The 440,521-nt window shown below is 41.9% G+C and carries 362 protein-coding genes and 4 tRNA genes (1 of these 366 running past the window's edge); 156 read left to right on the top strand and 210 right to left on the bottom strand.

Going from position 1 to position 440,521, the window contains the following annotated elements; translation table 11 throughout:
* A partial coding sequence (locus F2B13_RS16225; RefSeq protein WP_149276835.1) for a PKD domain-containing protein occupies positions 1-879 on the bottom strand: 879 nt, incomplete at its 3' end.
* Positions 880-1,482: 603 nt separating this feature from the next.
* Between F2B13_RS16225 and F2B13_RS16220 the strand changes: the two genes are divergently transcribed.
* Positions 1,483-1,713, top strand: coding sequence for a hypothetical protein (locus F2B13_RS16220; protein ID WP_149276834.1), 231 nt, complete (start codon positions 1,483-1,485; stop codon positions 1,711-1,713).
* 205 nt (positions 1,714-1,918) lie between these two features.
* Here the strand turns inward: F2B13_RS16220 and F2B13_RS16215 are convergent, their stop codons facing one another.
* Complete coding sequence (locus tag F2B13_RS16215) at positions 1,919-3,055, bottom strand: glycosyltransferase family 4 protein (RefSeq protein WP_149276833.1); 1,137 nt, start codon at positions 3,053-3,055, stop codon at positions 1,919-1,921.
* Between the two features lie 78 nt (positions 3,056-3,133).
* Positions 3,134-4,357 (bottom strand): glycosyltransferase, encoded by a 1,224-nt coding sequence (locus tag F2B13_RS16210; RefSeq protein ID WP_149276832.1) that lies wholly within the window; start codon positions 4,355-4,357, stop codon positions 3,134-3,136.
* A gap of 425 nt (positions 4,358-4,782) precedes the next feature.
* On the opposite strand from F2B13_RS16210, the gene F2B13_RS16205 reads away from it, so the two are divergent.
* Both F2B13_RS16205 and F2B13_RS16200 read left to right on the top strand, forming a co-directional pair.
* Positions 4,783-5,271: a hypothetical protein gene (locus F2B13_RS16205; protein ID WP_149276831.1), complete on the top strand. Its 489-nt coding sequence runs from the start codon at positions 4,783-4,785 to the stop codon at positions 5,269-5,271.
* Between the two features lie 141 nt (positions 5,272-5,412).
* Positions 5,413-6,132 (top strand): hypothetical protein, encoded by a 720-nt coding sequence (locus tag F2B13_RS16200; RefSeq protein WP_149276830.1) that lies wholly within the window; start codon positions 5,413-5,415, stop codon positions 6,130-6,132.
* 67 nt (positions 6,133-6,199) lie between these two features.
* On the opposite strand, the gene F2B13_RS16195 is transcribed toward F2B13_RS16200, so the two are convergent.
* From F2B13_RS16195 to gmd, 8 genes are all read right to left on the bottom strand, one after another.
* Positions 6,200-7,453, bottom strand: a complete 1,254-nt coding sequence (locus F2B13_RS16195) for a glycosyltransferase family 4 protein (RefSeq protein WP_149276829.1) — start codon at positions 7,451-7,453, stop codon at positions 6,200-6,202.
* Between the two features lie 37 nt (positions 7,454-7,490).
* Positions 7,491-8,867, bottom strand: coding sequence for a lipopolysaccharide biosynthesis protein (locus tag F2B13_RS16190; RefSeq protein WP_149276828.1), 1,377 nt, complete (start codon positions 8,865-8,867; stop codon positions 7,491-7,493).
* 30 nt (positions 8,868-8,897) lie between these two features.
* A complete protein-coding gene (locus tag F2B13_RS16185) occupies positions 8,898-10,238 on the bottom strand; it encodes an O-antigen ligase family protein (RefSeq protein WP_198439858.1) in 1,341 nt (446 codons plus the stop codon).
* A 46-nt stretch (positions 10,239-10,284) separates the two neighbouring features.
* Positions 10,285-12,687: a GumC family protein gene (locus tag F2B13_RS16180; protein WP_149304653.1), complete on the bottom strand. Its 2,403-nt coding sequence runs from the start codon at positions 12,685-12,687 to the stop codon at positions 10,285-10,287.
* A gap of 106 nt (positions 12,688-12,793) precedes the next feature.
* Entirely contained in the window at positions 12,794-13,621 is an 828-nt protein-coding gene (locus F2B13_RS16175) for a polysaccharide biosynthesis/export family protein (protein WP_149276825.1), read from the bottom strand.
* A 175-nt stretch (positions 13,622-13,796) separates the two neighbouring features.
* Positions 13,797-15,188 carry an exopolysaccharide biosynthesis polyprenyl glycosylphosphotransferase gene (locus F2B13_RS16170; protein WP_149276824.1) on the bottom strand — a complete coding sequence of 464 codons (1,392 nt, stop codon included), beginning with the start codon at positions 15,186-15,188 and terminating at the stop codon, positions 13,797-13,799.
* Between the two features lie 747 nt (positions 15,189-15,935).
* Complete coding sequence (locus F2B13_RS16165; protein WP_149276823.1) at positions 15,936-17,030, bottom strand: GDP-L-fucose synthase family protein; 1,095 nt, start codon at positions 17,028-17,030, stop codon at positions 15,936-15,938.
* Between the two features lie 72 nt (positions 17,031-17,102).
* Positions 17,103-18,215, bottom strand: a complete 1,113-nt coding sequence (gmd, locus tag F2B13_RS16160; protein WP_149304652.1) for a GDP-mannose 4,6-dehydratase — start codon at positions 18,213-18,215, stop codon at positions 17,103-17,105.
* 547 nt (positions 18,216-18,762) lie between these two features.
* Here gmd and F2B13_RS16155 point away from each other — a divergent pair.
* The 3 genes from F2B13_RS16155 (at position 18,763) to F2B13_RS16145 (ending at position 22,442) form a co-directional block, all read left to right on the top strand.
* A complete protein-coding gene (locus tag F2B13_RS16155; RefSeq protein WP_149276821.1) occupies positions 18,763-20,157 on the top strand; it encodes a methylmalonyl-CoA mutase subunit beta in 1,395 nt (464 codons plus the stop codon).
* 6 nt (positions 20,158-20,163) lie between these two features.
* Entirely contained in the window at positions 20,164-22,251 is a 2,088-nt protein-coding gene (scpA, locus tag F2B13_RS16150; protein WP_149304651.1) for a methylmalonyl-CoA mutase, read from the top strand.
* Positions 22,252-22,368: 117 nt separating this feature from the next.
* Positions 22,369-22,442 (top strand) — tRNA-Arg (locus F2B13_RS16145).
* A 156-nt stretch (positions 22,443-22,598) separates the two neighbouring features.
* Here the strand turns inward: F2B13_RS16145 and F2B13_RS16140 are convergent.
* From F2B13_RS16140 to F2B13_RS16120, 5 genes are read right to left on the bottom strand one after another with little or no spacing between them, the layout of a single operon-like run.
* Entirely contained in the window at positions 22,599-23,039 is a 441-nt protein-coding gene (locus F2B13_RS16140) for a hypothetical protein (RefSeq protein ID WP_149276819.1), read from the bottom strand.
* Positions 23,030-24,178: a beta-ketoacyl-[acyl-carrier-protein] synthase family protein gene (locus F2B13_RS16135; protein WP_149276818.1), complete on the bottom strand. Its 1,149-nt coding sequence runs from the start codon at positions 24,176-24,178 to the stop codon at positions 23,030-23,032. Before F2B13_RS16135 ends, F2B13_RS16140 begins: the two co-directional genes overlap by 10 nt.
* Positions 24,162-24,401: a phosphopantetheine-binding protein gene (locus tag F2B13_RS16130; protein ID WP_149276817.1), complete on the bottom strand. Its 240-nt coding sequence runs from the start codon at positions 24,399-24,401 to the stop codon at positions 24,162-24,164. Before F2B13_RS16130 ends, F2B13_RS16135 begins: the two co-directional genes overlap by 17 nt.
* Complete coding sequence (locus F2B13_RS16125; RefSeq protein ID WP_149276816.1) at positions 24,398-25,339, bottom strand: C25 family cysteine peptidase; 942 nt, start codon at positions 25,337-25,339, stop codon at positions 24,398-24,400. The genes F2B13_RS16130 and F2B13_RS16125 overlap by 4 nt, the downstream gene beginning before the upstream one ends.
* Positions 25,317-28,394, bottom strand: a complete 3,078-nt coding sequence (locus tag F2B13_RS16120) for a hypothetical protein (protein WP_149276815.1) — start codon at positions 28,392-28,394, stop codon at positions 25,317-25,319. The genes F2B13_RS16125 and F2B13_RS16120 overlap by 23 nt, the downstream gene beginning before the upstream one ends.
* A 507-nt stretch (positions 28,395-28,901) precedes the next feature.
* Between F2B13_RS16120 and F2B13_RS16115 the strand changes: the two genes are divergently transcribed.
* From F2B13_RS16115 to F2B13_RS16085, 7 genes are all read left to right on the top strand, one after another.
* Complete coding sequence (locus F2B13_RS16115; RefSeq protein ID WP_149276814.1) at positions 28,902-29,831, top strand: sugar phosphate isomerase/epimerase family protein; 930 nt, start codon at positions 28,902-28,904, stop codon at positions 29,829-29,831.
* A 157-nt stretch (positions 29,832-29,988) separates the two neighbouring features.
* On the top strand, positions 29,989-31,188 hold the full coding sequence (locus F2B13_RS16110) for a Gfo/Idh/MocA family protein (protein WP_149304650.1): 1,200 nt from the start codon (positions 29,989-29,991) through the stop codon (positions 31,186-31,188).
* A 6-nt stretch (positions 31,189-31,194) separates the two neighbouring features.
* The gene (locus F2B13_RS16105) at positions 31,195-31,980 is read left to right on the top strand and encodes an SDR family NAD(P)-dependent oxidoreductase (RefSeq protein WP_149276812.1); all 786 of its coding nucleotides are present in this window, start codon (positions 31,195-31,197) and stop codon (positions 31,978-31,980) included.
* Between the two features lie 2 nt (positions 31,981-31,982).
* Entirely contained in the window at positions 31,983-32,906 is a 924-nt protein-coding gene (locus F2B13_RS16100; protein ID WP_149276811.1) for an ROK family protein, read from the top strand.
* Positions 32,903-33,697 (top strand): sugar isomerase domain-containing protein, encoded by a 795-nt coding sequence (locus tag F2B13_RS16095; RefSeq protein WP_149276810.1) that lies wholly within the window; start codon positions 32,903-32,905, stop codon positions 33,695-33,697. Before F2B13_RS16100 ends, F2B13_RS16095 begins: the two co-directional genes overlap by 4 nt.
* Positions 33,694-35,061, top strand: a complete 1,368-nt coding sequence (locus F2B13_RS16090) for an FAD-dependent oxidoreductase (protein WP_149276809.1) — start codon at positions 33,694-33,696, stop codon at positions 35,059-35,061. The genes F2B13_RS16095 and F2B13_RS16090 overlap by 4 nt, the downstream gene beginning before the upstream one ends.
* Complete coding sequence (locus F2B13_RS16085; RefSeq protein WP_149276808.1) at positions 35,058-36,035, top strand: phosphotriesterase family protein; 978 nt, start codon at positions 35,058-35,060, stop codon at positions 36,033-36,035. Before F2B13_RS16090 ends, F2B13_RS16085 begins: the two co-directional genes overlap by 4 nt.
* Positions 36,036-36,533: 498 nt before the next feature.
* On the opposite strand, the gene F2B13_RS16080 is transcribed toward F2B13_RS16085, so the two are convergent.
* The gene (locus tag F2B13_RS16080; RefSeq protein WP_149276807.1) at positions 36,534-37,244 is read right to left on the bottom strand and encodes a GntR family transcriptional regulator; all 711 of its coding nucleotides are present in this window, start codon (positions 37,242-37,244) and stop codon (positions 36,534-36,536) included.
* 151 nt (positions 37,245-37,395) lie between these two features.
* Here F2B13_RS16080 and F2B13_RS16075 point away from each other — a divergent pair, with 151 nt between their 5' ends.
* Genes F2B13_RS16075 through F2B13_RS16060 form a run of 4 tightly spaced genes read left to right on the top strand, consistent with a single transcriptional unit; the run spans position 37,396 to position 43,082 of the window.
* Positions 37,396-38,421: a cobalamin-independent methionine synthase II family protein gene (locus F2B13_RS16075; RefSeq protein ID WP_149304649.1), complete on the top strand. Its 1,026-nt coding sequence runs from the start codon at positions 37,396-37,398 to the stop codon at positions 38,419-38,421.
* Positions 38,418-39,272 (top strand): MBL fold metallo-hydrolase, encoded by an 855-nt coding sequence (locus F2B13_RS16070; RefSeq protein WP_149276805.1) that lies wholly within the window; start codon positions 38,418-38,420, stop codon positions 39,270-39,272. Before F2B13_RS16075 ends, F2B13_RS16070 begins: the two co-directional genes overlap by 4 nt.
* Before the next feature lie 5 nt (positions 39,273-39,277).
* The gene (locus tag F2B13_RS16065; RefSeq protein WP_232623046.1) at positions 39,278-42,190 is read left to right on the top strand and encodes a PVC-type heme-binding CxxCH protein; all 2,913 of its coding nucleotides are present in this window, start codon (positions 39,278-39,280) and stop codon (positions 42,188-42,190) included.
* 19 nt (positions 42,191-42,209) lie between these two features.
* Entirely contained in the window at positions 42,210-43,082 is an 873-nt protein-coding gene (locus F2B13_RS16060; protein ID WP_198439856.1) for a sugar phosphate isomerase/epimerase family protein, read from the top strand.
* Between the two features lie 30 nt (positions 43,083-43,112).
* Here F2B13_RS16060 and F2B13_RS16055 read toward each other — a convergent pair whose 3' ends face one another.
* From F2B13_RS16055 to F2B13_RS15995, 13 genes are all read right to left on the bottom strand, one after another.
* Positions 43,113-44,099, bottom strand: coding sequence for an aldo/keto reductase (locus tag F2B13_RS16055; protein ID WP_149276803.1), 987 nt, complete (start codon positions 44,097-44,099; stop codon positions 43,113-43,115).
* Positions 44,100-44,133: 34 nt separating this feature from the next.
* Positions 44,134-44,631 carry a c-type cytochrome gene (locus F2B13_RS16050; RefSeq protein WP_149276802.1) on the bottom strand — a complete coding sequence of 166 codons (498 nt, stop codon included), beginning with the start codon at positions 44,629-44,631 and terminating at the stop codon, positions 44,134-44,136.
* A gap of 2 nt (positions 44,632-44,633) precedes the next feature.
* Positions 44,634-45,941: a PQQ-dependent sugar dehydrogenase gene (locus F2B13_RS16045; protein WP_149276801.1), complete on the bottom strand. Its 1,308-nt coding sequence runs from the start codon at positions 45,939-45,941 to the stop codon at positions 44,634-44,636.
* Positions 45,942-45,964: 23 nt separating this feature from the next.
* The gene (locus F2B13_RS16040; RefSeq protein ID WP_149304648.1) at positions 45,965-46,723 is read right to left on the bottom strand and encodes an NIPSNAP family protein; all 759 of its coding nucleotides are present in this window, start codon (positions 46,721-46,723) and stop codon (positions 45,965-45,967) included.
* Positions 46,724-46,806: 83 nt separating this feature from the next.
* Positions 46,807-47,913, bottom strand: coding sequence for a Gfo/Idh/MocA family protein (locus F2B13_RS16035; protein ID WP_149276799.1), 1,107 nt, complete (start codon positions 47,911-47,913; stop codon positions 46,807-46,809).
* Positions 47,914-48,083: 170 nt separating this feature from the next.
* Entirely contained in the window at positions 48,084-48,860 is a 777-nt protein-coding gene (locus tag F2B13_RS16030; protein ID WP_149276798.1) for an SDR family NAD(P)-dependent oxidoreductase, read from the bottom strand.
* Positions 48,857-50,296 (bottom strand): c-type cytochrome domain-containing protein, encoded by a 1,440-nt coding sequence (locus F2B13_RS16025; protein ID WP_149276797.1) that lies wholly within the window; start codon positions 50,294-50,296, stop codon positions 48,857-48,859. Before F2B13_RS16025 ends, F2B13_RS16030 begins: the two co-directional genes overlap by 4 nt.
* 8 nt (positions 50,297-50,304) lie before the next feature.
* Complete coding sequence (locus F2B13_RS16020; protein WP_149276796.1) at positions 50,305-51,765, bottom strand: DUF1501 domain-containing protein; 1,461 nt, start codon at positions 51,763-51,765, stop codon at positions 50,305-50,307.
* Between the two features lie 2 nt (positions 51,766-51,767).
* Positions 51,768-54,110, bottom strand: a complete 2,343-nt coding sequence (locus F2B13_RS16015) for a PSD1 and planctomycete cytochrome C domain-containing protein (RefSeq protein ID WP_149276795.1) — start codon at positions 54,108-54,110, stop codon at positions 51,768-51,770.
* Between the two features lie 187 nt (positions 54,111-54,297).
* On the bottom strand, positions 54,298-55,482 hold the full coding sequence (locus F2B13_RS16010; RefSeq protein ID WP_149276794.1) for a M20 metallopeptidase family protein: 1,185 nt from the start codon (positions 55,480-55,482) through the stop codon (positions 54,298-54,300).
* Between the two features lie 71 nt (positions 55,483-55,553).
* The gene (locus F2B13_RS16005; RefSeq protein WP_149304647.1) at positions 55,554-56,738 is read right to left on the bottom strand and encodes a hypothetical protein; all 1,185 of its coding nucleotides are present in this window, start codon (positions 56,736-56,738) and stop codon (positions 55,554-55,556) included.
* A 100-nt stretch (positions 56,739-56,838) separates the two neighbouring features.
* On the bottom strand, positions 56,839-57,369 hold the full coding sequence (locus F2B13_RS16000) for a YceI family protein (protein ID WP_149276792.1): 531 nt from the start codon (positions 57,367-57,369) through the stop codon (positions 56,839-56,841).
* A gap of 50 nt (positions 57,370-57,419) precedes the next feature.
* Entirely contained in the window at positions 57,420-58,550 is a 1,131-nt protein-coding gene (locus F2B13_RS15995) for a formylglycine-generating enzyme family protein (RefSeq protein WP_232623045.1), read from the bottom strand.
* Positions 58,551-58,630: 80 nt separating this feature from the next.
* Between F2B13_RS15995 and F2B13_RS15990 the strand changes: the two genes are divergently transcribed.
* A complete protein-coding gene (locus F2B13_RS15990; protein ID WP_149276791.1) occupies positions 58,631-59,308 on the top strand; it encodes a head GIN domain-containing protein in 678 nt (225 codons plus the stop codon).
* A 5-nt stretch (positions 59,309-59,313) separates the two neighbouring features.
* On the opposite strand, the gene F2B13_RS15985 is transcribed toward F2B13_RS15990, so the two are convergent.
* From F2B13_RS15985 to abc-f, 7 genes are all read right to left on the bottom strand, one after another.
* The gene (locus F2B13_RS15985; protein WP_149276790.1) at positions 59,314-59,496 is read right to left on the bottom strand and encodes a CPXCG motif-containing cysteine-rich protein; all 183 of its coding nucleotides are present in this window, start codon (positions 59,494-59,496) and stop codon (positions 59,314-59,316) included.
* A gap of 135 nt (positions 59,497-59,631) precedes the next feature.
* Positions 59,632-60,654, bottom strand: a complete 1,023-nt coding sequence (locus F2B13_RS15980) for a Gfo/Idh/MocA family protein (RefSeq protein WP_149276789.1) — start codon at positions 60,652-60,654, stop codon at positions 59,632-59,634.
* Positions 60,655-60,771: 117 nt separating this feature from the next.
* The gene (locus F2B13_RS15975; protein ID WP_149276788.1) at positions 60,772-62,121 is read right to left on the bottom strand and encodes a TolC family protein; all 1,350 of its coding nucleotides are present in this window, start codon (positions 62,119-62,121) and stop codon (positions 60,772-60,774) included.
* An 11-nt stretch (positions 62,122-62,132) separates the two neighbouring features.
* On the bottom strand, positions 62,133-65,411 hold the full coding sequence (locus F2B13_RS15970) for an efflux RND transporter permease subunit (RefSeq protein WP_149276787.1): 3,279 nt from the start codon (positions 65,409-65,411) through the stop codon (positions 62,133-62,135).
* Positions 65,408-66,547 (bottom strand): efflux RND transporter periplasmic adaptor subunit, encoded by a 1,140-nt coding sequence (locus F2B13_RS15965; RefSeq protein ID WP_149276786.1) that lies wholly within the window; start codon positions 66,545-66,547, stop codon positions 65,408-65,410. Before F2B13_RS15965 ends, F2B13_RS15970 begins: the two co-directional genes overlap by 4 nt.
* Before the next feature lie 157 nt (positions 66,548-66,704).
* The gene (locus tag F2B13_RS15960) at positions 66,705-67,580 is read right to left on the bottom strand and encodes a leucine-rich repeat domain-containing protein (RefSeq protein WP_149276785.1); all 876 of its coding nucleotides are present in this window, start codon (positions 67,578-67,580) and stop codon (positions 66,705-66,707) included.
* Between the two features lie 164 nt (positions 67,581-67,744).
* Positions 67,745-69,661: a ribosomal protection-like ABC-F family protein gene (gene abc-f / locus F2B13_RS15955; RefSeq protein WP_149304646.1), complete on the bottom strand. Its 1,917-nt coding sequence runs from the start codon at positions 69,659-69,661 to the stop codon at positions 67,745-67,747.
* 123 nt (positions 69,662-69,784) lie between these two features.
* Between abc-f and F2B13_RS15950 the strand changes: the two genes are divergently transcribed.
* Entirely contained in the window at positions 69,785-70,171 is a 387-nt protein-coding gene (locus F2B13_RS15950) for a DUF983 domain-containing protein (RefSeq protein WP_149304645.1), read from the top strand.
* Here F2B13_RS15950 and F2B13_RS15945 read toward each other — a convergent pair.
* The 9 genes from F2B13_RS15945 to F2B13_RS15905 all read right to left on the bottom strand — a co-directional run bounded on the left by F2B13_RS15945 (position 70,164) and on the right by F2B13_RS15905 (position 81,886).
* Entirely contained in the window at positions 70,164-71,216 is a 1,053-nt protein-coding gene (locus F2B13_RS15945) for an NAD(P)/FAD-dependent oxidoreductase (protein WP_149276782.1), read from the bottom strand. The genes F2B13_RS15950 and F2B13_RS15945 overlap by 8 nt on opposite strands.
* 172 nt (positions 71,217-71,388) lie before the next feature.
* Positions 71,389-72,291, bottom strand: a complete 903-nt coding sequence (gene porN / locus F2B13_RS15940; protein WP_149276781.1) for a type IX secretion system ring subunit PorN/GldN — start codon at positions 72,289-72,291, stop codon at positions 71,389-71,391.
* A 59-nt stretch (positions 72,292-72,350) separates the two neighbouring features.
* Positions 72,351-73,910, bottom strand: a complete 1,560-nt coding sequence (gene porM, locus F2B13_RS15935) for a type IX secretion system motor protein PorM/GldM (protein ID WP_149304644.1) — start codon at positions 73,908-73,910, stop codon at positions 72,351-72,353.
* A gap of 60 nt (positions 73,911-73,970) precedes the next feature.
* On the bottom strand, positions 73,971-74,621 hold the full coding sequence (gene porL / locus F2B13_RS15930) for a type IX secretion system motor protein PorL/GldL (protein WP_149304643.1): 651 nt from the start codon (positions 74,619-74,621) through the stop codon (positions 73,971-73,973).
* Positions 74,622-74,767: 146 nt separating this feature from the next.
* Positions 74,768-76,123 (bottom strand): T9SS ring complex lipoprotein PorK/GldK, encoded by a 1,356-nt coding sequence (gene porK / locus F2B13_RS15925; RefSeq protein WP_149276778.1) that lies wholly within the window; start codon positions 76,121-76,123, stop codon positions 74,768-74,770.
* A gap of 191 nt (positions 76,124-76,314) precedes the next feature.
* Positions 76,315-77,472 carry a formimidoylglutamase gene (locus F2B13_RS15920; RefSeq protein ID WP_149276777.1) on the bottom strand — a complete coding sequence of 386 codons (1,158 nt, stop codon included), beginning with the start codon at positions 77,470-77,472 and terminating at the stop codon, positions 76,315-76,317.
* 81 nt (positions 77,473-77,553) lie between these two features.
* Positions 77,554-80,040 carry a type I DNA topoisomerase gene (gene topA / locus F2B13_RS15915; RefSeq protein WP_149276776.1) on the bottom strand — a complete coding sequence of 829 codons (2,487 nt, stop codon included), beginning with the start codon at positions 80,038-80,040 and terminating at the stop codon, positions 77,554-77,556.
* A 116-nt stretch (positions 80,041-80,156) separates the two neighbouring features.
* Complete coding sequence (locus tag F2B13_RS15910; protein ID WP_149276775.1) at positions 80,157-81,458, bottom strand: LVIVD repeat-containing protein; 1,302 nt, start codon at positions 81,456-81,458, stop codon at positions 80,157-80,159.
* Positions 81,459-81,469: 11 nt separating this feature from the next.
* Positions 81,470-81,886: a hypothetical protein gene (locus F2B13_RS15905; RefSeq protein ID WP_149304642.1), complete on the bottom strand. Its 417-nt coding sequence runs from the start codon at positions 81,884-81,886 to the stop codon at positions 81,470-81,472.
* Positions 81,887-82,507: 621 nt separating this feature from the next.
* Here F2B13_RS15905 and miaB point away from each other — a divergent pair.
* From miaB to groL, 7 genes are all read left to right on the top strand, one after another.
* Positions 82,508-83,953, top strand: a complete 1,446-nt coding sequence (miaB, locus tag F2B13_RS15900) for a tRNA (N6-isopentenyl adenosine(37)-C2)-methylthiotransferase MiaB (RefSeq protein ID WP_149304641.1) — start codon at positions 82,508-82,510, stop codon at positions 83,951-83,953.
* A gap of 22 nt (positions 83,954-83,975) precedes the next feature.
* Entirely contained in the window at positions 83,976-85,244 is a 1,269-nt protein-coding gene (locus F2B13_RS15895; RefSeq protein WP_149276772.1) for a sigma-54 interaction domain-containing protein, read from the top strand.
* Positions 85,245-85,259: 15 nt separating this feature from the next.
* Positions 85,260-85,775, top strand: a complete 516-nt coding sequence (locus tag F2B13_RS15890) for an LptE family protein (RefSeq protein ID WP_149276771.1) — start codon at positions 85,260-85,262, stop codon at positions 85,773-85,775.
* 95 nt (positions 85,776-85,870) lie between these two features.
* Positions 85,871-86,791, top strand: a complete 921-nt coding sequence (locus F2B13_RS15885; RefSeq protein WP_149276770.1) for a hypothetical protein — start codon at positions 85,871-85,873, stop codon at positions 86,789-86,791.
* Between the two features lie 7 nt (positions 86,792-86,798).
* On the top strand, positions 86,799-87,161 hold the full coding sequence (secG, locus tag F2B13_RS15880) for a preprotein translocase subunit SecG (RefSeq protein ID WP_149276769.1): 363 nt from the start codon (positions 86,799-86,801) through the stop codon (positions 87,159-87,161).
* A gap of 143 nt (positions 87,162-87,304) precedes the next feature.
* Positions 87,305-87,583, top strand: a complete 279-nt coding sequence (locus F2B13_RS15875) for a co-chaperone GroES (protein ID WP_149304640.1) — start codon at positions 87,305-87,307, stop codon at positions 87,581-87,583.
* A 103-nt stretch (positions 87,584-87,686) separates the two neighbouring features.
* On the top strand, positions 87,687-89,330 hold the full coding sequence (gene groL / locus F2B13_RS15870; RefSeq protein WP_149304639.1) for a chaperonin GroEL: 1,644 nt from the start codon (positions 87,687-87,689) through the stop codon (positions 89,328-89,330).
* A 510-nt stretch (positions 89,331-89,840) separates the two neighbouring features.
* Here groL and F2B13_RS15865 read toward each other — a convergent pair.
* From F2B13_RS15865 to F2B13_RS15830, 8 genes are all read right to left on the bottom strand, one after another.
* On the bottom strand, positions 89,841-91,127 hold the full coding sequence (locus F2B13_RS15865) for an efflux RND transporter periplasmic adaptor subunit (RefSeq protein WP_149304638.1): 1,287 nt from the start codon (positions 91,125-91,127) through the stop codon (positions 89,841-89,843).
* 10 nt (positions 91,128-91,137) lie between these two features.
* Positions 91,138-93,657 carry a heavy metal translocating P-type ATPase gene (locus F2B13_RS15860; protein WP_149304637.1) on the bottom strand — a complete coding sequence of 840 codons (2,520 nt, stop codon included), beginning with the start codon at positions 93,655-93,657 and terminating at the stop codon, positions 91,138-91,140.
* Complete coding sequence (locus F2B13_RS15855; RefSeq protein ID WP_149304636.1) at positions 93,658-94,890, bottom strand: permease; 1,233 nt, start codon at positions 94,888-94,890, stop codon at positions 93,658-93,660.
* Between the two features lie 98 nt (positions 94,891-94,988).
* Positions 94,989-95,378 carry a DUF302 domain-containing protein gene (locus F2B13_RS15850; protein WP_149276764.1) on the bottom strand — a complete coding sequence of 130 codons (390 nt, stop codon included), beginning with the start codon at positions 95,376-95,378 and terminating at the stop codon, positions 94,989-94,991.
* A gap of 72 nt (positions 95,379-95,450) precedes the next feature.
* Positions 95,451-96,020: a DUF3347 domain-containing protein gene (locus tag F2B13_RS15845; protein WP_149276763.1), complete on the bottom strand. Its 570-nt coding sequence runs from the start codon at positions 96,018-96,020 to the stop codon at positions 95,451-95,453.
* A 54-nt stretch (positions 96,021-96,074) separates the two neighbouring features.
* Positions 96,075-97,286: a TolC family protein gene (locus tag F2B13_RS15840; protein WP_149276762.1), complete on the bottom strand. Its 1,212-nt coding sequence runs from the start codon at positions 97,284-97,286 to the stop codon at positions 96,075-96,077.
* The gene (locus F2B13_RS15835) at positions 97,283-101,050 is read right to left on the bottom strand and encodes an efflux RND transporter permease subunit (RefSeq protein WP_149304635.1); all 3,768 of its coding nucleotides are present in this window, start codon (positions 101,048-101,050) and stop codon (positions 97,283-97,285) included. The genes F2B13_RS15840 and F2B13_RS15835 overlap by 4 nt, the downstream gene beginning before the upstream one ends.
* Before the next feature lie 105 nt (positions 101,051-101,155).
* Entirely contained in the window at positions 101,156-101,578 is a 423-nt protein-coding gene (locus tag F2B13_RS15830) for an HYC_CC_PP family protein (RefSeq protein WP_232625255.1), read from the bottom strand.
* 143 nt (positions 101,579-101,721) lie between these two features.
* On the opposite strand from F2B13_RS15830, the gene F2B13_RS15825 reads away from it, so the two are divergent.
* From F2B13_RS15825 to F2B13_RS15775, 11 genes are all read left to right on the top strand, one after another.
* Positions 101,722-102,177 (top strand): GAF domain-containing protein, encoded by a 456-nt coding sequence (locus tag F2B13_RS15825; RefSeq protein ID WP_149304634.1) that lies wholly within the window; start codon positions 101,722-101,724, stop codon positions 102,175-102,177.
* A gap of 103 nt (positions 102,178-102,280) precedes the next feature.
* Positions 102,281-103,807 (top strand): bifunctional phosphoribosylaminoimidazolecarboxamide formyltransferase/IMP cyclohydrolase, encoded by a 1,527-nt coding sequence (gene purH / locus F2B13_RS15820; RefSeq protein ID WP_149304633.1) that lies wholly within the window; start codon positions 102,281-102,283, stop codon positions 103,805-103,807.
* Positions 103,808-103,977: 170 nt separating this feature from the next.
* Positions 103,978-105,006, top strand: a complete 1,029-nt coding sequence (locus F2B13_RS15815; RefSeq protein ID WP_149276758.1) for a rod shape-determining protein — start codon at positions 103,978-103,980, stop codon at positions 105,004-105,006.
* A gap of 83 nt (positions 105,007-105,089) precedes the next feature.
* On the top strand, positions 105,090-105,911 hold the full coding sequence (gene mreC / locus F2B13_RS15810; protein WP_149276757.1) for a rod shape-determining protein MreC: 822 nt from the start codon (positions 105,090-105,092) through the stop codon (positions 105,909-105,911).
* Positions 105,901-106,410, top strand: coding sequence for a rod shape-determining protein MreD (locus tag F2B13_RS15805; RefSeq protein ID WP_149276756.1), 510 nt, complete (start codon positions 105,901-105,903; stop codon positions 106,408-106,410). Before mreC ends, F2B13_RS15805 begins: the two co-directional genes overlap by 11 nt.
* A gap of 42 nt (positions 106,411-106,452) precedes the next feature.
* Entirely contained in the window at positions 106,453-108,360 is a 1,908-nt protein-coding gene (gene mrdA / locus F2B13_RS15800) for a penicillin-binding protein 2 (protein WP_149276755.1), read from the top strand.
* 6 nt (positions 108,361-108,366) lie between these two features.
* On the top strand, positions 108,367-109,650 hold the full coding sequence (gene rodA, locus F2B13_RS15795; RefSeq protein ID WP_149276754.1) for a rod shape-determining protein RodA: 1,284 nt from the start codon (positions 108,367-108,369) through the stop codon (positions 109,648-109,650).
* A 123-nt stretch (positions 109,651-109,773) separates the two neighbouring features.
* The gene (locus tag F2B13_RS15790) at positions 109,774-110,676 is read left to right on the top strand and encodes a NifU family protein (protein WP_149276753.1); all 903 of its coding nucleotides are present in this window, start codon (positions 109,774-109,776) and stop codon (positions 110,674-110,676) included.
* An 81-nt stretch (positions 110,677-110,757) separates the two neighbouring features.
* Entirely contained in the window at positions 110,758-110,958 is a 201-nt protein-coding gene (locus F2B13_RS15785; RefSeq protein ID WP_149276752.1) for a dodecin family protein, read from the top strand.
* A gap of 146 nt (positions 110,959-111,104) precedes the next feature.
* Positions 111,105-113,147 carry a thioredoxin domain-containing protein gene (locus tag F2B13_RS15780; protein ID WP_317131639.1) on the top strand — a complete coding sequence of 681 codons (2,043 nt, stop codon included), beginning with the start codon at positions 111,105-111,107 and terminating at the stop codon, positions 113,145-113,147.
* A gap of 80 nt (positions 113,148-113,227) precedes the next feature.
* The gene (locus F2B13_RS15775) at positions 113,228-114,064 is read left to right on the top strand and encodes a mechanosensitive ion channel family protein (protein ID WP_149276751.1); all 837 of its coding nucleotides are present in this window, start codon (positions 113,228-113,230) and stop codon (positions 114,062-114,064) included.
* On the opposite strand, the gene tsaB is transcribed toward F2B13_RS15775, so the two are convergent.
* From tsaB to ruvB, 24 genes are all read right to left on the bottom strand, one after another.
* Positions 114,061-114,735, bottom strand: a complete 675-nt coding sequence (gene tsaB, locus F2B13_RS15770; RefSeq protein ID WP_149276750.1) for a tRNA (adenosine(37)-N6)-threonylcarbamoyltransferase complex dimerization subunit type 1 TsaB — start codon at positions 114,733-114,735, stop codon at positions 114,061-114,063. The genes F2B13_RS15775 and tsaB overlap by 4 nt on opposite strands.
* 80 nt (positions 114,736-114,815) lie before the next feature.
* Positions 114,816-116,165, bottom strand: coding sequence for a TolC family protein (locus tag F2B13_RS15765; RefSeq protein ID WP_149276749.1), 1,350 nt, complete (start codon positions 116,163-116,165; stop codon positions 114,816-114,818).
* A gap of 31 nt (positions 116,166-116,196) precedes the next feature.
* Entirely contained in the window at positions 116,197-117,327 is a 1,131-nt protein-coding gene (locus tag F2B13_RS15760) for an efflux RND transporter periplasmic adaptor subunit (protein WP_149304632.1), read from the bottom strand.
* Between the two features lie 61 nt (positions 117,328-117,388).
* Positions 117,389-118,651: an ABC transporter permease gene (locus tag F2B13_RS15755; protein ID WP_149276747.1), complete on the bottom strand. Its 1,263-nt coding sequence runs from the start codon at positions 118,649-118,651 to the stop codon at positions 117,389-117,391.
* Position 118,652: 1 nt separating this feature from the next.
* The gene (locus tag F2B13_RS15750; RefSeq protein ID WP_149276746.1) at positions 118,653-119,882 is read right to left on the bottom strand and encodes an ABC transporter permease; all 1,230 of its coding nucleotides are present in this window, start codon (positions 119,880-119,882) and stop codon (positions 118,653-118,655) included.
* Positions 119,875-120,576, bottom strand: coding sequence for an ABC transporter ATP-binding protein (locus tag F2B13_RS15745; protein ID WP_149276745.1), 702 nt, complete (start codon positions 120,574-120,576; stop codon positions 119,875-119,877). Before F2B13_RS15745 ends, F2B13_RS15750 begins: the two co-directional genes overlap by 8 nt.
* 286 nt (positions 120,577-120,862) lie before the next feature.
* Positions 120,863-121,090 (bottom strand): hypothetical protein, encoded by a 228-nt coding sequence (locus tag F2B13_RS15740; protein WP_149276744.1) that lies wholly within the window; start codon positions 121,088-121,090, stop codon positions 120,863-120,865.
* 42 nt (positions 121,091-121,132) lie between these two features.
* Positions 121,133-121,666, bottom strand: a complete 534-nt coding sequence (locus F2B13_RS15735) for a DUF420 domain-containing protein (RefSeq protein ID WP_149276743.1) — start codon at positions 121,664-121,666, stop codon at positions 121,133-121,135.
* Positions 121,666-122,394 carry an SCO family protein gene (locus F2B13_RS15730; protein ID WP_149276742.1) on the bottom strand — a complete coding sequence of 243 codons (729 nt, stop codon included), beginning with the start codon at positions 122,392-122,394 and terminating at the stop codon, positions 121,666-121,668. Before F2B13_RS15730 ends, F2B13_RS15735 begins: the two co-directional genes overlap by 1 nt.
* A gap of 52 nt (positions 122,395-122,446) precedes the next feature.
* Positions 122,447-123,079: a hypothetical protein gene (locus tag F2B13_RS15725; RefSeq protein WP_149276741.1), complete on the bottom strand. Its 633-nt coding sequence runs from the start codon at positions 123,077-123,079 to the stop codon at positions 122,447-122,449.
* Between the two features lie 116 nt (positions 123,080-123,195).
* A complete protein-coding gene (locus F2B13_RS15720) occupies positions 123,196-123,579 on the bottom strand; it encodes a cytochrome C oxidase subunit IV family protein (protein ID WP_149276740.1) in 384 nt (127 codons plus the stop codon).
* A 62-nt stretch (positions 123,580-123,641) separates the two neighbouring features.
* On the bottom strand, positions 123,642-124,622 hold the full coding sequence (locus F2B13_RS15715) for a cytochrome c oxidase subunit 3 (RefSeq protein ID WP_149276739.1): 981 nt from the start codon (positions 124,620-124,622) through the stop codon (positions 123,642-123,644).
* A 102-nt stretch (positions 124,623-124,724) separates the two neighbouring features.
* Complete coding sequence (locus F2B13_RS15710) at positions 124,725-125,306, bottom strand: cytochrome c oxidase subunit 3 (RefSeq protein ID WP_149276738.1); 582 nt, start codon at positions 125,304-125,306, stop codon at positions 124,725-124,727.
* Between the two features lie 4 nt (positions 125,307-125,310).
* Positions 125,311-126,210, bottom strand: a complete 900-nt coding sequence (gene cyoE, locus F2B13_RS15705) for a heme o synthase (protein WP_149276737.1) — start codon at positions 126,208-126,210, stop codon at positions 125,311-125,313.
* A 207-nt stretch (positions 126,211-126,417) separates the two neighbouring features.
* A complete protein-coding gene (locus F2B13_RS15700) occupies positions 126,418-127,122 on the bottom strand; it encodes an energy transducer TonB (RefSeq protein WP_149276736.1) in 705 nt (234 codons plus the stop codon).
* A gap of 54 nt (positions 127,123-127,176) precedes the next feature.
* Positions 127,177-127,578 carry a VanZ family protein gene (locus F2B13_RS15695; RefSeq protein WP_149276735.1) on the bottom strand — a complete coding sequence of 134 codons (402 nt, stop codon included), beginning with the start codon at positions 127,576-127,578 and terminating at the stop codon, positions 127,177-127,179.
* Positions 127,571-127,951, bottom strand: a complete 381-nt coding sequence (gene gcvH, locus F2B13_RS15690; RefSeq protein WP_149276734.1) for a glycine cleavage system protein GcvH — start codon at positions 127,949-127,951, stop codon at positions 127,571-127,573. The genes F2B13_RS15695 and gcvH overlap by 8 nt, the downstream gene beginning before the upstream one ends.
* Before the next feature lie 177 nt (positions 127,952-128,128).
* Entirely contained in the window at positions 128,129-135,334 is a 7,206-nt protein-coding gene (sov, locus tag F2B13_RS15685) for a T9SS outer membrane translocon Sov/SprA (protein ID WP_449406417.1), read from the bottom strand.
* A gap of 5 nt (positions 135,335-135,339) precedes the next feature.
* Entirely contained in the window at positions 135,340-135,921 is a 582-nt protein-coding gene (ruvA, locus tag F2B13_RS15680; RefSeq protein ID WP_149276732.1) for a Holliday junction branch migration protein RuvA, read from the bottom strand.
* Between the two features lie 149 nt (positions 135,922-136,070).
* Positions 136,071-138,365 (bottom strand): NADP-dependent malic enzyme, encoded by a 2,295-nt coding sequence (locus F2B13_RS15675; protein ID WP_149276731.1) that lies wholly within the window; start codon positions 138,363-138,365, stop codon positions 136,071-136,073.
* Positions 138,366-138,466: 101 nt separating this feature from the next.
* Entirely contained in the window at positions 138,467-139,804 is a 1,338-nt protein-coding gene (locus F2B13_RS15670) for an MFS transporter (RefSeq protein WP_149276730.1), read from the bottom strand.
* Positions 139,805-139,945: 141 nt separating this feature from the next.
* Positions 139,946-140,869, bottom strand: coding sequence for a tRNA epoxyqueuosine(34) reductase QueG (gene queG / locus F2B13_RS15665; RefSeq protein WP_149276729.1), 924 nt, complete (start codon positions 140,867-140,869; stop codon positions 139,946-139,948).
* Positions 140,870-142,198 (bottom strand): cytochrome P450, encoded by a 1,329-nt coding sequence (locus tag F2B13_RS15660; RefSeq protein WP_232625254.1) that lies wholly within the window; start codon positions 142,196-142,198, stop codon positions 140,870-140,872. It abuts the gene before it with no gap.
* Positions 142,195-143,217: a Holliday junction branch migration DNA helicase RuvB gene (gene ruvB / locus F2B13_RS15655; protein ID WP_149276727.1), complete on the bottom strand. Its 1,023-nt coding sequence runs from the start codon at positions 143,215-143,217 to the stop codon at positions 142,195-142,197. The genes F2B13_RS15660 and ruvB overlap by 4 nt, the downstream gene beginning before the upstream one ends.
* A gap of 170 nt (positions 143,218-143,387) precedes the next feature.
* On the opposite strand from ruvB, the gene pckA reads away from it, so the two are divergent.
* A complete protein-coding gene (pckA, locus tag F2B13_RS15650; protein ID WP_149304629.1) occupies positions 143,388-144,986 on the top strand; it encodes a phosphoenolpyruvate carboxykinase (ATP) in 1,599 nt (532 codons plus the stop codon).
* A gap of 136 nt (positions 144,987-145,122) precedes the next feature.
* On the top strand, positions 145,123-147,384 hold the full coding sequence (locus F2B13_RS15645) for an acyl-CoA dehydrogenase family protein (protein WP_149304628.1): 2,262 nt from the start codon (positions 145,123-145,125) through the stop codon (positions 147,382-147,384).
* Here F2B13_RS15645 and F2B13_RS15640 read toward each other — a convergent pair whose 3' ends face one another.
* From F2B13_RS15640 to F2B13_RS15600, 9 genes are all read right to left on the bottom strand, one after another.
* Positions 147,385-148,206, bottom strand: a complete 822-nt coding sequence (locus tag F2B13_RS15640) for a GIN domain-containing protein (RefSeq protein WP_149304627.1) — start codon at positions 148,204-148,206, stop codon at positions 147,385-147,387. It abuts the gene before it with no gap.
* Positions 148,207-148,369: 163 nt separating this feature from the next.
* A complete protein-coding gene (locus tag F2B13_RS15635; RefSeq protein WP_149276723.1) occupies positions 148,370-150,199 on the bottom strand; it encodes a cytochrome c oxidase subunit I in 1,830 nt (609 codons plus the stop codon).
* Positions 150,200-150,271: 72 nt separating this feature from the next.
* Positions 150,272-151,378: a cytochrome c oxidase subunit II gene (locus tag F2B13_RS15630; RefSeq protein ID WP_149276722.1), complete on the bottom strand. Its 1,107-nt coding sequence runs from the start codon at positions 151,376-151,378 to the stop codon at positions 150,272-150,274.
* Between the two features lie 30 nt (positions 151,379-151,408).
* Entirely contained in the window at positions 151,409-152,734 is a 1,326-nt protein-coding gene (locus tag F2B13_RS15625; protein ID WP_149276721.1) for a quinol:cytochrome C oxidoreductase, read from the bottom strand.
* 16 nt (positions 152,735-152,750) lie between these two features.
* On the bottom strand, positions 152,751-153,314 hold the full coding sequence (locus F2B13_RS15620; protein WP_149276720.1) for a c-type cytochrome: 564 nt from the start codon (positions 153,312-153,314) through the stop codon (positions 152,751-152,753).
* A gap of 2 nt (positions 153,315-153,316) precedes the next feature.
* On the bottom strand, positions 153,317-153,847 hold the full coding sequence (locus F2B13_RS15615) for a DUF3341 domain-containing protein (protein ID WP_149276719.1): 531 nt from the start codon (positions 153,845-153,847) through the stop codon (positions 153,317-153,319).
* A gap of 55 nt (positions 153,848-153,902) precedes the next feature.
* Positions 153,903-155,666, bottom strand: coding sequence for an NrfD/PsrC family molybdoenzyme membrane anchor subunit (gene nrfD / locus F2B13_RS15610; RefSeq protein WP_149276718.1), 1,764 nt, complete (start codon positions 155,664-155,666; stop codon positions 153,903-153,905).
* Positions 155,667-155,700: 34 nt separating this feature from the next.
* Positions 155,701-158,871 (bottom strand): TAT-variant-translocated molybdopterin oxidoreductase, encoded by a 3,171-nt coding sequence (locus F2B13_RS15605; RefSeq protein ID WP_149276717.1) that lies wholly within the window; start codon positions 158,869-158,871, stop codon positions 155,701-155,703.
* 34 nt (positions 158,872-158,905) lie between these two features.
* Positions 158,906-160,279, bottom strand: a complete 1,374-nt coding sequence (locus tag F2B13_RS15600) for a c-type cytochrome (protein WP_149276716.1) — start codon at positions 160,277-160,279, stop codon at positions 158,906-158,908.
* A gap of 231 nt (positions 160,280-160,510) precedes the next feature.
* Between F2B13_RS15600 and F2B13_RS15595 the strand changes: the two genes are divergently transcribed.
* Complete coding sequence (locus F2B13_RS15595) at positions 160,511-160,885, top strand: SPOR domain-containing protein (RefSeq protein ID WP_232623042.1); 375 nt, start codon at positions 160,511-160,513, stop codon at positions 160,883-160,885.
* Between the two features lie 31 nt (positions 160,886-160,916).
* Here the strand turns inward: F2B13_RS15595 and infB are convergent, their stop codons facing one another.
* Genes infB through rimP form a run of 3 tightly spaced genes read right to left on the bottom strand, consistent with a single transcriptional unit; the run spans position 160,917 to position 165,334 of the window.
* A complete protein-coding gene (infB, locus tag F2B13_RS15590) occupies positions 160,917-163,583 on the bottom strand; it encodes a translation initiation factor IF-2 (protein WP_149276715.1) in 2,667 nt (888 codons plus the stop codon).
* 43 nt (positions 163,584-163,626) lie between these two features.
* On the bottom strand, positions 163,627-164,859 hold the full coding sequence (nusA, locus tag F2B13_RS15585) for a transcription termination factor NusA (protein WP_149276714.1): 1,233 nt from the start codon (positions 164,857-164,859) through the stop codon (positions 163,627-163,629).
* Between the two features lie 13 nt (positions 164,860-164,872).
* Complete coding sequence (rimP, locus tag F2B13_RS15580; RefSeq protein WP_149276713.1) at positions 164,873-165,334, bottom strand: ribosome assembly cofactor RimP; 462 nt, start codon at positions 165,332-165,334, stop codon at positions 164,873-164,875.
* 280 nt (positions 165,335-165,614) lie between these two features.
* Here rimP and F2B13_RS15575 point away from each other — a divergent pair, with 280 nt between their 5' ends.
* Positions 165,615-166,940, top strand: a complete 1,326-nt coding sequence (locus F2B13_RS15575; RefSeq protein ID WP_149304626.1) for a cation:proton antiporter domain-containing protein — start codon at positions 165,615-165,617, stop codon at positions 166,938-166,940.
* Positions 166,941-167,234: 294 nt separating this feature from the next.
* Here F2B13_RS15575 and F2B13_RS15570 read toward each other — a convergent pair.
* Positions 167,235-167,306, bottom strand: a tRNA-Gln gene (locus F2B13_RS15570).
* Between the two features lie 283 nt (positions 167,307-167,589).
* Between F2B13_RS15570 and F2B13_RS15565 the strand changes: the two genes are divergently transcribed.
* On the top strand, positions 167,590-170,976 hold the full coding sequence (locus F2B13_RS15565; protein WP_149304625.1) for a DUF2723 domain-containing protein: 3,387 nt from the start codon (positions 167,590-167,592) through the stop codon (positions 170,974-170,976).
* A 146-nt stretch (positions 170,977-171,122) separates the two neighbouring features.
* Here F2B13_RS15565 and F2B13_RS15560 read toward each other — a convergent pair whose 3' ends face one another.
* The 3 genes from F2B13_RS15560 to F2B13_RS15550 form a co-directional block, all read right to left on the bottom strand.
* Positions 171,123-171,419: a thioredoxin family protein gene (locus tag F2B13_RS15560; RefSeq protein ID WP_149276710.1), complete on the bottom strand. Its 297-nt coding sequence runs from the start codon at positions 171,417-171,419 to the stop codon at positions 171,123-171,125.
* A gap of 92 nt (positions 171,420-171,511) precedes the next feature.
* A complete protein-coding gene (locus tag F2B13_RS15555) occupies positions 171,512-172,741 on the bottom strand; it encodes a metallophosphoesterase (RefSeq protein ID WP_149304624.1) in 1,230 nt (409 codons plus the stop codon).
* A gap of 47 nt (positions 172,742-172,788) precedes the next feature.
* Complete coding sequence (locus tag F2B13_RS15550) at positions 172,789-173,511, bottom strand: copper homeostasis protein CutC (RefSeq protein ID WP_149304623.1); 723 nt, start codon at positions 173,509-173,511, stop codon at positions 172,789-172,791.
* A gap of 40 nt (positions 173,512-173,551) precedes the next feature.
* Between F2B13_RS15550 and F2B13_RS15545 the strand changes: the two genes are divergently transcribed.
* The 3 genes from F2B13_RS15545 (at position 173,552) to F2B13_RS15535 (ending at position 177,944) form a co-directional block, all read left to right on the top strand.
* On the top strand, positions 173,552-174,547 hold the full coding sequence (locus tag F2B13_RS15545; RefSeq protein ID WP_149304622.1) for an isoaspartyl peptidase/L-asparaginase family protein: 996 nt from the start codon (positions 173,552-173,554) through the stop codon (positions 174,545-174,547).
* Positions 174,548-174,659: 112 nt separating this feature from the next.
* The gene (gene polA, locus F2B13_RS15540; protein WP_149276706.1) at positions 174,660-177,494 is read left to right on the top strand and encodes a DNA polymerase I; all 2,835 of its coding nucleotides are present in this window, start codon (positions 174,660-174,662) and stop codon (positions 177,492-177,494) included.
* Positions 177,495-177,596: 102 nt separating this feature from the next.
* Entirely contained in the window at positions 177,597-177,944 is a 348-nt protein-coding gene (locus F2B13_RS15535) for a T9SS type A sorting domain-containing protein (protein ID WP_149304621.1), read from the top strand.
* Positions 177,945-178,001: 57 nt separating this feature from the next.
* Here the strand turns inward: F2B13_RS15535 and F2B13_RS15530 are convergent, their stop codons facing one another.
* Positions 178,002-178,496 carry a hypothetical protein gene (locus F2B13_RS15530; RefSeq protein ID WP_149276704.1) on the bottom strand — a complete coding sequence of 165 codons (495 nt, stop codon included), beginning with the start codon at positions 178,494-178,496 and terminating at the stop codon, positions 178,002-178,004.
* Between the two features lie 422 nt (positions 178,497-178,918).
* Between F2B13_RS15530 and rplM the strand changes: the two genes are divergently transcribed.
* From rplM to tsf, 4 genes are all read left to right on the top strand, one after another.
* The gene (gene rplM, locus F2B13_RS15525; protein WP_149276703.1) at positions 178,919-179,374 is read left to right on the top strand and encodes a 50S ribosomal protein L13; all 456 of its coding nucleotides are present in this window, start codon (positions 178,919-178,921) and stop codon (positions 179,372-179,374) included.
* Entirely contained in the window at positions 179,374-179,760 is a 387-nt protein-coding gene (gene rpsI, locus F2B13_RS15520; protein WP_149276702.1) for a 30S ribosomal protein S9, read from the top strand. The genes rplM and rpsI overlap by 1 nt, the downstream gene beginning before the upstream one ends.
* A 265-nt stretch (positions 179,761-180,025) precedes the next feature.
* A complete protein-coding gene (rpsB, locus tag F2B13_RS15515; protein ID WP_149276701.1) occupies positions 180,026-181,258 on the top strand; it encodes a 30S ribosomal protein S2 in 1,233 nt (410 codons plus the stop codon).
* 61 nt (positions 181,259-181,319) lie between these two features.
* Positions 181,320-182,144, top strand: a complete 825-nt coding sequence (gene tsf, locus F2B13_RS15510; protein ID WP_149276700.1) for a translation elongation factor Ts — start codon at positions 181,320-181,322, stop codon at positions 182,142-182,144.
* A 525-nt stretch (positions 182,145-182,669) separates the two neighbouring features.
* On the opposite strand, the gene F2B13_RS15505 is transcribed toward tsf, so the two are convergent.
* Positions 182,670-184,541, bottom strand: a complete 1,872-nt coding sequence (locus tag F2B13_RS15505) for a M61 family metallopeptidase (RefSeq protein WP_149276699.1) — start codon at positions 184,539-184,541, stop codon at positions 182,670-182,672.
* A gap of 177 nt (positions 184,542-184,718) precedes the next feature.
* On the opposite strand from F2B13_RS15505, the gene pyrH reads away from it, so the two are divergent.
* From pyrH to F2B13_RS15475, 6 genes are all read left to right on the top strand, one after another.
* Complete coding sequence (gene pyrH, locus F2B13_RS15500) at positions 184,719-185,426, top strand: UMP kinase (RefSeq protein ID WP_149276698.1); 708 nt, start codon at positions 184,719-184,721, stop codon at positions 185,424-185,426.
* 107 nt (positions 185,427-185,533) lie between these two features.
* Complete coding sequence (frr, locus tag F2B13_RS15495) at positions 185,534-186,088, top strand: ribosome recycling factor (RefSeq protein WP_149276697.1); 555 nt, start codon at positions 185,534-185,536, stop codon at positions 186,086-186,088.
* A gap of 142 nt (positions 186,089-186,230) precedes the next feature.
* Complete coding sequence (locus tag F2B13_RS15490; protein ID WP_149276850.1) at positions 186,231-188,630, top strand: efflux RND transporter permease subunit; 2,400 nt, start codon at positions 186,231-186,233, stop codon at positions 188,628-188,630.
* A 78-nt stretch (positions 188,631-188,708) separates the two neighbouring features.
* On the top strand, positions 188,709-190,142 hold the full coding sequence (asnS, locus tag F2B13_RS15485; protein ID WP_149276696.1) for an asparagine--tRNA ligase: 1,434 nt from the start codon (positions 188,709-188,711) through the stop codon (positions 190,140-190,142).
* A 44-nt stretch (positions 190,143-190,186) separates the two neighbouring features.
* Entirely contained in the window at positions 190,187-191,647 is a 1,461-nt protein-coding gene (gene rpoN / locus F2B13_RS15480) for an RNA polymerase factor sigma-54 (protein ID WP_149276695.1), read from the top strand.
* Entirely contained in the window at positions 191,647-192,252 is a 606-nt protein-coding gene (locus F2B13_RS15475) for a hypothetical protein (RefSeq protein ID WP_149276694.1), read from the top strand. The genes rpoN and F2B13_RS15475 overlap by 1 nt, the downstream gene beginning before the upstream one ends.
* An 82-nt stretch (positions 192,253-192,334) precedes the next feature.
* Here F2B13_RS15475 and F2B13_RS15470 read toward each other — a convergent pair whose 3' ends face one another.
* The 8 genes from F2B13_RS15470 to F2B13_RS15435 all read right to left on the bottom strand — a co-directional run bounded on the left by F2B13_RS15470 (position 192,335) and on the right by F2B13_RS15435 (position 197,706).
* Positions 192,335-193,018, bottom strand: a complete 684-nt coding sequence (locus tag F2B13_RS15470; RefSeq protein ID WP_149276693.1) for a porin family protein — start codon at positions 193,016-193,018, stop codon at positions 192,335-192,337.
* A gap of 89 nt (positions 193,019-193,107) precedes the next feature.
* Positions 193,108-193,590, bottom strand: a complete 483-nt coding sequence (locus F2B13_RS15465; RefSeq protein ID WP_149276692.1) for an ExbD/TolR family protein — start codon at positions 193,588-193,590, stop codon at positions 193,108-193,110.
* 21 nt (positions 193,591-193,611) lie between these two features.
* Positions 193,612-194,238, bottom strand: coding sequence for an ExbD/TolR family protein (locus F2B13_RS15460; protein ID WP_149276691.1), 627 nt, complete (start codon positions 194,236-194,238; stop codon positions 193,612-193,614).
* Positions 194,239-194,243: 5 nt separating this feature from the next.
* Positions 194,244-194,690 (bottom strand): hypothetical protein, encoded by a 447-nt coding sequence (locus tag F2B13_RS15455; RefSeq protein WP_149276690.1) that lies wholly within the window; start codon positions 194,688-194,690, stop codon positions 194,244-194,246.
* Between the two features lie 25 nt (positions 194,691-194,715).
* A complete protein-coding gene (locus tag F2B13_RS15450; RefSeq protein ID WP_149276689.1) occupies positions 194,716-195,462 on the bottom strand; it encodes a MotA/TolQ/ExbB proton channel family protein in 747 nt (248 codons plus the stop codon).
* Positions 195,463-195,705: 243 nt separating this feature from the next.
* Positions 195,706-195,793 (bottom strand) — tRNA-Ser (locus tag F2B13_RS15445).
* Between the two features lie 71 nt (positions 195,794-195,864).
* Positions 195,865-196,893, bottom strand: coding sequence for an asparaginase (locus F2B13_RS15440; protein ID WP_149276688.1), 1,029 nt, complete (start codon positions 196,891-196,893; stop codon positions 195,865-195,867).
* Between the two features lie 45 nt (positions 196,894-196,938).
* On the bottom strand, positions 196,939-197,706 hold the full coding sequence (locus F2B13_RS15435; RefSeq protein ID WP_149276687.1) for a TatD family hydrolase: 768 nt from the start codon (positions 197,704-197,706) through the stop codon (positions 196,939-196,941).
* Between the two features lie 38 nt (positions 197,707-197,744).
* Here F2B13_RS15435 and F2B13_RS15430 point away from each other — a divergent pair, with 38 nt between their 5' ends.
* Together F2B13_RS15430 and F2B13_RS15425 are read left to right on the top strand one after the other, a co-directional pair.
* Positions 197,745-198,182, top strand: a complete 438-nt coding sequence (locus F2B13_RS15430) for a retropepsin-like aspartic protease family protein (RefSeq protein WP_149276686.1) — start codon at positions 197,745-197,747, stop codon at positions 198,180-198,182.
* A 117-nt stretch (positions 198,183-198,299) separates the two neighbouring features.
* Complete coding sequence (locus F2B13_RS15425) at positions 198,300-199,640, top strand: cytochrome-c peroxidase (RefSeq protein WP_149276685.1); 1,341 nt, start codon at positions 198,300-198,302, stop codon at positions 199,638-199,640.
* A gap of 110 nt (positions 199,641-199,750) precedes the next feature.
* Here the strand turns inward: F2B13_RS15425 and odhB are convergent, their stop codons facing one another.
* Positions 199,751-201,028 carry a 2-oxoglutarate dehydrogenase complex dihydrolipoyllysine-residue succinyltransferase gene (gene odhB / locus F2B13_RS15420; protein ID WP_149276684.1) on the bottom strand — a complete coding sequence of 426 codons (1,278 nt, stop codon included), beginning with the start codon at positions 201,026-201,028 and terminating at the stop codon, positions 199,751-199,753.
* A 69-nt stretch (positions 201,029-201,097) separates the two neighbouring features.
* Entirely contained in the window at positions 201,098-203,920 is a 2,823-nt protein-coding gene (locus F2B13_RS15415; RefSeq protein WP_149276683.1) for a 2-oxoglutarate dehydrogenase E1 component, read from the bottom strand.
* 101 nt (positions 203,921-204,021) lie between these two features.
* On the opposite strand from F2B13_RS15415, the gene F2B13_RS15410 reads away from it, so the two are divergent.
* On the top strand, positions 204,022-204,552 hold the full coding sequence (locus tag F2B13_RS15410) for a TonB-dependent receptor (RefSeq protein ID WP_149276682.1): 531 nt from the start codon (positions 204,022-204,024) through the stop codon (positions 204,550-204,552).
* On the opposite strand, the gene F2B13_RS15405 is transcribed toward F2B13_RS15410, so the two are convergent.
* The 3 genes from F2B13_RS15405 to F2B13_RS15395 all read right to left on the bottom strand — a co-directional run bounded on the left by F2B13_RS15405 (position 204,549) and on the right by F2B13_RS15395 (position 207,264).
* The gene (locus F2B13_RS15405) at positions 204,549-204,908 is read right to left on the bottom strand and encodes a hypothetical protein (RefSeq protein ID WP_149304620.1); all 360 of its coding nucleotides are present in this window, start codon (positions 204,906-204,908) and stop codon (positions 204,549-204,551) included. The genes F2B13_RS15410 and F2B13_RS15405 overlap by 4 nt on opposite strands.
* Positions 204,909-204,961: 53 nt before the next feature.
* Complete coding sequence (gene galE, locus F2B13_RS15400; protein WP_149276680.1) at positions 204,962-205,978, bottom strand: UDP-glucose 4-epimerase GalE; 1,017 nt, start codon at positions 205,976-205,978, stop codon at positions 204,962-204,964.
* A gap of 131 nt (positions 205,979-206,109) precedes the next feature.
* Positions 206,110-207,264 carry a DegT/DnrJ/EryC1/StrS family aminotransferase gene (locus F2B13_RS15395; protein ID WP_149276679.1) on the bottom strand — a complete coding sequence of 385 codons (1,155 nt, stop codon included), beginning with the start codon at positions 207,262-207,264 and terminating at the stop codon, positions 206,110-206,112.
* Between the two features lie 95 nt (positions 207,265-207,359).
* Between F2B13_RS15395 and F2B13_RS15390 the strand changes: the two genes are divergently transcribed.
* From F2B13_RS15390 to F2B13_RS15380, 3 genes are read left to right on the top strand one after another with little or no spacing between them, the layout of a single operon-like run.
* Positions 207,360-208,595: a 3-deoxy-D-manno-octulosonic acid transferase gene (locus F2B13_RS15390; protein WP_149304619.1), complete on the top strand. Its 1,236-nt coding sequence runs from the start codon at positions 207,360-207,362 to the stop codon at positions 208,593-208,595.
* A gap of 23 nt (positions 208,596-208,618) precedes the next feature.
* On the top strand, positions 208,619-208,843 hold the full coding sequence (locus F2B13_RS15385; RefSeq protein WP_149276677.1) for a hypothetical protein: 225 nt from the start codon (positions 208,619-208,621) through the stop codon (positions 208,841-208,843).
* Positions 208,844-208,901: 58 nt separating this feature from the next.
* Positions 208,902-210,233 carry a sugar porter family MFS transporter gene (locus F2B13_RS15380; protein WP_149276676.1) on the top strand — a complete coding sequence of 444 codons (1,332 nt, stop codon included), beginning with the start codon at positions 208,902-208,904 and terminating at the stop codon, positions 210,231-210,233.
* A 374-nt stretch (positions 210,234-210,607) separates the two neighbouring features.
* On the opposite strand, the gene F2B13_RS15375 is transcribed toward F2B13_RS15380, so the two are convergent.
* From F2B13_RS15375 to F2B13_RS15355, 5 genes are all read right to left on the bottom strand, one after another.
* Complete coding sequence (locus tag F2B13_RS15375; RefSeq protein ID WP_149276675.1) at positions 210,608-211,954, bottom strand: Gfo/Idh/MocA family protein; 1,347 nt, start codon at positions 211,952-211,954, stop codon at positions 210,608-210,610.
* Between the two features lie 10 nt (positions 211,955-211,964).
* Positions 211,965-212,843, bottom strand: a complete 879-nt coding sequence (locus tag F2B13_RS15370) for a sugar phosphate isomerase/epimerase family protein (RefSeq protein WP_149304618.1) — start codon at positions 212,841-212,843, stop codon at positions 211,965-211,967.
* The gene (locus tag F2B13_RS15365) at positions 212,827-214,218 is read right to left on the bottom strand and encodes a 3-keto-disaccharide hydrolase (RefSeq protein ID WP_149276673.1); all 1,392 of its coding nucleotides are present in this window, start codon (positions 214,216-214,218) and stop codon (positions 212,827-212,829) included. The genes F2B13_RS15370 and F2B13_RS15365 overlap by 17 nt, the downstream gene beginning before the upstream one ends.
* Positions 214,219-214,384: 166 nt before the next feature.
* Positions 214,385-216,049, bottom strand: coding sequence for a RagB/SusD family nutrient uptake outer membrane protein (locus F2B13_RS15360; RefSeq protein WP_149276672.1), 1,665 nt, complete (start codon positions 216,047-216,049; stop codon positions 214,385-214,387).
* 35 nt (positions 216,050-216,084) lie between these two features.
* Complete coding sequence (locus F2B13_RS15355) at positions 216,085-219,234, bottom strand: SusC/RagA family TonB-linked outer membrane protein (RefSeq protein WP_149276671.1); 3,150 nt, start codon at positions 219,232-219,234, stop codon at positions 216,085-216,087.
* Between the two features lie 610 nt (positions 219,235-219,844).
* Between F2B13_RS15355 and F2B13_RS15350 the strand changes: the two genes are divergently transcribed.
* From F2B13_RS15350 to F2B13_RS15320, 7 genes are all read left to right on the top strand, one after another.
* The gene (locus F2B13_RS15350; protein ID WP_149276670.1) at positions 219,845-220,705 is read left to right on the top strand and encodes a sigma-70 family RNA polymerase sigma factor; all 861 of its coding nucleotides are present in this window, start codon (positions 219,845-219,847) and stop codon (positions 220,703-220,705) included.
* A gap of 17 nt (positions 220,706-220,722) precedes the next feature.
* Positions 220,723-220,917: a 30S ribosomal protein S21 gene (rpsU, locus tag F2B13_RS15345; protein WP_149276669.1), complete on the top strand. Its 195-nt coding sequence runs from the start codon at positions 220,723-220,725 to the stop codon at positions 220,915-220,917.
* 239 nt (positions 220,918-221,156) lie between these two features.
* Positions 221,157-221,348 carry a hypothetical protein gene (locus F2B13_RS15340; protein ID WP_149276668.1) on the top strand — a complete coding sequence of 64 codons (192 nt, stop codon included), beginning with the start codon at positions 221,157-221,159 and terminating at the stop codon, positions 221,346-221,348.
* Positions 221,349-221,381: 33 nt separating this feature from the next.
* A complete protein-coding gene (gene proC, locus F2B13_RS15335; RefSeq protein ID WP_149276667.1) occupies positions 221,382-222,197 on the top strand; it encodes a pyrroline-5-carboxylate reductase in 816 nt (271 codons plus the stop codon).
* Positions 222,190-222,975 (top strand): glutamate 5-kinase, encoded by a 786-nt coding sequence (gene proB, locus F2B13_RS15330; protein WP_149276666.1) that lies wholly within the window; start codon positions 222,190-222,192, stop codon positions 222,973-222,975. Before proC ends, proB begins: the two co-directional genes overlap by 8 nt.
* A 1-nt stretch (position 222,976) precedes the next feature.
* Positions 222,977-224,176, top strand: coding sequence for a glutamate-5-semialdehyde dehydrogenase (locus tag F2B13_RS15325; protein ID WP_149276665.1), 1,200 nt, complete (start codon positions 222,977-222,979; stop codon positions 224,174-224,176).
* A gap of 30 nt (positions 224,177-224,206) precedes the next feature.
* A complete protein-coding gene (locus F2B13_RS15320) occupies positions 224,207-225,049 on the top strand; it encodes a putative beta-lysine N-acetyltransferase (RefSeq protein WP_149304617.1) in 843 nt (280 codons plus the stop codon).
* Between the two features lie 1,133 nt (positions 225,050-226,182).
* On the opposite strand, the gene F2B13_RS15315 is transcribed toward F2B13_RS15320, so the two are convergent.
* From F2B13_RS15315 to F2B13_RS15305, 3 genes are read right to left on the bottom strand one after another with little or no spacing between them, the layout of a single operon-like run.
* Positions 226,183-227,937, bottom strand: a complete 1,755-nt coding sequence (locus tag F2B13_RS15315) for a serine hydrolase domain-containing protein (protein ID WP_198440147.1) — start codon at positions 227,935-227,937, stop codon at positions 226,183-226,185.
* A 10-nt stretch (positions 227,938-227,947) separates the two neighbouring features.
* The gene (locus F2B13_RS15310) at positions 227,948-228,139 is read right to left on the bottom strand and encodes a helix-turn-helix transcriptional regulator (protein ID WP_149276662.1); all 192 of its coding nucleotides are present in this window, start codon (positions 228,137-228,139) and stop codon (positions 227,948-227,950) included.
* 2 nt (positions 228,140-228,141) lie between these two features.
* Entirely contained in the window at positions 228,142-228,624 is a 483-nt protein-coding gene (locus F2B13_RS15305; RefSeq protein WP_149276661.1) for a hypothetical protein, read from the bottom strand.
* A 673-nt stretch (positions 228,625-229,297) separates the two neighbouring features.
* Between F2B13_RS15305 and F2B13_RS15300 the strand changes: the two genes are divergently transcribed.
* The 26 genes from F2B13_RS15300 (at position 229,298) to F2B13_RS15175 (ending at position 259,991) form a co-directional block, all read left to right on the top strand.
* A complete protein-coding gene (locus F2B13_RS15300; RefSeq protein WP_149304615.1) occupies positions 229,298-230,515 on the top strand; it encodes a site-specific integrase in 1,218 nt (405 codons plus the stop codon).
* Between the two features lie 106 nt (positions 230,516-230,621).
* Positions 230,622-230,993, top strand: a complete 372-nt coding sequence (locus tag F2B13_RS15295) for an ArsR/SmtB family transcription factor (protein WP_149304614.1) — start codon at positions 230,622-230,624, stop codon at positions 230,991-230,993.
* Between the two features lies 1 nt (position 230,994).
* The gene (gene merTP / locus F2B13_RS15290) at positions 230,995-231,618 is read left to right on the top strand and encodes a mercuric transport protein MerTP (protein WP_149304613.1); all 624 of its coding nucleotides are present in this window, start codon (positions 230,995-230,997) and stop codon (positions 231,616-231,618) included.
* Position 231,619: 1 nt separating this feature from the next.
* Entirely contained in the window at positions 231,620-231,817 is a 198-nt protein-coding gene (locus tag F2B13_RS20675) for a GDCCVxC domain-containing (seleno)protein (RefSeq protein WP_149304612.1), read from the top strand.
* Between the two features lie 74 nt (positions 231,818-231,891).
* Entirely contained in the window at positions 231,892-232,311 is a 420-nt protein-coding gene (locus F2B13_RS15280) for an HYC_CC_PP family protein (protein WP_138257795.1), read from the top strand.
* 142 nt (positions 232,312-232,453) lie between these two features.
* Positions 232,454-236,251 carry an efflux RND transporter permease subunit gene (locus tag F2B13_RS15275; RefSeq protein ID WP_149304611.1) on the top strand — a complete coding sequence of 1,266 codons (3,798 nt, stop codon included), beginning with the start codon at positions 232,454-232,456 and terminating at the stop codon, positions 236,249-236,251.
* Positions 236,248-237,465 (top strand): TolC family protein, encoded by a 1,218-nt coding sequence (locus tag F2B13_RS15270; protein ID WP_119638282.1) that lies wholly within the window; start codon positions 236,248-236,250, stop codon positions 237,463-237,465. Before F2B13_RS15275 ends, F2B13_RS15270 begins: the two co-directional genes overlap by 4 nt.
* 2 nt (positions 237,466-237,467) lie before the next feature.
* Entirely contained in the window at positions 237,468-239,870 is a 2,403-nt protein-coding gene (locus F2B13_RS15265; RefSeq protein ID WP_138257797.1) for a multicopper oxidase domain-containing protein, read from the top strand.
* A 28-nt stretch (positions 239,871-239,898) separates the two neighbouring features.
* Complete coding sequence (locus F2B13_RS15260; RefSeq protein ID WP_138257798.1) at positions 239,899-240,495, top strand: DUF3347 domain-containing protein; 597 nt, start codon at positions 239,899-239,901, stop codon at positions 240,493-240,495.
* Positions 240,496-240,951, top strand: a complete 456-nt coding sequence (locus F2B13_RS15255) for a heme-binding domain-containing protein (RefSeq protein WP_138257799.1) — start codon at positions 240,496-240,498, stop codon at positions 240,949-240,951. It begins immediately after the preceding gene.
* Between the two features lie 73 nt (positions 240,952-241,024).
* Entirely contained in the window at positions 241,025-243,568 is a 2,544-nt protein-coding gene (locus F2B13_RS15250; protein ID WP_138257800.1) for a heavy metal translocating P-type ATPase, read from the top strand.
* A 5-nt stretch (positions 243,569-243,573) separates the two neighbouring features.
* The gene (locus F2B13_RS15245; RefSeq protein ID WP_138257801.1) at positions 243,574-244,281 is read left to right on the top strand and encodes a PepSY domain-containing protein; all 708 of its coding nucleotides are present in this window, start codon (positions 243,574-243,576) and stop codon (positions 244,279-244,281) included.
* A gap of 19 nt (positions 244,282-244,300) precedes the next feature.
* Positions 244,301-244,780 carry a DUF305 domain-containing protein gene (locus F2B13_RS15240; RefSeq protein ID WP_045802073.1) on the top strand — a complete coding sequence of 160 codons (480 nt, stop codon included), beginning with the start codon at positions 244,301-244,303 and terminating at the stop codon, positions 244,778-244,780.
* A gap of 6 nt (positions 244,781-244,786) precedes the next feature.
* Complete coding sequence (locus F2B13_RS15235) at positions 244,787-246,496, top strand: efflux RND transporter periplasmic adaptor subunit (RefSeq protein ID WP_138257803.1); 1,710 nt, start codon at positions 244,787-244,789, stop codon at positions 246,494-246,496.
* 44 nt (positions 246,497-246,540) lie between these two features.
* Entirely contained in the window at positions 246,541-246,849 is a 309-nt protein-coding gene (locus tag F2B13_RS20770) for a DUF6660 family protein (RefSeq protein WP_045802071.1), read from the top strand.
* Positions 246,850-246,994: 145 nt separating this feature from the next.
* Positions 246,995-251,335 (top strand): CusA/CzcA family heavy metal efflux RND transporter, encoded by a 4,341-nt coding sequence (locus F2B13_RS15225; protein ID WP_138257805.1) that lies wholly within the window; start codon positions 246,995-246,997, stop codon positions 251,333-251,335.
* A gap of 4 nt (positions 251,336-251,339) precedes the next feature.
* Positions 251,340-252,542 carry an efflux RND transporter periplasmic adaptor subunit gene (locus tag F2B13_RS15220; protein WP_149304610.1) on the top strand — a complete coding sequence of 401 codons (1,203 nt, stop codon included), beginning with the start codon at positions 251,340-251,342 and terminating at the stop codon, positions 252,540-252,542.
* A gap of 16 nt (positions 252,543-252,558) precedes the next feature.
* Positions 252,559-252,975, top strand: coding sequence for a Fur family transcriptional regulator (locus F2B13_RS15215; protein WP_138257807.1), 417 nt, complete (start codon positions 252,559-252,561; stop codon positions 252,973-252,975).
* 59 nt (positions 252,976-253,034) lie between these two features.
* Positions 253,035-253,409: a DUF3703 domain-containing protein gene (locus tag F2B13_RS15210; protein ID WP_138257808.1), complete on the top strand. Its 375-nt coding sequence runs from the start codon at positions 253,035-253,037 to the stop codon at positions 253,407-253,409.
* Positions 253,406-255,373 carry a heavy metal translocating P-type ATPase gene (locus F2B13_RS15205; protein ID WP_149304609.1) on the top strand — a complete coding sequence of 656 codons (1,968 nt, stop codon included), beginning with the start codon at positions 253,406-253,408 and terminating at the stop codon, positions 255,371-255,373. Before F2B13_RS15210 ends, F2B13_RS15205 begins: the two co-directional genes overlap by 4 nt.
* Positions 255,374-255,460: 87 nt before the next feature.
* Positions 255,461-255,949: an asparaginase domain-containing protein gene (locus F2B13_RS15200; protein ID WP_149304608.1), complete on the top strand. Its 489-nt coding sequence runs from the start codon at positions 255,461-255,463 to the stop codon at positions 255,947-255,949.
* Positions 255,950-255,954: 5 nt separating this feature from the next.
* Entirely contained in the window at positions 255,955-256,869 is a 915-nt protein-coding gene (locus F2B13_RS15195) for a helix-turn-helix domain-containing protein (protein ID WP_149304607.1), read from the top strand.
* 275 nt (positions 256,870-257,144) lie between these two features.
* A complete protein-coding gene (locus F2B13_RS15190) occupies positions 257,145-257,981 on the top strand; it encodes an RteC domain-containing protein (RefSeq protein WP_149304606.1) in 837 nt (278 codons plus the stop codon).
* A gap of 322 nt (positions 257,982-258,303) precedes the next feature.
* Positions 258,304-258,588 (top strand): helix-turn-helix domain-containing protein, encoded by a 285-nt coding sequence (locus tag F2B13_RS15185; protein WP_149304605.1) that lies wholly within the window; start codon positions 258,304-258,306, stop codon positions 258,586-258,588.
* 4 nt (positions 258,589-258,592) lie between these two features.
* Positions 258,593-259,345 (top strand): hypothetical protein, encoded by a 753-nt coding sequence (locus tag F2B13_RS15180; RefSeq protein WP_149304604.1) that lies wholly within the window; start codon positions 258,593-258,595, stop codon positions 259,343-259,345.
* Positions 259,329-259,991, top strand: coding sequence for a P-loop NTPase family protein (locus tag F2B13_RS15175; protein WP_149304603.1), 663 nt, complete (start codon positions 259,329-259,331; stop codon positions 259,989-259,991). Before F2B13_RS15180 ends, F2B13_RS15175 begins: the two co-directional genes overlap by 17 nt.
* 9 nt (positions 259,992-260,000) lie before the next feature.
* Here F2B13_RS15175 and F2B13_RS15170 read toward each other — a convergent pair whose 3' ends face one another.
* Genes F2B13_RS15170 through F2B13_RS20520 form a run of 4 tightly spaced genes read right to left on the bottom strand, consistent with a single transcriptional unit; the run spans position 260,001 to position 263,058 of the window.
* Positions 260,001-261,632: a nucleotidyltransferase domain-containing protein gene (locus tag F2B13_RS15170; protein ID WP_149304602.1), complete on the bottom strand. Its 1,632-nt coding sequence runs from the start codon at positions 261,630-261,632 to the stop codon at positions 260,001-260,003.
* Complete coding sequence (locus tag F2B13_RS15165; protein WP_149304601.1) at positions 261,633-262,460, bottom strand: SMODS-associated NUDIX domain-containing protein; 828 nt, start codon at positions 262,458-262,460, stop codon at positions 261,633-261,635.
* Entirely contained in the window at positions 262,453-262,869 is a 417-nt protein-coding gene (locus F2B13_RS15160; RefSeq protein ID WP_149304600.1) for a lecithin retinol acyltransferase family protein, read from the bottom strand. Before F2B13_RS15160 ends, F2B13_RS15165 begins: the two co-directional genes overlap by 8 nt.
* 12 nt (positions 262,870-262,881) lie before the next feature.
* Positions 262,882-263,058, bottom strand: a complete 177-nt coding sequence (locus F2B13_RS20520) for a hypothetical protein (protein ID WP_170257975.1) — start codon at positions 263,056-263,058, stop codon at positions 262,882-262,884.
* Positions 263,059-263,164: 106 nt separating this feature from the next.
* Here F2B13_RS20520 and F2B13_RS15155 point away from each other — a divergent pair, with 106 nt between their 5' ends.
* Both F2B13_RS15155 and F2B13_RS15150 read left to right on the top strand, forming a co-directional pair.
* Positions 263,165-263,833, top strand: a complete 669-nt coding sequence (locus F2B13_RS15155) for a sigma-70 family RNA polymerase sigma factor (RefSeq protein WP_149304599.1) — start codon at positions 263,165-263,167, stop codon at positions 263,831-263,833.
* Positions 263,820-264,551: a hypothetical protein gene (locus tag F2B13_RS15150; protein ID WP_149304598.1), complete on the top strand. Its 732-nt coding sequence runs from the start codon at positions 263,820-263,822 to the stop codon at positions 264,549-264,551. The genes F2B13_RS15155 and F2B13_RS15150 overlap by 14 nt, the downstream gene beginning before the upstream one ends.
* Positions 264,552-264,622: 71 nt before the next feature.
* Here F2B13_RS15150 and F2B13_RS15145 read toward each other — a convergent pair whose 3' ends face one another.
* Positions 264,623-265,285, bottom strand: a complete 663-nt coding sequence (locus F2B13_RS15145) for an N-acetylmuramoyl-L-alanine amidase family protein (protein ID WP_149304597.1) — start codon at positions 265,283-265,285, stop codon at positions 264,623-264,625.
* Positions 265,286-265,474: 189 nt separating this feature from the next.
* On the opposite strand from F2B13_RS15145, the gene F2B13_RS15140 reads away from it, so the two are divergent.
* Genes F2B13_RS15140 through F2B13_RS15100 form a run of 9 tightly spaced genes read left to right on the top strand, consistent with a single transcriptional unit; the run spans position 265,475 to position 272,626 of the window.
* Positions 265,475-265,762 carry a hypothetical protein gene (locus tag F2B13_RS15140; protein ID WP_149304596.1) on the top strand — a complete coding sequence of 96 codons (288 nt, stop codon included), beginning with the start codon at positions 265,475-265,477 and terminating at the stop codon, positions 265,760-265,762.
* A complete protein-coding gene (locus tag F2B13_RS15135) occupies positions 265,762-266,040 on the top strand; it encodes a hypothetical protein (RefSeq protein WP_149304595.1) in 279 nt (92 codons plus the stop codon). Before F2B13_RS15140 ends, F2B13_RS15135 begins: the two co-directional genes overlap by 1 nt.
* Entirely contained in the window at positions 266,033-268,435 is a 2,403-nt protein-coding gene (locus tag F2B13_RS15130) for a TraG family conjugative transposon ATPase (protein WP_149304594.1), read from the top strand. Before F2B13_RS15135 ends, F2B13_RS15130 begins: the two co-directional genes overlap by 8 nt.
* A 4-nt stretch (positions 268,436-268,439) precedes the next feature.
* Complete coding sequence (locus F2B13_RS15125; RefSeq protein WP_149304593.1) at positions 268,440-269,021, top strand: conjugal transfer protein; 582 nt, start codon at positions 268,440-268,442, stop codon at positions 269,019-269,021.
* A 2-nt stretch (positions 269,022-269,023) separates the two neighbouring features.
* Positions 269,024-269,866 carry a hypothetical protein gene (locus tag F2B13_RS15120; protein ID WP_149304592.1) on the top strand — a complete coding sequence of 281 codons (843 nt, stop codon included), beginning with the start codon at positions 269,024-269,026 and terminating at the stop codon, positions 269,864-269,866.
* 11 nt (positions 269,867-269,877) lie between these two features.
* Positions 269,878-270,501, top strand: a complete 624-nt coding sequence (locus F2B13_RS15115; protein WP_149304591.1) for a conjugal transfer protein TraK — start codon at positions 269,878-269,880, stop codon at positions 270,499-270,501.
* Entirely contained in the window at positions 270,482-271,411 is a 930-nt protein-coding gene (traM, locus tag F2B13_RS15110; protein ID WP_149304590.1) for a conjugative transposon protein TraM, read from the top strand. The genes F2B13_RS15115 and traM overlap by 20 nt, the downstream gene beginning before the upstream one ends.
* Complete coding sequence (locus F2B13_RS15105; RefSeq protein ID WP_149304589.1) at positions 271,408-272,247, top strand: DUF4138 domain-containing protein; 840 nt, start codon at positions 271,408-271,410, stop codon at positions 272,245-272,247. The genes traM and F2B13_RS15105 overlap by 4 nt, the downstream gene beginning before the upstream one ends.
* Positions 272,248-272,254: 7 nt before the next feature.
* Positions 272,255-272,626 (top strand): hypothetical protein, encoded by a 372-nt coding sequence (locus F2B13_RS15100; RefSeq protein WP_149304588.1) that lies wholly within the window; start codon positions 272,255-272,257, stop codon positions 272,624-272,626.
* 9 nt (positions 272,627-272,635) lie between these two features.
* Here the strand turns inward: F2B13_RS15100 and F2B13_RS15095 are convergent, their stop codons facing one another.
* From F2B13_RS15095 to F2B13_RS15040, 13 genes are all read right to left on the bottom strand, one after another.
* Positions 272,636-273,022: a LexA family protein gene (locus F2B13_RS15095; protein WP_232625253.1), complete on the bottom strand. Its 387-nt coding sequence runs from the start codon at positions 273,020-273,022 to the stop codon at positions 272,636-272,638.
* Positions 273,019-273,639, bottom strand: a complete 621-nt coding sequence (locus F2B13_RS15090; protein WP_149304587.1) for a hypothetical protein — start codon at positions 273,637-273,639, stop codon at positions 273,019-273,021. Before F2B13_RS15090 ends, F2B13_RS15095 begins: the two co-directional genes overlap by 4 nt.
* A 3-nt stretch (positions 273,640-273,642) precedes the next feature.
* Positions 273,643-276,792 (bottom strand): HsdM family class I SAM-dependent methyltransferase, encoded by a 3,150-nt coding sequence (locus tag F2B13_RS15085; RefSeq protein ID WP_149304586.1) that lies wholly within the window; start codon positions 276,790-276,792, stop codon positions 273,643-273,645.
* A gap of 188 nt (positions 276,793-276,980) precedes the next feature.
* A complete protein-coding gene (locus F2B13_RS15080) occupies positions 276,981-278,369 on the bottom strand; it encodes a type IV secretory system conjugative DNA transfer family protein (protein ID WP_394348975.1) in 1,389 nt (462 codons plus the stop codon).
* 50 nt (positions 278,370-278,419) lie between these two features.
* A complete protein-coding gene (mobB, locus tag F2B13_RS15075; protein ID WP_149304584.1) occupies positions 278,420-279,451 on the bottom strand; it encodes a MobB family relaxase in 1,032 nt (343 codons plus the stop codon).
* A gap of 11 nt (positions 279,452-279,462) precedes the next feature.
* Positions 279,463-279,843: a BfmA/BtgA family mobilization protein gene (locus F2B13_RS15070; protein WP_149304583.1), complete on the bottom strand. Its 381-nt coding sequence runs from the start codon at positions 279,841-279,843 to the stop codon at positions 279,463-279,465.
* A gap of 439 nt (positions 279,844-280,282) precedes the next feature.
* Complete coding sequence (locus tag F2B13_RS15065; RefSeq protein ID WP_149304582.1) at positions 280,283-280,480, bottom strand: hypothetical protein; 198 nt, start codon at positions 280,478-280,480, stop codon at positions 280,283-280,285.
* A gap of 11 nt (positions 280,481-280,491) precedes the next feature.
* Entirely contained in the window at positions 280,492-280,872 is a 381-nt protein-coding gene (locus F2B13_RS15060) for a DUF6876 family protein (protein ID WP_149304581.1), read from the bottom strand.
* Between the two features lie 76 nt (positions 280,873-280,948).
* A complete protein-coding gene (locus F2B13_RS15055) occupies positions 280,949-281,296 on the bottom strand; it encodes a single-stranded DNA-binding protein (protein ID WP_149304580.1) in 348 nt (115 codons plus the stop codon).
* Between the two features lie 732 nt (positions 281,297-282,028).
* Positions 282,029-282,865: a DUF932 domain-containing protein gene (locus F2B13_RS15050; RefSeq protein WP_149304579.1), complete on the bottom strand. Its 837-nt coding sequence runs from the start codon at positions 282,863-282,865 to the stop codon at positions 282,029-282,031.
* 17 nt (positions 282,866-282,882) lie between these two features.
* The gene (locus F2B13_RS20515; protein ID WP_157518033.1) at positions 282,883-283,041 is read right to left on the bottom strand and encodes a hypothetical protein; all 159 of its coding nucleotides are present in this window, start codon (positions 283,039-283,041) and stop codon (positions 282,883-282,885) included.
* 254 nt (positions 283,042-283,295) lie between these two features.
* Positions 283,296-285,083: a ParB/RepB/Spo0J family partition protein gene (locus F2B13_RS15045; protein ID WP_149304578.1), complete on the bottom strand. Its 1,788-nt coding sequence runs from the start codon at positions 285,081-285,083 to the stop codon at positions 283,296-283,298.
* Positions 285,084-285,466: 383 nt separating this feature from the next.
* Positions 285,467-285,548, bottom strand: a tRNA-Leu gene (locus F2B13_RS15040).
* A gap of 295 nt (positions 285,549-285,843) precedes the next feature.
* On the opposite strand from F2B13_RS15040, the gene F2B13_RS15035 reads away from it, so the two are divergent.
* On the top strand, positions 285,844-287,238 hold the full coding sequence (locus F2B13_RS15035) for a dipeptidase (protein WP_149276604.1): 1,395 nt from the start codon (positions 285,844-285,846) through the stop codon (positions 287,236-287,238).
* A gap of 119 nt (positions 287,239-287,357) precedes the next feature.
* Positions 287,358-287,657, top strand: a complete 300-nt coding sequence (gene hpf / locus F2B13_RS15030) for a ribosome hibernation-promoting factor, HPF/YfiA family (protein ID WP_149304577.1) — start codon at positions 287,358-287,360, stop codon at positions 287,655-287,657.
* A gap of 52 nt (positions 287,658-287,709) precedes the next feature.
* Here the strand turns inward: hpf and F2B13_RS15025 are convergent, their stop codons facing one another.
* Positions 287,710-288,288 carry a PhnA domain-containing protein gene (locus F2B13_RS15025; RefSeq protein WP_149276602.1) on the bottom strand — a complete coding sequence of 193 codons (579 nt, stop codon included), beginning with the start codon at positions 288,286-288,288 and terminating at the stop codon, positions 287,710-287,712.
* A gap of 140 nt (positions 288,289-288,428) precedes the next feature.
* Between F2B13_RS15025 and F2B13_RS15020 the strand changes: the two genes are divergently transcribed.
* The 4 genes from F2B13_RS15020 (at position 288,429) to F2B13_RS15005 (ending at position 293,331) form a co-directional block, all read left to right on the top strand.
* Positions 288,429-288,734: a hypothetical protein gene (locus F2B13_RS15020; protein WP_149276601.1), complete on the top strand. Its 306-nt coding sequence runs from the start codon at positions 288,429-288,431 to the stop codon at positions 288,732-288,734.
* 172 nt (positions 288,735-288,906) lie between these two features.
* On the top strand, positions 288,907-289,272 hold the full coding sequence (locus F2B13_RS15015; protein WP_149276600.1) for a BlaI/MecI/CopY family transcriptional regulator: 366 nt from the start codon (positions 288,907-288,909) through the stop codon (positions 289,270-289,272).
* The gene (locus F2B13_RS15010) at positions 289,272-292,016 is read left to right on the top strand and encodes a M56 family metallopeptidase (RefSeq protein ID WP_149304576.1); all 2,745 of its coding nucleotides are present in this window, start codon (positions 289,272-289,274) and stop codon (positions 292,014-292,016) included. Before F2B13_RS15015 ends, F2B13_RS15010 begins: the two co-directional genes overlap by 1 nt.
* A 214-nt stretch (positions 292,017-292,230) precedes the next feature.
* Entirely contained in the window at positions 292,231-293,331 is a 1,101-nt protein-coding gene (locus F2B13_RS15005) for a DUF4407 domain-containing protein (protein ID WP_149304575.1), read from the top strand.
* Positions 293,332-293,393: 62 nt separating this feature from the next.
* On the opposite strand, the gene F2B13_RS15000 is transcribed toward F2B13_RS15005, so the two are convergent.
* The 16 genes from F2B13_RS15000 to F2B13_RS14925 all read right to left on the bottom strand — a co-directional run bounded on the left by F2B13_RS15000 (position 293,394) and on the right by F2B13_RS14925 (position 306,990).
* Positions 293,394-293,738, bottom strand: a complete 345-nt coding sequence (locus F2B13_RS15000; RefSeq protein ID WP_149304574.1) for an Hpt domain-containing protein — start codon at positions 293,736-293,738, stop codon at positions 293,394-293,396.
* 244 nt (positions 293,739-293,982) lie between these two features.
* A complete protein-coding gene (locus F2B13_RS14995) occupies positions 293,983-295,752 on the bottom strand; it encodes a MutS-related protein (RefSeq protein ID WP_149304573.1) in 1,770 nt (589 codons plus the stop codon).
* Positions 295,753-295,805: 53 nt separating this feature from the next.
* Positions 295,806-296,261 (bottom strand): DinB family protein, encoded by a 456-nt coding sequence (locus F2B13_RS14990; RefSeq protein WP_198440146.1) that lies wholly within the window; start codon positions 296,259-296,261, stop codon positions 295,806-295,808.
* A 39-nt stretch (positions 296,262-296,300) separates the two neighbouring features.
* Entirely contained in the window at positions 296,301-296,657 is a 357-nt protein-coding gene (locus tag F2B13_RS14985; RefSeq protein WP_149276594.1) for an MmcQ/YjbR family DNA-binding protein, read from the bottom strand.
* A gap of 22 nt (positions 296,658-296,679) precedes the next feature.
* Entirely contained in the window at positions 296,680-297,210 is a 531-nt protein-coding gene (locus tag F2B13_RS14980; protein WP_198440145.1) for a GNAT family N-acetyltransferase, read from the bottom strand.
* Position 297,211: 1 nt separating this feature from the next.
* Positions 297,212-297,538, bottom strand: coding sequence for a Dabb family protein (locus F2B13_RS14975; RefSeq protein ID WP_149276592.1), 327 nt, complete (start codon positions 297,536-297,538; stop codon positions 297,212-297,214).
* 90 nt (positions 297,539-297,628) lie between these two features.
* Positions 297,629-298,252 (bottom strand): DUF4230 domain-containing protein, encoded by a 624-nt coding sequence (locus F2B13_RS14970; RefSeq protein ID WP_149276591.1) that lies wholly within the window; start codon positions 298,250-298,252, stop codon positions 297,629-297,631.
* Between the two features lie 22 nt (positions 298,253-298,274).
* Positions 298,275-298,625, bottom strand: coding sequence for a DUF4260 domain-containing protein (locus F2B13_RS14965; RefSeq protein WP_149304570.1), 351 nt, complete (start codon positions 298,623-298,625; stop codon positions 298,275-298,277).
* Positions 298,622-299,374: a cyclase family protein gene (locus F2B13_RS14960; RefSeq protein ID WP_149276589.1), complete on the bottom strand. Its 753-nt coding sequence runs from the start codon at positions 299,372-299,374 to the stop codon at positions 298,622-298,624. The genes F2B13_RS14965 and F2B13_RS14960 overlap by 4 nt, the downstream gene beginning before the upstream one ends.
* 47 nt (positions 299,375-299,421) lie before the next feature.
* Positions 299,422-300,555 carry a radical SAM family heme chaperone HemW gene (gene hemW / locus F2B13_RS14955; RefSeq protein ID WP_149304569.1) on the bottom strand — a complete coding sequence of 378 codons (1,134 nt, stop codon included), beginning with the start codon at positions 300,553-300,555 and terminating at the stop codon, positions 299,422-299,424.
* A gap of 136 nt (positions 300,556-300,691) precedes the next feature.
* Positions 300,692-301,255, bottom strand: a complete 564-nt coding sequence (gene ruvC, locus F2B13_RS14950) for a crossover junction endodeoxyribonuclease RuvC (protein ID WP_149276587.1) — start codon at positions 301,253-301,255, stop codon at positions 300,692-300,694.
* 88 nt (positions 301,256-301,343) lie between these two features.
* Positions 301,344-301,820, bottom strand: coding sequence for a hypothetical protein (locus tag F2B13_RS14945; protein WP_149276586.1), 477 nt, complete (start codon positions 301,818-301,820; stop codon positions 301,344-301,346).
* A gap of 44 nt (positions 301,821-301,864) precedes the next feature.
* On the bottom strand, positions 301,865-302,971 hold the full coding sequence (locus F2B13_RS14940) for a tetratricopeptide repeat protein (RefSeq protein ID WP_232625252.1): 1,107 nt from the start codon (positions 302,969-302,971) through the stop codon (positions 301,865-301,867).
* 89 nt (positions 302,972-303,060) lie between these two features.
* Complete coding sequence (locus tag F2B13_RS14935; protein ID WP_232623039.1) at positions 303,061-305,202, bottom strand: TonB family protein; 2,142 nt, start codon at positions 305,200-305,202, stop codon at positions 303,061-303,063.
* A gap of 100 nt (positions 305,203-305,302) precedes the next feature.
* Positions 305,303-306,631, bottom strand: coding sequence for a M56 family metallopeptidase (locus tag F2B13_RS14930; RefSeq protein ID WP_149276584.1), 1,329 nt, complete (start codon positions 306,629-306,631; stop codon positions 305,303-305,305).
* A complete protein-coding gene (locus tag F2B13_RS14925) occupies positions 306,628-306,990 on the bottom strand; it encodes a BlaI/MecI/CopY family transcriptional regulator (protein ID WP_149276583.1) in 363 nt (120 codons plus the stop codon). The genes F2B13_RS14930 and F2B13_RS14925 overlap by 4 nt, the downstream gene beginning before the upstream one ends.
* A 215-nt stretch (positions 306,991-307,205) precedes the next feature.
* Here F2B13_RS14925 and F2B13_RS14920 point away from each other — a divergent pair, with 215 nt between their 5' ends.
* Together F2B13_RS14920 and F2B13_RS14915 are read left to right on the top strand one after the other, a co-directional pair.
* Complete coding sequence (locus F2B13_RS14920; RefSeq protein WP_149276582.1) at positions 307,206-307,721, top strand: DUF456 domain-containing protein; 516 nt, start codon at positions 307,206-307,208, stop codon at positions 307,719-307,721.
* Positions 307,722-307,739: 18 nt separating this feature from the next.
* Entirely contained in the window at positions 307,740-309,059 is a 1,320-nt protein-coding gene (locus tag F2B13_RS14915) for a serine hydrolase domain-containing protein (protein WP_149304568.1), read from the top strand.
* A 138-nt stretch (positions 309,060-309,197) separates the two neighbouring features.
* Here the strand turns inward: F2B13_RS14915 and F2B13_RS14910 are convergent, their stop codons facing one another.
* The 4 genes from F2B13_RS14910 to F2B13_RS14895 form a co-directional block, all read right to left on the bottom strand.
* Positions 309,198-310,136 carry an ion channel gene (locus tag F2B13_RS14910; RefSeq protein WP_149304567.1) on the bottom strand — a complete coding sequence of 313 codons (939 nt, stop codon included), beginning with the start codon at positions 310,134-310,136 and terminating at the stop codon, positions 309,198-309,200.
* 78 nt (positions 310,137-310,214) lie between these two features.
* The gene (locus F2B13_RS14905; RefSeq protein WP_149304566.1) at positions 310,215-310,769 is read right to left on the bottom strand and encodes a nitroreductase family protein; all 555 of its coding nucleotides are present in this window, start codon (positions 310,767-310,769) and stop codon (positions 310,215-310,217) included.
* Positions 310,770-311,332: 563 nt separating this feature from the next.
* On the bottom strand, positions 311,333-314,068 hold the full coding sequence (locus F2B13_RS14900) for a DUF7133 domain-containing protein (protein ID WP_149304565.1): 2,736 nt from the start codon (positions 314,066-314,068) through the stop codon (positions 311,333-311,335).
* 215 nt (positions 314,069-314,283) lie between these two features.
* On the bottom strand, positions 314,284-315,561 hold the full coding sequence (locus F2B13_RS14895; RefSeq protein WP_149276576.1) for an NAD(P)/FAD-dependent oxidoreductase: 1,278 nt from the start codon (positions 315,559-315,561) through the stop codon (positions 314,284-314,286).
* Positions 315,562-315,730: 169 nt separating this feature from the next.
* Between F2B13_RS14895 and F2B13_RS14890 the strand changes: the two genes are divergently transcribed.
* Complete coding sequence (locus tag F2B13_RS14890; protein WP_149276575.1) at positions 315,731-315,958, top strand: hypothetical protein; 228 nt, start codon at positions 315,731-315,733, stop codon at positions 315,956-315,958.
* On the opposite strand, the gene F2B13_RS14885 is transcribed toward F2B13_RS14890, so the two are convergent.
* Positions 315,951-316,853 carry a universal stress protein gene (locus F2B13_RS14885; protein WP_149276574.1) on the bottom strand — a complete coding sequence of 301 codons (903 nt, stop codon included), beginning with the start codon at positions 316,851-316,853 and terminating at the stop codon, positions 315,951-315,953. The genes F2B13_RS14890 and F2B13_RS14885 overlap by 8 nt on opposite strands.
* Positions 316,854-317,140: 287 nt before the next feature.
* On the opposite strand from F2B13_RS14885, the gene F2B13_RS14880 reads away from it, so the two are divergent.
* Positions 317,141-318,463 carry an ATP-dependent 6-phosphofructokinase gene (locus tag F2B13_RS14880; RefSeq protein WP_149304564.1) on the top strand — a complete coding sequence of 441 codons (1,323 nt, stop codon included), beginning with the start codon at positions 317,141-317,143 and terminating at the stop codon, positions 318,461-318,463.
* Between the two features lie 58 nt (positions 318,464-318,521).
* Here F2B13_RS14880 and glgP read toward each other — a convergent pair whose 3' ends face one another.
* Both glgP and F2B13_RS14870 read right to left on the bottom strand, forming a co-directional pair.
* The gene (gene glgP, locus F2B13_RS14875) at positions 318,522-320,186 is read right to left on the bottom strand and encodes an alpha-glucan family phosphorylase (RefSeq protein ID WP_149276572.1); all 1,665 of its coding nucleotides are present in this window, start codon (positions 320,184-320,186) and stop codon (positions 318,522-318,524) included.
* An 82-nt stretch (positions 320,187-320,268) separates the two neighbouring features.
* The gene (locus F2B13_RS14870; RefSeq protein ID WP_149276571.1) at positions 320,269-322,107 is read right to left on the bottom strand and encodes an SLC13 family permease; all 1,839 of its coding nucleotides are present in this window, start codon (positions 322,105-322,107) and stop codon (positions 320,269-320,271) included.
* A gap of 287 nt (positions 322,108-322,394) precedes the next feature.
* Here F2B13_RS14870 and F2B13_RS14865 point away from each other — a divergent pair, with 287 nt between their 5' ends.
* Together F2B13_RS14865 and F2B13_RS14860 are read left to right on the top strand one after the other, a co-directional pair.
* Positions 322,395-323,723: a hypothetical protein gene (locus F2B13_RS14865; protein WP_149276570.1), complete on the top strand. Its 1,329-nt coding sequence runs from the start codon at positions 322,395-322,397 to the stop codon at positions 323,721-323,723.
* Positions 323,720-325,054, top strand: coding sequence for a hypothetical protein (locus F2B13_RS14860; RefSeq protein ID WP_149276569.1), 1,335 nt, complete (start codon positions 323,720-323,722; stop codon positions 325,052-325,054). The genes F2B13_RS14865 and F2B13_RS14860 overlap by 4 nt, the downstream gene beginning before the upstream one ends.
* 20 nt (positions 325,055-325,074) lie before the next feature.
* Here F2B13_RS14860 and F2B13_RS14855 read toward each other — a convergent pair whose 3' ends face one another.
* Positions 325,075-325,710, bottom strand: a complete 636-nt coding sequence (locus tag F2B13_RS14855; RefSeq protein WP_232623038.1) for a Crp/Fnr family transcriptional regulator — start codon at positions 325,708-325,710, stop codon at positions 325,075-325,077.
* Positions 325,711-325,889: 179 nt separating this feature from the next.
* On the opposite strand from F2B13_RS14855, the gene F2B13_RS14850 reads away from it, so the two are divergent.
* The 12 genes from F2B13_RS14850 to F2B13_RS14795 all read left to right on the top strand — a co-directional run bounded on the left by F2B13_RS14850 (position 325,890) and on the right by F2B13_RS14795 (position 339,652).
* Complete coding sequence (locus F2B13_RS14850; RefSeq protein ID WP_149276567.1) at positions 325,890-328,286, top strand: heavy metal translocating P-type ATPase; 2,397 nt, start codon at positions 325,890-325,892, stop codon at positions 328,284-328,286.
* Positions 328,287-328,359: 73 nt separating this feature from the next.
* A complete protein-coding gene (gene ccoS / locus F2B13_RS14845; protein WP_149276566.1) occupies positions 328,360-328,563 on the top strand; it encodes a cbb3-type cytochrome oxidase assembly protein CcoS in 204 nt (67 codons plus the stop codon).
* Positions 328,564-328,573: 10 nt separating this feature from the next.
* Positions 328,574-330,775: a cytochrome-c oxidase, cbb3-type subunit I gene (ccoN, locus tag F2B13_RS14840; RefSeq protein ID WP_149276565.1), complete on the top strand. Its 2,202-nt coding sequence runs from the start codon at positions 328,574-328,576 to the stop codon at positions 330,773-330,775.
* A 94-nt stretch (positions 330,776-330,869) separates the two neighbouring features.
* Entirely contained in the window at positions 330,870-331,064 is a 195-nt protein-coding gene (locus F2B13_RS14835; RefSeq protein WP_149276564.1) for a CcoQ/FixQ family Cbb3-type cytochrome c oxidase assembly chaperone, read from the top strand.
* Positions 331,061-332,041 (top strand): cbb3-type cytochrome c oxidase N-terminal domain-containing protein, encoded by a 981-nt coding sequence (locus F2B13_RS14830; RefSeq protein ID WP_149276563.1) that lies wholly within the window; start codon positions 331,061-331,063, stop codon positions 332,039-332,041. The genes F2B13_RS14835 and F2B13_RS14830 overlap by 4 nt, the downstream gene beginning before the upstream one ends.
* Positions 332,042-332,194: 153 nt before the next feature.
* Positions 332,195-333,613 carry a cytochrome c oxidase accessory protein CcoG gene (gene ccoG, locus F2B13_RS14825; protein WP_149276562.1) on the top strand — a complete coding sequence of 473 codons (1,419 nt, stop codon included), beginning with the start codon at positions 332,195-332,197 and terminating at the stop codon, positions 333,611-333,613.
* A gap of 53 nt (positions 333,614-333,666) precedes the next feature.
* Positions 333,667-334,113: a FixH family protein gene (locus tag F2B13_RS14820; RefSeq protein ID WP_149276561.1), complete on the top strand. Its 447-nt coding sequence runs from the start codon at positions 333,667-333,669 to the stop codon at positions 334,111-334,113.
* Positions 334,114-334,178: 65 nt separating this feature from the next.
* Positions 334,179-334,883, top strand: coding sequence for a sulfite exporter TauE/SafE family protein (locus F2B13_RS14815; RefSeq protein ID WP_149276560.1), 705 nt, complete (start codon positions 334,179-334,181; stop codon positions 334,881-334,883).
* Between the two features lie 144 nt (positions 334,884-335,027).
* On the top strand, positions 335,028-336,302 hold the full coding sequence (locus F2B13_RS14810; protein WP_149276559.1) for an acetyl-CoA hydrolase/transferase family protein: 1,275 nt from the start codon (positions 335,028-335,030) through the stop codon (positions 336,300-336,302).
* Complete coding sequence (locus F2B13_RS14805) at positions 336,292-336,693, top strand: group III truncated hemoglobin (RefSeq protein ID WP_149304563.1); 402 nt, start codon at positions 336,292-336,294, stop codon at positions 336,691-336,693. The genes F2B13_RS14810 and F2B13_RS14805 overlap by 11 nt, the downstream gene beginning before the upstream one ends.
* A 9-nt stretch (positions 336,694-336,702) precedes the next feature.
* Entirely contained in the window at positions 336,703-337,611 is a 909-nt protein-coding gene (locus F2B13_RS14800; protein WP_149304562.1) for a tryptophan 2,3-dioxygenase family protein, read from the top strand.
* A gap of 241 nt (positions 337,612-337,852) precedes the next feature.
* On the top strand, positions 337,853-339,652 hold the full coding sequence (locus F2B13_RS14795; RefSeq protein ID WP_232625251.1) for a hypothetical protein: 1,800 nt from the start codon (positions 337,853-337,855) through the stop codon (positions 339,650-339,652).
* A gap of 30 nt (positions 339,653-339,682) precedes the next feature.
* On the opposite strand, the gene F2B13_RS14790 is transcribed toward F2B13_RS14795, so the two are convergent.
* A complete protein-coding gene (locus F2B13_RS14790) occupies positions 339,683-340,135 on the bottom strand; it encodes a pyridoxamine 5'-phosphate oxidase family protein (protein ID WP_149304560.1) in 453 nt (150 codons plus the stop codon).
* Positions 340,136-340,642: 507 nt separating this feature from the next.
* Between F2B13_RS14790 and F2B13_RS14785 the strand changes: the two genes are divergently transcribed.
* Positions 340,643-342,034, top strand: coding sequence for a Gfo/Idh/MocA family protein (locus F2B13_RS14785; RefSeq protein WP_149304559.1), 1,392 nt, complete (start codon positions 340,643-340,645; stop codon positions 342,032-342,034).
* 12 nt (positions 342,035-342,046) lie between these two features.
* Positions 342,047-342,916 (top strand): PIG-L deacetylase family protein, encoded by an 870-nt coding sequence (locus F2B13_RS14780; RefSeq protein ID WP_149304558.1) that lies wholly within the window; start codon positions 342,047-342,049, stop codon positions 342,914-342,916.
* A gap of 11 nt (positions 342,917-342,927) precedes the next feature.
* Here F2B13_RS14780 and F2B13_RS14775 read toward each other — a convergent pair whose 3' ends face one another.
* The 7 genes from F2B13_RS14775 to F2B13_RS14745 form a co-directional block, all read right to left on the bottom strand.
* Positions 342,928-343,755 carry a universal stress protein gene (locus tag F2B13_RS14775; RefSeq protein WP_149304557.1) on the bottom strand — a complete coding sequence of 276 codons (828 nt, stop codon included), beginning with the start codon at positions 343,753-343,755 and terminating at the stop codon, positions 342,928-342,930.
* A gap of 15 nt (positions 343,756-343,770) precedes the next feature.
* Positions 343,771-345,132: an oxygen-independent coproporphyrinogen III oxidase gene (gene hemN, locus F2B13_RS14770; protein ID WP_149304556.1), complete on the bottom strand. Its 1,362-nt coding sequence runs from the start codon at positions 345,130-345,132 to the stop codon at positions 343,771-343,773.
* Positions 345,133-345,202: 70 nt separating this feature from the next.
* Positions 345,203-345,412 carry a hypothetical protein gene (locus F2B13_RS14765; protein ID WP_232625250.1) on the bottom strand — a complete coding sequence of 70 codons (210 nt, stop codon included), beginning with the start codon at positions 345,410-345,412 and terminating at the stop codon, positions 345,203-345,205.
* 16 nt (positions 345,413-345,428) lie between these two features.
* Positions 345,429-345,926 carry a DinB family protein gene (locus F2B13_RS14760; protein ID WP_198440144.1) on the bottom strand — a complete coding sequence of 166 codons (498 nt, stop codon included), beginning with the start codon at positions 345,924-345,926 and terminating at the stop codon, positions 345,429-345,431.
* A 113-nt stretch (positions 345,927-346,039) separates the two neighbouring features.
* Positions 346,040-346,915: a cation diffusion facilitator family transporter gene (locus tag F2B13_RS14755; RefSeq protein ID WP_149304553.1), complete on the bottom strand. Its 876-nt coding sequence runs from the start codon at positions 346,913-346,915 to the stop codon at positions 346,040-346,042.
* Between the two features lie 158 nt (positions 346,916-347,073).
* A complete protein-coding gene (locus tag F2B13_RS14750) occupies positions 347,074-348,666 on the bottom strand; it encodes an amidase (protein WP_149304552.1) in 1,593 nt (530 codons plus the stop codon).
* A 383-nt stretch (positions 348,667-349,049) separates the two neighbouring features.
* Positions 349,050-349,562: a DinB family protein gene (locus tag F2B13_RS14745; protein WP_149276545.1), complete on the bottom strand. Its 513-nt coding sequence runs from the start codon at positions 349,560-349,562 to the stop codon at positions 349,050-349,052.
* A 387-nt stretch (positions 349,563-349,949) separates the two neighbouring features.
* Between F2B13_RS14745 and F2B13_RS14740 the strand changes: the two genes are divergently transcribed.
* Entirely contained in the window at positions 349,950-350,912 is a 963-nt protein-coding gene (locus F2B13_RS14740) for a helix-turn-helix transcriptional regulator (protein ID WP_149304551.1), read from the top strand.
* 54 nt (positions 350,913-350,966) lie between these two features.
* Here the strand turns inward: F2B13_RS14740 and F2B13_RS14735 are convergent, their stop codons facing one another.
* From F2B13_RS14735 to F2B13_RS14700, 9 genes are all read right to left on the bottom strand, one after another.
* Entirely contained in the window at positions 350,967-351,353 is a 387-nt protein-coding gene (locus F2B13_RS14735; protein ID WP_149304550.1) for an iron chaperone, read from the bottom strand.
* Positions 351,354-351,371: 18 nt separating this feature from the next.
* Entirely contained in the window at positions 351,372-351,791 is a 420-nt protein-coding gene (locus F2B13_RS14730) for an SRPBCC family protein (RefSeq protein WP_149304549.1), read from the bottom strand.
* Positions 351,792-351,804: 13 nt separating this feature from the next.
* Complete coding sequence (locus tag F2B13_RS14725; protein ID WP_149304548.1) at positions 351,805-352,182, bottom strand: VOC family protein; 378 nt, start codon at positions 352,180-352,182, stop codon at positions 351,805-351,807.
* Between the two features lie 52 nt (positions 352,183-352,234).
* Positions 352,235-352,657: a VOC family protein gene (locus F2B13_RS14720; RefSeq protein ID WP_198440143.1), complete on the bottom strand. Its 423-nt coding sequence runs from the start codon at positions 352,655-352,657 to the stop codon at positions 352,235-352,237.
* A 50-nt stretch (positions 352,658-352,707) separates the two neighbouring features.
* Positions 352,708-353,085: a nuclear transport factor 2 family protein gene (locus F2B13_RS14715; protein ID WP_149276539.1), complete on the bottom strand. Its 378-nt coding sequence runs from the start codon at positions 353,083-353,085 to the stop codon at positions 352,708-352,710.
* Between the two features lie 5 nt (positions 353,086-353,090).
* Positions 353,091-353,219 (bottom strand): hypothetical protein, encoded by a 129-nt coding sequence (locus F2B13_RS20735; RefSeq protein ID WP_262713832.1) that lies wholly within the window; start codon positions 353,217-353,219, stop codon positions 353,091-353,093.
* A gap of 77 nt (positions 353,220-353,296) precedes the next feature.
* Positions 353,297-353,674, bottom strand: a complete 378-nt coding sequence (locus F2B13_RS14710; RefSeq protein WP_149276538.1) for a DoxX family membrane protein — start codon at positions 353,672-353,674, stop codon at positions 353,297-353,299.
* Positions 353,675-353,784: 110 nt separating this feature from the next.
* Positions 353,785-354,177 (bottom strand): VOC family protein, encoded by a 393-nt coding sequence (locus F2B13_RS14705; RefSeq protein ID WP_149276537.1) that lies wholly within the window; start codon positions 354,175-354,177, stop codon positions 353,785-353,787.
* Positions 354,178-354,238: 61 nt separating this feature from the next.
* Positions 354,239-354,658, bottom strand: a complete 420-nt coding sequence (locus F2B13_RS14700) for a VOC family protein (protein WP_149276536.1) — start codon at positions 354,656-354,658, stop codon at positions 354,239-354,241.
* A 350-nt stretch (positions 354,659-355,008) separates the two neighbouring features.
* Between F2B13_RS14700 and F2B13_RS14695 the strand changes: the two genes are divergently transcribed.
* Positions 355,009-355,989, top strand: coding sequence for a GlxA family transcriptional regulator (locus tag F2B13_RS14695; protein ID WP_149304546.1), 981 nt, complete (start codon positions 355,009-355,011; stop codon positions 355,987-355,989).
* A 2-nt stretch (positions 355,990-355,991) separates the two neighbouring features.
* Here the strand turns inward: F2B13_RS14695 and F2B13_RS14690 are convergent, their stop codons facing one another.
* Positions 355,992-357,593, bottom strand: coding sequence for a sulfatase family protein (locus F2B13_RS14690; RefSeq protein ID WP_149276534.1), 1,602 nt, complete (start codon positions 357,591-357,593; stop codon positions 355,992-355,994).
* Between the two features lie 161 nt (positions 357,594-357,754).
* On the opposite strand from F2B13_RS14690, the gene F2B13_RS14685 reads away from it, so the two are divergent.
* The 4 genes from F2B13_RS14685 (at position 357,755) to F2B13_RS14670 (ending at position 360,851) form a co-directional block, all read left to right on the top strand.
* Entirely contained in the window at positions 357,755-358,645 is an 891-nt protein-coding gene (locus F2B13_RS14685) for a nucleotidyltransferase family protein (protein WP_149304545.1), read from the top strand.
* The gene (locus F2B13_RS14680; protein WP_149304544.1) at positions 358,642-359,712 is read left to right on the top strand and encodes a phosphotransferase enzyme family protein; all 1,071 of its coding nucleotides are present in this window, start codon (positions 358,642-358,644) and stop codon (positions 359,710-359,712) included. The genes F2B13_RS14685 and F2B13_RS14680 overlap by 4 nt, the downstream gene beginning before the upstream one ends.
* Before the next feature lie 199 nt (positions 359,713-359,911).
* The gene (locus tag F2B13_RS14675) at positions 359,912-360,280 is read left to right on the top strand and encodes a hypothetical protein (RefSeq protein WP_149276531.1); all 369 of its coding nucleotides are present in this window, start codon (positions 359,912-359,914) and stop codon (positions 360,278-360,280) included.
* A 232-nt stretch (positions 360,281-360,512) separates the two neighbouring features.
* The gene (locus tag F2B13_RS14670; RefSeq protein WP_149304543.1) at positions 360,513-360,851 is read left to right on the top strand and encodes a hypothetical protein; all 339 of its coding nucleotides are present in this window, start codon (positions 360,513-360,515) and stop codon (positions 360,849-360,851) included.
* Here the strand turns inward: F2B13_RS14670 and tamL are convergent.
* On the bottom strand, positions 360,848-363,196 hold the full coding sequence (tamL, locus tag F2B13_RS14665; RefSeq protein WP_149304542.1) for a translocation and assembly module lipoprotein TamL: 2,349 nt from the start codon (positions 363,194-363,196) through the stop codon (positions 360,848-360,850). The genes F2B13_RS14670 and tamL overlap by 4 nt on opposite strands.
* A 1-nt stretch (position 363,197) precedes the next feature.
* On the bottom strand, positions 363,198-368,225 hold the full coding sequence (locus F2B13_RS14660) for a translocation/assembly module TamB domain-containing protein (RefSeq protein WP_149304541.1): 5,028 nt from the start codon (positions 368,223-368,225) through the stop codon (positions 363,198-363,200).
* Between the two features lie 515 nt (positions 368,226-368,740).
* On the opposite strand from F2B13_RS14660, the gene F2B13_RS14655 reads away from it, so the two are divergent.
* The gene (locus F2B13_RS14655) at positions 368,741-369,394 is read left to right on the top strand and encodes a 3-keto-disaccharide hydrolase (protein ID WP_198440142.1); all 654 of its coding nucleotides are present in this window, start codon (positions 368,741-368,743) and stop codon (positions 369,392-369,394) included.
* A gap of 47 nt (positions 369,395-369,441) precedes the next feature.
* Here F2B13_RS14655 and F2B13_RS14650 read toward each other — a convergent pair whose 3' ends face one another.
* From F2B13_RS14650 to F2B13_RS14590, 13 genes are all read right to left on the bottom strand, one after another.
* A complete protein-coding gene (locus F2B13_RS14650; protein WP_149304540.1) occupies positions 369,442-371,532 on the bottom strand; it encodes an alpha-L-fucosidase in 2,091 nt (696 codons plus the stop codon).
* 94 nt (positions 371,533-371,626) lie between these two features.
* Positions 371,627-373,777 carry an alpha-galactosidase gene (locus F2B13_RS14645; protein ID WP_149304539.1) on the bottom strand — a complete coding sequence of 717 codons (2,151 nt, stop codon included), beginning with the start codon at positions 373,775-373,777 and terminating at the stop codon, positions 371,627-371,629.
* A 10-nt stretch (positions 373,778-373,787) separates the two neighbouring features.
* On the bottom strand, positions 373,788-376,229 hold the full coding sequence (locus F2B13_RS20670; RefSeq protein ID WP_232625249.1) for an alpha-L-fucosidase: 2,442 nt from the start codon (positions 376,227-376,229) through the stop codon (positions 373,788-373,790).
* Complete coding sequence (locus tag F2B13_RS14635; RefSeq protein ID WP_149304538.1) at positions 376,219-377,304, bottom strand: glycoside hydrolase family protein; 1,086 nt, start codon at positions 377,302-377,304, stop codon at positions 376,219-376,221. The genes F2B13_RS20670 and F2B13_RS14635 overlap by 11 nt, the downstream gene beginning before the upstream one ends.
* A 53-nt stretch (positions 377,305-377,357) precedes the next feature.
* Positions 377,358-378,692 carry an alpha-L-fucosidase gene (locus tag F2B13_RS14630; protein WP_149304537.1) on the bottom strand — a complete coding sequence of 445 codons (1,335 nt, stop codon included), beginning with the start codon at positions 378,690-378,692 and terminating at the stop codon, positions 377,358-377,360.
* Positions 378,693-378,739: 47 nt separating this feature from the next.
* Positions 378,740-381,103: a glycoside hydrolase family 95 protein gene (locus tag F2B13_RS14625; RefSeq protein WP_232625248.1), complete on the bottom strand. Its 2,364-nt coding sequence runs from the start codon at positions 381,101-381,103 to the stop codon at positions 378,740-378,742.
* A gap of 25 nt (positions 381,104-381,128) precedes the next feature.
* Entirely contained in the window at positions 381,129-382,535 is a 1,407-nt protein-coding gene (locus F2B13_RS14620; RefSeq protein WP_149304536.1) for a sialate O-acetylesterase, read from the bottom strand.
* Position 382,536: 1 nt separating this feature from the next.
* Positions 382,537-384,636 (bottom strand): SGNH/GDSL hydrolase family protein, encoded by a 2,100-nt coding sequence (locus F2B13_RS14615; protein WP_198440141.1) that lies wholly within the window; start codon positions 384,634-384,636, stop codon positions 382,537-382,539.
* A 96-nt stretch (positions 384,637-384,732) separates the two neighbouring features.
* Positions 384,733-386,232, bottom strand: a complete 1,500-nt coding sequence (locus F2B13_RS14610; protein WP_232625247.1) for an alpha-L-fucosidase — start codon at positions 386,230-386,232, stop codon at positions 384,733-384,735.
* Positions 386,233-386,237: 5 nt separating this feature from the next.
* On the bottom strand, positions 386,238-388,580 hold the full coding sequence (locus F2B13_RS14605) for a PDZ domain-containing protein (protein WP_149304535.1): 2,343 nt from the start codon (positions 388,578-388,580) through the stop codon (positions 386,238-386,240).
* Between the two features lie 102 nt (positions 388,581-388,682).
* Entirely contained in the window at positions 388,683-389,540 is an 858-nt protein-coding gene (locus tag F2B13_RS14600) for a fumarylacetoacetate hydrolase family protein (protein ID WP_149304534.1), read from the bottom strand.
* Between the two features lie 73 nt (positions 389,541-389,613).
* On the bottom strand, positions 389,614-390,957 hold the full coding sequence (locus F2B13_RS14595) for an L-fuconate dehydratase (protein WP_149304533.1): 1,344 nt from the start codon (positions 390,955-390,957) through the stop codon (positions 389,614-389,616).
* A 104-nt stretch (positions 390,958-391,061) separates the two neighbouring features.
* Positions 391,062-391,922 carry an AraC family transcriptional regulator gene (locus F2B13_RS14590; RefSeq protein ID WP_149304532.1) on the bottom strand — a complete coding sequence of 287 codons (861 nt, stop codon included), beginning with the start codon at positions 391,920-391,922 and terminating at the stop codon, positions 391,062-391,064.
* Positions 391,923-392,212: 290 nt separating this feature from the next.
* Here F2B13_RS14590 and F2B13_RS14585 point away from each other — a divergent pair, with 290 nt between their 5' ends.
* The 6 genes from F2B13_RS14585 to F2B13_RS14560 all read left to right on the top strand — a co-directional run bounded on the left by F2B13_RS14585 (position 392,213) and on the right by F2B13_RS14560 (position 402,945).
* Positions 392,213-395,623 (top strand): SusC/RagA family TonB-linked outer membrane protein, encoded by a 3,411-nt coding sequence (locus tag F2B13_RS14585; RefSeq protein WP_149304531.1) that lies wholly within the window; start codon positions 392,213-392,215, stop codon positions 395,621-395,623.
* Between the two features lie 16 nt (positions 395,624-395,639).
* Positions 395,640-397,631: a SusD/RagB family nutrient-binding outer membrane lipoprotein gene (locus tag F2B13_RS14580; RefSeq protein WP_149304530.1), complete on the top strand. Its 1,992-nt coding sequence runs from the start codon at positions 395,640-395,642 to the stop codon at positions 397,629-397,631.
* A gap of 106 nt (positions 397,632-397,737) precedes the next feature.
* Positions 397,738-398,079 carry a carboxypeptidase regulatory-like domain-containing protein gene (locus tag F2B13_RS14575; protein ID WP_149276518.1) on the top strand — a complete coding sequence of 114 codons (342 nt, stop codon included), beginning with the start codon at positions 397,738-397,740 and terminating at the stop codon, positions 398,077-398,079.
* Positions 398,080-398,321: 242 nt separating this feature from the next.
* Complete coding sequence (locus F2B13_RS14570) at positions 398,322-401,693, top strand: ThuA domain-containing protein (protein WP_198440140.1); 3,372 nt, start codon at positions 398,322-398,324, stop codon at positions 401,691-401,693.
* Between the two features lie 53 nt (positions 401,694-401,746).
* Entirely contained in the window at positions 401,747-402,337 is a 591-nt protein-coding gene (locus F2B13_RS14565) for a DUF4202 domain-containing protein (RefSeq protein WP_149276516.1), read from the top strand.
* A 20-nt stretch (positions 402,338-402,357) separates the two neighbouring features.
* A complete protein-coding gene (locus F2B13_RS14560) occupies positions 402,358-402,945 on the top strand; it encodes a precorrin-2 dehydrogenase/sirohydrochlorin ferrochelatase family protein (protein WP_149276515.1) in 588 nt (195 codons plus the stop codon).
* A 25-nt stretch (positions 402,946-402,970) separates the two neighbouring features.
* On the opposite strand, the gene uxuA is transcribed toward F2B13_RS14560, so the two are convergent.
* The 7 genes from uxuA to F2B13_RS14525 all read right to left on the bottom strand — a co-directional run bounded on the left by uxuA (position 402,971) and on the right by F2B13_RS14525 (position 414,282).
* On the bottom strand, positions 402,971-404,155 hold the full coding sequence (gene uxuA, locus F2B13_RS14555) for a mannonate dehydratase (protein ID WP_198439842.1): 1,185 nt from the start codon (positions 404,153-404,155) through the stop codon (positions 402,971-402,973).
* Positions 404,156-404,166: 11 nt separating this feature from the next.
* Complete coding sequence (locus F2B13_RS14550) at positions 404,167-404,985, bottom strand: SDR family oxidoreductase (RefSeq protein ID WP_149276513.1); 819 nt, start codon at positions 404,983-404,985, stop codon at positions 404,167-404,169.
* 6 nt (positions 404,986-404,991) lie between these two features.
* A complete protein-coding gene (locus F2B13_RS14545; RefSeq protein ID WP_149304528.1) occupies positions 404,992-406,377 on the bottom strand; it encodes a putative oxidoreductase C-terminal domain-containing protein in 1,386 nt (461 codons plus the stop codon).
* Between the two features lie 206 nt (positions 406,378-406,583).
* Positions 406,584-407,960 (bottom strand): Gfo/Idh/MocA family protein, encoded by a 1,377-nt coding sequence (locus F2B13_RS14540; RefSeq protein ID WP_149276511.1) that lies wholly within the window; start codon positions 407,958-407,960, stop codon positions 406,584-406,586.
* A gap of 11 nt (positions 407,961-407,971) precedes the next feature.
* Positions 407,972-409,225, bottom strand: a complete 1,254-nt coding sequence (locus tag F2B13_RS14535; RefSeq protein ID WP_149304527.1) for a DUF6807 domain-containing protein — start codon at positions 409,223-409,225, stop codon at positions 407,972-407,974.
* Positions 409,226-409,285: 60 nt separating this feature from the next.
* Positions 409,286-411,136 carry a RagB/SusD family nutrient uptake outer membrane protein gene (locus F2B13_RS14530; RefSeq protein ID WP_149304526.1) on the bottom strand — a complete coding sequence of 617 codons (1,851 nt, stop codon included), beginning with the start codon at positions 411,134-411,136 and terminating at the stop codon, positions 409,286-409,288.
* A 14-nt stretch (positions 411,137-411,150) separates the two neighbouring features.
* Positions 411,151-414,282 (bottom strand): SusC/RagA family TonB-linked outer membrane protein, encoded by a 3,132-nt coding sequence (locus tag F2B13_RS14525; protein WP_198440139.1) that lies wholly within the window; start codon positions 414,280-414,282, stop codon positions 411,151-411,153.
* Positions 414,283-414,531: 249 nt separating this feature from the next.
* On the opposite strand from F2B13_RS14525, the gene F2B13_RS14520 reads away from it, so the two are divergent.
* From F2B13_RS14520 to F2B13_RS14505, 4 genes are all read left to right on the top strand, one after another.
* The gene (locus F2B13_RS14520) at positions 414,532-415,551 is read left to right on the top strand and encodes a LacI family DNA-binding transcriptional regulator (protein ID WP_149276506.1); all 1,020 of its coding nucleotides are present in this window, start codon (positions 414,532-414,534) and stop codon (positions 415,549-415,551) included.
* A 12-nt stretch (positions 415,552-415,563) separates the two neighbouring features.
* Positions 415,564-416,502, top strand: coding sequence for a ThuA domain-containing protein (locus tag F2B13_RS14515; protein ID WP_232625246.1), 939 nt, complete (start codon positions 415,564-415,566; stop codon positions 416,500-416,502).
* Positions 416,503-416,643: 141 nt separating this feature from the next.
* A complete protein-coding gene (locus F2B13_RS14510; RefSeq protein ID WP_149304523.1) occupies positions 416,644-418,020 on the top strand; it encodes a DUF2231 domain-containing protein in 1,377 nt (458 codons plus the stop codon).
* Positions 418,021-418,091: 71 nt separating this feature from the next.
* Complete coding sequence (locus F2B13_RS14505; protein WP_149276503.1) at positions 418,092-419,315, top strand: nucleoside permease; 1,224 nt, start codon at positions 418,092-418,094, stop codon at positions 419,313-419,315.
* 46 nt (positions 419,316-419,361) lie between these two features.
* Here the strand turns inward: F2B13_RS14505 and F2B13_RS14500 are convergent, their stop codons facing one another.
* From F2B13_RS14500 to F2B13_RS14485, 4 genes are all read right to left on the bottom strand, one after another.
* Complete coding sequence (locus tag F2B13_RS14500) at positions 419,362-420,696, bottom strand: GntP family permease (protein ID WP_149304522.1); 1,335 nt, start codon at positions 420,694-420,696, stop codon at positions 419,362-419,364.
* A 10-nt stretch (positions 420,697-420,706) separates the two neighbouring features.
* On the bottom strand, positions 420,707-422,440 hold the full coding sequence (locus F2B13_RS14495; protein WP_149304521.1) for an IlvD/Edd family dehydratase: 1,734 nt from the start codon (positions 422,438-422,440) through the stop codon (positions 420,707-420,709).
* 114 nt (positions 422,441-422,554) lie between these two features.
* The gene (locus tag F2B13_RS14490; protein ID WP_149304520.1) at positions 422,555-424,033 is read right to left on the bottom strand and encodes a DUF1501 domain-containing protein; all 1,479 of its coding nucleotides are present in this window, start codon (positions 424,031-424,033) and stop codon (positions 422,555-422,557) included.
* A 10-nt stretch (positions 424,034-424,043) separates the two neighbouring features.
* Complete coding sequence (locus tag F2B13_RS14485) at positions 424,044-427,310, bottom strand: DUF1553 domain-containing protein (protein ID WP_198440138.1); 3,267 nt, start codon at positions 427,308-427,310, stop codon at positions 424,044-424,046.
* A gap of 228 nt (positions 427,311-427,538) precedes the next feature.
* On the opposite strand from F2B13_RS14485, the gene F2B13_RS14480 reads away from it, so the two are divergent.
* Positions 427,539-428,732 carry a fumarylacetoacetate hydrolase family protein gene (locus tag F2B13_RS14480; protein WP_149304519.1) on the top strand — a complete coding sequence of 398 codons (1,194 nt, stop codon included), beginning with the start codon at positions 427,539-427,541 and terminating at the stop codon, positions 428,730-428,732.
* Between the two features lie 30 nt (positions 428,733-428,762).
* Here F2B13_RS14480 and F2B13_RS14475 read toward each other — a convergent pair whose 3' ends face one another.
* From F2B13_RS14475 to F2B13_RS20510, 3 genes are all read right to left on the bottom strand, one after another.
* On the bottom strand, positions 428,763-430,028 hold the full coding sequence (locus tag F2B13_RS14475) for a PQQ-dependent sugar dehydrogenase (RefSeq protein ID WP_149304518.1): 1,266 nt from the start codon (positions 430,026-430,028) through the stop codon (positions 428,763-428,765).
* A 180-nt stretch (positions 430,029-430,208) separates the two neighbouring features.
* Positions 430,209-433,943: a metallophosphoesterase gene (locus F2B13_RS14470; RefSeq protein WP_232625245.1), complete on the bottom strand. Its 3,735-nt coding sequence runs from the start codon at positions 433,941-433,943 to the stop codon at positions 430,209-430,211.
* A gap of 48 nt (positions 433,944-433,991) precedes the next feature.
* Positions 433,992-434,159: a hypothetical protein gene (locus F2B13_RS20510; RefSeq protein ID WP_198439838.1), complete on the bottom strand. Its 168-nt coding sequence runs from the start codon at positions 434,157-434,159 to the stop codon at positions 433,992-433,994.
* 207 nt (positions 434,160-434,366) lie between these two features.
* Between F2B13_RS20510 and F2B13_RS14465 the strand changes: the two genes are divergently transcribed.
* From F2B13_RS14465 to F2B13_RS14455, 3 genes are read left to right on the top strand one after another with little or no spacing between them, the layout of a single operon-like run.
* The gene (locus tag F2B13_RS14465) at positions 434,367-434,699 is read left to right on the top strand and encodes a YtxH domain-containing protein (protein WP_149276496.1); all 333 of its coding nucleotides are present in this window, start codon (positions 434,367-434,369) and stop codon (positions 434,697-434,699) included.
* Entirely contained in the window at positions 434,700-435,047 is a 348-nt protein-coding gene (locus F2B13_RS14460) for a hypothetical protein (RefSeq protein ID WP_149276495.1), read from the top strand.
* 2 nt (positions 435,048-435,049) lie between these two features.
* Positions 435,050-435,247 (top strand): hypothetical protein, encoded by a 198-nt coding sequence (locus F2B13_RS14455; protein ID WP_149276494.1) that lies wholly within the window; start codon positions 435,050-435,052, stop codon positions 435,245-435,247.
* 155 nt (positions 435,248-435,402) lie between these two features.
* Here F2B13_RS14455 and F2B13_RS14450 read toward each other — a convergent pair whose 3' ends face one another.
* Together F2B13_RS14450 and F2B13_RS14445 are read right to left on the bottom strand one after the other, a co-directional pair.
* Positions 435,403-435,879, bottom strand: coding sequence for a Dps family protein (locus F2B13_RS14450; protein WP_149304517.1), 477 nt, complete (start codon positions 435,877-435,879; stop codon positions 435,403-435,405).
* Between the two features lie 98 nt (positions 435,880-435,977).
* Complete coding sequence (locus F2B13_RS14445; RefSeq protein ID WP_232623031.1) at positions 435,978-436,604, bottom strand: DUF2652 domain-containing protein; 627 nt, start codon at positions 436,602-436,604, stop codon at positions 435,978-435,980.
* A 405-nt stretch (positions 436,605-437,009) separates the two neighbouring features.
* Between F2B13_RS14445 and F2B13_RS14440 the strand changes: the two genes are divergently transcribed.
* Positions 437,010-438,104, top strand: coding sequence for a DNA topoisomerase IB (locus tag F2B13_RS14440; protein WP_149304516.1), 1,095 nt, complete (start codon positions 437,010-437,012; stop codon positions 438,102-438,104).
* A 2-nt stretch (positions 438,105-438,106) separates the two neighbouring features.
* Complete coding sequence (locus F2B13_RS14435; RefSeq protein ID WP_149304515.1) at positions 438,107-439,033, top strand: mechanosensitive ion channel family protein; 927 nt, start codon at positions 438,107-438,109, stop codon at positions 439,031-439,033.
* Between the two features lie 13 nt (positions 439,034-439,046).
* Here the strand turns inward: F2B13_RS14435 and F2B13_RS14430 are convergent, their stop codons facing one another.
* Complete coding sequence (locus tag F2B13_RS14430; protein WP_149304514.1) at positions 439,047-439,262, bottom strand: hypervirulence associated TUDOR domain-containing protein; 216 nt, start codon at positions 439,260-439,262, stop codon at positions 439,047-439,049.
* Between the two features lie 154 nt (positions 439,263-439,416).
* On the opposite strand from F2B13_RS14430, the gene F2B13_RS20505 reads away from it, so the two are divergent.
* On the top strand, positions 439,417-439,560 hold the full coding sequence (locus F2B13_RS20505; protein ID WP_198439837.1) for a hypothetical protein: 144 nt from the start codon (positions 439,417-439,419) through the stop codon (positions 439,558-439,560).
* A 406-nt stretch (positions 439,561-439,966) separates the two neighbouring features.
* On the top strand, positions 439,967-440,521 hold the 5' portion of the coding sequence (locus F2B13_RS14425) for an SOS response-associated peptidase family protein (protein WP_232623030.1). It continues 129 nt past the right edge of the window; only the first 555 of its 684 coding nucleotides appear in the window; it begins with the start codon at positions 439,967-439,969; the stop codon falls past the right edge of the window.

Below are 440,521 nucleotides of genomic sequence, written 5' to 3'. Positions count from 1 at the left end.
CCTGTTGCTCAAGGCCACGCCCTGACCGGTATAGTCCGGAATACTAATATCCCCCCAGCACCAGATCTTCGCGCCAGTGTCGTCGGCCATACCACCGCCTTCCGAACAATCGATACTTTGGCTATTAAGAGTTTCGGATGATGATACACTTTTCTTGTCGTCCTCCCCGGTAAGGGTAATTATAACATTATCCGTAGCCGTTAAACCTTGGGCGTCACGAACCGTGAGTTTCACATTATATATACCGGGATTTTGAAAGGTACGTTTCATTCTTTTTAATGCTGATGGGGCAATTCCACTACCGAAATCCCAACTATAGCCTTTAATTCCGTACTCATCTCCGTAGACAGAGTTAAATGCGATACTTAAAGGGGCTTCCCCAGTTATGGCTGTCTTTGATACATCTAATTTTTCCGATTCGAAGACATAAATCTCTGCAGGAAGTGAACTATCAGTATCCTCGGCCAACGTAATCTTCACGGTATCGGAATAAGTTCGACCTTGTGCATCCCTCACGGTGAGTTTCACCTCATAAATACCCGGATGTTCAAATGTACGCTTCATCCTTTTTAGAGCCGATGGAGCTATTTCACTGCCGAAATCCCAAGCATAACCTTTAATTCCCTGCTCATCTCCATACACTGAGTTAAATGCGATGCTTAAGGGAGCTTTTCCGATTATGGCTGTATTAGATACTTCTAGCCTATCCGAATCAAAAACAAAAATCTTTGCGACTTCAGCCTCATTGAAAGCCGACAGCGCGTGGAATCCATTTACGGTTATATTTTCTTCATCGTTGCTACAGGATAGCAAAACTGCAAAAACTGTTAAAATGAGACATAGAAATAGTAGTTCAATCTTTTTTTTGGGGGAACTCATAATAATTTGGGGGATTAAAAATTAACAAAAAGCCAAATGAGCAATTCTAGCAGTCATTTAGCTAACACGTGTAAATAATTTGATTAGAAATTTATTTTGTAAAACTTCTTACTTTATGTTCTGCCCCATTTACGTAGAGAATCGACAAAAGGATTATAAAGATCGACGAAATGCGCTTTTTTAACACAATAGGCGCATTTATCTAAAATGATATTAATTGAAATTAGCTGAACTGCGCTTAAGAGGATACGCAAAACATTATTGGAGAAGAAAACCGAACTAACGAATGTTTGAATGAATAGTATAGCGTTAAAAAACGTATCGGCTTATAGAAAATTACTAAGGTTTCGAAATAGCCGATTAAATTGTGGATATTTTTAGAAATAGTTACCCTGTGCCATAATTTGTAATGTTTTTCGATACAATTCAAGGTAAGCCTTGGTCATTTTATTGAGACTGAAAAAATCTTGCACTCTATTCTTTCCTTTACTTCCGATTTCAAGAGCCTTATATAATACTCCCCACTTTTTCGGTCTTGATATTGAATTGTTTCTAAATAAACTTTTGTTCTTCAAGTTCGAAACTCTTTTTTCGTCGAAACCATTGCAAATACAGACACCTTTTGATCTCGGCACTTTATGGGCCCCTAAGATGGCTTCGGAAATTCCGACTATAACCGCTGAGAAAAGGAAAGACAAACTTGCCCTGAACAATCTTTTATCAAAAAAGGACATATTTTTAGGAGCATCGACGACGTATCCATTAATCAACCTTATGCTAAGCAATTACGAAGAAGGTATGATAAGTATTGCCGACATGGTGCCCAAACTATGAATTAAATCTGGTTACCATCCTTTGCATAATTTATAAAAGCTATAAAATACTTTTGGATTCCGTTTTGGAATTCTTTTCAAAATTTTTAAGCCTATTTTAACGTCTCATAAAATCCAAATGGATTTGTCCTTAATTTGCAAATTTAGTTTTAACTTAAATCTCATTTATCCATTATTAGGGGGACAATCTGGCCATTAATTCCTTATTAATCTGAATTTTTAGTCATTACATTATTATAAAAATCAAGGGTCTTATCTAGCACATTTTTTGGATGGTATTTTTTGCTCATAGACAAGGCATTTTTTGCTATTCTCTTTTGCCGATCATCATCTTCAAAAGCTTTTTCTAACACATGGGCTAGTTCTGGGGCATTACCCTTAGAAAAGAGATAACCCGACACTCCATCTTCTATCATTTCCGGTATACCACAAATATTGGTAGCTATCACAATTTTGCCTTGGCTCATCGCCTCCGCAATACTTAAAGGCAAGGTCTCCTGAAAAGATGGCAAAACAAAAACAGGGATATTATATGAATATTCAACAATCTCTTTTTGATTCTTCCAACCACAAAAAACAATGTTTTCAGAAATATCAAGGGAAGCGATCATTTTTTTAACCTTGGCCTCATATGGTTTTTCCTTAAACCCTCCTATGACGTGTAGCCTACATGATATATTATTTTGCTTGAGTATGTAAATGGCTTTCAGCAGTACGTGAAGCCCCTTACGTTTTTTAACTTCACCTACAAAATAAAGTTCATTACTTTTACTGAGCTCTATATCAAAATGCGTCTGAAAAAATAACTCATTGACAGGATTTGGTATCAAAGCAGAATTAAGGACCCTATTTTTACTGGCCTTTTCCAGATATATTTTTCTATTATATTCCGATATGAATATTATATTTTTAATTCTTTTCAAATAATAGTTCTCTATTAATTGTTTCAGATTAAACAACAATTTTCTTTTTAAAGAGACTTGCCATAGCCTTTCTTCGCTTAAGATAGCATGCTGTGTGACCACAAAAATATTACGATATCCTTTTCTAAAAAGTAAAACTCCAGGAACTACGCCTTGTATATGTATTATGTCGGGGCGCTCTGTATCTACGATTTCATTAAACTTATTTTTAGCCTTTATAAAAGATGACCTAAAATCGATTTTATAGGTTTTAGACTTGCCTTTAAAAATGTTGAATTGAGAATCCTTAGCAATGGAAACAAGCACCACTTCAATTTCCGGTCGTTCAATCAACCCATGGGCCAAATTAACCAATACCCCCTCAACGCCTCCGTATGTTTTATCATCTGCTGGAAAATCTCCAACTAAAAATATTTTCATATTCGATTTCTATAAATTACAGACCTTTTTGACATACATGGAAGAAACATTATTCATTAATAAAGCTGCGAAGAAAGCCTAAGATTGTTTTTGCAATTCCTTTAAAAAATTTTGAATTCTGACCCCATGTGTTTGGTAATGAAATTCCCTTAGACCCAACTCTTTTCCTTTTTGACCTATTTGCTTCGCTTTTTGAGGATTTTCCAAAACAAATCGCATTTTTTCGGCGAAAAGGTCCACCTCATAATTTTCGGCAATGAGTGCGGTCTTTCCATCCTCAAAATATGTGTTTATTTCGCCTATAGCCGTAGTAATTACTGGATTTCCGGATGCCAAATATTCTCCTATCTTATGAGGAAACCGCGAAGCATCTTGAATTGTTGGGCGAAGTGGAATTAGCAATGCCTTGGCATTGATATATAAACTAACTAGTTGTTCATAGGGAATATTGGAAAAGAGTCTAATTGGTTTATTATCAAACATATCATTAATCTTCTCTTCCAAGAGTATTACTTCCCTTTTTGTTCCTCCACTCACTATCATAAATAGTTCTACATCATTGAAATCTGTTAAAGTTTGAAATGCACTTAGTATAAAATTAATTATCTCTTTATATCCCATGCTTCCACAATAAAGAAAATAAGAAACTTCTTTTTCAGATTTAGGTTGGTCGAATTTATTAAAATCGCATAATATTGGCAGTTTAATTAAAGGTTTCGATGGTGAAATCTTTTTATAATAATTTAGGAGATTAGCACTTATAGCAAAAGCACCATCATATAATTTAATCACCCACCTATCATGAAAATGATCATTGATTCTATTAAAAAAAGTTAATCTATGTTGCATTGAAGAAGACATTTCCGTAAAATTTATTACTATAGGAAATTTCAATGCAATCGAAAATATATAATAACGAATTACATGAATAATACTCATCTCTGACACTATTGCCATGCTAATTTCATCATGCTTTTTCAAATACCTTAAATACATGAATTCCCCATAAATTCCTTTGATTTTTTGAATATTCCTATTAATAAATTCCTTGGGGCGAAAGGTTTTTTTCGAGGTGTAGATATAATTGATACCCTCAAAACTTCCTTTCTCTTCAAAATTTCTACTCTTTTCATCCCAGACCCCTTTTCTGCAAATTACAGTTGTCTTTACTCCAACAGATATTAATGCTTTACCTATTAATGTTATACGCTGAATAGTTGCTAATCCGACCGGAAAGCCAGACTCTCCCAAAAAAACAACATGATCTGGGTTAGGACGATAGTTATTTTGGCTAAAACTCATTGTAAACTATTATTGTTATCAAATCGAAGATTCTCTTATTGAGACGGTAAACATAGTATGTAATCGATTTTTTTTTGAAAATATTGTCAATGAGCCTATCTTGACATGAAATAAGCGGTAAAAGGTTTTAACAAAACCCCTTCAATGTAAAATTCCAGCTTGCAAAATAAGAAATAACGGTGGCCATACATAGTTTTAGTTGTGAAAAAGTTTCTATTTCTATTTGATTGCATTCCCCTTCTTTACTTCCCTTGCTTCTTCTCCGACGACCTATGTATTCAATTGACAAAAGAAGATGGGCTTTACAAATATTTATGCGCCTTATTTTTTTTGCTAACCTCAGTATTATTCGGATTATTAGCATATTCCCCTAGATTTTATACTAATAGTAATACAGTATCCAATCCTAAGCCATTTTATTTCTGGTGTTTAGGCTTATTGTTTTTTTCGTATTTGGTGAGGAAATAAGCTGGGAGCAAAGAATATTGAATTTTGAAACTCCCATAGCTATTGAAGAGCTTAACGTACAAGGAGAATTTAACTTACACAAAATGAAATTTTTTCATGGGAAAACCATGGAAGGAGTTAAAAAAGAAGGTATTAGAAAATTAATAACGATGCGGAGGTTATTTTACATAACCTTTATTACGTACCTGCTGATTTTCCCTGTTATGTATAAGTTTAACTTAGGATTTAAAACCATTATCCATAATAAAGTTAGACTTCCCATTCCGAGTATTTATTTTGAATTTGCTTTTTCCAAATTTATTCGTCAAAACTATGGTGAAATTGTCGAAAACGAAATTAAAATAACGTCTGAAATCAAAGAAATGCTATTTTCTCTTATATTATTAATAATGGCTCTCCCATGGTTTAATTTCATAAAAAGAAGAGGAGAAAAATCGATTCAATAAGGTGTTTCATTTCTAGTAGACTATATTTTAAAATAATTTGAAATATGGTCAATTGTCTTAATTTAAAGGTCCTTTATCGATTTGTTAAGGTTGAGTAAACATTACGTTATATTTTAACCATGTCCAAAAACAACCAACCGAATGAAATCTTACATAAACATACTTCTTCAGGATATAAAAAAAATCACCTTTAAAGAGCATTTATATTATTGGATACTTCCTTTACTGGTGTTAACTATTTTAATGACCCTGTATTTTTCAGGAATTCCTCAGCTGGTTCAGTTGGTTTGCCCCTCCGAAAATTGGGAATGGGGAATTCTTGAAAATCTTCAATTAGTTATAATTTTGATTATTTTGATTTTCTCCATATACGGCTTTATTAATAAAAAAAATCGCATTCTAAAATTGGGGTTTGCTTTTGTTGTGGTTTTCTCAGTATTTATCTTACTGGAAGAAATGGATTACGGGGCTCATTTTGCCCAATTGATAGGAGGAGAAAAAGAAGTCATTTTAAAACAATACATACCCCATAATATTCATAATGTAGGAAACAATGCTAAATTATTCAAACGGGTAGTAATTCTAATCATGGCCTTAATTTTTGTAGTTGCTCCCTTTATGGAATCCAAGGTAGAGAATCCCTATATTCTATATTTGATCCCAAAGCCAAGAATAATAATAATCGCCGTGCTTACCATTGCTGCTGACTTAATTCCCAGGTTAATCGTGGCTTATGATATTTTTGAAGATGGTGGGTTGGGCGTAAATATTAATGAATTTCAGGAGTTAATGGTTTATTATATTTTCCTTATTTATTTGTTACAATTGATTTTTGACAAACAACTCCAACTAAAAAAATAAATTGATTAATAAATAATTACATCTATACCGAATTGAGGCTAAAATACAGTATGTGTAGAACCCTTAATTATTTTACCAATTCATTAAAAATATCCAATAATTCAGCACATATTTTCTTGCTATCATTCCTCACAATTGCACGCTTACGCGCATTCGCGCCCATTTCCTTAGCTTTATCAGGGGACTCATACAATTCCAATATAGCACCGGCGAGCGCGTAGGGATCCTTGTTTTGAACCAATAGGCCCTCCTTGCCATCGATTAGGAGGCTAGGAGTACCCCCTACATTAGTGGCGATAACGGGCATGCCCAACAACATTGCTTCTTGTACGCCGTTCGGACTATTTTCGATATGGGAGGGGTGTACGTACAAATCAGCATTCAAAAGTTCTTGCGCCAGTTCCTCCGAAGACTTGTTACCTAACAAATTTACATTAGATTTTGATGAGTGAATACCCATTTTTTTTTGGGCCGCAGCCACATATGCCGTACCTTCCGAAATACCCATTACACGCCATTCAATAGCTTTCTCCATCACTTTCGATAGCAAATCACTAGCTTCCAAAACAGTTTCCAAGCCCTTGTAAAGATTTCCTCGAATTGTCGTAGTAATTATGAATTTATTACGGTTTGGTTGATATGCCCATTTATCTTTCCAAAAAGGTTTTCGCATCGCCTCGTCACAGTGAAAATATCTTGCTTGGGGTGCCATTATTTTAACTAATCGGCGATCCCAATCTGTACGGCCTATAAAATTTTCCGCCAAGGAGAAAATCTGCTTCTCTTGTTTTACCAAGTGTTGAAAACGCAAATAATTATGAAAAATCGTGTTACCCATTAATATATCCTTCAGTTTTTCGTGAAAAATCGTTCTTTTTAATCTGATTCCGCTCTCATACATTCTTTCGTAAACGGTTAGGTTACCTTGAAACCAAATTATTGTAGGGATTTTTAGCTGAGGTATTATTAAGGGAAACTCAAATTCAGTACCGAAAAACAAAATCAAATCAGGTTTGTAATCGTTAGCAGTATCTAGGTAATCCGGTAATCGCTTAATGGAGGGTGGCCTTCCCATAAATCGATTGAACCAACGATTGAATTTGCTATACGGATGCCTTGGCACCATAAAATAAGTGGTACGAGAACATTTGGATTTTATTTTTTCTGGGGATTTGGCCAATTCATTGAAAACAATTCCTAGCTCTATTTCAGAGTTGGCCATTAATTCTCGTTCCAAGGACTCTATCCAACCCTCTCCGACTAATTTATCTGAACTCCTGACTCCATTTGGAGGTCTACTAGAAAACCAGAGTACGCGCATAAAAATTGTAATTTAAAAGTTATAATTTATTTCTCTATTATCGATTCCAAATTCCTGTAGCAGTTCCCTTCGTAATTTTTTTAAACTGTAATGGAGCAACAATCGGCCCATAAGCTACACAAATGATGGTAGCCATAATTACCCCCGTTACCCCAAAACCCAAGGTTTGCGCAAATAAGTAGGATAGGGGAATATTGATTAGAGTACTGACGATTCCAATAACAAGCTGTAATTGCACCTTCCCAACCCCATTGATGAAGACCACGAAGATATTACCCCATCCTAAAATATTGACATAAACGCACATCATCGTCGACAACCTAAAAGGCACCTCGATTTCGGGCACCCAGAATCTATAAAAATAGGGTGAAATGGCTAACATTGCTAAACTTACAACTACCAAAAGTCCCCAAACCTTAATAAGTTTTTGGTTCGTCGAATTAATCCAACCGATATCTTTTTTGACATAAGCTTCGGTGTAGGCGGACCAGAAAGGTGTCGAAACAATAGCGAACACCGCTGTAATCAGCCCAAAATATTTGTAAGCCACGGCATAAGCCGGTACCTCTGCGGGGCCTAATAATTGGGCAATAATCATGTTGTCGGTAGAAAATATGACAATAGAAGATATCTGAATCAAAAAAAATCGGAATCCCAAACTCCATAGTTCCTTAAACTGATTTTTATTTATAAAATTAAAAGAGGGTGAAATAACCTTATATCTGCCGCCAAACATATAAATACTAACGAAAACCAAGATGACCATCGGGGAAAGTCCTAAAGTTAAAGCGAGATAATATAAAGAGCCTTGCGTCGTTTTTGTCAAGATGAAAATTATTAAGAGCGCGCTCAGGTTACTTAACAAATTAAAAAAGCCTTGGTTTGCTGGCCTTTGATCGGCCAGAAAAATGGAATAAATCAATTTTAGTATAAAATTGATACAAAAAAAAGTGAAGGTAGCTATGGCCACTAACCGAAGCTCATTAGCATTTATCGCTTCGGTATTTAGAATAGCTTGCCAATCCAACAAAGGTTGTATTAAAAAAAAGAGAACCAATATTACCGTAACAATTATTCCAAGAATGGCGTAAGTAGAACTTACATAAGACTTTGCTTTCTTCATTTCCCCTTTGGCAAGGGCAACCGATAACTTATTGCGCAGCCCATGACCTAAACCTATATCGAAAAAACTGAACCACCCAACAACGGACGATAAGGTAAGCCATATGCCATACTGTTCTTTGTTGACATAGCCAATAGTAAGAGGTACCATAATGAAACCAGTCAAGATACTTATTCCCTTAATTAAAAAGGAAGCAATGATATGTTTTTTCGCCCTTATGGAGCGCTCTTGCCCCCTATTGAGAATATTTTGGATGGCTTTAAAAATATTTATTTTTCCAATCATTGACATTCAAGTCCTTCTAAGTGATTAAATATCAGCCTAAGTTATTGTATGCCTAATACTACTTTCCCTATGGGGAACTGAGAAAATATTTTTGGTTCGCTCATGATAAAAATGATTTGTAAAAACAAGTGCCAAAAGCAATCCGTGATAAAATAGACTAAACTCAACCAAAGTAAGATTCGCAACGGCAAAGGCCAATATCGCAAAAAAACCGCCCCAGTAATTTGAAATTTTTGACATTTTCCACATTCGTTTTAAAAATGAGAATAGAAAAGTTAGATATAGAATCCCACCTATCAAACCGTGATAATAAAAAAGTTTTAAATAGCCCACATGAATTTGGGAACTTCTGCCCGCTAATAGTTGTTGTACTTCCTCGGTACTTACACCTCCCGTACCTAAAAAGGGATGCTCTGGAAATACCTTGGAAAATACTTCTAACGCCAATAATCGAGTAGAAGCACTATCGTCCGCTAATCTTTCTTCTACAAATTGGCGAAAATTAATCCCGAAAAATTCAAGTAAAAAAACTAAAATTATAAGAAGAAGTATTCCAAACAAGAAATACTTTGTAAAATTCAATATTCTGTTATTTTTTGTCCAAATTTTTTGACTAGAAATTAACAAGAAATTAAGCATTATCCATCTGGAACTTGATAAAAAACTAACCAACGCTGCAGCAAAGACCCATAAAGAAGTTTTCATAGTTTTTTTTGACTTTAACGCAAATAGCAAACTATATATAGCCAAGCCATCAATACCCACAGAAATCGCGCTTACATGAGAATAAATTGAAAAACGATATCCTTGAAACAATCTTGATACACTACCCGATTTCTCTTCTGGGTTCTTATCGTAATATTCTAAAAGCCTATCATATGATAATCCTTCTATAACACTACGATCCTTCATTAAGAAAAGCGGTTCAAAAACTTGAATTACTGAAACAATAGCAGAAACAATAAGGACTAAACCTAAAATATTTATTGCCCCGTCTATCCATTTCCTCGGAAAATAAGTATTCTCAATAAAAAGAAAACTAGTCATCATCATTATGAAAGAATTAGAGTAAAAATATTTGAAGGCGCCTTTTTCAATAAATAAGTCTGAAACGAAAATACCTGTTAAGGAAGTATAAATAATAAAGGCTGCTAAGAAGAGAATATAATGAGGTATTACAATATTAACGTTTTTCCTATATTGACAAAATAATCTTAGTGTAAGTAAAACCAAGCAGAATGCACCAAATAAATATTCAAACTTAGCCCCGGAACTCTCATATACCAAAAAATCAAATAGTGAATAAAAAAGAAGAATTATTAAAAAAAGTAATTTTGGTACATTTCTTAAATCCACTGTTAGCCATGACTCCCTCATAGGCATTTATTTTTTTCGTAAACGATAAAACGACGATTTGTCCTCTTTATACGGATAGTGATTCATTGACCAATTGAATTTCTTTATTTTCACCATATTTTGCCCTATACCCATATTTATGATATTTTTTTAGGGCACCATTGAAAACAATGAAGCTTTTTTTCCTTTTACCACGCGGTATCAGCTTTTCAAAGTCTTCTAGGAATTTGATTTTGGCTATTTTCCTTCGGACCACGAAAAGATTGATATCAATAAGATCCCATAGAATTAAAAAATCGGAAACAAGCCCTACCGCAGGAGTATCTATAATAATATAATCGAAATCTTCTTTCAGATTTAGAACAATGGATTTCATTTTAGCGCCAGAAAGTAACTCATGAACATTGCCATCAGTTACTGAAGTAGGAATAAATTTCAGGTTTTCGAGCTTTTCATGCGGATAAATAATATCATTTAATGAAACAGCATCGCTCTCCAAATAATTAGAGAGCCCTTTTCCCTCTACTTTTCGAATACCCTTTACCAAGCTAGGATTTCTAAGATCGGTATCAATGATCAAGGTTTTTTTTCCGGCCTCTGCAAAAGTGATCCCTAAATTTATCGCACTAAAAGTCTTACCTTCTTCGGGCATAATAGATGTAATGCCTATAACGCCCCTATCTACAGCATTTACCAACTTCATATTGGTTACCAGATCTCTAAACGATTCCTTTAATTTCCAAAGGGAGATATCCGACTTCGGAATTTTCGATTTGCTATCATGATGTACGATGCTGGCAATTACGGGAATGTCTGTATTTTGGGTAATTTGGTCAATATTTTCAATGGTATCGTTGGTCGAAAACAAGACGACCCAGGCCAAAGGTAACATCATGCCAAAAACAAGAGCAACGCCTAAAATAAGATTTCGTTTAGGCGATACCGGCCCATTACCTACCATTCTTGCCTCATCCAGCACCCTAGTGTCCGTTGTGCTCTCAGACCTTGCTATACCTGCCTTCGCCAATTCTTGACTCAAGTAATTGAAAAGATTTTCATACAAAGTACTTTGTCTTTCTATACTAAGTAATTGATTCTCATTGGTCGGCAAATTACTAATTACACCATTATAATTTGACAACTGAGATGAAACGCGACTCAGTGAAAATTCCGATGATTTAATGGCACTTCTCAAATTGTTCAATAACAATTCGGTTGATTCGTCTATTTGCTTGTTCAGAATGCTCATCTCCTCATTATTACTAGTCACAAAAAACTTCTTTTTAGACCTTTCGGCATACAATCTTTTGAGCTCTTTAATGTTATCGTTGATAGACTGATCTTCAATACCAACCGCTGTAGGTACTATGAATTCATCGGAGTTCTGATTGCTTTTAATCTCTTGAATCAAGGAATTATAGTACTTGATATCCAATTCAATTTTAGCCTTTTCCGTTTGTAAATTTTGTGTTTGTCCCAGAGCATTCATTGCAGTCGCTCCTAAGTTAACCGCCCTTTTGTTCCTTTTGAAAGATTCCAATTTCAATTCAACATTTGCAAGGGAATCTGAAACTACCTTGAGTTGATTTCGAATAAAGGTTTCTTTTCCTGAAGCTATTTGATTTCTAGCGGCCATTTTATCTTCAATATAGTTTTGTGTCAGTTTTTGAAGAAAGTCGATTTCCTTCTTGACTACCGGGCCTGAAGAAGTTATTTTAATAATACTTGCCTGAAGATCAATATTTGCAACTTCCAATTTCCCAGTATAGTTATTGGTCACTGCATCTAAATCTTGAACGACGAATAAAAGGTCATCTTTAAAATCTTCGGCATTCACATTATAATCGGGCTTTTTGATTACGAAGTTGAAATAATCATGGGTTACCTCTTCACCAAAATCATAAGCCTTTGAAAATTCAAAATCTCTGGATACCTCAAATCTTGAGTTATTCGAAGAGTTGGAAACAACAAAATCGCTTCCCGATATGTATAATTCATATCTATTCTCAGAAAGAATTTTCACCTTGATCGGTATTCCATAGAGCTGAGACTTACTCTTGTCCAAAACAACCTCGAAAGGAAAATAACCGTAGTGTTCCTTCTCCTTTAAGAGACCTTTAGTGTAATATGAAACATCAAAATCTAAATCTTTTACTGTTTTACCAATCACACTAAACGACTTAATTATGGCGATTTCGTTGTACAGGTTTTTTTCCATTTCAATTAGGCCAACCCCACCTTCAACGTACTTACTTTCGCCCAAAGCTCGATTTCTTCCGGAAGAATCTATCAACACCGAAGTTGCTGCCTCATATTGTTTGGTCGCGAGAAAAATATAGGCCAAGGCTATTAAAAGAGATATAACTATACAGGAAACGAAAAGAATTTTGTAATTATATACTTTCCGTAAAACCATTTTCAAATTAATCTCTTGATGAGCATTAATATGTTTCACTTTTTTTTCGTTCATTTATTAAAATATAATTTCCATGTTCCGAACATGTAATCTAATTTAAAGACTTGGCTTACAATTATTTCTCCTACCTCATTTTTAAAAAAATTTAAAATAGCATCCTTTAATTTGTAGTGAAATTTAATACTAAAACCGTGGTCGATATCGCTGATAGAACTAGTGCAAATACGCCTAAATTACTTTGAGAAACCTTAGGTCTTGCGGTATCAACATAGATGACATCGTTAGGTTGCAAGAAATAATAAGGCGACTCGATTATAGTGGGATCTGTAAGATCTAAGGTCGTAACTATAGACTCGTCACCCTTTTGCCTAATCAACTTTACGGTTTTACGCTTTGCCGAGAGGTTTAAGTCTCCGGCAGCACTCAAGGCCTGAAAAATGTTCACCTGTGCGTTATAAATATAATTTGTACCCGGGTTTCGCACATCACCCAATACAGAAACAGTAAAGTTTGTTAGTTTTACCGACACGATAGAATTTAATAGGTATTCGTCGACTTCAAATTGAATCAAATTTGTGATTTCTTCAATTGTCAATCCGCTAACCTTAAGTTTACCCACAATAGCCAGGTTAATCATTCCTTCGCTATCTACCGTGTACCCAGTGAGAAATAAAGATGCCGGGTTGGCTTGGGAAGTTCTATTTTCGGTTGACGTAGTATTAAAATAGGCGGCCTGATCAGGATCCCTGCTCTGAATTTTAATGCTCAACAAGTCGTTGGGTTGAACGGTATATTTGGCTTTCTGAAGGGGTAAACTAAGGTCGCTATACTTGCCTTGCAAGTAGTTAATATTTTTTGCGTTGTAGCAAGATGACATAGACAAAACGGCCAACAATAACGGAAAGAGTTTGTTCCATTTCCATTTGGACAAAGTTTCACAAAACAATTTCAATATGCATTTCAAATTAAACACGGGGGAAGTTCTCATTTTACTCTAATTAAGTAATAGGTATTCTTTTCTTCGACTATATCGTCTTCTATAACTTTTTATTTGTCCAAATATTTTCTCTCATAAATTACCTGATTTGAAAGACCCGGCAACAACAACATCCCAATCTTAGATTCTCCTTAATTTTGTATGCTGTAATAATTTTATTTAGAGCCTAAAACGCTTTCTTATGATGGCTTCCGAAGAGTGTTAGAAAGATTATTTTCATATCCAACCAAAAGCTCCAGTTTTCGATATACCATAAATCGTGGTGGATGCGCTCGTTTTTTTGTTCATCGGTCACTGTGGGCCCGCGCCAACCATTTACCTGCGCCCAGCCCGTGATCCCTGGCTTAATATAACTTCTAACCATATAGTTGTTCACACTTTTTCTAAAATCATCTTGCAGCTTAATTCTATGGGGCCTAGGACCTATGACACTCATTTCCCCTTTTAAAACGTTGAAAAATTGTGGCAACTCGTCCAAATCGGCCTTTCTCAGGACCTTCCCCACACGTGTTATTCGCGGATCGTTAATCACGGTCGACTTAGTTCCATTCATAGGGTCTTCCATAACCGACATCGTCCTGAACTTATAACACTTAAAGGTATGTCCCGCTTCACCCTTTCTGTAAGGAGCATAAAATATTGGACCGCCGGAATCAAGGTAAATCAACAAGGCTATAAGTAAGAAAATCGGCGAACAAAGCACTAATACAAATAAGGCAAAACAGAAATCAAAAAGACGCTTAAAAATGGTTTTTCCGAAATGGTCTAATGGGGATTGACGTAGCTTAAAAACTGCTAAATCCCCTATGGCAACAGCTTTATAGTTTTTGGAAAGAAGCAATGGGTTTTCCGGAATTAATTGCACCCTCACTCCAAAACTATCTGCTATCTTTATGGATTCTTCAACCTTCTCTCGATCTAATTCGCAGGTATCGATAAAAATTTCGTCAATGGATTGCGTCCCTAAAACTTTTGGTAGTTGCTTTAAATCCTCGAAAATTCTCAACTCCGAAACCCCTTTTACAGTTTTTTTGCCATCTTCTAAATACCCAATAGTATTATACCCATATTGCGTCATAGCGCCAACAAAATTAATCAAGTCGGTACTCTTATGCCCAGAACCTATTAAAAGGGTATTTGAAAAAAGATGAGCCCCCTTTCTCCTAAGATATTTTAAAAGGTATTGGTGACTAATAAAATTTAAATAGGCAAAAATGAAAATCGGACCTATAAATGTTGAACGATTAAAGTAACTGATCTTTAAAAGTATAACAAGGGTCATAACGAAGCCTACAAAGAAAAATAGCGAAGTCATGGTACTTCTTACATAACCGTGATTAGGGTTAAAATAAAAATCTTCCCCTCTAATATAAAGTACAATAAAAAGCCAACTCAAATTGTAAATTACCGTAAGCACCAATACCCTACGAACAAATTCGGCATCGGTAATTGAAAAATCAGGAAGAACAAAGAAAAGATACATGAACAGTACCAAGTTCAACAATATAAATTCAAAAGCCAGCAAATTGATGAGGACGAATCTATTTTTTGAATTCATTATTAAAATATTAGTTGGTTATTTTTCGAATAAAACAACATCTTTTTCAAAACGGCATTTTAGTCTTTAGGTCAATCAAAGATATGTATCAAATCATTAATTTTAAACGTATTAGCCCCTGTTAAAGGGAAATAAGAATAGTTTTATAAAATTGATAATTTCTTGCTTAAAAAATTAGGGGATATGTAGCAATAGGTTCAAAAATTTATCTCAAACCGTGGGGGAGGGTTAAGTTCGAAACGGCCTAACATGACCATCGATTTCATTATTTATTTCTATTCTTTCACTCCAATAAATTTGATTAGACTTTATCTTATTGCGAAGATAAAAGTATGTCTGCGTTTAAAGTAAAATACTAGATAAAAGACCTAAATATCGTGTGTACAACACGTGAATTAAATTTTAGGTTAGAACAGCTCTAAAAATTTAAGAAAAAATGTAATAATTTATGCCAAATCTATCCATTTAAAGGGCAAAACCTGAGAATATAAGGTAAACCTGAGAGAAGTATTCGACCTTAAAATCAAATGCCGGACACCAAGAACATGCCTTACGGGCTTTGGGGTATAAAAAATTTTTTTAGTAGAAAATTTCTCAACTTTTTTGAGAATTGGTACATCGGTCTAATGAACTTCTATTAATCTCATTTAAAGAGTTCAACGACGCCAAGAGGATTCTAAAATATTAGAATCAATCGCAATGAAACACGAAGTAATAGCAATCACCGCAAAAAATGAAAGGGCTTGATCAAGCCCTTTCATTTTTTGTATACCAACCATATATTTTCTTCACTCCAGCTTCGAGCTCCACCTTGTGCTCCCAACCCAAATCATGCAACTTTGTAACATCGGTCAGCTTTTTCATAGTACCATCCGGTTTTTCCGTATTGAAATAAAGATTACCTGTAAAACCAATGGATTCTTTAATCAACTCGGAGAGCTCCTTAATTGAAATGTCCTTTCCTGTCCCTATGTTGATATGGGTGTTTCTAATTTCTTTGGTAGAAGTATCATAACAGTCGTCGAAGTCCCGATTTTCCATAATAAAAACGCAGGCGTCTGCCATATCCTCGCTCCACAAAAACTCGCGCATAGGCCTACCACTTCCCCAAATCTCTATATTCACCGTATCGCCTTGAATAGAGACACCGTATTTTTCAAGAATTGCAATCAGGGCGTCATCGGATGCGGTACCATCAATACCCTCAATCGGCAAACGATCTAAATCTTCACGAATGGTTCTCCAATTTTTACTTTCAAGAGCTTTTCCTAAATGCATTTTTCGTATCAGCGCCGGTAGGACATGTGATTTTTCCAAATCGAAATTATCGTTGGGGCCGTAAAGATTCGTAGGCATTACAGACAAAAAATTAGTCCCGTACTGAAGGTTATAACTCTCACACATTTTTATACCTGCTATTTTTGCAATAGCATAAGGCTCATTGGTATACTCCAACACATCGGTCAGCAGATACTCTTCCTTCATAGGTTGCGGGCAATTCTTAGGGTAGATACAGGTACTGCCCAAAAACAATAGCTTTTTGACCCCCGAGAGATAGCTATGATGAATCACATTATTCTGAATTCTCAAATTATCATAGATGAAATCAGCCCGATATGTGAAGTTCGCCATAATGCCACCTACTTTGGCTGCTGCCAGAAACACGTATTCAGGCTTCTCCTTATCAAAGAAAGCGGCTACGGCCACATCGTCAGTTAAATCCAACTCCTTGTGCGTACGGCAAACGATATTATCATATCCCTTTTCCGTCAAACTTTTGAGTATCGCACTACCAACGAGACCCCGGTGGCCAGCTATATAAATTTTTGCTTTTTTGTCCATAAACACTTTGGGAAATCCTAAATTTTAAAATATTTAGAACTGTATTAGTTCCATAGGCCTAGGCCAAAATGGCTATTCAAAATAATTTAAAGTCTTGTAGCCCGCTTTTTGCAAATGTTGATCTTTTTTCATCAATGCAAGGTCACCTTCAACCATATCCTTTACGAGGTCGGCCAATTCATACTTGGGAATCCATCCCAATTTGTTATTGGCCTTTGAAGCATCCCCGATCAAAAGTTCGACTTCCGTAGGCCTGAAATATTTTGGATCGACAGATAACACTTCTTTTCCTTTCTCCAATTGTAATTCTGGGTTGCTACATGATTTCACATAAGCCTTTTCGTCCACCCCTTTGCCAGAGAATTCCAATTCTATACCTAACTCGCCAAAGGCCATACGAACAAACTCACGAACAGCCGTGGTCTTTCCGGTGGCAATCACCCAATCTTCGGGTTCATCGGCTTGTAATATCATCCACATCATTCGGACATAATCTTTTGCGTGGCCCCAGTCTCTCTGTGCGTCGAGATTTCCTAGATATAACTTGTCCTGAAGACCCAATGCGATACGGCATGCGGCCCTAGTAATTTTACGGGTTACAAAAGTCTCACCTCTTATTGGAGATTCATGATTAAAAAGAATTCCATTGCAAGCAAACATATCGTAGGCCTCCCTGTAATTTACCGTAATCCAATAGGCGTACATCTTTGCAACCGCATAAGGACTCCGGGGATAGAAAGGCGTGGTTTCCGATTGGGGAACTTCCTGTACCTTACCATATAACTCCGAGGTCGAAGCTTGATAGATTCGGGTTTTTTTCTCAAGCCCCAAAAGGCGAACGGCATCAAGTATTCGAAGAGTTCCCAATCCATCGGCATTTCCCGTGTATTCCGGTGTTTCGAAAGAAACTTGCACATGACTCATTGCTGCCAAATTATATATTTCATCAGGCTTGATTTCTTGAATCAAACGAATCAGATTTGTGCTGTCCGTCATATCACCGTAGTGAAGAATAAAATTTCGATCCTCGACGTGAGGGTCTTGGTAGAGATGGTCGATTCGGTCAGTATTAAAAAGAGAAGCCCTCCTTTTAAGGCCGTGAACGCGATATCCTTTTTTCAATAAAAATTCACTTAGATAGGCTCCATCTTGCCCTGTGACTCCTGTAATGAATGCTACTTTCATACGGTGATATATAAATTGAACTTATTTTATATTCTTAAATTTAAAACTTGAATTATTTCAGTAACATGATAAAATGACTACACCTTATCAATCTGGGTTGTGTAAAATTTGATTCTTCCACCGCCATACTATCACCAAAATCAGGTATTTGTTACGCGAAAAACATCAAAGATAGGTTTTTAAACTCTTAATAAGCTTATTCAAAAACTTACACAACAGAAGTCCAAGTAAAGGATATTTAGATTCATAATAAAAGGAATATAGGTCATTTTGTAATTACATTTAAGAGTTTTGCGAATTTCGAAAATTTACTTTTTACCATTATTCGATTCGTAAAATATCTCGAACTTATTATTATATTTTTATCCCCAGATAATTTGACTAATCCGAAAAACTAATAGTGAAATTCTAGACGTTGAAGCACATAAAAACAGAGTTCGCACTTCGGGGAGAATATTGAATTTTATATCTAAATATAAATCATTGGATTTTAGACTTGCCCCAAATCTAAACACATTACCTTTATATTTATAGAAAAGCGTACGAGATGCAAAAAAAGTCGTTATTCGATGAATTCACTAAAGTTTCGGCCAAAGCCTGGAAGCAAAAAATTCAATACGACCTTAAAGGTTCCGACTACAACGAAAAACTAGTTTGGGAATCTCCCGAAGGCATAAAGGTAAAGCCCTTTTATCATTCCGATGACCTAGGAGACGACAAAAACTCGATAATTCACCATCCTGAATCGTGGTATATTGGACAAGAAATTTTTGTGGCACACGCCAAAGAATCAAACAGAAGGGCACACCTTCTCTTGCAGCAAGGAGTAGAAAGCCTAATTTTTATAATCCCCTCTGAAAAGACCAATATTGAGCAGTTATTAGCTAAAATCGACTTGGGTGGCGTTACCATACATTTCAATTTAAAATTTCTCTCCTTACCCTTTGTAAAAAATTTGGTTCTCTTTTTTGGTGAACATCGAACCAAGTTTTTTTTAAACATCGATACCATCGGTCATTACGCCCAAAACGGAAATTGGTTTTCGAACCGAGATCTTGATCAAAAAACACTTAGAGAAATTTTGGTTTTTTGTAGTGAAAAGAAAATCGACAATGTACTCAGTATTAATCAAGGACTGTATCAGAGTGCCGGGGCAAACATAGTTCAACAACTGGCCTATTCGCTTGCCCATGTGAATGAATACCTAAATGAATTTAGTGGCGAAATACTAAAAAATATGGTCTTCAAGGTATCGATGGGCAGCAACTACTTCTTCGAAATCGCCAAAATAAGGGCTTTGCGTTGGCTGTATAAAACCTTAGCCACTGAATATGGGTCTTCCATAGATTGCCATATCATAGCTTTTCCCTCAAGTCGAAATAAGACCCTCTATGCCTATAATGTCAATCAACTGCGTTCGACAGCTGAATGTATGTCGGCAATTCTTGGAGGGGCGGACACCATATGTAATTTGGCCTATGACGCGCATTTTCACAAGACCAATGATTTCTCCGAACGTTTGGCCAGAAATCAACTGCTGGTTTTAAAGCACGAAAGTTATTTCGATAAAATAGAAAACCCCGCAGAGGGTTCTTACTATATCGAGAATCTTACGGAACAACTGGCAGAAAAGGCACTTTCACTTTTTAAGCAAATTGAGGCCAAAGGAGGCTTTCTGAATCAACTGAAACATGGAACCCTGCAACGGAAAATACGAGAAAATGCCGCAAAAGAGCAAGGTCGTTTTGATGACAAGACCGAAGTACTCATAGGTACAAATAGCTATCAGTTCACGGAAGACAAAATGCAGAATGATCTTGATATTTATCCTTTTGTCAAAATAAAGAATACCAAGACTAAAATCGAACCTATCGTGGCAAAGCGACTGGCCGAAAAATACGAAAAGGAGAGACTCTTTCAAGAAGGTTGGAAAGGTAAGTAATATACGATGCGAAAAAACCTCAACCACATAGCACTCCACCGAAATAGCCCAGTTGAACGGAAAAAATTTCAGCACGAGGATTTTGCTGCCGGCATACCCCCATTTTTAAGGGGTCCCTATTCTACCATGTACGTTCAAAAGCCATGGACCATACGACAGTATGCCGGATTTTCTACCGCTAAAGAGAGTAATGCTTTTTATCGCAGAAATTTAAAAGCGGGTCAAAAAGGGCTTTCTGTAGCATTCGATTTACCTACCCATAGAGGGTATGACAGTGACCACACTCGCGTCGTCGGGGATGTGGGCAAGGCTGGTGTAGCCGTAGATACCGTAGAGGATATGAAAATACTGTTTGAGGGAATACCCCTCGACGAAATATCGGTTTCGATGACCATGAACGGCGCGGTACTACCGACCATGGCTTTTTATATTGTGGCTGCACAAGAACAGGGAGTCTCCATGGAACAGCTTTCAGGCACCATTCAAAATGACATTTTAAAAGAATTTATGGTGCGCAACACCTATATCTATCCTCCAAGACCTTCGATGTTGCTTGTTTCCGAGATTTTCAGGTTTACAAGTCAAAACATGCCAAAATTCAACAGTATCAGTATATCGGGCTATCATATGCACGAAGCTGGCGCAACTGCAGAACTTGAACTCGCATATACTTTAGCCGATGGATTGGAATACATTAAAACCGGCCTTGAGGCGGGGCTTGCCATTGATAGTTTTGCACCGAGACTTTCCTTTTTTTGGGGAATAGGCATGAACCATTTCCTAGAAATTGCCAAACTTCGTGCCGGTCGCATCCTTTGGGCAAAATTGGTCAAACGGTTTAAGCCCCAAAACGAAAAGTCGATGTCTTTACGTGCCCATTGCCAGACAAGCGGCTGGAGCCTAACGGAACAAGACCCTTTCAACAATGTCGCCCGAACTAGTATTGAAGCCATGGCAGCCGTATTCGGAGGCACCCAGAGCTTACACACAAATGCCTTGGATGAGGCGATCGCCCTACCCTCAGACTTTTCGGCCCGAATAGCCAGAGAAACACAATTATTTTTAAGGGAGGAAACCAAGATCACGAAGACTGTCGATCCATGGGCGGGTAGTCACTATGTAGAAAAATTGACCGAGGACCTGATACATAATTCGTGGAAGCTGATCGAAGAAGTCGAGAATTTAGGCGGAATGACGAAGGCCATCGAAGCCGGCCTGCCAAAAATGCGTATTGAGGAGGCCGCTGCTAAAAGACAGGCCAGAATCGACAGTGGAAATGATATCATCATTGGTGTTAATAAATACCCTCCGGATAACGAAGAAGAACTACAACTTCTGGAAGTGGACAACGATCTGGTCAGGAGCCACCAAATACACCAATTGATAACTATCAAAGAAAATCGAGATTCAAAAGCCGTTACATCGTCCCTTGAAAAACTTAGGTTAGCAGCAAAGAAAAAGATTGATAGTGTTGAAAAATACAAAACTAAGGCTGATGAAAATTTACTAGCTTTAGCAATAGAAGCCGCAAGACACAGGGCCACTTTAGGAGAGATAAGCAGTGCCCTGGAAAACGTTTTCGGCAGGCACCAAGCCAAAATTCAAACCATATCGGGAGTGTATTCCAAAGAGGCAGGAAAGGACGAGGATTTTACAAGGGCAGGCGAACTGTCAGATCGCTTTGCCGAAAAAGCGGGACGAAGACCCCGTATTTTAGTAGCCAAAATGGGTCAGGACGGCCATGATCGGGGAGCAAAAGTAGTCGCTACGGCCTTTGCCGACATGGGGTTTGACGTCGATATAGGCCCCCTCTTTCAGACGCCTGGCGAGGTAGCAAAACAGGCTATTGAAAATGATGTACATATGCTGGGGATCTCATCTTTGGCAGGAGGGCATAAAACGCTGGTGCCTCAAGTTATCAGAAAACTAAAAGACTATGGTAGGGAAGATATCATGGTTATCGTTGGAGGGGTCATTCCCAAAAACGATTACCAATTCTTATTTGAGAAAGGAGTTACCGCGATATTCGGACCAGGAACGAAACTTACCAAAACGGCTATTCAACTCCTTGAATTACTGATAGATGCGACATAGTATCATAACATTAATTTACAGATGGGGCATTCCACCTTTTGGTCCAAAAACTTTGATTGTTTTTACTTTAACGGAATCTAGAATTTTTAGTAAGTTTGCACGCACATTTGAAAAACGGGTCGCGTAGCTCAGCTGGATAGAGCATCTGCCTTCTAAGCAGACGGTCGAAGGTTCGAATCCTTCCGCGATCACAAATAGTTTAAAGGCTTTGGATACTAATACGTTCTAAGGCCTTTTATATTCTATTCCCTTTTTGAACTAACAAAAACATTCCCTTTTTAAAGCTCAGGGTCTTACCCTTCTAAGAGTATTCTTTATCAGAATTGATCGATAAACGGAAAGACTCATTATCCAAAGTATCCAAATTGCACATTTACCGTTAATGCGTTTTCTTCTTGGCATTCCCAAACAATCAACATGGCCGATTCAAGCTGAAGTTCTGCTTTCTCCAGCTCGTATATTTCCAGTATGTCATTAACATCCAAAATACTGGAGACCAGTGTGTAGTTTGGCCCTTCAATAGAAAATTGGCGAGCCAGATAACCGGCTGTCGCATTGGCCAAGGTCCATGGAAAAATATTTGGGTTTGCAAAACGCGGGCTGTGCTCTAGGGCATTGCCCCAAAATTTAATCGATGAATCACTGCCTGCTGCGTTGGTGAGCAGGTATAAGGCACTTCGTACCCCATGAAACTGAAGCTGTTCTTTCCTAACATACTCGGCAAATAACTCTGCAATACCCTCTTCGTTCTCTCCCGTAATTTTGTATGTCTTCCAATTTACCTGCATTTCGAAAATTGGGTTATGGAATTAAGTCCCCCAAAAGCATAGCCACAGTTTAGTACCCTATTGATCGGTCGAGAGATGGGGGTGCTAGGAATTTCAAGTCCTAAATCTGAAGATTCCGTATTCACCGTTGGAGGTATTTTTTCATTAATAATGGAAAGAACACAAACAATGGCTTCAATGGCTGTTGCCGCACCAAGAGTGTGTCCGATATGGGCCTTTATACTCGAGACCCAAGGGATTTTCTCCTGAAAGGTTTTGCCAATGGCCCGAGCTTCGGAAGTATCGGAGAGTTTGGTGCCCGTACCATGCGAGCATACCCAATCGATAGAATTAAAATCAGTACTTGTCAAAGTCGAAAGTTGATAGAAGCATTGAACAATACCAGCCGAATCAGGTCGAGGTGCCGTGGGATGAAAGGCATCACACGTCAAGGCACAGCCATCAAGGGTAGCCAAGACTCTTGAACTAGGAGCCGCTCCCTCGACGCGTTCCAAAACCAAAAAACCCGCCCCTTCGCCCAATACCATACCGTCCCTATCAGCAGAGAAAGGGCGACACAATCCCGATGGAGACATGGCCCTAGCCCGACTAAAACCTGTCATGGCAATTTTGGAAAAGGGATCGACCCCACCAGCTATAGCAATATCAATATCCCCGGTTATCAACGCTTGGCGTGCCGCTTTTAACGCATAATTGCCTGCGGCACATGCCGTGGCGAAGCATCGGTGCATTATGATTTGAGGAAAATGTTTTCGAAGTTTCCGGCAAATTCCATCACCGGTATAGTCATGTGGAGCAATATCTCGGTTTCCCTCGGCTATGGCTTCAAATGCTGCACTCTCACCCATGGTCGTTCCGAGAAATAGCCCAATACGACTTTTAGAATTGGGACTTGCTTGTTGAAGTGCTTGTGAAATGGTTTTTTTGGCAAGTTCGAATCCCCGCCAAAGCGGATCACACTCTACATCAGAGATTCTATGTGCGTACGTATATTTAAAATTTAAAGTCCTTAGATCTTCCCACTCGCGAATACCGCATCGTTTTGAAATTAAGGCCTGCCAAAAATCCTCAATAGTGTCGGCGATTGAGCAAACAACGCCCATACCGGTAATTGCTATTAATTCAGATTGTCGCTGCATGATCGATATAATCAACAAGAAGTCCCATGGTAGCAATTTTAGGCCAGTCCTTATCAGGAATTTCTATCCGGTAGTCTTGTTCTACTCTCGCAATAAATTCTGCCATATCGAGGGAGTCTACACCCAAATCATCTTTAAAACGATCGTCGTTCGATTCAATCTTCATCTTCGGTTTAACTTCTGAAAAATGACGCAGTAGATTAGTTAGAATGTTCTGTTTCATGAATATGTTTTTATTTGTTGTACATGGGTCGAAACCTTTGAAGTACTATAAATAGGGGCCAAAGGATCCCCGATCAGTCGATAGGAAGCAAAGGCCGTTTTATTTTGCGGCATTGCTTCTACCACAAGATCACCTATAGATCTAGCACCTTTCAATAAGGCACTACAAAGGCCAACGGACCAACGAGTGTTGTCAGTATGTAAGGTGCTATCGACAGCACCAAAAGTTGCTGCACATTTTTGGTTCAGGACCAACTCTTCACAAAAAGAGAGTTTTGTGTTTTTCCGACTTGCTGTTTTGCAGCATAGTGAAAGTAATCCACCTATGGGTTCTCTTGTATTTTCTGTAAAATGATGGGCACGAAAACCGTAGTATCCTACCCATCCGATGGGGCGTCCATGACCAAAATAAGCGGCTAGGCCTACCCCCTCTTCCAAACCGTTTACGACATCTTCCCTTAGAATAACATCACTGCTCCATCGTAAGGGAACTGCCCTTTTATCTAAAATGTGCTCCATACGGTGCACCAACCTCGTAAATCTTGGATGTCTTTGTGATAAAAGGGCAACTACACAATCATCCTGTTCTCGGCTATGTACTCTTTCCAAGGTATTGGAAAACCTTAAAATATCTTCAGCATTTCTAAACGGTAGCCATCCTATAGGTATCTTTTTACTTCCTTTTATAATAAACGGAGCGTTACAGGCAGTTTTCGGGTGACGCCTTGCATTCCCTAAAATTAATATAGCGTCTTCCGATACATGTTGTATTTTGATAGTCTCCAAAGCATAGGTGGTACCATATCTTACCAAATTTACTCTTTTTACAAATTTTTCATAGACCTTCTTTAGGTGCAGAACATTTTCTTCCAGGTGAGAGCCAGAAGAAAATGTGGGCACGCAAAGTAAGAGCGTTTTATGCGGCTGCCTGTACTTCATCCACGTATTTTTGAAATGGTTCAATATCCGTACCTGATTCACCCAGTAAACGTGCCCTTACAAAGTACTGCATTAAAACTTGACCTTGCTGTTCCTCGTTAAAATCGGCAATAGTATTGTTATTGCTCAGCACAGTGGCCCCGCCTTCGCCCGTATAGAAGCCTTGCGACACATCTAATAAAGAAGTGGTTATGAATGTTGTGCCGGAAGCGTCTTCGACCTCTGTAGGTTGATAAAACGCATTTGGGATATTGATGGGTATATCTGAAGTTCCTTCATTATAACCATAATTATAACCTGACCCCACGGTCTGGGCAGCGATGGAATGAGCCATATAAACTGGCCCGATGTTTTGGTTTTGCCATATGTGGGTCAACTCATGTATCAGAGTACCCCTATTAAAATTATCGTCCACGTCAAAATTGATAAGATTACCGGTTACAAAGGCCCTTGAATCAGGATTATCATTGAAGAAATCCTGAATACCGAACACCACATCATTCAATGGGCCTTCTTGGGCAATGGCCATATTATCCCAGTCGATAGCGTTCCCAAATACAAACTGACCGTCTGCTATTTCCTCTGCCGTCAAGCTACGGTAACTTCCTAAAGTTTCAAATAAGATGGCGATAACCGTACCCAGAATTCCGGTCGAGATTTCAAACACGGCTTCTAGCATAGAAACAACATTCTCTCCTATATCGAGCAAGGTTTGCGTAACCTCATCGAGAAATTCCTCTCCGGCATCCACGACGGCCTGATAAATATTTTCTAAGCTTTGACCAATATCTCGTGCGGCTTGAATGAAGTTGTCCAAGGCCTGGTTCGGCTGTGTCATTACCTCTACAAGTAGTACTGCGAGAGCCACACCGATGGCCAAAGCACCTGCTACAACCTCACGAACTACTTCCAAGGCCTTCTGCGCCATCCAAGATACCAATTCCCTTACTCTATCGGCCGCATTCAATACCCCTTCCACAAATTTTCGGATACCTGGTATAAAATCGTTTTCAAGGTAGTTCAAGACATAATTTATTGAGTTTCCTACCCGTTCGGTGGCCTCTCCCAAAAGTTCCAAGGCCGTTTCCCCTGCAGAAATGGCCCAATCAATGACCTCCGAAATACGACTTCCTATATCTTCTATAATTTCTAATATTCTATCGAATACGGCATCGACCTGTTCTAATGCCCAATCCAAGACTTCCGTGACACTTTCCTTAACAAATCGAATAGCCAGAACGGTTTGTCTCCACAATTCGGAAGCAAGAGCTTCTCCGCGATCGAGCAACCATTCAAAGATATCACCCACTGGACCCAAGGCCTGTAGTATTCCATTCACAATTTTTCGGAATACGAAGTAGGTCGCTTCGGCCACAGACTCCAGCATTTCCGCAATTGTAGCACCTACATTCATGGCAGCTTCAATCAAGCGCGCGGCGGCCCTATATGTAAATTCGATCATCGACCGCGTAAATTCAAGAATTGTTCTTCCAATCGCGAACATTGCCTCTATCGTCTTTTCTAACAAATCGACAGTTAAATCATAGACGTCTTTTAAAAAGCCGACGACGGTCTTACCTAATTCAAAAGCAGCTTGAACCACTTTTTGTATCGCCGCCACGCTTTTAGTGGCAATAGTAGTAATAAGGTCTACAAAAGTTCTTCCTGCGGAGAGCAGACCGTCAACTACCTTGGTTGCCAGTTCGGCCGTAGTTTCGATTATAAAATCGGCAAACTCACCCAAGGTAGTGCCGATTTGCGCTGCGGCGCGCGCGACTTCGTTGACAAAATCAGCTGCTGCAGCAGCAGTCTCATTAATTATTTCGGCCAATGAGTTACCCAATTCACGAAAGGCACGAGTAACTTCTTCAACCAAATCTCTAGGTCGGGTAATTAATGTAACCATTATAGACCCAATAGTTTCACCAATTTCGATAAGCGCACGAACCGTATTACGAATTAAAGTGGCTCCAAACTGCAAAGCTTGCCATAAGATGTTACCGATAGTCTTACCGATTTCGATCAATGCCTCAACGCCACGTTTTATAAATTCATAGGTCTTTGTGGCTAACCAACTCAACAAATCGGCCAGAATTTCCCCCAATTGATCAATAGCCCTAAGTACGTCTTTTAAGATATCTGCGGCGAACTCAAAAACATCCTCCATTATTTCGAACAATGTTTTTCCAATTTGATTAATGGCCTCCACAAATTTTTTAACGACTTGATACCCGTATTCGGCCGCCGCTTTGAGCACTTCCCATATTTGCTTACCCGCTTCGAAAAGTGCCCTGGCCAAGTTTGAAATTTCATCCACAACCCAATTTATCACATCTTCGAAGGCTTCCACTAAATCTTCGAAAATATCGGTCAAACCGTCCACGATTGCCGTAACGGCATCCGCAATAGCATCGGCAACATCTTCAAAGAATTCGACTACCGCATCATCGGTTTCACCATCAGGAAAAACAGGGTCGTGACCTTCAATCTTCCGCATTTGAGCCCCTGCATCCCGTAGCCAATGCAGTACGTCTTTTAAACCCTCTTTATCTTTGTTGCCCTTTTCGTCAAGCACAAAATCTCGCATTAAGGTACGAGTTTGTTGACGAGGCAATTGGCTCATGGCGTGTACGACTCCCCGACCTTGATTCGCTCTTCGATATCCCTTTATCACAGCCGCCCTTTCCATTTTTTCCATTTGAGCCACCCCTTGAAAAAATTCGCGCTGTTCCTTTAGGTCGCCCACGTTCTTTGCATATGCTTCTGAAAGTTTTATGGCTTTGTTCTCACTCTCCCGAAACATCAATTTTACTGCAGGCGCAAGTTCTACAGCTTTGTATTTACATTTTTTTATTGCTTCGTCAATTGATTTTTTACTTCGAAAAGACGCTTTGGTCACGGCATCGACGATTGCATTCTTACCAGTAACATACCTCGTCTTTTTTAACTGATCCGTCCTTTTCGTACGCTTGACTTCATTTTCTTTTGCGGTGGGCTTTTTCGATAATTTTTTCCCTGAGGAAGATTTGGTCGAGGATGTTTTTTTCTTTGCCATGATGGTTTATCTTTAGTTATAATGAATTCTTCTAAAACCGCTATTGTAGAATTTCGATTGACGTATTCTTTTTAAAGATAATTTAGCAGGCTTTCAAAAAAATGAAGATTTGTACCATTCGTAAGAAATAGTGTATAAATCGTATAGAAAATAAGTTATTCGAAAGATGTCGCCCAGACGAAACAATAGGGCAGTGAACGTTTAGTACATGCTATTCAACCCATAGGAATTTCGCTTTTGACTAAAACAAATTTCAGGCATGAATTCATATCGACTAAGTACACTATCAGTTATGGCATTCTATGTAGTTCATTGAAAGCTCTTTCTTTCCGAAAAGTTGCGCGGCTAAATCTTTTGCCGTAACCCGAAAAAGTATATTAGAATAACAGGTTTTGTCTCAGGAGAATACCCCAGTATAAAAATACTTCGGACTCAACTTGTACGTACAAGTTAAAACTCTTATTTTTATATTCTTTTAAAGATGGATTTGATAATCCAAATAACACCATGAACTATAAATCGCTTACCCGTAGGAGTTTTATAAAAAAATCAGGCTTAGGCCTTGGTGGTGTCCTATCGACCCCGGACTTATCGAGATATACGTTTCTAGACAGTCATAAAAATAATATTCCCGTGAATGCCCACCTTTGGGTCTATGCCAGTAAATTCCCCCCGCATTGGGATTGTACTCCTATTCTCGATACGGTTTTTGCAGATTTACGCTATGCGGGCATTGAAGGTGTTGAAATTATGGAGGCCCAATTGCGACATCAGGATTCAGTGTCAAGAATCAACGATTTAATTAAAAAAAATGGCCTTCCCGTTTCAGGTTCTTCCTATGGGGTCGGATTTAATATGTGGGACCAGGAACAGCACGAATCAATTATGAAAGATATCCATTTGGTCGTTCCCCGATTGGCCAAAGTCGGAGGAAAGACCTTCGGAATTTCAGTTGGTAGTAAAAAAGAACCCAAATCAGAGGCGGAATTGGATGCGCAAGCCAATATTTTAGGACAAATTAGAAAAGTCTGCCAAGATCATGGCATACTTCCAAATTTACATAACCATACGTACGAGGTTGAGAATGACATGCACGATTTAAAAGGTACACTAAGCCGGATTCCGGATTTTAAATTAGGTCCAGATCTGAACTGGCTTATACGAGGCGGTGTCGAGCCCGTAGATTTCATTCAAACCTATGGTGATCAAATAGTCTATCTTCATATAAGGGACCAATATAACGATGGCACATGGACAGAATATTTGGGTCAGGGAACAACTGATTTCAAAAGTATTGCCGAGGCTTTGAAAGCGGTAAATTTTAAAGGTCAAGCAGCTATTGAACTTGCATTTCCCAATGAATTTGAACCCGAAAATGAGTTACGGGAAGACTGGAAGATGAGTAGATCATTCGTGCGCCAAACATTCGGCTGGTAGCTCGTAGATGATATAAATGTACCCGCTGAGGAAGTAAAGACAATATAGTAAAATGAACGTAAATAAAGGTCTGTCTGAAATCTTATGATCCAATCGTAACGTCGTTTTCTACTTTAGATGAATTTTTATCAATGCTACAAAACTTAAATTTTTTATCATGAGAATCGCAATGCTGGGCTCTGGTTTCATTGCCCGATTTTATGCCGAATCGTTGCACGCACAACGAAGAAAAGACCGTGTGGTTATGGTATACTCAAGAAATGAATCGAACGCAAAACGTTTTTCAGATGATTACGGCCTGCCCTACTATAGTACCTCCATGGAAGAAGCCATTGCTCATCCAGAGGTTGATGTCGTTTTGATATCTCTTCCCAATCATTTACACGAAGCTGCCGTGCTTGAATGTGCAAAGGCCAAAAAACATGTCATTTGTACTAAACCATTAGGAAGAACCGCGGAAGAGGCCAAGCGCATGCTCGATGCCGTTGAAGAAGCGGGGATTTTTGGTGGATATTTGGAAGACCTTTGTTATACCCCTAAGTTTTTGAAATCTATGGAAAGCGTAAAAAGGGGCGATATAGGCCGCGTGCTATGGGCGAAATCAAGGGAAACGCACCCAGGGCCACATAGCGATTGGTTTTGGGATAAGGAAAAGTCGGGAGGAGGCGCCATTATCGACTTGGGTTGCCACTGTGTTGAAATCAGCCGAAATTTTATAGGAAAAAATATTAAACCCTTAGAAGTCATGTGCTGGGCCGATACCCAAGTACACCCCATCGAAGCCGAAGACCACGCTATTGGTCTCGTAAAATATGCCAACGGCGCTATCGGTCAGTTTGAGGTGAGTTGGACCTTCAGGGGTGGGATGGACCTAAGGGACGAAGTGATGGGTACCGAAGGAACAATTTGGGTCAATAGTTTTTTACGTACCGGGTTTGAAATGTTCACCACCGGAAAAGGTGGGGACGGGTATGTGGCAGAAAAAGCCGAATCGAATACGGGCTGGCTTTTCCCCGTCGGGGACGAGGCCCACGAATTGGGGTACCCCCATATGTTTACCGATATGTTTTCGGCCATTGAAGAAAATCGTGATCCGCTAGAAACCTTTTATGATGGTTACGTGGTGAATGCCATACTCGATGCCGCCTTTGCATCCGCAGAAAGTAAGGTTTGGGAGCCGGTTATTTTAGAGGACTGGCGTGGTGACCATCCTAGCGAAAATCAAAAACAGTGGCAGTCTTATGATGAAGCGCATTATTTGATCAAAAAGGAAATATTACCCAATGGATATGTCACCGTCATCTTAAAACACAAAGAAACAGGACAAATGTCACGAAAGGTGACCGTTGCCGAATGAGCTTCAATGGATTTTAAAAACACCTCATTTATTATTATGGGAGGCACCACTGGAATGGGCCTTGCCGCTGCTATTTCCCTAAAAGAGAAGGGCGCCAATATCTTAGTGGTCGGCAGAAATTCCAAAAGCTGTAAAAAAGCAAAGGAGGTCTTGGGAAAGGACAGCATTTCGTTGAGCGGAGATGCTACAGATCCTACTACCATAGAGACGGCCATCAAAATGGCCCACGAAACCTTTGGAAACATTACCGGCCTTTTTCACGTGGCGGGAGGTAGTGGCAGAAAATGGGGAGATGGGCCCTTGGACAAAATGACGATTGAGGGCTGGAACAAAACCTTTGAATTGAACCTAACCTCACTAATGCTATCCAACAGGGCCATGATCAATTATTTTTTGAATCACAAAGCCGATGGGGTCATATTGAATATGGGCTCGGTTCTTGGCTTTAGTCCTTCTCCTAAATACTTTGTCACCCATGCCTACGCCGCTGCAAAATCCGCTATTATCGGATTTTCCAAATCTATTGCCTCGTACTATGCACCTAACAATATTAGGGTAAACGTCATCGCCCCAAGCCTATTTATTACACCGATGGCCAAAAGAGCGGCCTCAGATGAGAAGATCCTGTCTTTTTTAAAAACCAAACAACCATTGGATGGAGGTCGCCCCGGAGCATCGGAAGACATCAATAGCGCCGTATGTATGTTCTTGCATCCAGATTCCAAATTTATAACCGGACAAGTACTGGCTGTTGACGGGGGTTGGACACTTAGCGAAGGCCAATATCGCTGAATATGGGAAAAGAAAACTACTTTTTGGGTATCGATATCGGAGGAACGAAAATAAAAACGGTCATCTTGAAAAATAACGGCGAGGTGGTGGAGCAAGACGAAGTTTTTACCGAAGATCGAGCTACTGAAAAGGAACTTTGGAAGAAAAAAATTATTCAAACCATCACTGAAAAGTCACAGGACTATAGCAATGACTCCCATCACCCATTACACTGCGGTATCTCGGCACCCGGACTTGTAGATGCGCAAAACAGAACGGTGTTGCACATGCCGGAGCGACTTAAGGGTATCGAAAAATTTGATTGGTCTGCAGTCATAGGAAAGCCCATCGCGATAGTGAATGATGGCCATTCGGCCTGTCTTGCCGAATACGAGTTCATTTATCGATCGGCCGGTATCAAACATCTTTTGATGCTAACCCTGGGAACGGGCGTAGGTGGCGGCATTATTATCAATGGTGAACTATATCAAGGCCATCTGCAGCGTGCAGGCCATGTGGGTCATATGACACTGAATAGTTTTGGAACGCCTACCATGACCAATATGCCCGGAAGCCTGGAATACGAGTTCGGCAATTTTTCTGTCTCCGAACGGACCGAAGGGCGTTTTAATAGTGTACGTGAATTGGTAAAGGCCTATGAAAACGGAGATGTCCAAGCCGGAAAATGGTGGTTAAGATCAGTTCGAAAACTAGCGGCCGCCCTAGCTTCACTTACCAATATCATCGCTCCTGAATGTATTGTTCTTGGTGGTGGAATTATGGAAGGGGCAGGTGATTCGCTCCTAGGTCCTTTAAAAAAAGTCATGGCAGACTACGAATGGCGGCCGGGAGGCTATAATGTTGAAATAAAACAGGCCGAATTGGGACGTTTCGCAGGTGCGATCGGAGCCGCCCTGTTTGTAAAAAATAAAATCAATTGTACATGAGTGTAACGCAACAATACTTAGCAAAAGGAAAACAGATAATTTCCATAATAGCCGAACAGGAACCTCTGATTCGGGAAATTGCCCAATTATTTGCCAACTCTATTCTGGAGGGGCGCATGGTGCATATGTTCGGATCCGGGCATAGCCGTATGATGGTGGAAGAAATGTGGCCCCGATATGGATCTTTTCCAGGATTTAACCCCATTGTCGAATTATCGCTTTCCTTTCACAATATGGTAACAGGAGCCAATGGGCAACGACAGGCCATGTTCTTGGAAAACGTCCCTGGATTGGCAGCAAGAATTTTAAGAAATTTCGATACCAACGAAAAGGATTCGGCCTTGGTCGTTTCTTCCAGCGGATGCAATGTCGTTCCCATTGAAATGGCCGAAGAATTTCAAAAACGTAAGATTAAGGTCGTAGCCCTGGTGAGTAAAAAACATTCGGAGGGTAGCACCTCCAAAAAATCCGACGGCAGAAAACTGACCGACTTTGCCGATTATGTTTTAGATACCGGGGCACCGCTTGGCGATGCCATGATTTACCTCGACGGCCTGGACACCCCGGTTGCGCCTGGATCGACCCTGGGGGGCGTACTCTTGATCAATTGCCTCAAGGCCGAAATCGCTCAAATTCTGCACGACAACGGAAAATCACCAAAGGTACTGAGTAGCGGTAAAATTGTCGGGGAGCAGCGAGCCGTTGAACTTTTCGAATCCGCTTATGACGAGCATGCGCACTTGATGGCCAAACTCTACGAGAACGTAGGTCCACAAAATGCTGCTCGATGAAATTTAATCCGGCCATATCATATCAATTTGAAACCGACATTCTGGTTATCGGTAGTGGCAGTGCAGGGTCTAGCGCTGCCCTAGCCGCATCGCATGGAAAGCACAAAGTAACCCTAGTAGAGCGCTATGGTTTTCCAGGAGGCACCTCTACCCAAATGTTGGATACTTTCTACGGCTTTTTTACTCCCTCTGAAAATCCCAAAAAAATAGTTGGCGGCATACCCGATCAAGTAGTTAATCTTTTAAACCGTTCAGGAAATATTTTCTTACGACCCAACACCTACGGGGCAGGTACAGGAGTCAACTATAATCCTGAAAAATTGAAACAGGTATGGGACGATTTATTATCAGTTCGAGGTATAAGGCTCTTTTATCATACGACCTTAGTCGGAGTCGAAACTACAGGGGAGACGACTAGAGCAGTCTTCTTTCATAAAGGCATCGGTTTTTTTACTATAACGGCCAAAAGAGTCATCGATGCGTCGGGTGATGCCGATTATTGTCACTGGGCCGGTATTCCATATGAACGGGCCGGTGAAAAAGAACCTCCCCAGAGCTTAACCACGACTTTTAGAATGTGTAATGTAGAAAATGACGAATTCGAAGCTGCAGGTGGAAAAAAAATGCTACAAGAAAAAATGGAGGAGGCTTATGCACGGGATACGCATCCCCTACCGCGAAAAAAGGGATCGGCCCACGAAATGTGTCAGCCCAAGTGTATCTCTACTGTTGCGGTAAAAGTAGTAGACCTTGATCCCCTTGACCCTTACGATATGACCAACGCTGAAATCGAGGGGCGCCGTCAAGCCTTTGTGTTCGAAGATTTTTTCAGGTCAGAAATACCCGGATATCAAAATGCCAAAATCATTGGGCTTTCCAATCAAATTGGTGTTCGTGAAACCCGCAGGGTATATGGGGAGTACCGATTGACCAAAGAAGACTGCATGTCGGCCAAAAAATTCAATGACCAGATATTCCTATGCGGCGCCCCGATCGAAGACCACCGAAAATCAAACACCGGCGAATCGGAAACCTTTTGGGAATATGTTCCTAAGGGAGGGGCCTATGGGGTACCATATGGTACTATTGTACCCAAAAATGAGAATACGACTTGGGCAGTAGGCCGTTGTTTTTCTGCCACCCACGATGCCCACGCCTCTTGCCGTTCCATGGCCCAAACCATGAGTATGGGGCAAGCGGCGGGCCTTGCAGCCATAATTTCAATGGAAACCGATCAGAGCGCCAAAAACATCGATATACACCAATTACAAGATGCTTTGATTCAATTGGGCGCCGTGTTGGAACTTCCGCAAAAAGTTGCCGATACTTCGAGACGAGGTTGGGCCAATAATTTCAAACAATGAGGGATCAGTTTTTCAGAACTGTCCTAGGAGACAGAGCTCCAGCAGAAATGGGGCTGACCTATGCCCATGAGCATATTATTATTGAAGATGGCTATGTAACGGCCAGACATCCTGAGTTTTTATTAAACGATGTAGACCGCATTTCTGAAGAACTGAGCAATTTTTATACTATTGGCGGACGTACGGTAGTAGATACTATGCCTGCCAATGCCGGACGAAATGTGTTGAAATCGGTAGAAGTAAGCCAAAATAGTGGTGTACAAATAATTGTGCCTACAGGGATACACTTGGAAATCTATTATCCCGAAAACCATTGGCGCTACGCATATTCCGAAGACCAACTCGCAGCCCTCTTCATTAGTGATATTCAAGAAGGCATCGATCAATTTGATTATTCAGGGCCCTTTGTTCAAAGAACCCCTCATCGCGCAGGACTTATAAAGTTGGCTACGGGCGACGAGCCGATTACCAAACATCAGGAGAAGATTTTTAGAGCGGTAGTCCATGCCCACCTTGCAACTGGCGCTCCCATATTGACGCATACAAATCATGGTAAACAGGCAGTAGAGCAGGCTCTTCTTTTTCAAAAATTGGGGGCGAACCTCGAACATGTCGTACTTTCCCACGTCGATCGAGCCAAGGAAATTGCTTATAATAAACAAGTATTGGACACAGGCGTTCGGGTAGAGTATGACAGTGCCTTTCGGTGGCCCAATGACGGGCCGAACTATACCTTACAGCTCTTGGAAAAATTGCTTCCCCAATACCCCTCGCAAATCACTTTAGGGATGGATATGGCTAAAAATAGCTACTGGAAAAGCTATGGGGGTTCACCCGGCCTAAACTACCTTATCGAGACTATTCCCGCTTTTCTGGCCTCAAAAGGCTTGCAAGATTATTATCAAAATCTATTTTTTGACAATCCTCGTATATTGTACTCCTTTTTCAAGTCTGAAGCCCACATAACAGATTAATGTTACGAAAAGCGTCCGTTTCTCTCCTATTGGTTTTTTGAAGGTAATTCATAGAGTTATTAACAACGTTGTTGAAAACTTGATGCTAATTCTTAAAAACTAGATCTTTTCGAAATAAAATCTTAGGCATGGTTATTATAAATTAGCCCTATATATCCAACCAACAAAAATCAGGGGGCAAATGGACTTTATAACCGTATTCGATTTCTTCTTAAGTGTGCTCTTTGTAGTGGCGGTTTTAGTGCTTGTATTTCAAAACGGGAAAGCCAAGATTACCCGTATTTTGAAAAAATGAACGGTTCTTTTTGGGATCGTAACATACCCCTGAACTCAAATCCCTGTTGGTAACTTAAATATCTTACAGCGCTTTCACTATACATCATTCTTTCAGACACCATCAGCTTATCAAAAGTACGGGTAATGGGTACCTGAAAAAAGTGTTCTGCAAACCTACTTTCTTGGCTATTTGATTGAACGAAAGGGTATCTTTCTAAAATTTCAAAGAAAATAACTGTTTCGAATTGGATATTCGGCAGTATGACAATATAGGTCGCCGTACAGGTTTAATTCAGGACGGCTTGTACGAAACCTAACGGAGATATGTAAAATCGGATCTTCGGGGTCGATATTCAGTTTTTTAGCAACATCGATACCAGCTGTTTTGGCTTTCAACTCCTGTTCAGCTCCCATAATTTCGATAAGATAATCTTGACTTAAGGTTTTAAAAAAAGAACCTTCAACGAACTCATTCGAACCAATGACTTTCAATGCATTTTTGGCGTACCAATTATTTTCCAACACCACAGGGGTACCATTGATATGACGTACCCGTTGAAAATAAACGCAAGGCGACTTTTTCTCCTCTTCCGTGAGGGAAAATGGAATAACTGGGTCCCATTCCACTATTTTGGGCTCTTCGGTCACCACGGTCTTTACATTGTAATCTATGGCACCGGAAAAACCTTTTATGGTCAAAAGCCCCAAAGACTTACCTCTTTCCAAGACTTTACTGCCCCTGCCGTGTTCTTTTTGAATAAACCCTTCACGTAACAATTCGTCAAGGGCCTTTCTGACGGTCGTTCTTGTGGTATCGAACTGGTTGCAAAGATCATGTTCCGAAGGTAAATAGGTATCTACTGGATATTTACCGGTTTGTATGCGCTTTTTGACATACCCTTGAATTTGCTCGTATTTTTTAGTCTTTTTCAAATGCCGATTCTATCAGTTTTCAGATTTATCATACGAATCTATGATGTACAGCAAATGTAAACAATATGAAATTTAATACAACCCCCAACTTGTACATACAAGTTGTTTTGACTAAATTAGCCATAGTTGGTTGATTAACTAATTTTTTTTTATGAGCAAACCCATCAGGACAACCGTTATAGGCAGCTACCCCTTTCCAGGTTGGCTGGAATTCGTTTCCCAGAATCTAGATAAGTTTGGAGCAGCTGATATTGAGGAAGCCATTGAAGATGCCGTTACAACGGCCATTCATGACCAAGTTAGAGCTGGACTTGACGTTATCACCGATGGGGAACAAACGCGGTTGGATTTCAACCTCTCCTTTTATGGTTTCATTCAAGGTATACGGAATAATACTTCAGCTACTCGAAAATTCGGTCCTGCCGCTCATGATCAAAGGGGCAAACATGATATTGTAGGCAATTTGACAGCTCCCAATGGACTAGGTGCCGTTGCCGAATACGAAAGATTAAAACGATTGGCACCTGAAGGACCTATACTAAAAGCCAGTATTCCAGGTCCGTACACTCTGTCGGGCCGCTTACTTCCCAACAATACCTATAAAGATAGATATGAGATTACCGAAGCATTACTGCCAATCGTACGCCGAGAACTTGAAGCCTTGATCGAGGCCGGATGTAAAGAAATTACTGTAGACGAACCCTCTATGAGTTGCTATGCCTATAAAGCCGACACCAAGCGGTTTGTCGACATATTCAATCGTACTGTAGCACCGATAAGTGGAAAATGTAACCTAAGCACACACCTGTGTTTTGGAAATTTTAAGGGAAGACCTGTGGGATATAGAAGCATAAAACCCATGTTGCCCGATTTTTTAGATTTAAATGTCAACGAGATTCATGTGGAAATGGCCAATCGCGAATTTTCGGAAATCGAACTACTCGCACCTTTTGCTGAAAAAATGAACGTGGCCGTCGGTATTATCGACGTGAAAAACTATTATATCGAATCGGTCGAAGATGTGGTCGACCGTATCAACCGCTGCCTCACCTATGTACCGGCCGAAAAATTATCGGTAGCACCCGATTGCGGATTGAGCCAAACAGCACGCTGGGCTGCTAAACAAAAACTTTTTAATATGGTTGCAGGTGCCAAAAAAATTAGGGAATCGTTATGACCACCCTGATTCCAGCCCTAAAGAAAGGCCGAGCACTCGTTGATGAAATAAACGCTTCGTACGAAAAGCTTAAGGGTTTCCGATTATGGTGGCTAGGGCAAAGCGGCTATTTGCTACAGTGGAAAAGAAAACAGGTGCTTATAGACCCCTACCTTTCCGACTCCTTGACCAAAAAGTACGCCAATACCGAGAAACCCCATATCCGAATGAGTGAATTGACGTTGCGCCCAGAGCTCTTGGAAAACATTTCCATAGTCACCTCCAGTCATAACCATACCGACCATTTAGACGCGGAAACCCTCATACCGGTTTTGAAAAATAATCCGAACATAAAATTTATTGTTCCAGAAGCGAACCGCCAGTTTGTAAGCCAAAGAGTACACTGCGCCCCAGATTTTCCGATCGGAATGAACGAAGGTGTATCCAGAACGATCGAAGGGTTTACCTTTACCGGTATTCCTGCCAAACACAATGAATTGGAACGCGATGAAAACGGAAATTGCAAATACTTGGGCTATGTAATACAATTTGGCCCATATACTGTTTATCATAGTGGCGATACCCTTTGGTTTGATAATATGGTCGAATTACTCGGCGCATATCAAATTGATGTGGCCATCTTGCCAATTAACGGCAATGAACCATCCCGTAAGGTTGCGGGCAATCTAACTATTGAAGAAGCCGTTCGCCTGGGGAAGGCCATAAATGCCTCCTATGTTATACCATGTCACTACGATATGTTTACTTTTAATACGGCTGATGTAAGCGATTTTAAAGTAAAGGCCCAGCAATCGCACCAACAGTTTAAAGTGTTGCTGGGGGGCGAGTATTTTTCACTTAATAAAGAATGAAGGTCATGCAAAAAAAAATAGGTTCTCCATCTCTTGCTATTCTCGGTATTATCTTAGGATTTTTAACCACGTTGAGTTGTTCGGACCCCAGAAAGAGCACCTACGAAACACCTGACCTGAACTTTAAGACTACAGTTGAAAAGGGTCTCATCATACCTGAAAACTGGGAGGTTACACTTTGGGCGGAATCGCCTTCACTCTATAACCCGACGAATATCGATGTTGATGCCAAGGGAAGAGTCTGGGTCACCGAGGCCGTAAATTACAGGGATTTCAATAACGACCCAAAAAAACACCTTAGTTTTGAAAAAGGTGACCGCATTATGATATTAGAGGATACCAATGGCGATGGGGTCAGCGATTCATCAAAGGTATTTGTTCAAGACGAAGATTTAGTGGCCCCAATGGGCATTGCCGTGGTGGGCAACAAAGTATTCGTGTCCTGTGCACCCTCGCTTTTTGTTTACACGGATGAAAATGGTGACGATATACCCGACAAAAAAGAAGTATTCTTAACAGGTTTTGGTGGTTTCGACCACGACCACAGTCTGCATTCACTCGTCGCAGGACCTGATGGAAAATATTATTTCAATACCGGTAATGCCGGCCCCCACCACGTGGTGGACAAATCAGGTTGGGAGTTGCGCTCAGGAAGTGTTTATACCGGTGGCACGCCGTACAACGATAAAAATGAACCCGCCCAAGTCAGTGATGACGACCGTATTTGGGTTGGTGGACTTGCCCTTCGTATCAATCCCGATGGCACGGGACTTAAGGTGATGGGACACAACTTTCGAAATAGCTACGAAGTAGCTCTTGATTCTTATGGAAATATGTGGCAGAACGACAATGATGACCAAGTCGTGACCTGTAGGGTTACGTGGCTTATGGAAGGGGGTAATGCGGGATATTTCAGCGCAAATGGGAAACGAACTTGGCAAGCCGATAGAAAACCGGAGCAAGAAGTTTTCAGTGCGCATTGGCATCAAGAAGATCCAGGGGTCATACCAGCTGGAGACAATACAGGGGCCGGCTCGCCCACAGGGGTCCTGGTATATGAAGGAGATGCCTTTGGCCCAGAATATAGGGGAATGCTTCTCAGTGCCGATGCGGGCCGGAATGTTATCTTCGCCTATCAACCTTCGAAAAAGGGGGCAGGATTCGATCTTAAAAGACGAGATCTCGTCACCTCGGTACAAGAATCGACCGAGGGATATGTGTGGAACGAAATAGACGACGATGAAAGGAAGTGGTTCCGTCCAAGTGATGTGGCCGCTAGTACCGACGGGTCGATATATATCGCCGACTGGTATGATCCCGTGGTGGGAGGTCACCAAATGATGGATAGTGTCGGGTATGGTAGAATTTATCGTCTCACACCGAAAGGAAAGGAACTTAAAACACCAAAAATAGACCTAACAACCAAAGAAGGCCAAATTGAAGCCCTCTTAAGTCCCGCGATAAACGTTCGCAATTCAGGGTTTCAAAAATTGGTTTCACAAGGAGAAGAGGCCATTGAAAAAGTGCAGGAAATTCTAAAAGACGACAACCCTTACCACAGCGCAAGGGCGATCTGGCTCCTTTCGGAATTAGGCCAAAGAGGCAGCGAAATCGTCGTCAACGTCTTAAAAAATGAACCTGATCCCCGACTTCGAGTGGTGGCCTACAGGGCACTTAGACAGCATCACGATTCTATTGTACAATATGCGAATTTAGCGGTCGACGACCCAGCCCCCGAGGTTCGAAGGGAAGTAGCTATATCGCTGAGGGACGAATCGTGGGAAGACAGTAAAGGTTTGATCAAAAAGCTGTATCATGAATATGACGGTTTAGACCTTTGGTATCTCGAGGCCCTTGGTATAGCTTCTGAAGATAAGGAAGAAGAAGTGTTTTCAGATTTGGTACTGGAACAGCCTAAAAGCCCTACGGAATGGCAAGATAAATTTGCCTCTTTGGTTTGGAGATTACATCCAACATCAGCGGCGCCAGCTTTGAAAGAACGCGCCATGGCCGAAACTTTAAATGAAGAGCAAAAAAGACAGGCCATAACTGCTTTGGCGTTTATAAAGGATGAAGAGGCCGTGAAGGCCATGTTGGAACTGAGTGAACATAACGACAATGCCATTGTAAAGAATCTAGCGCAATGGTGGGTCGATTTTAGGAAAACCAATGATTGGTACTCCCTGTGGGACTGGCAATCGGAAAGCGGCGTTAATTTTGACATTCCCGATCAAATTGCCGCCCTTGAGAATACCCTTATGAACGCATCGAATTCGATGGAGGAACGGACAAATGCTGGTCAAAAATTGGCAACCACCCTTATAGGTGGCCGGCTCCTCATCAATTTAGCGGCAGAAAACAGACTTCCGGAAACACTCCTAGAAAAGCTTTCCGAAGCTATTTTTAGCAACCCGGAAATGGAAATTAGAACCTTGGCAGCCGACTATTTTAAAAAACCTGAAGAAGAAAAATATATAATCCCCGATATCATAGCTTTGAGCGGCAATGAGTCGGAAGGTGAAAATATATTCATTACCAAATGCGCAACCTGCCACACGAATGGCGCATTTGGAAACGACATAGGGCCTGATTTAACTGCTATTGGTAAAAAATTCGACAAATCGGCGATGCTCGACGCCATAATCCATCCAAATGCCTCCATCGTTTTTGGCTACGAGCCCATAATGATCAAGACCAAAAGCGGTCAGGCCTTTTACGGCTTTTTGTTATCTGAAGGGGAAACAACGGTAATCAAAGATATGGGCGGGAAGCAAATTGTTATCGCTCCCAGTGATATCGAAACGAAAGAGCACATGAAAACAAGTATAATGCCCAATGCAAAAGCTCTAGGACTAACCAATCAAAATTTGGCCGATTTATCGACCTATCTATTGACCCTTAAAAAGAGTAGTTCATAACCCCTTAAACACGAAGACCATGAATCGAAAAATGTCAAGAAGAAACGCCTTGAAATCTACCATGGCATTGGCCGGTCTTACCTATTTAGAAAATTGGAATATTCTATCCTCTACGACCAAGTCAAAAGTAAAAATTGGAGCTTGTGATTGGTCCATCGGAAAAATGGCAGATGTAGCGGCTATTCCCTTGGCAAAAAAGATAGGTCTCGATGGTGTTCAAATCAGTTTGGGAACCTTGGACAACAACATGCACTTACGACAAAAAAATATACAGCAACAATACCAGCATGCCTTTGCCAAATATGGAATAACCATGGGGGGTATCGCCATAGGTGAAATGAACAACATTCCCTACAAATCCGATGCGAGGGCAGAAAAATGGGTTTCCGACAGTATCGATGTGGCCAAAGCTATGAACTGTAAAGTAGTTTTATTGGCTTTTTTCTATAATGGAGATTTAAAAAATGATATAGAAGGCACAAAGGAGACTATCAAAAGATTAAAAAAGGTTGCACCAAAGGCAGAAGACCATGGTATCATACTAGGTATTGAATCGTGGCTAAGTGCCCAAGAACATATGGAGATATTGGATGCCGTAAACTCACCAAATGTCAAAGTATATTACGATGTGGCCAACTCAAACAAGATGGGGTATGATATCTACCAAGAAATCCAGGCCTTGGGCAAGGAACATATTTGCGAATTTCACGCCAAGGAGAACGGCTTTCTTTTGGGCCAAGGCCGTATCGATTTCCAAAGGTTCGGTAAAATTTTACACAACATCGGTTACGAGGGATGGGTGCAAATTGAAGGTGCTGTGCCTGAAAACGGAGACATGTTCAAAAGCTATGTACATAATAACACCTTCATTCGTTCGGCCCTAGAGGTGTAAGCATAAGCACCCTACTCCGCTAAGAAAGTATCAAGAAATCTTGTCAAGCTCCGTATTAATAAAATCAATTTCTTCCGTACTAAGCTCTAAATTCACCGCCTTTGCGTTCTGCACGGATTGATTTGCATTTCGGGCACCGGCCAGGGCAATAGTAATTCCTGGTCGCTCCAACGTCCATTTTAAGACAAGTTGCGCCAAAGTTGCGTTCTTTTGTTCAGCCAGGGGTCGTACTTTTTCGAGGAAGGTATTGGTTCTTGAAATGCTCTCATCGGTAAACGATGGATTCGAGGCGCGATGGTCACCTTCTTCAAATTTTTGTCCTGGCTTCATCTTACCGGTCAGCAGACCTCTTTCGAGAGGGCTATATGCCAAAATGGCCTTGTTATTTTCGATACAGTAGGGGACCACTTCATCTTCGATACCACGCTTGACCATGCTAAAAGGCACTTGGTTTGAGGCCAACTTTACATACTTCTCGGCCTCCTTCATTTGCTCGACATTATAGTTACACACCCCGGCATGGCGCACCTTACCCTCTTTGATAAGTTCCGCAACGGTTTCGAAGGTCTCCTGAATCGGGGTAGTACTCTCCGGCCAATGTATTTGGTACAAATCGATGTAATCCGTTCCTAATCGCTTAAGGCTATCCTCGACTTCCTTTTTTATACTTTCCCTACCGGCGTATTTATAAATGTCTATTTCCTTGCCCTGATTGTTCTTACTATGAAAGGCAAAATCTCCTTTTTCCAAGTCCCACCGCATACCGAATTTGGTCAAAATTTGCACCTTATCTCGTGGAATATCCTTGATGGCCTCCCCCACAATTTCCTCACTGGTACCCTGCCCGTAAATAGGTGCCGTATCAATGGAGGTAACGCCTAAATCGTAAGCACTTTGTATAGCTTTAATAGCATCGTTCGCATCATTTCCTCCCCACATCCATCCACCGGCAGCCCATGCACCGAAAGTAATTGCTGAAACTGCTAAATCTGTTTCTCCTAAATTTCTATATTCCATATCGTACTTTACCAATTTTATATTATTACTAGTTTCACTTTTCGTTTTTGTCTCTATACGTCATAACCTCTTCCTCCGTTACAGGGGTCGCCGTATTGCCAAAACTATTTCTGATATACGAGCTAATATGTGCGATCTCCATATCACTCAGGGCTCGAAATGAGGGCATGGCATTCGAATAGGTCGAACCGTTGACTTCAAGACCTACATTGGAACCGTTCAATACTATACCCAGAAGCCTATCTTTATCACCTACTACATATTCCGTAGCAATTAGTGGAGGATTAAGACCAGAAACACCTGAGCCGTCAGTTTGATGGCATATCATACAGTGTTCTGCATAGAGGGCTTGGCCTTCAATATAGGCTGTATCCGCTGTAACTTTTTTAGAATCAGCTTTGACTTGTTCATCCTTTGCTTCATTCGTGGTATTAGAACGATTCTTTTCATTAGACAAGTTGCAACTTTGAAAAATCAGTACTATTCCAGTTAACAAGAAAAAACTTCTTGCAACCGTTGATTCTTGATGCATACTCAATGGGTTCCGTTGTATACAATTCTGAACAACGTACCTCCGGAATCATCGGAAACGTATAACGACCCATCAGGACCTTGCGCCAAACCTGTTGGCCTGTGTTTTGCTGCATCGGGTGACCGTATCACCTCGGCACCTGCAAAGTTATCGGCAAAAATTTCCCAATCGCCACTCGGGGTACCCTCTTTAAAAGGCACAAAGGCCACCATATACCCTTCCTGTTCTTCAGGAGCCCTATTCCAAGAACCATGAAAGGCAATGAACGCCCCATTTTTATACTTCTCAGGAAACATATCGCCGGTATAGAAGAGCAAGGCATTCGGTGCCATGTGTCCTGGAAAGGCAGTCACTGGATCTATAGCATCTTCACCTCCAGTTTTTTTTCCATCTCCCCCATATTCGGGAGCTAGTATCTTTTTTTCTTGAATTTGGTCGTAATAGATATAGGGCCATCCCGCATCATCCCCCTTTTCGATCATATAAAGGGTCTCCGCGGGAAGTTCGGCAGATTCTTCTGTATCGAACATTTCAGGAAAAAGGGTATGTAGCATGTCTCTTCCATGTTGGGTAACAAATAATTTATTGTTGCTTTTATTCCAGTCTAATCCAACGACGTTTCGCAATCCGGTGGCATATCGCTCTCCTTCTGGGTAAGACTGTTTCAACTTATCGATTCTAAATTGCCATATGCCCCCGGCAGAATCCAGTATGGGACAAGGGTTCATAGCTGGTGACCCTTTAGTACGGTCTTCTTCCTGACATGCATTCGAATACGCCCCGATATTCACATAAATGTTACCCATACCATCAAGTGTGAAGGATTTACTGGCATGAGAACGTCTATTGATCAATTTCGTTACCAAGGTATCAGGGCTCTCAGTATTCGTTGCTTCTCCATTGGCATCAAGTGGATACCGAAAAATAGTCTCGTCAGAAGAGGCATACAGGTAGTTATCATCCAAATTGATACCGGTTCCCCCATAATCACCAAAGCCTTTTTGCGTATCGACCACTCCGTCACCATCATTGTCGGTGAGGTATAAAATACCTTTACCATCAACGGTTTCCCTAAGTTTTACATAGATACCACCTGTAGGGGTCACCGCTATATGCCGTGGCTTACCCAGTGAATCTGCGACCTTGATTACGCCAAAGCCCTCGGGCACTTCAATACCTGCATTGTCGGCGGCTATGGCCAATTTAGGCCCGGCAGGCGTATCATTCTTGACTTCCTCGCCGCATGCAACTACTAAAACAAGGGCCAACAGTATAAGAAAATTTACTTTTTTCAATAGTGATGTTTTCATAGCTATTTATCTTTCTTTTGTTCTTAAAGGGGCTTTAAAAATATTCTTCGGATTTTAGACACCGTATTCGCATATTCTTCTAGACCGCTCATGGCCTTCCATTCCGGATGCGAAATAAATTTCTCCCAATTCGCATCACGTTCCTCCATATCTTTGAAGTTGAGCATATAAGTCAGGCACGGCCGATAGGGGCCAATAATCATTTCGCCAAAGAATACGGGATGCAACCCGGTTTTTAAAAAGATATCGATTTCACCCTTATTGAACATTTTTATCTTTCTCCTTACGGCGTCTTCACTATACCCTTCATAAGTACGAAGCTCAAACAAAGAGGCCCCGTCTATGGGTGCGCTCATCTGGGGCATCCCGTCGAATGCCAAGAGCAATGAAGATTCAAACCTTTCATAAAGGGCCTTATCAATAGTTAGGGCGTTATAATCGGCTGCCATTTTCACATACTCCGAATCGGAATTCAGACTTTGGGCTTTCATGAAGCTTTCAGCATCCGGATAATTGATGAAGACCCGAATTCTTTTGGGATCGGAAACACCATATTCCTGAAGTATCAGAAGATGATCGACACCCATTTTTTGTAATGACTTCTTAAGAGCATTCTCGAGATAGTCAAATAGTAATTGTTGATCGGCCCGAAACTTGATTTCGTACGTGCGAATCTCGTACAATTCCTTTTGGGCTAAGTTAAAATTCGTAGAACCTGCCATACCCGTTAATGGAATAGCACTTGCAGCCGCTGCAGCACCAATAAATTTTCGTCTTTTCATTATTTGTTGCGTATCATTTCTATTTTTACCTATTGATTTTTCACATTGGCATTAATTCAGGACCTATTCCTATCGATACCCTCTTATAACGTCACTCTATTATCGATTTCTACTGCCTTATATATGGCATCGATAATTTTCATATCCTTAAGCCCCTCTTCGCCGTTTACTGGAATCATGGGTTCTTTACCGTCTAGTATGATGGCGGCCATTTCATCCATTTGTACGGTCTGATGTGCAACATGTTCCGCTATCAATTCACCTTCGTGAGTTCGTCCCATAATCGGCCCATAGCCCGTAGACGGTTGCATTTCGGCAAACCCGTCAATACCGTCTAGAAAAAAGCGGTCTAAATGCCCCACGGCATAGGTTGACAGGCACGATGCCACGGCTCCACTAGGAAAGCCCATTTGAAATTGAATGGTTTCGTCTACCCCTTCCTTGAATTTTACTGGATCGGTTTTGGTTTCCTGTGCCGTCACCCAGATCGGCTCTTCCCCAACCATATAACGTGCACCGTTGATCGAATAAATTCCAATATCCATCATTGAGCCACCGCCGGCCAACTCTTTGTTCAATCTCCATTGCGTAGGATCGCCGATCCGGAATCCGGACTGGCCCTGAAAAAACATAATCTTTCCGAACTCTCCATTTTTTCGCATATTGACCACTTTCAGGGTTTTGGGCTCAAAATGCATTCTGTACCCTATTAGCAATTTAACCCCGGCCGCTTTACAAGCGTCTACCATTTCCTTTCCCTCTACTGCATTGACCGCCATAGGTTTTTCGCAAATCACATGTTTTCCAGCTTTTGCAACGCGTATGGTTTGGTCTTTATGCAGGCCATTCGGGGTGATAATGTAAACCGCATCAATGTCGGGATTGTTTTTAATAGCATCGAAATTCTCATAATTGTAACAATTCTTCTCAGGTATTCCATATTTGGCGCTCCAGGCTACCAATTTCGATGGGGTACCACTTATTAAGCCAACTATTTTGGCCCGTTTACAGACCTCCATGGCCTCGGCAACTCTGGTAGCATAACTACCAAGCCCCATAATGGCAACCCTCAAAGTTTCACCTTTAGAAGGTATCGTTGTTGCAGCAAAAAGATTAGAGGTACTACAAATAAGGGGTAAACCCACAGTAGAAATGGTCAGCTTTTCTAAGAAATTTCTTCTGGATACCATAGTAGTTCGTTTTTAGGAAGTTTGAATTTAAGAAACTTCTTTATAACTACAATGGGTATTACACTATCAATACTTTATAAAAGACCTAAGCCAGAGTATCTATGAAAAATAGAAGTTTCTGGGCCAACGTACAAGTTTGATACTTGAAGACACACTTTAATATGAGTGAGCTAGTTACCGTTCAAACGGATAAAACCCCCATCGACCGGGAAATCCGTTCCTGTTATGAAGGAGGCTTCCTCCGAACAGAGAAACAGTGCTAGGTCGGCGACCTCTTGCGGAGAGCCCATGCGCCCTATGGGTTGGGTCTCGGAAAGCTCCTTAAATTTTTGTTCCATTGTATCGGGAAAATTATTTTTTAAATAGCCGTCTACAAAAGGGGTATGGATGCGTGCCGGCGAAATGCTATTGCACCGGATGTTATGGTGGATATAATCTTTTGCCACCGAATACATCATAGTCAGGGCCGCCCCTTTTGACATGGAATAAGCAAAACGATCTTTTATACCCACGGTAGCCGCTATCGAAGCCATGTTTAAAATTACGCCTCCCTTCTTTTTCATATAAGGAACAACCGCATGAATACAGTTGTACACCCCTTTAATGTTTACGGCATAGATTTTATCTAAATCCGCTTCTGTAGTTTGCTCTACATTTCCAATATGGGCAATGCCCGCATTATTGATCAAAATATCGATATCCCCTTGATGGCCGATATGCGCTATTCTATCTTTTACCTCATCTTGTACTGCCACATTGCAACTGTGTGCTGTAGCCAACCCTCCTTGATCCGATATGACCTCTACCACTTCGGTTGCCGAATCGGACTTGAGTTCGAAAATATGAACATGGGCGCCCTGGGAGGCCAAGGTAATCGCAATAGCCCGGCCAATACCACTACCTCCTCCGGTTACAATAGCTGTTTTTCCCTTTAAATCAAATTTCATTCTTTTTCTTTTTTAGGTATGGAGTCAGCAGCAGTAAAAAATGCGCTGATATCCTTATCAAAACCATTCTCTATGGATAATCCAGGTCTCTGCCTTTGCAATTCATCGAGCGTAGATGCGGAAATACCGGTTTCCCATATATACAGGTTTTTCAAACTCGTAAGGTTCTTTAAGACCGGAATGCTCTTGTCCGTTATCGACGATTCAAAAACCTTTAATAACCGTAATTTTTTTAGGCTTGCTAAATTCTCCATTTGCTTATCGGATATGGGTGTTTTATCGATTTCAAGCCACTCTAGATTGGTAAATGACCCAATTACAGCCATCTCCTCGTCACCAAGGGGTATAGCGCTTAAATCTAATTCGACGATATTATTTGCGACCCTTTGGAGATTTGTAATCACTGAAGAATCGTACTCGGGCGGCATATACATATCGATGGACAAGGCATTTGAATTTCCGGCTATCCGCTCAATGGTCAAGTAATCCGAGGAAAGATTTTTCAATGTACTGTCGGCCACTTGGGGCAGATCCAACCATTTCTCCATAGGATCGGGCGCCCGCATTTCCTTTACCAAACCGACCAGAGGCTCGGTATTCGCTACATGGTTCAACCTAAGGGTATCGGATGCCCCTAGGGCTATCCACCGTTCCAAAACCTTTATCTCGTTTTCATTGAGCGGTTTTTTTCCGTCCGGGGGCATATGCTCCTCGTCTTCCGTCGGTAAATGCAACCGACGTATCATCTCGCTTTTTTCAGGCGCACCGAACACTATAGTTTTCCCGCTCTCCCCGCCTTTGATGAGGTCGGCATAATTGTTCATCAAGAGTTCGCCCTTCTGCTTGTTGGGGTTATGACAAGAAACACAATGCTCGTCCAAGATTACTGCGACCAAGTGCTCGTAGATATTCGGATTTTCAGGTATTTCATTCTTTTTTCTATCGGCAGGAAGCGCTAAAAAATCTTCTCCGTGGGTAACCATACCCCCATAATGCCCGGTCAGCCCTATAAAAATCAATAGTCCGACCTGAATACCTTTCACATATATACCTTGCCCTTGTCTTGTACCGTACAGCGCATACCAAAGTGAGGCCAATAAGGCTACTCCACCTCCGAGCCACTGGTGCCAATAGAGCAGATCGCCCTTTACCAAGGCTTCCTTTCCCAGAAAAAAACCGGAAATGGCCGTAACCAGTGCAGAAAGAACCCCGGCCAATAACAAAACCCTGGGGACTGTCTTTCCCGTCAAACCCAAAAACACCGCAATAAGTAAAAGTACTATGGGAAAATGGAGTACTACTGGATGCCACCGTCCTAACCAGGCCAAGATTACAGGAAGTTCAATATAGGAATCGAACAATAGGCAAAATATCAAAAAAATGGAAAGACCCAATATGACGTAGTCAAGCCAAAGACTTTTAGAGGTGTGCGTCATAGGTTCTATTAGGCTAAAAGATCATTAATGACATTACCGGCTACATCGGTCAACCGAAAGCGACGGCCTTGATATTTATAGGTGAGCTGTTCGTGGTCCAGCCCCATGGCGTGCATCAATGTAGCATGGAAATCGTTAATATGTACAGGGTTTTCCACTACATTATAGCCAAACTCATCGGTTTGTCCGTAATTCAGGCCAGGTTTGATACCTCCGCCCGCCATCCAGATACTAAAGGCCCTAGGATGATGGTCCCTACCATAATTGGCCGGGTCGAACTTACCCTGGCAATAATTGCCCCGCCCGAACTCCCCGCCCCAGATGACCAAGGTGTCTTCGAGCATTCCCCTTTGCTTGAGGTCCATCACTAATGCGGCAGAGGCCTGATCGACATCTTTGGCCTGACCTGCCATTTCGTTGGGCAGGTTACCGTGCTGGTCCCATCCCTGATGGTACAACTGTATGAACCTTACGCCATTCTCCGCCAATCTTCTTGCCTGCAGTGCGTTGGCGGCATAGGTGCCCGGCACCTGGCAATCTTCTCCGTATAACTTTATAATCGATTCAGGTTCTTTTGATATGTCCATCACATCGGGTACGGACATCTGCATGCGATAGGCCATTTCATATTGCGCGATACGGGATTCGATCTCATCATCGCCCGTCTCAACATGGTGCAGTTTATTTAGCGAAGAAACCTCGTTCAAAAGGTGACGTTTGTCCGAACGTGAAATACCGTCAGGGTCGTTTAAATAGAGTACGGGATCTTTCCCTGACCGCAACAGTACGCCCTGATGCTTTGAATCTAGGAACCCACTGGACCAGAGTTTGGAATACAGCCCTTGGCTATTTCCCTTGCCCCTCGAGGTAAGCACCACGAACGAGGGAAGGTTTTTGTTTTCGCTTCCCAAACCATAACTCATCCATGACCCCATGCTGGGACGACCCGAAATCTGACTACCTGTCTGGAAAAAAGTAATCGCAGGATCGTGGTTGATCGCCTCGGTATGCATACTTCGCACTACGGTTATGTCGTCGGCAATTTTGGCTATATGCGGAAAGAAATCACTGATCCATGTACCGCTTTGTCCATGTTGGCGGAAATCCACCGCCGGCGGCATCAAGGGAAACTTGTCTTGATTGGCGGTCATTCCCGTGAGTCTTTGACCATTTCGTATAGAAGCGGGAAGATCTTCCCCCATACGCTTGCGTAACGTAGGCTTATAATCAAAGGTTTCAAGTTGCGATGGGGCACCGGCCTGAAAAAGATAAATGATCCGTTTGGCCTTGGGCGCAAAATGCGGAAGGCCTAGCGGTCGTTCTGCAAGTTGATCGGTTCCACCTTTGAAAAGGTCGGGAATCAACAGTGATCCTAATGCCAGAGAACCGATACCGACGCTCAGTTGGGAAAAAAAGTGGCGACGGTTTACTTTTAAGGGATTTTCATTTTTGCTTTTATCGTTTTCCATAGCTATTCTTTTGTTATCGTTTCGTCAAGATTATAGATAACCTGTGCGGTCAGCATCAAAGCAGCCGTCTTTGCAGCATCCACATTGAGCTGTTCGTATTCGCCTACCGCAACCAATTTTTCGGCTTCTTCTATATCGTCCTGGTATATCTCCAGGGCGTTATAGTAATATTCCTTCAAAGTCAACAGCTCTTCTTGCTTCGGGTGGCGGATCAAGATTCTCTTGAAAACATCCGAAACATAATCGGAGCTCTCAGGATCATCGGCTATCATACGCTGTGCCATTACCCTCGCAGCTTCTAGCACTTGTACATCATTTTGCATTACCAAAGCCTGAAGGGGGGTGTTGGTCTTTTGACGGCGAACTTCGGAGAAATCACGTGTCGGCGCATCAAAAATGGTCATATTTGGCGGTGGTAACGTTCTTTTCCAGAACGTGTAAAGTGACCGTCGATAGAGGTCTTCACCCTCGTCGGGGACATACTTTGTGAGAATACCCCGGTTACCACCGGCATTGGTTTCCTCCCATAGACCGGCGGGCTGATAGGGCTTGACGCTCGGCCCCCCGATCTCATCGTTGAGCAAGCCGCTCGTCGTCAAGATATAGTCACGTATCATTTCCCCGCTCATACGGAAACGGGGCGCCCGTGCCAACAGTTTGTTCTCCGGATCTGCTTTTTTAAGTTCAGGGGTCAATTCAGATTTCTGCTGATAGGTAGCCGAGAGCATAATTTTTTTAAGAAGATACTTGATATCCCAGCCGTGCTCCATGAAATCTACCGCCAGCCAATCGAGCAATTCCGGGTGTGTCGGAAGGCTTCCCTGCACTCCAAAATCCTCTGAGGTCTCGACAATTCCCTTTCCGAATAGCATCCCCCAAATACGGTTCACGAATACCCTGGCAGTGAGGGGGTTCTTTTCGTCGGTTACCCATTCGGCAAGGCCCAACCTGTTTTTCGGCAGGTTTTCCGCAAAGCCGTATATCGTATTCGGGGTTCCGGGAGACACCGAATCGGTAGGCTGGTCATACTCGCCCCGGTTGAGGACATAGGTCGTTTTAGGGGCCGAATCGTTCATGACCATCACCTTGATCTCGGGACTTTCTTTCATGTTGACAAACGACAGCACATCGTTGGTTTCTTCTTGCGAAATTTCGATAAATGGCGGGTCTGCATAGAACTTCTGGTTTTTGGCCTGTACCGCATCCATTTGCAACCCTTTTTCGTCTACTTGGTTGAAAAAGGCAAACATGCTAAAATAGTCCTTTTGCGAAATGGCATCGTACTTATGGTCATGACATCGGGCACATTCGAGCGTAAGCCCTAGAATACCTTTTCCTAGCGTATTCGTTCTATCGAGTACGTAATTTACCCGATACTCCTCCTGAATCACGCCCCCTTCCTGCGTTATGGGATGATTGCGATTGAAGCCCGTGGCCAATATCTGTTCCTTCGTCGCATCGGGCAGCAGATCACCGGCCAGTTGCCAGGTCAAGAATTGGTCATAGGGCATATTCTCGTTAAAGGCATGGATCACCCAGTCACGCCACGGCCACATGGTACGATAACTATCGTCTTGATACCCATGCGAATCGGCGTATCGCGCCACATCGAGCCACGACTGTGTCATACGCTCCCCGTAGGCGGGCGAGGCCAGAAAACCATCGATAATCTGCGATATAGAAGGCTGGTTATCATTCGCCAGCAGTTTCTCTATCTGTTCTGGTTTTGGTGGCAACCCGGTAACATCAAGACTTATTCGGCGAATCAAGGTCGCATCCGTTGCCCTCTTGGAAGGCGCTAGACCGTTATCCTCTAACCTTCTTAATATAAAACGATCAATTTCGTTCTCGCCCCAGTCCGAGGTTTCACTTTCAGGGACATTGGCCTTTTCAGGGGTCAAAAAAGCCCAATGCTTTTCGAATTCGGCCCCTTGCTCGATCCATTTTTTAATCAATTTTTTCTCGTAACTGTTAAGTGCCAATTTAGATCCTGGAGGAGGCATCATCTCATCGGGATTATCCGAAACTATGGCCTGGTATACCTTGCTCTTGCCTAAACTCTTTGGAACGATGGCAAAATGCCCAGGGCTTTCAGGAAGTTCGGAAAGGGCCGATTCCTTTAGATCAAGACGCAGGCCTGCTTTACGTTTGTTCGCATCAGGTCCGTGGCAGGTATAACAATTGTCGGAAAGTATAGGTTTGATGTGAAAGTTGTAATCTATCTTATCTGGAACCTTCAGGGAAGCATAGGCATCGCCCTCCCCTTTGAAAAGCCCTTTCTGGTAGGCATAAAGACCTCCTAAAAGGAGAATAATAACAGACACGATCAAAACCCTGTATTTCATCAACTTTTTTTTTGTAATCTTAAAATTAGAACTTATAAATTTAATCAATTTAAAGCGATAGTATCTACGGCTTTTTTTGCAGAAAGCACACTTTTTTTTGCTTTTTTAACCTAATTTTTGAAATTTGAGGCAATTAAAGGGAATTTCTAATAGGAATTTTCAAACGAACTCGGGTCTGGGGGTATGTTCAAACCAAGTTGTCATAGGCCAGCCAGGCCATTAAACCCCCTCCTATTTCAATCGCGGATTCATCGATATCAAAATTAGAAGTATGTAACCCTGCGTTAATTCCATTCCCGGGATTCCCTACTCCTAAAAGATAGAAACAGGCCGGATGCTTTTGTGAGTAGTAGGCAAAGTCTTCCGCTGCCATCCATTGATCGGCGTTGACCACGTTGGTGCTTCCCAAATAAGCTACCGCATCGGTTCTCAATCTTTCCGTACTATCAGGTTCATTTACCAAATGGGGATACCCATGCTTTATTGTTAATTCGGATGTTCCGCCCATACTGGTGGCCATATTGACGACCAATCGCTCTAGTTTTTTTAATGCATCCTTGCGCCAAGCTTCATCCATAGTACGGAACGTTCCTTCGATATATACCTCATCAGGCAGAATATTGATGGCCCCATCTGCCACTACCTTTCCGAATGAAAGTACGCTAGGTATCTTTGGCGAAGCCATGCGACTGACCAATTGTTGGGCGGCTACTATGATATGGGAAGCTATCAAAACCGGGTCTACGGCGGCCTCAGGCATTGCCGCATGCCCACCCTTTCCCTTGACCGTCAAGAAGAGTTCATCCATACTGGCCATGAACTTATTCTGACAAAAACCTACGGTACCGACGGGAAAATCGGGCCTCACATGTTGGCCTATATGTAAAATAGTGCCTAAATCGCGGTAGGCCTTTTCTTTCATGACCAGACTCGCACCACCGGGCATAAGTTCTTCCCCAGGTTGAAACAATACTTTTATGCTACCGCTAAAAGAGTCTTTCAAACTAGTTAGTATTTTTGTGCAGAGCAGTAAAGATGCCATGTGTACATCATGCCCGCAGGCATGCATGACCCCTTTGTTTCTCGATTTGTATCCGACCTGGTTCGCTTCTTCAATAGGCAAAGCGTCCATATCCGTTCGTAGTAGTATCCGGTTCGGGCCTTTTCGACCATTCACAGTCGCCAAGAGTCCTGTAGCGGCCACGGGAACTATATCATCAACCCCTATAGCCGTTAAACACTTTTTAATATAGGTACTGGTATTGTACTCCTGAAAAGACAGTTCGGGATGTTGATGTAGATGGCGACGTACCGCTATATACTCAGCCGCATACTTATTGGCCAAGGCCTTGATTTTTTCGATATGGCTCATCACTTAATATTGAAATTCAGGGAGTTAATAAGCTAGTGCTATGGCAATAAAAAATTGAATAGTTGTAAAACTCAATTTACTTGTATTTTCAAAGGATGCCATAACCGTTCCGCATAATATAAGACTTCCTTTGCAGGGTTTTCCGTGGAAGCATCGAATATAAGATAGGCATTCTTCTCTTGGTACCGGCTCCCTTCCGGAAAATTGAGTACGGTATCGGTCAATATGCGGTTCCAATAACGCCCATGGCCACTTGATCTTGTTATTTTAGTGTAAGGCTTATGTGTTGGCGAAGGCATACCATTTAGGTTCGTATTGTCATACCTGAGCCGTATCGATGCAAGGCCATATCCTTTTTCCTTATGATAAAAGCCAACAAAATCCGCATTATCAGGTATAGGTTTGTTGTCTAAGCTATCAAGTTCTGGTTGGTAGAGTTTCAATTGGGAAACCATTCCTCCTTTCGGTCTATAAATCACATGTGTAAACAGGCTGTCCATTGTCATCTCATCATTTCGTAATAAATCCAAAACCACATCATCTTTCATGGTCATGGTAGATTCGAAATAAAAATAGGGCAGTTCGCCCAAAAACGTATACTTGCCCGCTATCGTTATTTCGGGTATGCTATCGGTCGTACCCGCTCGTGTTTTAAGCACTTGGTACATTCCTGAGCTAGTAGCATTATGGGAAGAGGTAGATAAATGTTCGAAACCAAAATAGCTTTCCGAATCAGGTCTTGAAAAATTAGGTGCCCAATGCATAGGAATATGTCCTCTTCTCAAGCGTTGATTGTCAAAGTTCTTTAGGAAAATCCCGGACACCTGCCCTCCCCTCTGGTCGTTTTCATCACTGAAAATGACCTTATAAATTTCGTTCTCGACTGCCTTTCCGTCTTCAGCAAGGTGAATTCCTGTAGGGTTCTGTTTGGACAATTTATCTCCCACATGAATTTCAAAGTTTTTGGAGGAGCGCGCCTCAATTGAAATCGGAAACATAACCTTCCAGACCTTTTCATTATTTCGCCTTAAAGTATCCAATACCTGAACGGCGACTACAGTACTATTCTCGGTATCGATCGCCGATAAGTTTGAATTGTTCTGAAACTGTTTGGGAGCGGGAATTTCTGCGACTACATAGTCTAAACGACGATTTAGACCATCCGTCTCGGTAACTTTAATGGTAGAGAGAGGCTCGAGTTGGCTACCACAGGCCAAAAGGAACATGAAAAGGGCGTAAATAATTGATTTTAACATCGTTGCAAGTAAATAAGGCCTATTAGGGGCCCTCAATACCCCGAAGGTAAACATTCTTTCTAGCCGTTACAAATTGCCCTGTCTCTAAGACAGTAGCGAATTAACTCTTTGAAAAAACCAAATCGAACTTAACGGTCACTTCGTCTCCAACAATAATCTGTCCGAACATTGCTGTCGGGGGTTCTACGTCATAATCTTGAAGAATAATACTTTTTTCACCCGTTATTTTTATAGCCCCATCAACGACCTCTATTTTTGAAGGCACCTCCACGGTCTGTTCCTTACCTGCGATTGTCAAAGCGCCTACCAATTTGGAATCTTTTGCTTCGGTCAAGGTAAAAGTCACTTTAGGGTGCTCCTCTTTCTTTAGGGCTTCATGCATCTTTTTATCCATAGCGGCACCTCGCTCGCTTTTTATACCATCAACCTCCACTTCAAATAAGATTTCTTTTGGAAGTTCTCCTTCCGCCTTGAGGCTACCGGATATAGTATTGGCCGTTACCGTCCAATCGTGGATGGTAGAGGTACCATCTATCGTCACTGCACTTTCATCAGAAAGGGTATACGTTTCTTGAGAGATGCCCGTAAACGCCATACCGACTATAAAAAGAAATAAAGCTATTTTTTTCATTTCAATGATTTAAATTTAAAGAAAACCTATCGCATACAACGAGGTATCGGCTATTCATCCAACACAACTTGCCAGAATTTTTTCTGCTCTTCTGGGGTCGGTTGGGTTTCGGGGCTTACCAATCTAAAACCAACATAATTCGAATCGGTAAACCACCAAAAGCTTTTTGGTATCTGGGGATCCCGCTTTTGTTGTTTCAAACTTGATGCCGATCTGGCTGCGGACCTTAATCTATCTGCATCGTCATCCCAAGAGCCTCCCCGATATGATCTTGGGTGTATGACCGTGGGAGTAACCCATGGATTCTTACGCTCACCTTCCGCATAGGCATCTTCTTTATACTCATCCAAGGTCCATTCCGCAGCATTACCATGCATATCATAAAGCCCCCACGGATTGGGCTTCTTGGTACCCACTTTGGCGTACTTGCCATCGGAATTCTTATAATAGACGGCATAGGCATCCAAGTCGGCCACATCCTCGCCAAAACTATAGGCCGTATTCGTACCCGCCCTGGCCGCGTACTCCCATTCAGCTTCGGTAGGCAACCTATAAAACCTTCCGGTTACGGTACTCAACCATTTACAAAAAACCAATGCGGAATAGGCCGACATACTAACTGCAGGAAAACCATCTTTTCCCATACCATAAGACGGGTCTTCATAAGGAGGACTGGGTCGTGTTATCGCATCGATTTTCATCACTTTATCCCCCTCCAACTTCACAAAAATATCTTTGTTCTGCTTAAAGAAAAGTTCAAAAACATCCCAAGTTACCTCATATTTGCCCATATAAAAAGGGTCAAGTTCAACTTCCTTAATCGGCCCTTCATCAGCCTTTCGATTGGTTTCCGTGGCAGGGCTACCCATTTTAAACTCTCCCCCGGGAATCAACACCATATCAAAACTAACATCGGTCGCCGGTATTTTTTCGGTATATCCCTCAGATGCCTTTATCACTGTACTATCGCTCTTTTCGATACGCAACATCTCTTTGGGCGCCTCTTGATCAGGAACGGTCTTTTTTGCTTTACAAGAATTGAATATGATACCCAACACGCAAAAGCAGAGTGCAACTTCTTTAATCTTCATTATTTTTTTATTGAATTTGACCAAAAATAAGACATATTTTTTTAGCAAATCATCTTCACGCAAAAAGGCTGAAAATCTTCTAATTTTCATGAATTTTTGTAGGAAATAACAAGCATACTTCTTTTCATGAAAAACACTAATTTTGGGGAACAACATCCAACCCTTTCGTAATGAGAAATATAATACCTCTGCTTGTATTGATTTTTTCGGGCACTCTATATGCTCAAAATGCCAATACTAAAACCCTTGAATCTTTTACCGAGCTTAAGGTTTTCGACCGTATTAGGGTAACACTCGAAAAAAGCACCGAAAACAAATTGGTGATTACCGGTGATGATAAAGATGAAGTCAATATTTCAAACAAGAATGGTCTTCTCAAAATAAAAATGGAGTTCGACAATTTTATGGACGGTGATGAGGCAAAAGCTACCCTATACTACACAAGCGAACTCACCCTTATAGATACCAACGAAAATGCCAAAGTTGTTTCGGACGAAACACTTACCGCTAGCCACATTGAAATTAAAACCCAAGAGGGTGGCCAAATCGAGTTGAAAGTTCAATCGGAAGAACTGTACGTTAAATCTGTATCAGGAGGTGAAATCACACTTTCCGGAAATGCACAGCAACAGGAGGTTACCGTAAATACAGGTGGCAAGGTCTATAATGAAAACTTAGAAACCGTTACGACCAATGTTACGGTAAGTGCCGGGGGAAGGGCTGAAGTGAACGCCACCGATAAAGTGGAGGCAAAGGTAAAAGCAGGGGGCAGCATCTACATTTATGGCAACCCAAAAGCCGTAGATAGCAATAAGGTATTCGGAGGTAAAATTGAAATCATAGAATAACAACGCTATTGCTCAATACTTCGCACCTCGAAAGCAACCAATTCATTATTAGAGAATTCTGGGGTGATTTCAATGGGGTTACAACACACTTCACAGTCTTCCACATAAGTCTGCCTGTAAACAGAGGGATCTAGAAGCATGGATATTTCTTCCCAGCAATAGGGGCATTGAAAGAAGTGTTCGTACATTTTCAGAAATAAATAACAAAAGCCCGGCTTGGATTAGTGGCTTAAACCTAAAGACTTGTTCAATTTGAAACGGAAGTAAAGACAAAGAGGTCTGTGGCTTCGTTTCGATAGGTGTCTTCCATAGATTTCGACCGGTTAGAGATATATCATTTTTTCATTTTCGGATGATTTATATATAGCCGTAATCACTGCCACTGCCTTTCGCGCCTCCTTCCCCTCTACCATCGGGGGGTGCATATCATCTATCGCCTCGATCATATCGGTAATAACGGCCTTATGATGTTGATGACCAATGGCCGTAGGATCGGAGGAACCACTACCGTCATTTTTATCCACATCGAAATTTGGAGCAGGAACCTCTTTGACATTCCACTGTTTTATCGTTCCTCCTTCCATTAAAATACTTCCTTTTTCCCCGTATATCTCGACTTTTTCAGGGTATCCCGGGTATAAGGCAGTTCCTCCTGTAATCGAACCGATCGCACCGTTCTCGAAATGAAGCAGGCCTATGCCTACGTCTTCTCCCTCTATATCATGAATCAAAGTGCGAACACTACCAAAAACCGACTTTACATCACCCATCAAGTTGATCAATAGATCGATAGTATGAATGCCTTGATTCATCAAAGCAGCTCCACCGTCATATTCGAGCGTACCTCTCCAATCACTATGTGCATAATAATCTTGGGGTCGATACCAGTTGATATGTGCATTACCCATGAGAAGTTTACCCAACTTACCCGATTTTACGGTATTTTCAACAATTCGATAGGCCTCGCTACATCTATTTTGTAATACACAGCCAAGCTTTATACCCTGTTTTTCGGAAAACTCAAGTAGTTCGTCAATTTTTTCGGTAGTAACCTCCAGTGGTTTTTCACAAAGCACATGCTTGCCCACCTTGGCGGCGGCTTTAATTGCGTCTCCATGCCGACCACTTTCATTGCAGACACAAACGAGGTCGATTTCTTCAATGGCCATGAACTCCTCCAAATCAGCCAAAACGCGAACACCAAATTCAGCTTCGGCTTCTTCTATTCGTTGAGAAGACTTGGTATAGAGTGCAACAAGGGATACATCGTTAAGTTCCTCGATACATTTTTTATAGGTATTGACAATCGAACCTGTACCAATTATTCCAACACCTATTTTTGACATAGTCTAAATTTTTAGGATAGCATAGTACGAAGAAAATCTTTGATCTGCAAGAGACCTTACCTCACTTAGTCCATTTTTAATATTGGAATACCTGGCTCCCTATATAAAAGCCACAAATTATAGATTAACATTCAATAATTGCCCTGTCAACTGTAGCAATTGAAGTTCGGCCAACTTTGCGTCATACTTTGCCAAATTCTTATTGGTTTGTGCGTTGAGGAGGTTGATTTGGGCCTGCCGAAACTCTATCGAAGTAATTCGGCCCAGCTGGAATTGTTCCCTAGAGCGTTCAAAATTATTGTGGTTTGTTAATACATTCTGTTCTTGAATCACGAAAATATTTAAACGATTTTCATAGATTTCCAAGGCATTTTTTATATCCCTCGCTACCTCAAGCGCAATCTGATCTTGCAAAAGTTCCTGGTTTTCGAAGGCAATTTTCGAATTTTTAACGCGAACGCTAGTTCCCCCTCCATCAAACAGGTTCCAGGTTAAGTTGGCACCGAGTCCAAAATTCCAAGTCTGATTATTAGTACCTGGAAAGAAGGCCGAGGCCGCACTTTGGTTCAAGTTCCACCCGTACGATCCGGTTAGACCTATGGTGGGCAAATAGCCCGATTTATTTACTTTAATGTCGTAAGCGTTGATGGCCAAGTTTCTTTTTGTCTGTAATATGGCTACGTTATTATCTTCGGCCTGGGCTATGAGTTCATCTAATTTCAATCTCGGTATAAACTGTATTAAGGTGTCTACCTCGAAGGTGCTGTTCAGGTCTTGATTCAAAACCACGTTCAAATCTCTTTTGGCGTTGGCCAACTGTTGTTTGGTGTTCAATAGGTTGATACTGTCGTTAGTAACATCTACCTGTGCATTCAAAATATCCAACTTGGTATTCTGGCCATATTCAAAAGCATATTCCGCCCTTGTAATCCGTTGGGTTGAAATTTCAAGTGCTTGCTGTAGCACATTCTCGTTTTCGGTAAGTCGAGCCACTTCAAAATAAACACTAAATAGTTGCAACAGGGTATTTTCAATAGTTTCCCTAGCCTGTAATTCACTTAACTGATACTGTTCTTTTAGGCGTTTGTAATTGTATAAGCGTCCTAAACCGTCAAATAGGGTGTAATTTACGTTCACCCCTGAATTATACCGTTGCGCTTCTGCCTGATTTATCTCAAAGTCGGCCCTAGGGGTACCGTCTTCATTGAACTGCCCAGGAAACTCGATTGTGGCATCATCGCGGTTATAATTCGCCCCTGCCGTCGCAGTTACCGTGGGCAGGTATCCGGAATTTAAAACACTTGCATTATTTTCGGCAATTTCGACTTCGTTCAGGGCTACTTTAATTCCGAAATTATTCTCAAGTGCCAATTTCGCCGCTTCCTGCTTTGACAAAATCTCTTCTTGTGCAAAGAGTACACCAGATGCCATAAGAAACAGACAGGTAATCGTATAAATTCTATTCATTACAAAATTCTCTATTCTTTGCCCTCTAAAGCCTTAGGAGTTTCAATGTTAGTTTTGGAAAATCCATTCATGGAATGAAGGGCACCCTGTTTCATGTTTTCTTCCTCTTTTTGCTCTTTGATAGCTCGCTCTACCTCTTCCTTGGTAATAGTATCTCCCGTAGCCAGCCATTTTTTTCCGACTTTCATTTTATTACTGAAAGCCAAGAACAGAGGCAACATCAATAAGGTCAAAATTGTGGCGAATGCTATTCCGTACGCAATCGAGATAGCCATCGGTTTTAAGAACTGTGCTTGTCTACTTTTTTCCAATAATAAAGGAGCCAGACCAGCAATTGTGGTAATAGAGGTCAAAAAAATCGCTCTGAATCTTGAACGGCCCGCATCGTAGATGGCCTCATCAAATTTCATTCCGTCACGCAAGTTCCCGTTAAACTTACTGATCAGCACCAGCCCATCATTGACCATAATACCGATCAAGGCAATAATACCTAACATTGACAATATATTGACAGGAAAACCGTGCAACCAATGACCCCATGCGACCGCCGTCAAACTAAAAGGCACCAATAAAATCAATAATAGCGGCTGACTGAAACTACGGAACGTAAAGGCGATTGTTATATAAATTAATAACAACACCGACAAACCGACAAACCTGAGTGAATCGGTCAATTTGTTGGCCTCCCTATTTTGACCTTCATATGAGGCCGAAACTGTCGGATATTTAGATTGGATATCGGGCATTATATCAGACCGTATTTCAGCCATTATATCGGTAGCACTAGTGGTCTTATCATCTTTAATATCGGCCGAAACCTGAATTTCCCGTTGGCCTTCCAAGTGGTTGATAGCTACATCTCCCCTCTCTATAGTATAATCCGCTATTTCATTCAATGGAACCTTACTTCCGTTTGGAGTAGCGATTCGCATCTCATCCAAATCGGTAATTGAAGAACGGTTTTCACGATCATAGCGCACCCAAACCCTGATTTCATCTTGCCCCCGCTGGAAGCGTTGTGCCTGTGTACCGAAGAATCCAGCCCGAACTTGGTTCATTACGGATCGTAAATCCAGCCCCAGCAAGTACGCATTTTCTTTGAGTTCCAATCGTATTTCCTTGATACCGGCCGGATCATTGTCTGCCACATCTTTCAAAAGGGCGTTGTTTTCTAAAATCGCTTTCAGTTCCGATTTGGCCGCTTTTAATTCTTGAATATTATTTCCTAGAAGTGAAACCGAAACCGGACTCCCCCCAAAATTACCTCCCGACCCATAAATCAAGCTTTCGACCCCGACGACTGGGCCCACCAACTCTTGTAATCGATTGGTCACTACATCGGATCGTATGGCATCAGGTCGCTCCTCCCCGGGCAATAAATTAATGACCAATGTTGCCGCAGAAGAACCAGGACCGATATTTACAATCGTATTTTCAAAAACTTCCTTACCCGTACCCTTCATATATTGGTCGGTGAGTTCCTTATTCACAATATTTGATTTCTCCGCTATGAGGCCTATTATGGAATCTGTAACCTTTTCATTGGTACCGTTCGGCATTAGTAGTTCTACGGATACCCTGTCACTTGCAATTCTCGGAAAAAAGGCGGTACGCACGACGCCCCCTCCTATAGCACCTAGAGTAAGAAATAGCGCCATAACGAAGAAGGCGAATGTCAAAACCTTATAACGAAGTGCGAAACGTAAGCTCGGACTATATAAATTATCACGCATCCATGCCATGAACCTATCACCCATTTCATTTATAACCCTCAATTTGGCAAACGCCTTGGCAATTCCTTTTTTTGGTTTCTTCGAAATAGGCTGAAGGGCTTTTGAATGGGCAAGGTGGGCCGGCAATATAATCATGGCCTCAATAAGGGATACCACCAAAGTTAAAATTACAATAACCGAAACTTCGCCGAAGAACTCACCGATTCGTCCATCTAGAAATAGAAAGATCGAAAAAGCAAGTACAGTGGTGATGATTGCCGATACAATAGGCGGAATAACTTCCATAGTGCCATCAATGGCAGCTTGCACCGGTGTCTTTCCTTTCTCGTAATGTTGGTATATGTTTTCAGCAATAACAATCCCGTCATCGACCAAAATTCCGATAACGATAATCATGCCGAATAGCGAAAGCACATTGATAGTCACATCGAAAAAACCGGCGAAAACGAACATCCCCAAAAAAGAGATGGGCAAACCAAAAGCCACCCAAAATGCCAATCTGGTATTCAAGAAGAGAGAAAGAAAAATAAGGACTAAAATCATCCCAACGATGGCATTTTCAGTTAAAAGTTCGGTACGCTGCGTCAAGGTTTTAGACTGGTCGCTTATTACATCCAGCTTTATATTATTATGCTTTTGATTGAAGTCTTCTATATATTCCTTGACCTTGGTAGCCGAACCAATTAAATCTTCCGTATTGGTACTGGTAATCGAGGCATTTACTGCCAGGTTCCCATTGAAATAGGATGCATTAGGAGATTCTGCAAAACGGTCTCGAAGAATGGCCACGTCTTTTAATCGTATCGATTGGCCAGAGGGGTCTGCCCTTATAATAAGATTGGAAAGCTCATCGCCATAATAGGAGCGATTGTTGGCCCGGATCAAATACTCTTCGGCATCGGTTTTGATATTTCCTCCGGTAACCAAGATATTGGCGTTCGCTACCGCTTGGGCCACTTCGTTGAACGATACGTTGTAGGCCAAAAGGTTGTTTTCATTAACGGCAATCTCTATTTCCTCCTGCGGATAACCCGTCATACTGATTTGAGAGATACCATCTATCGTTCTAAGTTCATTTTCAACCTGTCTCCCGATTTGTTTTAAGGTGCCCAGGGGTACATTCTCACCGCTTATCGCAAAACTTATTGTCTGACGAATAGCCTCTTGTTTTGACACGACCAGGGGTTCCATACCCGTTGGAAAAGAAGGTACACGGTCAACTGCATTCTTCACCTCCAACAGCATGAAATCGATATCTCGCCCCTTCTCTATCTCGACATTGATAATACCACTATTCTCGCGGGCCGTAGAAGTAACCCGATCAATTCCCTCCAATCCCTTTAAGTTATCTTCGATCTTAAGTACGATACCCTCTTCAACTTCTTGGGGTGAAGCCCCGGGGTAGGTAATGTTTATGGAGATGTTCTTGGAATCTATCAATGGAAAATATGAAGACTTCAATGAAAGCGCGCCGGCAATACCAAAAGCGAAGAATGCTATAATAACCACATCAACCGCTACATGGTACTTTATGAAATAGGAAATGAGATTTTTCATTCTACCTGAGTTATGGTTTTCTCTTCACCAAAAACCTTTACCAACATTCCCACATAAGCTCCCACTACAGGCTTTGATATAATGGTCATACCATCAGGAACTTCTTTGAGAACCACTTTCTTATCGGAAAAGTAAACCGGCTTCACATCAATGACGTCTAGGACCGAATCGCGAACCACAAAGATTTGATTATTGTCAAGAAGTAGGGAACGATTAATTTCAATGGCCTCAACTTCTTCCTTGGCATTCAGTTTCGCTTCGAGATACATGCCCTCTTTAAGATCACTATCGGCCACCTCGATATAGGTTTTGACCGTTTGCGATGACTGATCAACCTTCCCATTGACACGGCTGACCACCCCGGTGTAGGTCTTTGTACTTCCTAGATTGGTCAAAGTAACAGGCTCTCCGACCTTTAATAGCGCATCATACGTTTTGGGAATACTTACCTCAAGCTCATAAATACCTACATTGATAAATTCGCCCAATTGCTGACCCGATCTGACCAAAGTACCTTCAGTCACCAATGCTTCGGTCAAAACTCCAGTATAAGGTGCGACTATTCTGTACTTAGCAAGCCTTTGCTCTAGGTTTTTTACATTATAATACGAAGTCAGGATTCCGCGACCAGAAATGAAAAATTTTTCTTTCTCGGTTTCCATTTCGGGTAATGGCGGTGTCACATTGGCCATGTCAAAGTTCGAAAGATAACTTTGCCATTTATCAAAAACTTCAGGATAATCGAGACGTAAATCAGGCATTATCGAAGTAATTTGATTAAAAAGGTTGCTCTTGGCTGACTGAACGCTCGCCCTGTATTCGCTGGCATCAATATTGATTATCGTTTCCCCAGCACTGTACCGTTGGCCCGTTTTAAAAAGTTTGGGGCCTTTTCTGAACACGCCTTGTACCTCCGAAAAAAGTTCCATACGCTGTTTGGCCACTAAGTTTCCATTTGCATTGACCGTTATGGGTACTTTGCCATTTTTAACCGTATCTACAAAGACGGTCTTTACAATTTTTTCCTGTGGTGGTCTGAACGATTGTTTACTATCGATAATCGCCTTGGCCGCAAAAACGGAGGCCAAGATCAATAGAAGTCCCAATATGGAAAGTATAACTTTTCTTTTATCCATGTTTGATTAGCTGAGAGGTATTGTTAGACCACAAAACTAACCCGAAGTTTAAGTGACAAAAGTTAAATTAATCTTAAAGCGCAAAATGTATATGAAAAAAAGGATGCAAAAGCGCATCCTTCTTAAACCAAACTAACTTATAGACTAATCTTGACTATTAATTATCAACATCATCTTCAAATTTTGTATCCGCCATTCTAGTCTTATTAAATTTAACAGTTCTGAAGTCGGTTTTGGTGTCTTCGCGATCGTAATCGAAGACCAAAAACTCGTGCGACTGCATGGCTTCAAGATTTTTTACGGAATTGAACTTGTTGTTTTGAATTTGAAAAACCTCTAAACTCGCCAACTGTCCGAATTCAATAGGTACTTCGCCTCCTAGCTGATTATTGGCAAGAACGAGCTCTTTGAGCTTAACCAAATTACCCATCTCTGCAGGAATTGCCCCTTCCAATGAATTTTCGAAAAGACCGAGACTTTCAAGATGCACTAACCCACCAACGGATTTCGGAATACTTCCTTTTAGACTATTGCTCGACAGATTCAATACTTTCAAACCCTTGATTTCACCTATTGTATCCGGTATATCTCCCGTAAGAAAATTGTTGAAGGCCGTTAATTCCTCTAATTCTACCAACGCTCCGATATTTTCGGGTAGCTCCCCTTTAATTCTGTTCATTTCCAATTTCAACACCCTTAGACGAGGAAGTTCTGTGATTTCGGTAGGCAACTCGCCAGTAATCCCATTAAAGGCCAAGTTTAAGGATTCCAACTCCTTAAAAGCACCTATACTATTAGGAATTATACCATTAAGGTTATTTCTGAAGAGGTTGATTTCGGTTACATGGTCATTTACGACCTTCACGCCGTACCAGTTTGACACATCTGCATCGATATCCCAAGTATTCGTCCAATTATCACCATTCGTAGCTTTAAAGATATCTATAAGGGCGGTTCTTTCCGCCTTTGGGATTTCAGCCATCATTAAATTGGCTGATACAACAACCCATACATAGCATAAAATTTTTCTCATTGAAAATCAGTTTAGAGTGAAATAATTTCACAAAATCAAGGAATTTACCTACAAAGTAATGATATGTTTCGATAACTCACAAAAAAACTAGGTGAAGTGTTCCATATTGTTGTGAAAGCCCTACAAATTGTGGTAAGCAACATTCAACGTCTCGTCTTAGTTTCTCAAGCCCGAATTTTTTCAAGCTTTAGGGTAAGCTCTTCCCATCGTTGCATTTGCGTTTCCAAATCTTTCTTCTTCTTTTGATAGTCATCGAAAAAGCCCGGTTCCGCTATAGTTTCGTCGTAATTCAATAGTAACTGATGGTCGATTTTAGCTATTTCCTTTTCCAATCTAGAAACAATAGTTTCGACGGTACCTATCTTATTTTTGAGTGATTTAAGGCGTTTTTGGTTCTTGAAATCATTGGATGCCGGTTTGTCTAACGCTATTTTTTCAGGCTTTTGTTGGTTTTTTTCAATTTCTCGGAAATCCCCGACCTTTCGCTGATCAAGATAATAGTCTATATCTCCGAGATACTCTTTAATGGTTTTATCTTTAAACTCATAGACCTTATTGGTTAAACCTTGAAGGAAATCCCGATCATGTGAAACCACCACTAAGGTGCCATCGAAGTTCTGTAAAGCCTGTTTGAGCACGTGCTTTGATTGAATATCTAGATGGTTCGTAGGTTCGTCCATAACCAAAACATTAAAGGGCTGTAATAACATCTTTGCCAAGGCCAATCGATTGCGTTCACCTCCTGAAAGCACTTTCACGTACTTTTCCACCTCATCGCCACGGAACAAAAATGAGCCTAAAATATCCCTTGCCTTACTTCTGTTCTTTTCATTGGCCGCGTCGATCATCGTATCAAGAATAGTTTTATCGCCATCGAGGTATTCCGCTTGGTTCTGTGCGAAATAACCGATCTGTACATTATGCCCCAACTTGAATTTTCCCTGATGTTCCAATTCTCCGACCATTATTTTCGCCAATGTCGACTTACCCTGACCGTTCTGCCCAACAAACGCCGTTTTACTGTCGCGTTCCAAAAGCAGGTTGATATCTTTTAACACCTCGTTTTCGCCATAACTTTTAGAAAGTTCTTCAATCTCCGCCACCACCTTGCCCGGCGTTACGGAAATCGGAAAACGCAAATTCATTACTGCATTATCATCTTGGTCGACCTCGATTCTTTCCATTTTATCCAACTTCTTTATCAGAGATTGCGCCATGGATGCCTTAGTGGATTTTGCCCTGAACTTTTCAATCAGTCGTTCCGCTTGTTGAATCTCCTTTTCCTGATTCTTTTGGGCATTAAGTTGTTGTTCCTTTATTTCATTTCTGAGCTTGAGAAATTTCGAATACGGTTTATTGTAATCATAAATTCTGCCCAGCGAAATCTCAATAGTACGATTCGTCACATTATCCAAGAACATCTTATCGTGAGAAACAATGACTACGGCCCCGGTACAGTTCTTCAAAAACTGCTCTAGCCAGATAATCGACTCAATATCGAGATGATTTGTCGGCTCATCGAGTAAAAGTACATCGTTATTCTGCAGCAGAAGTTTGGCCAATTCGATGCGCATGCGCCATCCGCCGGAAAATGTATCGGTTTTCTTATCAAAATCAGACCTTTTAAAACCTAGGCCAAGTAAGATTTTTTCGGTATCTCCCTGATAATTGTATCCTCCCAAAATCTCATAATGATGGGTAATATCACTCAGGTCGACCATCAACTGATGATATCCCTCACTTTCATAATCGGTACGTTCGGCCAACTGGTGATTGATTTCATCAAGCTTGGCTTCAAGTTGCTTTATTTCCTCAAAAGCTTGATAAGCCTCTTCTATAACAGTTCTACCCTGTTCAAAATCAATATCCTGCCTTAAAAACCCAATTTTGATATTCTTTTCTACCGATAGGGTGCCTGAATCCAAGGCCATGTCCCTCGACAAGAGTTTAAGCAAGGTCGATTTCCCAGCACCATTCTTGCCGATGAGCCCAACGCGGTCACCCCCGTTCAGACGAAAAGAAATTTCCTCGAATAAATATTCGCCACCGAAGGATACCGAAAGATTGTGAACGTTCAACATGAGCGGTTATTCAAATCGTGTTTATTGAAATTGGGTACTTAACTTAGCTGAAAAAATGACTTTTTTCGATTGTCGTCACCATAAAGAAAGAGCAAACCCCTATTTTTGTACAAAGTTCTGCAAATGTTAAAAAAAGGAACCAAACTTTACAGCATTTTAACAGGAAGTTGCCCAAAATGCCAACTCGAAACTATGTATGTGGACAAAAACCCTTATCAGGTACGCCAGCTCTTCAAAATGCATGAGCGGTGTTCGCATTGCGGTTTAAAATATAAGATCGAGCCTTCCTTCTTTTATGGAGCCATGTATGTAAGTTATGGCGTTGGTATTGCCTTTGGAGTCGCGGCCTTTATTATCGCTTACGTGATGTTAGAAACTTCACTTGTTACTACATTTATTGCCATTGTAATAACCCTTGTGGTCTTCATGCCCGTGATTATTAGGTTATCAAGAAATATTTGGATCAACTTATTTATTAAATACAACCCCGAGGCGGGCACTACTACTTGATCCATTTTTTCGAAAATCTGGCGATATCCATTTCTGGATTCAAGGAGCGATCGAATTCTATGAGATTGTACAATTGTTCCGAAGCATAAGGAGCAATTAACACGCCTCTTGAGCCTAAACCATTTAACACGAATAAATTTTTATATTCGGGATGTCTGCCTACCAAGGGTCTCCTATCCGCAACTGTTGGCCTTATACCCGCCGAATGGTTCATTACTTCAAAGTCACAATTTATAAAAGTTTTGAGCTTTCTCAGCAATTCTTGTTTTCCGTTTTCGGTAGGTTCGGATTCCTTATCCTTCCAATTATAGGTCGCCCCAACACGGTACATATCATCTTGTAGCGGGATTATAAAGACAGAAGATTTAATGACCCTATCTTCCTGAAGACCCTCCGCCTTGATGGTCAATAACTCGCCCTTTGTTCCATTCAAGGGCAAGTAGTTAAAAAAAGGGTTTTTCTTTAGACCGAATCCCTCGGCAAAGACCAAATTCTTGAAGGTATGACCCCCGTATTGAAAAAAATCGGACTGGATCTCCAACTGGCTATAGTCGAAACTTTCGGGTACCAATTCTTCTTGATCGGCAAGATACCTACTGTATGCTCTTATAAGCAGCGAGGTATCAACCCTACCCGTATAGAGTACCTCACCGAATCCAAGGGTAGCGCTTAAGCAGGGGTTCTTGTTCGGTATTATCTTAGGAGATAGAAAATATTCTAAACTCGGTTTATCTAAAGCCTCGTACCATAAATTTTGCTCTTCTACGGAAGCAAATCTCCTCAACACCGGAACTTTATAATCTATAGTAACTTGTAACTTTTTCTCCAAATGCGTATAAAAGATCGCGGCCAAATCCATTTGTTCCTTGGCTCTCCAAGCTAAGGTAAATCGTTTTAGAATTACCGGATTGTACAGTCCACCAGCCACCATAGAAGACGACTGCGAAGAATCGCTCAGAACTTTGAATGTTCTATTATGTTTTTTTAGCTGTTCGCAGAAGGATATACCCGCTAGACCCAGACCTACCACAAGATAATCTGTCATAGGGCAAAGGTATTAAACGAAAGCGATAACAGCTTTTAAGAAAATGAAAACATGTTTTAGGTTTTCAGGATGATATAGGATATCTACGCTAAAAGTTACAGCTTCGCTTCTAAAAACAAAGACCCGGCTGGGAGCCGGGTCTAATAACGTTTGAATTGGAATGTTCTTTGGGTTAATATGCCCACATATCTTGTTCGCGATCGCGAATTGTTTCCTTGATCCTGTTGGCCTCCAACAATTGAAACAAGGCATTATCTGAAATATAGTCGTTCACTTCACGATCTCCGTGTACGTTGTCTTCCCTGTAGATAATTGCATCGAACCTTCTAGCATTCAACAACATATCAAAAGATATTGGCTGAGCTGAATTTCGCTGATTAAATACTTTCGCCTCGTGTAAAATCTCTCTTGCATCAGGATACCAGACCCAGAACAATTCTACTTTCGCATCGGCTGGAGCCATTGATTCATCGTCAATAAAGTTTACATCGGGAGCAACAGGGGCAATTCCCAGTAATCGATATTTAAGCTCACCTTGGCGCTTGTCGAAATACCACATCCCTTTTATGCGATACTCTTCGATATCGGCTGCCGTCAGATTTCTTCTGATAACATATTCAGGAGATAGTTCTTCACCAGCGTTGATTTGCTCATACCCATAATCGGTCGTGTCGACTTTTTGCAGGGTTGCGGTAAGGTCGCTGAACTTCCTTTTTTCGGTGAAATAGGAATCCGCGTATACATCTTCCAACTTGCCGTTTTTAATGTTTTTTAATAACACATCATATAGTGACCTTCTATTATTTCCGATATCAATGGTATCGGTTGGGTAATACAAAGGAAAATTTACCCTTTCATCTAAATCGATAACCTCCCATACGGTTTTTGACCAAAGAATATCACGGTCATCAACATAACCGTACTCTAGGGGAGCATCATTATCCAAAGCTTTTTGTGCCTCGGTTTTCATACCGATTTCCTCAGGCTTTTTGGCGTTCAAGATATTCGCCTGAGCCATGAGGGAAACAGGCAACAATGTGACTGCTCCGATTAGTAATACATTTTTCCAATTCATGTTTGTATTATTTTAAAATTACCGGGCAACCCTAGGGTTGCCCGGTTTTTAACTCATTATTAGTTTGTGATCTCCACAACGACCGGAGATACTTTCTTCAATTTATAACTCTTGTTGTTGGTAATGAAAGCTTCGATATCGAAGATTTGAACTACATCGCCTCTCTTAGCTCTTTTCAAGGCATTCTTGGCCATACCGTTCAACTTATCTCCGTTGACACTTACGGTAGGTTGACCAGGAACTTTGAACTTAAAGCCGCTAACGGCAAGGTTCAGATCAAAATCGAAATCCTCAAGCATCGCACCAATAGTCGCGATTTCAACGTTACCTCTAGGTAATTTCACCGTACCATCTTGTTTACTCACGGTACCGGCCGGACGAGGAATATCCTTAATTCTAAATTCAGACTTGGAAGATACACTCTGACCATCCGGCAATTTTCCTGAAGCAGTAATCGTTACCGTTCTTCCTGTACCTGGATTCATGATATACTTACTACCACTAACGGATTTCAGACCAGGAGCCGAGGCATTTACTTTGTTACTGGGAATACCTGGGATAGAGATGGTCATAGGATTGGCCACACCTCGGTATACTACGTTCATCTTGTCAGCAGCAATCAATGCGGAATTCGGTTTGCTGATAGTAGAGAACGTATTCTTCACCGGAACTTCGGTCTCGACACCATCTTGCATATAAATCAAGGTACCTGAAATTTCATGATCCCCTGGGTTTCCAGCACCGATCATCATTTCAACACCACCTTCCTTCAGTTTATAGTCTTTGCCTTCCGATAGTTTTCTACCGTCTAAAGTCAACTCGGCGCGTACAGGTTTTGCGGATTTGTCCGTTTTGCCCAATACAATATCCCCTTGAAATCGGTCGCCCGCATAAAACGCGTTCTTTTCAGATTCCAATAATGTAGAAAAATTAGAAAGCGATACCTGACTCGTCAACTCACCTTGCAACATGGTTTTCAAGGCATCTTCTTCGGTATTCTTGATATCGTTCTGCAAAGCGGTCAATTTTGTCAAAGAGGCTACTAAAGGAAAGCCTTCATAGTTGTAATTGATCCAGTCTTGCTTGGTACCATCTCGTTTTTCAATTTTACCGTTTTCATCGCCAGTACTGAATCTTGTCTCTACTGCACTTTTCATATTTTCGGGCAGTACTTTTGCAATTTCACTACGGTAATTATTGATACGGTTAACAAATTCTTCCCCTTCCGGAGTAAGGTTATCCCCCTGAAAGAATTTTTGATCCAGAAAATCAGACTTATCCATGACCACATAATCTTGCGGGTCTTCCACATCTTCCAACATACCTTCCTTTAGGTTTTGGAGATAGTCGTAGTACTCCTGTGATAATTGTTTGATTCTCTGGGCATCTTGATACACCTTTTGGTATTTGGCGGCGTCTTCCGATGCTTTTGTCTCAAGACTTGCCAAGAAAGCTTCATTGCTTTCGGTAGCCTTGCTATTTGAAGCTTCTAGCTTTTCGTTCATCAATCCGAAAGCCGCTAGAACTTCCTTACTCATGTTCAGTGCCAACATCGCGATGAAGATCAGATACATTAGGTTGATCATCTTCTGACGTGGTGTTTGTTTTCCTCCTGCCATGTTTTCTAATTAGATTTGATTAATTATTTGATTTGGGATTTTTAACTAACGGTTCTCTAATTAGTTTCTGTTCATAGCGGTAAGCATACCTCCGTATACTCCGTTTAAGGAAGAAAGATTGGTAGCCAAGGAAGCCATTTGTTCCTTAAGGGCACCTGCATTTTGTACTACTTCTTCGTTGATAGAGGCTTGACGGCTAGCACTCTCCAATTGTACTTTATAAAGACTGTTCAAAGATTCCATCTGAGCTGCGGCTTGAACCATTTCATCGGAATATTTCTTTGTAGACTCCATAGCGTCCACCGTTGGGGCAATACCTTTTGCCGCGCCTTCGAAATTACGGATGCTAGACCCAAGGCTTTCCATCAAGTTGGCATCCACACCAGCTTCTTTCAATAAATCATCTAATTTAGCAGATAAAGAAGTTTCGGCTTCCTTAATTTCAGCAAGCTCGTTGCTTCTACCGTTCGACTGACCACCGGCCAATTCAGGATATACCAAAGACCAATCGTATTCGTCGTCTACCGGTTCGAATGCACTGATCGCAAAAATTAATGCTTCCGTAATAAGACCTACAGCAAGAAGAAGACCACCTGTAAGGGGACCAAACTCCCAGTGAAGTATTTTGAACAAAGCCCCGATGATTACGACCGACGCACCAAGGCCATAGGCCATGTTAAATAATTTCTTTGTTGATTTTGACTGTGCCATAATTTAAGATTTAATTTGAAATTTAATGTTAATAATAAGTATTTGGTTTTTGTTTGATTTGTTCTCCAATTTCAAGAAAAGCATTGAAATCGAGTATATTTATTTGTGTATTTGAAACTAACTAAAAAAAATTAATTCTTACTTGCTTATTGGGTCGAATCTTCCTCACCCATATAGTCTTGTACCGTTCTGAACCCGATGTAACTCCGTGCAGAATCAGCGTATTCATAATCCCTTGTACTTACCTGAAGGAAATAAGCCACATCTTTCCAAGAACCTCCGCGAATAACCTTTCTTGCATTTGCTCCATCGCCTCCGTTGGGGTTCATCGTAGAAACAAACTCATAAGAATTGGGGTCGTAACTGGAATTCGTCCACTCAGAAACATTACCAGCCATGTTATACAAGTTAAAATCATTCGGTTCATAAGACTTGGCCTCTACGGTGTACAGTGCCGCATCGGCAGCGTAATCACCCCGCTGTGGCTTAAAGTTTGCCATAAAACAACCGGTGTCACTGATTACGTAGGGTCCCCCCCAAGGATATGTACCACCTTCGATACCACCCCTTGCGGCATATTCCCACTCAGCTTCCGTAGGTAATCTAAACTGGTTCACGAATTGCTTGCCCCTACTTTTTTGATCATCGTTCTTGAATTTGGTCCTCCAATTACAGAAGGCCCTGGCTTGGTCCCAAGATACACCGACCACAGGATAATCGCTATAGGCATCGTGCCAAAAGTAATCGTTGTGCATGGGTTCATTGTAGGAGTATTCAAAATCACGGATCCAAACTGTTGTATCAGGATATACTTCAAGCTCTTCTTGACGAATAAAATCTTTTCTTCGGCCCGTTTTAGATCTTGCGGCAGCCTCGATATCCATCCAACTGTATTTGTATTTTAGCTTGGTCACATCTATGGTGCGCTGCCCATTATACGATTCTTCTTCAGGAATATATAGCGAGTCCATCACTTCGGTATAGTATTCGTCGGGATATTCAGAAATATCCCACACAAGTTCTTCATCCTTGTTAAGGGCCCTTCCTTCAAAACCTGTTTCGCCCATACCTGCGTAATTGTCCAGCATATATTTGTCGTAGGCAGAAAGCTTTGTGGTATCGGCATCCTTAAAGGCATAGTCTCCAATTCCCCCATCTTCTGGCCCGAGTCCAAGTTCATCGGCCAATATAGCCAATCTGGTGCGGGTTATGGAATCTTTTACCCATTCTACGAACTGTCGGTATTCACTGTTCGTAATTTCGGTATCATCCATATAGAACGATCTGACCGTAACGGTCTTGGTTGGTGCGTTTAGGAGCTTCGCTTGGTCTTCCTCGGCTTTACCCATTATAAAAGACCCCCTTGGAATAAGTTCCATTCCGTATGGTCTTTCCGGATACCATTTTTTACCTTGGGCTCCGACTAGCTCTCCCTTTGTTCTTGACCCACAACTACTGAGTAAAAAAACAAACGCTATAGATGACAACAATAGCTTCTTCATACTTTAGGTTAAATTTCGATTCTGGTTATTAACTGCAAAACAATGATTCAATTCTACACTCTAAAACTGTGATTTAATCAAATTATTGTATCAATGGCAATTATACTATATTTTTTTTTGGACAGAACTGAGGCACTCATAATCATAGCCCAAGGCCTGATATTCGGGTATTCCATTAAAAACAGGAGAGCCTAGTTAAATCCTTTTTTATAGGCCTTTAACCACCGTTCAGGAATATTTTGGTCGCATGCTTCCAAATAGTCCTTTTTTGTGCAGGGTAATAACGCAGGTGATTTTGATTTAGTATGTGGGGATAGAATCGAAGGCACCTCTACCCACCACCGATCGGTAAGATGACTTTTATGAAAGATAAGCTGTTCCGTATCGGTCGGAACATTATATTTAGTGAAATTTGCAGGGTCTTCAAAGGGAGACTCCGAGATTCGAAAATTGAAACCCTCAATAAAATACCATATAATCTGAGCCATCAATTGTGCCGACTGCGCGGCATTCTCCATTTCGTAAATACCAAAAACACTTACCTTATCACTAATACCGGCATATCTGGCAATCGCACAGATTTCCCTCCCCGTGAAACCGTTTGGGGAAAAATTATCGGATAGACCAATTTCGCTAGCTCTAATAGCCCTTGCATCCATGCTTATCATATGGGCATTTCTCATAATGGGCTCTGCCAAAGCAATGTCGGCGCCCAGTTCGCCCAACCGATAGGCATCAAAAAAAAGACGCTCCATCAAATCGACTTCCTCTTGGGCATTGAAGTAACTTTGATACCCGATGTTCGAAAAATTAAATAGGTTGTTTGGCTTTTCCGTAATGATTTTGCTCATGTAGGAATGGGAGGAAATAAGCTCATCATCCATCCCAAAATCAAATCGACTATCTATAGCGACCAAATTGACCAGATCTTTGATCCCATCGAAGGCTCTATAAGCAGGGTAGGTAATATCTTGGGTCGCACCAATAATTATGGGTATTATCTTTTGCTTTAAAAGCGAAGCTACCGTTTTCCGCACTACAAAATAAGTATCTTCAACAGTGGCACCCTCTTCAATATCGCCCATATCGGCCAAGGTAGAATTCCAATTGCCCAATAGCAATTTGTAAAGTTGTATTCGTATGGCGGAAACATCTAGTATTTCGTGTTTCTTCTCAAAGGCATTCCTTGATTCCTTAACCCCTAGCAAGGCTATTGAAATATTAGTTGTATCAGGTAGCCCTTCCTTTTTATTATGAATTTTAATGTGTTTGCCGAGGGCTTGGGATGGGAGTAATTCACAGTGGGCCAAAACCCTATCTTCCACGGGCACCAAAAAATCTAATACCATTTATTTTAATTGCATAAGTTATTAGGTCATTTCGAAGTTTGACTACAACATTAATGCTTCCGCCCCTTATCCCATTCAAATTTACTTCTTCTTCGCCTTAGACCTCGTTTTTTTCTTAGGCGCCTTTTTTTCCAATAGCGCCTTTGCCTCGTCCAAAGACATTTTGGCCGCATCTACCGTTTTGGCCAACTCTACCTTGGTCTTTCCCTTTATAATGTTATGGCGACCCCAACGTGCCTTTTCAATGCGGATACCTTCATCAGGCCAGTTTTGAACCACTTTATCCAATTCTTTCTGTTTCTTCGCCTCGATAAGCTCGATTATGTCCGCTTCGGATAGATTTTCAAAATCGTACTTCTTGTTGACATTGATGAACATTCCGTCCCATTTAATGAATGGGCCGAACCTACCCTTACCCTTGGTCACCTCTTTATCTTCATAGTGATATATCGGAGCATCTGCTTTCTGCTTCTCTTTAATCAATTCGACGGCCCGATCATAATCGATATCAAAAGCACTTTCTCCCTTGCCTAAGGAAACAAATTTTTTACCAAACCGTACATAAGGCCCGAACCTTCCTACGTTGGCTTCTATTTCCTCACCCTCATATTCTCCAAGTGATCTCGGCAATTTGAAAAGCTCCATAGCCTCATCATAGGTGATGGTATTCAAGGATTGCTCTGGTAATAGGCTAGCGAACTTGGGTTTCTCTTCGTCATCTACCGTACCTATCTGCACCATAGGCCCAAAACGCCCTAAGCGAACGGCCACTTGTCTACCCGTTTTCGGATCCTCACCCAAAACACGTTCACCACTGGCCCTATCGGCATTCTCTTCTACATCGACTACGTTAGGGTGAAAATCCTTGTAAAAGCTTTTCATTACCTTTTGCCAATCTTCATCACCCTCTGCAATCTCATCAAAATCTTCCTCTACCTTTGCGGTAAAATTATAATCAAGAATATTGGCAAAGTGACTCACCAAAAAGTCGTTGACAATCATTCCTATGTCTGTTGGCACCAATTTCCCTTTTTCGGAACCTACGGTCTCTGAAAGTTGCTTCTCTTTAATGGTCTCGCTTTCCAAGAGTAACTGCACGTAATTTCTTTCCGTACCTTCTACGGTGCCCTTTTCGATGTAGCCCCGATTCTGAATTGTCGAAATTGTGGGCGCATAAGTAGATGGTCTACCAATGCCAAGCTCTTCCAATTTCTTAACCAAAGAAGCTTCTGTAAAGCGATAGGGAGGTCTCGAAAAACGTTCGGTCGCCGTAATAAATAGGTTTTCAAGGGCCTCTCCCATCTTCATCGATGGTAACATGCCCTCTTGCTCCTCGACCATATCCTCATCATCCAAACCTTCTAAATATACCTTGAGAAAACCATCAAACTTTATGACCTCTCCATTGGCAGTGAATTCTTCCTCATGTGTATCGGCTTTAACCTTCACATTGGTCCGTTCCAATTCTGCGTCGCTCATTTGCGAGGCAATGGTTCTTTTCCAGATGAGTTCGTATAATTTCGATTGGTCCCTTTCCAATGAAGGCGATTGATTTGTTATGTCAGTGGGTCTGATAGCCTCGTGAGCCTCCTGAGCACCTTTAGACTTTCCCTTGAAATTTCTTACCGTGCTATACTTTTCACCGTAATTGTTAACGATAGCAGACTTTGCGGCGTTGATGGCCTCGCCAGAAAGGTTCACGCTATCCGTTCTCATATAGGTGATTAGACCAGCCTCATAGAGCCTCTGGGCCACTTGCATGGTACGGCCCACCGAAAAATAAAGTTTTCTCGAAGCTTCCTGTTGAAGGGTCGAAGTCGTAAAAGGAGCAGACGGCGATTTCTTCGCAGGCTTTTTGTCTAGACTTCCGACAGAAAAATTAGCTCCGATATTTTTCTTTAGAAAATCATTGGCTTCTTCTTTAGAAACGAACGTCTTATTTAATTTGGCCGTAAAACTATGGCCTTCCTCAGTCTTGAATTCGGCAGATATACGAAAAGAAGCTTGAGGGCTAAAGGCCTCAACATCCCTTTCTCGCTCAACGATTAGGCGAACCGCCACCGATTGCACCCTACCTGCCGAAAGGCCAGGTTTAATTTTTTTCCATAATACGGGCGAAAGTTCATAGCCGACCAATCTGTCAAGCACCCTTCTTGCCTGTTGGGCATTAACTAGATTGTAATTGATTTCCCTAGGATTTTCAATGGCCTTTTGAATGGCGGATTTTGTGATCGAGTTGAAGACGATACGTCTGGTTTTGCTCTTATCAAGCTTTAAGGTTTCGGCCAAATGCCATGAAATAGCTTCCCCCTCACGATCTTCATCACTCGCCAACCAAATCGTATCGGCCTTATTTGCCAGGTCTTTTAGCTTTTTTACCAAGGCCTTTTTGTCTTTGTCAACGATATATTTGGGTTCAAAATCATTGTCAACATCGACCCCAAGTTCTTTTGATGGCAAATCGGCTATATGTCCAAAACTTGACTCTACCTTATAATCCTTTCCCAAGAACTTTTCTATCGTCTTTGCCTTTGCGGGCGACTCCACTATCACTAAATTTTTGGCCATATGTTGGTTTTACAGTCACAAAAGTAGTTGAAATTTTTAATTTGGTGTGACTACCATACCTCTAGGCAAAAAAAAACGCCTCGGTAGACCGGGGCGTTCTCGCGTACCAAAATAGCTTATTTGAGATTGAAGGTACTCAGTAAACGTATGTCATTGTCTAGATATTCATATTGATATAAGGCATTTTCGCCGATCATTAAAAGAGAGCTTTGTAGGGGTATAACATCGAAGGTGATGATATCTTCAAAGTGGTTCAACAGTTTCAAATCATTGATATCACTTTTATCATACACTTTCAAGCCGTCAGAACCATCGCAAACAAAAAGTTTTTCATCTTTGAAACCCAATCCATAGGGCCCCGAAAGCGCATAAAACTTTTTCAGTTCAGGGTTTTTTAAATCTGAAATATCAACAATATATAAACCACTTTCGGTATTGCCACAAGAATTTTCGCCCCTTAACGTAACATAGGCGTAGGTATCATCGACCACTACCGGGTCACAGGCCGTTCCATGCACGAATTCGGAAACGAAAGCAGGCTTTGATGGCTCCTTGATGTCATAGATATACATACCCTGCATTCCCCCTATAAAAAGTATATCGCCTTGATTATATATCGTTTCTATAGCGCCGTTCACGTATACATCTTCCAAGGTTTTTGGATTATCAAGGTCAGAAATGTCAAAAACGCTAATACTTGACCATTCGACCGCATAAAGGTAATCACCCACAATCTTAAAGCGTGCCAAAGACCCCCCCTGACCCGTATCGGAATTTGAGGGTACGGTTTCAGCACTATTAAAAGCTGCCCCATCGGATTCGTAAAGCACATCTCCACCACCGCCAAATTTTCTATTAATTTCGGCTTGAGAAAGTCGTTCGGTTTTCACCTCCCAACCTACAATGGCCTGTGTGTTGGCATCAAAGTCACCATAATCAAAATAATCGGCCTCGGGCCATGTCACATCGAAACCGACGGTACACCAAAACTGTTGGTAAATGGCATTTTCAATTCTTTTGGCAGGAGGTATGTTCTCAATATTTTTGATGTCAAGAACTACTAAATCACCGTAACTATCGGCGAAAAGGCGGTCATCCTTGATTGAAATGTCGTTGTTGCCCTCTAACTTTATGAAAGCAATATTTATTGGAAAAGAGGGATTGCTATTATCAAGCACGTGTATGCCCTTGTTTATGTCGTTGACAAAAACATAATTTTTATACGCATAAATCTTTCCTGAGTTTTCTATGGGCACGGGGTCGGTAACGGCTACCGCTTCCTCCTTAAATTGGATCAAATCAGCGGTAAGGGGTACCGCAACGCGATATTCCTCTTGACGACCATCATCAAAGTCCTCAGAACATGATACTGCGGTCATTGCTACCGCAAATACAACGGCAAATATCTTCTTTTTCATAATTTTTGAATTCATTGGGTTGTTTTAAACATAAGATGCATATTAGAACCAAGCGTTGCGTTTAACCCAAAAAAATAAGAATAACTTCCATCTCCATTTGGTGATTCTACCCCTTCTTTATGGATAAAATAGATCGGTATTTTGGAGAGCATGGCCGTAAATAATATTCTGATACCCCAACCTACAAGGCCTAACTCCGCTACAATGCCCGTCACAATGATCAATCCGAATATGACCACCCAATTTTTGCCGCCCCATTTAAAACTTGCCTTGGTTATTTCAAGGGCGGTGAGTTCTTCATTAAAACATGAATAGCCGGAATTAATGCTATTGGTACAATGAAATAAATAAGCCCAAAGCCACACAATAGCATTCCTATAACAGCAAGACCAAGGATAATAAACCCCAATACCAACCCTTTTTTCCACCTTCCTTGCTTCTAATAAAAAAGTAATCATCCGCATTGACGCTACCGACATCCTTTTGATAGCAAATTCTGGGAAATGCGGCGTTCATGGCCACCGCAATCGTCAATGGCGCTACGAAGAGAAAAGGGGAAAATATTGTCATGCATAACATAAAATACGGACTAAGTTCTTCCTGTTCAAACATGGTTGGATGCGTTATTCCCACAACTAAAAAAAGGCAAAAAATAAAGTATGTAAGACGGTAGCACGAAAGCCAATGCTAACTAAAAGGTCAAAAAAACCTTGAAGCCGGACCTTTTTGAACAACTCAAAAGACCGACTCAAAATAGATCCAAAGTCATGCGTTTTTCCATTGGGAATTTTGCAGGTGATGGTTTCAAAATTTATTCAATGTTATATTTTCGGGCACTCATGAAAGTTTCGCACTTCAGTGGAAGTGTCCTGCAACCTTTAAAATCCTATTAAAATTTACTGTCAATTTGTCACAAACCTGTATTTAATCCTATATTTGCAGCCCGCTGCGATGCAGCGACCTAAAAATACCTATTGAGCACTTAGTTCTATTTGGCTCATGGCCTCCAAACCGCCAAAGTCGAAAGTACTGAATAATGAAAAGCGCTTATGGAGAAAACAATAGATGAATCGGTTCAGGGTACGGCATTATCCGTAGAAAATAAAGCTTCAAACGACCGGAAACTTTACATTGAAAGCTATGGCTGTCAAATGAATTTTTCCGACAGTGAAATCGTGGCTTCTATTTTGGCCAAAGAAGGCTTCAATACCACCAATGTCTTGGCCGAAGCGGATCTTGTTTTGGTCAATACCTGTTCTATTCGTGAAAAGGCCGAGATGACCGTTCGAAAACGTCTTGAGAAATTTAATGCCCTAAAAAAAGATCGTCCCCAAATGAAAGTTGGTGTCTTGGGTTGTATGGCGGAACGATTGAAACACAAATTTCTTGAAGAGGAGCAAATTGTCGATATGGTGGTCGGCCCCGATGCCTACAAAGACCTTCCAAATCTCGTACAGGAAATCGATGAAGGGCATAACGCCGTCAACGTTATACTTTCAAAAGATGAGACATACGGTGATATAGCCCCCGTTCGCTTGAATTCAAATGGCGTGACCGCATTTGTTTCCATCACCAGAGGTTGTGATAATATGTGCACCTTCTGCGTCGTGCCTTTTACTAGGGGAAGAGAGCGAAGCCGAGACCCTCAGTCGATTATCGAAGAGGTCAATGACCTTTGGGACAAGGGTTTTAAGGAGATAACTTTGCTCGGTCAGAACGTAGACAGTTATTTATGGTATGGTGGCGGATTAAAAAAAGATTTTAGAAACGCTTCCGAAATGCAGAAAGCAACAGCGGTGAATTTTTCCCAGCTTTTGGAAAAAGTAGCCTTGGCCCAGCCGCGTATGCGTATTCGATTTTCAACTTCGAATCCGCAGGATATGACATTAGATGTTATACGTACCATGGCCAGATACGAAAACATTTGCAAGAGCATCCACTTACCGGTACAGAGCGGTAGTAACCGTATTCTGAAATTTATGAATCGATTGCATACCCGAGAAGAATATTTTCATCTTATAGATAACATTAAGGCCATTCTACCCGACTGCGCCATATCGCAGGATATGATAGCTGGCTTTCCATCGGAAACTGAAGACGACCATAAGGATACCTTGTCGCTGATGGAGTATGTAAAGTATGATTACGGCTTTATGTTTGCCTATTCCGAAAGACCGGGTACACTCGCCGAAAGAAAACTAGAAGATGATATTCCAGAAGAAACCAAGAAAAGGCGGCTGGGTGAAATTATAGCGCTTCAGCGTCGTCACTGTCAAGAACGCACCGAGCAACATGTCGGTCAAATACAGGAGGTTCTCATCGAGGGTACATCCAAAAAATCAGATCAACACTGGATGGGTCGTAATTCACAGAATACGGTAGCAGTTTTTCCAAAGGAAAATTATAAGATAGGTGATTTTGTAAAGGTACGCATGAATAGCTGTACATCGGCCACACTGATTGGCGAAGCCATAGGATATTCGAAAAATAATTAGAAATAGGACCTTTTCACAAACCATGGAAAACATACAAGCCATAAAACAACGTTTTGAACTTATCGGCAACGACCCTAAGCTCAACCGTGCCATAGAGAAGGCGATGCAAGTGGCACCAACAGACATTTCTGTTTTGGTAACCGGGGAAAGCGGAGTAGGTAAAGAAGCCATCCCTAAGATTATACATTCCCTTTCCCATCGCAAACATGCTAAATATATTGCCGTAAACTGCGGTGCCATTCCTGAAGGCACGATCGACAGCGAACTTTTTGGTCACGAAAAAGGTGCTTTCACCGGAGCCACCCAAACAAGAAGCGGATATTTTGAGGTTGCTGATGGGGGTACCATATTTTTAGACGAAGTGGGTGAACTCCCCTTGACTACCCAAGTACGATTGCTGCGTGTTCTTGAAAACGGGGAATTCTTAAAGGTCGGTTCTTCACAGGTACAAAAAACCAATGTACGTATCGTTGCGGCAACCAATATCAACATGTTCGAAGCGATTAAAAAGGAAAAATTCAGGGAGGACCTTTATTATAGATTGAGCACTGTAGAAATTACCATCCCGCCTCTAAGGGAACGTCAAGACGATATTCATTTGCTCTTCAGAAAGTTTGCATCAGATTTTGGACAGAAATATAAAATGCCTACTATTCGACTTGAAGACGATGCCGTGCAACTTTTGACGAAATATCGATGGCCGGGCAACATACGACAGCTGCGAAATATTGCTGAACAAATATCGGTTCTTGAGGAAAGTCGTTCCGTGACATGGTCAACCTTAAAAAGTTATCTTCCCGATGCCAGCAGCTCGAACTTACCTGCAGTTGTCGGACAGAAAAAATCTGAGGGGGATTTCAGTAACGAGCGTGAAATTTTGTACAAGGTGCTCTTTGATATGAAAAACGACCTTAATGACCTTAAGAAGTTGACCCTTGAACTGATGAAGAATAACGACGGTAACAAGGTTCAGGAAGAAAACGAAGGCCTTATTCGTAAGATTTACGGGAATGATGGCGAAGAATTACAAGATAACGAACGTACGGCACTTGAAGTACTACATTTGCCCGAGCCTCGACCTGAAAAACCAGTTGTTCAGCCCAATCATGAAGACAAGTACCATTTTGCCGAGGAAATCGAAGAGGAGGAAACTCTATCTTTACAGGAAAAGGAAGTTGAGCTCATAAAAAAATCACTTGAACGCAACCGGGGTAAAAGAAAGGCAGCGGCTGCCGAATTGGGAATATCGGAGCGCACCCTTTACCGAAAGATCAAACAATATGACTTGTAGCTATTCTTAAAAAATATGAAACTGGCAACCCGTATTTTATGTTTATTTTTGGTCTTATTACTTAAAGGCTGTGGTATTTATAATTTTACCGGGGGAAATGTAGGCACGGCTAGCACCTTTACCGTACCTTATTTTCAAAATTATGCGACCCAGAGTCCAGGTTCTACATTTGAACCTGGATTGGATCGAGATTTCACCCTTGCCCTACAAGATAGAATATTGAACCAGACCAGTTTGGACCTGACCACTTCTGACGGGGATTTATTGTATGAAGGGGAAATCATTGAATTCCGTATTTCACCCATGAGTGCCACTGCCCAACAAAATGCTGCGCAAAATCGCTTATCCATGGCGGTAAACGTACGATTTTATAACAAAACAAAAGAAGATGCCGATTTCGAAAAGCGCTTTTCTTTCTTTTACGATTATCCTGCGAATGCTCAGCTTTCAGCGGTAAAAGACGAAGCTATTGAAGTTATCTTCGAACGTATTACCCAAGATATTTTCAATGCCTCCTTGGCCGATTGGTAATTTTGAATAAGAGGGTATTGAATCAATAAATACAAGGTATCACCGTTATAGTCATTTTGGCAAGGTCGAAATTTTAAAGATGGAATAGCTGAAACATGAACGTAAACGATTTTACATATCTCTTACAACACCCCGAAAAGGTAGTTTCTCCTTTGCAGACCAAACAGCTTGAGGATGTACTCGACGAATACCCTTATTTTCAGGCTGCACGCGCTCTTCATCTGAAGGGATTGAAAAATTTGAACAGTTTCAAGTACAATAGCGCTCTAAAGACAACGGCAGCCTACACTGCGGATCGCGACGTACTTTTTGATTTTATAACTTCGGACGACTTTACGCAAAACGCCATTGCCAACTCTATATCCGGCAAGGGCACTCCTTTGGTCGAAACCGAGATTGTTTCCGAAGAAGTAATTACAAAGGGCAAGGAAGCCGAGATTGGAAATAACGCTGAATCAGATTTTGCCTTGAGTCAAAACGATGCCGATTCTATTCTTGATCCTGAACTTTTCAAGGCCAAAGACCCTAAGATCGATGCAGAAATTGCCGAAGCCAAAAGAAAGGCTTCGAAAGAACTTGAATTAGGGCAGCCCCTTTCATTTACCAAAAAAGAAAAGTACTCTTTTGGCGAATGGCTACAATTGACTTCCCTAAAGACTATAAAACGAAATAAAAAACCACTCAATAAAGAAGAAGCGGAAATCGAAGAAATTGATTTTACTTTGGAGGAGGATGTGCTAAAGAAGAAAAAGTTCGAGTTAATCGACAAATTTATCACCGAAAGCCCGAAAATAACTCCTAAAAAAAATGTACCGAAAGTAAATATTGAAGATTCCACCAAGTTCGACAAAAAAGAACTGATGACCGAAACATTGGCCAAGGTTTATTTGGAACAAAAAAAGTATAAAAAAGCGATTCAGGCCTACCGTATTTTAAGTTTGAAATATCCGGAAAAAAGTGGTTTCTTTGCAGACCGAATTAAATCGGTGGAAAGATTACAATTAGAAAACAAGTAAAGGAAATATGAGTACGTTCACCATTTTTTTAGTCCTAATCATTGTCGTGTGCTTTTTGCTGGTATTGGTGATAATGGTACAAAACCCTAAAGGAGGTGGCTTGTCATCCTCTTTTGGCGGCGGCGGCAGCCAAGTTGTAGGAGGCGTAAAAAAGACAGGCGATTTTTTGGACAAAAGTACTTGGACTTTGGCCACATTGTTGGTCGTATTGATTTTAGCATCCAATGTAGCGCTTAGAGGTAGTTTTGGAGAATCCGATTCTAAATTACTGAATGGCGATGGCATTGAGACCACAGTACCTGAAACGGTACCCGAAAGCCTTCCTGAAGAAATACCCGCTCCGACAACAACTCCTTCAGACAGTCTCTAATATTTCAAGAAAAAAACAAAAATGCCAGCCTGAATGACAAGCTGGCATTTTTATTTTAACAAAGTGTCAGTTTTTGCGACATGGCATAATTTCTGCCTAGTAGCAAGCTAGAATATTAATTTTTCAAACTAAAAACTATAAATATGGCAAAAGTCAACATTAAACCATTGGCCGATCGAGTTCTTATCGAGCCTATGGCCGCCGAGACCAAAACTGCGTCCGGTATTTACATTCCGGATACTGCAAAAGAAAAACCACAACAGGGTAAAGTAGTGGCTGTTGGCCCCGGAACAAAAGACGAAAAAGTGACGGTAAAAGTAGGGGAAACTGTGCTTTATGGCAAATACGCCGGTACCGAACTTAAACTCGAAGGCGTCGATTACCTTATGATGCGCGAGAGCGACGTTTTGGCAATCATCTAATTTTCGTTTTTCCCTTGCGAATAGGAAACCTAATTCTGAACACTAAAATAAATAAAACAAATTCCCTTGTTTTTAGGGAATTATAAATTCTAATAAAGTAATTATGGCAAAAGATATAAAATTTGACATCGATGCCCGCGATGGCCTCCGAAGAGGTGTCGATGCATTGGCAAATGCAGTAAAAGTGACTTTAGGGCCAAAAGGACGGAACGTGATTATCAGCAAATCGTTCGGGGCTCCCCAAGTGACAAAGGATGGTGTGACCGTCGCCAAAGAAATTGAATTGGCAGATGCTCTCGAAAACATGGGAGCCCAGATGGTAAAAGAAGTCGCTTCCAAAACAAACGATTTGGCAGGTGATGGTACGACTACCGCTACCGTTTTAGCTCAATCTATAGTTAAGGAAGGACTTAAAAACGTCGCTGCCGGTGCAAATCCAATGGATTTAAAACGAGGAATCGACAAGGCTGTAGACGCTATTGTTCAAAATTTGGCGAAGCAATCCAAAAAAGTGGGTGATTCTTCTGAAAAAATCAAGCAGGTCGCCTCGATTTCGGCGAACAATGATGAGAAGATCGGTGAACTTATTGCCGAAGCCTTCGGAAAAGTTGGCAAAGAAGGCGTAATTACTGTGGAGGAAGCTAAGGGTACCGACACCTATGTTGATGTCGTAGAGGGTATGCAATTCGACCGAGGTTACCTTTCTCCATATTTCGTTACGGATTCGGAAAAGATGTCTGCCGATTTGGAAAATCCTTATATTCTTTTATTCGATAAGAAAATTTCGGCAATGAAAGACTTGCTTCCGGTTTTGGAACCTGTGGCACAATCAGGAAAGCCATTGTTGATCATCGCCGAAGATGTTGATGGAGAGGCATTGGCCACATTGGTGGTGAATAAATTGAGAGGATCTCTTAAAATTGCTGCTGTTAAAGCTCCAGGGTTTGGAGATCGAAGAAAAGCAATGCTCGAAGACATCGCCATTTTGACAGGCGGCACGGTAATCGCCGAAGAAAGAGGTTTCTCCCTAGATAATGCTACGATCGATATGTTGGGTACTTGCGAGAAAGTCACTATCGACAAAGACAATACTACTATTGTGAACGGTGGTGGTGTTCAAAAAGAAATCAAGAGCCGAGTAAACCAGATCAAATCTCAAATAGAGACCACAACTTCCGACTATGATAGGGAGAAGCTCCAAGAGCGTTTGGCTAAATTGGCCGGTGGTGTCGCAGTGCTTTACGTCGGGGCAGCCTCTGAAGTAGAGATGAAAGAGAAAAAAGACCGGGTCGACGATGCACTTCACGCTACGCGCGCAGCAGTAGAAGAGGGTATCGTAGCTGGTGGTGGTGTTGCTTTTCTAAGAGCAAAGACTGCACTATCAAAAATCGATACCGAAAATGCCGATGAAGATACCGGTGTTCAAATTGTCGCCAAAGCCATAGAATCGCCATTACGCGCTATTGTAGAAAACGCAGGTGGTGAAGGTTCTGTTGTCGTCGCCAAAGTATATGACGGTAAGGGAGATTATGGATATGACGCCAAGTCGGAGACTTATGTCGAAATGTTAAAGGCAGGAATTATCGATCCTAAGAAAGTTACGAGAATCGCATTGGAAAATGCAGCTTCGGTAGCTGGAATGATTTTGACCACAGAATGTGCTTTGACCGATATTAAGGAAGAAGCTTCTGCTGGCGGTGCCGGTGGTGGAATGCCTCATGGCGGCGGAATGCCAGGAATGATGTAGTCAATAAGTGCCGGGATGACCGGGCACATGCTATAACAAGTAAAAAACCGTTTTGATCAATCGATCAAAGCGGTTTTTTTATAGCTAGCTTTAATACTAAAAAACCACCTGATTAAAGGTGGTTTAAATAGTTTCCGATTATAAGGTTTATCCCATAAACCCTAGAAAAAAATTACTTCTTCTTCGCAGGTGCCTTTTTAGCAGCCTTAGGGGCTACTTTTTTGGCTGCGGCTTTCGGAGCTGCTTTCTTTGCTGTTGCCATGTCGACAAGGTTAAAATTTCAATTAAAAGTACTCCTTTTTTGTTTTCGAAGACAAGAAAATTTGTGAATTTTTACACCCAATTAATAGCACCTTCAAACTATCATATAACCTGAGGATCCCCCTCTTAGAAATAGCAAATTCAGCCATAGAAATACATCAAGACCATGCTTTATACCCTAATCGTATGAAGTGTTATATATTGTTTTATGGTTTAGTGATTGAGCCGTGGAAGATTTTGGATTCCGCTTTATTTCTGAGGCGTCATTTGAACCTCATGACTTGTACCCGAGTGCCCTTCCTTATGGTTATGGTTCATCATCGAATTTTTACCTTTGAGCTGTGCAGCCGCATCTACCGTAAAAGTGCCATTTGTGACAACGGCTTCCCCTTTCTCTAAACCAGATAACACCGTATACCCTTCATCAACGGTATTACCTAAGTGTACTTCCCGAAGTTCGAAGGCCGGCGTAAGGGAATCGGGTTTGACATAGACCAGCGATCGCTCACCCGTCCAAAGTACGGCACTTTCAGGCACTACGAGAGCTGAATCCCTTATGCCCGATGATTCATGGAGCATTCCGGTTACGAACATTCCCGGTTTCAATTGCCCATCGGTATTCTTCAAAACTGCCCTAACGCGAACTGTTCTAGTAGATGCGTTCAATACGGGATCGACGAAGGAAATAGTCGCTTCATACCTTTTATCAGGAAAGGACTTCACCTTAACAGTAATTGATTGTCCTTCTTTCAACAGGGAAACCTGATTTTCGTAGGCGTCGAAAACAGCCCAAACCGTGCCCAAGTCGGCAATCTTTAGTAACGGAGCTCCTTTTTCAACGTAATCACCGGCCGCTACCATAACTTCCGAGACCGTTCCGGAGACATTGGCATATACCGGAAAGTGCTCACGAACCTTACCGGAGCTTTCAATCTTATCGATTTGTGCATCGGTCAGCTTCCATAGTTTTAACTTGTTACGCACGGCTTTATATAAAGAAGGCTGGGTTTTCTTCAGGTTGGCAGCCGTCAACAGTTCTTGTTGTGCGGAAACCAGTGCGGGCGCATAAAGCGTGGCGAGAAGCTGGCCTTTTCTTACTTCTTCCCCTTCATAATTCAGAAAAAGTTTTTCTATTCTTCCTTCGAAATAGGAAGCTTGCACGGCAACTGCCTCCTTATTTGCTACGATGGCTCCAGAAAGTGAAAGCGTCTGGCCTCTGGAGCTGTTAGACCCAATTTTTGTGGTTGTAATATTTGCCAATATCATAGCATTCTCCGACATCTTGAACTGGCCCTTCGTTACTTCGTCGGACTCGGATTCAGCAGGAATCAGATCCATACCGCATATGGGGCAGTCCCCGGGTTCGGACTGCATTATTTGTGGATGCATCGAACATGTCCATATTTGAGATTGTCGTTTACCCTCTTGGGAATGTGCTTCCATATCGGTTTTTTTCGACGGGGTTCCAAAAATGAAATATCCTCCCATAAATCCGATTAAAACAGCCAATACGATATATCCAATAGTTCTATTCATAACTTACTTTTTATTGGTCTATTGATTTTCCACGTAAACGCAGGGCGTTTCCGATGACGGAAACAGAACTAAAGCTCATAGCGGCGGCGGCAATCATTGGTGAAAGAAGAATTCCAAAAAAAGGAAAGAGCACGCCTGCCGCAATAGGTACTCCAAGGGTATTGTAGACCAAGGCAAAAAATAAATTTTGCTTGATATTCTTCATTACTGCGTCACTTAAGTTCCTGGCTTTTACGATACCCTGTAAATCTCCTTTGACCAAGGTAATGGCCGCGCTTTCTATGGCCACATCGGTTCCCGTGCCCATGGCCACTCCTACATCACTTTGGGCCAAAGCAGGGGCGTCGTTGATACCATCACCGGCCATAGCTACGATCTTCCCCTGTTGTTGCAGCTTTTGAACTTTCCTTAATTTGTCGTCCGGAAGCATTTCGGCTTTAAAATCTGTAAGACCTAGTTCGTGTGCCACTGCCTTTGCGGTGGCCTGATTATCACCCGTGAGCATCACGACATCGATTCCCTTACTTTGTAAAGTTTTAATAGCCTTCGCACTTGTTTTTTTAATCTTATCACCAATCACAACAAAACCGACCACTACTCCATCGACAGCAAGAAAGGAAACCGTTTTTCCATTTTTCTGATAGGCTTCTGCCTGTTCCCTTAGCGCTATGGGAAGTTTTGCCGCCGCATGTTCCATCATTTTAAGATTTCCGAGTGAAACCTGTTTGTCAGAAATTATAGCCGACACCCCTTTTCCAGTGACCGCCTGGAAATCTTTGGAATCGAAAAACGTAGCCCCTAGTTCCTTTCCGTAGTTTACCGTAGCCTGGGCCAAGGGGTGTTCACTATTCTGGTTCAAGGAAACCATAAATTGAACTATATCTTCCCGGGAAAAAGAGTCTTCCGTTGCCTCTATCGTCTCTACGGTGGGCTTTCCTTCCGTTATAGTTCCTGTTTTATCGATAATCAACGTATCGACTTTCGACATGCGTTCAAGCGCTTCAGCGTTCTTAATCAATACCCCATTCTGTGCCCCTTTACCTACTCCCACCATTACTGACATGGGTGTGGCCAGGCCCAAGGCGCAAGGGCATGCAATAATCAATACCGCTATAGCATTGACTAAAGCGTATACATAGGCCGGGGGGGGACCCCAAATAGCCCAGACTACAAAAGTGACAAGAGCAATAGCTACAACGACAGGCACAAAATATGCGGAGACCGTATCTGCCAAATTTTGAATAGGCGCCCGACTCCGGCTCGCATTGTTTACCATTTGTATGATTTGCGACAAAAGGGTGTCAGCCCCTATCTTTTCGGCCTTCATCAAAAAAGATTGGTTCCCATTAATGGTACCCGCTTTGACCTGATCTCCTAACACCTTATCTACCGGTAAAGGTTCTCCTGAAATCATGGATTCATCAATCGACGTTTCACCCTTTGTCAAGAGCCCGTCTACGGGTATTTTCTCCCCTGGTTTTACGCGAAGTATATCTCCGAGTTCAATAGCTTCTATGCTAATTACCTCTTCCTGGCCGTTCTTCACCCGAACCGCATTGTTCGGAGCTAATTTCAATAATTCTTTTATTGCGGAATTTGTTTTACTATGGGCACGTGCCTCAAGCACCTGACCCATTAGCACTAATGTCAGTATTACCGTCGCCGCCTCGAAATAGACATGTACAGCACCCGATTCGGTTCTAAACTGAGCCGGGAAAAAATCAGGAAAAAAAAGTCCAAAGACACTAAAAATCCAAGCTACACCTGCTCCAATACCTATTAATGTAAACATGTTCAAATTCCATGTTTTTATACTGCGGTACCCCCTTTCAAAAAACATCCAAGTGGCATAAAAAACCACGGGCAGCGATAGTACGAATTGAATCCAATTCCAATACTTTTGCGACATCAAGTCGTATAATGGATTATCATTCAACATTTCACTCATCGCAATACTAAAAATGGGCAGGGTAAAAACTAAGGCTATCCAAAATTTTTTGAGCAGCTTGTTGTAGGTTTTTTCTTCTTCGGAGGTATCCGCACCGCTAGGGACCAAATCCATACCACAAATGGGACAGCTTCCAGGCTCGCTTTTGACCACCTCAGGATGCATAGGACAGGTATACCTCATCTCGGAACCCTTTGAAAGATTTTGTTCTCTGACCAAATCCATGCCGCAGACGGGGCAATCACCAGGCGCATCGTAGGTCTTTTCGCCTTCGCAATGCATAGGGCAATAAAATGTTCCTGGTACGTTGTTCCGATCCTTAACCTTAGGCCTTGCTCTCCTGATATTTTCTTTGGAATGGTGATACTCATCCGCTTCATGTATGCTGTAGCGTCCTCCGTTTCCCTCAAGAGCCTTTTTGAACTTTTTTAAGGGTATATGCGAGTCCATATGAATGGTTGCTTCGGCCTTTGACAAGTCTACGGAAGCGTCTAAAACATCTTGCACTTTTTTCAAAGTATCTTCTACATGCTTTTTACAGCCATTGCAGGTCATTCCATCGATATAATAGGTATGTTTCATTTATCCTAAAATTAAAAATTTAACCGCCAGACCGCCCAAAAGCCATACATAGCAGATAAAGGCCGTATACTTCAAGCTTTGTGCGAGTAGTTGGCTTTTTGGAGCCATTTCACTCATTTTGTGCGGTACATCTTTCCTCTTAAAAAAGCCCAAATAAACTAGGTATGCCGAAATAGCAAGAAAAGTAAGGTTGAGGAAAAAAGTATAGTTAATCTTGAAAAAATCGCTGTCTTGAATTTTCACTTGGGAAGGATCAGGTAAAATACCGAACCAGTCAAACGCGTAATGCAAGAGCAAAGAAGCACCAATCAAAGAAGAAAACAGTAAAAAAAGTATAAACAATGACATTTTCCAGCCGTAGTACCGGGCATTGATACGAAGCACAGGAAACACAACCAGATCACTGAAAATAAATGCCATAACTCCTGCAAAACTCACTCCTTTGCCAAAAAGTAAAGCGGCAAGAGGTATATTGCCCATCGAACCAATAAAAGTTAAAAACGCCGCCACAGGTCCTACTACAATATGCTCAAGAATCTCAAAAAACGAGAAGTTGGTGTTCCCCTGACCACTATTGATGAAAAGGGTCTCAAAAAAAGAATCGGGTACGAAAGCTGCGACTATTCCTGCAATGGTAAAACCCACGGTTACATCTTTCCAAACCATTTGCCATTCCATTTTGTACTTTTTGGCAACACGGGCCCAATTATCTTCCTTCTTTACACGTGTTTTCCAACTTTTTGAAGTATCGACATCTTCACCCTCATTTTCGCTCCCCAGATTTTTCCGCGCGTTTTCTATCAATCCTCTTGGACGTACTATTGTAACGATCATCCAACTGATTCCTATCAACAAAATTCCTCCAGCATATTCCCCTATTACAAACTGCCATCCAAGAAAAATGGAAATTATTATGCCCAACTCAATAACTAGATTCGTAGAGGCCAATAAAAAAGCTAGGGACGACACAAAGCTAGCCCCCTTTTTAAATAACGACTTGGTACTCGCCAAGGCTGCAAAACTGCATGAGCTGCTGATAAACCCAAAGAAGGTTCCCAAAAGCATACTTTTAGACGCATCTTTACCCATGGTATTCTGCATTCTTTTTTCGGTCACAAAAATTTGAATCATACTGCTGATTATGTAACCCAGAATAAATGCCCATAATGCCATCCAAAAAAAACCAACCGTTGTAACGGCCGCTTCGCCCCATTGTTTTAAAAAATCGTTCATTTTAATTCCCCATTATTGCTCGGCTCGAAAGAATCCAATATCGAAGCGAGCACCTTAATTCGAAAACGCTCTACATCAGGCGCTTCTAAAATTTACTATCACCTCAGGCCCTTAATAACCTGTTGCAGTTTATCACTAATTTCTTGCGCTATTTCTCCCAAAGTCTCATTTTCAACGGCCTGCATGGAAGCCATAGGATTTATGGCCGCAACCTCAATTTTATCTGGCTCAATCTCCTGTACTATAACATTACAGGGCAACATGGTACCAATTTTATCTTCGGCCAATAGGGCCTGATGCGCATAAGGAGGATTACATGCGCCAAGAATCCGGTACTTTTTAAAGTCTACGTCCAATTTCTTCTTTAAAGTTTCCTTGACGTCAATTTCCGTTAAAATTCCGAAACCAACCGATTTCAGACCTTCCGTCACCTTGATAATTGCTGAATCGAAGTCGGTATTCAAGATGGTATTATAATAATATTTCATCGTACTATTTTTTAGGTTAATATTCTATTTAGTAATAATCTCGTTTTATTTAGGCCAAGACCAATCAGAAACTTACTGATGTATCACTTCTTTGACCGTTCCACACCTTAACATTTTTTCGCCGAAATATGGATTTCGGATTTCTTCGCTAACCGATAGCCAATACCCCCCTTTACCTTCGAAAGCCATAGGACAAAACTGTTTATAGATCGTTCCGCCCGAAAGGGACTCCTTAAGCACCGGCTCCAGTTTTTCCGTCAATACAGAGAACAGTTGGCGCTGCTCGGCAATATCGTCGGTGGATGCCATAGCCAAAACCATATTTTGGCTTCCTTTTTGATGTTCAGGAATTATATCAAGCATATCCTCCGCAGCCTCTTTGGCTTCCATTGAGTGGTCATTGGTCAAGGCCGTTCGAATCTTCTGATAATCGGCAAAAACTTTACCACTAGTTTCATCTTTAAAGGAAACCGAAGTAATTCTATGTTCCCCTTTCGTCAAGCTATCCGTACTTTGCTCCATAGTCGTTTTGTTCTCCCTTGTACCATGTTGTTCGCCACACGATGACATAAAAACCAATAAGCAAATTACAGCTACAAAAAGCCCGAGTTTCCAATTCATATTTGTCTTCTGTTCCTTCATTTCTTTCAATTTAGCGTACACATTAATTTTTAAAGCGTTGTTTAGGGAATTTTATTAATTCGTTAGGTAATTGATCGTGGCTATCTGCATAAAGTAGTTTTTGACGGCATCGACCTGGGAAAGCTGGAACTTCAGTTGCAGTTCTTGTATCTCAAGCAAAGCATTAAAGTCTATCGACCCGGTTTCGTAGCCTTTCAATAAAATATCTTCAGCATGTTTGGCCTGTTTCAAATTTTGAGCCTGTGTTTCATAGCTGATCTTAGCGGCTTGCCTTTTGTGTACCGCAGCATCTAAAATAGTCTGCAACTCGTTTCTTCGGGAGGCTTTGCGAGCCTCCATTTCGTCTAGTTTCAGTTCATTCTGTTCGGTCAACGATCTGTTCTTGGTATTGAACAATGGTATGGATAGCGAAACCATAGGCATCAGTATATCCTTACCATTATCGCTAATCACCATACCATCTCTTTCCGCTACGGTAATGTAATCAAGGCCAAAACCGATATTCGGTTTTGCATCCTTTAAATTTAGCAATTCCGATTGTGTTACTGACTCAAATAGTTTGTCATATTTTTCAAGTTCGGGATGAAGTTCAAGGCCGCTCTTACCGAGAAAGCTATCACTCAATATGGCCAAACTATCGATCATTATGATTTCAGTGGGTTCATTACGGTTTAAAAGATGGTTGAAAAGGCTGCTTTCAGCCATACGGTCTTGTTCTAATACCTTCTTACGTTGCTCGAGCTCGTTACGACGAATCTGTAACCGAAGCACGTCGACCACGGACGCATTACCCACTTCTACAGCGGTTAGAGCCAGCTTTTCATAGGTTTGAAGTAGGGCAACATTCTTTTCGAGTATTTGGTTCGTACGCTCGATGGCATATAGTTTATAATACGACTGCGAAAGGGAAAGTCTCAGCTTTCGCTGGGCAATAATCATGTCTAAATAATCGACCTCCGCCAGGGCACTGGCATAATTTTCCCTTGCGGTGATCGTACCGAACCAAGGAACCATCTGTTTGATCGAAAACCGGGCCTTTTGTGCCCCCGTTCTCGTTTCTGGCTCACTTATGAAAAAGCCAGCGCTGACCTCTGTATTGGGTAATGTATTCGCTTCGACAATTTTTTCCCTAGAAATAGTATATCTGAGCTTCATGGCCTGTAATTCTGGATTATGGGCCTCAGCCTCTTCAATGTACATTTGCAATGTTTGGGCGTTAGAGATGCCCCCTATAAGAATCAATATGATGCACGTAATTTTAGTCATTTCCTTTCCCTTTTGAATTGCCATTCATTTTTCCAACAGTATAAAACCGGTACTACAAATAAGGTGATGAGGGCAATCAACATACCGCCGAAAGATGGTATTGCCATTGGAATCATTATATCACTACCCCTTCCCGTTGACGTCAAAATAGGTAATAATGCGAGCAAAGTTGTTGCTGTGGTCATGAGACAAGGCCTAATTCTCTTTTCACCGGCTTCGACCACCGATGCCCTTATTTCCATTAATGTGTCAGGCTTATTTCTCTTAAAGGATTGTGTCAAATACGTAGCCATTACCACACCGTCGTCAGTGGCAATACCAAAAAGTGCGATGAAACCGACCCATACCGCAACACTAAGATTGATCGGGTGCACCTGAAACAGATGACGTAGGTTCTCGCCAAAGAAATTGAAATTCAAGAACCAATCTTGCCCATAGCACCAAATCAATAAAAACCCGCCTGCAAAGGCTACCGCAATACCCGAAAATACCATCAAAGAGGTGGCGACCGATCGAAACTGAAAATAAAGGATCAAGAAAATGATAATCAAGACCAAGGGAACTACTACAGAAAGTGTCTTTTCCGCCCGCAGTTGATTTTCATAAGTGCCCGTGAACTGGTAACTAATACCTTTAGGTACCAGTAATTCTCCAGAATCAATTTTTGATTGGATCAGCTCTTGGGCGCTTTCTACCACATTGACCTCGGGGTATCCGTCGATTTTATCAAAAAGCACATACCCTACAAGAAACGTATCTTCACTCTTAATTACCTGTGGGCCCTTTTCATAACGGATATGAACCAATTCGCCCAAAGGAATCGGGGCACCCTTATTTACCGGTACATAAATGTTCTTAATATCGGAAGGATTGTCACGAAGTTCGCGAGGATAGCGCACCCTTACACCGTATCGCTCCCTCCCCTCGACGGTCTGCGTTAAAGGTATTCCCCCAACGGCCACTTCTAAAATCTGCTGCACATCCTCAATCAAAATACCATATCGTGCCAGGGCTTCGCGATCGATATCAATTAAAAGATAGGGTTTTCCCACAATTCTATCCGCAAAAACCGCTTCTTCCTTTACCCCATCCACTTCCTTAAGGATGCGCTCCAACTGCATACCAAATGATTCTATCTTTCTAAGATCCTGCCCTTTTACCTTGATACCCATAGGAGCTCGCATGCCCGTCTGCAACATCACCAATCGGGTCTCTATGGGTTGAAGTTTCGGGGCCGACGTGATTCCCGGTAAACGGGTAACCATTACAATTTCATTCCATATATCATCGGGAGATTCAATTTCGGGGCGCCAATTACGATAGTATTCCCCGCTCGTATCCAAGACCAAATTTTCAAAGGAGATTTCGGAGAAATTGTTGGGGCCGTGACGATACTTTTTTTCAACTTCTTTATCAATGTCGTTATTTGGGTTAAGGATTAGACCACCGTCTATCAATACGAACAGGCCTTCTTCATTTATCTTGAATCGTTTACGGTACCCGGTCGCATCTTGCATATATTCCGGTTTGTACTGAATGATGTTTTCGTACATCGACAGAGGTGCGGGATCAAGTGCAGACTCGGTTCTGCCGGCTTTACCTACAACTGTTTCAATTTCCGGAATACTTGCTACTGCCATATCCAATTGTTGTAATACCCTCCTATTTTCTTCCGTTCCGGCATGAGGCAATGAAGATGGCATCAAAAGAAACGAACCTTCGTTGAGAGCAGGCATAAACTCCTTCCCTGTATTTCTAAAAATCAAGATTCCCAAAATTATTATGGCCAAGGGTAAAGAGAGGAATAGGATTTTATGAGCCAACGCCCAGTTCAAAATTCGGGCATAATATTTTTGGAAAACCGTAAAAACACCTAGAAGCCCAAAGCATACCATACCTACAAAAATCAGGTTGATCAGGATACTTCGATCAAAGCCCAAGGGTCTCCAATAGAATGCCAATAGAAATACAATTGCGCAAATGGAGATCACATTGTTCAAAAGCAGGGCTCTTTGATCTGATAGCATAAAGCCCCTAAAGAATCGAGAAGCCAATTCGGCGTTTCTCAAAGGCCGTATCGTTCCGAAGGCAATTAAAAAAAGTCCGACCCAATAGCCATACACCAAAGCGACCAAACCAGCAACAATGAGGGCCAGACCGTAAACTATGCCCAGAAAGCTCTTACTACGTTTCCTTCGGAAGAGGAAAGCAGCAAAAGGGGGAATAAGAAAAAGAGCCACGATAATCGATGATATTAAAGCAAAAGTCTTGGTAAACGCCAATGGACGGAAAAGCTTTCCTTCTGCCCCTATCATCGTAAATACCGGAACAAAACTGATAACCGTGGTCATTACGGCAGTTACAATGGCACTAGAAACCTCCGACGAGGCATTGTAGACTACCTGGTCGACCGTAAGCGCGTCTTTGTTGTCATCAAGGTGCCGAATAATATTCTCTGAGAGAATGATACCGACATCCACCATGGTGCCGATCGCAATAGCGATTCCCGAAAGAGCCACTATGTTGGCGTCAACGCCGAAGAACTTCATTGCAATAAATACCATTAATACAGCTACGGGCAATAGGCCCGAAATCAGTACCGAGGCCCGCAAGTTGAACACCATTACCACAATGACCAAAATAGTCACGAGAATCTCAAGGGTCAGTGCTTCGTTCAGGGTGCCCAAAGTTTCTTGGATAAGTTCGCTTCTATCATAGAACGGTACAATGGTCAGTTGAGAAGTGCGTCCATCAGCTAATTGTTTTGATGGTAATCCGGAATCCAATTCCTCGATTTTATCCTTTACATTATTGATCACTTCCATTGGGTTGGCGCCATATCTGGCGACCACAACGCCCCCGACTACTTCTGCCCCTTCCTTATCCAAAATACCACGTCTCACAGCCGGACCTAACGATACTGTTGCAATATCCCGCACACGCAAAGAGGTAAACTCCGAAACGGCGACCACGGTATTCTTTAAATCTTCCAACGATTCGATATACCCCAAGCCCCTTACTAAATACTCCACTTTGTTAATCTCTAGGGTTTGTGCGCCAATATCACGGTTACTCTTTTTGACCGCGGTAACTACTTGCCCCAAATCGACATTGTACTGTTTCATCAACTCGGGGTCAACGTCTATTTGGTATTCTTGAACAAAACCTCCGATCGATGCCACTTCAGAGACCCCACTAGCCGCCGAGAGCGCATATTTCACATAATAGTCTTGAACACTACGTAGTTCTTGTAAATCCCAACCCCCCGTAACATGTCCATTTTCATCACGTCCTTCTAGGGTATACCAAAAAATCTGCCCAAGTGCGGTTGCATCAGGCCCCAAGGTCGGGTTTACACCGTCAGGTAAAAGACTGGTGGGCAGCGAATTCAACTTTTCTAGAATTCGGCTACGACTCCAATAAAACTCCACGTCTTCTTCAAAAATGATGTAGATACTTGAAAAACCAAACATGGAAGAACTTCGTATGGTCTTCACTCCAGGTATCCCTAATAGTGAGGTAGTCAGTGGGTATGAAATCTGATCTTCTATATCCTGGGGTGATCGACCGGGCCATTTTGTAAATACGATTTGTTGGTTCTCCCCTATATCAGGAATCGCATCCACTGCGACGGGGCTTCTTGGTAGAGAGCCCGTATTCCAATCAAATGGTGAATTTATCGTGCCCCAAACCACAAACAGCAGCAATAATAACACCGCTAGCAATTTATTTTCTATGAGAAATTTTATGCCCTTATTAAGCATGTAAACTAAGGTTTAAACATTAGAAATTGTATCAATTAGACACAAACAAAACAAGAAGCTCCTATACGGTCAAACCGCTGGATGCTTTATCTAAATGTTTAAGAATCAAATTAGGAAAGTCTGATCGAGGATTTGAAGATCTCTTATCAGGGGAGGTGGTGAGTAGTACCTTCCCAAAACAGTATTTTTCTCGAATCCGTAAAAAAGAGGGTACGTATACGAGTAGACAAAAGAAATGAGAATCCATTGTTGATCTGAGGAAAACTGATCGAAAGAATTTTTCAAATTGTCTTGACCGGCAACCGATATAATTTCATCGGAACAGCAAGAATCTTCGGATTCAACAGTTACGCTATCATTCTCAGGAACCACTTTATCCATGCCACAGTCATCGGCATGGGCAAAAAAGGAGATATCGACCAAATGTCCCATACAGTAATGCTTACCCACGGTCCATGACGTAGTAGAAGCCAGAAGTAAGAAGGCCATGAAACAAGCAAAAAGACGATGTAATCTCTCTTTCATCATCGCAAAAATACAAAATAATCAATCAGAAGTACTAAAGACCATAATTGGCTAACGTTTATTTAAAACAAATAGTTTAAAGCAGTCGATTAAAAAGACCATTGATATTCACTTTGGTTCGTTTAATTTTACAAAAACTGATAGCGATGTTCGATAATCTAAAACATAAAATCACAACTATTCTTGACCAAAAAGAAACATCTACCGATTTACGTTTGCAGCAGGTATGCGAGCTCTTGAGGAATACCGTTCCCCACTACGACTGGGTTGGGTTTTATTTTAAAAACGGGAATAAAAACGAGCTTAAACTGGGCCCTTATGCCGGGCAACCTACCGAACATACCATCATTCCTTTTGGGAAGGGGATTTGTGGTCAAGTAGCCATCAGCAATGAAAACTTTGTTGTGCCCGATGTGAAGGCCCAAGATAATTATATCGCCTGTAGCCTTACAGTGAAGTCGGAAATTGTAGTCCCCCTTTTTTTAAAGGGTGAGAATATTGGCCAAATAGATATTGATTCGAATACATTGAATGCCTTTTCGCACGAAGACGAGCGCTTTCTAGAGTTCGTCAATCGGGAAGTAGCCAAAACACTTCACTAAAACGTTCAAAACTTTCCCTATTTTGTTGATAACACTATCGAGGTATAAGAGCTAAAGTAGTTACTTTTGCCAGTCTACAAGTAAAACTCTCAAGCACTAAAAAATGAGTACTAAAAAAGCCCAATCGGCCCTTATTTCCGTTTTTCACAAAGATGGTCTTGAACCTATTGTTAAAAAATTTCAAGAACTCGGCATTACCATTTATTCCACTGGAGGGACAGAAAGTTTCATCAGGGAATTGGGCATCGATGTCGTTCCGGTGGAAGAAGTCACAAGCTATCCGTCCATTTTAGGGGGAAGGGTCAAAACATTGCACCCCAAAGTATTCGGTGGGATTCTGAACCGCCAAGATAATGAAACGGACGTAGCCCAATTGGAAGAATACGAAATTCCCCAATTGGATATAGTTATCGTCGACCTCTACCCTTTTGAGAAAACAGTAGCCAGCGGTGCCTCGGAACAAGATATCATCGAAAAAATCGATATTGGCGGTATTTCGTTGATTCGGGCGGCCGCTAAAAATTATAAAGACGTTTTGTGTGTTTCTTCGATGGAAGACTACGGTGATTTTCTCGAGGTCATTTCGAAAAACGATGGCAATACTAGCCTTGAGGATAGAAAACGGTTCGCCACAAAGGCCTTTAACATTTCATCGCACTACGATACGGCTATTTTCAATTATTTCAACCGAAATGGAATGCCGGCGTTAAAAATGAGTGAAACAAAAGGCAAGGTACTGCGCTATGGGGAAAACCCACATCAAAAAGGCTTCTTCTTCGGTGACTTTGATGCTATGTTTACCAAACTTCATGGCAAGGAGCTCTCCTACAATAATTTATTGGATGTAGATGCGGCCGTTAATCTGATGAACGAATTTAAAGGTAGCGCCCCTACATTCGCCATACTTAAACACAACAACGCTTGTGGTCTGGCGACTCGTGACTCCCTTCATCAAGCCTATATCGATGCTTTGGCCGGGGACCCTGTTTCTGCTTTCGGTGGTATTCTGATCAGCAATACCGAGATTGACAAGGCCACTGCAGAGGAAATACATCAACTGTTCTGCGAAGTTGTCATTGCGCCTAGCTACGCTGAAGATGCCTTGGAGGTATTAAAGGGGAAGAAAAATCGTATCATTCTTGTTCTTAAGGAGGTCGATCTTCCAGAAACCAATGTTCGTACCTGTCTAAATGGAGTTTTAGTACAGGAAAAGGATGCCAAGACCGATGAGGTAGAAGATTTGAAATATGTAACCGAAAAAAACCCTTCCGAAAAGGAATTGGAAGACCTTATTTTTGCTTCTAAAATATGTAAGCATACAAAATCTAACACGATAGTGCTTGCAAAAAACAGACAACTTTGTGCTAGTGGAACAGGGCAAACTTCACGGGTCGATGCCTTAAACCAGGCCATCCACAAGGCGAAATCGTTCAATTTCGATTTAAACGGAGCGGTTATGGCAAGTGATGCTTTCTTCCCCTTTCCGGATTGTGTAGAGATTTCGCATAAAAATGGCATTTCCAGCGTTATACAGCCAGGTGGGTCTATTAAGGATCAGTTGAGTATTGACTATTGCAACGAGAACAAAGTAGCAATGGTGATGACCGGAACACGCCATTTTAAGCACTAAAACAGCCTTAAAATGTAGCAACCGGAACTTACAGTCTTCAAGACTTGAGGTTTTGACCATGAGAAGACGTAAATTCACAACATAAAACACTATACAGTAGCTAATTTTACTACTTTTGTCGATGAAATACACCCCAATCAAGCTAGTAACATAACCAAACAATATTATAAATGGGATTTTTTGATTTCTTGACCGAGGAAATCGCTATCGATTTAGGTACCGCGAACACCCTCATCATTCATATGGACAAAGTCGTAGTCGACAGTCCTTCTATAGTTGCCAGGGATCGCATCTCCGGTAAAATTATTGCCGTTGGCAAAGAGGCCAATATGATGCAGGGCAAAACCCATGAAAACATCAAGACCATCCGGCCATTGAAAGATGGGGTAATCGCCGATTTCGATGCATCGGAGAAAATGATCAATATGTTCATTAAGAACATTCCGGCCCTTAAGAAAAAATGGTTTCCACCTGCCTTGAGAATGGTTATTTGTATCCCTTCGGGCATTACTGAGGTAGAAATGAGGGCGGTAAAAGAATCTGCGGAGCGGGTGAACGGCAAGGAAGTATATCTCATACATGAACCTATGGCCGCGGCGATAGGTATAGGTCTTGACATTATGCAACCTAAAGGGAATATGATCGTAGATATCGGAGGAGGTACTACCGAAATCGCCGTAATCGCCCTAGGCGGTATTGTATGCGACAAATCTGTCAAAATTGCGGGAGACGTCTTCACCAACGATATTATCTATTATATGCGCACCCAGCACAACCTATACGTAGGTGAATCTACCGCGGAAAGCATCAAGATTGAGATCGGGTCGGCGACCGAAGACCTCCAGACCCCTCCCGATGAAAAATCGGTGCAGGGACGCGACCTTTTGACAGGAAAACCGAAACAGGTACAAATATCATATCGTGAAATTGCGAAGGCCCTGGACAAGTCTATATTACGTGTCGAAGACGCTGTAATGGAGACACTTTCTCAAACACCTCCAGAACTGGCCGCTGACATTTACAATACAGGTATTTATTTGGCCGGAGGGGGTTCGATGTTACGAGGCCTGGACAGAAGATTATCACAGAAGACGGACCTTCCAGTGTACATTGCGGAAGATCCGCTAAGGGCCGTCGTTCGCGGTACAGGTATTGCGTTGAAAAATCTTGAACGCTACAAGAGTATCCTGATCAAATAAATCTTTGTAACAAAGGGGCGATTTCAAGGTTTATATCTTTTTCCATCTGGAATTGCTTCACAGATTTCAAAACGTTTTAGTGAATGCAGCAGATCATCAGTTTTATTATCCGATATAAGAATTTTCTTCTTTATATCTTTTTGATGATCATATCCTTGGGGTTTACGATTCAATCACATTCGTATCACCAATCACGTTTTTTTAATTCTTCAAATTGGATAACGGGGAATATTCTAGAAGCCTCCAATAATGTAACCTCCTATTTTGGCCTCGATGAAGAGAACCAAAAACTTGTGGAAGAAAATCAACGGCTACGTGCCCTATTGTTCAACGAAGCGGCAATTGACACCGCCCGTTTAGATTCGGTACGGCAGACCTACACGGTGAACACGGGCAAAGTAATCAAGAATAGCTTTTCCCGACCCTTGAATTATATCACCATAGACAAAGGGCAGAAAGATAACGTAAGGCCTGACATGGGGGTCATAACAAGCAAGGGTATTTTGGGAATCGTTGAAAATACTTCAAACAATTACGCTACGGTACAAAGTATATTGAACGAGAAATCAAATATCAACGCCAAAATTAAAGGTACCGATCATTTTGGCTCGCTAGTTTGGGACACAAAACGCTACAACGTTGTACAGCTCATAGATATTCCCAGATTGGTCACCCTCACCGTAGGAGATACCATAGTCACTGGTGGCATGAGCAGTATTTTTCCAGAGGGTATTCCTGTCGGTACCATCCAAAAGTTTGATCTTAACACTTCCCAAAGCTTCTACACCATAGACGTTGAACTGTTTAACGACATGACCAATATCAAAAACATATATATCGTTAGCAACGAATACCGTGAGGAGATAATAAATCTGGAAAACAAGACCAACGAAGATGATCAGTAACAGCTATTTCTTGAATGTAGTTCGCTTTGTACTGCTTGTCTTGGTTCAAGTACTTGTATTTAATAGGTTGAATTTTTTTGGATTTATCAATCCAATGGTGTATGTTTTATTTCTATACTGGTATCCGATAAAAGAAAATCGAGCCGCTTTCATCGGTCTGTCGTTTCTATTGGGTATATCGATTGATTTCTTTTCGGACACCATGGCCATACATACCGCTTCAACGATAACTATAGCCTATATGAGGCCGGCCATAATGCGGTTTGTATTTGGGGTGAATTTTGAGTTCCAAAGTTTTAAATTAAGCAATTCGACGCGCATACAACAAATTGCATTTTTAACGTTATTAATTATAGTACACCACTTGGTTTTCTTTACCCTAGAAATTTTTAGTTTGGCCAATTTCCTTTTAATTTTGAAGAAGGTACTTGCCAACGGTGTCGCAACATTAATACTTTGTCTTTTATTCGGTTCCCTTTTCAGTATGCGAAAAGAATAAAGTGAAAAAGGGCTTTTAAATTCTTGAATTAAATCATCGTCGATGAAGAAATTACTCTTATCGTCTATCATAGTAATTATCGGAATTACTTTTATCGGTAGATTATCGTATCTACAGATTTTTAGTTTTTCTCCCGATCAGGTTTTGGAGGATCCGGCGATTAAAAGGGTGTATGATTATCCGGAGCGTGGTTATATCTACGATAGAAATGATAAATTATTGGTGGGCAACGATCCGGCCTACGACGTGATGGTCATTCCAAGAGAGGTCAAAGAACTCGATACCCTGGAGTTTTGTTCCCTACTAGGTATCGATAAGGCAAAGTTCGTAAAAGAACTTCGCAAGGCTAGAATATACTCGCCCAGACTTCCCTCTGTTTTTGTTCCGCAGCTGTCTAAAGAGGACTATGCCAAGCTTCAGGAAAAAATGAGACATTACAAAGGTTTCTACATTCAGAAGCGTTCATTGCGCTACTATGCCACCAACAGCGCAGCCAATGTATTGGGATATATTAGTGAGGTCAATGAAGGGGACCTTGCCAAAAACCCATATTACATTCAGGGAGAACTTACAGGCCGTACAGGAGTGGAAAAACAATATGAAGATATTCTTCGGGGGCGAAAAGGGGTACAATACATTCAGAAAGATCGATATAACCGTGATATCGGAAAATACAAGAACGGTATTTTAGACACCTTGCCCGAACAAGGCCTGGAAATAAATATAACTATTGATAAAATATTACAAGAATACGGGGAGAGGCTTATGCATGGCAAGCGGGGCGGAATCGTCGCAATTGAACCTGCTACGGGAGAGATTCTTTCCATGATTTCCGGTCCGACCTATGACCCTTCCCTTCTCGTAGGCAGGGAACGATCAAAGAATTACAGTAAACTGCATTATGACTCCATAGCCAAACCTCTTTTTGATCGTTCTATTTTGGCCGAAGGCTCGCCAGGCTCACCATTTAAGACCTTAAATGCCCTTGTAGCCTTACAAGAAGGGGTGATCGATCCCAGTACTACAATTCAATGTTATCACGGTTTTTATGTAGGCAGAAAGAAAAGAGGATGTCACTGCGGAGGGGGTATGCGTAATATGAACAGTGGTATCTATAAATCTTGTAACGCTTATTTCGCAGGTGTTTTTAGAAAAATTTATGACAAGTTTGAAACTACGGATGAGGCGATGGATGTCTGGGAAAAGCATATAAAGAGTTTTGGTCTCGGGCAGTACCTTGGGTATGACCTACCTACGGGAAGAAAGGGAAGAATACCCAGCAAAGAGTATTATGACACTTGGTACGGTGATAACCGTTGGTCATCATCGTATATAATTTCCAATTCGATAGGACAAGGCGAAGTGGCCGTTACCCCCATACAGCTTGCTAATATGACTGCTGCGATAGCCAACCGTGGGCACTATTATACCCCCCACATCTTAAAGAAGGTGGATGGAAAAGACATAAATATCCCTGATTTTGTAGAGCCCAAACACACTACCATCGATAAAAAGCATTTTGAACCCATAATTCAAGGCATGGCCGATGTGTATCATAAAGGTACTGCCCAGTGGTTACAAATACCCGGCATCGAGGTCGCTGGCAAAACAGGTACGGTGGAGAATTATACCAAAATCGATAGCGTTCGCGTACAGCTTACCGATCATTCGGTATTCGTAGCCTTTGCCCCGGTCGAGAATCCGAAGATCGCTATCTCCGTATATATTGAAAATGGGTATTACGGTTCGCGCTATGCGGGCCATATCGCCTCTTTGATGATCGAAAAATACCTGAAGGGAGAAATTACGCGTACCGACCTTGAAAAGCGTATGCTTGAGAGAACCCTCGAATATGAATATGCGAAGCCCTTGCGTGGTACAGAATTCAAGATCAACGAATACGACTGGAGCCAACACGCCAAACCCTTAACCGAACTCGATTCAGAATAAACGTCTATGTCAGGTAAAAGTGTCCTCAAACGGATCGATTGGCTTACCGTTCTTTTTTATGTACTTCTGGTTTTCATTGGTTGGATAAATATCTACTCTAGCACATTTTCCGAGAGTGATTCCTCTATTTTCGATTTTGGCACTTTACATGGTAAACAGCTCTTCTTCATTCTGACCAGTTTCGCTTCCATAATTATTTTGTTGGCGCTCGAGGCAAATTTTTACGAACGCTTTTCCAGTGTGTTGTATATTATTTCAATGGCCCTTTTATTAGGCCTCTTTCTCTTTGGAAAAACTATAGCCGGCGCTACTTCTTGGTACGATCTTGGCTTTTTCAATCTACAGCCTTCAGAATTGGCGAAAGCGGCTACCGCCTTGGCTTTGGCCAAATATCTCAGTGATATTCAAACCGACATCAAACGTAAGAAAGACCAACTCTTTGCATTTTTGATCATCTTGATCCCCGCCATTTTAATTATACCTCAACCCGACCCTGGAAGTGCCTTGGTTTTTTTCTCGCTTTCCTTCGTAATATTTCGTGAAGGCTTGCCCCTATACTATCTAGGGCTTGCCTTTTTGGCAGTTATCGTATTTGTGACCACACTTATGTTTGGAACCATCTGGGTAAGTATCGTTATCGCTTTGTTGATCGTTCTTTTCTTTTTGCTTAAAAAGAAAAAGTTCAAAGTACCCATTTTTCAACTCTCCCTTGCCGTTATCGTAACCATATTGTTTTCGCTGTCCGTAAATTTCGTTTTTAATAATGTTTTTGAGCAAAGACATCGAGACAGGTTCGGTCTATGGCTTCGATTGGAAAAAGATCCTGCGAAACTCGAAGAAATTAGAAAAACGATCGGTTACAACACCTATCAGTCCGAAAAAGCGATCGAATCGGGCGGATTCTTCGGAAAAGGCTTTTTAGAGGGCACACGAACAAAAGGGAATTTTGTGCCCGAACAGCACACCGATTACATTTTCAGTACCGTGGGGGAAGAATGGGGGTTTGTCGGAACAGCTACTGTCGTTATCCTATTCAGCCTTCTTCTTTTAAGGCTTGTATACTTGGCAGAACGTCAAAAGACCGACTTCAGCCGTATGTACGGATATGGGGTGATTTCTATATTGTTGATTCACTACTTTATAAATATCGGTATGGTAATCGGGGTATTGCCGACCATTGGTATACCCCTACCTTTTTTTAGTTATGGTGGTTCTGGACTGCTATTTTTCACCGCTCTTCTTTTTATTTTCCTAAAACTTGACGCCAATAGGCTAAAGGAAGGTATTTAGTGCTACGCAACAGGGATTTCTTGATTTTTTCTATATTTTCCGAGGTTCGGATGAGGTGCCAAAGACTGCCACATTGAAGGAAATTGAACTTTATTGTTGTACTTTTACAAAAATTTTGAAGCCATGAAGGAGTATAATATTACAGTTGTCAGAACCAACAATCCCTCCATATTAAAGTTTGAGACCAATCATCTTTTGACCAAGGGCAAGAACTATGAATTTAAGAACATCGACGATGCCAAGAATTCACCATTGGCCGCCCAGCTGTTTCATTTACCATTTATCAAGACCGTATATATTTCAGGTAATTTTATAGGTCTGGAGCGCTTTGACATTGTCGAATGGGATGACGTCAAAGATGAAGTAGCCCAGCAGTTGGTCGAATATCTCAACGCTGGCGAGCCCATTGTAAATGAAGATATGGCTCCGAATAAGATTGCCGTCACGGTGTATGCCGAGGTCACGCCAAACCCCTCAGTGATGAAATTCGTTGCCAATAAGCACATTGTGCCTTCAGCTTACGAATTCAAAAATATCGACGAAGCGAAAGATTCTGAATTGGCGACCAAACTTTTTCAGTTCCCCTTTATAAAAGAAATCTTTATCGATTTGAATTACGTTTCCGTAACCAAGTACGACGTTGCGGATTGGGACGAAATCACTATGCAATTACGTGAATTTATTCGCGATTACCTTGCCGATGGCAAAGAAGTGGTTTCCGAAAAAGCCCTTTCAAAAACTGCCGATTCCAAGATCGGAGACATAGGTCAAGCAAAAGATCTTGATGACACTTCACAACAAATAATCGATATTCTTGAAGAATATGTTAAGCCTGCCGTTGCCAGTGATGGAGGAAATATACTTTTTAAATCGTATGAAGAAGATAGCAAAACCGTTAACGTAATCCTTCAAGGAGCCTGTAGTGGCTGCCCATCTTCTACCTTTACCCTGAAAAATGGTATAGAAACCATGTTAAAGAATATGATGGGGGATAAAGTTAATGAAGTAGTCGCGTTGAACGGATAATAAGCTATTTTTAATAGCATATAAATCAAAAAATATGCTCCGAATTTCATATATTATTGGTCAATCTAAAAAATATATATTATGGCAGTTTTAAAAGTTATTGAAATATTAGCAAATTCTGATAAAAGCTGGGAAGATGCGGCAAAAAACGCCCTCTCAGAAGCGTCCAAATCGGTGAAGAACATCAAGTCTGTTTATATCAACGAACAAAGTGCCACGGTAACCGATGGTAAAATCGACAATTATCGGGTGAATGTAAAAATAACCTTCGAAGTGAAATAAAGGCCGATAAGTACATCAAAAAAAAGCATCCGAATATCTTAGGATGCTTTTTTTATACGTCTAAATCTAACGTTATTTTAGGGTAGATTAGGCCACTTTCCATTTAATCGAATATCAAATCATTACGACGTTACCAAAAATCAGTTATGATGAGTCATTCCCATACTAATGCACTTATTAATGAAACCAGTCCCTATTTACTTCAACATGCCCACAACCCAGTAGACTGGCACGCTTGGAGTACAGAAATTCTAAAGGAAGCAGAAACTAAGAATAAATTATTACTTATTAGTATTGGGTATGCGGCCTGTCATTGGTGTCATGTAATGGAACACGAATGTTTTGAAGATCATGCTGTTGCCGAAGTAATGAACACCCATTTCATCAATGTAAAAATCGATCGCGAAGAACGGCCCGACATTGACCATATTTATATGGACGCCCTTCAGATGATGACCGGTAGTGGGGGCTGGCCGTTGAATATCGTAGCCCTACCGGACGGGAGACCTTTTTGGGGGGCAACCTATGTTAAAAAGGAGAACTGGATCAAAATCCTAAATCAGTTAGCCCATTTGTACAAAGAGGACCCTGCAAAGATATTGGAATATGCCCAAAATATGGCCGACGGCATTCAGGCGATCAATCTCATAGAAAAAAAAAGTGACTCAACTCTCTTAACCCGAGAGGAAATCGATACGGCCATTACGAACTGGTCTAGTTATTTTGATACGGATATGGGCGGCTACAATCGTGCCCCAAAATTTATGATGCCCGTAAATTTAAACTTGTTATTACATTATGCTTGGGTCAAACCGAATAGGAGGCTACTTGAATACGTAAATACCTCACTTACCAAAATCGCTTGGGGCGGCGTTTTTGACCATATAGGAGGCGGATTCTCGCGCTATTCGGTCGATATGAAATGGCATATTCCCCATTTCGAAAAAATGCTGTACGATAATGGCCAAATGGTAAGTCTTTATGCTAAAGCCTACGCACTTACAAAACGTGAGCTGTACAAAGAGGTGGTTATCCAATCCGTTGATTTTGTAAAAAATGAGCTCATGAATCAACAACATGGTTTTTATTCTTCCTTAGATGCAGATAGCCTCTCAGAATCCGGTAAACTCGAGGAAGGTGCGTATTATGTCTGGAAAGAGCATGACCTAAAAATACTTTTAAAGGATCGTTTCGTCATTTTCAAAGACTATTTTAATATTAATAGCTATGGATATTGGGAACACGACAATTATGTGTTGATTCGCAATGCATCTAAAGAGAGTATTGCCGAAAAGCATTCTATTACCGTTAATGAATTGGTCGGAATCATCGACAAATGTACCACTATATTGCAGGGAGAGCGTTTAAAAAGAAAAAGACCCCGACTCGACGATAAAATACTTACCTCTTGGAACGGATTAATGCTCGAGGGGCTCACCGATGCTTATAGATATCTTAAGGATGAGAATTTTCTTGATCTAGCCCTTAAAAATGGCCATTTTATTGTTCAAAATCTACTACAGGCAGAAGGAGGCCTATACCATAATCATAACGATGGAAAAAGCACCATAAATGCTTATTTAGAAGATTATGCCTCCGTTATTTCCGCTTTCATCGGACTGTATGAGGTCAGCTTTGATGAAGATTGGTTATTTCGCGCACAAAGATTGGTTGACTATTGCCTAGATAAATTCCTAGACATAGATAGTGGCATGTTCTTCTTTACCTCCAAAGATGACGATTTCATCATACGAAGGACCATCGAAGTAACCGACAACGTTATTCCGGCCTCAAATTCGATAATGGCCAAGAACCTCTTCAAACTATCGCGCTTCTTTCCAGAAAGCAATTATGAAGCTATAGCGACACAGCAATTAAAAAATGTACGTGAAAATATCACGAACAATGCCCAAAGCTATGCGAATTGGTTGCAACTTGGTTTATTCAACCAATACCCTTTTTATGAAATAGCAGTAGTCGGTGATGCGTTTCAAAAAAGGGGAGGGGTACTAGGTGCACACTATTTGCCAAACGCTATTTTGGCAGCTTCTGAAAAGAACGGCAACCTCTCTCTTTTCAAAGACAGGTATTCTGAAGAAAAAACTTCAATTTTTGTTTGCCAAAAGGGAGCGTGCAAGCTTCCCGTAACTCAAACGGATGAAGTTTTGAACCAATTGATTAAGCCTTAATGGGATTAACAATACTTTAATTCAGAACACTTGATTCGACAAATGATTTTGATTATGTTACCCGTAAATCTAAACACCAAATGGAAAAATTTTCTAATTATCAAGAACACATTGACAAAGCTATAGACTTTGCCTGGAAAATACTGCCCAATCTAGTTTTGGCCATTATAATGCTCGTCTTAGGGCTTTATATCATCAAGTTCCTTAACAAAATGGTCCGTAAGTTTTTTCAGCACAAGGATTATGATCTAGCCCTTGAAAGTTTTTTACAAAGCTTTATCAGCATCGCCCTTAAAATTGTACTTTTTGTTTTAGTGGTTACCCAACTAGGAGTTCAATCTTCTTCGCTAGTAGCCATGATTGGTGCTGCAGGTTTGGCCATTGGACTTGCATTACAAGGGTCCCTCGCAAATTTTGCAGGTGGAGTGCTTATTTTACTATTCAAACCTTTCAAAGTCGGTGACTGGATTTCCGCTCAAGGTCTGGATGGATCGGTAAAGGAAATCACCATTTTTTACACCAAACTGACGACGTTTGGCAACCAAGTGGCCATCATCCCTAACGGACAACTATCCAATAACAACATTGTGAACTATAACACCCTGCCCACAAGAAGGGACAAAATCGTTATAGGCATCGGATATGGGTCCAATATTAAAGCGGCCAAAGATATTCTGTTACAAATTTGTGCGGACAACGAAAATATACTAAAAGATCCAAAACCAGAGGTTTATGTTGATGGACTGGGCGACAGTTCTGTAAATCTAACGCTTCGATTTTGGGCGGAGAATAGTGTTTTCTGGGGCGCCCATTTTCATGTCATCGAGGAAACCAAGAAACGATTTGACGAGGCTGAAATAGAGATTCCATTTCCCCAGCGCGATATTCACGTAAAAGGTGAACTTGTAAAAGCTTAACTGTTTTTTTTCTGAAGTATAAAATCTTTCAAGTAATACGGTTCGAAGTAGGCTACACTTTCAAAATCTCCTGCTTCGAACTTCGTATATGATATCGGTGACATCTCCTTTGCAGAAGGCACTATCGAAGAATTGTAGCTGATCGAATTCGCTTTGAGTACCTCCTTACATTTTTCGGCCCCACTGCCGATTAATGCAACTTTGCCCTGCTCGGAATAGACCTCGAAGGAACCCTCTTCAATTATTTCCGCTCGTGTCTCCCTTACTTGACGGTACTGTCTATCAAATACGGCAGCATACACCTCCATACGTCTGGCATCGAGTAGTGGAATTATAAAATCGAACTCCTCAGCTACTATTTGATAGGCCATACTGTGCAGGGTGGAGACGGAGATCAAAGGAATATCCAAAGAGAAACAAAGACCCTTTGCCGCAGATACTCCAATACGAAGACCAGTATAGGAACCGGGACCCTTACTAACTGCTATAGCATCTAAATCGGAAAAGGCCAAGCGAGCATCCTCTACAACTTCTTCTATAAACACATGAAGTTGTTCGGAATGGGAATAATTGGGTGTATCGTGCTCTTTAAGTGCAATAACTCGCCCATTACGAGCAATGCTCACAGAGCAGTTGGTAGTTGCAGTCTCTAAATTTAGTATTACCGGCATGCTAAGCAAAAATAGACTCTATATTTTAAAAGCAAAATATATCCGCAGATCGAATACGGGTGACGATACACTTTTGAAAACTAGTCTAATTTAATAGGCAACCCAAAATAAAACTCCAATACTTTGAGCCTGAATAAATAATCATACTTGGTTCTGATAAGTTCGGCCTCTGCATTATCGACCCTGGCTTGCGCCTGACTGAAATCGAAAGCGTTCAGAAGACCTACTTCGTAGCGCGCTCTAGAATAATCATAGGCCAGACGTCTGGCATCAAGTGTTTTGCGTGCCGCTTCGTAGGCCTTTGCAAAGCTTTTTACATCGACATAGGCCTGATTTATACTAGTTTCCAAATCGAGTTTATCTTGCTCGAATTGAAGCTCTGCTTTTGCCACCCCAATTTTCGAACGTGCAATATTATTTCTTACTCCAAAGCCGTTGAAAATAGGGATGCTCAATTGTGCGCCATAAGAGATACCATCGTTCATCCATAATTGATTTCCAAAACTTTCGGCGTAGAGTTCGCCTGTGATGTTATCGAACCGTTTTTGATCGGAATATCGGGTATTATAGTTAAAAAATGCACCTAATGTAGGATATAAAGCTCCCTTAGCGATTTCAAGATCTTTTATAGCCAAATCGATATTGGATTGGGAAAATTTGATATCGTTTCTAAAGGTTAAGGCTTTTGCGAAAATTTCCTTTGGCGTATAGTTCAGCACATCAGATGGGGGCACCTCATAATCAGGTTCTACCACATCAAAATTTTCGTAATCGGTAATCTGCAATAATTGAGCAAGGCTTATTCTCGAAATAAGCACTTGGTTTTCCGTATTTACGATTTGCTGTTCCAAATTGGCAGCCGTAGCCTCTATTTCTAGCAAATCCCCCTCCGGTAACACACCCGCGCTGATTAGTTCTTCCGTTCGTTTAAGGTCTTGGGACGTAACCTCATATTGAGCTTCGAGAACCTTAAGGGTCTCTTTATTAGATACGATTTGTAAGTACGCATTGGCGACACTTAACCGAATGTCATCTTTCAAATTATCCAAACGGTATTGATTTGCCAAAGCATTCAGTTTAGCCCTGTTCAACCGATGAATATTCCTGAGTCCATCAAAAAGCGTCAAAGAGGAGGTCAGTCCACCGTTGGCGGTCAAAATTGTCGTTGTTACCGGCTCTTGAGTGGTAGGGTCGAAAGAAAGTCCAGTATTCCCGGAGGTACTCACCGATCCGTTCAAATTGGGTAAAAATCCACCTATGGCATCCGATTTATCTATCTGTGCATTCTGCAAATCAAGTTCGAATTGCTCTATGGTAAGATTATTTTCGACGGCATACTCGACAACCTCTAGGAGTGTCCATTTTTTTTGTTGGGCCGAGACGATTCCCATAGAAAATACAAGCAAGAATGCAGTTATCTTAAAATTCATTTTTTGACTGTTTGGTTATGATTGATGATTATTACCCTTCAGCTTCTTCGTCCTCTTCGCCTCTTTTTATAGGCTCTGTCTTGTTCCATACCTTAACCTCATCGGCCTCGGTGAGCCCGGAGACGATTTCAACGTTTACGCCATCGGAAATACCTATTTCTACATCCTTTCGCTCAAACTGTTGGTCTCCTGTAGCGACTTCAACATAAGGCTTGTCGGTTTTATTATCGAACTGTAACAAGGCCTCAGGTATAACTAAAATGTCATCTTTCTTTTCGAGCACCAAAGAGGCGTTAGCACTATAACCTGCCCGAATAAATATGTCTTCGCTGACTTCAACATCACCTTCGATCTTGAACTGTACGGCACCGGTTTCTTCGATACCTTTAGGTGCGATAAACCTTAGTTTGGCATCCAATTCTTTGCCCTCTACGGCACCAAGACTTATTTTCAAGGGAGTGCCCACTTCTAATTTAGCCACTTCCCCTTCATCGACCTTTCCTTCAAAAATCATTTTGCCCAAGTCGGCAATTGTAGCAATTGTAGTTCCGTCGTTAAAGTTGTTACTTTGAATTACTTGATCTCCTTCTTCCACCGGAATCTCCAAAATCGTACCAGTGACCGTCGCCCTGATATTCGTATTGGCACTTGTAGACCCTCCTGCAGAACCCCTTCTAATGATTTGGTAATCGGCCTTGGCATTTGCCAATTCTTGCTGGGCTTGATCATACTGCAATTGAAGCGCATTGAAATCTTGACTCGAAATTACGCCTTTATCAAAAAGAGTCTTATTGCGATCGTATTCGATTTTCGTATTGTTGAGCGCCAATTCTGCGTTTTTAACCCTACCACTGGCTTGGTTCAACGCTTGTTCATTAGGAACGACCTTAATCGTAGCAATTAAATCGCCCGAGGCTACCTTTTGCCCCTCTTCTAAATAGATTTTATCGATAATTCCAGAAATTTGTGGTTTTATATCGATTTCATCTTCGGGAACTACCGTTCCCGTCGCTACGGTTTTCTTTTCGATACTGGATATAAACGGTTTTTGTGTTTCATAGGTCACTGCCTCTTTACTATTCGATTTAATAAAGAAAACGGCTGCCCAAAGTGCCCCTAGCACTAACAGCCCAATAAGGATGTATTTTACTATTTTGTTCATTTGTTCGGTGTATATTTATTGTCTATAGGTTCAGTTGTTTTGAATTTTGTTACAAAAAATTTTATTCTTCCCTTAAGGCGTCAATAGGCTTAATGCTCACGGCTCTTTGGGCTGGTATGAGACCTATCAAGGTTCCCAGCACTACCATGATGACCAAGGCACCTATAACATAAGGTATGGGCACAGTTGGATTTGTATATGGAAAATCAATATTCTCGGTCATTTTATTGATGAGGGATAAAGTCGCAGCGCCTAATATAATTCCCATGACCCCGGCAATCATAGTCAAGAAAACGGATTCTAATATGATTTGGTTTCGCACTTCTGCCGGTGTGGCTCCCAAAGCCCTGCGTACTCCTAGTTCTTTGGTACGTTCTTTTACTGAAATCAACAGGATATTTCCGATACCGATTACTCCGGCCAAAATAGTGGCAATACCAACAACTAGTGATAGAAAAGTGATTCCATTGGCGAAGCCCTTTATCTTGTTGAACTGCTCCCCTAGATTAAAGGAGCCGAATGCCCTATCGTCGTCAGGGTGTACCTGATGAAGGTTCTTGAGTAAGTTTTTGATGTTCTCTTCAACCTTTACCACGTCTACATCGTCATAAGCCGCAATAGAGAACCAACCTACATTGTCTCCGGTATTATATAATTTTCGAAAAGTGGTAAAAGGAATAAAAATATCACCGTCGCCACCAAAGCCACCACTTTGATCGAATTTATGAACTCCTACTACCTGAAAATAAACATCATCGATTTTCAAATAGCCTCCAATCGGGTTTTCCTCTTTATCGAATAATTCTTTTTGTGTACGTTCCCCTATAACGGCCACTTTTCGAGCCTCAGCAATATCTTCGTCGTTTATAAAACGTCCTCCATCATATATTTTCTTAGGAGCTATTTTTGTAAAGGCCGGAAAATCGCCAAATAAAGGATAGCTACCTGTCTTGTTCTTTCGACCAATAATAGGAGGCGAAGATCCGAAAAAGCCCTTTACATTTCTAGGAGCTATATACTGCAATTCCGGTATTCGATTTTCCATCATCTCGGCATCACTCAATTTCAATTGAATCTGTCTACCGGTTTTGTATCCGGCATAGGGCATACTCGTACTTTGGGACCATACGAACATGCTGTTCTTGGCAATTGTCTCGAAAATGCTTTCAAACCCATTATCCATGCCCTTAGCCGCCCCCGACAAGGCTATATAAATGAAAATTCCCCATAGTACGCCGACCACGGTAATTACTGTGCGCACCTTGTTCTTGCTTATCGAACCGAAAATTTCTTGCCAGGTATTTTTGTCAAAAATGAACCTCATACTATTCGTCTCTTAACGCTACAATTGGTTTTATTCGGGCAGCACGTCTCGCAGGTACGTAACCGGCAATCGCACCGAAAATTATCAATACGATTGTTGCTATAACCGCCATTCTTATATCGATATAAGGGTTCGTAATAAAAAAATCTTCAAGTTTTTCGCCCATGGAACTTAAAATTGCAATTCCGATCAACATGCCTGCAAAGCCCGAAATTGTCGTAATAAAAACGGACTCCAGTAAGATAGTGCCAATAACCGTTTTCGGGGTTGCGCCCAAGGCCTTTCTTATGCCCAGTTCCTTGGTGCGCTCTTTGACTACGAAAACCATGATATTGCTGATACCTATAATACCGGCTATAATGGTCCCGAAGGCAACGAATGCCACTATGATTTGTAAGACCCTTGCAAATTGCTGATTCTGTTTTAACTGATCCGCTACGTTTCTTATGAAAATGCCGTTTTGATCTTGGGGGCTGATGTACTTCTTAGATCTTATGAACTCGTCTAAGCTCTTTTCGAAGCCCATGGCCCCGGCGTAGCCTATTTCCGGCTTGAACCCTATGACCATGGCATCTATCTTGTCGGTATTTTTTTCAATAAGCTGCTGGGTAGTATATGGGATGACAATATTGCGCTCTTCCCTGTCGCCTCCGTCATCTTGAAAAACACCGATTACCTTAAACATACTTCCCCCGACATCGATATACTTACCTAAGGCGTTCTGCGCCCCGAAGAGATCTTTCTCCACTAACCTCCCTACCACAGCATTCTTTGTCTTGTTCTTAATATCTTCGACATTAAGATAACGGCCTTTCATCATAATGTTCATTTCACTAAACTGATGTGCCGGGCCTACTCCCCAAATTGGATAGGTATTCGATTCATTTTTATATTTGACCGTATCTTGTCTTGTAATTCTGGGTGTAATATATTCAAGGAACAGGGGGAAATTTTTTTTAATATCCTCCAAATCGGAATTATCAAATTCAATGGTTCGATTGGCTTTATATCCCTTGTAGGGCATGGTGGTTCTACCTGTAAAAACGTAAAACACATTGGTAGCATCATCTCCGAAAAAATCATCAAAAGTATTGATGAGGCCGTTTCCAAAACCAAAAAGCACCACAAAAATGAGAATACCCAACGCAACGGTAAACCCAGATAGAAATGTTCTGAGTTTATTCTTTTGTATGGTCTCGAAAATCTCTTTCCAGTTGTCCCTGCTAAACATATTGAGATGCCCTTACCTGTTCAACCTTCTTATCCTCTACAATAACACCATCCTTTAAATGAACGATTCTTTTGCACATATGTGCAATGTCTTCCTCATGGGTAACCACCAAAATGGTATTGCCTTGATCGTTAATCTTTTGGATAAGATCCATTACCTCATAAGAGGTTTTACTGTCTAAAGCACCTGTTGGCTCGTCGGCCAAAAGCACTTTGGGTTCGGCAGCCATGGCCCTTGCTATGGCAACACGTTGCTTTTGTCCTCCTGAAAGTTCGCTGGGTAAATGTGTCGCCCATTCTTTGAGGCCTACCTGTTGTAAATATTTTAAGGCTTTTTCTTCACGCTCCTTTCTAGCGACTCTCTGATAATATAAGGGAAGTGCCACATTTTCCATGGCAGTCTTATAATTGATTAGATTAAAGGACTGGAATACAAAACCTAAAAATTTATTTCGGTATTTGGCGGCCTTGGTTTCGTTTAAGTTTTTAATGGGAACGCCATCTAACGTATATTCACCGGTATCGGCCTCATCCAACATTCCTAAAATATTGAGCAAGGTAGATTTTCCAGAACCTGAAGAACCCATAATTGCCACAAGTTCCCCTTCATCTATACTAAAATTCAGTCCCTTCAAAACGTGAAGACTATTGCTCCCCATTTGATAGGACTTGTGAAGGTCTTTGATTTCAATCATGTTGGTCTTGTTAGTTACACTTTCAGGTCTCGCTGTAATAAGACTTGTAAGTTGCTGAAATGTTACAAGATTCTCTCTAAATTTTCTGTTAAATAACCTTACCCTAGCGGAAATATGCTTTTAAAGAGCCTTCGTCGCTATAGTTTTTTTGTATTTGAAGCCCTTTTTTCTCTACTTGCCTTTATGGAAACCCCGTTACTTGTCCAGTACTTAAAAAGAAGAACTGTATACAGTTTGAAATTGAATCGATAGGAGGCTTAGCCTAAATTCTAGCTGTAAAATCGAACTATCCGATCTTTTTTGGTCGCATCATTCTATAAATGAAATAGAAAAGGAAACCCACCAATACATAAGGTATCGCCATAAGGTATACAATTCCATTGTTCACCCCTTCTGCGGCATCAACGTTCCCCTCGCTTTCAAGCACGGCTCGGCACATGGCACATTGCGCCCCCATATCTTGCGGAAAAAATAGGGCGACGATTACAAGCAACAGTAATAACAATCTTTTCATAGCCTTTAGCATTGAACGGGTAAATCGTTAAAACCAATCCATTTAATTTGAATAGTAGGGGGAAATCATCAAATAGACCACAACCCCCGTTACGGCCACATAAAGCCATATTGGAAAGGTAATCTTGGCCCATTGGCGGTGTCGCTGAAATTTACCCAAATAAGCAAATGAATATGTTTTCAAAACTAAGGGGATAATAGCAATTGATAGTATTATATGCGAAATGAGAATAAAATAATAAAAGTATTTCATTGCTCCTTCTCCTCCATAGGTTGTTGATTCGGAGGTCATATGGTATGCTACGTACATAATAAGGAACAACACGGATAAACCAATATTTATGATCATCAAGGTTTGATGTGTTTTTCGATTGCCTTTTTTAATGGCTACTACTGCAGTGCAGAGTAATATAGCCGTCAGGCCATTAATGATTGCATATATGGGCGGAAGGAAACCGAGCCTTTCAACCCCAGGCAACTTCACCCCAAACAGTACCGCTACGACGATAGGTATCAATATAGAAGCTACTGTTATCCATTTATCGAACTTTTTTTCCCTTAGAGCGGTATTATCCATTATTCCTGCAACAATTTTTTGATATCTTCTTTTAAAATGGAGATTTGTTCCTCTTCCCCATGGTCATTTTCTCCTTGAGATTCTGTAATGGCACCACGGTAATATACGATCGGATTTCCAAACTTATCGACCCGCGATCGTATGAAGCCTTTTTTATCCACCAGGGCAAAAAGACCCGAATGCTCAAAACCACCTGGCGCATCGGGCATCTCCGACACAAATATATTGAAGCCTTCGTTGGCCAAACGATAAATTTCCTCTTGTTTTCCGGTCATTAAATGCCAATCCAAATCTTCAATCCCGTGTTCTTCGGCGTACGCCTTCAATACGGATGGCGTGTCATATTCAGGTGTAATTGAAAAAGAGGCGATACCAAAATCGTCACGTCCCTTGAACTCATTTTGAACCTCTACTAAATTTTCCGTCATTACCGGGCAGATCGAAGGACAGCTCGTAAAGAAGAACTCCACTACAAATACTTTTCCTTTATAATCTTGATTCGTAATCAATAAACTGTCTTGATCGATAAACTCGAAAACGGGTACTCTTCGCTTTTTCCCATTAAGCATGACATAGGATAGTTCGTCGGAATTGTTCTTCACGTTCATCCGGTCATTTTGTACGATAGTACCTTCTTGTATACGGTCGACAATTCTAGGAATGAATATGATACCAAATATCAGTACGACCAGTGATACCCATATGTAGGTGTATTTATTTCTGTTCATATTCTCTTTAGTTCATGACTGTTTCGCTCTAGACTGATAAAAAATAGATGAGCTATTTTATCCGTTCAGCATTGTTCTTTTTAAGGGCCAATCGATATTCGGCTAAAATTATTTTTACGTCATCCTCCATTTTATTGTTTAACTCGGCTACCGAAGTAGTGTTATACCCATATTTTATGCCTTCATCTTCATCCGCTGTTCGACCTCTTAGGCTTAAATCCTTATCAATAATAAAGACATAAGGGGTTCCATAACTGTCATCAAGTTTCAAATCGGTTTTTAAGCCTAAGAAAAAAGTGTTTATCTCATTTTCGGGCATATATATAAACTTCCATTTTTCGACATCGACCAAGCCACCAAGCTCCTTTTTTAAACTTTCAATTTTATCTTCGACACCCTTAGGTATAATCATCACAAATTGAAAGTCATTGAATTCATAGAACCGCTTGTAAATTTTTTGGTTAAGATTGAAGGCATTCCCCTTCTTCTGCTCTACGTTACTGCCTAAAAATCCGAGAACGGTTATCTTGTCGCGTAGTGAAGAGTTATTGCTGAATTCGGCTACATCAAAAATGTTTTCAGTCAATACAGGAAGTTTGCCAAAATTATTTACACCTGAAGCGAAAAAAAGATAGGCCACAATTGGCAAAACGAAGAGCACTACTAAAACCAAAGTCTTTTTCATCTATGAGGACTAAACCGAAATCGAATATTTTACGGTTTTAAAACCGCATTGCAAAAATAAAAAAGACGGTTGTTAAACCGTCTTAGTATGCTGTTAATTTAATTACTTCTTCTGAATTAAAAGTCCCATTTTACGAAGCCATCCCTATACACATTATAAACATAGTCAGCTTCGAACAAAAGAATGAAAACCAAATAGGCAACCAAGAAAATAGGGGTCCAAACGATGGCACGCCTTAGTGAGCTTTTCTCGTCACGTAGATGCATGAAATCCCAAGCTATATAATAGGCCTTTACTAAAGTAAGCGCAATGAAAATCCAGTTGAGCAACTTCATTCCCAAGAAATGAGAATGCGTGAGTGCTCGTGGCTTAATAATACCCAAGGCTACTTCAATTGCCGTTACGACGGTCAAGAAAATCAGAACGCCCCATATCTTTTGCGTGTTACTCTTAAACTTTAAGAGCCCTCTGAAAATTTCGAGTTTGTGTCCGTGTGCCATTACTTAATTGTTTGTAACAAGTTCTATCTTAAAAATTCTTTGAATTGAATCGACATTTTATTTTACACCAGGTAGAAAAAGGTAAATACGAATACCCAGACTAAATCTACAAAGTGCCAATATAACCCCACTTTCTCCACCATTTCGTAATGGCCCCTACGTTCATAAGTACCTAAAATAACGTTGAAAAATATGATGATATTGATCACTACTCCTGAAAACACGTGAAAACCATGGAAGCCGGTTATAAAGAAGAAAAAATCAGCAAACAATCTGCTTCCATATTCATTACGATACAGATTGGCACCTTCGACTACCATTGTACTTTCTTTAATCTTTTCCAAGGATTGTTCCCGGGTCAAAACCGTTTTATGACCTTCGTGCTCCCCTTCTTGATGAATCGCCTCTGTTCGAATTACAATATTCGGATTGGCTTTGAGGCCTTCCATTACTTCATTTACACTGTAGCTGGGCACATAAGGTTCAGCTTCGAACCATACGCCGTTTGGCTCATTATGCTCAACTCTTTCATCGGGAATGGTCTTGGCAAAATCGGCCAAAGCGGCCCTTTTACCGGTTTCTGCATTAACGAATTGAAGTATTCTTCCTCCCTTGGTCTCAACGGCCCCGTAATCACCACTAATGAATGTAGCCCATTCCCAAGCTTGAGAGCCTACAAAGATAGCACCCCCAATAATCGTGAGGAACATATACCAAATGACGGCGTTCTTTTTCATTTTATGGCCCGCATCAACGGCCAAAACCATGGTCACTGAAGACATTATAAGTATAAAGGTCATGAAAGCAACATAAATCATGGGATAATTACCATGAAAGAAAGGCACGTGCGTGAACACCTCATCGGCTATAGGCCAAGTCTCAATAAATTTAAACCTAGAAAAGCCATAAGAGGCCAGAAAACCCGAAAAGGTAAGAGCATCCGACACCAGAAAAAACCACATCATGAGTTTTCCATAACTGGCACCAAGAGGTCTATTGCCTCCTCCCCAAACGTTTTCTTCAGTTGCTACCGTAGAATCCATATAATTTAAAAGTAAAGTATGGTTATAATTTGCGCAAATTTAAAGTTTTCTATGCTTACACGAAAGTCTAAAAGTAATGAAAACTCATTTTAAATAAATAAATTATCCAACCAAGTACATAAAACTTATCAAATATACCCACAAAATGTCTAGAAAATGCCAAAACGTAGCTCCCAATGACACTCCTAAATACTCGTCGGAATCGTACTTCCCCCGAATTTGGTTGAACAGAACCACTAGTAATGAAATTATCCCGGCAACCACGTGTACGATATGAACGGCCGCAATTAAAAAAATATACGACAACCTGATATTACTGGTTGGTCCAGTAAAATAATAGCCTTTCGAAACCATTTCGGAAAAGCCTACAAACTGAAAAACTATAAAGGTCACACCCAAACCGAGCGTAACCCAAAGCCAATTTGTTCCGACCTTAGCCTTATCGTTTTTAATAGCTTTTTTGGCCAGCATATAGGTAATGCTGCTGAGTATTAGTATGGCCGTACTAATAAAAAAAGCCTGTGGCAACTTAAAATCGCTTATCCAATCTTCGCGGCTGCTACTAACGATATAGGCGCTCGTCCATCCGGCAAAGCCCATAATAAGGCTCACGATACCGAACCAAAGCATCATTTTCTTCGCTCTGTCATTCTTTTCTTTTCCGGTTCCCTGGGTTAAATCCATAGCATTAAATAAACTTGTCAATCACATAAACGATTTGCATCAAAGTAATGTAGCTCACACTGGCCAACATTAGCTTACGTGCGGTCACATTGTCACGCTTTTCATAAAGGCGAAAAGCAAAGAACAACATGACCATTCCCATGACGAAAACAATGATGGCTGCAGGAACGGACAGTTTCAAACTTCCCGTAATCCCAAATACAGGAATAACGGAGATAACCAACATCCAAATCGTATACATAATTATTTGTAAAGCGGTACCCGCATCTTTTCTTCCGGTGGGCAACATTTTGAAGCCCCCCCGCTTGTAATCCTCGTCCAACATCCACCCTAGGGCCCAAAAATGGGGAAACTGCCAAAAAAACTGAATCATAAACAGGGTACCTGGCTCTATTCCAAAATCATTAGTGGCCGCCACCCAACCCAACATAAAAGGAATCGCCCCTGGGAACGCCCCTACAAATACGGCCAAGGGTGTTTTTGTTTTCAAGGGGGTATATACACTCGTGTACAAGAAAATAGATATAGCCCCAAACATGGCAGTTTTAGGGTTTAAAATATAGAGGGCTATCACTCCCATTACCGTCAGCGAAACAGCTATGACCAATGCCCTATTGACCGACATTCTTCCCGAGGGAATCGGTCGATTCTTGGTCCGCTTCATTAACCCATCCAAATCTTTCTCGATAATTTGATTATAGGCATTCGAGGCACCGACCATGCAGTAACCACCAAAAGCTAGAAGTAACAGGGAAGTTGTTTCAATCGTAGTGGCACCGAGAAGGTATCCTGCGATTGAAGAAAACACTACGCTAACGGCCAATTTGGCCTTGGTGATTTCTTTAAAATCGGCAATTGCCAGAGCCAAGTTAGGGGTTGTTGCCGTATTCACCGCAGTCTTCATTCCACTTTTATTCGGAATGCAAAGATAGCCTACACTAGTAGTTTTTGCAACGAATCGGACATCTTTATATACCATTCTTGAAAAGGGCAATCTTTACTATGCTAGTACGGTATTATACAGCCCTAAAAGCGATGCGAAAGGAAGGTCAAGAACTACAAAAAAAGCCCCCATCTCTGGAGGCTTTTCCTAAATTTTTAAGAAGAACTACTACTGTAGTTTAAAAGTAATCGGAATACTAAATGGAACCCTTACCGGCCTACCCCGTTGCTTACCCGGAGTCATTTTCGGAAGTTTACTGATAATTCGGGCAGCCTCCGCTTCCAAACTCTTATCAGGTCCTCGCATTCTCACATTTCCGATACTGCCATCTTTCTGAATGGTGAACATAACACTAACCCTACCTTGTATACCCATTTCTTGGGCTATTTCAGGATAGCGGAAGTTCTTTCCGATATGTTTTTGCATCATAGATTGGAAACATCCTCTTTTGTCAGATTCGTTTTCACAGCCTGGAAAAATAGGCACATCTTCGATAACTGCAAAAGGCACATCGACATCTTCTACCTCTTCTTCCACCTCAACATCCTCCACCTCTATAATTTCCTCTTCCTGGCTAGTCTCGGTTGATTCAATCACGGTTTCCTCTACCTCTTCTTCATCTTCTACTACCTCGATAATTTCAGGAGCTGCCGGTGGCGGTGGCGGTGGCGGGGTCTTGATCTGTTCGGTCATGGGAACCTCTTCATCCAGATCATCGTCTACGTTCATTGATATGTCGTAATCATTGGTCTTGTCATATGTCTTCCACTCCAGCGCCCCATATACGAGAGCCATGGTAAGTGCTAAACCTATAACAAAATATAAACCACTGTTGCGACCTACATCTGCTTTAGGGTTCTTTTTAGGTTCCATAATTCTTTTGTTTTAATGTTCGCTAATTTAATTAAATATTCCTTTAAAAAGCAACTAATTGCTCCATTTTAACCCCCTTTTGTTTGAAAAAATCGATTTCGCCAGTATCGATCCCATTATTGCTCCGGCACTATTTGCCAGAGCATCAAACACATCGGCGTCCCTATCGACGGGAAGAGCGTACTGTAATACTTCAATAATTATACCATAAATTATAGCCCCGATAAGGGTTATCCATAGTGTTTTAACAAGTGGGAAGTGACCATTGGTCATCTCACGCACAAATAGTATAGCCAAAACCGTTGCCACAAGATAAAAGGTAAAATGGACCAGTTTGTCGGCATGGGGAATCACCAAGGTAGATACACCGGCTTCGTTAAAAGAATATAGGCATGAAAACGTAATGAACACCATCCAGCCTAAAAACGCAATCGTAAACTTACGTTTTTTAAGCACCTATAAGTGATTTATAATCATCTGCGGAAAGAAGGTCGTCAACTTCGGCAAGATCACTCACTTTTATCTTGACCATCCATCCCGCTCCATATGGATCGGTATTTACATTTTCGGGCGCATCTTCAAGTTCTTCGTTGAATTCTATGATCTCACCACTTAAAGGCACGAAAAGATCGGATACCGTCTTTACAGCCTCGACCGTACCGAAAACCTCTTCACGTTTCAAAGTTTCGTCCAAGGTTTCGACTTCTACGTAAACAATATCTCCCAGCTCACCTTGGGCGAAATCGGTAATTCCTATTATGGCTACGTCGCCTTCCATCCTGATCCATTCATGGTCTTTGGTATACTTTAATTCTGCAGGAATATTCATTCTTATTTTTTTGGTGAAGCAAATGTATAGTTTTCCAAATCGAATTTCAAAAAAATAAATTCAACTTACAGTTTACCGCTAAAACAGTGAAAATTGACGTTCCTTTTCTTCAATTTGAAGCAAATAGATTTCCAGACCTACTATAAATAGCTTCTGAAGCTAATCCATCCAAAAGTACTAATTACCAAAATTATAGCGGAGCGTAAATCCTGCATTTATTGTCGTCTGCGGAAAGGCGGTAGAGATGGCAAACTGTGAAAAGGAATGGTCATAAAAGAAAAGCACGTTCAGGTTTTTACTCAAGGCGTAATCCGCCGTAAACTTTATCGATAGTAGATTTTGTCCCGACGTAATCTGATTATTATCAATATCAAGATTTCTGATAATCGTAATGTTATCGCGTAACGTAACATCTGCTTTGAGGTTCAAATCGCCCTTTAATCGGGTTTTATTACCTCCTATATTGGTAACGAACTTTACATCCTTGAACCGGTAACCAAGGCCTAAGGTATATTCATTACCGTTGGTTTCGGTCATCAAATTATTATCAAAACTTAATGCCAATATCCGGCTTTTTCGCATTTCGGCAAGTACGCTCACCGAGTTCTTCATTTCAAAATCTACTCGCATTAGAGGGTTGAATTCATCGTTTAACACCACATTGTTCAAAATCAAGTCGGGTAAGAGGTCTCCTGATTCGGCGTCGGTTTGGGCCACTCCGTCGGTTCCCAATTGCACTTTTTCCAAGTTAGTCTGAAACGAATTGATACTATAGGCGGCACGATAGCCATGGCTCAAAGAGAAACGCTGAAATTTCTTTTGAAACCACTTATTGCGCATCAGGCCGGTATATTTTATATTCCAATTAGGTATAGGTATTTCACGAAATACATCTAGGTTCACCCTGTTCACATCTTGACCCGTATAGGCGGCAAAAAAAGCGGGAAGAAGTACTTCTTGCTGTGTTTTACCATACAGTTGAGGATATCCCTCAGTATCGACACCAGAGGATTTATTTCCCCTATCGGCTTCTAAGCGGTTGGCAATCGTTATCCGATTTTCTTTAAATTTCTCGAAGTTCTCAGAAGTGAACTCGTCGCTTTTGCCAAAAACCGTACCGATCATCATGGTAGAGATACTAAAATTACCATATTCATTTCCTAAGGGCCGAATATTATTGGCCCATTTTTCCACATCATAATTTTCTTGATAACTATTTTGATATTGCCGATCCGCTGTCAAATCGATGGTGAGATCTCTTGCAGGTTGTGCCGTTGCGGTGATATTCAATTGGCGGTTGGTGTTTTCTATATATTGTTCATTGAACTGATCAAAGTTCAAAAGCCAGCCTTTACGGGCTGCTTCAAATCGAACATCGGCCTGACTACCGAACACAAAACCGAACGAAGGGCGTAAAGAACCTATAAAACCAATCGATTGTGTATACCCTGGGAGCGCTTTCCCGCTTGTTTGGTTATAGTTAATGTTCAGTCTTTTTACCATGGTCAAAATATCTACCGCCGTATTGAAAAGGCCACTCGTTTTATTCTGGGGCTTCTGCTCACCTCGTATCGGATTACCGGCCTTGTCTTTTCGCACAGGGGCAGCATTAACATTCGATTTGCCATCGCGTTTCTTGAGCCCGATCATGTCGTAGAACTTCTGCATAGTCAAATTGGCCGTCAAATTATGAACACTCGCATTCTGCACCCGGTTAATAGAAACTACATCGGTATTGTTCTTTTGTTCGGCGACTGCCAGATTGAGGGCGTCACCCCCTCTTTGCCAATCGAAGTTGCTACTATAGGTATATTGGGCATTGATAAAGTCTAATACTGGAATTTTGCTAAAGGGAAGTTCGTAGTTCAATTCTAAGTTTTGCGCATGCCGGTTGGGCTCCCCCAAATCCCAGAATCCGTCCCACAAACCAAGAGTTTCATCGATATCGGAATTCGGGTTTGAAGGATCTTCCAGATAGTTACGAACAATATGATTATTGCTACCCGTCAAATTTAGCCGTAAAGATTTGGTCAAACTATAGTTCACAGAATACTGCCAGTTAAAAAGGTAGTTGCGCTGCCTTAGTGTAGGCAGTTCCAATTTCTCCACACCTTCTTCTACTACGTCACGAAACCGTTGTTGGTTAAATTGGCGGTTAATATTTGAATTTACGGAAACTGTGGTAGGTAGCAGGCTGAGATTTAATTCTTTTAGCCACTGCCAATACTTTCCTGTAAAGAGGGAGTCGTTCTTGGCAAACGGCGCGACCTCCACAGGTTTAAAACTATGATTGTATACAAAACCGGCCACTACGCTTTTATCGTCTAAAGACGCGATTTCAAAATCACGATGGTTTGTTTCATTATAGGAATAGTTGAACGTAAAGTTCTCTATATCGTAGAAATTGGCTTCTGCCTCTTCTCCTCTATCTTTCCGTACCCCGATAAGATTGATACTGGTACGCTTTGTATAATCTTCCGCCTGTTCTTGAATAGATTCGGCCTCCTCGGTAGTTTCAGCAGCATCAATACGATCATTCAACTTTAAATCGTCATAAACGGGATCAAACTCGGGAGTTACCAACTCCTCCGAAATTCCGTAATTAAACGGTATCTGAATACCCCATTTAGGAGGGAGCAACTGCCCGACATTGACATTGGTAACCACATCATAGGTTATGGCATCTTCACGGGCACGTTCGTTAGGCATTTGATCTATCGACCCGAAACCAGAGGTACTGGTACTTCCGGTTGCAGACACATTCGCAAAATCGGCTATGTTGGCATCGACCGCGGCGACTGCGGCCCAACCTCCCTCATTATCGAGACCCGCCAAACGTAATTCATTAAACCAGACTTCTCCCCTTGCGGGTACATTGGCCGAGTTTTTAACACCGACCATCATACTTCTTATGCTTCCCAAAGAAGGGTTCCCCTTAATACCAATACGCAATTTACCAGGGGTTCTAGGTGCAAATTCATCAACGGATACCACTTCGCCATCTATTACCTCAAAAAAGCGTATTTCATTTAGGTCGTCCCCTGCAATCCAAGTAGATTTGACCTTGTTCAAATCGGCTAGAATAATTTCCATTTCATTATTCACGGGCCAAATGGCATCTTCTGACCTCGAATTGAACGGCGTAAAATCCAATGGCAATTCCAATTGATAGAAATTTTGAGAAAAATCGGTACCGATACGCAAGAACCCTACCAACGGATTTTCAACGTTATAGATATCACTTTCCAGGATTTTTTCTGCGTGAATAAACATTTTCAATTTTTCATACTGGCGTACGTCAATGTTTAAATTCTTAAAAACTCCCCGTGAGTCTTGGGGTTCAAGATTCTCTACTACCAAAGACAGCGACTGCTCGTTCTGCTGAATGATGGTATTATTGTTATTTAATTGTTCGCGACGTACGCCCGGTGGTAAAACATAGGGAATCGGGGTTCGGTTTTCATTCTCTTGAATGTTCACGGCATTCACATCTACGGTTGTGCCATCATCCGCTGTATTCGGGTCATCTTCATCGAGCGATTTTACATACGTTCTCCAATCGCCCCTGACCAAATCTAAAGTAGCAAAGCGCAAGACTATATCATCTTGAAAACCTGTCAAATACATGCGCATGGCACTTATAGATCGAAAATCGGTAATACCTCCCACCGCCTTTTCAAAATCACTGAGGGGGATTTTATACTGAATCCATCTTGTTCGCACCGTACTTCCATCAGGAATACGGTTACCTGATAACTCCAATGAATCACGAATGTCCGTTACATACTTATCATTGATCGTAGTATTTGGTTTGATCTTAATTCTGTACTGATAATAACTGTTGACGGTATTCATGGTGAGGTCCCTGTCGATATCTTCGACATCGGGCAAGGTCGTCGAGCCCCTATTGTTATTGGTCACCTGTACAGGCGAATTTCCTTGGGGATTGTTAAAGTTTAGATAGCGATTTAAAATACTACCGTCACGTTGAAGAAAATATTCATAATTATCCAGGGCAGGATCAGGTCCGTTCCCAATTCCGTATATGGCTTCTTCATCTACGTCGTTCAATCCGTCAAAACCAAGGTCTTGTGCTTCGCGACTTCCCTCGTTCACATCAAAAGCATATACCAAAGCCTGTGTGGCGGGTACTCTCGACCAATCTGTAGTTATAGTCTTATCGTTGCTATTGATATCGACGGGCAGTCCGTTTTCATATTGCTTTCTACCATCGGGCAGTATGTCTTCCGTAATATTTCCCAAGTGCAATACCAAATCACCATTGTTTCCTCCTGCAGTTATACCATCTACATATGGATCCATTACCCAGAATTGAACAAATTCCACATTGGCCTGTTCAAAGTTGGTACTACTCAAGGAGCGCATAATACCCGCCCATTTTTGATTCGCTGATTGACCTTCAAAGTTGGCATTGGCATTGTAAGGGCCCTTTAAGTTTGGATAATAGGCCAAATCAAGGGTGGTCTGCTGCCGGGTCTGGCCCTGCGCCACTTCGACCTTAGGAAACACCTCATCTATAAAAATACGTCTTGTTGCGTTGGTCGATATATCGCTATCGCTAATGCTCGATGGTCGCTGATTGGTATAAAATATGGGGTCGATGGTATACCAAGCCAGCTTAGCCCTTCCGAATCCTTCCCCCAAAGGTTCAGGAGGGGCCTCCTTGGCGATACTATCGGGAACACTCGCTAACGCCCACCCTAACGACGAACGTATATCGATCAAGGCTTGTGCTCCTTCAAAATCATCTAAATAGGTCGTTGTTTCTCCTTGAAAATCAGCATTTTTAGGTGAATTGGGCTTCAACCAAGCCACTTCCCCCCGTACCGAAACATTTGAAGGAACGTCCGTATCAATATTGGGTAATTTGTTGACCATACGAGTCAAGAAGGGTACTTCAGTAGAAAAATTTCCATTAAAACCAAAAATGGTATTATTCACCGGTTCTACCCCAAAATTAGATTTTTGGGTAAGTGGACGTTCGTTTAGATTCAACAACGTCGCTCCTATAACAAAATTCTTATTGAATTGATGCTCCACATTCACTCCGGTGAACCTACGGGTCTGTTGGCCGAAAACCGCGTTATTCTCAACGGATATATTAATTGGTGTATTCGAGGCCTCGAGACTGGGGTCTAAAATTTGCACTGTACCGGTCTGATAGTTGACCGTGTAGTCTATACCTTCCTGCAGTTGACGACCCCCCGCAGTAACCCGAACAGAACCTCGTGGCACATTGAACGCTCCAATCGGAATGCCATTGCTTCCCTCTGATTTATACCTTCCCTTCAGCAAGAATTTATTCTTCTCGGGGTCTTGCAGTGCGGCAGCTTTGGTAAATTCGTACATATCCCTGAATACATACCGCTCTTGGTTGGGGTTGTAACTGTTCGCAAGGTCATAATCACCACCGCCCAATTGTTCGAAAAGATATTCACCGAACGGCTCTACTTTAGTAAAAATGATTTGACCATTTTGGGTATCAACTGTCATTCCGGGAATAAAATCAAAAAAACCATCACCTCCGGGTTGCACATCATTATAAACGTTCAATCGATCAAAATTGAACACATTCAACAATATTCGGTCTTGTAAGCCTTCGGGCCAAGTAGCATCGTCTACGGGAGTAATATAATTTCTAGGTGTCGGGTTGCTGTAAAGTATGTTCAATTTAAAGTCTTCCTGACTTAAACGAAAGGCACCGGTAGCATAGATATTTTTCATCATCAAATCCCAAATAGGATCCGACACATTGGTTATATTACTTTTGAGTAATTTTAAAATGAGGGTATTGTTATTGATTATGGGGCTTTCGATGGCTCCCGAAACCGAAGTGGCATCAACCCCGCCGTTTGCAAACTCCCCTACTTGATATACATTTCCATTGTACGTGTATTGAAAGGCCACCGCCAAAACTTCATCATTGCTCAACCGCTGGTTCAACGAAATATAGCCTAATTGGGAATTGAACTGATAGTCTCGAATCGGTTCCAATTTTCGTGCATTTTCCAAGTAGGCATAATCAAACCCTTGATTGGTCTGGTACCCAGGTATATTAAACCCTTGCTCGATAGTGGCTATATCCCTTATACTTGCGGTCAGAGCGCCTCCGGAACCGATTAAAGCAGGATCATAATCATTCGCATTATTTCGTGGAAGGGCATTGGGTTGACCATTGTTCTGATTGAAAAACCCTGATGGGGGGCTATTTCCCGCAATTTCCCTATAAATTCGGGTCTTAGCGTCGACGACCCCATTTAGCGGATCATATTCACCTAGATCTTGAATACCCACGACGTTACGAACGTTCAGCGTTTGCTGGCTTCTATTGGTGACCCACACCTCTAAACGTGTTATTTGAACTTGGCTTCTTATATAGGGGTAATTGGCAAGGGCTTGGTCATAATTGTCCCTGAAATATTGTGCCAAAAAGAAATGCTTGTCTTCATCATAGTCAAGGGCAGTTACCGAGAACTCGCTCAAGGTGCCTCCCCCTTGGGCTACGACCGTACTATTTTGCGAACGTTGTTCAGAAAATACGGCAGTCACCTTTGTGCGGCCAAACTGTAATTGGGTTTTGACCCCGAATAGGCTTTGCGCGCCCGTGATCAATGAACTGTTAAGAGGCATATTTACATTACCTACTTCGATCGACTGTAAGATATCGTCTTCAGTCGGGGTGTAATCGAGCTTAACAATATTTTGAAAATCAAAAGTGGCTTCCGTATCATAATTGGCCGTCACCTGAAGGCGTTCGCCAATCTTACCTAACATGCTCAGGCTTATCCGCTGATCAAAATCGAAGGATAGGTTCGTACGGTTTCTGGGGGATAGGGCCGGATTATCATTTTTCTGCCAAATAACCCCTAAATCCATGGCCACGGATCCTTGGGGAATGACTTCAATTGTATTCCCTCCGAAGATGGACTCGAAAAAATTATTATTCACATAAAAATTCGGAAGTAGATTTCTACGTGCTTCCTCACTACCCTCCTTTTTCCCGGAAAAGGCATCGGACTTTTCCTTAAAGTAATCTTTTATACCTTCTTTCCGAACTAGTTCATAGTACTGATCTGGAGTGAGGATAATAGGATAACCGATATCAAAATCACCTACTTTTTCAGAGTAGATGTACATATCGAGCTTTGGATCATAAATATATTTGGAGACAATACTTTCGGGGTTTTCCAGCTTAAGACTTCCCAAAGAAAAACCAGTCTTCACCGAATCGACCTGCTGCTCTCCGTCATTCTCGTCTTCGGTATCTTGGGCAAAGGAAGTGCCCGAAGCCATAACGAAAAACAAGAATAGGAGAGTACACTTAAATGATGATTTAAGTAATTTTTCGGCCCCGTTATTCAAAATTGTTACAAATTTTTAAGCGCAAGTTTTATAATGTTCTCTACGCTTTGAGAGGGGTCTTGGGAAAGCACTTTATCTACCACTTTTTCGGCAGGTCTTCTGGCAAAGCCAAGAACCTCTAATGCAGATAACGCTTCATCTTTATTTGTATTGTTCGCAGGCGAGGAAAGTTCGTCAATATCGTAGACTTTTAAAATCTTATCTCGAAGATCAAGAATGACGCGTTGTGCGGTTTTGGCACCTATGCCTTTGATTGACTGAATAGTAGGCACATTGCCATTCGCAATGGCATCCCTTATTTGCGCCGGAGAAAGTGAAGAAAGCATGGTTCGGGCCGTGCTGCTTCCGATACCGGAAACCGAAAGTAGTAACCTGAAAATTTCGCGCTCCGATTTCTCTGAAAAACCAAATAAGGTATGGGAATCTTCTTTTACCTGGAGATGTGTAAAAAGCTGTATTTGCTCGGCATCACCTATTCTTGAAAAAGTGTGTAATGAAATGTTTACGAAATAGCCTACTCCGCAGCATTCTATCACAACATCGGTGGGATTCTTTTCAACAAGTTTGCCTTTTAGGTGATGAATCATAGCGTTTAGGTTCTAATCATTGTCTTTGATACGGTGTCTAACAAACCCATACCAAGGGCTTGTTCAAATCATGGCCTACCAATAAGTTGTTCGATTACTCATATTTATTATGGAATCAAGCCACTATGCATTCAAAGCTGAAAAACGGCTTACTCTGCTACTTTAGCCTTTTTTCGTCTTTCGCGTTCCTGAGCGTCAATAACAGCAACGGCCGTCATATTGACCATCTCGTCTACGCTGGCTCCCAATTGCAAAATGTGTACAGATTTTCTCAATCCGACCATAATGGGCCCGATAGAATCGGCACCATTGAGTTCCTTCAATAGCTTGTATGTGATATTGGCAGATTCCAAATTTGGGAAAATCAAGGTATTGACCCTTTTCCCAGCTAATTTTGAAAATGGAAATTGGCTTTGGAGTAATTCCCTGTTCAATGCAAAATCGGTCTGAATTTCTCCATCGACTACCAATTCGGGATTCGTTTCGTGAAGAATACGAACGGCTTCCCTGACTTTTTTGGCATGGGGATGATTTGAAGATCCAAAATTGGCATAGGAGAGCAGGGCCAATACAGGATCAAAACCAAAAGTGGCGGCTACCCTGGCGGTCATTTGAGCAATTTCAGCTATTTCTTCAGCATTCGGATCGATATTTATCGAAGTATCCGCCAAAAACAAGGGGCCTTTATTCGTAATCATGATATTCACAGTGGCCACCTTCTTTACATTTAATGCTCTTCCAATGACTTCAAAAATCGGTTTCACCACGGTGGGGTATGCCCTTGAATATCCAGATATCATTCCATCGGCATCACCTTCCATGACCATCATCGCACCAAAGTAATTACGCTCCCGCATTTTTATTTTCGAGCTGTACAACGTAGTACCACTTCGCTTTCTTTTTTCCCAGAACTTGGTCGCATAACGAATGTGCTTTTCATCAAACTCCTCTGAGGTCGGGTCTAAAATGGGAATATCCGCATCGAACTCCAATTCTTTCTTAAGCTCTACTATGATTTCCTTTTTACCCAACAATATAGGTTCGGCAATACCTTCTTCATAAACTATTTGTGCTGCCTTTAATACATCGAGATGATCTGCTTCCGCAAAAACTATACGCTTTATACTCTGTTTTGCCCTATTATGTAACAAGCGAACCACCTTATTATCATTGCCGGAGCGCTGCATCAACTCTTCCTTGTATTTGTCCCAGTCTTCTATAGGGTGCTTGGCTACGCCGCTATCCATCGCAGCTTTTGCCACTGCTGGAGGAATCTCGGAGATCAATCGTTGATCAAAAGGTTTCGGAATGATATAGTCCCTGCCAAAGGTAAGGCGTGTCTCGCCATAGGCGATATTCACTTGTTCCGGCACGGGTTGTTTGGCCAGATCGGCCAACGCCTTGACCGCAGCCATTTTCATTTCTTCGTTGATGGATGTTGCCCGAACATCTAGTGCCCCCCTGAATATGAAAGGAAAACCAAGTACGTTGTTCACTTGGTTCGGATGGTCGGAACGCCCGGTCGCCATAATGATGTCCTTTCGGGTTTTCATGGCCAAGTCATAGTTTATTTCGGGGTTTGGATTGGCCATGGCGAATACAATCGGATTGTCGGCCATTGATTTCAACATGTCAGGCGTAAAAATATCCGCGATGGAAAGACCGATAAAAACATCGGCGTTTTGCATCGCCTCGGCTAACGTGTCAATCTTTCGATCGGTAGCAAACTCGAGTTTAGAAGGCGAAAGGTTTTTTGCATCCTTTCTTATAACGCCTTTACTGTCGAGCATTACAATATTTTCAGCTTTGGCACCAAAGGCCTTGTATAATTTCGTGCAAGAAACCGCTGCGGCCCCGGCGCCACTGATTACTATTTGCACTTCTTCCATTTTCTTATCGGCCAGTTCGAGTGCGTTCAAAAGAGCAGAGGCAGAAATTATTGCAGTGCCATGCTGATCGTCGTGCATCACCGGTATATCTAGCTCTTCCTTGAGCCTTCTTTCGATTTCAAAGGCTTCGGGCGCCTTGATGTCCTCGAGGTTTATACCGCCAAAGGTCGGAGCGATCATTTTAACAGTTTCCACGAATTTGTCTACGTCCTCGGTATCAATTTCAATATCCATTCCATCGATATCGGCGAATATCTTAAATAGTAACCCTTTGCCTTCCATAACCGGCTTTGATGCCTCGGGACCGATGTTACCCAAACCTAAGACAGCCGTACCGTTAGAAATTACGGCCACCAAATTACCTTTTGAGGTATATTTATATGCATTCTCCTTGTCTTTGGCAATTTCAAGACAAGGTTCTGCAACCCCTGGAGAATAAGCTAGCGCCAGATCACGCTGGGTAGCATAAGGTTTTGTGGGAACAATTTTTATTTTTCCGGGTTGGGGCTTCGCATGATATACTAAGGCTTCCCTCCGTTGTTTCTGTTTGCTCATGACTGATGACCTATGGTTTTAGGAAAACAAATTTAAGGGTATTCTTGAAACGGCGGTACAAACATGCCTCAATAATCTATTTAAAATCGCAAGCCAGTAAATCATTCCTCGTCCAAGGTGTAGATGGACTCTTCTTCTGCAGACCTTTCTTCTTTCAATCTCATTGCCAAGATAGCCGCGAGAACAAAGAAGCCTCCTGCAAAAAGCATGGCGTTTATGGCATTATCGCCCAGTAGATATTTATAGATGGGGCCGAAAGTCAACGTCTCGATACCCATAGGAATCACGATCATCATATTCAGTATGCCCATGTAAACCCCTCTTCTTTCCTGGGGTACGATTTTCGAAACCATGGTATAGGGAATGCCCATCATTGCCGCCCACCCGATACCAAAGAGTACCATGGGGGCCAATACAAGTAAGGGATCTTCTATAAATGTAATCGAAATAAGGGCTATGGCCGTACCGAACAGGCTGTAAGCATAAATCTTTTTACCGCCAAATCTCAGGGTAAGGGGCACAAGACCCAGGGCTACGACCATCGTGACTATATTATAGGTCAGGCTCATTTGGGCAGCCTGTGAAGCTGCCTCTGACGTAGAATAACCTAAAGTAAGTTTAAATAAGGGGGTAATATACTGCCAATAGACAAAAAGCGCATACCATTGAAATAAATATACGGCCCCCAGTTTCCACATGAACTTGGGCATTTGCTTGACCGCTTCGACTATTTCAAGGAAAGGCTTTGCCATACGGGTCCTTATTGGTTTCCCCTTCGCGGTATTTATGTCTAGTAACTCTTCGTCAGTGGGCGGAATTTCCGGAGTTTTAAGTACCGACCATACAATGGTAGTGATAGACAAAATCGCCCCTATATAAAACGAATAATACAACCAGGTCGGAATAGCTCCGGCAACCTCGACCGATTCCCCACCGAAAAACTTCTGAAAAAGCACTATGGAACCATTGGCCAACAAGATGCCGGCACCTACGAAAAGGCTTTGCATCTGATAGCCCAGGCTTAATTGCTCTTCCGGCAGTTTATCCCCTACAAAGGCCCTATAGGGCTCCATGGCCATGTTATTTCCCACATCCAGAATCCATAAGAGTCCGACTGCAAACCAAAGTGTCGGACTGGTCGGAAAGGCAAATAAACAAATGCTGCCCAAGAGCGCACCGATCAAGAAATAAGGTTTTCTTCGGCCCCATTTGGGCGACCATGTCTTATCGGACATGGCCCCGATAATTGGTTGTATAATTAAACCTGTAACCGGACCCGCGATATTCAATATGGGAAGCATATCTTCCGGGGCACCTAAATAAAGGAATATCGGGTTTACCGCGGTTTGTTGTAGTCCAAAGCTGTATTGAATTCCTAAGAACCCAACATTCATATTAAATATCTGCCAAAAGGAAAGTTTTGGTTTCTTGATTTTCATTGCAGTTTGGTTTTGATTGCGGTTATAATTGACAATGACTTGGGAATATCCCCAAAATATACTACAAACTACCTTATTTCGATACTTTTTGGGTGTGAAAATTGAGGATTTTACAACTCAAACGTTTGAGAAGAATACGTTTTATTTGAGAAAGTCGATATTTCTTTTCAATCCTGAAAATTTTGTGCGTTTCACCGCTGATTTTCGAAATACCTTTTTAAACACGTCTTCCGTAATCTCTTCCCAATCTTTTTTAGTCATAGATGGTAGTTCAGGATGAGGGTCGAAAAGTGGTTCATTATGGGGTACGGAAAAACGGTTCCAAGGGCAAACGTCTTGGCAAATGTCGCAGCCGAACATCCAATCATCGAATTTGCCCTGGAATTCCGCTGGTATTTCATTTTTCAGTTCAATAGTAAAATAAGAAATACACTTGCTCCCGTCTACAATATATGGGTCGGTAATAGCCTGGGTCGGACAAGCATCAATACAGGCCGTACAGGTACCACAATGATCTGTAACCGGAGTGTCATATTGTAATTCCAAATCGACAATCAGTTCTGCAATAAAATAGAACGACCCTACCTGTTGCGTAAGGAGATTGCTGTTTTTGCCGATCCATCCCAATCCGCTTTTCGCTGCCCAAGCTTTGTCCAAAACAGGCGCCGAATCAACAAATGCACGTCCATTGACCTCCCCAATCTCTTGTGCGATAAATTCTTGCAACTCCTTTAGTTTCGACTTGATCACATGGTGGTAATCTTTGCCGTAGGCATATTTAGAAATCTTATAAGTGTTTTCAATCTGCTTGTCTTCGGGATAATAATTCAAGAGTAGGGAGATTACAGATTTTGCCCCATCGACCAAAAGTCTTGGGTCAAGACGTTTGTCAAAGTGATTTTCCATATAGTGCATCTCCCCCTGCATATTCTTGGCAAGCCATTTTTCGAGCCTGGGCGCCTCTTGCTCTAAAAACTCGGCCTTTGATATGCCACACGACAAAAAGCCGAGGCGTTTGGCTTCGGCCTTAATCAGTTTCGAGCGATCTTCAGCAATGGCTCTCATCTAACGGGTTTGAATTTTTAAAGGTACGGCCAAGGGCTTTAAAGTAATTAAAGGGTTCAGCTCAATTGTTTTCAAAGAAGACGTTATCTTATATTCCTTTAAAAGTATAGCAACGGTCATTATCATTTCGTACATGGCAAAATTATTCCCGATACACATTCTTGGGCCGGCCCCAAATGGAAAATAATGGTCCGACACGTTCTTTCTATTTTTAGCATCAAAACGTTCGGGCATAAAATCTCCAGGATTTTTCCAAAATCCTTCATGCCGGTGCAGTTCATAAATACTCATCAACCAAACCGTACCTTTCTTATAGCTCATACCATTTACCACATCATCAGTTTGACTTACCCTGTCGAAAAAATAGGCGGGTGGATAGAGTCGCATCGCTTCTTCGATGCACTGTTTCGTAAATGTAAGGCGCTCTAGCTGTGCCATCAAATCATCTTCCGCCAAATCTACATTTTTGACTTCATCGAACAATTTCTCTTGATATTCAGGATGTCCGGCCAAGAGCAGTAAGGTAAAACCCAATGCATTTGCAGTCGTTTCATGACCAGCCACAAAAAGAATCAACACTTCATCCAACAGTTGCTTCCTTGACATTGGCGTACCATCTTCATATCTAGCGGTCAAAAGCATATCTAAAAGGTCTTCCTTCTTGACTTTAGAAGCTAGACGCCTTTCAAGGAGGGTATCTAAAATAGCCCTAGCCTCCTGACCCATTTTTAGATGTTTTCCGATATTACCATTTAAACGAAACCACCATTTTAAGTAAGGCAAGCGCATTTCTTTGATCAGCATCTTTTGATTGCTCATTGTAATGTGCTTAAGCCTTTGCATACTTTCCCTAATATCATCTGCACTAAATAGGGATTGGGCGACGACTTGAAAGGCGAGATCACCCAACATGGGAAATATATTATATTCTTTATCGAACTTCATATTTTTTAATTCACTCCGTACGGCCTTCAACATGATTTCGAGAAGCCCTACGAGTTTCTTTTTATGAAAAGCGGGTTGAATCATTCTGCGATGCGTACGCCAGGAAGCCCCGTTTGAAGTCAATAACCCATGACCCACATATTTTGCCAGATCTTTAGTCTGTAGCGTAGATTTATGGTAATTTCTTTGGTTAGTCTGAAGAATATATTTTATCGTCTCGGGGTTCCGTGTAAAGACCCAATTATTTCGGTTTCCTAAATTAACACGGAAAGTATCCCCATATATTTTGAAGTACTCTTTATGAAAAGGTAAGGGATTCTTTAGTATTTGCTTCCGTTTTTTCAATACCTCTTTCCAAGGTACCGTTGGAATTTCAGATCTCAAAACAATCCCGGTTGCTGCCCTCCCTTGATACGCCCCAAATGCTTGTAGGCTAATTCAGTCGCCTCCCTCCCCCGGGGTGTGCGCATGATGAATCCCTCTTGTATCAAAAAAGGTTCATATACTTCTTCTATAGTTTCGGAACTTTCAGAAACCGCGGTCGCCAAGGTGGTAATACCTACAGGGCCCCCTTTAAATTTGTCGATAATCGTTACGAGTATTTTGTTGTCCATTTCGTCTAATCCGTGTGCATCTACGTTGAGGGCTTTCAGACCGAACCTCGAAATATCAATATCGATATTACCATTCCCTTTGATTTGGGCAAAATCCCTTACCCGTCTTAAAAGTGCATTACAAATACGCGGAGTACCTCTACTTCTACCGGCAATTTCTATGGCGGCGTCATTTGTTATCGGAACTTTTAAAATTTCGGCACTTCGTTCGACAATGGTAGAAAGAAGCTCTGTAGAGTAATACTGTAACCGGCTCTGTATTCCGAAACGGGCTCTCATTGGAGAGGTCAAAAGACCAGATCGCGTTGTAGCACCTATCAAGGTAAATGGGTTCAAGTTTATTTGAACCGATCTAGCATTGGGACCGGTTTCTATCATAATATCAATTTTGTAGTCTTCCATGGCCGAGTAAAGGTATTCTTCGACTATGGGACTCAGACGATGTATTTCATCTATAAAAAGTACATCACGTTCTTCCAGGTTGGTCAGGAGGCCGGCCAAATCACCGGGTTTATCCAACACCGGGCCCGATGTAATTTTAATTCCCACTCCGAGTTCATTGGCCAAAATATGTGCCAATGTGGTCTTACCTAAGCCAGGGGGGCCATGAAACAGAGTGTGGTCTAAGGCTTCCCCGCGTAAATTTGCGGCTTCTACGAATACTTTTAAATTTTCTAAAACTTGGTCCTGTCCGGCAAAATCATCGAAGGTAATTGGGCGCAAAGCCCTTTCTATATCGATTTCCTCTCGCGAAAAGTGTTCTCCGGTGGGGTCTAAATACTCGTTCATCGTCTCAAAGATAGCAAAAATCAAAAGCTCCATATCAAATTAAAAACATGGTCACGGCCATGGCTCTATATCTTTTGACACGCATGATATTTATCATCTTTTTTACTTATCAAAATGGTCACCTTTGTTTGTAACAAAAAAGCAATTACAAGAACCCTAAAAAATACAAGATGGCAACTTTCAATCTTCAACAATACGGTATAGACACCGAAAAAATATATAGAAATAGCAGTGTACCCGTGCTTTATGAATTGGGCCTAAGGCTTGAGAAGGGTACGGCAATTTCCGACGTAGGGGCGTTAATGACCTATTCGGGCGAAAAAACGGGCCGGAGCCCCAAAGACAAAAGAATTGTTAAGCATCCAGATTCCGAAAACAATATAGATTGGGGAAGCATTAATATCGGTCTTGACGAGCATACCTTTATGGTTAATCATGAACGTGCTTTAGATTATCTGAATATTTGTGAACACCTCTATGTCGTGGACGCCTTTGCAGGTTGGGATCCTAATTACCGGATTAAAACGCGCATCGTATGTACACGTGCCTACCATGCATTGTTTATGCAAAACATGTTGATTATGCCCAGCAAGGAAGAGCTGGCAAATTTTGGCGAACCTGATTACGTAATCTTCAATGCGGGTCAATTTCCTGCAAACCGATATACGTCTGAAATGACTTCCAAAACCAGTGTTGACCTAAACCTTGAGCGCAAGGAAATTGTCATTTTGGGCACAGAATATGCCGGAGAAATGAAAAAGGGCATCTTCTCGGTCATGAACTATCTGATGCCTTTGCAAGGAGTGCTTCCTATGCACTGTTCGGCCAATGTCGGTGAGAAAGATGATGTTACCATTCTTTTTGGACTTTCGGGGACAGGTAAAACGACGTTAAGTGCCGACCCCAAAAGAAGGTTGATCGGCGATGACGAACATTGCTGGACCGATGAAGGCACCTTCAACATCGAGGGAGGATGTTATGCCAAAGCTATAAATCTTTCTGCTGAAAACGAGCCAGACATTTATAATGCCATTAAATTCGGAACCGTTTTGGAGAATGTAGCATATGACGAAGAAACCCGGAAAGTAGATTATACCGATGTATCGATTACTCAGAATACAAGGGCTTCCTATCCCATTCACTATATCGACAATATACAAATGCCATGCGTGGCCGGGCATCCCAAAAACATCATTTTCTTGACTTGTGACGCCTTCGGTATTTTGCCCCCTATCAGCAGATTGACCCCAGAACAGGCCAGTTATCATTTTATTTCGGGTTATACCGCCAAGGTAGCAGGGACAGAAATGGGCGTCACCGAACCTGAAGCCACCTTTAGTGCCTGCTTCGGTGCAGCCTTCATGATGTGGCACCCCAACAAATATGCCGAGTTATTAGCCGAAAAAATCAAATCACATGAGGTTACGGCATGGTTGGTGAATACGGGGTGGACCGGTGGAGCCTATGGAGTAGGAACACGTATCAAACTTAAATATACAAGGGCCATGATCGATGCCATTCATAATAGTGATTTCGATTCGGTCGAATATGTAACGGACGAAGCCTTTGGTTTTCAGATTCCAACGAACTGTCCGAATGTCCCTTCAGAGGTGTTGATCCCTGAAAATACTTGGCAAGACAAGCCTAAATACAAAGAGGTAAAACAAAAACTGATTACGCTTTTCAACCAAAATTTTAAACAGTTCGAGGCCAATGTTAATCCGGAAATTACGGCAGCCGGTCCAAAAAACTATGAGTTGCAATCATAGATAATTGCCTATTTGTTTTCCCAATCCCTGTTGCTTCGATGTAACAGGGATTTTTTTATCCCTGTATGTTTTAAAAAACCTGAGACAGATTTGGATTTATGTTCGAAAATAGACCGAAAAATCGTAATTTCATTTCATGCATAAGAACAGTTACTCCCCTGGAATTCTTCAATATATTCCATTTTTTTACGTCATCTGGTCAGATGACCTGGTGACCGTATCAGAACTCAATGTCGTTCAGAATGCCATAGCTAAAGACGCGACCTTATCAAAAAAGGATAGAAAACAGCTAGTCGATTGGCTAGATACTACCCGGCCACCCTCAAACGACGAATTGAAAAAATGGAAACGGGCCATTAATCAAGCATCCGTTAAATTGATCGAGAGCGACACCTATCCATTGACAAACTTTAGTCAGAGAGTCGTATGCCATTATCAAGAGGAATGCCCTTTAAACGAACAACTAAAACACATAGAAATCAATTTGGGCATACAGCCTAATCATTACAACCATTTATTTGACGTTGAAGTAGTTCATGAGCCTACCTCCAATTATTACAGTGCCTCAGAAATAGATAGTTTGCTTAAAGGAGCACATGCACTTGATATAGATACATTTAGGGAGACCCTAAAAAACCCCATCTTCAAATGGCAAGTACATAGAAAGAAGGAGGAGTTTCGAAAAATCGTTTTAGATCAAGTACAGTTTTTGGCGCAAAAAGGTTACGGGGCTTGGGCATATCCCGAAGCCTATGGTGGTAAAGACAACATGCAAGGATACGCCTATATGTTCGAAAACATGATGTATGTTGATGGCAGTCTTACCATTAAATTCGGTGTTCAATTTGGACTATTCGGGGGGAGCATACAAAAGCTCGGCACGAAAAAACATCACGATGCCTATTTGAAACGGACAGGTGAAGCTAAGTTATTAGGCTGTTTTGCCATGACGGAAACAGGCCACGGTTCTAATGTACGCGGCATCAAGACCACGGCCACCTATGACAAAGATACCGATAGCATCGTCGTTCATACCCCGGGGAAAAATGATAATAAAGAATATATAGGCAATGCCCTTCATTCTAAGATGGCGACGGTTTTTGCCCAATTGATCGTTGCAGGCAAGAACCAAGGTGTTCATGCCGTTTTGGTACCCGTTCGCAATGAAAAGCATGAACTGTTACCAGGAGTAACCATAAAGGACAATGGCTATAAATTAGGCCTGAACGGCGTCGATAATGGAAAAATATGGTTCGACCAAGTTTCGGTGCCTAGGGCCAACTTACTCGACCGATATGGCGAAATAACCGAGGATGGTAGGTACCATTCTCAAATCAAAAATCCGAACAAACGTTTTTTTACCATGCTAGGCACCTTGGTTGGAGGTAGAATCTGTGTTGCCCGGGCCGGCTTGGGAGGCGCAAAATTTGCTTTAGCCGTTGCCATCAACCATGCTTTGAAACGCCGGCAGTTCAATGACAGTATAAAGGTTCAGGAAGACCTTCTGATGGATTACCCTACCCATCAGCTACGATTGACCCCCCTTATAGCAAGTGCCTATGTATACGATATTGTATTGAATAAGGTAATGGAAACCTACTGTGACGAAAACCAGCCCGATAAACGCAAGGTCGAAACCCAAGTAGCGGGTCTAAAATCAATAATTACCTGGTATGCCAATTCGACCATTCAAGAATGCCGTGAAGCATGTGGGGGCAAAGGGTATCTATTGGAAAACCGTATTGCCGACTTAAAGGGCGATGTGGATATTTTCACCACTTTCGAAGGCGACAACACCGTGCTTTTGCTATTAGCTGCGAAGGGTGTCTTATCCGATTTTCGAGCCGAGTTCAACAGTGCGGGTTTTGCTTCGGTGCTGAAGATCATTAGCATGCAATTAAGCGATACGTTGACCACTATAAACCCTATATATTCCAACAAGGTAGATAAGGAACATTTATACAACCCAAAATTTCACAAACATGCCTTTACCTATAGAACAAGAAGACTGACCTATACCCTTGCCATGCGTATTAGGGATTACATAAAAAAGGGAGTTCCCTCATATCAGGCCTTTTTAAAGGTGCAGACTCATTTACTTGCTTTGGGAAAGGCTTACAGTCACGAACTGGCCTATACCCTATTTACAGATTTTACGGAAACCATTACCGACGAAAAAAACCGTCAATTATTCAAACAACTAGGCACTTTGTATGCCCTTCATGAAATTCGCCGAGATGCTTCATGGTATTTAGAGCAAGGTTATATGGGCAGCAATAAGTCTAAAGCTATAAGGCAACGTGTAGAGCGCTTATGTACCGAGCTACGACCACACGTAAAAGTGTTGGTAGATGGTTTCGGTATTCCCGAACACTGTATGACAGCGCCAATAGCCTAATTACTTTTCTTTGTGAAGTTCCGACGTATCTAAAAACTCCAAAATTTTAATTTCAGCTGCACCGAACAAATACGTCTTTGATGAACCCCTTGAGGTAAGTTCTAACGTACTAAGGGCATTAATATGGGCAGAGCTACGATCTTGTAGTGTTAAAAATACCGCCTCTGCCTCCAATCGTTCTCCTTCCAAATCGGAACTTTCGATAAGATTAGCCCTGAGTTCTTGTGTTGTTCCCTCTAATTGAACCTTTGCATTGGCATACAATTTAAGCGTATTCAAATCACCTGCCGCGTATATTCGAGCATCAGTTTTATCCTTGAGCACAAAATTCATTACCTCGCCGTTAAATTTAAATTCGCCAGAGCTGTTTTCTTCCATATTCAAGTTGATCGATGGAGCATTCGCTTCAATTTCCAATTTTGACCTTCCGTACGTATTGATATAAATCTCATCTGTGGCAATTGCTCCATCGGTAATAACCCTTCCATCAAATAAGGTTATGGAATCTATATGCTCGTAATTCACCTTGATATCAAGCTTTTTACTCCGTGTAATGTTATAGAACGCGCTTATCACTAAAGTACCATTTTCAACCTCAAACTTTAATACGTCTATCAGGTTATCGTCTGCGGTAATTTCATAGCCTTCCCGCGCCGAGTTACGAATTCTAATTTCGAGGTCATCCTTTAATTCAATCGCATTGAAAGGCGGTAAGTCTTGCTGCACATCGACAACCTTTCTATTGCCCTTAATTTTTGGCTTCCTTTGGGCAGAAATTTGAAAGCATACAAGTATGCTCGCCAAAATAAATATATTTTTCATTATTTTATTTTCATACGTTCTCTAGTGCATCGAAGATAGAGCATGCCAGATATAAAAGCGAGGTTATCTAAACTTTACACTCGAAAAAACATAAAATAAAAGTATCAAAAAAAAATGCCCTACTAAGAAAGTCGGGCATTTTTATTTGAGCTAGTTCAGAGTATCAATGTTGCAATTCTTCCTCATCCTTTTGAAGCGGAACTGTTTGTGGAACAAAATCTTGACCGGGTATAATATATTCCCCATTTTCATCGACCTTACTGTAATCATAGGCCCATCGATGTACCTCAGGAATCGGACCGTCCCAATTTCCATGAATATGCTTTACCTCGGCTGTCCATTCCAACGTATTTGATTTCCAAGGATTCTTAGGTCCTTTCTTACCATAGAAAATACTTGAAATGAAATTATAAAGGAAGACCAACTGGGCAAGCCCGGCTATTAAAGCGAATACTGTCATTAAAACTTGTACATCGGTAAGATCATCGAACATCGGGAATGCCGTATTCTCATAGTATCGTCTCGGTACTCCCGCCATACCCACAAAATGCATCGGGAAGAATACACCGTAGGCGCAAACTGCAGTTATCCAAAAATGAATATACCCCAGATTCTTATTCATCATCTTACCTTCGAACATTTTGGGAAACCAATGATAAACCCCTGCAAAAAGACCATAAAGGGCAGAGATACCCATTACCAAGTGAAAGTGCGCTACCACAAAATAGGTGTCGTGAACGTTAATATCTAAAGTACTATCCCCTAAAATTATACCAGTTAATCCCCCGGTGATAAATGTTGATACCAAGCCAATGGAAAAGAGCATCGCCGGATTTAACTGTAGATTTCCCTTCCATAACGTGGTAATATAATTAAAAGCCTTAACCGCCGAGGGAATCGCAATCAATAGGGTAGTAAATGTAAAAACCGATCCTAGAAAGGGGTTCATTCCAGAAATAAACATGTGGTGTCCCCAAACTATGGTCGAAAGAAATGCTATCGCCAATATAGAAGCAACCATAGCACGATAACCGAAAATGGGTTTTCTTGCGTTGGTAGACATTACCTCAGAGGTAATCCCCAAGGCCGGAAGCAGTACGATGTATACCTCCGGGTGTCCTAAAAACCAAAATAAATGCTCATAAAGCACTGGCGATCCACCTTGATAATGCAATACTTCTCCTTGGATGAAAATGTCGGAGAGGAAAAAGGAAGTACCAAAGCTTCTATCCATAATCAATAACAAGGCTGCGGACAATAAGACCGGAAAGGAAATAACACCGATAACGGCAGTTACAAAAAAAGCCCAAATTGTCAACGGAAGTCGTGTCATCGACATACCCTTGGTTCTAAGGTTGATTACCGTGACGATGTAATTCAATGATCCTAACAAGGAAGAAGCAATAAAGATGGCCATGGACACTAGCCACAATGTCATACCCATACCCGAGCCTGATTGCGCCATAGGCAAAGCACTTAATGGGGGGTAAATCGTCCATCCGGCAGCGGCGGGGCCTGCTTCCACAAATAAGGATAGTATCATTATAAATGACGAAGTAAAAAACAGCCAATATGAGACCATGTTCAAAAATCCGGACGCCATATCCCGGGCTCCAATTTGCAATGGAATCAAAAGATTACTAAATGTACCACTTAATCCAGCCGTCAATACAAAGAAAACCATTATGGTACCATGAATGGTAACCAATGCCAAATAGATATCGGCATCCATTACACCGTCAGGAGCCCATTTACCCAATAAGGTTTCGAACATTACATTAGCCTCTCCAGGCCATGCCAATTGCATTCTGAACAATAAAGACATCGCGATTCCCACGAAACCCATAATCAAGCCCGTAATCAAATACTGCTTGGCTATCATTTTATGGTCTTGACTGAAAATGTATTTTGTTACAAAAGTTTCTTTGTGGTGATGATGCCCATGATCATCGTGTGCATGATCATCTACGTGTGCATGTGCTGTTACAGACATAATCTAAATTTTTATTCTTTTAATTTCTTTTTATAGCTTACTTAACCTTTTCTATCGTTTGCAAAAACCAGACTAAAGACCAGCACTTGCCGCCCCTCTTGTGGTATTAAAAGCCGGCTGAGGTTCGTCGGTGATTACCGTTTCCGCAAAGGTCTTTTGTTGCGCCATCCATGCCTCGTACTCTTCCTGAGTCTCCACAATAATTTTCATTTGCATGTTATAATGGGATTTTCCACATATCTTATTACATAGCAAGATGTAATCAAACTCCCAAGGATCTGAATTATCTTCTCCATTGGCAGCCCTTTCAGACCTTATTTCGTTGGTACGTTTCACCTTATCTATGACATCGGGATTTTGGCGCATTTCTTCCGTTGTCTTCGTTGGAGTAAACGAAAATTGAGTTATCATGCCAGGCACACAGTTCATTTGTGCCCTAAAATGTGGCATGTAAGCAGAATGTAATACATCTTGAGAACGCATCTTAAAATTCACCTTTCTTCCAACGGGAAGGTGAAGTTCTTTAACGATTACATCGTCTGAGGCATAGGTATCCGATTCATCAAGGCCCAGTACATTCGCCTTGTTGATGTCAATCATTCTAACATTGGCTGCACCAAGAACATTGTCTTCTCCCCCGTATCTCGCTGTCCAGTTAAACTGTTGAGCATAAAGTTCTACGATAAGCGGATCGCCTTCGTCATTGACATCCATAATATTGGTCCAAGTATACAAGCCCCATAGAATAAGACCTGCCAACGTAATAACTGGTATAATTGTCCAAATAAATTCAAGTCTATCGTTATCTGCATAAAAAAGTGCCTTCTTTCCTTTTTCGCCCCGGTATTTATATCCGAAATAATGCAGCAAGAGCTGAGTAATGGTCTGCACTATGAAAATGATTACGAAAGAAATAAGCATAAGTCGATCATAGCCATCGCCATGTTCTGAAGCTGCCTCTGGGAGCAGAAATTTACCATACTGCCAAAAGCTAAAAATAGTAATGGCATATATAAATATCAGAAAAGCGAAAAGCAAATAACCGTTGGTCTTATTATCTGAATCATTAGCTATTTGGGTAGTTTCAGCCTTCAGTTGAGACAATTCGAATATTTTGGTCATTTGCCAAATCGCAATTGCCACTAGTGCCAAAACCGCTAAAATCAATACTGTAGTCATCGTATCTTTTACTATTATACGTTAAAATTACTAATAATGGAAATGCCTGCTCTCTTCGATGAACGGATTTCGTTTGGGTTGTAGCGGTGCGGTGGTCAACGCCCTGAACACCCAGAAAATGAATAATCCAGCAAAGAATAGTATCGCCCCTAATTCGGGAATACCGATAAACCATTGATCACCAACGGTCGACGGCATAATCATATTAAAAACATCTATGTAATGCCCCGCTAGAATGACGATACCTGTCAATATTACAAACCAATTGATCCGTTTGTAGTCGCTGTTCATTAGCAATAATACCGGGAATAAAAAATTCATGGCTACCATTCCGAAAAAAGGAAGTCTATAGTCAGCTATACGAGCCACATAATAGGTGACTTCTTCAGGAATATTAGAATACCAAATCAACATGAATTGAGAGAACCACAGATAAGTCCAAAAAATACTGATTCCGAACATGAACTTGGCCAAATCATGAATATGGCTATCGTTAACATCTGGCAAAAAGCCCTTTGACTTTAAATAAACCGTCACCATGGCGATTACCGTAATACCTGAAACGAACATACTGGCAAAAACATACCAACCAAATAAGGTACTGAACCAATGAGGTTCAACGCTCATTATCCAATCCCATGACATCATAGATTCGGTCACGAGGTAAAAAACCAAGAAACCTGCCGACCACTTGAAATTCAATTTGAAATTTGAATCATCCTTGGCTTCATCTTGTCTTATGGACAATTTCCTTGAATACTCACGATAGAAAATCCATCCTCCCAAAAATATGGCAGCACGTATTAAGAAGAAAGTTGGGTTCAAATATCCCGATTTCCCTTGTAATAAATGATCATGGGCCACCACCTCGGAATCCATCCATATAAAGAGGTGATTCATATGTAGCACTGAAAGTACTAGAATTACGAAAACAATAATTCCTCCAGGAACCAAATAAGCCGTTATTCCCTCCATTACTCGAAATAAAAGGGGAGACCATCCAGCCTGTGCTGCCCGTTGTATTGCGTAAAAGGCCAACACCCCCAATGCGATCATGAAGAAAAAGAAAGCGGCCACATAAAGCGCTGCCCAAGGTTTATTCTGTAAACGATGAAAGACATGTTCATCGTGCGAAGCACCGTGCTCTTCATTATGTGCGTCAGCTGACATGGCAGCATTGCCGTGATCCTCCGCTTCGGCATGTGAACTTCCATGGCCTTCTTCATGCGTTGCGACCATTGCTTTGGCCTCTTCTATCGAAGAAGGCGCCGATAAAAATCCAATGGCGATACCCAATACACCGACCGCCATTAAAATAAAGGAGCCAATTTTTAATCTATTTGAAAACGTATACATAGCGCTTCTCTAAATATTATTTCGTTAAGTCTTGTTTCAATTGCATTACATAGGCCGAAACCTGCCACATTTCTTTGGTATTCATTTGGGATGCATACGAACCCATGGAGTTTAACCCATAATGAATAGTGTGATAAGTCGTACCAATAGTAATATTTCGGGCAGGATCGTCATACTTTGGCACCCCCAAAATCTTTTCCCGCTTTACCAATGTACCTTGACCATCCCCTTTATCGCCGTGACATATTGCACAATATATGGTGTAGAGCTGACCACCCGTCGCCAAATCATCCTCAATATTCAATGAATCTAGAGGGCTTTTCTGTACTCTCGCCTGCTCTTTCCCCTCTAGCGTATTTTCATATCGATACGGCATCCAGCCACGAGGGATAGTATTTGAAGGAGGAACCAATGCCTCTTGATGATCGGGCAAAAAATCTACTTCGCCATAGGCTTCATACCCCACAGGTTCGTACATATTCGGCATATACTGAATATTGGGCTCGCGCACATCGTCGTAACACGACACCAACAAGAGCAAGCCGCCGAAAACCATTCCTATTTTAGTAAAACATTTCATATTTAATGCGTGTCTTTTTCGATTATATTAATCTCTACCGCGCCAGTATCAATAAGCAAATCCCTAAGTTCATTTTCGTTCTCATGAATCTCGATTTCCATTACAAAATGATCATCGGTCGTGCGTACATCAGGATTTTCGGCTTTTTTAAAGGGCCACAAACGACTTCTCAGATAAAATGTAATTACCATGAGGTGAGCGGCAAAAAATACCGTAAGCTCGAACATAATCGGTACAAAAGCCGGCATATTCTCGATATAGCTAAAACTTGGTTTACCACCAATATCTTGCGGCCAATCCTTGATCATAATAAAGTTCATCATGACTATGGCCACTGTAAGCCCTATACAACCATAAATAAAGGAGGTAATAGCAATTCGCGTTGGTGCCAAGCCCATAGCCTTGTCTAAGCCATGCACAGGAAATGGACAATATACTTCTTCAATATGATGTCTAGCTGCCTTTACTTTTTTAACGGCATGCATCAGCACGTCATCGTCATTGTAATAAGCATGTATCGTTTTTGATGCCATATTCTTTAATTCAGATAGGCTCCGCTTTTACAAGGCAGCCTATAATTTATGATGCCTATTTATTATTTTCTTTACTGCTTAATAATCTGGCCTGCCCAGCCCAATCATCACGTTGCGCCCTTCCAGGAAAAGATTCCGTAATAGAATCCAAAAGGTTATACTCCCTTTCCGTCATGCGAGCCACTTGAGCAAAGGTGTAAATACCGATTTGATTTAGAGTAGCCTCCATTTGAGGCCCTACTCCTTTGATTTTTTTCAAATCATCAGGCTTCTCGGTCGCCGGATCAAACGTACCTATGCTGCTCAACAACTCGGAAACACTTTGATCGGTATCTTTTTTCGGAACCACTTCTCCCATCAAAACATCATCGGTAATCGGTTGTTCATGTTCGATCTTCGAAGTAGCATTCATTTTCTCTATTTTGTACAGAGGCTTACCGGCATCCCTTAACTTCTTATACCGTTCCCCGGAAGATTTGAGAATCGACTTAACCTCGGCTTGGGCTATTACTGGAAAGGTTCTCGCATACAATAAGAACAATACGAAAAAGAATCCGATGGTTCCAATGAAGATACCTATATCTACAAATGTGGGAGAGAACATAGTCCAAGAAGATGGAAGGTAATCACGATGTAATGAGGTCACAATAATTACAAAACGTTCAAACCACATTCCAATATTAACCACGATAGAAATGAAGAAAGAAAACATGATACTGGTTCGCAATTTCTTGAACCACATAAACTGAGGAGAAAATACGTTACATGTCATCATTGACCAATAGGCCCACCAATACGGACCTGTAGCCCTGTTCAAGAAAGCATATTGTTCGTACTCTACTCCTGAATACCAAGCCATAAAAAGTTCAGTGATGTAAGCGCATCCCACAATAGAACCAGTAATCATTATTACAATGTTCATCAATTCGATATGCTGTACCGTAATATAAGCCTCGAGACTGCATACTTTTCTCATAATGATCAAGAGGGTGTTTACCATGGCAAAACCGGAGAAAATCGCCCCTGCCACAAAATATGGCGGAAAGATGGTGGTATGCCATCCAGGAATAACAGAAGTAGCAAAGTCAAAAGATACAATGGTATGTACCGAGAGTACCAAGGGAGTGGCCAAACCTGCCAACACCAAAGACACTTCTTCAAAGCGTTGCCAGTCTTTAGCGCGGCCGCTCCATCCAAAACTTAACAAACTATATATTTTCTTTTGGAAAGGCAATACCGCCCTGTCACGTATCATTGCAAAATCAGGTAACAATCCCGTCCACCAAAAGACCAAAGAAACCGAAAGATAAGTCGATATCGCAAAAACGTCCCAAAGCAAAGGTGAATTAAAGTTCACCCATAATGAACCGAATTGGTTGGGAATGGGTAAAACCCAGTAAGCCAACCATGGTCGCCCCATGTGTATGATAGGGAATAATCCCGCTTGGATCACCGAGAAAATGGTCATAGCCTCCGCAGAACGGTTGATTGCCATTCTCCATTTTTGGCGAAACAATAAAAGTACGGCAGAAATCAACGTACCGGCATGGCCGATACCTACCCACCAAACAAAATTGGTAATATCCCAAGCCCAGTTCACGGTCTTGTTCAACCCCCAAGTACCAATACCCGTAGAAATGGTATAGATAATGCAACCTATGCCCCAAAGGAATGCCACTAAGGAAATGGAAAAAACTATCCACCAATGCTTATTGGCCCTACCTTCAACAGGAGCGGCGATATCCACGCTAACATCGTGGTAGCCTTTATCCCCGACAACTAAGGGCTTTCGTATAGGTGCTTCGTAATGCGACGCCATAAAATTCTTTTATAGTTGTTTACTTAAATACGGTTTATGCTTCTTGCGTATTTCTCACTTTAACGTGATAGAAAACGTTTGGTTTTGTTCCCACATGCTCTAGCAAATGGTACATACGGTTACTCTCTGCCAATTCGGACACTTTACTTTCTTCATCGTTCACATCTCCAAATACAATAGCTCCGTTGCTACAAGCCGATGAACAAGCCGTCTGAAACTCTCCGTCTTCAACGGGTCGGCCTTCTCTTTTCGCATCCAAAATAGTCTTTTGGGTCTTTTGAATACACATAGAGCATTTCTCGATAACCCCTCGAGAACGTACGTTTACATCTGGATTCAGTACCATTTTGCCCAAATCATTGTTCATATGGTAGTCGAACTCATCGTTATTGTTATATAAAAACCAATTGAATCGACGTACCTTGTAAGGACAGTTGTTGGCGCAATATCGGGTACCTACACAGCGGTTATAAGCCATATGGTTCTGCCCTTGACGGCTATGAGACGTGGCAGCCACAGGACATACCGTTTCACACGGGGCATGGTTACAGTGCTGGCACATGACTGGCTGAAAAGCAACTTGAGGGTTGGCCGCAGGATCTTCCAACTCACCAAAACCGCCCAAAGAACCTTTATCTCCAGAAAGGCCATCAAACTCCTCCTTCTTAATATTGTCCTCTTCAAAAGTGTCTTCCGAAGAATAGTACCTATCGATACGCAACCAGTGCATATCACGGCTACGGCGCACCTCTTGCTTACCTACAACGGGAACATTGTTTTCAGCATGACAGGCCACTACACAAGCTCCACAACCCGTACATGCGTTCAAATCAATAGACATATTAAAATGATGCCCAACGGAACGGTCAAAACTTTCCCAAAGATCTACTGAAGTAGCCGGAACCTCTTGATGGTTCAAAGAAACTTGAGGCACGTGGTTCCACTCGGCATGATCCTTTGTGTTGAAAATCTCCAAGGTCGTTTCTTTAATGATATCACCTCTACCCATTAAAGTCTTGTGTAACTGAATACAGGCGAACTCATGAGTTCCGGAAGCCTTTTCTATAGTCGCGGATTGCGTAGCTTTAAAGTCATGGTAGAGCGGATAAGCATTAACTCCTGTCTGCATCTCCGACTTCATCCCCACTTTTTTTCCGTAACCAAATGAAAGTCCGATTGAACCGATAGCCTGGCCCGGCTGAATGATAACCGGTATATTGTTAACCGTGATACCATTGACCGTCACATTAGCATAGCTTCCATCAAGACCTCCGTTAGCGACATGCTCATTGATCAATCCCAAACGTTCGGCATCGGCTTTAGAGACAGTCAAATAATTATCCCATGAAACCCTAGTAATGGGATCAGGAAATTCTTGCAACCAAGGATTGTTCGCTTGCTGACCAGCTCCCATCCCAATTTTCGGATAAAGAGTTAGCTCCATGCCTCCACCACTTGTCGCATTGGTCAGGCTGTTTATGGCGGTAGCTATTGGAATAGCTCTTGTTTCGTCCATAGCACCTTCGGAAGAAGTCTCCGCTCCTTCTTTATCAGTGTCTTCAGAGGCCATATTTTGCGGGTCCGAATCGCTATTTTCAGAAAGCGAGACCGAAGCACTTGACACAGAAAATACACCGTCGTGTAAGGCTTTGTTCCAATCAGAACCACTCAATATAGCGGTATTCCAAGTTTCTTTTATATAATCGTAATACGTTTGATCACTGCCCAACCACTTCAAAAGTGAAGTTTGAAACTGGCGAGTATCGAAAAGCTCTCGGATAGTGGGTTGCATTAGGCTATAGTGACCTTTCTTGATCTCGACATCTCCCCATGATTCCAAATAATGATTAGCCGCCGCGGTATACTGGGTTACTTCGGTAGTTTCGTTCCAATTTGTAGAAAAAATCAGTGATAGCCCTACATTTTCGATACCTTCCTTAAAATCTGCAGCGTTCGGTAGGGTGTACATAGGGTTCACACCATCCATAATAAGCGCACCTACCTTTCCTGATTTCATATCGGAGATCAGCCTTTGAACTGACTGGGTATTGCCTTGTCTCACATATTTCGGTGCGGCAGGGTCAAAAGCTTTACTGCCCAACATCTCGTTGATTGCGAGTACTACTGCCTGTGCGTTTACATCATCAAGACCGGTGACTACCACTGCGTCCTCTCCACTTCGTCGAATTTGAGCGGCCACATTGTCGATGGTCATCTGCACATTTTCAGGAAGCTCGCCCCCAACACTTGTCCCATTTAATTTGGCGTATAATTTCGCCAAAGCAATCCGTTGTTGCATCGGAGTCAAAGGCACCCGTTTATCTGCATTGGCTCCACTCAGTGACATATTAGCCTCGAACTGCACATGACGCGACATTTTTCCGTTTTTTGGTACGCGCCCTTTTGCGTAGCCACTGTCATATCCACCACCTTGCCAGTCCCCAAGAAAATCTGCACCAAAAGAAACAATTAAATCTGCCTTTTCGAAATCATAATCGGCCAAAGCCCTTTCACCATACTTACTTTCAAAAGCAGTAAGAGCGGCGTCTTCGGAAATAGCATCGTAAACCACATGATTAACGTTCCCGTAGGCGGCCTTCAACTCACCTATAAGTCTTTTGGTAGACGGACTCGCATAGGTTTGGGTCAACAGGGCAATTTGCTGTGGCGAGTTACTCAAACTCCCCATTTTGGACTTAACAGCAGCGTCTACTGCATTCCACTCAACAGGCTCCCCGTTGGCCAAAGGGCCTTGGAGTCGGGTACTATCGTACAAAGAAAGAACAGAGGCCTGCACCCTAGCATTGGCACCTCCGCCGACCTTTGCATCTTTATTATTCTCTACTTTAATGGGCCTTCCCTCCCGGGTCTTGATCAAAATACTGGCAAAATCGAAACCATTGGCAATGGTGGTCGCATAAAAATTCGCAACCCCAGGAATAATATTTTCCGGCTGAACTACATAAGGGATAGATTTATGGACAGGTCCTTCACAAGCCGCCATCGCCGCTGCCGCCGTACTGAAACCTACATACTTAAGAAAATCCCTCCTATTGGTCGATGAAGATGAAAGGCCTTCCTTATCACCCAAGAAATCATCGACGGGTATATCTTCCACAAATTCGTTCTGCCTTAGCGTCTCAACAATGGAATCGTTAGGATTTAACTCCGCCTCGTTCTTCCAATATTTCTTGTTTGATGCCATACTTTTTTATGTAATTAGCTACTTTCTTTATCAATTAATAATGACACTTTCCGCACTCTAGCCCGCCCATTTGGGCAGCGGTCAACTGATCAACTCCGTACTTCTTGGAAAGTTCTGCATGAATTTTTTCGTAATATTCATTGCCCTCTATTTTTATATTGGTCTCACGATGGCAATTGATACACCAACCCATTGTCAAAGGCGAATATTGGTACATAACCTCCATTTCTTCAACTGGACCATGACATTGTTGACATTGAATACCGGCAACACTCACGTGTTGCGAGTGATTGAAATAAGCAAAATCAGGAAGATTGTGAATTCGCACCCACTCTACTGGCTTGCTCTCCCCGGTATACCGTTGATTTTCCACGTCCCATCCTACAGCGGTATAAAGCTTTTTAATCTCATTGTTATAATCTACCCCATATTCTTGCTTCCCCTCTTGCAAGGTTTCATCGGCAACCTGATATATGGATTTATGACAGTTCATACAGACATTCAATGAAGGGATACCGGAGTGTTTGGAAACCCTAGCGGAAGAATGACAGTACTTACATTCAATCTTATTGTCACCGGCATGGATACGATGTGAATAATGAATAGGCTGAATAGGTTCATATCCCTGATCTACCCCCACTTGCATCATCCAACCATAAGCGAAATAAGCACTTCCCAACAATAGGAAAATAACGGTCACTAAAACCAAAAACTGGTTTTGGGCAAAAGCCTTCCAAATAGGAGTGCGTTTCTCGGCCAACTCCTTTTCATAAACCACTCCATTGGCCTCGGCAATGCGTCGAAGGGTTTTGTTCACCAAGAAGAGCATCATCACCAGTAACGCAAAGACAACGGCCAAAGCTCCTAAAATAATCTCGTTTGAAATACCGGAAGCATCCCCGCCTCCCGTTTGAGCTCCACCGGTGGCCGAAGTCGCCGCTGCGACAGGAGCCGGTGGTGGCGCAGCCGTATACGCCAAAATATTATCAATATCAGCATTTGACAGCGTCGGAAAGGCAGTCATCGCGGCCTGATTGTATTCGTTATAAATTTTATTCGCGTAGGCATCTCCCGAAGCAATTGTTCCAGGGCTATTCTTGATCCATCCGTACAACCAATCACGATCCAACCCCTCTTCTTCTTGCAAACGGGATTCGACATTGGCCAAGGCAGGCCCGGTCATTTTACGGTTCAAGGCATGGCAAGCCGCACAATTCTGATTGAATAAAGCCTTTCCCGCAACGGGGTCCCCGTCACTTTCCGCGGCCGTATCCGAGCCGGCCTCGGCAGCAGGCTGTTCAGACGCCGCATCTTCTTGGGCATAAATAGAAGCGGAAAACAGTAGGAAAAATAATACAGTTATACCTAGGATCTTAGAAATTGGATGGCGGTACGGAACCTTTTTCATATTGGATTTTATTTCTATAGAAATCTTGGCACGATAATTTCGACATAGGAATAATGGCCTTATTTTATCCGTGCTAAAATTGAACGCAAAAATACGACATAGACTTTATTTTGAAAATGTTAACGTATTTATAATTTATAATTTATAACTGTTCTAAATAACCGTGGAATACTGTGCCATACCTCATAAAAATTTACTTTTGTCTAAAATATTAAAACCCAATAAATTCGGATGATGAAAACCATAATCGCTCTTTCATTCAGTGCGCTATCTTTTGTTTTTGCCCATGCGCAACAGGGAACGCTAAATATTGAACAAGACCAAAAAATAACCGATTTATTGGATATTTATAAGACTGCAAACGAAAGTTCCGATTACTTTAGGATACAAGTGGGCTTTGGTTCATATGATGAAGCACAGAACATTCAGTCAAAAGTGGAACAAGATTTTCCAGACCTTCCTTCGAAAATCGATTTCGATTCTCCCACATATCGTGTTCGAATTGGCCGATTTCGAAATAGATTGGATGCCGAACGGAAGTTTATGGAAATACGGAAAAAATATCCGGATGCGATGTTATTACAACCAAAAAAATCGACCCGATAAGGTCGATTTTTTTTTTGAGGGTATTGTTTACTTATTTGGATTTCAACTTTTTCTTCACGGCTACTTCTTGGAAAGCCTCAACAATATCACCTTCTTTGATATCGTTATAGTTTTTTATCTGAAGTCCGCAATCATATCCTTTGGCCACTTCTTTTACGTCGTCTTTAAAACGCTTGAGTGAAGCGAGCTCACCCGTAAAGACCACTACGCCATCGCGAATAAGTCGAATGCCCGAATTTCTAAAGATCTTACCGTTGGTCACCATACACCCTGCGATAGTACCGACTTTTGAAATCTTGAACGTTTCGCGAATTTCTGCCGTACCTGTTATCTCCTCTTTTATCTCAGGTGACAACATACCTTCCATGGCATCTTTCAGGTCGTTAATCGCATCATAAATAATGGAATACATACGGATGTCAATCTCTTCTTTCTCTGCGACATCCCTGGCATTACCCATTGGCCTTACGTTAAATCCAATAATAATTGCATCGGAGGCTGAGGCCAACAATACATCAGATTCGGTAATGGCACCTACACCTTTGTGAATAATGTTCACTTGTATCTCTTCGGTAGAAAGCTTCTGGAACGAATCGGTCAACGCCTCGACCGAGCCATCGACATCACCTTTCAAAATGATATTCAATTCTTTAAAGTCTCCTAGGGCGATTCGTCTTCCAATTTCATCCAAGGTGATATGTCGCTGCGTTCTAACCGATTGTTCTCGCTGCAATTGTGAACGTTTCGAAGCTATTTGTTTCGCCTCGCGCTCATCTTCCAATACATTAAATTTATCACCTGCCTGAGGTGCACCATCAAGCCCAAGAATCGAAACCGGGGTAGCTGGTCCGGCCTCCTCGATTACATTCCCGCGTTCATCGTGCATCGCCTTAATCTTTCCGCTATGAGTTCCTGCCAACACATAATCCCCTATCTTAAGGGTACCTCCCTGAACCAAAATGGTGGACACATAACCCCGACCTTTATCCAAAAAGGCTTCTACAACGGTTCCGTTAGCCACCTTGTCCGGATTTGCTTTCAACTCTAAAAGTTCGGCCTCAAGCAGTACTTTTTCCAACAGCTCCTTCACCCCTTCCCCAGTCTTGGCAGAAATATCGTGCGATTGTATCTTTCCTCCCCAATCTTCAACCAAAAGGTTCATCTGGGCGAGACCTTCTTTAATTTTATCAGGATTGGCTGTGGGCCTATCGATTTTATTAATGGCGAAAACTATGGGAACACCGGCCGCTTGCGCATGGCTTATGGCCTCCTTGGTCTGTGGCATAATATCATCATCGGCCGCTATTACGATTACTGCAATATCGGTAACCTGGGCTCCCCTTGCTCTCATCGCGGTAAAAGCCTCGTGACCAGGAGTATCCAGAAATGCGATTTTTTGACCATCGTCCAAGGTAACCCCATACGCACCAATGTGCTGAGTAATCCCTCCACTTTCACCAGCTATTACGTTGGCTTCCCGAATATAATCGAGCAAAGAGGTTTTACCATGATCGACATGGCCCATGACCGTTACAATAGGGGCTCTCGGTTTTAAATCTTCCGGGGCGTCTTCCTCCACTTCTATAGACTCTTCCTGTTCGGCTTTCACAAAGTCTACTTCATAACCAAATTCATCGGCAACGATAGATAATGTTTCGGCATCCAATCTTTGGTTCATGGTTACCATGATACCCAAAGACATACAGGCCGAGATAATTTCCGTGGTAGACACATCCATCATTGTGGCAACTTCTCCAACGGTTACAAACTCGGTAACCTTTAGTACCTTACTGTCAAGTTCTTGCTGCTCAAGATCTTTCTCCGTCTGTTGACGGTGTTGATCCCGCTTGTCCCTTCTATATTTGGCACCCTTGCCCTTTTTCGATTTACCCTGTAATTTTTCAAGGGTCTCACGGATCTGCTTTTGCACATCTTCTTCGGTAGGCTCTACCTTAGCTGAAGAAAAACGCTTTCCACCCTTTTTAAAATCCCTATTTCCTCCTTTGTTCGAATCACTACCTGTCTTGGTAACAATACGTTTTCGTCGTTTCTTACGGTCACTACCGCTACCGCCAGTGTTTTTGGGCTCCTCCTTTTTCTTTTTAGGCTTTTTGAATTGGGAAAGATCTATCTTATCGGTAATCGTTGGACCGCTAAGTTTCTTATAATTCGTTTTCAGCCTATCTTCTTCCTGCCCCTTTTCCTTTGGAGCTTCCGTCTCTGGCTTACTCTCTTCCTTCGTTTCTACTACTTTATCTTCTTCTTTAGGGGCTTCGGGCTCTTTTACGGCTTCTTCCTCTTCTTTCTTTGGGGCCCCTTTTTTGTTTTGATCCAAATCAATCTTGCCTACAGTCTTTAACCCGCTGAGCTCGACCTTTCCGAGCATGGTTTTCTCTTCAGAAGCCGCAGCACGCTTCTCCCTAGCCAGCCTTCTTTCTTCCTGCTCTTGCTCCAATTGCAAACGCAAAGCTTCTTTCTCCTTACGTTTTTCCTCGCCGACTTCCTTAGAGGCAACCTTCTTGCTCTTATCGGTTTGGAACTCTTCTTGAAGCACTTCATAGACCTCATCGGAAATCTTTGTCGTGGGTCGCGCTTCAATTTCATGCCCTTTTGAGGCAAGAAAATCCACCGCCCGATCCAAAGAAATATTAAATTCTTTGAGGACTTTGTTAAGCCTTATTTTTGCAATGTCTGCCATAAATACAATCTCCTAATTCTCCTTAATAGCTGCTAATATATAGCTAATCTTCCAATTCTTCTTTTAGTATACGTACAACTTCGGAAATTGTCTCCTCCTCCAAATCCGTACGCTTTACCAAGTCATCAATATCTTGTTCCAAAATACTTCGGGCCGTGTCAAGACCTATTTTCTTGAATTCTTCAATTATCCAAGTATCGATTTCATCGCTAAATTCGGTCAATTCAACATCTTCTTCGACCCCTTCACGGAACACATCGATTTCATAACCAGTCAACTGACCCGCCAAACGTATGTTGTGTCCTCCACGGCCAATAGCTTTTGAAACTTCTTCTGGCCTCAAATATACCTGAGCCGTCATTTTTTCATCGTTGAGTTTCACCGACGAAACCCTTGCAGGGCTCAACGCCCTTGTTACCATTAATTGCGGATTGGCCGTCCAATTGATGACATCTATATTCTCATTTCCCAATTCACGTACTATACCGTGAATACGTGACCCTTTCATTCCCACACAAGCACCTACCGGATCAATACGGTCATCATAGGAATCTACTGCCACCTTGGCCTTTTCGCCAGGTATACGTACTGCTTTCTTGATAGTAATCAACCCGTCATAAACCTCGGGTATTTCTTGAAAGAACAACTGCTCCAGAAATTTAGGGGAACTTCTCGACATAATAATAGTGGGCTTGGTGCCTTTCAATTCTACACTTTCGATAATTCCACGCACGTTATCGCCTTTTCGGAAGAAATCGGAAGGTATCTGTCTGTCTTTTGGTAGGATAATTTCATTTCCCTCGTCATCTAATAAAATGATTGCCTTGTGCCGTATATGGTGTACCTCGGCCGTGTAAATCTCCCCTTCGAGATCTTTAAACTGCTTGTATATAGTGGTATTGTCGTGCTCATGTATTTTAGAGATCAGGTTTTGACGCAAGGCCAAAATAGCACGTCTCCCCAAATTGATCAATTTAACTTCTTCGGATACATCTTCGCCCACCTCAAAATCAGGTTCGATCTTACGGGCTTCCGATAACGATATTTCCTCATTGGGATCTTCGACCTCACCATCCTCGACGACTACACGGTTTCTCCAAATTTCCAAATCTCCTTTATCGGGGTTAATGATGATATCAAAATTATCATCCGAGCCGAATTTTTTCTTGAGGGCGTTGCGAAAAACGTCTTCCAAAATTGCCATCAGGGTGACCCTGTCTATGAACTTGTCGTCTTTAAATTCCGAAAAAGACTCAATTAACGCAATATTTTCCATTACTCTCTTACCGTTAAAATTTTAATATGACTTTTGCTTCCTTGATTTCAGAAAATTCGATTTCCTCTTTTTTCTGAACCGTTATTTTCCCTTTTCCGACAGGTTTTGGCTCCCTAGCTTTCCATGCTAGTACAATACCCTTATCGGTTGTTTCAATTAAATTTCCTTCAAACGTTTTGCTCTCGGTTACAACCTTCAATTTTCTTCCTATATTTTTAGTATACTGCCGAGGCATCGTGATGGGAGAAGCGGCCCCCGCCGAAGTAACTTCCAAAGAAAAATCATATTCGTCACGATCCAGATTATGCTCGATCGCCCTACTTATTTTAATACAATCTTGAAGCGTTACACCTTCATCGCCATCCAAGACCACCTTAATCGTATTATCGGCAGTCACCGAAAAATCAATTAAAAATAATGATTTATCCGCTGCTATGGCATCATCCAATAACGTTTTTACCTTGTCATTAAACATATCGTCCACCTTTACAAAAGCGTGTTCAGTTTTGCAAGATTACATACCCAAAATACTTTGTACTCTACATTCGGAGGCTTTCACCAAAGAAAATTCCAAAAATAAAAAAGAGGACTACATTGTCCCCTCACGAATACTTTATATCCTTTCAGTGGCGCAAATATACAATTTTTTTAATTTCTACAATATCCTTTTTGATTATTGAGTTCTATATAGCAGAACTGGTTCATAATTAAATCGCGAATCCTATTTTATGTAATCGACCTATCAAACCATTTTCATGGAAATATTTTCTTCGTACAATCTGATCATGGGGGCCGCGGCCATTGTTGTTATCTCATTTTGGTTCAATACCATTTCAAAAAAAACCAATATTCCCTCTGTACTTATGCTCATCGTTTTGGGCATTTCGTTGCAGTTTGGCCTAAATTACTTCATAGGAAGGGAAATCGATTTTGAAAAAAATTTAAGAGGTACACTTGAAATTATCGGAACTATCGGCCTCGTTATGATCGTGCTCGAAGCTGCGCTCGAACTCGAACTGAAGAAAGAAAAATTGATTCCAATACTTAAATCGTTGGCCATAGCACTTATCGGACTCATTGGGTCAGCATGGCTAGCTGCTTTGATATTATATCAGTTCATAGATGGGATGACCATGCAGTCGGCCTGGCTCTACGCTACGCCCCTTTCCATTCTGTCTAGCGCCATCATTATACCTAGTGTAAACGGTCTTAGGGAAGACAAGAAGGAATTTCATATTTATGAGAGTACCTTTTCGGATATAATGGGAATCATGATGTTCTATTTTCTGACCGGAGGGCTAGACTCCGAAACCGATTCTGGTGCCCTAGGATTTGCTGGCAATATCGCTTTGACTATCATTATTGCTATTGTGGCCAGTTATGCCCTCCTATTGATTTTTCAAAAGATCAAAAGCCAAGCCAAACAGTTCTTGCTAATCGCTGTACTACTCCTTTTATATGCCATTGGAAAGAAGATGCACCTTTCTTCACTGATCATCATATTGGTGTTCGGTCTTGTCATCGCCAATGTCAAAATCTTTTTCCCTGGCAAAACTGCCATTTTCTTGGAGCGGGAAAAGATGCACCAAATTTACCATGAACTGCATATCATAACTTTAGAAACGGCTTTTGTCGTACGCACTTTTTTCTTTGTTATTTTTGGTATTACCATTGTACTCTCTTCTTTATTAAGTATCACGGTGACCATGGTCAGCGTACTTATTATAATGTCGATTTACGTAGTTCGATTCTTACTACTCCGTGTTTTTTTGGGTAAAAACATTTTTCCTCAGGTCTTTGTCGCCCCTAGGGGTCTCATTACCATACTCCTTTTCTATGCGATACCTTCCAAAGCAGAGGTCGCAGGGTTTGAATCCGGTATTTTGCTCTTCGTAATTATTGCCTCCAGCTTGGTCATGACAGGGGCTATGATTCATGATAAAAAAAAGATGGGAACCCTATTGGATGAAATCGATGAAGAGCTTTTGGCGCGTAAAGAGGCAGAGGATGCGCTCTATAGTCAAAATACGCTTTCACCCGATTTACCTTCGCCTCCAGAGAGAACAGCGGCCCGAAACTAAGGTTTTACTGAAGTAATGGAGATCATCAAAAAAAGAGATGAATAACTCAAACATGGGCATAGGCCATACTTTGGAAACGGAAAGCTAACAAAGAATTTTAGAGATGAATCTGGAATAGAAGCTAATTTGTTTTCCCCTTAGCGACCGAATTGAAAACTGCCATTTAAAAAGCATATTGTAAAGCCATGAATGGCAGACCGCCATTGGTATCTTGAAATTCCCAAAACCCCTTAAAAGCCAATTCAGATCATAAAAAATCCCGGTACGTTTTCATACCGGGACTTCTGTTTCGCGTTGGCCCACTAGGACTCGAACCTAGAACGACTGGACCAAAACCAGCTGTGTTGCCAATTACACCATGGGCCATTAACCTTCTAAAGTGAAACCGAGTTCAACCTTAGAGCGTGCAAATTTAAAACAAAGTTTGGTTTGCACAAATATTTTAAAGCACAATAATCAAATCTAAGTCTCGCCAAAATAGGGTGTAGTTTTAGCGACAAGTGCTTATTTATAGTATGGGATAATACGATTCATCAAGACTTTTGTGTTATAATGCTCTCGCCACAGCCGTGTTAAACCTTTATAAAAAATGGACAATCATATCTATTTTAATTAGTAAATTCGCGGCATCGGTTAAACTACTGAGTACATGTTTGCAAAGAACTTCGAGAAATGGGACACCCTTTTGGGGTGGTCCGTATTTTTTATTGCCATTATCGTTTATGCCATTACCGTCGAACCCACCAATAGTTTTTGGGATGCTGGTGAGTATATCGCAACTTCCGCCAAACTTCAAGTAGGCCATCCACCAGGGGCTCCTTTATTGCAAATGATCGGTGCCTTTTTTTCCATGTTTGCCTTTGAACCGAGTCAAGTGGCCCGTATGGTGAATTATGTCTCTGGCGTATCGAGCGCTTTTACTATTTTATTTACATTTTGGACGATTACCAACCTCGTACGTAAATTGGTTCTGAATAAAGTTGATGTCATTACCAACAGTAAAGCGATCGCCATACTCGGAAGCGGACTGGTAGGTTCCCTCGCGTTCACATTTTCCGACAGCTTCTGGTTCAATGCCGTTGAAACCGAAGTATATGCAATGGCCAGCCTGATCATGGCTCTTTTGTTGTGGCTGGGCCTAAAATGGGTAGATGACCTGGAAAACCCTCGGGGAGATCGATGGATCGTACTCATCTCTTTCGTAATTGGCCTGACTTTCGGTATTCAATTCATGGGTTTTTTGGCCATTCCTTCCATCGGATTACTCTATTATTTTAAGACCTATAAAAAGACAACCGTCAAAAACTTTCTTTTGGCCAACATAATCGTCATTGCGATTTTGATGTTGGTCTATAAATTCTCCTTGACCTATGTATTGAATTTATTTGGATGGAGCGAAGTCTTTTTTATTAATAGTGTAGGGCTTCCCTTTAATTCAGGAACCATCATAATGGGGCTCATCTTTATAGGGGCCTTCTATTTCGGTCTAAGCTACACCAGAAAACACAACTATATTACGGCAAATACCATTGTGTTATGCCTTATGTTCCTTTTTTTAGGATTTTCCTCTTGGCTTATGCTACCTATTCGCGCGAACGCACGGGTAGTCATCAATGAAAACAATCCCGAAGATGCACGGGCCCTGTTGGCCTATTACAATCGTGAACAGTACCCCGGAGTCGATAGCCCTGTATATGGCACATACTACTCTAATCTTTTCGGGAACGCAGGAGAAGATAAGGACGAAGCTCCTAAGTATGAAAAAGATGAGGAACTAGGAAAGTACGTAATCGTCAATGATTATAAAGGAGCCATACCAGGGGATGACCCCAAACATATAGGGATACTACCCCGGATGTGGAGCAGCCAACATGCGGAAAATTATATGCGCTATTTCGGACCGTTGGATTTTAAACTACGGCAACAAAATGAAGAATTGAGGCAGGCGGCCAAACAAATTAAGGAAGGCTTTGCCAACGGTGAAATCGATGCGGAGCAATATATCAGTTTTCTCAAAAGGTTCGATAGATATCTTGAGGTCGAACCGCCCACAATCTGGCAGAACATCAAATACATGGCCCAGTTTCAGTTCGGGTATATGTATTGGCGGTATTTTATGTGGAATTTTTCCGGAAAAACCAGTGATGTACAGGGTCGATATAATGGCCAAGGAGAGTGGTTGAGCGGTATTGGTTTTATTGATAGCATGCGTTTGGGAAGCCAAGACAACCTGCCCGATGAAATAAAGAACGACAAATCTAGAAATACCTATTTCTTTCTCCCTCTGCTTTTGGGCATTGTCGGCATTCTATTTCAAGTATCTCGAAATCCAAAACAATTTTGGGTCCTGTTAGTTTTCTTTCTATTTACCGGTCTGGCCATTCAGTTCTACACGAACCCCTATATTTTTCAGCCCCGTGAAAGGGATTACTCGCTCGTTGGTTCTTTCTATGTATTTTCTATATGGATCGGACTAGGGGTCTATGGGCTTTTTGATGAATTCAAAAAGTTTTTAAGCCCGAAGATATTGGCTCCATTGGTTACACTTATTTGTTTATTGGCCGTACCAACCGTAATGGCCGTTCAGAATTGGGATGATCATGACAGATCGAACCGTTTTACGGCAAATGCCTCGGCAAAGGCCTACCTTGATTCTTGTCAAGAAGACGCTGGTGCCATTTTGTTCACCATTGGCGACAATGACACCTTTCCTCTTTGGTATGCCCAAGAAATAGAAGGATATCGTACCGATGTGCGCATCGTTTGTACTAGCCTTTTTGAAACGGACTGGTATATCGATCAAATGAAAAGGAAAGCGTACGAAAGTGACCCAATTCCATCACAGATTCCACACGAGAAATACCGCTTTGGTACGCGGGATGTATTATACTATCAGAACGTAGATCCACTTTTCAATAAAAAGATTTCAGAGAATCGATGGTCGGTCAAAGATTTTATCAAATGGGTCGATAGCGACGAACCACAGACCAAGCTTAAATTTATACTTGAACGACAAGAAAATGTCGATATCGATGCTTATTCCGAAAGTAGTCAAAATATAGTGTACTACCCGACGAATCACATTCGGGTGCCTGTCAACAAAAAGAATGTGCTGGAAAGCGGCTTGGTAAAGGCAAAAGATAGCGCAGACATCGTTGATTATATCGATATCGAACTTCCTCAAAGTGCGATTACCAAAAAGAGCATGATGATGCTTGATATTCTGGCCAACAATGATTGGAAACGCCCCCTTTATTTTTCAGGAGGAAGTTTTGACGATGCCGAGTTTCTTTGGATGAAGGATTATTTACAGCTCGATGGAATGGCCTATAAACTAGTGCCTATAAAAACCGAGCGTAGGAACTCCTTTGAAATGGGGAGAATAGATACCGATCTCATGTACGATATTGTTACGAACTGGTATTGGGGCAATTCAGGGAGTCCTGATATTTATCATGATCCCCAGACTCGAATACAAGGTTTGTCATATCGTAGCAATCTGGCCCGTCTTGTTGAAAAACTGATTGAAGAAGATAAAATCGAAAAGGCAAAGGATATCATCGATATGGCCATGAAAAACTTGCCCGTTGAATATTACGACTACTATACCTTTGTCGAACCTTTTGTAGATGGCTATTATAAAGTGGGCGAAACCACGAAAGCCCGTGAGCTATTTGAGAAATTAAAGTATATATACCAGGATCGTCTTGAATACTATGCCGATGTACCTTTAGATCAGCAGTATGACAAAATCGACGAGATTATTGCCGATATGGAGGGATACCGCAGAAATATCGATATTTTAATCACCAACAACGATAGAGAAAAAGCCGAAAAAGAGACTTTGATCTTCAATGAATATATTGATAAGTTCCAGCACTTCTATAAAGATGATATACTCGATGAAGAACCCCCAGTTCTAGGGGAAGATCGAGATTTACAAGATACCGCTCCCGTTTCAGATACGACGGCCATCGATGTCACTACCACGGAAGAAGAATTATTGGATACGGTCGGGGTACCTCCTCGCAATTGATTGCAACAGAATATGTGAAAAGTCTAATGATGAACGGCATAAAACCTTCAAATCCAATGCAATTAGAAGGATAACTTCCGCAAAGAGCAAAAGGAAAAAAGTAGCTGCGATAAGTCTCTGTAAAGAATCCCTAAAATTACTGTTGCCTAGAGGTACTCCTTAAGGATACCGATGAGTGTATTGGCATCTTGCTCGCCACTTTGTCGCCATACCATTTCACCCTTTTTATAAATCATAAGTGTAGGTAGTCCTTTGATACGAAGTGCTTGAGAAAGCTCCTTGTTCTTGTCAACATCGATTTTGATTACTTTGCCCTTATCTCCCAAAGCAGCCGCCACATCGCGAAGTACAGGATGCATAGCGGTGGATTGTTCGTTCCATTCCGCATAAAAATCCAACAATACGGGGACTTTCAAATCGATAAGCTCACCAAACTTTGACATACGTAAATCATTGGGTTACGCGCCAAATGTAGTAAAAAATGTTAAATCAGTGTATATACCCCCATTGATAAAGAATGTACCCCGCGTTAAAATCATGTTAAGGGTTTCTTCTTAAGCGTTATTACACTTATTTCTGGCCAGATCCCTACTCTTCCAGGGTATCCTAAAAACCCAAAGCCCCGATTGACATTAATAAACTGTCCGAGTTCTTTATAGATACCTGCCCAATACCTGTAACGCCATTTGATGGGACTCCATTTCACCCAGCCCGGAATCTCGATTCCAAATTGCATACCATGGGTATGACCACTTAGAGTCAAATGATAATGTACTTTATCTTTGAGTACCACATCTTCCCAGTGCGACGGATCGTGGCTCATCAATATTTTAAAGTCGTCTTCGGCTACTTTGGCCGTTGCCTTTTTAAGGTCGCCTGCCTTTTTGAAACCGCCTCTACCCCAATTCTCTACACCGATCAGGGCAATTTTATCCTTTCCTTTGTACAGGTAGCGATTCTCATTGAGCAGTAAATCAAAGCCCATAGCACGTTGAAGCTCTTTTAAATCTTCTAAATTTTGACTTTTTTTCTCTTCGGTTTCCCAAGGGATATAATCGCCATAATCGTGATTCCCCAAAACGGAAAACTTACCGTCCTTCGCTTTCAAAGTCGTAAAAAGCTCGGCCCATGGCCGCATTTCATCGGTCATGTTGTTGACCATATCGCCGGTAAACAACAAGAGGTCACTTTCTTGTTGATTGACCAAGTCGACCGCATATTCTATTTTTTTTCGATTGTCAAAACTACCGCTGTGGATATCAGAGATTTGTGTGATTTGGTATCCATCAAAGGCTTCGGGTAGATCTTCAAATTCCAATGTGTATTTCAACACCTTAAAATTGTATTTTCCACGATACATCCCATAAAGCAGCGCCCCAAATGGAAGTGCGGCGATACCGAGGGCTATGAGACTCAAAAACCTCCTTCGCTGAGGCAGACTAAACTCCTTTGTACCTCCGAAAACCTTATGATACACTCCGGTGAAAAAGCGGAAGATATCTTCGGAAAACAAAAACAGTATCGTGACGGAAAAAAATATCAGCATGGTCAATAAAAATCCAAAAGCATAACTCTTAGAACGACTGAGTACCCTGCCCGGTTCTTCACCCACCGTAAATTGGTAAATGAAATTACCGAGCACCAATATAGAAACGACCATAAAAAGGTAGTGTACCCATGGATAGCGTGAAGCAGTCTTCAACGCCTGCAAGGTATATAGACCTAGGGCAATATATGCAATGATAAAAATGATCCAACGAAGCATGATGTAAAGATATCCGTTAATGGGGACTACATGCCCTCATTTAGAATTTATTTAACTGCATTTACAATTTCGCGTATGGTTTCTACATCCGAAAAGGCTATAGTATCTTCCCTCAAAAACGAAGTTGAGTTCATTTCGACCCTTGGCCGCTCAGACAATGTTTTCACGAATTTGGTTCCTGACAGGTGTACCACGGTAAACCCCACCTCACCAAAAACATGAATATTGTCCATTCGGACCCCGCCCCCTGGCATAATTTCACAACTCGAGGTCATACGATGCAGCTCATTTAGTAAATCGATCCCTAGGGCTGCAGATTTTTGCTGTCCTGAGGTCAAAATATAGTTCACTCCCATGCCTTCCAGTTGCAACGCACCTTCTATGGGATTTTTGATCCAATCAAAAGCACGGTGAAATGTAAATTTCATGCCCTTCGCACTTTCTATCAACGCTTTGGTCCGCTCCAAATCGATGGTAAAATCATCTTTCAAAATTCCGGATACCACTCCTTCAAAACCTAAAGCTGAACATAGTTCGATATCTTGTTGCATAATCTGGAAATCGGCATCAGAATACGTAAAATCTCCACTTCTTGGCCGAATCAGTACGTGAACAGGTATGGAAATCTTTTTCTTGACGCTTTTCAATAATCCATAGGAAGGGGTCACCCCACCCACCGCTAACTCTGAACAAAGCTCAATACGAGAGGCTCCGGCATTTTCAGCGTTTAAGGCAGATTGCAATGAATTGGCACATACTTCTACCAGCATTTACTTATATTTAAGCCCCTAAAATAAACATCATAAATTCATGCGAAGAAGAAAGTTCCTAAAAAATTCCACCGCGGCCACTGCAGGATTTATTTCGGCCCCTTTAATCGCCTCTCAGGGTCGGTCAGCTACCGCCCAAGATACTAGTAACAACCCTAAAGGCAGCATTCCAATTGTTGTGTGTACCTGGAATTTTGAAAAAGCATCGGCCAAGGCCTGGGAAGTATTGGAAGCTGGTGGAAATTCCTTGGATGCTGTGGAACAGGGAGTAATGGTCGAAGAAGCCGACCCCAACAATCAGACCGTGGGTTATGGGGGAAGGCCCGATAGAGATGGCAATGTTACCTTAGATGCTTGTATTATGGACAAGGACGGTAACTGTGGGTCCGTCGTTTACCTTCAAAATATAAAACATCCTGTTTCGGTAGCCCGCAAGGTGATGGAAGAGACTCCACATATTATATTGGCCGGCAAGGGTGCGGAGCAATTTGCCTACGAACAAGGTTTTAAAAAAATTGATCTTCTCACCGAAAAATCGAGACAAGACTGGAAAAATTGGCTTAAAAAATCAGAGTACAAAACTCCGATCAATATTGAAAACCATGATACCATCGGCATGTTGGCCATCGACCGAAATGGTAACCTTTCAGGTGCCTGTACAACAAGCGGCATGGCCTATAAGGTCAATGGCCGTGTGGGGGACTCACCCATCATCGGGGCAGGCCTCTTTGTAGACAATGAGGTCGGTGCCGCAACCGCTACTGGTGTGGGTGAAGAAGTAATACGTACCGTAGGCAGTTTTTTGATTGTAGAACTTATGCGACAAGGCAAGAGCCCCCAAGAGGCTTGTGAAGAAGGGGTCAAACGTATTATGCAAAAAAATAAGGGTCGAAAAGATTTTCAGATTGGATTTTTGGCCATAAACAAGGCTGGCGAAACTGGCGGGTACTGCGTACATCCCGGTTTCACGTATCGACAGTACTCCCAAGAAGGGCACGATAATGTACCGGTCAATAGCTTTTATGCAAAGAAATAAAGTGGAGGGAAAAGACGCCCCAAGCGAAGGTATGGCCGCACTTGATAGTATGGGTTCTCATCCATTTTTCCTTACTTGAACTTTTCCAACAAACATGCTAAACAATAAAAAAATGTCCGAACAAAAACGACTCTTTCTTCTTGATGCCTACGCCCTTATATTTCGTGGGTATTATGCCTTGATCAAAAATCCACGTATCAATTCCAAAGGCATGGACACCTCGGCCATCATGGGCTTTATGAACTCGCTATTCGATGTGATCAAACGTGAAAAGCCCGATCATTTGGCTGTTTGTTTCGACAAGGATGGCAGCACCGAGCGCACTGAAATGTACGCCGACTACAAAGCCAATCGAGACGAGACTCCCGATGCAATTCGAACGGCGATACCCTATATTCAAGATATTCTGAGGGCCATGCATATTCCATGTGTTGAATTATCCGGTCTTGAAGCCGATGACATCATCGGCACCTTGGCCAAGCAAGCCGAAAAGGAAGGATATAAAGTCTATATGGTTACCCCTGACAAAGACTTCGGTCAATTGGTATCCGATAATATTTTGATGTACCGACCGGCGCGTATGGGCAACGGTATAGAAATTTGGGGCATTCCTGAAGTTCAAAAACGTTTTGGGGTCGAAAGACCTGAACAGGTCATCGATTATCTGGGGATGATGGGCGACGCAAGCGACAATATTCCAGGACTTCCGGGAGTTGGGGACAAGACAGCCAAAAAATTTATCGCACAGTTCGGTTCTATGGAAAATCTTTTGGCCAACACCGATCAACTCAAAGGCAAAATGAAGGAAAAGGTCGAAGAAAATGCAGAGCTGGGGGTACTTTCTAAAAAACTGGCCACCATTTGCGTCGACTGCGACGTTACTTTCGATGCTAAAGACTATGAGCTTTCAATGCCTGATGGCGAGAAAGTTCAGGAAATTTTCGAAGAATTGGAGTTCAGGCGCCTAAAAGATCAATTCATTAAAATATTCTCTGGCGACCTAGAAGAAACACAGACTCAGGTAACCAGTACCGAAACCGCAAAAAAACATGCCCAACCTGCCGGTAGCGGTCAATTTTCCCTTTTCGGAAACGATGGCGATTCACCCGCAACCATTAAAGACAGTTCGAGTAGAAAGACCATAAAAGAATACGTACACTTCTACCAAAATGTGGCCCCCGGCATGGCCATGAAACTTTTTCTAGAGCTTTTAATGAAACAAACTTCCGTTTGTTTTGACACCGAAACAACGGGTCTCAATCCACTCACGGCTGAACTGGTAGGCATTGCGTTCTCATGGGAGGCCTCTAAAGGGTTTTATGTACCCTTCCCCAAGGAAAAAAGTGAAGCTCAGAAAATTATCGAAGAACTCAGGCCTTTTTTCGAATCGGAGGAAATCGAAAAAATCGGGCAAAATCTTAAATATGACATAAAAGTACTAAGTACGTATGACGTACAGGTAAAAGGTCAACTATTCGACACGATGTTGGCGCATTATTTGATAAATCCCGATATGCGTCATAATATGGATGTACTCTCGGAAACCTATTTGAACTATACCCCGGTTTCGATTACCGAACTTATCGGCAAGAAAGGAAAAAACCAATTGAGCATGCGCGAAGTTCCTTTGGACCAACAAACCGAATATGCCGTAGAAGATGCAGATATTACCTTACAGCTATCACAGCACTTCAGGCCCGAACTCGCCGAGGCCAAAACCGAAGCGTTGTTCAACACCATTGAAATACCTCTTTTAAGGGTATTGGCCGATATGGAATTGGAGGGTATCAAACTCGATGAAGGCTTTCTAAATTCGCTGTCCAAGGAATTGACAGACGACATCAAAACCCTTGAAAAGAAAATCTACCAAGAAGCTGGAGAGGAGTTCAACATTGGTTCTCCCAAACAATTAGGTGAGATTCTGTTCGACAAGATGAAATTGGTTGACAAACCCAAAAAAACCAAAACGGGGCAGTACTCCACAGCCGAAGATGTCTTGTCATATCTTGCCAAGGATCACGAGATTATACAGAATGTCCTCGATTACCGTGGACTCAGTAAATTGAAAAGTACTTATGTGGATGCATTACCCGAACAGGTGGAGCCCTCAACTGGTAGGGTGCATACCGATTATATGCAGACGGTAGCTGCTACGGGACGATTGAGCAGCAATAATCCGAATCTACAGAATATCCCAATACGGACTGAGCGCGGGCGCCAAGTGCGCAAGGCCTTCATCCCAAGAGACGAGAATTTTGTGCTGTTAGCTGCCGATTACTCACAGATTGAGCTTCGTATCATAGCGGCATTAAGTGACGAGACCACCATGATAGAGGCCTTCAAAAACGGGGAAGACATTCATGCATCTACGGCTTCCAAGGTATTCAACGTACCCTTGGACGAAGTTACAAGAGAACAGCGCAGCAATGCCAAAACCGTAAATTTCGGAATCATCTACGGCGTATCCGCATTCGGTCTCAGCAATCAGACCGACCTGTCACGATCCGAATCGAAAGAACTTATCGACACCTATTATAAGACCTATCCAAAACTTCGGAACTTTATCAGCGAGCAAATCGACTATGCACGTGAACATGGTTATGTACAAACCGTTTTGGGCAGACGCCGTTATTTAAAGGACATCAATGGAAGAAATCAAGTGGTCAGGAGTGCCGCCGAGCGCAATGCGGTAAATGCACCCATTCAAGGCAGTGCCGCCGACATCATTAAAATCGCCATGATCAATATTCATCGAAAACTAGCCGAAGGCCATTATAAAAGCAAAATGTTGTTACAGGTACACGATGAATTGGTCTTCGATATCTATAAGCCCGAACTCGACGAATTAAAACCTCTAATCAAAGGTGAAATGGAAAATGCCTATACCCTTTCTGTTCCCTTGGATGTAGAGCTTGGTATCGGAGCAAACTGGCTGGAAGCGCATTAACATACAAAATAAAGGACTTCACAACATATTTTAGTTTAGGTGTATCTATCGACTTACTTTCGTAGAGTATTCTATTTATTGATAGAACGTTGCTATGACACCATGAAAACAGCTGCCACGATACTTCTATATCTTATAATGACCTTTACGGGTCGGGCACAAAGTGCTTCCACTCACGAAAGCCCTAAAACCAGTCAGGTCATTCAGAATACCCAAGTCAAAGTATTTCCGAACCCGGCTACGAATCTCGTGAACGTGTTAGGGCTGAAGAATACGTCGAGAGCCGATATTTCAATTTTAGATATTTACGGAAATATAGTAGCCACCTACCGCTGGGAGATCCGAAGAAATGCCATCAATATTCCTATTTCTACCATAAAACCCGGGGCTTATATTATTACCATACATTCGGAAGAACAACATATTCGTACCAAATTCTATAAACAATAAAAAAACCGTTTCGATTTCCATCAATCAAAACGGACTTTTTACTCATGTAAATGATCTCTATCTTTTTGTGAAAACCAGCGTACCGCTTTCGTCGAAGTTAGGTATATTGAGAGCTTGGGCGTCCACTTCCATAACATTGTCTTGAATCGCCACCTCCAAAGTTAAAGGTTCACCGTTCAAATCGGCTATGGTCAAAACTCCTGCCTCGTAAGTATAAGTACTGGTCTCCGCGTCCTTTTGGTCTGGACATGGAATATCGAAACCACTTGAAGTGTCAACCTCAATATAGGCCGTAGCATTGTCGGCAACTACGGTCAAATCACGATTAAATGTGAGGGACAACACTACACAGCCATTCTCAGTTAGAAAATCCAGCATTTGCTTGGCCAAAAGCGCATCGGCACTGGCCGTACCCGAATCTATTTTCAACGCTGTAGCGTCCCAACTTCCTTCAATCTCACTTTCCACCTCATTTTCGTTGTTCTTATCATCTGTTGAACATGAAAGCAGCAGACCCACTAGTAAAAGCGGTATCCATATCAGTTGTTTCATCCAATTTTTCTTTTAAAAGTTCTAATGAGCAAAACGCAAAAATAACAGTATTAGTATTCTTACCCACTTTTACGGATGTCTCCTTATATATTGCCCCTGTACCGTCTCCCATTTTCAAAATTAGGTTTTGACTTGACAATAATAGGAGACTTTTTCTCTAATATCCTGCTTTTAATTCTAACCCTAAGAATAAATAGGGCATAGACCTTTATATCTCCGAACTCAATCTAATTCAAAAATCAGCTGACTAAATCGTTTGTGAAGCTTTGATAACGTTTAGAATGCCATATTAATAACTAGCAAGAAAAAAGTTTATGTAACTTCTGAAATATTCGGAAACAAGCATTTGTATTTCAAGAGAATTAATGTACATTTGCAGCCCGTTTGACGGGATTGAAGTGTTTAATTAAAAAGTAACCGTAGTGGATACATTAAGTTATAAGACCGTTTCAGCCAATAAAGCTACAGTCGACAAGCAATGGTTGTTGGTAGATGCAGAAGGGCAAACCCTTGGCCGAATGGCCTCTAAAGTTGCCAAAATGTTGAGGGGAAAGCACAAGCCCAACTTCACCCCTCATGTTGATTGTGGCGATAATGTTATCGTTATCAATGCTGAAAAAGTAAATTTATCAGGCAACAAATGGGAAGACAAGACCTATTTGCGCTATACCGGATACCCTGGAGGTCAACGTTCGACTTCGGCTAAAGAGCTTTTGGCTAAAAATCCTGGCCGTATCGTTGAAAAAGCAATCAAAGGTATGCTTCCAAAGAACAGATTGGGTTCCGAGCTTTTCAGGAATCTCAAGGTATATGTAGGGTCTGAACACAATCATGAAGCCCAAAAACCAACGGTTATCAATCTAAAAGAATTCAAATAATGGAGACCATTCATAAAATCGGAAGAAGAAAGACTGCTGTTGCCCGTGTATATGTCTCGGAAGGAAAAGGGAACATTACGGTAAACCAAAGGGATTTGAACGATTATTTCCCCACAGCTACACTTCAATATAAAGTCAAGCAACCTTTCTCGTTGACAAGCAACGAAGATGTCTATGATGTAAAGGTAAATGTATACGGCGGTGGAATCACCGGTCAGGCAGAGGCAATCCGCTTGGCATTATCAAGAGCTATGTGCGAGGTCGATGGAGAAAATAGATCTGTTTTGAAACCTGAAGGTCTGCTAACCCGCGACCCAAGAATGGTGGAGCGTAAGAAATTCGGACAGAAAAAAGCCCGTAAGAAATTCCAGTTCTCCAAACGATAGTATCGAGTTTTATATTTTATTACATAAATTAATCAAACGGCCGCACTCTTTAATTTGAAAGCGGCTGAAACCAAGTTCATTGAAAGTCCTTGAAAAGGGATAAATTAAGAACTACCTATTCTTAAAATGGGTGGTTTTCGGGAGACCTGAGGATGCATATCTATTAGGCACCGTTAGTTTAGCATCTAAATATTGAAGGCTCTTTGTTGAAAAGCGAAGTACCACTTCAATATTGCCTATTCAAAAGAACGTAAACTAAATTCATATGGCGAAAGTCGAAGTAAAACAATTATTGGAAGCAGGTGTGCATTTCGGCCACCTAACACGAAAGTGGAACCCTAACATGGCGCCCTACATCTATATGGAGCGTAATGGGATTCACGTAATCAATCTCTACAAAACGGTAGCAAAATTGGATGAGGCCAATGAGGCACTCAAGAAAATTGCTGCTTCGGGACGCAAAATTCTTTTTGTCGCTACCAAGAAACAAGCGAAAGACATTGTGGCCGAAAAAGTGGCCAACGTAAATATGCCCTACATCACGGAACGATGGCCAGGTGGTATGTTGACCAATTTCGTGACCATTCGTAAGGCCGTAAAGAAAATGGCCTCCATTGATCGGATGAAAAAAGACGGGACGTTCAATACACTGTCCAAGAAAGAACGTTTGCAGGTAAACCGGTTGCGCGCCAAACTGGAGAAGAACTTAGGTTCCATTTCAGAAATGACCCGTTTGCCGGGAGCTTTGTTTATTGTAGACACTATGCGCGAGCATATTGCCGTAAAGGAAGCCCAAAAATTGAACATTCCCATTTTTGCGATGGTCGACACCAACTCAGACCCAAGAGATGTCGACTATTTGATACCTTCGAATGACGACGCTTCTAAATCTATTGACATTATAATGAGTTCGGTAACAGAAGCGGTCGCCGAGGGATTGGCCGAAAGAAAATCGGAGAAACTATCCGATAAAGAAGGTAGCGACGAGCCGAAAAAAGAAAAGAAAGAGAAAAAGAAGAAAATCGTTGAAAAGGCTCCTGAAGTAGCGAAAGATGTAGAGGCTAAAAAAACGGCCGATACGGATAAATCGAAGGAAGTAAAAGAGGCTCCCGTGGTAGAAAGCAAGGAAACACCAGAACCTACTCCTGAAACCGTAGAGACCAAAGCGCCTCCCGTAGTTGCAAAAGTTCCAGAAGTGGAAGTCGACGTTGAGAAAACTAAGGAAGCTGTTGCTATTGACACCGAAGACGTAGACCTCACCAAGATAGAAGGTATCGGACCTAAGGCGGCAGAAGCACTCGTGAGTGCCGGATTCAATTCTTACGCAAAATTAGCAGAAGCCGACGCCGAAAAAATTAAAGAGGTGCTTACCGAATCTAGTTCTAGAATGGCACATCTTGATCCGACCTCTTGGCCAAAACAAGCCCAAATGGCGGCTGATGGCAAATGGGATGAGTTAAAGGAATGGCAAGACAACGTTAAAGGTGGAGTTGAGTAATCACGACCCGTACAATAAATTAAGAAACATTGTCTAAAGACAATAAAAAAAGCATATCGAAATGGCAAAAATCACAGCCGCAGAAGTAAATAAATTAAGAAAGACTACAGGTGCAGGAATGATGGACTGCAAAAACGCCTTGGTCGAAGCAGAAGGAGATTTCGAAAAAGCTATTGAAATACTTCGAAAAAAAGGACAGAAAGTTGCCGCAAAAAGAGCCGATAGGGAGTCATCTGAAGGTGCGGCGATCGCTAAGGTAAATTCAGAAAATACCGAAGGTGTGATTATTTCCTTGAACTGCGAGACCGATTTTGTTGCCAAAAATGACAGTTTTGTTACCTTGGCAAACGAATTGGCAGACCTTGCATTGGGCTATGATTCTACAGAAAATTTTCTTTCTGCAGATTTTAAAGGAATGACCGTTCAAGAGAAACTGACCGAGCAAACCGGGGTTATCGGTGAAAAAATCGAAATTGGAGGCTTTGAAAAATTAAGTGCCCCATTTGTGGGTAGTTATATTCATGCAGGAAATAAGATTGCTACCCTTGTGGGTCTTTCCGCTGCTGTCGATAGTGCCGATGTGGTGGCTAAAGATATAGCCATGCAAGCCGCGGCTATGAATCCTGTTGCGCTGAACGAAGAAGGTGTAGATCAATCGGTCATCGATAAAGAAATTGAAATCGCTAAAGACCAATTGAGACAAGAAGGCAAACCTGAGGCCATGTTAGATAATATTGCCAAGGGAAAACTTAAGCGTTTCTTCAAAGACAATACATTGGTCAACCAAGATTTCATCAAGAATAACAAGCAGAGTGTTGCTCAATATGTAAAATCCGTCAATGCCGATTTAGAGGTCACGGGTTTCAGAAGGGTTGCTTTGGGATAATTTAAATTTTGAACTAACTCAAGAAGACCGCCTAACTTTTCAGTTAGGCGGTTTTTTATTGGGGATATTTCGAAAAAACACTGAGTTCCAGCACGTTGATAGATGTGCCATATTTACCCTCTTTTGAACTTCTATAATAAGGGCCATAAAAGGTCGTACACCTAATATGTATGTCATGGACTTGCGGTCGAAATAATCATAAGATAGACGTGAAACTATGGCTTCTAAACAGGTATTAATATCAAAAGGTACGACCCGAATATATTGTAAGGAAAATGGCCTATGGCGACCGTCCATTTCCCATAAAGTACGGCTAGCAACCTATCTTCGACCTTGTATTACAAATTTTATCCTGGCACTCGAATTGAAAAAAACTAGAGGATATCTATCGGAAATCGGCAGTGTTTTGATCTACAAGACCATGATAGATAGAGATATCTTAAAATTAGTATTTACGGAGCCAAATCTTTTGTACTACTAATAAATGAAGCAGTCTATATAAACCCTATTTTTTAAATTTTAACATCAACCTTTTAACCATGCTTCTCGCACTTGCGCCTCTTTTGGGCTTACGTTTTCCACAGGAACAACGGTCTCGACTTCAAGCATGGGCGTGCCCACCTTTCCCTCAACAGTTAACTCCTCGCCATTGCGCAACAAGGTCATTTTGATTTCTGTATCTGGGGCCCAACCGAAACTTTCTCCTATGATGGGTCGAATCGCTTCGAGATTTATCGGTGTTCCATTGATGCTTTTAATAACGTCACCTCCTTGAGCGCCTAGCTCTTTAAAAAAGCTGTTTTGCTGAATACCCTTCCGAATGAAGATGGCATTTTCACTGGTTTGATCGACATCTATAAACGGGTTTTCACCATCTAAAAAATATCCGGTCTGTTTTTCCACTGTCTTCATTTGCAATCCGACCTTAGCTAAAAATTCGTTATAATCTATAGGAGTATCCCCAACTACATAAGTTTCAAAAAAAGTACCGATCTCTGGATAGGTCATTGATACGATTTCATCGATTAAATCGCTATCGTTAAACGGAGTATCGTTTCCATACTTTTTGGAAAGTTCCTTCATCAACCAAAGCACCCCCTTCTCCCCGTTACTTAGCCGTCGAAGTTCGATATCAAGTGCCATGTTGATCAAAGCCCCTTTTTCATAGACATTCGCATAATTATCTTTGTACGGCTCCTTCAAAATATTTTTGCTCATCACGGTAAAAGACATGGTATCGTCATACGATTTGGCATTGTTCATTTTATCCATCATTCGTTCATAGAACTCTTGCTCGCTGATCAGACCTTGCTGTACCTGAAAAAGATTGGCAAAATATTCCGTAGTACCTTCGTACATCCATAAATGCTCAGACATTTTAGGATTATTAAAGTCGAAATATTGTATTTCCTTCGAGTGTACGTTCAATGGGGTCACAATATGAAAGAACTCGTGAGACACTACATCGACCATAGCCTGCTCTAAACGCTCCCTGGGCATGGCCTCAGGCAATACGACTACCGTGGAGGTATGGTGTTCCAATGCTCCAAAACCTGAAGCATCGTTGGGCTCTAGGGTAGATAAATACAATAAAATGTTATAATTTTTGGTGCCATCGATATCTCCTAAAAAAGCCTTCTGGGCGGCCATCATCTTTTCCATGCGCTCCTTCAGACTAACAGCGTTATATATGCCATTGGGCGAATAAACGCTAATCGTAACGGTAATATCGTTGATTTGAAAAGATTCGGTGTTGGGTTTGGCATATTGAATCGGATTATCGATTACCTCGAAGTATCGACTTGCAGTGAAGACATCGACCCCGTCGGTTGGTTGATCCACATTATTTTTTGGCAACGAAGTAGTTGCCAATAAACTTATCGGCCTTGTAATAGTAAGTTGATAGGGCACCTCTTTCAAATTATTGAAATAACCGACGAAACCGTGAAGGTTGAGCATAAAATTCTCTCCGTCAAGAATATTGGTGCCGGCCGGCGAAAATACTTTAGACTCGACTTCGTTCTCCGTATCGTAGGTATCGTTCACGTAATACACTACCTTATCTAGATTCTTCCCATTTGAAATGTTCCACGTATTGTCATCCGATTTTGAAACCGTCATTTCATTACCCTTATAATCAATGGCTTTTAGGCCCTCTATATACTGCCCATAATTATCGATACTATAGGTGCCCGGTACGGTCTTGGGTATGTAAAAGGTTACTTCATCGGTTGTGAAAGCCCCAGGGTCAACAGTGACCTCCACCTTATCGTCGACCACTTCGCTCAGATTTATAGAAGTCAGAATAGGGGTTTTATCGGCAGTCAAAACTCCTTTTGTCGAACCACAACTATATAATACCAATAAGGTTAGGGTAAGCACGTAGTATCTTTTCATTATGTAAGATTTAGAATTTTTATGCTGGCTCTTATCCACTTTCAAAACGGCCTGCAAGATTATAAAATTTATAGGAATCGGCATCATTATTAGGAAATAATTAAGGTTGCTTATCTATGGCCTAGAAATAGAATCATAACATTTTTTGATTATTTTTGCTTCAAAGAAAACCCGGGCATGCAATATAAAAGGATACTTTTAAAGCTTAGTGGCGAAGCTTTAATGGGTCAAAAACAATACGGTATTGATTCGCAAAGACTCGCCGAATACGCCGAAGAAATCAAAGAAGTTTCTGAAAAAGGAGTCGAGATAGCTGTAGTAATAGGCGGAGGCAATATTTTTCGAGGTCTATCAGGTGCGGCAACAGGAATGGACCGGGTACAAGGTGATCACATGGGTATGTTGGCCACCGTCATTAACGGTCTCGCCCTACAGAGTGCCCTCGAAATGCAAGGGGTGCAGACCCGATTACAATCGGCTATTGCCATCAACGAGGTGGCCGAACCTTTTATAAGAAGACGCGCCATGCGGCATCTAGAAAAAGGAAGGGTGGTCATTTTTGGGGGAGGAACGGGAAACCCATATTTTACGACCGACTCGGCAGCTGTTTTACGTGCAATAGAAATAGAAGCCGACGTTATCTTAAAGGGAACCCGTGTAGATGGCATCTACACCTCCGACCCGGAGAAAGATAAGAATGCCACCAAATTTGATTCTATCTCTTTTGCAGATGTAATTTTAAAGGGTTTAAAAGTGATGGACACGACCGCTTTTACCCTCAGTCAAGAGAACGAGCTACCAATTGTCGTTTTCGATATGAATAAAAGAGGTAATCTAATGAAGTTGGTCGAGGGTGAAAATATCGGTACGGTAGTCAATCTCTAAAGATTTGTATCAACTAGGTTTGAAACATATAATCATGCTTTTGACAAATTAGATTTAATCCCTTTACATGGGACAGTCGGTTTCTCAAAATATCAATAATTTAGAATATGAACGAAGAAATACAGTTTATACTTGATTCCGCAAAAGAAAGTATGGAGGCTGCATTGAAGCATTTAGAAAAAGAGTTTGTGAAAATTAGGGCTGGCAAAGCCAGTCCTGCTATGTTATCATCGGTCATGGTCGAGTACTATGGTTCACAAACCCCATTGTCTCAAGTTTCGAACATCAATACACCCGATGGACGTACCATATCGGTACAGCCTTGGGAAAAGAAAATGCTTCAGGAAATTGAAACTGCCATTATGAATGCTAATTTAGGGTTCAACCCAATGAATAACGGCGATTTTGTAATTATCAATGTACCCCCGCTGACCGAGGAGCGAAGAATACAGCTCACCAAGCAAGCCAAGGCTGAAGCAGAAGATGCAAAAGTGGGTGTGAGAAATGCACGTCAAGAAGCCAATAAGGAAATTCGCGATCTCGACGTTTCGGAAGATCTTCAAAAAAATGCCGAGGTCGATGTGCAAGAACTTACTGATCAATACATCAAAAAAGTTGACATTTTTCTAGCCGCCAAAGAGGCTGAAATTATGAAGGTATAATTTTTAGATATGCAAAATCAAAATAATAGAAGCGGCCATTTGGGGCCGCTTTTTTTTCTAAAGTGGATAGGGTTTATTTAATCTTTCATTTTAGGAACGCACCTAATCATTCAATACCTTTGCGCTCGGTAAAAACCCTATGATGGCAAAAAAGTATACACAAGGCTTTTGGGAAAAAACGGCTAGAATTATTCTTCGAAATCGTATTTTAATCCTGATTCTGATTGCAGGATTTACCGTTTTTCTTGGACTACAATGGCAAAATATGCGCTTCAGCAACTCGCAAGCCAACTTATTGCCCGACGATCACCCCATCAACCTAGAGTACCAAACATTCTTAAAACAATTTGGTGAAGAAGGAAATGCCATCGTGTTCGCGATAAGGGATAGCACGTTGTTTACACCTGCCAAATTGAATCGGTGGAACAAGTTCAGTAAACAATTGACGGCTTTTCCAGAAGTAGATTTCGTTATATCACTAGACAACCTTCAAGAACTCAAAAAGGATAACGAAGCAGAAAAATTTGAGCTCCAACCTCTTATCCAATCTGAGCTAAGAACCAAAAAAGAAGTTGATAGTATTATAGATCACCTTTTTAATGAGCTCCCTTTTTATGACAAGCTACTTTTCAATAAGGAAAGTGGTACGGTAAGAACTATTGTTAACCTTGACAAGGATATTGTCAACACCACGGTTCGAAAAGATTTTATTTTACAAGACCTCACCCGTCTGGTCGAAGACTTCGAAGAAGAAACCGGCATGAATGTTCATGTGTCTGGAATGCCCTACATTCGAACAATGAACTCTCAAAATATCATTGATGAAATCGGGAAGTTCATTCTGGCAGCTTTGGGGGTAACCTCTTTTATTTTTTTCCTCTTCTTCAGAAGCTTTCGAGCCACGTTAATTTCAATGTGTGTTGTAATTATAGGGGTAATGTGGGCCTTTGGATGGCTGGGATTATTGCAGTACGAGATTACGGTGTTAACCGCATTGATTCCCCCACTTATTATCGTAATCGGTATTCCGAATTGTATATTCTTAATCAACAAGTACCAACAAGAAGTTAAAAAGCACGGCAATCAGGCTCTTTCATTACAGCGCGTCATATCGAAAATCGGTAATGCCACCTTGATGACCAATATTACCACGGCCTCCGGTTTCGCTACGTTTATAATCACGGATAGCAAGTTGCTGAAAGAATTCGGTATAGTTGCTTCCATCAACATCATTGGCATCTTTATTCTCTCGCTCCTTATCATACCTATTGTTTACAGTTTTTTATCCCTTCCGAAAAACAGGCATTTAAAGCATTTGAACCAACGTTGGATCGATGGCTTCGTCAATTGGATGGAGCATGTGGTACGAAACCGGCGCATAACGGTCTATGTCACCTCTCTTGTTTTATTAGTCACCAGTATTATCGGGATTTATCAAATCGATATTTCCGGAAGCCCTATAGAAGACATGCCCAAAAAAGCAGAGTTCTTCCAAGATATTCGTTTTTTCGAGAGGGAATTTGACGGCATTATGCCCGTAGAAATAGTAATCGATACCAAAAGACCCAAAGGTGTACTCAAGCCAACTACCTTAAAGCGCATGGATCAATTGAGCGAGGTTGTAACAGAAATTCCTGAATTATCAAGACCTATTTCTGTAGTAAACCTCGTCAAATATTCTAAACAGGCATTTTACAACGGAATACCTAAATATTATCAGTTGCCTACTTCGCAGGAGAACAACTTTATAATGAAAGTTGTACAAAATTCATCAGGCAACGGGAACCTGCTCAAAAACTTCGTGGATAGTACCGGACAAACAGCACGCATGACCACTTTTATGCAAGATGTGAAGACCGATCGTATGGAGGAAATCGAAGCACGGCTGTTAGAGAATGTTGCCAAGTTTTTTCCACCAGATCGTTACGATGTTTATATGACCGGAAGTGCGCTTATCTTTCTAAAGGGCACCAAGTACTTGGTTAAAAACCTGGTATTGTCCCTGGCGTTCGCTATATTTTTAATCGCGCTGTTTATGGCGTATTTGTTCCGTTCTTTCCGAATGATTATAATTTCGTTGATACCAAATCTCTTGCCCTTGGTCATAACCGCTGGCGTAATGGGTTTTGTTGGGGTACCTATAAAACCTTCTACCATCTTGGTATTTAGTATCGCCTTTGGTATTTCTGTTGACGACACCATTCATTTTTTGGCCAAGTATCGTCAAGAGTTGACGGCTAATAAATGGCAGATTAAAAAATCGGTCTATGCCGCTCTGCGGGAAACAGGTGTTAGTATGTTTTACACTTCAATCGTTCTATTTTTTGGCTTTTCGGTATTTATAATTTCAAACTTTGGAGGTACGGTAGCCCTTGGGGCACTCGTATCGGCCACCCTTATGTTTGCCATGTTGGCCAACCTCATTGTGTTGCCCTCTTTATTATTGTCTCTTGAGCGTAACATTGCTCGCAAAGAAATATTGAAAAAGCCCCAAATCGATATCCTTCCTCTAGCCGACGAAGACAAACGAGATGATAAATGAGACGGATTTAAACCGTTCGAACACCCTTTCTTTTTATCAAAAACTTATCTTTGCCCTTCAATTTTCAAGTGTTTTAATATGACATCGACTAACGTAAAAGAATTGCTCAAAGGTAATCTATTATTACAGGAAGTAACGGTAAACGGATGGGTAAAGACCTTTCGGAGCAATCGGTTCATTGCCCTTAATGATGGTTCTACCATTAACAACATTCAATGTGTAGTCGACTTTGAATCCCTTGAAGAAGGTATTCTTAAACAAATCAATACAGGAGCGGCCCTGCGCATTATCGGTACGCTAGTTGAAAGTCAAGGTAAAGGGCAAAATGTAGAGATTCAGGTCAAAGAAATAATTGTCCATGGTGGTGCCGATCCCGAGACCTATCCCATTCAGCCCAAACGACACTCACTGGAATTTTTACGAGAAAAGGCACATCTTCGTATTCGCACCAATACATTCTCGGCCGTGATGAGGGTACGTTCGGCCTTGTCGTTTGCCATCCACCAATATTTTCAGCAAAATGGTTTCTATAACTTTCATGCCCCGATTATTACGGGATCCGATGCAGAGGGTGCAGGTGAAATGTTTCGCGTGACCGCATTGAGCGATAAGAAACCGCCTTTGACTGATGCCGGCGAGGTAGACTATAAGGAAGACTTCTTTGGAAAAGAGACCAACCTTACCGTTTCCGGTCAGCTAGAGGCTGAAACCTACGCTATGGCCCTAGGCAAGGTGTATACGTTCGGACCCACATTTCGGGCTGAGAACTCAAATACCTCAAGACACTTGGCTGAATTTTGGATGATAGAGCCCGAAATGGCCTTTTATGACCTGGATGCCAATATGGATCTGGCCGAAGATTTTATTAAAAATGTCATCGCTTATATTTTGGAAAACTGCCAAGATGACCTTCACTTCTTGGAAAAGAGACTTTTAGACGAGGAAAAATCCAAACCACAGACCGATCGCAGTCCAATGCCACTTATTGAAAAATTGAAATTCGTAACCGACAACAGTTTTAAACGCGTTTCATATACCGAGGCTATCGATATTCTCCGAAACAGCAAGCCTAATAAGAAAAAGAAGTTTCAATATTTAATTGACGAATGGGGTGCTGATCTTCAAAGCGAGCACGAACGGTTTTTGGTTGAAAAACATTTTAAATGCCCTGTGATTCTATTTGATTATCCCGCCAAAATAAAAGCATTTTATATGCGTTTGAACGAAGATGGAAAAACGGTCCGGGCCATGGACATTCTTTTTCCGGGTATCGGAGAAATCGTGGGGGGCTCACAGCGCGAGGAACGCTTGGATGTATTAAAAGAAAAAATGGCGGCTTTAGGCATTCCAGAAGAAGAACTGTGGTGGTATCTTGATTTGAGAAAATTCGGGTCTGCCGTTCACAGCGGGTTTGGCCTGGGATTTGAAAGATTAGTACTTTTCGCCACTGGAATGGGAAATATAAGAGATGTGATTCCTTTCCCCAGAACTCCCCAAAATGCGGAGTTTTAATCGCAAATTCGTTAACTTTATAAGGCAAGCAGAATCTCACGGCAATGCTAAAACAACACTTACAGTTCAAATTATCACAAAAGTTATCTCCTCAGCAGATACAGTTGATGAAACTGATTCAGCTGCCTACTCAGGCTTTTGAACAGCGACTGAAACAAGAACTGGAAGAAAACCCTGCTTTAGAAGGAGGAAAGGAAGAGGCAGAAAACTTCGATGACGAATTTGATAATCTTTATGAAAACGAAGAAACCGACAGTGAAAGCATCAGTGCCGAAGACATAAATATAGATGATTATCTCAGTGATGATGAAATTCCGGATTACCGCACTAAGGCCAATAATTATAGTACCGATGATGAAGAAAAAAATGTGCCTTATGCCGCCGGCATCTCATTTAATCAATATTTGCTGAACCAACTCAACACGGTTTACCTTAGCGATGAAGAGTGGAGTATCGCAGAATTTTTGGTCGGGAGCGTAGATGAAAGTGGATATATTCGAAGACCGATTTCAGACATATTGGACGATTTGGCATTTACCCAGAACATCTATACGGATGAGGAAACGATCGAGAGAGTCTTAAAAATAGTCCAGAAATTAGATCCACCTGGTGTTGCGGCCCGTTCTCTGGAAGAGTGTCTTCTTATTCAGCTTAAACGAAAAGAAGCCTCCCCAAAAGTTGAACTTGCGATCGCTATTTTGGAGAAATCATTTGACCAGTTTACCAAAAAGCACTACAAAAAACTTATTCAAAAACACAATATTTCCGAAGAGGAGCTTAAGGCCGCCATTTCGGAAATAGAAAGACTCAATCCGAAACCAGGTGGTTCATATTCGGGAAACAACCGCATTATTGAACACGTGGTACCCGATTTTTCGATTCGAATTGTCGAAGGCGATTTAGAACTCAGTCTCAATGGCAGAAATGCGCCAGAATTGCATGTTTCGAAAGAGTATAGCAATATGCTGAAGGGCTATAAAGACGCTAAGAACAAATCGAAATCCCAGAAGGATACCGTGCTTTTCATAAAGCAGAAACTCGATGCCGCGAAATGGTTTATCGATGCCATACGGCAACGTCAGCAAACGCTTTTTATCACGATGAACGCCATTATGAATTATCAAAAAGAATATTTTTTAACGGGAGATGAGCGTAACCTTCGCCCCATGATTCTTAAAGACATCGCCGATGAGATCGATATGGATGTATCAACAGTGTCGCGAGTAGCCAACAGTAAATATGTCGATACCCCATATGGCACTAAACTTATCAAGGATTACTTCTCAGAATCTATGAAAAATGACCAAGGCGAAGATGTTTCAACAAAAGAAATAAAAAAGATACTAGAAACGGTCATCCGTGATGAACCAAAGAAAAAACCATTGACGGACGATAAGTTGGCCTCCATTTTAAAGGAAAAGGGCTACCCGATAGCTCGGCGGACAGTCGCCAAATACAGGGAACAACTGGATATTCCCGTCGCACGATTGCGAAAACAGATTTAATGAGATTTTTCCTAAGGGCCATATCTTACATCTTCCATCCCTTGTTAATTCCGATGGCAGGTACCTTGGCCTATTTTCTTGTTACTCCGAAGTACAGCCCTGCAGAACTTCAAGTAGGTAACTTGCTTCCAATTTTTATTCTAACCATAATAATTCCGATTATAACCTACCTGATTTTGCGAAATTTAGGGTTGGTCAGTACCATTTTTATGCCTAATCCTCGAGAACGTCGATATCCCCTGTACATTCATATTATTTTGCTTTTTATGGTGATTTACAAGGTGATTCCTAACGGTTATACCATAGAGTTACACTTCTACTTTTTAGGCCTTATTGTAGCAGCCATGTCTGCCTTATTACTACTATTCTTAAAACTCAAAATAAGTATGCACCTTATGGGTATGGGAAGTCTGTTTACCTTCTTGGTTTGCCTAAGCATCCATTTCAAAATAAACATCACGATAGCCGTTAGTCTCCTAACGCTAGCCACAGGCGTAGTGGCGACCTCTCGGTTATATTTGCATGCCCATAGCAAACCTGAACTATTCATCGGATTTAGCATAGGGATTCTTTCACAACTGCTTATGGTTCCTTATTGGTTATGAGTTAGAATTGCCAGTCTAGATAGAATGAAAGCCAATCGTAAAAAAATGTATATTGGTGAGCTTCGCTTACTAAGCTGCTTAATCAAAGAATATAGAAGATGAGGCCTATTCGAAGGGGTTTCATTTCAATCGCTTGGCCGTTGAGCAGTACATTATCGGAAAACATATTGTTTAAGGCATAATAGGCATGAAGATTGAACGTATTATAGCCAAAATCAAAAGTTAATCCATACTGAAACTTCTGAATATCCGTATTATAAAAAGAGTCCTTATCATCGTTTCCCACAAACTTAGAGCGCCCACCTACAAGATAACCCATCTTCAGACCCGCATAAATACGCCAAAATTTATATTCCGTCGCGGTCGAATTTCGCCATCGAAACTGAATAGGTATTTCGGCCATGTGGGTCTCGACCTTGTTTCTTTTGAAATCATTCGTATTCTCTAAAATATCATATTCCAAGCCATCTGGGGTTTCTGTAATGTCAAGAGTGGAATAGTAAGAGTATAATCCATATCCTAAACCTAGTGCAAAAGCTGTGGTGCGCGTCGCATTTAAAGGAATATCTTTAAGAAAACCAGCTTGAAGACCATACGAAAGGTTCCGCTGGCTTACATTTTCCGGCTTATTCAGTAAAATGTTATAGGTGACTCCCAAATAAAACTGGTCTTCGAGATACTTCGTATCTTGTAAAACCGAATCTGGGTAAACCTGCGCACTTAATCGCATAGATAGCAAGACGAAAATAATTATGATACGGGCCATAATTGTAAAAATAAACAAATAAAAAACGCTTCAAATCGAATGTTCAAAGCGTTTCTATAATTTCTTTACGTCGTAAAAACTAGTACCTTCTACTGCAAATTATTAAATGCATCTCCATCATAGGTCGTGTAATTGACTTTCAGCGCATTTACTTTGCGTAGTTCCTGCTTAATATCTGAAATCAATCCCATATTGGCATTCTTATCTACCTTCAAAGCTGTGGTAAGTACATTCTGGAGTTCCTGAGGCTTCTTGGCCCGCTCTTGCAAAATGTAGTCGCCCACTTGAGAAGGATCCGCAAACTTATCGTTCAGCTGGATTTTGGGCTCCTCGCCAAATTGAGACTTATATTGTGATGTAGGAGCTCCAACATATATATAAATGACCCTGTCTTTCTTTTCAAGTTTTTTAGTTTCGCTTGCGTTGGGCAATACGTTTTCTACTTTCAACGAGCTATCCTTCATCACGGTAACTGTCATAAAAAAGAACAACAGCATAAAAACAATATCTGGTAGAGATGCGGTATTTACAGGTGGTAACCCTGCATCTTTTTTCTTTGTAAACTTTGACATATCTAACTTTTTATGCGCTAATTAATTGGTCGACTCCGTTTCGGCCTCCGACAGTTTCTGTGGAAAAAGATCTTGGATTCTTTTCACCTTTTCTTTCAAATCTTCCTTGGTACCCGAATCGGTCTCAGGGTTGAGATAGTCGGCCTCCATATCGGTGAAATCTCTTTTGTACAATCTTTGGGCCTCTCGATTCCTCAGTTCATTGTACGCCCCGACGAGTTCATTTTGAACCGTTATATACGTACTATACTTGGTTTCCCTATCGTTCTTCAAAGAAATAATGGCCTTTGCAGGGTTATCCGAAGATTCAGGATTTCTTTTTCCTTTACAATAACTACAATATTCCGGACTTCCTTGAGGTGCCCCTCCATTATCTAAAAAAGCCTTTGCTTTCTCCCGTAAACTCTTTATATCGGTAAGTTCATCTTCTACCAAGAGTTGTCCGTTGCGGTTGATATTTACCGTGAAGATATTCTTTTCCTTGATTATAGGAGGTTCTTCGTTAGGCGGTTCAATTGGAGGCAACATACGGTCAAGACCTGCATCGGTTTCTATGGTCGTGGTAACCAAGAAAAATATCAGCAGCAAGAACGCAATGTCTGCCATCGATCCTGCATTTACTTCTGGTGGTGCTCCTCTTTTTGGCATAACTTTTATTTTTTAATAATCGTTTTTCTCGCGCCGCCCCACAACATGGCTCCGACGGCGATGATAGTCAATATAAAGAATACATTGATACCCGTCCCAATTCTTTTAATGGTAGTTTCGGATGTTTCTATACCGCGCTCTGCCATTTCATCAATGCTCACATCGGTTCCATCAGCTAACACATAGCCTATAGCAACAACTAATAAGAATCCGCCTATAACAAAAAGGGTCTTCTTAATGCTCGCGGGATTGGAAAAAAGATTCTTAAGGGCAAACACAAGACTGAACACCACGGCAATACCTAAAAGTATATAGGTAATCCAGAACATAGCGTTGAGCGCCCCGTTATTTGCAGCCTGAGATGCGGGCATTTCCGACTCTGGAAGCATAAACCACAAACCAGCACCTATCAATCCTACAACTACTAAAATAATCTTTACAACTTTGTGCATAATCTTAAGGTATTAAAAGTGCGACTTATTTTTTGTGGTCTACAAGCATGTCTATCAAAACGATAGAAGAATCTTCCATATCGTTTACGATACTATCAATTTTTGCAATGATATAGTTGTAAAAAATCTGAAGGATAATCGCCGTGATAAGACCGAAAACCGTAGTCAATAACGCCACCTGAATATCACCTGCAATAAGTGATGCACTCAAGTTACCTACCGCACTAATCTTTTGGAAAGCCTGAATCATACCGATAACCGTACCCATGAATCCAAGCATAGGTGCAATAGCGATAAATAGGGTCAACCAAGAAACATTCTTCTCTAATTGGCCCATCTGAACACCACCATAGGCAACAACAGCCTTCTCAGCAGATTCTACACTTTCTCCCGCTCTATCCAAACCTTGGTAATAAATAGAAGCCACGGGGCCCTTTGTATTTCGGCATACTTCTTTTGCTGCTTCAACACCACCCGATGCCAGTGCATCTTCTACTTGCTGCTTTAATTTAGCTGTGTTCGTAGTGGCCATATTCAAATAAATAATACGCTCAATTGCCACTGCCAGACCAAGAATCAAACACAAAAGTACAATACCCATGAAGCCGGCACCACCTTGTATGAACATTTCCTTCAGCACTTGGGTGAAACCTTTTTCAGCTTCCGCCGGAGCATCTTGAATCATTGTTGCGGCTGTAGCCATTGCATTTACAGTATTCGTGCTCAATACGAACAATCCGCCCATGGCAAGGATAGAGAATAATTTTTTCATTTTTTCAAACTTAAATTAGTTAGTTAATAGGGTTAAAGATAAAAAAAAATCACAATAAAAAAAGTAAAACTTCGTAGCTGACGGGTCGTGATAGCCTAAGATAGGATGAAGTGCCGAAACCTTGTTCCACATTTACACCACCAATCCTTTACCACTGATTTAAACTCCCATCATTTTAGCAAAATTAAACTTATCAATAATTTTCAGATAATAATAATTTCTACTGAAAAATATTTTTTGTTGCAGAGAGGAAGGGATTCGAACCCTCGATACACTTTTGGTGTATACACACTTTCCAGGCGTGCGCCTTCGACCACTCGGCCACCTCTCTAGTTTGACCTTGCAAAAGGGTTGGCCAAATAACGAAAAAAATATTAGTCCATGAAATTTATACCGCTAATTTTACCCCACTTCACCTCTTAGGGGAGTTTCAAAAATGGTTTTGAACAATTTAGGTGATAGGCCATTTCCTAAGAGATACATCAATTTGGTAACGGCGGCCTCCGTGGTAATGTCCTTACCATTAATTATTTGGAGCTTTTCGAGATGCTGACTTGTTTCATATCGGCCGATAGAAACGCTTCCCCCTGAGCATTGAGTGACATTGACTACGTGCAATCCGTCTGAAATGGCTTTCTTTAAACTATCGACCAACCAATTTTCCGTAGGTGCATTACCCGCCCCGTAGGTTTCAAGGATGAGCCCTTTGAGGCCTTCGATTTTCAATATACTGTCTAAAACGTTGGGGCCAATGCCCGGAAACAATTTAAGTATGGCCACATTGCTATTCATATTCTTATGTACTTTAAACTGTTTTCCGCCTCTCCTCGGAAGTAAATTTTCCTCATAAACCTTTAGAAAAACCCCGGATTCAACCAATGGCGGATAATTGGGCGACACGAAAGCCTGAAAATGTTCGGCATTTATTTTGGTCGTACGATTTGCCCGATAAAGCTTGTACTCAAAATACAGCCCTACCTCTTGAACAAGGGGAACACCTTTCTTCTTTAATGCAGCTATCTGAATAGAAGTAATCAGATTTTCTTTGGCATCGGTTCGCAGATCACCTATTGGCAATTGAGAACCGGTAAATATCACCGGCTTGGCAAGATGCTCCAACATAAAGCTCAGCGCCGAAGCGCTATAGCTCATCGTATCACTGCCATGCAATACCACAAAGCCGTCGTGACTCTCATAATTACCTTCTATTAAAGAAGCCATGGTTCCCCAATACTCGGGGTTCATATTCGATGAATCTATAGGGTTATCGAAAGAAATCGCGTCGATATCACAATCCAATTGGCTCAGCTCCGGAATATTCTTGACCAACTTGTCAAAATCAAAAGCTTTTAAGGCACCAGATCCGTAGTCCTTCATCATTCCGATAGTCCCCCCCGTATAAATCAGTAGTATTTTCGTTCTATTCTTCAAAACTCGATTTAAAGTGAAACCCTATCCCATAAACCCTTCAATAGGTTAGACCCCAAAAACTGCTTTGGAATTGGCGGTGGTAATCTCGGCAATTTCTTCACAACTTATACCGTAAAGCAAGGCCAACTTTTGTAAAACATGGATTATATATGAACTTTCATTCCGTTTTCCACGAAAGGGAACAGGGGCAAGGTAGGGGGAGTCTGTTTCCAAAACAATATGACTGAGTGGTATTTGATCTAAGAATGTATCGATTTTGCCATTCTTGAAGGTTACCACTCCCCCTATGCCCAATTTCATATTCAGGGAAATTGCTTTTCGTGCCTCGGCCAATGTTCCGGTAAAACAATGAAAAACACCAAAAAGACCGCCATCATTCTCGCTTTCGAGTATTTCAAAAACTTCATTAAAAGCATCGCGACAATGGATAACAATAGGTAAATTATATTTTTTGGCCAGTCGAATCTGGTACCTAAAGGCCTCTCGCTGCTCTTCGATAAAAGTTTTGTCCCAATATAGGTCCATCCCGATTTCACCTACTGCATAAAACTTTCGCTGGGTGAGTAAATCGTCGACATGAGCCAATTCTTCGTGATAATTTTCCTTTACATGAGTAGGGTGCAAACCGGTCATCAAAAAAATATGCCCTGGAAATTGCCTTTCCAATTCGAACATGGCATCGGTATACGTGGAATCTATGGCGGGAATAAAAAAGCGCTCCACCCCCTCTTTCAAGGCCCTTTCAATCATATCGGTTCTATCATCATCAAAAGCTTCACTATAGAGGTGTGTATGTGTATCGGTTATAATCATGGTGCAAAAATAGGCTTATCTTTGAACAAAAAGAATACATGGCCTCCCTGAAGAAATTATTGAGGAAAAAGAGATATACGGAGATTCCAATAATAGTAACCGAAACCAACCATATCGCCGTATCCGCTAGATTGAACGGAGTAATTGGAAGATTCATTATAGATACAGGAGCATCGAATACCTGTGTCGGTTTCGATAAAATTGAGTTTTTTCACCTCAACTCGAAGGAGTCGAAAATCAAGGCAGCCGGAGCCGGAGCCACCAATATGGAAACACTAATGTCAACCAAGAATAGGCTCGAAATCGGCCCTTGGAAAATAAAAAAACTCAAAATCGTTCTTTTTGACCTTGTTCACGTAAACGAGGCCTTGATAGCCCATGAGGCCTTACCGGTAGATGGTATTATCGGCGCCGATGTTCTACAGCAGGCCCAAGCCATTATCGACTATCATAAATCCCATCTCTATTTAAGATAAAAATTTTTTAAGGACCTTTTCATCTGTTATTTATCGCCTTTTTATTTTTTTCGACGAAAAAATATTATGGGTTTCTATTAAAAGTATTCCCTTTGTGCTTTGCTCATCCCAATCACTATGAACTACAAAAAGACCACTTTGGGCCTGTTAGTATGGCTTACCGCTCTTACTTCCTGCTCGAAAACCGAAAACGATTTTAGCCATCCAATAGTAGAAAACGAACTTGAAACACGTCTTATACAATTATATGGTTCCTTAAACGAATTGCAATTTCCAGACGGCAGCGCCCTGGAAGAGATACCTGCCGATCCCAAAAATGCAATAACGCCAGAGAAGGTCTTTTTGGGAAAATTTCTCTTTCATGAAACCGGAATCTCATTGAACCCTAAAAAGGCCGAGGGTACGAATACTTTTTCATGCGCCAGCTGTCATCAGGCTCGGGCCGGATTTCAAAGCGGATTAAAGCAAGGTATCGGTGAAGGAGGAGTAGGTTTTGGAACCTTCGGTGAAGGAAGGGCAATGTCACCCATATATACTGACAGCACGGTCGACGTACAGCCTATCCGTTCTCCTTCTATTTTGAATACGGCGTATCAAGATGTCATGCTTTGGAACGGCCAGTTCGGAGCAACAAAAACAAACGAGGGCACCGAGGGTTCATGGACCGTGGGCACTCCCAAAGAAAGTAATGCCCTAGGTTACGAAGGACTTGAAACGCAGGCTATTGCCGGAATGGATGTCCATCGGCTGAAATGTGACCCGGAGATGATTCTGAGCGGTCCTTACAAATCACTTTTTGACAAGGCCTTTCCAAATATTCCCACTGATAGCAGATACACCAAAATATATGCCGGCTTGGCCATTGCGGCTTTCGAACGTACCGTTTTGGCCAATCAGGCTCCCTTTCAAAGATGGTTAAGGGGTATGGAAAGCGCGCTCACCGAAGAGGAAAAACAAGGTGCCTTAATTTTCTTCGGCAAGGGAGAGTGTTATTTGTGTCATTCAGGGCCTGGCCTTAACGGTATGGCTTTTCACGCCCTTGGGATGAACGATTTTGAAGAGAATCAAGTCCTGGGCCTAGTAGACGAAGCCACAAAAAAAGGCCGTGGCGGATTTACGAACGACCCGGCCGACAACTATAAATTTAAAACTCCCACGCTCTATAACTTAAAACAAGTACATTTTTTAGGTCATGGCGGAAGCTTTTCTTCCATTGAAGAGGTCATTAGATACAAGAATTTGGCTAAGAGCCAGAATACCAATGTACCCGATGAAAGGATTTCCGACCTATTCCATCCTCTAAATTTGGAAGAAAATGAAATAGCCCAGCTCACGGCCTTTATAGAGAACGGTCTTTACGATAACAACTTGGCACGCTATGTTCCTGAAAGCCTTCCCACGGGAAATTGTTTCCCCGATGCTGATGAAAAAGCAAGTCAAGACCTTGGATGTAAGTGAATGGCCCCGTGACTACGTCACAATAGAATTGTGGGATCCTTGTGAAGGTAATAAAAAACGAGGGCCTAGATGATAGATCTAAACCCTCGTTCCATATTGCTCAATCGCGTTTAAAATTGCATTTCCAACGCTTTTTCAACATTACCGTCCATCAATAACTCTTCCGGACTTTCCAAGGCCTCCTTGACGGCTACTAAGAACCCTACGGATTCCTTGCCATCGATAATACGATGGTCGTAAGAAAGCGCTACATACATAACCGGAGCAATGGCTATGGCCCCATCCCTAACAATAGGTCTTTCAACGATATTATGCATTCCTAAAATGGCACTTTGAGGTGGATTAATGATGGGAGTGGATAACATCGATCCGAAAACCCCTCCATTGGTTATGGTAAAAGTACCCCCGGTCATCTCATCGACCGTAATTTCACCCTCACGGGCCCGAATGGCCAATCTTTTAACCTCAGACTCAATACCCCTAAAGGATAAATTTTCTGCATTTCGAATCACAGGAACCATAAGGCCCTTTGGGCCCGATACTGCAATACTGATGTCACAAAAATCGTAGGAGATCATATCCTTGCCATCGATCATAGAGTTGACAGATGGATATTCACTAAGTGCCCTTACGACCGCCTTCGTAAAGAAAGACATGAAACCTAAACTTACACCATGCTTCTCCTTAAAATCTTCTTTATATTTCTTACGCAATTCAAAGATAGAAGACATATCGACTTCATTGAAGGTAGTCAACATGGCGGTTTCGTTCTTTGCAGCCACCAAACGTTCGGCCACTTTTCTGCGTAACATCGAAAGTTTCGACCGCGACTCTCCACGACTTCCACCAGTAGGGGTCCCCATTGAAGGCACCGCGTTCACCGCATCATCTTTAGTAATTCTTCCGTCTCGACCGCTCCCCTTCACACTCGAGGCGTCAATCCCTTTTTCATTTAATATCTTTTTAGCTGCAGGTGAAGGTACCCCGGATGCATAAGTTTCTTTGGCTTGGGCAGGTTGAGGCGCTTTGTCTTGCTCGTTCTTTTCATTTTTTTGTTCCTTGGCCAAATCCTTCTCAGGAGAATCACTGGAGCTTTCGCTTTCCTTTTTTGTTTCCTTGTCTTCGGAACCACCTCCATTGTCAGGTTTGGCCCCGTCAGTATCGATAAGACAGACCACTTCTCCTACGGCAACGGCATCCCCCACCTCGGCTTTCAAGGTAATGGTACCGCTTGCTTCTGCTGGAAGTTCTAAAGTAGCCTTGTCCGAATCAACCTCGGCAATGGCTTGATCTTTCTCTACATAATCACCATCTTCTACCAACCACTCCGCTATCTCGACTTCGCTTATGGATTCGCCCGGGGAAGGGACTTTCATTTCTAATATCATGTCGTTACTATTTGCTGTATTATATTTTCTTGACTAAAATCGGCCTTTTTTACTCGGTAATAACCTTTATTAAGCCTTCTCCTCTTTCTTAGGTCTTGGTACGGGTTTGGACATATTGTCTTTATCCTTATCATAAACGTAATCGATGACCTGTTGATGACGCATTTTTGAACGTACGGCGCTACCGGCAGCTGGTGAAGCATAAAATCTTCTTGAAGCTACACGAAATTTATTCGAATCGCTAAAATGCATCATCATATGACTCCAAGCACCCATATTACGTGGTTCTTCCTGTGCCCATACTAGATCGTCGGCCTTTTTATACTTCTCGATTATCCCCTTCATTTCTTCAGCAGGCAAAGGGAACAGTTGTTCAATCCGCACCAAGGCAACATCCTCCCTACCCTTTTCTTCTTTTGCGGCCAATAGGTCATAGTAAAACTTGCCCGTACAAAAAACTAGGGTTTTGACCTTTTTCACATCTGCATCAGGGTCATCTAAAATTACCTGAAAACTTCCGGAAGCAAGTTCATCGATCGACGATACTGCTTTGGGATGTCGCAACAGACTTTTAGGTGTAAATATGATCAGAGGTTTTCTAAAATTCACTTTCATCTGTCTGCGTAAGATATGGAACATCTGAGCTGGGGTAGTCACATCAGCGATGTACATGTTGTCACGGGCACAGAGCTGTAGATAGCGTTCCATTCGTGCGGAAGAATGCTCTGCACCTTGTCCTTCATAGCCATGGGGCAACAACATGACCAAACCATTCTGCAACTTCCATTTATCTTCGGCAGCCGATATATATTGGTCTATCATAATCTGAGCACCATTACTGAAATCGCCAAACTGTGCTTCCCAAATAGTCAATGTATTGGGGCTAGCCATGGCATAGCCATAATCGAACCCTACGACACCGTATTCCGACAATAAAGAATTGTATATCTGAAATCGTCCTTGATCTTTAGAAAGGTGATTTAAAAGCAATATCTCTTCCTCGCTTTCCTCCACCTTCAATACCGCATGACGATGCGAAAAAGTACCGCGCTCTACATCTTGTCCCGACATACGTACCCCGAAGCCTTCTTTTAACAGGGTACCATAGGCCAATAATTCTCCCATGGCCCAATCGAGTCTGTCGGTTTCGAAATACGTTTTTTTACGCTCCTTGATCAACTTATCTACCTTACGCAAGAACTTCTTGTCTTGTGGCAACTCAGTGATCACCTTGGCGATAGCGTCTAAGCTCTTTCGCTCAAAAGTGGTATCGACGGACTCCATCATCTCCCACTCCCTGACATTGACAAAGCCCTTCCATTCGTCGGCCATAAAAGGGGTAATCTCGGTCTTATCTTCCCTTCTAGAGTCTTCAAGCTCTTCTTCTAAAGAGGCTTTGTACTCTTCTTCAAGCTCTTTTACGAATTCCTTTTCAATCACACCCTCATTTATCAATTTTTCGGCATAAATATCCCTAGGGTTCGGATGCTTGGCAATGGCCTTATAAAGCTTGGGTTGGGTAAACCTTGGCTCATCGCCCTCATTATGCCCATATTTTCTATAACCTAACAGATCGATAAAGACATCGCTATTGAATCGCATACGGTATTCCAGCGCAAAAAGGGAAGCATGAACTACCGCCTCCGCATCGTCGGCATTTACATGGAGTACAGGACTTAAGGTAACCTTGCCTACATCGGTGCAGTACGTTGATGAACGTGCATCCAAATAATTAGTGGTAAAACCTATTTGATTGTTTACCACCATATGTATGGTACCATTGGTGCGATAACCATCTAAGTCCGCCATCTGTACCACTTCATAAACAACGCCTTGGCCGGCAATGGCCGCATCACCATGTACCACGATGGGAAGCACCTTGGAAAAATCATCAGGAAAATGGGTGTCTTGTTTTGCCCTTGCAATTCCTTCCACTACCGCACCCACTGTCTCTAGGTGCGAGGGGTTAGGAGCAATGTTCATTTTAATCATATTGCCGTTGTCGGTCTTGCGTTCCGAGGTCCAGCCTAAATGATATTTCACATCCCCATCGAAAATCTCCTGTTCGTAGTCCTTTCCATCAAACTCACTAAAAATATCTTTCGCCGCCTTTCCGAATATATTGGTCAATACATTCAACCTTCCCCTGTGGGCCATTCCCATGACAAATTGTTTAACACCCAATTCAGCAGCTCTTTCAACGACCGCATCAAGAGCTGGTATGAGCGACTCGTTGCCTTCGAGGGAAAATCTCTTTTGACCGACATATTTCGTGTGGAGAAAACCTTCGAAAGAAACAGCCTGATTCAGCTTCTTAAGAATACGCTTTTTATGTTCCACTTTGTAGTCAGGATGGTTGTCATTGACATTCAACCAATTCTGTATCCATTCGATTCGCTCGGGCTTACGTATATACATGTACTCTACACCTATCGCATCGCAATAAATACGTTTAAGGTGTTTAATAATCTCACTTAAGGTACTCGCACCTATTCCGATAATCTCACCGGCATTAAACACCGTATCCAAATCGTTCTGTGACAGCCCGAAATTTTCAATATCCAGCGTCGGACTGTATTTTCTTCGATCACGAACCGGGTTGGTTTTAGTGAACAAATGCCCCCGATTTCGATACCCATCGATCAGTCGGATAACCTGAAATTCCTTTTGTAACGATTGCGGCATCTGTAGGTCTTGACCATTGTTGATGCCAGGAGCATGAATCATGGTTTGAACGTCGAGTTCATCAAGGGCGAGTTCGGAGCCAAAATCAAAACCTTGGAAAAAAGCACGCCAGCTAGGCTCTATACTATCCGGACTTTTAAGATATTTATCGTAGAGTTCCGCAAAAAATGAGGTATGTGCGGCGTTTAGAAAAGAATATTTATCCATAAAGGGTTTCGCTATCTTACAAATGAAATAGACACAAAAATACAACATTTACCATTTCTGGAATGTATCTTAGTATGCAATATTGGAAAAAAGCAAAAATAATGATTAAAAAATGTACCCTATGCAACAAATCGGCATTTACCGTGCTTTTTCTGTTTCTTTTTACCATCTGCTGGGGACAAAACCCATTACAAGGCAACGATTTTTGGAGCAAGGTGCGTTTCGGTGGCGGTATCGGTTTAGGCTTTACTAACGGTGGATTCAACGGATCTATTTCTCCTAGCGCAATCTATCAGTTAAACGACCAATTCGCAGCAGGAGCCAGCCTCAGTTTTACCTATGCCAAATATAATGATAGTAAGTTGGTCGCCTATGGCGGAAGTATTCTTTCACTCTACAACCCCTTGCAATTTTTACAGCTTTCCGCTGAACTCGAACAATTAAGAATCAACAGAACACTCGTATTGAACGGGGCTGACCTTGAAAATAATTATTGGTCCCCTGCCCTATTCCTTGGAATCGGTTATACGGATCGAAATTTCACCTTGGGAATTCGATATGATATTTTGTACGATGACGCCAAAAGCATATATGCTAACGCTTGGATGCCCTTTGTACGGGTCTATTTCTAATGTTCGGAATATTTTTCCTTCAGGAAAATCTTTTGCATTTCCCTTAGTAGTATAAGAAAAGATACCTGTTCGGCTACCTCTACCACATCGGTCACCTTGATTTCCTTAAACGCCTTTTCGGGCACATCGATTACATAAAGTAGATTCAGGTATTCTGAAAAGCGCTCCATAATCAATACATAAATCTTTTCGTACAAGAGACTTTTTAGTCCGTCGGGACTTATGCCTTCTTTCAGATCGATGTAAATATTGGCAAGACCAAAATCCTTTTCTAGTTGTGCGACAAGTTTGGCATACAGTCTATTTTCTTGTGCAGTTTTAAGGAGGTGGCTCGTATCGGAAAATTTCAAAACCATACGCTATTTACGAGAACTTGGTAAGCCTTGGTTGTCCATTTGGCCCAAAAAAATTAGTTTCTAATCTTACGCTCCCAATCCCAAGCAGATTTCATCGCCTGATCTAAAGTATATTGGGACTTCCAGCCTAATACTTCATTGGCCCTAGTCGTATCGGCGTAGGCCTTTACGATATCACCAGGCCTTCTATCCACTATCTTATAGTTTAATTTCTGACCAGAGACCCTTTCAAAACTCTCTATTACTTCGAGTACCGAACTGCCTTTGCCCGTACCTAGATTAAAGACTTCATAATTATCGGTATTCTCGCCTTTCAGTAAGCGCTGCAGCGCCTTTACATGGGCTATGGCCAAATCTACGACATAAATGTAGTCTCTTATACAAGTACCATCTTCCGTGGGGTAGTCGTCTCCAAAAACGGAAAGCTGCTCACGCAGGCCAACCCCCGTTTGAGTGATAAAAGGCACTAGATTCTGGGGTACACCTATAGGCAATTCCCCGATTTCAGTACTGGGATGTGCCCCCATCGGGTTAAAATAACGCAAGGCGATGGCATTCAAATTTGGGGTGACCCGACAGGTATCCCTGATAATTTCTTCCCCAATCTGTTTGGTATTACCATATGGTGATTCGGCAGGTTTGACCGGAGCATCCTCGGTAATCGGCATATTATCGGCCTGCCCATAAACAGTACAGGAAGAGCTGAAAATAAAACAAGATCGCTGTTGGTGAGAAAGCTCTTTCAAAAGATATACTAGCGTACCAATATTATTCTCATAATAAAGCAAAGGTTTCTCGACACTTTCTCCCACCGCCTTGGAAGCCGCAAAATGAATGACCCCCGCTATATCTTTGTACTTTTTAAAGAAAGATTGAACCTTTTCCCTCTCTTTTAAATCAATTTTTTCAAAGTGCGGCGTTATACCGGTAATGGCCGTGATTCCTTTCAGCACATTTTCAGAGGCATTCGAACAGTCGTCTATAATGACAACCTCAAATCCCTTTTTTTGCAACTCTACGACAGTGTGAGACCCAATAAATCCAAGACCTCCAGTAACAAGTATTTTCATTTATATAACAACTTTAACTTTCCGTTTTCACTCCTATGGAGCTACACCTATTATCACACTAGCACACCCATTAATACTTAAAAAACAAGGTTCCAAGTGATTTGCACTGAATTGAAGAAATAGCTTCATCACTATCCATTTACAAAATCAATGACCGTTTTGGTTATGTACTCGATCTGATCATCTTCAAGCTCTGTGTGCATAGGTAAGGAGATAACCTGTTGTACCAGTTGATTCGTCACCGGAAAATCTTCTTCCCTGTACCTACTATCGGCGTATGCTTTTTGCTTGTGTAATGGAATAGGGTAATATACGCCACACGGAATTCCTTTTTCTGCGAAATGTTTGACGAGACCATCGCGTTTGCCGTTAGTAATCTTTAACGTGTATTGATGAAATACATGACAATCACAGGTGTCGCAAATTCCTTCACAGTCATTGACCGTTTTAGGAACAACGATATTTTCTTGCCCTTTAAAAGCTTTGGAATACTTTCGAGCTGCATCTCTTCGCTTACCGCAATACTCATCTAACTTGGGCAACTTGGCCCTCAATACGGCCGCTTGAATAGAATCTAACCTGGAATTCACCCCGACCACATCGTGATGGTATCGTTCGTACATACCGTGATTGACGATACCCTTTAAGGTATGCGCCAACGCATCGTCATTGGTAAAGATCGCTCCCCCATCACCATAGGCTCCTAGGTTTTTAGAGGGGAAAAATGAAGTTGCACCAACGTGGCCGATGGTACCTGCTTTTTGCTTTTTACCGTCGCTAAAGGTGTAGTTTGCCCCAATGGCTTGGGCATTATCTTCTATCACAAAAAGGTTATGCTTTTCGGCCAAGGCCAAGATAGCTTCCATATTTGCACACTGCCCAAACAAATGTACGGGAACGATGGCTCTTGTCTTAGGGGTAATGGCCCTTTCTATGGCTGCAATATCAATATTAAAATTATCAGGGTATACATCGACCAAAACCGGGGTCAACTGCAGCAGCGCTATGACCTCCACGGTTGCGGCAAAGGTAAAATCGGCGGTAATGACTTCATCACCGGGCTTCAACCCCAACCCCATCATGGCTATTTGAAGAGCATCTGTGCCATTACCGCAAGGAATAACATGTTTTACACCAAGATATTCTTCCAAATCACCCTGAAAAGCTTTAACCTCAGGACCATTAATAAAAGTAGAGTTTTCAAGGATCGAAGCAATGGCCGAATTCACCTGCTCTTTAATACCTTGATATTGGCCATCGAGATCGACCATTTGAATTTTCTTCATTTGACATGAATATTTTTGAGTCTACGCAAAAATACGAAACCAACAGCTATGATTTTCTGTAAAGAAGCTTAATTTAGCTCAAAATTTATGTACCTGTGGGCGTCATTTACAACCTAGTGACCAAGGTTTCTTGGTTCTTCCTTCAGATTATCGCCATTTTCAATTCAAAAATCAAACTATTTGTCAAGGGAAGAAAACAGTCCTTTACTATTTTAAGAAATCGTCTTTCAAAAGACGATAGCACCTTTTGGGTGCATGTGGCTTCATTGGGAGAATTCGAACAAGGGCTTCCCATCATTGAAAAACTCCGGTCGACATACCCCTCCTACAAGATAGTCGTCACCTTTTTTTCTCCATCGGGGTATGAGATCAAAAAAGATACTACCTCTGCGGATGCGGTCGCCTATTTACCTATCGATAGTAAAAAAAACGTGGCACTGTTTCTTGATATCGTACAACCGAAAGTGGCTATTTTCGTGAAATACGAGATCTGGCCTAATTATATGAAGGCTCTTAGGAACAGACATATCCCCACCTTATTGGTTTCCGCCATTTTTAAAAAAGATCAAATATATTTTAAATGGTATGGTCATTTTTTAAGGCAAGCCCTTCGGCAATTCGACCATTATTTTGTGCAGGACGAAGCCTCAAAGCAACTTTTAGCAACCATTCAAATAAAGGAGGTATCCGTTTGCGGAGATACACGGCTTGACAGGGTGTCCGAAATATTGGACCGTGACAATGCCTTGGATTTCATGGAAACCTTCAAAAAAAATAAAACTTGTTTTGTTGCCGGAAGCACATGGCCCCAAGACGAGGCCTTATTGATCGATTATATCAATAGTTCTCCAAAAGGGATCAAATATGTACTTGCGCCGCACAATATTAAAAAAGAGCAGATACTTGGCCTTGCCGGCTCCATAACAAAAAAGAAAGCGCTATTCTCCAACTTTGCCGATGTAAATGTGGGCGATTGCGAAGTACTTATCGTAGATACCATCGGCCTGCTCACCAAAATTTATAGCTACGCCGATATCGCATATGTCGGCGGAGGCTTCAAAACAGGACTTCACAATACCCTAGAACCGGCTGTTTTTGGTGTTCCGGTAATTATCGGTCCGAACTACAAGGGTTTCAAGGAAGCGGAAGAATTGGTAGCACAAAAAGGAATAGTATCCATTTCGGATGCCTGGGGATTTAGTGAGCTTATGAAGAAACTAGTAGAAGACCCTGAGCTTCGCAAAAAAATGGGAAGAATAAACTCCCAATATATCGCAAGGAACAAGGGAGCTAGCGTCCAAATCATGAATTACATACGTACATATTTCTGATATTCCTTAGCGATCGGAAATTTATGTCAAAATATCTCGTCCTTATTTGCTCACTGTTCATGGCCTTGGCATGTAATGAGACTACCGAGGACAAGAACAGCTCCCATCCTAAAAATCCCACCTTTAAAGACGAGGAAATCAAATGGCGTCAAGAGCAAGACTCGCCGCTAGACTCCTTAAAAAAACTAAAAAAGAAGAAGGAAACGAAAAGCGGTGACAGTTTAAGGCCCAAAATAGCCTTGTACTAACAATATTGCAAAGTGATGTCGGTTTTTTTGCTAGTTTTACAAAAAACCTCAACCGACCATGAATTCAAAAGTCTTACGAATCTCTTTGATAGCAGCCCTTGCCGGATTTCTATTTGGCTTTGATACCGTAGTAATTTCGGGAGCCGAAAAGAAGCTACAACTCTTATGGAATTCTTCGGATGCCTTTCACGGATCGGTAGTTATCGGTATGGCGCTTTGGGGTACGGTCGTTGGTGCCATTTTCGGAGGAATTCCTACGAACAAAATAGGAAGAAAAAACACCTTGATTTGGATCGGGGTGCTTTATTCGGTTTCGGCTATAGGTTCCGCCTTCGCCAATGATCCCATTACCTTTGCCGTAGCACGCTTCATTGGTGGTCTTGGTGTGGGTGCTTCCACGGTTGCCGCACCCGCTTATATTTCTGAGATAGCACCGGCAAAAGACCGAGGTCGATTGGTCGGTCTTTATCAGTTCATGCTGGTTTTCGGGATACTCCTAGCCTTCGTTTCCAATGCTGCCTTGAGTAATGTAGGCGATAACGATTGGCGCTGGATGGTAGGTGTCGAAGCGTTTCCGGCCATCATCTATACCCTCTTTGTCATTACCGTACCTAAAAGCCCGAGATGGCTATTGACGAAAGGCAGAAAGAAGGAGGCGGAACAAATTCTTGGCTCGATAAATCCGGAATTGAGTATTGACCAACTTGAAGCTGACATGAATGCCGGGGCCAATGAAAGAGGAATCTCCGAAACTATTTTCATGAAAAAATACAGGTTCCCCTTGATGTTGGCTTTTCTTATAGCTTTCTTTAACCAGTTTTCGGGAATTAATGCCTTTCTGTACTATGCCCCACGAATTTTTGAGGCCGCAGGACTCGGAGAGAGTACCGCACTTTTGAGCAGCATCGGAATTGGGGTGACCAATTTGATTTTCACCTTGGTCGGGATTTTTCTTATCGACCGTTTGGGCCGCAGACAGTTAATGTATATCGGGTCTATTGGATATATTATTTCACTTTCTTTGGTCGCAGCGGCGTTTATACTTAAATGGGAGGGCATGGCTGTTCCTATTTTCCTTTTCCTTTTTATTGCCTCACATGCCATTGGCCAAGGTGCGGTGATATGGGTCTTTATTTCGGAGGTATTCCCTAATCACCTCAGAGGCTCAGGTCAATCTTTTGGCAGTTCGACCCATTGGGTTCTGGCGGCGATAATACCTTCTTTGGTTCCCTTCCTTTTTACTGAAATCGGGCCAGGGCCCGTGTTCGCCTTCTTTGCCTTTATGATGTTCTTACAACTCTTGTTTGTACGGTTCCTTATGCCGGAGACTAAAGGAGTAACTTTGGAAGAGCTGAGCAACACGTTGAGCATGAATCGTAAAACTCCTTAGACTTTACATCTTGTCGAATTTAGCGGCCATTCATCTATGGAATATACTTAGAATGAGTATTTTAATCGAAAAAATGTGTCAAAACGAGAATTCATTAATTATTATTGCTTAACTTTAAGAAAACCTTAATATAATGGAAAGAGAGGTTAGCTCTGGCGTAAAGATTCTAAATGGATTTCTTCGAATAATGATAGCTTGTCTGGTACTGATTTTAATTGCCATACCCATTGCTTTCATTCTAGATTTGATTGGAATACTATAATCATATTCGCTGAACGAACTGAGGCATTTTTTAGCTCAGCTAAATTCCTTGGAAGTAAAAAACAAAAAAGACCCGATAATCGGGTCTTTTTTTTCCTCTGAAACTTGTTGCTCTAAGAAAGCTTGGGTTCCCAGCCTTCAGCATATTCCCTTTTCCACCAATCTTGCATGACCTTGTCGTTATTTAAGACCTTACCGGTAGATTTATCGACCATCAAAGTCTCTCCTGCATCTTGGGCCATGTTGCCCAAATGACAAAGCATAGTAGTCGTACTCGCATCTTTGATATCGGAATGTAGGGATTTATCTTGCCGTATGGCCTCGAAAAAATTACTGATATGGTTTACATCGAGACCGCCCTCGCCGCGCGTATTGGTGCCTGCACTTTGGCTTCCTTTCTCCTTCTCCTCCTTGATAAGTTTTCCGTCTAGACCGTAGAGCTTGTAACCCCCACGGCTCAACGTAATAGCACCTTTGCTTCCATAAATCGTGGTTCCCCTTCCTGGTTGATCAGGTTGTATCAAACCACGGCTATGCCCAGTCCATGTGATAAACTTATCATCGCCAAACTTATAGGTCACCTGTTGGTTATCGACAAACTCCCAGTCATCTTCATAGGTATACTTCCCTCCAAAAGAAGTTACGCTATCGGGTAAATCTACTCCCAATGCCCACCTACAAATATCAATTTCGTGGGTCCCGTTATTATGGATTTCACCAGTTCCCCAATTTTTGAACCAGTGCCAATTGTAAGGGTGAATATTGTCACGATAATCTTCCCGAATCGCAGGACCTTGCCACATTTCCCAATCCAAGCCGGCGGGTACCGGAATCTTCTTTCCTGTACCTATCGAACCCCGATTGTTTGAATAGTAGGCTTCGCCTTTATATACGTCTCCAATAATCCCTTCACCAATTTCCTTAACGGCCAAAATCGAAGTATTTGCCGAACGCTGTTGGTTACCCATCTGCACTTTTTTACCGTACTTTTTCTGTGCTTCGACCAACAATTGGTTCTCATGGGGGTTATGGCTACATGGTTTTTCAACATAGACGTGTTTACCCGCTTGCAACCCCATAATGGCCATCGGCGCGTGCCAATGTTCCGGGGTGGCAATAAAAATAGCATCTACCTTTTTATCTTCGAGTACCTTTCGAAAGTCTTTTTCTACTTTGGGGACATACCCAATATTTTCTTGGCACCATGCATTGTGTTCTTCAATAATCTTGTCATCTACATCGCAACTGTACAAGATTTTCGCGTTCGTATCTTGGTGGATTGCCTTGAAATGGGCCTTTGCCCTACTGCGCACCCCAATGACCGCACAATTAATTTGATCATTGGCCCCAAGTATACGGGAATAACCGGACGCGGTCATGGCATTGATACTGCCACTGAAAGCGATACCTGCTGCACCAGCCGATGCTTTTTTTATAAAATGTCTTCTGTTCGAACTCATAATGATTTATTTATACTGTTGCTAAAATACCTTTTACATATCCAATAGATTCCATCATTCCAGGAAGGGGGTCGTTCTCTTCGGCTTCGTATTCCAAAGCCAACGTACCTTGATATTGCAATTTTGATACCGTTTTCAAAAATGCGGGAAAATCTATAACGCCCCGGCCTATAATACAGGTCTCACCATCGGCCTCGGAAGCAGTTACATCTTTCAAGTGAATGTCATAAACACGATCGAAATATTTAGTAAGATCCTGCACCGGATCTCTTTTGATGCGCTGCGTATGGCCGATATCAAGACAAAGCCCCATACGTTTATCCCTATTTCTAATTTTTGCATAGGCACTTTCCGCACTCGGATACAGATCATCCCCTGGGCCATGGTTGTGAATCGCCAATTTAATATTATAGGCCTTGACCTTATTCTCTACATAATCGAGTAATTGATGCTCCGGAACTCCTATAATCATATCCAATGCTGCCGTCTTTGCATATTCAAAGGCCTGATCGACTTCAGCTTCAGTTTTCATATAGATAACGCCTGCACCATATAAATCAACTCCTTTCTCATTACATTGGGCAACGGCCATTTCTATAGTTTCCGAATTAGCATCCAAAGGAAGATGCATACTTTTTAGGGTGATTCGTTCCAAACCGCATCTTAGGGTCATATCAAGCGCCTCGGAGAGCGAAAATTTTCGGAGGGTATAAGAAGCCACACCAAGTTTTACGCTGGTTTTGACATAGGGCATTTGCTCCTTACCCATCTCGGAAGCGAAAAGTGAGCCAGGTACGGAGACAGCTGTCAAACCAAGACATGCCGACAGCCCCCTTTTGATGAAATTTCTTCTTTGGTTCAATTCCACCGCTTTACTTATTTTCTTCATTAATTTCACGGATCTTAATGTTTCGAAATGAAACTAAATCTCCATGATCTTGCAATAGAATATGCCCCTTGTCCGATTCCCCGAAATTAGGCCATTTCTTGTATTTGCTCTCAGACACCAGTTTTTTATAGGCGTCACTCTTTCTTTCGTATTCCAATACTTTGACCCCGTTCAGCCAATGCTCAACATGATTTCCATCCGATACGATTCGAGCTGTATTCCACTCTCCGATAGGGTTAATCGGCTTGTCTGGGTCCGCCTGGATCAAATCATAAAGTGAAGCCACGGTACGACTACCCTCATGATTGCCTAATTTCGCATCGGGATGACGCTGGTCATCTAAAATCTGATATTCTAGACCAATAGAAGAACCCGGTCCCTTGTTGATATCGGTATCTACAAAATACTTGATACCGCTATTCGCCCCCTCGGTCAGTTTGAAATCGACTTTTAACTCAAAATTGCCATACAAATCTTTGGTCACGATATCTCCGCCAGCGGCCGATTCTTCACCTCCTGAAGAAAGCACACTCAATACCCCATCTTCAATCTTCCAGCCCTTCTCGGGAAATTCATCCAAACGGGCACCTCGCCAACCATCGGTCGTCTGACCGTCCCAAAGTAACTTCCAACCATCTTTCTGCTCAGATGTCGTCAGATTATTTTTTGTGACTATAGGTTTTACAGGAGAGGGCTTATTGTACTTTTCAAGACTATCGGTTAATATTTTCACATTTTTCCAGATAATTTCGGTACCTTCTTGCTTATCGTCACCGATCGAATGCACCTGTAATGCAATAAAACCACTTGACGTTTTATCATCGACCAAGTTGGCCGCGGGCACACCATTGATCCATGTTTGAATCGTATCTCCTATAGCCTCTATTCGATAATGGTTCCAATCATTTTGTTTAAAGGCCTTCTGTGCCTCGGGATTGTCGGTCATCGGATTTAGCCACCCTCTTCTTGCCTCATCATATATTCCGGCGCTCCATGCCCTTTCTGAAGGGTCTATTTCAATTTGGTAGCCGTGTACTCTTCCATCGCGATAGTAGGGAAAACTATTGCTTCGTATCTGAATTCCGGAATTCATGGAAGAATCTACCTTATAGTCCAGTTCGAGAATAAAATCATCATACATCTTATCGGTCGTCATAAAAGAATTAGGGGTATCGTGTACCGTACTGCCGACTATCATACCGTCTCTGACTTCATACTTGGCATCACCCCCTTTTTGATTCCAACCGTTCAGTGTTTTTCCATCGAAGAGATCGACCCAGGGAGTATTGTCCTTTGGGGTTTCATTACATGCAGAAAAAAGAACTAAAGCCCCAATTGAAAGGGCATTCCATAGCGTTAACTTGTTTAATTTCATAATTTTTGATATCACTTTTAGGTTTACTTTGGATTGTTTTTCAAGATATGAATTTTAATCAGGCTTTTGAAGAAAACCCAAGTTTTGTTACAATCTTTAATCGACTTAAAAAAATAACAAAAGCCGGTACCCAAGTACCGGCTTTGTTAGCTAGGTATTCAAATAATTATTGTGGATAGCCCGGATTTTGCGGGTAACCACCCAAGGTTCTATCTATTTGGTTTTGCGGAATCGGTCGCACTACATGATAGTCCTGAATATTGGGAGCACCCTCAGGATTGTACTGACGTACTCGCTCAACCAAAGTGCCGGTTCTAGCTAAGTCCCACCAACGATGTCCTTCTCCTACCAATTCGCGGGCTCTTTCATCCAAAAGGAAGTCTAAATCAACTTCACCCGCAGAAACTTGTACGGCAGCCTCCTGTCCGGGCCAAGCAGCTCTGGTTCTTATAACGTTGATATCAGCAGCGGCACCGGCAGCATCGTTTTGCTGCAATCGGGCCTCGGCACGCAATAAATAGGCATCGGCCAATCGCATCAAGATAAAATCACGCTGACCTTGTGTCTTTTGACGATCTGGCCTTGTATCGTCGATCCATTTGTTCATGGGTGGAAACAACCTTTCGGAATATTCATCATCGGTAATCACGATATAAGGTACCTGATCTTGGCGCGATTGTGGCCATAAATCGTTTCGCTGTGGCCCGGGTATATAAATAGCCGTATCACCAATCGACAAGGCTGCCCTTGCGGGCTCGCTACCGACAGCATCCGTAGCGGGCTCATCTTTATTCGCATAAAATACATGTTTGAAAGATTTGTCATATCGTGAGTCAAGATCCCTGTCCCATAACGACAACATAAACTCTGTGGGCCGGTGTCTCTTCCACGGTCTTCCGTTCGCAATATCCCGGGTCATCCCGCGACGCACATCATATTCCATCAGGAAATAAAGATGCCATCGGTTACCAAAGTCATCGATACCACTATCGACCTGAGCCTTCGAATTGGGAATCACAAAAACCATCTCACTGTTTTCTTGGTTACCTATATCCCACAAGTCTGCAAAATCGTCCAACAAGGCAAAGCCGTAATTGTTGATGACATTACTGAACAGAGTCTCTGCCCTTGAGGCATCACTACCTTCGGAAAAGGCAGTATAGCTGCGTGTTAACAAGACCTTACCCAATAAAAACTCGGCAGCTGGTTTTACAGCTCTTCCGTAATCACCGTTTAATGGCTCCGCACCCAAATTGGCTATGGCAAATTCTAAATCAGGTATGATGGCCTGCGCATAGATTTCGGCCTGGGAAGTCTTATTCGCCTCCACTTCAATACCTGTAGTTTCCTCAAGGCTAAGATGTGCATCTCCATAAGTGGTCACAATATTAAAATAGTACAATGCCCTTAAAAAGCGTACCTCAGCCAAAAGAACGGTCTTTTGCGCCTCATCCATTTCCACCTCGGTAGCACGATTAATCACGCCATTGGCCTGGTTGATACCTTGATACCAAGTCGCCCAGGAATCCCTTATGTAGGAAGAAGCAGAATTCAAACTCGTATCGTAAAAGTTAAAGTACTTATGACCTCCATCAGCCCCATTGGTCCAAATATCCGTACCAAAGGTGGTCATGGCCGCCCCCATCTCTTGCCCATAAAAGGGCTTTAAGAAAGAGTAGGTCGCAGTAACTGCATCGTTTAGTCCATCTTCCGTCGTGTAGTAAGAAGCAGCGGAAACATCGGTCACCAGTTCTTCCTCTAAGTAGTCCTCACAAGCGCTGGTCAGTAGCCCAAAGGCCAACAACCACACATAATATATTCTTCTTTTCATAATATTGATATTATTTTTTTTAAATCTCTCCATGATTAAAATGTAGCGCTTAAGGTTAACGAATACATCTTATTACTTGGAATAATACCAGATCCCAAAGAACTGGCACCATTGGCTTCAGTAGGAACACCTATACTGAATGGTCCTGCGTTATTGTCTGATTCTCCAACCTCTGGATCGAACGTCTCGTAGTCGGTTATAAACCACAGGTTCTGTCCGGACAGGGTGAATTTCAAACTCTCCATACCCAATTTATCGGTAATCGAACTCGGTAACGAATAGGCCAGTGAAATATTCCTTAACTTAATAAAGCTCCCATCAAAATAGGTAAGTGTTGAACCGTTTCTAGGGCTTTCCTGATTTTCGTTCGGCCTTGGATTGGCATTGGTCGGGTTATCGATGGTCCAATAATCGACATCCAAGTTATTGTATCGCGCAAATAACGAGTTGTTGCCCGCATGGAAACCGGATTGAATGGTTTGGCCTTGACGAAAATAGAAGAACAAGCCCAATTCCAAGCCTTTATACGAAAATCTGTTGGTCAAACCACCATAGTAATCTGGAGTATCGGTGCCTAGAATCTGGCGGTCATCCGGAGTGATTAAACCATCTCCATCTACATCCCTCAAACGGATTTCCCCAGGTACCTTTTGCTCCTGTGAGTTGGCCAGAGCCACCTCGTCGGCTTGATAGATTCCCACTTTCTCATAATCATAGAATACCTGAATAGGCTCACCGATAAACCAAGCGTTACCAACATCGTCGATAGGGTTGCCATTTTCATCCTTCAACGCCAATTCGGTAATCTCTTCACGATACCCGGCTATATTGAAATCGAGTTTCCAAGAAAACGCATCGGGGTTATCAAAGATTTTCGTACTGACCGCAAATTCTAGCCCTTGAGTACGCGTTGACCCGATGTTCTGCAAGATACTGTTGTATCCCGAAGTTGGTGGTAAACTTCTGTTCAACAGAATATCTACCGTGTTCGTACGGAACCAATCGACGGTACCGCTCACACGACCATTGAAAAGGCCGAAATCCAAACCTATGTCTACAGTTTTGGATACTTCCCAACCTAAACTGCTATTTGGTATTTCAGATAGGGCAAAGCCGAGAACTCCTTCCTCTCCCCAGGCATAAGGCCTACTTCCTAACCTTCCCGCAGTCTGATATGGATTTACCGAGGTGTTACCTACCTCCCCATACGAACCTCTTAACATCAATTGGGTCACCGATGTATCGGCTAAGAAAGGCTCTTCCGAAATCCTCCATCCGACGGAAGCCCCTGGGAAATAATTCCATTTATTGCCCTCCGCCAACCTTGACGATCCATCCGCCCTTAAAGAGGCTTGGAATAAATACTTACCTCCAATATCGTAATTCAATCGTCCCATGAACGAAGCTAGTGTCCATTCGGTTAATCTTGAGGCTACGTTTCTATTGGCAGCGGAACCTAGATTAAAAAACTTTTGGGATTCATAAGGAATACCCGTTACAGAAGCATCGGTTATTTCTGTTCGCGAACTCTGAACACTCTGCAGTAACGTTACCTTAAGGTTTTGATCTGTAAATATTTCTTTATCAAAAGTCAACAAGTTTTCGATCGTATAGGCAAAGTTATCGGAGTGGGTCACAGAGGCATCCCCTGGTCCACCACGGTTATCGTTGGTCAAACTACCTCGGAACTGACCTCTACGGCCCAAACGAATATCAGGACCAAAAAGCGTCTTCCAGTCTAGGCCGTCCGCGATATGGATATCCAAAGAGATAGGAGCGAAAATTCGTGTCCACTTTCGTTCATCGATGTAGGCTCCGGGCACCAATTCATTCAAGGGATTGGTTCGAATACCATCGTTCGTCGGTAAAAATCGAAGTTCGCCATCTTCATCATAGGGTACACCCAAGGGGTTGTTGGCCAAGGCTTCACCCATGGTTGCATTCGACCCCCAATTCTGAATAGAATGAGCGATGAGGAAAGAAGCTCCAATTTTGAAGATATCATTGATTCGATGATCTACATTAAGTCGACCTGAAAAACGCTCATAATCCATATTGCTAATAATACCCTGCTCTTTGAAATAGCCAATGGAAGAATTAAAGGTAGTATTTTCAGAACCGCCACTTACTCCAAGCTGATGATTGGTCTGATAGCCTGAGCCCAAGACCAAATCAAGATAGTCGGTAGAGCGACCTTGCTCTAGCGACTCCAATTCAATTGGATCAAAAAATACATCGGTATCAGGAGGAATGGTTCCATCCCACGAAGAACGTCGGGCTTCCCGTTTCATGGCCGCGTATTCCTCACCGTTCATCATATCTACTAAACGTGATGCCGAAGTAATTCCGTACTGGCTGCTATACCGTACTTGGGTCTTACCGACCTTTCCACGGTTGGTAGTTACCAAAATAACCCCGTTCGCACCCCGCGAACCATATACCGCCGTTGCGGCGGCATCTTTAAGCACCTGCATGGAGGCAATATCCTGTGGGTTAATATCCGACATCGATTCAGAACCATCGATCAACGGAATACCATCTACCACATATAAGGGGTCGTTGGAAGCCGTTACCGATCGTCGACCTCTTATACGTACGGTCGACGTTTGACCTGGTCTACCACCGCCAGCTTGAATATCGACCCCAGAGATCTGCCCTTTTACGGCATCGATAGTACTAGAGGTCTGAACAATTCCGATTTGCTCGGCATCAACCGATGCAATGGCCGCGGTTACCTCCCCTTTTTTCTGGGTACCATAACCGACCACTACCACCTCATCAAGGAGGGCAGAGTCTTCTTCCATTGAAACATTGACCGTTGATCGATTGTTGATCACAACCTCCATTCTTTTGAAACCAATGTAACTGAAAATAAGTGTCGCGTTAGCTTCTGCCGATATGGAATAGTTACCATCGAAATCGGTAGTCGTTCCCCGTGTAGTTCCTTTGACCACTACACTGGCTCCGGCCAATGGAATTCCAGAGGCATCCGTAACCGTTCCGGTTACGGTAGTTTGATAAGGATTTAATGAATTTGTCTCGTAAATAATTCTTTCATCCGCATTCAGTGTATTCGATTGCACAGATGAAAAGGGAAGTGTCACTAAAAATAGCAGTAGTACACTGTGAAAGTTGATTTTTAGCTCACAGCACAAAACATTCCCCCTACTTGTGGAATTTTTCATAAAAAGTTAGTTAAATGTTAGTTGAATAAAGAAATTTCCAAAGAGTCATTACATTTCGTTTTCACGAAATCGTCATATAATATCATTTTTTAATCATAGCCTATTTTTTTAGTTATTATTTGGTTCTTTTTCAAATTCGATTACGAATCCTTTTATCATAAAATAGTGTTAAAAACACACTTACTATGAGCGAAAATAGGTTTCCCATTTCAATTACACAAGTAAAAATAAAATTTTAAGGCTATAAAATTACGAATGTTTACAAAAAAAACATTTTCAATTAGCAATTCAACAATGAATATTGATAAATTTTGACAATTGGCCTTGTGTTAAATTTTTTAAGAAAAAACCACCTAATCCCTATGTGGCATTAGTTTATAGCCCAAATGCATTTGCTCGAAGACAATTCGGGAACGCACCCTATTCATCGGTTTGAAGAATATTCTGATAACAGCTAGTACACTATTGTTTTACGAGACCCAATATCTTTTTAGGTAACAAAAACCTGCGTTTGCCATTATTTGAATGGCAAAGCCAAAGAAAAGCCTCACTAAATTTGGATTTCTGCCTGAAAATCGTACGTTACTAGATGTAGAATCTAAAGACATCTATGCGTCAACTAAAGATTACAAAACAAATAACAAGTAGAGACTCTAAATCACTGGAAAAATATTTTCAGGAAATAAGTAAAATCGAGCTCATAAGCGCAGAGGAAGAAGTTGAACTTGCGAGAAGAATACGCAATGGGGATCAAGCCGCCCTTGAAAAATTGGTGAATGCCAACCTCCGTTTTGTGGTTTCGGCTGCCAAACAATATCAAAATAGGGGTCTTAGACTTTCCGATCTGATCAACGAGGGGAATATCGGACTGGTCAAAGCCGCCAAACGCTTTGATGAAACCAGAGGTTTCAAATTTATCTCCTATGCCGTTTGGTGGATTCGCCAATCCATCCTTCAGGCCATCTCCCAACAATCAAGGGTTATTCGATTACCATCAAACAAACTTGGTACCATTCGTAAAATTTATAAAGTCTACTCCAACCTCGAGCAAACGCTAGAACGCCCCCCCAGCGCACAAGAAATAGCCCATGAAATCGATATGAGCGCGAGTCAGGTCAAAAGTGCCATAAAGAATTCGGGCAAGCAGCTGTCTATGGACGCTTCTTTCAAGGAAGGGGAGACATCGAATCTTTATGATGTGGTGGCTTCGAAAGAAGCGATAAACCCAGACAAAAAAGTGATGAAAGACTCTCTTTTGACCGACATTGATGAAGCACTTAATACGTTACCACAAAAGGAAAGCGATATTATCAGGCTTTATTATGGTATCGGGGAGGGAAATCCGATGGGTCTGGTCGAAATTGGAGAGATTTTCGATATCTCACGAGAACGCATAAGACAAATTAAAGAAAAAGGCATAAGGCTTTTGCGCCATAAATCACGCAACAAAGTACTTAGGTCATATTTATAAAAATAAAAACAAGCAATATGTTGAAGATAGAATTGAAAGAAGGAGAAAGCATCGATAGGGCACTAAAGCGGTACAAAAGAAAATATAGAAAAACCCAAGTGCTTCAAAACATCAAGCAAAGGGAACATTATGTCAAACAATCTACCCAAAATCGGGAGATGATAAAAAAAGCAGCTTATCGACAGAAATATGAGCTTGAAAATGAAGAATAGCTACATAAAGGTGTACCGGCATATTTACTGAAAAGAGCTAGCTGAGCGCCATAAATCTACAAACCACCGAAGCTATCTGATAGTTTTGTAGCCCTACGTATGGGTCGAAAGAAAGGATGAGTACTTCTATCTTTTAGGTGATAAACATATGGCCTTAGTCAAATAACAAAATCTTAACACGAATAACTTGTATACAAAGGCCAAACTTTTAGGTTAGGGCCGGAACCAATAATTAACAAATGAAATTTTTGTACGTCAAAAGAAAAACCAGAACAGAAAAACGCTATACGGCTCAAATGGGTATGTTGACCACCAAGGTCATCTATGTTAAAAAGTACATTTTTGGACTACCTATAAAGACCTTGTATAAATACCGCCAAACCTACTACGGTCAAATCAAAAATTGCGACGACTGTCTTCTTTTTGTCTAAATGACCCACCGATAATCAACTAAAAATTCATTTATGAAAGTGCTAGTAATAGGAGCAGGAAACATGGGGCTCACCTATGCCGAAGGCATGTCGAAATCTAGACTGCTCAAGAAAAAAAACATTATGGTGCTCGACAGTTCCGAAGAGAAACTGAAAGAGCTTCATCAGATTTCACATTTTGATGCCTATGATACCTTGGAGGATTGTGTTCCCGAGGCAGATATCATTTTTATTGCAGTAAAACCGTATCATGCCGAAAAGTTGTTTCACAAGGTCAAACCTTTGGTGAAGCCGGGACAGCTATTAATTTCAATCATGGCTGGTACCACCATCGATACTATTAAAAGAGCGACAGGCTTGACTAAAATCGTAAGGGCGATGCCAAATTTACCCGCTCAAATAGGCAAGGGATTGACTTCTTATGTGGCTTCTTCGGAAGTGTCAAGAATCGAACTGTTAACTGTAGAAAGTCTTCTCGATACTACAGGTCGCTCTATTCAGGTGAGTGATGAAAATTTTATCGACGCGTCTACCGGAATTTCAGGGAGCGGTCCAGCTTATGTATTTTACTTCATGCAGAGCATGATGGAGGCGGCCTTGCAAATGGGTTTTTCCGAAAACGTCTCAAAGATTTTGGTAAGCCAAACTTTTACAGGTGCCGTAGAATTATTCAACCAAAATAATCTATCCCCAAATTCATGGATGGAAAAAGTAGCCAGTAAGGGAGGTACTACCCGGGCAGCCTTAGATTCAATGCAGGGCAATAAGGTTGGTGAATTAATCAAAGAAGCTGCTTTTGCCGCCTTTGACAGGGCTGTTGAACTCGGAAAAGAAAAGCACCATGTATAAAGAACTAATCGTAGTTAAGGTCGGCACCAACGTCATGACCAATAAAGATAATAGAATAGTAAGACCCGTACTTCGTAGGTTGGTAGAGCAAATCGCAGAGTTGTACGAGCGCGACATACTCACCATATTGGTTTCTTCGGGATCGGTTATCGCTGGAAAAGAGGTACTGGGAAACTCTAATATTAAGGATAAGACCCAAAAAAGACAGGTATATTCCGCTATCGGACAACCCAGAATGATGCGATTGTACTATAATATTTTTCATGATTACGGGATGAAATGTGCGCAAGTATTACCCACAAAACGCGATTTTAGCCCCGGGATACATCGCGAAAACATGATCAATTGCTGCGAAGGCCTACTATCAGAAGGGGTCATTCCAATAGCCAATGAAGATGATGCCGTATCCGTCACGATGTCGATGTTCTCAGATAATGATGAACTTGCCAGTTTGATTGCCCAATTGATGAATGCCGATAGACTTATAATCCTGACCGATATCGATGGATTGTATACAGGGCACCCCCATTCTGAAAATAGTAACCTAATTGAGCACGTAAACCCAGATGATAATCTGGAAAAATACATTAAAGACAGCAATAAAAAGGAAGAAGAAGGAAGAGGTGGAATGGGCTCTAAACTCGACTTTGCCCAGTGCGCAGCTTCCAAAGGTATTTCGACCTACATAGCCAATGGTAAAAAAGACCGTACGATCATTGATATTATAGAAGGAAAAAATGTGGGCACCCGAGTAACCCTAGAACAAACGGAGATTTAGCATGAAAATATTATCAACAGAAACAAAGAATAACGTCTTAAAGTCAATGGCACGTATTTTGGAAGAAAACCGTGCGCCCTTGCTTGAAGCAAACCAAAAGGATCTTGATTTATTTAAACTTGAAGATCAGGCCCTATATGATCGGTTGGTCGTTACCGATAAGAAAATCGACGGGATGATCACCGCGGTCAATGAGATACTTTCTCAGGAAGACCCCGTGAACAAAACGATTTCTGGCCTCAAATTGAGCAATGGTCTAGATATTATCAATAAAACGGCTCCCTTTGGAACCATCATGATTATTTACGAGTCACGACCCGACGTGACCATAGAAGCCGCCGTAATTGCCTTTAAGGCCAACAATAAAATTTTACTCAAAGGAGGAAAGGAAGCTTTTCATAGCAATACGGTCTTGGTCAAATTTTGGCATCGGGCACTGAAAGAAAACAATCTGCCTGTGGATTATATTCAAATGCTCGTTATGAACAGAGCAGAGACACAAGAATTTCTTAAAAATCCGACCGAGAAGCTAGACCTGATAGTTCCAAGAGGTGGTGAACGTCTCATTGCTTTTGTCAAAGAACATGCGCAATGTGCCGTGCTGGTTAGCGGTAGGGGCAATAACTTTCTCTACCTAGACCCGCAGGCAGATTGGGGAAAAAGCATCGAGATAATTCTCAATGCAAAAACCCATAAAATTTCTGCCTGCAACGCTTTAGATAAAATTTTGATCAACCCAGATATGATCGACTACGAGAAAAGACTATCTGATTTAGGAGTTATCCTTAAAAGTAAAGGCATTGAAGTTCTGGTCGACGAAGAGGTAAAAGAAGTCTTAACGGACGAACCGGTCATTACAGATGAGACGATTTGGGAAGAGGAATTTTTGGCCATGAAGTGTTGCATTGGCTCGGTGGATTCGTTAGAAGAAGCTGTGGAGAAAATAAACAGATATTCGGGAGGTCACTCTGCCACCATCATGACCGAGAATAAGGGTACAGCACAAGAATTCATGGACCAAGTAGATTGTGCCGCGGTGTACCAGAATGCTTCTACCCGATTCACTGATGGAGGGCAAATGGGGGTTGGTGCAGAACTCGCTATTAGTACGGACAAGCTACATCATCGGGGGCCATTGGGCCTTAAACAACTCGTAACCAATAAATATTATGTATATGGTGATGGTCAAATTCGCGATTAGCAAGTAGAACTATTAAAATTAAATGGCCACATGCTCGATAAGACAGTAAAAATCGATGGCACTTTGATACATCAAGAAAAAAGAAATAGCCGTTTAGTGCTGACCCAGACTCCTGAAAGTAACTGGGAATCCCTTCTTCCCAAAGTCAAAAAGATGGCGTATGAAAATAAATTTGGTAAAATCGTGGGACGTGTTCCGGAAGGTGCCATAAAGACTTTTCAATTGAATGGGTATCGCATCGAAGCGAAAATACCAGGGCTATATAATGGCCATACCACGGGCTATTTCTTGGCAGACTATTTGAACAAAGACCGCATGTTCCTTGACAAGTCTCAACTTAAAAAATCGGAGTCAATCAGAGCCATGGCAAAAGCAGCCCAAGGCTCCGGAGAAAATATATCTGAACGTTTGCCGAGCAATCTATCGATTCAAGAATTGAATACAGGTGATATAGTTCAAATCGGCAAACTGCACAGGAAGGCTTTCTCGCCATCGTCATCACCCGTATACGAGCCTGAAAACCTACTCCAGTTGTTTAATCAGAATCATCTGTTCTATGGTCTATTTCGCCAAGACGAGCTCGTGGTGACAGCCTTGGTCAAACTTGATGAAGACGAATCGAATGTAGAAATACTTGATTTTGCCACGCATCCCAGTTATTGCGGCGAGAACCTGTCATACTATCTCGTACCGGAAATTAAGCGAAGTACCTCCATCTTGGGCTATAAAACAATCTATACATTGGTTAGGGCCAGTTCGTATGGCTTCAACATAACCCTTAGCAAACTTGGGTTTATATTGGCGGGCACCTTACTCAACAACACCGTTGTAGGAAATACCCTGGAAAATATGAACGTTTGGTACCTCAATTAAAACTTCCCTTTTCTTAAAATATTTTCATATAATCTGTGTTAGGATTAAAAACTTTTCAACAATTCGTAAATATTTAAGAAAATAATTTGTGAAATTTAATTTTTCATATTTATTTTTGGGAAATTCCAATTATATAAATCTTATTAACCGAAGTAATTTGAACCAATAAATAACCGCATAACCAAAATCACCCTTTACGCTAGTAATAGCTTGAGAAAATAAACGTAGAACTGAAATATAACCAAGGTGTGTAGTTTATGCTTTTATAAAACCCTGAACAAGAACCCCTAAAATCAATTAAAATGAAAATCCCCCAAAAAATACCAAGGCTTCAAGGGCCAGCAATCGGGTCATCCTTTTTGGAGTCCTTTTACTACCGATTTCCATAAATTATATTTCAAAATTCTTAAATTAGCCGATTTGTAAGGTAATAGCTACCGTATTTTTTTGTATAATACTACAGAGAATCGAAATTTGTAACATATTCTGCAAAATTACGTTATAGTAAAAACCGCAAATCCATAATCACTATAAACTAAGAATATCCGGCCTCATTTTCGGATATACCCCAAATATTTTGACATGAACAATAGTAAACCCGTTTTGACCTTTAGTAGCCGATTATCAGCCTTTTTATTGGTGTGGACCTCTATAGTGGTCACTCTTTTTATCTATATTTTTTAGAATCATATCGAAGGTGCTCGCCATATAATTTGGCGCGCATGTATTCTATACAGTTTCCGGCCATACTTAATCCCGACCCTCTTTTTTTGTGTGAGGATAAAAGTAAGGTATAAGTACCTTCCAAAAATTCAAGGCTACATTGCTACAGGTATAAAAGATCTTATCCTAATAGCATGATATAGGCCTTAGGGAAAATGGAGATACTCGAATACATAAACATCGTTGATCAGCCTAATAGGAGGCGCAACCAAATGATTGGGTATATGTCCTTCAAATTAAGGAGCATAGAGTTCTAATCACTTTTTAAGTTTCCTCGTTGTCAGCACTCTCATACGACTTTATACTGGCAAAGGAAGCTCACATTCCCTATATTTTAAATTAGCACTGTTTTCCTTATAGTCTTTGTCGATAACGAATCGCTATTACCTAGAATGTCTTACTTCGTTCGGTCAATACTCTCTTAAACAAAAACTCGCCTGTTTTATAAAAAGGCACTCTCTATGAAATTGGGCATTTATAGTATTCCACGGATACACTCCTCTCATTCCTATAAATTTCCCATTTCCAACAGGTATAAAAGTAAACTCTGGCCAAGGACCACTATAGTTCCCTTTGTATTTTCCATCTTCGTTCCAAACTAAATTCCAGTATTGGTTCCAATGTTTAAATTTAGCATATACAAATGTGGTATATGGACCATACTCATAGAATTTTGAACCATACGTATTCTCAAAAGTCCCTATGACAGTGAGCGACTGTAAATCGCCCATCCTTTGTATGCGATCAAGAAATAAACCAGTGAAGTCTCTGGAGTCAACGTTATTAGGTACCAGATTTTCAAAAGCATTTTCATCACCCAATTCCAGTCTTTTCATAACTTCTCTGGTGGTACTATTCAAATTTTCAAATTCAGCTTTTTGTTCAGTACTATGCTCCAACAATAAATCGAACGTACTTTGCCCATATAATTTTCCAATTAATCTAATGTCGTCGGCCATCAATTCAATTGAACCTGTTTCATTATAGTACCTACCCTCCTTTTTCCTTACAGTTACCGGCATAATAGAAAGATCAGAACCAATTTTTCGGGGAAACTTGAAGCTCCCTTCAAAGGCGGCCTTCAGAATATTGTCTTGTAGTGTATACACTGGAACTATGGAGCTATTACCATGAATGTAGAAAAAAAAATCCTTTTCGGGCAACCAAAAAAACTCTGAGGTGAAAATACCATTACTCCCGCTATGGGTAACCACTTTCCCCCATTTGGGATCATCATAAGTTACCAAACCGTAACCATATTTTGAATACCCATTGCTCTCGGGAACATAACCTGTGGTCCATATTTCAATATCTTTTTCATCTAAAACACCCTGACCGGCTAGCATTCTTGACCACCTCAACATATCCTCGGTGGTAGTATGCAGCCCTCCGTTTGCCCGCAGATGCCAATTTGGTCCGTCTCTTATCCAGCCCTTTTTGAAAACCTTCCCCCATTTTTGCCCTTTTCTATATCCAATCGCCATATTTTCCTCAACCCACTTAGGAATCACATAACCCGTGTTCTCCATTTCCATCGGTGCAAGCAAATTTTCATTTAAAAAGGTTTCGTAATTCACTCCGGCTGCTTTTTCTATGACTTTGCCCAATATAGAATAACCGGCATTCGAGTAATTATAAGCGGTACCTGATTCAAATTTCAATGGTTCTTTCATTATTCTTTTAAAAAATGTTTCAAACGTTATAGCCTCATCGTCAGGTCCCACTCCCGAAACCAATCCAGAAGAATGGGTCAAAAGTTGATGCAAGGTTATTTGTTGTTTGTCTTTTGGCACATTATCAAAATAAAGAGGTAGGCTATCATTTACCGACAATTGATGACGACTTTGCAACAGAAGTATTGCTGCCCCCGTAAATTGCTTTGTATTCGACCCATTGGATTGAACCGTTTGGGGAGTAAAGATTATTCGGTTTTCCCGGTCCGCATAACCATACCCCTTGCTTAAAATTATTTTATCCTTTTTACTTACAACAATGGCACCCGAAAAGCCCAAGGCCTCTATCCTTGATAAGTAATTATCAATACTCTTTCCCATACCAATGGGAACAGCTTCCGTGTTTTGCGCCCTAGCCAAGTACGTCACATTTTTAGAGACCCCAAGGCCAAAACATAACACGAGAGATAGTAAAATTTTTGGTACGCTCATTACTTTTATTTTAATCCAGGCTAAAAAGATCATCAACCTTACATTGAAGTATTTTGGCCAATTTTAGTCCTAGTTCCAATGAGGGGAAATATTTGTTGTTCTCAATGGCGTTAATGGTCTGCCTTGAAACATTCAGTTCTTTTGAAATTTGCTCTTGGGTAAATCCGAATTTTACGCGATATACTTTTAGATTATTCTTCACGCCTAGCTTTGATAATGTGTATACAATCTGTACTTGAATATCAAGTTAAAGAGTACTAGAATAGCGAAAAGATTAAAAACCAATACATACGAAAAGGTCAACTCATAAATCAAAAAGTTGGCCATAAGCACGAGCAGGTAATTCAGATAGAGCGAAAGTGTTAAACTTTCCGTTCGTAATTTGGCAATCAGTTCATCTTCAAGTTTCTCTTTGGAAAAGGAGTTGATAATTCCGGAAACGATAATGACTGCAATCAAAACTTCGTTAAGCAGGTCATTTTCTATCCATCGAAAACCATCCGATCCGTACACATTCTCGGTGTATTCCGTGATAACCGTTCTTTTAATAGAAAACAACGAATAAACCTTAAAAACGAAAAAACCTCCCTTAGATTCAGTTAAGAACGTGTAGATGGCAATCGGTAAGGTCAAATAAAAAATCCAACCAGAAAATCTTTTATACTTATGTGGAAAGAGTAGCTGCATCAATTTAACCTTTTCCTAAATGTATACTATTTTTTACATAATGTAAAATATTTTAGACATTAAGCGGTATTGATTTTATCCTATGCTCTCAATTTTCAGTTATGAAAAATACCTTTGAAGAGGAATAATTAGGAAGGACTAAAGCTGTGGCCCAATTCCCGATATTCAATATAAGAATCTCTATTTCAAATAGTTAATAAAAAAATAAACGCTCAATAGAAGAAAAAGGAAGGAAAAATTGCTAAAACCGATATTTCAAATTTCAGATTATTCTTTAAATCAAATCGAAGCATCCAATATCTGGCAAAACGAATACGATCATCAAAATTTCGCACCCGTATAGTACTATAACAAAAAAACCTCTCAGTTTTTGAGAGGTTTTAGCACTGCATATCTGCAGTTGAAAAAGTACGGGCGGAGAGACTCGAACTCTCACACCTCTCGGCACTAGATCCTAAGTCTGGTATATATTGCACCAATAAAACATAAATTAATTCATTTTCAATGACTTATGTTTTTGCTCATTTTATTTAAAGTCAATTAATATCAGTTAATATCAACATTTGTTGTACCTATGTTGTACCCAAAATTCCTAATAAAGACGTATCTTTAGAATGAATTTTTGACAAGATGTTGTACCTGATTTGGCTTTCGTCTCTAAACCAGGTTCAAAATGTCAACAAGTGCAAAAATAATTCTTCGCAAAAAGCCTAACGCAACAGGGCTGTATCCGCTTGCAATTAGGATAACCAAAGACCGTCGTTCAACTTACAAACACATAGGCCATTACATTGAATTAGAGGATTGGGACTCTAAAAACCTAAAGGTAAAAAAATCGCATTCTGAAGCTGAAAGCCTGAACAATTTGATAGCTTCCAAACTATCCGAAGCCAGAAAAGGGCTTATTGCATTACAGACGGATAATAAAGCTGCTACTGCTCGACAAATCAAAAAAGAAATATATAAGCCAACTTCGAGCTTAACTTTTTTTGATTTTGCTGACGAGCATCTTGAAGCCTTAGAAGCTGAAAAGAAAATCAATCGCCATTCTACAGATTCAGCTTGGGTGAGTTATATAGAAAAATACTGCTCTGGCCGACATTTGACTTTCCAAGAAATCGATGAGCGCTTTCTCAAAAAATTCAAGATTTATTTAAAAGGTTCTTGTTCATTAACTGAAACTACTGCAATGAATGTAATGGTCTTGATAAGGCTACTGTTTAATAGAGCCATTCGGGATAAAGTTGTTAGCAAGGAAATATACCCCTTTGGCAAGGGTAAGTTTAAAATCAAATTTCCCGAAACCACAAAAACAGGGCTTACAGGTAAAGAAATAAAAGCCCTTGAAAGTGTTGCTGAACTAACTAATATGGAAAGACATTCATTGAACGTTTGGTTGTTCAGTTTCTATTTTGCTGGAATGCGTGTTTCGGATGTGTTGTTTATAAGATGGTCCCAGATTTATGATGGGCGATTGCATTATAGAATGGGAAAAAATTCAAAGTTACTGTCCCTTAAAATTCCAGCTAAGGTTGAAAAAATCTTGCTACAGTACATTGAGGACAGAGTAAATGATGATGACTTTGTTTTCCCAGAAATGAAAAAAGCCGACTTATCTGATGCGAAAGACATATATCGAAAGAAAAAAGTAGCAAACAAAAAATTCAATGACCACCTCAAAAAGATTGCAAAAAGAGCAGGCATCCAGAAAAAAGTTACGATGCACATTGCTCGACATTCTTTTGGCAATATTGCAGGCGACAACATTCATCCACTAATGCTTCAAAAATTATATCGCCATACGGATTTGAAAACCACCATTAACTATCAAGCTAATTTTATTCATAAAGATGCTGACGATGCTTTGGACAGTGTGGTAAATTTTTTATAATAACATATTTTCTTAAAAACTCTAACCTATTAGAAAAACAAAATAAATATATTTAAGCATTTGCTTAAATAATTATATAATTGTAGCTTTACTCAAAATTGTAATTATGTCTCTTGAATTAAGTTGCACCCGTGCCGAGGCAGACCAGAAGCAATTGATGCGCTGTCGTGAGACGTTGAAAACAAGTTCAGAATCAATCAACAGTATTGGCAAGGTACTCGCCCTGACAGGTAATGAGACCAGACTGAAGATACTTTTCCTCTTGAACGAGGAAGGTGAACTTTGTCCTTGTGATTTCTCGGATATACTGGAAATGAGCGTACCCGCAATTTCGCAGCATATCCGTAAAATGAAGGATGCAGGATTGATAACTTCGAGACGTGATGGCCAAACGTTGTACTACTCCTTGGTCAAGGATTCAAGCAATGTGTTGGAAGGGATATTCGGCAAGCTTAAAGAAAACAAAAAAGTAGCATAGAATGAACACATCCAAATCATCAAATACAGCAGCGTACACCGGAATTTTCACAGCGGTCGCTGCCTCAGTCTGTTGCATCACACCAGTGCTTGCACTATTGGCAGGAACAAGCGGGATTGCATTTACCTTTTCTTGGGTAGAGCCTTTTAGACCCTATCTCATAGGCCTGACCTTATTGGTAATTGCATTTGCTTGGTACCAGAAGCTAAAGCCAAAATCACAGCACGAAATTGATTGTGCCTGTGAAGATGATGACCTGCCTGTCGGCAAGGCAGGGAAACCTTCCTTTCTACAATCAAAAACATTTCTGCTTATTGTGACCCTCTTTGCTGGACTGATGTTGGCATTTCCCTATTATTCCGGAATTTTTTATGCCCAACCAACCAAGGAAATTGTATATGTGCAATATGATAATATTGTTGAAAAAACCTTTACCGTCGAAAGAATGACCTGTACGGGTTGCGAAAACCACATTGAGAGAGAGGTCAACAAGTTGGACGGTATAATTTCCGTGGAGGCCAGCTATGAAGAGGGCAATACAAGCGTCAAATACGACCGCACCAAAGTAACTGAGGAACAAATTATAAAGGCTATCAACAGTACAGGTTATAAAGTTTCTGAATAATATGAAAAATACTATAATAAAATCCACCATTACTTGTCCCAAGTGTGGGCATCAAGAAGAAGAACAAATGCCTACCGATGCTTGTCAGTTTTTTTATGAGTGTAAAAACTGTAAGGAAGTAATTCGACCAAAGGAAGGCGATTGTTGTGTGTATTGTTCATATGGCACTAAGGCTTGTCCACCCGTTCAAATGATGTAAAATGTTGTGAATGAGTCAAATTAAAATTTCGTTAAACCCATTAAAAACTGTTAAAATTTTGTAATTTTGCATCGATGAAAAAGGTTTTCCATAAAATATTATCTGTTTTAATGGCATTTGTAGTGATGTTCACTACGATGTCATTCACGGTTGATATACACTACTGCGGGGACTCTTTGGTCGATTTTAGTTTCTTCACAAAGGCAGAAACCTGCGGAATGGAAAAGGCACAACCAACCACGGGTTGTGAAAATCCTTCAATGAGCAATAAATCGTGTTGCTCAGACCAAAAAATCGTGAAGGAAGGTAGCGACGACCTTAAAACATCATTCAACAAACTTACTTTTGAGCAACAAACCTTCGTTGCCACATTTTTCTACACCTATATCAATCTTTTCGAGGGACTTGATGAAAATATCGTTCCCTTCAAGGATTACTCGCCCCCCTTTATTGAACGGGACGTTCAGATACTCTACGAGACTTATTTAATTTGATTTTTAGACAGTAGCCCGATTCCGATACCCATCGGAACGGCACTAAGCCCAACGGTTATCCCGTTCTGGGCACGTTTTGTTGTATTCAACTTTTAGAATTGCAACAAGCCACAATTGTATAACTGTCTAATTATCATTTTATATGCTGAACAAAGGCATAAAATTCCTTATAGAAAATAAGCTCGTTGCGGTACTGATGCTAGCCCTTTTCGTGGGTTGGGGTATCGTGAACGGACCCTTTAATTGGGACACCGGAATATTGCCCAATGACCCTGTGGCTGTAGATGCCATACCCGATATTGGCGAAAACCAACAGATTGTTTTCACCAAGTGGCAAGGGCGCTCTCCTCAGGATATCGAGGACCAGATTACCTACCCGCTCACCACTTCCCTTCTCGGAATACCTGGCGTCAAGACCATTCGTAGTTCTTCGATGTTCGGGTTTTCCAGTATCTACATCATTTTTGAAGAGGACATCGAATTCTACTGGTCGCGTAGCCGCATCCTCGAAAAGCTCAATTCGCTACCCAGCGGTCTGTTGCCCGATGGTGTCAATCCCGCCTTGGGCCCGGATGCCACGGGATTGGGACAGATTTTTTGGTACACTCTGGAAGGTCGTGACAAAGAGGGAAACGTTACAGGTGGATGGGATTTACAGGAACTACGAAGCATACAGGATTACTACGTAAAATATGCGCTCTCTTCTGCAAGCGGTGTAAGTGAAGTGGCATCCATTGGCGGATACGTTCAGGAATACCAAGTGGATGTTGACCCCGAAAAGATGCGGCAGTACAACATCGGTCTGGCGGATATTGTAAAGGCCGTTAGGGAAAGTAATCAGGACATCGGTGCGCAAACCTTGGAAATGAACAAGGCCGAATACCTGGTGCGCGGTCTGGGGTACGTAAAATCCATAGCCGATATAGAAAATGCGGTAGTCGATTCCGAGAATTTCACTTCCATCAGGATAAAGGATGTAGGCAAGGTACACTTGGGACCAGCTACACGTCGCGGCATTTTGGACAAGGAAGGTGCCGAAGTCGTGGGCGGTGTGGTAGTTGCCCGTTACGGTGCCAATCCGCTGGAAGTCATCAATAATGTCAAAGACCAAATCGACGAGGTAAGCTCGGGGCTTCCTTCAAAAGAACTGGCCGACGGTAGAACCTCCCAAGTCACTATTGTCCCCTTTTACGACCGTACCGAACTCATTCAAGAAACCTTGGGTACGCTCAACGAGGCCCTGACCTTGGAAATCCTGATTACCATTTTGGTCATTATCATAATGGTTTTCAATCTCAGAGCATCCATATTGATTTCTGGATTATTGCCCGTGGCGGTGTTGATGGTCTTTATCACGATGAAGCTCTTTAATGTGGATGCGAACATTGTGGCACTTTCGGGTATCGCCATTGCTATTGGTACGATGGTAGATGTCGGGGTCATCCTTGCCGAAAATATGATTCGACATCTGGAAGATGAAGACTTGCGGGTAAACAAAAACGGTCAACCCTATACAACAAACGAAATCGTTTACAACGCCACATCCGAAGTTTCCGGCGCTATTGTTACTGCTGTAATGACTACAATAATTAGTTTCCTTCCGGTGTTTACGATGATTGGTGCTGAAGGGAAACTCTTTCGACCATTGGCATTTACCAAAACAATGGCATTGGCCGCTGCACTCGTTATTGCCCTATTCCTTATACCGCCATTCGCAGCCACTTTCTTTAGAAAGACCGAAATGCGGGAACGGCTCAAATATGCCATCAATGGGCTTTTAATCCTTTTGGGAATCACCGCAGTGATTTTTGGGTATTGGATAGGATTGGTACTTGTCGCTTTTGGCTTGGTAGCCATTTTATCGATGCGTGTTACGCTTTCGCGAAATCGAGCTGGCGAGATTCACGACCAAAGGGAGAGCGTAGCGGTAAAGCAAAAAAATCTCATCAATACGGCTATTGCCACAATCGCAGTTGTATTCCTATTGGCTGAATACTGGCGACCGCTCGGCTTCGACCGCAGCCTGATTATGAACCTCATTTTTGTAGCGGTAAGCTGTTTTGGTGTTCTGGGCATCTTTTCGCTACTCAGAAAATACTACGATAGCATCTTAAGATGGGCATTGCAAAACAGATTGCTGTTCTTGATAATTCCCACCACATTGCTGGTTCTCGGTTTCTTCATAATGCGCAACACGGGTAAGGAATTTATGCCAGCGCTCAACGAGGGTTCGTTCCTGTTGATGCCTACCTCGCTACCGCACTCAGGTGTAGCCGAAAATAAACGGGTCTTGCAACAATTGGATATGGCGGTGGCCACCATCCCTGAAATCGAGACCGTGGTCGGAAAGGCAGGCCGCACCGAATCCGCGCTTGACCCGGCACCGCTTTCGATGTACGAGAACGTGATTCAGTACAAGTCGGAATATATGCGCAACGCTTCAGGGGAACGGCAACGCTATCGGGTAAACGACGACGGACTTTTTGTATTGAAAAATGATAGGTTCCATATTAATCCGAACAACGAAGTAGAAAACGATGCCAGTTATGAAGCATCCCAATTGCAAACTACCATCACAAGAAACGAATTGATTCCCGATGATGATGGCGAGTACTACCGAAACTGGCGACCTGAAATCCAGAGCCCGGATGATATCTGGAACGAAATCGTCAGGGTCACTAAACTGCCCGGTATTACTTCCGCCCCTAAGTTACAGCCTATCGAAACCCGATTGGTGATGCTGCAAACGGGTATGCGCGCGCCAATGGGCATTAAGGTCAAGGGGCAGGACTTACGGGAAATCGAAGCTTTCGGCTTGGAACTCGAAGAAATATTGAAACAGGCCGAAGGTGTAAAAGAACAGGCCGTATTTGCCGACCGTATCGTGGGCAAACCCTATCTGTTGGTGGATATCAAACGGGAACAGTTGGCGCGTTACGGGGTTTCGATTATGGACGTACAGGAAATCCTGCAAGTGGCCGTAGGTGGGATGCCCCTGACCCAAACAGTCGAAGGTAGGGAACGCTACGCCGTTAGGGTACGCTACCCACGAGAGCTGCGTGATAATCCGACCGACCTAAAGAATATCTACGTTCCCGTGGAAAAAGGAAGCCCCGTTCCCCTTGGCGAACTCGTGGACATCCGGTATGAGCAAGGTCCGCAGGTCATCAAAAGTGAGGACACCTTCTTGGTCGGCTATGTTTTATTTGACAAGCTGGACGGCTTTGCCGAAGTGGATGTGGTGGAAAATGCCCAGGCCTTGATTCAAGAAAAGATAGACAGCGGCGAACTGACCGTACCCAAAGGCATCAGCTACAAGTTTACGGGCACCTATGAAAACCAGTTGCGTGCAGAGAAAACCCTGTCCATCGTGGTTCCGCTATGCTTGATTATCATATTTCTCATTCTATACTTTCAGTTTAAATCGGTCACCACCTCATTGATGGTATTTACCGCCATTGCCGTAGCATTTGCAGGTGGCTTTGTGATGATTTGGCTCTATGGACAAGACTGGTTTCTCAATTTCAATTTGTTCGGTGAGAACCTTCGCGAGTTGTTCAATATCAAAACTATCAACCTGAGCGTTGCGGTCTGGGTCGGATTCATCGCACTCTTTGGTATTGCTACCGATGACGGTGTGGTGATGGCAACCTATCTCGACCAATCTTTCGATAAGGAAAAACCGAATGACAAACCGGGCATTCGTCAAGCTACCCGTGAAGCGGCAGGCAAGCGTATCCGTCCCTGTTTGATGACGACCGTAACGACCGTTCTTGCCTTGTTGCCAGTGCTAACATCCACCGGAAAGGGAAGCGATATAATGATTCCAATGGCCATTCCCATTGTGGGTGGGATGCTCATTGATGTAACCTCATATTTCCTGTTGCCCGTACTATATAGCTGGCGGGAAGAAAATCAACTTAAACGAGCGAGCAAATGAAAAATGTAAAAATCATCATCGGATTATTGCTTGTTTCTTTTTACGCGGAAGCGCAAGAGCTTCAATCTTATATACAGGAAGCAGAAGCGAACAATCCAGATATTCAGGCTTACGAGCTGCGGTACAATATCGCCGAAGAAAAAGTGAACGAAGTCAATACGCTACCTAATACTGTGGTAAGCGCAGGATACTTTGTAAGCGAACCCGAAACCCGAACGGGTGCGCAACGGGCACGATTTTCGATTTCGCAGATGTTGCCGTGGTTCGGTACGATAACGGCACGGGAAAACTATGCCAGCTCAATGGCGGAAACCGAGTTTGTTGAAATTGCCATTGCCAAACGAAAACTGGCACTTTCGGTCGCCCAATCCTACTATCAACTATATGCCATCAATGCGAAACAGGATGTACTGGACGAAAACATCCAACTACTACAAACTTACGAACGGTTGGCATTGACCTCTGTGGAAGTGGGCAAGGCTTCCGCAGTTGATGTTCTACGGTTGCAGATTCGCCAGAACGAACTGCAACAACAAAAAGAGGTCTTGCAGGAGGAGTATTTGGCGGAACAGGTCAGCTTCAACAATCTTTTGAACCGAAAGGAAAGCATTGCCGTTGAAATCGTCCCAGAAATGACCATCCCAACGGAAGACCCGATATACAGCGATGAAGGATTGGCGCTTAATCCCGAACTGCTCAAATATGATAGACTTTACGAGTCCATTGAACAATCCGAATTGCTGAACCAAAAGGAAAGTGCCCCGAACATCGGTTTTGGATTGGACTATGTACCCGTTTCCGAACGTCCCGATATGACCTTTAGCGACAACGGCAAGGATATCGTGATGCCAATGGTATCGCTGTCCATACCTATTTTCAACAACCGCTATTCATCGGTTTCCAAACAGAACGAACTGAGACAACTGGAAATCGAATCACAAAAAACAGAGCGTTTGAATGTACTTGAAACCGCTTTCGCGAAAGCAAAATCACAGCGCAATCAAGCCCGTATTCAGTTCAATACCCAAGAAAAGAGTTTAATGCAGGCTAACGATGCCGAGGAAATATTAATAAAGAATTATGAAACGGGAACCATCGATTTTAACGATGTGCTGGACATTCAGGAATTGCAACTGAAATTTCAGATGAACCAAATCGAATCCATAAAGATGTATTACGTGCAATCAGCACTTTTAAACTATTTAATAAATTAAAAATGAAAATATTACAAATCACCACCCTATTGCTGTTTTCTTCTACTGTATTTGCCCAAGTAGGCACAAACGGTGCGGACAGAAATGAAGAAGGTAGACCTGTCAAGGAGTATAACTTAACCATTGAAGAAAATGAAATGACGCTCGCTGGTGTAACAGCAAAAGGAATGACCATCAATGGTAGTATTCCTGGACCAGTCTTGGAATTCACCGAGGGCGACCTCGCCATTATCAATGTTACCAATAAAATGGATGTGGAAACCTCTGTACATTGGCACGGGTTGATATTACCCAATTTTTACGATGGCGTTCCCTATTTGACCACGCCACCTATTAAACCAGGAACAACTTTTCAATACAGAATCCCAATCAACCAATCAGGCACCTACTGGTACCATTCCCACACGATGCTACAGGAGCAAAGCGGTGTTTATGGGTCTATTATTATTCACCCAAAAGAAAAAACTCTGGAATATGACAAGGATTTGGTTGTGGTACTCTCTGATTGGACCAACGAAAATCCTATGAATGTTTTGAGAAACCTTAAAAGAGGTAACGAGTGGTATCAGGTCAAAAAAGGTACGGCGGTTCCTTTGGGCAGGGTTATCAAGGAAGGCGCATTTGGTGCACAACTGAAATTTTGGAGAGACCGTATGGAAGGAGCAGATATAGCCGACATCTATTATCCGGCATTTCTGACCAATGGAAAATCATTGGCCGAGTATCCCGAATTCAAAACAGGCGAAAAAGTACGGCTTCGCTTTATCAATGCATCCGCCTCTACCTATTACTGGATGGATTTTGGCGGTGGCAACCCTATGGTCGTTGCGGGCGATGGTATTGATGTGGAACCTGTACCTAAAAGCCGTTTCCTTTTTGGTATTGCCGAAACCTATGATGTTATCGTAACCATCCCTGAAGGTACTTTGGAAGTTACCGCCACCGCTCAAGACGGTTCTGGTAGCACCTCGTTGCGCTTGGGACAGGGAAGCCTGTATCCAGCAAAAAGAATTGAGAGACCGGACAAGGTTGCAATGATGAAACAAATGGCCAAAATGGATATGAAGATGGGCGCCCCTGCAATGGTGGGTAACAAAAAGAAAAAAACACCCGAGTTTTTGAAGGAAAATTACGGGATGAAAATGGATATGAAAGATGGCCAGATGAATATGGGAATGCAAGACAAAATGTCAATGAATAAAGGCGAAATGGGCGACAATATGAAGATGGACGACCATAAGCAAATGAAGATGGATAAAAAGATGGACGGTATGGCAGGAATGAAAAAAGATTCAATGCCAATGAAATCTACCGAACCTTCGCATATGATGGGAGGCCATATGGGGCACGATATGCCTATGATGCAAAAAGACACTTCCTCTTTTGATTACGATACCCGTAAAACCTATTTCAACTATGATTTCTTAAAAGCGAAGGAAAATACCACCTACAAGGCTGATTTGCCCGTAAACGACATTCTATTAAACCTGACCGGAAATATGCAACGCTATGTGTGGAGTATTAACGGTGTGCCACTTTCAGAAACGGATAAGATTAAAATCAGGGGTGGTGAAGTAACCCGCATTACCCTTAACAACCTAACGATGATGCACCACCCGATGCACCTTCACGGGCATTATTTTAGGGTAATCAATGAAAATGGTGAGCGCTCGCCGTTGAAACACACCGTCAATGTGCCACCGATGCAGAAAGTGGTTATCGAGTTCTATAACGAGGAGTATGGCGATTGGTTCTTTCACTGCCACATCCTGTACCATATGATGGGCGGTATGGCTCGCGTATTCAGCTATGATACCCCAAGGGATGAAAGGATGAAAAACTTTCCCGTTCAAAAACTGATTGACGAAACAGACCATTACTATTCTTGGGGATTGTTGCGTGCAGGCTCAAACTTTAATGAACTATTTCTGATGTCAAGCAATATTCGGAATGAATTTGGTTTAAGAGCAGAGTTCGATTATAACAAAAACCTTGAAGCCGAAGTAAACTATAATAGGTATCTCAATGATTGGGTGCGCCTCTATGTAGGAGTAAATACCGAAACTTCTACACCCGACTCGTATGACACCTTTAATACAGTAGGTCTAATTGGTGTAAAATACTTTACGCCTTACCGATTTAATGTAGATGTGAGTGTAGACCATCAACTGCGCCCAAGGATACGTCTCGATAGGGAACTGTTGCTTTTTCCACGCTTTTTCCTTGAAGGGGAATACGAATACCGGGCAGACTTTGGTTGGGTGAACGATATAGGCGATACATCCTATCAGGGCGAAACGCAATGGTTGGTGGGAACCTCTTATATCCTATCCCGAAATTTTTCAATACAAGCAAATTACAATAACCGATATGGCTGGGGTGGCGGTCTTTTAGCCCGATTTTAACAAAGTAACAATTTAAAACAAACACAAAATGAAAACAGTAAAGAGAACGATAGGTACAATGGCACTTGCTACCGTAGTGATGGTAACAGTTTCCTGCAAGGACGGAAATAAGAACGAACCCGCCAAGCCAATGAGCAATGAAATACATCAAGAAAAGATGGATGATAAGGAAGATATGGCTATGGATAACAGCCAAGATGCCAAGGCAGAAGCGATATTGAAGGACTATTTCAACTTGAAGGACGCTTTGGTCAACGATGACAATTCCAAAGCAAAGGAACTGGGCAACACCTTGGCACAATCGCTCAAATCCTTTGATGCATCGAGCTACTCGGACAGCGAGCAGAACGAACTAAACGATATCATTGAGGATGCCACCGAACACGCCGAGCATATTGGCGAGAGCGATATAGCCCACCAACGCGAGCATTTTAAAACGCTTAGCAAGGATATGACCGATATGGTGGCGATAACGGGAACTTCAATGACCATTTATGAGCAGTACTGCCCAATGTACGATAACAATAAAGGCGGTGCTTGGCTAAGTATGAATGAAGAAATCAGAAACCCCTATTTCGGTGCCCAAATGCTAAAATGTGGTAAGGTGCAACGTGAAATCAACTAAGTGAAAATAGTAAAAATCATAGCGTGGATAGCATTGGTTGCCTTTGTGGTCATCCAGTTTTTTCCTGTGGACTATAACCAGAGTGAAACCGTACCACAAACCGATTTTATGCTCGTGAACAATGTACCTGCAACGGTAGAACAATCGTTGCAGGTTTCCTGCTATGATTGCCATAGCAATAATACCGATTATCCTTGGTACAGCAAGGTACAACCCTCTTCTTGGTACTTGGAACATCATATCAAAGAAGGAAAGGCAGAGCTGAATTTCAACGAATGGGGCAACCTTTCCGACCGAAGGAAAAATAGCAAATTACGGTCTATCATAAACCAGATTGAGGATGGGGAAATGCCTTTGGATAGTTACACGCTAATTCATCGGGATGCAATTTTTTCTGAGGCGAACAAAACAGCAGTAATTGACTATATGAATAAACTAAAAGATAGCTTGGAATAAAGTCCTGCTGCGGGAAGGGTAGTATGATGGTTCGTAGTAACCCTTTCCGTAACAGACACAAATTAGTAAAGTAATGAAACACACCTATCACATACACGGAATGACCTGTAACGGTTGCAGAACCCACGTCGAGAAAACGCTCTCTAAAGTGGACGGTGTAATTGATGTATTGGTCGATTTGGAAAAATCTGAAGCGGTCATTGAAATGGAATCGCATATTCCTATCGAATCATTTCAGGAAGCTCTAAAGCAAGATGGTGGTTCGTATAGCATTCACAAATCTGGCAAACATCATCACAAGGATGATTCGGCTAAAGTTAATACTGAGCATAGTCGAAGTACGAAAGCGAAAAAGCAAAAACCAAAAGGCAAGGGAACCGGAACGTTCTACTGCCCGATGCACTGTGAAGGCGATAATACTTATGACAAGCCAGGCGATTGCCCTGTCTGTGGAATGGATTTGGTGGAAGAGCAAAGCTTTTCCGCCAGTTCCCGCAGCGAACAATGGACGTGCCCAATGCATCCTGAAATTGTAAAGGATGAACCGGGAAGCTGCCCCATTTGTGGTATGGACTTGGTACCGATGAAGCCAGATTTGTCCGCAGAGGAAAAAACCTATAAAAAACTGCTCAAAAAGTTCTGGATAGCCACGGCCTTTACACTGCCTATTTTCATCATTGCGATGTCCGAAATGGTCAGCAACAATCCGCTATACGATATTTTGGAACTGAAATACTGGAACTGGATTCAGTTTGCACTTTCCCTACCCGTGGTGTTCTATGCCACTTGGATGTTCTTCGAGCGTGCTTATCGAAGCATAAAAACGTGGAACCTCAATATGTTCACGCTCATTGGCATCGGTGCTGGTGTAGCTTGGTTGTTTAGTGTATTCGGGATGCTGATGCCGGACTTTTTCCCAGACCAGTTCAAGACCGAAGCGGGCACCGTACACGTGTATTTTGAAGCGGCCACGGTCATTCTCACGTTAGTTTTACTTGGCCAACTATTGGAAGCCCGAGCCCATAGCAAGACAAATTCCGCGGTCAAGGAACTTTTAAAACTGGCGCCAAATAAGGCAGTTAAAGTCGTGGATGGTGAGGAACAGGAAGTGGCCATCGACCAAATTGAATTGGGCGATATTCTTCGGGTAAAACCGGGCGATAAAATTCCCGTTGATGGTGTTATCACCGAAGGCGAAACATCCATCGATGAATCGATGATAACGGGCGAACCCATTCCAGTCAACAAGTCAACCGATGATAAAGTCAGTAGCGGAACTATCAACGGCAACCAGTCTTTCCTTATGAAAGCGGAAAAGGTAGGTTCCGACACTTTGCTTTCACAAATCATCCAAATGGTCAATGATGCCAGTCGTAGCCGTGCGCCTATCCAAAAACTGGCCGATACCGTTTCAGGTTACTTTGTGCCCATCGTGGTCATCATCGCCGTAATCACTTTTGGGATTTGGGCAATTTGGGGACCAGAACCAGCTTATGTGTATGCCTTGGTCAATGCCATTGCCGTTTTGATTATCGCCTGTCCCTGTGCATTGGGATTGGCAACACCGATGTCCGTGATGGTCGGTGTGGGTAAGGGTGCACAAAATGGGGTGCTCATCAAGAATGCAGAGGCACTTGAAAAAATGGATAAGGTAGATACCCTTATCGTGGATAAAACGGGAACGATTACCGAAGGAAAACCCACGGTGGAAAAAATGGGGTCTTTTGATAACGGTTTCAGCGATAGCGAAGTACTGCAATACATTGTTTCCCTGAATAATCAAAGTGAGCATCCCCTTGCGGAAGCCACCATCAAATACGGCAAAGAACAAAAAGCTGATTTCTTAAAAGCCGACGGGTTCAATGCCGTAACCGGTAAAGGTGTTGAAGGTAATGTAAACGGTAAAAAGGTGGCTTTAGGAAATGCCAAAATGATGGAATATGCAAAGGCGACGCTTTCCAAAGAAATGGAAGAAAAAGCCCAATTCTTCCAAAAGCAGGGCAAAACCGTTTCCTATCTCGCGATTGATGGAAACCTTGTCGGTTATGTAGTAATTGGTGATAAAATTAAGAAAACGAGTGCCAAGGCCATCAAGGAATTACAGGACAAGGGAATCGATGTGATTATGCTCACGGGCGACAACCACGATACAGCTCAGGCAGTGGCCAACGAACTCAATCTTGCAGATTTTCAAGCGGGAATGCTTCCCGAAAACAAATTGCAGGAAGTTGAAAAACTACAAGAAAATGGAAAAGTCGTGGCGATGGCAGGTGACGGTATCAATGATGCACCTGCTTTGGCAAAAAGCGATGTAGGCATCGCAATGGGAACGGGTACTGATGTGGCCATAGAAAGTGCTGCCATTACTTTGGTCAAAGGCGACCTACACGGTATTGTCAAGGCAAGAAATTTAAGCGATGTGGTAATGCGAAACATTAAGCAGAATCTGTTTTTTGCGATGATATACAACACCTTGGGAATACCCATTGCTGCGGGATTGCTCTATCCATTTTTTGGGATTTTACTATCACCAATGATAGCTGCTTTGGCGATGAGTTTCAGTTCGGTTTCGGTCATAGCCAATTCGCTTAGGCTTAAAGGTTCAAACATTGATTAAGTTATATGGTAAAAAGAAAAACAGCGATAAAAATTAGAAAGGTACACCGCTATTTGGGCATCTTCTTGGGCATCCAGTTCTTGATGTGGACGATAAGTGGGATGTATTTTAGTTGGACAGACATTGACGAAATACACGGTGACCAATTTCGGCAAGACCCAGTAAAGGCATCTGCTTTTACAAGTTTGATAAGTCCATCCGAAGTGAATCTTGAAGAAGCAATAGTCTCGGTAGAACTTCGGGAAATCGGTGGTAAACCTTTTTACTGGATTAATGACAAACAGCTCTTTGATGCCAAGACAGGCAAAGTAAAGAAAGTAATCTCAGAAAGTGAAGCTCTGAAAATCGCTGAACGGAATATGTTGCCGGAACTTCAAGTAAAAGGAATCGAGCGCATCGAGCAAGTAGGCAGCCATAGCGAGTATCGTGGCAGACCGCTTCCGGCCTATGTCATCAGCTATGAAACACCTAAAAACATCAAGGCCTACGTTTCCGAAAAAGATGGCGCATTCCAAACGCTACGTCATCGGGATTGGCGTTGGTTCGACTTTCTATGGATGACCCATACGATGGATTATGAAGGTCGCGACGATTTCAATACAACCGTACTACGTGCCTTTTCCCTACTTGGATTGATTACCGTATTGAGCGGGTTTTTGTTATGGTATATCAGTTCACCAACAATCAGAAAAATAAAAAAGAGAAACAAATAACACCAAAAATTCAAAAACTATGGAACATTCAAAACACGCAAACAAAGGAAAATACAGAACATTTTTTATGATGCTGGCTTGCTCATTTGTAGCAATGTACATCACAATGTATCTCAACACCTATGAACTCGACCACGTATGGTTCAGCCTAACGCGCTTCTATATGGTCTGTCTGGGCATAGCAGCAATGGCAGTCATTATGTGGTTTTTTATGCGGAAGATGTACACCGACAAGAAAAAGAATATTGCCATTCTTTTAGGTAGTTTGGTCTTGTTTTTTGGGGCATTGTTTTTGGTTCGCGACCAAAAATCCACAGTAGGTGACGTACTATGGATGAAAGCAATGATACCGCATCATTCCATCGCTATATTGACCAGTGAACGAGCGGACATCAAAGACCCAGAGGTGAAGAAACTGGCAGAAGAAATCATCAAGGCACAGCGCAGGGAAATTGCCGAAATGAAAGAAATGATTGAACGATTACAGAACGAAAAATAAATAGCTATGAACAAGAATTTCATATATATCGCTATTGCAGTCGTTGTCGGACTGCTTGGTGGTTGGCTCATTTTCGGTGGCTCATCGGAAGAATCTATGACAGATAAGCACGACCATTCCACAGAAGCGGAAGGTCAAATGTGGACCTGCTCGATGCACCCCCAGATTATGCAACCCGAACCAGGTGATTGTCCCATTTGCGGAATGGATTTAATTCCTGCGGAATCAGGTGCTGATGGACTTGCAATGAACGAAATAAAGATGACCAAAAATGCGATGGCATTGGCGGACATCCAAACATCCATCGTGGGAAATGCTTCTGTAGATGATGAGAATATGATTTCCCTTTCGGGAAAAATCAAGATGAACGAGGAAGAAAATGCGGTGCAGGCCAGTTATTTCGATGGTAGAATTGAACGGCTCAACGTCAATTTTGAAGGTCAGGAAGTACAAAAAGGGCAATTGTTGGCAACCATTTATGCACCTAATCTGATAGCTGCTCAGCAAGAATTGATTACTGCGGCTTCGCTAAAAGAATCGCAACCCTCACTATACAAGGCGGTACGCAACAAACTGAAACTTTGGAAACTCTCGGAAGCCCAAATCAATAGCATAGAGGAATCCGGCAAGGTCAAAGAGAACTTTCCGATTTATGCGACCGTATCCGGAACGGTTTCAGAAAAAATGGCTGCCGAAGGCGACTATGTAAAACAGGGACAGCCCATTGTAAAGGTGAGTAACCTAAACTCTGTATGGGCGGAATTTGATGCCTACGAAAACCAGATTTCAGAGTTTAAAAAAGGGCAGAAAATTTCAGTAACGACAAATGCTTATCCAAATAAGGAATTTGATGCAACGGTCTCATTTATAGACCCTGTTCTGAATACCCAAACCCGCACCGTAACCGTTCGGGCCAATCTCAAAAATAGCGATGGAATGCTAAAACCCGGAATGTTCGTAACTGGCAAAGTAGAAGGAACAACGGTAAATACGGAATCAAACCTGACCATACCTGCAAGTGCTGTGATGTGGACGGGTGAACGGTCTTTGGTGTACATCAAAACCAACGCCAACGAACCTGTTTTTGAAATGCGGGAAGTTACTCTTGGCAATCGCAATGGCGATATGTTTACGGTTACATCCGGTTTAAAAAATGGCGATGAGATTGTGACCAATGGCACTTTTACCGTAGATGCAGCTGCGCAATTGCAGGGGAAGAAATCGATGATGAATCAAAGTACTGAAGAAGAGAAAGAAATGATGGCGATGGAAATGTCACTTTCAACTTCTTTTCAAGAACAGTTTGTGAAGGCTTTGCCGTCATACCTTGAACTCAAAGATGCTTTGGTAGCGAGTAATGCAGAAAAAGTTTCCGATTTTGCGAAAGTATCTTCCGAAAAAATGAAGGTGATATCACAAAAAGATTTGGACAAAATGCTCAAAACCCATCTATCCAAAAGTATTGAAATGCTGGATGCCATTGCAAGTAATTCTAATTTAGAAAACCAACGTAGTCATTTCGTCATTCTCAATGAAAATTTGGTTGCAATAGCAATGAATCTCGAAAGCATTGACAACCCCCTATACGTTCAAAAATGCCCAATGGCAAACAACAATAAAGGTGCGGTTTGGTTGAGCACCGAAGAAGAAATCCGTAATCCTTATTATGGTGATGCAATGTTAACGTGCGGTAGTGTGATTGATTCGTTGAAATAGGACTTTGCAACCCTGTTGCACCGAAATTCTGTTATCTTTGCATCGTGAAAGTTTTGGCAATCATATTATCGATTTACTTCTTGGCGCTCAATGTGGTGCCTTGTAGCGATGTTGGTGATGTCGCCGACGATTCCCAAACCGTTTCAGTAGTTGATTTTGATGGTGACCACGGTGACGATTGCGAACTTTGCTCACCGTTCTGCCAGTGCCACTGCTGTCACGTTCACACGATACACTTTGGTATTGCTAACTTCGAACCGCTTCAAGCGACCATTCCACAGGATAACTTTGCCCACTTCGACAGTATCGGTAAGGATATTACTTTCTCTCTCTTTCAGCCCCCGCAGGTTTAATTCAGTTTTACAGGATTACTATATCCAGTTTTGAAGTTTTCAGCTTTAGGAAACTTCAAATGGTGTATTTGCCTTGCGCGCCTGTCCAAAGCGCAGTCGAAGGGAAAGCACAATTTCATTTTTAACTGAATTAACACCTAAATCTATGATTAACAGAATCATTGATTTTTCAATCAATAACAAATTTATTATCGGTCTGCTTACACTGGCACTCATCGGTGCCGGTATCTACAGTATGACCCAAGTTCCCATAGATGCTGTGCCGGATATAACCAACAACCAGGTACAGGTCATCACGCAATCGCCCAATCTGGGTACAGAGGATATCGAACAGTTCGTAACCTATCCCGTGGAAGTGGCGATGAGCAACCTTCCCGATGTCAAGGAAATCCGTTCGATTTCCCGATTCGGGCTATCGGTGGTAACGGTAGTTTTTGACGATGATATGGGAACCTTTTTGCCACGCCAGCTCGTTTCCGAAAAACTGACTGAGGTACGCGAGCAAATTCCAGAGGAATTGGGCCAGCCATCGATGGGACCTATTACAACTGGTTTGGGCGAAGTGTACCAATACACCTTAAAGGTCAAGCCTGAGTTTCAGGACGAGTATTCCCTTGCCGACTTGCGCACGATGCAGGATTGGATTGTACAACGACAAATGGCGATGGTGCCTGGCGTCGTTGAAATCAATGCGATAGGTGGAAAGATTAAACAATATGAAGTGGCCGTTGACCCCAACGAATTGAAGGCTATCGGGCTTACCATTACCGATGTATTTAAAGCTTTGGAAGCAAACAATAGGAATACGGGTGGTGCCTACATCGAAAAGAACCACCAGGCCAACTTCATTCGGGGTGAAGGTTTGGTACGCAACCTCAATGACATCAAGAAAATCGTTATTAAAAATGAAAATGGTGTGCCCATCACCGTAAACGATGTGGCCGATGTACGCTTCAGTTCCGCCGTTCGCTATGGGGCATTAACGCAGGATGGCGAAGGCGAGGTCGTCGGTGGACTGGTGATGATGCTCAAAGGCGCAAACTCAAACGAGGTCATTGTCCGCGTTAAGGATAGGATGGCGGAAATCCAGAAATCACTTCCCGAAGGCGTGGTCATCGAACCCTTGTTGGATAGAAGTAAACTCATAAGTGAGACAACGGGCACGGTACGCAACAATCTTCTGGAAGGCGCGCTCATCGTGATTTTTGTACTCGTCTTTCTTTTGGGGAACTGGCGTGGCGGACTGATTGTGGCATCGACCATTCCCCTATCCCTATTGTTTGCCTTTATCCTAATGAATGTTTTTGACGTATGGGCGAACCTGATGAGCTTGGGTGCAATCGACTTTGGTATTATCGTAGATGGGGCGGTCATTATCGTGGAAGCGAGTGTATTTCTTATGGCCAGTTATGTGCTTAAAAAGAAATCTTTGGATAAGAAAGACCGTGACGAAATTGCAGCCGATGCATCCAAAAAAATGATGAACGCAGCCTTCTTCGGACAGCTGATAATCCTTATCGTTTTCCTACCCATCTTGGCATTGGAAGGTGTCGAGGGCAAGATGTTCCAGCCTATGGCACTTACGTTCATCTTTGCGATGATTGGTGCAATGGTTTTATGTCTGACCTATGTGCCGATGATGTCCGCATTATTCCTGAAACCGCCAAAAAAGGAAAAGAAATCGTGGGGCGACCGTTTTGTACATTGGGTACAACGCAAGTATGAGCCCCTATTGTTAAATGCCTTGGAAAAAGGAAAATGGGTCGTTAGTATTGCGGTGGCCATCTTTGCCGTGGCTATCTTCACGTTCACTAAAATGGGCGGTGAGTTCATACCGCAATTGGACGAGGGCGATATTGCTTTCCACGCTATTTTGAAACCCGGAAGCTCATTGAGCGAGACCATCGAGACCACCACAAAAATAGAACGCATCGTAAAGGCCGAATTTCCCGAAGTGGAAAAAATAGTTAGCCGTATCGGTGTTGCGGAAGTGCCTACCGACCCAATGCCTATGGACTTTGCCGATGTATTCGTAATCCTGAAACCGCAGGACGAATGGGTTTCTGCCGAATCCAAGGATGAACTTATTGACAAGATGAAGGATGCGGTGAGCATTATCCCTGGTGTCAATTATGAATTTACGCAACCCATCGAAATGCGGTTCAATGAACTATTGGAAGGCATCCGTGAGGATATTGCCATTAAGATATACGGTGAGGATATCGATGTACTTGCGTCCAAAGCGGACGAGATTACCAAAATCATCGCAGGTACTGAAGGTATAGGCGATATGCGGGCAGAAGCCACATCGGGCTTACCGCAGATGACGATAAAGTACAATCGAAACAAACTGGCCCAATACGGCGTAAGCATCGACCAACTCAATATGATGGTGCAATCCGCTTTTGCAGGTGGGTACGCAGGGGTCATTTTTGAAGGTGAAAAGCGTTTTGATTTGGTGGTAAGGCTCGATGAGCAGAACCGAAGCGATATCAACGATATCCGTAATCTCTATATCAATCTACCGAACGGTTCACAAATTCCACTTCACGAACTGGCGGCCATCGAATACACACCGGGACCGATGCAGATAAGCAGGGACAATACCAATCGCAGAACCTATGTAGGCGTTAATGTACGTGGTCGCGATGTGGAATCGCTGGTCAATGAGATAAGGGACAAGCTGGATGCAAACCTCGATTTACCCCCAGGTTATTTTATCCGCTATGGTGGTGCCTTTGAAAATCTGGAAAGGGCCAGCGACCGATTGCAGACCGTGGTTCCTATTGCGCTATTACTCATATTCATCCTGATATATTTTGCATTAAAATCCTTTCCGCAGACGTTGATGATTTATCTGGCCATACCGATGGCGACTATTGGTGGCGTGTTCGCTCTCTGGCTTAGGGATATGCCCTTTAGTATTTCCGCAGGGGTTGGCTTTATCGTGCTTTTTGGGGTTGCCGTACTGAACGGATTGGTAATGATTAGCGGATTCAACGAACTGAAAGAGGAAGGCGTTATAAACCTAAAAGAGCGAATCGTTGAAGGAACAAAAAGAAGGGTACGCCCCATTATGCTCACGGCCTTTACCGATATCCTTGGGTTTCTGCCAATGGCAATTTCCGCATCGGCAGGGGCAGAAGTTCAGCGACCGTTGGCAACGGTCGTTATCGGTGGATTGATTACATCCACCTTGTTGACTCTATTCATTCTTCCCATTTTCTATCAATGGGTAGAAAGACGTTCGGAACGCAAGATAAAGGTCAATCCGAAAATCGTAACCGCTTCTGCGGTGGTCTGTTTCTTTTTTGCTTTCGCGAAAGCGGAAGCGCAACAAGTTCGGCAGAACGATACATTACCTGTTGTTTCATTGGAACAAGCGGTAGAAATATCCAAAGAAAACTATCCGCTATTGAAAACAAAACAACTGGAAATTCAAAAGCAGAACGCCCTAAAAGGTACGGCCTATGATTTAGGGAATACCCAAGTGTTTACCGGTGGTGAGGAAGTTTCTGATGGTCAGGGCATTTATACCCTTGTTGGCGTGGTTCAACAGAATATCAACCTGTTCGGTATCGGTGCGAAGAAGCGGTTGCAAAAACAGCGTATCGCCTTGGCGGAAACCGCACTTGACTTTACCGCATTGCAAGTGGAACAGGAAGTCAAAAAAGCTTGGTCACAGGCCTATCAGCAACGGCAGAAATTTGAACTGTATCGTGAACTGGATTCCATCTACTCGCAATTTGAAAAGGCGATTGAACTGAATTACGAGGTAGAGGCCATTTCACGTTTGGAATATTCATCGGCAACCAATCAGGCATTACAAATCAACAATAAACTTCAACAGGCCGAAAGTGACTATGCCATTGCCCTACAGAAGCTTAATCTTTGGTTGGTTTCCGACACGTTCTATACTGTTCCCGACACCCTTGATGAAAATGAAATGGCAGTACTGGGAATTCCATCAACCATAGAAACCCATCCAGAACTGGAACTTTCGCGAAAGCGGATTGAGGAAGCCCAATCCAGCTACCAAGCTGAACGTTCCGATTTGTTGCCCAATCTCAACCTTCAGGGCGGATTGCAACGGGTGAATGGCAGTAACGGATTCTACACTTATCAGGCAGGAATATCCCTTCCATTGTTTTCTGGTACAGAACGCAGTCAGGCCAAGGCAGCCAAAATCCAAAGTGAAATTGCAAAAGCCAATGCGGACTTTACCAAACGCCAACTGCAATCGGAATATCGACAAGCTGTACAAGCGTATCAAAAATGGGAAGCATCCTGGCGATTCTATAAGGACAAGGCCTTACCGCTTGCCGAGGAACAGCGACAGGGTGCGTTATTAGCCTATAAGGAAGGTGCCGTGGATTATGCCGCATTCACCCAAATTATTAGGGATGCCATACAGACGGAAATGGATGCGCTGGACGCGCTCGACAATTATCTAAAATCAGTTTTTGCACTACAATATTTCAAATAATAAAATGAAGAATCTATCAAAATACACAGCTATTGGTTTGTTGGCGATGCTTTTGGCGTTGACCGCTTGTGGCGATTCCAACAAAGAAACCGCAGGGAATAAAAATGCCAATCTGGAAATGGAAAAAGAACATTCCGAGGGTGAAGCCGAGGAAGTAATGCTCACAGCTAAACAGTTCGATGCACTACAAATGGAAATCGACACCCTGCAAATGCGGAATATGAGCGGTTATGTGCAAGCCAACGGGCAGTTGGAAGTCCCACCTCAGAACGAGGCCACCATCACAACGGTAGTAGGTGCCAACGTGGTATCCATCGAAGTTATCGAGGGTGATAAGGTTAATAAGGGGCAAACGGTCGCCTATCTGTCCCACCCCAATATCATCGAGAAACAAACGGATTACCTCAATGCTTTCAGTAATAGTCAATTTCTTAAAAAGGAATATGAGCGGCAAAAAACCCTGTACGATGCAGGTGTCGGCAGCGGTGCCAATTTTCAAAAGGCAGAAGCCGAATACCAGGCATCCCGAAGTATGGTAAAAGGTCTTGAGGCGCAACTGCAACAGTTGAGTATCAGCGCACCAGGCGTAAGAAACGGTACAATTTATCAGCGTGTATCTCTTAGAAGCCCCATTGAAGGATTCGTCCAAAAAGTAGAAATTAAGACTGGGCAGTACGTAGAACCACAGACCGACCTTATGGAAATTGTGGACACCCATCACGTACACGCAGATTTGATGGTTTTCGAAAAGGATGTCCATAAGGTGAAAGAAGGGCAAAAAGTGGTTTTCAATGTACAGTCCATTCCCGGAAAGGAACTGACTGCCGAAATCTATTCCGTAGGAAAGACCTTTGAACAAAATCCGAAGGCTATTCACGTACACGCTGAAATCGAGAACAAGGAAGGCAACCTGATTCCCGGGATGTACATTCAGGGGCGCATCCAAACGGAAAATACACAAACTAAGGCGATGCCCGAAGCTGCCATAGCAGCCGATGGCGAGAGATTCTTTGTATTCTCGGCAGAAAAGGAAGGTGACGATTGGTCATTCAAACCCATTGAAATCACCAAAGGCACCCACGATGGCGATTGGATTGCCATTGATTTTTTGAGCGAACAAGAACCGAACACACAATACGCCTATAACAACGCCTACTACCTAATGGCGGAACTAAAAAAGGGCGAAGCGGAAGAACACGGACATTAATACAGACAATTATAAAATGAAAAAAATAGAACAAAGACTCACTGAAAATGGCGTTCGCCCGACGGCGATGCGGTTATTGATTTATAAATATTTGGCAGAAAAGGAAGTAGCCATATCATTGACAGATATTGAAGCCGCTTTCGCGAAAGCAGAGCGTACGACTTTATATAGAACGTTGCGCACCTTTGAAGAAAAGAAAATTGTGCACCAAATAGATGATGGTACAGGCATACAAAAATATGCACTTTGTGAGCCTGGTTGCGATTGTAACCTTGAACAAGATTTGCACCTGCATTTCCATTGTAACAATTGCGATGAGACCGTTTGCCTGACCGAACATAAGATTCCACATATCAATCTGCCAGAAGGCTTTGTGGCAGAGGATGCCAATTTGGTACTGAAGGGTATTTGTGACAAATGCAGCGGACAATAATGCACTTCCGTTGCATAGGTCAGATACATACCTTGCACTTTAAAAATGAATAATAAATAATGAAATTTAATACCACCATACCAATAGGCCTTAGAGCATTTTATTTAGATGAACTGAACCTATATCGTTCTTCATTACATAGTGGAAATTCATCCCAAGCTTGGCATCACCTTGAACGTTCCCATATTCTCGGTCAATCCTACCCGTTGGAACATACCTATACCCATTGGTCAATGTTAAAATTCGGGTTACGCCAGCGAAACACAAAAGAAGTTCTGGGTCAGGTGTTGCGACTTTTGGTTGGTGGTTGGAAATCATTTATCGACCACGTACCCATTGGAAATACCGGTGGAAGCGATGTGCCACCATTGAAAAGAATGGAAATGCCCGAAGACATAGCCAAAATTTTAAATAAATACCGAAAAACGCAATGAAAAAGAAAAAAGTAAACTTACGGGATTTAGACCCGAAAGAACATCAAGGTGAGCACAGTCACGATGACGGACATAACCATAGCAGTGCCGCAGAGGTATCCAATTTTAAGACCTACTTGCCCGCCATTTTCAGCTTTTTAATGCTGATTACGGGCATTGCCATAGATTATTTCGATACGTTCCCATTCTTCAGGGGCTGGGTGCGGATTATTTGGTACACTGTAGCTTACATTCCCGTTGGGTTTCCTGTAATTAAAGAAGGCTGGAACAGTATCAGGAACGGTGATTTCTTTACGGAATTTTTCTTGATGTCCATTGCCACCTTGGGGGCATTTGCCATAGGCGAATATCCCGAGGGTGTGGCCGTAATGCTATTTTATGCCGTGGGCGAACTCTTCCAGAACGCTGCGGTAAATAGGGCGAAGGGAAATATAAAGGCACTTTTGGATGCGCGACCCGATGAAGCATTGGTTTATAGAAATGAGGATTTTGTTTCGGTCAATCCCGAAACGGTCGAGATTGGTGAAAGAATTCAGGTTCGCGTAGGCGAAAAAATTCCTTTGGACGGCATTTTACTTTCAGAAAAAGCATCGCTGAACACGGCTGCCATTACCGGTGAAAGCAAACCCGATACCATTGCCAAGAGCGAAAAAATCTATGCAGGAAGCATCAACTTGGATGGGGTCATTGAAGTAAAGACTACCAAAGAATTTAAGGACAGTTCCATCGCCCGAATCTTGGATATGGTTCAGAACGCTACCGCCCGAAAATCTAAAACGGAGCTGTTCATTAGAAAATTCGCCAGAATTTATACACCCATCGTGGTTTTCCTTGCCATCGGACTGACGTTTTTGCCCTATTTCTTCGTGGACGATTATGTGTTTAGGGATTGGCTCTACCGCGCTCTGATCTTCTTGGTAATTTCCTGTCCCTGTGCCTTGGTCATATCCATTCCCTTGGGCTATTTTGGCGGATTAGGTGCGGCATCCCGCAACGGGATTTTGTTCAAAGGTGCGTCCTTTCTCGATGCGATTACCAAGGTAAATACCGTGGTAATGGACAAAACGGGTACAGTTACCAAAGGGGTCTTCAAGATTAAGGAAGTGGTCAATAAATCCAATTTTGCAGAAGCGGAATTTATGCAATACCTGATGGCGATGGAAAAACAATCCACCCATCCCATTGCAAAAGCGATACTGGAATATAAGGCCGATGGTGCCGATTTTGAAGCAACCGAAGTTTCCGAAGTTGCTGGAAAGGGACTGAAAGGTACGGTCAATGGAAAGCAGGTATTAGTGGGCAATAAAGCTTTGATGGTTTCTAATAGCATCGAAGTCCCCTCTGAAACCGATACTATAGTCGAATCCATAGTAATGGTAGCCATCGATAAAAAGTTTGCCGGATATGTAACCATTGCCGATGAACTCAAGGAAGATGCACACCAAGCCATCAATCAGATACGAGAGGCGGGTATCTCTAAAATCATAATGCTCTCGGGCGACAAGGATTCCATTACCCAACAGGTGTCTGAAGAATTGAATATCGATTGGGCGAAAGGTGGTCTGCTACCGGAAGATAAACTGAACGAAGTCGAGAAACTCAAAAAACAACCTTATACGACTGTAGCCTTTATGGGCGACGGTATCAATGATGCCCCCGTACTTGCTGCAAGCGATGTAGGTATCGCAATGGGTGGTTTGGGTAGCGATGTGGCCATCGAAACGGCGGATGTTATCATCCAGACTGACCAACCGAGCAAGATAGCGAGAGCGGTCAAAATCGGTCGTTCCACCCGAAAGATAGTTTGGCAAAACATAGGTCTGGCATTTGGTGTGAAGGTAATCGTCCTTATCCTTGGGGCTGGTGGTTTGGCATCAATGTGGGAAGCTGTTTTTGCCGATGTTGGGGTAGCATTATTGGCAATCTTTAATGCTGTGCGGTTGCAGAAAAAGAAGTGGGAATGATATTCTTTCCAAGTCTTTAATGCGATGTTATTTAATATTTACCGGTAAAAATCTGCTATCTTTATAGGTCACAACAAGTCCTATTTTATGATACATATTCTTACAACAGGCGGCACCATCGAAGGACTGGATTATGTGGACGGAAAAGGTGTAACCCAATCAAATGTCACGATTCAAGGTTTTCTTGAGAAAGCCAATATAGACTTTGATTACACCATTGAAAGTGTGTTCAAAAAGGATAGCAGAGCCATCACAGATGAGGACAGAGCGCAGTTGGTTTGCAAGATTAAGGAATCTGCTGCGACAAAGATTTTGATAACTCACGGTACTTTCACAATGGAAGATACCGCAAAATATATCGGAAAACTCAACCTGAATAAAACCATCGTACTGGTTGGGTCTTTCATTTTAGGTTCATCTGCAGAGACAGATGCACCATTTAATTTAGGCTATGCACTGAGCTCATTACAGCTTCTAAAACCGGATGTTTATATTGCTATGAACGGACAGATTTTCAATTGGAACAACGTTTCAAAGAATTTAGAAACCAACAAATTTGAGCGCAATGACCAGTAATGTAAATGTTCGGCACGTCAATACATTGGACAACGTTCTTCTATCTTTTAATAGATACGGTCATTGTATTGCTCACTTTTTACTTTTCAAGAAGGAATACACGAAGTAGCCTTCGACGGTTTTTATATCTGGGCATCCTTTTTATTGTGTACAATGTCACGGGCGGATTTTTACCCATAGATAACTTTCCGGGACCATTCATACTTCAATATATCATAACGTATAGTGTGGCAATTGCATTATGCGTTTACATCGTTTATTACCTCTATAAAGAATATGACATCGTCGTATTGAAATTCAATTCATCTATTAAAAATCTCGCATTTTTAGCAAGTGGAAGCTATGTAGTTCTTTTTTTGATGCCTTATTTTTTGACCGATTCGTTAGATGCGGCTCGCTTTCTTTTTACTATTCCCATATCCATAATAGCATTTGTATTTCTCATCATTTTCTATCGTCGTATTTCAAATCCGAGCAACCCGAATGCCTTTATTTTAAGGCGAAACAAATTATCTATGGTGAGTGTAGCAAGTATAGCCCTGTTACCCATCTGCACCGTAATAGGTGATTATCAATGCATAACCTTTACTGTAATGAACTTGGCCTTCTTTGCCATTACAGCCATTGAAGTAGATAGGTATCTATACTTTTTGGAAAACAATACCCGAATGTATGAAGTATTTGCCCTGAAGAAAAAACAGCGCGAGGAATCTGTAGAGCGCAAGATAATCTATGAGGATTTAACCAGAAGGGAAATTGAAGTTGCGCTATCCATCCTTAGTAATCTTAGTTATAAGAAAATTGCTGAGGAACTGTTCATTGCCGAAAGCACCGTATCAAAACACGCCTCAAACATCTTCAAGAAAACGGGTGTGAAGAACCGTCGTGAATTCTTAAAGCGATTTCGTAAAAAAAGATAATTAAATTTCCTCTCTGAAGACCTTAGCATATTCAGTGTCTCACAGGGTTTCCGTAGAAAAATACGGCTCGTTCCGTAATTAAATACGGCAAGTTTTCCTTGTACGTTTACGAAGTAAAATTATTTTAGTGAGAGTTCCAGAAAATACACCAATGAGCCACAAATTTAATGACCTGTGGCATTCATTTATATCATTTTGCAGGACTATGATATCATCTAACCAACCACATCAACTAAATCCCATTTCTATGGTTTCATATCAAAATACACCTACTTATGGACTTTCAATTATTAACACAGCGACTAAAAAAAGAACTTGATGATATAAAACTTCAAAACGAGAGCATCCTTGAAAGGGCACACCGTTCCATTGGGCTCTGCCGTGATTCATTAAGCACACTTAAAAAAGAGGTCCTGTCGCAAGGCTTCAAATCCATTCAAGACGAAATCCATTTTTTTAAAGTAACTAAACAAGTTCCTCTCGTTGAGTTAATCTACTATTCCGAAATCCATTCGTTTGAAATCCAGTTCCCGAAAATCGACTTAAAAAGTCAGCTTAAATCCATCAAAAAAAAAAGCAACAAACTCAATCGATTCTTTCTCTATAATTTGGACTTCGGAAGATACATTGAATCAGGGCAGACGCATTTTGACAAAGAATATTACACTCGTGATTATCTCAATGGGTATCATATCACACTTTCCAAATTCTACTTTCAAGACCCGGAATTCTGTACAGCAAGAGATATGTTGCTCGGCAAATACAATGCCTACAAGTCCCTAACCAAATATTTAGTGGACAAGCAAAATAGATTGAAGAACGGGTTGAATGGAAATGAGATTTCCTTATCTCACATCGAAAAAATGCATTGGCCGTTCAGCAATACAGACTATGTGGAACTTATTTATGCGCTTCACGCTAAAGGGCTTGGTGCTAAAAACAATCTGAGTATTGTTAAAATTTCAGATTATTTAAGTCAGATTTTCGATGTTGAGCCGAAAGACATCTATAAAACCTATCAAGACATAAAATACAGGAAAAAAAGCCGAACGCTTTTCCTTGATGAGCTGTCCACTTCCCTTCTTTCAGCAATGGATAAAAGCGAGAAATAGTAATGTTTATCAGCCTTTTATACATCAAATTAAAATGCTAAAAAAAGTCCGTAGTACGGTTGACCTACGGTGTTTTGGTTTTCCTTCTATTTATCATGAAATTTAGTTCGATTTGAGTATAATTTGCGGCATCAACGCGATTAAACAACACCAAATCAAACCAAATTTCAAGATGTTAAATTTTGACCGTAGTACGGTCGTACTGGGGAAGAAAATCCGATAATACATATCAAATTTGTAGAACGAAAGTCAAATCGGGTTAAGGGCTATCATTAAAAATTTTAAACCTATGATAGTCCTTTTCTTTTAAAACCGTTCTAATATGCCGACAAGTATTATCACCACAGACGACCTTCGAGAATTCAAAATGGAATTGCTCGATGACATCAAAAGTCTTTTGTCCAAACAGGCTTCTGGAAAAATCAAGAAATATCTTAAATCTTCCGAAGTAATGGATTTGCTTCAAGTGAGTCCGGGTACACTTCAGAACCTTCGCATCAATGGCACCTTGCCATACACTAAGGTAGGCGGAATCATCTATTATGATGCCGAGGAAATTCAAAAGGTAATGGATGCCAACCGTGTGCATCACGGTTTTAATTCTTGAAAATATGAACTATATAAAGCTACTCAATGCGGCTTTTGAAACGTTTTATTTTGATGACCGCCTAAATCCTACCCATATCAGTCTGTATATGGCGCTGTTCCAGGAATGGAACAGTTGCCGTTTTATGGATGAATTCTACGTAAACCGAAGGGAATTGATGCGTGTTGCCAAGATTGGTTCAAAGTCTACCTATCACAGATGCATAACCGAGCTTCACTCGTGGGAATATCTATCCTATTTCCCGTCCAACAATCCATACAAGGGCAGTAAAATCAAGATGTCTATTTTAGGGACAAGTGATGAACCAGCTACGGGACAGTACAATCCCATTTTAGAACAGCTTGCGGAACAGTACTATCCCAGAGGTGTACCGCTTGAAGGACACCACCATCCCAAAAATGGACAGGCGGTGTACCAACGCCGTCCCATAGGTGGACAAGCATTGGTATCTAATACAAACAATATCAAACAAGAAAACTACATAAAACAGCCAAAGGACTGTCTGGCCGTAGTTGATTTTTTTGAAGAAAAGAATTTTAATAAAGCTGAAGCTGAAAAGTTCTACCAGCACTACGCTGACCGAGATTGGCAAACAGGCGATGGCGAACCGATTCGGGATTGGCGAGCTGTGGCTATCAACTGGATGGACAGAACCGAACTTTTTGAAGCTGAAAACAAACCAAACAAAAAAGAAGCATCCCAAATCAAGGACAACTTGCGAACCACGAAAACGAAAGACTATGGACAACCCCTCTAAAATCACCGAAGGCGGCGTGGAATATTCGCTGGGAAAGTTTGATGGGAAAAGCGTACTGTACGACTTCCCAAAAATCTTGATTTATTTGAATGCTAAAGGCAAGCTGCTGTTTGGTAAAAAGTTCAGGATTTATGATGAGGATAAGGGTATTCTGTTGAAGCTATGTTCATATTTTATCAAAGACAAGGACAACTGTGAGAAATATGACATCGACATTGAAAAAGGTATTCTACTTTCCGGGCCTGTAGGCTGTGGTAAGACCAGTTTGATGAAATTGTTGCGCCATATTGTGCCTTTACAACGCCCTTATGAAATGATTCCGTGCCGAAATGTTACTTTCAGCTTTAATCATTTGGGTTTTAAAACTGTCGAGGAATATGGCAATGCTAAATTTTACTGTTTTGACGATTTGGGCGTAGAACCTGCCGGACGCTTTTATGGTAAGGACTTAAATGTGATGGGTGAAGTGCTTTTATCCCGCTACGAACTCTATCTCGATACCAAACGAAAAATAAAGACCCACGCTACTACCAACCTTAATGCCGAAGAACTGGAAGAACGCTATGGTAATCGCGTCCGTAGCCGGATGCGTGAACTGTTTAATTTGATTGCTTTTGATAAAAGGGCTGGGGATAAGAGGAAATGAGAGGAAAATCTAGTGCTTGACTTCATCTGCTAACCACAGACCATACTTCTTCCATAGTTCATACATTATAAGCCATTCTGATATCCAAGGCATAACATCCACAAAATTCAAGTCCAAATGTGGTGATAAATCTTTGGGATAGTAAAGGCACAAACTATTTCCAGGATATAGATGTGGTGTTTTACCAAACTTGATTTGACTATCATTTAGCACATAAACCCTTTCTTTTCGCCCTTGCCTATTGATATCATACTCGACAAGAATCTCATATTCTTTTTTGCATCCATTGGGTTTGATTTTTCCTTTTCCCAACAATTTTCCATCGGTGATGACAGTTTTAAGCCAAGGAAAATGTTTATTTAAATAGTCTTTTTGGATATATGCTGCAACATAGTTCCTCTGTATATCCTTTTTACCCGAATTCAAATTTAATTCTACACCACCATAGTTTCTATTAGGCTTGCTCGGGTAGCCTGAATCTCTAGAAATTCTTCCTCGGTCGTCAACATAACTTTTACCAGACAATAAAGTAAGACCTGCTTTTTCTAATTCATTTTTACCATTTCCAGATAAGTTGTCTAGTTGAGACTTTAAAATGGTTTTAGTTGTTGTACTGCCAAACAAGTCTTCCGCAACACTAAAGTTCCCATTTTTTAACTGCTCCCATTTTTCTTTATAGCTCCTAACAAAACTGATGAATTGAGTATAGTATTCTTTGTCCTTATCCCACTTTTCAGTAAAGTCCTCATCTTCATTTACTGGATTTAAAACCTTAATCCTTTTATAGACTCCACTACTTTCAAAAAGCTTTTCATAGCTAGTGTAGCGCTCTAAAATCCTATTGAGTGTATTATCAATTGTTTCATAAATCGATGCCTCACCTTGGTATAATTCTCCGAAAATTGTAGTCAATACGATACTTGATGTTTTGTGTTTTGGTTTTTTCTCAAAGAAAATATCTCTGTATCGTTTAGTAAGCTGTACAGCACGTTTTAGCGGCTCTTTTTCATAGATGTTCTCGTCTGGTAATTCCTCCTGTTCAGCCTTCGCTTCAGATAGGGTAACATAATCAGTAAATGCTTTTCGCAACAATAATGGCTCTCGGACATCTTCGGCTTTATCCGTAAACCATTTAGCATATCCCTTTGGAAAAGAAGAAGTCCAAGATGCAAGTTCTCGGTCGGGTACCATAATTTTATCTTCGAAAGGAATGATTATGCAACCAGGCAAAATATCTAAATGAAAATCCCCAGCGTAATTTATTCTTGCGCACCTATTCTTTTTTAGAAGTTTTGGCCTATAAACCTCATTGCTTGTGAAAACACGTATTAGGTGATTGTAAATCTCTGAAGAGGTGTAGTTCCTGTACGAATCCTTAATTTGAACCACAATATCCAAATCAAATTCATCCTTTCCTATTGGCTTTGTTGTTGTTCCTATGGCTTTTGAGCCTTGCGGGTAAACCACAAAATCAACCTTAGAGAAAAACACTGGGTCTGCTTTTAAAACATCATAGATGGCATTGTAGGCAGTCTCCATCTTATTTGACCTTGTTTCGTCAAGCTCGAGAGACTCAGCAAGTCTTGCCAATAAGTCCTCTCGCTGAAAGCCATTTCTATATAAGTAATCTTGAAAATTCATTTACGATATGTATTTTGCGTGTTGTCCTATTCTTGTTTTATGTTCGTTAAAGCATTCTTTTTTTATGTCATCTTCACTAACAAAGGCATACTTCTCATTAAATGAGCTGCTTTTTAATAGTTTTTTAAATTCCTTTAACTGCTTTGTATTTAGTTCAATCTGGAAAATATCGTAAATCAAAGTATGATACTCTTCATCCTTAAAGCGTGTTTGTTTGCACAGGATGTTCTCCTCAGTCCCGAGGTATTCTGCTCTAATAGATTTGAAATTAGTAGCACTTAAAATTTGAGTTTCAACCAATTCTTCCGAAAATTCTCGCCATACCCCAGTTTCCCTGTCCTTTCGAGAATAGAACCAACTGATAATTTTTGGGACGAATTTTGCGCTTACAAAAAACCGTAGGTCTTTAGGGTTCTTTCCATCCGCTTTCGGGGCTGCCTTCCAGTCCTTGTATAAATCCTTATTACCAACTAATTTATATACACCTCCAACTGGCTGATATTGATTAATCTTACCACCCTTGACCAAAAAATACTTTTCGTCTCCTGGTATTTTAATTCTGAGTAAGTAACTTAGAGATACGTATACTTTTTTGTTTGGAATTAAAAGGAAACACCTTAAGGCAATCCAAAAGTATTTCCCATGTGCTTTAACGATTTCTATAATACCTGTAAAGCATCCGATTACAACTGCGAAGGCTGCTGTTACCAAAATTTCTTTGTGAAAATCGTTTGCACCCTCTAAATACAGATAACGATATGACAAATAGCTAATTGCTACAAGAAATCCGATTAGGTAAAACAAAAAGCGTCTAAGTACTTTATTCATCGTTCGATATAAGTCTTAAAAAGATTACGCTTCCAGGCACCATCAAGCCGGTATTTACTTGACTACTTCTCTCTTTACCGTATTGTACCCAATTTGCAAAATGCTCACAATTGAAGCCTAAGAAGCTATAACGCTGACCCAGCTTTTGATACGCCCTCTTAATTGCATTTTGAATGTCAAAATGGCTCCCTCTAAACTTTCGGATTCTCACAGGTTCGTATTCTTGCAGGAGTTCCATAAGTTCATTCTCTGGGATAATTTTAACCGCACCTTTAAGATTACCTATAAAAACACCATTGCCTAAATAAACTACGTAATGGTCCAGTATTCTTCCTAGACCGTTTCTCTTTTTAGCCACTATTGCATCGATAGGGGCTAACTGTTTAATCAATTGTAAGTATTTTGTCATATTACTCAATTATTACTTTTCCTTTCTTACTCCTTTAAATGGTTTTTTACTTGATGTTTTTCCATCCATAAACTTACCGGTTTCCGAATCACGCTTGGTCCAAATCCCTGTTTTAGGGTTTTTTACTTGGGATCTTTTCTTAACTGCTCCGTGCCTGCGGTTGTCGCCGCTTTTTCCATTTGTTGCCATAATAAAATGTTAAAAAATATGCTTAGTTTTGTTTTAGCGTGTTACGCCAACCTTAGTACGCAAAACCATCCCCAACGCTTTTTCGTACCATTATTGAAAACAACCAATGTCAGATTGGAAAAAACTAAAAGATGAGCACACTTTACGACTTACCGAGATTTATCAGGATAAGAGCAACCCCCTATCCTTAAGGGAAAACGCCTTTCACGCGCTGACGCATAGATTTAAAGATGACATATTAAAAAAATGCGAGATTAGATGTAAAAGATTTGGTCACGACATCAATGTCGCCGAACAGGTTGTTACAGCGACTTTTAAGTCCTATGCTGAAAAAGGGAAGTTTGAAATTAATCCTGAAGATGAAGCAGATGTAGATTACTTATTTGTGGGTTATTTAGTTGGTATAGTAAAAATAGAACTCACTAATTATTACAGACAACAACAGAGAAAACTTAATTACCCTTATGATGGTTCTGAAGAGATTGTTACAGACATTCCTGACGTTGATGGTATGGAAATGAATCTAGAACAACAAATTCTAATTAAGGCAATACATTCACTTACGCCTTCCCAAAGAACGGTTTATCTCACATACAAGCAATACGAAATAGACGGTTTTAATCTACCAAATAAACTACTTAAAAAACTTCGAGAACATCTGGGTGATGTTAAACAGCCTACGATTCGAGGCTTGAAAAAGGAAGCATTAGATAAAATAAAGAATTATACTTCTGCGATGGAAGTAACAAAAGAGTTTTACAATGGAAGAGTCTAAGATTAATGAAATACTGATTTCATTGGGTTTTGGTCTTCCCCAAAGTCCAGATGAAATAAAAGCTTTTGACGATACATTCAAGTCTTGTAAAACAGAATCAAATCCTGACAAAATAGATTCATACAAGATTTTAGAGGGGTTAAGGCCTAAAAAAAAAGCAACAAATATTGATTATCACAAGAGGACAGTGCTTGCTGCAGAAATCGTATATCAGTTGCACCAAGAAAATACACTAGGACATTTAAAGCTTCAGAAGCTTCTTTATTTGTGCCAAAATTCCGCAAGAATTGATATCCACGCCAACTTCTTGAAACAAGCTATGGGACCTTATGATAATCGCTTAATGCGTTCAATTGATAAAAAGTTTAAGGAAAATAAATGGTTCTCTTATAATCCAAGAGAATATGAAAAATATCAACCTTTAGAGAAATATGGTGGCCATAAAGAATGGTATGAACGCTATTTCAATGAACAACTCTCTGAAATTGATTTTATAATAAATAAGTTTCGAAAGACTAAAACTAGAGCCATAGAATTGATTGCCACCATTTTTGCTTGCTGGAAGGAAATTATTGATGAAAAGCAACTACTTACAGAAGAAATTTTAGTTCATAAATTTTATCAGTGGCATCCTGATAAATCAAAATTTGATAAAGATGAAATTCTGCAGACCATCGCTTTTATGAAAAATGATGGTTTTCACCCTAATCAACAGTAGCTCATTTTTTCGATAAAGACAGAATAAAATTCAAAATAGAAAGAATTACTTTTCTCAAACATTTTACAACCTCAATCCCCAACTCTTTCATAACTATCAATATTTTTTATTAAACATTCCCAAATCACCAGTGCCACAGCATTCAGAGATTCTGGCTTTAGCAGATAACCTTGTTCATCTTCATTACTTACAAACCCCAATTCCAAAAGAATTGAAGGCATATAGTCAGTCGTTTCCCTAAGCACCTGAAAATTAGCAAATTTTACGCCTCTACTTTCAAATCCCAACTTCTCATTCAATTCTGCTTGTAATTGAAAGCCAAACCAAGTTGCTTCATCCAAAAACTTCAACCTTTTATTGGGCACATAGACTTCCACACCTCTTGCATCTGGATTATCAGAATGATTGCAATGCAGGGAAAGAAACAAATCTGCATTTAGAACTTTGGCCAGCTTGGCTCTATCACTTAAAGAAACTAAGGTATCGCTATACCGTGTTTGATAAATTTCCACAGTTTTATTGTAGTTTTTCTCAGCCAATTCTGAAATCAACCTTACTATTTCTAAGGTGATTTTCTTTTCCCTTAAGCTATTTACCCCAATTGCACCAGAATCATTTCCGCCGTGGCCAGGGTCAATGACAATGATTTTTTTCTCATCCAAATCCTGACCCAAAAGCAAGCAACTTTTGAGAAGTAAAAACACAAAACTGACGTTTTTGAGCCACTTTTTCATTTTCCAATTTTAGGTTTTCAACAGTTACACTTCAAAATTCCATAGAATTTGATGCCAAATAATAGCATCGAAAACCAAACAATATCAAATAATATTTTATTCACATATATTTGATTTTCAATTATTTATGTTCAAATATATGTAAATTTCACATAACGAAAATGAACCAAAATTTTAATCTAATTCGTTATGAAAAAAACACATTATTTGGCAGGCGTTCTTTCGCTCTTATCAACTTCGCTTTTTGCTCAGATTGGTGGTATTGAAGATTCGGTCAACGATGTTTCCGACACCATCCGAACTATTTTCCCAATTATATTGGGTGTCATCTTCCTAATAGGTTTCCTGTTTAATGCAGGACACTTCTTTGGTGAAAACGCAGACCTTAAAAAAGGGATTACGCGTGTATTGGTCTTTGTGCTAATTGCTGGTGCAGTCGTTGGAATCTTCACCTATCTAATAGGCATTGTAGTGTAGTGAAGAAGTTTGAAGTCTATAGAAATATGCGGAAACGTGCGGTCATCTTTGGTCTGCCCATTTCCCTGTTTGCCTTGATGATGGTATCCATTTTGGCATCACTTCTCATTATCATCTTTTCCTTCAGCTTTGGTGTCATCATTGGGTTAATGGTATTCAATGGTGGTCTCTACATCGCATTAACTCGAATTGCCAACAATCCACAGCTATTTCAAATGGGTAATCCTTTTCCAAAAATCATCAGCAACAAGCGTAACTCAGGTTTTGAATATGAATAAGATGAACCTCTCAGCATATCAACCCATTGCAGATATTCAGGATAATATTGTCTTTGCCAATAATGGCAATGTGGTGTTGTGCTATAAAGGGAATCTGCCAGAAATCTATTCGCTTTCTGAAAAGGACTTTGAGGATATACACGGTGCGTGGTTCCAAGCCTTGAAGTCACTACCTGTTGGAATTGTGGTTCATAAACAGGATATTTATTTAAAGAAGTCCTACTCTTCAGAACAATTGCCCAATGAGTCCTTTCTCGAAAAGGCAACGCACAATCATTTTAAAAGTCGTGGTTACATCGAACATCAATGTTATTTGTTCTTTATCCTGACAAAAAACAAGGCACTCAACAATCCAAAATATGTCAACCCATTCCGAAAGGTTTTCAAAGGAATTGTCCAGCAAATGGATGACAACATTAAGGTGTTTGCCAATGCGGTGAGCGATTCGGTGTCCTTTATCAATAACAGCCGAAAGATGCGTTTTGTTTCGCTTCAAGCGAAAGAAATACTACAACTCACCACAAACTATTTCAACGGATTCAGCGAAGGTTTTGATACCGACATCCTACTGGAAAAAAAGAACGTCACCATTGGCGATAACCATTTTGATGCCCTGGCCGTCAATAGCGAACTGTGCTTTGGCGAAAGTGTACAGAGTAGCAAGACCAATGAGAAATTCACTTCGGACGATTTTGTGTTTCATCAAGGGTTTATTGATGGCTTAGGGCTTACGCTGAATGAGAACCACATCGTCAACCAAATCCTGTATTTGGATGATAAACAGAAATGGCGAAAGCTGCTGGATAAGAAAATAGAAGAGCTTAACAAAAGTTCCAATTTCGGTTCGCAGAATAAGGTGGTTCTTGGTAAAATCCAGCACATCCTTGACCAAATCAATGCCGATGATAATGCTCGGATCATCCGTGGTCACTTAAATGTGGTCTATTGGGCAAAGGATAAAAAAAGTCTCGATTCAATTACCTCGAAAATCAAGACTGAGTTTAAGGAACTCGATATCATCCCTTACTATCCGAGAGGTGAAGAACGTAAAAATTATATTCTGAACAGTTATTGCTGTTTTTCATCCAACTTCTCAAACAACGATTTGTACGTAACCGATTTGAAGCACGCCCTATGTCTGTTCATCAACAATACCAACTACAAATCTGATGCTACCGGAATTATTTTTAATGATAGGGAACATAACATTCCTGTGCTAAAAGATGTTTGGGATGAACGCAAGAGACGTATCAAAGCCCGGAACTTTGCAATTTTCGCACCGACTGGCGAAGGCAAGTCCTTTTTGGCCAATAACATCCTACGCCAATATTTTGAAAGTGGTGTTCGCCTGGTCATAATTGACCTCGGTGGATCCTACACCAAATTTGCCAAACTCTATCCTGAGAAATACACGGTACTTCGCTATGAAAGTGGAAAGAACTTGGGTATCAACCCATTCTTCATCAGCGATAAAAATGACCTAACACCGGAACGTCTCGAAGACTTGTCGGTTTTCCTTTTTGAATTGTTCGCTTCAGACCTAAAAGTGACGAAAGCACAATCCGTTTCGGTCAAAAAGATATTGCGTCACTATTACGATAGCACTTCTGAAAATCATTCGCTCGAAGGTTTCTACAATTTTATAGAGAGGCATCAGAAGGATATTCTGAAAACCCTTAAAATCCATCCCGACTACTTTAATGTCACGAGCTTCTTGCACGTAATGTCCGAGTATGTCGGTGATGGTCTATACAGTTTTCTGTTCGAGGTGAGCGAAGACCAGACCTATAAAATCGAAGATAAACGCTTGATTGTCTTTGAGCTTGATGAAGTAAAGGATAATAAGGAAATCCTATCCGTAATGCTTAAGCTTATTAAGTCAGCTATCCAACGCACCATTTGGCGTAATCGAGCCGAAAAAGGCATTATCCTTTTCGATGAGTTTGCCAAACAACTGAAGTTTGACAACGTGCTGGAAAGTGTGGAATTCTACTATCAGGCCATACGGAAACAGAATGGTGCTATCGGTATCATTTTGCAGTCCATTAATCAGCTACCAAACAATTCCACATCGGCAAGTATTCTTGAGAACACACAGGTTATCTACAGCTTAAACAATGAAAAAGGCTACGATGAGCTGGTCAAAAGGCTCAACCTTTCCAGTCACGACCTGAACCAGTTAAAGTCCATCAAAAACAATCTTTCCGGACTACGGAAATACACCGAAATGTTTATCAAAATAGGCAAGGAAAGCAACATCTTCCGGTTGGAAGTTCCGAAGGAAGTGTATGCAGCTTACTTGACTGATGGAAAGGAAAACGAAAAAATAATGAAGCTCTACAATGAGCATCAGGATATGGAAAAAGCAATAATTCAATTCACATCTAAAACATAATATTATGAAAACAAAAATTAGAATTTTAATAATGACTGTAGCCTTAATGTTGTTAATGTCAAGTCGTGCTACTGCTCAGGGAATGCCAGTTTATGACAATACCAACTTCATCAGTTTGGTTAAACAGCTCTTGGAATCGGGTAAACAGACGGCAGAAATGATTAAGTCCGTAAAATTCTTGAAGGATGCCAAAGAAGCTATTGAAAAAGTTTCAAGCGTTGTCCAACAGCTTAGGGCAGTTGAGGAAATCGCACAGAACAATCAGCGCCTTATCAATGTAATGCAAAATGACCTTCAGGATATTCTAAATTCCCCCTACATCAAACCCGAGGAAATAGACAAGGTTATGGGCTCTTTTGAAACCATTGTACAAAATTCCCTTGACACGGTTGATTTCATAGACGAAGTTCTCTCCAGCGATTATCTCAAAATGAGTGATGCCGAACGCGCCGAAATACTGAAAGCAAAAGAACTGGAATCAAAGCAAATGGTTTCCAACATCACTATGAAAACAAAACGTTATCGTGATATTATTTCATTCAGAAAGATGCAAGATAAAGTCAATAATCGAGAAACCGAATACTAACAATGACTGCGACCATCATTTTAGGAATTGGGCTGGAATACATCGATACGGTGTTCCAGACCATACAGGCCAGCGACTTTTCGCAATATACCATTGCCGGAATGAAAACGCTTGCTGTCCTATTTTTCTTGGTCAACATCCTTAAAAAATACAACGAAGGTATTGCAGACAAGGACGGTTACACTTGGGGGTTAAGTCCGGGCGAATTGGCAAAAAATTTTGCCATTGTGGTTTTGGTCATATTCTCAACGCAGGTATTAGGGTTTTTTGATGGGATTTTAGTGGCCATCGAAGGACAGTATCGAGGAACTGCACCTGCATTACTACCGTTACAGATGCAGGATATACCATTAGAGGAAGATGTAAGTCTTTTTGATGCGGCAAGTTCGGCAATGACACTTTTGTATGAGGCGTTAGTGACACCATTGTTTGGATTCAAAATTTTGGCCTTTATATTAAGTACCATACTCTGGATATTGGATTTGTTCATCTATCCGCTATTCTTGGCAGAGCGTTTTTTCCTGTTGGGAATAATGCAAGCCTTTTTCCCTTTGGTCATAAGCCTTGCCGTATTTGAAAAGTTTCGCTCGCTCGCATATACCTTCTTTAAATTGTACGCTGCCGTTTATATGCTTGTGCCAGCATTTTTTCTGGTCAATGTATTTGTCAATGCCATTTATACCGAAATCAACACCAATTTCTGGGTAAACCTGTTTGGAACCGATACGGGCCAGGGCTTCTTTGCACCTGTCGTACAATTGGGCTCAGTAGGGTTTATCGTGTTCCTGAAATTCAAACTATATCGGCGTGCCACCTCGTTTACCCTCAGATTGTTTACCAACTAATTCCATTCAGAATGAAAACACCCTTTAAAAATATATACAACGTCCTAAAGCTAAATCGGTTTATTGTTTTGGCGGTCGTCATTTGTGCACTGCTATCCAGTACTTTTTCAGTTTGGATGGTATTCAACACCAATCAGAAGGCGCTCAACAGCGCTTTTGCAATCAATACTGATGGCACTATCATCCCGCTCAAACTCGTCACCCAAAAAGAGAATTTCAGGGTCGAAGCCCTGGCTCACTTAGAACTGTTCCACAACTATTTCTATAACATCGATGCCAGCAATTATGAACGCAATCTCAAAAAAGCACTTTGGCTGGGTAACAGCTCTGTGGACAATCTGTACCGTCAGAAAAAGGCTGATGGTGTTTATAACCGATTGTTGCAGTATTCCTTAGTGCAAAAGGTGCTAAGTATCGATTCCCAAGTTGAGCAACAAAACGGAAGCCACGTCTTCCGAACCGTTACCATTTTTGAAATTAACCGTGGACCCGTCATTGACACTTACGAATTGGTATCTACAGGAAACTTGATTATGGTAGACCGAAACTTTCCCAACAATCCACACGGATTGTTGATTACCAATTATTTCGAAAACACTTTAAGAAAAATAGATTATGAAAGTAGAAAAGAATAAAATCATTTTCGCTGGTGTCCTCGCCATCATTTTCCTCTTCCTTATCTCATATTCAGTGATGCTTATGGAAGATGAGGACAATGATGAAGACACCTTGCAACAGACGCTTGTACCTGAACTGGAAGATGACCAAAAGGAATACGATTCCAAACTCGATGCCATAAACGACCTCAAGGAAGTGCGTGAAAGCACCGCACCGAGCATCTATGATGAAAAGCTGATTGATTCCCTGGGCTTTTACGACCCAGATTTACCGGAACTTGAAAAAGAACGTATTGTGGACAGCATTTACAATGCTGGTAAGATAAAGTATTCCGAAAAACGCTACCAACATTTGGGACATAAACGAGTTGTTCAGCAAACGGTACCAAAGGTGGATTCTGCTGAAGTTAAAAGGGAACAAAAAATTGAAGCCAAAGAATTGGGCCTGGAACATCAACTGTTCTTTGCAGCTTCGCCCAAGCCCAATGAAGTTTCAATTATTGGCAATACTGATGAAACGATTTACGTAGTCGTAGATGGTGACCAAATTGTTCAAGCGAATACCCGATTACGGATGCGCCTAACCAAATCGGCTACTATCAATGGTAAACTGATGCCGAAGAATACAACTGTTTTTGGCTTTATCAGTTTTCAGCCAAATCGTGCTTTAATTGAAATTGAGAATATTAAACACCATCCTACCAAACTAAAAGCCTTCGATTTACAAGATGGTAGCGAGGGTATCTACGTCGAAAACAACTTTAGGGAAGAGGTAACCAGAGAGGTATTTGATGATGTTATTGGTGATATTAATATTCCCAGCGTACCGCAAGTTGGCGGACTTACACAAGTATTTAGGCGTTCTAACCGCAGGGTAAAAGTAACCGTCCTGAACAATTACATATTAATTCTAAAACCAAAACTATGAGACGATATAACTATATATTCATAATGGTATTTGTTTTCGCTATCGCGAAAGCGAACGCACAAACCACCCACTTACTTGATACCATTTATGCAAACGACACTAAAAATGTTGCACTATTTTTCCCAGAACCTATTCGGCAAGGTATAACTGGTTCAGATAATTTTGTCTTTACCTACAATCGTGAAAAAGAACAATATTTTGGCCTGTTGCAAGCCAAGCCTGGAAAGGAAAGTAATTTGCTGGTAGTCAATCGAAATGGCTCGATTTTTTCGTATATTGTAAGGTATAAAAAACAGCTTTCTAAGCTCAATTATTTTATTCCGATATCAAGTAGTATCGGGAATGAAAAACCGATTGTAACTGATTCAATTCTTGCTGAATCTTCTGAAGAGGGTGTAGATAACAGGACGTACCATTACCAAAAATTCTGCTCGTATCTTCTCAATACGAAACAGCGCATTGGTCGAATTAAAAAGCGAAATGAAGGTATTGTTTTACGTGTTGAGAATATCGTTTTTGATAAAGAAGAACTGTACTTCGTCATCCAGATTGAGAACAATTCCACATTGGATTACGATTTGAATTTCTTGAACCTTTCGATTGAAACACGACAAAAAGGAAAAAGGAAATCGTTACAACGTTTGTATCAAGAGCCGATTTACAAACATAAGTTGCCGTCAAAAATTGTAGAAGGCCAAACGGTACGGTTCGTTTATGTGTTGCCAAAATTTTCATTATCCAATGACCGTAGGGCAATTTTAGAACTGAATGAAAAGGATGGTGAACGAAATATTGAAATGAAACTATCGCACAGATATATCAATAACCCAAATTAAAGTCATTATGAAAAATATTGTTGTTTTCTTACTCGTAGTGCTGTTCCTCTCTTGTGCTGATTCTAAAACTAAAGTTTCAGGACCAAGTGCCACAGCCCAAGTTGTTATCGAAAGCTTTTATGAAAAGGATGAAGAAACCTTAAAGGCCAACTCCACACCACAGGCGTATTCAAACTATATGAATACCATAAATATGTTCAACACTACGCCAAAAGATGATTCCAATTTTACTGTTTTGCAGGACACGATTATGGGCGACGTGGCTTGGGTAAAATATACCACAGCTTACGATAAAACACCTGGTATTTTTAAACTGGTTAAGCAAAACGGTAAGTGGTTGGCGGATGCGAGAGGCTCTAAGGATAAGTCGCCTTTTTGAAAAGCGTATTTATTTGTTTTTATCGAGATTGATTTCCCAATAGCCCTGTGTACCATCTTGACGTACCAAAACACCTTTGTTCTTAATAGCTGTTATATGTTTACCAACAGCAGATTCATTGATACCTAAAGCGTCTGCTATTTCATTGTAAGTTATAGAAGAATTAGCAGCTATAAGTTTAACCACTTCTTTTTGTCTTTTAGTAAGTGTAGTTGTGGCATCAATTGCAGCATCTGTTACACCACCTGTTACACCACCTGTTTGACCACCTTTTGCACCACCATCTTCAACAGTAGTTTCTATAGCTACAAACGTCATTCTAAGAAAGTTATCAGAAAAGCTAAAACTCTCTTTACCATAATACCCTAAAATGCAAGAGGGTTTAGAATCAATCAAGCACTATTTAGAGAAGCAAAATCGAACATAAAATGTTTAATGATATAGTCATTTGGATGCTCAGATTCGTAATATTCGCTATGTAAGTGGTGCCGCTTCTGTTCTAAACATTCAGGCTCTCTTTCATCTTTCGTGAGTAGCTTATTTATTCCAGAAACTGTACTTTGTAACAGACCTTCAAGGTTATATCCAAGCAGGCACCCGTTCTCATACTTTCCAGATATAAAATTATTTATACCGGTATCAATATAACGTCGCTTTAAAGCAGAGTCATTTTCTTTAAGGTTTTTGGCTTCCATATGATACTCATACTCTAAAGACGAATTTATGGTTGCCAATCTTAGGTCTATTCGAGGTAATTTGGCAGCAAAACCTTTCTCTTTCTCTACATCTTTTTGGGGTAAATGTTGTTCCACATTAGTGATGATATTCCACTTTAACCTTAATGGATTTTCCTTGATGTGTCCGTGTAGCTCAGAAGTAATGTCATTTTCATCCCAGTCCAATTTAATGACTTTGGTTTCCATAGCAGAAACATAGGATTCCGTTATCAGCTGATAGCATTTTTCTTCAAAGCCTCTTTTGAAGCTGGCAACTATTACTTTGTTTAATCCCATTTACTATACTTCATTAAGGATTTCCAGAATAAGTTCCGAAGCATCTTCAATCGCCATTGATTGTGTCCAAAACCTTTTCTGATTGGGACGAACAATAAAAATCTCGTTACCAGTCTTGTAGTTTAATTTTTTTCTGAAATAGATATTTGTACTTTGTTTAGCCCACAAATGTTTATCCAGTTTTTGAAGCTCTTGTGTCACACTCTCTTGAGATTTTGACACTCCTGTGCTATGCTCCTCGAAAGAAATTTTAATTAACAATAAAGGTGAAAAGTTACTAATGTCAAAAAGTGTTGCATTTGCATATAAGTTTTGGCCATTTAGGAATTGATTTAATCTTCCAATAACTTTCTCCGAATACTCTGATACATTACTAACAGGGCTAAGGGCTTTTGATTTAGTTTTTGAATGAAATAAATCTAAGCTGTAATCTATGGCATCGTTTATAAGGTTTATTTCGTCATTGTTCAGGTCAAAACTTTTATTAATAATTCCCTCTACTTTTTCACTAAAAGAAGATATTAACTGATTTCGTTCTTCTTCAATATTCCAAAAGTCTAAACCTTTAATTTCCTCAATAAACTCTTCGGATAAATCTAGAATTTGCGAAACCTCTGTTTTCTCAAGATTTATAGGTATTGAAAGGTATTCATTCTTCATAATCTGCTCCCTTTCTATCCCATAAGAAGAAATGGTCATAAACAAGAAATAACTACTAAGCTTGGAATTAAAATATGAGTTTAGAACTTTGAGAATAGAACTATCATTGCTACTGGAATAAAAACCATATACACCGTCTCTAAAAGAGCATTTAACGTCAATTAGTGACGAGCAAACATTATTTTTCTCCAATCCTTTTTTGACAACAATATGCGTATTCAAAAATGCTTGAATATCACCAAGACGTCTGAAGTGAGAGAAACTTTCAATATCATCTATTTCATCTACCTTGTAGAAGGTTTTATAAAAAGATTTTGATTTAGGTGTTTTGACAGAATCTTTTATATTCCTCAAGCGTGAACTTTGTGTATAAAATCTCTCTATAGAACTGGCATCTAAATAAGGTAACTCTGATAAAGTGTCAGAATATTTAGGTTCATCCTTTTTTTGGGTAAGAAGTTGAAAACCCACACCAGATTCAATATTGTGAACTTGATTAAATTCCTCAATTGTTTGATGTTTTTTGGAATTCAATTTTTCTATCAGTCTAAAGTCAGACAATCCACCCCACATTGCAACTTTCCATATTTTGGTGTCTTGCTTTTGACATTCTTCCCGTGGTAAAAACTTTAAATCTGAGCTATCGATACTTACCCCTTCAATTACATTAGATTTAATAAAAGTCTTGGGTGCATAGTAAAGGATAATATTAGATTTATTCTTAGGCGGATTCAGTCTATAAAAAACAATACTAATAGGACCAGTTGCTGAACCAAACAATTGACCTCCAAAGTCTTTAGGGGCGTTTCTTAAAATTGAAAAGTTATATATCTTTTCAACGTAACAATCATTAAAAAGCCACCTTCTAAAATTTTGATATGTTATTTTGGTATTGGTAAGTATTTTGGTGTTGAAAATCAGAGCAATCTCTCCGTTTGCTGAGAAGCTCGTAGCCTTGTGTAAAAATGGTAGAACCATTTCTTTAGCAAAACCATATTTATCGCTATAATCTCGAATAGATTTAGATAAGTTTTTAGTACCAAATGGTGGATTCCCTACTACTAAATCAAAATTAATTTTTTCTACTTCAGGATTTTCTTCTATTGTATCTGTCCTAAACAAGTTGTTGCCTTGTTCGACTAAAGTATCGTCTGATGGGTCATTGATTAGATAAGGTAAGCGATAGTCCTTATTTTGCCATATGGTTTTAGGGTTTAGATTATCTACAAGAGCAAGATAGAGACTAAATGCTGCAACCTTGATGGATTGAGGGTGGATTTCTATACCAAAAATATTATCCGTCAACAGCTTCTTCAATTCATTGAAGTCCGTAAGTTTATTTCCGTTGGCGTTTTCGTGTCGTTTTACCAAGCGTTTGAAACTTTCCACCAAGAATATCCCGGAACCACAGGTGGGGTCTAATATCTTAACATCATATTCTTTCTCTGACCTAGATATTGGTAATTTCTCGTTTAGAATAAGCTCAACTAAAGAAGGTGGTGTGTAAAAAGTTCCTGTATCTTGTTTTAGGGCAGGATTAATTTCTGCAAGGAAATTTTCATAGATTTCACTCAGCAATTCTATTTGAATAATGCTGAAATCAAAAAGTCGTAAATCTTCGAAAAGATTCTGTTGTAAAGAATTGTCGTTACCGTTTATAAAGCACTTTCGGATAATCTTAAGATGTTCTCCAGAGATTGATTCGTTATTATCTACAGTGAAAACATTGCCATTAAAATATTCTTCTAATTTTTTAAAAAGGGAATATGTTTTATCAGCGTCGTCCAGAATATCAAAATAGGATTTTGCTCCTTTTTTTATATCCGAATAAAATTTCTCATCGGTTGCGCCTCTATCCTCCAAGTAAAGTAGAAATAGAGAACGCATTATTATTTTATGGATAAGATTAATCTCCAATCCTTCTTGTTGAAGCTGTTTTGCAGTGTAAGTAAGGCTCTGTACAAGATATTTATCTACCCTACGCTGAAGACTTATCTTTTTTCTTATCTCATAGGCTTCTTCAAATGTCCAAATGATACCTGTATCAATAGCAATTGAAGAAAAAAGGTTTTGAAGCTGCCTTAACTTTTTGTTGTCCTTGAACTTGTAAGACTCTATTTCGAGTGTTTTGAGTTCCTTCTTATAATCAAAATCGTCGTTTTTAATAATAAGAGGTTTTTCAGCACAATTGTAAATACGAATTTCAGTTTCTGAATAAACGTATAGAAAAATTACTTTCTTGAAGTTCCAGATTTTCTTTTGGGTCTTTGCAACTTGATGAAGAGCTCTGTCGTCAAACTTTTCAACTTTTTTTAAAAAAACCGCAGGATAACTATTGTGGTTTTCATCGGTACTGAAATAAATTTCATCAATACCAAAGTCTTTTACTTGATTTATAACAACTGATTGACTTTCAGAAATTTGATTAGATTTCGAAGTAACAGACACGGCTTTATCCAAGCCTAGATTTTCTATTATATCAAAATCAATCATATCGAAAGTTGTCCAAAATATCTGATAATCAGTTACATACTAAATTAATTTCAAAGGTACAAATGATTTTGCGATTTTGATAACTGAAGTTATACTAATATTTGGATATATTCCAAAAATTTGGAAAATGCAATTCCTTCTACTACGATTAAAGAATATTTTGTAATTACTAAGTTGCGAGCAAAAAATCACCTAAATATCGACCTCGCTTCATCATAAACCCGCTCAAAATTCGCTCTTAAATCAGCATCAGAATATTGCTTCGTTTCCTGCGGAAGCCCTCTCTGAATCTTGAGTAATTTGAATTGAACTTTCTTGTCCTTCCCATCGGCAAAGGTCACGAACTCGCCTTGTCGCAGCTTAAAGAAAATATCCGCCCTTCTTTTGGAAACCTCTCTTTCGCCTTTCGTGATTCTGGTATCAGTTTTAAAAATGTTGGCGGCCTTGCTCACGCTTTTTGTTGGGTTTTTGATAATTTCAAAGAAGCGTTCGTAATATTTAGCCGTATCTGAGTCATTGACCTTACCAAAAAACTGATAGGATAGATTGCTCAGTATCGCCTTGCTTGCCTTATCGCCATACATCATATCGTTTTGGATTTTATCCTGCATTACATAAATGGTGGCAATGTCATAGCTTCTTAGTGTAGCAGGAATGCGGTGCATATTCAGTAGGCGAATGGTAGGTGCTTCTTCCATCAATAAAAAAGAAGGTTTGGAATTGCGTACACTCATTTGTTTGGTAATCGTGTGAATTATGGTAGCGATAATGGGTGAATAAGAGGTTTCAAATTTGGGATTGTTCACAACGGAAATCACGGCTGGGTTTTCTTCATTATTTATGTTCAACGGTACTTCATCTGCAGATAGTGCCATAAAAATGCGTTGGGTGCTGATGCGTTTTAGCGCATTGGCCAAGGTGCTCTTTACACCAGCCGTCTGCCTGTCAGAATCTTTGCCGCTAATGAATGCATCTGCCATTGCCCTCGATGTTATGTTGCTTTCCAGAAACTGGACCAGGCTATCGGTATCGAGCATTTGGTATATCGCAATCAAATGTGGCAAGGTGCAGAACTGTGAATAGTCAGTTTTCAGTTTCCAAATCAATCCACCAATCAAACCTTCGGCAGCATCGTTAAAGAATTTGGTAGTTCCGGTAGTTCCGGATTCCCGTTGTTCCAAAAGGTTTTCAATGAGTACCCTCGATACTTCGTTGACGCTTTCTTCATTCTCTAAATACCGTGGTGCAATGGGATTTACCCGATGGATAATCCTATCAAATGAAATGACCTTCATTGGAACATTGCTATCGGCAAAAAGCGGGTATGCCATTTCGGTCAGCTCAAAATTCTTGTAATCGTGAATAATACCACAAAAACTGTTTTCACGAAAGTGTTTTAAAAATCCATAGACCACGCTTTCGGTTTTCCCACTTCCTGCGGATCCGATAACGGATGCGCCACGTTTTATGTTGTCGATTTTAAAGCTTCCCGATTTTGTCGGGAACTTGACTTGATACTTTTTATCGGTTTTATTCCTTGGTTCACTATCGTAAAATGCATAGAGAAGTATGGCCATCGAAAGAACAGGCACAACGACATAAATCATTATTTCTACCAATGACCAGCTCATATCCCAATAGAACTTGATTTCACTGCGATTTCAGCACCTTTTCGTAGCCGCTTAAACACTCGAAGCGCCAATTGCGCCTTACTGGTCGGGATGTTTGGGATTAACGGAATACCCGACTTGCCCATCATCTTAAAAGCCAAAGCCTTTTCATTGGCTGGCAATTTCATCAAAGCGGCGAAGTACAACTTGGGATTCTTTACAAAATCTTTTTTCGCTTTGTAAGTTTCCGCATAGTTGCGTTTGTAGGCGAAAGTCTTATCGAATGTCTCTTCTGCTTTCGTGAAAAATGCATCCCTATCAAAACCTCGTTTTACTTCTCTGCCGTGCATCTTTACTTCAGAGGCTTTGTGTTTACTTCCTGGGGAAAGACTGAAGGAATTGGAAGCGTCCTTCCGGCTGACTATAATATGGATGTGGCTTTGGTTTCCGGGTTTCTTCATTCCCTGGACAATTCGCTTGCCATTGAGTTGGTGTGGTGCTTCCTTTTCTAACTTCCTAATTTTTAATTTCAACCGTTCTATATTGCCTGTTGCCTGACCTTGTTGAATGCGCCTGACTTCTTGTTTCAATTCAAGAATCTTGGTGGCAAAAGTTTGGTTTTCTCGCACCTGAAAATCCGTTCCTTTAAAAGTCCGTTGGTGTTCGATTTTGGCGAAGTATTTAATGTCATCTACCGTAACTGGTCGCCCATTGATTTCCCGGTTGAAACTGGCTGCATAATCCTTCATCAATTCCCGGGTATATCGTTTTAAATCTTCACTATTGTTTTCGAGTTTTCGCAATTCATATTTGGATGGACTCACCGTGATGGAATAGAATTTAGGTTCTTTCTTTTTCAGCTTGGCAGTGTTACCATCAATTTCTTTGACCACTTCTTTAGCTGAAATCTCATCGCCATATTGGTTAAAAAAATGTTCCATCTCTTCCTTTTCCAAACCTTCATTTTCCTTTTCGAGATAGTCCACAAAATCCGCTGAGCTCTGCGAGTAATTCGTTCCTAATTTTTGTGGGGTGATGTTGATGTACATAGCCTGTATTTTTAAAGTTGGTTTGAATTATTTCGCTTTTCGCGAAAGCGCACTTCGTTCTTTTCCTCTGCAAACTTCTTTTCCAAAATCAACGGTTTTTTCTTTGTTTCTTCCATCTCAAAAAGAGATTGCAACATTGCGACTGTGGGTTTCGTCTGGGTCTTTTCGACATCGCGCATTATGGCAATGACGGCATTGATACGTTTCAATAATTTAGCTTCAATGGTACGTCCTGTTGGTCCTAAATTTTCCTTGGGTGAAATCTCGTTGTAGAAGAAAAAGTCGAGAATGGCTTCCATTGCCTCGGTATGGGTCTTGAAATGTGTTCTTGAGAATTCCTGAAAACGTTTTGCCGTTTCCTTCTTGAATCTGATGCCGATAAATGTGTCCATATTTCGCCGATTTGTCGCAAATCCTTCCCGAAAAATGGACGTTTTGAGGGCATTTGTCGCAAATTGCTGAAAATCAAAAAATTTAAAATAAATTTAAACAATTGATTATCAATAATTTGAAAACGAAAAGGAATCCGTAACATCGCGCAGCGTGTTACCCTCTTGCTATTCCTTTTCGTCAGCCGAAGGCTGACAAAAATCCATACAATCCATCCGACCTACGGCGGATAATTGCCATTTTTAGGGAAAATAAAATTTCCGATACGTTAATTTTCGATGGGTACGGTTATCGGCGAAAGTCAAAAAAGTGGATAACCCTACATTAAATTATGTGCTGTATTTCAGCAAAATAAAGATACGATTTTTTCGTGATTATGAATGCACTAAAAAAGAAAACACCCCTGATAATTCAGAGGTGCAATTCTTTCAAAAATATCATTCAGATATTAAATACATAGGTATAGGAATAGAGATTCCTTAACGCTTCTTCGTCAAGCATTTGGTCTAGATTGGTGTGATGTTTGGTGGCATAGTCCATCAAATCCTTGCCGTATTTTTTCTTGACATCTACCTTGGAATTGGCAATTAATCGCTCTTGAGTTTCCTCGCTCAAATCAGTAAAATTTAGATAAATCATAGCTTCAGTAATTAGTATTCGCTTGGTAACATCAGCGTATCGTTCACAAAGAACATCCGCAATTCATCCAATGGAAAATCAGTGGAATTGTAGCGGTGGGTTTCTAAAACGTTGCTGTTTCCATCGCTGTAAATGATTTCAGCTTCATACCCTGTGTAGTCCTGTTTATCTTCGGACATTCTTTTAAAGTCAATCGTGATAAATTCACTTCGGTTCATCAGACTTTTAGCGATTACCGACGCATCCGTTATGAGCCAAAAACATTCAGCGACTTCGGCTAAATATTTTAAACCGTCAGTAAATCGGGTTTTCAAAAGCGGTATTTGGTAGAACATTTCCGTTCCCGTAAAAAATTGCAACCGCTCTTTTATTTCGTTAACTTGTGTCTTCATTGTGATTTCGATTTAGAAATTAAGAATGAAAAAGAGGGCGAAACTTTCCACAGGTGCGCCCTCTTTGTTTTTGTTTTTACTCGTTGCCATTCTTTGTACCCAACAATAGGATTTCGTTGGCTTCGATTTCGGTTAGGTATCGTTTGATACCGTCCTTGTCCTCATAGCTTCGGGATTTCAGTTTTCCGCTTACGCCTACCTCTTTTCCTTTGACTACATACTTCTCTACAATTTCAGCAGTCTTGCCCCAGGCAACCACGGTATGCCATTCGGTGTTTTGCTCTTTTTCGCCTTTCTTGTTCTTATAATATTCATTTGTGGCGAGTGAAAAACGGGCTACCTTGCTTCCGCTTTCAAGGTTCGTAATGGTTGGCTCTTGACCAACGTTTCCAATCAGTTGTACGTGATTTCTTAAAGTACTCATAACTAAAATTTAAAGATTAATAATTCCCCTGTTTAATTAAATTGAGATGAAATTTTAAGGGGTGTTTGTTTGATTTCTTACGTGCGTAGCACAATGGGTGACGTGGGTTTTGTCAAGACTTTCAGGGAATAAATCAGGTGTGTCTGCGACGTAGTAAAATGCTCGCATTTTCAAGGAAGTAGATACCTTATTTTTCGCTGAAACTTGTCACGGTCTTGACAAGTTCCATAAGGGCATTAGCAATTCTTTTAAAGCCGGTCGTGAGTTGAGCGTACGGGAAGTTAAGCGAGGCGAGCGATCGGGTTTAATTTAGAATTGGTTATGCACTGCCTGTTTTTCGATGCCCCGAAAAACATTCAAGGCTTCATCCATTATAAACCCCTTAAAATGTGTGGGCCGGTGCCGTGGTTTTTAAGAATTTTCGAGCAAGGGCTCAAGAAGTTCTTGCCGTAAATTCTGTTAAGAAAATCGAGGTGCTGGCCTTCCGATTTGGTAAGGCGGACTTAATTCACAATTTTCGCTCTGGAATGAAGTGTTCCTTCCCAGCCTAAGCGGGAAGGGTTAGCGAAATGGAAAGCTGAAATTGGGGATTGTGTCCAAGATATTTGCAGTGAAGCTCTTTTCCCGGAATGTAGGGAAACGGAATGCAGGGGAATGTGCTGAGTGGTTTTAGTAGTACGGATTTGTAATAATGGAAAATCCAGTTTAAGGTACTGGATATACCTTTTAAAGCTATGCCAGGGCATACACTTCATCGAACAACTTTTTATCCAATAGTTCCTGTTGGCCGAAACTCTTTTTCAGCACATTGTGCAATACCGAATTAAAGGCATTATAACCTAACCAGAGATTTGGTTCTTCATCAAGTAAAAGAGCTTCGTAATTGAGGATTTCCAAAACCTCTCTCGACTTCTTCGATGGGTCGCTGTTTTTATCGCTACATTCATAGCGGAACAGTTTGGTTCTGTCAAGAATGGCTTTTACGAATTCTTTAGTATCGATGATTTTAAATTCCTTCATCCTATCAAACTTCTTGGTTATGGTATAGAATTCATTGTCAAGAAATTTATCAAACAGGTTGTTCAACCTTGGCATTATGAGGTCTGTATTGTTCCTGCTGTGCTTTATCGAAAATTCGATTTCAGCTTGTGAGACGTGAAGTCCGTTGGAACATACTTTTCGATAGAATCCGAAGTGGCCAGAGGTCTTTTCGCTACCATCATACGAGTTCTTGAACCTTAACATTGGCAGTATCAAGTCCTTATCATTCTTAACCGTAAACTGGCTTTTGTCGTCTATGATAAAATCGGTAATGAAAGACCTATCATTTTTGTTGATGGTGCGCTTGTGATAATTTAATCCGGCATCAGTCAACATTTCCTCTGCTTTCTTGAAGAACAGTTGGTTCGGTATGTGGCCATAACTGTTTGATACCACGTTAACGATTTTGCCATTCGAAATGATGGCATTTTCAAGTCCGCGACGGGATTCCATCTGGGTCAGGTTTTTCAAAGATTTCATTTCGTTTGAAACGAAAATCTCATCTTGTTGCAAATTTTGTAAATACATAGCTTTTGAATTTTAGGTTAAACAATTTGTGATAGCAGAGCGTAATACTCTGGATGCTTCTCTCTATAGTAAGCCAGATGACTTTCGGCACCTTCAATGATGTAATTTTCCTTACTGGATTGATAATGTACTTCGGCTTCCTCGACCGAAATCTTTGCTTTTGATGCTTGTTCCATAATGTTGAAATTTTAGTTAAACAATATTTGAGCATCACCCAAACGGAAGCTAAAATCACAGCTCAAAAGGAAACGGAATAAATAAGAAGAGGGATGCGCGCAACGGCTTTATGCCGTAGTCTTTTGATGGGTGTATTTTACGAGTTTACCTTTGCGCTGATATTGATTGATGCTTTCTCTTAGTACCCTTTTGTTAATATCATAAAAAGAAAAAGGGCCGACACGAATGCCGACCCTTCTTCAAACAACAAAAGCTAATCCTTGAGCTCTTGGATTTTCTTTTCAAGAACTGCGATACGCTCTTTCAAACGTGCTTCACGCTTGTTTCGTTTCTCAGCATAGCTCTTCTCAATGTCTGCAATCTTGGATTTGTAATATCCCTGCATCGCATAGTAAAATGAAATATTCGTGAGGTTATTGTTATGGTTGCTTTCGCTAAAATGTACTTGCTTCGTGAGCATATACCGAATCAACTTGTGAAAGATTTCCTTTTTGAAATTCTTCTTGAAATGCTCGACTATTTCAACCCTGGACATTTTCGATGTTTTGGCGAAAAATCCTGAAAAGCATTTTTGCCGGCTCATATAGTCCACATTGTTTTCAAAGAGTGAAATGGAAAACGCAACCATTTCATCTACCGAAAGCGTTTTTTTGGTATCGATATAATCCGTCTCACGAATCATCTGCACCACTTCCTCAAATTGCTTGTTGTTTTCAATCTGTCGCTTGCGGATTTCACGCTCGTTGATTTTGATGATTTGTTCTTCGGGCGTACAATCTGCCATTTTCCTATTGGCCAATGGTGCTGAATATTCAGAAGAATCATTCTTTAATTTCTCAATCACTTTTATGAAAACATTCTTGTTTTGATATGTTTCAGGATGGAAGACGATACCATTTACAAAACCATTCTTTTCTGCTGAACAATACGTTTTCAGTTCTTCCTTATATTGCTGAATAGCCTCTTTGAACTCTGCTTTCAGTTCATCCTGGGAATAATCATAATGCTGATATTCAATCTTAATGGCATCCATTGTCGGCTCGATAGGATTCTCTATAATTTCGACATCGTCCAGCAAATAGACTTTCAATCCATTATTTTCCAGTTGGGAAATAACGAGCTGATTTTTTTCTTCATCAGCCCAGTACTGTCTTATTTCAGGAATGAGCAAAAGGTTTTTTTTCTTGGATTTTTCAATAAGGTTCAAGAACGATTTGGTCTTTTTCGTCTCAAAACAGGGCGATTTCGTACAGACCATCTTGCCTTCACCAAAAAGGTTACCTTGATTCGCAGCATTGAATGGACATTCTACACAAGAACCCGCTTTAACCACCAAAGTCTTATCGGCTACATCAAAGGGTGCTTTTTCCAAATCATAGGTTCGATTGTTTATCATTCGGTTTATCTGATGTGCATTGAAGTCTTCGCCCATCGTTTCCAGCATCATCTGTTGTTCCTCTGGCTCAAAAAGTGCGACACCAACACCTAACGAAATGGTCATTTCACCATTGCGAACAAAATGTTTGAAACCGTCAATCAATCCAGCCAACTTCAAACGTTGTCTTATGAAATTGTCGGTTCTTCCCAAACGCTTTGCGATTTCAGAGGGTTGATATTTGTCGCTTAGATAAGCTATCGCTTCGGCTTCTTCGGTAGGCTCTACGTCCTTTCTTTGCAAGTTTTCGATGATTTGAACTTCCAACACTTCATCGTTTTCATAAGTTCTTACTATACTGGGAATTGTATTCTTTCTGGCAATCTTGCTTGCGCGAAATCGTCTTTCGCCCATAACGATGATAAAGTCCTTTCCAGATTTCCGAACCGTTATCGGTTGTAGCACACCAAACTCTTTGATACTATCCGAGAGCTGTTGTAGCTGTTTTTCATCAAAGGTCTTTCTCGGTTGCTTGGGGTCAGGCTTAATTTTGCCAATTGGAATGTTCTCGATTTGAAGTACCGGAACTTTTTTTCCGTTAACTTCTTTCTTCGCAGTAGTTGTTGTACTTCTACGCTTTCTTGTGGTACTTGCTTTTGTTGTCATAATACTCAAATTTTAGATTAAACAATATTTGAGCAGTGAACCAAACGGAAGATAAAATCTTGGCTCAAAAGGAAACGGAATAAATAAGTATGGACAGAAGCGGTGGCTTTATGCCGTAGTCTTTTGATGGAAGTATTTTACGAGTTTAACTTTCGGGAATATTGTATGATAATAAACTCCAAATCGAAGAACAAGAGTCGAGAAAACCTAAATTCTATGAATTTATATTGATTGACATAGTGGTTAATATCAAATGGAATTATATGACACTAAATCAAAGTTTATCTTGAAAATAGGTCAAATGTTGTACCTATGTTGTACCCGTGCTTTTTTTTGGTCAATTTTCAAAGTAAAAAAGCCGAAGATTTCTCTTCGGCTTTTAGTGCGGGTGAAGGGACTCGAACCCCCACACCTTGCGGCATCAGATCCTAAGTCTGACGTGTCTACCAATTCCACCACACCCGCATAAAGTGCAAATTAACACTTTTTATTTGGATAAATCCTAAGTCTAGCGTGTCTACCAATTCCACCACGCCCGCATTATCCAATCGTATTCGCCCTATCCGTTAAGGGGGCAAAAAATGTTCCGTGCTTTTCCCGTATTACGGGACTCCCACGACCTTTTAAAACGCATTAGTACTATTTTGCTTTGATAAAAGGAGTGCAAATATAATGCAAAAAATCAAATCCCTAAATTTTGAATCTTTAAAAAATTTCTTTTTTCGTATTTTTAGAACTACTAGCTAGTAAAACTGCTTCAATGCAAAACATAGATGATTATCTTGGCCAACACAAAGATCGGTTTTTGGCCGAACTGATCGAGTTACTTAAAATTCCTTCTATAAGTGCAGATTCGGCCTTCTCACAAGATGTGCTAGATACAGCCGATGCCGTAAAATCAGCTTTACAGAAAGCGGGTTGCCATCATGTCGAACTATGCGAAACCGATGGTTATCCCATTGTGTATGGCGAGAAAATAGTAGGGCCTGAACTACCGACCGTATTGGTCTATGGCCATTATGATGTTCAGCCCGCAGACCCTTTGGATCTGTGGCATTCATCCCCTTTCGAACCGGTTATAAAAGAGACCGAAACGCATCCTGAAGGAGCTATCTTTGCTCGGGGTGCATGTGATGATAAGGGGCAACTTTACATGCATGTCAAAGCTTTGGAGTTTATGGTAAAAACCGACCAACTTCCGTGTAATGTCAAATTCATGATCGAGGGAGAAGAAGAGGTAGGCAGCAACAATCTTTCGATTTTTGTGGCTAAGAACAAAGAAAAATTGGCCAATGATATCATCCTTATCTCAGACACGGGAATGATCGCCAATGATGTACCCTCAATCACCACCGGGCTCAGAGGGCTAAGTTATGTCGAAGTAGAAGTTACCGGTCCGAATCGCGATTTACACTCTGGCCTATATGGGGGTGCGGTAGCGAACCCCATCAATGTTTTGGCCAAAATGATTGCAAGTCTTCACGACGAAAACAACCATATTACCATTCCAGGCTTTTACGACAAAGTCGAAGAACTTTCTGAAAGAGAACGCGCCGAAATGGCAAAAGCACCCTTTTCTTTGGAATCCTACCAAAGGGCTTTGGACATTGAATCGGTCTATGGTGAAAAGGGCTATTCCACTAATGAGCGTAATTCCATCCGTCCTACCCTTGATGTCAACGGTATTTGGGGAGGCTATATCGGGGAAGGCGCCAAGACCGTCATTGCAAGCAAGGCCTACGCAAAAATTTCGATGCGCCTAGTACCGCACCAAGATTGGAAAGAAATTACAGCATTATTTTCCGAGCACTTCAAGGCCATAGCACCGGAGGGCGTAAGAGTCAAGGTCAAGCCCCACCATGGGGGACAGGGTTATGTTACGCCTATTGATACTATTGGCTACAGAGCGGCTTCAAAAGCTTATGAAACTACATTCGGAAAAAAACCTATCCCCCAGCGAAGCGGTGGCAGCATTCCAATTGTTTCATTATTTGAAAAGGAACTTAATAGTAAGACCATCTTAATGGGTTTCGGACTGGATAGCGATGCAATCCATTCACCGAACGAACACTTCGGGGTCTGGAACTTTCTCAAAGGAATCGAGACCATACCCTATTTTTACAAGTACTACACGGAAATGAAAGCCCAACAATGAATAGGGTTAAAATGCTTTGTCGATGATTTTAAAAAAATAATCGATGATTTTGCCTGATAAATGTCATAACCCGTCCCATGGCGAGTCCCTATATTTGAATATATGTAAACCCTTATATTATGACCATCGATATTCAATACGTGAAAATGTCCAATAGCGAAAGTATGAACGCCATAGTGACCGAGAAACTAGAAAAATTGGCCCATAAATATGACTGGCTCATTAGGGCAGAGGTTTTTTTTAAACTCGAAAATGACAAAAAAGGAATGGGAAAAATATGTGAGATTCAACTGAGTGCACCAGGCCCACGAATTTTTGCCAAATCGGAGGATAATGATTTTGAAAAAGCCGCCATTGAAACTATTCACGACCTGGAAAGACAATTAGCCAAACGAAAAAGCAGTTTTAATCAGCATTGAAATCAAAAGCCCGCTAATGAATTAGCGGGCTTTTTACGTCCTCTATTCTTGCCTAGATCTTTTTCACATACTTGGTAATAATCACGATCTGCTGCCCCTCCACTTTTCCTTCTATATATTCCGCATTATCGCGATCTACGGTAATTTTACGTACGGCTGTTCCTTGCTTTGCCACTATACTCGATCCTTTGACCTTCAAATCTTTGATCAATACCACATTATCCCCATTTTCTAACTTGACGCCATTGGCATCGCGATGGATAATCTTTTCACTTTCATCGAGACCCTCACCTGTAGCCTTGGCCCAGTTTAGGAGATCATCTTCAAGATACATCATATCTAAAAGCTCTTTCGGCCACCCTTCTCCTTTTAAACGCCATAACATACGCCACACCACTACTTTTACGGCATCGTGCTCGCTCCACATACTGTCGTTTAAGCAGCGCCAGTGATGTGGGTCAATGGTTTCGGGATTCTCTATTTGATCCAAACAGGTAGTACACCCCAACAGACTACCGTCTACCCCTCCTATCGAGACAGGTGGCACTTCATAGACCCTTAATTGTTCGGTAGCACCACAAAGCTCACATACGTCTCCACTTCTGTTCCTTAAATCTTCTTCCAGACTCATAGTATCTTCTATTACGGGGCAAACTTAAAACAATTATCGAATTCCTTCCGTGCTACATTTACTTTTAAATAAAATTGCGAAGTATAAAAATGAGTGTAGGTCCGCCAATTTTCTGTAACTTAAAAGAAAATTCGTATTTGATGAGCGGTCACATCTTCGATATGGTCAACCGAATTGCGCAAAACAAAGTTCGCAAAAGGAAAAAATTCAGGGAAAATAACCGGGATACTATCTATTCCGAAAATAAGACGACTTCTATCGAATATGACTTTCCGAAAGTTTCAAAATATGAAATGGAGCGTATCAAATTCCGTATACAAAGCCAGGCCAGGGCAAGTAACCTTAAATCTTTCTATTTTTTTCTAGTATCGCTACTCATAGCAGCGCTGCTTGTCTGGGCCTTCGTTTCCTTTTATACTCCCGGCAACTATCTACTATATTTATGATTTCATCTTGAAGGTATACTATCCTTTTTGATGCACTAGGTTCGCACGTCAATATTCTTCTACATCGACCAATGGGCGTCATTGGCTGTACAGACAAAAATTTTTCAACTCTACATTTGTAGAATTAAAAGAAATGTTCTATGTTTGTAGAATACATTCTAAACTTGTAGAAATGCAACTTTCAAAATCCGAAGAAGAACTCATGAACATACTATGGAAACGTAAAAAAGCCTTCATGAAAGATCTTCTCGACGCATATCCCGATCCTAAGCCGGCAACTACTACGGTAGCCACCCTTTTAAAGCGAATGATCGACAAGGGCTTTGTAGCGTATCAAAGTTTAGGGCGTTCCAGAGAGTACTATCCTTTAGTTAAGAAAAAAGACTATTTCTCGAAACAGGTAAACACCTTGATCAAAAATTTCTTTAATGATAGTCCTGGGCAATTTGCATCTTTCTTTACGCAAGAGACCAACCTCAGTAAAACGGATCTGAAAGACTTGCGAAAACTAATCGACGACGAACTCAAAAAAAAGTAATGATGTTCTTGTATCTCCTAAAATCGACAGCATGCCTTGCCCTTTTCCTTTTATTTTACTGGGCCATGCTTGAGAATGCCCGCATGCATTCCTTTAAACGTTTTTATCTATTGGTCGCCTTGGTTCTTTCGTTACTTGTTCCTCTGATCACTTTTACGACCTATGTCGAAATCGAGCCGGTCAATTATGCGTTCGATACGACCTATGGCTATAATACCATCGCCCTTCCGGAAGAGACGGCCATCGACTATTGGCCCTACATTTTATGGTCGGTCTATGGATTGGGAGTACTTCTTTTCACGATTAAATTCATATTAAATTTACTGACCCTCTCAAAAAATATAAGTAAGAATACAAAGTTCAAGATGGGGAGCATCATCAACGTATTAGTAAAGCATCAGGTAGCACCCCACACTTTTTTTAACTATATCTTTCTAAACCGTAGGAAATTCCAGAACAACGAAATTCCAAAAGAGGTTTTGCTTCATGAAATTGCCCATGCAAGTCAGAAACACAGCATTGACATTATATTGGTAGAGCTTTTGCAAATCATTTTTTGGTTCAACCCATTGTTCTATATGACCAAAAGGGCCATGAAGCTCAATCACGAATTCTTGGCCGATCAGGCCGTAATCAATGCTGGAATTGCAACCTCGCGCTATCAAAGCACACTTTTGGACTTCGCCTCATCAGCTAGGACCAACAAATATCAGCCGTCGATGGCCAACGCCATTGATTTTTCATTTTATTCATCAATCCACCTCGCCCTGTTCGGCAAGTTGTTCCCCTTTCGAAGAACAGTCGCAGGGCAGGTCAAAAAACGTTTTACCGTCATGAAAACAAAAACATCGAAAAAATCGATCGTACTGCGAAGTACACTTATCATCCCCTTAATGGCCTCTATGGTATATGGGTTTAGCAAGACCAAATACGTTCCGCTAGAACCGGCCAGTGCCGTAATCGAAATTAATCCCAGTTTGGAATTTCCATTGGGAACTTATCCTGAAAAAATTAAACAATCCAAACCAACACAAAAAGATTTTAAAGCATGGACAGACAGCAATGAATATGCCATTTGGATTCATGAAAAACACGTGGAGAATTCAGCTCTCGATCACTATCGCCCCTCTGACTTTGCCCATTATTTTCTTAGCTATGTCTACGAAAATGCAAGAAGCGAGTCATTTCCACAGCCTTACCAACTTCATCTCTATACTCCAGAAGAATTCGATAGGTATTTTATATACGATGACAATCTCATAACGATACACGTCAACCGCGACGGAAATCTTTTGGTACAGAACGAAATAGTAACTCTCGAAAGTCTAGCATCTTTTCTAAAACAGCTCCACAATGATCTTTCGAAAGAAGAAAGGGCCAGCTCGGTTCGTATAATAATTAAACCTCACGATATAGCACCTAGGAGTACCCTTCTTAAGAAAATTGAAGCCATCCTAGAGAATTATGGAGTGGCCCAAATCGACATTCTTGGTCGTGATACCCAGACGTACCGTACTACACTTTCGCAACGAGTGGCTACGCCGGAACAAATCAAAGCATATAATACCTTGGCTAAAAAATACAATGCCATGCCCAAAACCAAAAGGATAATTCCTTCAGATGACTTAAAAAGTCTCGAAAAAGTCTATCGGAAAATGTCGGAGTCACAAAAAAATGAGGCACAACCTTTTCCTGAATGTTCTGATCCGAAAGCCAACATCAAAGAGGGCGCGACCGAGAAACAGGTGGCCGAATACAATGCCCTGGCCAAAAAGTACAACGCGATGCTTGAAGGGGATGAGATTCGCATTATGAAATCGGATATAGAGCGTCTCGAATATCTTCATGGTTTGATGACCGAGGATCAACGTGCAAATGCCGAACCTTTTCCCGACTTTCCAGAACCTCCCGAACCTCCTACCCCACCAGTACCTCCCGTACAAGAAGACATCGAGATAGAGGAAATTATTGAGATTCCGGAGCACGAGACAATCGAGGTAGAAGAGGAAGTAGAAGTGGAGGAAGACGTCGATGAAATCATTGAAATTCCTAAAAACGAAGCGTTACGTGAAGAGGTCATTCATGAAATTGTTGAAAACCAAGAAATCTATGACTACTTAGAAAAGGAAAAGATGGTGGCAATGTCAGAGCATCATTCGTCATTCATTCCGAATGAGGGAAAACAAACACGAAAAATGATGTCCCGTTATGATGTCGATACCGAAGAAATAAAAAGTAAGCGACAGGAAAACATTCCCCCACCACTGCCCCCATATAAAATACCGGAGCCACGAAAAAACTATTCCAAAGCACTGCTTAAAGCCTTTGACGATTTCAATAGTAGTGGGCAGGCATACGGCAAAGCCATATCGCAATTCATGAAAAATAACAAGGGGAAACGTAGTGACCTATGGGTCATGCATGACCAAGTTATTGAAAAATACAATCGTTATGTCACCTTGGCCGTAGAGGAAGGCCTCATGCCACCCCGCCCGAAAAAATCATTCCGTTCGGTTCGAAGGCCACCAAATACTGTACCTCCACCGCCACCTGCTCCCGAACCAAAATCACCTCTTCAACATATTGATGAAATGGCCGAAAGAGGTGCTCTTTTCTATTATGAAGGGAAGGCCATAGACGCTAAAGAGGCAAAGGAGATTCTTAGGAAAAGCAAAAATATCAATATCAATACACGACACGAAAAAGGGCAAAAGCCTGTGATAAAATTATCCACAACCCAGTAAATTTGATACCATTACCTTGGCCCATTTTCCGAAGTGAAATACGGATTTTCCATTAAATTATAGAATCTGATCTTCAAACTCAATACTAAATCCCCAATACACCCGAAGCCTTCAAATTGAAGGCTTTTTTTTGTAACAAATTGCTGAAAACTGCGTTTAATATAACATCATCAATCCTGTCCGATACTTTCGGGCAAATCAAAAAACGAACACTATGTTACAGCAATTCTTTATGCTCTGCTCTGGGGCAGATACCTCAATTCTCGAAACTTGTTCCAAAGGGGAACAGAACAAATATGCAGGAATAGGCGCCACGGTATTCTTTACGGCCGTTATGGCCTTTATAGCCAGCAGTTATGCCCTTTATACCGTATTCGATACGATATACGCCGCTATTTTTTTCGGACTCGTTTGGGGCCTATTGATTTTTAATCTCGACCGGTTCATCGTATCCACGATTAAGAAAAGAAACAGTTTTGGCAACCAACTTTTACAGGCTACCCCCAGGATTCTTCTTGCGGTAATTATTGCCGTAGTTATTTCCAAACCCCTTGAATTGAAGATATTCGAAAAGGAAATCAATCAGGTACTCCTAGAAGAGAAAAATGCTATGACCTTGGCCAACAAACAACAATTGGCAGAGCAATACACCCCGGCCATTGAAAAGCTAAATCAAAATATAAACACCCTCAAAGCCGAAATTGTAACTAAAGAGGCGGAAACGAACGCTTTGTACGACACTTACATTTCAGAGGCAGAAGGGCGAGCGGGCACTATGCTTTTGGGTAAAGGACCGGTATATGCCGAAAAAAGACAGAAACATGATGCGGCGTTAACCGAATTGCGAGCTCTAAAAGAAACCAATGGTGAAAAAATCGAGCATATCGAAGCCCAAATCTACAAGTTGAATTTAGAATATGCCGATGTTGTAAAAAATTCACAGCCTATCATTGATGGTTATGATGGACTCATGGCACGAATAGATGCGTTGGCCCAACTGTCTTGGTTTCCTTCCTTTTTCATTTTTCTCTTGTTTTTGGCCATCGAGACGTCACCGATCATCGCCAAATTATTGGCGCCAAAAGGAGAGTACGATTTAAAACTTGAAGAACAGGAAAGCGTTGTTCGCACGTGGGTTCATCAGAAAGTACAGCAACGCAAGGAACTATTGGCAACGGATGTGGCGCTCAATGAAAAGATTTACGCAGAAATCGCCGAAGAAGAAGCCGTGTACGCTTATAAAAAACAGAAAGCCGAGGAACTCATGAAATTACAGGCCGATGCCTTTCATGATATACAGGTAAAAAGCCTGTAGCAAAGTACTTCTGAAGGATAATCATTGCAGCTTGGATCCGTATTGAAGATTAAGGAACTATGCTAAATAGCTCTGAGAAAAACAGAGATGGTTTCCAAAATTATTTTGAAATCCGAGTCATCGGACGTGTCACCAAGTTGTAGTTTTTCCTTATGCCTTTCTGCAAAAGCAAAGGCCTTTTCCATACCTAAAACGCTAAACTTATACTTCATTCTATCCACGATTTCCGCGGCAGCACGAGGCTCATCAATACGTACGTGGTACAGATATTCACCCATCTCGCCTTTAAATTCAGCCGTTAAAATTGCCACAAACTTCCGCTGAAAATCGAAATCCCTCTCCCCGGCAATTTGTTTGACATACGCTAAACCAGGGCGCTCTTCGATATAGTCTTTAGTGATTCCCATAAAATTCGATCTTCCATTCTAGGGCAAGGTGCCTTGATATCATTCATTTGAAAAATAAAAGTAAGAATATCGCTACGCGGCACCTAGTATTTGTTGTCAAATACCGAAAATATGTGATGAACACCGCTTTACCCGAATGTTTCCGAAAAACAGAACCTGAGACTTCGGTTGATTTCAGTAAAGGTTTCTTTCCTATCACGTGGGCCAACAAATGTGGAAAACATATGGTAACGCGATAAAAAAGCTACACAATTTGCATTTTTCGCAACAAAAACGAGGCATTCATATTTTGACAAATACCCCTTTTGAATTTATAATCAAAATGTAGTTCGTCGTTAATTATTTCCGCATCGAAATAATGGTTTTCTATCTGTGGAAATTCGTCGGCAACCTCGCAAAGGCTTAAATCATGGGTAGCGATTATTCCCGTCGCTTTTGAAGCCACCAAGCGCTCAATAAATTTTCGGGAGCCCTTGGCCTTGTCGGTGCTGTTCGTGCCCTTTAAGATTTCATCCAAGACTATGAAATACCGATCTTTCTGTATCTCGTCTACAATGAACTTGAGCCGCTTTAATTCGGAAAAAAAATATGATTCATCGTCGGTCAGGGAATCGGTCGTACGCATACTCGTAATTAACTTTATAGGAGTGTAATGTACCTGTTGTGCGTAGACCGGTAGTCCGACATTGGCCATGACAATCTGCAGCGATACCGTACGCAAAAAGGTACTCTTTCCGGCCATATTGGCCCCGGTGACAATAAAAAACTGCTGCCGATCGATCTCGAAGTCATTCAAGACACACTTATCCGGTTTCAGCAGGGGGTGACCCGCCCCCATAGCCTTCAATACGACGTCATCATCGCCCAAGATCGGAAACGTATAACCGGGGTGGTTAAAGGCAAAATTGCCCAAACTATTGTAGGCATCAAAATGTGCAATCGTAGCGAACCAACCCTCCACAGCACTTCCATATTGTTCAATCCATTGCTCAATAGTTCGGCTGTGTGTAAGACTACGAAGGAAAAGACCGTTCGCAAAGAAGGCGTAGAGCATATTGTTATTCTTATCGATACTATTCAGTGCCCTAGAAAACCGCTTAATAACAGTGGACGTCTTTTCGGATCCCCCTAGAATCGTTTGCTTTAAATCCTTAAGATAGGTGGACTCAAATTCGGTCGCTTCAAGCTGCGAAAGTAATCTGTTATACTGCTGAAAAGTACTTTGCATCTTCGAGGCTTCATTGCCCAATAGCATGATTTTCTTGATATAAAGCGTGGTTATGCCCAACCCGAAAAACAGCCAAAAAATGAGTGACGCATCAGGAATTTCAAATGTGAAGTACACCGTAAACAAGACGATGGTTCCTGCCGAAAATATCCAAGGAACAAAACGCATGCTTTTTGGCAGAAAGGAGGTATACCGATTTAACCAACCGATAATTTTTTCCGTATCCGTTTCCGTCTTAACCAAAAGGGCAATGGCGGAAAAATTCTGACGCCATTCGGGCATGCCGGCCAGTTCCTTTATGGCTTCTTGCTTCTGGGCAATATGATCGATACGATTTTCCTTAAGTAATCCTGCAAAAGTCTCAGCTCCTTGCTTTAAAGCAGTACGATTGGCATATTGATAGAAAGATCCCCTACCGAACAAGTCGACATCTTGACTGAAATGATGCATTGGGTCTTTGAATTCATTCCCTTCGGGAAGTTCAAAAAACTCATGCTCCAAAACTTTTAATTCGGTTCGATTAATTTGATGAAGCGCACGCAGCCGTTCCCGTTCATACAGTAAGTCGGAATGGCGCGATACCAAATAAAGAAAAAGGGCAACGGCCAACAGTATGATCGCCACAAGCCATTTTAAGTTTCCAAATAGCATATACACTCCAAAAGCGGCCGCGCAAAAAACCATTAATCGAACCATGCTCGAAGCAAATAGTTTTCTTTTGATCGCCTCCAAGGAGCTATCATGTTTCCGTAGCTGCTCCTGATAAAAAGAGGTGGGTTTTTTCATCGATATTCTTGATTTTGATGTAAGGCGCTAGTCTATAAGTTCAAAATGCCGGGTTAGATCTTTTTTACTATGGCGTGAATAATTGCGATTTGCCCCAAATGATAAATGTCGTGTTCTATAATCCCCTTGACGAGATATTCAAAGTTATACTTTCTTCCCGGAACCTTCCTTTTAAGAAAGTCGTCATTGATCTGGCGCAAGATAGCAACCAGTTCCTTTTGGGTAGTCCTTAATTCCATAATTAAACCATCCCATTCGGATTCATTCGCTATCTTAATCAGAGGCCAGTCTTGATCACTATCGATTTCGATATCAAAATCCGGTTCCCCTCGCAACTTGTTAAGGACAAAAACCCTCCAATTCACCATGTGTTTGACCATAACCGCTATTGATTTTGAATATCCTTCGGGCGGTGTGCCGACAACTTTCCAATCGATAGTTTCCAATTTCTTCACTACGGATATGCCGTACCAAGGCTCCCCCTTGAAAGCATTGTTGAGGGTACTCATCAATTGCTCGGTTTTGCTTTCAGACTTCTGGTGCATTATTCATAAGGCTTCAAGTTCGGACCTCATCTTTTTGGTAAGTTTTGCCACTACCAACGCATAGGAGTGATCGGTCAGTTCTATGATTAATTTCGGAGGCAATTCTTCAAGCATCAATGTATTCCAGTGGACTTTGCTCATGTGGTATCCGGGAATGATAGCCCCATCGTATTCTTCACGTAGACTTATGGCCCGGTCAGGGTCACACTTAAGATTGACCTGGGGCGGATGCCTCTCAAGTCCAGATAGGGCAAACATTTTACCCATCACCTTGAAAACCAAGGTGTCAGGACCGAATGGAAGTTCCTCGCTTACTCCTTTCTTCGATAAACAATATTCTCGAAAGGCTTCAATATTCATTCCATACTTAATTGATTTTTATTTATTCCATTAGTACCCTAACTCCAGGCCAATGGTATCTCAATTTAATTACTTCTTGCTCCCCTACGTCCTTACCTTTAACCGTTTCAATATACTTTCCCTGTAAAGCGCTATAAAATTGCTGAGCCGCCTTATTTAGATCGAGTACCCAAAGATACATCCCTGAACCTGGATACCGGACTTCAATTTCTTGGGCTGCCTTACCCATCAATTGGGCACCTATGCCTTGCCGCTTCATTTTTTGTGAGACGTGAAGATTATCCAACAGGGTACCGTACCGGGGGCTGTCATTGAAAAACACACAGGCAAAGCCAACCAACTCTCCATTTTTCTCCGCAAGGCAGACCCACTGATTTTCTACCGGTGCGATTAGTCTGTCCGTCCATACGCGTCGTCGTTCCGAATGTACTTCGTCATTCAAAAATGAATCGCTGAAAGACCCGCGATAATGCTGTTGCCAGCTTAAGGCATGCAAGCGGGCTATGGCTTCTATATCAGAAGATACGGCTTGCCTGAAGATCAATCCCGTCACGCTATTGAATACCTTGCGAATCGTACACGATAACCTTGGACCACAAATCGCTCGATTCTTCAACGAATAATTTATGCGGCGGTTCTTCTTGATACTTTTGTTGGGCCTCGGCAGATTCGAAGGTCACGATCAACGAATAGGTAAAAGAACCGTCTACCACATCACGACTTGCTTTGGGTGGTTTCCCTATAAATTTCGTCTTCGCAAAGGCAGAGTGATCTAAAAATTTCTGCAAAGAAGTTTCAAAAGCCTTCTGGTCTTCTACGCTATTCGGATTTTTCAACCAAAAATAAACAGTGTGTGCAAAATTTGTATCAAATTCTCTCATGCTATGTTTTTGTTCCCCAGACTTTAGTCTGGGAAGGATTAGTATTTTAATTTATCAGTGCTTCTAGCTCTTTCTTTGTTCGATATCGAATTATTCTTCTAACCTTGCCTTTTGTTTTTCGGTAATCTCCAAGGCTGAATAATCCAACTTCCAACCAATGGTCTCTACGATTTTTTCTATAAGAAGTACGGCTTGCAAGGCTTCATTTTTAGCCGTTTCTATCAGCCCGCTTTCCGGTATTTTGGCACGAATATGGTCTTTGGCTTCCTTGTTCAAAAGCGTCAAATCGTCAGATGAGAAGTAATTGAACATACCGCTTTGAATGTCATAGAATTGAATATCCGGTTCAATGGAAAGTACCTCGGGCTCCGGAAAGTTGGTCAAAATGATCCTCTTGTTCATGGTATCCGCTCGAATCTCGACTTTTTTCAAATCATAACCAATATGTGCTTTCGCATTAATTACCAATAGGGCTTTCTTTTTGCTACTTACCAAGCTCATAAAATGTGCCTTGATATTTTCATAGCGATATATTTCTGCAAAATCACCCTCTACGGAAACCAATTTACATACACTTCGTATTTTATCGAGCAACACGGTCGACTGGTGCTCTGTAATTTCCTTCTTCTTCTTTTTTCCAAAATAGGTATACACCCAATACATTGAAATCGCTCCTAAAACAAGTCCTAAAAAAGAATCGAAAATCGTATCCATTCGATATGTCTTATAATTAACCTTATTTCCCTATTTCCCCGAGATGGGTATGCGTAAAGCCCTTTTTGTATTTGAGGCCATAACCGAAAATTCGGTCCATGGCCGAATGCGAAAATAAGATAATCCCAATCAACTGCAAGATGGGCTGTGCAAAGAAGCTCCCCGCGAGGTAAAGTAAAACACCTAGACCTCTATGGTGAAAAATATTATAAGTAACGGCCCCTATCCTATTTCCTGACACATAGCCGACCATGCCTATATCAGGTGTTAAAATCAGTGCGGGAAACCACCACCAACTATAGGGCAACAAACTAAAAAGGTAAATTCCAAGAAGGAATAAAAAAGCCTCTTCCAACTTTATCAATGTTTTCATTTTTTCTCAATGTCATACAGTACCGGTCGGCTCGGGCTAGCATCATTCTCAAAAGACGCCATCTGGAGGTTCAGAAAGTATAGTCCGTCTTCAATGGCATCGGGTACATAAATCAATTCAGTAATGGTCGCCGCTTTACGTAATTGCCCATCAAAACTCCAAAATATCTTATGGGCCTGAAGTGCCCCATCATCCTTCTCTTTATCGACCGATGGAAGGTCGACCAATAAATGCTGAACCCCACTATCGACGAGAAAGTGCATGGCCTCTTCGGTAAAATAGGGCGGATTTGTATCTGTATACTGCTTTGTTAGCTTTGCTCGATCGTTGGGTTGCGTACGGATGACCAATACACCGATTTCTTCGTCCTTCAATGCTACCTTTAAAATATGTTTGGAGATGACCCAATCGTCTTGCCGCAATTCAGGAACGACGGAAATCACCTTGGCCAAGAAAAAAAATTGGTTCATGCTTTGGTTGATCGAGTAAAACTCATCCGTAATGTGCCCTACACCTTCGGTATGTGTACCATGAGCATGAGGATTAAACGATATATCATTGAAATTTACGGATCCTCCTCGAGCCACGTTTCCAATAAAACTTCCTTCGCTATGCGGTTCGATCGTGGGAGGGTCTACACCCCACGCATTGACGTTGGATGCCTCTCCACGGAGCGGAATGGAAATATCCTTGGGTTTTGAAAGGTCTATATTATAATGCTCGCCGTTATAGTGTATCGTAGCTTTCATAGGTGTCTTTTTTGGAAATGTCCTAGGTGTTTTGAAATCGTTTGTGCCTACCCTAAATTAACCATAAATAGATCACTCACTATTCCATCTGCCAAAAAACGTCCTTTTTTAGTGGTAAAGAGCTTATTATCTTGGCCGTGCAACAATCCTTCCTTGAGATAGCGTTCTGCCTGCTTTTGAAGGTAGTCTTTATATTTTCCGCCAAAATCGGCTTCTACTTTGGAGAAAGAAACCCCCCAAACCGTTCTTAGGCCCGTCATCACATACTCGTTGTACCGGTCACGTATAGATAAGACCTCGGTTTCCATTGGAAGAACTTCCTTTTCGATCGCTATGATATACTTGGGATTATTACTTACGTTCCAAGAGCGCCGTATTCCATCAAATGAGTGGGCGGAAGGGCCGATACCTATATATCTCTTCTGCTGCCAATAGGCCGTATTATTTTTAGAGTAAAACCCTGGTCTGGCAAAATTCGATATTTCGTAGTTTTCGAATCCGTTTTCTTCAAGCGTATCACAAAGTTTATAAAAATGGACTTGCGACTGCTCATCATCGACGTTATTTATGAGCCCCTTCTTTATAAAGTTGGCGAGGGCCGTTTTAGGTTCGACCGTAAGGGCATAGCTTGAAATATGGGGGATGTCGAAAGATAGTGCCTTGGCAATATTCGCTTCCCATTGTTCGACCGACATACCGGGAATTCCATATATCAAATCGATTGAAATATTCTCGAAATAGCGAGTCGCCAAAGCCAAGGACCGTTCGGCCTCTACGGCCGAGTGTGCCCGGTTCATCAATTTTAGGTCTTTATCGTCAAACGATTGAATACCGATGCTCAACCGATTTAATTTACTTTCAGAAAGCGCAATTAGTTTTGAACGGGACAAATCGTCAGGATTGGCCTCCAAGGTTATCTCCGGATTCGAAGCCACTCGATAATTTGCATATACCGCTTCGATCAGGCCGTTCAATTCATCAATGCGTAACACACTGGGCGTACCCCCGCCGAAATAAATGGTTTCAATCTCCTTATCGGCAGCTTCATCCCGTCGCAACTCAAGCTCCTTGATCAAGGCTGCGATCATGGTTTCTTTTTTACCCATAGAGGTCGAAAAATGGAAGTCACAGTAGTGACAGGCCTGCTTACAAAACGGAATATGGATGTAGATACCTGACATAGTCAATTTGGCTGCTCCTTGGTTTTCAAACGTACCTCTTCGGAATTTCCGATGGAGGCAAAGGACCCCTCAATTTCACTTGACAAAGGTAAGGATATCGGCCATTGTTTAGTTCAAACCGACAGCTAACTACGTTTTACTTCTCCTTCTTACGAACCCGCGATTCGTTTTGTTTTACAAACGCTTCCCAACCCGAATAGCTTTTACCGATATCGACCCGTCCTTCATTATAAAAATGACAAACGGCCGCGGCAAGTCCGTCAGTACTATCCAAATTTTTGGGTAGGGACTTCAATCCCAATGTATTTTGAAGCATTTTGGCGACCTGTTCCTTACTGGCATTTCCGTTACCGGTAATGGCCATCTTTATTTTTTTAGGGAGGTACTCGGTAATCGGAATCTGTCGCGAAAGTCCTGCGGCCATGGCTACGCCCTGTGCCCGGCCCAATTTGAGCATTGACTGTACATTTTTACCATAAAAAGGGGCTTCAATGGCAATTTCATCGGGGTGGTACGTATCGATCAACTCGATCGTACGGTCGAAAATTAGTTTTAACTTGGTATAGGGGTCACTGTACTTTTTTAGCTGCAGCTCGTTCATCTGAACAAAATGCATCTTTTTACCCGTTATCTTGATCAGGCCGAAACCCATAATCGTGGTACCGGGGTCAATACCCAAAATAATTTTTTCCTTTGTCAACAGAGATGATACTTTAAAATTTAGGTTCTGAAGTTCGATGCTATCCTTATAATCAATGGTTTACGTACTGAGGCCGCCTATGTGCCGCCTATCTTGAACTTAAAACGATGGGGATACGAAACTTGGCACTCACAGGAATACCTCGTTTTAAAGCAGGGGCTATCCTAGGCATGTTTTGGAGGCATTTTTCAATCTGATCTCGAAAATTCGGAAGCTGGGCATTGATTTTTTCATCATTGTGAATATTCATTAAGGTTATTGACCCGTTATCTTCCATTATGAAATCGACCAAAATGGTATCTTTTACCTCTTCCTGCAACTCAAATCCAGCTTCTTGTAAGCTCATTGAAAAGTGGGTCAGCAAGGTTTCCATAAAGCATTTTTTACGCTCTTCCTTGGTAACGATTTCCTCGCAATCATCAAATAAGGGATATTGATCAACGTCATCCCAGTCGATGGCTTGAATTTCTTCAAGTACGAGTTCTTGAGTCTTCTCTTCTTTGGCCGTCGACCAATTACACGCACTAAAAAGTAAGAAACCCCATAAAATGATAGCATACCGCATGGCTCTTCTATTCTACGGGAAAATTACGATTTTTTGAATAGAACTCAATTCCCCGAAAAATGTATCTCTTCCTTTAACTCAGAAATACGCTTGTTAGCCATTTTTACCGTGTATGGGTTGTGATTTCCGAACTTTTCGACGAATTTTTCGTAGTATTTCAATTTGGTGATTGGGTCTTTGTAGTAGCTATCGGCTTGGGTACAGACATTGAAATAAAGTAACGCATTCTCTTTGTCTTCTTCGTAGGCAAGTTGGTAGAACTCTAAAGCGGCCTTGGTGTTGTTTAGAACCCTGGCTACCCGTGCTAACCCTTCATATTCCCTGACCAGAACGGGTTTTTGTACCGCTATGGCTTCCTTAAAATAAAATTGGGCACTATCGGCTTGCCGATCCTTAAGAAAGACCTCCCCGAGATGATAATAGGCATCTGCATTGCCATCGTTCAGGGCAAGGACTTTTTTATACGTAATTTTGGATTTTTCGAACTCCCACGTCTTAAAGTAGCAGAAGGCCAGTTTTGAATAGATAAATTCTTTGTGCTCTCCCAAATCGACCAATTTTTCAAAAAACGGTCTGGCCTTGGCATGTTCATCGTTGTTGAAATAGGCCAACGCTTTAAGATTGATCAGTGCCACATCATCGGCATAAAATCGAAGGCCTTTTTCGGCGTATTTCAAAACCGAATCCTTTTCGCGCTGGGCGACATAGTACTTTGCAATTTCAAAGAGGCTCCGAAGATGGGTACTGTCCAAGGTCGCCGAAATAACAAAGGCCTTATTACCCATAAAGTCTTTCTTTAAAGTCTGCAATGTCTTGCCCAAGTAATAGAAATATTCGGCGTTTGTCGAGTCGAGCTCTGTCAGTTCGATCAGCATATCGGAAGCCACTTTTGGCTTTTTCGTCTTAAGATATACCTTGGCCAACTCAAAACGCGCTATCTGCGAAGTGCTGTCTTTAGAGATGATATGATGGTACTGGCCAATAGCTTTATGGTAATTTCCAATAGCCGTGTACGCCCGAGCAATTTGCAGCTCCGAAGTGTTCGAACCTACTTTGGCGTATTGATTGATGGCCTTGAAATAATTACCTGTCACATAGAGACTATCGGCAACCTTCAAAGTAGCTTGCTGTGCCTCGGCGCTTATTGCCAAGATATATATTAATATAAACGAGGTTTGCCTCCAAGCAGATAAACCGACCTTTTTATACTTCAAAACATCAAACCACAGGTTATAAGACATCAATCGGCTACCTTAAGTCTTACGTCTGAAAACCCTTTATATTGAACGGCTACAAGGTCATTTCTGTCCGCACGAACAGTAGCGTTACCATCAAAGTCGGTTACCTCTTTAATATTCTTGCCCAAGACATACACATTGGCTCCGGGAAGTGCTTTTGTACCATCCGTGATCTTTACATGGAACAAGCCTGAATTTTCGTCATAGGATGAAGACGGTACTTTCATACTTCTTAATGAAACATCCCCTTGCAATTTAAAGGTAATAGGTATGGAAAAGGGAACTTGAACGGCTTTTCCGCCCTGCTTACCTGGGGCCGTCATTTTTGGTAACATTCCTATAATTCGTGCAGCCTCATCTTCAAGGGTTTTGTCGGGCCCGCGCATTCTGACGGAACCGATACTACCATCTTCTTGAATAATAAATAGCACACTTACCCTACCTTGAATCCCTTTTTCTTGGGCCTCTTCAGGGTATCTGAAATTTTCAGAAATGTGCTTCTGCATATTTGTTTGAAAACAAGCTCTTGGGTCGGCCGCATTTTCGCAACCCGGAAAAATCGGCACCTCTTCTACGACTGCAAAAGGCACATCTTCATCTCCATCCGGTACAATTTTATTTTGTGGTGCTACTGTACCTTGCTGTATGTTATACCCCAATAATTTAAAGGTAATCGGGATTGAAAAAGGAATGTTTACCAGTTCTCCCTTAAACCTCCCGGGTTTCATTCTTGGCAAAGTACCGATGATTCTCGCTGCCTCTTTTTCCAGTAATGCATCGGGACCTCGCATTCTAAGGTTTCCAATGCTCCCATCCTTTTGGATGGTAAACATTATACTTACCCGCCCTTGAATACCCTTTTCTAGAGCCTCTTCGGGATAACGAAAGTTTTTGCCGATGTGTTTCTGTACCATTGCTTGGAAACAGGCTCTGGGGTCGGCTTCATTTTCACAACCCGGAAATATAGGTACCTCGTCTACGACTGAAAAAGGCACAACTTCCCCGTTGCTGTCTTTTCCCGTCAATTTTGTTCCAGCCGCGACATCTCCCGATTCGATGACCATGGTGGCCTCGATGACCTCATTAATGCCGTCAAATTTTATGTAAGACCCAGTTGAAGAACCCCGATAACGTATCGAACCGCTATCATCTTTTAACAAAAACTCCCAATGGTCGCCCCCCTCCGATAGTTTCTTTAAAATAGTATACAGCTCCTGTGTTTGGGCGTCGGTCATCGTATTAATATTGTCGACCTTCATTTGAGATTGGGTATCCTCCTGCGCCAAGCTTTCCTCCCTAACACAAGAAGTATAAAACAATATCCCGAGCAAAATAGGGGCCAAGGCCAAATATTTGAGTTTCCATATACCCTTCGATTTAGATTTTTGTAACATGACGATTCGTTTTTTGATTAATGAGGATTTGAAAAATGGATTGATGAACGAAATATTTTGTGCTTGAAAAACTTGCGACAACAAATATTCGTAGTGGACGCCCTTATCGCCTTTGGCCACTTCGGCATCGGCAATGAACTCGTGCAGTTCCGAGACTCGATTCTGATAGACGCACACCAAGGGATTGAACCAGCCTACAATACGCATCATCTCGAAAAAGAGAAGGTCCCATGTATGCCTTTGCCTGATGTGCACCAATTCGTGCCTGATGATATTTTCATGGTCACCGGCAACGACCTTATCGCCCAAGAATATGGACTTCAAAAAGGAAAAGGCCATACGACTATCGGCAATGACGATGCGCGTGAACTCATTGAAATAACGAACCTCCCCGTTGCTGCGCAATTGGTACAATTGCCACATCTTGTACCCGAAAAGCAGGGTCGCCGCTACCGCGCCTCCGAGAAACACTACGGTTTCCCAGGACCATACCTCGCCTGTACCTCCACTGGCCGCCACGGCGACGGCCCCGTCGGCATTCCATAAGTATTCGGGGTACGCCACGAAGCGCTCCGGAACAGTGGTCTTGAACGCCTCGATTTTCACCCAGGGCAAAAACAGCGACAGCAGGTAGGTACCGATCAGATAGGCCCGGTTCCACTGAAAGAAGGTTTCCCTTTTTAGGAAAAAATCGTAGATGACGAGAAACACCAGTTGAAAGGCGATGCACTCTAGAATGTACTGTATCATAATCAAAATATTTTGAAAAGGTTTTCAAAAACGAACATGGTCGCCTCATGTTTGTCCATCTCTTCTTACGCAGCTAAAGGACTACATCCAATTCCAACAACTACCGTAGCTCAAATGTAAAGGCTATCGTGAACTGCGTGGGTGTAATTTTAGCTTCGGAATTCTTAGGCAACATTGTAGGGAGGGATGCTACAAGCCGGGCTACCTCGGTACGTAATGCAGAGGGTGTATCCCTGGTCTCCCTCGTCCTAGTGCGCAGATTGGTTGCCATTCCATTTTCGTTCACCGTAAATGTTGCTAAAACCGTACCCTGTTCATTGTTTTCTTGGGCTTCTTTAGGATATCTAAAATTTCTTCCGACGACCTGCATAAATTTCTCCTGAAAGCATGCACTCGTATTTTCCACTCCTTCGCAGCCGGGAAAAATCATCGAAATGTTGGAGTCTACAAGCCTTTTTTTGGCCAAATACGAATTGTTGTACGATCCTTGGGAGGAAACAGCATCATCTGTTTTCCCATTTCCACCGTAACCCACAAGTACCATTTCATCTAACATCACGATATCATCGACAGTTTGTTGGCTTTCAAGTGCTGTGTAAGATAGTATTCCGATAACAGCGGGAACCAATACTAAATACTTTAACTTCCAAATTTTGTTGGATTTCGACATTTGTAACATGACTATTCGTTTTTTTATTAATGATGATTTGAAAAATGGATTGATGAACGAAATGTTTTGCGCTTGAAAAACTTGCGACAACAAATATTCGTAGTGGACGCCCTTATCGCCTTTGGCCACTTCGGCATCGGCAATGAACTCGTGCAGTTCCGAGACTCGATTCTGATAGACGTACACCAAGGGATTGAACCAGCCTATGATACGCATCATCTCGAAATAGAGCAGGTCCCACGTATGCCTTTGCCTGATGTGCACCAATTCGTGCCTGATGATATTCTCATGGTCACCGGCAACGACCTTATCGCCCAGGAATATGGACTTCAAAAAGGAAAAGGCCATACGACTATCGGCAATCACGATGCGCGTGAACTCATTGAAATAACGAACCTCCCCGTCGCTTCGCAAGCGGTACAATTGCCACATCTTGTACCCGAAAAGCACGGTCGCCACTACCGCGCCCATAAGAAACACTACGGTTTCCCAGGACCATACCTCGCCTGTACCTCCATTCGCCGCTACCCCTAAGGCATCGTTGGCGTTCCACAAATATTCCGGGTACACGACATACCGTTCCGGAACAGTGGTCTTGAACGCCTCGATTTTCACCCAGGGCAAAAACAGCGACAACAGGTAGGTACCGATCAGATAGGCCCGGTTCCACTGAAAGAAGGTTTCCCTTTTTAGGAAAAAATCGTAGATGACGAGGAACACCAGTTGAAAGGCGATGCACTCTAAGATATACTGGATCATTTCTTGTTCTTTTTAATTTCCTTTAAGATAGATTCCAATTCGGAAAGGCTCATATCGTTCTTTTTCATAAAAAAGGAGACCATACTCTTGAACGAGCCTTGAAAGTACCCATCGACCAATTTATTGATACTCTGATTACTGTAATCCGATTTCTTGACCAGCGGGAAATAAATATGGCCCTTCCCTTCTTTTTCATGGTCTACAAAACCCTTGCTTTCCAAGATTCGAACAATGGTCGATACCGTATTGTACGCAGGTTTGGGTTCGGGTAACTCATCGATAATGGCTGCCACATTACATTTTTCAAGCGCCCAGAGCACCTGCATTACTTCTTCCTCCGCTTTGGTTAATTGTTTCATTTTTGCTCAGTTTGATTCTATTTCTTTAATTCTCTTTCATCATTCTTTTGTCCATTTCTTGCTTTTCAGCATTCCATAAAACGATTTCAGAACACTAATATAACTAAATATTTAGTTTAAACTAATTTTTTAGTTAAAAATTTTGGTTTTGATAGATAACGCCATGATGCCTGTAACAAATCATTGCTATCTTCGTCAAATAGAAAATTTTAGCAATGGATATTGCTTTATTGATCGTAGGCTTTCTTTTTATGCTAGTGGGTATATTGGGTAGTTTTCTCCCTGTACTCCCCGGCCCGCCTTTAAGTTGGGTCGGATTGTTGTTGTTACACCTGACTTTGGCGATACCCCAAGATTGGTGGTTTTTGGGGATAACGGGAGCTGTGGCACTGTTCGTTTTTATTCTTGACTATATCATTCCTGTAATGGGGACCAAAAGGTTTGGAGGTACCAAATATGGGGTAATCGGTACTACTTTAGGATTGTTGGTCGCCTTGTTTTTTCCAGTTTTCGGTCCGTTCGGAATCATTATTTGGCCATTTATCGGCGCTTTGGTGGGAGAATTATTGAACAAGGCCGACAGAAAGACGGCCACAAGGGCTGCCTTTGGCTCTTTTTTGGGATTTCTTACAGGGACTTTTATGAAATTTTTGGTGGCCATTATTTTTTTAGGCCTTTTTATTTCAAAGGCTTGGGACCATAGAACCGGATTTTTTCCCTTTTTAGAGTAATCCTTAAAACTGAAAAACATGAAACCCAATCTATTTACCTGTTTTCTGCTCGCTCTAACAAGTCTATGTATTTATGCACAAAACCCAGATTATACAAAGCTCGACAGTCTTTTAAATTCATTGGAAGCCAACAATCGGTTTATGGGTAGTCTTGCCCTTTCGCAAAATGGCAAGCTACTCTATACCAAAGCTATCGGTTATGCGGCTATGGCACCAGAAAAGAAGCCGACCGTGGCCACCAAATACCGCATCGGTTCCATTACCAAAATGTTTACCTCGGCGCTTGTCTTTAAAGCTATTGAAAACGACAAACTGAAACTCGATGAGACGATCGAAACCTACTTTCCTGAAATCGAAAACGCCGACAAAATTACCATCGGCAACTTGCTCAACCATAGAAGCGGCATTTTTAATTTTACCAGTCGCGAGGACTATAAGGAGTGGGATACGCAAGCCAAGACCAGAGATGAGCTGGTACAAATAATTGCCAAGGGCGGTAGTATTTTCGATCCCAACAGTAAAGCCGAATACAGTAATTCGAACTACGTATTGTTGACCTTTATTCTCGAAGACACCTTCGGAATACCCTATTCGGAACTAGTACGTCGTAAAATTATTGAACCGATAGGGCTACGCAATACTTATGTTGGAGGTAAAACCGATATAACAAAAAACGAAGCCTATTCTTTTTCCTACAGCGAGGGATGGCAAAAAATGAGCGAGACCGACTTGTCCATTCCTCTAGGTGCCGGTGCAATAGTCTCTACGCCTTCGGACCTCACTATTTTTATCGACGCCCTTTTTAAAGGGCAACTAATTTCCCAAGAAAGTCTTAGCACCATGAAGACCATTTCGGACAATTATGGTATGGGAATTTTTCAGGTTCCCTTTTATGATAAAATAGGCTTCGGCCATAATGGAGGTATCGATGGGTTTACTTCGGTACTCGCCTATTTTCCCGAAGATTATCTGGCAGTCGCCTTAACCTCGAACGGCACCAGATATTCCAACAATGATATTATTATCGCTGCGCTGAGTTCATATTACGGAAAGCCTTTTGAAATTCCGACATTTAAGACAATCCCGGTAACCTCTGAGGACCTCGATCCGTATTTGGGTGTCTATTCGAGCCTACAAATTGCTTTAAAGATTACAATCACCAAAGACGAAAATACCCTAATTGGTCAAGCTACGGGCCAACCCTCTTTTCCTATGGAAGCGGTTGACAGGGATGTTTTTGAATTCAAACCGGCAGGGGTACGGTTGCAGTTTGACCCTGTTGAAAATTCCATGACCTTAAAACAAGGGGGTGGCGTTTTCAAGTATACGAAAGAGTAGTAGAATGTAACCCGTACCCCTCAGGGAAACAAACTAATTTTGCTACTGCCTTATTTTTTATTGCCCTTACAATCTCCCATAGAACGTACTCGGCATATGCCTAATAATAAAATGAACGTTCATAGAAAACCGCGCTCATTAAGGGTTTAATTCGGCTTTATACGTTGCATCAATTTGACTTATATCTATCGCAACCCCATTACCATGTCGTTTGGTCAAATAGGTAAATTTCTCGCCCCATTTGATTTCTTCGGCCTTATAAGAGGATTTTGAGTATACGGTTTGCGAAAACGATTCATCGAAAGCCTTGATCATCACAATGAATTCTGCATCTCCCTCGATAATCTCCTGCGCTGTTTTATTGAATAAAGGACTTTCTTTGCCCACCGGGTGTACGATAGTCCACATGGTTGGAAAAAATACGACCTTTTCGCGCTCAAGTTCCAATGAGAAAAAATCCCTCGCTTCCGATTCACTATCGCGCTTCATGGATAAGGTTACGTTTACTTCTACTTCCATCAGCTGATTGCTTTTAGGGTTGACTACCCTGAACATGAATCCATTAATGTCACGGTAGGGGGCCATTACAGCATGGGAACTGTATTTTATGGTTGCAAATGGTTTTGAAAATCGACCGTACATAAGTCCCGTGGCCAACGCAAACATTAAAAGTCCCAACAACGATTCCGTGGCAGCGACCATGTTTGCCGCCAAGTTTAAGGGAGCCACTTGACCATAGCCCAAGGTGGTTACGGTCTGTGCACTGAAAAAGAAAGCCTCAGTAAACTGATCTAACGGTGTAGTTCCGCGAATACCTGTAAGGTGCTCCGTTCCTATGATCAAATACAGACTAGCGAAGATAATATTGATTAGAAAATAGCCCAAGGCCAATACGCCAAAAAATCGCAACCATGACATGGAGACCATGGAATGAAACACATTGATACGCTCAAAAAAGGCAACGTTTTCTTTCTTTACATTGAAAGAGCCGTCTTTATTTAGCGCGCGATACCCTTCATTTCCAGATTTTGTATCAAGTCCTAAATCCTCGAATTTCTCTTTTCTATAACGTTTCAAAGTAGTTTTCCAATTTGAATGATGAAAATAACAATCCCAAAATGAAGTAATTGTATTAGTGCTTGAAAGAAGTCACAATCAGTTCAACCAGACCGTTTTTTCTTCGATCGCACCGCGACCGACCTGGGGAACATTTCCATCATAATGCCCCATATAGAAAAAGCCGAGACACCGCTCTCCATTTTCCATCTCGAAAAACTCGTTCATGTAACTGATCAACCTTGGTGAGCTCCAATAACAACCGATGCCCAGTGCGGCACAACAAAGCCACATGTTCTGAACCGCCATGGCGACCGCAGCGACTTCTTCCCATTCCGGAACGCTTTCCTTTGGGTCACGTTGCATACAAATAGCAATTACCGCGCCCGCCCTCTTCGGGTTTTCTTGTAATTTTTTGATTTTCATTTGCTTTGGCCGTGTTTCTGTAGCCATATATTTTTCGGAAAGGAACATTCCTAATTTCTCCTTGCTTTCACCGGTCAACACCTTAAATCGCCAAGGCTCTGTTTTTTTATGGGTCGGTGCCCAATTTGCCGCTTCCAGTATTCTTTGAATGTCTCCTTTGGCAATGGGTTCATTGTTATATTGAACCGGAAACACGGAGCGTCTGTTTTTTATAAGATCAAATATCATTCTTCTGTATAATTATTAAGCTCCTTAAAATTAAGCCATTCTTTTGTTTTGACCTTGCCCAGTCTCCGGAAAGGGTGTACATTCATTACAAATTATCGCCGTACGAACCTAGCATCACAATTACTTTATCACTACAACTAAGTTTGATAGAACGTGCATCATAAGTATTCAAAGTGGCCCGAGTCAATTGTAATTCTTATAGGCCCCAGCATCTTCGGATGATAATCGGTGTAAGGGATCAATAAAAATCACCATACCTATAGGGAATCTCGCTTGCATGGTTTTTTGGGTAGCTGTGCCCTGATGTACGCCACATGACTCGTCAGCATCGAAATTTTTATCAAAAATTCGCGCCAGAGCTTTCAAAGCGGCCACCGCCACGTGTATATCGCTATTGCGGAGGATATTATTTTTGACTAGCTAGATAATCTAGGGCTACGGCATAAAAAAAGCCTTCCAACATGGAAAGCCTTTCATTGGCCCGTACCTAATTAAGGTATTGGGTCACAACACAACACGGTAAAGATAGCAAAGCTTTTTGAGAAAAACTTATACCGGCCCACTTATTTCTGCTCGGACAAAAAGGTAACCAAAGAAGCCATTTCTTCAAAACTTAATGAATTTGCAAGTCCGGAGGGCATCATCGAGGTTTCCAATTCTTTTCGTTCGGCTATATCCGATTTTTTTAAATCCGTGGCCGTACCTACAATATTACGAATGGTTAAATCATCGGCCGATTCACTGGTAACGAAACCTACATAATTCTCACCTCCCTTAGTACTGATCTGTACCGTGGAAAACCCTTGTGAAATGGAGGCATTTGGCTTCAAGATAGATTCCGCTATTTGTTCTTTGTTCATAATAGAGCCCACTTGCCCCATAAAGGGCCCTTTCATCACCTCATCTGTTTTCAAACTGTGGCAAGCAACGCAACCTTGACTATTAAAGAGTTCCGCCCCTTTGGCAGCATCCCCCTTTATTTTGCCCAGTGCCAACATCACATCTTCTATAGAAGACTCTCCGATTTGCCCCTTCTTATTCTTTATTTTTTCAAAATCGACTATGGGCATATCCTCTTTGGGAGCCTCCATTTTCAATTCACCAAAGGCATCTATACCCAATCGGTACTTACTGTTGAGTGCCGTGAAATAGTCCTTCTCCGCACCTCCCAAGACCTTGAACTGATCCATTAAAAATGATCGAATGACGGGAGATTGCTCCCATTCGACCGTTTTATAATAAGGTCCGTGGGTATCGGGGCGCGTACTCCACCACCAAGATGTATCATAGGGTGCTTCTTTATGATAGATTCGGGCCAAAGTATTCATCACCTTCTTCTTGAAGCCTTTATCATTGCTCTTATTATGAGCCTCTATCAAAGCCTGAACTACTTTCGGATTATGCATATAGCGCATGGCCCATAGGGCTAAATCTTCCTGTTCCGTTCCTAGGGCATCTATAATTGCATCCACCGCATTCAAAGCCACTAAAGCCTTTACTGCTAAGTGCGGGAACACGATCTCCGAATTTGGGGTAGCATGTGGCCCTTCGGTATTTATTTCAGGGGCTACGAAGGAATCGGGAACCTCTATGCTCAACAGTTGCTCTGAGGCAGCTTTATTGCCCAGCCTTCCCAATCCTATAATTGCCGTGGCCTTTACTTCGGGAGCGCTCGATTGTATGCCCGAATAAAAAGGTTCGAGCGGCACCTTCTCAGACCAATCTTTGTTATCGGCCAAAGCACGTAGTGCATATCGTTGCAGGTCTTCATTGTTGGTTAGCTTCACCAATTCTTCGATCCCCGAAGACCCGGCGAGCTGTGCATAGGTAAACACTGCCGCCGCCCTTACCTCTAAAGATTGATTCTCGTCTTGAGCCAACTCAAGTACTTTGGATGCCGAATTGCTATCATTTCGCTGTAGTAGCTCATATTGAGCGCTCAGACGGGATTTAGCATTGCCCGCTGCCAACAACTCGACCAACTTGTCAAGCGATGCCTGCTTAACATCGACAAAAGGTTCATAACTAAAATCATTCGGTGTTACACGGACCACATAGCCTCGCTCCGGGTTTCCTGAATACCCGGCACCATCCCAGGCAGAAAGGTACATAATTCCGGAGGCATCGACATCAACATCAGTAATCTGTGGCAATTGAATAAACTGCTCTTCTTCCTGTTTGAAACTGGGGCCATCTTTGGTCACTCTATGTATATACAGCTGATTTCTGCCCCAGTCGGCCATCATCGGAACGTTATTGTACTTTTCGGGCCATCGATCATCGTTCATAAAAAGCGCCCCTGTTCCAGAACCGCCTCCCACATCGACCAATGCTGGAATAATCTCTTCGGTAAAATGCTTGAAAAGTACGGGATACCCATACTCTGCAGATTGAATCTGATGTATAAAACGGATGTTCCATCCACCTCCATCGTTGGTATTACCCCGTGTAAAAATATCCATAAACGGATTGATAGCTACATCATAAATGTTTCTCAAACCGTGCGTATAGACTTCCATATCGGAACCATCGGGCCGAATCCGAAGAATACCCCCGCCCAATTGGGTCAATTTTGTACCATCTCGCCCAGTGGCGTTATGAAAGCCAAAATCGCCTACCGCAATATAAATCCACCCATCAATACCCATCTGAATACCATTGGTCGCATGATCGGTTCCCCGGTCGCGCAGATACTTCGTATTACTGATGTTTTTGATGAGCACCTCTGGAGGACTATCGGCAATACCGTCTTGATCTGTATCTTCAAAAACGACCAAGTCCATATTATCTGCTATTTTTAACGGTTCCGAAAGAGTCTCATCGGCAGGTACACTATCTGAATTTTCCTTTTCAGAAGCGTCGACAGCGACGCTATCCTCTTCTTTAGGAGCGTCTGAAAAGGTGGTATGAAGTACAAAAACCTGATTTCCTATAGGGAGAATTCCCCTAGGGTTATCCAACTTGGCAAACTCTGTATGAGCATCCATGATACCATCGTGATTGCAGTCGACCAAGCGGATGATGGCACCTTTACCCTCCTCTTTTCCCAAAGAACCCATCATATCGACGCCCACAAAAACTTCTCCCGAAGCGGCAACGGCCATACAGGCAGGGTCAGGGGTAACATCGGGACCCGAAAAACCTTTAATAGTCAAGTCTTTGGGCCAATTAAGGGCTTTGATTACCGAGTCAGTAGGATATTCAACAATTTTGTCACTGGGTATACAATCGTTTTTAGAATCGTTACAGCCTATAAAAAAGATAGCAGAGGCTGCAATTAAAACAAGTCTTTTGGTCATATCTAGATTACTTGGATTTAATTAAAAGTCCATAACTACCATGATTTCGAAAACTTTCGTAAAAAGGAAGGTTGTGGGTACTTTAGAAGTACAAATAAACGATTTTTACATCAACCTTACGAATTAATTTAACCTTCAAGAGTAGAACCTACACTTACCATCAACCCTTTTCGACATCTAAGCACAGGGGATTCAGTGCTTTTTCTGCAGTACAATCATCTTTTCGGTTGGAACGGTCTCACGATAAGCCGTGCCGCTTTATCATAATTAACGTAGTTATAGGCCCAATTAAAAAAGACAACCACTCTGTTGCGAAACCCTACCAAAGCCATAAGATGAACGAACATCCAAATAAACCATGCAAAAAAACCTCCAAAGTGCAACTTTTTAATGTCTGCAACAGCTTTATTTCTGCCAATGGTCGCCATGGTACCTTTATCTTTATAAACGAACGGTTGCATGGGAAGGCCCTTAAGTATAAGTTTCAGGTTTTTGGCCAAAAGCTCCCCCTGCTGAATAGCAGGCTGTGCCACTTGTGGATGTCCTTTGGGGTAATCTTCGGTAGTCATGTAGGCGATATCTCCAATGGCAAATATATTTTCATAACCTTCGACTTGATTGAATTTATTCACTTTAAAGCGATTAAGGCGTTCCACCAAAACATCGGGCGAAAAGCCTTCAATGGATGCGCCTTTGACGCCAGCGGTCCAGATCAAGTTCTTAGTGCGAAGTTGACTACCGTCTTTCAAGGATAAAACCTCGCCATCATAATCACTGGCCAAGGCATCAAGGTGAATCTGAACACCCAGTTCCTCAAGAAATTCCGCTGCCTTTTTGGAAGCGTGGTCGCTCATCGGGGGAAGTACCTGATGAGCACCCTCAAAAAGATGAATTTCCATTTCATCTACATTGAGATGCCTATAGTCTTTGGGAAAGACATTTCTCTTCAATTCTGCAAATGCACCGGCCAATTCCACGCCTGTCGGTCCCGCGCCAATGATACAAAAGTTCAATAAAGCTTTTCGCTCGGCGAAGTCGTTGCAATTATCGGCCTCTTCAAAATTCTGCAACATCAAGCTACGGATATTGAGGGCCTGGGGCACGCTCTTCATTGGCATAGCGTACTTGGCAATATGCTCATTTCCAAAAAAATTCGTTTTGGTACCCGTAGCCATAATAAGATAATCAAAAGCAAGGTTCCCTATGTCGGTAACAACCATTTTGCCCTGAGGATCAATACTTTCGACCGTGGCGAGACGAAAGTAAAAGTTTCGTAATCGCTTGAGTACTTTTCGTATGGGATAAGCAATCGAATCAGGTTCTAATCCGCTTGTAGAGACTTGATACAGTAAGGGTTGAAAGGTGTGATAGTTCTGCTTATCGATCAACACTATCTGGGCATCGAGGTGTTCAAGTTTTTTGGCGAGGGAAATTCCCGCAAAACCACCTCCGATGATTACCACTCGTTTCTGACCGGTTTCCGGAAGGTTCATAATTTTTTTTCAAAATTATGTATTCATGCTCGTTTGAACGGGACATTTTGAAAATTTAATTGCCGCAATTAAACACCGTTTGGCAGAAAACACTGTTAATCAATTCGCTTTTAGGGTTTTATTAACCGATAGAGAAAAAATTAATATGTAATTTGAAGCAAAAAGCAATATGAAAAATTCTGCCATGTTTTGGGTCTTCTTTTCTACCCTGATTTTACTAACGGTAAGCATAATGGCCGCCATGAACTTCCCCTTCAACTGGGTATTTTACCTTACCGTTTTGGGGCAAGGAGCCGTAGTCTTTATGGTCTATAAAGTTTTAACCGATAAGTATCATACCGACAAGTCTTTTGACGATTTCTACGAAGACTATCCTATCGCGAGAAGAATCAATTAGACATCGACACCTCTTCGCCCTTCGTGATTCTAGAGTGCGCTTCCATACCGAGCTCTGGAATGACCAAAAGTGGAATTTGGGTATGAAAGGCCATACGCTTTACCACAGGTTCACGCGTCATTCGTTCCATATAGCTATGCTGGTAATTAAGCATCGCCAGTAAATGGATGTCCAGTTCTTTGGTAAACACTTCGAGCGTCTTTGAAACCGAATTCAATTCAGACACGGTGTGCACATAGTGTTCGAATTTACCTAGATATTTTCTGAGCATGCTCAAATTAAACTGTTGCAGCTCGGTCAATGCCTTTATTTCATACTGCACATGTACAATACGGATTACAGCCCCAAATGCCTTGGCCATATCTACCAAAGGCTGTAGTTCCGTTTGCGTATAGAAACGGTTAAAATCTGTGGCAAAGGCAATTTCATCGGGCCGTGCGAGTTCAAAATGCTGTGGTACCGCCAGAATGGGACAATTTTTGACTAGTTTGATCATACGCACGGTGTTGCTTCCCATAAAGACTTCTTCAATGCCTGAAGCACCTTTCGTTCCCGTGACCAACAAATCAATATTTCGATCTACAACCATTTCCTTCACCTCATCGGCCAATAAACTGAACGATGATGTAACCGTATAGGTATGGATCTCGGAGGAATATTTTTGTTCGATACGTTCCACCCAATTCCGCAATCCCCTTTCCGAGCAGGCTTCCGCTCCATCTTCAAGACGATCACTGGTAAAGGAGGCAGCCATAAAACGACTGCTTGCAATGGCAGGGGTATAGGTATTTAAAAAATGAAATGTGCATGGTTCGTGTTGAAAAAGCTCAAGGGCATACCGAGTCGCGTTCCATGCATTTTCTGAAAAATCGGTAGGTATCAATATGTTCTTCATGCCCAATTTTTTTTTAATCTATTATCAAAATTATCCAAAGGGGTATGCTGAAACTATGATATATGTCAGGTTTGCGGTTTAATGTATTGCCCACCCTTTAAAAGTATCGGATTGCCATTTTATGCCGCTAAATATTTAGAACTTCGAAATTATGGTTCGTGAAGCCTTAAAAGTTATCTTAATTCGAGATTGAAATGACTATTTTTATGCTTTCAACTTGCCCTCGGCAACGCTTTCCGGCCAAAAATAGCTAGAAAGTATCGCAAAAAATTTAATCATCAACAGCTATGACTTTCGAAAACCTTTATCACATTACGACCTTAGGAAATGCCGAAAAATCTTCGCCCTTGCGCCTAAGCAAAACGGCAGGAAATAAAATATTCAGTTTTATCGAAGAACACGATCAGGTCTTGGCCGACGTTTCTATTAAGGGTTTTGAAACCTGTCTGCAAAACAATGTGAGACCGGCATGCTTTGAGAAAGCGGGGCCTAGGGAAAAACTTTTTTTTGAACCGAAGAATGTAACGGCAGCTATTGTAACCTGTGGAGGACTTTGCCCAGGTCTGAACAACGTGATTCGCAGCCTTGTCATGGCACTGCATTACTTTTACGATGTAAAGCGTATCATCGGTGTTCGATACGGATATGAAGGCCTGATACCAGAGCATGGTCACGATTTTATGGAACTCACCCCTGAAAAAGTGAAGGATATCCATGAGTTCGGAGGAACCATATTAGGCTCTTCCCGTGGTGCCCAATCTGTTCCCAAGATGGTCGATACCCTAAAAGACAACCACATAAATATGCTCTTTACCATTGGAGGTGACGGCACATTAAAAGGAACCAATGCTATTGGTGAAGAAATAGAAAGGCGCGGACTGGACATAGCCGTCGTAGGAATTCCTAAGACTATTGACAATGACATCGACCTTATAGACAAATCTTTTGGCTTCGAAACTGCCTTTGATGTGGCAAGTCCCATTATTCGGGATGCCCATAATGAGGCCACTGGAGCCTTCAACGGAATTTCCATCGTTAAATTAATGGGCAGGGATAGTGGCTTTATTGCCGCATCGACAGCTATTGCCATGCCCGTAGTAAATTTTGTCCTAGTCCCTGAAATGGCGTTCCAACTCGATGGGGAAAAGGGTTTTTTAAAGGCACTGGAACATCGACTGTTAACCAAGCAACATGCGCTTATTGTGGTCGCCGAAGGGGCCGGCCAACACCTTTTCGACTCCGATACCGCTACAAGCACGGACCCATCCGGCAATGTAAAACATCGAGATATAGGTCTTCTACTTAAAGAGCGCATCAAGACCTACTTCGATGCCGCTGGCACACAAACCACCATCAAATACATCGACCCAAGCTACATTATTCGAAGTGCGCCGGCCAATGCCAACGACAGCCTGTTTTGCAATAGGCTTGCTTACCATGCGGTACACGGTGCTATGGCCGGAAAGACCAAGTTCATCGTTGGAAGATTGAACAACCGATTTGTCTATTTGCCTATTTCAAAGGTGGTGAACAAACGCAAAAAAATAGATCTTGAAGGTGGCTTTTGGTTCGCTGCCTTGCAAAGTACCGGACAACCTTACGTCATGTAACATATACCAAATTAGGTTACGTTCATATCCTATTTTCAAGTAAGAGCTTATAATTTGGTCAGTACAACTCTTTGTAATATTGGGTCGCCATTCTTGCACTTGTAAACGCTGGAACGACCCCATCAATGGCATTACAAACAATTTCATTCCATCTTACGGGATTATCGTAAAACGTGGGCAGCACTTCTTTTTCCAAGATAGTGTAAAGATGGTAACAGTCGATTTCATCTTGTCGCTCTACAGGCAGGTCATATGATATTTCCGGCAGTACAAAACAATTTTCGCCGTGATTCGCGAATTCGGGCATCCATCCATCATTCGTCGATAAATTTACCGATCCGTTCATGGCAGCGGTCATACCACTGGTCCCTGAGGCCTCACGTGTAATTCTAGGGTTATTAAGCCAAATATCAGAACCCGTTTTCAATTTTTGGGAAAGCTCCATCTCATAGCCCGTTAGTACGGCTAGGTTGGGTCGATATTTGGTAAATCTTACCAGTCTGTTAAAGGTATCCAGTGCAAAATAGTCCATCGGATACGGCTTTCCCGCCCAAATAATTTGTACCGGATATTTGTCGTTCTTGATTAGTTTTTCAAATCGCTCCATATCGTGCAACAAAAGATCGGCCCTTTTGTACCCCGCAAACCGTCTGGCCCATACGATGGTAGCAATATTAGGCTCAAATAGTTTTCCGGTCTGTTGTAAGACTTCTTCAAAAAGTAGGGACTTCAGTTCCGATTTTCGTTTTGCAAGATCTTTAACGTCTTTCTTCTTCCATGCCTTTTTGATTCCTGGGTCTTGCCAGAAATTTTGGTTCTGGGCATTAGTTATCGGAATAATCTTGGTCGTATTTTCGAAGTCCTTCCACATTCGCTCCGAAACTTTAGCATGTAATTTTGAAACGGCATTGGCCTTCTTGGCCATACGGAGTGCCGCAACGGTATAGTTGACATTATCACCGTTCGTCATTCTTCGATTGAGTTCTTCGTGCGAGAGAAACTTCCCAAAAAAACCGCATTGATTCAAATGATAGGCATTGCGTTCTTCATTACCTCCCTTTTCAGGGGTATGCGTGGTAAAAACTTTCTGGCATTTTTTGGCTTCGTTCTCTAAATAATAGAAGGCAGGCAGACCATGACCCTCGTTGAGATGGTACACATCGGCACCTCCTAACGCTTCTACAATCTTAGCACCGCCGATACCGAGTACAATACTTTGAGAAACACGGGTCAATTCGTTCGCATCGTAGAGATAATCCGTGATTGTTCTAGACAAATAGTCATTGCCCTCGACATCGGTAGTAAGGAAATATAAAGGTGCCGAACCGAATATCTCAGGCTTGAGAACAAATGCCCTCACCTTCACAAAAGGGTTGTCGTGTACCTGTACCTCGACCTCCAAACCTGTATCCTCTAAAAAACTGTAATGCTTTTCTACCCACTCGGTCTTCATGGTCTGATCTTGGTTACGTCCTTGGTCGTAATAACCGTACTTCCAGAGCATTCCAATACCGATTATATTCTGTTTTAGATCAAAAGCGGATCGCATATGCGAGCCTGCCAGAAACCCGAGCCCTCCCGAATAAGTTTTAAGGCCTTGATGAATGGCAAACTCCATACTGAAATAGGCAGTTCGTTTCGAAAATGGTTTTGAAATCTCGTATGGATGATGCCATTTGCTATAGACACGGTTTACCGTCTTACTATGTATTGATTGTTTCATAATCTAAAAATTTAAACAACTTAATCTCCTTTACTTTTATAAATGTTAATTCAACTTCAGGTTTTCTTTAATTTTTTACTTTCTAAAAGGGCCATACTAGGGGCACCACCAGCATACTCAAGGCAAAAAACAACAGCAATAGCGGACCACCCACCCTTACATAATCCATAAATTGATAGCCACCAGCCCCCATCACCATGGCATTCGTTGTCGTTCCAACAGGAGTCAGGAATGCGGTAGAGGCACTAATCGCCACAACTATGAGGAAAGGTTCCGGGGAAACACCCATAGAAACCGCCGCCAAATATGCAATTGGGGACATCAAGACGGCCGTTGCCGAATTGTTGATCGTCTGGCTAAATACGGTTGTGGTAATAAAAATACCCCCTAGAAGTAATAACGGATGAATTTCCCCGAGATAACGTACAAGGCCATTGGAAATCAAGGTAGCCGTTCCCGTTTTTTCCAACGCGATGCCCATGGGAATCATGGCCGCTATCATCACAACACTCGTCCAGCTAATGCCTTTGTAAGCCTTTGCAATAGGCACGCATCCGGTAAGCATCATGATTCCGGCACATATCAGGGCGGCAATGGCACCGGGCAACAAGTTGAAAACCAAAAGGGCAATTAACAAAACCAACGTTCCCAATGCTATATATGATCGTAAGGTCAATTGATCTACATCTTTTGCCATGGCCTCCGGACTTCCGGAAATTACCAGATTTTCGTACACGGTTTTTAAGGTATCGATGTTTTTCCAGGACCCCCGCACCACAAAGGCATCGCCCGCCTTTATCGTAATATTTTTATCTGAAAGTGGCTTTCCATCACGTGAGGCACCCAATAATTGAACCCCCGACTTTTTCAAATATTTACCTAGTGGAATGGTTTTTCCTACGAAGAAAGAGGTCGGGGTAACAATCATTTCTACCATTCCTATTTCTTGGTTGATCAATTCCTCCTTTAACTCGGATGGCTTAAACTCATTAGGAATTACTCCAAGTTTGAACTCTAGGATAAACCTATCGATGTCGGCCGTACTTCCCTTTACCGTGATAATGTCATGATAGCGCATTTCGGTATCGGGTTCGGGCAGTTCGACGAACGGAGCAGTACCTTTCAAAAGGCTAGGGTGACGACGTCTAAGACGCATTATGGAAACGTTATAATTCTTTTCAAAATCCCAATCCCCGATCTGGCTACCGATCAACGGTGACATCGATCGAATACGCAAGCGGTACATATTTTCACCAATACTATAATGGGCTATCCACTTATGCACTTCGGAATCAATATTGACCGGCCTATTTTCGGTTTTACGGTCCGGTAACAATCGGTAACCCAAGTATCTAAAATAAAGAATAGCAAGTAGTAGCAAAGGGAGGCCAATCAAACCAAATTCAAAAAATGAAAAACCTACCATACCATTTTCAGATAGCGTATTGCTTACAATGATATTCGGTGGAGTTCCTGTCAACGTCAACAGTCCCCCGGTATTCGAGCCGAAAGCTGTCGGCATTAATAGTTTAGAGGGTAGCGTACCCGCTTTCCAGGCTGCTGAAACCGTTACTGGCAACAGAGCGGCCACAGTGCCCGTATTACTCACAAAGCCGGAAAGCACTCCTGATCCGAAAGTCACAATGACCAGAAGTTTACGTGTGCTCTTACCCGCCCACGACACAAATTTTTGTCCGGCTAAAGCCGTCCAACCGGTTCTAGAAAGACCTTCCCCGATAATAAATAGGGCGGCGATCATTAATACGGTAGGGTTGCTAAATCCGCTTAATGTGTCCGTGATGTCCAATATGCCTAAAAGGTATAACGCCAACATCGACATGAGGGCGACCACATCAGGAGGAAATTTTCCCCATACAAAGAGTAAAATGGTAATCGCCAATACAATCAGTAATACAATCATAGTACAAGCCTATAATGTGGATAAATCCGGTTCAAAAAGAGTTGAGTAATGCAATAGAAAGACTTCGTATCCCCGAGCATCGCGATAAATACGCTGGCCCGGGCAACTTCTCACATTTTACCCAGAATATTACCTTGACGATGCAAATATAACTTCATGTATTGGGTAGAATGATGACAAGAATCATGTTTTTAAAAACTTTCCAGTATTACTATTGCCGGTGTAAAATAGATAATCCTGTGTAAGCGAACCGGTGCCACCATAGCCAAACTCAAAGGACAATATTCATGAAAATGCTATCATCGACACTTCTCGTCTTATGGACGATCTGTACCTTAGGACAAGGGAATTTATCCCTAAAACCATCTGATGACCGGCTTCGCTTTGGTTTAAATCAAGATGCTTCCCATTGGATAGCTTTTCATACCTATGCCCAACTTTGGGCCAGAATCAATGAAAATAACCCCGGAAGTCTGCTATCAGAGGAACCACAGGAACATACTCTTGACCTCTCTTTAAGGCGTTTTAGGCTTGGTTTTCAGGCTCAATTATCCGACGCTCTTAGGGTCTACGTACAATTGGGCATAAACAACCTCAACTATCTCTCGCCCAGGGGAACCTCACTCGACCTTCTTGACGCCTATGCCGAATATTATTTCTCAGAAGTCATTAGTATAGGAGCAGGAAAGACCGCCTGGACAGGTCTTTCGAGGTTTTCTGCCCCCAATACGTCGAAGTTGCTCGGTTATGATCTTTTGTCCTTGGCACTACCCACGGCCGATGAAACTGACGACCTTATTCGCAAATTGAGCATTTATGCCAAAGGGAAGTTAGGAAAGCTGGATTATCGTATCGTCGCCTCCAAACCGTTTTTGCCGAGCAAAAGAAACGGCTTTGACGGAGAATTGATAGAAGGCATCTCCAAATTTCAGGATAAAAGCAACACATTAGTGTACTCGGCCTATGTGAAATGGGAGTTTTGGGATGCCGAACCGAACGACATACCCTTTTCAAACGGCTCATATCTCGGTAAGCGAAAAGTATTGAATATCGGGATAGGTCATGAATATCATGGTCAGGCACTCGCCTCCATGGAGGATGGAGCCCAAAGATTACACGATATGAATCTCTGGGCCATAGACGTATTTTTAGACCGGCCTATCAACCGTCGAAACAATACTGTTTTCACGGCCTATGCCGGATACTTCAATTATGGTTTCGGCCCCAACTACTTAAGAAATACAGGAATCAACAATCCCATTATCGATATCGATGAACCATCGGCATCGTTCAATGGTCCAGGTAATGCGTATCCTGTTATAGGCACGGGAGACTCCTACTTTATACAATTGGGTTATGCATTCCCACATATGGGCGCCACGAAAAACTACGGCCAACTACAACCTTATGTTTCGGTTCAATATTCCGATTTTGAACGACTTAAAGACCCTGTACTTTGCTATGACCTTGGCTTAAACTGGTTGCTTAAAGGTCATCTATCGAAGTTCTCGGTCAATTTTCAAAGTCGACCCATTTTTACAAGAGATAACGAAGATATACGCTACGCGGACCGCAAATGGTGTGTAATCGCACAATATATTATTCGACTGCAATGAGCGTTATACACAAGTACCTAGTTTTTTTGGGATTTCAAATGATCTTGGCGACACATGTGCTATTTGCTCAACACCCATTTGATAACAAGCCCTTACGCTATTATATGAATGAAGAGAAAACAACATATATCCAATTTAGCACGTACCTTCAATTATGGACCCGTATCAACCAAAACAATCCGGGAAGCACGGTCAATGGTATTCAGGAAAACAACACCGTTGATCTTTCCATCCGAAAATTCAGGGCGACAGTTTCGGCCATACCTTGGAAAGGAGTCTCGGCCACTTTTAGACTGGGTATCAATAACCTAAACTACCTATCGCCTAGAGGTACCTCCATAGACCTGCTCGATGCGCATATACAATACCAAATATCTGAATTTCTCACTCTGGGGGGTGGTAAATCGGCATGGAACGGACTATCCCGCTATACCTCACCAAGCTCATCAAATTTTATGATGAACGACCTCAGTTTTATTGCCCTTCCCACCTTAGGCAATACCGACGACCTCATCCGGAAGCTTGGACTTTATATAAAAGGAAAACTCGGAGCCTTCGATTACCGCTTCATAGCGGCCAAGCCACTATCGGTGAGTAACAGTACCTTGTTCGAGCCCAATCCCGTAGAGGGAACCGCTAAATTCACCGACCGGCGACCGCACCTTGAGTACTCGGGATATGTAAAGTATGAATTCTGGGATAGTGAAAGCAACCAAGCCCCCTTTCATCGAGGCACATATTTAGGAACAAAGAAAATACTAACTATAGGCACTGGATTTACGTATCGCCCCAATGCCCTTTGGTCTCTAATCGACGGCCGGGAAACCTTTCACCACATGAAACTTTTTTCAGGGGATTTATTTTTAGACCTGCCCCTTCGAAGCTTGCCTACAAAAGCCGTTACGGTATACCTAGGGTTTTATAATTTTGATTTTGGCCCAAATTATATCAGACTGATCGGGGCCAATAACCCCGCTAACGGCATACAACCTGAAGAGGCATCCTTTAATGGAACGGGAAATGCCTTTCCGGTTTCCGGAACAGGTAAAGCCCTTGCCGGACAGCTGGGATATCTTTTTGGCATCTCCCAGAGATACAAGGCAATCAATCAATTACAACCCTATATTTCCGGTCAATATTCGAATTTTGAAGCGCTGGCATCCCCTATTTTCCACTTCGACCTAGGGTTGAATTGGTATCTACAGGGGCATGCATCCAAATTTACATTCAATGCCCAAAACAGGCCCATTTTAGCTAATTCAGAGAAACGACCAAGACTGAATAGCCGAAAATGGATGTTCGTACTACAATATCAATTTCAACTGAACTAGATGAATTAATGGAAGGAAATTTAAAACCCCTCGGCCAAATCTTGAAGTTTGCGCTCGTCGGTAATCCCTATTTTTTTTCCAGATGTTTTCAGGTACCCTTTTTTCTTAAACTCAGAAATGATACGGATGCACGACTCGGTCGCCGTACCAATAACATTAGCGATATCCTCTCGGGAAAGGGTCAATATCAAAAAGCCATCTTGGTCTTCACCAAAATTATTTTTTAGGTAGAGAAAAGCTTCCGCCATACGCTGTTTTACCGTTTTTTGGCTCATGTTCACGATAACATCATCTGCTTCCTTGAGATCATGAGCCATATGGCGCAATACTTCCAAGGTAAAATCAGGATTGGTATGCAACGGGTTCACAATACTTTCTTTCGGAATGAAACAGACCTCCATATCGCTTACGGCCCTTGCACTAAGGTTTACTGATTCTTCGGCGATAACCGAACGCTGTCCTATAACCTCGCCTTTGCTGGCAAATTTGACAATTTGATCCTTGCCGTTAGCACTCAGTTTTGAGAGTTTCGAAACACCGTTCCTTACACAAAAAACACCATCGAGCTTTTCGCCCTCTTCAAAGAGGGGCTGGCCTTTTTTAACCTTTTTTGTGACCTTGGAATCCGAGACTTTCTTGAGCTCTTCTTTGCTCATAGCCCGCAAGGAATTGAATTGACGAATTATACAATTTTCACACCTGCTTTCCATTACTAAAATAATTATACCTGACTTAACAAAAGTAATACCTACAAGTTAAGCAAAACCTGATAATTATCATATTCTGGGCGCCATGAACTTCCCAATTTTGTGCTAGGTATTAGCAAATCAGAAATATGGGTAACCAAAAATGCTTTCATTGTGGAGATGATTGCGCACGTGAACACGTGCGGTTCGATGAAAGGGATTTCTGTTGTAACGGATGTAAGACCGTCTATGAAATCTTTGAGAGCAATGATCTATCATACTACTACGACCTTCAATCAGCTGCAGGGGCCACCCCTAAACTTGTAGAGGGCAAGTATGATTTTTTGGACACCCCTTCGATTGTTGAAAAACTGACCGAATTTAATGATGGCCATCTTCAGATCATCACCCTTTATATTCCACACATTCATTGTAGCTCATGCATTTGGGCCCTTGAGAACCTGAACAAACTCAATCCATTTATTTCGAGCTCTGTAGTAGATTTTCCTAAGAAAACACTGAGGGTAAACTACGACGTATCTAAAATTTCGTTGAAGGAACTGGTCATTTTACTCGTTCGGATCGGTTACGAACCCTATATAAGCTTGGACGATATTGAAAACAAAAAAAAGGGCGTTGACCGAAGTCTAATCTATAAACTCGGCGTTGCGGGCTTCGCATTTGGCAATGTCATGTTTCTCTCCTTTCCAGATTATTTCGATCTTTCGAGTAGCGCTGCAGATGGCGGCGAATTCTGGCTGAACAAATACGAGAGTGTTTTCCGTTGGTTGATGTTCGCCTTTTCATTGCCGGTGGTCTTTTATGCCGGAAGCGATTATTTTGTATCGGCCTTTAAAGGAATCAGAAGCAAGATGTTGAATATCGATTTGCCGATAGCTTTGGGCATCTTGGTGCTTTTTTTGAGAAGCACTCTGGAAATCTTGTTCGATTGGGGCAACGGCTTTTTCGACTCGCTTACCGGTTTGGTATTCTTTTTATTGTTGGGCCGCTTCTTTCAACAAAAAACCTATTCATTCCTCTCTTTCGAACGGGATTACAAATCGTATTTTCCCATTGCCATCACCCGCATACTAGCGGATGGAAAAGAAGAAAGTGTTCAGGTCAACGAGATTAAACAGGGAGACCGATTGTTGATCCGCAACGAAGAGCTAATACCCGTAGATGGCATACTGGTCGAAGGAGACGCCCAAATCGATTACAGTTTTGTTACCGGCGAATCTGAACCCATAAAAAAGGGGTTCGGCGATAAGGTATTCGCGGGAGGAAAACAGCTACGGGGTTCCATAGAGATCGAGGCGCTTAAATCGGTGTCACAAAGCTACCTTACCCAGCTGTGGAGCAATTCCATTTTTCAACAAGATAAGGCCAGTAGGTTTCAGACTCTTACCGACAGTATAGGCAAGCGGTTTACACTGGTAGTTTTGTCTATTGCCTTTGTGGCAGCTTCCTTTTGGCTGTACTATGAACCTACCATGGCGCTTAATGTTTTCACCGCAGTACTCATCATTGCCTGCCCCTGTGCCATTGCACTGGCCTCACCATTTACCCTAGGTAATATGCTCCGTATTTTCGGGCGAAAAAAATTCTATCTAAAAGACTCCCAGACCATTGAACAATTAGCACAGCTAAACACGGCCATTTTCGACAAAACAGGAACCCTAACGACCCCTACCAAACATACCGCCACATACGAAGGTATGCCCTTGACCGACGAAGAAACCTCATTGCTTAAAAATACATTGAGGTCTTCGAACCATCCCTTGAGCAGAACCCTTTATAACGTGTTGGCGGAGCAGAACATCTATACTTTGGATGATTATGAAGAGCACACCGGGCAAGGGCTTAAAGGTAGCAAGAACGGAAGCCAGATTAAAGTAGGGTCCGCAGAATTTGTAGGCGACCATCAAGTATCGGAAGGGCTCAATACTTCTGTACATATTAGTAGCAATGACGACTACAAGGGAAAGTATATTTTTCACAGTAGGTATCGACCGGGCGTATCAAAGGTGTTTGATGAAATGTCCAAGACCATGGACCTCGCCGTAGTATCAGGGGACAATGAAGGCGAAAAAGAGCGTTTAGCACAATTGCTGCCAAAACTAACCCCCCTATATTTTGACCAAAAGCCACGCGACAAGCTTGAATTCGTCAAAGCGTTGCAAGACCAAGGTAGAAAGGTAATGATGGTCGGCGATGGTTTAAACGATGCAGGCGCATTGGCTCAAGCCGAAGTGGGTATTGCCATATCGGAAAACGTTAATGTTTTTTCACCTGCCTGCGACGGTATTCTTGATGCCTCAAAATTCGATCAGCTTTATCACTATATTTTAGCTTCAAAAAAAGCAATGAACATCATAAAGTTCAGCTTTGCGCTATCATTGGCCTATAATTTGGTTGGACTCTATTTTGCTATAACGGGCCAATTGCAGCCAGTGATAGCTGCTATCTTAATGCCTTTGAGCTCGATAAGTGTGGTAGCTTTCACTACCATCGCGACCAACCTATTGGGAAAGAATCTAAAATAGTCACTAACATGATAAATGTCATAAATAGTAACGTTGTCCCAATGTAGTTTTACACCTAAATTCAAATAAAGGTATGAGTGTTATTTATGTGCTATTGACCATAAGCATCGTTGTTGCGGTCATCTTTTTTGCCGCTTTCATCATTTCGGTCAGAAGTGGTCAATATGATGACTCCTACACTCCTTCAGTGCGTATGCTCTTTGAAGACGAACTGGTCAAATCCAAGAAAACAAGTAGTACCCAAAGTGATAGCAATCAAATCCAACTAAAAGACTAATTTTTTAATTATGGAAGTACAGCAGTTTTATTACGATAACAAAATCGTAAAAAAGTTTCTCTACGCGACAATGTTGTGGGGAATTGTAGGGATGTCGGTCGGGCTTCTTCTGGCCTTCATGTTCATGTTTCCGAATTTGACCGATGGCATCTCATGGCTCAGTTTTGGTCGATTACGACCCCTTCACACCAATGCGGTTATTTTCGCCTTTGTGGGAAATGCCATTTTTGCCGGGGTATATTATTCGACCCAGCGCCTGCTAAAGGCACGAATGTTCAGCGATGCACTCAGCAATTTCAATTTCTGGGGCTGGCAATTGATCATTGTTGCCGCGGCAATTACTTTACCCTTGGGCTATACTACGTCGAAGGAGTATGCAGAACTGGAATGGCCCATCGATTTGGCGATTGCCCTCGTCTGGGTCGCATTTGGGGTAAACCTCATCGGTACGATGATCAAACGGCGCCAACGACACCTGTATGTAGCCATTTGGTTCTATATCGCCACCTTCGTAACCGTGGCCGTTCTTCATATTTTCAACAGCCTTGAACTTCCCGTAAGTGCCCTGAAAAGCTACTCGGTATATGCCGGTGTTCAGGATGCACTGGTACAGTGGTGGTACGGTCATAATGCGGTAGCCTTCTTCTTGACTACACCATTCTTAGGTTTGATGTATTACTTTGTTCCAAAAGCGGCAAATCGTCCGGTATACTCTTATCGTTTGTCGATCGTTCATTTTTGGTCCCTGATATTCATTTACATCTGGGCCGGGCCCCATCACTTGCTCTATTCTGCTCTGCCAGACTGGGCCCAGAATCTCGGGGTCGCCTTTTCCGTGATGTTGATCGCTCCTTCATGGGGGGGTATGATCAACGGTCTTCTGACCTTGCGCGGAGCTTGGGACAAAGTGCGAACCGACCCTACTTTGAAGTTCATGGTAGTCGCAATTACCGGTTACGGTATGGCGACCTTTGAAGGCCCTATGCTTTCCCTGAAAAATGTGAACGCCATTGCACACTTTAGTGATTGGATTATCGCCCACGTGCATGTAGGTGCCTTGGCCTGGAACGGCTTTCTAACCTTTGGCATGATCTATTGGCTCGTTCCAAAAATGTTCAAAACGCGATTGGCCTCCATTGGGTTGGCAAACTTCCATTTTTGGATAGGTACCTTGGGTATTATATTGTATGCCCTGCCCATGTACGTAGCTGGTTTTACACAGGCCTTAATGTGGAAGGACTTCAACCCCGATGGTACTTTGGTTTACGGTAACTTCTTGGAGACCGTTAACGAAATTATGCCCATGTACTGGATGCGGGCTATTGGTGGAAGCTTGTACATTATCGGTGCTTGTGTGATGATTTATAACGTTGTGGTGACCATTAAATCCGGAAGTAAAGTAGAAGACGAATTGGCCGAAGCCGCGCCACTTACCAGAGTGTCTAAACATAGAATCGCTGGAGAAACATTTCATACCTGGTTGGAGCGGAAACCCGTGCAATTGACCATATTGGCTACGGTAGCCATCCTTATTGGAGGTATTATACAAATAGTGCCCACCATTCTCGTGAAATCGAACATTCCTACCATAACCAGTGTAAAACCCTATACTCCCTTGGAACTCGAAGGCCGGGATCTTTACATTCGTGAAGGCTGTGTGGGATGCCATTCACAGATGATCAGGCCCTTTAGGAGCGAGGTAGAACGCTACGGTGAGTATGCTAAAGCCGGTGAATTCGTGTACGACCATCCTTTCCTCTGGGGAAGCAAAAGAACCGGCCCGGATTTGCTGCGTGTTGGCGGTAAATATTCAGATAACTGGCATCTGAACCATATGTACGACCCACAGAGTACATCTTCAGGTTCAATCATGCCTTCCTATAAATGGATGGTACGCAACGAACACGACCGTAGTGGGGTGAAGGCTAAAATGGAAGCCATGGTTTCACTGGGTGTTCCCTATACGGAAGAAGATATAGCCAATGCCCAAGCCAGCATGGCTACTCAAGCAGAACAAATAGAAAAAAACCTTTATACCGATCCTGACTTCGCCAAGACTTATGAAGCCGATAAGAAATATGCCGCAGAAAATGGACTGGATTTCGTAGAGATGCGCGACAGGGAAATCGTATCACTAATTGCCTATTTGCAGCGATTAGGCACCGATATTAAAATAAAGGGAACTGATGAAATGCTAACTGAAAACAAATAAGAAAAGAAACGACGAATCATCTCGAAAAAGGGCAAATGAAACCATGAAGCCCATTATGCCCCATGATTCACGAGTTCCTATCTAAATAAAAATTATGTTGAAATTTGTAAAAAACCATATGGAAAGTATCGAAGGTATCGCCACATACCCGATGATTTCGCTACTTATTTTCTTCGTCTTTTTTGCACTGCTTTTTTGGTGGGTCTTTACCGCATCAAAAAGCTATATCAAAGAAGTAAGCGAACTGCCTCTAGAGAATGACAACCAATCTAAAGAAGAAGTATTATGAAAACGAACGTACCTTGGTGGATTAGAATCCCCGTGTTATTTTTCATCATTCTAGGACTGATGGAATATTTTATCGATTCAGGAGACAAACCGGCCATCATAGAATACCCAATAACCCAGTTCTTCATGTTGATGGTATTATTACTACTGATAGCCATTGAGCTCATCTTGCAATCGGTAGAAAATGTAATGTTCCAAACCCTATCAAAAGAGGCCCAAGAACGGTATTTGGCGTCTAAAAGCCAAAACTGGGAATGGAAATGGGGCAAGAAAATCTATAAAAAGATGCTCGGTTCAAAGCCTATTGAAAAAGAAGGCGAAATCATTCTCGACCACAATTACGACGGTATCCGGGAATTAGATAATACATTACCCCCGTGGTGGGTATGGATGTTCTACGCGACAATAGTTTTCGGAGTCATTTATCTTGTACGTTTTCACATCTTTAACGATTATGATCAAGATACGGAATACCTGACCGAAATGAAGTTGGCCGAGGCCGAAATCGCCGAATATAAGAAGAACGCGAAAGACCTTGTAGATGCAAGCACCGTAGAGATACTCTCTGATGCATCTGACATTGCCGCAGGAAAGGCTATTTTTGAATCGAATTGTGTGGCGTGCCATATGGCTGACGGCGGTGGAGGAATAGGTCCCAACCTGACCGACCAAAACTGGATTCTAGGTGGCGGCATCAAAAATGTCTTCAATACGATTTCAGAAGGTGGACGGGACGGTAAAGGTATGATTGCTTGGAAACAGACCCTTAAACCGGCCGAAATAGCACAGGTTGCCAGTTATGTTCTTAATTTTCAAGGAACCACACCAGCCAACCCGAAAGCTCCGGAAGGTGAGATATTCATCGACCCACATATGGCCACTGACGCACCACCCGTCGATTCCATAAAAGTAGAAGTTGAAATTGACACCCTTGAGTTCAAGAAAACCATCGATGACGGGGGAACAGTCATCCAATAGTTCGGTTGGGACAGCTCATCATTTGAAAAAATAAGGAATCGATTTTTGAAGATGCAAGATTGTTTTCCACGTAACGTAGCAAAGAAAACCCATTACCTAAGAAGTACGGACCGAATTTCCTCATCGGACTAAGATTGATAATTGTAGAATATCATGGCACAAGACCAAGAAAACTTTAGGGACTCCATCGGTACCATAAACGAGGCTGGTAAACGCGCCTGGGTCTTTCCCAAGAAACCAAGTGGAAAATTCTATCGTTACCGAAAGTATGTCAGCTATTTTCTATTGGCCTTTTTAGTTCTTTCGCCATTTATCAAAATTAACGGCAACCAGTTTTTAATGTTCAATGTGCTAGAGCGCCGTTTTAATATTTTCGGGTTCCCGTTTTACCCTCAAGATTTTCATCTTTTTGTAATATCGATGATCATAGGGGTGGTTTTCATAGCGCTATTTACCGTTGCTTTCGGACGTATTTTTTGTGGGTGGATGTGCCCCCAGACCATTTTTCTGGAGATGGTCTTTCGACGAATTGAATTTTGGATAGATGGTGATCGTGGAGCACAAATCAGGCTCGACCGCCAACCGTGGAATGCCGAAAAGATTCGAAAACGGATTCTAAAATGGTCTATTTTCTTTATCATTTCATTTTTGATCGCTAATGTGTTCTTGGCCTACTTAATCGGCAGTGACCGATTGCTCGAATATATCACTGATGGCCCCCTCGAGCATATCAGCACCATGGTATCGCTTCTGATATTTACCTTGGTGTTTTACTTTGTATTTGCATGGTTTCGGGAACAGGTATGTATTATAGCCTGCCCGTACGGGCGCATGCAGGGGGTACTTTTAGACAACAAATCGATTGTCGTCGCGTATGACCACAAAAGGGGTGAAGCCGTAAACGGAAGAAAGAAGTGGCGGAAAAACGAGGATCGCGAAGCCTTAGGTTTCGGTGACTGTATCGACTGCTTTCAATGCGTTAACGTGTGCCCCACCGGTATTGATATTAGAAACGGAACGCAACTCGAATGTGTAAACTGTACGGCTTGTATCGATGAATGTGACACCATCATGGAAAAAGTCGACCTCCCCAAAGGGCTCATACGATATGCTAGTGAAGATGAAATTACCAAAAAGGAGAAATTCAAGTTCACGGCCAGGTTAAAGGGGTATACGGCTGTTTTGATCATTTTAACGGGCGTATTGATAGGAATGCTTTTTCTGAGGAACGATCTTGAGGCCAATATTCTGAGACTGCCTGGGCAGTTATATGAGCACAAGGAAGGAAATATAATCAGCAATGTATATACCTATAAACTGCTGAACAAGACTACGAGTAATATAGACAATGTACATTTTGAACTTCTATCGCATAAGGGAAATATTAAACTGGTGCCACAACAAAATTTCGAGGTACCGGCAGAGGCCCTATCTGAGGGCACCTTATTTATAGAAATCAATGCTGCCGCCTTGAATGGCGACAAAGACAAACTCAAAATAGGAATTTACAGTGACAATGAATTGATCGAAACTACCTCTGCGCGTTTTCTAGCACCGAGAAGTTATAATTAGAAAGAATGAGTAAATGCCCATCAGATTGAGCTTGATGGCAAAAAACGGACAATATGAAATTTAACTGGGGAATTGGTATCGTAATAGCTTTTGTAGGGTTTATAGCTTTTATCATGTTCTTCGTTGTTCGAATGGCAACGGATCATCGAGCCGACCACGATTTGGTCACTGAAGAATACTATAAGGCCGAACTCGGTTATCAAAAAGAAATCGATGCCGAAATCAATGCCCACAACCTGGAAAATAGGCTTAAAATAGAAAAAACATCAGAAGGTTTACTGGTGACCTTCCCGGACGGAAGCGAACCAACTAGCTCAACTGGTTTAGTGTCCCTATATAGACCATCCAACAAGCACTTGGATTTTGACTTACCCATAAGTTTATCCAATTCACATTTGCTCATACCTGACAAACAGCTTTTGGATGGTCGTTGGGACATAAAAATTACATGGGAGCATCAGGGAAAGAACTTCTTGCATAAAGAAAGCATCATGTATTAATACGTTCTGTATAAAATGGGTTAAAAAAAATTTCCTGTATAGAAAATAGTTGAAAAAGTTATGCCATGATACTATCGGCCCTCTTATTAGGATTGTTGGGAAGCCTCCATTGCATAGGTATGTGCGGACCCATTGCTTTTATGCTTCCCGTAAGCCGTGAGAATAATTTTAAAAAGTTTGGGCAAATCGCTCTTTACCATACCGGACGTTTGTTCTCGTATGGTATTATTGGTCTCGTTTTCGGACTATTGGGAAAGGGGCTCTTTATATTCGGGATGCAGCAAAAACTATCCTTGGCCATCGGCATCTTGATGATTATAGTCGTGCTGGTTCCGTATAAAACCTTCAACAAATACAATCTTTCGAAACCCCTCTATAAAGGAATTGCGCATATTAAAAACCGATTGGGCCAAGAACTTAAAAAAAAGTCCCCCGACACCTTCTTGACCATCGGTTTTTTAAACGGATTTCTTCCCTGTGGACTGGTTTATATGGCCCTGTTCGGAGCCATAGCCATGGGAAGTGCTTTACAGGGAAGTCTTTATATGGTGCTTTTTGGCCTAGGAACTGTTCCCTTGATGAGTACGGCCATCTATTTTAGTAATCTATTAAAAGGAGAGATGCGCCATCGCGTGCGCAAATTGGTTCCCTTTTTCGTCGTGGTTATCGGAACGCTCTTTATTTTACGAGGGTTAGGGCTCGGAATTCCATACCTTTCCCCAAAACCCATAACAGAAGTCGTTTCTGCGGAGATGGAATGCCATAATTGATTTCTATAAAAGCCAATTGCTATTTATACGTCCTTGATGCGTGATACGCATTATAAAAACCCAAAACGTATACCCTGATAATACTCATGTTTTGCCAAAATAATCCTTCTCATATTTGCACTTTTAAAAGTTTAACAGATATACATGAGAATAGTTTCGACAGCAGCGGCTGTATCAATGATAAAATCAGGAGATAGAGTATTCTTTCAAGGTGCAGCAATGACCCCGAACACCCTGATCGATGCCCTATGCGAACGGTATAATGAACTAGAGGATATAGAAATAGTTTCTATTCATACTGAAGGAGATGCCAAATATACCCGCGAACCTTATAATAAGACCTTCCGTATGAACAGTTGCTTTGTTGGTGGCAATGTGCGGGGTATGGTGAATAGTTCGTACGGTGATTATATTCCCATTTTTTTAAGCGAGATACATCTATTGTTCCGAAAGCATATCTTACCCTTAGATGTCGCCATGGTGCAGGTTTCCCCTCCTGACAAGCACGGATTTTGTTCTTTAGGGGTTTCCGTAGATGTAACATTACCTGCTGTTCAAACGGCCAAGAAAGTTATCGCACAGATCAATCCCTTTATTCCTAGAAGCCATGGCGACGGTATCATCCATATCGACAAGATCGATTGTGCCATAGAAGTTAGTGTTCCCATTCATACACATGATATAGCACCTATTTCAACTATCGAACAGTCGATCGGCAAAAACATTGCAAATCTTATCGACGATGGGGCGACCCTGCAAATGGGCATTGGCAACATTCCCAATGCCGTATTAAGTAATTTGGGTAATCACAAACGGTTGGGAATCCATACCGAAATGTTTTCCGACGGTATTTTACCACTCATCGAAAATGGCGTGATTACCGGAGAGGACAAAGAAATCAAAACCGGCAAAATAGTCACATGTTTTGCGGTTGGTTCGCAAAAACTATACGATTTTATCGACGATAATCCTCTGGTGCATTTCAAGGAGGCAGGCTACACCAACGATACTGCGATTATTCGGAAAAACCCTAAAGTAACTGCTATTAATAGTGCCATCGAAATTGATGTAACGGGTCAAATCTGCGCTGACACCATTGGTAGCAGACAATACTCTGGAGTAGGTGGACAAATGGATTTTATTCGCGGCGCTTCTTTGTCGCGCGATGGAAAACCTATATTTGCTATACCCTCGGTTACGGCCAAGGGAATTTCAAAGATAACACCCTATTTAAAACAAGGAGCCGGGGTAACGACCACTCGTGCCCATGTTCATTATGTGGCCACAGAATATGGCGTCGTCAACCTTTTCGGGAAAAACCTTAAGGAAAGGGCAAAGGCCTTAATTTCCATTGCCCACCCCAATCATCGGGAAGCACTTGAAAAATCGGCATACCAACGTTTTAGAAATGACGGATAAACAGGCAAAGAGAAATATTGAAAGTAGAGAAGATGTAGCCCTGCTTGTACGTTCTTTTTACAAAAAAATCAGAAAAGTCAGTGAATTAGGCCCATTTTTCAATACCATAATTTTAGATTGGGAAGGCCATTTTGAACTCTTGACTGATTTTTGGGAAACCCAACTCTTCTTGAAAAGAAAATATCAAGGCAACCCTATAACCAAGCATCAAGAAGTTGATAAGAAGATGAACCAGACCATTACATCCGAACATTTTGGGCTCTGGCTAAATCTTTGGTTTGAGACCATAGACAGCCTTTTTGAGGGAGAGAGGGCTTGGATCGCCAAGAACAGGGCTCAAAAAATGAGCACTATGTTATTCTTAGAAATTTATCGGCACAGAAATAAATAAGCCCAACCTATTTTGGATATAAACAAGAAAATCGAAAAAAAGTATAGTGACCTGGGAGAAAACCATGAAACCTATCTCAAAGGCCTTTACCATTCCAAACCTATAAACTATTGGGATTACGTTGAAGTAGATACATTATTATCATTACAGAAGCCCCGAACACATTTTAAAGATGAGACCGTTTTCATAATGTATCATCAAGTAACCGAACTTCTTCTAAAGATGATGCGTCATGAAGTCGAACAAATCGTTGACGAAAAAGACCTTGACGAAAAATTCCTTATCACAAAAATAGGGCGGCTTATTCGCTATACGAATATGCTTATTTCATCTTTTGACATCATGAGAGATGGTATGGATTATAACGATTACAACTCCTTTAGAACTATATTGACACCGGCCAGTGGTTTTCAGAGCGCACAGTTCCGTTTTCTTGAGCTTTCCTGTACCCGCTTGGAAAATCTGGTCAATGAAGATGGTAAAAAAAGGATGGGGACAAAACCCAATATCGAAGCTATTTTTGAACACCTATATTGGAAAGATGCGGGTTTCAATCGTAAAACCGGTAAAAAAACATTGACGCTTATTGATTTTGAACAAAGGTATCTCGAAAGCCTTGTTGCCCATACCAAAAAGGTTCGGAATAAAACGGTAGAAGACAGACTGCTCCAACTATCGAAGCCTTCAAAGGCCCTAAAAGAAAAATTAAGGGAATTCGACCGTTTGTACAATATCGAATGGCCTCTGGTTCATCTACGCACCGCAGAACACTATCTGAACAGTAAGGGTGAAAACAAAACGGCTACCGGAGGTTCCGAGTGGAAAAAATACCTACATCCAAAATATCAACAACGTAGATTTTTTCCTTCATTATGGTCTAAAGAAGAAAAAAGCAAGTGGGGCACCGAACATTTTTAATTCAAATCAGTACTAGGTACTAAAAGTGAGATTTTCGACGTATCGACTATCAGGCATAGTTCAGTCGTATTTTTCAGGTCATAATTCTTTGTTTTTGTTAAGGTAGAGGTGAAGAAGTAAAACTTGACAAATATCATGTTTTGAAGCGGCTAAAAGCCCCAATTTTACATCTTTCAACTGCACCCTTGGTCACATCGCCCATATGATTACCGAGGAGCACCAAGACACAAATAAAGTTGGTATGATAAACGCACATTCTTTCCATATTCCAGTCATGGGTATCGGTTTTACGATTGATACGCCCTTGAAGGTCTCCCAATTCGGTATAGACTCGGTTATCTCGTTGGTCGATGATATTTTATTGGAAAGATTAAGGAAAATGTATTGTGCAAAGTCTGGCGAAACTTATCAAGAAATCACTGATAAAACAGAAGATTTTAGGGCGAAACGCATCACAGCATACCTCAACCTCATACACAAACTGGCACAAGAGAAATTCGAAGCATTTCGACATAAAAATACGGAAACGGTCAAAAATTTCAAGGGATATTTCGATATGCTTCCAGACAGTGCGCCTATCAAAGCCGAATTTGAAAAACGGTTACTCAGCGGTCGAGATGTTGCAGAGCTCCTTGCATGGGCAAAAGATAATATGCGAATAGGCAGTATTGACGTAAACATCATGACCAAAGTCGATAAGGACAACTATTCAAAAAAGGAAAAACTACCTTCTGAATTCAACGATGCGCATGCCGCACTCAGAGGTTTCGCAAATAGCACATTGAACTCTTCAATGATTCTTTCTGCAGGCATGAACCCTAGGTTGTATAGCTATATCGAACAGTTCGAAGACTTTTATCCCCATCCCGATCAAGAGCCTAAAAAGAAAATAGTACTTAAGGTTAGCGACTACCGTTCTGCCCTTATTCAAGGTAAATTCTTGGCAAAAAAGGGCTTATGGGTTTCAGAGTATCGTATCGAATCAGGCCTTAACTGTGGTGGCCATGCCTTTGCAACCGACGGTTATCTTTTAGGACCTATTTTAGAACAGTTCAAAGAGAATCGCGAGGTACTTCGTTCATCGGTACATGAGATATTGACCAAGGCCCTAGGTCAAAAAAATAGGTATGCACCTGACAAACCTATGTCCTTAAAAATTTCGGCACAGGGCGGAGTCGGAAACACTGATGAACATCACTTTTTGTTAGACTATTACCAGATTGATTCTGTAGGTTGGGGCACTCCTTTCCTCTTGGTTCCCGAAGCGACGACTGTTGATCGTGACACACTTGAAAAACTGGCAGGCGCGAAGAAAGAGGACCTTTATCTGAGCAACATCTCACCTTTGGGTATTCCCTTTCACAGTTTAAGGGGCAATACCAAAGATCTCGAAAAAGAAAGAAATTTAATCAATGGCAAACCGGGAAGCCCTTGTCCGAAAAAATTCGTAGCCCTCAATAAAGATTTCAAAACCAAAGGTCTCTGTACAGCATCAAGACAATATCAACATCTAAAAATACAAGAGCTGCAAGAAAGAGGGCTTTCGAAGAAAGAATACGAATTCCACTTTAATAAGGTGACCGAGAAAGCATGCACCTGTGTGGGTCTCGGTACCTCCGCCCTATTGACCTATGGTCTAGATACAAAAATCGAAGGCGAAGGGGTATCGGTATGCCCTGGCCCGAACATGGCCTACTTTTCTAAGCCGGTTTCCTTGAAGCTTATGATCGACCATATATACGGACGTAAGAATATTATCGAGAGTACCGATCGGCCGAATATGTTCATCAAAGAACTTCGAATATACATTGATTATTTAAAACAACAGATTGCAGATTACGAAAGAGAACCTACAGAAAAACACTACAAATACTTGGTCCTATTCCAAAAGAATCTTATCGACGGTATTGCCTATTACAAAAAGCTTTTCTCGGCCCATAGTCAAAAGCAGCGTATGACCATACCACTTGAAGAGTGCCTGCGGGTATTGGAAGCGCTACCCTTATATTGGGAACAAGGAGCAGGAAATACGGTTTCATAGCACGGTTTGTTCATTGGTATTCGAGCCTATTCAACCCATAAACCTTCCAGTGATATCCCAAATTTTAATCTGGAATACGATAGGGTCTCCTTTCAAGAACTTCACGTTGGAAAATTCTTCCATCTCTCTTGTATTTTTTTGATCGTTGATATTCAGAATACCCTTAACTCCTTGACCTAACTTTTCTAGGTAGAATTCATGATCTATCTTATCTAATTCCTCATATTCACCATGTATAAGGATTGTTTTCCATTCCTTAACCGAAACGATCTTATCAAGATATAAACAAACGGCAGCGTTTTCGCGCATGCTCTCTATCTTATGGCCAAAAGTGGAAAACGCTATAATACTATTTTCCTTTTCATCATAAAAGTAGGTTATGGGCACGATGAAAGGACTTTCTTTAGAAATGTATCCCAGCTTCGCCACATATTCTCTTTCTATTTCTTTAAGACACTCGACCTTCGAAAGATACTTTGGCATAATTCAAGTATTAATATCGGATTTCAAACAAAAAATAGTGTTCGAGATATACAAATAGAGGGGCGTGAAAAGAAAGGGGAAATTCGTTCGATTCTAGACTTGGTCAATAGAAATGCAAATCGCCAAGAGAATAAGTATAGACTCTAAAAGTAACTTTCTATTATAAAAGTCTAACCCATTCTATGACTATAGTGCAGGCGTAATCCCTCTTTCTAAAAATAAGAAAAAACCAGTTCATAAAAATGGCTTTCACCATGATTTTGGAATTGTTTCGTCAATTTTTAGGCACTTAGATGTGCCCTAAACATGATTTTTTCGACACTTCAGGTTGCCTCGTACAAAATATTCTTATCAATTTTTGCACCTGGACTACATAAAATTTCCTTCAGCAGGCTTTAGTTCCTAGCAAAGGAGTTCTTTTTTATCATTTTGAACATTACATATTTTGGCACCCACGATAAATTGGTTAATTTCCTCATAATTTCCATCTCAGCTAAATAACATCACATGAAGAAGAATACCTCTAGAAGGTCTTTTATCAAAAAGGCCGCCTTGGGTTCTACAGTTTTAGGAGCAGCTCCTTTGGTTTTTTCATCTTCCTACCAACAAAAACTAGTACTTCAGAGGGAGTACGAAAACAGTTTGTATACGGCCAACGATCAAATTAATGTGGGTCTCATAGGATCTGGTATTCAAGGAATTTACGATACTAAATCTGCCCTGACCGTAAGTGGAACAAAATTGGTTGCGGCCTGTGATCTTTACACAGGAAGGCTCGATCGGGCCAAGGAACTTTGGGGAGAAGATATTTTTGTTACCCGTGATTATCGTGCCCTTTTGGACCGAAAAGACATAGATGCCGTAATTGTAGCGACACCAGACCATTGGCATAAGAAGATCGTCATCGACGCCCTCAAAGCGGGAAAGCACGTATACTGCGAAAAACCTATGGTACAAAAGTGGGAAGAAGGTCAAGAAATTATCAACACTCAAAAATCAACTGGAAAGCTCTGTCAAATAGGAAGCCAGGGAATGTCTTCACTGGGAAACGAAAAAGCCAAACAGCTCTATGAAGATGGGGCGATCGGGGACATTGTCATGCTAGACTTCTTCAACGATCGCTATTCTGCCGAGGGGGCTTGGCAGTACCCCATTCCGCCCGATGCGAACCCCCAAACCGTAGATTTCGATACCTTTTTGGGTAATGCCCCAAAAGTGCCCTATGAACCAAAACGATTTTTTCGTTGGAGAAATTACCGTGATTATGGTACCGGGGTAGCGGGAGACCTTTTCGTACATGCCTTTTCAAGCCTTAATTACATTATCAGTTCTATGGGGCCAAACCGTGCACAGGCCACCGGAGGACTTCGCTTTTGGAAAGATGGTCGAGATGTTCCTGATGTGAGTATCACGCTGTACGATTATCCGAAAACAAATACGCATGCAGCATTCAATGCCGCTTTCAGGATCAATTTTATCGCCGGCAGCGGCGGTGGCGGTGGCTTCAAATTAGTCGGTACCGAGGGCGAAATGGAGGTAGGGCAGCGTGCGGTAACCTTGAGACGTTCGAAATTAGATATGATACCGGATGGGTATTCGATGGTCTCGTTCACCGAAGCTACACAAAAGAAAATTAGGCAAAGCTACTCCGAACAAAATCTTGAACCTAGGGAGACGTCACTGAGCACTGGCGAGACAAAATGGGAGGCTCCAGACGACTATAAAGGCGGGCACCATGACCATTTCTACAATTTCTTCCAGGCCATTCGTGGAAAAGGTAAGGTCGTAGAAGATCCTACCTTTGGACTTCGTGCCGCCGGGGCAGCCCTGTTGGCCAACGATAGTTACTATCAAAACCGTCCCGTGGCTTGGGATCCCAAAGCCATGAAACCAGCCTAAATACTCGACTACATGAAAAAATATGTATTACTAATCTGTTTTTGCTTTACAATTCCCATGGTATATTCACAAACCGAAAAAATAAATGTTATCGTTTTTGGGGCACATCCAGACGACTGTGACAATGATGCCGGTGGCACGGCCATTCTATTTTCAAAAATGGGCCATAATGTCAAATTTGTCTCTTTGACCAATGGGGATGCAGGGCATCAAGAAAAGGGCGGTGGTGCATTGGCAAAAATTCGTTTGAAGGAAGCCCAGGAAGCTGGAAAACGTTTTGGGGTGGAATATACAGTACTGGGCAACCATGATGGAGAATTGATGCCGACCCTGGAAAATCGGTTGAAAGTCATTCGTGAAATAAGAAAATGGAATGCGGATATCGTAATTGCACCAAGGCCCAATGACTACCATCCCGATCATAGATATACAGGCGTTCTTGTTCAAGATGCCGCTTATATGGTCATCGTTCCCAATGTAGCCCCCGATGTTCCTCCATTAAAAAAGAATCCTGTCTTTTTGTATTCAGAAGACGGATTTCAAAAACCTAGTCCCTTTGAGCCTGACGTTGCGATAGCGATCGACGAGGTCTTCGAACAAAAAATATATGCCATGGCAGCTCATGAATCACAGTTCTTCGAATGGTTACCCTGGACGATGGGCACATTAGACCAAGTACCCGAATCTGAAGAAGAACGTTTGAAATTTTTGACCAACTGGCGGTCTCATGCGCCGAACGGGGCTACAATGGAAAGCCTAAAAAAATGGTACGGCGACAAGGCCCCTACCGTTAAAAATGCAGAAGGATTCGAAATTTGTGAATATGGCAAACAGCCTTCCGACAATGAAATCAAAAAGCTGTTTCCCATGCTACCCCAGTAAAAGTCAGCGAATCAGTCGCCAATCTTAAAGGTAACTACTGGAAGTTTTGAGTGATTGGCCACATCTTCTCCAATGCTGCCCATGAAAAAATGTGAAAGTCCTTTTCGACCATGGGTAGAGATACCAATGGCATCTGCCATATTTTTTTTGCTATAATTTAGAATTCCGCGTTCTACGCTGTAATCATTATAGACCTCTACATGCATGGCTACATTTACTTTCGCCAGAAAGTGTTGTATTCTTTCGTACACATCCCCTGTACTCAAAAAACCATCGCCAGGTGTATTTATGTACACCAAATCCATTTTGGCATTCATCATCGAGGCAAAGGCCTTGGCCTTCTTAAAAGAGCTTATACTTTCCTCCATGAAATCGGAAGCAAAAACAAAATGATCAATTTTAAAGTTTTCCATTTCGTTCTTGATGACCAAAACGGGCAAGTCCGCATTGCGCACTACTTTCTCTGCATTAGACCCTACAAAAATCTCTTGAAGACCATCGGTGCCGTGGGAGCCCATTACGATAAGATCAGCTTTGTGCTCCTTGGCCACCTCATTTACTTCACTGAAGACCTTGTAGTGCTTTACGACAGGTGTAACTTTTATACCTTTTAAATAAGACTTGTCTAAAAATTCCGTGAATCGCTTTTCGGCCAATTTTATCAAAAATACAGTCTGCTCAGGATGAAAACCTTCCGAAGAAGTTATCATGGCCTGATTTAATTCAAGCATATGGAGTGCCAAAATATCAGCTCCATATCTCTTGGCCAAAGAAGCGGCCACTTTCAAGGCGTACTCCGATTGTTGAGAAAAATCCAGTGGTACTATAATCTTATTCATCTTTGTATATTTAAATTATATGGTCATGGAGAACAACCTCGTCTTACTAGTCTTTCTTCGTAAATGTAAATCAAAAGCCATGCAAATATTCCGTATGAACGGGCGTCCGTTTTCAAAAACTTGTAATCGACCTTTGGTTATAGTTATCAAACCATCGTTTCTCATTTCTTCTAACGCTTGAACGACTTCGTTTATTTCATCAAAATACATTTCAGGCTGCGCCCACGAAGTTTCAAATCCACACATTAAATTTAATATATGTTTTCTAATAACACGGTCTTCTTCCGTCAGTATATGGCCGCGATAAATTGGAATTATATCGTTTTCTACCAAGTGAGCGTACTCCTCTATACTCTTTACGTTCTGGGCAAAACTATACCAACTATCACTTATACTCGAAGCGCCAAGGCCTACCATTAATTGGGTTTTGGTCGCCGTATACCCCATAAAATTCCTGTGCAACGTTCCCGATTGTGTAGCTTGGAACAAACTATCCGATGGAAGGGCAAAGTGATCCATGCCAATTTCATGATAGCCTACTTGGGTCAAAAGTTCCTTGCCCCTTTCATATTGTCGGCGCTTCTGTTCGGCACTGGGCAGGTCGTCGTCCTTATATCCCCTCTGACCATTTCCCTTAAGCCAAGGCACGTGGGCATAACTGTAGAAAGCCAATCTATCTGGCATAAGCTCTTTGGTCTTTAAGATAGTCTCTTCCACATGGCGCAAGGTCTGATGGGGCAAACCGAAAATAATATCATGACCAACCGAAGTATACCCGATTTCCCGGGCTACTTCCGTTACCTCCTTAACCTTCTCGAAAGGTTGTACACGATGAATTGCTTTTTGAACGGTTTCGTTATAGTCTTGAACCCCAAAGCTTACCCTTCTAAAACCGACATCAAATAACGCCTGAAGATGATCTTTCGTGGTATTGTTCGGGTGGCCTTCAAAGCTGAACTCATACGCTTCGGCTTTCGTTGCCCGTTTAAAAATACCGTTAATCAGATATTTTAAGTTATTGGGGGAAAAGAAGGTGGGAGTACCGCCACCCAAATGCAATTCTTTAATTTTCGGTTTTTCCGAGAAGAGATTGCAATATAATTCCCATTCCTTGAGTACGGAACGAATATAAGGTGTCTCCACATCATGTCGTTTCGTAATTCTCTTGTGGCATCCACAAAAAGTGCACATGCTTTCACAGTAAGGTAAATGAATGTAAAGGCTAATTCCTTCGGAAGCATTGCTCTCATCAAAGCTCTTCTTCACCGTCGCCTTCCAGGTCTTACCCGAAAATGTGTCGATATCCCAATGAGGAACTGTTGGATAACTGGTATAACGTGGGCCGGGGACATTATATTTTTGAATAAGGCTGCACATAAATAAGAAATAGTTTAATTCAAATTTATGGCAGCCTCACAAGCTATTTTATGATAAATATCAGGTCACCCTACAATTCTGCACAATCAAAACCATTACGTCTTAGAAGACATGCAATGAGCGAAGGATCTAATTTTCTCGTTTCGACACGGAGAATACGGTCACAATCCTCCAGGTCAAAGTTCCATTGTCCATCTGATTTTATCGTTCGATCCAACAAAGGCCGCAATCGACGCACATGGTTCTTTTTTTGCACCGATGTCTTGAATACCCAAACCATTTTTATCTTTTAGGAATTAAACACCTTGCCGTTCCCAGAACATTGGCGGCTCAATACCCAAAGACCGTAAATACACATACCCTTGACCACGGTGGTGTATTTCGTTATCTATAAAATAGAAAATGGAAGACTGAACAGTACCTTCATATTGACCAAAGGTCTTTATGGAATCATGAAAACGGTCAAGACCGATCTTGGGCCAATAAACATTGATTTCTTCGGTGGCTTCATCCCACAATTGAAGTAAGTTGGCTTTCTTGTTTTCATGTTCAAACTTTTCGTTCAGAGCAACAGTTTCGCCGCTTACTATTTCTTTAAGCGCAGGAACCGCGATACCCAATAGCTCCATTACCATTTCTGAAAAGGGCCGCATTCCCCCAATAGAGTACTTGAAAAACTCTTCTTCCGGAAAAGCTTCAATTACCTTTCGTGTTAGACTTCTGTGTCCTTGCCAGTGTACCAATAATTCTGAAGGAGTAATCACTTGCTTTACTTTTTCTGCTTGATTTACCATTGTTTCCATTGTTTTTGGTGTAAATAATTGTTGTATGGAAGCAAAAATAAAAGGGGCAAGTGACAGCAGTTTGTCAGCAGTAATAGTCAACCTTGATTTTTTTGGCCCAAGAGCTAGTTTTTTATATCGGGTTCGATATGGATAAGCACATGGAACAAGTTTGGAATTTGTCGCTTTAAATGGTCTTGAAGCTCATGTGCGATATCGTGGCCTTCCTTCACCGAAATACGCCCATCAACGGACGCATGTAGATCCACATGGAATTGCATTCCAGATTTTCTGATAAAGCACTTTTCGGTGTAACGCACCCCGGGTACTTGGAGGGAAACTTCCCTTATCTCTTCGATTAAATCATCGTATTGGTGTTCATCCATTATCTCGCCCAAAGCCGGTCTGAAAATCAAATAGCAGTTGTATAGAATAAATCCGGAAGCGAACAGAGCGGCCCAATCATCGGCCGTTTCATAGCCTTTGCCAAAAATTAAGGCTATGGATATTCCGATAAAAGCCATTACCGAAGTAATGGCATCGCTTCGATGGTGCCACGCATCGGCCAGTAATGAAGAACTATTCGTTTCCCTTCCTTTTTTACTGACCAGTCTATAAGACCATTCCTTCCAGATAATAATGGCCCCTAGAACCAGTAACGTCCACGCCTTAGGCACCTTGTGAGGGGTGCGTATGTTTTCGATACTCTCATAGGCAATAACCGTTGCTGAAACGACCAGAAAAGCGACTACGATAAACGTAATCAAGGGTTCTATTTTGCCGTGCCCATAAGGGTGGTTCGTGTCGGCCGGTCTTTTTGCATATTTTAGTCCAAACAAGACCAATAGGGATGAAAATATATCCGTGGTCGATTCTATGGCATCTGCAATCAAGGCATACGAATTGCCAAACACCCCTGCTAGGCCTTTTATAAGGGCTAAACTGGTATTGCCAATGAGGCTAAAGTAGGTGGTTCGTATCGCAGCCTTTACGTCATTCATAGTTCCGTGCAAATCTAAAAAAATAATAGTGTAGCATTTTTTGAATAGGTTCGGAATCTCACGATACGCAAGAAGCAAATAGAAGGGCCCTGATTACCAAACTTACCTTTAAAAACACGTTAAAGTGCCTTTTGAAGACCAAAAGATTGTTGGTGAAATTATTCTCCTTCGATGAAGGTTGGTGTAAATCTTTTAGCCGTACCTTGTTCATAGGCATAAGCAATTTCCAACAGTTCGGGTTCGGACCACGCCCTACCGAATATCGACAACCCTACAGGCAACCCATCAATTTGCCCCATTGGCACGGTTATATTCGGATATCCGGCAATGGCCGCCGGAGAGCTGCTATGTATACCAAAATTATCGCCGTTGATCAGATCTGTTTTCCAAGCCGGTCCTCCCGTGGGAGCAATAATAGCATCTAAACGATTTTGATTCATTACCGCATCAATACCTTCCTTTTGACTTAACTTCAACATTTCTTGCAAGGCATTCAAATAGTCATCCTCATCAAGACTTCCCTTAGATTGAGCCATTTTAAGCAATTCATGGTCAAAATATTTCATTTCGACACTGTCTTTAAAAGTTTCTTCAATCAACGCTTCCAAATCAGGCACCGGGGCGGCCGAACCCAAATTTTGAAGATATTGGTTCAACCCATCCTTGAACTCATAGAGCAGCACAGTAAACGAATAGTCGCTCGTATCTTGTGCGATCACACTGTCTAGTTCAACGATCATGGCTCCTTGGCTTTTAAAAAAAGTAACGGCCCTGTCCATTACCTCCGTCATTCTCTTGTGATGGCCTAGCGGGCTCTTCCAGTATCCTATTCTCTTCCCGACCATGCCGTCCGTTTTTAGAAATTGGGTATAGTCTCTACATACTTTTCTATCGGGCGACAAGGTTTTGGCATCTAGGGAGTCTACCGCTGTTAAAGCCCCCAAACAAATCGCCGCATCGGTAACCGTTCTTGCCATGGGGCCACCGGTGTCTTGTGTAAACGATATAGGGATTATCCCTCTTCTGCTAATAAGACCGACCGTGGGTTTAATCCCCACAATGCCATTATTATTTGAGGGGCAAACAATCGAACCGTTGGTCTCGGTTCCTATAGCCAACACACATAAGTTTGCCGAAACGGCAACCGCGGAACCAGAACTTGAACCGCATGGATTTCGGGTAAGGTCGTAGGGGTTCTTCGTTTGGCCTCCCAAACCGCTCCATCCACTGGACGAATAGTTGGAATGAAAATTGGCCCATTCGCTCATGTTCGCCTTTCCAAGAATTACAGCCCCAGCCTGCCTAAGTTGCGCCGCCAATGGACTATCTTCAAGTGGATAGGATGCCTTCATGAAACGAGCACCAGCGGTGCAGGGCATCTTGTCTCCTGTATCTATATTGTCTTTAAGTACAATAGGGATCCCATGAAGGGGACCACGAACACTACCTTCGTTCATTTCATCATCAAGTTGTTCGGCAATGGACAAAGCATCTGGATTAACAGTAATCATGGCATTTAATTCCGGACCATTATAACTCAGACTATCGATCCTATTCAAATAAAAACGGGTCAACTCTTCTATGGAATATTTTCCGGTTTTATATGCCTCTTGAATCTCTGCTATGGTAATCTCATCATTTACCGTTATAGGATCGGCCTCTTTTCTAATGGGCGAACCGCAGGAACAAAGTAAAAGCAAGGGCAAAACCACCCTTAGCGCCTGGAAGTTTATGGTGTTGTAGTTTTTCATACCTTTTTAAATCGGACATCATCGTCAATTGTATTCTCTTTCGAAGTACCCATAGACTGTCATTTTCCATTTGATCATAACATCGGAAAACAGTTTCGTACCTATCCATCCATTGAATTTCACATGGGGCAATCACGTAAAGAAGATTTTGAGATCAACCTGTTATCCTTTCCCCAGTGAGTCCCTAAAATTTTCTTTTCAAAATGGTATCGGAATTTTCGGAACGACGTACTGCCACAACCTCTAAAGAAGAAAAAAGCAAGAATTTCAATCTTTATGAGGATATCAATTAATTTTTCCAACCGTACCACAATACTACGGATATAGGCGTCCATATAGGGCAATACCCACTTCGATCAATCACCTTCCTATCAAAATCTAAATCATCGATGCGCTAAAAACAAATCGATTCTCTCCTTCTGTCTGAGATGATGTCGCATATGCATTTCAGCATATTGAAACCACTCTTTCGGACCGAAAAATTCGAGCCCGGGATGTTTTCGCTTACCGAACTGCGTTGCGGATTCGATACTATCCCAAATCACGTACGCATCACTTTTTAACTTCTCGAATTTTTCAATCAAGTCCCCTTTATCGGAAGGCTGAGCAATCTGCTCCGAAATAAAAGGGTCTCCCTTAATTATTTCATTGGGAAAACCATTGTTACGAAACATCTCTTTTGCTTTTTCAGACATGGCTTCCTGAGCATGGTCAGAATTTCCCAAACAAAGTTGAATCTGTTCAAAATACCAATACGTTTCTTCAAGAAGGTGCATGTATAGCTGGCCCATCGACCAACTGGATTTATTTGGTTTCAAATATAATTCAGCATGGTCATAGTGCTGCAACTGGCTGATATATTTATCGATGGTAGCCTTAAAATCTTCAATTGTCATAGCCCTCAAAATATTTGCACCTTCCCTTATTGATGCTTGTTTAGATTTACGTAAAAATTAGTCATTAATCGATTGTCTATTTCAAGCTTTCAATCTCGCGGAAATCACTTTCTTAAAATTAAGGGTTTTATTCCATTTATGGGCTTGTATTCAAAAGTTTGAGAGTCCCCATAGGATGTATCAGAAGCTGCGGGCCATTTCTTTTTTTACGGTCTTGTAAAACGTACTGTTTATTTGTTTTTTTTTAGCCTAGTGACAACCCCTTGTCACTCCTAGTCCTTTACTTTACCACTTGAAAAAGGATAATTTTTAATGGCATTCAAACCTAAAATCCGATCCTCTGGCTTTCATTTGAAGTCCTATCTTTGGGATATTTATACAACAATTATGGGTTTTGATACAGTAAAACGTTTCGATCGAATAGTCGCCCTTTTAGTTCAGTTACAATCTAAAAGAGTCGTAAAGGCCCAAGAGCTTGCCGACCGTTTTGAGGTAAGCTTACGTACCATTTATCGCGACATCCGTACATTGGAGGCCTCTGGGGTGCCCATTATCAGTGAGGCAGGAGTCGGCTATTCCATCATGGAAGGATATCGGCTACCGCCTGTCATGTTTACCCGGGAAGAAGCGGGAAGTTTCGTCGCGGCCGAAAAATTGATGCAAAAATTTACCGATAAAACCCTGGGCGCCTATCATGAATCGGCCATGTTCAAAGTAAAATCGATCTTGCGGGGTAGCGAAAAAGATTGGGTCTCCGCCTTAGAGACCCAAGTGACCATAGACCCTGCCCAGGTACTTTTTAATGACGAAGTGCCCAACGCCCTTGAATTACTTTTTGAGAGTATTGCCGAAAAAAAACAAGTATTCTTGACCTATCACTCCTTGGAAGCACAAGAACCCTCAACGCGTTATATCGAACCGGTAGGGCTTTTTCATGAAAACAACTATTGGTATGTAATAGCCCATTGCCATCTGCGTAAAGCATATCGCCATTTCCGTACAGACCGGATGCTGGGAATTCAGCGTACCGAGCGCCCGTTTCAATTATCCCATGGCACGCTAGATGAACTACGCGCACAAAAGGAGCCCGAAAATAAAACCAAGGTACGTATATTGATCGATCGTAAAATTGCACGATACATCGGGGGGAGCAAGAAGCACTATGGCTTTATTTCTGAAAAGTCGGTTAAAGACCAAGTGGAAATGACTTTTATGACCACCGATCTTGAAAACGGGTTCGCTCGATGGTATTTGATGTTCGGGGATTATGCCAAAATCTTGGAACCCGAGCACCTTAAAACACGGGTCAACGAAATATTGGAGAAAACAAAACAGGGTCTTTTTGGTTAGCCCATGCCATTTATGGGCCGAAATTTCTGGAAATGCTCTCGCATACCCTGGCCTCTACTTCCCCCGATTCCGCTTCTTCGTTTTCTTCTCCAAATTTTCGGCCACCCTGAACGTGACGATTTCCGAGATGAGGTCATAAGGGATGGGCTTATCCAATGAAAATTGCACGGAACCCTTTCCCTGTTTATAATTTGCCAGTGCCTTCTCAAACTTTTTATGCCCAGTAGGGGTAGCGTAAAAGCCGATATGATTGGCATAGCCTGCAAAATAAACCAATATGCCATGATATCGAAAAGCAGGCATTCCATAACTAATGGTTTCCTCAGCCTGTGGTGCCGCCTCCAGAACAGTGGCCCTTACTTTTCGCAACACCCTTTGTACGCTATCCGGAAACATGGAAATGTAGCCATCAACATTGTCAGGTCTGGTTTTTTTGTCCATCCTTTCTTGCCATAGTTTTTAATTCGATTCGGTATAGACCTTGAAGTTATCGAGTATAGCCTGCCAGCCATTGCGCTGCATTTCTACTGGGTTGGTGGTCTCCGTTTCAAAGACCTCGACTACTTTGGTCTGTCGATCTTCTTCTACAAAAGTGACCTGTACTTTTCTATCATCGTCGAGGGTATAGGAAATCTTTTCCCTCGGTTTAACCTGATCGTAAGTTCCTCCGAAATCAAAACCCATACTACCGTCTTTGGCCTCCATTCTAAAGGTGAACTTTCCACCCACTTGTAAATTATTTTCTGTTTTGGTAGTGTGCCAGTCTTCTGATGCGCTATTCCATTTTACGATATGCTTGGGATCCGTCCAATATTTCCAGACCTTTTCTATAGGGGTCTTTACTTTTGCTTCAATAGTTATTTTTTCGTTCTTTTCCATATTTTAAATTATTTCATTCTACTTCTATTACGGAGAGGATGTTTCCGGCAGGATCTTTGAACCACGCTATCGAAGGACCGGATTCATTGCAGCAAATTCCGATGGCATCGGTCTGGGGACGGTCGTAATGTTCAAATGTTACCCCCTTCGACTTGAGACATTCCACCATATCTTCAATGTCGGTAACCGGAAAATTAAGCACCGTAAAAGTAGCCGGTATATGGTTATCTTTCGGGTAAATGCTAATCGGCTGCCCGCCCTCAACGCGCAATTCCAGTACGCCCATAGCATTCTCCTCAACCGAGAGGCCCAAAATATTTTGGTAAAATGCCCTTGCTTTTTCTAGATTATTTACCGAGAAGCTGCTAAAGGGTCTCGAATTTTCTAACATTGAGGTACGCTTTAATTGTTGAAAGATTTTCGGCAATTACCTATTAAGAATTTCAAAAATCATCATTATGATTTATCATCCATCGGATACCGAATCGATCGACAAGGCTTCCAAAGTAATCGCCCCAAAATTGATCTGCCATGGGCATTTCAATGTCCCCCCCTTTTGACAAGCCGGCAAAGATTCGATCAGCCTCTTCCCTACTCTCCGGATGAATCGAGACGTATATATTATTCCCAATATTTAAAGAGTGGCCAGCCGAAGGCAATATATCGGACCCCATAAGTATCGTATCTTTGCCCAAGGGTAGCGAGATATGCATCACCCTATTCATTTCCTCCTTTGGAAGATCATTCATGTCGGGTGCATCCGACATCTTCATATGGCCGATAAATTCCCCGCCAAAAATCGATTTATAAAAAAGAAAGGCTTCTTCGGCCTTCCCATCAAAATTTAAATATGGATTTACTTTCATGATCGTTTATTTTTAGATTGTTCCCCTGTTTTGCAGATTGCAAGCACAAATTATATTTCAATGACATACGAGGTAATCGAACGGATTGCGTTGCCCTTCGCACTGGAGAAACCATATATATCGGAAAAGGCATACGTACTTCCGTTATGCATTTTGAGGGTGCCATTGGCCGCCCCCAATCTACCATGGGTAAAAATCTTCTCAATGACCATCTCCTGAATATTGCTTTGCCCCAATTCGAGCAGTACCTTTTTGAAATTCAATTTTCCCACAACTTCCTGATCACCGACCATTCTCCAGCTAATATCATCGGTCACACATTCGAGAAGATAAGGTATGTTGCCTTCGGCATAGGCGCGATTAAATTTTTCTAGAAATACCATTTTTGGAGAATTTCCGCAATGGATGGTAGTGATCATCTTTGCCATGGTCATCAACTATTCTTCTGCAAGTGCTTTTCCTTTTTTAAGGCCTTAGGCCAGACTTTCGTGAGATAGGCGACATATGCATCACTGATTTCCATTGCTACGGTACACTGTGTTTTCCCTTTCGTGATATTCATGATATAGTTTTACGGGGCCCTTTCCTTCCGCACTTGTTGCCAATCGGAAATGGCCCACCATGCTTTTAATGTCGGGGCTATCCTATCATGTACGCGTATTTACCCCTATTTTCGAACAAAATCCAGATAAGGACGGCCCAGATAACCAAAGCGATTATCAATCCATCGGTATCCACAAAAATATGGGTCAACAGAATACCAACGGCTACCGGAAATATAACCACCGCTCCCAAGGCTCTTGTCTTAGGAATGGCAATCAAAATGCCGCCTACAATTTCTGCAATTCCGAGCAGCGGCATCAACCATACTATTTCGGTCAGTGCCCCAAAATCTTTGAGCATGGCCTCGGAAATATCATCCGGGGGCGGCATATAATTAAAAAATTTATTCAACCCTCCGTTGATCAACAAGAGGCCGAATAGCACAGACAAGACAGTAAGAATTTTTTGTTTCATCGGTTTATAGTTTAGCAATTATAGATTGATTGAATCTTGGTCTCCCAGTATTATTTCTTTTTTGGAAATTCAATTCGTTTTCCGGGTAACATCCCTCTTACGCGACATTTCTAGTTCATGGAATGAATACCGAACATATTGCCTTCGGTATCGGTGCCGAGGGCAACAAAGCCATATTCACCAATAGACATTTTAGCCCTGACCAACTTACCGCCTGCAGCTTCTATCCGCCCAGCTTCGATACTGCAATCGTCACTGGAGAAATAAACCAACGTACTATTACCTCCTGCACCGAAACCTTCCATTTTCACCAAGGCGCCACTAGAACCAAAAGCGGTCATCTCGGAAGGAAAAAATTTCATCTCGAGACTGTCATCGCCCGGAGGCAAGGGCACATCGGTCAAAGCCATTTTTAGGGTGTCTTCGTAGAATTTTTGAGCTCTTTGCATGTCATCTACATATATTTCGAACCACACGACCGGGTTTACCTTCTGATTTTCCATTGTTCTTATTTTATGTTATTCATCAGTTGTGCATTCTTGCAAGGGATTCTTCGGTTTACATTCAAGTATTATTTTGTGGCATCTTGCCCATATCCATATATAACATACTCCAGCGATGGCCGTCTACATCCTTGAAACCAAAGGCATACATCCACCCCTGGGCCTCTCCCGGTTCTGCGTAAATTTCACCACCGGCAGCGAGAACCTTTTTGGCCATTTCATCGACTTCGCTCCTGCTTTGGGCATCTATATTTAACAAGACCTCGGTGCCTTTAAGGGTATCGGAGACCTTATTGTTGGTGAACCCTATAAAATCAGCTTCCGGAAACAACATCATCACAAAGTCGTTATCGCCAATTAAAAAACTCGCCAAGTGTTCGGCATTCCGATGCATGGGGTTTTCCCGAAATCCGATTGCCTTAAAAAAGTCCTTTGACCTTTGAACGTTTTTGACCGGCAGATTCAACCAAATAGTTTTCATTGTTCCACTTTTAAATTCATACTTTGGACTTAACCAGGGCAATCTCTTCCCTTCATCACAGCTAGGCGTCATAGCATCACAACGTTGCCTTACTCGCAGTTCAAAACAATAGCTTGGGCAACACAATTGCCAAATGTCCTTTTTCATTATACTCCCATTCCATTTCCACCTACCAACACCTCAAAGATAGTTTGGTTTACGCTTGCCATCCGAGGGTATTTCCGTCAATACCACGGGTTGATTACGACATTGGGTATCACTATCTTAGCCAGATTAAATTTAAGTAAATACCTCAATTACAGGTGCCTTTTGAACAAAATTATATGGTCAAAATCTTAAATTAGCCTTATATGAAGCACATTTCAATACTCATCCCTAAGGGTCATGCCAGCGTCGTAAACATCGGAGGCACCCACCAAATACTTTCATGGGTAAATGCGTTTTATGAGGAGTCGGGAAGAACGCTGCCCTTTCAGATTAAGCTTGTAGGTTTGGAAAAACATACGTTGCAGACTCCCGGGCTTTTTACCATAAACCCGGAGGTTCTTATTAACGAGGTCACAAACACCGACCTGATCGTAATACCGGCAATTCACGGAGATTTTGAAAAGAATTTGGAACTCAATGCCGCATTCATTCCCTGGATAGTGGATCACTATAAAAAAGGGGCGGAAATAGTCAGCCTTTGTGTCGCTTCCTTTTTTCTGGCCGAAACCGGTCTATTGGATGGCAAAAGATGTTCGACGCACTGGAGTATGGCCAATTTCTTTCGTGAGCGTTTTCCAAAGGTAGAATTGCAAGACAATAAAATCTTAACCGATGCCGAAGGTATTTATACCAGTGGTGGCGCCTATGCATTCACCAACCTAATCGTTTATCTTATCGAAAAGTATACAGACCGTGAAACGGCCGTCATGGCTGCTAAAAGTTTTATGGTCGATATCGATAGGGGCAGTCAATCCCCCTTTATGATTTTTTCCGGGCAAAAAGCACACAATGACCCTATTGTACTGAAAGCACAGGAGCATATTGAAAAGCACTTTACCAATCGCATTGTTATTGATGATCTTTCTGGAAAAATGGCCTTAAGCCGCCGCACTTTCGAAAGACGCTTTAAAAAAGCGACCGCGAATACGGTTTTGGAGTACCACCAAAGGGTAAAAATCGAGGCCGCAAAGAAAGAACTAGAGAAAGGAAGAAAGACGGTGAACGAAGTCATGTATGAAGTTGGGTACAACGACCCCAAATCTTTTCGTGACGTATTCAAGAAAATCGTTGGTATTTCCCCAAGGGAATACAAGGGTAAATATACGAAGGCAATAGCCGGGTAATCTTAGTTTTTGATTAAAGGTGCCATTGGCTTAAGTTCATTGCCGTCGCCATCTAAGAGATAGGGCTCAAAATCGCCCTCGTTCACCCAACCCGCCTTGGGACTTTTGCCTGCCATATACTCTTCATAAAAATTTCGTCCGTTGACCAATGGGGCTTGTTCATATATATGCCCGTAACCCGACATTCTAAGATCACCTTGGGCCAAAAGCTTCGCTTCCATAGTGGTCTTTAGGGCTGTCTTCATATCGGCATAAGCCGGATCGGAAGCCAGATTGTTCATACAAAAGGGATCTTTTTCAATATCGTATAGTTCTTCCACTACGCGTTTACCAAAACTCAATTTCCAGTATTTTTTATCCCCTTTTCTGCGCAGGTTCAGAATTTCCGTCTTGGTTGGACTCCCATCGGTATTAAGATATCCTGTCTCGGGATTGCCTTTCGGCCAACGATCGATTTCGTAGTTCTTCACGTAAAGCATATTGTTTTTATGTATACCGCGAATAGGATATCCGACATCGTTCGGTCTTCCTGTATCGTGACGCTCCTTACCGACCAATACAAAATCCCTTTCAGCATCGATCTGGCCCGATCTTTCGGAAGTAATGAGATTCATCAAGCTTTTGCCAGGCGAAGGATACATCCCCGAAGTCTGCCAGTCGATTCCTGCTGCTTCCAAAAACGTTGGGGCCAAATCGACAAAACTGACATAATCGTCAATAGTTCGGCCTTTGGCCTTCATTTTATCCTTCCAAAGTATGGCCATGGGGATATGATTGGCATTTTCATATGGATCCCCTTTTACTCTTGGAAAAGGCATACCATGATCAGAAGTTACGACGATAAGTGTATTATCCAATTCGTTCTTCTCTTTCAGCGTCTGAAGTATTCGGGCAATATGCTTATCGGTATCCTCTATTTCGAAAGCATAATCGAGTAAATCGTTGCGCGTGACATCATTGTCGGGCCAGTACGGAGGGAAATTTTTGATCATATCGGTCGATTTACCCCCGAGGCGCTTTCCGGAACCATACTCATATCCACGATGCGGTTCGACACTGCCTACCCAAAAACTCCATGGTTTGTCCTTCGGCGCCTTTTCCAAGAAATCCCTAAAATTTCCACTGTAGTCATTCCCGGAAATGAAGGAAGTTGCCGGTTCGAGCTTTTTCCCGTTATATACCTTGCCCATCACCTCACGTTGCATGCCATCGGCGGTTAACGTCACGGCCGGGGCATACCCTTTTGAAGTATATCCCGTGGTATATCCATTTTCGAGCAGTACCTCTTGATAGGTTTTGAACTGGGGAGGGAAATAAATGACATGGTTGGCAGCCGCACCGAGCTGCCACGAATTTCTGCCGGTAATGATAGAGGCCCTAGAAGGTGCACATTTCGCATTCGGCGTATAGGCCCTATTGAGAAGCATTCCCTCATTGGCTACGGCGTCAAAGCCAGGTGTGTTGACATAGGTACTTCCGTAGGCACTCATATCCAAACCTGCATCATCGAAAATAATAACCAGAATATTAGGCCTTTTTTGATCTTGGGCCGAAATTTCAAGCATTATCAATAACGAGAACAGAAAAAAACTCCTAAACTTCATAGATCACTAATTTTATTTTCTATAATGAGATATAAAGTGGTAAAGTATGAAATTCTAAATAAATGAAATGGAAGAAAATAACATGGAGACCTATGAAAATTGCAATAGCATATAGTTTTTAATCGTAAAAACCTATTTTTGCCCAACCTAAAAAAATTATTATGATTTTACTTTTAATGGCGGCTGGAAGCGGAACGCGTTATGGAAAACTGAAGCAATTCGACGATTTGGGACCGAACGGGGAATTTCTTATGGAGTTTGGCATTCATGACGCCTTGAAAAATGGCTTCGACCATATCGTAGTGATTACTAAAAAAGACAGTGTTTCATTTCTTTATGACCATTTGCGCAGTCGTCTCCCCGAAAATATTGAATTGGATGTGTTGGCACAAGAAGTCAACGATATCCCTGACGGTTGTCAATTTGACGGTGAGCGCCAAAAGCCATGGGGTACGGCCCATGCCGTATGGACCGCCAGAAATGTAGTCGATGCTCCTTTTGTGGTGTTGAATGCCGATGATTTCTACGGACAATCTGCCTATGAAAATGCGGCCAATTTTATTAAAGCGCATCAAGACGACAATCGCTATGCCCTTGTAGGGTATACCTTAAAAAACACCCTTTCGGAACACGGTTCAGTTTCCCGTGGCGTGTGCCAGGTCGATGGGGATGATCTCAAATCGGTTGACGAACGCCTAAAATTAGTGCCTAAAGACGGAAAAGTACTGGATCTTGACTCGGGTAATGAATATACCGGGGAAGAGCATGTAAGCATGAATTTTTGGATCTGCAAGCCCTCCATATTCCCGAAGATAGAAAAAGATTTTAGGAAGTTTTTGACCAGTAGTGATCCTGGAGCCAAGAGCGAGCTTTATATTCCGAAAATAATTCAAGATATGCTACAGGCGGGTGAGATCGAAGTCAACGTTGTTCCTTCCGACGGAGATTGGTTTGGGGTCACCTATTCCAGCGATCGAGAAAAGGCCGTAAACGACCTCAAAGAAAAAACAGCCGCAGGCAAATATCCTGCCCCACTTTGGCCATTTCGATGAAAACCTACACCGACAAAGCACTGAACCAACTCTTGAGTAATTTTAGGGTGCCTAGCAAGGACTATCTTTTTAAACCGTTAACAGATGGATTTATCAACGATACGTTCTTGGTGTTCGACGGTTCAAAACCCCTGTACATTTTTCAGCGTGTCAACCATAAAGTATTTACAAATGTCGAGGGGTTGATGAACAACGTACGAAATGCATTTCAGCATCTCACCGATGAAGACTATAGGGAAATAGTTCTGGTCAAGACACAAGACGGTGGCAGCTTCTATAAGCACAAAAATGGGGAGACCTGTTATTGGCGCACCATGACCTATATCAATGGCTCTACAGCGTACAATACTACGACCGACCCCAAAGTAGCCTTTGAGGCCGGAAAAATTATTGGCAAGTTCAACATCCTATTGCAGCAAGCAAACCCCGATGACTATATCGATACCATTCCTAAATTTCATGATCTCGGGTATCGAAAAGCTCAATTTCAGGCAGCTTTAAAATCGGGTGAAAAAACCAAACTCGATACCGCCCAGAGCGCAATTACTTTTGCACACAGGGTTTTGAAAGAGCTGAGCAACGAGGCTCTGAGCAACCTTCCAATTCGCATCTGTCACAACGATACGAAACTCAACAATATTTTATTCTCTAAAAAAACTCAAAAGGCCCTTTGTCTTATCGATTTAGATACCTTGATGCGAGGCCATTTCCACTATGATTTCGGGGATGCCGTGCGTACCATCGTAAATACGGCACCGGAAGACGAGCAGGAGCACGAAAAAATAACCTTTGAAAAAAAGCTTTTTGAGGCCTTTGTAGATGGATTGGCCGCCAATGAGAACTTTCTTTCTAACGAAGAAGTGAAGGCCATGCCTTGGGGTGCCATACTTATGCCCTTTCTGCACGGCTTAAGGGCGTTAACCGATTATCTGAACGGCAACGTCTATTACAAGGTAGCCTACGAAAACCAAAACCTAGATCGTTGTCTCAGTCTCTTCAGTTTTACTCAGAAAGCCTTGGAAAACAAGGCATACATGGAAGAAATCGTACAAGAGAAACTTAGCTAAACTTGTTCGGGTCGGTTCACTAGTCCATTGAAATCCTATTTCAAGCCCTTGCCTTTCAATATGACAGTAAGGGCTTCGGCTATTTTGCCTTAAAATTTAACGCAAAAGCGTATTGCGTTTAAAAAATTATCTAAAACACAAATGAAGCCCCCTTCGACTTCGTTACTTTGGGCTTTATTAAAAACGAAAACAATTTTCTATGCAAAATTCGATGAAAATTTTAGGTATGCTATGCTTCGTGGCTACGACAATAATCTCCTGTAGTAAAGATAATGACCCGAGTGATGACAATCTTTTTGTGGGAACGTATCGAGGAAGCGTTAGTTATACCAACTCTAATAACAATACAGACATCTCAACTGATGACGGCAGGGTCACCGTAGTTAAAGTGGGAGACAATTATAGTTTTAATTTTTCAAATGACATACCGAGTATCAATGGTCTTGAGATGGATAAAAATCAAAATATTCTTGTGAACAGTTCCGGTACGGTCAAGATTGATGAAGGCGAACTTATAATTGCCTTTACTGAGGATACCGAAATCTGGGGCGCCAATTGTTCCAGATAGAATCGCATTATCCCTTATTTCCAAAGCTATCCTCCGAGATAGCTTTTTTATTGCGCCTTCTTTGATATGAATTGTGCTATTATCAATCCAAGTACAAGCTTAACTTTCCTATATAATTTTAGAAAGATGAAAAACACGGAAACTCTTGACCGGAAATCTAAACTCGAAAACCTTTGAGCCGAATTAAGGGCAGGAGAGGGGATTTAAGCAACTTTGGCCACCGCCGATAAATATGCGCATAAGCGCGAATACTTCAGAGCTAGACATTTTCAATGGGCTTCTTTTGCCAAAGGTTTTGGAAGATGCATTTAATGTACTCACCTCCCCAAGACCTTCGAGATTACATAATAGCCATGGGCGCATTTTCACCTCATCTGAACATGATCTACTTGAAAAAACATTGACCGTAATAAAAGAACGTAAACTGAGCGGCCACCGGTTTGGTCAACATCTATTCTATGCGGTTGGAATATGCTTCGGCCATCCATCTCTTACCATGTATAGATCGGTAAACCCTAACCTATCATTATTAGGTTTAAAACCTGGAAAACTTACCATAGTCATGCTTTAAAAGGGATACCCAATAGCAAAATTAAATACAAAATTATTGGGGCCCCCGTCGAAAAAAGGTATGCGGCCACGTTCTCCTTCAGGAAGGTAGGGAACCCTTACTGGTGAGGCCAGGTCTAATCGGATCACAAAACTCTGAATATCTACTCTTAAGCCAAACCCTACGCCTACCCCCAGTTGCTTGGCCCAATCCTTGCCGAACTTCCCTTCTTCCCTCAGGCGATCATTAAATGCTATTCCTTCGGGAGTTTCATCATCGGATACCTCCGGCTCATACGTCAACCAAACGTTCCCTGCATCGGCAAATAGAGCTCCTTTTAAATAGGACCATATTGGAAAACGGTATTCGAGATTAGCCTCTAAACTCAAATTACCCGATTGATCAAAGAAGGTGGTTCTATCATCTTCGCTTTCCGAAGTAAAGGTGCCCGGGCCTAAAGAGCGTATCTTAAAGGCACGCACACTGTAAGGTCCTCCAGAAAAGAATTGCTTTATGAAAGGTAATGTGTTCGAGTTGCCATAGGGAATTCCCCAGCCTGCATAGACCCGGCTAATCAAGGCTTGTTCTTTGGCCCACCGAAGATAATAGCGTAGGTCTACATCTGCCCTGGCATACTGCGCATATTCCAAACCGAAAACGGTATTCTTGCTTCCGCTGACCAAATTTAAGGTATTGCCCGCCACATCTAAACTGGTCGAGATAAAAATGGGATGGGTCTTATCTTCATCGACCAATTCATTGTACGTGAAGGTATAATTAAGCCCTGCGATAAACTGCTGTTCAAAACTTTGCTTCAAATACGGGTTTTTGTCCAAAATGGCATCGAATTCTTCCGTAGTATTGGTCAAATTCACATAATTTACACTTATGGGATTCAAGGTGTGATATACGAACCTGTTGGCATTCCAGGTATATCCGAAAGAAGTGTTGAAAGAGGTCAACGTATAAAGCTTGCTTCGGTTAAGAAAATCGACCCCTAAACCTACCTTTGTTTTAGGCACGGCATATTTAAAGCTACGGGGCGAAAAGGGAATCAATCTTGGAATGGTCAAATCAGTTTTGAGTCCTCCCCCAATACTGCTCAAATTTTGGCTATTTCCCCCTGAGAGCTGCGTGGCATAAGAAAAATTTCCAACGATGCTCAACGTCTCGCCGCCCTTAAAAAGATTACGGTTACTATACGCTACCGAGATACCCGGTCCCGCAAAACCATTAGATTTGGTAACCGCTTGCAATTCGGTGCGTAAAGATCTTTTGGTCAGCGGTGAGAGATAGAGTTCCGCGTTCAACAAACCCGGACCCTCTTTTACTGCTGTGGTATCCTTTTCGTTAAATTGTATATTGACATACTTATAACTTCCTATAGCTGAAAGACGGTTACTGGTTAAACGGGCCAACTGGGCGTTGTAGCGCTGACCTTTGTCTATAAGGATATAGGGCGCTAACCTCTTGGGCTTAAAGAATTCTTCATCTTGAACAAATTGAATATTACCTTCAGTCACTGGCACTGCACGTTGGATAGTATCCGCGATGCTATATGTAGGATATACCGTAATCGAATCTATAACATAGGGTATCACCGATTTTTGGGGAACCTGTTTTTTCAATCGTAAATACAGATCGAATTTACGGTTATCATATTGATTGGTATCTGCCTCAAAAATCAAGAAATCAGGGTTGAAATTATAATAGCCCTTTTGCTTAAGGGAATTGTCGATCCGCTCACGTTCGAACTTCATCAAGGTTAGATCAAAGCGACTACCCTTCTTAATAGGGCTTTCAGCCAGCGTTTCGGCTATCGCATTATAAATGGGCAAGGAATCTTTCTCAAGTTGATATTGTTCTAAGGTGTAGGGCTTGGGCAAGCTCGCCGTATATTTGACTTTAGCGTATTTTGCGGTACTGTCGATTTCAGAGGCTACGTCGCTATAGAAAAAACCTCGGTTATCCAATCTATTTAAAATGAGGTCTTCTATCCTTTGGATATTGGTATCGGAAAAGTACACCGGTTCTTCCCCAATTTTTTTATTGAGCCACTTGTTCAAAAAACCAGGGTGTTCCCGCTGCGCCTTGTAGTGAAAGTATAAACCGAGCCGCATTCCCAAAAAAGAGGAATTGGGCTTTGGTTGCATCAAGGTATTAAGCTCTGTTTTCACTTTCTTGAAATCGTCTATTTTATCATCGGTCAAGACTTCGGTTTCCAATTCGGCCCCGGTGTAGAGCGCTTCCCCTTCGGGAATATATTTCTCCACACTACACGAAACCAAACAAAACAAGAATATCCCGCCTATACTCTTCAGCAACGGTCTGATGATTCTATAATAAACAGCAATGGAAACTATCATTTCAATTTTTTTCTTGGTCTTGCACGGTTCCTTCCTTATTCTTCTTTTTTTCTGCCTCTTCTTGTCCATCCTTCGGTGAACCGTCTTCTTTTAGGGGATTGAAGAGCTGACTGAATTTATTAAACTCGCGATTAAAAATGAGGGCCAACCCCGTAACGATCAATTGGCCATCAATCACATTTTCATATTCATTCTTTCTAAACCCTTTTAATCGATATCGTCCGTCTTCGGTAAGTAAGTATTCGAGGCTGACGTTCCCGATAATCGGTGTCTGGCCCTGCTCGCTCTGTGCGCTACCCTCGACATCGACAGCACTTCCAGCAGTGACAATCAAACGGTTGTCAAACAGTTTCTTTTTGGCATTGATGTTCAATTGCGTGCGGTCCTGTGGGCTATCGCCTTGATAGTCGGTAAAGCTATCAAGGTCGAAATCGACTTCAAAACCACTGTTGCCAAAGACCTTGTCGGAAAAAGCATTGAGCTGACCCGAAAGTACTTTGTTGACATTATCACGAGCCAACGCCACTGCGCCCCCATTGCTACCGTCACTTCCCGAATCCGGAAAAAACCTGTTTAGGGCCAGCAAAGAAAACACCTGCTTATTCAATAGGGCTTCTTGCTCGTTTAACTGTTGTACCCTTCCGTAGACGGCCCCTCCCAGAGAGCCTTGGGCATCTTCAGGCATATCTAAGTCAAAGGAAAGCTTAGGTTGCAGCAACTCGCCTTCTACCTTCAAGTACACTAAAAAAGGTAACACCTGCTGGTATTTGCCCGTTACTCCAACATCTTGTCCAGAAATAACCGCTGCCATTAAAGGGGCAGCGGAAGTCTCCACGTTATAGATTGCGGTCACATCCAAAGCCGCATCCATGGGGTCGCCTCGCCAAGTAATGGTACTTCCAGGTTTTATCTGAAACCTTCGGTTAACCAAATTATATAGACTGGTTTCATAATGTCCTGAACTGAGTTCATACCTCCCCGCTAGGTTAATTTGGCCGTTGGGAGACATATTGAGGTCCAATTCCCCTTCCCCGGAAACTTCCAAATTATCTCCAGTTCGTTCATCGATGATGATATGAAAAACCGCATCTTCCGCAATTTCCAGAACGGTACTGACATCATAGCCCTTTAAAATTGCAGCTGATTCTTCTTGGTCGTTTCTCGTGAGAATGGCATCGGGGTCTTCGCGATTCACAAAGATGACCACTCCATCACGCTCTTCTACATCAAGTTGTGCTTCAGGAACGACATACGTAACATCGGTCACTTTTCTTATTCTAACCTTTCCTTCAATTTCTGGTAGATTTAGGTCACCACCCACACTCAGATCGGCATCTACGCTCGCAATACCGTAGTATAGCTCATTATCTTCCTCCTTCGAATCTAACACTCTAAATTCCTCTGCATTCAAAGTGAGATCAAACTTCGGATTGATCAATTCATCGGTACGAATGGAACCGCTTATTGTAAACGGACTGTTATTGGCATCATTAATTATGAAATCGTCGAGATATAGACCCGAGTTATCGATTTTGAGGGTTTCGTCGTTAATCTTAAAGATGTTATTGAGGGTCGCTACATTGAACACTACCTCGCTAAATTTTAACTCACCCTGGTATTCCGGTGCTGCGGTCGTACCTGAAATATCGATATTCCCGGAAATGTAGCCCTCGGACTCTTTTATAGCGCCTCCCGAAAGGCCTTCGATGACTTGTAATTCCACCTTGTTCAAATCCATATCAAGATTTAGTCTTGCTCCGGTTTGGGCAGCCATGTAGTCTCCTGTAACATCGAGATCTATGCCTCCATCTTTTAATGCCAGATTAAAATCGTAGTTGGCCAGACCCTTTGAAACAGCGTCCAAACTTAGGTTACCCAACGGACTCTCCAATACCTTAATATCATTGATCTTAAAATCAGCGATGATACCGGCAGCCTCAAAAGGGTTCTCCATCACAAATTTACCGGCAACGATTCCAGAAGCCAACGCTTCATCCGGATTCAATAAGCTCAAAAAGGTTTGTAGTCTAAAATTTTCAAATGTAGCCCCAATATGTTCTTTATCAACTCCCGAAACGGCATTGGTCAAAATCATTTCCTGTGAATTTCTGCTGAGGACTATGTTTTTGAAGTCCAATATTTTGTCTCCGATCAGAATTTGGTTTGTTTCGGGAATCGACCATTCGTTGCGATTAAAAACCAATTCCGATGGATCGATATGGAGCTGTATCGTATCTTTTTCCAGCGTCATTTCCGAAGCAACATGGAGGAGTCGCTCTCCCTCGCTGAAAGAACTTAGGTCTAAATTCAATTGCTTGTTTTTGAGGTTTCCCGTAAACAAGGTCCTTTTGACATCGATCGGATTGAATTGCAAGCCTCCCCAACCGGCAGAAAAGGAGAGTTCTGAAGCCGTACCCACCACTTCAGCGGCCAAGCTGTCGATGGCAATCCCATTATAAGTCATGGAAGGCAAGTATAGGCGGGCATTTAAACTTTGTGAAGAAGCATCGAAATCGGCTTTAATATTTACCGAATCCAAACGCTCGACACCTCTTAAGAAAACCTTGGTCAAAATCGGCTCACGATCGAGCACGAAATCAAGCTGTAGTTTTACCGGGTCGGTCACCGTAACACGGGCTATACTATCGGAAAAGTAATTTTTAAACTGTTTTTGTACCGAAGCCATAATCTTATCCGGAGAGGAATTCGATCGTAGGCCGCCGTTCAGAAAATCGCTGTTGACCTTGACCTCACTAATGTTTTTACCGATTCGACTGGATATATCAATTTCTCCCATCTGATATTGCTCGTTATTGTAGACTGCCAAACCCTCGGAGAAAAGGGCATCTAACGAAAAATCATCAGGGTTTCCCTTAAAGTTCGCATCCAGTTTGACCCCGGCCTTGATTTCCTCCTTCGTAATACCCAAGGCATAAAGATCCGCCCCAATAAGGTTAAAATGAAGATCGACGACAGACGTAATGGAATCCAGTTCCACATGGGCAACCGATTTGAAATTCAAGTTTTGGTCTTTAAAGGAAATATCGATATTTCCGGTTCCCTCTTTCAACTCACCTTGTGCCTCGAGATTGGAGAAATCGTATCCCCTAAACATCAGCTGGGTAAAATTGGACGCCAAGGATGCATCCATGGTAGTTATATCGGTCCCGCTGCCAGAAACATCCATCGTAAAAGAAACGTCGCCGAACTGTTCGTTCTGCAACAGCTTGTTCAAGGAAAGGCTATCCACCTTCAAATTGGTGTCAAAAGCAATTTCTTCATACTTCGAATAGCTTCCTGTCATTTTTACCTTTCCCTCAGGAAGGGATAACCGGGCATCTGCATCAAAGTTATTTATCGACCCGTTTGCAGTAATTTGAAGGTTCATCGTTTGGGGTACCGAAATACCGAGCTTTTCTTCAGAAACAAAGGTTAATATATCCGGGCGCGTTGTTGTGGCCCGAATAGTATTAAAATCAAAGGAAAGGGAATCTACCTGAAGTATATTGCCCAATCGTCCTTCTGCAAGCAGCTCCGTTTGTTCCCCCCAAGCCAACTTAAAATCGGGAATCTCCATACTGTTTAAAGTACCGTTCGCCCTCAAACGCCCCGATATGGGTCGTTGGGCCAGACTTTTCAAATATTCGTTTTCCGAAAGCTCAGGCTGAAACACAAAGAAATCTTCGATATCAAGACTTAAGTTGGGAATTTTTACTTCAACCTGTGACTTCTCGGGAGCTTTTAATAGCTCATTTAACGATGCATATTTTAAGCCTAAACTACCCTTTACAAAACTAGTCTTAGTTGCTAGGGACAAATCGGAAATCAGGGCTGAACTATCGTCCAACCGCACATCGAAAGATGTGTTGTTCAATGAAAATCCACTTTTTTCGGAAAATACGAACTGCTCAAGTTGCAGATTCAACTTTTGGGGTTCGTAGAGCAGATCGTTGCCCAAAAACCCAAGACCTGAAATGGCTATGTCCTTCGCGTTAAAGGCTCCTTCCTTTACTTCGTTATCAGGACCTACCTTATAGGAAAATGAGTTGCCCGCAAAATCAATTTTTGCTACCTCTATCATAAACTCTGGCCATTCAAAATTGAACGATTTCACCGCTAAGGTATCCTTCTTGGCGCTGCCCTCTTCAGCTACTTGTAAGGCAAAGTCGGAGTTTTTCAAGGACATAAAATCAACCACAATATCATTATTGGTCAAATCGGCCTTCGGAAGTTCGAGCACGAAATCCTGAATTTTCATGGCGGCATTCGTACTATCGGGAATAGAGGTATATGTGGCCTCGACATTTTTCATTTCGAAATTATCGACAGATAAAAAAGGAAGGGGAGGTTGCTCCGCATCTTCTTCCTGAACGAAGGGTTTAGTCTGTCGATAGTTGAACCGGGTATTGGATAATTCGAAATCATCAAGGATGAATTTCATAGCATCGAGGTCCATTACATCTGCCGTGGCATCTAAACGGCCCAAATGTATGCCGCTATCGATACCGACAAAAGCATCGTTAAAGGAAAGCTTGAAATCCTTAAAATCGATTCTTCCCACGGTAAAAGTCATAGGTTGACCCGAATTGGATGATGAAGCCAGCGTATCTTGGGTTGCAAAGGCATCGATAAGAAACTGAAAATTAAAATGTTCTGAGTTTTCTGGTCTAGATATATTAGCAGTAAGACCGCGCCATTCGATGGACCGAACATTTATTTCATTTCCGAAAATAATGGGGGTTAAGGCCAAGTTGGCCTCCAAGTTCTTCGAATAGACCAGGGTATCTCGCTTCAAATCTTCGAGATAGAAACCCTCAAGTTGCAGATTTCCGGAAAAAGTCAGGAACAACCTGTCGATGGTGATTTCAGTACCGGTCTTCTCGGACACATAAGTGGTTACTTTTGAAACAATAAGATTTTGACCCCAAGGACTTCGGATAAAGAGTACAACCACCACAAAAAGTAACAGGACACCCAAGAAAATGCGGCCGATGCGCCTAAAAATTTTATGTCTCTTTTTAGTATCCAAATTCGGTCATGACTATTTGACTATTATAAAAGTTTCCTGTTGACAAAAGTAATTTATCTCCATGAGCTCAACTGACGCATCAACGGTAAACGTTGACGATAGTAGGCAATCCTTCTGAACAAATCTAATGCTATGGAAAAAAAAATTAAGCCGATTCCGCCAAACCTATTTAAATAACTACTTACCTCCCAATAAGTAGGTTTATTCTTACGTAAAAGTAAAAGAACAGTTGGATAAAGGCTTACGCCCTTTTTAAACGCCTAAGAGGCAAACCCTTGAAGTAAATTCTTTATAAGACGAAGGAGGTTTTGTTGCCATATACAGGCATAGGTTGATTGAAGTTGATGGCTAGGGTTAATAAAGCAATCACGTTTTTTGAATTATTTCCAAAAATTATGTGTCAAAAACCATTATCTTACCCAGTATAAAGAATTTCATATTCTTTACAAGTTAAAAGGCCGTTGTCTATCAAAATAAGGCTCCCATATAGAACGTATGAATAAAAATATTTTACCATGAAAACTACTATTTCCGCATTGCTTTCGATGATGCTAACGTTTACCTCAGTCACCTATACTCAAGCTCAAGAGACGTCCGCTACAAAAGACGGATGGATCTCTTTGTTTAACGGTAAAAATCTAGAGGGCTGGAAGGTTGGTGAAAATGCAGCTACTTTTTCCGTGACCGACGGGGCTATCAAAGTAGAAGGACCAAGGGCACATTTGTATTATCAAGGTGAGGTAGAAAACCACAATTTCAAAGACTTTGAGTTTCAGGCCACCGTCATGACGAAACCCGGGGCCAATTCCGGTATTTATATCCATACCGAATATCAAGAAGGTGGATGGCCCTCCCAAGGCTATGAGGTACAGGTCAACAATACGCAAAGCGACTGGAAGCGTACGGGAAGTCTGTACAACATCGTTGACGTCAAGGAAACCTATGTTTCCGACAATGAGTGGTATACCGAGTATATCAAGGTTGAAGGCAAGCGTATCATCGTCAAAATCAACGATATTGTGGTGGTAGACTATACGGAACCCGAGAATCCCAAACGGGATGGCGGGCAGAAAAACAGACTTTTGAGTTCTGGCACCTTCGCCTTACAGGGCCACGATCCCGGAAGCGTGGTGTTCTATAAGAACATCATGGTCAAACCTTTACCGTAAACCTATTTATATAAAAAATAGGCTCAGTATATTCTTTAGGTTTCTTTCTATTCTGAAATAATCCCCACTTCGCCGAATGAGGTTCTGAAATCCTCACCATCGACTCGTACCCCTTTCAATTTGATATAGCGCGCCCGAACCGGACTGAAATTAATGGTCTGACCAATTCGGTTATTAACAATATTGCCGAACTCTCCTTGAGACACCGTGTTCCAATTCTTACCATTGGTGCTGGCCGAAAACTCATAATCCATAATGATGCCGAAAGGATAACGCGTTTGAATGGGTGCGTATGTAAAGCCTTTCAACGTATATTCGGCTCCAAGATCAATTACAATTTCCTGTGGCCTGTTCACGCCTTCATCGGTAGCCCAATAAGTATCGAGGTTATCGTCAATAAGTTTGCCGGCCTCTTCTATATTGCCCGAGGATACCGATATGACCTTCCAATTCTTTTTGGCCACATCAAAATACTGTGAGGAGCTTTCACTCATAGTATTGGTCTCCCCATCAAATGCGATCGCTTTGACTGTCGTAGGGGCATCTATTAAAAAAGGACGTTCGAACTTTATAGCATCGGGTGTAGGCGTGGAACCGTCTACCGTATAAAAAACCTCAACACTCTTGTCTGCTACGGAGAGGTCGACCATACCTTCCTTATCCCTCGAAATCTGTGGTAGGGTAACCAATTTTGGAGCATGGTAAAGCTCAATATTGGAAATGGTCAATGGACCTTTGGCGTCTACAATATCCACTTTGATCTTAGTGGCATTGACCACATCGAATCTCAAAATACGCTTATAGCCTATAGTCGTTTGCTCGTCAAGCTTTTGCCATTGCCCCTCGACTTCGGCAGAGACGTTGAATTGCTTTACCCGCTGCCCTAAAGGAATGTATTCTTGTAATACAATCCTATTGACTTCGGTCGGGGTATCAAAATTAAAAGTAATCGATGCAGAAACAACCCCATCGTCTGTCGACCAATAGGTATCCGGATTTCCATCATTCACCATTTCAGGTGCAAAACGATCACTGTTCCCTCTAGTATTGCTTGCTGAAACCTCTATATTTTTAGCCAATTCGTGGGCAAAATCCTTATCCAGTTGATTGCGTAAAGCCATAAGCTGTGCCACGTCATTTTCATGAACCAGTCCCCTATCGTCCACAGGAAGGTTCAATAAAAAATTACCGTTACGACCTACCGATTCATAAAAAGTGCGCACCAACCTTGAAAGCGTTTTTACCTGATGGTCTTCCCTGGGGTGGTAATACCAACCTGGTCTTATCGAAGTATTTACTTCGGCAGGCAACCAATGGGTACCATCTTCATGGCCCGAGCGAAGTTCTTTGTAGCGCGGCCAACCCGGATAAATCTCGTCTCGCCTCATAATGCTCCAGTTCGTTTCATTGGCAAAGCCCTCTTCGGTACCTACCCAACGTATATCCGGCCCTGCATCGCTAAAGATTACGGCATCCGGCTGAAGTTCTCTCACTATCTCCGTGGTTTTATCCCATTCGTAATATGTTTTATTATCAATTTTTCGGGTCTCATTCGCACCCCCATAGTACCCCGAACCTCCATTCGCCCCATCAAACCAAACCTCGAAAATCGGACCATAATTTGAGAGGAGTTCACGCAATTGTTCGTGGAAAATATTGACATACTCAGGTTGACCGTAATTGGCATTGTTCCTATCCCAAGGAGACAAATAAATCCCGAATTTAAGACCGTATTCCTCGCATGCCTCGGAAAGATCTTTGATCAGATCCCCTTTTCCATCCTTCCACGGTGAATTTTTCACGGAATGCTCCGTGGTCTTTGTCGGCCAAAGACAGAAGCCATCATGATGCTTGGCCGTTATAATGATCCCTTTCATGCCTGCATCCTTCGCCACACGAGCCCATTGTCGGGTATCGAGTTCGGTGGGATTGAACTGTGCCGGCGATTCACCTCCCGTACCCCATTCCATATCTGTAAAGGTGTTCATGTTAAAATGGATAAAGGCATAGTACCCCATTTCTTGCCAAGCCAATTGTCGTGCTGCAGGTAAAGGCTCAATAGGTTTCGGCGGGGGTGTTTCCGAACATGATAGTATTGATAGGGCCAGTGTGATAAGGTAAATAAAGCTCTTTTTCATCCTTTTTATTTTGTCTTTGTTATGAGTCGGATGTGTTCCTTCACATCCTGATTTATTCTTTAGTGTTGAACACCTCCAATAAATGGTCGGTCAATTAGCGAACCGTCAGCCATGTATAGCTTTCCGCAGGAATGACCACGGGTATCTCTATGTTGAAATTTCGGTTTAAATCAAATACCTTCGATGCCCCCTCCTTTTCGGATACAGTGGCCTTCGAAATCAGGCCCGTATAGTACAACGGCAATTTCAAGGTTTCACTTATAGGTTTCGAAGTAGGATTGAACAACATCACATATGCCTTTATCGGCAACTCCGGATTTACGTGCATAAACCCGTCCCATGATCTTCCGTTAGGCCTTTGGAGATGAATGATATCCGAATTAAGAATATTTCGATATTTCTTATAGTGGGAAATCCGTTCCTTCACCAATGCCTTTGTTCGGTCAGTATCGTATAATCGAGGACCACGATAACACGCCTGCACTCCAGACCCGTAGTTCTGTACCATATGTGCTTCGTATGCGTCAAGGTGTGCATTCAATGGCTCTAAAGTCGCCGCTTCGCCACCCCCATGGTATTCGGTTAAGGGAACGAAAGTCCATGCCATAGAAGGTGCTTTTTGCCAGGTACCGTCATAAATATTCTGTCTGCCCAGAACCAGTTGTTGTTCCCTAGGTAATGACCAATTTACCTCGCGATATCCGATGCCACATTTATTGGACCCCTGTAGAAAATAGAAATCAGGGGCGTTCAAGTATACATTCTTTCTACGAAGGTCATTATAGAGGTCTTTGGTCATATTCCATTGAACCCATTGTGAATCTTCATAGCCTTTATGAAACGCATGTTCGGTAGAAGCGCAATAGTCTCCAGGGTATGGACCATCGTGTTCCAATAGGTCAAACCCCGTCGCATCTATAAAATAGTTGATTTTATGTAGGTAATCATACCCCCATTGTGACGCCAAGCAGGGAGCGTTACCGAATTTTGCGCCGCCTGGTTTTCCGGTTGCCTTGTCGATTACATCTATCGAATCGTCTATTTTTCTACTTGAAAACAACGAATACCCCCCCAACTGAATTCCTCGCTCGTGGGCATAATCGGCTAATTTCCTAAATTTTTCAATGTTCGTAGCGGTAGTATCCTCCATATTGAGTCCACTTCCAAAACTAAGGATTACCATTTCATAATCCGTTTCGACACATTGATCGATAGCATATTTTACCTGTTTTGGATCGGTCGTGGTCAAGTGCATAAAAATAGGGTTTTCGGTAACCCAAGGAGCTAAAGTACGATACATTTTGCGCACACTCAATCCATTCCGCTCCCGATCGTTACCGTCGAGCAGGAGTTCAAACATATGGAAAGTTTCGAAGATACCCTCGGATTCTATCGCCGCATTGGGGCCCACAGGCAACTTAGATATGAGCAAACAAGGGGTTTCCATAAGCCAGTTGACCTGAGAGGTATATTCGGGATCGGACTCCCAAAAAGTAGTCACATCCGATTCCCCAGAAGTGAACCCCCCAAAGGCATAGTCACTTTCAAGATGTATATTTGGCTTTTTCCAAGTTTTAGGGGTTTCCACGGGGTTTTCCATTTCGGGAAAGGCCAAAATCTCGGTCTTAAAACTAGATATAGTCACCGTTTTCTTCGATTGGTTCTCCACGGTTAGCCATTTCGACAATAATGGCAATCCATCGTAAATTTCATAATGCACGTTTACAACAACACCTTTAAGGCTATCGGAAGAATGCTCAAAACTAAGTATCAGTTCTTTACCGGTAGGGGCTTTCTTTTTGGCCGTATGGTAACGAGTAGAGCCCTGCCATTCTATTTTGGGCTCGATGTCTTTTACAAAATGATCTTTGTAGTGGAACGCACCACTATCCGCCCTCAGGTCGGCAATCCATTTGTCCAAAAGATATCCATGTTCCTTTAAACCCACCAGACCCCCAATAGCATAGGTCTTGCCATCGATGCCCACCTCTGCTTCCGGTTTAATACTTCGCAGCATCTGTTCCCCCGTAGTTAGATTTTTAAAATCTACGGTTGCCACATCAGGAGCTACGACTAAAGTTCGAGACACTAATCCATTGCTCAAGATAACTTTCCCTTCCTTTTGTTCCACATTGGCCTTGTACTTTGAATTATCGATCAGCCAATCGCTTTGGGAATTGCCCATTAAGCAAATAAAAAGGGTGAAGCAAAGTGTAGCCCCTATGCCATTTTTGTATAGTTTCATTTTTTAGGTATCATTTATGGCCTACGAAATAGGCTTCAAATTTTTTTATTATGGGAGCTAAGGTCTGTGCCTCTATCACGTACCTAAGGCGTCTCACTTTAGCCTCATCGAAACGGGCAATGTGCTTATGGCCAATGTTTTCACCTCTAGTAAGCACTTTCCATTTATCATCGATCAAACCTTCGACTCGAAATTTGCGTACCCGTTCCCCTTTACGAATGTCCTCCTGTAGTACGACATGGTCAATCCGTGTTGGTCTATCAAAAGAAATCGATCCTTTTAAACCACCGTTTTCAAGTTGTGCCAATGGCCTGCCAAATCTATTTCGGATTTCGTCCCCCCATTCTTTCAATCGGTTCACATCGGGCTCTGGTAATACTCCTTCCGCATTGGGGGTCAACCCAATAATCAGGGTGGCGTTACGACCTACGGAACCATAGTACATCTCCATCAAATCAGTCAGCGGGAAAATATGGTCTTCATCCCCAGGCTCCCAGAACCATTCGTGTCGGCCGTTATAGCCCCGAAGGGGTGCATCGGCCATAGCTGGCATCCAATAGGTACCGTTCGGATCCCCTTCTTTTAAGAGTTGAAAGTTATTTTCGGCAATTCTTGCAGGAGCCGATTCACCTGCCCCTGTAGAATAATATGGAAAGGTAGCCCAACAGGGATCATTGACCTTTCCAGACTCCGACCCTCCCCAACGGGCCTCCGCCAATTGTTTGTTATGATAAAAAAGACAGTTGGGTTGATACTGTTGTACGATTGACAGCACATCGGGAGCCCCATTGGCAGGGCTATCAGCCCCTCCATCGAACCAGATTTCAAAGAGTTCCCCATAATTCCTACAGATCTCCTTTACCATGCCCTCTACCATATGGTTATACCAACGTTGGCGATTTTTTTTGAACTCCCCAGCACCATTCACCTCAAAATCATGGACCCCCAAGAATGAATTCCAACGAATACCTAGATAAATACCAGGTTTGATTCCATATTTTCGACATGAAGTCACAAAGTCGCGAACGATATCGCCCTTACCTTCCTGAAAATTCAGGGCTTTCATGCTATAGGGATTTACCGCGGACTGAAACAGCGCGAAGCCGGTCTCATGGGTAGCTGTTAAAATAGCGAACGTAAAACCGGCATCCTTGGCAGCTTTTACCCATTGATCGGTATTTAGTGCTGAAGGATTGAATATTTGGTAATCTTTTACCGGATCTATTCGGTTGTTCGCTTGCCCATAGGCCTCTCTATCAAATACATGAAGATCGTAGTGAAAGACTGCTCCCATTTCGGCCTGTTGCCAAGCCAATTGTCTTTCATTTGGTAAAGGATATTTCGGTTTCGGCGCAATGGGCCTGAAAATTATCGAGGCAGCATCGCCTTTCTTCATCGCCATGGCCAACACTCTCGGCTCGTCATGCTCCACATGAACAAACGGTCTTTCCAACCGATCTGGAATGAGTTCCGTACCGTCTTTCATTACTAACTTTTTAGACATTAACGCGAATTCGGTGGCTTTTTTCCAGTTTTTGCCATCGGACGAACTTACCATTCCGATAAATGAATGGGCATGAAAAACACCATAGAAATAATTACGTGTACTATCGTACCAAAGTGACATATCTTCGGTATCCAAATAATCGATTACAGGTTCTGCCAATATAGTGAAGGGTCCGGTCGGAGAGTCGGAAACAGCCATAGCCTGATTGCGTATGAATCTTTTTTCGTTCGGTTTATCTCCTTTAACAATCAAGTAATATCTACCATCGCTACCCCGGTCAATGGCCGGGTTAACGGTAAGAGTTGTAATTGGTCCTGATGGTTCAATCAAAGGGTTTTCCATTCTTTTCCAAGGACCGTTCAACGATTCGGCCACTGCGACCCCTGTACGCTGGTTAGGCCTTAATATGGCCCAATTCGGGTGTTCGTAACCTGTATGTGCTGTTTCAATCAAGTCATTTTCGGTATAATCTTGTTCTCCCAAATTTGTGGAAATGTAATAGAGGTAGTATTTACCATCAAAGTATTTTATTTTAGGATTATGTGCGGTAATAGCATCCCAATGCCCGTTTCCCCTTCCTTTGACCACTGTTTCTTTAAATTTATAAGGACCTTCAGGGTGCTTTGCGATGGCATGGGCAATCTCTGAATGGGTAAGCCAACCGGTAAATTTGTACGCTTTCTTCCATCGGGAATAAAACAAGTGATACCGATTATCATCTCCCTTGATAATGGATGGCCCCCAGTTGTAATAACCCTCCGTACTAAAAATGTTTTCTTCCGAAATCGGTTGTAAACGGTCTTTGAAGAAGAGTGTATCAGGTCTCGATTGAGCATCCACAACCCCAAAAAGTAACACGATCATCATCGTAGGCAAAACCAATAGACGACCGGGCAATTTGATAGAAAATTCGTTGAGATACACGCGTTGGGTTTTAATTATCATTAATTTTAAAAACATACACTACCGTTCTTTCACCTCCATAGATATTCCATCCTCCCGGACCATAGAGGTATTTGGGTTTGTCATCTTGAAGTAAAATTTTCGGGCGTTCCAGTTTAGGATCGGCACCATACACCTTCACCACTTTCTCTTCATCATAAGGTGCATAGTACTGTGGAAGCCGATCATATCCAATAGCGGCATCCTCAAGCCTGAAATGTATCCCATCTTTAGATTTCCACAAGGTACCTCCCCCGACGATACCCGTGTTTTCACCATGGTTGTCAGTGGTTAGTAAATAAATAAATCCGTCGTGATAAAATACCGTACCATCTTCAAGAACACCCTTATTCGCGGTTACAGGTGTATCGGTAATTTCGTAAGGCCCTTCGAGATTTGAGGCTATAGCCAGACCATAACGCAAAGGCCCGCTTCCCTGTCTCGTCTTAAAGTAAATAAAGTATTTCCCTTCAAAGGGTAAAAAGGCCGGATTTGCCACCCCGTTCGCAGATTGGTAGTTCCATTTTTCAGGGTTGTCGGCAGACAGTATCTGACCATTACCCCCAACTTTTTTCCAGGGGCCGTAAGGACTATCAGAAATCGCCATGCCAATACGCTGGTTCGACGGGTGGGGCGGTTGTACATAATCGGAGTTTGCAATAAAGAGCAATACATAGCGATTACCGACTTTTTTAATTTCCGGATTATGGGGAGCGAATTTATCCCATGTATCTATTCCAGTACCCTTGAGAGCCACATCCGAAAACAAAAAAGGACCTTCTGGCGCGTCTGAAACATAATGGGCAATTTCAGAGGATTTTCTCCATGCTGGATCGACATTCTTTTCTGGCCATCTTGCCACATATAGATGGGTTTTACCCTCTTCATCTTGAATAGGTGCACACCCCCACAGGGTATAGTCGCTATCTTCAAGTGCCACCCCTTTAAAATCCAAATTTTTAGATATAAAGGATTCTTTCAATTTGGGTTCAGGCTTTTGGCCATAGCATACTAGGAGCGAAAAAAAACTACCGCACCCTAGGATGAACTTCAAGGCCTTAATTCTAAAATAGCGCATTACACCTTATTAATATAGGAGGTTACTACGGCTGTATGACATAGTACCATTTTCTAGTTACTTTCGATTACGGACCCGTCTTCACGATAAAGGTCTACCGTACCATCGAGCAAAACCGCCAAAACGGTCATATGTTTATCAAGGACATGCTTTGGCAGCTTGATATACTTAATTCCGGGGTATTGGCTCCAATAGACCTTGCCCACCACTTGATGGGCAAGTTTGGTACCTTCGCCTACTACCCAAATGCGGTTAATATTATTTTTCAAACCCCGTAGAACCACTTCTCTATTGGCATCGCCCTTGACAAATAGATAAAGCATCTTTCGGTCTTTTGAAAGCGTACTCGGACCGTAAAAATGCTCTTGGGGAATACCGGCAATTGTTCCATAAATGGCCTCCTTATGCTTTTGGGTCCACTCGCCCAGACCCTTCAATATTTCGACCTGCTCTTCGGGTAAAGTACCATCACCCTTAGGCCCAATATCCAATAACAAATTACCTCCGTTGCCTATCACATCGGCGAATATTCCGATTATCTGATCGGTAGTTTTGTAATCATGGTCATTTTTTTGGTAGCCCCAAGAATTGTTCATGGTCATGCAAAGCTCCCAATACGGACTTTGAGGCCTTGTAATGGGCATACCTTGTTCCGGAGTTTCATAATCGCCCTGGCCACGAAATCTTGAATTCAATATTGCATTGGGATTCTGGGCCAATAACATCTGTTTTACCTTGGTTGCCTCCCACTCTTCGGCATTGTGTTCCCAATCTCCATCAAACCAATAAAGATCTGGACTATACTTCTTCGATAATTCTTTGAGCTGACCTTGATAGACCTTCAAGAAATTCTGCCATCTTTTCGGTTCTTCGCTTATTTTATAGCGTATTGAATCTCTCGTAAAGTTGGTATAATCATCGTACGACCAATCGGGAAGGGAATAATAAATACCGACCTTAAGGCCTTGCTTTCTCAGGGCCTTTACAAAAGGTGAAAGCACGTCTTTTTTAGCTGCTGAATTAGTCACGGCATTGAATCCCCCATACTTCGTATCCCATAGTGCAAAACCATCATGATGTTTCGAAGTGATCACGGAATATTTCGCGCCACTTTCCCGAATCAATTTTGCCCATCGCTCGGGGTCATAATTCTTAGCGGTAAACCCTTTGGTCTGCTTGAGATAGTTTTCATGCGATATGTATCCATTATAGAACGACCAAGATTCATCGATGCCGTTTACGGCATAAAGTCCCCAATGCACAAAAATTCCCAGTTTAGCATCTTTGAACCATTGCATTTTCTCGGTGGTCGACAAAACTTCTCCTTCCATTTGGGCACTAGCTTGAGCAACTACCACCATCATTAAAAGTGAAAACAGTTTCTTCATTACAAATTGTATTTCTAATGGCCGCACTGGGCCAATTTATACGTTACCTAATTGAGTTGTTTCAGACTGGTGTCGAACGTTATTTTTTGGTTGGCCGACAGCTGGACTTCAGCTTCATGGTCGGCATACTTTATTTTCAAGCTTGTTTTTTCCGGGGATTTTAAGGTTAAGCGCGTAAGCACACCTTCTTGCCATACCATATCTACCTCCACATTACCACGAGCCTTAAGCCCCGTTATACTGCCGCTCTCCCAAGGTGTGGGGAGCGCTGGAAGAATACGGAGGATACCTTCATGCGATTGTAAAAGGAGTTCAGCAACGCCCGCCGTATATCCAAAATTACCATCGATTTGAAAGGGCGGGTGCTCATCAAAAAGATTGTCGGCTATCGAAATCTCAAAAAATTTACGGATGTTCTTGGTCGCGGATATAGAGTCCAATAAGCGTGCATTAAAATTGATCATCCATGCCCGGCTCCAACCTGTACCTGCACCACCGTGCTGCAGTCGAAAATCGATTGTCTTTTGAGCTGCATCAAATGCTTCCCTATTTTCAACGGTAATGGCATCACCAGGATGCAAGGCATATAAATGGGACATATGCCTATGCCCCTTTTCAGGTTCTTCATAGGGTTCGTTCCATTCCAAAATACGTCCATCGTCACCGACAAGCACACCCGGGTGCAACTTTTCGCGTTTGGCACTAACTTCTTTAACAAAAGCATCATCGATCTCCAAAATTTTGGCGGCCTCCATCGTATTATCGAAAACCTCGGAAATAATCTGGTGGCCCATGGCACTACCTAATGAAACGGCGGCCGATTTTCCATCTTCGGCGATATACGAATTTTCAGGAGAGGTTTCCGGGGCCGAAACCCACTTTCCACTCTTTTTGTCCCATATCAACCAGTCCAGGTAAAATTCGCTTAACCCTTTGAGGATGGGGTACGCCCTATTTTTTAGAAATTCTTTGTCTTGGGTGAAGCGATAGTGTTCCCAATAATGTTGCCCTGTCCACCCACCGCCATGGATCCAAGCTCCCCAATACGCCTGTTCAGCCCTCATAAAGGGGGGCGCCCATAAGTCCGTCGCGTGATGCGCCATGGTACCTCTATCTATCCCATACTGCTGTTTTGCGGTGTTCTTTCCCCGTTCCAACACCCTGTCCATAAATTCGAAAAAGGGCATATGAAGCTCACTGAGGTTGGTCACTTCCGCGGGCCAGTAATTCATCTGTAAATTAATATTCAAATGATAATCAGCATTCCAGGGCGCCTCGATATGCTCGTTCCAGATGCCCTGCAAGTTGGCCGGATTGGTTCCTGGCCGTGATGAAGAAATCAGCAGATACCTCCCATATTGAAAAAGAAGGGCCGCTAGATCGGTATCTTCCTTCCCTGTACGAAAGCGTTCGAGCCGTTGATCGGTAGGCAACTTCCTTTGCTCTTCCCCACCTAGGTCAAGGGTCATACGCCCATAAAATTGATGATAATCTTTTTTATGCGCCCCTACGAGTTGATTGAAATCGCGCGCCAAGACTTTTGAAAGTGTCTCTTCGTTTCTTTCTACAAACTGATTTCCATGGTAATAACTAGTGTTGGCTACGATAAAAAGCCTTGCCTTTTTCACTCCTTTCAATACTAATTTTCCGGATTGAGGAGTGACCGTACCTTGATCATGGACAACCTTTAATCGGGTCTCGAATTCTACGCCATAATCTATAGGAAAAGGCTTGGAATCTTTCTTCCCACCGTATTGGGTGACCGTTCCTTTCATGCTTATTTCAGAGGGAGTAGGGTTAGAAAGCGTGACCGTTTTCCTTCCAGCGTCTTCGGGCCGGTCCATTCGCAAAGTGAGATCCATACCTTTAGCATCGGTGGTCTCTAGTTCAATAACCAAAACATCGTCAGGATGGGAAGCGAACACTTTTTGGTTAAAAGCATTAGATCCTGAAACATAGTCCGTATATGCGATGGCATCATCGAGAGATAAGGAACGGCGATAATTTTCAAATTTTCTATCCTGTTGAAAATCGATATATAAATCACCCATGGTCTGATGCGACCTCAATATCGTCTTATGTGAAAATCGGGCCACGATCAAGCTATCGACCATATGATTTTTACCCGCCTTTAATAGCTCCCTGATTTCAGCCAAATCTTCGGGAGATCCTACTGCATCGCCCCAATCGGCTGCACCGGACCACATGGAATCTTCGTTTAACTGTATACGCTCATGATTAGGGTCACCAAAGACCATGGCACCCAAACGGCCATTACCCACGGGTAGTGCTTCCATCCATTTCGAAGCGGGTTGCCCATACCAAAGTTCATACCCCTTTGCTTTTTCTTGAGCGACCATCAATAAGGGGATACTCACCCAAAATAGTATCATCGATTTTCTGATATTCATTTTCATACTTTTAGCGGTTTACAAATTATTCGGTCACTTCCCAATTGTCAGTTCTAAAGGCCGAGGCAGGTAAATTTTCATTATTGTAGAGGTTAGGCAATGCGGCGTTCGAGAAGGCAAATCGGACGGCTATAGGATCTTTTACGGCTTTTGAAGAAACCACAACGGTGTTGTCTACTATTTTGGCTTTAGCAGAATGGAAAACACGGTCCTCTCCGGCAATGGTGAAACCGGTAAGCTCATTACCCTTTTTTTTCAGACCGTTTTCAGCATAATCAAACGTAATTACTATCTTATTCTTTTTCGTTTGTCGCATCGAATTATATATGGGACCACTCGGTACGATACCATCGACATTATAGGTACCGTGCAAAGCCCAAAGTGCCAATCGCCGACCTACGTCCTGCTTATTTACGGGATGAATGTTCTCTAGGTTTCCGATATCATTGGTTACGGCCATACCTGTATGCTCGACCGTCTTTAAAGTATGCAATTGAGCGTCGCGTACGAAGGCGGCATCATTATCTTGCGGATTGTCATACTTATAGGGTGCTATTTGAACAAAGTAAAACGGGAATTCTTTGTGCCAAGCTTTTCGCCAAGTATGGATCAACAAGGGAAACGATTTATAATAAGAGGGTATATTCTGCCGGTTCGACTCCCCTTGGTACCAAATGCAGCCTGCGATCTTAAAATTCAGCAATGGATGAATCATTGCATTGTAGGCCAGGCCGGGGCTGGAGGGCCACCAATCGTATTGCTCAAGTTTTTTGGAAGCATTCAAAAGATCTTCGTTCCTTTCAATCGCTTCGCGTTGTATCCAGGTCTCTACGGGAGTGCCCCCCCAACTGGTATTGATAAGCCCAATAGGTATAGCAAGGTTTTTGTGAAGTTCCCGACCGAAAAAATAGGCTACCGAACTGAATTTTCGCATGGTCTCCGGTGAGCACACAGCCCATTTTCCTGGGGTATCATCTTGTGGAGCGGTAGAGGTATGTTTCGGAACCGTAAAAAACCGAATATTAGGGTATTTGGCGGTTGCTATTTCTTCTTCCGCATTTAATAGGCCCATTTCAGGGGTCCATTCCATATTGGATTGGCCTGAACAAATCCAAACTTCACCCACCAATATATTATTTAGAACGATTTTTTCGTGCCCTTCAATGGTCAAGGTATAAGGCCCGCCCCATTTTGGAGTGGGGAGCTTGACCGACCAAGTGCCTTGGTAAGCCTTCGCGACCACTTTTTCATCGTTCCATGAACCAAAAACGGTGACTGCTTCGTCGGTTGCGGTAGTCCACCCCCACACCAAAACCTCCGATTGCTGTTGTAACACCATATGGTCGTTAAAAATAGAAGGTAGCCAGAGTTTGGCGTGCCCCTCGACAACACCCAAAAGGGCAATACATACCAGCAATAATTTTTTCATCATTTTAATTTTTTTTGAGTTTTCCCCCGAGATATCTGGCCCAAACCTGATATCCTTCGGGCTTCAGGTGGATACCGTCACCTGAGTATAATTGCGTATCAAGGTTATCGTTTGCATCCAAAAAAAGTGCCGTAATGTCATTATACTCTGTACGCGGACCCAATTCTAGGCGATCAAGCCCCTCGTGCACCTTTCTATATTTTTCGCGCTGCTTCGAATTGGCCTCCATGCCGGTCGGTAAGGGACCGAACAAGATTATTTTCGAATCTATAAATGTACTTTGCGCTTGCGTAAGTACGGCTTGTATTCCACTCACGATTTCCTGGGCACTTTCAAAAGGAAAGTTATTTACTCCAATGGTCAGCACGACCGTTTTGGGTCGGGCCCGACCATACTGCCCATTTTGCAACCGCCAAAGAACTTGCTGTGTGCGATCTCCGGAAATACCGGCATTTATCCATCTCATGTTTTTAAAAAAAGTATCCGCGGCAATTTTTCCGGGAGCAGCAGTAACATGAGGACGATTGCCAAAGCCCTGGGTAATTGAATTTCCGATCAACAGTAAATCTACTGGTCCTTTCGTCACGCACAGCGAATCGATATCGGCGGCCTGTGTCCACCAATCGGTACCGTTCGACCAGCCCGCTGCGGACCGATATTCCGCCGAAGGTGCGGCAACCCTTGCAAAATTCGTTTTTTGGTTAGTGGCCCTTAGAATAAAATCCACAATCGGTGTAGGGTTTTTTAGGCTATGGGGATGATGCCCATTATTTGGTTTGTAAATGGTTTCAATTGCCCCTCCTTTCGCTCTGATGTCTTTAACGAAAGGTATGGTATTCTCCGCAATGGGCACTACGGCATCCGTCTCTCCACAAACATGTAACATTGGATATCCTCCTTGGGCGATACGGCTTGTCTTATGAAGGGGATTATCCTGAAAATCGTCAATTTCCGCCTCGCTATTAAGATGGTAGGCTTTTTTGAATCGCACCCAATCTTCTGAACTTCCTTTACCCTTTCCTTTTCCACCAGGCCAGCTTAGACCATCTAAAACAGGGGCATCGGCATAAACGCACGCCACCTTTTCAGGATTCTGTTCGGCCCAGTTATAAATAATCAATCCGCCACGGCTCATTCCTTCCAAGACTACCTTTTTCGATAGCCCTAGGCGCCTCATGGAGTCATAGAATGAATTCCATCGATCAACGGCTTCCTGATTTCCATATAAGTTGGAGACATCACAATAGGCAATATGAAAGCCTCTTTCAAGCAGGGCAACATCGGTTTGCGGTTCATGGCCCCAAAATCGAGCCCGTAATACCCATGGCAAACCTTTGGCCGGACTTTTCGGACGCACCAATTTACAGTCGGCACCCTTAAATTTGAACTGCTCAAGCTGAAAACCATAGAAATTTGAAAAATCATTGGTATTTTGCTGCACCAGATCATAAAGGCGTTGGGCGATCACCGTTGCCCCAAGACCCGAGGGATGCACCCTATCGGGCAACAAATGTGGACGATCGACAAACAATGAATACAAATCGATAATCTCGCTTTTAGTCGTATAGGCTACACGCTGTAAAGCAGGTATTATCGTATTTTTGATCACAGGGTTCCAAATTCCTGTTGAATCTTCGGTAAAGGCCGGTAGAGGAGACAATAGCACGATCCGTACGTTTTGATTTCTATTTTTGAAACTGTTGATCAAATCGCAATAATCGCTCTCAAATTCGTGAAGATAAATACGGTTCTGTGCCTTGCTGTCGTTAGTGCCTAGTTTGACGAAGACCATATCAGGTTCGAAATCCAATGCATTTTGATACGCCTCGGTTTCCCAATAAGGGCGGTCACCCTTTTTAAGTAGGGTAGCACCGTTAACTCCAAAATTCACCACCTCAAAATTAGTACCTAGGAGGCTTTGCAATTGGGCAGGATACGCATTTTTCCCACGATTTTCAATCCGTGCCCCATAGGTTATACTATTGCCGACACAGGCAATCTTTAACTGTGGCAACGTATTCGAGCTTGTCTGCCCTGAAACCGAAACAACCAAAAAGCACCAAATTGCAACAAAGAGAACACTATGAAAATACCTCGGATGCATGCTTGTCTTTTGTCGTATTATGTTATTATTCAGGAAGGAATTCCCGGTTTGGTTTTGAACTTTTCAATTCGATGTCCGAATACTTTTTTTCAGTCCTTACCTCAGCCTAAAAGTAAATGCTTCTGTTTGCAACAACTTCGGTCTTAGATTTTCCGGAATTTCGATTCGAATACCATCTCCGTCTTTTTTCCATTTGATGTTAGTCCGACGACCTAATAAGGAAGCCTTCACATTTCTTTCAGGTACATATCCTTCAAAATATATTTCAGAGGGAAGTTCTTTTTGCCCCTCTTGTACCAAGTATACCAAATATACAGAACCATCAGGTTTCGAGGTTATACATATATTTTCATATTTGTACGGGGCCATGGCCTCGGTACCATAAATCGCCGCATCGTTGATCTTCATCCACAAACCTATTTCTTCAAGTAGCCGATAGGCTCCTTCATCCCACTCTCCTTCAGGGCTTGGTGCTATGTTCAACAAGAGATTGCCCCCCTTGGCGACGATATCAACCAAAGTATGCACAGCCTCCCTACCACTCATATAGTTGGCATTAGGGGTATAGGACCATCCCCCACCAGCAATGATACAAGATTCCCATGGGTAGGGCAACGGTTTTTCAGGTACACGATTCTCAGGAGTCAGATAATTTTGATTTTTACCGTGAACGGCTCGATCCACCACAATAAGGCCCGGTTGTTTTTGGCGGGCCTTTTCTACCAGTTCGTCCATTTTGATATCCTGGCTTACTATCCGGTTTTTCAAATACCCACTTTCATTGTTCTCCAATTGTTGGTCGTACCAACTGGTAATCTGAGATTTTGGTTTTTTAGCCACCCAACCACCGTCAAGCCAAAGAATATCGACCTTACCATAATCGGTCAAAAGCTCAAGGATTTGATTATGGGTAAAGTCGGTAAAAGCTTGCCATTTTTCAGGGTTTTCCTCGGGGGAATAATTTACATTTCTGTCTCTTGGCGGATAGTAGGGATCCCAATACGAATCCACGTTCCAATCAGGTTTTGAAAAATAGGCACCGGCCCATAGACCCTCATTTCGAAAGGCATCAAAAATCTCTTTAGTAATATTGGCCCGAGCGTTTGTACTAAAGGGTGTTTTGGAATCGGTTATTTTGTAATCGGTATATTTAGTGTCGAACATTGAAAACCCATCGTGATGTTTTGTGGTAAACACTACGTACCGCATACCCGCATTTTTGGCGGCTTTTGCCCATTTTTCCGGATTGAACTTCACTGGGTTGAACGTTTTCTGTAAACCTTCGTATTCTTTTTTATAGGCGTAATAGTTATCAGGATTAGAGCCCTTTTTTCGTTCACACCACCCGTATTCCTCGGGACATATAGACCATGATTCCACAATACCCCATTGGCTATAAGTACCCCAATGCATTAAAAGTCCGAATTTGATATCTTGCCAGGCATCCAATTTTTCCAAGACCATAGGGTCGGTTTCGGGCACATAGCGCTCATCTTCATAAATGGCTTGGGCACACCCCACACTTCCCCCGAAATATATGAGTATGAGCCAAATTTTAGAACAGGCCGATTTAAGGTTTAGATAGGTCATTTTCATCAGTCTTATTTGGTTTTAAGGTGTATGGGCAATTTTTTTTGATTACGGAAAATCACGAGGTCAAATTGGCCCTTCCAGTTATTGTTTTGATAAAATTTCATCAGGTCGGAGACGTTGTCAAGTTCTTCTTCTTCACTAGCAACAATTACGTCGCCCACAGCTATGCCCGACTTTCTTAATACGCTGGTGTCGTCTAAACTTAGTACGAGTATGCCTGCCGTTTTACTCAAGCCCGCCGCCGAACGTTCGGCCATTGTCTCGATCGACTTTATTTCAGCGCCCAACCATTGAAAAGTAGCAGATCTATCAACTTGGGAACCAAAAAACAGCCGGGGTATCTCTGGCGTTTTCGCCAATGCCTTTAACTTCTCGTTATTGACCCCCACATTTTGGGTCTCAAAAGGTTCAAAACCAATTTGTAGTGCCGGCGAATCATCGCTTACATCAAAATTACCCGTTGCGGCCTCCTTGAAGCGCGGGGATCCGGAAACGCTATGCGCACCCACACCATTTTTTTGTGATATCTGCAATGCCTCGTCATCACCAAAGAGATTATAATCTACTTCTGCCCCCCAACCTTGAAGCCTAATATCTTTATGTTCGGTAAACACAATATTATGTCTAAAAATATCACCTGAATTCTTGAACCACACGTGGGGGTGAAATCCATTATTGATCATAATATTATTTTCCACGGTTCTAAAAAAGCCTTCACGAAGTTTGATTCCCCCGTTCAGGCAAACATTATTGTAAATGTTGTAATTGGAGGAACCATCGTCCAAATCGATATCCCAACCATGATCACATCGGAACCTATTGTTAAAAATTTCAGTGGTATATACTGCATCCCATTTTGGCATTTCTGGATGCATCGTCACAATACTGTCCATTGTATTTCTGTTTGGGTGCCAAAACCGGTCTCTTCCCCAAGAATTGAATGCCCCGTGATCACCCGATTCTAAAACTGTATTGAACACATCGTTAAAACTAATCGTATGCCCGCCCCAAGTACCATCGCCAATATTAATACCTGCTCTTGGCACTTCATAAATACTATTATGGCGCACCGTGATATTCATGGCCATCGCGATTTCAACACCTGCCGTCTGTTTTTCGATACGCCCAATATGGTGAATGAGATTGTTCTCCACAAGACAATCACTGGGGTAATCGTCGGTCTTGGGCCCTATTAAAGTATCCATTTCATTCAAAGGAACGTACTCATTATATTGAAAGGAAGGTGAACGTACCGCTTTAGGGCTTCCGACAAATGCAATTCCACTCGCTCCACAATCATGAATATGATTATCGGAAATAACAACATTTCGATTGTAATCGCTAACAAATATGACATTACCTCCCAAAGCCGTGAACTCACAATTCTTTATGGCAACTTCCTCGGTATTTTGCAAAAAAACCGAGCCTCCCCGATACATAGTCCAATCACTTCGCAAAAGTGGTTCGTATGCTTCCATAAAAGTGCGCTGCGTATGTTCAAAGCGAATTCCTTCGATAGAAACATCTTTTACCGAATTGTCTTTGGTGCCTTGCACATTGACCAAGCACTTTTGCAAAGTTCCCTCTACCTTGGCATTTTGAAGGTCGAGATCTTTGGGTGGCCAATAGTAAAGGTTCTGCTCGGCATCGAGAAACCATTCTCCCTCACTATCCAATTCCTCAAACACATTCTCGACCATTCGATACGTTTCGTGCATAGCGGAAGGCCGATTGTTCTGATGCCCTCCTGACAATAGTACACTACCGTCTTTATCAATTCCTTCGACCTTGTAATGAAAGCCGCCCCATTCGCCCTGGTGCATCACATGCAGGATAGCCCCCTGTGGGTGTTGCCATTTTTCTATTCTTTTCGGATCAATGGCATCCGCTGCATACCCCTGCCAATGCCCTCCATTTTCGTCATAATCGGGATACCGTGCAAGGATTTGTCTTTTCCCGTTGATAAACAACTGATCAAACCTTTCTTGCCCAACTATTGGAGCTACATATACGGAGCCCTTATACTTAGTCCACTTTAGACTATATCGCCGAGATCCTTTAATAACGGTATTCTCAGTACCTTCTCCGATCAATTTCACAGCACCGTGTTCCGGACCTATACGTACAGGTGTATTCAAGCGATATTCGCCTTTACCCAAGGTAATAGTTGCCAAAGCCATGTTATTTTTCTCCCGAAGTACAGCGATTTCGTCAAGTGCTTCCTGAATGCTATTGACACCTGTATCACCCACAGTATCCGAATTGGGCCTTACATAGATTTCCATTTCGGAACTATCGCATCCCATCAACATGAAGCACAGTAAAACCAGCAATGCTTGAGTGGCCCTCATTTATTGTAATTTGATACTTTGCTTTTCCATTGGCCTTAACATTTTCATTGAGGTAGGCGGGATTAGATTGTCCGCAAATACGCCTGAAGCCTTACGATTTCGCTATCCTTCAAATGCCCTGGCAACCTGTTTTGACGTTCCCAATCCTTCGATACCCAATTCTACCACATCACCAGGTTTCAAATACTTCGGGGGTTCAAAGCCGAGACCGACACCCGAGGGCGTTCCCGTTGAAATGATATCCCCAGGCAACAAGGTCATGAACTGACTGATGTAGCTAACTACTTGTTGAATATTAAAAATAAAATCGGAGGTGGCACTGTTTTGAACCATTTCGCCATTCAATGTAAGCCATAGTTTCAAATCATTGGGGTTATCGATTTCGTCTTTGGTAGCAATAAAGGGCCCAATGGGCGCAAACGTGTCACAGCCTTTTCCTTTGCACCATTGCCCTTCCTTTTCGATTTGGAAAGCCCGTTCACTATAATCGTTATGTAACACATAGCCCGCCACATGGTCAATGGCATCGGCTTCGGAAACATAGGATGCTTTTTTACCTATTACGACGGCTAGCTCAACTTCCCAATCTGTTTTTTCACTTCCCTTGGGAATAATAAGATCATCATTGGGACCGACGATAGCCGAAGTAGATTTAAAAAACAACACAGGTTCCTTAGGCAATGCCATCCCACTTTCTGCAGCATGTTTCGCGTAGTTCAGGCCTACACAAACTATTTTCGAAGGTCTTACCAAAGGAGCTCCTAAGCGAACATCATCAGGTATTTTGGTACAAAATTCCTTGTTATCATCCAACCACTCTTGTAGCCGTTGGACCCCGTCGGAACCAAAAAAATTCTCATCGTAATCTTCACCAAAGCCCTGAATATCGATTCTAGATCCATCTTCAAGTTGCACGCCGGGCTTTTCTTTCCCCGCCATACCATATCGTATTAATTTCATCTCTATATTATTTTAGGTATATACTTTTCGTCTATTTATGGGTTCAGGCCGATTCCCTTCACCAAAAGGCAATTTACCTCTTTTCATGGGCGACTGCATTTTTACGTGCTATTTCCCTCCATACCACACCATCGGGAAAACTATGGTTATCCAGTGACTCATTCTTCATCGTAATACTGAAACCCGGCAGTTGTGGTGGCATATAAGCCCCGTTTTCGACGACGACAGGCTCATGGAAGTGCTCATGTAAATGATCTACGTATTCGATTATCCGATTCTCAAGCGACCCACTTACTGCAATATAGTCGATTATGGAAAGATGTTGAACGTATTCACAGAGTCCCACGCCACCGGCGTGCGGACACACCGGGATATTAAATTTTGCCGCCATTAATAAAATGGCCAATATTTCATTGACCCCGCCCACGCGACAGCTATCGATTTGACAAATTCCTATGGCATCGGCTTGTAACAATTGTTTAAAGATAACCCGATTCTGACAATGCTCTCCAGTAGCAACCTTTATAGGGTCGACTGCCCTAGCTATGCGGGCATGGCCCAAAATATCATCAGGACTGGTAGGCTCTTCGATCCAATAGGGGTTGAATTGGGCAAGTTGCCTCATATTGAAAATGGCCTCATCTACATCCCATTTTTGATTGGCATCCATCATAAGCCGTAAATCAGGACCGATTTCTTCCCGAATGATGCTAGCCCGTCGAATATCGTCTTCAAGATTTAACCCTACCTTTATCTTTATATGATCGAAGCCTTGTGCTTTGGCTTCCCGGCAGAGTTGGCGCATTTTATCATCGGAATATCCGAGCCATCCCGCTGATGTGGTATAGGCAGGATATCCATCTTTCAAAAGTTTGTCCACGCGAGACTGTTTTGAGTTTTCAAGTTTTCCAAGTAAAGCTTGAGCCTCTTGTGGTGTGATCACATCAGTAATATAGGTGAAGTCTACACACGAAACCAATTCAGCAGGTGACATATCGGCCAGAAGTTTCCACAGAGGCTTCCCTTCAACCTTGGCATAGAGATCCCAGACGGCATTAACAATTGCCCCAGTAGCAAGATGAATGACCCCTTTCTCAGGGCCTAGCCACCTCAATTGACTATCTCCCGTAATCATCTTATAGAAATCACCCATATAGGCCGTAAAACTTTCCAGCGTTTTACCCACAATTAAATGCGACAGGGACTGAATAGCGGCTACACAGAGTTCATTGCCCCTTCCAATAGTAAAGGTCAGACCATGACCCTCAAGACCATTTGGATGATCTGTTTTAAGAATGACATATGCCGCCGAATAGTCGGGGTCGGGATTCATCGCATCGGACCCATCTAAAAATTCGCTGGTTGGAAAGCGTACGTCTTTGACGTCTATTCCTGAAATAACTGTGCGATCTGACATAAAAGGAAGAAATTAAAAACACAAATCTAACTTATGGCCTTTTAGATATCTACTCAAAATATGACCATCATCAGTACTATTTTTGCCCCAAAGCAATTGAAGCATCAGCTATGATGTTTAATATATTCAGTCGGAGACATTCCCGCAATGGACTTGAACTGTCTGTTGAAATTAGAAATGTTGTTAAAGCCCGATTCATAACATACCGATGATATCGAATTTTTTCGCTCTATCAACAACTTACAGGCATAACCTATTCGAATCTCGTTCAAGTACTTGGTAAAGGTCTTACGGTGAATCCGCTTGAAGAAGCGACTGAACGCAGATGGGTTCATATGCGCCACTTTCGCCACATCTTTAGAATGGATCGGGGTGTTGAAGTTCTTGAAAATATAGGAGTAGATCTTATCTAAATTTTCATTTTCAGGACTGTTAAAAGAATTCACAAAACCAGAACTAGAGAGCAAACGATAGTTCTCATGGCGCGATAAGCAATGAAGAATTTCTATGAAACGAACCGCCTTTTCAAATGGAGCTAGCGACGATAACTCCTCAATTTGCTCAATTACTCTTACATGCAAATCAATGAATTTGACCCCTTGTTCGGCACGATTGAACAATTTCGATATTGATTGCATTTCGGGCACTTTGATAAACCCGGGGCCCATAAAATCTTGAGTGAAATGTACAGCAATAGCTTCGGCAACCAGATCCGAATTTTCTTGAAAATACTCCTCATCGTTCAGCCACATATGTGGCAGGTTTTTACCGATTAAAACGACCTCACCTTCTTGGAATTTTTCAATACTATCACCGATAAAACGGGTGCCCGTACTTTTTCGTATTACAACAAGCTCTAATTCAGGGTGTTGGTGCCATACTTTCAAAAAATTGGGATAACGGTTCTTGCTTACAGTAAACGAACTGTGTTTTGAACTGGCCCTATCCAATAAATGAAGTTTCATCTCACCATTAAATTTAAGGGTAAATTAACAATTTTTAATACAAAAAGTAGCAGAAAGGATTAAATTCACTTTTTTCGGCAAAAAAAACATCAAACTCTGCATAATTTTTGGTAGGTTTTAACAAAACGCTCTGCTATTTTTGCTTTTCTAAAATTAATTTGCCTTGAAATGCGTGGTTCTTAAATCGTAGTATTGGCACTATCTTAAAATTTCGACTAAGTCATTTGCAAAACTTCAACAATCACAAAAAAGTCTTAACCTAAGTCTAATCTCAAACAAACTCATCAATTATGAAAAAACGAAAGAAGTATGGGAATCCCAGACGAGGCATTCCTAAAGTCGATTTTCGCAAGGCACTCTTGACACTGTTCGCTGCCTTCCTTTTTGGTTCGGCCCAAGCCCATGTGTCAGTAGCAAAAGCTTTGGAATCGGCTATACCGATGGGCAACCCGATCGATCAAACCGCAGTTTCAGGAACGGTCACTGATGAAGATGGTGTGCCCTTGGCCGGCGCCACGGTATTAGAAGTAGGCACCACAAATGGAGTGTCGACCGATTTTGACGGCAACTATTCCATAACGCCTACAGGTGATTCGCCAGTACTTGAAATATCGTACATCGGATTTGCCACTCAAAGTATTAATGTGAACGGCAGGGCTACCATTAATGTAACCCTTAGTGAAGATGCCAGTGAACTTGATGAGGTCGTCGTCACTGCCTTGGGCATTAAAAAGGATGCCAAAGCACTTGGCTATTCCGTAGCCAGTGTCGACAATGATCGAATTCTTGCCAGTGGTACGCCGGTGAATGCTTTACAGTCGCTATACGGTACGGCTGCTGGTGTTGCCGTAGCTTCTACCGCCACGGGGCCTTCAGGTGGTTTCAAAATCAATATTCGAAATGCGGTCTCCTTTGATCAAAACTCGACCACGCGCCCTTTAATTGTTGTCGATGGTATTCCGATCCATGATGAAAATTCAAACATTAACTACAACGGTAGAACCGGTAGGGATAATGGAACCGGTATCAACGATATCAACCCCGATGACATCGCCTCGATGCAAATCTTAAAAGGCGCCAAAGCTTCCGTACTCTACGGTAGTGAAGGGGCTAATGGCGTTATATTGATTACGACTAAAAGCGGCTCAAGAAGTAAGGGACTTGGAATTTCAGCCTCTCTGACCACCTCCTTGGAAAAAAGTGCATTTTTGACTGAATTTCAAGACATCTATGGTACAGGACGTAGCCCCAGTGTTTCGGCCACGGATGATCAAGGGTTCTATATCAATGAGAACGGCGAAAGGGCGTTGGACATTGCAGGGCAAGCTTTCGGACCTAAATATGACCCCAGCGTAAACCTTCGCTGGTGGGACGGGTCTATTCGACCATGGCAGCCGACCCGAAGATCGGTCAATGACCAACTTTTTCAAACAGGCCTTCAACGTACGGCAAACGTATCGGTAAGCTCAGGTGGGGAAAGAGGTTCTGTACGTTTTTCCTACACCAACATGGCCTATACCCCGATTATTCGTGGAGCCAAATATGATAAAAACACCTTCAGTTTCAATGCGTCTTACGATGTAAACGACTATATATCTTTGAAATACGTAGGCAATTACTATGTAACCAGTAATTTAAACTCTGCTTACGCAGGATCTTTCGATGCACAAGGGGCACGATCTGAATTGGGTGCCTACTCCAGGGATATCGATGTCGACCTCATACGAAGCGCTTTGGTGACCGAAAATGGATACAACTATTTTCAGAACCCGGACCGTCGGCAAAATTTTATATCGAACGGACGTGCTTCCGTTGTAGGAACACTTTGGGATTGGACACAAAATGAATCTGATTTCAACCGTATTCACGGTATTCAGTCTTTGACCATGGACTTGACCTTTAACGATACCTTTAGCGCGACGATTTTAGGGGGTCTTGATAATACCACCGAACGTAGTACCTATAAAGGAAAATTAGAAGATCCAAGCTTAATCGGACCCAACAGTGGCTCCGTCTTTAGAGATCAAAACCGTATCATTAGAAAAACTTATGGCCAAGCCACCTTCAATTTCAACACCGATATAAACGACTTTAATATCTCTGGTTTCGTTGGAGGTGTTATTCGTGACAATTATCTTGAAGTACGAGGTGCAGAAACCATTGGCGGTATGGTAATTCCAAATTTCTTTTCGTTCTCCAACCTCCCCTCCGGAATTAATCCGACACCCATCATCGATAACGGACATGATATTCTTTATGGTGTGCTGGGCTCACTTCAGTTAGACTGGAACGATCAAATTTTCATTGAGGCCCAAGCCCGTAACGACTGGTCATCTATTTTACCTCCTGATAATAATAGTTATTTTTACCCTGGGGTAAGTGCTACATGGATTGCATCTAATTCTATCAATATGCCAGCGGCCGTAAAATTCTTGAAGCTAAGAACTTCATGGGCAGATGTTGGTCGACCCGGCCCGCTATATTTCAGTAATGTCAACCTAGGGGTTTCCCAGTCGGGCAACGGCTTTATTTTATCCCCTCCGAACGACCTACCACCGATCGATGAGAATTTTGTGCCGAACCTACAACCAGAGCGTAAGCGTGAATTCGAAGTAGGGCTTGAAGGCTATTTCTTCGAAAATCAACGATTAGGATTTGACTTTTCGGTCTACCATGCCAACACCTATGATCAGATTATGCGAGTTACTGCGCCTCCCGGACTTGGTGTGAACAGTGTACGAATTAATGCGGGTGACGTCGCCAATACGGGTTGGGAACTTGCCTTAAAAACCAAGCCGCTCTACAGCGAAGACTTTCAATGGAATCTCGATATGACCTTTGCATCCAGTAAAACACAAGTCAGAAGACTTGACGGAGATCTCACTTCGCTTTCTTTATTTGGAGGTAATGGACTCAACATAGTGGCCGAAGTCGGTGGTGAATATGGTCTAATCGTACAGCAACAGGGATGGCAGAACTATATCAACCCATCAGATGACAATGACCCGAACAACGGTGAACGTATCGTTGATAGAAATGGTCAGCGTTATAGCTACAGCAGGTCGAGTAACCGAGTAGTAGGTAAACTTTTGCCAGACCTTACCGGTGGGGTTTTCAATAGATTCAACTATAAAAACTTCAGCTTGGTCACCAATATCGACTATTCGTTCGGTGCAAGTTTCATCAATGAAGCAGAAACCTATATGATGGCTGCGGGTGTTTTAAAGGAAAGTTTACCCTATCGTGACGCTGCAACCGGAGGTCAAGCCTATTACTTGAATACGGACGGGCAAAAGGTCGCTGGTTCTAATCCTAGTGGCCCTACCTATAACGATGGTGTGCTTTTATCTGGAGTCTATTCTGATGGAACACCCAACAATCAGATTTCATCAGCGCAAGATTACTACTATTCGTCCTACTTTTCGAACGGGTTCTTCCCTGAAGACCGCTTGTTCAAGAGTGATTATGTAGCCCTAAGGAATGTTTCGTTAGATTATAGGCTTCCCGACCTCTCCGAGCGAATAGGGCTGAGCAATATCGTGCTATCTGTATTTGCCAACAATCTTGCTTATATTTATAAGGATGCTCCAAATACAATTCCGGAATCATCAAACGGTACGGGATGGTCCGATGGGGCCTTTGGAACGACCGCGCTTCCTGCGCAACGGTCGTACGGAATTTCGGTAAAGGCTAATTTATAATTAAAAAAATAGTACTATGAAAAACATATTTTTAAAATCGCTATTATCGTGCTTGATACTGCTGGGTTCAACGAGCTGTCAAGACGAGCTTACAGATTTATATCAAGATCCCGATGGCTTTTCGAAAAGCCAGGCTGATGAGGCCGGTGTAAGTATAATCGCCGGATATTTCACCTCACAATTAACCCGTGGTTTTTTATTGCGCGGTGATTATGGTTCGCACTACCATCAATTACGTAGCGGATCGCGCGTGATGGGCACAGGGGTTCAATTATATTATAATGTTAAGGAATATGGTATTCCATATGCCCTAACCGACGTGGAGAACGATTGGGGATCCAATGGATTTAACCGATCGGTTTTCAATGCCTTAAATAGCCAATGGGTAAAGCAGATTTTGTGGGGTCAGAAAGAGTTCAATAGAATTCCAGAGGATGAACGCACCACGCTTGACGTACTTTACATGCGATTATTACACGTATTGAAGGCCTATGCCTATCAACGTGGTATCGATGGATATGATGAAGTTCCGTATTTTCAGACCGGATCGGCAGGAGCTCTTGACGGTGACAAAGCTGAATTTTTGGGACAAGAGGAAATCTATCCTATCATCATCGAAGAACTAGGAGAAATTGAAGATTATCTTTCAACCGTTGAACTAGATGCAAGTCAACAAGCCTCCTTTCAAGCCCAAGATGTTATCTTCGACGGTAATCTATTACAATGGCGTAAGTATATCAATTCATTGAGACTTCGCTGGGCCATGACCGTGAGCGAGCGATTACCGGAGCTTACCACGTCTACGATCAATGAGCTGAATGGCAAACCGCTTTTCGACCAGGCCATGGACGTCGCAGGTTTGGCCGATATCGCAATAGTCGAACCCAACCGTTTACAGGTTGAATTGGGAATCACCCGGTCCTTTAGAGAACGTTCTGACGAATGTCGCGCTCCCAAACGCTTTTTGGAAGATGTAATGCATTGTATTCCCACGGAAAAAAGTGTCGTTATCGATGGCCAAACCTTATACTATTTTGATGGCGATAACTCCGAAGAAGGGCTTGCCAATGGCACTGTCGACCCGAGGGTAGCCTATCTTTTCTCTAAAGATATTATGGGCAGGTATGTCGGTGCAGAAACTTCTTGGGATAACGGAAGTGATCCAAACAGCTACTTTAGCAAGGCCATGAGAGGCTATTATATCAACCATCCGATCATGACCGATATCAATGTCACCGAAATAACGTTCGGTAAAGAAGGATTTGAGCACACTATTCGATTGAGTGACGAAGCGGCCGCCAGTCTTTCAGGGCGCGAGGCATTTCTTTTCAACGCCTTTAGAACTTATTGTGCCCAGTACCAAGATATCAACTGGACCATCGGTACGGATAGAAATATGATTTCCGAGTACAATGTGCGACCACAATATAATTTTGATATCCGATACCCCACCCTTCATGCCGTGGAGACCGAACTTTCCCTAGCGGAAGCAGCAGTACGGGGCTTTGGAAATGCCGGGTCGGCACGTGATCACTACAAGAAGGCTATTGAACTATCTTGTGCTTATTGGTATTCACAAAATGTGGACAACCAATATTCAAAACAAACCACGCCTTCTTTCCCTAGCAACATGGATCAATCAAGAATCGATAGGGATAGGCCCTCCGAACAGTACAACGCCAGTGCTTACGCCGAATTTGAGGCCCAGCGCTTTGACGGACTAGGTCCTGAGGAGAAAGTGAGGTCGATTTTCAACCAATTACAATTGCACTATAACATGTTCAACTTTGAAGTGCCTTGGACCTCTGCGCGTCGTTTGGTGAAATATTTAGGAGACAACCCCGGTTCTCCTTATGAGATTTTCAAATGGAAAGAAAGATTCCTTTACAACCCGAACATTCAAGCAACCGATCCCGAGGTGTGGTCTAGAATAAGCCAACACGATAACCCTGATTTACCTATTTGGTTTACAGGGAGGGATACAAAGTGGAAAAACGTACTTGAATAAAAAGAAATTTTACCCATTTATAAAACGATGCAATGTGCTTAAAAACAGCATCTGAAATTCAAAGGGCACATTGCATCACATTCAAAAAACTACAAATTTTTAAAAAATGAAAAGGATACTTTTTTTAATGCTCGTTTTAGGAGCCATAGTGTCTTGCAGTAAAGACGATCAGGGCACCATCGTAGGTACGGCAAGTGCAGACGACGGTAATGTCGTCTCTGGTATTACAGTAAAATTGTATACCGAAGACACCCAACTTATAATGGATACCAATACTGATGGCGAAGGTAGCTTTTCCTTCAGCGGGCTTGACGCCGGTAACTACTACATAGGGGCTACCACAGTCATTCGCGATACGGTCTGGGATACTGGAAATACCCCTCAAATCGTATATGTCGGAGATGAAATCGAGAAAGAGGTGGCACTGACCCTTACCAAAAAACAATAATGGGTCGATCCTTATTGGAAAAAATCCAAAAAGTAAAAGTTAGTTGAGTTAGTAAAGAAACGGTCGGTCGCCAAATGCCGACCGTTTCTTATTTTGAAGAATTAGCGACTCTTTTTGACAGCAATTTTACAACCAAAATAAAATTTCTTGCCCTTACGTATCGAAATCGATTTATCTTTACTCTATCGTCCTTGCAATCAGAGACATTCACCAAACCAAATAGAATTAAAGGTCACCCTATCATGAAGAGTCTAAAAAAACGACCAGAACTCAAAATAGTTTCCCTCCTCTGCCTAATCCTCATTACTGCTATATCCTGTAGTAAAAAAGAACAAAAAATATTGGTATTTAGCAAAACTGCAGGTTTCAGACACAGTTCTATCGAGGCGGGCGTAGAAGCCCTAAAAAAATTGGTAAAAGAAAAGGCAATCCACGTCGTTTCGACGGAAGATGCCAACTACTTTGAAGAGGATTCCCTCAAACAATACAAAACGGTAATTTTTCTAAATACGACCCGTGATGTTTTGAACGATGTTCAACAAGCCGATTTCGAACGGTATATACAAGCGGGAGGAGGGTTTGTAGGCGTGCATGCCGCCACAGACACCGAATATGATTGGCCTTGGTACAATCGCTTGGTAGGGGCAATTTTCGATGGCCACCCAAGGATACAAGAGGCTGAACTTCATATTGTACGAACCGATCATGCAGCTACGCAACAGATGGATTCTCTGTGGATAAAAAATGACGAGTGGTACAACTTCCGAAACATTAATCCAGATATCAACGTGCTGATTAACATTGATGAAAACAGTTATGAGGGCGGGACCAATGGTGAAAACCACCCAATTTCTTGGTATCATGAGTTTGATGGGGGACGTGCCTTCTACACAGAAATGGGGCATACAAACGAAACTTTCGAGAACCCACAGTTCATGAAGCACCTATGGGGCGGTATTCAATATGCCATGGGAGATGCCGAACTCGACTATTCAAAAGCCACTACGGACCGGGTACCTCCCGAGGATCGCTTTGTAAAAAAGGTGCTCGATTTTAACTTGAACGAGCCAATGGAACTTGATGAACTTCCAGGTGAGGGAATTCTTTTTGTGGAGCGTAGGGGCGCTTTAAAACTCTATGATTTTGACTCTGAAAATACTGAAACCTTGGCTCAACTTGATCTTTTTTATGGTAACGAAGATGGGTTATTAGGTATTGCCGTTGATCCAAACTACTCCGAAAATAACTGGATTTATTTCTTTTATTCGGTAAAGGGCGATGAATCAAAACAACGTATTTCACGTTTTACGCTAAAAGACAGAGTACTGGATTTTGACTCCGAAAAGATATTGCTCGAAATCCCTACCGATCGCCATTGTTGTCATAGTGGCGGAGCTTTGGAGTTCGGCCCACAAGGCAACTTGTTTATAACCGTAGGTGACAATACGAACCCCTTCGAATCTTCAGGTTTTGCCCCAATCGATGAAAGGCAAGGCCGAAAGGCTTACGACGCGCAGCGTTCGGCAGCCAACTCCAATGACTTACGAGGTAAAATATTGCGCATAAGACCCGAAGACGATGGTACCTATTCCATACCCGAAGGAAATCTTTTTCCGAAAGGAACACCCAAAACCCGACCTGAGATCTATGTCATGGGTAATAGAAATCCTTTTAGGCCATCGATCGATAGTAAAACGGGCTATCTCTATTGGGGCGATATCGGTCCCGATGCGGGTAAAGCGGACCCCAATAGAGGCCCCAGCGGAATGGGAGAATACGATCAGGCACGCCAAGCTGGTTATTGGGGCTGGCCCTATACCCGTGGCTATAACGAACCCTATAACGATTTTGATTTTAGTACCGAAACTTCAGGACCAAAGTTCGACCCCGATCATTTGGTCAACGACTCTCCGAACAATACAGGTATTAAAGAACTACCTCCGGCCCAGAAATCATTGATTCCAATGACCTACTATCGCTCGGAAGAATTTCCTTGGATGGGAGAGGGAGGCATCAACCCTATGGCAGGCCCGGTATATCATGCCGCCGACCATCCCGATGCAAAAAATACCTTTCCCGACTATTTTGAGGATAAATTGTTTCTATACGAATGGATGCGTGATTGGATTTATGTCATCACCTTAGATGAGGACCAGAACTACGTAAAGGCCGATGCTTTTATGCCCCATACTGAATTTTCACATCCCATGGATATGATATTTGGCTCCAACGGCAACCTTTATATCCTCGAGTACGGTCAAAAGTGGAATTCACAAAATCTGGATGCACGTTTGAGCAGTATTACATACTTGCCGGGTAACCGTGAGCCCGTAGCCCAAATCGAAAATGATAAGGCCGTAGGTGCCGCCCCCCTTACCGTTCAGTTTTCGGGAGCGACTTCTTTTGACTACGATAGTGATGCGTTGACCTACGACTGGTTTTTCGATTCGGATTCATCGCAATCTTCAGAAATCGACCCTACTTTTACCTTCGAAAAAGAGGGTATTTACAATGTTCGGCTTAAGGTTACCGATGCGAAGGGCAACACAAATACCACATTTACCAAAGTAATGGTAGGCAACGATCCGCCCATCTTGACCCTTCAGGTCGCCAATAATGATTCGATTTACTGGAGCGGTAAAACCATCGATTATAAAATACTGGTCACCGACAAACAGGACGGTACAACCCTTGATGGTTCCATTGATCCATCAAAGGTCAAGGTCACCTTTGATTACATCCCAGAAGGGAAAGACATCGTTAAGGCCACGATAGGCCACCAAAGAAATATTGTTCCTGAAGGAAAACTACGTATCGAAGCTTCTGATTGCAAGGCCTGTCATGGCATCAATGAACAAGTGAATGGCCCGAGTTATATGGAAATCGCGAAAAAATACACCTCTGAAGATACAGGCTATCTCGTATCCAAAATCATCAAAGGAGGAAGTGGCGTATGGGGAGAAAGGGCAATGGCAGCACATCCTCAACTAAATATTGAGGAAGTTAGCCAAATGGTCGATTACATATTAAGCCTTCAAAAAGACAACAAGGCCAAGGACAAGTCACTTCCCTTACAAGGTACGCTGACCTTTGATCAACACCTTCGCTCACAAGGGGAGGGAACCTATATTCTTATGGCTTCCTATCGCGATAATGGCACCCCCGCACAACCGAACTCTGAACTTACGGCCAATGAACAATTCATATTTAAAAGTCAGAAGCTGGAAGCAGAGAACGCCACCGAAATTACCGAGGGTACGGGAATATGGAGCACCAATTACTCTAGGGTCGTAGGCCCATTGGTTCACAATTCTTATTTAAAATTCGATGGCATCGACTTCAAAAACCTTAAAAATCTAAAGTATGCCACTTTCTTCAATTCGAATTATGATTTTGAGGGTACTTTGGAAATCAGGGAAGGATCACTTGACGGTCCGGTGATCGGAAGCCAAACTTTGCAATATGAGGGAGACGAAAAAACGGCATATTATACGATTCCCGTTACTCCCAGTCTAGAAAACGGAGCCTTATACCTGGTTTTTAAAAATCCTAAAGATGAGCTACATAACATGGGCCATGCCGACTGGATATCTTTTGATTATAATCGGAAATAGCCATTACCTTTGGCTTTTACCAAGCCTTCTTATCTTCGCATAAAAAAGCGATTATGGTGACAAATACGAAACTAGCGAATGCTTTCAAGTATTTTGATGAAGCGAATAGCAAAGACCCGAATACTGAAACGTATGAAGGTAAAATCTATCCAAAAGAGCTGTTATATGCCTATCGGATGACGGAAAAACTGAACGACTTCGCACCTAATGCACCAGAGGCCGTACACCTCGCCGCACGTTGCCAGCACATTTGCCGATGGGAAATACCACGGGATTCGTACGACATGAATCGTGTGGGGTACCTAAAATGGAGACAACATTTAAAAACCTATCATGCCAAAAAAGCTACCGCCATACTGCAGAAAGTAGGTTATGATCAAAACATCATCGACAAGGTTGTTTTTTTACTAGAGAAAAAGAAACTTAAAAAAAATGAGGACACCCAAACCTTGGAAGATGTAATTTGCCTTGTATTTCTCGAATACTACTTCGAACCTTTTGCGGCCGAGCATCCCGATCAGAAAATCGTAGACATCCTTCAAAAAACTTGGCGTAAAATGTCACCTAAGGGTCATGATACGGCGATGCAATTACCTTTATCGAAAAAATCAAAAGACCTAATAGCCTTGGCACTCAAGGCGTAAAATTTTAATCAGGTTAAGCAATGGAACGGAACGAACTTTACCCTATTTTTCTAAAGGCAGCAAACCTGCATATATTAGTCGTCGGTGGCGGAAATGTCGCATTGGAAAAATTAACCTTTCTACTAAAATCGAGTCCGAATGCCCAAGTGGAAATGGTGGCGCCTATGTTCAGGAAAGCCACGGAAGAAGTCGCCAAAAAACATGGGTTTCACATGAATATTGATGCATACAAACCTAAATACCTGACCGATAAACATATCGTTATAGCCACAACCGATCAGCCATCGGTCAACGAGCAGGTGTACGTCGATTGTAGGGAACGCAGTATTCTGGTAAACGTTGCCGATAACCCACCGCTATGTGACTTTTATATGGGGGGTATTGTAACCAAGGGCAATGTCAAAGTCGCCATCTCTACCAATGGCCAATCACCGACAACTGCGAAACGACTACGTCAGTTTTTTGAAGAGGTGATTCCGGAAAATATTGACGATTTGGTGAAAAACCTCAACGCGTATCGTAAAACCTTGAAAGGCGATTTTGAAGAAAAGGTCGAAGCACTTAACGAGTTCACAAAAGGTCTGATAAACAAAAGTGATAACGATTAAATACCTATAGCCCCGCAAGCCCTCTTTATTGTACCAAGGTAGCACGAATTCCCTTTTCGAGGCCCGAAAGTTGGGCCAGGCCCAAGGCCCGTCCGATCAATGAATACCCCGAATAAAATTCGGACTGTCGCTTTTTGTCGTCCAGAACGACATGCCCGTGATCAGGTCGCATCGGAATGGCCACAATACCCCTTCCACTCTCGAACCGCTTTTTTTGTTCAAGAACAATTGCCTGCATAATTTCTTCCATGGGCAGCGAACCGTTCAAGTGGTCGGATTCGTAAAAACTTCCGTCCTCACCACGCGTAACATTTCGAAGATGAATAAAGTGAATCTTGTCACCGAAGTCATTGATAATTCGAACCAAGTTGTTGGCCGAAGCTCCTAGTGATCCCGAACAAAAGGTAAGACCATTGCTTGACGAAGGGCAACTCTCTAGTACAAATTTCAGTTCCTCATAAGTAGAAACGATACGGGGTACACCAAAAACGGAAAATGGGGGATCGTCGGGATGTATCGCCATCTTCACCCCTAGTTTCTCCGCTTCGGGAATGACCGCTTTCAGAAAATAGGCCAAATTACTTTGAAGTTTACGTTTGTCGATCTTTAGGACGGTCTCGTGATTTTTTCTAAAATCTTCAAGGGATATCAACGTTCGGGAACCTGGCATCCCCGCCAATATGGCCTGCTCCAATTGTTTTTTTCCTTTCGTGTCAAGGCTTTCGAAATAGGCTTTGGCCTTTTCAAGCATAGGAGTATCATAGGTGTCGGCTAGATTTTCCCTTTTAAGGATGTAGCTATCGAAGGCAGCTGCCGCCACGGGATCGTACCTCAGGGCCGACACGCCACTTTTCAATTGGTAATCCAAATCGGTCCGCGTCCAATCGATGAGTTGCATAAAATTGTAGCATACCGTATATATTTCATTTGCAGCCAGATTTTTAAGGGTCTGTATGTAATTTGAAATATAGGCATCACGTTCGGGAAGGCCGTATTTTATGGCCGTATGGATATTGACACTCTCCACGACAGTCCATTGCAAGCCATGTGCTTCGATTTCATTTTTTAGGGAGGCAATCGTTTCCTCGGGCCATACCTCGCCCACAGGCACTTGTTGACATGCGGCTACGATGCCCTCAACTCCTATTTGTCGTATATCATCTAAGGTAACGCCAAAAGTTGGCCCGAACCAGCGGAATGTTTTTTGCAAATAGTCCATGATCAAACGCCTGAGAACGAATTAAACCCGCCATCGACATCAAAGATTGCCCCCGTCACAAAGCTTGACGCATCACTGAGAAGAAAGTGAACCGTGCCATTCAGTTCGGAAGCATCACCAAATCGCCCCATGGGAGTTCCTGCCAATATTTTTTGACTCCTCTCGGTATAGGAGCCATCTTCGTTGATCAGTACCTTCCTATTTTGGTTGCCGATAAAAAACCCTGGGGCAATGGCATTTACCCTGATCTTATCACTAAACTTCGACCCCAATTCCAAGGCCATCCACTTGGTAAACATTTCTATTCCGGTTTTGGCGATGGAATAGCCCAAAACACGCGTGATGGATTGTTTTGCCGCCATAGAAGAAATATTGACTATCGAACCATGACCTTGTTTGGCCATTATTTCCCCTAAAACCAAGGTAGGCAACACCGTACCGTACAAGTTAAGATCAATCGCACTTTGGGTATCCTTAAACCGAATATCGAAAATGCTTTGACCAGGTTTAAGGGTCGCTTCGGGCACGTTGCCGCCCGCTAAATTGATCAGCCCGTGAATGGCGCCCACCTCTGATACAATCTTTTGTTTTAATTCCTTTAAGCTATCTTCGTCCATTAGATCGACCAAGTAGGTGATCGTATTCCCTTCAGCAATACGTTCTAATTGCTCTTTCTTTTTTTTCAACTTTTCGGGCGACCTCCCCAGTAAGACCACTTTGGCTCCATTTTCAACCAAATAGTCTGATATTGAACCCCCTAGCGCACCTGTGGCACCAGATAGCACATAGCATTTATCTTCAAGCGAAAATTGATTTTTCATGGCCAATTATTCTTTTGCCTTCTGAAGCGCTTCTATTGTAGTGTAATATTTAGTGATCATATTCGGAACTTCCCAACTTGGCAGCTCTCCCTCTTCGAAATATTTCAAAAAGTTTTCGGTTACTTGCCCAAAATGTGCTTCATGACCTATTTTAAAGGTATCAGGAATAGTAATTCTCCATTGAGAACCGGAGATTTTTTCGGCACTCGTACCAGGGAACTGTTGTGAAATTTTATTTGCTAGTGCCTGATTTAGGGCCCCTTCGAATCCTTCTGGATCTTTGGCTTCAATATAAAGAACCGGTTTGTAGCCTTCCTCTTCTCCTTGTTTTATGATCAAGTTACTCTTGGTTCCACGCATTATACTATAATGGGTATCCCCTGTTCCTTCAGGGGCCTGATAGTTCCAAATAACGGATACTTTAGCAACCTTTCCCTTTATTCTATAGGTCATCTCGCCATTCGAATAGACATACAACTTACCGTCTTTAATATCCTTTGAAAGGTAGTCGGGAAATTCGCCAAGTCCTGTTACTTTCTCAAACTCATCTTGGGTAAGCACAGTAGGCCATCGACGGGCATTTATCATCTCAATGTCCGTAGTATCGATTTGCTGTCCTGGAAATGCCTCCCATTGTACCAAATCGACCAAATGGGTGGTCACATCGACAATGCCCTCGCCTTCTTCCTCAACATCGAAAAACCATGCCGGGCGTACCAAGGGCTGCCCTGATACATACTTAAAAAAGTGGTGTACACTCTCTTTGCTGATGGCCGGTTCATCTGCCGAGCCTTCGACCAATTCCCCAAAGATTTCCGGCATCGTCGAAAACAGCTTTTGCATCATTGTGGTCGATTCAAAACGTTCTGTCATGATATCGTAAATCAAGACATTATTCTCTTTGGCGATTTTAAAGGCCTCTTTAAGCTTCTCAAAACCCTCTTTGTTGATAACTAAGGGTTTGTCGGCATACACATTGAGCCCAGCTTTTACTGCCGCTAAGATATAGTCTATTTTTTTTGAATTCTTACCGGCAACCACCATAACGTTGCCCGGCTTCTCAGCTAGCATTTCTTCTACATAATCGTCGCCGAAGAACTTTTCGACTTTCCAATGGGACGGTGCTTCGTCTCGTGTATTGTAGGCTTCGATTTTATTGAGAAAATCTGCAACCTCCGGACCCTCAGGTGCGAATACATAAGTTGTGGAATCTACTTGACCATACATCTTTTTATGCACCAGTGCAGCATGAAAATGACCAGGGTCCAAGGTCATGAACTTTACCATTGATTTCGATTCAGATTCCGCTGTCATATCCTTTTTTTCATTCTTCCCTTTTTCCCCACATGAAAAGAGCAGGCAAAAGGCCATACCAATTACACAATTTTTCATTTCTTCCGTAGTATTTCCATTAAAATTAAGTTCAGCCTATAAGACCCGTCGTATCGAGACATCAATAGTCACCAAAGCTTATTGTTGAGATTGCCCAAAAGACAGTTTCAAATATAAGCATTAGGCCTAGGAGGGCATATCCCCTTTTCAAAAAAACACCTCCCTTTTGTCAAAAGGAGGCGCTGTAAGTCACATCTCAATTCACTTTATACTTTTACATAATCCGTTCCGTAGGGTTTGCGTTGCGTACGATGTAGCATAGCATTTGCCTCATCATCGTTTATAAACACTTCATTTTCATTGTCCCACTCCAACTTTCTGTCGAATTGCATGGCTATGTCACTAATAAGACAAATAACGCATGCTTTGTGGCCCTTTTCAATAGGTGAGATCGGCTGCTCTTTTGTTTTAATGCACTCCAGCCAATTGCCGTGTTGATCATCGATTTTTTCTAGGTGAATCTCATTCTCTCCAATGGTAGACTTCAATATTTCGGGATCTGAAGCATTCAGGGCCTTTGCACTTTTTTCCTGATCTACAGGATCACTAGCGGATGCTTGATAATCCCCTCTGGATACAAATATCCATCCATCCTCACCAATATACTTTATACCATTAGTATAGCCACCACTGGTGTATACGGTAATTCCGTTATCATATTGATGCTTTACAAAAAAGTCACCATGAACATTCCAAAGGCCTGATTTTGGAAATTCGGCCAAGGCCTCTACCGAAATCGGTCCGGTCAATTCCGTATCCATACCCCAGGCAGCCGAATCATAATGATGTTGCCCCCATCCGGTAATCATCCCGGCCCCATAGTTACGTATACGTAACCAACCAGGCCTACTGTATCCATCCTGAGGATGCACTCCTATTTCAGTATAAGGCACTTCTGGGGTGGACCCCAACCACATATCAAAATCCAAGTTAGAGGGTACGGGCATAACGGGCGCTTCAGGTCCGGCAGGGTCGCCCGGCAATCCTATTTTTACGGTATGAATCTTTCCGATACGCCCATTTCTTACAAGTTCGGCAGCGACCCGAAACTGCGGCATGGCGCGTTGCTGGGTGCCGACCTGAAGAATGACCCCCGTTTTTTTGATGACATCACGTAATTGTTGTCCCTCACGAACGGTCAACGAGGTAGGCTTTTGTAAGTAAATATGCTTACCGGCAAGGGCCGCCTCCATAGCAGGCTGTGAATGCCAATGATCAGGAGTACTGATGACAATTGCATCAAGATCTTTGTTCATGAGCATTTCACGATAGTCACTATATACTTTCGTATTGTCGTAACCATCTTTTCCCGTTTTCTTTTTGTAAAAATCATCGACCAATACTTTGGCGTCATTCGCACGTTTGGAATCAACGTCACAAACGGCCAAATACTGGGCCTGATCAAATCTTATAGTATCGTGAATATCATGCGAACGTGCAATTCTACCACAACCAATCTGGCCAATATTGATCTTATTACTTGGGGCATCCTTGCCGAGTACACTAGCCGGTACAATCGATGGGAACCCGACCATAGCAGCCGTACCCATTGCAGTGCGATTGATAAACTTTCTTCTTTCCATATCTACTACTTTTACTTATTACTTATACCAATTTTGGGTTGTTCCGCAAAGGACTGCCAGTATGACTCGGCCTCATCGACAGTAAGATAACCATCAAAAACTATCATTCGATACTTCAATCCATATTTTTTACCCGGTTCAATTTTCCATTCTTCATGCCTTATCGGACAAAATTCGAAAAACATATCTCCTCTACCTCCATTGGCATCCAAGGGCCATATTCTCATGGGTTCAGGATGCATTCGATTATCAGGATGACTCAAAAACAAAATTCCGCTGCTGCCCGTACTATCTGATGACTCTCCCATAACAATACACCATCGGGCATTGCTGCCGTCGGCAGTGGAGCGGTCTTTACCTTCGGAGGTAAGTACAGTACAGTTATCGGCTTTCCAACGTTCAGTAAACCGCAAACCAATGCCACCCCCATACCGATAGGCTTCAAATAGAATGCCATTCTCGAGAGGCGAGCTAAAAGTACTAATATAATCGAACATATACCGGTCTGGTCTCCCCAAGTTCCACAAACGTACTTGTAATGTTTCGTTAAGGGCTACTTGAGGCTGTTCTTGTATCTTGAAATCAATATGCTCTTGGCTTGCAGTGAAGGAGGTAAATACATTTCCTGAAGCTGAATTTTCAAACGATTTGAAAAGCACAGTGCCCATACCTTCACCAAGATTCCAGAAATCAACTCGCTCCCCATCGATTTGGGTATGGGTCCATGGACCCCATAACCCATAATGATGATAATGGTCAGGAGGCTGAATACGGGTCAAGGTATCACCGCCGAGTGTAGTTATAGGGTGGATATAACCAGATTTTCCATATATGGAATCAACGCCCTCGGGCGGATAGGTCATTTCATAGCGATAAGAAATAAGGGGCTTGTCATCATAGGTCAATTGCAAATTCCCTTTCTCTTTATGCTCGGCCAAATAGGTGTTCTGCCTGATGGTAGGCACACCGTTTTCAATACGATATTTATACTTCCCAGCCCCTTCATCATGCGAATTGACAAACCAAATTTTCTGACCGGAAGCATCCATCTGAAAAGGCACCTCCACGGATCTACCATCGCTCTCTTTCACAAGTACCATTGGCTTTTCGACATTTAGCCCGGCCGCAATAATCCTATCGATGTCGATTGCCACAGGTTCGGACGTAGAAATTACGTTGCTGGAATCGATCTCGAAGTAAAAAGATGTCTTATTCTCACATGAAATAAGGGTAATCACAGTCAAAAATAAAAATACAATTCGCATTAAAGGCAACTTACTTAGCAACGACATTTACTAAAAAACAACTCAAAGAACTCCCTATACCTAATCTACATCGGGAATTGTAGTTAGCGGGGGAACATTGCTCTCGGCGCCAGGATATCCCTCATTTTGATTTATATGGCCTTGCGTATTCGCGTTAATGGCCGATGCGGGAACGGGCCACAATACGTGGTACGGACTCATGGTATATTCGTCACCGTGAATAGTTTTAAGCCCAATATTATAGAAGTCGGTAACTTCCATTATTCTATCATACCAAAAATTCTTTTGGGAAAAATTATCAAGACTATAGCTCTGACCATTGTATGCGGTCTTGCCGGTCTTGGCGAAAATGAATGCAATACGGGTCAGTTCCGTCTTTCTGTTCTCTTCGTAGTACAATTCCCGTGCCCGCTCATCAAGAATATAGTCGATATTCACCTCTGCCGCAGTAATCGGATCAGCTTTGGCTCTCAGACGAACCGCATTGATATCGGCGGCAGCGGCGGCAAGATTGTCTTTCCAAAAATAGGCTTCGGCCCTCAAGAGATAGGTCTCTGCCAAACGGTATACATACCAATCGCCATGCCCACCAGAAGGTTTTACCGCAAGTGGATCATCGACATAAAGTTTGTAATGGGGAAAGTCATACCAATTGCGAATAGTATCAGAGCACAGCGGTGTACCATCGGGAAGGTAGAGTTCTAAATTTTCCCCGTAATACGGGTTGCCAGCATCTTTCAAACTGGGCGCATTGTACAACATATCTTCCATTTCTACCCAATTGCCATCCTTAAAACGTTCGTCGTTGTTGGCATTATCCCAAATCTGTTCGGTACTATAGGCGGTTCCCCTATTTCTTCCGATACCGCGCCCATACTGCAATACCTGATCGATTTCGATACCCGGATTATCCGACATCCCATTCTGGCCATCTGGTGTATTTATAAAGCGCCACCAAAGGGGTACGGCCTGTCTCATTATACTTGTTCCCCCACCGAAATCACCATTGTCTTCATAACCAAGTCGGTCGATCACATTGAGTATCGCCTCGGTATTTCCCGGTATGCTTTTGTTCTCCACCTGATGTAAATCCCAAGTGACATCTTTGGTAGGGTCACCCGCATCTACCCCGAACCTTTCTGTCATTAGCGCATAACCACCACCATCTATAACAGCTGATGCAGAAGCTATGGCTTCATCAAAATCACCGAGTGCCAGATTGACCTTGGTCAATAAATGTTGTACTGCAGCCCTGTTCACATCTCCATTATTGGCCGTTTCACTAACCATGGGTACTGCCCTGTTCAAATCTTCTTTAATTTTTTCGAGTATGGTCTCTCGGGACGTACTTACAAAATCCAATCTCGGACTGGTCACCTCTTCCAAAATAAGAGGAATATCACCAAATTGCTGGGTCAATCTGTAATAACGATACGCCCTATGAAAAAGAGCCCTACCCAATATATCATTTTTCTGTGCCTCACTTTCAAATTCTGCATCGTCTAACCTTCCGATAACGGTGTTGGCATATTTGATGGCCTTGTAAAACTCTTGCCAAAACCAACCTATTCTGTTCGTATTGGCGCTGTTTAAATTTGCATCGGGTAGAATGAGCAGATTTAAGTCCTGGGCAGGGCCTGATTTATCTGTCGTACCTTCAACGGACACTTCTGAGAAAACGTTTTCAGTAATCATAGGTGCCCCATCACCGTAATATTCAGCCCTAAGATTTCGCATCGCTTGTGACAGAATGCTATTCAAGCCATCTGGCGTATCAAGTGCGTTACTTGGTGTGAAAAAAGACTGTGGTTCTGCATCTAAAAATTCTTCCTCACAAGAGGTAAGGAATACGGCCATTAAGCAGACCGTACTAAAAATGGCAAGTATACGATTGTTCGGATTATTTTTCATCACTTTTTTTTTTATTAAAGACTTAAATCTATTCCAACTGTGAAAAATCTAGGAGTGGGCTGCCTCGGATCGGTATTTCCATCGGCATTTCTCCCGTCAATATTGGTCGGTTCGGGGTCATAAAAATTCCAATCTCGAGCCCATACTGCCACATTTCTTACATTGGCATATAGTCTTAAATTTTGAACGGATAGTTTTTCAAGCATCTTTTTTGGAAACCGATAAGCCAATGTAACATTGCTTATACGTATAAAAGAGGCATCACGATAAATATTGAAATTGGAGCTACCATCACTGGAAAACAAACGCGCATAATCGTTCAATGGATTATCCGGGGTCCAATAGGGTGTTTGTACCGAATTGGTCCGGTCGATGAAACCGTTTCGGTTCTTAGCTTCGTTAAAAACTCTTTTCTGCCCCCAATTGGAATACATTTCAAAGGAAAAATCAATATTCTTGTACAAGGTAAAATTATTGGATAAACCCCATGTATATCGAGGTGATCGGTATCCTTGAAAGACATTATCCTCAACTGTAAAATCACCGCTGTTATCTACGTCCCTAATTTTCCAATCCCCAGGAAAAACTCCATATTCTGCGGCCTCGGCCGCTTCATTCTGCTGCCATATTCCAATAGCCTCCTGACCCCAGATCACATCTGTAGCTTCACCAATAAAACGTTGGTTGGTAATATCATCTAGTTCATTGCCGTTTTCATCGAGATCACCATACAGCTTTCTTATCTTGTTTCGGTTCATGGAAAAGTTGAAGTTGGTAGACCACTGAAAATTATCTTTGTTGAAATTTCTTGTCGATAGTGTAAACTCAAGCCCTTTGTTTTCGATTTCGCCTAAGTTGGTGACCACATTATCAAAACCGATAATATTGGGCAATTGGCGGGTTACGATCAAATCATTGGTGATATTTTGATATGCTTCGATGGCACCCTCTACAACTCCTCCTCCCAGACTAAAATCTAGCCCGAGGTTGGTAGCCTTGGTTCGCTCCCATCTTAAATCGGTATTCTCTTGGGTTCCGTTATCAAAAGTTGGAACTGTAATTACATTACCTCCGGAATCAACATTCAAGTATTTTTGGGCATTTAAACGAGATAACGCCGTATATCTACCAATATCCCTATTCCCATTCTCCCCATATGAAAGACGTAATTTCAAAAAGTTGATGAATTGGGAATTAAAGAAATTTTCGTTCGAAATCGTCCAAGCCCCCGCAATGGACGGAAAATAAGCTCTCTTATTATTCTGTCCAAAAGCTGAATATCCATCTCTACGGGTAGTAATGGTCAGCAAGTATCGTGAGTCGTAACTATAGTTAAGCCTTGTCATTACGGCATCGCCAGTACTCGTCTCATCTTCACTATCCACACTCTGTACAGCAGCCAACTCTAAAGCGCTGTAACCCAAAGCATCACTTGGCTCAAAGGTATTCGCCCTTGATCGCGTAAAGAAGCTATTATATTTTTCACCGTATACTAGCAACATTAAATTAAAGGAGTGTTTATCGATGGTTTTATCCCATCGTAAGATATTATCTATCTGCCATTCGTTTATTTTGGTCACCGACCTTTCTGCCGAGCCTACGGCATTTTCCGGACTTAAGGAAGAAGAGTGATTGTAATACTCCCTAAACTCGAGACGATGGGTATACCCTAGCTCATAGGAAAAGCCTAAAGGCAATTGCACCTTGGCATAAACCCTACCATTAAAAGTGTGGTCAAGATCAACCCTATCATTGAACATCTGATCTATAAAGGCATTCGTTGCCCCTGCCCCACTATCGTCTTGTGGACTCAATCTAACATTTCCTTCATCATCATAGAAGGAACCCCATGGAGAAGACGTATAGATTTGTCCACGATCCGCAGGAATAAAGCCTTCGTCACGCTTGGCAAACTGCGTATTCATACCCACGGTAAGCCAGTCGTTAATTTTCGCATCTAGATTCAAACGAGACCTAAGCGCTTCGAATTTCTCCCCTTCATAGATACCTTCGTTGGAGGTTCGGCCAATGGACCAATAGTAGTTCAAGCCACCGTTCCTACCTGATATACTGGTATTCAAATCGTTTCGTAAACCTGTACGAACAATTCTGTCGTACCAATCAATACTTTGGCCTGCTAGATAATTTCCTATTTCAACATCTTGAAATCCTATTCTGTTCAACCAAGCACGTGTAGGGTCTCCTGCAGAACCGTCATAGGCCAACCATTGTTCCAAGGTCACACCGGAAGGTAAGTTTTCGGGATTGTCATATCTTCCGGGATTGTCGATCGTATTTTGCGGATTTATACTTTTAAATACATCACTTCTCCAATTCACATATCCATCGGCACTGTAGGGAAGTTCTTTATAAGGATCGGTAGCAAAGCCTACACTCGTATTGATAGTAATTGTGGGTTTATCGCTTGTTCCCCTTTTGGTTGTAATGAGAATTACCCCACTAGCACCCCGGGCCCCATATACGGCAGCGGAACTTGCATCCTTCATGATATCAAGTTTATCGATATCGGAGGGTGCAATATCTGAGAGGTCACCATTAAAAATCATTCCATCTACCACAATAAGCGGACTAGAACCTGCGGTAAGACTGTTATTCCCACGAATACGTATTTGACTTGTTCCTTTTGGATCGGCCGAAAGACCAATATTGACCCCCGCCACATTTCCTCGTAGCACATCGGTTACCGAGTTTGTAGATTGGTCGGAAAGCTCCGCCGCGTCGACCTGCGAAATAGCACCGGTCAAATCTTTCTTCTTGACCGCGCCATACCCGACCAAGACCACTTCATCAAGCGTTGAAGCACTAGGCACCATGGAGGCATCAATAACGGAATTACCGGCAACAGGTATCTGTTGTTCCGCATAGCCGATATAACTGATGACCAATACCACATTTTGATTGGAAACTTCAATGGAATAATTACCATCAAAATCGGTTGACACCCCATTGGATGTACCTTGTTCTACGACAGAGGCACCGGGCAAAGGTGCATCGAACTCGTCGGTAACCGTACCGGTAACCGTAAAACCATCTTGGGCAAAGCCCATCAAAGGCATCATGAATATAAGCGTTAGTAAAAAGAGTAAAGACTTGGGAATTCGAATGGTCTTCATCAATGAATTCATAATTAAGTGGTTTAGCATATGGTCAGTATTATGTTAGAGAAACGTTAACAAACCTAAACCAAAAAAAGTATCCATGCAACCGATTGCGAATAAATAGTCAATAAAAAACCAAAATTTTATAATTATTATAGATTATTGTACGCTTATTTATACAATTATTATCAAAATTGAAAATGTATTGAAAAAATATTTTACACAATGCAATTTGTTGCGTATACTTGCGGGAAGCTTAGAACAGTGCATTAAAAAATGGCTAACAAAATCACGATCTACGATATTGCCGACGCTCTAAATATCTCCCCGGCCACTGTAAGCAGAAGCCTGAACGATCATCCTTCGATCAGCTCCAAAACGAAGGAACGCGTCGTAGTTCACGCCAAAAAGGTCGGATATAGAATCAACAAATTTGCGGCCAACCTTAGTCATCAAAAATCCAATACGATAGGGGTTATTGTTCCCAAACTGAACTCCTATTTTATGTCGACCGTACTTTCGGGCATTGAGAAAATAGCTAATGATCATGGCTATAACCTCATTATCAGCCAGTCTTTTGAATCGGAGAATAAAGAAAAACTGAATGCTAAAACACTTTTTGAAAGTGGGGTCGACGCTCTCATGGTCTCTTTGGCCTTCGAGACAATTACATATGATCATTTCGAAGCCTACAGGGAACAAAGTATTCCTTTATTGTTTTTCGACAGAGTGCAACAGTTTAAAAATTGTCCTACTATTGTAATTGATAATTTACAGGCGGGATTCGATGCCACGGAACATTTAATTCAGCAAGGATGCAATAACATTCTGCACGTCTGTGGCAATTTAAAACGAAATGTATATCTTGACCGTTTTGAGGGCTATAAAAAAGCATTGCGCAAATACGGGTTGAAGTATGAACGCCCCAATTTGTTGGAAACCAATCTCGATCTTAACGACGGAAAAGTATTTTTGGAACATTTGAAAATTTCAAAGAAAAAATTTGACGGGATCTTTGTTTCCAATGACACTATGGCCGTGGCATGCATGAGATCACTATTAAAAAGGGGGGTTAAAATACCGGAAGAAATAAAAATCGTGGGGTTTAATAACGATCCTATTTCCGAAATTATCAGTCCGAATTTGAGTACTATAGACTATCCTGGCTTCAAAATGGGTAAATTGGCGGGTCAAAGCATCATAAGCCATTTGAAGGGGAACATCAATATACAATCTGCAGAAACAATTTTATTAAATCACCAATTAATCATAAGGGAATCTTCTTTGAAAAAATAAACTTCAGAAATTATGAACATTAGAGCTTACTTTTTATCAGCCGCGGCGTTGATTTTAATCGTGTCCGGAGCAAATGCCCAGGGCCTTGAAGAATTCAAGATAACGCCGGAGTGGACTTCAAAAATTGAATCCTTGGCCCCTAAGACGATCAGGGTAAAAGCACCGGTACGTAAAATTATGATGTTTTCACAACACACGGGTTTCTACCATTGGACCATACCGCACAATATCGAAATGTTCAAGATACTTGCCCAAACCACGGGCGGTTTTGAAATCACCAACTTTCGCGATATATCGGCTTTCGACAAAGAAACATTGAAAAAATTCGATGCCGTGGTCTTCAATAACTGCAATCCTTCAGGCCCCAAAAGAGACCTTTTCTACGACTTGCTTTCCATAAACACCAGTCTTGATGAAGCGGCTATAACCCAAGCAGCGCAACAGTATGAAAAGAATTTTATGGATTATATCGAAGGCGGTGGTGGTTTGATGATTCTTCATGGTGCGATTACTGTGCAGAACAATTCCATGCCATTTAGCAAATTGACGGGAGGCAGTTTCGATTACCACCCAAAACAACAGCGGATGCATGTCAAAGAAGTCGATTCAGAACACCCCTTGGTACAGGCATTCGATGGAAATGGGTTCACCCATGTTGACGAGCCCTATTTTTTTAAAAATGCTTACTTCGAGTATGATTTTCACCCCCTTCTCTACATTGATACAGGCACCCTTGAAGGAACAAAGGAAAAACCAAAAAGCCCCATAACCTATGTCTCATGGATCAAACGTTATGGCAAAGGTCGGGTCTTTTATACTTCTCCATCGCACAATGCACAAATCATGGAAAATCCTGAGTTCCTTCAATTTATAGTTGACGGCCTGCAATATGTGACAGGAGATCTGAAAGCCGATGACAGCCCGTTGCCGGCCAGCAAAAGACCAAACTAATAGGGTGTCCTATCTTTCTAAAAGGGCCTCTAAAACTTAATAACATTTACAAATATTGATGGCGTTAAATTTAGGATTCTCTTTTTTTGATGGTTTTACGACTCTATATTTATTACATTTAAAGAGATTAAACCGCCAAACATGATTGCATTGGAATTGACGACCTTTATCGGCCGTTTCCACCCCCTATTCGTTCATCTTCCCATTGGCTTCATTCTACTGGCCATTTTGCTGGAATGGTGGGAGGGACTTACAAAAAAGGAAAAACCAAGCCAGTTGGTATCCATAGCATGGCTAATAGGAGGGTTTGCTGCTTTTGTGGCCGCTTTGTGCGGATGGTATTTAGGTGAAACCGGACTTTACGAGGAACAAAACCTTTTTTGGCATCGTTGGATAGGTATCGCTTTGGTACCCATTACATTCCTGGGCTGGTGGATCAAAAGAAAACCAAGAAAATTTCCACGTTCATTGCATATGGGTTTCAACCTCGCTTTGATCTTGCTACTCGCTATCGAAGGTCATAAAGGGGGAAATTTAACACATGGGGAGGGCTATCTGATGGAATTTGCCCCAGCACCGGTTCAAAACCTCTTTAGCTCCAAAAAAGATTCATCAGCGGTTCGGTCTTTTAACAATCCGGATTCGGTCGCAGTCTATTCACAACTCATTGCACCCATTCTCGACGTAAAATGTGTGGCATGCCATAATAATGAGATAAAGCGTGGTAACCTCAACCTGAGCCACCCAGATTCACTTCAATTAGGGGGTGATGGAGAGGCTATTTTGGTGGCAGGAAGTGCTGCCGATAGCGAACTATTTAGGAGGATTACACTACCGCAAACGAGTATCAAGTTTATGCCTCCGACCAACAATGTTTTGACTTACGATGAAATCAAGACGATAGCGTGGTGGATTGATCAAGGAGCCTCTTTTGAAAAAAATGTAGCGGAAATCGATGTGCCCGAAGATATGAAGCCGCTGTTGCTAAGGCGGTTCGGTCTTGATACTCGGCCACGGCCTTGGTACGAGAAGGTTCAGATTGAACCTGTAGACAGCACACAAATTGTTAAATTAGAAGACCAAGGGTTCACGGTTAAGGGTTTGGGCGGAGAAAATCCCTTACTTGATGTGAGCTATTCGGGGCATGACCTTACTGCCGAGAAAATAAAAGCCCTTATTCCGGCAAGACAACACATTACCTGGCTCACCCTCACCGACACCAACATTGAAGACGATTGGCTTGAAAACCTATCAAATTTTACCAATCTTACCAGGTTAGAATTGGATAAGACCGAGGTTTCAGATGAGGGCCTCCGTCATCTCAAGGGGCTCCCCCATTTGGAAGCGTTAAATCTGTATGGCTCTGAAGTCTCAGACGCTTCTCTTCCCATTTTAAAACAATTACCGGAGCTTAAAAGGGTCTATCTATCGGAAACGAAAGTCACCCTTGAAAAAGCCGAGGCGCTGAACAAAGAGGGCGGTCATCTGTCAGTGGTTATTGCATCCTTCAGCAAATAATGGCCAACCCCTATAGTCTTGAACAAAATTAAATCGTAGCTTATACCCGCCAATACTTTAAAATACAATTTATGAAAATCATAGTACGTCTTCAGCTCTCGGTAATGATGTTTCTTGAATTTTTCATTTGGGGCAGTTGGTTCGTAACTATGGGTACCTTCTTGGGCAGTAACCTTTCAGCCACAGGCGCAGAAGCGGCAACGGCCTATTCAACACAATCGTGGGGCGCTATTATTGCCCCTTTTATCGTTGGTCTTATTGCAGACCGTTTCTTTAATGCCGAGCGTATCTTGGGCGTACTTCATTTGATCGGCGCCTTTTTAATGTACCAGATGTCGCTGGCTACGGACTTCTTGGTCTTCTACCCTTATCTGCTTGGTTATATGATCGGGTACATGCCCACTCTGGCTTTGGTCAACTCCGTATCCTTTAGGCAGATGAAAGACCCTTCCAAAGACTTTCCATTCATTCGGGTATGGGGCACAATAGGCTGGATCGTGGCCGGTCTGCTCATCAGTTTTGCCTTTGGCTGGGACTCCATGGCCAACATTGCTTCCGGCGCCTTGTCCCAGACCTTTCTCATGACCGCAATAGCCTCGTTAATTTTGGGTGTTTTCAGTTTTACGCTGCCAAAGACCCCGCCTTCAGCAAAAGAGGAAAAGGTGAGTCTTTTTGAAATACTGGGCCTAGACGCCTTAGGGCTTCTCAAAGACCGTAATTTTTTGGTCTTTTTTGTGTCCTCTATACTGATTTGTATACCGCTGGCCTTCTATTATCAAAATTTGAGTCCATTCTTGACCGAGTCGGGAGTTGAAAACTCTACGGCCTGGGCCTCGATCGGTCAATTTTCAGAAGTATTGTTCATGCTTGCCATCCCATTTTTCTTTAAAAGATATGGTTTTAAAGTAACCATTGCGATAGGAATGCTAGCTTGGGCACTACGGTATACCCTTTTTGCATTTAGCGATGTAAACGAGCTATTTTTTATGCTTTTGATCGGTATTTTTTTACATGGTGTCTGCTACGACTTTTTCTTCGTGTCGGGACAGATTTATACAGACAGTAAGGCAGGGCCACGTATCAAGAGTTCAGCCCAAGGACTTATTACCTTGGCGACCTATGGTATTGGTATGCTCGTTGGTTACTATATTGTAGGCATAGTTACCGACCTCAATGTCATAGGCAATGCCCATGATTGGAAGACTATCTGGTTGTTTCCGGCAGTGTTCGCCATTATAGTTTTCGCCATTTTCGGCTTTGCTTTCAAAAACGAAGAAATCGAGTACAAAGAATAATCCATTTCTTTCGCTTTCCCTTATCGATACAACGTATGGAAGGAGATTATACAAACAGTGAAATAAGGAAAACCAAAAACGCACAAAATACCCCAACGATCAGGGTGCCGAGGGTATAGAGGCGATACCCTGTCTTTGTATCCATACCTGTCAATTGCGTAACTACCCAAAATCCACTATCGTTAGCATGTGAAACTACCATGGCACCTGCGCCAATAGCAATTACCAACAGTGCCTTTTGGAGTTCGGTTTCAATACCCATTGACGCCATCAGGGGAGCCATGATGGAAGCAGCAGTAATCAAAGCCACTGTAGATGAGCCCTGTGCCGTTTTTATCGCTGCGGTCAGAATAAAGGGAAGCCAAATACCTAAGCTCACGCCCGCCAACATATCGGCCATGATGGTGCCTATACCCGAATTCTGTAATATTTTTCCAAAAATACCTCCAGCGCCCGTAATTAGCAGAATGGTAGAAGCACTTAACAATGCCTTTCCGACCCATCCCGATTCTGTCAGCACGGCCTTGTCAAATTTTTTAGGCAGTAAAAATGCCAATAACATCCCGATGATCAATGCGATTACCGGAGATCCGATGAAAGCGATGATATCCATCCACCAAGACCCTTCCCCTTCTTCTAGAATAGTAAACTCTACCACAGACTTTCCAACAATCAATAAGATCGGCACTAAAATGGGTAAAAATGATTTGAAGGCACTTGGTGCTTTTTGAATTTTATCCTCAATCTCAGCATCCGAAAATTCGGGATTAGGATCGATATATACCTTGCCGGCCACCCTTTTGGAATAGATTATTGCCACGACCAAACCTGCCGCACTGACCAAGACTCCCAAGACCATGACCAGACCTATATCTGCCCCAAGAATACCTGCAGCGGCAATAGGGCCGGGTGTTGGTGGCACCAAAACGTGGGTAAGCATCAACCCCAGAATTAGGGCTACTCCTGTTCCTGCCACCGAAAGTTTTGCTTTTTTAGACAACGATTTGTTCAAAGGATTCAAGATGATAAATCCGCTATCGGCAAAAACGGGGATCGATACGATATAGCCAATAATGGCCATAGCCGCGTGAACCCTCTTTCTTCCAATTATCCGTAGCACCACCTCAGCCATTTTATAAGCACCCCCTGTATTTTCTAGAAATGCCCCGATAATCACGCCTAAGAGAATGACAAGGCCTATTTTGCCTAGAGTCCCTCCAAAGCCCTCTTCAATCGAGGTCAAAATAGTATCAAATGGCATTCCCGAAAAAAGTGCGAAGAAAAAAGAAGCGCATAACAGTGCCAAAAAGGGATGTACATTCAGTTTAGCCGTTAATACAACAATTAAGGCCACACTGAGCAATAGAAGAATAAGTATCATGGTTGATTATTTAATGTGCATCTCTTGTTACCTCTGAACTCGATTTACCGACCAAAAAGTCTAAATCGGCCCCTAGGTGTGCCTGCTGTACCGTTTTTTCGTAAAGGCTGACATACCCTCTTTCCATATGGCGTTGAGGTGGCACCCATGCATCTTTTCGTTTTTTGAGTTCGGCATCATCTACATCAAGATGTAATTTTCGGTTGGGCACATCAAGTACAATCATATCTCCGGTCTGCACCAAAGCCAGTAATCCTCCTACCGTAGATTCAGGAGAAACGTGCAGCACAACCGTTCCGTATGCGGTACCGCTCATACGCCCATCTGAAATACGAACCATATCCTTTATTCCTTTGGTTATTAGCTTATCGGGTATTTCGATATTGCCCACCTCGGGCATACCGGGATATCCTTTAGGGCCAACTCCCTTTAAAACGATCACACTACTTCCATCTATATCAAGATCGGGGTCATTGATGTTGGCGATACAATCTTCGATATTTTCAAAAACCACGGCCTTTCCTTTGTGTGTCATCAATTCTGGAGTGGCAGCAGAAGGTTTTATCACCGCGCCATCCTCACAAAGATTACCATAGAGTACGGCAATACCGGCCTCCTCCAAAAAAGGTTTGCCCAATGTGGCTATGACTTCGTCGTTGTAGCATTCTGCCATCTCATTGTTCGCTCCTATGGGCTTACCGTTTACAGTTAAGGCATCATTATGCAAATGATCCTTCATCTGTTTGATAACTACGGGTAACCCCCCGGCGTCGAAGAAGTCCTCCATCAAGAATTTACCCGAAGGCATGAGATTCACCAATAAAGGAATCTTACTGCCCAAGGTGTCGAAATCCTTCAAATCGAGTTTGACCCCGATGCGACCTGCAATGGCCGTAAGATGTATGATAAAATTGGTCGACCCTCCGATAGCCGCATTGACCTTGATGGCATTTTCAAAAGCTTTACGGGTCAAGATTGTGGAAAGTTTGAGGTCTTCCTTTACCATTTCAACGATACGTCTCCCAGAAAGCTGTGCCATCACCTTCTTTCGGGAATCAACGGCCGGAATGGCCGCTGCACCCGGCAATGTTAAACCCAACGATTCGACCATACAGGCCATGGTCGAGGCTGTACCCATGGTCATACAATGACCGGCACTTCTGGCACTACAGATTTCGGCGACAATCTGGTCTTCATGGGTAAATCCTTCGTTCTTTATTTTATCTTTCAATTGCCACACGAAGGTGCCAGACCCTATACGCTCTCCCTTATATTTACCATTGAGCATGGGGCCACCCGGCACTACAATGGTTGGCAAATCCACACTACAGGCACCCATTAGGGTCGATGGAGTCGTTTTATCGCAACCCGTGAGCAGCACCACACCGTCCATGGGATTTGCCCTTATGGTTTCCTCTGTATCCATACTGGCCAAATTTCGAAAAAGCATGGCCGTTGGTCGCATCAAGATTTCACCAAGGCTTGTCACCGGAAACTCAAAAGGAACCCCTCCGGCTTCCAGAACGCCCTTTTTTACAAATTCGGCAAAATCACGCAAGTGCGCATTACAGGGAGTAAGCTCAGACCAAGTATTACAGATGCCGATAACGGGTCTCCCTTCAAAATAATCGTTTGGAAGACCTTGGTTCCGCATCCAAGACCGATGTATAAAGCCCGATTTGGCATCAGGAGGATTAAACCATGATTGGCTTCGTAGGTTCTCTTTTTTGGTCTTTTCGCTCATACTATTCTACTTTTAAATATACTTATTTATTTAATTACTAATCACATTTACTAAAGTAGGCATTTCTAGAAACGATCAAAGAAGCTTTATAAAAATTATGGGCGTGAACATCGATCAGGCTAGTATATCTTTTATGACATGGCCATGTACATCGGTCAACCGGTATCTTCTACCCTGATGTTTGAAGGTAAGCCGCTCGTGGTCGATACCTAATAAGTGTAGTAAGGTGGCTTGAAAGTCATGCACGTGAACCCCATTGCTGGCTACATTATAACTGAATTCATCGGTTTCTCCATAGATCATGCCCGGTTTGACCCCTGCGCCCGCCATCCACATGGTAAAACAACCTGGATGGTGGTCTCGACCATAATTTTCAGCGGTCAACCTGCCTTGCGAAAAACTCGTGCGACCGAATTCTCCGCCCCAAATGACCAAGGTATCCTCTAAAAGTCCTCTTTGTTTTAAATCTGTTATTAAACCGGCGGTAGCCTGATCAGTACCAAGGGCCTGTCGCTTGATACCTGCCGGTAGCCCGCCATGTTGATCCCACCCCATATGATACAATTGTATAAACTTCACATCTTTTTGGGCGAGTCGCCTTGCCTGTAAGCAATTGGCCGCGTAAGTTCCCGGAATACGGGCGTCTTCCCCGTAGAGTTTATAAATATAGTCCGGTTCCTCGGAAGTATCGACGGCATCGGGAACCGAGTTTTGCATACGATAGGCCATTTCATATTGATTGATCTTACTCTGAATCTCTGGATCTTTCCAGATATCATACTGATGGTCGTTCAGATCGGCAATGTAATCAAGTGCCCTTCGCCGGTCGTGATCATTCACACCATGGGGATTGTTTAAATAAAGTACAGGATCTTTGCCCGATCGGAACTGAACACCTTGATGATGTGAAGGCAAAAATCCGTTTCCCCAGGCCGAAGAGTTCAAGGGCTGCGCCCCGCCTCCCTTGGATACCATGACCACAAAATTTGGAAGGTCTTTATTATCACTACCCAACCCGTAACTCAGCCAAGATCCGATAGATGGTCGGCCGCTCAGTTGGCTTCCGGTCTGAACGAACATAACGGCGGGCTCGTGATTTATAGCCTCGGTATACATCGATTTTATGATGCACAAGTCGTCTACAACCTTGGCCGTATAGGGAAAAAGCTCACTTACCCATGCCCCGGACTGGCCGTGTTGTTTAAAATCGAAAATAGACTGCACCAATGGAAAGGTAGACTGCGCGGTAACCATACCCGAATTTCGCTGGGTACCCCGAATCGAATCGGGAATCTCTTTGCCATGCCATTTTTCTAGGCCGGGCTTGTAATCAAAAGTTTCAATTTGCGATGGACCCCCACTTTGAAATAAGTAAATAATGCGTTTGGCTTTTGCGGGAAAATGGGTGCCGTTTAAAATGCCTCCGGTGCCATTGGGCAAAACCGTTCTTTTTGAAGAAAAAGCTCCACCTGCCCATGAGGTCGAAGGTACTAATAGGCTCGATAGTGCCAAAGAACCAAAACCTAACGAAGCCCTCTTTAAAAACCCACGTCTGGTTTCCTCAAATTTTTTCTGCCCATTTGAATCGTCCATCGTCTTACTTTTATCTAATTGTATATCCTTCTGATGTATTCATTATTCCATTGATGACCGTAGCCAGTGCGGCCACCTGAATCGGGTCTGAATCTTCCTTTATCTTCGTCTCCCCCATATTCAGATATGCTAAGGCCGCCTCTTTTTGGGCCTCGAACCTAGCATGCTCTGCTTCGAAAAACTTGAACAATACTTTAAGTTCATCGGATTGGGGCGCTCGCCCGGTGCATATTTGAAATGCTTTTTGCAACAGTTCATGTCGACTCTCTTTCTGTGAATGGATTAAATTTTCGGCCAATACATAGGAGGCCTCAATGTATTGTGGGTCGTTAAGCAGCACCAAGGCCTGCAGCGGGGTACTGGTCTGTCTTCGCTTTACGCTACAAACACTACGATCGCCGGCATCAAAAATCATCATCGAAGGAGGTGCGGAGGATCTTTTCCAGATGGTATAGAGACTCCTTCGGTAAAGTCCCTCCCCAGGTTCTTGCTTGTAACGGTACCGCCATGATTTATTGCTGATTTCATCCCAAAGGCCTTCAGGTTGGTAAGGGTACTGGCTTGGGCCCCCGATTTTAGGAGACAGTAGCCCACTTATGGCCAAGGCATTGTCACGTACCATTTCCGCCGACATTCTTTTGATCGGACCTCGTGCCAATAACACGTTATCGCTATCGATTTGTTGCAACTCTTCCCTTATTTCAGAACTTTGTTGGTAGGTCGCGGACATGACAATTTGCTTTTGAAGGTGTTTTATGTCCCATCCCGAATCCATGAAATCTACGGCAAGCCAATCTAACAAATCAGGGTGCGAGGGTAAGCTGCCCTGACTTCCAAAATCGTCGGAAGTCTCAACAAGACCCCGGCCAAAATACATTTGCCACAATCGGTTTACGAATACGCGAGCCGTCAAGGGATTGTTTCTATCCATCAACCATTTTGACAATCCCAGCCTATTTTTAGGAAGGTTTTTGTCAAAGGGAAATATGGCTTCAGGAACATCGGGCCAAACCTGCTCACTCGGTGCATCGTACATACCCCGATCAAGAATGTAAGTGGGCCTGGGTTCCTCTAAATCACCTAGCACCATAATTTCCTTTACAGGTTCTAGGGCAGTGTGTTTTTTACGTCGAAGTTCACGTATTTCCTCCTTGACCTTTGCTGCCTTTGAATTCATGCCCGCGTTGTGAAAATCTTCGAGGTAATCGGAAAGTTGCCCCTGCTCAATCTTGTCTATTGCACCATCGGGATCAACGTGATACAAGATCTCCAAAGGAGATAAAGCCCTTTCGTAAATACTTAGGTTATCGATACCTCCATCCTTCAAGGTCTTGAACTTGTCACGATACCCCATGGTAAAGCCAAGAAAAGCATAATTATGCTCGTTTTTTTCAAATAATATGGACTTGTACAGGTTATCTATCTCAATGGTTACCGGCACTTCCTTCCCATTCAAATAAACATGTATGCCCGAGGCCTTACCGAGACCATCGTAGGAAACCGTAAGCGAGCTCCATTCTTTAATCGGAATAGGCGATTTGGTACGGACCTGAAGGGCATTGGTAGGCCAAGAACGCGCGATGACAAATTTAAAATGACCATTCTCCAAATAACCTGAATACCCCTTTAGCCCCAAACGGATACCCTCACAATGCGTAAAAACGGCCGAATCCTCATAGTTCTTACCGGGATAGACATCCAAGGAAATCGTGAAAGGATCTGTCTGATCGAACCATCCCACTTTTTCCGGTAAGCTGATCGCCGTATAGTCGTTGAAGAAAACCGCATTCCCCTGGTTTCTTTTCTTTAGTACGGGTTCCTTGACCAAAGAGGGCTTGCCTACCCGATCAGGGGTGTGAAAAAGGTTCGTTCCCTGAGAACGGAACCGATCAAAATGGAATTGGGCAACCAGTCCCGTATTCATACGCTCCTGCAGTTCCCTCTTCACTACGTCAGCTTTCGAATTTCCAAATTCGGAATTACGATGTGCATTACCCTCAACGGTGGCCAGCTCTTTTTTGGCACGATCAATATTTGAATCGATATAGGCCAGCACTTTGTCTTGCTCATCATTGGTCAGTAAAAGTGATGGACCCGGAACTTGGCCAGGGCCGTACACGGCACTTCCCAACTCGTTCGTACTATTAAAAAAGGCAAATAGTTCATAATAGTCCTTTTGACTGATGGCATCGTATTTATGGTCATGGCATCTTGCGCATTCTACGCTTAGGCCCAAAAAGGCTTTCCCTAGGGATAGGGTTCTGTCGGCAACATATTCTACCCGGTATTCTTCGAAGACGATGCCCGCTTCAGAGTTCCTTTTGTGCAATCGGTTAAAGGCAGTAGCCAAACGGCTTTCTTGGGTAGCATTTTCGATAAGGTCTCCTGCCAATTGCCAAGTAACGAATTGGTCGTAAGGCATATTTTCATTAAAGGTCTTTATGACCCAATCGCGATATGGGCTAAAATCGCGGTGCTTGTCGTCTAAATAGCCATCGCTATCTGCATATCGTGCTACATCCATCCAATCGGCCGCCATGCGCTCCCCGTAGGCTGGCGAAGCCATTAGCCGATCCACGATTTTTTCATAGGCATCCACTGAATTGTCTGAAAGATAAGCTTCGATTTCTTGTAAGGTGGGTGGCAGACCCGTCACATCAAAACTCAATCTCCGGATCAAAGCCTCCTTAGATGCACGCTCGGAAGGCTTTAACCTTTGTTCTTCTAACTTTTTTAGTACGAAATAATCGATTTCATTTTTCGCCCATTTAGTAGAGGCCACCTCGGGCACTACCTTCTTCTCAGGTTTTATGTACGCCCAGTGCGGTTTATAGATCGCACCTTGTGCGACCCATTTTGCTAAAATGGCTTTTTCCTTAAGGGTCATATCTACTTTGAACTCCGGAGGTGGCATTTTGGTTTCGGGGTCATCCGAAAGTATACGTGCCACCAGTTCGCTCTGGTCCGGCTTACCGGCCACAATGGCGTGATGGCCCGTCGCTTCTATTGCCTTATAAGCATTCTCAGCAATATCAAGGCGAAGTCCCGCTTTTCGACTGGCTTCATCAGGGCCGTGACAGGCGAAACACTTATCGGATAAAATAGGCTTCACATGGTAATTAAAATCGATTGCATCGGGCACATCGGTCATAGCCTCCCGTAGTTCTGGCGGAGCCTCCCAACCGCATCCTATAGCCATAAAAAGACCACAAAATGCAACGCCCATTTTTATCTGATCTATCAACGCAGATTTCATAACCATTAAATATACATCCATTTTTTTACTATTCGTATGGCGGCTTTGAAGTAAATATCAATCGTTCCCTTGAAGGAGCCAAAACCTCGTGCCTCAAAAAACAATCCGAACGCAAGGCGGGCTAGGGCGATTTATTTTTGCCCTTATCAAAGCGAATTGACTAAAATTATCGAATTGGTTCGAAAAATTTTGAAGTTGCCCGAAATTGCCGTTATTTCAAAGCTCAAATCGTAAAATGAATCCGACCCTATGGAGCAGCAACCTATAAATTTAGAAGAAATTGTACCCCAATTAGCCGACGAAGGTACCTGGATCGGAAGGTGTATGGTATCTAAAAAACAAGCCTATAAAGGCATAGCAGGCCCGCATGTGGTGCTTGTCAAAAAAGGAAAGGTGTACGACCTTTCGCAATATTTTAGTACCACCAGCCAGTTATTGAATACGAAAGCACCGGTTCAGGCACTTCGGCAGCTTAAAAACCTTCCTGAGCTCGGTAATCTCGAAGAAATCCTGAAAAACTCCCTGTATTTTCATCAAAAACAAGAGTCTCCCTATTTTATAGCTCCCAACGATATTCAATCTATCAAGGCTTGTGGAGTCACCTTCATTAAAAGCCTGTTGGAACGGGTCATCGAAGAAAAGGCCAAAGGCGATGCACAAACCGCACATGCCATTCGAAAATCGATTTATGATTCCCTTGGCAACGATTTGAGCAAAGTCGTCGCTGGGTCTCCGGAGACCGAGAAACTTAAAAAGGATTTTCAGGCCAAAGGAATTTGGTCACAATATCTTGAAGTCGGTATCGGAAAAGATGCCGAGGTCTTTACGAAGGCCCAACCACTTTCCGCTATCGGTTTCGGCGCCCAGATCGGGGTACTTGAAAGCTCAAAATGGAACAACCCTGAACCTGAAATCGTACTGGCCGTTACGGCTAAGGGAAATATCGTCGGCGCCACTTTAGGCAACGATGTCAACCTTCGTGATTATGAAGGGCGAAGTGCCCTTTTACTCGGGGAAGCAAAAGACCAAAACGGGTCTTGCGCCATCGGCCCACTCTTTCGATTGTTTGATGAAACCTTTACACTTGAGGACGTTAAAAATTGTGAAGTCGAACTTTCTATGCAAGGTACCGACGGTTTTACCTCCAAAGGCGCCAATAAAATGAGGGAAATAAGCCGATCGCCCGAGGATCTCGTTGCTCAAGTGGTTGGGGACAACCATCAATACCCCGATGGTATTGTGCTTTTTTTGGGTACTATGTTCGCCCCTTCGGAAGACCGGGTTAAAGAAGGGGAAGGCTTTACCCACAAAGTCGGTGACCAAGTCAAGATAAGCACCCAACATTTAGGTACGCTTATCAATTGGGTCAATACCTGCGATAAGATTCCAAAATGGGAATTCGGAATCGGATCGCTCCTCGATTTTCTTTTGAAAAGAAGCTAGTCAACCTTGAAATGAAGTCCAGCTTCCCTATTAATAGCTTATTTTAAAAATCGTGCCGCCTAAATCATCACAGACATAAAGTGCCCCATCGGGACCTTGTGCAAGCCCACAGGGTCGGTGCTGCAACGGACCTTCGGGATTTGCCAAGTCAATACCGGCAAAATTATCCGCGAAAATTTCCCAATCGCCTTTTGGTTTACCCGCTTCAAAAGGCACAAAAGCTACGAAGAAACCTTTTTGGAGTTCCGGTGATTTGTTGTGAAAAGCAATAAAGGCCCCATTTTTATATTTCTCGGGAAACATAGTACCGGTATAGAAAAGAAGGTCATTGGGGCCTAGGTGCGCAGGAAAAGCCATTACAGGGTCGATAGCATCTTCGCCTCCCGTTTTTTCACCATCACCCCCGTACTCCGGGGACAGTATTTTTTGATGCTTGGATTGATCGTAATAAATGTAAGGCCATCCCGCATCATCGTTCTCTTTCAGCTCATACAACGTTTCGGCGGGCAATTCGTCATTCTGCTGGGCCGTATACAACTCAGGGTAAAAATTATGTAGCCCTCCTCTCCCATGAACTGCGGAAAATAGGGAGTTATTTTGGGAGTTCCATGCTATGGCAACGGCATTCTTGATTCCCGTTGCATATCGCGTGCCATCGGAAAATGTTTGGCCAAGCTTGTTTGCTTTGAACTTCCAAATACCCCCGGCAGAATCAAGAATGGTACAAGGTACCATCCCTTTGCCAGACTCCTCATCCCTACAGGCATCGTTCCATGAGCCTACGGTCACATACAGGTTCGAATTACCGTCTATTGCAAAGGGTTTCGCATTGTCACGCCCTTTGTCAATTAGGCCATCTACAATTTTTTCAGGATTTTCGGTATCGATTACTTCTTCATTCTGGTCGAGCTTATAACGATACACGGCTGAGTTGGATGAGGCGTACAAATACCCTTTATTAATTAGAATTCCTGTGCCAGGTTCATTGAAAAATTGCTGCGTTTCATCTATTCGGCCGTCATCATCGGTATCTTTTAATACAAGAATGGCCTTATCATCCTTAAGTACCGAACGGTTCACATAAATATCCCCATTGTTAGAAACTGCCATATGCCTTAGGGCTCCAAGACTATCCCCGATAATTTCGACCGAAAAGCCTTCAGGAACAATAATATCTGTCGTATTGTTTACGGTTTTCACCGAACTCTTGGTTTCGGTTTTACATTGATAGCACAGAAGTGTTGAGAAGACAAGAAGCAGTAAGGCTACCTTTTGCCGTAAGCATGAAGTTATCATAAATAAAATCTAGTTTGGTCAGCCTCAAAGGTAGTATTTATAACCATTAAAAAGGAACTTAACCACGCTCAAAACAGAAATTTTCATCAAATACTTGATACGGATTAAGATTTTCGGGAAAACTAAGCGATCAAAACATTCAAATTGGCTTTGGCAACTATGAAGCTCTGAGGGCAAAATCTAAAAGGGAATTCCAAACCGTACCTGAACCATATTATTTTCCTTGGAGTTGAAATAACCGATTTTAAAGGTCAATGCTTTTAGGCTACTTATCCAAAGGCCGCCCCCCTGAGAAGTTTGCCATTGTCCCGAACTTTGATCGGGATGCCAAACCCTTCCATAGTCAAAGCCGGCAAAAACACCGATGGTCACTGGCGATACGGCGGTCACATATCGCTTAAGGCGCAGTTTCAGATCAGAACTCTGATAGAAATACGAATTTCCCGTAAAGCGCTCATCCCTAAAACCGCGTAGCCCATTATCTCCGCCTATCGTAGGCATATGGTAGAAAAAGATCTCGTTAACACCTACCAAGGTTTTGTATTCGGCAGTTGAGCCTAATACCAATGCACCTGAATTTATAAGCTTACGGTTGAAGCCCAGCTTGAGGGAGGCATAGCCAAATTTATTGTCGGATATATTGATATTAAATTTATAGCCGGCACTTAGGCCGATGTAAATCGATTTTGAAGGAAAATCTTCCGCATCATCGTTATCGTAGTATCCATAAATCTCAGCGCCCGTGTAGTACTGGCTTTCGAACACCTCAGGACCTAAATTATTGGAGTTGAAAAAGCGATCGGGGCTCTTATTTAATCTAAAGGATTCAAAAAGGCCTTTAATTTTTAACGTGTGGTAGGCCAAACCGGCACTCGCCTTAAATTGTTGTAGCCGGGCGCGATAATAATCCCGACCTAAACGATCCTCCTCATTGAGGGAGTTATTCCCATACCCGAAGAAATTCCTAGCATAGCGATCGTTGGTGTAATACCCATCGATTTCAAAGTTCCAATTCGGCATTATGTTACCAAAAACCCCGGCATATTGAAGTTCAAAGGCCTTGAAAGCAAAATAATATTGGGCCTTCAATTGGTGTCTTTGCCTAAAATCATTCCCATTAAGGCCTTTTTCAGTATAGGTATTGGAGACTCCCACGAAAAGTCCATCGTCTGTTCTAAAGCCCATGGTCGGTGCCAAAATATTGGTATTGGGCTGAAAATAGCGCCAATGATAGGAGTTTGTGGTATAGTTATCGCTTAGCTGTATGCGGGGCTCCATACCCTCAAAATGAATCTTTTCATGTTCCCAATCGAATACCTTGACCCTCGTTTTATTCTCGACCACAAAAGTATCTTCCCCATACCCTCCAATCAGTTTCAAACGTGTGGTGCCCTTCTTATCGCCATACACCTTAAATACGTCATCGTCACCTAGACCATACAACCATATTTCCCGGGTCTGATCATCAGTAAAGGTGCGTTCGTACATTACTTCGTCTTTTTCATCTGTCAATATGCGTTTCACCACAACCTTCGTCTGCCCATTGTCAAGCCTATAGACTTCGAAGGCATCATCTTTTTCAGTTCCCGGAATCGCTACTATCTTATTAAGATATCGGCCATACTCCTCTGCTTTCTCCGGTAGTATTTTCAAGCGTGCCACTATGCTTTTTTTTAGGTCTTCCGCAGTAGCATCTTGCACTTCCTCCGGCAACCGCAAAAAGGCTTGGTCGATAATTTCAGGGGTTATTTTTTCTTGGATTATGAGCGCTTCTTCTCTCCAGGCCCGAGGCCCATGGGCAATGAGTAGCGCCCTATCTAACTTATTACCTCCTATATTTAGCCATTTTACATTGTCGATGTCGGCATCAAAAGTTTGCCAGCGCCGGGCATTGGGTACGAAGAGCTTAATAAACTTCATAGCATTGCCATCGAAGCGCGGGAATGCATTATCACGGTCTCTTGGCACGGGCATGAACTCTTTGTCTCCGTCCTCACTTTCGTATTCTATCCATCGCCATTGGTCTTGGTGACGGTCCCAATCACCAATCAACATATCGAAGACCCTAGCACGAATAAAATTCCGCTCATCAACGGTATACGCCTCATCGCTTTTTATTTTCTCGAGCATGTCGGTCGTACTCTCATAGTCCGTTACGTTTCCCGTGTCTTCGGTAATGGTTCTGCGATATCCTTTATAGTTCAACTGTTCTTCCGAGGGGCGCCTTTCTATAAAATAAAGTTCATCGCCGTACGCCTCATTGTATTGGCCCATTTGCTCCTGTTTGGGCACATAAAAAAGTTCCGTGTCGGAATGATTGACATCTACAGCCTTCGCCAACGGATCGATAACCAATTGCATAAAAGGATGGGCCGTTGTAAAAAAATCTGAAATCACCTCTTCGGCCCAGGTGTCCCGATAATCCTCGGTATTATAGGAAATGCCCGGCAGCTTGAATTTCAGAAATTTAAGCGCACTTTTTCTAAGCGACCTCATTGCGTATTCCTTACCATCCTTATCGGCCAATCGCAGTGAAAAAGATTGGTGGCCCCCACCTTCCTTCGTAATCTTTAATCCGCCATAAAGGGTATCCAATTTAACGATTGGTGCGGCTACCGGCATGCCATAATATTTTCGATACCTTTCCCCCCAAAGAAATTTATAAAATTCACTTTTCTCATACGCTTCAGGGTCGTCTAGAATTTCGACCGTCTTCTTGAGACCTTTCAATTGAGGTAAGGGGCCATTTGATTTAGGTTGTTCAAGTTCGGGCAAGACCGCAAAGGTCGTCATGACAGGCTTATCGGATTCTGCAAAAAAAGTTACCGAAGAACTGCCGTCGACGAAATAGTCAAGCCTCGCAAAACCCTTCTCTCCATAGGCATACTTCCCTTCATACTCCAACGCCCCTCCAATAGCGGTAATACGATCCTCACCGAGTTTAGTGGCACTTTTACTTCCCAAAGAACCACTAATGACCTGATGCACCCCGCCACCGGTCAGATATTGAAGGTTTTCTTCATGGCCCGACACCAGGGTAATACGATCGTTGGCCTGCGCCAAAGCACTTACTGCTATGCGGAGATAATTATATCTTCTGGAATTCAGATGCTCGGGATTGAATGCCGCCAAATCCATAACCGAATGACGGAGGGTACCATATATGGGCACAGGGGCAAGATGATCCTTAAAGGTAGAATTTCCAGCATAAACGCCGTTACTGAATACCGGATGGTGCATGGCAATCACAATATTCTTACCCTGACCGTCGCCGATGTAGCCTTCCAATTCTTCCATGAACCTTCTTCGGGTGACAATATCGGTGCATTTTTTGTTGATGTCTTCAAGACGGGACCAATTGGCCACGAACCATTTCGAATCTATTACGATCAAATCGAGTTGATCGTTGATGACTCTATGTTCGATGGGGCAGCCATTTTCGGGAAAAACCTCAATATTTTCCAGATCGCTTTCCTTCAAATAATCTTCTACTTTTTCCATATCGTCCAACCGATAGCTCTTCCATTCATTGTTCCCTGGAAGAAAAATGGTCTTACCCTTAAAATTCTCGACCAACCTAAGCTGCTGATCGATCAGCATACTATCTTTAGGCCATGCATTTTCCTCTTCCTTGCTAATGTTGTCTCCCGTAAATATGATGGTACTGTTCTTCGGAGCCTCTTCAAGTTGAGCGGAAAGCCTCTTCAACAAGTTTACATTCGAGGTATCTTCTCCATTACCTAAACCCCCTGCGATGAAAAAGGAATAGGAAATTTCTTTTTTCACCTCATCTGTCATGGGAAGCATGCTTTTTTGCGCTTTAAACGTTGCGCAAGAAACAAAAAGAAACACCCCTATGATCAGGAGTGTTTTTCTCAAATACGATCGCTTTAAGAGATGTATGCTAAGATTCATCTATTGTTTTTCATTGTAGTTAAAATATTGTGGATCAATCATGGAAGCTCAATTGAACATGGTGCCCGACAGTATAAGGCCTAACGTAATTAAAACTAGAAAAGCTACAATGATAATAAAACCGATTTTTGTTTTTCTATTTTTTTGAAAAATGAATTTAGGGGTTTCTTTTTCAGGTTCTTTTACAAATTCAGTATTTTCTTCTCCTTGTTTCATTGGTTTTTTTTAGTGACTATAAAAATAGGTATATCGCAAATGTGCTGTTAATTCGTTCACCAAAAACATTGACGCTAATGGAGTAAGGTGTTCCCGTCAATAATTCCCCTGTTTGAGTCAATAGACTGGACAAAATTCGGTAAATTTGTAGAAACCATGATGAAAGTCATCGTGCATGTATAAAATCAAAACTAAATAGTAAATAATATGAGCGATAGTGGAAATACCCTCTTAGCAGCAATAGTAGGCTCTGCCATAGGTGCAGCCTTAGGAATTTTGTATGCCCCTGACAAAGGTGAAGTAACAAGAAGAAAAATTGCCGACCAAGCGGCGGCGACCAGAGACCAATTGGCGGAATCTGCCGTGGATCTTCGAGATAGAGTCGCAAGTAGTGTCGCTACCCAAAAAGAATCTTTAGAAGCTAGGGCGGAATCTTTGGTGTCAGATGTCAGTTATAAGACCGAGGATGTCATCTCTACCCTAGAAGGCAAATTGGCCGAGCTTAAAGCTAAAAACAAGAAATTGCAGAAAACGTCTTAAATGAGCGTATTCGAATCCTTAAACGAGACTTCGAACAAAGCTGTTGACGTAGGTGAACAACTTTATAAGAAGACCCAAGAATATTACAAGCTGAAAGTTTTTCAGCAGTTGGCGTTAACTACCGGTATGCTATTCAAAATGGCAATCATGTGTAGTTTAGCCTTTTTGGGTCTTCTTTTCTTTTTAGTTGGGGGGACCCTATATCTTTCCGATGTTTTCGGAAGCCTCATACTGGCTTGCATAGTGGTAGGCGGTATTCTTTTGGTCGCAACTGTTATCATCTACTTTTTAAGAAAACGTATCGACAATTACGTAGTACGTAAGTTGTCAATTAAATTCTTCGATTGATCATGGCGTACGAAAATTTTGAACAAATAGAATACGACCTTAAACGACTTAATCTCGAGCGTAAAATTGCCATGGAAGAATTTAAAGGTCTAAAACATGAGGTCAAACAAGACTTAAGCCCTAACAGCTGGTTGAGTACGGTCTTGTCGTTTGTGAAGAAATATGGAATTTTATATCTCATTAAAAAGATTTTCAGATAAGTTTTCTTAATAAAGGAGAAGCATAAAACAACCGCTAACTCCCCTAAAGTATATAGGTTCATTCATCGTGCCAATTTAAAAACACGGTCGTAATATGAATCTCGACCAAACCAAAAAACCCTGTAACAAAGCTACAGGGCCTAAGATTACTTTTATTAATTCCTTGAATCTTTACCCCAGGCGTCCAGCATCCAACTCACCTTTTCCAAATCGCCGATGTAGCCTCCCATTAAATCAATGGTGCCTTCATCACCTGCCTCCTCGGCCATTTTCACTACTCTTCCCATTAGTTTTAAAATATATTCATGATCTTTAAGCACAAGGGTAACCATTTCCACATCAGGAATCAACGAACCGGCCTCTTTTACATTGGCTAGATTAAAATAATCAGAAAACTTACTTTCTGGGCTATGCCTCAATGTAAGTATGCGCTCTGCAATCTCATCGATTTTTATACGGGCGTCAGTATACAGTTCCTCGAATTTGTTATGTAGGTCAAAAAAATTCTTACCCATGACATTCCAATGAAAACCTCGGAGATTCTGATAATAAATGTTATAGTCGGCCAATAGAATATTAAGCTCGTCTATGATGGGTTTGATCTTATTCGAATCGACATCTAAATAACTCATATGCTGTAATTTGAAAAGGTTATACAATCAAAATACAAAATTAGCACCCTATTCGATTCCCTCTTACCTTAATTCTCTTGGATCTTGACCCGGAAAGTTTATCGTTCGTCTTGCTTTTTAGTCAGTGGCTCTAAATTAATATAGTGGTACTTAATCTTGCCCACATGATCGTATTCGGTAAAGTTCTCTTTCAGCTTGCCCCAATTGAACTTCTCCTGCAGGTCATCGACACCGTAATAATTGGTAAGTCCTTCCGATAAAAGAAGATACTCGGTCAATCTAATTTTATTCTTCAACAGCCTATGGGCGATAATAACATCTTCACCAAGAAGTTTGATATAGTTACCCACTTTGGTCATTGCGACCTCTTCTCCGTAATGCAAAATAATCTTAAGTCCTAGGACTTCCGGAATTTTCAATGCTTTCTTGATCTCTTTATTATCGTCCTTTAACTGTTCTAACTGCTTATAAAACTCAGTATAAAAATAAGCGCATTGGCTAACCAATTTCGGCAGCGGTGGCATTTTACCCGATTTGTAGAAGAGTACGGCATCGCCTTCGATTTCGGATACTTTCAAACCAATTTCGTTAGAGTAAATAATTTTATTCAGCAGCGTAGGGATAACTTTTGAACTTAATTCAAAATCGGTATCGCTCATGAATTTGGTGAACCCGCTGATATCGGGTATGCAAAGTAAAATAGGTTCGGTTTTCAATTTCTTCATAGCTTCGTATTAATTTACATGTGCCACTCGAAGCATGTTCATCTCGTTAAGTGAATGGCATCTGTCGCTCATAGGCTTACGTCATACTTTTTTCATCTTGTGGAGCAGCCTTTTCAAAAGTATGCCGAACCTGAATTATTTAATACCTCAAACACAGGAAATAGTAGTCTATTTGATAAATGTCCGAAGGGTAGGCCAGGAAACAATAAACATATCGTTTTAGTCAAGGAAAATACCGATACAGCAATCTTTCCAAGGGCCACTTTTTTAGCTTTATTCGAGTGCTACATCAGGTATGAAAAATGGTTGAATCCAACATAGTTTCAACCTGCCTCAGTTATTGCGGCCATTTTAGCACTTTTTTTTTACCAAATTTGCGTCGATCCTCTAATAATACATTACTCGTTGTCAGTCAGAACCTATAAAAAAGTCAACCGCTTACAGCAAATACTAAGCGAACCAACATTGATTGCGGGTCATCTCGATCTTATCTATGTACCACGGGACGAACTCAATATTCTAAGGATTAAAAAAAACGATACGTTTCAATATTTACTAGATGACGAACCTTTAAAGAAAAAATCGGATCTAGAGCGAATCAAAGGGTTAGCGATTCCGCCCGCCTGGGCCGATGTGAGGATAGCCCCTCTTTCGAATGCACACTTGCAGGCCATTGGCTATGATATGAAAAAGAGGATGCAATATAGATATCATCCCATCTGGCTGAAAGTTAGAAACCGGACCAAATTCTATAAAATGTTATCCTTCGGTGAATTACTACCCAAAATCCGAAAACGGGTCGAACAAGACATCTCCTTACCGGGCTGGCCCAAAGATAAGGTCACTGCCTTAATCATAAAGCTTATGGAAGAGACCCATATTCGCGTAGGCAATGCACAATACGCAAAAAGAAACAAAACGTACGGACTTTCCACGCTAAGAAATAGACACCTCAAGATTTTCAAGACCAAACTCAGGTTCGAATTTACCGGTAAAAAAGGAAAAAAGCATCGCGTTACCCTCCGGAACAAAAAGCTAAGAAGATTGGTCAGCCAATGTGAGGAAATACCGGGCTGGGAACTTTTTCAGTTTTATGATGAAGACGGGCAAAAAACCTCAATAGATAGCGGCATGGTCAACGACTATATTCATGAAATCGCCGGAGAGCCCTTTACCGCAAAAGATTTTAGAACGTGGTCAGGTACTATTATCTTCTTTGAAACCCTGCTTGATATGCCAAAAACCCATGATGAAAAAGAACTACACAAAAATACACTAAAAGCCTTCGACAAGGTGGCCCATGAACTTGGAAATACGAGGAATGTCTGTAGAAAATACTACGTGCATCCACTTTTGGTCGAAGACTATGAAAATGAGCGTCTTTTCGACCTTTTTAAAAAAGTTGACGCCTTCAATGCAGATGGTTTCCATTCGCCTAGTGAAAAAGCGGTACTTCAAAGAATTAAAACATACCAACCCTTAAAGAACATAACCCTTTAACTATGAAAGAACAATTTGAGAATGCCTGGTCGGAAATGATTGCTAAGCTGGAATCTTGGTTCGATGCCCTTATCTTGAATCTACCTAACATACTCATTGCAATTTTCGTCTTCATTATTGCCCTCATCAGTTCAAGGTATATTAGCAATGGGGTCTCCCGGCTTTTGGATAAAACCAAACTTCAGGCCTCCATGAAAAGCCTATTATCGAAAATGGTCTCCATAGCAGTGGTGCTTTTAGGTATATTTTTGGTTTTGGGCATCCTCAACCTCAGCCGAGCACTGAACACCATTCTTGCCGGTGCAGGGGTCGTTGGTCTAGCGGTGGGGCTGGCACTACAAGGTGCCTTGGCAAATACCTATTCTGGAATTGTACTGTCATATATAAAGCATATAAAGTTCGGTGATTGGATAGAGACCAACGGTTTTGAAGGAGAGGTGGTCGACCTTGACCTAAGGTCTGTAACCTTAAAACAACCAGATAATAACTTGGTTTACCTTCCGAACAAACTGGTCGTAGAAAACCCGATAAAGAATTTTTCTACGACGGCGCAATCACGGGTCATCTTAAATTGTGGTGTGGAATATTCCTCCGACCTTGAATTTGTACGGAATCTCGTGCAAAATACCATTCTAGAGAATTTTGGTTCTATAGACAACCGTGACGAGATTATTTTTCTCTACCAAGAATTCGGGGATAGTTCCATAAATTTTGAAACCCGATTCTGGATCGAGTCAACCTCGGCTCTAGAGGTAGCCAAGGCGAAAACAGATGCTATGATCTTCATCAAAAAGGCCTTTGATGAAAACAACATCAATATTCCGTTTCCCATCCGGACATTGGATTTTCCTGAGCGCTTTACCCTACCGCAGGAAGGCAAGAATATATCCAACGGCAAAAAAAACAATAACGGCGGATCAGGCGAATGACCTGTTGAAAAACTTAGTCTGTGCAGCGCTGCACTTCACTTTCGGCCTTGAGTACATGATCGCCGTCGTCTTGCCGGATATACAAGGCCTTATCACCTTGCTCGCCCTTACGGGTAACTTCGGTACCTTTAATAGTCTTGGTTACGGTGTCGGTGTAGGTTTTTACCACCTCTCCTTCGGCTACCCCATTACCCCATGACCATCGCACTCTCGTTCCTTCTTTAATCATTTCCATGAATTTATCATGCTAAAAAAACCCTTCTTGACTACCCATATTGATCCATTCGATAATCGAATTAATTCTTTTGAAAAGAATCAATTTTTTATGGTAATCAATTAACGGCAAATCAGCAAAGCTTATACTTTTGATTCAAAATATTTATATGAAAACTACTCTAATTTTTGTGGTGGGACTTTTTATTGTATTGGCTGTAGTGGTTGTGACCATAGGATTTCTACGCATGTTCTTCGAAGACCTGAAAAAGTATGTATCGAAGAAAATTGTAAGTGCTTTTGAAAATAACTAATTGCGCGAACTTCCCCACTGCGAGATTCATGCTAATTTCCTTGTCTTTTTGGTCAGGACTATTCGTTAACAATACGTCCATCATTGGCAACTATCTCATACAAGATGATTTGATCTAAATGGAGAATGGCGGCAATCGAAGAACGAGACCTTCACTCTACCTTAAAATTACTATTCACAGGAGAACGAAAAATCTATCCATACCTAGGGATTATAATTGAGAAAAAATATACTTTGATTAAAGAGGCTTCCTTTTGAAAAGAACCGCTTAGAAACGAAAATTAGAGTCTTTGACATATCGGTCTTTCGCGCATCGTTGGTCATTAATTTTCGTGTCATTATTTATTCGATATGCAACAAATAAAGTGGTCTATTTGTCTTTACTTACACCTACTAAAATGAGAAGGATGTATTTCAGGCTATCGAATACAGCGCAGAAGGAGATTATAGAAAAATGGACGGGAGCTTCATTCAAATATCCTAATCTTTATAGCCCCCAAGTACTGATCAATGGATTGAACGAAGTTTCGATTCCGATTATTTCCATGGAAGAAAACGACAAATTAGTATGGTCCATTTGGGGCATGCTACCCAAAAACTACGTAGAAGATTGGGTCGTCTTTCAAAATCTTTCGAACACCTTACATTTTCACATAAAGGCTATGAATTCCAATCTGTGGTATGCGGCCGCCCTTAGAAGCAGTAGGTGCCTTATTCCCGTAACCGGTTTTTTTACCTCTTATATCAAGAATGGAGAAAGCTTTCCACATTTTATCAGCCGCAAAAATGGCGATCCTTTCTATCTTGCTGGCATTTATACCATTCTCGAAGATGGTTTCTATACCTGCTCCCTACTCCTTGGCAAAGCCAACACCTTCATCGAAAAAACACAGAATATGGTTCATACGGCCCCGCTCATCATCGATCGTACCGACACAAAAAGTTGGCTTGATCACAATACG

The sequence above is a fragment of the Pareuzebyella sediminis genome (assembly GCF_008367235.1).
GTDB lineage: Bacteria > Bacteroidota > Bacteroidia > Flavobacteriales > Flavobacteriaceae > Pareuzebyella > Pareuzebyella sediminis.
The sequence above is the reverse complement of the archived record's forward strand: the minus strand, read 5'-3'. Positions and strand labels throughout refer to the sequence as shown.

Bases quoted from the DNA above. Each gene is read 5' to 3' on its own strand.
- F2B13_RS16215 (WP_149276833.1), bottom strand. From the start codon at position 3,055: ATGAAAATATTTTTAGTTGGAGATTTTCCAGCAGATGATAAAACATAC.
- F2B13_RS16210 (WP_149276832.1), bottom strand. From the start codon at position 4,357: ATGAGTTTTAGCCAAAATAACTATCGTCCTAACCCAGATCATGTTGTT.
- F2B13_RS16200 (WP_149276830.1), top strand. From the start codon at position 5,413: ATGAAATCTTACATAAACATACTTCTTCAGGATATAAAAAAAATCACC.
- F2B13_RS16195 (WP_149276829.1), bottom strand. From the start codon at position 7,453: ATGCGCGTACTCTGGTTTTCTAGTAGACCTCCAAATGGAGTCAGGAGT.
- F2B13_RS16190 (WP_149276828.1), bottom strand. From the start codon at position 8,867: ATGTCAATGATTGGAAAAATAAATATTTTTAAAGCCATCCAAAATATT.
- F2B13_RS16185 (WP_198439858.1), bottom strand. From the start codon at position 10,238: ATGAGGGAGTCATGGCTAACAGTGGATTTAAGAAATGTACCAAAATTA.
- F2B13_RS16180 (WP_149304653.1), bottom strand. From the start codon at position 12,687: ATGAACGAAAAAAAAGTGAAACATATTAATGCTCATCAAGAGATTAAT.
- F2B13_RS16175 (WP_149276825.1), bottom strand. From the start codon at position 13,621: ATGAGAACTTCCCCCGTGTTTAATTTGAAATGCATATTGAAATTGTTT.
- F2B13_RS16170 (WP_149276824.1), bottom strand. From the start codon at position 15,188: ATGAATTCAAAAAATAGATTCGTCCTCATCAATTTGCTGGCTTTTGAA.
- F2B13_RS16165 (WP_149276823.1), bottom strand. From the start codon at position 17,030: ATGGACAAAAAAGCAAAAATTTATATAGCTGGCCACCGGGGTCTCGTT.
- gmd (WP_149304652.1), bottom strand. From the start codon at position 18,215: ATGAAAGTAGCATTCATTACAGGAGTCACAGGGCAAGATGGAGCCTAT.
- F2B13_RS16155 (WP_149276821.1), top strand. From the start codon at position 18,763: ATGCAAAAAAAGTCGTTATTCGATGAATTCACTAAAGTTTCGGCCAAA.
- scpA (WP_149304651.1), top strand. From the start codon at position 20,164: ATGCGAAAAAACCTCAACCACATAGCACTCCACCGAAATAGCCCAGTT.
- F2B13_RS16140 (WP_149276819.1), bottom strand. From the start codon at position 23,039: ATGCAGGTAAATTGGAAGACATACAAAATTACGGGAGAGAACGAAGAG.
- F2B13_RS16135 (WP_149276818.1), bottom strand. From the start codon at position 24,178: ATGCAGCGACAATCTGAATTAATAGCAATTACCGGTATGGGCGTTGTT.
- F2B13_RS16130 (WP_149276817.1), bottom strand. From the start codon at position 24,401: ATGAAACAGAACATTCTAACTAATCTACTGCGTCATTTTTCAGAAGTT.
- F2B13_RS16125 (WP_149276816.1), bottom strand. From the start codon at position 25,339: ATGAAGTACAGGCAGCCGCATAAAACGCTCTTACTTTGCGTGCCCACA.
- F2B13_RS16120 (WP_149276815.1), bottom strand. From the start codon at position 28,394: ATGGCAAAGAAAAAAACATCCTCGACCAAATCTTCCTCAGGGAAAAAA.
- F2B13_RS16115 (WP_149276814.1), top strand. From the start codon at position 28,902: ATGAACTATAAATCGCTTACCCGTAGGAGTTTTATAAAAAAATCAGGC.
- F2B13_RS16110 (WP_149304650.1), top strand. From the start codon at position 29,989: ATGAGAATCGCAATGCTGGGCTCTGGTTTCATTGCCCGATTTTATGCC.
- F2B13_RS16105 (WP_149276812.1), top strand. From the start codon at position 31,195: ATGGATTTTAAAAACACCTCATTTATTATTATGGGAGGCACCACTGGA.
- F2B13_RS16100 (WP_149276811.1), top strand. From the start codon at position 31,983: ATGGGAAAAGAAAACTACTTTTTGGGTATCGATATCGGAGGAACGAAA.
- F2B13_RS16095 (WP_149276810.1), top strand. From the start codon at position 32,903: ATGAGTGTAACGCAACAATACTTAGCAAAAGGAAAACAGATAATTTCC.
- F2B13_RS16090 (WP_149276809.1), top strand. From the start codon at position 33,694: ATGAAATTTAATCCGGCCATATCATATCAATTTGAAACCGACATTCTG.
- F2B13_RS16085 (WP_149276808.1), top strand. From the start codon at position 35,058: ATGAGGGATCAGTTTTTCAGAACTGTCCTAGGAGACAGAGCTCCAGCA.
- F2B13_RS16075 (WP_149304649.1), top strand. From the start codon at position 37,396: ATGAGCAAACCCATCAGGACAACCGTTATAGGCAGCTACCCCTTTCCA.
- F2B13_RS16070 (WP_149276805.1), top strand. From the start codon at position 38,418: ATGACCACCCTGATTCCAGCCCTAAAGAAAGGCCGAGCACTCGTTGAT.
- F2B13_RS16065 (WP_232623046.1), top strand. From the start codon at position 39,278: ATGCAAAAAAAAATAGGTTCTCCATCTCTTGCTATTCTCGGTATTATC.
- F2B13_RS16060 (WP_198439856.1), top strand. From the start codon at position 42,210: ATGAATCGAAAAATGTCAAGAAGAAACGCCTTGAAATCTACCATGGCA.
- F2B13_RS16055 (WP_149276803.1), bottom strand. From the start codon at position 44,099: ATGGAATATAGAAATTTAGGAGAAACAGATTTAGCAGTTTCAGCAATT.
- F2B13_RS16050 (WP_149276802.1), bottom strand. From the start codon at position 44,631: ATGCATCAAGAATCAACGGTTGCAAGAAGTTTTTTCTTGTTAACTGGA.
- F2B13_RS16045 (WP_149276801.1), bottom strand. From the start codon at position 45,941: ATGAAAACATCACTATTGAAAAAAGTAAATTTTCTTATACTGTTGGCC.
- F2B13_RS16040 (WP_149304648.1), bottom strand. From the start codon at position 46,723: ATGAAAAGACGAAAATTTATTGGTGCTGCAGCGGCTGCAAGTGCTATT.
- F2B13_RS16035 (WP_149276799.1), bottom strand. From the start codon at position 47,913: ATGGTATCCAGAAGAAATTTCTTAGAAAAGCTGACCATTTCTACTGTG.
- F2B13_RS16030 (WP_149276798.1), bottom strand. From the start codon at position 48,860: ATGAAATTTGATTTAAAGGGAAAAACAGCTATTGTAACCGGAGGAGGT.
- F2B13_RS16025 (WP_149276797.1), bottom strand. From the start codon at position 50,296: ATGACGCACACCTCTAAAAGTCTTTGGCTTGACTACGTCATATTGGGT.
- F2B13_RS16020 (WP_149276796.1), bottom strand. From the start codon at position 51,765: ATGGAAAACGATAAAAGCAAAAATGAAAATCCCTTAAAAGTAAACCGT.
- F2B13_RS16015 (WP_149276795.1), bottom strand. From the start codon at position 54,110: ATGAAATACAGGGTTTTGATCGTGTCTGTTATTATTCTCCTTTTAGGA.
- F2B13_RS16010 (WP_149276794.1), bottom strand. From the start codon at position 55,482: ATGAGCCATATCGAAAAAATCAAGGCCTTGGCCAATAAGTATGCGGCT.
- F2B13_RS16005 (WP_149304647.1), bottom strand. From the start codon at position 56,738: ATGTTAAAATCAATTATTTACGCCCTTTTCATGTTCCTTTTGGCCTGT.
- F2B13_RS16000 (WP_149276792.1), bottom strand. From the start codon at position 57,369: ATGAAAAAAATAGCTTTATTTCTTTTTATAGTCGGTATGGCGTTTACG.
- F2B13_RS15995 (WP_232623045.1), bottom strand. From the start codon at position 58,550: ATGAAAATTAGAAGATTTTCAGCCTTTTTGCGTGAAGATGATTTGCTA.
- F2B13_RS15990 (WP_149276791.1), top strand. From the start codon at position 58,631: ATGAGAAATATAATACCTCTGCTTGTATTGATTTTTTCGGGCACTCTA.
- F2B13_RS15985 (WP_149276790.1), bottom strand. From the start codon at position 59,496: ATGTACGAACACTTCTTTCAATGCCCCTATTGCTGGGAAGAAATATCC.
- F2B13_RS15980 (WP_149276789.1), bottom strand. From the start codon at position 60,654: ATGTCAAAAATAGGTGTTGGAATAATTGGTACAGGTTCGATTGTCAAT.
- F2B13_RS15975 (WP_149276788.1), bottom strand. From the start codon at position 62,121: ATGAATAGAATTTATACGATTACCTGTCTGTTTCTTATGGCATCTGGT.
- F2B13_RS15970 (WP_149276787.1), bottom strand. From the start codon at position 65,411: ATGAAAAATCTCATTTCCTATTTCATAAAGTACCATGTAGCGGTTGAT.
- F2B13_RS15965 (WP_149276786.1), bottom strand. From the start codon at position 66,547: ATGGATAAAAGAAAAGTTATACTTTCCATATTGGGACTTCTATTGATC.
- F2B13_RS15960 (WP_149276785.1), bottom strand. From the start codon at position 67,580: ATGAGAAAAATTTTATGCTATGTATGGGTTGTTGTATCAGCCAATTTA.
- abc-f (WP_149304646.1), bottom strand. From the start codon at position 69,661: ATGTTGAACGTTCACAATCTTTCGGTATCCTTCGGTGGCGAATATTTA.
- F2B13_RS15950 (WP_149304645.1), top strand. From the start codon at position 69,785: ATGTTAAAAAAAGGAACCAAACTTTACAGCATTTTAACAGGAAGTTGC.
- F2B13_RS15945 (WP_149276782.1), bottom strand. From the start codon at position 71,216: ATGACAGATTATCTTGTGGTAGGTCTGGGTCTAGCGGGTATATCCTTC.
- porN (WP_149276781.1), bottom strand. From the start codon at position 72,291: ATGAATTGGAAAAATGTATTACTAATCGGAGCAGTCACATTGTTGCCT.
- porM (WP_149304644.1), bottom strand. From the start codon at position 73,910: ATGGCAGGAGGAAAACAAACACCACGTCAGAAGATGATCAACCTAATG.
- porL (WP_149304643.1), bottom strand. From the start codon at position 74,621: ATGGCACAGTCAAAATCAACAAAGAAATTATTTAACATGGCCTATGGC.
- porK (WP_149276778.1), bottom strand. From the start codon at position 76,123: ATGAAGAAGCTATTGTTGTCATCTATAGCGTTTGTTTTTTTACTCAGT.
- F2B13_RS15920 (WP_149276777.1), bottom strand. From the start codon at position 77,472: ATGGTATTAGATTTTTTGGTGCCCGTGGAAGATAGGGTTTTGGCCCAC.
- topA (WP_149276776.1), bottom strand. From the start codon at position 80,040: ATGGCCAAAAATTTAGTGATAGTGGAGTCGCCCGCAAAGGCAAAGACG.
- F2B13_RS15910 (WP_149276775.1), bottom strand. From the start codon at position 81,458: ATGAAAAAGAAGATATTTGCCGTTGTATTTGCGGTAGCAATGACCGCA.
- miaB (WP_149304641.1), top strand. From the start codon at position 82,508: ATGGAGAAAACAATAGATGAATCGGTTCAGGGTACGGCATTATCCGTA.
- F2B13_RS15895 (WP_149276772.1), top strand. From the start codon at position 83,976: ATGGAAAACATACAAGCCATAAAACAACGTTTTGAACTTATCGGCAAC.
- F2B13_RS15890 (WP_149276771.1), top strand. From the start codon at position 85,260: ATGAAACTGGCAACCCGTATTTTATGTTTATTTTTGGTCTTATTACTT.
- F2B13_RS15885 (WP_149276770.1), top strand. From the start codon at position 85,871: ATGAACGTAAACGATTTTACATATCTCTTACAACACCCCGAAAAGGTA.
- secG (WP_149276769.1), top strand. From the start codon at position 86,799: ATGAGTACGTTCACCATTTTTTTAGTCCTAATCATTGTCGTGTGCTTT.
- F2B13_RS15875 (WP_149304640.1), top strand. From the start codon at position 87,305: ATGGCAAAAGTCAACATTAAACCATTGGCCGATCGAGTTCTTATCGAG.
- groL (WP_149304639.1), top strand. From the start codon at position 87,687: ATGGCAAAAGATATAAAATTTGACATCGATGCCCGCGATGGCCTCCGA.
- F2B13_RS15865 (WP_149304638.1), bottom strand. From the start codon at position 91,127: ATGAATAGAACTATTGGATATATCGTATTGGCTGTTTTAATCGGATTT.
- F2B13_RS15860 (WP_149304637.1), bottom strand. From the start codon at position 93,657: ATGAAACATACCTATTATATCGATGGAATGACCTGCAATGGCTGTAAA.
- F2B13_RS15855 (WP_149304636.1), bottom strand. From the start codon at position 94,890: ATGAACGATTTTTTAAAACAATGGGGCGAAGCGGCCGTTACAACGGTT.
- F2B13_RS15850 (WP_149276764.1), bottom strand. From the start codon at position 95,378: ATGAAATATTATTATAATACCATCTTGAATACCGACTTCGATTCAGCA.
- F2B13_RS15845 (WP_149276763.1), bottom strand. From the start codon at position 96,020: ATGAAGGAACAGAAGACAAATATGAATTGGAAACTCGGGCTTTTTGTA.
- F2B13_RS15840 (WP_149276762.1), bottom strand. From the start codon at position 97,286: ATGACTAAAATTACGTGCATCATATTGATTCTTATAGGGGGCATCTCT.
- F2B13_RS15835 (WP_149304635.1), bottom strand. From the start codon at position 101,050: ATGCTTAATAAGGGCATAAAATTTCTCATAGAAAATAAATTGCTAGCG.
- F2B13_RS15830 (WP_232625255.1), bottom strand. From the start codon at position 101,578: ATGATGAAAGAGAGATTACATCGTCTTTTTGCTTGTTTCATGGCCTTC.
- F2B13_RS15825 (WP_149304634.1), top strand. From the start codon at position 101,722: ATGTTCGATAATCTAAAACATAAAATCACAACTATTCTTGACCAAAAA.
- purH (WP_149304633.1), top strand. From the start codon at position 102,281: ATGAGTACTAAAAAAGCCCAATCGGCCCTTATTTCCGTTTTTCACAAA.
- F2B13_RS15815 (WP_149276758.1), top strand. From the start codon at position 103,978: ATGGGATTTTTTGATTTCTTGACCGAGGAAATCGCTATCGATTTAGGT.
- mreC (WP_149276757.1), top strand. From the start codon at position 105,090: ATGCAGCAGATCATCAGTTTTATTATCCGATATAAGAATTTTCTTCTT.
- F2B13_RS15805 (WP_149276756.1), top strand. From the start codon at position 105,901: ATGATCAGTAACAGCTATTTCTTGAATGTAGTTCGCTTTGTACTGCTT.
- mrdA (WP_149276755.1), top strand. From the start codon at position 106,453: ATGAAGAAATTACTCTTATCGTCTATCATAGTAATTATCGGAATTACT.
- rodA (WP_149276754.1), top strand. From the start codon at position 108,367: ATGTCAGGTAAAAGTGTCCTCAAACGGATCGATTGGCTTACCGTTCTT.
- F2B13_RS15790 (WP_149276753.1), top strand. From the start codon at position 109,774: ATGAAGGAGTATAATATTACAGTTGTCAGAACCAACAATCCCTCCATA.
- F2B13_RS15785 (WP_149276752.1), top strand. From the start codon at position 110,758: ATGGCAGTTTTAAAAGTTATTGAAATATTAGCAAATTCTGATAAAAGC.
- F2B13_RS15780 (WP_317131639.1), top strand. From the start codon at position 111,105: ATGATGAGTCATTCCCATACTAATGCACTTATTAATGAAACCAGTCCC.
- F2B13_RS15775 (WP_149276751.1), top strand. From the start codon at position 113,228: ATGGAAAAATTTTCTAATTATCAAGAACACATTGACAAAGCTATAGAC.
- tsaB (WP_149276750.1), bottom strand. From the start codon at position 114,735: ATGCCGGTAATACTAAATTTAGAGACTGCAACTACCAACTGCTCTGTG.
- F2B13_RS15765 (WP_149276749.1), bottom strand. From the start codon at position 116,165: ATGAATTTTAAGATAACTGCATTCTTGCTTGTATTTTCTATGGGAATC.
- F2B13_RS15760 (WP_149304632.1), bottom strand. From the start codon at position 117,327: ATGAACAAAATAGTAAAATACATCCTTATTGGGCTGTTAGTGCTAGGG.
- F2B13_RS15755 (WP_149276747.1), bottom strand. From the start codon at position 118,651: ATGAGGTTCATTTTTGACAAAAATACCTGGCAAGAAATTTTCGGTTCG.
- F2B13_RS15750 (WP_149276746.1), bottom strand. From the start codon at position 119,882: ATGTTTAGCAGGGACAACTGGAAAGAGATTTTCGAGACCATACAAAAG.
- F2B13_RS15745 (WP_149276745.1), bottom strand. From the start codon at position 120,576: ATGATTGAAATCAAAGACCTTCACAAGTCCTATCAAATGGGGAGCAAT.
- F2B13_RS15740 (WP_149276744.1), bottom strand. From the start codon at position 121,090: ATGAAAAGATTGTTATTACTGTTGCTTGTAATCGTCGCCCTATTTTTT.
- F2B13_RS15735 (WP_149276743.1), bottom strand. From the start codon at position 121,666: ATGGATAATACCGCTCTAAGGGAAAAAAAGTTCGATAAATGGATAACA.
- F2B13_RS15730 (WP_149276742.1), bottom strand. From the start codon at position 122,394: ATGAACAGAAATAAATACACCTACATATGGGTATCACTGGTCGTACTG.
- F2B13_RS15725 (WP_149276741.1), bottom strand. From the start codon at position 123,079: ATGAAAAAGACTTTGGTTTTAGTAGTGCTCTTCGTTTTGCCAATTGTG.
- F2B13_RS15720 (WP_149276740.1), bottom strand. From the start codon at position 123,579: ATGGCACACGGACACAAACTCGAAATTTTCAGAGGGCTCTTAAAGTTT.
- F2B13_RS15715 (WP_149276739.1), bottom strand. From the start codon at position 124,622: ATGGATTCTACGGTAGCAACTGAAGAAAACGTTTGGGGAGGAGGCAAT.
- F2B13_RS15710 (WP_149276738.1), bottom strand. From the start codon at position 125,306: ATGGATTTAACCCAGGGAACCGGAAAAGAAAAGAATGACAGAGCGAAG.
- cyoE (WP_149276737.1), bottom strand. From the start codon at position 126,210: ATGAAGACTGCGGTGAATACGGCAACAACCCCTAACTTGGCTCTGGCA.
- F2B13_RS15700 (WP_149276736.1), bottom strand. From the start codon at position 127,122: ATGGAACCTAAAAAGAACCCTAAAGCAGATGTAGGTCGCAACAGTGGT.
- gcvH (WP_149276734.1), bottom strand. From the start codon at position 127,951: ATGAATATTCCTGCAGAATTAAAGTATACCAAAGACCATGAATGGATC.
- ruvA (WP_149276732.1), bottom strand. From the start codon at position 135,921: ATGATTCATCACCTAAAAGGCAAACTTGTTGAAAAGAATCCCACCGAT.
- F2B13_RS15675 (WP_149276731.1), bottom strand. From the start codon at position 138,365: ATGAGCAAACAGAAACAACGGAGGGAAGCCTTAGTATATCATGCGAAG.
- F2B13_RS15670 (WP_149276730.1), bottom strand. From the start codon at position 139,804: ATGAAAATCAAGAAACCAAAACTTTCCTTTTGGCAGATATTTAATATG.
- queG (WP_149276729.1), bottom strand. From the start codon at position 140,869: ATGAGAGCCATTGCTGAAGATCGCTCGAAACTGATTAAGGCCGAAGCC.
- ruvB (WP_149276727.1), bottom strand. From the start codon at position 143,217: ATGAACGAGTATTTAGACCCCACCGGAGAACACTTTTCGCGAGAGGAA.
- pckA (WP_149304629.1), top strand. From the start codon at position 143,388: ATGGCAACTTTCAATCTTCAACAATACGGTATAGACACCGAAAAAATA.
- F2B13_RS15645 (WP_149304628.1), top strand. From the start codon at position 145,123: ATGCATAAGAACAGTTACTCCCCTGGAATTCTTCAATATATTCCATTT.
- F2B13_RS15640 (WP_149304627.1), bottom strand. From the start codon at position 148,206: ATGAAAAATATATTTATTTTGGCGAGCATACTTGTATGCTTTCAAATT.
- F2B13_RS15635 (WP_149276723.1), bottom strand. From the start codon at position 150,199: ATGTCTGTAACAGCACATGCACACGTAGATGATCATGCACACGATGAT.
- F2B13_RS15630 (WP_149276722.1), bottom strand. From the start codon at position 151,378: ATGACTACAGTATTGATTTTAGCGGTTTTGGCACTAGTGGCAATTGCG.
- F2B13_RS15625 (WP_149276721.1), bottom strand. From the start codon at position 152,734: ATGTATACGTTTTCAAATAGATTAAAAATTGGCTCCTTTATTTTAATG.
- F2B13_RS15620 (WP_149276720.1), bottom strand. From the start codon at position 153,314: ATGAAATGTTTTACTAAAATAGGAATGGTTTTCGGCGGCTTGCTCTTG.
- F2B13_RS15615 (WP_149276719.1), bottom strand. From the start codon at position 153,847: ATGGCATCAAAAACGATACATGCTTATTACAATGACGATGACGTGCTG.
- nrfD (WP_149276718.1), bottom strand. From the start codon at position 155,666: ATGGCGTCGCATTACGAAGCACCTATACGAAAGCCCTTAGTTGTCGGG.
- F2B13_RS15605 (WP_149276717.1), bottom strand. From the start codon at position 158,871: ATGGCATCAAACAAGAAATATTGGAAGAACGAGGCGGAGTTAAATCCT.
- F2B13_RS15600 (WP_149276716.1), bottom strand. From the start codon at position 160,279: ATGAAAAAGGTTCCGTACCGCCATCCAATTTCTAAGATCCTAGGTATA.
- F2B13_RS15595 (WP_232623042.1), top strand. From the start codon at position 160,511: ATGATGAAAACCATAATCGCTCTTTCATTCAGTGCGCTATCTTTTGTT.
- infB (WP_149276715.1), bottom strand. From the start codon at position 163,583: ATGGCAGACATTGCAAAAATAAGGCTTAACAAAGTCCTCAAAGAATTT.
- nusA (WP_149276714.1), bottom strand. From the start codon at position 164,859: ATGGAAAATATTGCGTTAATTGAGTCTTTTTCGGAATTTAAAGACGAC.
- rimP (WP_149276713.1), bottom strand. From the start codon at position 165,334: ATGTTTAATGACAAGGTAAAAACGTTATTGGATGATGCCATAGCAGCG.
- F2B13_RS15575 (WP_149304626.1), top strand. From the start codon at position 165,615: ATGGAAATATTTTCTTCGTACAATCTGATCATGGGGGCCGCGGCCATT.
- F2B13_RS15565 (WP_149304625.1), top strand. From the start codon at position 167,590: ATGTTTGCAAAGAACTTCGAGAAATGGGACACCCTTTTGGGGTGGTCC.
- F2B13_RS15560 (WP_149276710.1), bottom strand. From the start codon at position 171,419: ATGTCAAAGTTTGGTGAGCTTATCGATTTGAAAGTCCCCGTATTGTTG.
- F2B13_RS15555 (WP_149304624.1), bottom strand. From the start codon at position 172,741: ATGCTTCGTTGGATCATTTTTATCATTGCATATATTGCCCTAGGTCTA.
- F2B13_RS15550 (WP_149304623.1), bottom strand. From the start codon at position 173,511: ATGCTGGTAGAAGTATGTGCCAATTCATTGCAATCTGCCTTAAACGCT.
- F2B13_RS15545 (WP_149304622.1), top strand. From the start codon at position 173,552: ATGCGAAGAAGAAAGTTCCTAAAAAATTCCACCGCGGCCACTGCAGGA.
- polA (WP_149276706.1), top strand. From the start codon at position 174,660: ATGTCCGAACAAAAACGACTCTTTCTTCTTGATGCCTACGCCCTTATA.
- F2B13_RS15535 (WP_149304621.1), top strand. From the start codon at position 177,597: ATGAAAACAGCTGCCACGATACTTCTATATCTTATAATGACCTTTACG.
- F2B13_RS15530 (WP_149276704.1), bottom strand. From the start codon at position 178,496: ATGAAACAACTGATATGGATACCGCTTTTACTAGTGGGTCTGCTGCTT.
- rpsI (WP_149276702.1), top strand. From the start codon at position 179,374: ATGGAGACCATTCATAAAATCGGAAGAAGAAAGACTGCTGTTGCCCGT.
- rpsB (WP_149276701.1), top strand. From the start codon at position 180,026: ATGGCGAAAGTCGAAGTAAAACAATTATTGGAAGCAGGTGTGCATTTC.
- tsf (WP_149276700.1), top strand. From the start codon at position 181,320: ATGGCAAAAATCACAGCCGCAGAAGTAAATAAATTAAGAAAGACTACA.
- F2B13_RS15505 (WP_149276699.1), bottom strand. From the start codon at position 184,541: ATGAAAAGATACTACGTGCTTACCCTAACCTTATTGGTATTATATAGT.
- pyrH (WP_149276698.1), top strand. From the start codon at position 184,719: ATGCAATATAAAAGGATACTTTTAAAGCTTAGTGGCGAAGCTTTAATG.
- frr (WP_149276697.1), top strand. From the start codon at position 185,534: ATGAACGAAGAAATACAGTTTATACTTGATTCCGCAAAAGAAAGTATG.
- F2B13_RS15490 (WP_149276850.1), top strand. From the start codon at position 186,231: ATGGCAAAAAAGTATACACAAGGCTTTTGGGAAAAAACGGCTAGAATT.
- asnS (WP_149276696.1), top strand. From the start codon at position 188,709: ATGACATCGACTAACGTAAAAGAATTGCTCAAAGGTAATCTATTATTA.
- rpoN (WP_149276695.1), top strand. From the start codon at position 190,187: ATGCTAAAACAACACTTACAGTTCAAATTATCACAAAAGTTATCTCCT.
- F2B13_RS15475 (WP_149276694.1), top strand. From the start codon at position 191,647: ATGAGATTTTTCCTAAGGGCCATATCTTACATCTTCCATCCCTTGTTA.
- F2B13_RS15470 (WP_149276693.1), bottom strand. From the start codon at position 193,018: ATGGCCCGTATCATAATTATTTTCGTCTTGCTATCTATGCGATTAAGT.
- F2B13_RS15465 (WP_149276692.1), bottom strand. From the start codon at position 193,590: ATGTCAAAGTTTACAAAGAAAAAAGATGCAGGGTTACCACCTGTAAAT.
- F2B13_RS15460 (WP_149276691.1), bottom strand. From the start codon at position 194,238: ATGCCAAAAAGAGGAGCACCACCAGAAGTAAATGCAGGATCGATGGCA.
- F2B13_RS15455 (WP_149276690.1), bottom strand. From the start codon at position 194,690: ATGCACAAAGTTGTAAAGATTATTTTAGTAGTTGTAGGATTGATAGGT.
- F2B13_RS15450 (WP_149276689.1), bottom strand. From the start codon at position 195,462: ATGAAAAAATTATTCTCTATCCTTGCCATGGGCGGATTGTTCGTATTG.
- F2B13_RS15435 (WP_149276687.1), bottom strand. From the start codon at position 197,706: ATGATTATAACCGATACACATACACACCTCTATAGTGAAGCTTTTGAT.
- F2B13_RS15430 (WP_149276686.1), top strand. From the start codon at position 197,745: ATGGCCTCCCTGAAGAAATTATTGAGGAAAAAGAGATATACGGAGATT.
- F2B13_RS15425 (WP_149276685.1), top strand. From the start codon at position 198,300: ATGAACTACAAAAAGACCACTTTGGGCCTGTTAGTATGGCTTACCGCT.
- odhB (WP_149276684.1), bottom strand. From the start codon at position 201,028: ATGATATTAGAAATGAAAGTCCCTTCCCCGGGCGAATCCATAAGCGAA.
- F2B13_RS15415 (WP_149276683.1), bottom strand. From the start codon at position 203,920: ATGGATAAATATTCTTTTCTAAACGCCGCACATACCTCATTTTTTGCG.
- F2B13_RS15410 (WP_149276682.1), top strand. From the start codon at position 204,022: ATGATTAAAAAATGTACCCTATGCAACAAATCGGCATTTACCGTGCTT.
- F2B13_RS15405 (WP_149304620.1), bottom strand. From the start codon at position 204,908: ATGGTTTTGAAATTTTCCGATACGAGCCACCTCCTTAAAACTGCACAA.
- galE (WP_149276680.1), bottom strand. From the start codon at position 205,978: ATGAAAATACTTGTTACTGGAGGTCTTGGATTTATTGGGTCTCACACT.
- F2B13_RS15395 (WP_149276679.1), bottom strand. From the start codon at position 207,264: ATGAAGAAAATTCAAATGGTCGATCTCGATGGCCAATATCAAGGTATT.
- F2B13_RS15385 (WP_149276677.1), top strand. From the start codon at position 208,619: ATGTCAAAATATCTCGTCCTTATTTGCTCACTGTTCATGGCCTTGGCA.
- F2B13_RS15380 (WP_149276676.1), top strand. From the start codon at position 208,902: ATGAATTCAAAAGTCTTACGAATCTCTTTGATAGCAGCCCTTGCCGGA.
- F2B13_RS15375 (WP_149276675.1), bottom strand. From the start codon at position 211,954: ATGAGTTCGAACAGAAGACATTTTATAAAAAAAGCATCGGCTGGTGCA.
- F2B13_RS15370 (WP_149304618.1), bottom strand. From the start codon at position 212,843: ATGAAGAAAATAAGTAAAGCGGTGGAATTGAACCAAAGAAGAAATTTC.
- F2B13_RS15365 (WP_149276673.1), bottom strand. From the start codon at position 214,218: ATGAAATTAAACAAGTTAACGCTATGGAATGCCCTTTCAATTGGGGCT.
- F2B13_RS15360 (WP_149276672.1), bottom strand. From the start codon at position 216,049: ATGAAAAGAAGAATATATTATGTGTGGTTGTTGGCCTTTGGGCTACTG.
- F2B13_RS15355 (WP_149276671.1), bottom strand. From the start codon at position 219,234: ATGAAAAATTCCACAAGTAGGGGGAATGTTTTGTGCTGTGAGCTAAAA.
- F2B13_RS15350 (WP_149276670.1), top strand. From the start codon at position 219,845: ATGCGTCAACTAAAGATTACAAAACAAATAACAAGTAGAGACTCTAAA.
- rpsU (WP_149276669.1), top strand. From the start codon at position 220,723: ATGTTGAAGATAGAATTGAAAGAAGGAGAAAGCATCGATAGGGCACTA.
- F2B13_RS15340 (WP_149276668.1), top strand. From the start codon at position 221,157: ATGAAATTTTTGTACGTCAAAAGAAAAACCAGAACAGAAAAACGCTAT.
- proC (WP_149276667.1), top strand. From the start codon at position 221,382: ATGAAAGTGCTAGTAATAGGAGCAGGAAACATGGGGCTCACCTATGCC.
- proB (WP_149276666.1), top strand. From the start codon at position 222,190: ATGTATAAAGAACTAATCGTAGTTAAGGTCGGCACCAACGTCATGACC.
- F2B13_RS15325 (WP_149276665.1), top strand. From the start codon at position 222,977: ATGAAAATATTATCAACAGAAACAAAGAATAACGTCTTAAAGTCAATG.
- F2B13_RS15320 (WP_149304617.1), top strand. From the start codon at position 224,207: ATGCTCGATAAGACAGTAAAAATCGATGGCACTTTGATACATCAAGAA.
- F2B13_RS15315 (WP_198440147.1), bottom strand. From the start codon at position 227,937: ATGAGCGTACCAAAAATTTTACTATCTCTCGTGTTATGTTTTGGCCTT.
- F2B13_RS15305 (WP_149276661.1), bottom strand. From the start codon at position 228,624: ATGCAGCTACTCTTTCCACATAAGTATAAAAGATTTTCTGGTTGGATT.
- F2B13_RS15300 (WP_149304615.1), top strand. From the start codon at position 229,298: ATGTCAACAAGTGCAAAAATAATTCTTCGCAAAAAGCCTAACGCAACA.
- F2B13_RS15295 (WP_149304614.1), top strand. From the start codon at position 230,622: ATGTCTCTTGAATTAAGTTGCACCCGTGCCGAGGCAGACCAGAAGCAA.
- merTP (WP_149304613.1), top strand. From the start codon at position 230,995: ATGAACACATCCAAATCATCAAATACAGCAGCGTACACCGGAATTTTC.
- F2B13_RS20675 (WP_149304612.1), top strand. From the start codon at position 231,620: ATGAAAAATACTATAATAAAATCCACCATTACTTGTCCCAAGTGTGGG.
- F2B13_RS15280 (WP_138257795.1), top strand. From the start codon at position 231,892: ATGAAAAAGGTTTTCCATAAAATATTATCTGTTTTAATGGCATTTGTA.
- F2B13_RS15275 (WP_149304611.1), top strand. From the start codon at position 232,454: ATGCTGAACAAAGGCATAAAATTCCTTATAGAAAATAAGCTCGTTGCG.
- F2B13_RS15270 (WP_119638282.1), top strand. From the start codon at position 236,248: ATGAAAAATGTAAAAATCATCATCGGATTATTGCTTGTTTCTTTTTAC.
- F2B13_RS15265 (WP_138257797.1), top strand. From the start codon at position 237,468: ATGAAAATATTACAAATCACCACCCTATTGCTGTTTTCTTCTACTGTA.
- F2B13_RS15260 (WP_138257798.1), top strand. From the start codon at position 239,899: ATGAAAACAGTAAAGAGAACGATAGGTACAATGGCACTTGCTACCGTA.
- F2B13_RS15250 (WP_138257800.1), top strand. From the start codon at position 241,025: ATGAAACACACCTATCACATACACGGAATGACCTGTAACGGTTGCAGA.
- F2B13_RS15245 (WP_138257801.1), top strand. From the start codon at position 243,574: ATGGTAAAAAGAAAAACAGCGATAAAAATTAGAAAGGTACACCGCTAT.
- F2B13_RS15240 (WP_045802073.1), top strand. From the start codon at position 244,301: ATGGAACATTCAAAACACGCAAACAAAGGAAAATACAGAACATTTTTT.
- F2B13_RS15235 (WP_138257803.1), top strand. From the start codon at position 244,787: ATGAACAAGAATTTCATATATATCGCTATTGCAGTCGTTGTCGGACTG.
- F2B13_RS15225 (WP_138257805.1), top strand. From the start codon at position 246,995: ATGATTAACAGAATCATTGATTTTTCAATCAATAACAAATTTATTATC.
- F2B13_RS15220 (WP_149304610.1), top strand. From the start codon at position 251,340: ATGAAGAATCTATCAAAATACACAGCTATTGGTTTGTTGGCGATGCTT.
- F2B13_RS15215 (WP_138257807.1), top strand. From the start codon at position 252,559: ATGAAAAAAATAGAACAAAGACTCACTGAAAATGGCGTTCGCCCGACG.
- F2B13_RS15210 (WP_138257808.1), top strand. From the start codon at position 253,035: ATGAAATTTAATACCACCATACCAATAGGCCTTAGAGCATTTTATTTA.
- F2B13_RS15205 (WP_149304609.1), top strand. From the start codon at position 253,406: ATGAAAAAGAAAAAAGTAAACTTACGGGATTTAGACCCGAAAGAACAT.
- F2B13_RS15200 (WP_149304608.1), top strand. From the start codon at position 255,461: ATGATACATATTCTTACAACAGGCGGCACCATCGAAGGACTGGATTAT.
- F2B13_RS15195 (WP_149304607.1), top strand. From the start codon at position 255,955: ATGTTCGGCACGTCAATACATTGGACAACGTTCTTCTATCTTTTAATA.
- F2B13_RS15190 (WP_149304606.1), top strand. From the start codon at position 257,145: ATGGACTTTCAATTATTAACACAGCGACTAAAAAAAGAACTTGATGAT.
- F2B13_RS15185 (WP_149304605.1), top strand. From the start codon at position 258,304: ATGCCGACAAGTATTATCACCACAGACGACCTTCGAGAATTCAAAATG.
- F2B13_RS15180 (WP_149304604.1), top strand. From the start codon at position 258,593: ATGAACTATATAAAGCTACTCAATGCGGCTTTTGAAACGTTTTATTTT.
- F2B13_RS15175 (WP_149304603.1), top strand. From the start codon at position 259,329: ATGGACAACCCCTCTAAAATCACCGAAGGCGGCGTGGAATATTCGCTG.
- F2B13_RS15170 (WP_149304602.1), bottom strand. From the start codon at position 261,632: ATGAATTTTCAAGATTACTTATATAGAAATGGCTTTCAGCGAGAGGAC.
- F2B13_RS15165 (WP_149304601.1), bottom strand. From the start codon at position 262,460: ATGAATAAAGTACTTAGACGCTTTTTGTTTTACCTAATCGGATTTCTT.
- F2B13_RS15160 (WP_149304600.1), bottom strand. From the start codon at position 262,869: ATGACAAAATACTTACAATTGATTAAACAGTTAGCCCCTATCGATGCA.
- F2B13_RS20520 (WP_170257975.1), bottom strand. From the start codon at position 263,058: ATGGCAACAAATGGAAAAAGCGGCGACAACCGCAGGCACGGAGCAGTT.
- F2B13_RS15155 (WP_149304599.1), top strand. From the start codon at position 263,165: ATGTCAGATTGGAAAAAACTAAAAGATGAGCACACTTTACGACTTACC.
- F2B13_RS15150 (WP_149304598.1), top strand. From the start codon at position 263,820: ATGGAAGAGTCTAAGATTAATGAAATACTGATTTCATTGGGTTTTGGT.
- F2B13_RS15145 (WP_149304597.1), bottom strand. From the start codon at position 265,285: ATGAAAAAGTGGCTCAAAAACGTCAGTTTTGTGTTTTTACTTCTCAAA.
- F2B13_RS15140 (WP_149304596.1), top strand. From the start codon at position 265,475: ATGAAAAAAACACATTATTTGGCAGGCGTTCTTTCGCTCTTATCAACT.
- F2B13_RS15130 (WP_149304594.1), top strand. From the start codon at position 266,033: ATGAATAAGATGAACCTCTCAGCATATCAACCCATTGCAGATATTCAG.
- F2B13_RS15125 (WP_149304593.1), top strand. From the start codon at position 268,440: ATGAAAACAAAAATTAGAATTTTAATAATGACTGTAGCCTTAATGTTG.
- F2B13_RS15120 (WP_149304592.1), top strand. From the start codon at position 269,024: ATGACTGCGACCATCATTTTAGGAATTGGGCTGGAATACATCGATACG.
- F2B13_RS15115 (WP_149304591.1), top strand. From the start codon at position 269,878: ATGAAAACACCCTTTAAAAATATATACAACGTCCTAAAGCTAAATCGG.
- traM (WP_149304590.1), top strand. From the start codon at position 270,482: ATGAAAGTAGAAAAGAATAAAATCATTTTCGCTGGTGTCCTCGCCATC.
- F2B13_RS15105 (WP_149304589.1), top strand. From the start codon at position 271,408: ATGAGACGATATAACTATATATTCATAATGGTATTTGTTTTCGCTATC.
- F2B13_RS15100 (WP_149304588.1), top strand. From the start codon at position 272,255: ATGAAAAATATTGTTGTTTTCTTACTCGTAGTGCTGTTCCTCTCTTGT.
- F2B13_RS15090 (WP_149304587.1), bottom strand. From the start codon at position 273,639: ATGGGATTAAACAAAGTAATAGTTGCCAGCTTCAAAAGAGGCTTTGAA.
- F2B13_RS15085 (WP_149304586.1), bottom strand. From the start codon at position 276,792: ATGATTGATTTTGATATAATAGAAAATCTAGGCTTGGATAAAGCCGTG.
- F2B13_RS15080 (WP_394348975.1), bottom strand. From the start codon at position 278,369: ATGGCCATACTTCTCTATGCATTTTACGATAGTGAACCAAGGAATAAA.
- mobB (WP_149304584.1), bottom strand. From the start codon at position 279,451: ATGTACATCAACATCACCCCACAAAAATTAGGAACGAATTACTCGCAG.
- F2B13_RS15070 (WP_149304583.1), bottom strand. From the start codon at position 279,843: ATGGACACATTTATCGGCATCAGATTCAAGAAGGAAACGGCAAAACGT.
- F2B13_RS15065 (WP_149304582.1), bottom strand. From the start codon at position 280,480: ATGATTTATCTAAATTTTACTGATTTGAGCGAGGAAACTCAAGAGCGA.
- F2B13_RS15060 (WP_149304581.1), bottom strand. From the start codon at position 280,872: ATGAAGACACAAGTTAACGAAATAAAAGAGCGGTTGCAATTTTTTACG.
- F2B13_RS15055 (WP_149304580.1), bottom strand. From the start codon at position 281,296: ATGAGTACTTTAAGAAATCACGTACAACTGATTGGAAACGTTGGTCAA.
- F2B13_RS15050 (WP_149304579.1), bottom strand. From the start codon at position 282,865: ATGTATTTACAAAATTTGCAACAAGATGAGATTTTCGTTTCAAACGAA.
- F2B13_RS20515 (WP_157518033.1), bottom strand. From the start codon at position 283,041: ATGGAACAAGCATCAAAAGCAAAGATTTCGGTCGAGGAAGCCGAAGTA.
- F2B13_RS15045 (WP_149304578.1), bottom strand. From the start codon at position 285,083: ATGACAACAAAAGCAAGTACCACAAGAAAGCGTAGAAGTACAACAACT.
- F2B13_RS15035 (WP_149276604.1), top strand. From the start codon at position 285,844: ATGCAAAACATAGATGATTATCTTGGCCAACACAAAGATCGGTTTTTG.
- hpf (WP_149304577.1), top strand. From the start codon at position 287,358: ATGACCATCGATATTCAATACGTGAAAATGTCCAATAGCGAAAGTATG.
- F2B13_RS15025 (WP_149276602.1), bottom strand. From the start codon at position 288,288: ATGAGTCTGGAAGAAGATTTAAGGAACAGAAGTGGAGACGTATGTGAG.
- F2B13_RS15020 (WP_149276601.1), top strand. From the start codon at position 288,429: ATGAGCGGTCACATCTTCGATATGGTCAACCGAATTGCGCAAAACAAA.
- F2B13_RS15015 (WP_149276600.1), top strand. From the start codon at position 288,907: ATGCAACTTTCAAAATCCGAAGAAGAACTCATGAACATACTATGGAAA.
- F2B13_RS15010 (WP_149304576.1), top strand. From the start codon at position 289,272: ATGATGTTCTTGTATCTCCTAAAATCGACAGCATGCCTTGCCCTTTTC.
- F2B13_RS15005 (WP_149304575.1), top strand. From the start codon at position 292,231: ATGTTACAGCAATTCTTTATGCTCTGCTCTGGGGCAGATACCTCAATT.
- F2B13_RS15000 (WP_149304574.1), bottom strand. From the start codon at position 293,738: ATGGGAATCACTAAAGACTATATCGAAGAGCGCCCTGGTTTAGCGTAT.
- F2B13_RS14995 (WP_149304573.1), bottom strand. From the start codon at position 295,752: ATGAAAAAACCCACCTCTTTTTATCAGGAGCAGCTACGGAAACATGAT.
- F2B13_RS14990 (WP_198440146.1), bottom strand. From the start codon at position 296,261: ATGAGTACCCTCAACAATGCTTTCAAGGGGGAGCCTTGGTACGGCATA.
- F2B13_RS14985 (WP_149276594.1), bottom strand. From the start codon at position 296,657: ATGAATATTGAAGCCTTTCGAGAATATTGTTTATCGAAGAAAGGAGTA.
- F2B13_RS14975 (WP_149276592.1), bottom strand. From the start codon at position 297,538: ATGAGAGAATTTGATACAAATTTTGCACACACTGTTTATTTTTGGTTG.
- F2B13_RS14970 (WP_149276591.1), bottom strand. From the start codon at position 298,252: ATGGATACGATTTTCGATTCTTTTTTAGGACTTGTTTTAGGAGCGATT.
- F2B13_RS14965 (WP_149304570.1), bottom strand. From the start codon at position 298,625: ATGAAAACATTGATAAAGTTGGAAGAGGCTTTTTTATTCCTTCTTGGA.
- F2B13_RS14960 (WP_149276589.1), bottom strand. From the start codon at position 299,374: ATGAAAGCTACGATACACTATAACGGCGAGCATTATAATATAGACCTT.
- hemW (WP_149304569.1), bottom strand. From the start codon at position 300,555: ATGTCAGGTATCTACATCCATATTCCGTTTTGTAAGCAGGCCTGTCAC.
- F2B13_RS14945 (WP_149276586.1), bottom strand. From the start codon at position 301,820: ATGCGGTATGCTATCATTTTATGGGGTTTCTTACTTTTTAGTGCGTGT.
- F2B13_RS14935 (WP_232623039.1), bottom strand. From the start codon at position 305,202: ATGATACAGTACATTCTAGAGTGCATCGCCTTTCAACTGGTGTTTCTC.
- F2B13_RS14930 (WP_149276584.1), bottom strand. From the start codon at position 306,631: ATGATCCAGTATATCTTAGAGTGCATCGCCTTTCAACTGGTGTTCCTC.
- F2B13_RS14925 (WP_149276583.1), bottom strand. From the start codon at position 306,990: ATGAAACAATTAACCAAAGCGGAGGAAGAAGTAATGCAGGTGCTCTGG.
- F2B13_RS14920 (WP_149276582.1), top strand. From the start codon at position 307,206: ATGGATATTGCTTTATTGATCGTAGGCTTTCTTTTTATGCTAGTGGGT.
- F2B13_RS14915 (WP_149304568.1), top strand. From the start codon at position 307,740: ATGAAACCCAATCTATTTACCTGTTTTCTGCTCGCTCTAACAAGTCTA.
- F2B13_RS14905 (WP_149304566.1), bottom strand. From the start codon at position 310,769: ATGATATTTGATCTTATAAAAAACAGACGCTCCGTGTTTCCGGTTCAA.
- F2B13_RS14900 (WP_149304565.1), bottom strand. From the start codon at position 314,068: ATGACCAAAAGACTTGTTTTAATTGCAGCCTCTGCTATCTTTTTTATA.
- F2B13_RS14895 (WP_149276576.1), bottom strand. From the start codon at position 315,561: ATGAACCTTCCGGAAACCGGTCAGAAACGAGTGGTAATCATCGGAGGT.
- F2B13_RS14890 (WP_149276575.1), top strand. From the start codon at position 315,731: ATGAAAAATTCTGCCATGTTTTGGGTCTTCTTTTCTACCCTGATTTTA.
- F2B13_RS14885 (WP_149276574.1), bottom strand. From the start codon at position 316,853: ATGAAGAACATATTGATACCTACCGATTTTTCAGAAAATGCATGGAAC.
- F2B13_RS14880 (WP_149304564.1), top strand. From the start codon at position 317,141: ATGACTTTCGAAAACCTTTATCACATTACGACCTTAGGAAATGCCGAA.
- glgP (WP_149276572.1), bottom strand. From the start codon at position 320,186: ATGAAACAATCAATACATAGTAAGACGGTAAACCGTGTCTATAGCAAA.
- F2B13_RS14870 (WP_149276571.1), bottom strand. From the start codon at position 322,107: ATGATTGTATTACTGATTGTATTGGCGATTACCATTTTACTCTTTGTA.
- F2B13_RS14865 (WP_149276570.1), top strand. From the start codon at position 322,395: ATGAAAATGCTATCATCGACACTTCTCGTCTTATGGACGATCTGTACC.
- F2B13_RS14860 (WP_149276569.1), top strand. From the start codon at position 323,720: ATGAGCGTTATACACAAGTACCTAGTTTTTTTGGGATTTCAAATGATC.
- F2B13_RS14855 (WP_232623038.1), bottom strand. From the start codon at position 325,710: ATGAGCAAAGAAGAGCTCAAGAAAGTCTCGGATTCCAAGGTCACAAAA.
- F2B13_RS14850 (WP_149276567.1), top strand. From the start codon at position 325,890: ATGGGTAACCAAAAATGCTTTCATTGTGGAGATGATTGCGCACGTGAA.
- ccoS (WP_149276566.1), top strand. From the start codon at position 328,360: ATGAGTGTTATTTATGTGCTATTGACCATAAGCATCGTTGTTGCGGTC.
- ccoN (WP_149276565.1), top strand. From the start codon at position 328,574: ATGGAAGTACAGCAGTTTTATTACGATAACAAAATCGTAAAAAAGTTT.
- F2B13_RS14835 (WP_149276564.1), top strand. From the start codon at position 330,870: ATGTTGAAATTTGTAAAAAACCATATGGAAAGTATCGAAGGTATCGCC.
- F2B13_RS14830 (WP_149276563.1), top strand. From the start codon at position 331,061: ATGAAAACGAACGTACCTTGGTGGATTAGAATCCCCGTGTTATTTTTC.
- ccoG (WP_149276562.1), top strand. From the start codon at position 332,195: ATGGCACAAGACCAAGAAAACTTTAGGGACTCCATCGGTACCATAAAC.
- F2B13_RS14820 (WP_149276561.1), top strand. From the start codon at position 333,667: ATGAAATTTAACTGGGGAATTGGTATCGTAATAGCTTTTGTAGGGTTT.
- F2B13_RS14815 (WP_149276560.1), top strand. From the start codon at position 334,179: ATGATACTATCGGCCCTCTTATTAGGATTGTTGGGAAGCCTCCATTGC.
- F2B13_RS14810 (WP_149276559.1), top strand. From the start codon at position 335,028: ATGAGAATAGTTTCGACAGCAGCGGCTGTATCAATGATAAAATCAGGA.
- F2B13_RS14805 (WP_149304563.1), top strand. From the start codon at position 336,292: ATGACGGATAAACAGGCAAAGAGAAATATTGAAAGTAGAGAAGATGTA.
- F2B13_RS14795 (WP_232625251.1), top strand. From the start codon at position 337,853: ATGATAAACGCACATTCTTTCCATATTCCAGTCATGGGTATCGGTTTT.
- F2B13_RS14790 (WP_149304560.1), bottom strand. From the start codon at position 340,135: ATGCCAAAGTATCTTTCGAAGGTCGAGTGTCTTAAAGAAATAGAAAGA.
- F2B13_RS14785 (WP_149304559.1), top strand. From the start codon at position 340,643: ATGAAGAAGAATACCTCTAGAAGGTCTTTTATCAAAAAGGCCGCCTTG.
- F2B13_RS14780 (WP_149304558.1), top strand. From the start codon at position 342,047: ATGAAAAAATATGTATTACTAATCTGTTTTTGCTTTACAATTCCCATG.
- F2B13_RS14775 (WP_149304557.1), bottom strand. From the start codon at position 343,755: ATGAATAAGATTATAGTACCACTGGATTTTTCTCAACAATCGGAGTAC.
- hemN (WP_149304556.1), bottom strand. From the start codon at position 345,132: ATGTGCAGCCTTATTCAAAAATATAATGTCCCCGGCCCACGTTATACC.
- F2B13_RS14765 (WP_232625250.1), bottom strand. From the start codon at position 345,412: ATGGTTTGGGTATTCAAGACATCGGTGCAAAAAAAGAACCATGTGCGT.
- F2B13_RS14760 (WP_198440144.1), bottom strand. From the start codon at position 345,926: ATGGTAAATCAAGCAGAAAAAGTAAAGCAAGTGATTACTCCTTCAGAA.
- F2B13_RS14755 (WP_149304553.1), bottom strand. From the start codon at position 346,915: ATGAATGACGTAAAGGCTGCGATACGAACCACCTACTTTAGCCTCATT.
- F2B13_RS14750 (WP_149304552.1), bottom strand. From the start codon at position 348,666: ATGAAAAACTACAACACCATAAACTTCCAGGCGCTAAGGGTGGTTTTG.
- F2B13_RS14745 (WP_149276545.1), bottom strand. From the start codon at position 349,562: ATGACAATTGAAGATTTTAAGGCTACCATCGATAAATATATCAGCCAG.
- F2B13_RS14740 (WP_149304551.1), top strand. From the start codon at position 349,950: ATGGGTTTTGATACAGTAAAACGTTTCGATCGAATAGTCGCCCTTTTA.
- F2B13_RS14735 (WP_149304550.1), bottom strand. From the start codon at position 351,353: ATGGACAAAAAAACCAGACCTGACAATGTTGATGGCTACATTTCCATG.
- F2B13_RS14730 (WP_149304549.1), bottom strand. From the start codon at position 351,791: ATGGAAAAGAACGAAAAAATAACTATTGAAGCAAAAGTAAAGACCCCT.
- F2B13_RS14725 (WP_149304548.1), bottom strand. From the start codon at position 352,182: ATGTTAGAAAATTCGAGACCCTTTAGCAGCTTCTCGGTAAATAATCTA.
- F2B13_RS14720 (WP_198440143.1), bottom strand. From the start codon at position 352,657: ATGAAAGTAAATCCATATTTAAATTTTGATGGGAAGGCCGAAGAAGCC.
- F2B13_RS14715 (WP_149276539.1), bottom strand. From the start codon at position 353,085: ATGGCAAAGATGATCACTACCATCCATTGCGGAAATTCTCCAAAAATG.
- F2B13_RS20735 (WP_262713832.1), bottom strand. From the start codon at position 353,219: ATGAATATCACGAAAGGGAAAACACAGTGTACCGTAGCAATGGAAATC.
- F2B13_RS14710 (WP_149276538.1), bottom strand. From the start codon at position 353,674: ATGAAACAAAAAATTCTTACTGTCTTGTCTGTGCTATTCGGCCTCTTG.
- F2B13_RS14705 (WP_149276537.1), bottom strand. From the start codon at position 354,177: ATGGAAAATCAGAAGGTAAACCCGGTCGTGTGGTTCGAAATATATGTA.
- F2B13_RS14700 (WP_149276536.1), bottom strand. From the start codon at position 354,658: ATGAAAACTATTTGGTTGAATCTGCCGGTCAAAAACGTTCAAAGGTCA.
- F2B13_RS14695 (WP_149304546.1), top strand. From the start codon at position 355,009: ATGAAGCACATTTCAATACTCATCCCTAAGGGTCATGCCAGCGTCGTA.
- F2B13_RS14690 (WP_149276534.1), bottom strand. From the start codon at position 357,593: ATGAAGTTTAGGAGTTTTTTTCTGTTCTCGTTATTGATAATGCTTGAA.
- F2B13_RS14685 (WP_149304545.1), top strand. From the start codon at position 357,755: ATGATTTTACTTTTAATGGCGGCTGGAAGCGGAACGCGTTATGGAAAA.
- F2B13_RS14680 (WP_149304544.1), top strand. From the start codon at position 358,642: ATGAAAACCTACACCGACAAAGCACTGAACCAACTCTTGAGTAATTTT.
- F2B13_RS14675 (WP_149276531.1), top strand. From the start codon at position 359,912: ATGCAAAATTCGATGAAAATTTTAGGTATGCTATGCTTCGTGGCTACG.
- F2B13_RS14670 (WP_149304543.1), top strand. From the start codon at position 360,513: ATGCGCATAAGCGCGAATACTTCAGAGCTAGACATTTTCAATGGGCTT.
- tamL (WP_149304542.1), bottom strand. From the start codon at position 363,196: ATGATAGTTTCCATTGCTGTTTATTATAGAATCATCAGACCGTTGCTG.
- F2B13_RS14655 (WP_198440142.1), top strand. From the start codon at position 368,741: ATGAAAACTACTATTTCCGCATTGCTTTCGATGATGCTAACGTTTACC.
- F2B13_RS14650 (WP_149304540.1), bottom strand. From the start codon at position 371,532: ATGAAAAAGAGCTTTATTTACCTTATCACACTGGCCCTATCAATACTA.
- F2B13_RS14645 (WP_149304539.1), bottom strand. From the start codon at position 373,777: ATGAAACTATACAAAAATGGCATAGGGGCTACACTTTGCTTCACCCTT.
- F2B13_RS20670 (WP_232625249.1), bottom strand. From the start codon at position 376,229: ATGATAATTAAAACCCAACGCGTGTATCTCAACGAATTTTCTATCAAA.
- F2B13_RS14635 (WP_149304538.1), bottom strand. From the start codon at position 377,304: ATGCGCTATTTTAGAATTAAGGCCTTGAAGTTCATCCTAGGGTGCGGT.
- F2B13_RS14630 (WP_149304537.1), bottom strand. From the start codon at position 378,692: ATGAAGAAACTGTTTTCACTTTTAATGATGGTGGTAGTTGCTCAAGCT.
- F2B13_RS14625 (WP_232625248.1), bottom strand. From the start codon at position 381,103: ATGAATATCAGAAAATCGATGATACTATTTTGGGTGAGTATCCCCTTA.
- F2B13_RS14620 (WP_149304536.1), bottom strand. From the start codon at position 382,535: ATGATGAAAAAATTATTGCTGGTATGTATTGCCCTTTTGGGTGTTGTC.
- F2B13_RS14615 (WP_198440141.1), bottom strand. From the start codon at position 384,636: ATGCATCCGAGGTATTTTCATAGTGTTCTCTTTGTTGCAATTTGGTGC.
- F2B13_RS14610 (WP_232625247.1), bottom strand. From the start codon at position 386,232: ATGAAAATGACCTATCTAAACCTTAAATCGGCCTGTTCTAAAATTTGG.
- F2B13_RS14605 (WP_149304535.1), bottom strand. From the start codon at position 388,580: ATGAGGGCCACTCAAGCATTGCTGGTTTTACTGTGCTTCATGTTGATG.
- F2B13_RS14600 (WP_149304534.1), bottom strand. From the start codon at position 389,540: ATGAAATTAATACGATATGGTATGGCGGGGAAAGAAAAGCCCGGCGTG.
- F2B13_RS14595 (WP_149304533.1), bottom strand. From the start codon at position 390,957: ATGTCAGATCGCACAGTTATTTCAGGAATAGACGTCAAAGACGTACGC.
- F2B13_RS14590 (WP_149304532.1), bottom strand. From the start codon at position 391,922: ATGAAACTTCATTTATTGGATAGGGCCAGTTCAAAACACAGTTCGTTT.
- F2B13_RS14585 (WP_149304531.1), top strand. From the start codon at position 392,213: ATGAAAAAACGAAAGAAGTATGGGAATCCCAGACGAGGCATTCCTAAA.
- F2B13_RS14580 (WP_149304530.1), top strand. From the start codon at position 395,640: ATGAAAAACATATTTTTAAAATCGCTATTATCGTGCTTGATACTGCTG.
- F2B13_RS14575 (WP_149276518.1), top strand. From the start codon at position 397,738: ATGAAAAGGATACTTTTTTTAATGCTCGTTTTAGGAGCCATAGTGTCT.
- F2B13_RS14570 (WP_198440140.1), top strand. From the start codon at position 398,322: ATGAAGAGTCTAAAAAAACGACCAGAACTCAAAATAGTTTCCCTCCTC.
- F2B13_RS14565 (WP_149276516.1), top strand. From the start codon at position 401,747: ATGGTGACAAATACGAAACTAGCGAATGCTTTCAAGTATTTTGATGAA.
- F2B13_RS14560 (WP_149276515.1), top strand. From the start codon at position 402,358: ATGGAACGGAACGAACTTTACCCTATTTTTCTAAAGGCAGCAAACCTG.
- F2B13_RS14550 (WP_149276513.1), bottom strand. From the start codon at position 404,985: ATGAAAAATCAATTTTCGCTTGAAGATAAATGCTATGTGCTATCTGGT.
- F2B13_RS14545 (WP_149304528.1), bottom strand. From the start codon at position 406,377: ATGAAAAATTGTGTAATTGGTATGGCCTTTTGCCTGCTCTTTTCATGT.
- F2B13_RS14540 (WP_149276511.1), bottom strand. From the start codon at position 407,960: ATGGAAAGAAGAAAGTTTATCAATCGCACTGCAATGGGTACGGCTGCT.
- F2B13_RS14535 (WP_149304527.1), bottom strand. From the start codon at position 409,225: ATGCGAATTGTATTTTTATTTTTGACTGTGATTACCCTTATTTCATGT.
- F2B13_RS14530 (WP_149304526.1), bottom strand. From the start codon at position 411,136: ATGAAAAATAATCCGAACAATCGTATACTTGCCATTTTTAGTACGGTC.
- F2B13_RS14525 (WP_198440139.1), bottom strand. From the start codon at position 414,282: ATGAATTCATTGATGAAGACCATTCGAATTCCCAAGTCTTTACTCTTT.
- F2B13_RS14520 (WP_149276506.1), top strand. From the start codon at position 414,532: ATGGCTAACAAAATCACGATCTACGATATTGCCGACGCTCTAAATATC.
- F2B13_RS14515 (WP_232625246.1), top strand. From the start codon at position 415,564: ATGAACATTAGAGCTTACTTTTTATCAGCCGCGGCGTTGATTTTAATC.
- F2B13_RS14510 (WP_149304523.1), top strand. From the start codon at position 416,644: ATGATTGCATTGGAATTGACGACCTTTATCGGCCGTTTCCACCCCCTA.
- F2B13_RS14505 (WP_149276503.1), top strand. From the start codon at position 418,092: ATGAAAATCATAGTACGTCTTCAGCTCTCGGTAATGATGTTTCTTGAA.
- F2B13_RS14500 (WP_149304522.1), bottom strand. From the start codon at position 420,696: ATGATACTTATTCTTCTATTGCTCAGTGTGGCCTTAATTGTTGTATTA.
- F2B13_RS14495 (WP_149304521.1), bottom strand. From the start codon at position 422,440: ATGAGCGAAAAGACCAAAAAAGAGAACCTACGAAGCCAATCATGGTTT.
- F2B13_RS14490 (WP_149304520.1), bottom strand. From the start codon at position 424,033: ATGGACGATTCAAATGGGCAGAAAAAATTTGAGGAAACCAGACGTGGG.
- F2B13_RS14485 (WP_198440138.1), bottom strand. From the start codon at position 427,310: ATGGATGTATATTTAATGGTTATGAAATCTGCGTTGATAGATCAGATA.
- F2B13_RS14480 (WP_149304519.1), top strand. From the start codon at position 427,539: ATGGAGCAGCAACCTATAAATTTAGAAGAAATTGTACCCCAATTAGCC.
- F2B13_RS14475 (WP_149304518.1), bottom strand. From the start codon at position 430,028: ATGATAACTTCATGCTTACGGCAAAAGGTAGCCTTACTGCTTCTTGTC.
- F2B13_RS14470 (WP_232625245.1), bottom strand. From the start codon at position 433,943: ATGAATCTTAGCATACATCTCTTAAAGCGATCGTATTTGAGAAAAACA.
- F2B13_RS20510 (WP_198439838.1), bottom strand. From the start codon at position 434,159: ATGAAACAAGGAGAAGAAAATACTGAATTTGTAAAAGAACCTGAAAAA.
- F2B13_RS14465 (WP_149276496.1), top strand. From the start codon at position 434,367: ATGAGCGATAGTGGAAATACCCTCTTAGCAGCAATAGTAGGCTCTGCC.
- F2B13_RS14460 (WP_149276495.1), top strand. From the start codon at position 434,700: ATGAGCGTATTCGAATCCTTAAACGAGACTTCGAACAAAGCTGTTGAC.
- F2B13_RS14455 (WP_149276494.1), top strand. From the start codon at position 435,050: ATGGCGTACGAAAATTTTGAACAAATAGAATACGACCTTAAACGACTT.
- F2B13_RS14450 (WP_149304517.1), bottom strand. From the start codon at position 435,879: ATGAGTTATTTAGATGTCGATTCGAATAAGATCAAACCCATCATAGAC.
- F2B13_RS14445 (WP_232623031.1), bottom strand. From the start codon at position 436,604: ATGAAGAAATTGAAAACCGAACCTATTTTACTTTGCATACCCGATATC.
- F2B13_RS14435 (WP_149304515.1), top strand. From the start codon at position 438,107: ATGAAAGAACAATTTGAGAATGCCTGGTCGGAAATGATTGCTAAGCTG.
- F2B13_RS14430 (WP_149304514.1), bottom strand. From the start codon at position 439,262: ATGATTAAAGAAGGAACGAGAGTGCGATGGTCATGGGGTAATGGGGTA.
- F2B13_RS20505 (WP_198439837.1), top strand. From the start codon at position 439,417: ATGAAAACTACTCTAATTTTTGTGGTGGGACTTTTTATTGTATTGGCT.